We start from the raw sequence: 449,037 nt of genomic DNA on the forward strand, positions 1-449,037 counted from the left end.
CCCCGAACGACTGGCAGGTCGGCCAGACCGGCAAGGTGGTGGCGCCCGATCTCTATATCGCCGCCGGCATCTCCGGGGCCATCCAGCACTTGGCCGGCATGAAGGACAGTAAGGTGATCGTCGCCATCAACAAGGACGAGGAGGCGCCGATCTTCCAGGTCGCCGACTACGGCCTCGTCGCCGATCTGTTCGACGCCCTGCCGGAATTGCAGAAGGCGCTGTAGGGCATACCGCGCAAAACTGCACGGCGGTTTTGCGACGACATAGGCATAAAAGCAAAGACCTGAAGCGCGCCAGGCGAATCGGAGAGATCGCAACGCGCTTCAAAGCCCCCAAATGCTTTTCTTTCGCACTTGCGAATGACTGGAAAATTGTCTTTTATCTGCTGCCGGGCGATCTTTCGTCCGGCAGTAATGCTAAAATAGTGCGGCAACGCGGGGGCGACTGCCGAGCGGGGGTTTGGAGATGAGTGCGGTGTTGAAGAATATTGGGATCATCGGTGCCGGCCAGATGGGCTGCGGCATCGCGCATGTTTCGGCCGCCGCAGGGTACAGGGTCCACATCTACGATCTCTCGCAGGACCGCATCGAATCCGGCCTCGCCACCATCAACGGCAATCTTGCCCGCCTGGTGACGAACGGCAAGATGACTGATGAGGAACGTAAATCGACCTTGTCGCACATCACCGGCTCCGCCGATGTCAACGACCTCGCTCCGTCCGATCTGGTCATCGAAGCGGCCACCGAGGACGAAAGCGTCAAGCGCAAGATTTATAGTCAGGTTTGCCCGGTGATGAAGCCGGAAGCGCTGCTGGCCACCAACACCTCCTCGCTTTCGATTACCCGGCTTGCCGCCGCCACCGACCGCCCCGAACGCTTCATGGGCATTCATTTCATGAACCCGGTGCCGGTCATGAAGCTGGTCGAACTGGTGCGCGGCATCGCCACCGATGAGAAGACCTTCTCCGCCGCCAAGGAATTCGTCGGCACGCTGGAAAAGACCATTACCGTCGCCGAGGACTTCCCGGCCTTCATCGTCAACCGCATCCTGCTGCCGATGATCAACGAAGCGATCTACACGCTCTATGAAGGTGTCGGCACGGTCGACGCCATCGATACGGCGATGAAGCTCGGCGCCAACCATCCGATGGGGCCGCTGCAACTTGCCGATTTCATCGGCCTCGACACCTGCCTGTCGATCATGCAGGTGCTGCATGACGGCCTGGCGGACTCGAAATATCGCCCCTGCCCGTTGCTGGTGAAATATGTCGAAGCCGGCTGGCTCGGACGCAAATCCGGCCGCGGCTTCTACGACTATCGCGGCGAAGTGCCCGTCCCGACACGCTAAGCGGGACATCACCAAAAAGGGCGAATGGACCGGACGCCCGCGAAATGCTTTCCTTGCCGTGAATGGGAGGAAACGCCATGTCGACTGAAACACCGATGTTCCTGCTGCAGTGCTGCGTCCTGATCGGAATTGCCGGCGTTTTCCTGATCAGAGGAAATGGCGACTCCTGACCGATATCCTTACGATCCGATCGCACCCTTGATCAAAGTCTTGGCGTCCTCGCTGTCCCAGGCGGCGGGTCCGTTCATGGCGGAGATCAGGCAACCCTTGTCGTCGAGCAGCAGCGTCACCGGCAGGCCGAAGGCGAGACCTTCCTTCTTCAGGCTATTGAAGACGCCGATCGTATTGTCGCGGTAGAGCTGCAGCGCATCGACGCCCGTCTCGGCCAGGAAAGTCTTCGGCTTTTCGTCATCACCGGTATCGATATTGACCGGCACGACCTGGAACTTGTCGCCGCCCATCTGCTTTTCCAGCGCGTTCAGCGCTGGCATCTCCTCGCGGCAGGGCACGCACCACGTGGCCCAGAGATTGAGCAGCACGGTCTTGCCGGCGAAATGGTCGAGCGTCAGCGGCTTGCCGTCAGGGCCGTTGAAGGACACCGCGGTCAGCTTGCGCGGCTCGCTGGCGGCGACCATCGCGGCAACCTGCCCCTTCATCAGCGGTGCCAGAGTGGCGGCGCGTTCCCGCGCCAGCGGGCATTCGGCCGAAGCGGTATCACTGACGCCATTGCCAATCCCCGTCTCCTTCACGTATACCGCTGCCGCACCGGCAACAACGCCTGCAACGGCGGCGATTGCGATCAGTTTTACCGACGGCAGACCGAAGGGTTTTTTTGTCGTCATTTCATTCTCCAGGACGGGCATCCATGGCCGAGAGCAACACGGACACCAAATCCTCCAACCAGATGTGGGGTGGGCGCTTCGCCTCCGGCCCGGACGCGATCATGGAGGAGATAAATGCCTCGATCGGTTTCGACAAGAAGCTATTCGCGCAGGATATCCGCGGTTCCATCGCCCATGCGACGATGCTCGCCCATCAGGGGATCATTTCGGCCGAGGATAAGGACAAGATCGTTCACGGGCTAAACACGATCCTGTCAGAAATCGAAAGCGGCAATTTCGAATTCTCGCGCCGGCTCGAAGACATCCACATGAATATCGAGGCGCGCCTGGCGACGCTGATCGGACCGGCTGCCGGCCGGCTGCACACCGCCCGCTCGCGCAACGACCAGGTAGCGCTCGACTTCCGCCTCTGGGTGAAGGAAGAGCTCGAGAAGACCGAGAAGATGCTGACCGGCCTGATTGCCGCCTTCCTCGACCGCGCCGAGGAACATGCCGAAAGCGTCATGCCGGGCTTCACCCATTTGCAGACCGCCCAGCCCGTCACCTTCGGCCATCACTGCATGGCCTATGTCGAAATGTTCGGCCGTGACCGCTCGCGCGTGCGTCATGCCATCGAACATCTGGACGAAAGCCCGATCGGTGCGGCCGCCCTTGCCGGCACCGGTTATCCGATCGACCGCCACATGACCGCCAAGGCGCTCGGTTTCCGCGAGCCGACCCGCAATTCCATCGACACGGTTTCCGACCGCGATTTCGCCATCGAATTCCTGGCGATCGCCGCGATCACGGGCATGCATCTGTCGCGCTTGGCCGAAGAGATCGTCATCTGGTCGACGCCGCAGTTCGGTTTCGTGCGCCTCTCCGACGCCTTCTCGACCGGCTCCTCGATCATGCCGCAGAAGAAGAACCCGGATGCGGCCGAACTGGTGCGCGCCAAGACCGGCCGCATCAACGGCTCGCTGATCGCACTGCTGACGATCATGAAGGGCCTGCCGCTCGCCTATTCCAAGGACATGCAGGAAGACAAGGAACAGGTCTTCGACGCAGCCGAGAGCCTGGAGCTGGCGATCGCCGCCATGACCGGCATGGTGCGCGACATGACCGTCAACACCGGGCGCATGAAGGCGGCGGCCGGCTCCGGCTTCTCGACGGCGACCGACCTTGCCGACTGGCTGGTGCGCGAAGCCGGCCTGCCGTTCCGCGATGCCCATCACGTGACCGGCCGCGCCGTCGCGCTGGCCGAAAGCAAGAGCTGCGACCTGGCCGAGCTGCCGCTCGCCGACCTGCAGGCGATCCATCCTGATATCACCGACAAGGTCTATGACGTGCTGACGGTCGAAGCCTCGGTCGCCAGCCGCAAGAGCTTCGGCGGCACGGCCCCCTCCGAGGTGCGCAAGCAGATCGCCTTCTGGCGCGCCCGCAACTGAAAGAAAGGCGAAGCGAAAGCCGCTTCGCCCTTCCCCCGCACGGGGAGAGACCGTCCAACAATCAGGGTGCACAAGGCGGAGAAACTTCGCTATGAAGATGTCCATCGTTCGGAATGAACGATGTCCGTCATATCTCGTACAAGAGGATATCCATGCAGAAGAGCTTGCCGCACCTCATTCGCTTGACGGCAGTCATCGCCGTCATCGGCCTTGCCGTTGCCGGATGCGGGCGTAAGGGCGACCTCGACCCGCCGAGTGCTGCGGCAACGAAAGAAGGCGACGTTTCCAAGCCGACGAAACAGCCGGGAACCGTTGACAAGCCCTTCCTTCTCGATCCTCTTCTTTAAGGCATAAGCCCGTGAACCACTTCGAGCACCGCGACGGCATCCTTCACGCCGAGAACGTTCCCGTTCCCGAGATCGCCAAGGCGGTCGGCACGCCGTTTTACGTCTATTCCACCGCCACCCTGGAACGCCATTACCGGGTCTTCTCCGAAGCCTTCGCCGATATGGACTCGATGGTCTGCTACGCGATGAAGGCGAATTCGAACCAGGCGGTGCTGAAGACGCTGGGTCGCCTCGGCGCCGGCATCGACGTCGTCTCGGAAGGGGAACTGCGCCGCGCGCTCGCAGCCGACATTCCGGCAAGCCGCATCATGTTTTCAGGCGTCGGCAAGACCCCATCCGAGATGGATTTCGCGCTCGAGGCCGGCATCTACTGCTTCAACGTCGAATCCGAACCCGAGCTCGAAATCCTCAACCAACGCGCCGTCAGCGCCGGAAAGAAGGCTCCCGTCTCCTTCCGTATCAACCCGGATGTCGACGCAAAGACGCATTCGAAGATCTCGACCGGCAAGAAGGAAAACAAATTCGGCATCTCCTGGGAGCGCGCCCGCGCGATCTACGCCCATGCCGCCAAGCTGCCCGGCATCGAGGTCACCGGCATCGACATGCATATCGGCAGCCAGATCACCGAGCTGCAGCCCTTCGACGACGCTTTCAAGCTGCTGCGCGACCTTGTCGCGACGCTCCGCGCCGACGGCCACACGATCGATCATGTCGATATCGGCGGCGGCCTCGGCGTCCCCTATAAGGACGACAACAATCCGCCGCCGCTGCCGGATGCCTATGCAGCGATCGTCAAAAACCAGCTGCGCGATCTGGACTGCAAGGTCATCACCGAGCCCGGCCGCCTAATCGTCGGCAATGCCGGTATTCTGGTGACCGAGGTGCTGTATGTGAAGGACGGCGGCGAGAAGACCTTCGTCATCGTCGACGGCGCGATGAATGATCTCATTCGCCCGACGCTCTACGAGGCCTATCACGAAATCCGCCCGGTGACGATTTCGGCGGCGAATGCGCCGCGCATCCGCGCCGACGTCGTCGGCCCCGTCTGCGAGACCGGCGACTATCTGGCGCTCGACCGCGAAATGGCGATGCCGAAGCCCGGTGATCTGCTGGCCGTCAGCACTGCCGGCGCCTATGGCGCCGTCCAGGCCGGCACCTATAACAGCCGCCTGCTGGTCCCCGAAGTTCTGGTCAAGGGCAGCGATTTCCATGCGATACGACCGCGTAGAACCTATGCCGAGCTGATCAGCCTCGATTCGGTTCCGGCTTGGCTCGACTGACAAGGCCATCACTTTTTGGCGAATAAACGTGAAAAGCCGGTATTGCCGGCCGCTCGCCCTCGCCTTCGCCACAAAGAGTGTTATCCTTGTCAGCCATGAGCGTATTGCCCCGCAATCGCCGGAAGCGCCCTCTGTTCCACGTCAGATCGCGGAGACCGGACCGATGACAAGCCCCTTCAGGCAGAAGAAAGGTGCTTTTGCGCTCCGCCCTGCCCTTGCCCGGCTGGTGACGACGAAACGTCTGCTGGCGCGCATCGTGCTTTTTTGCGAGCAGCTGCTGCCACCTCTGTTGCCGGTCCTGTCGGTCGCCGCCCTTTATCTCTCCGCCTCCTGGTTCGGCGTCTTCCGCAGCGTGCCGGACTGGTTGCGCGTCCTTCTGCTGATCGCTTTCGCTCTCGCTTTCCTTGTCGCGCTCCTTCCCTTCCGCAATCTGCGCTGGCCGAGGATCGCCGAAGCCGACCGCATGCTGGAAGAACGCAACGGCTTGCCGCACCAGCCGGTCACCGTCCAGGAAGACGAACCGGCCTTCGATGCGCCCTTCGCCCGGGCGCTTTGGCGCGAGCACCAGCTGCGCATGGCCGAAAAGATCGCAGCGCTCGACGCCGGCATGCCGAGGCCTGACATTGCCAGGCATGACCGTTTCGCCTTGCGCGCCATTCCGGCGCTGCTTGTCGTCACGGCCTTTGCTTATTCGCTGTCGATCAATGGCGGTTCGGTCAGTGACGCATTGCAGGCAGCGCCCGAACAGGTGACGGTCGATCCGGCGGTGCGCATCGACGCCTGGGTGACGCCGCCTTCCTATACCGGCCGCGCGCCGGTCTACCTGACCGCCGACGGCAGTGAACAGGCGCCGATCGGCATTCCGCAGTTTTCCGCTCTCACCGTGCGCGTCAGCGGCGGAAAGACGGCCGAAAAGGTCGTGTTCCGCAAAGCGAACGGTCAGACGCAGGAGATCGCCGTGCAGGCGGACGCAAGCCCGCGCCAGACAGCTGCGACGGCCGGCAACCAGCCGGATGCCGCACCGGCCGGCCAGGCCGCCATCGCGCAGACGCATGCGATGAAGCTCGAGGAGAACGGCACGCTCGAAGTCAGCGGCCGCCGCTGGAGCTTCGACATCCTTCCCGACAAGGCGCCGGAAATTGCCTTTGACGGCTTGCCGAAGCCCAGCGTCAACGGCGCGCTTGAAATTGGTTTCACCGTCAAGGACGACTACGGCGCCCAGGAGGCTCATGCGGAGATCCTACCGCTCGAAACCGATCCGAAAGCAACGCCTCTTTACCCATTGCCGGAGTACCGGCTGGATATCCCCCGCCGCAACGCCCGTGACGCCAAGGGTGTGACCAGCCGGAACCTGACCGAACATCCGCTCGCCGGCAAACGCGTGCGCGTGACGCTTGTTGCCAAGGACGGAGCCGGCCAGACCGGCCGCAGCCCGCCGTACGAGATGACGCTGCCGTCGCGGCCCTTCAACGAGCCGCTTGCCGCGGCCGTCGCCGAGGAACGGCAGGTTTTCGCCCTCGACACCCGCAAGATGCCGCAGGCGATCGCGCTGAACGAAGCGCTGACCATCCGTCCCGAAGAGACCATCCCCAAGCTCACCAACTACCTGCTGCTGGAATCCGCCTTGGCGCGCATGAAGCTCGCAAAGAGCGAGGAGGCGCTGAAGGATACGGCCCAATATCTCTGGGAAATAGCTCTCGGCATGGAGGACGGCGATCTTTCCCTTGCCGAGCGCAAGCTGCGCCAGGCCCAGCAGAACCTTGCCGATGCGTTGAACCGCAACGCGCCGGACGAAGAGATCAAGAAGCTGATGGACGAACTGCGCAAGGCGATGCAGGACTATCTGAGCGAGCTTGCCGAGCGCATGCAGAATGCGCCGATGCAGCCGAACCAGAACGCCCAGAACTTCCTGCGCCAGCAGGATCTAGAACGGATGATGGACCAGATCGAGAATCTCGCCCGCTCCGGCAACCGCGACGCGGCCCAGCAGATGCTGTCGGAGTTGCAGCGCATGATGAACAATCTGCAGGCCGGCCGGCCGCAGCGCGGCCAGCAGAGCCAGGAGAACAGTGAGGCCCGCAAGCAGATCGACAAGCTCGGCCAAATCCTGCGCGACCAGCAGAAGCTGATGGAACAGACCTTCCGCCTCGATCAGCAGCTCAAGGACCGCATGCAGCGCGGCGAACCCGAAATGGGCGAAAACGATCCGCTGCTCGACGAGATGGCCCCTGGCGAAAACGGCGAGCCGCAGGAGCAGCAACAGGGCCAGGAAGGCCAGCAGCCCTCCGACCAGATGACGGCCGAACAGCTGCGCGAGGCGCTGAAACAGCTGCGCGCCCAGCAGGATGGGCTCGGCAAGCAGCTGGGCGAATTGCAGAAAAAGTTGGGCGAGATGGGCATGAAGCCCGGCCCCGGCTTCGGCCAGGCGCAACGCGAGATGGAAGGCGCCGGCCGCGAACTCGGCCAGGGCCGCGGCCAACCCGCCATCGAAAACCAGGGCCGCGCGCTGGAAGCGCTTCGCCAGGGCGCCCGCGACATGATGAACCAGATGATGCAGGCGCAGCAGGGCCAGCAGGGACAAGGCCCGAACGGCCAGGTCGGCCAGGGCGAGCAGAACGGCCGCGATCCGCTCGGCCGGCCGCGCATGAGCGAGAGATATATCGAGGACGACGGCGTGAAGGTGCCTGACGAAATCGACGTTCAGCGGGCGCGGGAAATCCTCGATGCGATCCGCGAAAAGCTCGGCAACAATCCGCCGCAGGAAATGGAACGGCGATATCTCGAACGGCTGCTGGATATCCAATAGGCTCAAGCGCGTAACCCCGAAAATCGCGATCGATTTTCGGGGTTACGCGTGAAATTTTGAACAGGCGTTAGGCGACCAGCGCCCGGGCAACCGCCTTGCGGATATCGGGAAGCGCGAATGGTTTGGCGACGACGTCGATGATCTTTTCGGCCAGATCGTCGGCGCGTTCGCGCTGCTCGGCATAGCCGGTCATCAGCAGGATCTTCAAAGCAGGAAAGGCATCCTTGGCCTGGTGGGCGAGCTCGATGCCGTCCATCACAGGCATGCGGATATCCGAAAGCAGCAGGTCGTAGACCCCATCCTTGAGCTTCTCCAGCCCCTCGGCGCCATCGGCCGCTTCATCCGTCTCGTGACCGTCGAGCCTGAGCGCCCGGGCTACGAAAGACCGCAGGGAGTCCTCGTCTTCCGTAATCAGAATTCTTGCCATATGTGCATTGCTCCGTCTTCAGCCCCGCGACGGAAATCACCAGACTTTCCTTTTCGATCGGTAAAGATGGCGAAGCGATGAACGGGATGGTTAACAACCCGTCTCGAGCGGCAGCACAGCGCGGCGCCTCTTTCAGACCTGCTAGAGCCGTTTCTAAGGCACTGCAATACTCCCGATCATTCAGGCGTCGCCGGTCACCACGCCGACGAAGGGCAGTTCACGAAAAGCATAGGCGACATCCATGCCGTAGCCGACGACGAAATAATCAGGGCATTCGAAGCCGACATAATCGGCCTCCAGCTTTTCCTTGCGCTTGACGCGCTTGTCGAGCAGCACGGCGATCGTGACGTTGCGTGCGCCACGCTCGAACAGCAGTTCCTTGGCAAACAGCAGCGTCCGGCCGGATTCAAGAATATCGTCGATCAACAGCACGTCGCGGCCATGCACATCGCTGTCGATATCCTTGACGATGCGCACGCCCTGCGAGACCGTACCGCTGCCATAGCTCGACAGCGTGATGAACTCGACCTCCGGGGCAAGCCCGCTGTCATGCAGGGCGCGGATCAGGTCGGCGGCGAAAATGAAGGAGCCCTTGAGCACGGCGATGACGAGCAGGTCCTTGGTCGGACCGTTGGCGATCTCCCGCGCCATCGCATGATTGCGTTCGGCAATCTGTTCGGCGGTGAAGAGCGGCTCGATATTTTTTCCGCGCACGACAGGCATAGGGGCTTCTCCATGAAAAGAAGGGTAAGCCGTTAGCACATATGCGCGCCTGAAACAGCCTCGCCGGCTAGAAATTAACCGGATTGGCGCGACCTGCTGCAGGAATTGGCCGTGGCGCGCCGGTGGTGCTTCTATGGCAGGAAGGAAAGCCGAACCTCCGGCATCTTTCCGCCGGCATGCTGAACGCGCGCCGAAAAGCCCCGGCTCTGGCCGCTATAGATGACGTCAACAGGCGGGTTGATGACGATGCTCGCGGTCAGCCGCTCGTCGGTCACGAGATCGGCGCGGATCGGCTGCAGCGTCTGCGTCGTGCCGCTGTCGTTTTCGATGATGCCGTTGATGACGAGCACGCGCATGCCGTTCGCATCACGCGGCGTCGCCGTCACATGGGTGAAATGCAGCGGCGCTCCGGAATAGGCTCGGCCGCCCGACAGGCCGGAAAAGCCACCCGCAAGCCCGAAGACGAGCACGGCAAGCGCCAGCACCAGTACGGCGAAACTGCGCATCGACGCGCGTTGCAGCCAGGTCTCCGCCTCCCGCAGAAGAGAAGCAGCCATCGCCGGCCGAAGCGGCGGCTGTGCGGCGCCTGCCCGCTTGCGGTTGTCGTTATGGGTCCTTGCAGTGAATTCCCGCGGCCGCGCCTTGCCGAGCGTGACGAATTCGGCGTCGGCAATATCGGCAGGGCGCGGATTGCGGTACTGGCGGCTTGCGGGTTCGGGCGGCAGGAAATCATAGGCCTGGCCCGGTGTCCGGCGGCTGAAAAAGGATGCTTCCATGGTGGCTGCCTCGCAGATGTCCACATGGTTTCGCTGCCAGCGCTAATCTTGGCATTGAAACGAATCCTGCTCAGTCGTAAATTTTAATGGTTAATGCTTCGCAAAGATTGCCATCAAACGGGCGTCTTTCCGGCAAAATTTACCGGCTGTTAACGGTGTTGGTTAACAAGTCGCACGGTGAAACCCACAACAGACTGAGCTGCCCGTTGATTCACTTCGAGAATGTCGGTTTGCGCTATGGCATGGGCCCGGAAATCCTCCGGGACCTGACCTTCGACATTCCGAAGAAATCCTTTCAGTTCCTGACCGGCCCGTCGGGCGCGGGCAAGACATCGCTGCTGCGGCTGCTCTTCATGTCGCTGCAGCCGACGCGTGGCCTGATCCGCATGTTCGGGCGCGATATTTCCGAAATTCCCCGCCCCGAGCTGCCGCTGCTGCGCCGGCGCGTCGGCATCGTCTTCCAGGATTTTCGCCTGCTCGATCATCTCACCACCTATGAGAATGTCGCTTTGCCCTTACGGGTGCGCGGCAAGGAGGAGAGCTCCTACAAGACCGACGTCCTGGAACTGTTGAAATGGGTCGGCCTCGGCGAACGCATCAACGTGCTGCCGCCGGTGCTCTCCGGCGGCGAGAAACAGCGCGCCGCCATCGCCCGGGCGCTGATGGATCGGCCGGAAGTCCTGCTGGCCGACGAACCCACGGGCAATGTCGACCCGCCGATGGCCAGGCGCCTGCTCAATCTTTTCCTCGAGCTCAACCGGCTCGGCACGGCGGTCGTGATCGCCACCCATGACCTGGCATTGATGGAACAGGTGGAAGCCCGCCGCATGATCCTCTCGGAGGGGCATCTCGATATCTATGACTGAGCCCCCGTCCAAAAACCGAGACAAGGCGCCGGCCCAGGCCCAGCAGAAGCGGCCGGAAATGCGCGTGCGCCCGACTGCGCCGATCCTGCCGCCTTCCAACATCCAGGGCAACGCCCTGATGGTGGTGATATCGATCATGGCCTTTCTCGCCTGCCTGACGCTCGGCGGCGTCAGCATGGTGCGTTCGACGGCGGCGAGCTGGGAGAGTCAGATCTCCCGCGAGATCACCATCCAGATCAAGCCGGACGACAATCTCGACATGGAAAAGGCGCTGACGCAGGCGCGCGACCTGGCGCTGACATTTGTCGGCACCAAAAGCGGCCAGATCGTCGACGAGGCGGCCACCGCCCGTCTGCTCGAACCCTGGCTCGGCCCCGGCCTCGACCTCAAGGATCTGCCCGTCCCCCGCCTCGTCGTCATCACCATCGACGAGAGCAACCCGCCGGATTTCGAGGCGATGCGCGGGCTCCTGAAGGACAGCATCCCGCAGGCGAGCCTCGACGATCACCGCACCTGGGTCGATCGGCTGGTGTCCATGGCGCACACGACGGTGCTGATCGGCACCGGCGTCCTGCTCCTGGTCTTTTCGGCCATGGTGCTCACCGTCGTCTTTGCCACGCGCGGCGCGCTGTCGGGCAATCGCCACATCGTCGAAGTGCTGCATTTCGTCGGCGCCGAAAGCTCTTTCGTCGCCACCGAATTCCAGAAGCATTTCCTCAAGATCAGCCTCAAGGGCTCGGCGATCGGCAGCGCGCTTGCCGCTCTTTTCTTCGCCACCGCCGGCTTCTGGCAAAGCCGCACCCTGGCGACGCCGGAAACGGATCAGGCAACCGCGCTGTTCGGCACTTTTTCGGTCGGCGTACTCGGGTATGCCGGCATCTTCGCGACCATGATCGTTATCGCGCTGCTGACGACCGTCACGGCGCGGCTGACCGTCATGCGGACGATCTATGAAATCGATACATTGCGCTCGGACCCGACGCGCACCGACGGTATCGCAAGTTGATCGTGACCATGTCGTTTTGTCATTGTAGCGTCTGTTCCACGCCGTAATCAGCGTATAATCACGATTCATGACCATGGGCCATACGACACGCAACCCGATTCGGCAGGATCCGGAGCTTGATCGCCCGGCGGGCCTGCCGCCGCGACGCGGGCCGATCCGCCGCCTGCTGCGCTGGGCCGGTTTTGGTTGCGTTCTGGCGATCGCCCTGGTGTTCGGCGGCTTCCTGCGCTTTGCCGATTCCGTGACGACGCTTAAGCCCCCGGTCGAGCCGAAGGCGGACGCGATCGTCGTGCTGACAGGGGGCTACCAGCGCATCGACCAGGCCGTGGAACTGCTGCAGAAGGGTGCCGGCAAGCGGCTTCTGATCTCCGGCGTCCACCCAACGACGACGCCGGCTCAGATCCGCAAGATGACGCAGGGCTCGGCCGATCTCTTCTCCTGCTGCGTCGATATCGGTCATGACGCGATAGACACGATCGGCAATGCCGAGGAAACCTCCAACTGGATCCACGCCAAGGGATACAGAAGCGTGCTCGTCGTCACCAACAATTACCATATGCCGCGCACCCTCGCCGAGCTCTCCTATGTCGATCCCGACATCGAGTTCATCCCCTATCCCGTCGTCAACTCGGATCTGAAGACCCGCAACTGGTTCACCGATCCGAACGCGATGCGCGTCATGCTGGCCGAATATCTGAAGGTGCTCTTGGCCGGCGCCCGCAACATCACCGGTTTCGGCCGCCACACCGGGCTGCGCTCGGCCAGCGTGTCCGCCGCAGACTGAGGTTTTGCCAGAGCATGATGCCGAAAAGTGTGAGCGGTTTTCGGACGACATCATGCTCAAACTCTTTTAATTTAGAACAGGATTCAGATTTCAGGCCCGGCCTGAAATCTGAATCCTGTTCTGGGGCATCATCAAATGCTTTTTATGACGGGCAATATCGTGTAGGCCGGTCGCGTGAGCATGCCTCGGGAAAATTTCATGATCGCCCTGCGTTCCGTCCTCTTCAATACGATCTTCTACGCCAACCTCATCATCCGGATGATCGTGCTCTCGCCCTATTATTTCGTGGTGCCGCGGCTTACCGCCTATGAAATCCCGAAGAACTGGGCACGCTCCAATCACTGGCTGATGCGTATGATCGTCGGCACGACCTTTGAGATCGAAGGCCTGGAGAACCTGCCTGACGGCAGCTACATCCTGGCGCCGAAGCATCAGTCCTTCTGGGATACCTACGCGCTTCTGCCCAGGCTCAAGGACCCGGTCTACATCCTGAAGCGGGAGTTGATGTGGATTCCGCTCTTCGGCTGGTATGCGAAGAAGCAGCGCATGATCCCGGTCGATCGCGGTGCCCGCGGCAAGGTGATGGTGGACGTGCTGAAACGCACGAGGGAAGAGCTTTCGACCGGCCGCCAGCTCATCATCTATCCCGAGGGCACCCGCCGTCCGCCGGGCGCAGAGCCGGTCTATAAATACGGTATCGCCCGCATGTACCGCGATCTCGGCATTCCCGTCGTGCCGGTGGCGATGCATCCCGGCCTCTTCTGGCCGCGGCGGAGCATCCGCCGTTATCCCGGCCATTTCAAGGTGAGGATCCTGCCGCCGATCATGCCGGGAATGGATCCGGACGCCTTCTTCGCCCACCTGATCGAGGTGACCGAACGGGCAAGCGACGAGCTCCTGCTCGACACCATCGAACGCAATCCGCATCTGCCGCTGCCGCCGACAGCGGTCGCCAGGCTGACCGCGCTGCGCAAAGTGAAGGCGGCGACGGCCTGAAGTCTTTCAGACGCGCAAGGGACGCTGTAACACTTCGAGTTGCTGCATAGTTTTATCCTTAAATCGATACCGATTTAACGAATCATGCAGGCAGCCCGCAGCCGTTCCACCTCGTTGACGACCTGCTCCAGCCACTGATCGCGAATGCCCATCTGCCTCAGATGCGCAAGCGTGTTGAAGACATAGGCATCGTTCGGACCGGACTGGCCGCTGGCCTCGTTCACGACCCGTGCCGCCGCGAGCGCGTCGAGCGTACCGGCATATTGCTCGTGGTCGCGATCGGCGACGTAGGTCACCGCCTCCATCCGGCGACCGCCGGCAAACTGCAGCCGGACCCGGCGTTCCAGATAGACATTGGTGACAAGTTCGCGGGCGCGGAGATACTCGATCACCTCATCCCAGCTGTCCGGCGAAATACGGAAGGCCATGCCGCGGCAGGCGCCGCCCCTGTCGAGGCCGAGGACGAGGCCCGGATTGTCGCGTGTGCCGCGATGAACGAAGGAGCGCACACAGAGCGAACGCCTGTAACCATGCACCAGGGCTTCTGCCCGTTCCAGGAACTCGAAGCCCGGATTCCACATCAGCGAGCCGTAGCCAAACACCCAAAATTCGTCCATATCGCACGCCAGACCGGAATCACTTTGCGATTCACCATTGGAGAACATCATGGCAGCGTCAAGCCGATCCGGCAGCGGTCAATCCAGCAGCGGCAAGAAATTCTGGTTGCTGGGCGGAGGCATTCTCCTGGTGATCGCGCTTTATACCGGCGGCTGGTTCTATGCGGCATCGGCGTTGAAGACCACGGTGCTGAAAGCGATCGCGCCGCGCGATCAGGCGGGCGTCAGCGGCGAATGCTCCGATATCGAATTCCGCGGCTATCCCTTCCGCATCGGCCTGTTCTGCTCCAAGGTCGATGTCGACGACAGTGTCAACGGCGTCTCCGCCACCTTCGGCGCCCTGCGCTCGGCAGCCCAGGTCTATGCGCCCGGCCACATCGTCTGGGAACTCGATTCGCCGGCCGAGATCCGCACCAGCAATGGCCTTTCGATCTCGGCCCAATGGGCGAACCTGCAGTCGAGCTTGGTGACCAGACTGAAGGGCATCGACCACAGCTCGACCCTCATCGAGGGGCTGAAGGCGACGGCGGTCTCTTCCTTCACCGGCCAAACGGTGAGCTTCGATGCCGCCCGCACGGAAATTCATCTGCGCCAGAACGGCGCCGATCTCGACGGCGCGATCTCCGTGCAGGATGCGAATACTGCTATCACCGACTGGCCCCAGGTCTTCCCGAAACTCTCCGCCAGCATCGATCTGACCGTTGCCGGCAAGGCCGGCCTGATCGACGGCAGCGACCCGAATGGCCTCAATGGCGCAGCCGGCGAGCTGCGCCGCATCGTTGCCGACATCGGCGACGGCAAGGTCATGACGCTGACCGGTCCCTTCTCCTTCGACGAACAGGGTTTCCTGTCGGGAAAATTCAAGCTGGAGATCGAACGGCTCGGACCATGGGGCGACAGCCTGAAGCAGACCTTCCCGGACATCGCATCGACCGTCAACACGGCGACCAAGCTCTTGAAATCGCTTGCCGGCGGCAAGGATAAGGTCTCGGTCGATCTCGTCGTCGATCACGGCAACGCCACCGTCAGCGGCTTCATCCCGCTCGGCCGGATACCGCCGATCTGACCAGCTCGCCTTTTCAGCCGATGTGCTTGATAAAGAAAACCTCGGGCACCGATTGCAGACCGGGCAGCTCGATGGCGCCGGTTTCGGTAAATCCGTTGCGGCGATGCCAGTCCTGAGGCCGGCTCTCGTCGCATTCGCTCGACGTCATCAGCATGTGGGCGCCTTCGGCCCGCATCGCCTCTTCCCAGGCAAGAAACAGCGCCGTGCCGACACCCGACCGGCGATGGGCAGGCTGGATACGGATCATTTCCATATAGGGAACCCTGCCCCAAAAGCGGGAGAAGCGCAGGAAGCCGACGATCTCGCCCGCCTCCTTCGCCACGAGATATTCGCCGAGCGCCACGCATCGCGATACCCATGATTGACCGAGGTTGGCATCTTCGCGCACCAGCCAATCGATATCCGCCTGGCTCGCGCTCGCCACCTCCACCATCGCGCGGTTACTTCTTGTCCAGCGGGTGAGGGCGGCCGAAATCCGGTGCGTCGACATCCTGGCCGGCCTGGACGATCGAGCGGCGGATGGCGCGCGTGCGGGTGAAGAGTTCGAAAATCTTGTCGCCCTCACCCCAGCGGATCGCCCGCTGCAGATAGGCGAGATCTTCCGAGAAGCGCGCCAGCATTTCGAGGATCGCATCGCGATTATGCAGGCAGACGTCGCGCCACATGGTCGGGTCGGAGGCGGCGAGACGGGTGAAATCGCGAAAGCCGGAAGCGGAATATTTGATGACTTCCGATTCCGTCACCGTCTCCAGATCGTCGGCGGTGCCGACGATGTTGTAGGCGATGATATGCGGCAGGTGCGAAACGATCGCGAGCACCTTGTCATGGTGTTCCGCATCCATCTCGTCGACCTTCGAGCCGAGCGCCTCCCAAAAGCCGCGCAGCCGCTTCAGCGCCGTCTCGTCGGTACTCGCGACCGGCGTGAAGATGCACCAGCGGCCTTCAAAAAGGCCGGGGAAGCCGGCATCGGGACCGGATTTTTCCGTGCCGGCCAGCGGGTGGCCGGGGATGAAATGCACATTCTCAGGCATATGCGGCTGCATCTGCGCGATGACGGACGCCTTGGTCGAGCCGACATCGGTGACGATTGCGCCGGGCTTAAGGTTGCCGGCGATTTCCTTGGCCACGCTTTCCGAAGCGCCGACCGGCACCGAAACGATGATGAGGTCGGCATGCTTGACGGCCTCTGCCGAAGAGGTCGTATAGCGATCGCCGAGGCCAAGCTCCTCCGCACGCTTCAGCGTATCGGCGCTGCGTGTGGCGACGACGATCTCCTTCGTCAGCCCGAGCCGGCGAATGTCGTGGGCGAGCGAAGATCCGATCAGGCCGATGCCGATCAGCGCGATTCGGTCAAACAGCACGCTCATGCCTGACGTCCCATGAACTCGCGGAGTGCTGCAATGACGCCGCGATTGGCCTCTTCAGGACCGATGCTCATGCGCAGCGCATTGGAAAAGCCGTAGCTGCGCACGGCGCGCAGGATGTAACCGCGGCTCGTCAGAAGTTCGTCCGCATCGGCGGCATGCTTGCCGTCGATCTCGGGGAAATGGATGAGGACGAAATTGGCGACCGAAGGCGTGACTTTCAGCCCGATCGCTTCCAACGCCTCCGTCAGCGTTTCCACCCACATCTGGTTGTAGGAGACGGCCTGCTGGACGAAGGCCTGGTCACGGATGGCCGCGGCACCGGCAGCGATCGCCGCCGCATTCAGGTTGAACGGCGCACGGACGCGGTTCACCGCGTCGACGATCTCGGCCGGCGCATACATCCAGCCGACGCGCAGCGCCGCCAGACCGTAGGCCTTCGAAAAGGTGCGGGTCATCACCACGTTGGAGCTGGAAGACACGACCTCGATGCCGGCTTCGTAGTCGTTGCGGCGCACATATTCGGCGTAAGCCGCATCGAGCACGAGGACGACGTGTTTCGGCAGGCCCGCCTGCAGGCGGCGGATTTCGCTGACCGGAACATAGGTGCCGGTCGGATTGCCGGGATTGGCGATGAAGACGATCTTCGTCCTTTCCGTCACCGCGGCAAGGATCGCGTCGACATCGACGGTATAGTCCTTTTCCCTAACGACGACGGGCGTGGCACCCGTGCCCATGATCTGGATCTTATAGACCAGGAAGCCGTGCTCGGTGATGATGCCCTCGTCGCCGGCGCCGAGATAGACATGGCAGAGCAGGCCGAGCAGTTCGTCCGAACCATTGCCGCAGAGGATGTTTGCCGGATTGAGGCCGTGCACGGCGGCGATCGCCTCGCGCAGTTCGATCGCCTGCCCGTCGGGATAACGTCCGAGATTGTCGGCAGCGGCCTTGACCGCCTCGATCGCTTTCGGGCTGGCGCCGAGCGGCGTTTCGTTGGAAGAGAGCTTGTAGACGCGGGCAACACCCGGCGCATGTTCCTTGCCCGGCACATAGGATGCGATATCGAGAATACCGGGACGCGGAACGGGCTTGCTGATCTCAACGCTCATGGGTCGACCTTGGATTTTCCGGAAAATGACCCAGTGGCATTAAAGCGGAATGCGGTTGTTGTCGAGAGCCGGGGGTCACCGGTTGCGAGTCGTCGGCACGCCGTGCGGTGCGAGCACCGGCACGAAGACGCGGCGGGAGGCGCGTGCCGCCACCGGCAGTCCCTGGTAGAGCCGCTTCTGCGCCTCGACGATGATGACGCCCGAAAAGGCCGGCCACAGCGTCCGGCCGATCCGCTCGAAGGCGCGGCGAAGCCGCAGGATGGTCCTGAGTTTCGAGGGCGGAAAGAACAGCGCTTCGGCCGTCGCGCCAGGCGTGAAATTCGTCTCGCGCAGCAGATGCGTCAGCTGACCGCGCGAATAGGGCCGGCCCGAACCGAAAGGCGTATGCTCCATGCGGGCCCAGACGCCGCGCCGGTTCGGCACGACGATGACAAGCCGTCCGCCCGGTGCCAGCACCCGCCAGAGTTCCTTCAGCGTCTCGCGCGGGCTTTCGGCAAATTCCAGCGAATGCACCATCAACACCCGGTCGATCGAGGAATCGGGCAGCGGCAGTTCCTCATCGAAAATCAGCGTCGTCGACGACAGCGAGCCCATCGGCCAGTTCACCGCGCCCTGCCCGGCCGGCATGAAGGCAAAGGTGCGCTCGGTGTCGGCCTGGAACCGATCGAGGAAGGGCACGGCATAACCGAGACCGACCAGACGCTCCTGCGGCAGGCGCACCCAGAGCGAGGCCAGCGCCATGGCGATCGACTGCTCGGCAAAACGCCCGAGGTCGGAATGATAGAACTGACGTAGGTCGACGATATCGGCGTGCATTGCGACAAATGTTATCAGCGGGCGGTTGGACTTCAAGGCCGGAACCTCTACATTCCCGCGAGACTCGCAGGACAAAGGATTATTGAACGATGAAACCTTTGGAATTAGCCGTTTTTCTCTGCCGCACCGATAATTTCGGCGTTCTCGTGCACGATCCGGAGACGGGACTTACCGCGGCGATCGACGCGCCGGAGGAGGCGCCGATGCTGGAAGCGGCGACACGGCGCGGCTGGAAGATCACGCATATCTTCACCACCCATCATCACACCGATCACGTTGCCGCCAATCTGGCGCTGAAGGAGCAGTTCGGCTGTGAAATCATCGGCCCGATCAACGAGGCCGTCGCCATTCCCGGCCTCGACCGGACGATGGCGGATGGCGACAGGTTCCTCTTCGGCAACCACACGGTCAACGTGATCGAGACGCCGGGCCACACCGCCGGCCACATCTGCTATCACTTCGTCGACGACAAGCTGCTTTTTGCCGCCGACACGCTGTTTGCTCTCGGCTGCGGCCGCCTGTTCGAACGCCCCGCGGCCGACATGTGGCACTCGCTGCAGAAACTTGCCGTGCTGCCCGACGAGACGGCCATCTATTTCGGCCACGAATATACACTCTCCAACGCCCGCTTCGCACTGACGGTCGATCCCGACAATGAACGCCTGAAGAGCCGCGCCGCCGAGATCGAAGCCTTGCGCGCCGAGGGCAAGTTCACCATCCCGACGACGCTGGGACTGGAAAAGGAAACCAATCCTTTCCTGCGCGCCGGCGATCCGGCGATCCGCCGCAACCTGATCATGGAAGGCAAGACGAACGAGGAAGTCTTCGCCGAGATCCGCAAGCGCAAGGACAATTTCTGATGTCGCCCGAGGACATCGTCCGGCAACTTGGCATGCAGCCGCATCCGGAAGGCGGCTGGTACGTCGAGACATTCCGCGATACGGCGGGCGGAGAGCGCGGACATTCCACCGCGATCTATTACCTCCTGACCAGCGGGCAGCGCTCGCACTGGCATCGCGTCCACGACGCCGCCGAAATCTGGCATTACTACGCCGGCGCGCCGCTGGCGCTGCACCGTTCGCAGGACGGGGCGGCAAGCGAGACCCTGACGCTCGGACCGAATCTGATCGCAGGCGAGCGGCCGCAGGCAATCATTCCCGCCAATTGGTGCCAATCGGCCGAAAGCCTTGGCGATTTCACCCTGGTCGGCTGCACCGTTTCGCCCGGTTTCGTATTTTCAAGCTTCGAAATGGCCCCGCCCGGCTGGACGCCCGGCGGTTAGAGCCTTTCCTGATTAGATTGAAGCATTCTGCCGGAGCAGGTTTTCGTCAGGGCAGAGGCGATTGGCGATGGGCATACCCCAAGGTACGTCCGAGCCGATCGCCTCTGATCCTGGCGGAAACATGCCCGGCCCACCGGCCGCACCGCTTCGCCGCGGCGAAGCGATCAGTGCGTCCGGCGCTTTTGAGTCTTGCAGATTTGCCTAGCAAATCTGCTGGAGGGTTGGCTGAAACGGGCCGGCTGATCGACCGGCCGGCTTGGCCGTAGAGCCGGGCTACGACGCGCGCCGGCCGGTCGACCATCCGACTCCGTTTGAGCCAACAGAATGCTTCAATCTAACCAGGAAAGGCTCTAAGACCTATTCCGCCGCGGCCGGGACTTGCGACGGAACATCTCCTGGGCGGCCAGCACCGCCCCGCCGGTGACGAGCAGGCAGGCGAGCGCGATCCGCCAGCTCGGCTCGGCAAATCCGAACAGCGTCAGGATCAGCGTCGAAAGCAGCGGTGCTGCATAACTTGCCGCGCCGAGGATCTGGATATCGCCGTTCTTGACGCCGTAATCCCAGGCGTAGAAGGCAGCGCCGACCGGCAAAAGCCCGAGCCCGATGACGGCGATCCATTCGAAGCCCGTTGCCGGCCAGACGGTCGCCTCGAGGCCGAGATGGCAGAAGAACGACAGGATTGAGGTCGCAAGGCAGAAACCGGTGACGACGTCGGTGGAGACCGCCTCGAAGCGGCGCGTCAACAGCGAATAGCCCGACCAGGTGAAGGCGCAGAGGAAGGCGGCGCCATAACCCACGGCATAGGCGCCGTCGAAATCGATGCCGTTGCGGCCGACGATCAGGAAGGTGCCGCAAAGCCCGGCCAGCGCGCCCGCCACGTGATACCAGCGCAGCCGTTCGCCCGGCAGCAGCGCCGAGCCGACGACGATCAGCAGCGGCCAGAGATAGGCGATCAGCCCCGCTTCCACCGCCGGCGCGTTCCTGAGCGCGGTGAAATAGAGGAAATGGTAGCCGAAGAGCCCGGCAATGCCGGTCAGCCAGACCTTTGCCGGCTGCTTCAGCAGCGTCAGCCGCGACGGGTTGAGAATAAGCACGACGAGGCCGGGGACGCTGCCGATCGCAAAGCAGATGGCCGAAAGCTGGAACGGCGGCATCTTGCCGGAGGCTGCCGTAAACACCGCCAGGAACGACCACATCAGAATGGCCGCAAAGCCGATCAACGTCGCGCGAAGCTTCACCTGTCCCCCTTCACGGAGACGAAAGCTCCGTCAGCTGACGCTGCCGTATTTGACGGCAGTGATCGTCACCATCCCATATTCGGTTGGAATGCGCACATAGACGGGAGCATATACATTTGCCGCGTCCGACTTGGCAAACCAGATTTCCATGCGGTCGCTCTTGCTCAGATAGTCGATATCCTTGCGGCCCTTCTTGTAGCCCGAGCGCGGCACGAAGCGCACGCCGCAGACAACCGCCTTGCCCTTGAAGCCGTCGGTCGAAAAATCCTTGTCGCCCTTCGGCGAGAGCACCAGATCCATGCGCGTCTCGCCATCGAAGATCGGCAGCGTCTGCGAGCAGACCTTGGTGTCACCGGTGAAGACCAGGCCGGAGATCGGGTCGAGCACCGAGCGCATGTCGCGCGGCGTAACGTCGATCCAGTTCTTCGGCCGCTTCGGCTGCGGGGTCGTCGTCGCCGAGATGATATCACCGTTGCGATAGCTGACCTCGTAGACGCGGGCTCTCTTGCCCTTCTTGTAGTAGAGCGAATATTTCAGCGCCTGCAGCCGGTCGTTACGGACGACGCCGCTGACGCTGGTCTTTGCCGAGATGGTCGTGACCAGATCGGCAAGGCCGGCGGATTTGATATCGCCGGCGATCGTATAGCTGTGATCGTCCTCGATCTGCGTCAGGAACGCGGCACGCGCGATCGGCAAGCCGGCAAGCGTCACCCGGTATACCGTTCGGTGCTGGATCTCGGCCGCCGATGCCGGTATGGCAAGAAGCGCGGCGATGGCCGAAATGAAAATGCGTCTGCCCGAATGAGCCATGTGTGAAGCCTTGTCTTGCCGCGCGCGGCAGCCCTTGCCGGAACGCTCTATACGCCCGCCATGCCGGGAAGAAAACAGCAGCTTTTTGACAGAATTGCGGGAAAGGCCAAGGTTTGGCTTGACGCGAGCAGGCTCTCTGACTATAGAACCGCAACTTTCCAATCATGCCTGTTGGATTGCGAGCCCGGTTTTGCCGGGGATGGCAATTCGATGGCCCGAGAAAAACAAGAATAGGTGTTCCATGTCCCGCGTGTGCGAATTGACCGGCAAGGCCGTCCTGACTGGTAACAATGTCAGCCATGCCAACAACAAGACCAAGCGCCGGTTCCTGCCGAACCTGTGCCAGGTAACGCTGATTTCCGACGCTCTCAACCAGCGTTATCGTCTTCGCGTTTCGGCTGCTGCTCTTCGTTCCGTCGAGCATCGTGGCGGCCTCGATGCTTTCCTGCTGAAGGCCAGCGAAAACGAACTGTCGATGCGCGCACGTCTGCTGCGCCGCCAGATCGTCAAGAAGACTGCCGAAGCGGCTGTTGCTGCCTAAGCTTCCGCCCTTCTTGCATAAGGCTTCAAAGGCTTGAACGGGTGAAACCGGACAAGCCTTTTGCTTTGCCGGATCGTCTCTCCAACTGGTGGCATCACCCAGGATAAAAAAATGCTGAAGACCCGCTATACTATTGCCTATGTCGCGCTGATGACGCTTGTCATCGTCGCCTCCAACTTCCTCGTTCAGTTTCCGCTGAACGCCGAAGTCGCCGGCATCAACCTCGCTGACATCCTGACCTGGGGCGCCTTTTCCTATCCGGTCGCCTTCCTGATCACCGATCTGACCAACCGCCAGTTCGGCCCGCAGGCAGCCCGCAAAGTGGTCTTTGCCGGCTTCGTCGTCGGCGTGACGCTCTCTTTTTTCACCTCGGCGCCGCGTATCGCCATTGCCTCCGGCTCGGCCTATCTCGCCGGGCAGCTGCTCGATATCGCCGTCTTCAACCGCCTTCGCCGCCAGGCCTGGTGGCGCGCGCCGCTCATCGGCTCGCTGATCGGCTCAGCGCTCGATACGGTGATGTTCTTTTCGCTTTCCTTTGCCGCGTTTTTCGTCTTCCTCGGCCCGAACGAGCCTTTTGCGCTGGAGGCGGCTCCCATCCTTGGCGCTTTCGCTGCCGAGGCGCCGCGCTGGATTTCCTGGGCGATCGGCGATTTCGCCGTCAAGATGATCGTCGGCCTGGTCATGCTGCTGCCCTATGGCGCGCTGATGAACGTGTTGCGGCCGATGCAGCCCGCCCGCGCCAACTGAACTCGGCGGAGAAGTCACCGACGCCGCCGGACCGCACCGGCGGCGATGGCGGGGTGCAGCAGTACCTCCGCAGCCAGATCATCTAGTTCCCGCGATGAATCGAGCCTGAGGACGGACGCTGTCTGCGTCTCCAGCCATTGCTCATGCGCTGCAAGACTGCGGCGTTCCGGACCGGCCGTATCATAACTTGCCGCCCATTCCAGGAATTCTCCGCTTTTGGCTTCCATGTCGCCGCCAGGCCCGATCCTGTTTCCGTATCGAGCCGCCTCGCGCGCACGGATTCGCGCCATTCGAAGCTCCGGTTCGATCCTCAGGAACACGATCAGATCGTAGAGCGGCTCGAGCGGCCTCCCCCATTTCAGCGCCGATCCGGAAAGAACCCAGCCGCCGGGCCGCCGCGTCTCCTCGAGCAGCAGCCTTATGCGCTCGCCGGCATCCCGCGGTGTCGTGAATGGCGGATCGGTCGGCAGCCAGAAGAAATCGTCGGTGTCGAGATGGGCGATATCCAGCTTTTCGCAAAGCGCACGGCCGAGCGACGTCGTGCCGGAACCGGACGCACCCATCACATGAATATGCACCATGATTTTCCTCCGAAAACCGCCGCTTCTGCGATACCGCCAGCGGGATAACCGAGGCATGTGACGTCAATCTGACGATCCGAGCAATTGCGGCTCTTCGGCGAGCCGGAATTCCAGCATCAGATTACGCTGCAGAATGGAATGGTTGTCATCCGACACCAGAACGATATGGGTCGTGCCGTCGGCCGCCTGAAAAGCATCGAGACCTTCCATATTGTCGATTTGCGAATTGAAATTGCCTTCGAGCAGCAATTCGCCCTCGACCACGGCCCCCGGCCTGATATCGGCGCCCTTGATGCGGCGAAGGCGCATGCCGATGCCCTCGGCCATGTTGAAGCGGCGTTCCAGCAGCAGCAGGTCGCCGTTCGGCAGGAAGGTCCCGTCGGTGACGTCGAAACTCCCGTCCCGCGCCACCGCAAAACGCCCTTTCAGCGGCCCGCTGAGAATCGCCGCCACCCGGTTGCCCTCGCTGTCGAGGCCGCGCTCCGAGACGACAACCACACCGCCCTTGAGCGGGCTCGATGCCGGCGCAACAGCAATCGTCTCGATGCCGCGATTGTCCTTCAGCATCTTGCGCGGAATAAGGAGCGGAAGGGTGCCGATCGCCCGCGATTCGGCAAAGCCCGGGCCGGGATAGATATCGACCCGATGATCCTGCTCGAAGGAGACCAGGATCCGGTCGCCGTCGAGCGCCAGGCCCTCGGCATCCATATATCCCTTGCCTTCCAAACTCAGGCCTGCACGGTTCTTCATCGGGGTGATCTCGATATCCGAAAGGCCCGAGAGCTTGCCCTTGGCATCGCGCTCGATGCTGCCGGTCAGCCACTGGCCGGTATCGAGCACGACCACGAAATGCTTCTGGTCCGGCCGAAAACGGATGGAGGAAAGCGAGCCGAACAGCGCCTTGCCGGAAACCATCTCCAGCCCGCCGAGAAATTCCAGCGGTCCGAATTTCGTCTCCGAAAAGCCGATCCTGAAATCTGATATTTGCCGGCTAATGACCGGCACCTCGCCACCCGCCCATGAGGGGCTAGCGCCTGTTGCGATGCAAAGAGCGATCGACGCCGCAAGGCAGAGGCGCTTGCCTGTCATTCCGCACATTTCCCTGAAGCGGCGTCAGCCGGCACGGCGCAGCCGGCCGCCGCGCGGCTGGGCGGATTGATCTTCGAAAAGCGAGGCAAGCTGCTCGGTCATCGCGCCGGCAAGCTCGTCGGCATCGACGATCGTCACGGCCCGGCGGTAGTAGCGCGTCACGTCGTGACCGATACCGATCGCCAGCAATTCCACCGGTGAACGGGTCTCGATCCGCTCGATGACGGCGCGCAAGTGCCGCTCCAGATAATTGCCGGGATTGACCGACAGCGTCGAATCGTCCACCGGCGCCCCGTCCGAGATCATCATCAGGATGCGGCGCTGTTCGCGGCGCGCAAGCAGACGGTTATGCGCCCAGATCAGCGCCTCGCCGTCGATATTTTCCTTCAGCAGGCCCTCGCGCATCATCAGCCCGAGATTGGCGCGCGCCCGCCGCCACGGCGCATCTGCCGATTTGTAGACGATGTGGCGCAGGTCGTTGAGGCGGCCCGGCGTCTGCGGCTTGCCGCCGGCAAGCCAGGTTTCACGCGCCTGCCCGCCCTTCCAGGCCTTTGTCGTGAAGCCGAGGATCTCGACTTTGACGCCGCAGCGCTCCAGCGTGCGGGCCAGAATGTCGGCGCAGGTGGCGGCGACCGTGATCGGCCGGCCGCGCATCGAGCCGGAATTGTCGATGAGCAGGGTGACGACCGTATCGCGGAACTGCGTGTCGCGCTCCATCTTGAAGGAGAGCGCCTGCATCGGATCGATGATGATGCGCTGCAGCCGGGCCGGATCGAGATAACCTTCCTCCAGGTCGAAATCCCAGGAGCGGTTCTGCTGCGCCATCAGGCGGCGCTGCAGCCGGTTGGCGAGGCGGCCGACGGCACCCTGCAGATGCGCCAGCTGCTTGTCGAGGAAGGCGCGCAGGCGCTCCAGCTCAGCGGCGTCGCAGAGCTCCTCGGCGGTGATGATCTCGTCGAACTCTTCGGTATAGACGTGATAATCGACCTTCTCGTTGAAATCGGCGAATGGCGTGTTCGGGCGCCGGGTCTCGCCCGGCGTTTCCGAATCGTCCTCGCCCTCTTCCATCATGTCGTCGTCGGAGATTTCGGCGCCTTCGGTCTCGCCGTCCTCCATCTGTTCGTCGGCGACTTCACTGTCCTCGACCGGGGCGGCATCGGTGCCGGCATCCTCGTCGACCTCGTCCTGATCCTGCTCGTCGCCGCTCGGCTGGTCTTCCTGCTCCGACTGATCGTCATTGTCGGCTTGGCTGTCGTCGTCGCCGTATTCCTCGGCCATCTCCATGGCCGACAGCATGTTGCGGATGACCTTGGCGAAGGCCTGCTGGTCGTTGATCGCGCCCGACAGGTTGTCGAGCTCGGAGCCCGCCTTGTCCTCGATGAAGCCGCGCCAGAGGTCGAGCACCTTGCCGGCGGAGGCCGGCGGGCGCTGGCCGGTCAGCTTCTCGCGCACCATCATCGCGACGGCTTCGCCGATCGGTGCGTCTTCCTGGCGCTCGATGCCGGTGAAATTCGCCTTGGAGTATTTCTCCTCCGTCATGGAGCGCAGGTTCGACGCCATGCCCTCCATGCGCAGCGCGCCGATCGATTCGACGCGCGCCTGCTCGACCGCGTCGAAGATCACCCGGGCGTCCGAGCCCTGCGGCGCCATCGTCGCATGCACCTTCTCGTCATGGCAGGCAAGCCGCAGCGCCATGGAATCACCGAGCCCGCGGGTGACCGCCAGCTCATGCGCCGTCGGCCGCTTGGAAAGCTCCGGCAGGCGGATGCGCTCGCCGGTCATTCCCGGCCGTTCGTTGGCGAAGGTTACCTCGACATCGCCGTCGCCGGCGACCGAGCGCACGCAGCCGGATATCGCCCGGCGCAACGGCTCGACATCGACGGGCGCGCCGGGCTTTGCTTTCGAATTGTCACCGCGAGCTGCCATGATCGGTCGGTCTCAGGCTCCGAGAACGATGTTGGCGGCACTTTCCTTCAGCTCGACGCCGAAGGCGCGCTGATAGTGCTCGGCAACCAGCGGCCGCTCCAGCTCGTCGCACTTGTTGAGGAAGGTGGTGCGGAAGGCGAAGGCGAGATCGCCGAAGATCTCGGCGTTCTCGGCCCAGGTAATGACCGTGCGCGGGCTCATGACGGTCGACAGGTCGCCGTTCATGAAGGCGGCGCGGGTCAGATCCGCGACACGCACCATCTTCGACACGATCTCGCGGCCTTCCCTGTCCTTGCCGAAGCTCTTCACCTTGGCGGCGACGATATTCACTTCGTGATCATGCGGCAGGTAGTTCAGCGTCGTGACGATCGACCAGCGGTCCATCTGCGCCTGGTTGATCTGCTGCGTGCCGTGATAAAGGCCGGTGGTGTCACCGAGGCCGATCGTATTGGCGGTCGCAAACAGGCGGAAAGCCGGGTGCGGCCGGATGACGCGGCTCTGGTCGAGCAGCGTCAGGCGGCCGGAGGATTCGAGCACGCGCTGGATGACGAACATCACATCGGGACGACCGGCATCATATTCGTCGAAGACGAGGGCGACATTGTGCTGATAGGCCCAGGGCAGGATGCCGTCCTTGAATTCGGTGACCTGCAGCCCGTCCTTGACGACGATCGCGTCCTTGCCGACGAGATCGATACGGCTGACATGGCTGTCGAGGTTGATGCGCACGCAAGGCCAGTTGAGTCGTGCCGCCACCTGTTCGATATGCGAGGACTTGCCGGTGCCGTGATAGCCGGAGATCATCACGCGTCGGTTATGGGCAAAGCCTGCGAGAATGGCGAGCGTGGTGTCGCGGTCGAACAGATAGTCGGGATCGAGGTCCGGCACATAGGCGTCGCCCTTGCTGTAGGCGGGAACGCGGATGTCCGAATCGATGCCAAAGGTCTCGCGGACCGAAACGGTGGTATCGGGCAGTTCAGATATATCCAGGTCGATCTTGCTCATCATGTCTCCAAGGCGGGTGATGCCACCCGGCCATACTGTCTCAGGCCATGTCGCAACCGTGACGCCGCGATTTTATCCGCGCCCGTCCAGGTCGGAACGTCGGCGATACTTCTCCGGGACTGAAACGAAACCTCGGCGGGATGATGACCGCTTGCGAGCATTCTTGAAAGAGTCCCGGACAAGAAACGCCGCGTCCGGAAGGTCGGCGGAGGCGATGGGTAAACACGCAAATAGGAGCCGCGTTTGCCTGCGGCCTCAGCCGATTTGGACCATACCCGATTGAAGCCTAAGAGCAAGGACGGGAATTAACAAAAACCGTTCTGCTTCAACAATTGATAGGCCTGGATGACGGCGCGGAAACGCTCCTCCGAGCCGCGGTCGCCGCCATTGGCATCCGGATGGTGCTTCTTGACCAGTTCCTTGTAGCGGCTCTTGATCTCCGCCGACGTCGCATTGGCATGCAGTCCCATCGTATCGAAGGCCTTGCTTTCCAGCGATTTCAGCTTGCGCGCCTGGGGAAACCGCGGGCCGCTGCCCTTGCCGCCTTCCTTGACGAAGCCGAAGGGATCGCGAACCCGCGTATAGGCGCCGGAGCGGACTTCCGAATGCAGCGGACTGTCCTTCGCCGATTTGTTGACGCCGACCGTCCATGTCGGCCGGTGGCCGGTGATCGCCTCTTTCTGGTATCGCGCGATCTCGCCGTCCGACAGACCGGAGAAATAGTTGTAGCCCTTGTTGTATTCCTTGACGTGCTCGAAGCAGAACAAAAAGAACTGGCCTTCCGCATTGCGTCCGACGGGAGCGCGATGCGAACCTTTCTTGTCGCAGCCGTCCCATTGACAGGTAGGCGGCGCCTGCTCTGTCTCCTGCTCGCGTTTGCGGCGTGTTCGGATGCGATCGAAATATTTGGAATCAAGTCTCATGGCGGCGCTAATTATGGGGCTGTCGGAAGGCGACAACAAGAATTGACAAATGGGAATGTTGCTGGCTTGGTGGGAACCCCTTTCGCGCAACAGCAAGACCGGATGATGACTCTCAGGACCCGCATCGAAGAGAAACTTGTCGAAGCCTTCGCCCCCGAACGCCTGAGCGTCATCGACGAAAGCCACCTGCATGCCGGCCACCAGCCCGATATCACAGGCACCGGCGAAACCCACATGCGGGTGAGGATCGTTTCGGCAAAATTTGCCGGCCTGTCGCGGCTGGCGCGCCACCGGGCGATCACCGAACTGCTGAAGCCGGAGCTCGATGCCGGCCTGCATGCGCTGGCCGTCGAGCCGGCAGCACCCGGCGAGGCGACGCGATGGTAGAACCGCAGCCTATATAGGAACCGGCTGCCTTCGCGCCAAGCCGATCAGGCCGGCTTTGCGCCGTCTTCCCCGGCCGGCCGGATGCGCAGCTTGGTGATGCGGTTCTTCTCCCGCTTCATGACGACGAAACGTTTGCCATAAAAGGTGAAGGCCTGGCGCTCTTCCGGAATGGTCATCGATTCATGGATGACGAGGCCGGCGATCGTCGTCGCCTCCTCGTCGGGCAGGTTCCAGTCGAGCGCACGGTTGAGGTCGCGGATCGGCACGCCGCCGTCGACGACGATCGAACCATCCGCCTCCTGGCGCACGCCCTGAATCTCGATGTCGTGCTCGTCGGAAATGTCGCCGACGATTTCCTCGAGAATATCCTCGAGCGTGACGATGCCCTGCACCTCGCCATATTCGTCGACGACGACGGCGAAATGCTGTTTGCGGCGCAGGAAGGCATTGAGCTGGTCTTCGAGGTTGGTGCTGTCGGGCACGAACCACGGCTTCTGCGCGATCTTGACGATGTCGAGGTTCTGCGGCTCCATGTTCGGTTCGGCCAGTGCCCGCAGGAGATCCTTGGCATGGACGACGCCGATGATGTTGTCGATCGTGCCGCGCCACAGCGGCATGCGCGTATAAGGGCTCTCGAGGATGGCGCGCACCACCGTTTCCGGCGGATCGTCGGCATTGATCGCCCGCATCGCGGTGCGGTGGACCATGATGTCTGACAATTCCAGCTCACCGAGGTCGAGCACGCCGCCGAGCCGGTCGCGATCGGCCTTTACCACCGAGCCCTCACGGTGGAGCAGATCGACAGCGCCGCGCAGTTCCTCATGCGCCGTCAGCATCGATACTTCCCGTGAGAGATTGATGCCGAACAGTGCCAGAATCCGCCGTACGATCGCATTGACGAAGGAGGACGCCGGCCCGACGACGGCAACGAAAAGCCTGGCTGGAAGCGCCACCGCAAGCGCGAAGCGCTCCGGCGTCGAGATCGCCCAGCTCTTCGGCAGCACTTCCGCGAAGATGACGAGGATGACGGTCATCGCCAGCGTCGCCAGCGCCACGCCGGAACTGCCGAACAGCCCGAGAAACAGGCTGGTGGCGATCGACGACGACAGGATATTGGCGAGATTGTTGCCGATCAGCAGCGCGCCGATCAGCCGGTCGCGCCGCTCGATCAGCTGGCGCACGAGGCCGGCGCGCTCGTCGCCGTTGACCTCAAGCGTATGGATGCGGCTGCGCGAAACGGCGGTCAGCGCGGTTTCCGAGCCGGAAAAGAAGGCGGACATCAGCACGAGCGCCGTGATCGAAAGGATCTCCGGCCAATATGTCGCGAGAAATGCCAGAGCACCTTCGACCGTCATCAGGGGTGTTTTTCCCTGAGAAAGCTGATCACCTCGGAGGCGGGAACGTCGTCGGCGACGAAGGACTGGCCGATGCCGCGCGTCAGGATGAAGGTGAGCTTGCCGCCCTTGACCTTCTTGTCCTGCGCGATCGCATCCATCAGCACCTCGGCCGGCGGCAGCTCGGCCGGAATGTCGGACATCCGGGTCGGCAGGCCGACCGCCTGCAGATGCCGCTCGACGCGGCGCGCATCGTCGGGGCTGGCAAGGTTCATCCGTGCGGAGAATTCATGCGCCAGCACCATGCCGATCGAAACGCCTTCGCCGTGCACAAGGCGGCGGCTGTCATAGGCGGTCGCCGCTTCCAGCGCATGGCCGAAGGTGTGGCCGAGATTTAGCAACGCCCGCTGGCCGGTCTCGCGCTCGTCGGCGACGACGACATCGGCCTTCGCCTGGCAGCTTGTGGCGATCGCTTCGATGCGCGCCGCACCACCTGCAAAAACCGCCTCCCAGTTCGCTTCCAGCCAGGCAAAGAAATCCGGCTTGTCGATCAGCCCGTATTTCGCCACCTCGGCATAACCGGCGCGGAATTCACGCTCGCTCAGCGTATTCAGCACGTCGGTATCGGCCAGAACCAGATCCGGCTGATGGAAGACGCCGATCAGGTTCTTGCCATGGCGGGAATTGATGCCGGTCTTGCCGCCGACGGAAGAATCGACCTGCGCCAGCAGCGAGGTCGGCACCTGCACGAAGCGCACGCCGCGGCGAACGATGCCGGCCGCAAATCCCGAGAGGTCGCCGATGACGCCGCCGCCGAGCGCGATGACGCAGTCGTTGCGCTCGACGCGGGCTTCCAGCACCTTGTCGCAGGCCGTCATCAGATGTTCGAAACTCTTCGTCTTCTCGCCGGCCGGCAGCACGACCGCAGCCGAGGCGATGCCCGCCGCATCGAGGCTGGCAACGAGGGCGTCGAGATAAAGCGGCGCGACATTTTCGTCGGTGATCACAGCCGCCTTGCGGCCCTTGAGGCGCGAAGCGATCTCGGCGCCGGCCCGCGCAATCAGTCCCGGCCCGATCAGGATATCGTAGGCGCGCTCGCCGAGCGGCACATGCACGGTCTGGACGGCCGAGGCGGAGCTTATCGCATTCATGACGCTGTATTTTCCTTCTGAGCTTCGATCACCGCCGTCAGCACCTCGTCGGCCATGATTTCCTTGCGCACATCGCGCGAGAGCACGGTGAGATCAGCCTGAGCGTAGATCGGATACCGTGCGTTCATCAGGTTTTCGAGCGTCTGCTTCGGATTTTCGGTCTTGAGCAGCGGCCGGGTGTCGCGTTTGTTGACCCGTTCCCAGAGCACGTCGAGATCCGCCTTCAGCCAGACCGAAAGGCCGCCCCGTTTGATATGCCTGCGCGTCCGCTCGTTGACGAAGGCGCCGCCGCCGGTGGAGACGACGCGCGGACCGCTCTTCAGCAGACGCTTCATGACCCGCGTTTCCAGCGCCCGGAATTCGTCCTCGCCATAGGCGGCGAAAAGTTCGGCGATCGTCATGCGCGACACCCGCTCGATTTCGTGGTCGCTGTCGATGAAGGGAATGCCGAGCTGGCTGGCGACAATGCGCCCGACCGAGGATTTTCCCGCCCCCATCAGGCCGACAAGGATCAGATTGCGTGAACCGAGCGCGGCGCGAGCTCTGTCTTTCAGGCTGTCAGCAACGGTCAGCAGTGGTTCACTCATCGGTCCATTCACACTTTGTTTGCAAACCGTATCGACAAATGCAGGTGGAGCGTCAAGTCGCGGACAAGGGAATCATCGCTTGAATACCGCTTCTTGCACTTGCAGATACGCTTCTTATAACAGAAGCAGAGCATGAAGGAGTTGCCGGATGCCGAGCCTGTTCCGTTTTCTGTTCGTCTGCGCGATCCTCGCCGGGACGGTTTACGGAGCGATGTGGGCGCTTGCGACCTTCGTGGAGCCCGAGCCGCGCGACGTGACGATCCGCATTCCGTCCGAACGGGTCAATCCGCCGGCGACGGGCACGATCGACACCACCGGGAAGTGAGCGACATGAGGGATCTCGGCCGCGTCCATGTGGAATCCTTCCTGGAAATGATGAGCGCCGAACGCGGCGCCGCCGCCAACACGCTGCAATCCTATGAGCGCGATCTCGATGACATCAGGTCCTTCCTGAACGGCCGCAGCATCAGGTTGACCGAAGCCGCCTCCGCCGACCTTTCCGCCTATCTCGCCTCGCTCGCCAGCCAGGGTTTCAAGCCCTCCTCGCAGGCGCGCCGGCTTGCGGCCATGCGGCAGTTCTACAAGTTCCTCTACGCCGAGGGCATTCGCACCGACGACCCCACCGGCGTGCTCGACGCGCCGAAGAAAGGCCGGCCGCTGCCGAAGACGATGGGGGTCGAGGAGGTCGGCAGGCTGCTATTCCAGGCGCAGACCGAGGCCGACGATCCGGCCCCGGGTCAGTTGCAGCGCCTGCGCATGCTGGCGCTCTTGGAGCTGCTTTATGCCACCGGCATGCGCGTCAGCGAGCTCGTCTCGCTTCCCGCCCGCGTCCTCGACCAGGAGGGCCGCTTCCTGATGATCCGCGGCAAGGGCAACAAGGAGCGGCTGGTGCCGTTGTCGCAATCGGCGATCAAGGCCCTGAAATCCTACGGGCGGCTGCTGACGGCCGAAAATGCCATGGCGAAGGAGCCGCAGGAAAGCCCCTGGCTGTTCCCGGCCGCCTCGAAGGAGGGCTACCTGCCGCGCCAGGTCTTTGCGCGAGACCTGAAGAACCTGGCGATCCGCGCCGGCCTGACGCCGTCGCTGATCTCGCCGCATGTCATGCGCCACGCCTTTGCCAGCCATCTGCTCGCCAACGGCGCCGATCTGCGCGTCGTGCAGGAACTCCTCGGCCATTCGGACATTTCGACCACACAGATCTACACACATGTGCTCGAAGAGAGGCTGCAGCAGCTCGTCCAGACGCATCACCCCCTTGCCAAACAGGCGAAAAAGCACGAATAGGACCGGCGACAAGGGGCGGAGCCAGGAAAACGCCCCGGGCACAAGGAACGGAAACGCACCTCATGCACAATTATCTCGACTTCGAAAAGCCGATCTCCGACCTCGAAGGTAAGATCATCGAGCTGAAGAAGCTCGCAACGGAAGACGAGAGCATCGACACCACCGATGAGATCAGCCGGCTGGAGGTTCGCGTCCGTGAGGCGATCGTCGAAATCTATTCCAAGCTCAATCCCTGGCAGAAGACGCAGGTCGCCCGCCATCCGCAGCGCCCGCACTTCGTCGATTACGCCAAGACGCTGTTCCAGGAATTCACGCCGCTGGCCGGCGACCGCAAATTTTCCGAGGATGCCGCGATCCAGGCGGGTCTTGCCCGCTTCCGCGGCCAGCCTGTCGCCGTCATCGGTCAGGAAAAGGGCAACGACACCAAGTCCCGCCTCAGGCACAATTTCGGCAGCCCCCGGCCGGAAGGCTACCGCAAGGCGATCCGCATCCTCGAAATGGCCGATCGTTTCGGCCTGCCGGTGATTTCGCTGGTGGATACGGCCGGCGCCTATCCCGGCGTCGGCGCCGAAGAGCGCGGCCAGGCCGAGGCGATCGCCCGCTCGACGGAAATGTGCCTCGGCGTCAAGGTTCCGCTCGTTTCCGTCGTCATCGGCGAAGGCGGTTCGGGTGGCGCGATCGCGATCGCCACCGGCAACAGGGTCTATATGCTCGAGCATTCGATCTACAGCGTCATCTCGCCGGAGGGCGCCGCGTCCATTCTCTGGCGCGATTCGACCCGCGCCCGGGAAGCCGCGACCAACATGAAGATCACCGCCGAAGACCTGAAGTCGCTTGGCGTCATCGATGGCATCATTTCCGAGCCGCTCGGCGGCGCCCATCGGGATCCCGACAGCGTCATTGCCACAACCGGCGACGTCATCGCCAATGCGCTGGCCGAAATGGCATCCCGCTCCGGCGAACAGTTGCGCAACGAACGGCGCCAGAAATTCCTCAACATGGGCCGGAATCTGTAAGGTCAGTTGCAGCTCTTTGCCGATTGAGGCCAAACCTTGGCCACATTGATGTTATCTCTAACATTTGCGCTTGCGGGGGCGTTCCTCACACGTCATAGGCTGGTAAGGATTTGTGAAGTATAAGCCGCTTATGATTCTGCCTCGTGCCAGGACTCCTTAGGCGACCGGGTCGCACTTCTTTATGGGCTAGTTTGGATGCGCATACATCATTTTGCCTATGTTTCCCTCATGGCGCTGGCTCTTTCCAGCTGCAATGACGCGTTGGAGACCGCGCAGGTCGACCTTTCCAAGGTCAAGAACAAGGTCGAGCAGCCGCTCCCCCCGCATATCCTCACCGCCATGTCCGCCAAGGGCATGGACCGCAATTCGCCGATCATGATCCGCATCTTCAAGGAAGAAGGTGCCATGGAGATCTGGAAGGCGAAGACCGATAACCGTTTCGACAAGATCGCCGACTACAAGATCTGCGCCTGGTCCGGCCGTCTCGGTCCGAAGGTAAAGACCGGCGACCGGCAGGCGCCGGAAGGTTTCTACGACCTGACGCGCGCCAACCTGAACCCCAACTCGAAATATTATCTGGCGATCAACACCGGCTTCCCGAACCGCTACGACGCGGCGAACGGCCGCACCGGCTCCGACCTGATGATCCATGGCGCCTGCTCGTCCTCCGGCTGCTATTCGATGACCGACCAGCAGGTGCTTGAAATTTACGCCTTTGCCCGCGACGCCTTCAAGGGCGGCCAGGCGACCGTGCAGCTGCAGGCCTTCCCCTTCCGCATGACGGCGGAAAACATGGTCAAGCATCGCCTCGACAGCAATTACGACTTCTGGAAGATGCTGAAGGTCGGCTACGACAATTTCGAAGTGACGAAGCGCCCGCCCGAGGTGGCCGTCTGCGAGAAGAAATATGTCTTCAACCAGCAGGTAGCCGATGGCGGCGCCTTCAATGCCGCCGGCAAATGCCCTGCCATGTCGACGCCGCCGGCGCTGACGGCCGCTCTTGCGTCCTACGGGAAGACCTATGATGCCGACTATGCCAAGGCGATGAGCAAATATGACGGCATGGCCTGGTACGACCCGTCCGAAGCCGAGCGCAAGGCGGTGGTCGCCAAGCTGCGCAAGGGCCGCGAGCTGGCCTTCGCCCCGACCGGCACCTCGCTGGAAGCCGGCCGAATGGTCAAGGTTGCGGAACTCGAAGACCTGATGGCCAAGCGCACCGCCCAGGGCCTCGCCGCCAAATCAGCGCCGGGCGCCACGCCTGCTGCCCCTGCCCAGCCGCAGGCGCAGCCAATGGCAGTCGCTGCCGCCACCCCGGCGGTCGTGCCGGTGCCGGCGCAGAACCCGCTGGCCTTTGCCGCGCCCGAACCGCAGGAAACGGCGGAAGCCGTGGCAAAGAAGCCGTTCTGGAAATTCTGGGCGCGGAACTGAACGGCTTGAACCCCGTTCTCTACGATCTTCGCGGCCTGAAGTGCCCACTCCCCGTGATGAAGACACGCAAGAAGCTCGCCGCCATGGCAAGCGGCGCGCTCATCCGCGTCGATACCAGCGACCCGCTGGCGGTGATCGACATGCCGCATTTCTGCAATGAGGACGGTCACGAGCTGGTCGAAACCGAAAAGACCGAAAACGGCCATCGCTTCCTGATCCGCAAGCGCTAGAACTGTTCTGCATTAAATAGTCAGAGCAGATGCCGTCCTAAGCGGCATCATCACAGCTGCCGGCGCATCTCCAATTTACCCTGCCCATGTTCTCGCGGCTGGCGCTCGAAGCCGCTCCCGCGCCCGAAATTCATCATACAACTACACAGCTTTTGTATGTTGACATTATACTTGGCTGGTTCTAGCCATAGTGAGCCGGTCGGAGGAACGGCGAGAATAGCGGAGGCTGACTGATCCACATCTTCTGTTTCCACGAGAAAAGGTAAGCGTGCGCCATCAGATCCGATGAGCACGCCGAGACACTTTGCTGTGTCGTCATGAGCCTCTTTCCCGTGACGTTTCCATCGTGCCCATCCGTGGCCGGCCTTGGAAATCGCAGGAAGCAGGCGAAGCGTGCAGGGATCTTCAGCAAAGCCGGGATACGGACTTCTGAGAATAATCGTCATGCAAATTGGGAGGAGAGCATGAAAAACTTTGTTACACTGGCGGCCGGTCTTATGGTTGCCGCTTCATTCATGAGCAGCGCCGCCAGCGCCCAAACGGTGCTGAAATCGTCCGATACTCATCCGGACGGCTATCCGACTGTTGAGGGCGTCAAATATTTCGGTGAACTGGTGAAGGAGCGCACGCAGGGCCGCTATTCGGTCGAAGTGTACCATTCCGCTCAGCTCGGCGAAGAGAAGGACACGATCGAACAGGTGCGCTCCGGCGTGATCGAACTCAATCGCGTGTCGATGGCGCCCTTCAACGGCACAGTGAAGGAATCGATCGTTCCGGCCCTGCCCTATATCTTCCGTTCCGAAGAACACATGCACAAGGTCATGGACGGCGCCGTCGGCGATCAGATCAAGAAGGCGTTCGAACCGGCCGGCCTCGTCGTGCTCGCCTTCTACGATGCCGGCGCGCGTTCGTTCTACAACAAGACGAAGCCGATCAACGCGGTTGCCGATATGAAAGGCCTGAAGTTCCGCGTCATCCAGTCCGACATCTTCGTCGACATGGTGGCGGCCCTCGGCGCCAATGCCACGCCGATGCCCTATGGCGAAGTCTATTCGGGGATCGAAACCGGCGTTATCGACGGCGCGGAAAACAACTTCCCGAGCTACGACACCGCCAAGCATGCGGAAGTGGCGAAGAACTACTCGCTCGACGAGCACACGATCCTGCCGGAGGTGTTCGTCATGAACAAGGCCGCGTTCGACAAGCTGAAGCCCGAGGATCAGGAGATCTTCAAGCAGGCAGCCAAGGACAGCGTCGGCAAGCAGCGCGAACTCTGGGCGGCCAAGGTCGCTGAATCGCGCGCCAATGTCGAAAAGCTCGGCGCGCAGATCACCACACCGGACAAGCAGGGCTTCATCGACGCCATGGCTCCGGTTTACGAAAAGCACGTCAAAGACGACGTGCTGAAGAAGATGGTCGAGGATGTAAAGGCTGTGCAGTAGCCTTCGCCTGCCTCCTTGCGCAGGGCGGCGTGACTTAGCGGGGTGGACGGTTTCTCCACCCCGTTTCACGCTCACGCTTCGCACGCATCTTCATCCATCTCCCGACAGGGAGACTGCCCGCCCGATTTCGACGAGGCCCTCATGTCGAATAACCTGACACCCGTCACCAACGTCCTGGCCCGCCTGAGCAATGCCGCCCTGTGGCTCGCCGGCTCCGGCCTGATCCTGATGACGGTCTTTGTCGCCTGGCAGGTATTCTGCCGCTACGTATTGAACGACTCGCCGAGTTGGACGGAGCCGGGCTCGGTCATGCTGATGAGCTGGTTCATCTTCCTCGGCGCCGCCGTCGGCATCCGGGAGAACAATCATCTCGGTTTCGACGTGCTGCTCTACGTGCTGCCGAAATCCGGCAAGCGTGTCCTGCGCATGATTTCGGATGTGGTCATCCTCGCCTTCGGCGCCGGCATGATCTGGTACGGCGGCGCGCTCATGAGCCTGACCTGGAACACCACCCTGCCGTCGCTGGGCATCTCAGGCGCGTTCGATTATCTGCCGCTCGCCGGCGGCGGTGTCCTCGCGGTGATCTTCTCGCTGGAGCGCATTGTTCTCCGCCTCGCCGGCGAACCGATCGACGACGTGCTGGATGAGATTCTGCCGGCGGAGATCGCCGTCGAGATCGAAAACATCAATGCCGACCCGAACGCCAATTTGAAGGTATAGCGCGATGGAACTCTGGATTCTGTTCGGTGTTTTCACCACCCTGATGCTGATCGGCACGCCGATCGCCTTCTGTCTCGGCGTCGCCAGCTTCGCCACCGTGGCCTATATGGGCCTGCCGCCGCTGGTCATCTTTCAGCGGCTCAATTCCGGCATGAGCGTGTTTTCGCTGCTCGCCATTCCCTTCTTCATCTATGCCGGCGACCTGATGGTGCGCGGCGGCATCGCGAGCCGCATCGTCGCCTTCGCCGCCTCCCTGGTCGGGCATGTGCGCGGCGGCCTCGGCCAGGTCAATATCGTCACCGCCACACTGTTCGGCGGCATTTCGGGTTCGGCAGTGGCAGAGGCCGCAGCCGTCGGCGGCCTGATGATCCCGCAGATGAAGCAGCGCGGCTATGGTGCCGACTACGCGGTCAACGTCACCTCGATGGCAGCCCTGATCGCGCTGCTCCTGCCGCCGTCCCACAATATGATCATCTATTCGATCTCCGCCGGCGGCAAGATATCGATCGCCGATCTGTTCACCGCCGGCGTCCTGCCTGGCCTGTTGCTCGCAGCCGCGCTCATGGTAACCGCCTACATCGTCGCACGCTCGCGCGGTTATCCGACGGAGCCGTTTCCCGGCTTTGTCATGGTGGCTCACCTGCTCGCCGTCGCGGTGCCCGGGCTTCTGCTGATCGCCATCATCTTCGGCGGGGTGAGGTCCGGCATTTTCACAGCGACGGAAAGCTCCTGCATCGCTGTGCTCTACGCGCTGCTGGTAACCCTCTTCGTCTACCGGCAGATGAGCTGGAAAGACTTCGTCCACGCCACGCAGGGCGCCGTGCGCACGACGGCAATGGTGCTCCTGATCATCGGCACCGCCGCCGCATTTTCCTGGCTGATGGCCTTCCTCAAGGTGCCCGCTTCGCTGGTTACCTGGATGAAGAGCGTGGCCGACGATCCGCTGACGGTGCTGCTCCTGCTCAACGTGCTGATGCTGGTGCTCGGCACCTTCATGGACATGGGACCGACCATCATCATCTGCACGCCGATCTTCCTGCCGGTGGCACAGGCTTACGGTGTCGATCCGGTGCACTTCGGCGTGATCATGATCCTGAATTTCGGCATCGGGCTGAACACACCTCCCGTCGGGGCCGTGCAATTCGTGGCCTGTGCGGTCGGCAAGATTTCGGTCTGGGAGGCTATGCGCTCGATCTGGCCGTTCTACGGCGCCGGCCTCGTGGTGCTCGGTCTGGTCACCTACATCCCGGCAATTTCGCTGTGGCTGCCGGCTGTGTTCAAATAGGAGAGCGACATGGCGGCCGATACAGCCGTTGAATCAAGGATCGAGCGAAGGCCAAAACTCTCCGAAGGCGTGGTTTCGGCCATCCGCGCTCAGGTCGTGTCCGGTGCCTACGCGCCCGGGCAAAAGCTGCCGACGGAGACCCGGATGGGCGAGCTTTTCGGCGTCAGCCGCACTGTCGTCCGCGAAGCGATTGCAACCCTTGCCGCCGACGGCCTCGTCGAGGCGCGGCAAGGGGCTGGTGTCTTCGTCATGAACCATCCAACGATTGCCTTCGGCTCGATCAGCCTCGACGTCGGCAACAAGATTTCCCATGCACTCAACGTCATCGAGGTGCGCATGGGACTGGAGATCGAAAGCGCTGGACTTGCTGCGCTGCGACGCAATGCAGCTCAGGAAGCGCAGATCCACGAAGCCTTCTTCGAGTTCGACCGGCTGCTCGAGCGCGGCGAGGCGACCGGCAAGAGCGACTTCGCCTTTCACCGAGAAATCGCGGCTGCCACGAACAATTCATATTATGTGGAAGTTCTCGATGCGCTCGGCATGCGGGCGATCCCCTGCGATATCGCCTCACCCTGGGGCACGGACAGCACGCTGTCGCGCGATTATCAGGAAGGCCTGCAGCGCGAGCATCTGGCAATCCTGAAAGCGATTTCGGCCGGTGACCCGGAAGCCGCCCGCGCCGCCATGCGGGCTCACCTGACCGCAAGCCAGGAGCGCTATCGCACGCTGCTGAGCGGCCAGCAGGCAAGGTGGCTTTCGGGCACCCGTAAACACAACGGCTGAAGACGATCGCATCACAACGAAACGTTGGAGCGGTTAGATCCGCACGCCTGGAATTGCGAGCGGATTGTCGGACAGCGCCGCGCGATCGGGCCTGTCGATGCGAGGCTTGCCGAGGAAGGCGTCGAACAGATCCTTCACGAAGGCCTCGGGCAAATCCTTGGTGATCAGCACCATGCGCGTGCGCTTGTCCTGCGGGTCCGGCCAGGCGGCAAGGCGCACCGGCGGGTGGAAGATGCTCTGAACGCCGTGCAGCACCAACGGCCGTTCCGGCCGGTCGGAGACGGAAACGATCGCCTTCATCCGCAGCAGCTTCTCGCCATGGGCCGAGCGCAGGAGATCGATGAACATCTCGAGCGCCATCGGATCGATCGGTTTTTCCTCGATGATCGAGAAAGACCGGATCGAGGCATCGTGCCGGTTGACGTCGTGGGCGTGCTGGTGCGCGTGAGCGCCATCATGATCATGATTGTGATGATCATGGTGGTGGCCATGGTGACCGCCAGCGTGATCATGATGGTGATGGTGATCGTGATCATGATGGTGATCGTCATTATGGGCGTGGTCGTGATGGTGATGCGCCTCGTGCGCATCCTCATCCCGCAGCCAGCGGCCGACATCGGCGATCTTCGTCGCCGGATCGTAGAGCCCGTTCACCAGCACCGCGGCGCTGCCGACCTCGGTGCTGTCGGCATCCATCATCGCCGCGCGCGGATTGAGCGCCCGCAGGCGCTGTTCCAGCCCGGCCGTTACGCCGGCCAGCGATGCCTTCGAGACGATCAGCCGGTCGGCGACGGCCGCCTGTTTGCGCGCTTCCTCGTGATTGTCGAGCGTCTGCAGCCCATTGACCGCATCGACGACGGTCACGACACCGTCGAGCTCGAAATTGGTGGCGATGACGGGATTGCCCATGATCGCCTGCATGACCGGCGCCGGATCGGCAAGGCCGGTCGTTTCGATGACGACGCGTTTCACCGGCTTGACGCGGCCGGTCTGCACGGCATCCATCAGGTTCGCCAGCGTATCGACAAGCTCGCCGCGCACGGTGCAGCACAGGCAGCCGTCGGAGAGCTCGATGATCGAATCGCCCGAGCTTTCGACCAGCAGATGATCGATGCCGACATCGCCGAACTCGTTGATGATGACGGCCGCGTCCTTCATCTCGGGGTCTTTGAGGATGCGGTTGAGCAGCGTCGATTTGCCGGCGCCGAGAAAGCCGGTCAGGATGGTGACCGGAATCCTGTCGTTGAGCGCGCTCATCTCGTTTGACCTTGAAAACTTATGTTAGAAAGACGTCGGGCGCGGCATCGGCACCGGCACGTTGGCGATGCCTCCGGCCGTATCGCCGGTCGCCACTTTTTCCGGCTGTGCCGCCGGCTGCGGATCCTGCCCGGGAATGAGGCCGGCGAAGACGAATTGCGGATCGTGGTCCATTTCCAGAATATAGGGCGAGCTCACCTTCATGCGGCCGACCTCGTCGCGCGTTTCGCTGCGTATCTTGGCGCCCTTGGCGCTGCAGATATCGGCGGTAATGTCGGTCACCTGGTCCTGTCCCTGCCCGTAAGGCTTCAGCGAACCGAGCGTGTCATTGCCGGGAAACTGGGTGGTGAAACCCTTCTGCAAAAGGTTCGCCGTCGCATCGGCGCGCGCCGCCAGGCTGTCGGTGCCGAGCACGACGGAGACGAGAGTGCGGCCGTTGCGCGTCGCCGAACCGATCTGGTTGAAACCCGAGGCACAGATGAAGCCGGTCTTCATGCCGTCGGCGCCGGCGAAGCGGCCGATCAGCATGTTGAGGTTCGGCACGTTCTGCTGGCCGGTGGTAAAACCCTCCAGCGCGAAATAGCTGGCATATTGCGGAAAATCGCGGCGCAGCGCCACCGTCAGCACTGCGAGATCACGCGCCGTCGTATATTGTCCCTTGCCCGGCAGGCCGTTCGGGTTGACGAAATGCGAATCCGTCATGCCGAGCTTCAACGCCTCGCCGTTCATCCGCGTCACGAAGCCTTCCTGCGTGCCGCCGACGGCTTCGGCAACCGCAACCGAGACGTCGTTCGCCGATTTCACCAGCAGGATCTTCAACGCGCTGTCGAGCGTCAGCTTCTGGCCGGGCTTGAAATACATCTTGGCGGCCGGCTGCGCGGCGGCGCGCTTGCTCATGACAATGGGCGTATCAAGGCTGATCTGGCCGGCGCGGATCGCATCGAACACGGTATAGACCGTCATCAGCTTGGTGAGCGAGGCCGGATACCACTTGCGGAAGGCTTCCTCGTGTTCGAGCACGCGGCCGGTCTGGACGTCGACGAGAATATGCGGATTGGCCTGAGAGAGCGAAACGGAGGCGAGAAAAGCGGCAGTCGCAGCGGCGGTGAAACGCAACGGCCGCTTGGCGGCAAACAAACGGAAGTGGCTCGTCGACACGGTTCGTCCTTCAGATGTCCGGAAAATCTCGCAACCTTCCTCTATCTAGCCTATATGGCTATGACATGGCAAAGGTCATTGACGAAGTAATTTCCAAAAGCCTCACACCCTTTTGATGCGATCAAAGATTGTCGGGATTTCATAACAGGAACGCCAACATGCCGATTTTGAACAGAGCCGCCGAATTGCAGGATGAAGTCGCCGAATGGCGCCGCCACATTCATGCCCGCCCCGAGCTTCTCTTCGCGGTGGAAAACACGGCCGCTTTCGTCGCCGAAAAGCTGAAGGAATTCGGTGTCGACGAGATCGTCACCGGCATCGGCCGCACCGGGGTCGTCGGGCTGATCAAAGGCAAGGGCGAAGGTCGCCGCACCATCGGCCTGCGCGCCGACATGGACGCCCTGCCGCTGACCGAGATATCGGGCAAGCCCTGGGCCTCGAAGACGCCGGGCAAGATGCATGCCTGCGGCCATGACGGCCATACCGCCATGCTGCTCGGCGCTGCGAAATATCTGGCCGAGACCCGCAATTTCAACGGCAATGTCGCCGTCATCTTCCAACCCGCCGAAGAAGGCGGCGGCGGCGGCAACCTGATGGTCAAGGACGGCATGATGGAACGCTTCGGGATCGAAGAGGTCTATGGCATGCACAATCTGCCCGGACTGCCCGTCGGCCAGTTCGCCATCCGCAAGGGCGCGATCATGGCGGCGACCGACGAATTCACCGTCACCATCAAGGGCCGCGGCGGCCACGCCGCCCAGCCGCACCGCACGATCGACCCGATCGCCATCGGCGCCCAGATCGTCGCCAACCTGCAGATGATCGCCTCGCGCACCGCCGATCCGATCAGCTCGGTCGTCGTCTCGGTGACCAAGTTCAACGCCGGCTTCGCCCATAACGTCATTCCGAACGATGCGACCTTCGCGGGCACGGTCCGCACGCTGGACGACGAGATGCGCACGCTCGCCGAAACGCGCTTCCGGCAGATCGTCGAGGGCGTGGTTGCTGCCCACGGCGCCGAAGCCGAGATCAGCTTCCACCGCAACTACCCCGTCACCGTCAACCATCCTGATGAGACCGCGCACGCCGTCGCCATCGCCGGCGCCATTGCCGGCGAGGCAAACGTCAATGCCGAGATCGATCCGATGATGGGCGGCGAGGATTTTTCCTACATGCTGAACGCCCGCCCCGGCGCCTTCATCTTCATCGGCAACGGCGACAGCGCCGGCCTGCACAACCCGGCCTACGACTTCAACGACGAAGCCATCGCCCACGGCATCTCCTACTGGGTCCGCCTCGCCGAACAGCGCCTCGGTGTTTGACAAGAATTAAGGCTTGGCTTCGCGCCAAGCCTTTTGTATGCATGGCATGCAAGTGGTCCCGTAGCTCAGCAGGATAGAGCACCAGATTCCTAATCTGGGGGTCGCGCGTTCGAATCGCGCCGGGATCACCAGTCTTTAAGCGATGAGCAGATCGCGTATTCCTTCATACCTTGATCGGAATTCCGGCCTCGATCGCAGCCTCGATGAAAGCCTGTCGCGCCTCCTCCCGGCTTCGCTTTCCGGAGATGACATCGGCGCACACGGCGCACGCCCGATCCAGGGCGGGGCCCTCGTCTGTCGGCCAGTCTTCAATCAACGCCCATGTCGCAGCCTGCGTGGTCTGGATCACTACCCATTGATCCGGTCCTTCAAGGGCGATCGTCACAGGCTTCGTCCAAATGGTCTGCATTCTCTTTGGCCTTCCTTGGGTGCTGTGGGAGTAGTTAGACTGATCGATCTCGTCTTGCAAATCGGCGCCGACCGCATTGCTTCCCACATCGATTCAACGCGCCTGGGGAGAGGCTCGCCGCCCGCGCACAACCCGCCGCGCGCCAAATCCCAGCAGCGCCGCAACGACCCAAGCGCTGATAAAACCAATCGCACCCCAGACGAGGCCTGCGAAGCTGATAGGCACGCCGGGCACGAAATCCCGCAAGGTATTGGCGAAAACGACATCATCCGGTTCCCCCATGAGCACGAATGGCTTGGCGACGGGGGCGGCGGCGCCGAGTTTCAGCTGCTGCGACTGCAGCGTTTCATAGCGGACAATCGTGCTTTGCATGGAGGCGCCGCGGTCGCGCAGGAAATCGTCGGAAGATTGCGCGTAGGTGTTCAGCGCCTGCTGGCGATCGAGGTGGTGCTCGGCCGCCTGCCTGTTGAAATCCTCGACGATGACGCGCAATTCGTCGATCGCTCCGCCGATTCGCTGGCGATATTGCTGGGCAAATTCAGGCGCCTGCGAAAACACCGTGCCGCCGGCAAGCCCGGCGACGATGGCGATGATCCTTGCAATCGGTCCCATGATCGATGCCTCCGGCTGTTCCCTGCGCTAACGATCGGCGGTCGTAAAGGTTTCTGCCTTCGACACAATCGGTAACGCTATGTGATTGAACCGGCGACACTTCCGGTGAGTTGACACCATGACAAACGAGTTGCTCCCGTGAGCAACTGAGAAAGAGAGGCTCGTCATGAAACAGCTCATCCTCGCCTGCACGCTCGCCGCAGCGTCCGTTTTATCCGTCGTGCCGTCCCAGGCGGCAAGTGTGACCATCACCACGGATGACGCCCGCCCCTATTATTACCGTGATTCGGAACGCCCCTATTACCGCCACCACAGTCCCTATTATCGCCACGACATGCGGCGGCGCTACGTTTCCCGCGATTGCTTCACCAAGACGGAAAAGATCCGCCGCCACGGCCATACGGTCATCAAGGAAACCCGAATCTGCCGCTAAGGCAAACCCCGGCCGATCCTTTCGGCCGGGCTTTTCATCTGGTATCCTCCGGCAAGGAACTTCGCAAATTCCGCCGCGTTTAGGGCGAAATGGGAGTATTCGCCATGCTTATCAAGATGACTGTTCTGGCAATCGCCTATGTTGCGGTCTGCGCTCTGCTTCTCACCATCGCCTATCAATTGCAGGGACCGGTGGCCACGGCGAAGACCGATCGGCCGGCCGGCTCTTCTTTTCTGATCGAGCGCTTCGCCGGCTGATCAGCTGAACGCCGGCCCGAGAATGGCCGACCGAGAAGCCAGCGCGGCTCGCCATCGAGCCACGCCAGCATGGCCTATCGATCTGCGCTCCTTCCAATGCGGTGGAGCGCCCCTCACCATCAATGCGTGCCGTCCAGGGAGAACCCGCCAAGGAGGATCCGGTTCTGAACGTTATGCACGCCTTCGACGGCCATGGCGACCGCGGTCGCCCGTTCGATCTCCCCGACTGTGCCGACCGTGCCGCTGAGCACGATCTGGTCTTTTTCCATCGTCACCTCGACATCGGACGCATCGATGCCGCCGGCAATCGCCAGCGCATTGGCGACGGCCGCCTCGACCGACGCACGATTGGCGATTTCCGCTTCCATTTCAGGCTCCAGCCCGTGAAATGTCTGCTCCTTGAAAACCATGACCCGTTCCTCTGTGAAACCTTGAAAGGAAACGCCCGCCGGTTGGTTTTGGTTTCAGCGCGTTACCAGTTGAGGCGATAGCGCAGATTGACGCTGCCGGCCTCGTCCTCCGAAAACGGGTTGTTCATCGACGCATCGAGATTGAGATTCGGCAGGATCGTCTGGCTGACGGCCACCGAACTGGAGAAGTCGCCGCTGACATTGCTGAGGCCGGCGCCGGCCGAGAGCGAGGTTCCTGTCCAGGGATGGATGAGTTTCAGCGCCTGCGACGCCGTCACCGAGGTCTGTCGGGCATCGACCGGGTCATAACCGACGCTGACGGAGCGGCTCGATTGCATGTCGAGCGAATCCGACAGGATCCAGCTGCGTGAGCGGCTGAGCGTCAGCGCGCCGCTGCCGCGCAGCGTATCGACGCTGACCTTTACACCCCGCTGGGATTGGCCGGCCGGTGTGACGTTCGTTCTCACGATTCTGCCCCAGAGCATCGCCTGTTCGGAATCGGGCAGCGGCGCGCCGCCTTTCGTCGCGGCCAGCGCAATGTCGGCGCCGGCGCTTGTTTCCCATTCCGCCGGCAGACGAAAACCCATCGTCGCCTTGTACGACCGGTCCGAAAGCTTGGCGGGCGACCAGATCAGCAGGTCGTCCGCCTTTGCCGCCGCGGAGAGCGAAAAAGGCAGCACGGTGAAAAGAATGCAGGCTATCTTGAATATCGTCATGTGACCCGATCGTTTGACAAGCTTGCTCGCCGAACGGCGCGATGCCGCAGCAAAAGTGCGCACAGAAAACCCGCAAGGGAGCAGCGCGGCCAAGCCGTCCATCCCAATGTCATTCCTCGATTTAATGTGTGGCCGAAACGGCCGGCGGCAGCCAGGTGCCTGTTCAATGGACGCCGCGGCGCCCCGGATACCCATGCGACCATCAGCGGCCGCCTGAGATTGACGATTCCCTCAGGAATGTTGCCAGGATCACATCTCGCCGCCGCTCTGTAAACCCCTTGAGGGCGGAAATCTGCTGCACTGCACACTTGCCGCACCTTCCAAACCCTAGTAGAGCCTGAGCCTACGAGACAAATTTTCGCGAAATTCCACATGACGACCGGCAAAACGGCGCCGCGGCGCCTCAGCATCTTCGGTTCGACCGGCTCGATCGGCCGCAACACGCTCAATGTCGTCGAACACCTGGGCGGACGGGACAACTTCGAAATTTCCGTGCTGACCGGCAACGGTAATGTCGAATTGCTGGCCCGGCAGGCAAAATCATGGGGCGCGCGACTGGCGGTGACAGCCAGCGACCGGCATTACGAATCGCTGAAGAGCGCGCTTTCCGGCAGCGGCATCGCGGTCGCCTCGGGAAAATCAGGCCTCATGGAAGCCGCCGATCGCGAAGCCGACTGGGTGATGGCGGCAATCGTCGGCACGGCGGGCCTCGCGCCGACCCTCGCCGCCGCACGCCGCGGCGCCGATATCGCCCTTGCCAACAAGGAATGCCTGGTCTCGGCCGGCGACCTCTTCCTCAAGTCGATTCGGGAAGGCGGCGGCAGGCTGCTTCCCGTCGACAGCGAGCACAATGCGATTTTCCAGGTGCTGGAAGAAAACCAGCGCCACGCCGTCGAACGCGTCATCCTGACGGCATCGGGCGGCCCCTTCCGCACCGCCTCGCTCAAGGAAATGGCCGATGTGACGGTGGAAACCGCGCGCGCCCATCCGAACTGGTCGATGGGCTTGAAGATTTCGATCGACAGTGCCTCGATGTTCAACAAGGCGCTGGAAATGATCGAAGCCCGGCATCTGTTCGGCCTGACGCCCGAACAGATCGAGGTCATTCTCCACCCGCAATCGATCATTCATTCGATGGTCGGCTATACCGATGGCTCGGTCCTCGCCCAGCTCGGCGCGCCCGATATGCGCACCGCCATCGGTTATGCGCTGTCCTTTCCGCGCCGGCCGAACCTGCCGATCGAGCGCTTGGATTTCGCCAGGCTCGCAAGGCTGGATTTCGAAGCGCCTGATGAGGTGCGGTTCCCGGCGCTGCGGCTGGCGCGTCTTGCGATGACCCGCGGCGGTGTCCAGGGCGCTGTGCTGAACGGCGCCAAGGAAGTGGCGCTGGAAGCCTTCATCGAAGGACGCCTGTCCTTCCTCGCCATGGCCGACATCACCGAGAGGGTCATGGACGATCTGGCCCACCTGCCGCCGGCTGCCGAAATGGACGATGTTTTCAGCGCCGACAGCCAGGCCCGGCAGCGGGCTTCGCAATTGATGAAGCTGGATCTCGTCGGCTGAGGCCTACGACATAATTCCTTAAGCGCTGTAACGGCTGCAATTACCGCAGCCGGTTGCCGCCTTCGTCGAACAACCGGCAATCGGCCGGCTCAAACAGCAGGCTGACCTCATCGCCGGCCGCGATGCTGACCGGCGAACGATGCTCGACGGTCAGCGATTGGCCGTCGCCGAGCTGACAGTAGAGATATTGCGTTCCCCCGAGATATTCCGAGAAATCGACCGTGGCGACCAGCCTGCCCGACCGATCGGGCGCCACCTTCAGATGTTCCGGCCGCAGACCGAGCGTCACGGCGCCTCCAGCGGGCCCGCCGGTGCAGGACAAGGCGGTTTCGATGCGGGCGCCGGCGACCTCGACCAGGCCTTGCTCGGCAAAGCGGGCATTCAGCAGGTTCATCCGCGGCGAACCGATGAAGCCCGCCACGAAGGTATTGGCGGGATCTTCGTAGATCTGCCGCGGCGTTCCGGCCTGCTCGACCCGGCCGTCGCGCAACACGACGATCTTGTCGGCAAGCGTCATCGCCTCGGTCTGATCGTGGGTGACATAAATCATCGTGTTGCCGAGTTCGCGGTGCAGGCGGGCGATTTCGATGCGCATGGAAACGCGCAGCTCCGCATCGAGATTGGACAGCGGTTCGTCGAACAGGAAGACATCGGGCTTGCGCACGATCGCCCTGCCGATCGCCACACGCTGGCGCTGGCCGCCGGAAAGCTGTCCGGGCCGCCGGTCGAGAAGGTGGTCGATCTTCAGGATCGCGGAGGCAGCCTTGACGCGCGTCTCGATCTCGGCGGCTCCAGTGCGCGCCATCTTCAAGCCGAAAGCGAGATTGTCCCGCACGCTCATATGCGGGTAGAGCGCGTAGGACTGAAAGACCATCGCAATGCCGCGTTCGGATGGATCGAGATCGGTGACGAGACGTCCCTTGATCTCGATATCGCCGTCGGTGACGTCCTCGAGGCCGGCGATCATGCGAAGCAGCGTCGATTTTCCGCAGCCGGACGGTCCGACGAAAACGACGAATTCGCCCTCATCGATCGTCAGATCGATCCCATGGACCACCTGCAGACTGCCATAGCTTTTTCGCACGTCCTGGAGCACGACGCTCTTATTGCCCATACCGTTCGTCATCCCCAAACGACCTACTTGTCCGCCTGGACCCAGACGAGCATCTCTCCGGGCGCGCGGTTGTCCCAGAGATGATAGGGCACGAAACGCGCCGTGGCGACCCGCCGTTCGGCCGGCGCCTTGCGGTAGAGCGGCGCTCCCCAGTTCGATGTCTCCTCGCGTTCGACCTTGAGATCGAGGGCGACGGCATCGTTGAGGTCCTTCAGCACGACGGTTTCGGCGGTCGGCAGCGCGCGTGGCAGGACGATGGCATTGAGATCCTCGCCATTATCCGTCGTTTCCACGCAGTAGACGAGCGGGCCGCGCATCAACGCGACGCGGCCGGCATCCTGGCGCACCTTCGGATTGGCATATTGCGGGCGCAGCGAAAGCGGCAGGTGAAGGGCGACGCGATCGCCGTCGGCCCATTGTCGATCGATCCTGGCATATCCGTCACGGATATGGGTGCTGAGGTCGAGCATCGTCCCGTTGACGCTGAGGGTTGCGCCCTCCGCCCAATCGGGAATGCGCAGCGACAGCGCGAATGCCGCCGGCTTTTTCATCTTGGTGGAAAAGGCCACCGCACCGTCCCACGGATAGTTGGTGCTCTGCTCCAGTTCCACTTGCGTGCCGTTGGCAAGCTTCAGCCGCGCGGTGCTCTCGCCATAGAGATGCACGGCGATCTCGTCGTCGGCGACAGCATACATATAGGAGCCGATCGAGGTCACCAGCCGGGCGATGTTGGGTGGGCAGCAGGGGCAATGGTGCCACTTCCACCGGTGGTGCTTGCCCGCACTTTCGAGCGGGTTGTCATAGAAGAAGGTCTTGCCGTCGGTCGAAAGCCCGGGCAGCGCGCCATTGTAGAGCGCCTGTTCCATGATGTCGGCATAGCGGCGGTCCGGACCGCGTCCGAGCATGCGGCTCGCCCAGAACACCAGGCCGACGGAGGCGCAGGTCTCCGCATAGGCCGTGGCATTGGGCAGATCGTAGTAATCGGTAAAACCTTCATTCGACGCGGCCGGCCCGATGCCGCCGGTGATGTACATCTGCTTGGTCGTCAGATCGTCCCACAGCGTTTCCAGCGCCGCCGTCAGGCTGTCGTCCCTGTATTCGGTGGCGATGTCGGCCATCCCGGAATAGAGATACATGGCGCGCACGGCATGGCCGACGACCTTCTTCTGCTCGCGCACCGGCTGGTGCGCCTGCCCATATTCATAGGTCTTCTGATGGTAATCGGACAGGCTGCGGCCGTCGCGAACGGCCTCCGCCGTGAAGAAATGCGGCTCGGTGCCGCGTTCGTCGATGAAGAATTTCGACAGGTCGAGATATTTCTTCTCGCCCGTGACGCGGGCGAGCTTGACCAGCGCGAGCTCGATCTCCTCATGGCCGCAATAGCCCGGGATCTGGCCTTCGCCATGGCCGAAAACCTTGATCATGTAATCGGCATAACGGCACATGATGTCGAGCAGCTTGCGCTTGCCGGTCGCCTGATAATACGCGACCGCCGCCTCCATCAGGTGTCCGGCGCAATAGAGTTCATGATGATCGCGCAGGTTGGTCCACCGGCGCGATGGTTCGACGCGCTGGAACCAGGCGTTCAGGTAGCCGTCCTTGTCCTGCATCCGCTCATACATGTCGATGATCTCGTCGGCGCGCGCCTCGAGCTTCGGGTTCGGCCGGCGGTAGAGCGAATAGGCGATGGTCTCGATCGACTTGCCGAGATCGGAATCCCAGAACATCTGCGTCGTCCCGCCCCAGGGCTGAATGGGAATGACGACGCCGGGGCTGGGCTGATCGACGTCGATCGCCTTGAGCATGCCGGCCTCGACGCAGCGGTCGAGCAGCGTCTCGGCGGTGGAATTGCAGACGGCATCCTGCCATTTGCCCCAGAAGCCGCCGAGATCGACATCGGGAACGGCGACGGGACGAAACTGGCGGTCATTGCTTGATTTGGTCATGGGCTCGACTTTCTCTCGTTCATTTCACCGCGCCGGCCATCAGCCCGCGCATGTAGTAGCGTTGCAGGAGCAGGAAGACGATCAGGCAGGGGATCGTCATGACGATGACGCCGGCCTGGACCGCTCCCCAGTTGATGGCGCCGAGGCGACCGGCGCGGACCGCCGTCATCAGCACCGGCAGGGTGTATTTCTCGTTGCTGGAGAGCAGCACGAGAGCGGCAAGAAACTCGTTCCAGGCATTGAGGAAGGCAAAGATCGCCACCGTCGCGACACCGGGCAGCACCAACGGCAAGAGAACGCGGGCAAGAAGCCGGAGGTCGCGCGCCCCGTCGATGCGGGCGGCCTCCTCGATCTCCTTCGGCACGGCGTCAAAGGCGTTGCGCATCATGAAGACCGAGAAGGGCAGCTGCAGCGTCACATAGACGAGGGTCAGCCCGATGAGCGAATTGTTGAGGCCGAGCTTTGCCAGGATAATGAAGAGCGGCGTCAGGATCGACTGGAACGGGATCATCAGCGTGGCGATGATCAGCACGAAGAGCGCGTTCTTCATCGGGAAGCGATAACGCGAGAAGCCGTAGCCGGCGAGCAGGCTGACGAGAACGGTGAGCACGACGGTGGCGACCGAGACGAACAGCGAATTGATCATGTGCCGCCAGATGCCGGCGCCGAACGTATCGAGCAGCGCATAGGCATCGAAGCTGACGCCGGATGTCGGCCATGGCGGCAGGGGCGGCAGACTGGCCTCCGTGCCCTGCCGGAAGGAGGCGAGCAGCGTGATCGCGAAGGGCGCCAGGAAGAAGATCGAAATGGCGATGCCGGTGAGATGATAGACGGACTTCACGCGGATCGCCTTGCGCGTCCGGCGTTCCCTTGACGTGGTCATCAGCGCTCCTCCCCGACACGCAGCAGCCAGAGCTGCACGATGCTGATCGCCACCAGGATGGCCAGAAGCACGATCGACAGCGCAGCGCCGTAACCCAGGTTGAACGACACGAAGGACTGGTTGAAGATGTAATAGACCACCGAGATCATCTTGTTCTGCGGCCCGCCCGACGTCATGATGTAGAACTGGTCGAAGGCGAGGATCGAGCCGGTGACCGAGACGATCAGCGCCAAGGCGATCGTCTTGCGCATCAGCGGCAGCGTCAGGTGCCGGAAACGCTGCCAGCGGCCGGCGCCGTCGATGCGGGCCGCCTCCGTCAGTTCGGACGGAATGGCCTGCAGCCCGGTCAGCAGAATGATCATGGTGAAGCCGGCGATCTTCCAGACGACCATCACCACCACAGTCAGAAAGGCAGTGTCGAAGGTCGCTAACAGATTCGGGCTCTTTTCGACGAGGCCGAGCGCCTTCAGGGCCGGGCCGATGAAGCCGCTATCGACATTGGCGAGCCAGACCCAGAGCAGCGAGGCCGTCGCCAGGCCAACGACGACGGGCAGGAAGATGATCGTGCGATAGGCGCTGACGAACTGCCGTTCCTTTTCGACGAAGATGGCGAGCGGAAAGGCGACGGCGAAGATCGCGATGGTGACGATGATCGTGTAATAGGCGGTGAAATTCAGCGCCGTCATGAAGCGGGTGTCGTTGACCATGCGGTAATAGTTGTTGAAGCCGATCCAGCGCGACGCCCCCATCAGCGGCCAGTTGTGCAGGCTCATCCATCCCGTGAACAGAACCGGCATGATGAAGAAGACGATGACCAGCGCCATGGCAGGCGCGATATAGGCAAGGCCGCGCCAGTTCGATCTGCGCCGTCGCCTGCGCCGAGGCAATAGTATCTCTGAGCCGGAACCGGTCATCGTAACGCTCCGCATCTTTGAATTGGAATTGGCCGGGAAGCTGCCACCGCTCCCCGGCCGCGGCCGCGGGAGAGTCTACTGGCCGCTATCGATGATCGATTGCATTTCCGACTGGGCGCTCGAAAACGCGCCGTCGACATCGTCGCCGAAGATGGCGGCGTTGGTGAAGCTTGCCCATGGGCCGTTGGCGCTGTTGATCAGGTCGTTGAACTGCAGCGTATAGGGCGTCTTGGCGACGCTGATCGCCTTGAGGCCGACCTGCATACGCGGATCGAGGCCCTCCAGCACCTTGTCGGCGATATCGCCGCGCGTCGGCAGGCTGCCATATTTCGCCATGATCTTCTGGCCGTCCATCGAATAGATATATTCGAGGAACTCCTTCACCGCGTCGATCTTCTTCGTTCCCTTGGTGATGACGAAGTTGTCGCCGCCGGCAAAGGATGAAGGCTTGCCATCGACGCCGGGAATGAGGGTCACGCCGAAATTGATCTCGGGATGCTGGGTCACCAGCGTTCCGATGGCAAAGGCGCCGAGGCTTTGCTGACCGATCTTGCCGTTGGTGAAGGTCAGGAAGTTCGTGCCGTTGTCGCTGGCCGCACCCGCCGGCACCAGGTCCTTCTTGACCATGTTGCGGTAGATGTCGACCGCCTTGCGCATCTGCGGCGTATCGAGTGTTGCCGTCTTGCTGTCGGCCGACAGGATGTCGGCGCCGGCACCCCAGACGAGCGGCGTGAAGGTGAAGATCATGCAGCCGCCGCAGCCGCCGCCGGAGAAATAGAAGCCGTAGGTGTCGTCACCCAGCGCCCGGATCTTCTCGGCGTTGGCGGTGATTTCCTCCCAGCTCGCCGGCGCTTTCTCCGGGTCGAGACCGGCCTTCTTGTAGAGATCCTTGTTCCAGGCAAAGACGGAGGTTTCGACCGAAAGCGGCAGGCCGTAGACCTTGTCCTGATAGGTGCCGAGGCGGACATGCGACGGCGACAGCGAATTGAAATAGGGAAGCGACTTTGCCCAGTCCGTCAGGTCTTCCAGCTGGCCGGCCGCGGCGAAGGCGGGGTTGTATATGAGATCCATCGACAGCGCGTCGGGCGCCTGCCCGCCGGCAATCGCGGTCGCATATTTCTGCACCAGTTCGGAGAACGGCACTTCGGTCATCACGACCTTGTTCTCATGGCTGGAATTATAGGCTTCGACGACCTTCTTGAAAGCGTCGCCGATCCCCGAGCGAACCCACATTTCGACATTTTCGGCAGCCGACGCAGCCGACACCAGGCATAAGGTAGCGATGCCGGTCGCCGCCAATAGACGCTTGATCATGACATTCCTCCCAATATGGCGCATCTCCTCGCGCCTTCGCTCATTCCCTTGGTCTCACTCCTTGGTCTCATTCCCTGGGGGTTTACCCCCGCATGACTGCCGGACGACGAGCCGGCACGGCAATTTCCTGACACCCGGCTCGACCGGCCGTCCTTCCGCAAGCGCCAGCACCGTCAATCCGGCCTGCCGCCCGAGCTCCTTCAGTTCCATATCCACCGTCGTCAGCGGCGGCCGCGTCTGGGCCGCGACGATCTCCCAATTGTCGAAGCCGATGACCGAAACGTCCTGCGGCACCTTGATGCCGCGCTCGCGCAGCGCATCCACCGCACCGCGGGCGATCTGGTCGTTGCCGCAGAAGAGCGCATCCGGCTTTTCTCCCGGCCGCTTCCAAAGCTGCTCCACAGCGTCATGGCCCCAGCTTTCAGACCAGACGCCGTAAAGCACCGGCTCGCGATGGCCCGCCACCTCATGATAGGCGCCGGCACGCTCCCGCACCGAAAAAAACTCCTCCGGCCCGGTGATATGTGCGATCCGCCGCCGCCCGGTCTTGAGCAGCCATTCGACGGCCAGTCTCGCACCCTGTTCATCGTCAGAACGGAAGGTCACGCTGTTCTGCGTCCCCTCCGTGAAGGCGTAGACGACGGGCACATGCAAATTCGACAAATCGACCGGCAGACGCCGGTCCAGCCGCTTGCCCGTCGCAATGATGCCGTCGACCTGCTTGTCCAGCATCGCATCGACATGGGTCTGGGCGAGCGCCGGATCGTCTTCGATGGCGCACAGGAAAACCGAAACCCCATGATCGACGAGAGCGTCCGAAATGCCCGCCATCACAGGCAGCGTGAAACGGCCGTAAGTGTCGTTCGTCAGCAGTCCGACGGTGAAGCTGCGCTTGCTGAGCAGACCTCTCGCCAGCGCATTCGGTCGATATCCGATTTCGCCGGCGATCCGCTTCACCCGCTCGCGCGTTTCCGCTCCCATCCGGCCGGTATCGTTGAGCGCCTTCGACGCCGTCGAAATACTCACCCCGGCCGCCGACGCCACCTCATGGATGGTGATCCTGCCTCTTTTTCCTCCCGTCAGGTTCAGAGCTTCCTCCTTCTGAAGTGGCTTGAGAAAAGCTTTTACCAATTCTTGTGTCAAGTGAGAAAAGGTTTTCTCATTCAATTCGGAAGGCCGGCATCGAAGATGCTGCTGCACGGTGAAAAGCAAGTGCACGGAAGCCTATCGGTCCTCGAGACCGATAGGCGCGTCCACTGCACCAGCGCCGGATGGCACTGTTCAGGCAGAAAAGGTTTAGGGGCGAAGCCTCACGGCCGCAAAACCGATCGCGGCCAGAACCTCGGATCGAGATTCTGGCCGCGATTCGAACAGGGCAATATTAGAGAATCAGGCGACGTGCCTTGCCAGCGCGCAGCGCGACCAGAGCGAGTGCAGGGCGTCGACGAGATGGGCGATATCGGCGTCGGAATGCAGCGGCGTCGGGGTGATGCGCAGCCGCTCAGTCTTCTTCGGCACGGTCGGATAGTTGATCGGCTGGACGTAGACGCCGCAATTGTCGAGCAGCAGGTCGGAGATCCACTTGCACTTGGCGGCATCGCCGACCATCACCGGCACGATATGGCTGGGATTGTGCATATGCGGAATGCCGCGCTGGTCGAGCATAGTCCTGAGCTTGCGCACCCGGTCCTGATGGCGGGCGCGCTCGAACTGGCTGACCTTCAGGTGCTGGATCGAAGCGACCGCACCGGCGGCCAATGCCGGCGGCAGCGCCGTGGTGAAGATGAAGCCAGAGGCAAACGAGCGGATGAAGTCGCAAAGGGCGGCCGACGCGGCGATATAGCCGCCCATCACCCCGAAGGCCTTGCCGAGCGTGCCCTCGATCACCGTCAGCCGGTCCATCAGCCCCTCGCGCTCGGCAATGCCGCCGCCGCGCGGGCCGTACATGCCGACGCCATGGACTTCGTCGAGATAGGTCATCGCCCCATATTGGTCGGCGAGGTCGCAGATCTCCTTGATCGGGGCGATATCGCCATCCATCGAATAGACGCTCTCGAAGGCGATCAGCTTCGGCGCCTTCGGATCGGCGGCTTTCAGCTTGGCTTCGAGATCGGCGACGTCATTGTGTTTCCAGATCACCTTGTCGCACTTGGCGTAACGGATGCCCTCGATCATCGAGGCATGGTTCAAGGCATCGGAGAAGATGATCAGGCCGGGGATCTTGGCACCGAGCGTTCCGAGCGCCGCCCAGTTGGAGACATAGCCCGAGGTGAAGATCAGTGCCGATTCCTTGCCGTGCAGGTCGGCGAGCTCACGCTCGAGCAGGACGTGGTAGTGGTTGGTGCCAGAGATATTCCGGGTGCCTCCCGCACCCGCGCCACAGTGGTCGATGGCGGCCTTCATCGCCTCGATCACCTTGGGGTTCTGGCCCATGCCGAGATAGTCGTTGGAGCACCAGACCGTGACTTGCCTTTCACCGTCGGCCGTATGGCGCGTGGCGCGCGGGAAATGGCCGCGCTGACGCTCGAGATCGGCAAAAACGCGGTAACGGCCCTCGGCATGAAGCCCGTCCAGCTCGTTTTTGAAAAATGCTTCGAAATCCATCATATGCTCCAGTATCACGCGGCCGTTCTTGCCGACCGGACGTCCGCGCGTCAATGCTTACCCTTTGCTTTACCATCAACTGCGGCAAAAGGCCCAGTTTTTTGAATGATTCCAGATAAAAAATATGCGAACCGCGATCAACCAGATTGATGCGGCCAAACGCGGTGGAATTTCGCCGAACCGCCGGGTCGGCGACAACCTTCGTATCTCAAAAAAAGCCGGACAACAGTGGACAACCCTTTCTTCCGACATAGTTTTCGAGCTAGCCTGACAAAAAACAATAGGGACGGCCTATGCCCATTGGGCGACAACCCAGGAGAAAAGAAATGAAAAAAGCTGTCATACTCGCATTGATCGGCCTGTCGATCGCAAGCTGCACGCCGACTCAGCAGGGCGCCGGCATCGGCGCTGCATCCGGTGCGGTCATCGGCGGCGCAGTCACCGGCAACGTCCGTGGCGCGGCGGTCGGCGCCGCTATCGGCGGTGTCTCCGGCGCCCTCATCGGCAGCGTCGCCGAACAGCCCGGCCAGTGCTACTATCGCGATCGCTATGGTCGCCGCTACATCGATACCTGCCCGCGCTGAGAGCGGTTGCAAGTCGCAAAACAGGAAATCCCGGACACACATCCGGGATTTTTTGTGCTAAATTAGCGCGTTGGCAATTTAAAATGGTACACCCCGCGCGTTTTTGCCGCTAAGCTGTTCATGGCTGGGCAACGAAGCTTCATGTAGGCGTAAACCAAAAGCAGCGGATGCGGATCAGAGGGACAGGCCCGAAAACAGGTACTGCGTATCGGCGAACAGGCACCATGATGGTGGTCGCAGCGGCAGCTGCTTTCTCACCGGTCCTGATCGGCGACGCTTACGCCTTCAAGCTTTTCGGCATCACCATCTTCGGCAAGGAAGAGGACGAAGGCGAACAGGTGCCCGATCCGGTGCGCTATCACGTCGACCTCAAGGCCGACACCGCCGATCCCGATCTTAGGGAAGCGCTGGAAAACAGTTCCCGCCTCGTCAGCGACCAGAAACAGCCCGTTTCCGGCGATCTCGGCATCGTCGTCAAGGCGCGTGACGACCGCGAGCGGCTGATCGCCGCCCTGTATGAAAAGGCCCGCTACGGCGGCGTGGTGACGATCACCATCGATCGCCAGAACATCGACGACCTGCCGCCCAATCCGACCTTCGACCGCTCCGGGCCGATCCCCGTCACCGTCGACATAACCCCCGGCCCCGTTTTCAGGGTCAGGGAAGTGCAGTTCGGCGGCGACGCCGCAGACCGTAATCCTGCCGATTACGACCTCGCCCCCGGCGCCGAGGCCGGGTCGCTCGCCATCATCAAGGCCGGCGACAGAATAGTCGAGCAGTTGAAAAGCGAAGGCCGCCCCTTCGCTAAATTGACCGAACGCAAGGTCGTCGCCGATCACAGAAGCAATACGGTCGACATCGTGCTTGCCGCCGAAGGCGGGCCTGTCGCCCCGATCGGCGATGTCGGCGTCACCGGCGAAAAAACCGTCCGGCCCGGTTTCATCCAGCGTTATTCCCGGCTGAACAAAGGCGAAGCCTACTCGCCGGAGGCGCTGAAGAAGGCGGGCGAGCGCCTTCGCGCCCTCGGCGTCTTTTCGAGCGTCACCATTCACGAAGGCGATGCGTTGGCACCGGACGGCACCTTGCCGATGACGATCGAGGTTTCCGAAGGCAAGCGGCGCTATTTCGGCGTCGGCGCGCAATATTCCACCACCGACGGCTTCGGCGTTCAGGGCTATTGGGGCCACCGCAACCTGTTCGGCGAAGCCGAGACGCTGAGGATCGAGGGGTCCGTCTCCCGGCTCGGCGAAACGACCGATGTCGGCAGCCTCGACTATTCCGCTGGCATCCTCTTCACCAAGCCGGGCGCCTTCTTTCCGGCCGCCACTCTGAAGGCCGGCATCATCGCCAAGACGCAAAATCCGGACGCTTATAACGCGACGCTCGTTACCGCCTCGCTCGGCCTTTCCTACGAATTGACCGATAAGGATACCGTGTCGGCGAGCGGCGAGGTCAGCTGGGAGCGCGACGACGACGCCTTCGGCACGAACGACTATCTGACCTTCACCTTGCCCATCCAATATGATCGTGATGCACGCGACGATAAGTTCAACCCGACGGAGGGCTATCGTGCAACGGTTTCGGCAAAGCCCGGCTACGAGATCTTCAATGCTACGCCCTATGCGGCGTTCGAAGGCTCTATCTCCGGCTATCTGCCGTTCGGTGCCGAGGATCGCCTGGTTCTGGCCGGCAAGCTTGCCGGCGGCGTGCTGATCGGCGGCGGCGGGATCGAGGACATTCCCGCCACGCAACGCTTCTTTGCCGGCGGCGGCGGTTCGGTGCGCGGATACAGCTATCAGGAAATCTCGCCTTATAACGACAATGGCGACGCCACCGGCGGCCGCTCCTATGTCACAGCTTCGCTGGAGGCCCGCATCAAAATCACCGATACGATCGGCGTCGTTCCCTTCGTCGATGTCGGCACCGTATCGGACACCACCTTCCCTGGTTTTTCCGATATCCGCGCCGGCGCCGGCGCCGGAATACGATATGCCACACCTTTCGGCCCGCTGCGGCTTGATTTTGCCGTGCCGCTGAACAAGTACGAAGATGGCACAGATTATGGAATTTACGCCGGCATCGGCCAGTCCTTCTAGGATTGCCGGTTCCGCTGTCATGTCCGATCTGTGAGCCGTCATGAAAACGGGGGTAATGTCCGCGCCGATGCAAACGCTGGCAAAAATCGTCAACTGGATCATACGGCTCACCGGCTATGTCGTGGGCGCCAGCTTGATTCTCGCTGTCGCAGCGCTTGCGATCTTCGGCTTCACCTCCTTTGGCGCCCGTATCGTCACCGAAAAAATAGCCTCCACGCTTTCCAATCGCGACATGACGATCGAGGTGCGCGAACCGGAAGGTCTGTTGACCGGCGGGCTTCGCGCCGCCGAGATCTCCATCTCCGACACCAGGGGCGTTTTTGCTGAGATCCACGGCGTGGCCATTGACTGGAATCCGCTGGCGCTGCTGACCGGAACCTTCCACGCCAAGCGCTTCGAGATCGAAGCGATCGACGTGCTGCGCAAGCCGGTGCGCACCCTGCCCTCCCGGCCCGACGCCGAAAATTCCGGCGGCTTCTCTCTCCCGATCAAGATCGACGTCGACCAGGTTGCGCTGCCCAATATCAAGCTTGCCGAACCCTTTGCCGGGCGCGCCTTTGCGCTCGCCGCCGCAGGCAGCCTCTCGGCAGATGGCGACGGCGGGGAGGCGACCGTCAATGTCAGCCGCCCCGCGGTCCCGGATGCGCGACTTACTGCCGATATCGCTTATGCGCCGGCCGAAAACCGGCTGCGCCTGAAGGCACAGCTGGCCGAGCCGAAGGGCGGGCTGCTGGCAGGTTTCCTCGGCCTGCCGGATAGTCCTGCCGTCAACATCGACCTCGACGGCCAGGGACCGATATCCGACTGGAGAGGCAAATTGCAGGCGGCGCTCGACGGACAGCAGCGGGCCGCAATCGAGGGCCGGCATGCGATCGCCGCCGACGGACTGCACCATCTCGACCTCAAGGGCGGCGGTGACCTGAGCTCGCTTCTGCCGGCAGCATTCCGGCCGCTTTTCGCCGGCCAGACCAATATCGACCTTGCCTCAACCTTCGACGACCGGGGCAAGATCGATATTCAGACCGGCAATATCGCCACCGGCAGCGTCGTCATCGCCGCATCGGGGACGCTTGATCCGGCCGGCAACAACAGCCTCAACGCCAACCTGCTCGGCACATCCGGGCCTGTCGATTTCCGCTGGCCGCTCGCCGAAGGCGAAGCGCGCTTCCTGATATCCGGCCTCAACCTGGCGCTGACCGGCGACGCGCAGGCGGCGCGACTGAGCGTCAGCGGCTCGCTCGACAGCGCAACCCTGCCGCAGGCCGATATCGGCAACGTCAAACTGACGGCAAAGAGCGACGCCTTCAATCTTGCCGCCCGCGCCGGCAGCGTCCAGCTGCGCCTCGTCGCCGGCGACGCGACCTTTGCCGAGCCGAACCTCGACCGTGCGGTCAAAGGCCCGATCACGCTCGCCGCGCCGCTGCAGATCACGGCCGGCAGCATTGGTTTCAATGGCACCACCGTCGAAAGCGCCAATATCAACGGCAGCCTCAACGGCTCCTATCGGCTGACGGACCGCGCTCTGACCGGCAATATCAAGCTGGTCGTCGAACCGGCTGCTCTGCCGGCCGCGGCGACAAGCAGGTTCGACGGGCCAATCTCGCTCGAAAGCCAGGTGGCGGGCACCGTCCCGTCGAAATTCGCGCTGTCCAACCTCGTCGTCAAATCCGGAACGCTCGAGGCCGCCGGCAACGTCGCGCTCGACGGCTCGACCTTGAACGCCGATCTCTCGGGCCGGCTGCCCGATGTCGGTAAGCTGATGGCGGGCGCAAGCGGCGGAGCAGCTTACGCGTTGCGGGTCGGGGGCGAACTGCCGGCCCTTTCCGTGACAGCCAATATCAAGGCTGCCAGCCTGCAGATGGCCGATCGCATGCTCGCCAACCTCAATATCGATCTCACGGGCGTCGCCGATCCGAAGGCGCCGCAGGGTAAGATTGCCGCAACCGGCACGATCGACGGCCAGCCGATCGGTGTCAACGGCGCTATCCGCTCTGAGGACGGCAGGATAAGCATTCCGGCGCTGACCGCCGACATCGGCGGCAACCGGCTGACCGGCAATCTGGAACTTTCACCCTCCCTGACGCCCTCGGGCGCCTTGACCTTCGATTTTCCCAATATCGGCCTGCTCGCCGCCCTCGGCGGACAGAAAGCCGAAGGCGATCTCAAGGGATCGCTCGGTATCGCCGGCGACGGCGGCAGGATTGCGCTGAAACTGCAGGCGACCGGCGATTCGCTCCGCCGCGATACACTCGCCGTCCTCAAACCCGAGATCGACGTCACGGTGAGCGATCTCAGCGCCCTTGCGGCCAACGGCACGGTCCGGGCCGAAGAGGTGAATGCCGGCGCAAACAGGCTGGCCGGGCTTTCGCTCGCTTTCACCAAGCAGCAAAATCAGACCGACTTCGATCTCAATGCCGCCTATGATGGCAATCCGGTGCTGGCGGCCGGCAATATCCAGACGGCAGACGGCACCGTCGACGTAAACCTCGATCGTTTCTCGGCAAGCCCGCGCAACATCCCGATCGAGCTTGCAGCAGCGACGCAGGTCAAAATCGCCGGCGGCGCCGCCAGTCTGGACGGACTGACGCTGAAAACAGGCGCCGGCTCGGTGAGCGTCACCGGTTCGGCCGGCGAGACGCTGAAGCTCGATGCCGTCATCAAGGAGCTGCCGGCAGCGCTCGCCAACGGTTTCGTGCCCAACCTTTCGGCTGGCGGCACGATCTCCGGAAAGATCGCCGTGACGGGAACGCCGGCCGCGCCCATCGCCGACTTCAAGCTTGACTGGAAGGATGCGACGACGGGCCAGACCAAGGGAGCCGGATTGGCGCCGCTCGCGATCACCGCCGGCGGCAAATTTGCCGACAAGAAGCTCGATTTCGACACGACGATCGGCAGCGCCGACGGCCTCTCGCTCAAGGCGGCTGGCAATGTCGGCCTCGTCGACCCGACGGCGCCGGTGCTCGATATCGACGCCGATATCCTCAACCTGCCCGCCCGTGTCGCCAATGGTTTTGTGCCCGATCTCGCCGCCGAAGGCGCGATCACGGGAAAATTGAGCGCCGCCGGCTCGCTCAAGGCTCCGACCGCCAATTTCGATCTCGCCTGGAAGAGTGCCGCGACGAGCCACACCAGGCGCGCCGGCCTTCCGGGGCTTGACGTGACCGCGTCCGGCAAATTCGCCGACAACACGCTCGATTTCGATGCCGCGGTCAGCGGCGCCGACCGCCTGTCGCTCAAGGCAAACGGCAATGTCGGCATGACAGGGACGGCGATCGGCGGCGTCAAGATCGACGCAACACTGGCCAATATCCCCGCAGCTGCTGCAAACGGTTTCGTCCCCGATCTCGCAGCGGCAGGCCTTGTCTCCGGAACGGTCTCGGCGAGCGGATCCCCTGCCGCCCCGACCGCCGATTTCGATCTCCATTGGCAAAATGCCGTCACAAGCCACACGAAACGCGCCGGCCTCGCCGGTCTCGGCGTGACGGCATCCGGCAAATTCGCCGACAATAGGCTCAATTTCGACGCCGCGGTCGATGGCGCCGACGGGCTCTCGCTCAAGACAAACGGCGATGTCGCCATCACCGGCAAGACGGTCGGTGCCGCCAAGGTCGATGCGACACTGGCAAATATCCCGGCAAGCATTGCAAACAGCTTCGTCGCCGATCTTGCTGCCGAAGGCTCGGTCTCGGGAAAAATCTCGGCGGCAGGCTCACTTTCCGCGCCCACCGCCAATTTTGATCTCAACTGGAAAGACGCTGCAACGAACCACACCAGGCGTGCCGGGCTTACCGCTCTCGGCATTACCGCATCGGGAAAATTCGCCGAGAACAAGCTGGATTTCAACGCAGCAGCGCTCGGTGATCAAGGCCTCTCACTGAAGGCCGTGGGCAATGTCGCCCTCGCCGGCACGGCGATCGACAGCGTGAAGCTCGATGCCGAGATCGCCAAGGTCCCCGCCGCTCTCGCCAACGCCTTCGTTCCCGGACTGGCGGCCGGCGGCACGATATCCGGCACCATGTCTGCGGCCGGCACAGCCGCCGCACCGAAGGCCGATTTCAAGCTCGACTGGACGGATGCCGCAACCAGCCACACCAGAACCGCTCATCTTTCCGGCCTTGCGCTTGCCGCTTCGGGCCACCTCGCTGACAATAAGCTTGATTTCAACGCCAATCTCAGCGGCAAGGACGACCTCTCGCTGAAAGCTGCGGGCAATGTCGCGATATCGGGCGCCTCGGTCCGCAACCTTGACGTCAAGGCCGATCTCGCCAATCTGCCCGCGGGCCTTGCCAACAGCTTCGTTCCCGGCCTTGCGGCGGAGGGCATGGTGTCGGGAACGGCATCTGCCTCAGGCGCGCTTCCCAAGCCCGCCGTCGACTTCAAGCTCGACTGGAAAAACGCCGCCACCGCCCAGACCAGGAGCAGCGGTCTTTCTGGTCTCAGCGCCGCTGCATCCGGCAAATTCGCCAATGACAGGGTCGATTTCGATGCCAACCTCGCCGGCAAGGACGGCGTGCTGGCCAAGGCGACCGGCGGCGTCACGATTGCCGGAACGGCCATCCGCGACCTTGCGGTCAATGCCGATATTCCCGCCCTGCCGGCAAATATCGCCAATGCCTTTGTTCCCGGTCTCGGGGCCGAAGGCACGCTTTCGGCCAGCGCCGTCACATCGGGAACGCCGGCCAATCCGGTCGTCGATTTCAAGCTTGACTGGAAGGATGCGGCGACCAGCCACACCAAGGCTGCCGGCCTTTCCCGTCTTGCGCTGGCGGCAACAGGAAAATATGCCGGCGACAGGCTCGATTTTGATGCGGACCTCCGCGGCGGCGGCGGCATTGCGCTGAAAGCCGCCGGTAATCTTTCCATTGCAGGCACCTCGATCCGATCGATCGACGTCACCGCAAATGCCGCCAATGTTCCGGCTGCCCTCGCCAACGGCTTTGTTCCCGGTATCGGCGCCGACGGTACGATCTCGGCGACCGCCAAGGCGGCCGGCACGCTGTCCGCGCCCGCCGTCGATTTCAAGGTCGATTGGAAGAACGCCGCGACGAGCCAGACGAAAGGCGCCGGTCTTTCGCCGCTCAGCATCGGAGCATCCGGAAAGCTGGCCGGCAACAAGCTGACCATCGACACCAGTCTTGCCGGTGACGCCGGCATGTCGCTGAAGGGCGGCGGCAGTGTCGTGATATCAGGCAATCGGGCTCTCGACTTGCGCTTCAACGGCAATGTTCCGTTCGCAGTGCTCGGCACCCCGCTTGCGCAGCAGGGCCTGGTCGCCGACGGGGTCGCCACCGTCAATCTTACGATCGGCGGAACGGCCGCAGCACCTGTCATCAACGGCACGGTCTCGACCAATGGCGCCAAGCTCGTCGACGTCAGACGCAATCTTGCCGTCAACAATCTTGCAGCCACCGTGACCTTCAATGGCACCCAGGCCGTGATATCGCGTCTCAGCGGCAATCTTGGCGGCGGCGGCACGATTTCGGCGAGCGGCACCATCGGCATCCAGCCGGCCGGCGGCTTTCCCGCCGACATTTCTATCAAGCTCGACAAGGCAGTCTATGTCGACGGAACCCTCGTCGTCTCGACCGTCAACGGGACAGTGGGCCTGCGCGGGCCGATCATGAGCGCGACGCTGAGCGGCAAGCTGCGGCTGGACAAGACCTCGATCACCGTCCCGGAAAAATTGCCGACCTCGCTCAGCGAAATCGACATACGGCACAGGAACGCGCCGCGGGCGGTGCTTGCGCAGCTCAGGGATGAAGGCAAGGGGAAAAGCGGCGAGAAATCCTCCGTCATCACCCTCGATCTCGAAATCGATGCGCCCTCGCAAATCTTCGTGCGTGGCCGCGGCATCGATGCCGAGCTCGGAGGCCGCGTGACGATCCGCGGAACGGCGGCAGTGCCCGTCGTCACCGGCGGGTTCACCATGCGCCGCGGCCGGTTGACCATTCTCAACCGCCGTCTGAATTTCTCCGACAAGAGCAGGGTCACCTTTGCCGGCGATCTAACGCCGGCGCTCGATATGGAAGCCACCTCCACCTCCGGCACGACGACCCTGACGGTTGATGTGGCCGGCCTCGCCACCGATCCTTCGATCACCTTTTCCTCCTCGCCCCAGCTGCCGCAGGACGAAGTGCTGGCGCAGCTGATCTTCGGCCAGTCGATGTCGAAGCTGTCCCCCGTGCAGATCGCCCAGCTCGCCGATGCCGTCAGCCAGCTGGCCGGCAACCGCTCCACCTCGCTTTTCGAAGGCCTGCGCAACCAGCTCGGCGTCGACGATTTCGACGTCAGCACCGACGAGAAGGGCCAGACGAGCGTCAGCGTCGGCCGCTACCTCAATGACCGCACTTATTTCGAACTGCAGCAGGGCGGCGCGGCCGGCGCCAAGGCGATCATCAATCTCGATGTCGGCCGCGGCGTCAAACTGCGGGGTGCTGCCGGCGGCAACGGGGCGGGCGAAGCGGGCATCGTTTATGAGCGGGAATATTAAGCCGGCTTACCTTTGTTTTGCGCAATCCCAGGAAAACCGCTTCGCACTTTTCCTGGGATTGCTCTAAAAACCCGTCTTGCTCGTCTTCAAGAGAATGTTGGTCTCGGTCGAGTTGATACCGTTGATCAGCCGAATGCGGCGCAGCGTCTCGTCGAAGGAGGCAAGGTCGCGATCCTCGAGTTCGGCGACGAAATCCCATTTGCCGTTGGTGCTGTGAAGGGCGCGGACCTGCGGCAGACCCCGCAGCTGATCGGCCACCCTGTCGGCCAGCTTGCCGAGCACCTCGATCATGACGATGGCGCGCACGCCGGCGGATCGCGTCTCGTGACCGGTGCGGATGGTGAAGCCGACAATGGTGCCGCTGGCAACGAGCCGGTCGATGCGGGCGGCGACCGTTGCCCGCGATGCACCGGTCATCGCCGCAAGCGAGGAAACGGAAATCCGGGCATTGTGGCGAAGCGCGCTCAAGAGTTCGGTATCGAGATCGTCCACGCTGATCACTCTGTCAAAATAGCTTTATCAATCTGCGCAATCATAGTCCATTTCTGACACTTTTCCATCTTTTTGCCGGCAGCCCTTTATCCCACTATCGGCCGAAACAGGCCTCAACACGGAGCCCTCGCATGAATATCCAATCGCGATCTGTCACACTCATCGGCGCACCATTGGAAGAAGGCTCCGGCCGCAGAGGTGCTGCCATGGGCCCCGCGGCACTGCGCATCGCCGGCGTCGACCAGACGCTGATCGATCTCGGCCACGATGTCGCCGATAATGGCGATCTCAGGATCGTGCCGGCGATGGACCTGCCGAATCATCCCAAGGCCCATAATCTGAGGATCGTCGGCGCTTACACCCGCGCGCTCGAAAGCAGCGTCTATGAAGTCGCCGCCTCCGGCCGCTTTCCGCTCATTCTCGGCGGCGACCACAGCCTTTCCATGGGCAGCGTCTCCGGCATGGCCCGCTATGCCGCCGGCAAGGGTCGCCCGCTCTTCGTGCTCTGGCTCGATGCCCATGCCGATTTCAATTCTCCGGCCACTTCCCCCTCCGGCAATATTCACGGCATGCCCGTCGCCTTCTTCTGCGGCGAGGCGGAGTTCGCCGAGATCCTGCCGAAGGGCCGTCCCTTCGTCGATCCGAAGCATGTCTTCCAGGTCGGCATCCGCTCGGTCGATGCGCGCGAGCGCGAGGAAATCCACGAACACGGTGTCAACGTCTTCGATATGCGCGCGATCGACGAACAGGGCATCGGCGCCATCATGCGCCATATTCTCGATGTCGTCGCCAAGGCCGACGGCCTGCTGCATGTCAGTCTCGATCTCGATTTCCTCGATCCCGATATTGCCCCTGGCGTCGGCACGACGGTGCCTGGCGGCGCGACCTTCCGCGAGGCCCATCTTGTCATGGAAATGCTGTCCGACAGCGGTCTCGTCTCGTCGCTCGATCTCGTCGAGCTCAATCCTTTTCTCGACGATCGTGGCAAGAGCGCCCGCATATTGGTGGAACTGACGGCCAGTCTCTTCGGCCGCCGCATCTTCGATCGTCCAACCCGTGCCGCATAGAAGGCACGTGCCGCATAGACCAGGCTTAGAGGGAGAAGCGCCATGACCACTTCGGAAAAATTGATCGCCACGGAACAGCGGCTCGGCGCCAATAATTACAAGCCGCTCGACGTGGTGCTGACGCGCGGCGAAGGCGTGTATGTCTGGGATACCGACGGCAACCGGTATCTCGATTGCCTCTCGGCCTATTCCGCCGTCAACCAAGGCCATTGCCATCCGAAAATCCTCGCCGCCATGGTCGAACAGGCGGGCCGGCTGACGCTCACCTCCCGCGCCTTCCGCAACGACCAGCTCGCCTATCTCTATGAAGAGCTCGCCGCTCTCACCGGCTCGCACAAGATCCTGCCGATGAACTCAGGCGCTGAAGCCGTGGAGACCGCCATCAAGGCGGTGCGCAAATGGGGATACGAGGTCAAGGGCGTGCCGGAAGGCCAGGCGGAGATCATCGTCTGCGCCGACAATTTCCATGGCCGGACGCTGAGCATCATCAGTTTCTCCACAGACCCCGACGCCCGCAACGGCTTCGGCCCCTACACACCGGGCTTCCGCATCATTCCCTTCGGCGATGCCGAGGCTTTCGCCGCCGCCATCAACGACAATACGGTGGCGGCGCTGATCGAGCCGATCCAGGGGGAAGCCGGCGTCATCATTCCGCCGGCCGGTTATTTCACCCGCATCCGCGAGCTCTGCACTGATAACAACGTCACCCTCATCCTTGACGAGATCCAGACCGGCCTCGGCCGCACCGGCAAGCTGCTGGCCGAAGAGCACGAGGGCATCGAGGCCGATGTGACGCTGATCGGCAAGGCGCTGTCCGGCGGCTTCTATCCGGTATCCGCGGTGCTTTCGAATTCCGAGGTTCTGGGGGTGCTGAAGCCCGGCCAGCACGGCTCGACTTTCGGCGGCAACCCGCTCGCCTGCGCGGTGGCGCGCACCGCGCTGAAGGTGTTGACGGAAGAGGGCATGATCGAAAACGCCGCAGCGATGGGCGACTATTTCCTCGAAGGTCTGAGGTCGATGCGCTCGAACATCGTCCGCGATGTGCGCGGCCGCGGCCTGATGATGGCCGTCGAACTGGAACCCGAAGCCGGCGGGGCACGCCAATATTGCCATGCGCTGAAGGAGCGCGGCCTTCTCGCCAAGGACACCCACGACCATACGATCCGCCTCGCCCCGCCGTTGATCATCTCAAGGGAACAGGTCGACTGGGCAGTCTCGCAGATCGAAAAGACGATCGGCTGACGTAAATCGAGACTGAAACCCGGGTAATCCGGTTTCCGATTTAGATTTGGGCAACACTCTTTCGCTAATGTCGTCGTAACCGTAACGATGCTTCGCCGAATGCAAAGCCATCGCGTGGTGTGAAGGCAAAGCGCGTCAGCGCCAATGGGGGCGCACTCGCTTCTGCTTTGGCTTACGACAGTTGGGAAGAATTCTAATGGCCACGATCAATTCCACTAGCTTCAGCGGCGATACGCTCGAGATCATTGCCTTCCGCCTGCATGATCAGGAATTCTGCGTCAAGACCACGACCATCCGCGAAATCCGCGGCTGGGCGCCGTCGACGCCGATCCCGCATGCGCCGGCCGATGTCATCGGCGTCATGAACCTGCGCGGCTCGGTCATTCCGATTATCGATCTCGCCTACAAGCTCGGCATGAAGAGCACCGTCGCCAACGAGCGCAGCGCCATCGTCGTTGCCGAAGTTCACAGCATGGTCATCGGCATGCTCGTCGACCGCGTCTCGGATATCCTCACCATCTCCTCCAGCCAGGTCCAGCCGGTGCCCGAGGTGACCGCCTCCTTCGACCGCGCCTATTGCGAAGGCATCATCGCGTCGGAAAACGGCATGATCTGCTTCCTGAACCTCTCCAAGATGTTCAAGGAAAACGAAACGGACGACCTGGCAGCCTGATCGGCCAGCAGAATTCGCCCACCGAGAACCGCCCGTCCGGGCGGTTTTTTATTTGCGCACGGCCAATCTTCGGATGCGGCAATACATTCTTGACGCCATCTCCAGCGGGCTCACCGGCGCGGCATCTCGTTTCACGCGTCGTCAGGACGCACGGCGCTGCCGCGGCAGGCACCGAGAGCTGGGAAGAGTTCTGATCCCAAGCTGCATCACGTTGAACGACCCGCATCCTATAAAATCGATTCCGGCAATTACGCCGCAGGACCAAGATGAAGCGCGCCGTCGGATACCGCCTCGGCGCGCTTCGATCGGTTATCCGAACAGCGCGAAGGTCGCCCGCAGCGTCACCCATACACCCCAGAGCAGCGGAATGCCGACGACCGCCCAGGCTAGCGCCGCCTTGGCGTCGAGCCCGCCGGTGCCGATGCCGAAGGAGCCTGTCGGACCGGCATTGACGGCCGCCGACTTTGCCTGCAATGCCGCGACCTCGTCATCCCTCATGAACCACTTGTCCGGGAGCGGCCTGACAAACGCATTGGCGATGAGGCCGAGCGCCAACATGCCGGCGAGGATATACATGGTGCCGGTATAGAGGGTCGGACCGGGTGCGACGCCGGCGACGATCTGCGCTTCGCGGATATAGTTCACGACGACAGGGCCGACGATGCCGGCCGTTGCCCAGGCGGTCAGCAGCCGGCCATGGATGGCGCCGACGAACTGCGTGCCGAAGATATCGGCGAGATAGGCCGGGATGGTCGCAAAGCCGCCGCCATACATCGACAGGATAATGCCGAAGGCGAGAACGAACAGCGCCTTGTTGCCGATGCCGGCGAAGGTCGGCGCCAGCGCATAGAGCACGATGCCGATGATGAAGAAGCTGTAGTAAGTATTTTTGCGGCCGATCTTGTCGGAGAGCGACGCCCAGAAGAACCGTCCGCCGATATTGAAGAGCGACAGCAGGCCGGCGAAACCGGCGGCGATCGTCGCGATCGATGCCTTCTGCCCGGCATCGAGCTGCGCAAAGCCCACGTCAGGCAGGCCGATCAGCGAGCCGGCGAAGATCTCCTGCAGCATCGGCGAGGCCATCCCGATGACGCCGATACCGGCCGAAACGTTGAGGCAAAGCACGGCCCAGATCAGCCAGAACTGCTTGGTCTTGTGGGCGTCGCGCAGATGCACGTGTTTGGTGGTGATCATCGTGCTCTTGGCCGCCGGCGGCGTCCAGCCTTCCGGGCGCCAGCCGGCCGGCGGGATGCGGTAACCGAAGGCGCCGCCCATCATGAAGACAAAATAAATCGCCGCCATAACGATGAAGGTCTGCCAGACGCCAACCGACGTGTCGGTCTTGAAGGCATTCATCAGCAGATTGGCAAGCGGAGCGCCGATCATCGCGCCGCCGCCGAAGCCCATGATCGCCATGCCGGTCGCCATGCCGCGCCGGTCGGGAAACCATTTGATCAGCGTCGAAACCGGAGAGATGTAACCGAGGCCAAGACCGATGCCGCCGATGACGCCGGCGCCGAGCCACATCAACCACAGCTGATGGGTGATGACGCCGACTGCGGCAAGCACAATGCCGCCGCACCAGCAGCAGGCGGAAACGACGCCCGCTTTGCGCGGACCGGCCCGCTCGAGCCAGCCGCCCCAGATGGCGGCCGACGAGCCGAGCAGAACGAAGAACAGCGTATAGATCCAACCGAGGTCAGCAACCCGCCAGTCGCAGGTCGTGGTGAACAACGCCGAGGCGAGCGTCAGATCGGGGCAAGCGGTCGACGCCGTAATCCCCAGCGACTTCGACAGCGGCAGCCAGAACACGCTGAAACCATAGGCCATGCCGATGCAGAGATGGATGGCCAATGCGGCCGGTGGCACCAGCCATCTGTTGAAACCGGGCCTGGCCACGATCCTTTCGCGATCGAGCAGGCCTGAGCCCGCCACCGCTCCATCTGTACGTGTTTCCGCTGCAGTCATGAACAACTCCTCCTTGTTTCAGACCTTGCTGTGATTGGAGCGCCACCTGTCTTTTCAGGAGCGCAAAGGACGCTATAAAACTTTGAATTTCCGCCTGGATTATATTTAAATCGATTTAAATTTTGAGGGTAGTGAATGCGAAAGGCAGCATGCTGCTGCCTCCGCCGGCATAAGCCAGTTGGATTACCGGATCTGGTGTGCTTCCGCCTCCGGTTTGCGGATCATGGGAGCGGCCTGCCGCACGAGCGCATCCAGGCCGTTTTCCTCCTTTTCCAAAATTTCGAACAATTGCCGCCGCATACGCGGCTCCCAGAATTTGTTGATATGATTGGCGACCCCCGCAGCGGCCTCGCTGGCCGGCTGGCTCTTGAAGAAAGTGGCGATCTGGTTTGCCATATAGACGAGTTTGGTCTTGGTATCATGCGACATCGGCGATGCTTCCGGGCGAGATGCGGTGCGGGTGGGTGAAAATCTCGAAGTCCTCGCCGCGCACCAGGGCGACGAGCGTCATGCCGGCTTTTTCGGCCGTGCGGATGGCGAGAGCCGTCGGTGCCGAAATGGCGACAAGCACCGGGCTACCAAGGATTGCCGCCTTCTGCACCATCTCGACCGAAAGCCGGCTGGTGACGACGACGGCGCCATCATCGCCGCTTTCGCCGCAGCCGATGACGGCGCCGCAAAGCTTGTCCAGCGCATTGTGCCGGCCGACATCTTCGCGCACGGCAATCAGACCTCTGCCGGGAATATAGAAGGCGGCGCCATGCACCGCCCGCGTCTCGCGATGCAGCGGCTGCGCCTCGTTCAGAAGCAAAACGGCGCGAACGATATCGGCATGCGAGAGCGACAGCGGTGACGTCGAGACATCCGGCACCGGCCGCACCGCCTGTTCGATCGATTCGATGCCGCAGAGCCCGCAGCCGACCGGCCCCGCCATGCTGCGGCGCCGCGCCCGCAGCCGATCGGCGACGTCGTCGACAAGGCTGACCTGCACGTCGATCCCCTGCTCGCCCGCAACGACTTCAATGCCCGATATCTCCGCCCGCTCAGCGATGATCCCTTCGGTCAGGCTGAAGCCGACGGCAAAATCTTCGAGATCGGCGGGCGTCGCCATCATCACCGCATGCGAGCTGCCGCCATAGGAAAAGGCGATCGGCACTTCTTCCGGCACGATACGAGAGCCGCTGTGCATCAGGCCGTTGCGGCGGGCGGTTTCGGGGGCGTGGGCGGTGGTGGGGAAAGTCACGATGCGCGCTCCCCCTTCTCCCCAGCGGGGGTCCGAAGGACGGGGCGAGACCCGCGGCTCGACCCCGGGCGATACGCATCGGGGCAGATGAGGGGGTGAGCGACGATAGGAGCGAACGAACGAGCCGCAGCGAGTTCGCATTTGCCGAGCCGCCCCCTCATCCGCCCTTCGGGCACCTTCTCCCCGAGGGGAGAAGGGGAAGCCTCGCCGACGCCAGCCCACTCCCCCATCGTCACTCCGCAGCCTCGAGCTTGCCGGCGATGCGGCGCGATTGCCGTGCCTGCTCGTCATATTCCATCTGCCAGTCGCTCGGCCCGTTGGAAGGCGAGACCTGCACCGCCGTCACCTTGTATTCCGGGCAGTTCGTCGCCCAGTCGGAAAAGTCGGTGGTGATGACGTTCGCCTGCGTATTGGGATGATGGAAGGTCGTATAGACGACGCCGGGCGCCACACGATCGGTGATCAGCGCCCGGAGCGTCGTGTCGCCAGAGCGGCTCATGAGCTTCACCCAGTCGCCGTCGCGGACGCCGCGCTGTTCGGCATCGTGCGGATGAATTTCCAGCCGGTCCTCCGCATGCCAGACGACATTCTCGGTGCGGCGCGTCTGCGCCCCGACATTGTACTGGCTGAGGATGCGGCCGGTGGTGAGCAGCAGCGGGAAGCGCGGACCGGTGCGTTCGTCGGTCGCCACATATTCGGTGCGGATGAACTTGCCCTTGCCACGCACGAAGCCGTTGACATGCATGATCGGCGAGCCGAGCGGGTTCTTCTCGTTGCAGGGCCACTGCACCGAGCCCAGCTTGTCGAGATAGTCGTAGGAGACCAACGCGAAACTCGGCGTCGTCGCGGCAATCTCGTCCATGATCTCCGACGGATGGCTGTAGTTCCAGTCGAGCCCCATCGTCTGGGCGAGCTTCTGCGTCACTTCCCAGTCGCCATAACCGTTGCGCGGCGACATCACCTTGCGCACGCGATTGATGCGGCGCTCGGCATTGGTGAAGGTGCCGTCCTTCTCGAGGAAGGTCGAGCCCGGCAGGAACACATGGGCGTAATTGGCGGTCTCGTTGAGGAACAGGTCCTGAACGACGACGCATTCCATCGCCGCCAGCCCGGCCGCGACATGTTTGGTGTCGGGATCGGACTGGAGAATGTCCTCACCCTGGACATAGAGGCCCTTGAAGGAACCATCGACCGCCGCATCCAGCATGTTGGGAATGCGCAGGCCCGGCTCGTTGTCGAGCTTCACACCCCAGAGCTTTTCGAAGATGTCACGTGTCGAATCGTCGGAAATATGCCGGTAGCCCGGCAGCTCGTGCGGGAAGGAGCCCATGTCGCAGGAGCCTTGCACGTTGTTCTGGCCGCGCAGCGGATTCACGCCGACGCCGGGACGGCCGATATTGCCGGTCGCCATCGCCAGATTGGCGATCGCGATGACCGTGGTCGAACCCTGGCTGTGTTCGGTGACGCCGAGACCGTAATAGATCGCGCCGTTGCCGCCCTTGGCATAGAGCCTTGCCGCACCGCGCAGATCCGCCGCCGGAACGCCGGTGAAGATCTCGGTCTCTTCGGGGCTGTGCGCCGGTTCGGCGACGAAGGCCGCCCAGTCCTCGAATTCCGACCAGTCGCAGCGCTCGCGGATGAAGGTCTCGTCATAGAGGCCTTCGGTGACGATCACATGTGCCAGCGCCGTCATGACGGCCACATTGGTGCCGGGCTTCAGCGGCAGGTGGTAGGAAGCCTCGATATGCGGCGACCGTACGATATCGGTGCGGCGCGGATCGATGACGATGAGCTTGGCCCCCTGGCGCAGCCGCTTCTTCAGCCGCGAAGCGAACACCGGATGGCCGTCGGTCGGGTTGGCGCCGATGATGACGACGACATCGGACTGTTCGACGCTGTCGAAATTCTGCGTGCCGGCCGAGGTGCCGAATGTCTGGCCGAGGCCGTAGCCGGTCGGCGAATGGCAGACGCGGGCGCAGGTATCGACATTGTTGTTGCCGAAACCGGCACGGACCAGCTTCTGCACCAGATAGGTTTCCTCATTGGTGCAGCGCGACGAGGTAATGCCGCCGATCGCCTCGCGGCCATACTGGTACTGGATGCGGCGGAACTCCGACGCCACATGCGCGAAGGCCTCGTCCCAGCTCACCTCGCGCCAGGGATCGCTGACCTTTTCGCGAATCATCGGGTTGAGGATGCGATCCTTATGGTTGGAATAGCCGTAAGCGAAGCGACCCTTGACGCAGGAATGGCCGCGATTGGCCTGGCCGTCCTTCCAGGGCACCATGCGCACCAGCTCCTCGCCGCGCATTTCCGCCTTGAAGGAACAGCCGACGCCACAATAGGCGCAGGTGGTGATGGCCGAATGCTCGGGCTGGCCGATCGCAATCACCGACTTCTCGGTCAGCGTCGCCGTCGGGCAGGCCTGGACGCAGGCGCCGCAGGAGACACATTCGGAATCGATGAAGGCTTCATGCACACCCGATGACACCTTGGAGCCGAAACCGCGCCCCTCGATCGTCAGCGCGAAGGTGCCTTGCACCTCCTCGCAGGCGCGCACGCAGCGCGAACAGACGATGCACTTGGAGGGGTCAAAGGTGAAATAGGGATTGGACTCGTCCTTCGGCGTCCATTTCAGATTGATCTCGCCATTGTTGCGTGCCCTGACATGGTTGTCGCCGTCATAGCCGTAGCGCACGTCGCGCAGGCCGACGGCGCCCGCCATGTCCTGCAATTCGCAATCGCCGTTGGCAGCACAGGTCAGACAGTCGAGCGGGTGGTCGGAAATATAGAGTTCCATCACGCCGCGGCGGACGTCCTTCAGCCGATCCGTCTGCGTGCGCACCACCATATTGGCCGCCACCGGCGTCGTGCAGGAGGCCGGCAGGCCGGCCCGGCCCTCGATCTCGACGAGACAGAGCCGGCAGGAACCGAAGGCATCGATCATGTCGGTGGCGCAGAGCTTCGGCACCTCGATGCCGGCCTCCATCGAAGCGCGCATGATCGAGGTGCCCTCCGGCACGCTGATCTGCTGCCCGTCGATGGTCAGCGTCACCATGGTTTCCGATTTCGAAGCGGGAGTGCCGTAGTCGATTTCATGGATGAGAGACATGGTCGGCCTCCTGTATGGACGTGGAAATGAGCAATTGGGAGGAAGTTAACAGGTGGAAAGTCATCACTCAGCCGCCTCCGCAATCGGCGCCGGCGAAAAATCCTCCGGGAAATGCGTCATCGCGCTCATGACGGGATAGGGCGTGAATCCGCCGAGGGCGCAGAGCGAGCCGAATTTCATCGTATTGCAGAGATCGGCCAGCAGCGCCCGGTTCTTCTCCGGCTCGATGCCATGGGCGATCTTGTCGGCCGTCTCGACGCCGCGCGTCGAGCCGATGCGGCAAGGCGTGCACTTGCCGCAGCTTTCGACGGCGCAGAACTCCATGGCGAAACGCGCCTGCTTCAGCATATCGGCGGTGTCGTCGAAGACGACGATGCCGGCATGGCCGATCAGCCCGTCCCGGGCGGCGAAGAATTCGTAATCGAACGGCGTGTCGAACAGGGCCCGCGGGAAATAGGCCCCAAGCGGCCCGCCGACCTGCACGGCCTTGACCGGCCGTCCCGTCGCCGTACCGCCGCCGATCCTGTCGACGATATCGCCGAGCGAAAGACCGAAGGCTGTTTCGTAAAGACCGCCATATCTGATATTGCCGGCGATCTGCAGCGGGATGGTGCCGCGCGAGCGGCCCATGCCGAAATCGCGATAGAAGGCGGCGCCCTTCTCCATGATCACGGGCACGGAAGCGAGCGAGATCACGTTGTTGATGACGGTCGGACAGTCGAACAGTCCCTTATGCGCCGGCAGCGGCGGCTTGGCGCGCACGACGCCGCGCTTGCCTTCGAGGCTGTTCAAAAGGGCCGTCTCCTCGCCGCAGACATAGGCGCCGGCGCCGGTGCGCACTTCGATATCGAAGGCGCGGCCCGAGCCGAGCACCGACGGGCCGAGGATCCCGGCCTGTCGCGCGATGGCGACGGCCTCGCTCATCGCAGCGATCGCATGCGGATATTCCGACCGCGTGTAGACGAAGCCCTTCGTGGCGCCGGTCGCAAGTCCTGATATCGCCATGCCTTCGATCAGCACGAAGGGATCGCCCTCCATGATCATCCGGTCGGCAAAGGTGCCGCTGTCGCCCTCATCGGCATTGCAGACGATATATTTGCGGTCGCCGGCCGCATCGAGAACGGTCTTCCATTTGATGCCCGTGGGGAAACCTGCGCCGCCGCGTCCACGCAGGCCGGAATCGGTGACTTCCTTGACGATTTCGGCGGGCGCCATCGAAACGGCGCGGCGGAGGCCGGCAAGGCCGCCATGCGCCTCGTAATCCGAAAGCGAGAGCGGATCGATGACGCCGCAGCGGGCGAAGGTCAGGCGGGTCTGTTGCTTCAGGAACGGGAGGTCTTCAACCTCCCCGAGACAGAGCGGGTGATCGCCGCCATTGGCAATGCCGGCGTCGAAAAGACCGGACACATCCTTTGCCTTCACCGGTCCGTAGCCGATGCGCTTGCCGGCAAGCTCGACCTCGACCAGCGGCTCCAGCCAGAACATTCCGCGCGAGCCGTTGCGCACGATCTCGGCATCGAGGCCGCGGGCGACGATCTCCTGGGCAATCGCCTTTGCCACCTTTTCGGCCCCGAGCGCCAGCGCAGCGGCATCGCGCGGAACATATATCTTGACTGTCATCGGCGCGCCTCCGCAACGAGTTCCGTCGCCATCTGATCGTCGACCCGGCCATACACCTCGCCATCGAGCATCGCCGACGGGCCGCAGGCGCAGAGCCCGAGGCAGTAGACCGCCTCCAGCGTCACGCTGCCGTCGAGCGTCGTCTGGTGAAAATCGATGCCGAGCAGCGCCTTGATGCGCTCAGCCAGCGCGTCGCCGCCCATCGACTGACAGGCCTCGGCGCGACAGAGCTTCAGCACATGCCGCCCGGCGGGGTGGTCGCGATAATCGTGATAAAAGCTCATCACGCCATGCACCTCGGCGCGCGAAAGGTTCAGTTCCTCCGCGATCACGGGCAGGGCTTGCTGCGGCACATAACCGAATTCCTGCTGAACTTGATGCAGAATGGGAAGCAGCGGCCCTTCAAGGAAGCGAAGGTCGGCGACAATGGAACGCGTGCGTGCTGCGATATCGCCTTCGGCGATATGAATGGTCATAAGGCAGCCCTCCCAGCCGCTGGCTCGTTGCGGAATGGCGCCCTCCCCAGCGAGGCCATCCCACACGCAGCATCTCAAGGAAGCTGGCGACGATCAATAAAGCTATCTTGTGGATTGATAGGTTTTTCCTATCAGAGCTCTTCATCCTGCACGAGCACTCGCGCTTCATGCAGCAAGGCCGACACGAGCGGCGTGAAGGGCTCGCGATACGGCGCGACGAGGCCGACCAGATGGTGGGCCTCCGGTTCAACGATCGGGATCATGCGGATTTCTATTGGGAATCCAAATGATTTCGCGACGTTGCGCGGCATGATGCTTGCCCAGCGTCCGGTTCTGACATGCGAGAACAGCACGATCATCGAGTTGGATTCGAGGGTTGGATGCACCGTCGCGCCGGCTTCCGTCAGGTGCCGATTGATGATGCGTCGGTTCTGCATGTCGGCGGTCAATAGACAAAGCCGAAGATCGCCGACCTCCTTCCAGGTCACAGTGTCGCGATCAGACAGCGGGCTGCCCGCAGCCGTGATCAGATGATAGCGCTCGGCATAGAGGGGAACACTGGTGACGCGGCCGAGCGGCTCATTTTCAAGGTAGGTGATGCCGGCGTCGATCTCGAGATTTTCGAGCATGCTCAGCACCTGCAGCGAATTGCGCGAGACGATCGAGAAGGTCACGCCCGGATGTCGTTCCTGAAAGGGCGTGGTGATGCGCGACAGCATGGCGAGCGCCGTCGGAATGGCGGCGAGGCGAATGTGGCCGGAAAGACCGCGCCGCGCCGCGCGCATTTCCTCGCGCATGGTGCGGGCATCGCCGACGATGCGCCGCGCCCATTCGAGCACGCGCTGCCCCTCCGGCGTCAGCCCCTGAAACCGCGACCCGCGCTGCACCAGCATGACGCCGAGCTGATCCTCCAGCTGGCGGATGGCGGCCGAGAGCGTCGGCTGCGAAATCCCGCATTCCTCCGCAGCGCGGCCGAAATGCTTTTCATTGGCAAGGGCGATGAAGAATTCCAGCTTGTCGATCATCCGGTCTCCCGACCCGGCATGATATCATCCGGATCCAGCCCATCTTCTGCGCGGCAGCCGCCGCGCGACCCGACATGCTTTAACCGCTTTCGGCAGCCGGAAAAAGATCGAACAGCGATTCGAGGAAGGCAAGCACGCTGAGATTGCCGATGCTGTAATAGACCAGCCTGCCCTGACGGCGCGTATTGACCAGCCCTTCGAGCCTCAGACGCGCGAGTTGCTGCGAGACCATTGCCTGTTGTATGCCGAGAATATTCTCGATTTCACCCACTGTCCGCTCCTCATTCGCGAGGATGCAGAGGATGAGAAGTCGGCTCTGATGCGCCAGCGCCTTCAGCAGATCGCTCGCTTCATGGGCTTTTGCAGCGAGTTTGTGCAATTCCTGGCCGGTCATCCCCGGCTCCGGTATAGGCAACGGCATTCGGCATCTCGGAAGGGAAGCAAAAGGTAGATCAGCACAATAGCATATTCGCACAAGCGAATTCGTCAAATGTGATGAAATGCCAAAAAAGGTCCAAGTAAATCAGCAGATAAGCTGACCGCCGTTGATCTCGAGGACTTGGCCCGTAATGTATCCGGAGAGCGAAGAAGACGCCAGGAACAGATAGGCGGGAGCGCAATCCTCGGCCGTGCCGAGCCGTTGCAGGGGAATGGATTTTCGCGTCTGCTCCAGCTTTTCGCGGGAGGAATAGCGCTCATGGAAATCCGTCTCGATCGTTCCCGGCGAGACGCAATTGACCCGGATGCCATCCGGCGCCAGCTCACGGGCAAGCGCCTTGGAATAGGTGGAAACGAAGGCTTTCGAGGCCGAATAGACCGAAGAACCGGGACTGCCGCCAGTCAGCGCTGAAATCGAAACCGTGTTGACGATGGCGGCGCCTTCGGCCGCCTTCAATGCCGGCAACAGCGCCCGGGTCAGCGCCACCACCGACGTCTGGTTCAGCCGTACGATCGCTTCATAATCCGCGTCGGTCAGCGTCGCGGCCGGAAAACGGCCGAGCATGGTGCCGGCATTGTTGACGAGCACATGCACCTTGTCGAAGAAGGCGAGAGCGTCCTCTGCAAATTGCGCAGCGCCGCCGACCGCGGTGAAATCGGCGTTGAGCAACAGCGCCCGTCTTTCCGATCCAGCCGTCAGCAGGAAATCCGGCAGATCCCGTCCCGGTTTGCGCCCGGTATGGACGATCACCTTCGCGCCGCAGTCCAGGAACTGCCGGGCCACCTCGAGGCCGATGCCCCGCCCGGCGCCGGTGACGACGACATTGCGATTTTCGAATAGTCTCGGATGGAACACGAAGCCGTCCTCCTCGCGGACGATGCCGCCGGTTGCGTCATTCGCCCTTAACATATGCGCGCGCCGGCCGAAAGAAAGGCACGCATCGATCTTTCCGCGCAGGAGAGAGCTCCGGGAGGCTCAGCTTTCGTTCCCGCTCTCCAGAAGCCGCGCACCCGGCCCTTCCTCGCCAAGCCGATCGCAGGGATTGCGCAAGGGGCAGCTGTCGATCGACAGACAGCCGCAGCCGATGCAGCCGGTCAGACGGTCTCGCAGCAGGCTGAGCCGTCTGATTCGCTCGTCGAGTTCATTCTTCCAGCGCGCCGACAGCGTCTGCCAGTCAGCAACCGTCGGCGTGCGCCCCTGCGGCAGGGAGGCAAACGCCGTCTGGATTTCCGAAAGCGGAATGCCGACACGTTGCGCCACCTTGATGATGCCGAGCCGGCGAAGCACGTCACGTCCGTAACGCCGCTGATTGCCGCGCGTGCGGATGCTGGAGATCAGCCCCTTGGCCTCATAGAAATGCAATGCCGAGACGGCAAGACCGCTGCGTTCCGCCACTTCGCCGACCGTCAAAAGCCTGCCGAGCGGCGTAACGGTGATCGTATCCATCGCCTCTTGACCTCAATATTAGTTGAGGTTTTATAACGCCTGCTCCCCCGGGCGTAAAGCCCAGGTGCAGGAAGGAGCGACAGTCAGATCACCCGGTCGATAGCGGACTGAAATCATGGCGCCGGCATTTGCCACCCTCGCCACGGCCGCGTCCTGCCGATATAGCCGCCTGAGACGAGCTCGGGTTCCGTTCCCGGCAGGTACGGAACCTCGGAAAACACCCGGGCAGGACTCCGCCCGGGTGTTTTTTCGCGTCCGCGGTTCCGTTCCGACCCGGCGGACGGATGTGTGATTTTGCGGTTGCGGTAAGAAAACCCCGATGATAGTTTTCGCTGAAATAACAGGGGAGCTCCGTGTCGCCGGGGCTGAGATGAGAAGCGCAAGCCTCCGGACCCTTCAAAGCTGATCTGGGTAATGCCAGCGGAGCGAGGTTCAGATGTTTTCCGGCGCACAAGTGTCACCCTTTCCGATATCCGGCAGGCTCGCCGGCACCATTCCCGATGTCTTCGACAGGTTTGCGCATCTGCGGCGCCGCGCGACTTTTCAAGCGCGCCAAGGGCGCCGCGGCACTTTGAATCGCTGCATGATTTTGTCCTTGGATCGATTCCGACCTGAAGAATCATGCAGCCGGACGAAAGCCTGAAATCGACGCTGATGACATCGCCACCACCATCGGATTCGCGCCTTGCCGCGCTCGGTGCCGCCCTCTACCGGGCGACCCCCGCCCTGCTCGCCGGTTTTGCTTTTCTGGCCGCATGGGAACTTTATGTCGATCTCTCCGGCATCAAACCGTCCATCCTGCCGGCGCCTTCGCGCATCCTGACCCAGGGCTGGCTGAACCGCGAAGCGTTGATATCAAACACTTGGCCGACGCTCGGCGCCACACTCGGCGGCTTCGCCCTGTCGCTCGCCTTCGCTTTCGTCTCGTCGATCCTGATGGATTTCATGCCCTTCATGCGCCGGGCATTGCTGCCGATCTTCATTGCCAGCCAGACCCTGCCGCTGGTGGCGATCGCGCCCCTCGTCGTCCTCTGGTTCGGTTTCGGCCTGTTGCCGAAGATATTGCTGGTTGCGCTCGTCACCTTCTTCCCGCTGCTCGTCGCTTTGCTGCAGGGTTATGAGGCAACCGACCGCGACATCGCTGAACTCTTGAACTCGATGAAGGCAAGCCGCTGGCGCATTTTCCGCCTGGCCCGGCTTCCCTCCTCGCTGCCCTATTTCTTCGCCGGCCTCAGGATCTCGATCACCTATGCCGTCGTCGGCGCGATCTTTGCCGAATATGCGGGAGCCGCACGCGGCCTCGGCATCTATATCCTCAACGCCAAGAACAATTTCCGGCCGGATCTCGTCCTCGCCGCCGTCGTCGTCAGCGCCGTACTGACACTCTGCCTCTTCGGAGTGACGCTGATGATCGAGCGCCTCGTCATGCCCTGGCAACCGTCCGGGGAGCGCCGCCGATGACCGATGAACTGGTCGAACTGCGCAAGATTTCGAAATCCTTCGACGGCATGCAGGTGCTCGGCGACATTTCGCTCGCTGTCGCAAGCGGCGAGTTCGTCTCGATCGTCGGCCCCTCCGGCTCCGGAAAGTCGACGGTACTCGGACTGCTGACCCAGGCGCTTCGACCCGATTCAGGCGCCTTGCTCTTCAAGGGCGCCCCGCTGGAACAGGCACCGCATTCCTTTGCCTTCATGCCGCAACGCGACGCGCTGATGCCCTGGCGCCGGATCATCGACAATGCCGCACTCGGCCTGGAGGTGGGCGGCATGAGCCGTCGCGCCGCCCGCGCCACCGTGGCGCCGCTGTTCGAGCATTTCGGCCTTGCCGGCTTCGAACACCATTATCCCGCCGAGCTCTCCGGCGGCATGCGCCAGCGCGCCGCGCTGTTGCGCACCGTCGTCCAGAGCCAGGACATGCTGCTGCTCGACGAGCCTTTCGGCGCGCTGGACGCGCTGACGCGCACGCAGATCCAGGAATGGCTGCAGGGCATGTGGACGCAACATCGCTGGACGGCCTTGTTGATCACCCACGACGTTCGCGAGGCGGTGTTCCTCTCCGACCGGATCTACGTGCTATCGGCGCGCCCGGCGCGTATCATCCGCCAATTCCGCGTTCCCCTGCCCCGCCCGAGAAGCATCGCCGATCTCGGCTCGCCGGCGGCCCAGGCGATCGAGACCGAAATCCTGCAAACCCTGCTTCATCCGCTAGAACAGGATGATTTTAGGCCGGTCGGCCTAAATCAGAATCCTGCTCCAATTTAAAGAGTTAGAGCATGATGTCGTCCGAAAACCGCTCACACTTTTCGGCATCATGCTCTAGAGACCTGAGGAGGTCACCATGCTGCTTCTCACCCGTCGACAGACGATCCTCGCCGCCCTGGCGACAAGCCTCGCCGGCCGCACCGCCTTCGCCCAGTCAGCGCCGGCAAAGGTTCGCATTGCGCTCGACTGGACGCCCAACACCAACCATATCGGCATCTATGTCGCCAAGGCGAAGGGCTTCTATGCCGCCGCCGGCCTCGACGTCGAAATTCTACCCTTTACCGACACCAGCGCCGGCACGCTGGTGTCGAACGGGGTCGCCGATTTCGGCATCAGCAGCGAGATCGAGGCCATGACGCAGCGCGCCGGCGGCGGTGACGTGAAGATGGTCTACGGCGTCGTCCAGACCGAAACCGCGCGTCTGATCTATAAGGCCGGACGCGACGACATCAAGAGCCCTAAAGATCTCGACGGCAAGACCTATGGCGGCTTTGGCGGCACCTGGGAGAGCGCTCTGATCTCCGCGATGATCCGCAATGACGGCGGCACGGGCGACGTCAAGACCGTCACCCTCGGCACTTCCGCCTACGAGGCGCTGGACAATGGCTCGGTCGATTTCACGCTGGAGATCTACACCTGGGAAGGCATCGCCGCCGAGCTGGAAAACCGCAAGCTCGGCCGCTTCCACTATTCCGATTATGGCATTCCCGACGAGCAGACGACCGTCATCGTTTCCAGCGACGCCTATCTTGCGGTGAGTCGGGAACACGCCCGCGCCTTCATCCAGGCCACGCGCCAGGGTTATGCCTATTCCGTCGACCATCCTGACGAAGCCTGCGACCTGCTGATTTCCAACAGCAATGGCGCACTGATGAATACGGAACTGGTAAAAGCGTCCCAGAAGGCATTGATCGACGGGCATTTCCTCAAATCCGAGGCCGGCGTGATCGGCACAATCGACCCGGCGAAGGCCGATGCCATCGGCGCCTTCCTGCTCGAGAACGGCATCCTGGTCGATGCGAATGGCGCAGCACTCAAGGAGAAGCCGGACTTTTCCACCTATTATACCAACGAACTCCTCGGCTGAACGCCGCCCCGGCCTTGCCCGCGGCGGCGTTCCGCGGCAAGTTTCGGATCGGGACGGTTTGAGCCGGATCGGCAGGGTGGGGAATGACATGCGACCACAGGAGAGACTGGCCGGAGCGGACTTTCTGCGCGCGACGGCCTGCCTGCTGGTGCTTGCTCATCATCTCGCGCTCCGGCTGGATATGCGCCGAATTCCCGATGAATTGGCATCGACGGCGCACATCCTCCGCTTCGGCAATTTCGGCGTCGCCATTTTCTTCGTGCTCAGCGGCTTTCTTCTGGCCCGTCCCTTCTGGCGCGCGCTCGATGCCGGCGGCGACATGCCGAGCCTCGGGACCTACGCCATCCGCAGGGCGGCGCGCATCGCCCCCGGCTTCTGGGTCGCCGCCACGGTCAGCTTCGTTGTCAGCCTGACGCTGCTTGCCGCGCCGCTGACACCGGAGCTTGCGCTTCGCTACATCTCCGGACTGCTGTTCATGAGCCAATGGCATTGGCGCACGTTTTTCCCTGTCGAAGCCAACGGACCGCTCTGGTCCATCCCCTTCGAGGTCAGCAGCTATGTGCTCCTGCCCGCCTGCTTTCTCCTGCTGTTTCGCCTGCCGCGGCTGCGGCAGCGCCGGTTGCTGGCCCGTTCCGCCTGGCTCTGCGTCATTGCCGTCGTCCTCATTGCCCATCTGGCAATCCTGAGGCTCTTTGCGCTCGACGACATCGGGCGCGGCTGGGCCTATGGCCTGCAGGGCGGGGCGAAGGAATGGATGCCCAACTACAATCCGATCGGCTTCTTCGCGGTCTTCGCGCTCGGCGCGCTTGCCGCCGGCATCGACGTCATGCTGCCTGCAAGGCGTTCCTTCTGGTTCGATGCCGCAGCGCTTCTCGCTTTTGCCATTGCCGGCTACCGCCTCGCCATATCGCCCGGCGGTTCGGCCGAGGCTTACGGCTGGCTCGACATACCCTACGGATTTCCGGTCTTTCCGCTGGCGATCGCAACCGCGCTCGTATCGCTCTGCCATTCGCATCGCCTGGGCAGGCTGCTCGACAACGCTCCCGTCCGCTACGTCGCCAAGATCTCGTTCGGCATTTATATCTGGCAGGAGATCATCCTGACATTGATCCAGAGACTCGACCCCGGTTCGTTCGGCGCCTCCTCGGACAATGTCGTCACCGGCTGGCTGCAATCCTGCGGGCTGACGGTGGCGCTCGTCCTTCTGGTGGCAAGTCTCAGCTATCACCTGCTGGAACGACCGGCGATCGACTTGGGAAACCGTCTGACATCGCACTCACCCGATCGGGCTACTCCTTTTAAAGTATAATTTCGTTTCCACTTCAACTACAGGCATTAAGGTTAACAGGGAATACTCCCATTTTTGGTGTCTTTAGGGTTAGCAATTTCCTATTTATCCCGATGACAAACCTTACGCGAGCATGTATTTGTCTCCCTACAGTTCAGTATTGCATCTAAACTTACGGGCCTTGCGTAATGAATGCTTTTACTTCGAAGACGAATTCACGCTTCGATCCGTCTCAGCGTCAGATCAAAATCAGGACCCTGGTCATAGCGAACTCCAACATTCGCCAGCCGGAGAGCTTTTCCAATGGCGAAGGAAAGGCGGCGCTGCGACTGGCCGTGAAACGGCTGATCGACATCGTCATCTCGGCCAACGCCCTCCTCGTGCTGGCGCCGCTTTTTCTGGCGATCGCTCTTTTCATCAAGCTCGACGATGGCGGTCCGGTGTTCTTCCGCCAGATCCGCTGGGGGCTGAACGGCCGGAAGATCAACGTCTTCAAATTCCGCTCGATGCGGGCGGAAGCTTGCGATCCCAGCGGCGTCCAGCAGACCGTCAAGGGCGACGCCAGGATGACCGGCATCGGCGCAATGCTCCGCAGGACCAATATCGACGAACTGCCGCAACTGCTGAACGTCCTCAGGGGCGAGATGTCGCTGGTCGGCCCACGCTGCCATGCCATCAACATGCGCGCAGCCGGCAGGCTCTACGAGGAAGTGGTGCCGAACTACCACCATCGACACATCATGCGCCCCGGCATCACCGGCCTCGCACAAACACGTGGCTGGCGCGGCCCGACGACACGGCCGCTGGAAGCCCGGGCCCGCATCGCCTGTGATATCTATTATGTCAGGAATTTCAGCCTGCTGCTCGACCTGAAGATCCTGTTCAAGACACTGATCATCGAGCTGCGCGGCGGCACCGGCTTCTGAGACGCTGCGGCAAAGCTGCGCTGCATAATCCGTCAGCAGCACATGCCGCTTCGAAAGATTGTGGCGCGCTTTTGGAGTTTTCCCTGAGCTGATTGAAGCCGTCTGTTTTCTCAACCGAAACAGCGGCCGCGTTCGTTTGAAGCCGCACGACAACACTGTTGTCCCTATCCAAGGAGAAGATAGACACAAAAAAAGCGGCCTTTGAGGCCGCCTTTCAATGAAGCTGTCGGTACCCGGTCAGTCCTGCTGGACGATGCCGCGCAGATGCGTCAGTTCCATGATGAAATGCTCGAGCTTCGACTTGTGCTCGTGCAGCTCGGCATGTTCGAGCTCCTTGCGGGCAGCCTCGATACGACGGGTCAGCTCGTCCTTATGGAGTTCCTCGACGGGAACGGCGGATTCGGCAAGCAAAGTGCAGCCTGTCGGCAGGATATCGGCAAACCCGCCGAACACGACATAATCCTGCTTCTTGCCGGAAGCCGAACGCACGCTCACCACACCGGGCTTGATCGTCGTCATCGTCGGCGCGTGGTGCGCCATGACGGTCATTTCGCCCTCGGTCGCGGGAATGACGACCTCAGTCACCATCTCCGACAGCAGCAGACGCTCCGGCGAAACGAGCTCAAAGTTGAAATTGTCAGCCATCAGTGACTTACCTTCTCGGCTATGGCTTTTGCATCTTGCAATTTGGTCCCGCAGAACGGGCAGTGCATTATCGCCTGGTCGAGATATCCGAGGCCTTCCTCGGTCTGAACCAACCCCACGACCATCATGATCACGCCGTTATCGGCACGGTAGACGGTAGGTGCTGCCGGTTCCGGAAGTTCCGCCACGACCCCTTTCAGGGAGTCGCAGCAGAATATCTCGTCCTGAGCATCGCTCATCAGGCAGCAGCGAGCTTCTTGGCCTTCTCGACAGCTTCGTCCATCGATCCGACCATGTAGAAGGCAGCTTCCGGCAGGTGGTCGTATTCGCCGTTGACGAGACCCTTGAAGCCCTTGATCGTGTCTTCGAGGGCGACGAGCTTGCCCGGCGAACCGGTGAAGACTTCGGCGACGAAGAACGGCTGCGACAGGAAGCGCTCGATCTTGCGGGCGCGGGCAACGGCGATCTTGTCCTCTTCGGACAGTTCGTCCATGCCGAGGATGGCGATGATGTCCTGCAGGGCCTTGTAGCGCTGCAGCGTCGACTGAACCTTACGGGCCACTTCGTAATGCTCTTCGCCGACAACCATCGGGTCGAGCATGCGCGAGGTGGAGTCGAGCGGATCGACGGCCGGGTAGATGCCCTTTTCAGCGATCGAACGCGACAGAACCGTCGTTGCGTCAAGGTGGGCGAACGAGGTTGCCGGCGCCGGGTCGGTCAAGTCGTCGGCCGGAACGTAAATGGCCTGGACCGAGGTGATCGAGCCGGTTGTCGTCGTGGTGATGCGCTCCTGCATCTGGCCCATGTCGGTTGCGAGCGTCGGCTGATAGCCGACCGCCGACGGGATACGGCCGAGCAGAGCCGACACTTCGGAACCGGCCTGCGTGAAGCGGAAGATGTTGTCGACGAAGAACAGAACGTCCTGGCCCTGGTCGCGGAAGTGTTCGGCGACCGTCAGGCCGGTCAGGGCGACGCGGGCGCGCGCACCCGGCGGCTCGTTCATCTGACCGTAAACGAGCGCAGCCTTCGAGCCTTCGCCACCGCCATGCTTGTTGACGTTCGATTCGATCATTTCATGGTAAAGGTCGTTGCCTTCGCGGGTGCGTTCACCGACGCCTGCGAAAACCGAGTAACCACCATGCGCCTTGGCGACGTTGTTGATCAGTTCCATGATCAGAACGGTCTTGCCGACGCCGGCACCGCCGAAGAGGCCGATCTTGCCACCGCGTGCATACGGGGCGAGAAGGTCGACGACCTTGATGCCGGTAACGAGGATCTGCGCTTCCGTCGACTGGTCGACATAGGCAGGCGCATCCTGGTGGATGGCGCGCTTGTGAGCGGTGACCAGCGGACCTGCTTCGTCGACCGGCTCGCCGATGACGTTCATGATACGGCCGAGCGTCTCGTTGCCGACGGGAACCATGATCGGAGCGCCGGTATCGGTAACCAGCTGGCCGCGAACGAGACCTTCGCTCGAGTCCATGGCGATCGTGCGAACTTCGTTTTCACCCAGATGCTGGGCGACTTCGAGAACCAGACGGTTGCCGTTGTTGTCGGTTTCGAGCGCGTTCAAAATCGCCGGCAGTTCGCCTTCGAAAGCAACGTCGACGACGGCGCCGATAACCTGGGTGACTTTGCCGACAGAGCGGGTAGCTGCCTCAGCCATATTCTTACCCTCTTTCCCTAACTCAGAGCGCTTCCGCGCCCGAAATGATTTCAATCAGTTCCTTGGTGATCTGAGCCTGACGCTGACGGTTGTAGCTAAGCGTCAGCTTGTTGATCATCTCACCGGCATTGCGCGTCGCATTGTCCATGGCGCTCATCTTGGCGCCCATCTCGCCCGCGACGTTCTCAAGGAGAGCACGGAAGATCTGGACGGAGATGTTGCGCGGGATCAGATCGTCGAGGATCGACGCCGGATCCGGCTCGTATTCGTAGACGGCGCCGGCATGGGCGGCATCTTCGGCAGCGGCTTCCGGAGCCTTGGCCGGGATGAGCTGCTGCGCGGTCGGAACCTGGCTGATCACCGACTTGAACTCGGAGTAGAACAGCGTGCAGACGTCGAACTCGCCGGCCGAAAACATCTCGATGATGCGCTTGCCGATCTGGTCGGCATTTTCGAAACCGATCTTCTTGACGTCGCGCAGCTCCTTGCGCTCGATGATCAGCGGCGCAAATTCGCGGCGAAGGATGTCGTAACCCTTCTTGCCGACGGTGAAGATCTTCACCGTCTTGCCCTCGGCAAGCAGTTTGCGGACATGATCGCGCGCAAAGCGGGCGATCTGCGAGTTGAAGCCGCCGCAAAGACCGCGCTCGGCCGTGCAGACCACCAGCAGATGGACCTTGTCCTGGCCGGTGCCGGTCATCAGCGCCGGTGCGCCATCCGCATCGGTGACGGCCTTGGCGATGTTCGCCAGAACCGCACCCATGCGCTGCGAATAGGGCCGGGCGGCCTCGGCCGCCTCCTGCGCACGCCGAAGCTTCGCCGCGGCGACCATTTTCATCGCCTTGGTGATCTTCTGCGTCGCCTTGACGGAGGCGATCCGGTTTTTCAGATCCTTAAGTGAAGGCATCCGTGATCCGTCCTAACTTAGGGCCTGATTACGAGAAAGACTTTGCGAAGCTATCGAGAGCAGCGGTGAGCTTGCCCTTGGTATCGTCGCTGATTGCCTTTTCCGTGCGGATCGCGTCGAGGATGGCGGAGCCTTCCGAACGCAGATAGGAGAGGAAGCCCTGCTCGAACTTGCCGACCGAAGCGACCGGCAGCTTGTCGAGATAGCCGTTGACGCCGGCGAAGATCACGGCGACCTGCTCTTCCGTCTTCAGCGGCGAGAACTGCGGCTGCTTCAGGAGTTCGGTCAGGCGTGCGCCGCGGTTCAAGAGGCGCTGCGTCGCAGCATCAAGGTCCGAACCGAACTGGGCGAAGGCGGCCATTTCGCGATACTGGGCGAGTTCGCCCTTGATCGAGCCGGCAACCTGCTTCATCGCCTTGATCTGCGCCGACGAACCGACGCGGGAAACCGAGAGACCAACGTTCACGGCCGGGCGGATACCCTGATAGAACAGGTCGGTTTCAAGGAAGATCTGACCGTCGGTGATCGAGATCACGTTGGTCGGAATGAAGGCCGACACGTCGTTGCCCTGCGTTTCGATGACCGGCAGAGCCGTCAGCGAGCCGGCGCCCTTGTCGTCGTTCATCTTCGCAGCACGCTCGAGCAGGCGCGAATGCAGGTAGAAAACGTCGCCCGGATAAGCTTCGCGGCCCGGCGGGCGGCGCAGCAGCAGCGACATCTGGCGGTAGGACACGGCCTGCTTGGACAGGTCGTCATAGCCGATCAGCGCATGCATGCCGTTGTCGCGGAAATATTCGCCCATGGCGCAGCCGGCAAACGGAGCCAGGAACTGCATCGGCGCCGGGTCGGAAGCCGTGGCGGCAACGATGATCGAGTACTTCAGTGCGCCGCGCTCTTCGAGAACCTTGACGAACTGGGCAACGGTCGAGCGCTTCTGGCCGACGGCGACGTAGACGCAGTAAAGCTTCTCACCTTCCGGACCGCTCTCGTGAATGGCCTTCTGGTTGAGGAAGGCATCGAGCAGGATGGCGGTCTTGCCGGTCTGGCGGTCGCCGATGACGAGCTCGCGCTGGCCGCGGCCGACCGGGATCAGCGCGTCGATGGCCTTGAGGCCGGTCGACATCGGCTCATGAACCGATTTGCGCGGAATGATGCCGGGCGCCTTGACGTCGACGCGCGAACGGCGGGTCGCATTGATCGGGCCCTTGCCGTCGATCGGATTGCCGAGCGCGTCGACGACGCGGCCGAGCAGTTCCGGACCGACCGGAACGTCGACGATGGCGCCGGTCCGCTTGACGGTGTCGCCTTCCTTGATGTCGCGGTCGGAGCCGAAAATAACGACACCGACGTTGTCGGATTCAAGGTTCAGGGCCATGCCGCGGATGCCGCCGGGGAACTCGACCATTTCACCAGCCTGGACATTGTCCAGACCGTAAACGCGAGCGATACCGTCACCGACGGAGAGAACCTGGCCGACTTCCGAGACTTCTGCCTCTTTGCCGAAATTTTTGATCTGGTCTTTGAGAATTGCGGAAATTTCCGCGGCGCGGATATCCATCAGCCAACCTCTTTCAATGCGAGCTTAAGGGTAGAGAGTTTGGTACGAAGAGACGTATCAATCTGACGGGACCCGACCTTCACGATCAGACCACCAAGAATTGACGGATCAACCGTGACTGAAATCGTCACGTCTTTGCCGGTGACGCTCTTGAGTGCCGCCTTCAATTCGGTTTCCTGCGCCTGGGAGAGCGCATGCGCCGAGGTGACCTCGGCGGAGATTTCACCGCGATGATTCGCGGCGATGAGGCGGAAGGCCCTGATCATGCCCGGCAGGGCAAACAGGCGGCGGTTGCGCGCCACGACCTTCAGAAAATTAGCAAAGAAGCCGCTGATGCCAGCTCTCTCGCTGATGGCGACAATCGCCTTCAGCTGGTCTTCAGCGGAAAAAACCGGGCTTGCGACGAAGCGCTTCAGTTCGGCGCTCTCATCCAGCATCGCCTGGAAACGGTCGAGATCGGCGGTGACGCTGTCGACGGCGCCCTGTTCGAGCGCCAGCTCGAAAAGCGACGAGGCATAGCGCTCGGCAACACCAGAAGTAAGCTGGGACGTGTCTGCCACTGGCACAAATTTCCCTGATTTCAATCCAAAATCCGGCTCTCGGCGGGCGCCGAACCTATGATCTTGAATTCGTTTTGATTTCCCCCAGAAATCACAAGAGAAGCCTCTTGCTTCTTCCGAAATTCGGGGTCCGTCTAACATAGGATGTTCGGACTCGCAACACGCGTAATGCCCGAATACGCCTTTCACATGAATTTCTGTTCGCAAAATTGCGCAATGGCCTGAAAGCGGGCCGCGCAAGCCGCCGCCGGCGGCGAAAATTATGCCTGGAAGAAGCCGAAAACATACAGCAGCGGCAATGCCGCGATAATCGCCTGCACAACCAGAAGTAAATAGTTGAGGTAAGTACTCCCCTTATCTGACAGGATGGAGACGATGCGGGCAAACGCGGCCATGGCGAACGCTGCGCCGAAGGCGGTATAAATCATCGGCTGAGCCAGCATGATAGCAGCGAGGCCAAGACCGAGATAGAAGCCGCCCATCGATCGGACCTCGCTGAAACCTTCAGGCCGCTCGCCGCGCGGCGCCAGACCGAAGACCCTCATCGCAAGACCGGGCGCAAACATGATGACGAAGCCGGCAAAGGCCGTGAAGGCGGCTGCGCCGAAGGCAAGCTGCTCGCCAAATTCCGTCGGAAACTCAAATTCCATGCCTCGACCCCAAATCACCCGCTGATTCTGTGTTTATGCCATGATCGGCCGGATCCGGAAACGCAGCGTGCGGAACGATCTACAGAAAGCTCTGCGGATCGATATCGAGCTGCACCTGCACCGATCCGCGCTCCTTCGGCGATTGCGACAGCATCGCCCGCAGGAAGCCCTGCATGTCGGAGTTGCGCCGACCGTGCACGAGAAGCCGGAAGCGATGGCGGCCGCGCACCAGCGCCAGCGGCGCCTCCGCCGGGCCGAGCACCGAGATTCCGGACACCTGGGGTGCGGCGTTACGCATGCCGCGTGCATGGTTTTCGGCGTCGTGGCGGGTTTCGGCCGAGACGATGATCGAGGCCAGCCGGCCGAAGGGCGGCAGGGCGGCGCGTTCGCGCTCGGTGATCTCGCGCTCGTAAAAAGCATCGGAATCGCCGGATACGATCGCCTGCATCACGGGATGCTGCGGCTGGTAGGTCTGCAGCAGCCCATGGCTCTTGAGCCCGGTGCGCCCGGCCCGGCCGGTCACCTGCGACAGAAGCTGGAACGTGCGCTCGGCCGCGCGCGGATCGCCATTGGCGAGGCCAAGATCGGCGTCGATGATGCCGACCAGCGTCATCAGCGGAAAATTGTGGCCCTTGGCGACGAGCTGGGTGCCGATCACGATATCGGCCTCGCCCTTGGCGATGGCATCGAGCTCCAGCCGCAGCCGCTTCACCCCACCCATGATATCCGAGGAAAGAACGATCGTCCGCGCCTCGGGGAAATGCCGCTCCACCTCTTCGGCGATGCGCTCGACGCCAGGCCCGCAGGCAACCAGATGGTCGAGCGTGCCGCATTCCGGGCATGCTTCCGGCGTGCGCTCGGCATGGCCGCATTGATGGCACTGCAACTGCTTGCGGAAACGATGCTCGACCAGCCAGCTCGAACATTGCGGGCATTGGAAGCGGTGACCGCAGACCCGGCAGAGCGTCAGCGGCGCATAACCGCGCCGGTTGAGAAAGAGCAGCGCCTGTTCGCGCCGCTCCACCGTCTTGCCGATCGCCCGGATCAGCACCGGCGACAGGAAACCGCCCCGCTCCGGCGCGTGCCTGCGCATGTCGATGAGATGCAGGTCGGGCAGCGCCGCATCGCCGAAGCGCGTCGGCAGATGCACGGTGGTGTAGCGCCCGTTCTGGCCGTTGACCTGGCTTTCGACCGATGGCGTCGCCGACACCAGGACAACCGGGAAATCGCCGATACGGCCGCGCACCACGGCCATGTCGCGGGCGTTGTAGAAGACCCGATCCTCCTGTTTGTAGGCGGGATCGTGCTCCTCGTCGACGATGATGAGGCCGAGATCCTCGAAAGGCAGGAAAAGCGCCGAGCGGGCGCCGGCCACGACGCGCACTTCGCCGGTCACCGCCTGGCGCCAGACTTTTTCGCGCATGCGCGGGGCGAGGTCGGAATGCCATTCGGCGGGCTTTGCCCCGAAGCGATCCTGAAAACGCTCCATGAAACTGGCCGTCAGCGCGATCTCCGGCAGCAGGATCAGCACCTGCCTGCCACGTTTCAGCGTCTCGGCGATCGCCTCGAAATAGACCTCGGTCTTGCCGGAACCGGTGACGCCGTCGATCAGCGATACGGTAAATTCGCCCTTGCGAACGTCGGAGACGATCTCCGCGGCCGCCTCTTTCTGCGGCCCTTCGAGGCGCGCGGTGGCAAAGTCGGGATCCGGCATCGCCACGACCGGCGGCGGCGGCAGGAAGATCGTTTCGAAGATGCCGAGCGTGATCAGCCCGTCGACGACGCTGGTCGAAACACCCGCCGCATGCGCCAGGCCGCTGCGCGTCCAGGACAAGCCGTCCGAAGCGGTCTCGAGCACCCGGACGCGCGCCGGCGTCAGCCGCTCCGGCTCGCCGCCGACGAACTTCAGCCCCTCGACCATCGGCTCGGGCTCGAAGGCGTTCGGCGCCCTGAGCGCCATGCGCGCGACGAGGCCGGGCGGGGAGAGCGTATAGGCCGCCACCCAGTCGATGAAATCCCGCATCTCCCGGGAAAGCGGCGGGCAGTCGAAGACATGGCTGATCGGACGGAGCTTCTTCGGATCGACGCCATCCTCGCCGCCGTCCCAGACGACGCCGATCACCTGTCGCGGCCCAAGCGGCACCTGCACGACCGAGCCGGGCTCGACCGCCATGCCCTCCGGCACCGAGTAGGAATAGGGTTTCGGCGCCGGCATCGGCACCAGCACCGGAACCGTTCGGTTCAGGGGCGGTGCTTCGAACAGCGCGCCAAAGAGATCGGACGAATCTGTGCTCATCGGGCGAGACCATGCCCGCAAATCGATGCAATTGGAACCGCAAAGACGAGGCGGCGCATCTTGCGCGGAATACGGATTGCGGAGGGCTCGCCAGGATCGCCCGTACCCTCAAGAAAAGGTTGCCCGACGAACGATTGGCCGCATAGATTGCCGGAGAGATTCAATTGGAAATGCCGAAGCGCTGTTCTTCGGCCGCTGAATTGGAGCGCGCGAATGGCCAGACTGACCGAAGACGCCAAGGGGGTCTATGTGATCGCCGTAACCCCGTTCACCGACGACGGCGCGCTCGATCTCGACAGCATCGACAGCATGGTCGACTTCTATGAGGGCGCCGGCGTCACCGGACTGACGGTGCTCGGCCAGCTCGGCGAGGCTCCGAAGCTAACCGCCGAGGAATCGCGGACCGTGGTCGAACGGGTGCTGAAGCGCCTCGACGGGCGCCTTCCCGTCGTCGTCGGCGTCTCGGCGCCCGGACTTGCGCCGATGCGCGAACTCGCCGAAGCCATCATGGGCGAAGGTGCGGCCGGCGTCATGGTCGCGCCGCCCTGGACCGTCAAGACCGACGACCAGGCCTTCGCCTTCTACCAGTCGGTCGGCGAAGCCTTGGGCGACACGCCCTTCGTGCTGCAGGACTATCCCCTTACCACCAATGTGACGATCGCGCCTGCCGTCATCGAGCGCATCGTCAACGCGGTGACGAATTGCGTCATGCTCAAGCATGAGGATTGGCCGGGTCTTGCCAAGATATCAGCGCTTCGCGCCGCCAGCGACAAGGGTGCCATGCGGCGCATCTCCATTCTTTGCGGCAATGGCGGGCTCTTCCTGCCCGAAGAGATGGGCCGGGGCGCCGATGGCGCCATGACCGGCTTTTGTTATCCCGAGATGATGGTCGGCGTCGTCGAAGCCTATGCGGCTGGCAATCCCGATCGCGCCCATGCGATCTTCGATGCCTATCTGCCGCTTGCCCGCTACGAACAGCAGCAAGGCATCGGCCTTGCCTGCCGCAAATATGTGCTTGCCAAGCGCGGCGTCATCAAGTCCGCGAACCTGCGCAAACCGGGCGCCAGGCTTTCGGCTCTCGATATTGCCGATGTCGAGCGGCTGCTGGCCCGCCAGGCCATTCGTCTCAAGGAGATCGGCGCCTGAGGATGGGGCTTGAGGGCGACAGGATCGACGGCAGCAGATATGATTGCCGGCGGCTATGGACGGCGAAACAACGACGATTCGCCGTCAGGGCAGCCTGACCCATCGAGCTCGAGAACATGGCTATAACGGCCCCGCCCGCGGGGCTGAAACCCGAGCGACTCCCAGAATTTTGCCGCGGCATCATTTCCCGCATGAACGGTGACGATGCTGCAGCAGGGCCGCGCATGATCGAGCAGAGATAGGGCGAGCATCCGGCCGATGCCGCGCCGGCGCATTGCGGGACGAATATAGAATCGCCGCATCCGCAACGCCCCTGACATGGTGGGCTCGATGGTCATGCCCCCGATGCCCGCAAGCCCCTCCGCAACATAGGCGCCCAGCAACCTTTCGCCGTCACCCTCGAACCTGACGGCACCGACCGACCAATCGCCGATGAGGCGAGTGATATGGAGATGGCCCTCCCGGCGGGCCTCGTTTTCGAGATCTGCGATCTCCTGCGGCAATCGATCGCGGATCATGCGGATATCGATCGTCATGGCAACGACGATCGATCTAGATTGCCGAAACGGCAAGCTCGCGAGGCATCGGCGCGGCCTGGAGGCCGACCGGCACGAAGGTTGCGTCGCCATCGCCAGCCATGTCGTGCACCGTATGTTTCTCCAGCGCCTTCGTCACCTCGTTAAGGTCGCCGTCCAGCTGTTCGGCCGGAATGAGATTGCCGATCACGAAATCGAAACGGTCGCCGCGCTTGTTCAGCAGTTCATGAAAGACCGTCATGTCGCGCAGTTCCGTCGACCATTTCGCCAGCCAGTAGAACAGGCCGGAATTGCGCGCCGTCATGTGGACGGGAAGGATCGGCAGATTGTATTTGCGCGCCAGCCCGACCGCCGACGTCTTCCAGGGGCGTTCGTTCAGCCGGCCGTTCGCCCAATAGGCGATACGGCCTGATGGAAAGAGCACCGTCGCCTTGCCTTCCCTCACCGCGTGGTTGGTCAATTGCAGCGTCTCACGCGCCTTGAGCTTGCTCTTGTGCTCCTCCCGCCACTCGACCGGGATGACCATCTCGGCGAAACGCGGATTGACGCGGATCGCATCGCGATTGGCAAAGAACATCATGTCGGGCCGGCGCGTTTTCAGGAGGTCGAATACGGCGACACCGTCGGCAATGCCGGTCGGATGGTTGCTGACGAGGATGAAGCCGCCTGTATCGGGGATGCGCTCGCCATTGGCGATGCCGATGTCGAGCTTCAGCACGCCGCTCAGATATTCGAACGACTGGAAGCCCGTCATCTTGGCAACCGCGTTGGCGAATTCGATCGCCTTGTTGTAGCGCAGAAGCGTGTAGAGGAACGGCCGCATGACGGGCCAGAGCGGATTTTTGACGATCCTCTGGCCGCGTTCGGCAATCAGCGTGTCGACGATATGACCGGGCTTTCCCTGTGAAACAAGAGCGATCGCTTCCGCGAGTTGTCCGAAAGCCGTCATGGAATCGCGCCGTGCCATGAAAGATCCTGTCTATGGGGTATAAAGCTATCGCAGTAGAATATGATCTAGGGATGACAAGGTTCGGCCGGCATTAGCAATTCCATAACCGTTCCTGCTTCAAATTGGCGGACTTAAAGGCAAATTCAAGGCCAGCGACGTGAATGAACTGCTTGTTATCGCCGACCCGCGCCTGATGGCGGAACGCGCCGCGTGGCTGGAAAACCTCGCTCGTGAACGCCGTCTTTCCGAGCATACGCTCGATGCTTATGAGCGCGACACCCGCCAGTTTCTGACCTTCCTGACCGGCCATCTCGCCGGCCCGGTGACGCTGAGCGACATCCGGGAATTGCGCCCCGCCGACTTTCGCGCCTTCCTTGCCGCGCGGCGCAAGCAGGGCTCCGGCGCCCGTTCGCTCGGGCGCAACCTGGCCGGCCTTCGCTCACTGTTGCGCCATCTCGAAAAGAAGGGCCTGGTCAATGCCGCCGGTGCTGCCGCGATCCGCTCGCCGAAACAGCCGAAGTCGCTTCCCAAGCCGCTGTCGGACACGCAGGCGATCACCGTCGTCAGCAACGAAGCCCAGCTGCATGACGAGCCTTGGATCGCCGCGCGCGATGCGGCGGTCATGACGCTGCTTTACGGCTGCGGCCTGCGCATCTCCGAGGCGCTGGATCTCGTTCCTGCCGACCTGCCGACGGGGGCGGCGACGCTCCGCATCACCGGCAAGGGCAACAAGACGCGACTGGTTCCGCTGCTGCCCGTGGTATTCGACGCGGTCGAGAGATATCGCGCGCTCTGCCCCTATCATCTCGAAAGCGACGCGCCGCTGTTTCGCGGCGCCCGCGGCGGCAAGCTGCAGGCGGCGATCATCCAGCGCGCCATGCAGAAGCTGCGCAGCGCCTTCGGCCTGCCGGAGACGGCAACACCGCATGCGCTTCGCCACTCCTTCGCCACCCACCTGCTTGCCGGCGGCGGCGATCTGCGCACCATCCAGGAACTGCTCGGCCATGCCAGCCTCTCGACGACGCAGGTCTATACCGGCGTCGATGCATCGCGGCTGCTGGAGGTGTATGATCGAGCCCATCCGCGCGCTTGATGCATGGTTGTGACAGCGGCACGCCGCCTATCGGCAAGCTCAGCGCCCATGAATCCGACGTAATGCGATGCGCTAAGTTTTCGTTAACGCATTCTCTTAAAGGATTATGCGCAAGCCGAGCGTAGAGCATGAAGCATAAGGCATGTGACCGGAACATCATCATGACGACATCAATCGGCCGCCGGACCTCTCTCCTCGCAGCATCCGGCAACCTGCTGCTCTGGTTGATTGCAGCCTTCCACATGCTGCTTCTTGCGGCGCTGTTTGTCGCCTTCCTGGCGGCACGGCCGGCGTCGGCCGAAGACGGTGCCTGCACCGGCCGCAATCTGATGATCGATCTGCAGCAGAGCGACCCCGCCCGCTACGCCGAGGCGGTCAAGGAAGCCGAGGCCGTGCCGAACGGCAAGGGCATCTTCTGGAAGATCGAAAAAGCAGGGCTTGCGCCGTCATGGCTGCTTGGCAGCATGCATGTCACCGATCCGCGCGTGCTGGCTCTGCCGCCGCGCGCCAAGACAGCCCACGACGCCGCCGATACGATCATCATCGAATCCGACGAGATCCTCGATCAACGCAAGGCGACCGCCGCCCTGCTTGCGCGGCCGGAGCTGACGATGTTCACCGACGGCACGACGATCGACAAGCTGCTGTCTGCCGAGGATTACCAGCGGCTGGAAGCCGGCCTCAAGAAGCGCGGCATCCCCCTCAGCGCCGTCTCCCGCATGCGGCCATGGATGATCTCGAGCGCCGTGGCGCTTCCGGCCTGCGAACTCGCCCGCAAGGCCAGGGGCGTGCAGTTCCTCGACCAGAAGATCGCCACCGACGCCGTTGCTCAGGGCAAGCAGGTCAAGGGGCTGGAGACCCTTGCCGAACAGATCCAGGCCATGGCCGACCTGCCGGTCGAATTCCATATGAAGTCGCTGATCGAGACGCTGGAACTCGGCGACAAGATGAGCGACGTCGTCGAAACGATGACCGATCTCTACCTCTCCGGCGATATCGGCATGACGATGCCGATGCTGAAGACCGTGACGCAGGCGAATGCAGACGAGGCCGGCGATTACGCGGCCTTCGAACAGCGCGTCATTCTCGATCGCAACAAGGTGATGGCCGAGCGCGCCGCTCCCATTCTCGACGGCGGCAACGTCTTCATGGCCGTCGGCGCCCTGCACCTGCCCGGCCAGGGCGGCATCATCGAACTGCTGCGCAAGCAGGGTTTCACGGTGACTGCGGTGAACTGAAGCATGCTGTCCGAATAGTCAGCCGCAATGTCAGCTCATTGAGATTGACAACCTCAGTTTGCATACGTCACATGGCGGCATTTGCAGCTTTTCTCCCAGGAAAGTGTTTTCAATGCCCGGGCACAATATGCTTTTCACCTCGAGAGCGTTCGCGAACGGCCCGCTGCTCATCATGGCGGCGGCGCTGACGATATTTTCCTTTTCGCATGCCCTGGCGGATGACGAGCTGGCCTGCTCGGGCAAGAACCTTTTCGCCCAATTGAAAAGGGAAGATCCGGTTCGTTTCGAAAAAGCCATTGAGAGAGCCGAGACGATACCGAACGGCAACGCGATTTTCTGGAAAATCGAAAAATCAGGTGTCGAGCCTTCCTGGCTGCTCGGCACGATGCATGTGAGCGATCCCCGTGTGTTGGATATGCCGGTAGGATTTTACCAGGCCTATGGTGCCGTCGACACTCTGACCGTCGAGCTGGCGGAAGTCGCAGAGCCAGAAAAACTTGCGATCGAAATTTTGAAGCATCCCGAACTGACGACGCTTCAGGGCGACCAAACGCTCGATCATATCCTGCCCCCTGATGCAACCAGTGACGTCGCTGCCGGCTTGAAGAAAAGGGGGATCAATATGAACCTGATGGCGAAGATGCGGCCATGGTTCATCTATATGGGTCTGCAGACACGAGGTTGCGATATCAGGCGCAGCGCAAAGGGCTTTAAGGTCCTGGACGAGGCTCTTGCCCTCGACGCGCTCAATGATGGTATCCGTCTGGTCGGCCTGGAAACGCCGGCCGAGCAATTTGAAGCCATGTCAGATGTCCCGGACAATTTCATGCTTCAAAATCTGCGGGAGTTGCTGGCACTTCCCAATGGTATGGATGACATAACCGAGACGATGATCGACCTATACGACCAAGGCAAAGTCGGAATGATCTTCTCGCTGATCGAGTTCGTTTCGACAGATCAGGCTGCCGCAAAAGCACTCGAGAGCCGGTTGATAACCGATCGAAACAAGGTCATGGCGGAACGGGCAAAGCCTTATCTCGACAACGGGCGCACAATGATCGCGGTGGGAGCAGCGCACCTGCCGGGCGGCGAGGGTTTGGTCGAATTGTTGCGCAAGCAGGGCTTCACCGTCACCGCGGTGAACTGAGGGGGCAGGCGCTCAGCCGAGTGTCATCGGTCGCAGCACAATAATTTCCCAATAGAACTGATGGGCAAGCGCGCCTAAATTTAGCGATCCGCCACAATCAAAACAGCCGCCTGCCTCGCGGCAAGCGGCTGAACGCCTCGTTACGAATATAAGATTACATGTGGATCGGCTTGAAGAAGGTCGCGAGCGCAGCTTCTTTGACCGCTTCCGACATCGTCGGATGGGCGTGGCAGCTGCGGCCGAGGTCTTCCGACGAACCGCCGAACTCCATCAGCACGGCAATCTCGTGGATCATCTCGCCGGCGCCGAAGCCGACGATATGGCCGCCAAGCACCCGGTCGGTGTCCTTGTCGGCGAGGATCTTGACGAAGCCGTCGGTCGCCAGCATCGCGCGGGCGCGGCCGTTCGCCGTGAACGGGAACTTGCCGACCTTGTAGGCGATACCCGCCGCCTTCAGCTCTTCCTCGGTCTTGCCGACCGAGGCGATCTCGGGCTGCGTGTAGACGACGCTCGGAATGACATCGTAGTTCACATGGCCATGCTGCCCGGCGAGGATTTCGGCAAGCGCCACGCCCTCGTCTTCCGCCTTGTGCGCCAGCATCGGACCCTTGACCACATCGCCGATCGCATAGATGCCGGCGACATTGGTCTTGAAGCGACCGTCGATCTCGACACGGGCGCGATTGTCGAGCGCAACGCCGGCCTCTTCGAGGCCGAGACCTGCCGTATAAGGCTTGCGGCCGGTCGCGATCAAAACGACCTCGGCGTCGAGCGTCACCTTATCGCCGCCCTTGACCGGCTCGAAGGTGACCTTGGCGCCCGTATCGCCCTTTTCGACGCCGGTGACCTTGGCGCCGAGATGGAAATCGATGCCCTGCTTGGCAAGCATGCGCTGGAACTGTTTGGAGACCTCGCCGTCCATGCCGCCGAGGATGGTGTCGAGATATTCGACGACCGTGACCTTGGCGCCAAGGCGCGACCAGACCGAGCCCAACTCGAGGCCGATGACGCCGCCGCCGACGACGATCAGCGTTTCCGGCACCTTTTCCAGCGCGATGCCGCCGGTGGAGGAAATGATGGTCTTCTCATCGATCTCGACCTGCACGCCGGGAATGCCGGCGACATCGGAGCCCGTGGCGATGACGATGTTCTTGCCTTCGATCTCCTGCACCTGGCCGTCCTCGGCGGTGACGGCAACCTTGCCGGCCGAGACGATCTTGCCAGTGCCCTGGAAGGCATCGATCTTGTTCTTCTTGAAGAGGAAGGCGACGCCGTCGACATTCGACTTCACTGTCGCATCCTTGTGCGCCATCATATTGGCGAGGTTGAGCGTCGGCGCCGGAATGTCGATGCCGAGCGCGCTCATGCCGTGACCGGCCTGATGGAACATTTCGGAGGCATGCAGCAAAGCCTTCGACGGGATGCAGCCGACGTTCAGGCAGGTGCCGCCATAGGTCGCGCGCTTTTCGACGACGGCGACCTTGAGGCCGAGTTGGGCTGCCTTGACGGCGCAGACATAGCCGCCCGGGCCGGTTCCGATAACGATCACATCGTAAGACATTGCTTCTTTCCCTTTGGATTTTTCAATTAGTCGGCGGCGCGCGACAGCGCGAGGCGGAAGCCGAAGCCGACGAGTGCCGCTCCGGTAATGCGGTTGAACCATTTGCCGCTGGCGATGAAGCGGTCACGGATCGTCTTGACCGTGAAGAAATAGGAGACGCCGGCAAACCAGGCGACCAGCGCCGTCGCCATGCCGATTCCATAGGAGAACTGGATCAGCGCTGGCGTGTCGTGATGCACGAGCGTCGAAAACAAGGACAGGAAGAACAGCACCGGCTTCGGGTTCAGCGCATTGGTGATGAAGCCCATGCCGAGGCATGTCAGCATCGAGGCCGACTTGCGGTCTTCGGCCGTGACGTCGATCTCCTGCACCTTGAACCCCGGTTCGCGGAACGACTTGATGCCGAGGTAGACGAGATAGGCGACACCCGCCCATTTGATCGTTGCAAACAGCATCAGCGACTTGGAGACGATGATCCCGAGGCCGAGGATCGTGTAGCTGATATGGAAAAGCAGCGAGAAGCCCATGCCGAGCCCGGTCATGATGGCCGCACGGCGCCCATGCACGATGCTCTGGCGTAGAATGACTGCGAAATCGGCGCCCGGCACAACGATGAAAATCGAGAAGACGGCCATCAGGCCAAGGAATTCGAAGATGTAGCTCATGGTGATTTCGCCCTGTCCTTCTAACGGCCGCCGCTCACATTGAGGATCGATCCGGTGACATAGGACGCCGACGGTGAAAGCAGATAGAGGATTGCATCCGCCACCTCCTCCGGCATGCCGGCCCGCTGCATCGGGACCGATGGCGCCAATTCGCGCGCCCGGTCCGGCAAGCCGCCGGATGCATGGAGATCGGTTTCGATGATGCCAGGCCGGACGGCATTGACGCGAATCCCTTCCGCGGCGACCTCGCGCGCAAGTCCGATGGTGAAGGTGTCGATCGCCGCTTTCGAGGCCGCGTAATCGACATACTGCGTCGCCGAACCGAGGACTGCCGCCATCGACGAGACGTTGACGATCGCCCCGCCCTGCCCACCATGCCGGTTCGACATGCGGCGCACGGCCTCGGCGGCGCAGAGGATCGAGCCGGTCACATTGACGCGCAGCATGCGCTCGATCCGCTCGACCGACATCTCGTCGACCCGCTGCGGATAGTCGACGATGCCGGCATTGTTGACCAGTCCGTCGAGCCGTCCGAACTGACGATCAAGCGCCGAAAACATCGCGGCGATATCGGCAGCATTGCCGACATCACCCGGGATCGCCACGGCTTCGCCACCGCTTTCGGTGATCGCGGCAACGACGGCATCCGCCGCTTGGCGGTTGGCGGCATAATTCACCCCGACACGCCAGCCCTGGCGTGCGGCAAGGCGGCAGACGGCCGCGCCTATGCCCCGGCTTCCGCCGGTGACGAGAACAACAGGTGTATCGCTCATGTCGCACACTCCTTGAATGTCAGCACATCCCAAGGCGCCACCGAAGCCTTGCCCTCGCCCCAGGCGCTGGATTCGCGAATGGCGGGACCAAGCCCGGGGAGCACCAGCTTTTCGGCGGCCGCAGCGCCCTCCGGCTGCAGATTGTCCATCTCGCCCTTGGCATCCATGCCGTAGACGGCGCCCTGCCAGACCGTGCAGGCGTCGAGATCGGCGCCGGTCACATCGCCCTCGGGACAGTTGAACATCAGGATGCCGATGGCGCGCACCGGATCCTCCGACGGCATGACATAGCCTTCCATGACGACCGATGTCTTGACCGCGCTCACCTTGAACTGGTTGCTGGCGGCAGCCGAGGAAGAATTCAGCGGCGCGAAGCGCAGTTCATAGGCGCCGTCACGGTCGGTGTAGACGGCCTGCTCCTGTTTGCAATCGATAGCGAACGCGGCAACCGGAATGGCGAAAAATGCGGCGGCTGCAATCGTAGCCACGCCTTTCCGTCCTGCCATGATCCCGATCGTCCCGCTCATTGCACCTTCGGCTCTCGCCGTCCGTCAGCATTCTCGATCACACCAAAATCCGTCAACAGCGCCAGCGGGCGGCCATCCTTGTCGAGGCCCCAGAAGACAGGATAGAAACCATCGCCCCAGCCGCTCCAGAACACCGCGACATTGCCCCTCTTGTCGGCCATCGGCCGGTGCAATGCATAATGGCCCTTGTTGGCGTCGAGATCCGCAGCCAGTACGTCATCGTAATAATTGATGTCGGCGTCCGGCTTCTGCGCCTGCACCTGCGCTTCGCGCTCTTCGATCAACGCCAGCGTATCGGCATCCATATAGCAGCCGAGACCGGCGTCGACGGGGTAGCCGAAGAACTCGTCGTCCTTCAGCGTCGCCGGATCTTGTCCGGGCAGGACGGCGAGTTCCCAATGATCCGGCTTACCCTCGGCAAACCGCATGCCGGCGGCGGCGATCCGCCCGAAAGCCTGGTAGAGCGTCACCGGATAGTCGCCCGGTGCAACCGTTCTTGCGAGTGCCGGCCGATCGGGTTGGGCGAGCGGATCGGCGGCGACGATGCGCCCCGAGGTCAGCTCGACATTGCCCATATGGATCACGCCGATCGACCGTCCGGAAAGCTCGGCGTCACCGAGCGTCACCAGCTCGAAATTGCTGCTGGCCTTGCTAACGTCCCAGCCGGCCGCCGATGCGGAAACCGGGGCATGCGCGGCGGCAGCGCAAAGAACAAGGCGCGCCGCTCGCATCATCCGGTTCCGCATGGGAAAGCTCCTTAGAGATCGAGAACCAGGCGTTCCGGATCTTCCAGGCTTTCCTTGACGCGCACGAGGAAGGTGACCGCTTCCTTGCCGTCGACGATGCGGTGATCGTAGGAAAGCGCCAGATACATCATCGGACGGATGACCACCTGGCCGCCGATCGCAACCGGCCGCTCCTGGATCTTGTGCATGCCGAGAATGCCGGACTGCGGTGCGTTGAGGATCGGCGAGGACATCAGCGAGCCGTAAACGCCGCCATTGGTGATGGTGAAGGTGCCGCCCTGCATGTCGGCCATGGAGAGCGAGCCGTCACGGGCTGCCTTGGCAAGACGGCCGAGGTCCTTCTCGATTTCGGCGATCGACATCTGGTCGGCATCGCGGATGACAGGAACAACGAGGCCCTTGTCGGTACCGACGGCCATGCCGACATGGCAGTAATTCTTGTAGATGACGTCGGTGCCGTCGATCTCGGCATTGACCGCCGGCAGTTCCTTCAGCGCATGCGTCACCGCCTTGGTGAAGAAGCCCATGAAGCCGAGCTTGACGCCGTGCTTCTTCTCGAAGATGTCCTTGTACTTGTTGCGCAGGTCCATGACCGCCTTCATGTCCACCTCGTTATAGGTGGTCAGCATGGCGGCGGTGTTCTGCGCATCCTTGAGGCGCTTGGCGATCGTCTGGCGCAGGCGCGTCATCTTCACGCGCTCTTCGCGCGATGCATCCTCGACCGTCGACGGGCCGCGCGCGGCGGCGGGCGCTGCCGCCGGGGCTGCCGGAGCGGAAATGCCCTTGGCGACGGCGGCAATGACATCGCCCTTCAGCACCTGGCCGCGCTTGCCGCTGCCGTCGATCTGGTCGGCGGAGAGATTGCTTTCGGCCAGCATCTTGGCAGCCGCCGGGGCCGGCGGCATGCTGGAGACGGAAGCGCTCGATGACGCTGCAGCCGCAGCGGCGACCGGTGCCGGCTGAGCAGGAGCAGCCGGCGCTGGCTGGGCAGGAGCGGCGGCCGGTGCGGCAGCAGCCGGCGCGGCGGCAGCGACGGCACCTTCGGCGATCTGGCCGAGCAGCGCGCCGAGGCCGACGGTTTCGCCGGCGGCAGCGACGATTTCCGAAAGCGTGCCGGAGACCGGTGCCGGAACTTCGATGGTCACCTTGTCGGTTTCAAGCTCGAGAATCGGCTCGTCGGCCTTGATGGCGTCGCCGACCTTCTTGAACCAGGTGCCGACGGTTGCCTCGCTGACGGATTCACCGAGAGTTGGAACGCGGATTTCTGTGGCCATTGTTCAGATCCTGATTTCGTGTGTGTTCGTTTTAAGCGTTTCAGACGGCGGGCGGCCGCAAGATGATCGAGGGCATTGGCAGGATATCGAAACGGAAACCGAAACCGGAAGCGATGATCGGGTCGCCGTCGGCAACAGCCTGCGCCGCCGCCTGATCCTCGACTTCGACGACCGCCATGCCGAAGGCGCCTTCGCCCTCGAACACGGGACCGACGACGATTGCCGATCCCGCAAAGGCCTGACGATGCCAGTATTCGACATGACGCTTCATCGCCGCCATTTCCTCCGCCGTCCCGTCATGCGGGAAAGTGGGGCGCGGCGGCAGCAGTCTCAGAAAGAAGTAAGCCATCGCGCCCCCCTTGATTTAACCGCCCAAGGCATCCTCGAGGAATGCGGCGAGCTGTGACAGATGCTTCGACATCAGGCCGGTCGCCGGCGAGGCGGCGGCCGGACGGCCGGTATAGCGGACGCGCTGGTACTTCGCATCGATATGGGCAAGCACCCATTCGAGGAAGGGGTCGATGAACGACCATGCGCCCATGTTTTTCGGTTCTTCCTGGCACCACACCATTTCGGCGTTGCGGAAGCGCGACAGCTCGTTGATGAGCGCCTTTGCCGGGAACGGATAAAGCTGTTCGACGCGCAGCAGGTAGATGTCGTCGATCCCGCGCTTTTCACGCTCTTCGAGAAGATCGTAATAGACCTTGCCGGAGCACATGACGACGCGGCGGATCTTGTTGTCCTTCTGCAGCTTGATCGGGCCGTCCTTGATCACCTCCGCATCGTCCCAGAGCAGGCGATGGAAAGCCGATTCGCCGGCCAGTTCGGCCAGCGTCGAAACCGCCCGCTTGTGGCGCAGCAGCGACTTCGGCGTCATCAGGATCAGCGGCTTGCGGAAGTCGCGCTTCACCTGCCGGCGCAGGATATGGAAGTAGTTCGCCGGCGTCGTGACATTGGCGACCTGCATATTGTCTTCCGCGCAGAGTTGCAGGAAGCGCTCCAGGCGAGCCGAGGAGTGCTCCGGACCCTGGCCTTCATAGCCGTGCGGCAGCAGGCAGACGAGGCCCGACATGCGCAGCCACTTGCGCTCGCCCGACGAGATGAACTGGTCGAAGACCACCTGCGCGCCGTTGGCGAAGTCGCCGAACTGCGCTTCCCACAGCGTCAACGCATTCGGACGGGCCAGCGAATAGCCGTATTCGAAGCCGAGCACGGCCTCTTCCGACAGCATCGAGTTGATGACTTCGTAGCGCGCCTGCGTCGGCGAAAGATTGGCGAGCGGAATGTAACGTTCCTCGGTCTCCTGATCGTAGAGAACCGAGTGGCGTTGCGAGAAGGTGCCACGCTCGCAATCCTGGCCGGACAGGCGGATCTTGTGGCCTTCGAGGCAGAGCGCGCCGAAGGAGAGCGCTTCGGCCATCGCCCAGTCAATGCCCTCGCCGGTGGCGATCATGTTGGCCCGGTTTTCCATGAAGCGCTGGATCGTGCGGTGCGCATTGAAGCCGGCCGGGATCTCCGACAGCTTGCGGCCGATCTCCTTCAGCGTCTTCATCGGCATCGCCGTCTTGCCGCGGCGCTGCTCGTCGGCATTGTCGGCGGTGCGCAGGCCCGACCACTCGCCGTCCAGCCAGTCGGCCTTGTTCGGCTTGTAGTGCTGGCCGGCCTCGAACTCCTGCTCGAGATGCGCACGCCAGTCGGCCTTCATCTTTTCGACTTCGCCATCCGTGAGCAGGCCTTCGCGAACGAGACGCTCTGCATAAAGCTGCAGCACCGTCTTGTGGGCGCGGATGACCTTGTACATCTTCGGCTGGGTGAAGGACGGCTCATCGCCTTCGTTGTGGCCGTAGCGGCGATAGCAGAACATGTCGACCACAACCGGCTTGTGGAACTTCATGCGGAATTCGGTCGCAACCTTGGCGGCGTAGACCACGGCTTCCGGATCGTCGCCATTGACGTGCAGGATCGGCGCCTCGATCATCTTGGCGACGTCAGACGGATAGGGCGACGAGCGCGAAAAGGCCGGGTTCGTGGTGAAGCCGATCTGGTTGTTGATGATGACGTGCATGGTGCCGGCGACACGGTGGCCGCGCAGACCGGACAGGCCGAGAATTTCGGCAATGACGCCCTGGCCGGCGAAGGCCGCGTCGCCGTGGATCAGCAGCGGCAGCACCTTGGAGCGTTCGGACAGCGGAATGATGTCGCCTTCCCATACCGTCGCGCTCATGTCCTGCTTGGCACGAGCCTTGCCCATGACGACAGGGTCGACGATTTCGAGATGCGACGGATTTGCCGTCAGCGAGACGTGCACCTTGTTGCCGTCGAATTCGCGGTCGGAGGAAGCGCCCAGATGGTACTTCACGTCGCCGGAACCTTCGACTTCGTCGGGCGCATAGGAACCGCCCTTGAACTCGTGGAAGATGGCGCGATGCGGCTTGCCCATCACCTGGGAGAGCACGTTCAGACGGCCGCGATGGGCCATGCCGAACACCGCTTCCTTGAGGCCGAGATGGCCGCCGCGCTTCAGGATCTGTTCCAGTGCGGGGATCAGCGATTCACCGCCGTCGAGACCGAAGCGCTTGGTGCCCTTGAACTTGACGTCGAGGAACTGCTCGTACCCTTCGGCTTCGATGAGCTTGGCAAGGATCGCCTTCTTGCCTTCGGCCGAGAAGGCCACGCCCTTGTCAGGCCCTTCGATGCGCTCCTGGATCCAGGCCTTCTCCTCCGGATTGGAGATGTGCATGAATTCGACGCCGAGCGTCGAGCAGTAGGTGCGCTCGAGGATCTCGATCATCTCGCGGATGGTCGCGTATTCCAGGCCGAGCACGTTGTCGATGAAGATCTTGCGATCGTAATCCGCTGACGTGAAGCCGTAATTTTCCGGCGACAGCTCATGATAGTCGTCGACGGCAGCGGCGATGCCGAGCGGATCGAGCTTGGCGTGCAGATGGCCACGCATGCGATAGGCGCGGATCATCATGATGGCGCGCACCGAATCGCGGGTCGCCTGCAGCACGTCGGTGGTATCAGTGGGCTTGCCCGCGGCTTCGGCCTTCGCCTTCACCTTGGTTTCGATCGCCTTCTCGACGATGCCCCAATTGCCGTCGAGCGCCGACACCAGATCGCCGCCGGCCGGCAGCGGCCAGTTCTTCTTGCGCCAGGAAGCTCCCTTGGCCGCCTTCTTCACATCAGCAGGATCCTCTTCCAGCGCCTTGAAGAAGGCGCGCCACTGGTCGTCGACCGACGCCGGATCCTCTTCGTAGCGCGCATAGAGCTGCTCGATATAGGCCGCGTTGGCGCCATCCAGAAACGAGGTGATCTGAAACTGCTCGTTGGCTTCTTGCCGTGCCATGGTGATATGCGGACGCTTCCGTCCGCCTCCTGACTTTGATGAATATGCCGGCTTCGTCACCGGCTGCCGCATTCCGATTGCCGCCTGTCCGCGGCGCATCTGTTGGTCTCGTGCTTGTCATACCGGGCGGAAACGCAGATGCCGTTCTTCCGCCCGGTCTATATGGCTGGCTTAGCCCTTGAGGACTTCCACCAAGGTCTTGCCGAGGCGGGCCGGAGACGGCGAGACGCGAATGCCTGCCGATTCCATCGCCGCGATCTTCGATTCCGCATCGCCCTTGCCGCCGGATACCACGGCGCCGGCATGGCCCATGGTGCGGCCCTTCGGCGCCGTGCGGCCGGCGATGAAGCCGGCCATCGGCTTCTTGCGGCCCTTCTTGGCTTCGTCCTTGAGGAACTGCGCAGCGTCTTCTTCTGCCGAGCCGCCGATTTCACCGATCATGATGATCGACTGGGTGGCTTCGTCGGCGAGGAACATCTCAAGCACGTCGATGAACTCGGTGCCCTTGACCGGGTCGCCGCCGATGCCGACGGCCGTCGTCTGGCCGAGGCCTTCGTTGGAGGTCTGGAACACCGCTTCATAGGTCAGCGTGCCCGAACGGGAGACGATGCCGACCGAACCCTTGCGGAAGATCGAACCCGGCATGATGCCGATCTTGCATTCTTCCGGCGTCATGATGCCCGGGCAGTTGGGGCCGAGTAGGCGCGACTTGGAGCGGTCGAGGCGCGCCTTGACTCGCACCATGTCCATGACGGGAATGCCTTCGGTGATGCAGGTGATGAACGGGATTTCGGCGTCGATCGCCTCGATGATGGCGTCGGCCGCACCGGCCGGCGGAACATAGATGACGGTCGCGTCGGCGCCGGTCTTCTCCTTGCCTTCGGCAACGGTTGCGAAAATCGGCAGGCTTTCGCCCTTTGCGCCGGTCCAGGTTTCGCCGCCCTTCTTCGGGTGGATGCCGCCGACCATCTGCGTGCCGTAATAGGCAAGCGCCTGTTCGGTGTGGAAGGTTCCGGTCTTGCCGGTCAGACCCTGAACGAGGATCTTGGTGTCTTTATTGACGAGAATAGACATTCTTTCCGATCCTTCAAATTAGCCGTTGATCGCCGCGACGATCTTCTTGGCCGCATCGTCCAAGTCGTCAGCCGCCGTGATCGCGAGACCCGACTCGTTCAGGATCTTCTTGCCGAGCTCGACATTGGTGCCTTCAAGGCGCACGACGAGCGGAACCTTGAGGCCGACTTCCTTGACCGCGGCAATAACGCCCTCGGCGATGACATCGCACTTCATGATGCCGCCGAAGATGTTGACGAGAATGCCCTCGACCTTGGGATCGGCAGTGATGATCTTGAAGGCCGCAGCGACCTTCTCCTTGCCGGCGCCGCCGCCGACGTCGCAGAAGTTGGCCGGCTCCTTGCCGTAGAGCTTGATGATGTCCATCGTCGCCATGGCAAGGCCTGCGCCGTTGACCATGCAGCCGATATTGCCGTCGAGCGCGACATAAGCGAGGTCCCACTTGGAGGCCTCGATTTCCTTGGCGTCCTCTTCGGTCTCGTCGCGCAGCGTCCTGACGTCGTCGTGGCGGAAGAGCGCATTGCCGTCGAACGACATCTTGGCGTCGAGAACGCGCAGATGGCCATCCTTCATGACGATCAGCGGATTGACCTCGAGCAGCGCCATATCCTTCTCGTTGAAGGCCTTGTAGAGCGCCGGGAAGAGCGACTTGGCGTCTTCTGCAGCGGCACCCTCGAGCGCCAGCGCCTTGGAGATCGCTGCGACGTCGGCAGCCGTCACGCCGGCTTCCGGATCGATGGCGATCGTCTGAATCTTTTCGGGCGTGTCATGGGCGACAGCTTCGATGTCCATGCCGCCTTCGGTGGAAACGACGAAAGCGACGCGACCAACCGAGCGGTCGACCAGCAGCGAGCAATAAAGCTCGCGAGCGATGTCGGCGCCGTCTTCGATGTAGAGACGGTTGACCTGCTTGCCGGCTTCGCCGGTCTGCGCCGTCACCAGCGTATTGCCGAGCATTTCCTTGGCGTGGGCAACCACTTCGTCGATCGACTTGGCGAGACGCACGCCGCCTTTGGCTTCCGGCGACAGTTCCTTGAACTTGCCCTTGCCGCGGCCGCCGGCATGGATCTGGCTCTTGACCACATAGAGCGGGCCGGGAAGCGACTTGGCGGCAGCCTCGGCCTCTTCGACCTTGAGGACAGCCACACCCTCAGCAACCGGTGCGCCATAGCCCTTCAGCAGAGCCTTGGCCTGATATTCATGAATGTTCATGGGTTTATCCCTGTTTCGATGACTTCAGCGCCGATTACTTGAGGGCAGGCGCGATGTTGATGCAGGCTTCGCAAAGACCGGCGACGGCGCCGACGGACTTGTCGAAGGCTTCCTTCTCGGTCTTGTTGAGGTCGATCTCGATGACGCGCTCGACGCCGCCGGCGCCGATGACGGTGGGAACGCCGACATACATGTCCTTGACGCCGTACTGGCCGGTGAGATGGGCAGCGCAGGGCAGAACGCGCTTCTTGTCCTTGAGGTAGGATTCGGCCATCTCGATCGCCGAGGCGGCCGGCGCGTAATAGGCCGAGCCGGTCTTCAGCAGGCCGACGATTTCGGCGCCGCCGTCACGGGTGCGCTGGATGATCTCTTCCAGGCGCTCCTTGGTGACCCAGCCCATGGTGACGAGGTCTGTGAGCGGAATGCCGCCGACCGTCGAATAGCGGGCGAGCGGCACCATCGTGTCGCCGTGGCCGCCGAGAACGAAGGCCGTCACGTCCTGAACGGAGACGTTGAATTCCTTGGCGAGGAAGAGGCGGAAACGCGAAGAGTCGAGAACGCCGGCCATGCCGACAACCTTGTTGGCCGGAAGGCCGGAAAACTTCTGCAGCGCCCAGACCATGGCGTCGAGCGGGTTGGTGATGCAGATGACGAAGGCATTCGGCGCATACTTCTTGATGCCGGCGCCGACCTGCTCCATGACCTTGAGGTTGATGCCGAGAAGATCGTCGCGGCTCATGCCCGGCTTGCGCGGAACGCCGGCAGTGACGATGCAGACGTCAGCGCCTTCGATGGCGGAATAGTCGCTGGCGCCGGTCAGATTGGCGTCGAAGCCTTCGACCGGGGAGGACTGTGCGATATCGAGGCCCTTGCCCTGGGGAATGCCGTCGGCAATGTCGAAGAGGACGATATCGCCCAGTTCCTTCAGGCCGGCGAGATGCGCCAGCGTGCCACCAATCATGCCAGAACCAATGAGTGCGATCTTGTTACGCGCCATTTCGCTGTTTCCTTTGCGATCAAATTCGTCGAACGACGCTGAGGCACCGCTCAATGACGCAATCGCATAGACCCAAAGCCCAAAAATGGCAATCCATTAATTTTGATGTAGCGTTTTCAATCGTTTAGATACTAAAATTCTTACGTAAACGTAAGAATATTTGTCACTTGATTGTTACTCGGCGGCGCGTTTGTCATGGTGCAGCGCAAGATATTCGGCGCTGCGCATTTCGAAGAGACGCGACGCCGTGCGGTCGAATTCGAAGCCTTCGGTGCCCCGGCGGCCGACGAGCAGGCCCTCCGGCATCGCCGCCGCCGATATATAAAGCCGTACGGCGTGATCGTAGAACGTATCGACCAGAATGATGAAGCGCTTGATCTGGTTCCGTTTTTCTGGTCCGAGCAGGGGAACGTGATCGACGAAGACGATATCGAAGCGTTTGGCGATGGCCAGGAAGTCGGCCGCACCGAGCGGCTTCTCGCAAAGATCGGCGAAAGAGAACCGCGCCATGCGGTCGGCGGCGAGCGGCACATGGATGGCGCGCCCCTTCATCGGAATATCGAGCGGCTGCGCCTTGCGCCCATGCAGCGCCTGCGTCCAGGACGCCTCCATCGCCATGTCGTTATGTTCGTTGATCGGTACCAGATAGACCGGCTGGCTGTTCAGCTTCTCCATCCGGTAATCGGTCGGCGAATCCAGGGTGACGACATCGACATGCTGCCTGAGCAACGCGACGAAGGGCAGGAACAGGCCGCGGTTGAGACCGTCCTTGTAGAGATTGTCCGGCTCGACATTCGACGTCGCGACCAGCACGCATCCCCGCGCGAAGAGTTCGGAAAACAGCCGCGACAGGATCATCGCGTCGGCAATGTCGGTGACCGTGAATTCATCGAAGCAGAGCAGTTCTGCTTCCTCGTAAAGGGCTGCGGCCACCGGCGGTATCGGATCGGCCTGCTTCGTCTCGCCATTCTTGAGCTTCAGCCGGTGCGCGGCGATACGATTGTGCACATCCGCCATGAATTCATGGAAATGCGCCCGCCGCTTCTTCCGGCACGGCGCCATCGAGAAGAACATGTCCATCAGCATGGTCTTGCCGCGTCCGACGCTGCCGTGGATATAAAGCCCCTTGATGCCGCCGACGGCTTTCTTCTTCGAGGCGAACAGCCAGCCGAGCGCGCTCGATTTCGCCGCCGGTCGCTGCTGCTTCAGCCCGGCGAGCACCCGATCCAGGCTTTTGGCCACATCCATCTGGGCGGAATCGACCTGCAAAGCACCCGAAAGCGTCAGCGATTTAAGCTGTTCGCAGACGCTGAGCGCATAATCTGGCATTGGCTGCATAAGGGCATGTCCGCCTGTCGGTCATCGGCGGGGCGCCGCCGGATCGTTTACCGCGCCGGTTTGATTACCGCGCCGGTTAATTACCGGCTGAGGCTGATCGGCTGACCGGTATTCGTCTGGCCCTGGAAGCGGTTGTCGGCCGTCTTGTAGACGCTGCCGATCTGGTTGCCCGAACGGTCCTTGAGCAGCACCTGCTTGCCTGCGACTTCCCAGGAGCCCATCGCCGTCAATTCGCCGACGCAGCCGCGCGTGCCGCCGCGCGACCCGCTGCCGAGATTGGTCAACGTCAGGAACATGTCGCAGCTGCCGTTGACGCGCCAGTTTCCGACCATCGATTCCTTCGTGACGTCGAGCGCACTCGCGGCGACCGCGCCCGGCTGGGCACCCGGCATCGGCGATGTCGACGCCGGCGCCGCCGGGAACTGCGAGCTGCCGGTCGGCGGCGGAAGCTGTCCGCCCTGCACGGAGGGAACCGGCTGCGCCGTCAGCGGCGCCGGCGCGGCGCTGGGAGAGTTGGAGCTGTAATCATATGCCGTACGCTGACAACCGGCTAGCGCGAGAGCCACCACCAGACCTGTCATCGCATATCGCAACTGCATCATCATACTCCTGAAATTCGGCTGTCGCCGCAGAGAAACGGGCTTGAGACAAGATCCGATTATCGTAATTCGCTTTGGTTAATCAAGTCGGGCGGCATAAATTGCCCGGGACAACAACTAACCGAAAAACGATACAGTTCAACTGTCCCGCTGCAAAACTTCCTGCACATAGAATTTGTCAGCAAGGTGTTGCGCGCGCTGATCTCTGTCCGGATCCTTGTCGAACTCCCGCAATATCTGCGAATAACGCTCGAACGAACTCTCCAGAAAGGATCGCACCAGCACTGGCGGCTGACCTTCCCCCATTTCGCGCGTCTGTTTCTTGACATGCACGAGATCAAGTATCGCCGTTCGAACATCGGGAGCGATCGAGATCGCCTCGAGGCACTCCAGCATATTCATCGGCGGCAGCGCGCGAAACGAACGCTGCCGCATCCATTCGAGCGCGACGGCCGGGCGCACGGTGTAAAGCAGCTTCTTCAGCTTAATCGCCCCCTCGCCCTGGCTCTGAAAATGCTGCCGCATGAGCCCGACATAATGGGCAGCGACCTTTTCCGGCACCATGATGAGATCAAGCAGCGCACCGAGACGCGAGCGAAAACCCGCTTCCTCTTCATAAGCGATCGGCGATTTCAGCCATTCGACCACCACTGCGTTTCCCTTGAGAGCAAGCAGCAGCGCCTTTCGCAGATCCCAGCCGCCGGTATCGATATCGCCAACGATCGGAAACTCGATGACATCGCGCACCGAAGCAAGCGCGAGATGATGTTCGACGGGACGGATATAGACGAAACGGCAGTCATAATCGCTGTCGGGAGACGGAAACCCCCAGGCGCGGCTGCCGCTTTCGATCGCAAAACCGATACGGATGCCCTGCTCGCGGACCGAGGCGAGCCGTGACCTGATCTCTCTGACGGCTTCTGGATCGAAGCCGTCTATTCCGCCATCGGCATGCACGGCGATCAGACCCGGCGCTCGACCATCATCTTCTTGATTTCGGCGATTGCCTTGGCCGGATTGAGGCCCTTGGGGCAGGTCTGCGCGCAATTCATGATCGTGTGGCAGCGATAAAGGCGGAACGGATCCTCGAGATTGTCGAGGCGTTCGCCGGTCGCCTCGTCTCTGGAATCGATCAGCCAGCGATAGGCCTGCAGCAGGACGGCCGGGCCGAGATAACGGTCGCCGTTCCACCAGTAGCTCGGACAGGAGGTCGAGCAGCAGGCGCAAAGGATGCATTCATAGAGGCCGTCGAGCTTCTGCCGGTCCTCATGGCTCTGCTTCCACTCCTTGGCCGGCGCCGGCGACACCGTCTTCAGCCAGGGCTCGATCGAACGATGCTGGGCGTAGAAGTTAGTGAGATCCGGAACCAGATCCTTGACGACCGGCAAATGCGGCAGCGGATAGATTTTCACCGCGCCCTTGATATCGTCGAGACCCTTGGTGCAGGCCAGCGTGTTCGTGCCGTCGATATTCATCGCGCAGGAGCCGCAGATGCCCTCGCGACAGGACCGACGCAGCGTCAGCGTCGGGTCGATCTTGTTCTTGATGTAGAGCAGGCCGTCGAGCACCATCGGGCCGCAATCGTCGACATCGATGTAAAAGGTGTCGATCGACGGGTTCTGGCCGTCATCCGGGCTCCAGCGGTAGACGCGGAACTCGCGGGTGTTCGTCGCACCCGCCGGCTTCGGCCAGACCTTGCCTTCGCGCATCTGAGAATTCTTGGGGAGAGCGAGTTCAACCATACCAGGTTCCTCTTGAAATCAGTAGACGCGGGCTTTCGGCTCGATCTTGTGCGGATCGATGCCTTCCGCGATCAGGTCGGTGTGAACCGGGCGGTAATCGAGCTTGACGTCGCCTGCCTCGTTGACCCAGGCAAGCGTATGCTTGCGCCAGTTGACGTCGTCGCGGCCGGCGAATGCACCCTCGGTATAATCCTCGCGGGCATGCGAGCCGCGGCTCTCCTTGCGGGCCTCGGCGCCGTAGATCGTCGTGATGGCGTTGGCCATCAGGTTCTGCAGCTCCAGCGTCTCCACCAGATCCGAGTTCCAGACCATCGAGCGGTCGGTGACCTTGATGTCGCGCATTTCCTGCCAGATCGCCGAGATGCGCCGGCAACCGGATTCCAGCGATTCCTGGGTGCGGAAGACGGCGGCGTCTTCCTGCATGGCGCGCTGCATCTTCTCGCGCAGATTAGCCGTCGGCGTGCCGCCGCCGGCGTAGCGCAGACCGTCGAAGCGGTCCATGATCTTGTCGCAGGCGACGACGTTCAGATGCGGGATCGGCGCTGCGCGGTCGATGACCTCGCCGGCGCGGATCGCAGCGGCGCGGCCGAAGACCACGAGGTCGATCAGCGAGTTGGAGCCGAGACGGTTGGCGCCGTGCACCGAGGCGCAGCCTGCCTCACCCACCGCCATCAGGCCGGGGATGATCCGCTCCGGATTGGCGCCGTCGGCATTCAGCACTTCGCCCCAATAATTCGTCGGAATACCGCCCATATTGTAGTGGACGGTCGGCAGGACCGGGATCGGCTCGCGCGTGACGTCGACGCCGGCGAAGATCTTGGCGCTCTCGGAAATGCCCGGCAGCCGCTCGTGCAGCACGGCCGGATCGAGATGGTCGAGGTGCAGGAAGATGTGATCCTTGTTCTTGCCGACGCCGCGGCCTTCGCGGATCTCGAGCGTCATGCAGCGTGAAACCACGTCGCGCGAGGCAAGGTCCTTGGCCGACGGCGCGTAACGCTCCATGAAGCGTTCGCCCTCGGAATTGACGAGGTAGCCGCCTTCGCCGCGTGCGCCCTCGGTGATCAGACAGCCCGAACCGTAAATGCCGGTCGGGTGGAACTGCACGAATTCCATGTCCTGCAGCGGCAGACCGGCGCGCGCCACCATACCGCCGCCGTCGCCGGTGCAGGTATGGGCAGAGGTCGCCGAGAAATAGGCGCGGCCGTAGCCGCCGGTCGCCAGCACCACCATCTTGGCGGCGAAGCGATGGATCGTGCCGTCATCGAGGCACCAGGCGACGACGCCGGTGCAGCGGCTGCCGTCTTCCGACATGATCAGGTCGAGCGCGAAATACTCGATGAAGAATTCGGCATTGTGGCGCAGCGACTGGCCGTAGAGCGTGTGCAGGATGGCGTGGCCGGTCCGGTCGGCGACGGCGCAGGTGCGCTGCACCGGCGGGCCTTCGCCGTAATTCTGCATATGACCGCCGAACGGGCGCTGGTAGATCTTGCCTTCCTCGTTGCGCGAGAACGGCACGCCGTAATGTTCGAGCTCATAGACCGCCTTCGGCGCTTCCATGGTCAGATACTGCATGGCGTCGACGTCGCCGAGCCAGTCGGAGCCCTTGACGGTGTCGTAGAGGTGCCATTGCCAGCTGTCGGGGGTCATGTTGCGCAGCGAGGCGGCGATACCGCCCTGTGCCGCAACCGTGTGCGAGCGGGTCGGGAACACCTTGGTGATGCAGGCGGTGCGGAAACCCTGCTCGGCCATGCCGAGCGTGGCGCGCAAGCCGGCGCCGCCGGCGCCGACGACGATCACGTCATAGGAGTGGTCGACATAATTGTAGGCCTTGCCGTTCTGGGCGGGTGAAGTCGGTGCCATATCGAGCTTATCCTACGAATGCGATTTTCAGAATGGCGAAGAGACAGAGGCCGGCAATCACGATCGCAAAGAACGTGTTCAGCATCAGCAGAGCGATCTTGCCGAACTCGCCATGCACGTAATCTTCGATGATGACCTGCATGCCGAGCTTCATATGGATGACGCCCGAGATCACCATCAAGCCCATGACGACGGCAACGAAGGGGTTCGACAGGGCGCGAACCACATCCGCATAGGGGGCGCCGGCATAGGCGATCATGAAGATGACGAAGAACAGGATCAGCGGAATATTGGCGACGGCGGTCAGCCGCTGACGCCAGAAATGGCTGGTGCCTTCCTTGGCGGAGCCGAGCCCGCGAACCTTGCCGAGGGGGGTGCGCATATCCATGAGAGGACCTTCAGAAGCGAATGAGGAAGCCGATCACCCAGACCAGCACGGTCAGACAGAGCGACCCGATGATGTTGGCGATGGCAAGCTTGGTCGAGACTTCCTTCTCGAAGCCGTAACCGAGATCCCACATGAGGTGGCGGAAACCGCCGAGCATGTGGTGCAGCAATGCCCAGGTGTAGCCGAGCAGCACGAGCTTGCCGAGAAGGCTGCCGAGCACCCAGTTGGCCCAGTCGTAGGAACTCTGGCCGCTTGCCGCCGCGATCAGCCACCAGGCGACGAGTAGCGTGCCGACATAGAGCGCCCCACCGGTAATGCGGTGGACGATGGACATGACCATGGTGGGAATAAGTTTGTAGACTTGCAAATGCGGCGACAAGGGCCGGTTATTTGTCACGTTCGCCATCAGAACCTCGCGGCGGCTTCTCTGCGCTCCCGGATTTCGGAGCATGCTCAGTCAACCACACGAATGACAAAATTCTCTGTGTGCGTTGCATCAATTGCGACGTTTACTCACCGGAAAGCCCGACGACAAGCACAATCGCTGTCTGCTTTTAATTTAATCGATTCGGGTTACCGGGAAGTTTGCGGGCTAGCGAAACTGGGCTTTCGCGCTCAATATTTACGCCGCGCCTCCCCTTTGATTGGACAAGCCGCGGCTTTTGGCGCAATCTGGCGTTAACGATTTGTTAACGATTGGATTTTGGGAGTTCGGCGCCATGTTCCGCAGTCTGTCCCCAGTCATCCTGCTTGCGCTCGCCGCGCTTGCCGCATTCCCGGCCACAGCAGGCGAGCGCCGCCATGACTATCGCTTTGCCGGCCACCGCCACGTGTTCCATGGCGGAATGTTTCTCGGTGAACGTGCGACCTGGCGCGATGAACGTGCCAACTGGCGCGATCGCGGCATCCGTTTCGACCATGCTTACGGCCGCCGGCCCGGCAGGATCAGGATGCCGATACTGACGCGGTTCTCGTCAGCGGCGACACATCGCACGGTGCACGACAGCCTCGTCATCCTCGCGCCGCAGGCGCCGGGCTGGGATAGCGGCGGCACCTATTCCGGCTCCGCCTACGTCTATCAAGCCGATGGCGGAACCTATGTCGGCGGCGACGGCTACGGGTTCTATCCGAATGTGCGGCCGGAGCCGCTGACCCCGAAGGCGAAAGTCATCGACGTCGCCGTGCAGGACGATCCCTGCTCATACGAAGCCAATGTCTGCGTCATCCGGCCTTGAGAGCTGACACGAAGCGCCACACCGTCGTCTTCTTGATGTCGCTGTCCTCCAGCGCCCGCGTCACCGGCACTTGGTAGGCTGCGCAGAATTCCAGCCGGTCCCGAGGCAGATAGCTGCGCCCGGGATCGCCGACCATCACCGGTTTTCCCTCGCCAGCCAGCCTCGCGAACCAGGGAATAAGTGCGTCGGCGAAGCCGCGGTCGTAAAATACATCGCCGGCAAGCACGATATCCGCCTCGACGCTCGCACCGACGAGGTCGGCGCCGGTGAATCCGAGCGCGACATGATTGGCCTCGGCATTCAGCCGGATTGCCGTCTGCGCCCAGGGATCGATATCGGCAGCCGTCACCTCCCGGGCGCCGGCCATGACAGCCGCAATGCCGACGAGGCCGGAGCCGCTGGCAAAATCCAGCACGCGCTTGCCGCGCACCATATCAGGATGATCGAGGATGTAGCGCGCCAATCCCTGCCCGCCCGCCCAGGCAAAAGCCCAGAAGGGCGGCGGCAGGCCGATGGCTTCCAGCTCCTCCTCGGTCTTCAGCCAGAGCTCATGCGCCTCGCTTGCCAGATGGAGCGAAATCTCCGGCACATGCGGCGGCGCCATCAGACTGGTATTGGCGCGGATGAAGGCTTCCGGATCGGTTTTCAAAGGTCGTCAGCGCGGCGGATTGTCGAGCCCGCCCATGCGGCAGACCTCGGCCCATTCGTCGTCGGTCACCGGCTGCACGGAAAGACGCATGGAGGTGACGAGCGACATCTTGGCAAGCTTCTCGCTCGCCTTGACGTCCTTCAGCGTCACCGGCTTCGGCATGTCCATGACGGCGCGGATGTCGACGCAATCCCACTTCGGATCGCCCTTGGCGGTAGAATCGGGATGCGACAGGGCACAGACTTCGACGATGCCGACGATCTCCAGCCCGTCATTGGAATGGTAGAAGAAGCCCTTGTCGCCGATCTGCATCGCCCGCATATTGTTGCGCGCCAGATAATTGCGCACGCCCGTCCATTCCGTGCCCTTATCGCCGGCGGCCTTCTGCTGCTCCCAGGACCAGGAGGCAGGTTCGGACTTATAGAGCCAATGCGCCATGCTTTAAGCCTCCGGCTTGTTGAAGACCCAGTTGAAGGGCTTGATCTCAACGCTTTCGAACAGCCCGGCCTGGGCGTAGGGGTCGGCATCGGCGAGCGCCTTTGCCTCCTGCGCCGTCTCCGCCTTGACGAGCACCAGACTGCCGCAGGCCTTGCCCTCGTCGTCGAGGAAGGGGCCGGCCATCGAGAGCTTGCCTTCGGCGTTGAGCTTGTCGAGATAAGCAAGATGCGTCGGCCGCGTCTCCATGCGGACGTTCAGATGTCCCGGCTTGTCCTTGCAGAGCAGGGCGAAAAGCATGTCTGTTCTCCTATTCGGTGGTGATGGGACGCGTCATCAACTGCTCGATGGCGTCCGAAATATCGAGCCTGCCGTCGATGATGGCGGAAACGGCGTCGGTGATCGGCATGCTGATCGAAAGCTCCGCGGCAAGCCGCGAGGCGACCGAGGCGGCGAGCGCCCCTTCCACCAGCGCGCCCTGCAGCGGGTCGGCCTTTTCGCCGCGCCCGAGCGCGATGCCGAAGCGCAGATTGCGCGATTGATGGCTCGTCGCCGTCAGCACCAGATCGCCGAGGCCGGAGAGCCCGCGCACCGTATCCGCCTGGCCGCCTTTGGCGACGACGAAGCGCGACATTTCCGCGAGGCCACGGGCAATCAACGCCGCACGGGCGGATTCGCCGATGCCGCGGCCCTCGACGATGCCGCAGGCGATCGCCAGCACATTCTTCAGCGCACCGCCGAGCTGCACGCCGATGCGGTCGCTGGAGGCGTAGAGCCGGAAGGTCCGGCCTGATATCGCCTGGGCGAGCCGCTCGGCAGTCTCCATATCCGCCGCCGCGATCGCCATCGCCGTCGGCAGGCCTTTGGCGATATCGGCGGCAAAACCGGGACCGGAGAGCACCGCCACCGGATGGTCCGGCAGTTCCCGCTCCAGCATGTCGGTCAACAGATTGCCCGTCGCCCGCTCGATGCCCTTGGCGCAGGTGACGACGACGGCATCCTTCGACAGATAGGGGCCATATTGCCGCGCCGCATCGGCCTGCGCCTGCGACGGCATCGCAAAAAGCACGATGGAGGCACCGGCGATCGCCTCCGCCTCGGCGGAAAATTCGAGCGATTCCGGCAGGACAATGCCGGGCAGCACCGCATCATGCAGACGCTCGGCCTTGAGATCGGCCATCAGTGACGGATTGCGTCCGACAAGTATCACCGCGCTGCGGCCGGCAAGGGTGATGACGGCGGCAAGCGCCGTTCCGAAAGCGCCCGATCCGATGACGGCGATTTTTTCGCTCATGCCTTGGCTCCTCTCTTTCCGAAGCCGATCAGCCTTTCGGCATTGGCATCGAGCGGCCAGCGCGAACGCGGCTGCACGTCGAGCGGATCGGGCGCGATACCTATGGCCATCCGCTCCAGGCCTGCCCAGGCGATCATCACCGCATTGTCGGTGCAGAGGCTCAGCGGCGGCGCGATGAAGCGGAAGCGGTTCTTGTCGCAAAGCCCCTGCAGCGTCGCCCGCAGCTCGAGATTGGCGGCGACACCGCCGGCAACGACCAGCGCCGGCGTCTCTCCGGTCGCCGGGAACTCCGTCTTGAACCGCTGCAGACCGCGGCCGATGCGGTCCTTCAGCGTGCGCGAAATCGCCCGCTGGAACGACGCGCAGATATCCGCCACGTCCTGATCGCTGAGCGGCGCGATCTCCTGCGCCGCCTGCCGCACGGCCGTCTTCAGGCCGGAGAAGGAGAAGTCGAGCCTTGCCTCGCCGACCAGCGGCCGCGGAAAATCGAAGCGGCCGGCATTGCCGTGCCGCGCCATGCGTTCCACCGCCGGGCCGCCGGGATAGGGCAGGCCGAGCAGTTTCGCCGTCTTGTCGAAGGCTTCGCCGAGCGCATCGTCGATCGTCGTGCCCCAGCGCTCGTAATCTCCGACGCCGCGCACCAGGATGAGCTGGGTATGACCGCCGGAGACGAGCAGCATCAGATAGGGAAAGGAAAGCCCGTCGGTCAGCCGCGCCGTCAGCGCATGGCCTTCGAGATGGTTGACCGCATAGAGCGGCTTGCCGGCGGCCTTGGCGATCGCCTTGCCGGTCATCAATCCCACCAGCAGCCCGCCGATCAGCCCCGGCCCCGACGTCGCGGCGATGGCGTCGACATCGGCCAGCGACACATTGGCGCGCTTCAGCGCCGCCTCGATCAGCTCGTCCAGCGCCTCGACATGGGCGCGCGCGGCGATCTCCGGCACCACGCCGCCATAGGCGCTGTGCTCATCGAGCTGGGAAAGCACGACGTCGGAGAGTATCCTGGAATGCCCCTCCGCATCGCGCTCGACGACCGCCGCGGCGGTCTCGTCGCAGCTCGTCTCGATGCCAAGGATGCGCAGAAAGGGAACCATAAGGCCTGTTCGTTCATTGCGATGGGGCCGAAACCCGGTTACGAGAACTCCGGTAACAACGGAACAGAGCGGATGCAAATAAAACCTTTCCGGATCGGCACACGGGGCAGCCCGCTGGCGCTTGCCCAGGCCCATGAAGCCCGCGACAGGCTGATGGCGGCGCATGGCCTGCCTGAAGAGATGTTCGAGATCGTCGTGCTGTCGACCAAGGGCGACCGCATCACCGACCGGTCGCTGGCCGAGATCGGCGGCAAAGGCCTCTTCACCGAGGAGCTCGAACAGAAGCTTGTCTCGGGCGAGCTGGATTTCGCCGTGCACTCCACCAAGGACATGCCGACGCACCTGCCGGACGGCCTTCATCTCTCCGCCTATCTGCCGCGCGAGGATATCCGCGACGCCGTCGTCGGCCGCACCGCGCCCAAGCTGATCGACCTGCCGCATGGCGCCACCGTCGGCTCCTCGTCACTGCGCCGCCAGGCACTGATCCGCCGCATGCGGCCCGACATCAACGTCATAACCTTCCGCGGTTCGGTCGAAACCCGGCTGCGCAAGCTCGAAGAAGGTCAGGTGGATGCGACGCTGCTGGCGCTTGCCGGCCTCAAACGTCTCGGCAAGGTCGAGGTGCTGACCGATATCCTCGATCCCGACAGCTTCCCGCCGGCGCCGGCCCAGGGAGCGATCTGCATCGAAAGCCGCGTCGGCGATACGGGGATCGACGACCTGTTGGCGGCGGTCAACGACGCCGCGACCTTCGACACCGTCTCCTGCGAACGTGCTTTCCTCGCCGCCCTCGACGGTTCCTGCCGCACGCCGATCGGCGGCTATGCCGTCTGCGAGGGCGACCTCATCCGCTTCTCCGGCCTGATCATCACACCCGACGGCCGCAGCCAGCATGCCGTGACGACCGACGGACATCGCCGCGATGCCGCCGCCCTCGGCACCCGCGCCGGCCAGGACGTGCGCGCAAGGGCCGGCAGCGCCTTCTTCGACGACTGGCACTGAAGCGGCCATGCGCGTGCTCGTCACCCGCCCCGCGCATTCGGCCGAGACAACCGCACAACGTCTGCGCGACATGGGCCACGAGCCGCTGCTGCTGCCGCTGCGTCGGCCACAACATGACAGTGCCGCAGCCGCCGGCGCGCTTGCCGCCACCAGCGGCGCGATCGCGGTGACCAGCGCCGAAGCCATGAGGGTCCTGTCAGCTCTCGGCGAGACACTTGGTCCGCACCTAGACCGCCCGATTTTTGCGGTCGGCGAGATGACGGCGCAAGCGGCGCGGCGCCTTGGCTTCCGGTCCGTCACCGCCTCTTCGGGCAACGGCCGCGATCTCGCCGATCTCGTCGCCGCGCAGAAAGCGGAGACGTTGCTCTATCTCGCCGGCCTGCCGCGCGCCGAAACCTTCGAAGGCAGATTGCGCGAACTCGGCATCCACTTTTCCGTCGCCGAATGTTATCGCATGCAGCCGGTCGCTCCCGGCCCGGCCGACATCGAGGCGATTTTTTCGGGCCATCGCCCGGATGCCGTTCTGTTCTATTCCCGGCAGACGGCCGAGGATTTCTTTCAGGTGGCAGAGCTGCGATCAGCTCTGTTGGAACAGGGCGGAATCCGCCTCCTCTGCCTCAGCGAGGCGGTGGCGCAGGCCATTCCGACCTCCCTGAAGGGAAGCGTGACGATTTCGCCGATGCCGGATGAGATAAGCCTTTTGTCGCTGCTTTGAATGCCCTGGCCGCCCAAATTTGATCTAACCTCTTCCCTTAATTGGCATCACTGTCTAGTTTCGTTGCAATGCAGGATAAAGAGGACCTCATGGTATCGGGAAACCCGCCACGCCATTCGAAGAGCGCCGACGAGCCGGTCACGATCGACCTTGAAGCACAGGATTTTGCCTCTGCAGCCGATACCGAAAAGCCGGTGGAAAATGATGTCGGCGATACCGACAACAGCCCCGCCGAGGCCGGCGTGACGCCCGAAACCGAAGCCGCGTCGCTGACCGAGCATGAACGCGCCGAACAGGAACAGCCGGAATTCGAAGGCCGGCCAGGGACGGATGCGCGAGAAGAGGAGCCGGCAGCGCCGGAACCTTCCTTCACGCCCGCTCCAGAACAGCAGGCGCCGCGGAGCGCCGGCACCTCCGCTCTCATCGCTGCCGGCATCTTCGGCGGCCTCGTGGCGCTGCTTGGCGCAGGCGCCATTCAATATGCCGGATACCTTCCGGGCTCCTCGGCGCCGCAGACGGCATCGCCTGACATCGCCGATCTTTCCGGTGAGATCGACGGCCTGAAACAGACCGTCGCCAACCTGGCCGCCAATCCCGCAGGCACGGGCGACGGCGCGCTTGAGACACGCCTCGCGGCGCTGGAAGCGGCTGCGAAAAACCCCGCAGCGGCGACGCCGGCCGATTCGGCAAATGTCGAGGCGCTCAACCAGAAGATTGCCGAGCTCAGCGGCCAGGTCGATCAGCTGCGCGCCACACTTGCCCAGTCCTCCGAGCAGCAGACGAGCAATGGCGCCGATATCGCCAAGCGCCTCGAGGAAGCTGAAAAGAAGCTGAACGAACCGCGCCAGGATGTCGCCGTCGCCCAGGCGATCGCGGCAGCCGCCCTCAAGGCGGCGATCGATCGCGGCGGGCCGTTCCTCGCTGAACTCGAGACCTTCGCCGGCGTCGCGCCCGACGATCCCGCCGTCGCCGACCTGCGTAGCTTTGCCGAGACCGGCATTCCCTCGCGCACCGAGCTCGTGCGTCAGGTTCCCGACGTTGCGACCGCGATCGTCGAAGCCGTCAACCAGCCGGATCCGAACCAGAGCTGGTCGGATCGGCTGATGGCGAGCGCAAAATCGCTGGTGACCGTCCGCCCCGTTGGCAATATCGAGGGCGAAAGCGTCGAAGCGATCGCCGCCCGCATGGAGGATAAGGTGAAGAACGGCGACCTGCCCGGTGCTTCCGCCGAATGGAATGCTCTGCCGGCCCCCGGAAAGCAGGCGTCCGCCGCCTTCAAGCAGTCGCTGGAGGCGCGCATCCGGGTCGAGGAACTGGTCGGCGGGGCGCTGTCGAAAGCGGTCAGCGGCGCCGGCAAGGAGGGCTGAGACATGGTCCGACTCGTCGTCTTCGCCCTGCTCGTATTGCTTCTCGCCTATGGGTTCTCCTGGTTCGCCGATCGTCCCGGCGATCTCTCGCTGATCTGGGAAGGCCAGATCTACCAGACGAAGCTGATCGTCGCCGTCAGCGCGATCATCGCTCTCATCGCCGCCGTGATGATCGTCTGGTGGTTCGTTCGCCTGATCTGGACCTCGCCGCATTCGGTGACGCGTTATTTCCGCGCCCGCAAGCGCGACCGCGGCTATCAGGCCCTGTCGACCGGCCTGATAGCCGCCGGCGCCGGCAATGCGCTCCTCGCCCGCAAGATGGCCGCCCGCTCGCGCGGTCTCATCCGCGCCGACCAGGAGCCGCTGATCAACCTGCTCGAAGCCCAGGCCGCGCTGATCGAAGGCCGCCACGACGAGGCGCGCGCCAAGTTCGAGGCCATGGCCAACGACCCGGAAACGCGCGAGCTCGGCCTGCGCGGCCTCTATCTCGAAGCCCGCCGTCTCGGCGCCAACGAGGCCGCCCGCCAATATGCCGAAAAGGCCGCCGACAACGCCCCTTATCTGCCCTGGGCCGCCCAGGCGACGCTCGAATATCGCAGCCAGGCCGGTCGCTGGGACGATGCGATCCGGCTGCTCGAACAGCAGAAGGCCGCCCGCGTCGTCGAAAAGACCGAAGCCAACCGCTTGCACGCGGTGCTGCTGACCGCGCGCGCCACCGAGAAGCTGGAAGGCAACCCTGCCGGCGCCCGCGACGACGCGCTGCAGGCGCTGAAGCTCGCCGCTGACTTCGTCCCGGCCGCCCTCATCGCCGCCAAGGCCTTGTTCCGCGAAGGCGGCCTGCGCAAGGCCGCTTCGATCCTCGAACAGGCATGGAAATCGGCGCCGCATCCCGAGATCGGCCAGACCTATGTCAGAGCCCGCAGCGGCGATTCTACGCTCGACCGGCTGAAGCGCGCCGAGCGGCTGGAGGCGTTGCGTCCGAACAATGTCGAATCCCTCCTCGTCGTCGCCCAAGCCGCGCTCGACGCGCAGGAATTCGCCAAGGCCCGCACCAAGGCGGAAGCGGCGGCGCGCATCGAGCCGCGTGAAGCCGCCTTCCTGTTGCTTGCCGACATCGAGGAGGCCGAGACCGGCGACCAGGGCCGCGTGCGCCACTGGCTGGCCCAGGCGCTGAAGGCCCCACGCGATCCGGCCTGGGTGGCGGACGGCTTCGTCTCCGACAAATGGCTGCCGGTGTCGCCCGTCACCGGTCGTCTCGATGCCTTCGAATGGAAGGCGCCTTTCGGTCAGATCGAGGGTCCGCTCGAAGACGGTTCGGCGCCCGCCGCGATCGAAACTGCCCTGAAGACCCTGCCGCCGCTGCGGGACGTCAGGCCGGAAAGCCCGGCCAACGATCACCGCATCATCGAGCTCGAACGCGCCGCGACGATCGCCGAGGCCGTGCGCCCCGCGCCGGCGCCGGCAAAGCCGAAGCCCGTCGAACCGGTCGCCGGTGATAAACCGCCGCTGCCGAACGAAGCAAAGCCCTTCTTTGGCGGGCTGCCGGATGATCCCGGCGTTCGCGATTCCAGGGCGGAACCGGAACCCAAGACACGGCTTCGCCTTTTCTGAAATGGAACGAAAACCGCATGTTCGAACGCTTTCAGGCATTCTTTCAGAAGCTCACTGCCGACCACCCCAGGAAGGGTTTCGCCCCGGATGATCCTCGCATCGCGGTGGCGGCGCTGTGCATGCAGGTCATGGAGGCCGACGGGCAGATCAAGGCCAGCGAGAAGAAGCGGCTGCGCAAGCTCCTGAAGGAACAATATGCGCTCGACGGCAAACAGCTCGACGCCCTGATGGCCGCCGGCCTCGAGGCCGAAAGCTCCGCGGTCGACTATTATCGCTTCACATCCGACCTGAAGCGGCACCTGAACACCGAGCAACGGCTGGAGCTGATCGGCATCCTCTGGGACATCGTCTATGCCGATGGCGAACGCAGCGAGATGGAAGATCATGTGATCTGGCGGATCGCCGATCTGCTGGGCGTTTCCGCGCGCGAGCGCATCCAGAAACGGCAGGAGGCCGCCGCCAGGGTGACGGATGTCCGGGTTTTGCAAGATGATTCCGACTGAGCGAATTCAGCACCGCGACGAGCGTCCGATCCTCATCGTCCTGCATCAGGAGCGATCGAGCCCCGGCCGCGTCGGTCAGCTGCTCGCCGAAAAGGGCTACCGCCTCGACATCCGCCGACCGGTGCTCGGCGAGCCGCTTCCGGCAACGCTCGAAGATCATGCCGGCGCCGTCGTCTTCGGCGGGCCGATGAGCGCCAATGATCCTGATGACTTCATCAAGAAGGAGATCGACTGGATCAAAATTCCGCTGCGGGAAAACCGTCCCTTTCTCGGCATCTGCCTCGGTGCGCAGATGCTGGTGCATCAGCTCGGTGGCAAGGTGCAGGCAAATACCGACGGCTCGACGGAAATCGGCTGGTATCCGCTGCGCCCAACCGAGAAGGGCCGGCTGCTGATGCATTGGCCGAAGATGGTCTATCATTTCCACCGCGAGGGTTTCGAGCTGCCGCATGGCGCCGATCTCCTGGCCGAAGGCGATGCCTATCCGAACCAGGCCTTCCGCTACGACGGCAATGCCTGGGGCCTGCAATTCCATGCCGAACTCACCCGGGTGATGATGCATCGCTGGGTCGTGCACGGCGCCCATCGCTTCATCCTGCCGAACGCCCAGCAGGGCCGCGAACATCTGGAAGGCCGCATGCTGTTCGACGCGCCGCTGAGAGCCTGGCTGACCGAATTCCTCGATCTCGTCTTCGAGGGAAAGACCGCAAAAGCGGCGCACCCAATCACGCTTCCTGCATAGGTGCGCGCCTCCGCAGATGCGACCTTCTCACGCTATGCAGGCGCGTCGAGCGTGTCGATCCTGCGCAGTTTCGGGAAGCTCGAAGCCCAGATCGCTGCAACGACCAGGGTTCCGATGCCGCCGATGACGACAGCCGGCACTGCGCCGAAGATCGAGGCCATCGTGCCCGCCCTGAATTCCCCGAGCTCGTTCGAGGCGCCGACGAAGACCATGTTGACCGCATTGACGCGGCCGCGCAGCTGATCCGGCGTCCACAGTGCAATCAGGCTCTCGCGCACATAGACCGACACCATATCCGCCGCCCCCATCAGCGCCAGTGCGGCGATCGAGACTTCGGTGTTGGTCGAGACCCCGAAGACGATGGTTCCGACGCCGAACAGGGCGACGCCGATGAACATGTAGATGCCAGCGCGGTGCTTCAGCGGATAGGCGGCCAGGAAAATCGCCATGACGATGGCGCCAAGCCCCGGTGCTGCGCGCAACAGTCCGAGGCCCCAGGGGCCAAGCGTCAGGATATCACGGGCGAAGATCGGCATCAGCGCGGTGGCGCCACCGAGCAGCACGGCAAAAAGATCAAGCGAAATCGCGCCGAGCACCACCTTTTCGGCGCGGATGAAACTGAAGCCGCCGAGGATCATCGCCCAGCTTTTGGCCTCCCCCACCGTCTTCTGCTCCGGCTTCGGGATCAGGAAGAGAAGGCCCGCGCCGAGAATGGAAAAGATCACCGCCACCGTATAGGCGGTCGTCGCGCTGACACCATAGAGCAGGCCGCCCATCACCGGCCCGGTGATCGCCGCAAGCTGCCAGGACGATGAATTCCAGGCGATCGCGTTCGAAAGTGCATGCTCCGGCACGAGATTGGGCGCGAGGGACTGCACCGCCGGCAACATGAAGGCGCGTTCGATGCCGAAGATCAGCAGCACCGCAAACACCGGCCAGGGCGCGAAGGTGTCGGTCGCCGTCATGACGAGCAGCGCCAGCGTGCAGAGCGCGCTCACCAGCGAGCACAACGCTGCGATGGCTCGGCGGTTGTGCCGGTCGGCCACCGAACCGGTGACGAGAATGAGCAGCAGCGACGGCAGGAACTGCACGAGGCCGATCAGGCCGAGATAGATCGCCTTGCCCGTCTGGTCGTACATCTGCCAGCCGACGGCGACGCTGACGATCTGCTGCGAGAAGGAGAGCAGAAAGCGGGCGAAGAAGAAGCGGGTGTAAGACGAATGCCGGAACGCGGCAAAACGGTCTCCGGTGGGCGAAAACGACATGAGCCTTGTCCGAGGAAGCGGGCGCCGGAATGGTTGCGAGGCCGCCCGTTAAACATGATTTGCCCTGCGTTCCCACACGGCACTTGCTCGTTTAGTTGCCAATGTCTACATGTCTGTCAACAACCAATTGGAGACGACGATGTTTGCCTTGTTTCAAACCATTGATTTGGTTTTGAATATTTATACGTGGATCCTGATTGCCAGCGCCGTTTTCTCCTGGCTCTATGCGTTCAACGTCATCAATTCCAGCAACCAGTTCGTCAATTCGGTCGGCATGTTCCTCTACAATGTCACCGAGCCGGTACTGAAGCCGATCCGTCGTCGGCTGCCGAACCTCGGCGGCATCGACATTTCACCGATCATCCTGCTGGTGATTATCTTCTTCCTGCGCACCTTCCTTTGGACCACAGTCTATCCGCTGGTGTCTTGAGCCCTCCCTGGAGGCTCTTCGCGGATCATCTGCGCCTGACTGTTCGGCTGACGCCGAATGGCGGGCGAGACGCGTTCGACGGCATTGAGACGGACAGCCAAGGCGAGACCTATCTGAAGGCGCGCGTCACCGCCGTTCCGGAAAAGGGAAAGGCTAATAAGGCCCTGATCGCGCTCGTTTCCAAATCGCTCGGCGTTGCCAAATCCAGCGTCAGCCTCGTTTCCGGCGAAACCGCGCGCAAAAAAATCCTCCGGATCGAGGGTGACCCGGAGGATTTGGCAAAAAAGCTCGAAACACTTTCAGGCTGAACGATCAGCCTTTCGTCTTCTTGGCACGCTCGATGGCCTCGAGGATCAGGGCGCCGGCTTCGCCGGAATCGCCCCAGCCGAAGATCTTCACCCACTTGCCGGGCTCCAGATCCTTATAATGCTCGAAGAAATGCTCGATCTGCTTCAGCGTGATCTCGGGAAGATCGGTATAATCCTTCACCTTCTCATAGCGCAGCGTCAGCTTCGGCGACGGCACGGCAATGATCTTCTCGTCCTTGCCCGAGTTGTCTTCCATCTTCAGGACGCCGATCGGGCGCACGTTGATGACGCAGCCGGGAACGAGCGGGCGGGTGCTGGCGATCAGCACGTCGATCGGGTCGCCGTCCTCAGACAGCGTGTGCGGCACGAAACCGTAATTGCCCGGATAGGTCATCGGCGTATAGAGGAAACGATCGACGACCAGCGTGCCGGCGTCCTTGTCCATTTCATACTTGATCGGATGACCGCCGACCGGAACCTCGACAATAACGTTGACGTCTTCAGGGGGATTATTACCGATGGAAACGGCGTCGATGCGCATACGAAACTCCTGCGAGGTTGAATTGCTCGCAGCCAGATAATCAGTTTCATGCGGCAACGCAACATTGGAGATCACCAATGCGTGATGGCGCCGGCACCCAACCACATCAAAATTCTAGCAGGAGATGAGCGAACTGCAGGCTGGACGGCTCAGTTCCAGATGAAGCCGATTTTCTTCAACTGCTTGTGGTCGAAATTTTCCATGCCTTCGCAGAAATCGATCCCGCCGTGATGGCGGTAGAAGCGGCTGGCGGTCTCGTTTTCCTCGAGGCACCAGACGACCAGCCCGTTGCAGCCGAGTGACTTCAACAGCCGGCGCGCCTCGCCGAACAGCATACGGCCGAGACCGATGCCCTGATATTCGGGACGAAGGTAGAGCTCGTAGATCTCGCCTTCCTGCGGCAAAGCGCGGGCGCGGTTGAGCCCGAGCGTCGCATAACCGGCGACCGTTCCGGCGACATCGAGAACCAGCAACGTCGCAGGTCCGCGCGTTGCCTTGCGCCACCAGTTTTCGCCGCGTCGCTCGATCATCTGCGTCAGGGCGCGATGCGGAATGATGCCTGCGTAAGTGTGCTGCCAGGCGAGCCTATGGGTTTCCGAAATGGCTCGGGCATCGTGCGGTTCAGCCCGCCGGACATCGATCGACAACGTCTTCATAACGTTTACTCTGGTCCTGCCGGAGGCAATTAACCATACGCGATGACGCATTCGGCTCGATTGCCCACAGACTTGATATGTGGACGACGAATAAATTTTAACGCTTTTTTAACGATTGTCACAAGTCGGAATCAGCGCAGCGCACAATAAAAAAACCCCGGCTCTAAGGCCGGGGTTCTCAAGGGTATCTCCGAATTCTCAGAGAGCCGCTTTCGACTTTTCGAACCGCTTGCGGTCGTTTGCGTCGAGATACATCTTGCGCAGACGAATATTCTTCGGCGTCACTTCCATCAGCTCGTCGTCCTGGATCCAGGAGAGCGCGCGATCGAGCGTCATGCGGATCGGCGGCGTCAGCTTCACCGCTTCATCCTTGCCGGCGGCGCGGATGTTGGTGAGCTGCTTGCCCTTCAGGACGTTGACTTCAAGGTCGTTGTCGCGCGAATGGATGCCGATGATCATGCCGGCATAGACCTTTTCGCCCGGCTCGATGATCATCGGGCCGCGATCTTCCAGGTTGAACATCGCATAGGCGACGGCTTCGCCGGCTGCGTTGGCGAGCAGCACGCCATTGACGCGGCCGCCGATCGCACCCTTATAGGGCTGGTAGTCGTGGAACAGCCGGTTCATGATCGCCGTGCCGCGCGTATCCGTCAGCAGCTCTGACTGGTAGCCGATCAGGCCGCGGGTCGGTGCATAGAAACGCAGGCGAAGACGATTGCCGCCCGACGGACGCAGCTCGACCATTTCGGCCTTGCGCTCCGACATCTTCTGCACGACGACACCGGAATGTTCTTCGTCGACGTCGACAACGACTTCCTCGATCGGCTCCAGCAGCTGGCCGCTTTCATCCTTGTGCATGACGACGCGCGGACGCGACACGGCAAGCTCGAAGCCTTCGCGACGCATGGTTTCGATGAGAACGGCGAGCTGAAGTTCGCCGCGGCCGGAGACGTAGAACGAATCCTTGCCTTCGGCTTCTTCGATCTTCAGGGCGACGTTGCCTTCCGCTTCCTTGAAGAGACGGTCGCGGATGACGCGTGAAGTCACCTTGTCGCCCTCGGTGCCTGCCAGCGGGCTGTCGTTGACGATGAAGGACATGGTCACCGTCGGCGGGTCGATCGGCTGCGCCTTCATGGCTTCCGAAACGGCCGGATCGCAGAAGGTGTCGGCAACGGTACCCTTGGAGAGGCCGGCGATCGCGACGATGTCGCCCGCATGCGCTTCATCAATTGCCGTGCGCTCGATGCCACGGAAGGCGAGGATCTTGGAGATTCGGCCGGTTTCGATCAGCTTGCCGTCCTGGTCGAGAACCTTGACGGCCTGGTTCGGCTTGATCGAGCCCGATGCGATGCGGCCGGTGATGATACGACCGAGGAAGGGGTTGGCTTCGAGGATCGTGCCGATCATGCGGAACGGGCCTTCCTCGACGGTCGGCTCCGGAACATGCTTGAGCACCAGGTCGAGAAGCGGCGCAAGACCCTGATCCTTCGGTCCCTCAGGATTGACGTTCATCCAGCCGTCGCGGCCCGAACCGTAGAGGATCGGGAAGTCGAGCTGTTCGTCGGTCGCGTCGAGATTGGCGAAGAGGTCGAAGACTTCGTTGATGACTTCTTCATGGCGGCCGTCCGGACGGTCGATCTTGTTGATCGCGACGATCGGACGAAGGCCGACCTTCAGCGCCTTGCCGACGACGAACTTGGTCTGCGGCATCGGGCCTTCGGAGGCATCGACGAGAACGATCGCACCATCCACCATCGACAGAATGCGCTCGACTTCACCGCCGAAGTCGGCGTGGCCGGGGGTATCGACGATGTTGATGCGGACACCCTTCCACTCGACCGAGGTCGCCTTGGCGAGAATGGTGATGCCGCGTTCTTTTTCGAGATCGTTCGAGTCCATCACGCGTTCGGCTACGCGCTGATTTTCGCGGAACGAGCCGGACTGCTTGAGAAGCTCATCCACCAGGGTCGTCTTGCCATGGTCAACGTGCGCGATGATCGCGATATTGCGAAGTGCCATATGTGAAATCTCTGAGGCTGGGGCGCTACGCTCATGAGGACGCGCCTATTAGTTTGGGGCGTCCATACAGTTTTTTTTGCGCTTGCGAAAGGGGGAAACGCGCAAAAGCTGCGGCAAGGCCGTCGCCCCGCCGCATCACAGATTGTCATCAAATTGTCTTAGGCGTCGCTGCCTGTCAATTCCTCGAAGGTCGAAAGTCCCTTTTTGATCAGCATCGCATCCGGGCTCGGCAGCTTGCCGCGGAAGGCCTTGTAGGCATCTTCCGGATCGACCGAGCCGCCGACGGAATAGATGTTTTCCTTGAGCTTTTTCGCCATCTCGCCGTTGAAGGCGTCGCCCGTCTCCTCGAAGGCGGCAAAGGCATCGGCGTCGAGCACCTCGGACCACATGTAGGAATAATAGCCGGCCGAATAGCCGCCGGAGAAGACGTGCTGGAAGTGCGGCGTGGCGTGGCGCATGACGATCGATTTCGGCATGCCGATCTCGGCCAGCACCTCCGCCTGCACGGCCATCGGGTCGGCGACCGCCTCGCGCGTATGGAAGGCCATGTCGACCAGCGCCGACGAGGTGAACTCGACGGTGTTGAAGCCGGCATTGAAGGTGCGGGCCGCCAGCACCTTGTCGAGCAGCGCCTGCGGCATCGGTTCGCCGGTTTCGAAATGCACGGCATAGCGCTTCAGGATATCGGGCACGGTCAGCCAGTGCTCGTAGAGCTGCGACGGCAGCTCGACGAAATCGCGCGAGACGCCGGTGCCGGAGACCGAGGGATAGGTGACATTCGAAAGCATGCCATGCAGCGCATGGCCGAATTCGTGGAACAGCGTGCGGGCATCGTCGAGCGACAGCAGCGCCGGCTTGCCCTCGGCCGGCTTGGCGAAATTGCAGACATTGTAGATGATCGGCAATTCGCCGTGGCGGCCGTTTCTCAGTTCGAGCTTGTGCTGCGATTGCAGCGAGCTCATCCAGGCGCCGGACCGTTTCGAACCGCGGGCGAAATAGTCGCCGAGGAACAGGGCGACCAGCCTGTCTTCGCGGTCCCTGATTTCGAACACTCTGACGTCAGGGTGATAGGCGGCGACGCCCTTCTTCTCGACCGCACGGATGCCGAACAGCCGGCCGGCGACGTCGAAGCAGGCCTCGATGATCTTCTCGAGCTGCAAATAGGGCTTGAGCTCGGCCTCGGAGAAATCGAACTTCCGGGCCCGGATCTTTTCGGAATAGTGGCGCCAGTCCCAGGGCATCACCTCGTGGTTCCGGCCCTCTTCGGCGATCAGCGCCGCGATATCGATCTCCTCCTCGCCGGCGCGTTTCACCGCCCGCGCCCAGACCGCTTTCAGCAGGCCGTTCACCGCTTCCGCCGTCTTCGCCATGGTGTTGTCGAGCTTCAGCTCGGCGAAATTGCCGTAGCCGAGCAAGCTCGCCACCTGATGGCGCAGCGCCAGCGTTTCCCGGATGACGGCGCGATTGTCCGTCTCTCCGCCGTTTTCGCCGCGGGCCACCCAGGCCTTGAAGGCCTGCTCGCGCAAATCCCGGCGCTCCGAGAAGGTGAGGAACGGCTCGATGATCGAACGTGACAGTGTCACCGCAAATCTGCCCTCCTCGCCGCGCTCGCGCGCCGCCGCAGCCATCGCGTCGCGCAGGAACTCCGGCAACCCGTCGAGCTCGGGCCCATCGGAAAGCACCAAGGCCCAGGCCTTTTCGTCGGCCAGAACGTTCTGGCCGAATTGCGTCCCGAGGCCGGCAAGCCTTTCGTTGATTTCGGCAAGCCTCTCCTGCTCGGCCTTCTCAAGCTTGGCGCCCGACTTGACGAAGCCCTTCCAATGGCGTTCCAGCACCCGCGTCTGTTCCAGCGTCAGGCCGAGGCTCTCGCGCTTCTCCCAGAGCGTGTCGATGCGGGCAAAAAGCGCGGCATTCATGCCGATCTTCGAATAGTGGCGCGACATCTTCGGCGAGATTTCCCGCTCCAGCGCCTGGATCACATCATTGGTATGCGCACCCGCCTTGTTCCAGAACAGCGCCGAAACGCGCGACAGCGCATCGCCGGCAATCTCCAGCGCCGTGACCGTGTTGTCGAAGGTCGGCGCATCGCTGTTCCCGGCGATCTCGTCGATTTCTTGTTCATGCGCGGCCAGCGCCGCATCGAAGGCGGCAGCAAAATCGCCGTCATCGATGGCGTCGAAACGCGGCAGGCCGTGCAGGCCGTCCCAGTTGGTGAGCGCCGGATTGAAATCATGGGGAGAAGGCATGGGAGAATTCCTTTTGGTATGCGACTGGATGGATCAATATAGGAGGGCCGCCATGGAATTGGTATGTTTCGGCAGCCAGGCTTTTGTCTCGCGCCTAGCGATCTGATGCACGTCAGCCAAATTGGTGGACAAGCTTGGTCACGTGCAAATTAACCATTTGTTAACGATTGACGCGAATCACGCGCAAGCGCTAGTTTCCGGGTGATCTTCCTGCCAGGGGACATGCGCCATGGAAATTTTTTCCCTGCGGTCTTCTCAGAGTTTGCTATTTAAAAACAACCCTAATAACGCAAAAAATTCGAAGACTGCCGATATTCACATCGAGATCAAGGCTCCGGCCCCCGTCTCGTTCCAGATCGAAGACAATCCCGACGAGGGGCCCGATTTTACTGCCGTCAGCCCCGGAGAGCTGCGCACCTACGCGCGCCAAAGCTTCGACAGCGGCGTGATCGATCAGAACACCTACGCCGCGATCTCCGAGCCTCTGCCGATGCACGCAATCGATCCGCTCGGCAACATCATCGACCTCTCCGGCGTCACCGACGGCACGAGCTTCAATTTCCTCGATTATTACAGGAACCAGCTGCAGGTCGCCATGTCGATCGGCGATTCCAACGACGTTCAGACGCTGAAATCGATCGTCAATTTCCTGGATGGCTGAATCAGGCCTTGCGCCAGCCGATGAGGCCGGGCGTCGCGTGCCATAGCGCCTGGGCGGCAAAACCCATGAAGAGGACGCCGGAGCAGCGCACGATCAGCCGTTCATGGGCGCGATAGAAGCGCCGCACGGCGCCTGCGCCGATAATGCCGATCAGGATGACGTCGGCCGTCACGAATCCCAGGAAGGACACGCCGAGAAGCACCGGCAGCGCCTCGAAATCGAGCGCGCCGGCAGAGCCTGCGACCAGGGCGGTGAAGGTGGCGAGCGCCACCGGATAACCCTTCGGATTGGTGACGCCGAAGATCAGGCCGCGGCGAAACGGCCGCTCGACCATGACAAGCGCCTGCCCATCCGCTTTCGGCTTGGCATTGACCGCGCTCCAGCCGATCCAGGCGAGATAGAAACCGCAGGCGAGACCGAGCAGATCAAAGACGAAGGTCCCGATCGTCTTCGCGCCGACAATCGCGATCAGCGCCAGCGACGACCAGATCAGATCCCCGACCAGATGCCCCATCATGAAGAAGGCCCCAGCCTTGCGCCCCTGCCCGGCGCCGATGCCGAGCAGCTGCAGGAAGGCGGGTCCGGGAATGAGCACATAGAAGAGCGCCGCCAGGAAGGCGCCGAACAGCAGGGACTGCGTCATGGAAATGCTCCGAGGGTGATTGGGGCAGACTATGCGATCATGGCCGCCCGTCAAGGGACTGCAGCGTCTCGCCCGCGGCCGATATTTTTCACCATGCTCGTTCCCACGATCCGATGGGTGGCGACTGATGCACTCAAATTCTTCGGTCGAACACGGCAACCGGCGTCTTCAGCCGATAGAGCGTCGTCGGTCGTCGGACCCGCTCAGTCTGCCGTTTTTCGCCCTCGACCACCTCGAGCAGATCCAGATCGTTGATCTTGCGGCGAAAGGCACTTTGATCCAGCCGTTCGCCCATCACTGTTTCATAGATTGCCTGCAGTTCCGACATCGTAAACACGGCGGGAAGCAGCCTTGCCGGAATGGTCGAATAGGCGCCTTTGCCGCGCAGCCGCTCCAACGCAGCGTCCACGATTTCATTATGGTCGAAGGGCAGCTTGCCTGCAGCCTCGACTGGCCGCAACTCCAGCAGACTGGCGCCACCTGCCAAAGCTCCCCGCGGGACCAGCGCAAAATACGCGATCGATACCGACCAGTCGCGAGGATCTCGTCGCGCCGACGCGAAGGTCCGGAGTTGCTCGAAGAATATGCCCTCGACCCCTGCCTTGGAAAGAAGGATGCGCCGGACCGCCGCCTCCGCGTCGGCGTCCTCGTCCGTATGCACATAGCCGCCGATCAGCGCCGGATCGCCGACAAACGGCTCGGCGGGACGCTCAAGCAACGCCACGCATAGCTTTCCTTCGTGTAGCGTCAGTAAGACGATGTCGACCGTCACGATCGGTCGTGCGAACTCAGCCTCTGCCATCAGAATGTTCCTGCCGCCCTTCGTAGCCTCATAGCGGCCAATCGGGGAAAAAACAATTTGCAAATAGCAACTTGCAAAGTGCAATTTGCAAGTCTATATAGTTTGCTATGACGACGGCGGGCGGGGCGCCTAAGCCGGATCGCCAAGACAGCCAGCAAAGGAGTAATGCCATGGGTATGGGACGTTTCAGCACCGCCGACTGGGCGGCCTACAATGCACGCCATGTGGACGGCCGCAGCCGGTCGGAAATATTCGGCGCCACCGGCATCGATCCGCGGTTCGATCCGGCGCGCTTTTCCACCCGCGAGAGCCGCGACAGCGCCTACAATCCGCAATCGACTCCGATCATTCTAGCTTCGGATGTGACCGGCTCGATGGGCATGATCGCCCACGAGCTTATGCGCGGCGGGCTCATCACCCTGACATCGGAGATCTACGACCGCCGTCCGGTATCCGATCCGCACATCATGGTGGCGGCGGTCGGAGATGCGTTCACCGATGCCGCACCCCTGCAGGCCACCCAGTTCGAGGCCGATATCTCGCTTGCCAGCCAGATCCGCGCCTTGTGGCTGGAAGGCAATGGCGGTGGCAATAACGGCGAGAGCTACAGCGCCGCCCACCTTCTGGCAGCCCTCAAAACCTCGACCGACGCCTTCGAAAGACGCGGCCGCAAGGGGTATCTCTTCACCATCGGTGACGAGCCGGTTCACAACGGCCTGTCCGCCGACCAGATCGCCCGCATCTTCGGCATCGAACCACCGCGCGGCCTGAGCGCCCGGGAATGCCTCGCGATGGCGCAGAGATCCTACGAGGTCTTCCACATCGTCATCCGCGAGGGCTATGCAGCCACGGGACTTGACCGGGTGCTGCGGAGCTGGCAGCCGCTGCTGCCCGGCCGCACCTTCGTGCTCGATGACTACAGGCGCATTGCCGAATTGGTGGTTTCGATCATCGAAATCACCGAGGGCCGGGATGCCGGCGAGGTGGCCGCCAGCTGGCCGGATGCGGCGGCGGCAGTCGTGGCCAAGGCCATTGGCGAACGCCATAACCGGCGCCTGCTACCCCTCTTCTAAGTGAGATATTTTGAAAGGCCCCGGCGCGATCGCTCCGGGCGCCGTCGAGGAGCAGAATGATGAGTATCCCAGCAAAGGCCGTGATCGGCGCGCTTTACGGCGACGAAGGCAAGGGACTGATGGTCGATCGCCTTGCCGCAGTCACGCCAGGAGCCGTAGTGGTTCGCAGCAATGGCGGCGCTCAAGCCGGCCATACCGTGGTCGATCCCGCCGGCATCCGCCACGTCTTCCACCATATCGGCTCGGGCAGCTTTGCCGGAGCTGCCACCCACTTCAGTCGCTTCTTCGTCGCTCACCCGATGCTGTTTCTCGACGAGTTGGCCGCCCTTAATGAGCGGGGTGCGAAGCCTCAAACCAGCAGCGACCCGCGCGCCCTGATCACCACACCTTTCGACGTCCTGATCAACCAGGCCGTGGAGTTGGCGCGGGGCACTGCCCGCCACGGAAGCTGCGGCCTCGGCTTCGGCGAGACTATCGAGCGCAATCTGCACTCCGACTTCGCCCTTTCGACAAAGGACCTGTTTCGCCCTGATCTGCACGCCCGCCTTGTTTCGATCCGCGACGGCTGGGTGCCTCGACGGCTCGCCGCGCTCGGCATCACCGCCTTACCCGAAGAACTGGCTGCCGTACTGGCTGACGACATCACCATCGCCGGCTTCGAAGCTGATTGCGCCGCCTATCTCGACCACGTCACGCTGTGGCCCGACCGACGGCTGTGCGAACGCGGCACCGTCATCTTCGAGGCGGCACAAGGCCTATGCCTCGATCAAAACCGTGGCGCATTTCCTCACGTCACCCGTTCGAATACCGGGCTAGCAAATATACGCGCGATCGCCGCCGAGGCCGGCGTCACAGAGTTGGACGCGATATATGCGACGCGCTGCTACACCACTCGCCACGGCGCCGGACCCCTCGAGGGAGAGGTTCCCACACTTCCTGGCGTCAATGTCGTCGACCCCACCAACGCACCGAACGAATGGCAAGGTAGCCTAAGGCTCGCCCCGCTCGATCTCTTCATGCTCCGCAAGGCCATCGCAGATGATCTGACCTCGGATCGCGGCGGTATTGCGGTCAAAGCCGGGCTGGCGGTAACCTGTCTCGATCAGACGGAAGACGGCTTTGCCGTCACCGATCAAGAGGAAGTAATCCGGCTTGATCCTGTCAAGGCCGCGCCTGATATAGCCGATTTCGTCGGCCTGCCGCTCTGGGCCGAGAGCTGGGGACCGCGGCGTCGTGACGTCAGGCTCTATGTCGAAGCAGCCGTCGCCTAATTCACGCAGCAATAAAAGCCCGCTCGGCATTTGCCGGCGGGCTCAATATCGTCGCTTAGTCCTGGCGCGACTGCTTGATTTCGACAGGCGTCCTCATGATGATTTCCCGGTGCGGGAACGGGATCGACACCCCGGCTTCCTTGAACGCGTCCCAAAGCGCCATCAGCACCTGGCCCCTGACATTCGTCAGACCATTTGCGGGATCGGAGATCCAGAAGCGGAGCCGGAAATCAAGCGACGAAGCGCCAAAGCAGGTAAGCCAGCATACCGGCGCCCTGTAATCGCTGGCAACGCGATCCACCGTAGAGGCAGTCGCGATTGCGATTCTGGCGACTTCATGGGGATCGCTGTCATAAGCCGTGCCGAAGTCGACATCGATCCTGACGTAGTCACTGGAGAACGACCAGTTGACGACCTGTTGGGAAATGAAATCCTCGTTGGGGATCAGGTATTCTTTGCCGTCACGCGTGATGACCGAGACGAACCGCGAGCGCAAATCGCGGATCGCACCGAAAGTATCGCCGAGCGTGATCGTGTCGCCTGGCTTGATGGATTTATCGAGCAGGATGATGATGCCCGAAATGAAGTTCGATACGACTTTCTGAAGGCCGAAACCTATTCCGACGCCGACTGCGCCGGAAAAAACGGTCAATGCCGTAAGGTCGATGCCGGTCGCTGACAAGGCAATTGCGCCGGCGATCATGATCAAGCCGATTTTTATGAACTTGCTGATCAGGACCTTGATCGATGGCGAAAGATCGCCCGACCTCTGCACCCAACGGGACAGGACATTGCCGACGAGAACCGCCACCCAGATGAGCGCGACAGCCAAGACGACCGCTTTCAGCACAAGAAGGAGTGAAAGGCGCACGGCCCCCAGATTGACAGCCAGGCCATCGAGCGCGGAAAGCACCGGACCGTCAAGCCGGAGCGCGTACAACGCGACGTAGCTCCAACTGACGATTGCGACCGTTCGCGACAAGGTGGGATTATGGATAATCTTGGTCAGTACGGAGATGATGAACCACGCTGCCGTCAGCGTCAGGGCAGTCGCCACGAGCCACCGTTGCGACGGCCAGGTGTTTTGGGTGAGAGCGACGTTTGCAAGCCACAGCCATACCGCAAGAAAGAGCCACTTCAAGCGCCGCATGAAGGCGATTATGACGCGCAAGAGGTCCGGATTACCTTTGATGCGCCTGGCTTTCGCTTCCAACGCAGGTTCAGTGCGTGATGCCAGGAACGACGCCGCGACGTAACCGGCAGCGATAATCCCGAATTGGTAGAGCATCCATTCGCTGAAGACAAACGTTCGGAACCACTGTTCGAACGCGTCGATTGTCTGCCTGACATCCATGGTTCCGGCCTTTGTAGCCCTTCAAGGCAGATAAAGGCGTCGACACCATTTTTGTTCAATTATCCAACAATGGCCGGTGATGTTGCCGCCAATTTCGTGGGGGAGCGCGACCACGACAGGCGGTGACGTGTCGGACCGACCTTTCCTTTTTGCGCGGCCTTCATATCTAAGTCGGCGGAAACGGCGCGCAGGAGAGAAATTCTTGAACATCATCGGGGCGATAAGTGGAGTGATCGATCGAAAGACTGTCGTTCCTCTGAGAACCTGCGTCCGCCGACGTGCCGCGCTGTCTCCGGCTCAATGAGGATAAATATCATGTCGCGTCCGTCATTTGCCGGTGTCGCAGCGCTATCGCTTGTGATGGCTGCCTCGTTGCCCTCTTCCGTGTGGGCGCAATCTCACTCCGCCCCGGCGGGCATCGAAAACCCGTCACCGACATCTTTGCCGAAGATCGCCGCCGGCCGCGCCGGTTTTGACGTGAAGATGCTCGAACCGGTCAACGGTATCGACTACCGGACCTACGGCCACATCACCTATGCGATGTTCCTCGATCCGGACGGTGATCACGAGGCGATCTTCAAGAAATTCGGGACGGACAGGGCCGGTTATGAGGCCGCTGGCGCCACCTTTAGCGAGCGCATGAAAGAGGATCAGACCTTTGCGATGGTCGAGATGTTCGGCGCTTATTTTGCCGAGGACGCGCAAGGCACCTATGCGGCGCTCGGCCGCGATGTCGCCCAGTCGGTGCTGAACCAGGCGCCGCTTCGGGAGACCGAGCCGATGTCTGAGGAAAAATTCCGGGAGATACAGATCTATTACAGCCGCAAGGTTTCGGTCGCCGGCACGGCACTCGCGCAGCAGGATGAGATCCTCAAGCCGTATCATATCACCTTCAACGACTTCAACATCGTCGGCGCCTGGTTCTCGCGCCGGCTGGCGTTGCAGACGGCCGATCTCTCGACGCCCCAGGAAAGCCCGCCGGCGCGCGCCGAAGGCACGCCGGCCGAGCGACCGGAATGGGGAGGCCTGTGGCGCTTCACCTGGAAGACCCTTCAGCATACCGATACGGAAATGAAGGTGGTGGACGCCAGCCGCGACATCTGCGTCAAGAACGACATGACCGCGGATACCCTGCCGCTGATGCCCAAACCCTCGGGCGTCAAATGCGTGCTGATCGACAAGATCCACTTCTACGACAGCGGCGTCCAGATGAGCGCGGAATGCGACCACGGCGGCATCGGGACGTCATGGGGGCTCTACCTCCAACCGGAAAATGGCGGCGAAAGCTTCAGCGGCCAGATCTCCTATAACGAGGTCTACGAGGGCGATTCCGACATGCCGCAGCCGACCACGGATGTTCAGGTCAAGCGGATTGGCGAGTGCCAATGAGGAGAGCGAAAACCATGATGCGCTGTGTTCTTGCCGCCGCATTCGTGCTGAGCCCGGCCGCCGCCTTCGCTGAGGAGAGCGGCCTTCCCACGGGCCTCTGGCAGGTGAGGATCTTTACTCCGGTTCCCACGCCCGAGCTGAAGAACGATGAGCAGGTCTTCAAGATTTGCTACGACAAGGCGGCCGTGAAGAGCCACATGAACCCGGTTCTGCCGAAAGCGCAGGCCGCCAAATGCAAGCTGGGTTTCACCGACATGGGTGACCTGGCCTATGATGCGAGCTGCAAGGACGGCGATCACCGGCTGCGCATTTCGGAAGCTGCTGACGGCTTGTGGCGCGGGACCTACCGTTTCGTCGGAAAGAAGGACGACGTCACTCTGGAGCCTGCAGTCGAACTGAAGAGGATCGCCGATACCTGCGACTAGATTTTGCGACTACCCCGCACGCGGAATGTCGGGCATCCGATCATTTTAAACGTTCTGAGATTAGGGACGCTTGCTACCGCTTCCACGAAAACGCCCGCGCGGCAAAGCCGGCGGGCGCATATCCGTTTTGAAAGCGAAGCGTGATTACTTCGCGAGGTTCCGCTTGCCGAGCGTGCGCAGGCGCAGCGCGTTGAGCTTGATGAAGCCGGCTGCGTCCTTCTGGTCGTAGGCGCCCTGGTCGTCCTCGAAAGTGACGAGCTTGTCGGAATAGAGTGACTTCTCGCTTTCACGGCCGATGACCATGACATTGCCCTTGTAGAGCTTCAGCGTCACTTCGCCTTCGACATGCTCCTGGCTCTTGTCGATCAGCGCCTGCAACATCTCACGCTCGGGCGAGAACCAGAAACCATAATAGATCAGCTCGGCGTAACGCGGCATGATCTCATCCTTGAGATGGGCCGCACCCCGGTCGAGGGTGATCGATTCGATGGCGCGGTGCGCCGTAAGCAGGATCGTGCCGCCGGGGGTCTCATAGACACCGCGCGACTTCATGCCGACGAAGCGGTTCTCGACGAGGTCGAGGCGGCCGATGCCGTTGTCGCGGCCATAGGTGTTAAGCGTTGCGAGCAACGTCGCCGGCGACATCTCGACACCGTTGATCGAGACGGCGTCGCCCTTGCGGAAGCCGACCTTGATCACCGTCGCCTTGTCGGGCGCGGCTTCGGGAGAGATGGTGCGCATATGCACATATTCCGGCGCCTCCTGGGCGGGGTCCTCGAGAACCTTGCCCTCGGAGGAGGAGTGCAGGAGGTTGGCGTCGACGGAGAACGGCGCTTCGCCCTTCTTGTCCTTGGCGACCGGGATCTGATGCTGTTCGGCGAAGGCCAGCAGGTCCGTGCGGCTCTTGAACGCCCAGTCGCGCCACGGCGCGATGATCTTGATGTCGGGATTCAAAGCATAGGCGGAGAGCTCGAAACGAACCTGGTCGTTGCCCTTGCCGGTCGCCCCGTGGGCGATCGCATCGGCGCCGGTCTTGCGGGCGATATCGATCAGGTGCTTGGAAATCAGCGGACGAGCGATCGAGGTGCCTAGCAGATAGACACCTTCGTAGACGGCATTGGCACGGAACATCGGGAAGACGAAATCGCGCACGAATTCCTCGCGTACGTCCTCGATGTAGATCTCCTTGATGCCGAGCATTTCGGCCTTCTTGCGCGCCGGCTCCAGCTCTTCGCCCTGGCCGAGATCGGCGGTGAAGGTAACGACTTCGGCGCCGAGTTCCGTCTGCAGCCACTTCAGGATGATCGAGGTGTCGAGGCCGCCGGAATAGGCGAGCACGACTTTCTTCACGTCTTTGTATGATGCCATGGTGATGAGGTCCGTTGCATAAAGGCCGGCGAAAACCCGGTGTCGCGGCACTTTTAGCGAGATTGGCGCGTGACGCAAGGGCAAGCCGGACACCACAAGCGCAGTTTAGAGATGGGCCGCGATATTCATGCGCCGATGCAGGATGCGAATAACCGTCAACGCTTCTTCGGTCTCAGCGTAAACGATGAAATGCGAGCGAAACGCCAGGGCCGAGTAGCCGCTCCTCGATCCAATGATTTTGCGGCCACGCTTTGTCTGTGCTGCAAGCGCCTCGCAGTCATCCCGGAGCGCAAAGATATAGTCTTCCGCTTGACCCCGGCCCCATTTCTCTTCGGTATAGTCGTAGATCCTGTCGATGTCGTCGGCAGCGGCTGGCGAGAGAACAACCGCTTTCATTGGCGGCCGCGGCGTGCTCGCTTTCCCTCGACAAAAGCATCAAAATCAAAAGGCCGTGGCTTGCCGGATTTCTCACCCTCGATAATGGCTGCCTCGATTGCGGCAAGCTCTGCCTCGCGCTGCAGAAGCCTCAAACCGGCGTCGATCACCTCGTCTGCGGAGCCATAGGTTCCCTGATCAAGCTGAGTGCCGATAAACTCCTCCATGTGATCATCGATTCTGATAGATACGACCTTCGCCACGCGCAGGTACCTCACAGTTTGACTTGCATTTCGAAACTACCATATTCGCCATCGTCCGAACAATGCTCGAGGAGAGGCTGCCCGTGACGAATATTCAAGACATTTTCAAGAAATCCAATGTTGCGGTCGTCACCGGCGGCGCGTCCGGCATCGGCCTGGCGGCGGCGAGATATTTCGCCGGCCAAGGCATGAGCGTCGCCATCGCCGATCTCGGCGGCGATCGCCTGGCAACAGCCGCCGACGAACTCAAGGCCATTGCCGGCGAAGAAGATGTCATGGCGGTCGAGACCGACGTCGCCAGCCGGGATTCCCTGGAGGCGCTCGAACGCGCCGTGCTCCAGCGTTTCGGCCGCGTGCACGTGCTGATGAACAATGCCGGAATCGGCCCGGAGACCTCGATCTTCAGCGCGCAGCCGAACTGGGATCATATCTTCGCCGTCAATCTGATGGGCGTCGTCAACGGCACGCGCGTCTTCGGTCCGAAGATGCTGTCGCACGGCGAGCCCGGCCTGATCATCAACACCGGCTCCAAGCAGGGCATCACCACGCCGCCCGGCAACCCGGCCTACAACATCTCCAAGGCTGGCGTGAAAGTCTTTACCGAAGCGCTCGAGCACGAGCTGCGCAACACCGCGGCAGCGAAGATCTCCGCGCATCTGCTGATCCCCGGCTTCGTCTTTACCGGCCTCACCAAGGGCGACCGCGCGGAAAAACCCGCCGGCGCCTGGACGCCGGAGCAGACGGTCGATTTCATGGTCGAAAGCCTCGCACGCGGCGATTTCTATATTCTCTGCCCCGACAACGACGTGAGCCGCGCGGTTGACGAGCGACGCATGGCCTGGGCGATGGGCGACATTATCGAGAACCGGCCGCCGCTGTCGCGCTGGCACAAGGACCATGCCGACAAGTTCAAGGCCTTCCTGGACCAGAAGTAATGGAGGCCATCAGAAGGTTTGATTGGTAATTTTCCGGAAGCCGGATAAGAGATTGCCAGATCTTTCCGGCTTCCGAGCGTGCCATGGACTTTCTGCCCAGCCTGCCGACCCTTCTCGCCTTTGCCGCCGCGACGCTGCTGCTTGCGGCAACCCCGGGTCCCGACATGACGCTGTCGATCAGCCGCGCGCTCGCCCAGGGCAAGAAGGCCGCTCTCTTCGTCGTCGTCGGCACCAGCCTCGGCATTGTCGTCCACACCATGCTGGTCGCCTTCGGCATATCCGCGCTGATCACCGCCTCGCCGACTGCCTTCCTAATCCTGAAAACCGGTGGCGCCGCCTATCTGTTATGGCTCGCGGTGCAGGCGATCCGCTTCGGCTCGAAGCTCACCGTCGCCAAGGTCGAGACGCAGAAGGGCACGGCGCTTGCGAACATTTCGTCGGGCTTCTGGGTCAATCTTCTGAACCCGAAGGTCATCATCTTCTTCATGACCTTCCTGCCGCAATTCGTCAGCGCCGGCGATCCCGCCGTGACGCAGAAGCTGCTTTTCCTCGGATTTTGCTTCATCGTGCTCGGCATGCCAGTCAATGCCGGCGTGATCCTCGCCGCCGACTGGCTCGCCTCCTGGCTCCAGAACAACAAGAAGGTGCTGCGCGGGATCGACTATGCCTTCGCCGGCGTCTTCTCGATTTTCGCAGCCAAGATCCTGCTCACCCAGGCGAAATAGCGGCGGACAGGTAAACCGGCCACGGCCTGGCCGATCAGCACGCTGTTGGCTTAGCCAATCAGCACGCTGTCGGCATTAGCCGATCAACAAAGCGTCGTCATCGAGCGTCTGGCCGCGCATCTTGCGGAACATGGCGATCAGGTCCTCGACCTGTAGGTTCTTTCGGTTGTCGCCCGCAACGTCGAGAACGATCTCACCGCCATGCAGCATGATCGTGCGGTGGCCGTAGTCCAGGGCCTGGCGCATGGAATGGGTCACCATCATCGTCGTCAGCTTGCGCTCGGCCACGATCTTCTGCGTGAGGTTCATCACGAACTCGGCCATACCAGGATCGAGCGCTGCCGTGTGTTCGTCGAGCAGCAGTACCTCCGACCCGGCAAGTGTCGCCATGACAAGCGAAACGGCCTGTCGCTGCCCGCCGGAAAGCAGATCCATGCGGTCCTTCAGCCGGTTTTCCAGCCCGAGATTGAGCTCGGCGATCCGCTCCTTGAAGTAATCGCGCCTCTTGCCCCCAAGCGCCGGGACAAGCCCGCGCGTCTCACCGCGCCGGGCGGCCAGAGCAAGGTTCTCCTCGATCGACAAAGAGCCGCAGCTTCCCGTCAGCGGATCCTGGAAGACGCGCGCCACCAGGCCGGCGCGGGCCGCCGTCGACTTGCGCGTCACCTCATTCTTGCCGATCAGCACCTGTCCCTCGCTCGGCAGGACGTCGCCGGCGAGCACGCCGAGCAGTGTCGATTTGCCGGCGCCGTTCGAGCCGATGACGGTGACGAAGGTGCCCTGCTCGATGGTCAGGCTGACGCCGTTCAGCGCCTGCTTCTGCAGTGGCGTGCCGCGTCCGAAGACGACCTTGATGTCCTTGACGCTGATCATGATGCGGCACCTCTGCGAAGGCGGGGAAGAATGAGTGCCACGGTCACCAGCACGGCCGTCACGAAATTGAGGTCGGAGGCCTGCAGACCGATGACGTCGCTCGACAGCGCCAGCTGGATGGCGATGCGATAGAGGATCGAGCCGAGCACGCAGCCGATGAGCGCGATCAACAGCCCACGGCGCCCGAGCAGGGTCTCGCCGATGATGACGGCGGCAAGACCGACGACGATCGTGCCGACACCGGAGGTGACGTCGGCAAAACCGTTCGTCTGGGCAAACAAGGCACCGCCGAGCGCCACCAGCGCATTGGAGATCGCCATGCCGAGATAGATCTGCCGGCTGGTGTCGACGCCCTGGGCTCGCGCCATCCTGGCATTGGCGCCGGTCGCGCGCATGGCAAGCCCGGCGTCGCTTTCCAGGAAGCGCCAGACCAGGACGAGGGCGACGATGACGAGAACGCCGACGAAGAGCGGCCGCACATAGAAATCGCGCAGGCCATGGCCGAAGAACGGGCTGATCATCGTATCGGCATTGATGAGGGCGACGTTGGGTTTGCCCATCACTCTCAGATTGACCGAAAACAGTGCGATCATCGTCAGGATCGAGGCGAGCAGATTGAGGATCTTGAAACGCACGTTGAGCAGCGCCGTCACCATGCCCGCGCCGGCGCCCGCCGCCATGGCGATCAACGCCGCAAGCCAGGCATTGACGCCGGCGATGATCAGCACAGCCGTGACCGCTGCACCCAGCGGAAAGGAACCGTCGACGGTCAGGTCGGGAAAATCGAGGACGCGGAAGGCGAGATAGACGCCGAGAGCGACGAAGGAATAGACCAAGCCGAGCTCGACGGCCCCCCAGAATGCGATTTGGCTCAAGGCATTCAGCCCCTTTTTGTTTCCGTTCCGCCCGTCGCGAAACCGCAGCCTTGTAATACTTCAGCCGCCCCCGTGCAAACGGGAGCGGCTGAATGTGAATGGTCGATGGAGCTACGACCGATTAGTCGATGACTTTGTTGGCCCGCGAAAGCACGCTCTCGGGCAGGGTGACACCCATCTTGGCCGCAGCCGCCTTGTTGACGACGAGATCGCTGCCGGCGGCGGTCTTGACCGCGATATCGCCCGGATTTTCGCCTTTCAGCACGCGCACGACGATTTCGCCCGTCTGCTTGCCGACGTCGTAATAGTTGAAGCCGAGAGCGGCGATCGATCCGCGCGACACCGAATCCGTATCGGCGGTGAAGAGCGGCAGCTTGCTTTCTTCGGCAACCGCGACGGCGCCTTCGAGCGCGGAGATGATCGTATTGTCGGTCGGAATGTAGATCGCATCGGCGCGGCCGACGAGGGCGCGGGCAGCACCCTGAACCTCGGCCGATTTGGTGGCGGCCGATTCGACCACCTTCAGCCCGGCCTTTTCGGCTTCTGCCTTCAGTACGGCGAGCAGCGAAACCGAATTCGCCTCACCTGAGTTGTAGAGATAGCCGATGGTTTTCACGTCAGGCAGGATTTCCTTGATCAGCGCCAGATGCTCGCCGACCGGCGACATGTCGGAAAGGCCGGTGACATTGCCGCCCGGCTTGTCCATGTTCTTGACGAGCTGGGCGCCGAGCGGGTCCGATACGGCCGTGAAGACGACAGGAATGTCGCGCGTCGCCGAGACGACGGCCTGGGCGGACGGCGTGGAGATCGGCACGATCACATCAGGCTCGTCGCCGGCGAACTGGCGGGCGATCTGGGCTGCCGTCGCCGGATTGCCCTGCGCCGATTCGAACACGAATTTCAGGTTCTCGCCTTCCTTGTAGCCGGCAGCCGTCAGCACATCGAGAACCCCTTTGCGGGCCGCATCCAGCGCCGGATGCTCGACGATCGCCGTGACCGCGACGGTCACGTCATCGGCCTTGGCGGGAAGGGAAAGGACCAAACTGGCGGCAAGAGCGAGCAAAATCGGGCGCATGGGTATCCTCCTATATGATTTTGGCGGCACTTTTAGGAAAAGCGCCCCTGAAATCAATCGCGGAGAATTGTTGCGAGGATCAAACTTGCTGATCAGTCGTCGGCGCCGTGATTGGCGATCATCATCGCCTCGAAGGCCAGACGCTCGGTCTTGCGCATGCGTTCGGATTCCGATTTCAGCTGGCCGCAGGCGGCCAGAATATCGCGGCCGCGCGGCGTGCGGATCGGCGAAGCGTAACCCGCCGAATTGATGAAATCGGCGAATTTCTCGATCTGCTCCCAGTCCGAACACTGGTAGTTGGTGCCGGGCCAGGGATTGAACGGAATGAGGTTGATCTTTGCCGGCACGCCTTTCAGAAGCTTGATCAGTCCCTTGGCGTCTTCCAGGCTGTCATTGACGTCCTTCAGCATCACATATTCGAAGGTGATGCGCCGCGCATTGGAAAGGCCGGGATAGGCCTTGCAGGCGTCGATCAGTTCCTTCAGCGGATACTTCTTGTTGATCGGCACCAGAATATCGCGCAGGTCGTCGCGCACCGCATGCAGCGAGATCGCCAGCATGACGCCGATCTCCTCGCCGGTGCGGAAGATCTCAGGCACGACACCGGAGGTGGAAAGCGTCACGCGACGTTTGGACAGCGACAGGCCGTCACCATCCGTAGCGATCAGCAGGGCTTGTTTGACGGCATCGAAATTATAGAGCGGCTCGCCCATGCCCATCATCACGATATTGCTGACCTTGCGGCCTTCGGCGGGCATGATCGTGCCTTGCGGCGCTTCGCGATCCGGGAAGTCGCCGAGCCGGTCGCGGGCGAGCAGCAGCTGCGACAGGATTTCCTCCGCCGTCAGGTTGCGCACCAGCCGCTGCGTGCCGGTGTGACAGAAGGAACAGGTCAGCGTGCAGCCGACCTGGCTGGAAATGCACAGCGTGCCGCGACCCTCTTCCGGAATGTAGACGGCTTCGATCTCGACCGGGCGGCCTGCGCCCCGCGCGGGAAAGCGCAGCAGCCATTTGCGGGTGCCGTCATTGGAGACCTGCTCCTCGACGATTTCGGGACGCGCGATGGTGAAATGCTGCTTCAGCATTTCACGCATGTCCTTGGCGACATTCGTCATATGGTCGAAATCGGAGACGCCGCGCACATAGATCCAGTTCCAGAGCTGCGCGACGCGCATCTTGATCTGCTTCTCGGCCACGCCTTTTTCCCTGAGCGCCGCCGCCATTTCCTCGCGCGACAGCCCGATCAGGGAAGGCTTTTCGGCGCCGGAAGAGGCGTTCGGCGCCCGTGGCTTGGTGACATCAATCGCATCCATGACGGACATGGTCTTTAGATCCCGAATTCGAACACGTAACCGCCCCCGCAAGCCCCGCAGACTTCAGGAGCAAGCCGGAAGAGGTGAGGCGCATGACGGCACATTGGCAGAAATTGAATGGCGGAACGGCGACTGATATCGCGATCTGTCCGCTGTTGGCCCCGGCCTTTAGCATCATTTTACCGGCGCGTCACTATAGAGCCTTTCCTGGTTAGATTGAAGCATTCTGCCGGAGCTGGTTTTCGTCAGGGCAGAGGCGATTGGCGACGGGCATACCCCCAGGTACGTCCGAGCCGATCGCCTCTGATCCTGCCTAGAGATGCCCGGCCCACCGGCCGCACCGCTTCGCCGCGGCGAAGCGATCAGTGCGTCCGGCGCTTTTGAGTCTTGCAGATTTACCTGGCAAATCTGCGGGAGGGTTGGCTGAAACGGGCCGGCTGATCGACTGGCCGGCTTGGCCGTAGAGCTGGGCTACGACGCGCGCCGGCCGGTCGACCATCCGACTCCGTTTGAGCCAACAGAATGCTTCAATCTAACCAGGAAAGGCTCTAGAGATGGAAAACAGCAAGGGCCGGCGCAAGGCCGGCCCTTGAAATTCCGTTGGCTAAAAAAGCGCCTACTTGCAGCTTTCGATCTGTTTCAGCGCCGCCGAGATGCCCGAGAGCGAATAGCTGTAGGACGTGCCCGTGCCCTTGCGCGAGACCGCATTGACCGTCATCGAATGACCGGTCTTCATCGCCGCGACGAGGGCCGGCTCCTGAGCCGCGTTCTCGACCCAGCCGGCCTTGTCCTTGGTGAACATCACGAAGGTCTTGTTGTCGATGACGACGTTGATCTTCGAATTTTCCTTCACCGTGTAGCCCATCATCGCCTGCGGCTCGTAGGAGATGTTCTGGCCGGGGCGCTGCGAGACGATGAAGAAATTGTCGCCGTGGTCGACGCTTGCCGGCTGCTTTGCCGTCGGCACGGACAGCACGTAGCAGACGGTGCTGGCGCCCGACTTGTAGGAATAGGCGCCCCATGCCTGGAACTGCTGAATGCGGGTCGGCGCGGCTTGCTGCGCTGTCGCAACTCCGGCCATACCAAGGGTGAGTGCGAGGGCGGATACGATACTTTTTACAAACATGGATTCCTGCCGGTTCTTGCGATTCAAGGCCCGAAGCGATCATAGCGGGCGGCGCATAATCACGATCTGCTTTATTTTGACTTAATTCAGGTTACCAAATGGTCAACAATAGCTGCAATTTGTATGTGCCTGTGTCATTTCAGCTCGACCACGACTTTTGCCCCTTGCTGAAATCGGCTGCGATGCCGGTGCGCCGATGGCACCGGCCGGCCGTTCGGGTGAATCTAAGACACAAAGATTCAGGCAAGAGTTTGACCTTTCAAAAATCCGTTGTACCTCATTAAGACTTTGGAAATCCGGGACGAAATTTTCGCCGCAGGGGGCTCGTAAGACGACATGGATGCCGAGGAAAGACGGCGTTTCGCTGCCCTCGCAAAGGCTGTCGCAGACGATCGCGACCAGCAGGCCTTCTCCATCCTGTTCGACTATTTCGCCCCGCGTCTGAAGACCTGGCTGATGCGCCGGAAAATGACCTCAGGCGAGGCGAGGAGCTGGTTCAGGAGATCATGATCGTGCTCTGGCACAAGGCCTATCTCTACGATGCCACGCGATCTTCACTCTCGACCTGGCTCTTTCGCATTGCCCGCAATCGCCGCATCGACCTGCAGCGCCGCGCCGACGCCCGCATCTTCGACGAGACGGACCCGGCCCTGCAGCCGCCGGCCGACATCGGCGCCGAGGAAATCATCGTCAATGACGATCGCGACGCCAAAATCCGTGCCGCGGTCGGCCAACTGCCGCAGGAACAGCGCGACATGCTGCGTGCCGCCTTTTTTCTCGGCCAGTCGCACGCTGAGATCGCTGAAGCGACCGGGCTGCCGCTCGGCACGGTGAAATCACGGATCCGGCTTGCCTTCGGCAAACTCCGCAAGGTGCTGGATCAGGAGCTCGGCTGAACCGGCGCCGGCCTTCAAATCGTTTTCATCGTATCCGCTGGCGGGTCGGCAAGGACGCGGTCCGCCGCGTCGTAATGGCCTGGCCGGATATGGCTGCGTACCATGGCGAAGGCGGCCGAAAGCACGGCGACATCGTCAGAAAAGCCGACGACGGCGAAAATATCCGGGATCATGTCGACCGGCATGACGAAATAGGCGAGTGCTGCGAGCAGCACACCGCGCACCTTGGTCGGTGTTTGTGGATCGAGCGCGCAGTAAAAGCCGGCGACGACGTCGCGTGAGAACGGGATCTGCCGCACGGCGCGGCGGAAAGTCGGCCAGAACTTCTGCCGCACCGTCTTCTCCCGCCGGCTCTGGGTATCCTCGTCGCCCGGCAGCAGGATTTCCCCGAATTTGACCTCGTCCATCCCTGACATCCTTTCGTCCCTGCGCACATATGGTGATGGCGCCCAGGCTTTCAATCGGCCCCTTTCAATCGGCCCCGTTCAATCGAAGGCCTTCAGCCGAGACGTCGTGCCGCCGCCTTCTCCATCGCCTTGGCGAGCTTGAAATCCAGCTCCGTCAGTCCGCCGGCATCATGCGTGTTCAGCGTCACGTCTACTCGGGAATAGACGTTGAACCATTCGGGATGATGGTTGAGCTTTTCGGCCGTGATCGCTGCTTCCGTCATGAAGCCGAAAGCCTCGATGAAATTCGAAAACTTGAATGTCTTCGAGATCGAGGAAGCCGCGTCATTGAGCGCCCAGCCGGAAAGCCCCGCCAGTTGCGCCTCGACTGCCGCCCGTTCCAGTTTTTCCGATTTCATGCCATGTTCCTCTTGTTCTTCCGACAGGTCTACCGATGACGCCTATCAGTATCCTCTTCGTTTGCATGGGCAATATATGCCGTTCTCCGCTTGCCGAGGGAATTTTTCGTCATCTCGTCAGCGAGGCTGGTCTCACCGGCCGTTTCACCCTCGATTCCGCCGGCACCGGCGGCTGGCATGAGGGCGAGCCGCCCGACCGGCGTTCGATCGCCACCGCGCAACGTCATGGCATCGACATATCAGGGCAGCGCGCCCGCCGCATCCGGCCAACTGATTTCAGCAATTTCGAGCTGATCCTTGCCATGGACCGCGACAACCTGGCGACGCTTGGCAAGATCGCGCCGCCCAAGGTGAATATCCGGCTCTTCGGCGATGCCGCTCTAGGAACGGGAGAGGATATTCCCGATCCCTATTATGGCGGCCCCGATGGTTTTGAGCTGGTCTATACCAGGCTCTTGACCGGCTGCAGCAAGCTGCTCGAAACGCTGGGCGTCGAGCGGGCCTCGTGCAGCGGAAACACTTCCTCGGTGAGGTAAGGCCCGCCGCCCACCGATTCGCGCGATGAAAGCAGCACGAAGCGCGGCGCCGTGAAAGTTGCGGTGTGGAAGTTGCCGCGCCCGGCCAGATATTGCACGACATCGTCGAGCCGCGACGATTTGAGCCGTGCCAGCGTCACATGCGGCATGAATTTGCGGGGATCCGGCGGCAGGCCGATGCGCTGGCAGATGCGCTCGATCTCACCCTGCAGGGCGTACATCTCAGGCGATTGCGAGACGCCGGCCCAGACCGAATGCGGTTTCTTCGAGCCGAAGGAACCGATGCCTTCGAGGCGGAACTGGAATTCCGGCCGGTCGATCCGGTCGAGGCGTTCGACGATTTCATCGGCGGTGCGACCGTCGACATCACCGATGAAGCGCAGGGTGATGTGGTAATTCTCCACATCGATCCATCGTGCTCCGGGGAGGCCGCCGCGCAGCAATGAAAGGCTCATCGCCGCATTGCGCGGAATTTCGAGGGCGGTAAACAGTCTCGGCATAACGAGCACTCCCCGAATCTTTTGCAGGTGCTTACACGGAATCACGCAATCAATGAGCGCGCAAGCCCCTATTTCTTCACAGTAGAAATCGTCCCGACGAAATTTGTGACATCGGCTTCCATCTTCTGAACCATGACATCCACGCCCTTCGCATTCGGATGCATGCCGTCGCTGAGTTTGAGCCCTGCATCGAGCACCACGCCGTCAAGGAAGAAGGCATAAAGCCGAACTCCGTGTTTCTCCGAAAGTTTCCGATAAATCGGATTGAAGCGTTCGGCATAATCCGCGCCCATATTGGGTGGCGCCATCATCCCGACGAGGAGCACGGCAATGCCGCGTTCCTTCAGCCGCGTTATCATCTGGTCGAGATTCTTTTCGCTCTCTTCGGGCGGAATGCCGCGCAGCGCATCGTTGGCGCCGAGCTCCAGGATGACGCCATCGGTGCCGTCAGGCACTGACCAGTCGATGCGGGCCAGCCCCCCTGTCGTCGTATCGCCCGAAACGCCGGCATTGGCGATGGCGACGTCGAGCCCCTTCGCCTTCAAGGCCGCCTGCAGCTTTTCGGGAAAGCCGTCGCCGGGCGGCAGCTGATAGCCTGCCATCAGGCTGTCCCCGAATCCGACGAGATTGATTGTCCGCGCATTTGCGCCGGCGGCAAAGATCAGTGAGAGGGCAATGACGGTGAATTGAAGGACGGCAACTTTAAATCTCATCCTGCTTTCCCTAGATTGGCGGGGTGCCGTTATGCGGCAATTTGATTACGGGCTTATATAGGGCGATTTCCGTTGGCAAAAACCATCATCGAGTTGAAGAGCGCCGATCTGACCCTTGGCAGCGCCGCGGCCTCCGTCCATGTGCTGAAGGGTATCGATCTCGATATATCAGCGGGCGAATCCGTCGGCATCGTCGGCCCCTCCGGTTCCGGCAAGTCCACCCTGCTGATGGTGCTTGCCGGATTGGAGAAGCTCGACAGCGGCGAAATCAACATCAACGACACGCCGCTCCACGCGCTGAGCGAGGATGAGGTCGCCGATTTCCGCGGCCGTAACATCGGCATCGTCTTCCAATCCTTCCACCTGATCGCCAACATGACGGCGCTGGAAAACGTCGCCGTGCCGCTGGAGCTCGCCAATGTCCGCAACGCCTTCGAGATCGCCCACCGCGAGCTGAATTCGGTCGGTCTCGGCGAACGGTTGAACCACTATCCCGGCCAGCTTTCCGGCGGCGAACAGCAGCGCGTGGCGATCGCCAGAGCGCTCGCCCCCTCGCCCGCATTGCTGATCGCCGACGAGCCCACGGGCAATCTCGATACCGAGACTGGCCGCCAGATCGCCGACCTATTGTTTTCCAAACAGGCCGAACGCGGCATGACCCTGCTTCTCGTCACCCACGACGTCTCGCTTGCGAACCGCTGCTCGCGCCAGATCCGCGTCCGCTCCGGCCGGATCGAAGACGACAGCGCTGCCCGCCGCAGCGAGGCGGCATTCGCATGAGAATGATCACGCCGCGCACCGCGCTTGCTTTTCGCCTGGCACTGCGTGAGCTGCGCGGCGGCATTCGCGGCTTCTACATCTTTCTCGCCTGTATCGCGCTCGGCACAGGCGCGATTGCCGCCGTCAACTCGGTTTCGCAGTCGATCACCGACACGATCGCCTCGCAGGGGCAGGAGCTCTTGGCCGGCGACGTCCGCTTCGAGCTCAACAACCGCGAGGCCACACCGCAGGAGATGGCTTTCCTCGAAAGTCTCGGCACCGTCTCGGTGTCGACCGGTCTGCGCTCGATGGCCCGCAAGCCTGATGGTTCCGATCAGGCGCTGGTCGAGGTCAAGGCGGTCGACGACGCCTACCCGCTCTACGGCAGCTTCGCAGCCGAGCCGGATTATCCGCTTGCAGCCCTGCTTTCGGCCCAAAGCGGCACCTATGGCGCGGTCGCAGCTCCGCTGCTGCTCGACCGGCTTGGCCTTGCGGTCGGCGACGAATTGCTGCTCGGCAATGTCAAACTCAGCATCACCGGCACCGTCAAGACCGAGCCGGACGCCCTCTCCGAAGGTTTCGGCTTTGCGCCGCGCCTGCTCGTCAGCCGCCGGGCGCTCGAAGCCTCGGGCCTGATCCAGACCGGAAGCCTGGTCGAACATGCCTACAAGATCCGGCTGGAGGACAAGCGCGCGATATCGGGCATCCAGGCGCGCGCCTCCAGGGAATTCCCTTCCGCCGGCTGGGCGATCCGCACCAGCGATCGGGCCGCACCCTCGCTTACCGAAAACATCACCCGCTTCTCGCAGTTTCTGACGCTGGTCGGCCTCACCGCGCTGATCGTCGGCGGCGTCGGCGTCGCCAATGCGGTGCGTGCCTTCCTCGATTCCAAGCGCACCACCATCGCCAGCTTCAAATGCCTGGGTGCGCCGGCCGCCGTCGTCGTGCTGATCTATCTCTTCCAGATCACCATCATTGCGCTTGGCGGCATCATGATCGGCCTCGTCATCGGCGCCCTGTCGCCGATCTTCGCCGCGCAGTTCCTAGCACAGTTCCTGCCGGTGTCCACAACCCCGACCCTCTATCCCGGCGCCCTGCTGCTTGCGGCGCTCTTCGGCATCCTGACGACACTCGCCTTCGCCATTCTGCCGCTTGGCCATGCCCGCGAAGTGCCGGCGACGGCGCTCTTTCGCGAGCAGGGCTTCGAGGCCCGCCACCTGCCCTCCTGGCCCTATATCCTGCTTGCGACGCTGTTCATGGCGGCCCTGGCCGGTCTTGCCATCCTCACCGCCTATGACCGCTACATCGCCGTCGTCTTCGTTGGCGCCATCATCTTCGCCTTCGCCGTCCTGCGGCTCGTCGCCGCGCTGATCGCCTGGCTCGCCCGCCGCAGCCCGCGCGTTCACTCGCCGGCGCTCAGGCTCGCGATCGGCAATATCCACCGACCCGGCGCCCTGACACCCTCGGTGGTGCTGTCGCTCGGCCTCGGCCTGGCGTTGCTGGTGACGCTGACCTTGATCGACGGAAACCTGCGCCAGCAGCTGACCGGCCGCATGAACGAGGGCGCGCCGAACTTCTTCTTCGTCGATATCCAGAGCGCCGAGGTCGACGCATTCCGCAACCTCGTCCAGGCGCAGGCGCCGAAGGGCAAGCTCATGGAGGTGCCGATGCTGCGTGGCCGCATCGTCGCCTTCAACGGCGAGGACGTCACCAAGCTGAACGTGCCGGCCGCCGGCCGCTGGGTGCTGAACGGCGATCGCGGCATCACCTACTCCGACGCCGTGCCGGAAAACGCTGCGCTGACCGAAGGCAGCTGGTGGGACAAGGATTACAGCGGCGAGCCGCTGGTCTCCTTCTCCTCGGAAGAGGCCCATGAACTCGGCCTGAAGATCGGCGACACCGTTACCGTCAACGTGCTCGGCCGCAATATCACCGCCAAGATCGCCAATTTGCGCCGCGTCCAGTGGGAATCGCTGTCGATCAATTTCGTCATGGTCTTCTCGCCGAACACCTTCCGCGGCGCCCCGCACGCCTGGCTCGCGACACTGACCGATCCCGCCTCGACGCCGGCCGAAGATGCGGCGATCCTGAAATCCGTCACCAACACCTATCCGACGGTCACCAGCGTTCGCGTCAAGGACGCGATCGATATCGTCAACCAGCTCGTTGCCCAGCTGGCGACCGCGATCCGCGCCGCAGCCTCGGTGGCCCTCATCGCCTCGATCCTCGTCCTCGCCGGAGCGCTTGCCGCCGGCAACCGGGCGCGCACCCACGATGCAGTGGTGCTGAAGACGCTCGGCGCCACCCGGGCCATGCTGATCCGCGCCTTCAGTTACGAATACCTGATCCTGGGGCTTGCGACCGCGATCTTCGCGCTAATCGCCGGCGCCGCCGCCGCCTGGTTCATCGTCGCCCGCATCATGCGGCTGCCCTCGGCCTTTCTGCCCGATGTGGCGGGGCTGACGCTGGTGACGGCGCTCGTCCTGACCGTCGGCATCGGCCTCATCGGCACCTGGCGCATCCTCGGACAGAAGGCGGCGCCCGTCCTGCGCGAGCTTTGACCGGCGAACGACGGCCAAACCCTTCACCTTACGGCGATTTAACCGGCCAGGCCTTCGCAAGCCTCTTGTTTGCGAGGGGCGAAGGCCTCATATTGTCTGCAGGCATGCTGGAGCTCCGCAGCGGCGCCCGGGTCGAAAACCCCGACACCGTAACTCCATCGGAGCTTGTAAGAGGAAACTATGGCTGATCTTCGTAACTATCAAAGCCGCGCTCAAACCGGCGAGATGATTGATCAGGGCCTGCGCACCTATATGCTCAAGGTCTACAACCTGATGGCGCTGGGTCTGGCGATCACCGGTGTGGCCGCATATCTGTCGTTCCAATTCGCTTTCGCCAATGGCGAGATTACCGCTTTCGGTCAGGCGATCTATCTGAGCCCGCTGAAATGGGTGGTCATTCTGGCGCCGCTGGCTCTGGTGTTCTTCCTGAGCTTCCGGATCCATAGCATGACGGTGAGCGCCGCCCAGACGACCTTCGCGATCTATGCCGCGCTGGTCGGCCTGTCACTCTCGTCGATCTTCCTGATCTATACCGGCCAGAGTGTCGTTCAGACGTTCTTCGTCACCGCCGCCTCCTTCGGCGCGCTGTCGCTTTACGGCTACACGACGAAACGTGACCTGTCGGCAATCGGCTCGTTCCTGATCATGGGTCTCTTCGGCCTGATCATCGCCTCGCTCGTCAACGTCTTCCTGGCCTCCTCCGCGATGCAGTTCGCCATCTCGGTGATCGGCGTGCTGATCTTTGCAGGCCTGACCGCCTACGACACGCAGCGGATCAAGGAACTCTACTACGAAGCCGATGACGTTGCCGTTGCCGGCCGCAAGGCGATCATGGGCGCGCTGACGCTCTATCTCGACTTCATCAACCTCTTCATGTTCCTGCTGCAGTTCATGGGCAACCGTAAATAAGCAGGTCCATCAAGATCGAAAAGGCGGCTTCGGCCGCCTTTTTTGTTGCGCCGTTTTCGGAGGAATGGTTTTAGAGGAGCTCTGCCCCGCCGCTGGACCACTGCCCGATGTCCTTCCTTCTGCGCGACGCCTCTGAGGCCGATATCCCTGCCATTACCGGGATCTACCGTGAATCCGTTTTGAACGGCACGTCGAGCTACGAGATCACACCGCCCTCCGAGGCCGAGATGGCGCAGCGCTTTGCGGCGATCGTCGGCCAGCAATATCCCTATATCGCCGCGGCCGATGACGACGGAAACTTCCTCGGCTACGCCTATGCCTCGGCCTTCCGCACCCGCCCGGCCTATCGCTGGATGGTGGAGGATTCGATCTACCTGGCGCCCGAAGCGCGCGGCCGCGGCATCGGCAAGGCACTGATGAACGAGTTGATCGACCGCTGCATCGTCCTCGGCTTTCGTCAGATGGTGGCCGTCATCGGCGGCGCAAGCCCCGCCTCGATCGCGCTTCATCTCAAGGCGGGCTTCGTGGAGGTCGGCCTGATGCAGGGCACGGGCTACAAGCACGGCCGCTGGCTCGACACGATGCTCATGCAGCGCAGCCTCGGCGAGGGCATGACGACCGATCCGGATCCATCCGCCTATCCCGGCACGCTGTTCGCCGGCTGACCAGGCTTACTTATCGACCAGCTTCAAAGCCTTGTCGAACACCTTGAGGACGTGGTTCAGCTCGTGGCCGCGCTTCAGGATCATGCCATTGACGTTGATGACGGAGTAGGCGCCTTGCTTGGCGGCGAGCTTCGGGTTCTTTTCGATTCGGAAGAACGGCATTTCGCCGGAGCGCTTGAAGACGGAAAACACCGCCCTGTCTTTCAGGTGATCGATGGCGTAATCGCGCCATTCCCCCTCGCCGACCATGCGACCGTAGATCCACAGGATCGCGTCGAGTTCGCGCCTGTGGAAAGTCACCGGAAGCGGGTCTTTGCTTTGTTTGTATTCCCTGAGATCGACGACGACTGAAGAACTATTGTCGACGGAGCGGCTTTCGCCGTGTCGCAAATCCGGCTGATCTGTCATCAGTCTCCCGAGGCCTCCGCTTGTGACAGGAGAATGACAGTTTGCCCGAGCCGCCACAAATTGCAAGAGTGCGGCCCGTCACATTCGGCCGCAGTGGAAGAGTCGACGCTTTCTCGGCAGCGCCGCATTTCAGTCAAAACAGCGCCTCATTTGCAGGAGAATTATGCATCCCGGTTTGGCGCCAGCGCGCCAAAGGGCCCGGCGGAGCGTATCGACCTTAACCCCAGCCCCGAATACGCTCGGCCGGGCCGCCCGGACCTTCATCCGTATCAGGATGAAATCTCAGATATTTTTGCCCGCCATCACCACCGTCGCGCCAAGGATCGCGGCCGGATCGCCGTCCGCGGTCGCCGACTGCAGCAGGATAGCGCAACCCTCGAGTTGCGGCCGCTGCAGGACGCTTGCCGGCAGCGTCAGATTGGTCGCCTTGCCATCCCACATGCCGACGGTTTCGACATTGGTGACGCTGTGCAGATAGGAGAGCTTCTTGCCGCTGTTTTCACCCTTTTCGACTTCGATCGTCTTTTCCTTGTCGAAATAGACCATGACGACATTGGCTTTACCCTGCCCTGCGCCGATCTTGATCTCCAGCTCGTCGCCGCGCATCGATGCGCTGATGGGAACGGTCAATCCGTTGCCTTCGCTGCTGTAGCTGTCGATCCGGCTGTTGATGCCCGTGAGATCGGAACCGGCGAGATGGCCGCGCCCGTTGACGATGACTTGCGGCGTGTAGACGTTGCTGCGGCCCATCGTCCTGGCATAGCCGTATTGCCGCTCGGTGTTTTCCTTCGAGCTCAGCGTATCGGCCCAGCCGAGATAGTTCCAGTAATCGACGTGATAGGCGAGCGCGATGACATCGCCCTGGTTCACCAGCTTGCGGAAAGCCGCGTCAGCGGGGGGACAGGAGGAGCAGCCCTGCGCCGTGAAGAGCTCGACGACGCCTTTCGGCGTGCCGTCTTCGGCATGCAGCGGGCCTGCGAGAACAACACCGGCCAATAGCGGGATCAAGAAACGGGGGGACATTCATGCACCTCTTTTTCAGCGCCGACGGCGTATTGGAACCGGAGGCGCTGAGATATGAACGTACGAATAATCCTTCCGGGTCCAAACGAAAAGTCACGAACGGGTGAGACGCGGCACGACCGGAAGCCGCGGAAAACAAATCATCGTGAGTTCGCTCGATGACTGTCGCTGCATAAGAAAGCCGCCGGAAATTGCTTTCCGGCGGCCATGATCATGTCAGGCTCTTAACGATCAGGCAGCGAGATCGCGCAGGACCGTCTGCAGGATGCCGCCATTGTTGAGGTAGATCACCTCGTCGAGCGTATCGACGCGCGACAGCAGCGGAACGTCCTTCACGGTGCCGTCGCTATAGGTGATCTTGGCGATCTTCCGCTCGCGCGGCTTGATCTTGTCCAGTCCCTCGATGGTGACGAGTTCATCGCCCTTGAGGCCGAGGCTCTGCCAGGTCGTGCCCTCTTCGAAGACGAAGGGAATAACGCCCATGCCGACCAGGTTCGAGCGATGGATGCGCTCGAAGGACTGAGCGATCACCGCCTTGACGCCGAGCAGGTTGGTGCCCTTGGCCGCCCAGTCGCGCGAGGAGCCGTTGCCGTATTCGACACCGGCGAAGATGACGAGCGGCACGCCCTCGGCCTTGTACTGCATGGCCGCGTCGTAGATCGAGGTCTCTTCCTTCGACGGGTAGTGAATGGTGTAGCCACCTTCCTTGCCGTTCGGGCCGAGCATGTGGTTGCGGATGCGGATATTGGCAAACGTGCCGCGCATCATCACTTCATGGTTGCCGCGGCGCGTGCCGTACTGGTTGAAGTCGGCAACGGCAACGTCATGGCCGATGAGGTAGGCGCCGGCCGGCGATGCCGCCTTGATCGAACCGGCCGGAGAGATGTGGTCGGTGGTGATCTTGTCGCCGAACAGGCCGAGGACGCGGGCGCCCTTGATGTCGGCGACGCCGGTGCCCTTCTTGCCCATGCCAACGAAGTAAGGCGGATTCTGGACATAGGTCGAATCGTCGTCCCAGGCATAGGTCTGGCCCGGCGGAACCTGAACGGCCTGCCAGTTGACGTCGCCCTTGAAGACGTCGGCATACTTGCTTTCGTAGAGCTCGCGGGTCACGTATTTCAGGATGAATTCCTGGACTTCCTTCGAGGTCGGCCAGATGTCCTTGAGGTAGACGGGGTTGCCGTTCTGGTCCTCGCCGATCGGCTCCTTGGTCAGGTCCTTCTGCACCGTGCCGGCAAGCGCATAAGCAACGACGAGCGGCGGCGAAGCGAGGTAGTTCGCCTGGACGTCAGGCGAAATACGGCCTTCGAAGTTGCGGTTGCCGGAAAGGACGCCGGATACGATCAGGCCCTTGTCGTTGATCGTCTTCGAGATCGGCGCCGGCAGCGGGCCGGAATTGCCGATGCAGGTGGTGCAGCCGAAGCCGACGAGGTTGAAGCCGAGCTTGTCGAGGTCGGCCTGCAGGCCTGACTTGGCGAGATATTCGCCGACGACCTGCGATCCCGGGGCGAGCGAGGTCTTCACCCACGGCTTGGTCTTCAGGCCCTTGGCAACGGCGTTGCGGGCAAGAAGGCCGGCAGCGATCAGCACCGACGGGTTGGAGGTGTTGGTGCAGGAGGTGATGGCGGCAATCGCCACGTCGCCATGGCCGAGATCGAAATCCGTGCCTTCGACCGCATAGCGGTTGGCAAGCTGGCCGGGCTTCTTGTAGTCGGCATCCATCGAGCCGGCGAAACCGGAAGCGATGTTTTCGAGCGCGATGCGGCCTTCCGGACGCTTCGGGCCGGCCATCGACGGAACGACGTCGCCGAGGTCGAGTTCCAGCGTGTCGGTGAAGACGAGATCGGAACCGTCGCCTTCGCGCCACATGCCCTGAGCCTTCGAATAGGCTTCGACCAGCGCGATCCGGTCATGCGTGCGGCCGGACATGGTGAGGTAGTTGATGGTTTCGCCGTCAACAGGGAAGAAGCCGCAGGTGGCGCCATATTCCGGACCCATGTTGCCGATCGTCGCACGGTCGGCGAGCGGCATGTTGTCCATGCCGGGGCCGAAGAATTCGACGAACTTGGAAACGACGCCCTTCTTGCGCAGCATCTGCACGACGGTCAGAACGAGGTCGGTCGCGGTGACGCCTTCCTTGAGCTTGCCGGTCAGCTTGAAGCCGATGACTTCGGGAAGAAGCATCGAAACCGGCTGGCCGAGCATGGCTGCTTCCGCTTCGATACCGCCCACGCCCCAGCCGAGAACGCCGAGACCGTTGATCATCGTCGTGTGGCTGTCGGTGCCGACGCAAGTATCCGGATAGGCGATCGTCTCGCCGTCCTCTTCCTTCGTCCAGACGGTCTGGCCGAGATATTCGAGGTTGACCTGGTGACAGATGCCGGTGCCGGGAGGCACGACGCGGAAGTTCTTGAAGGCCTGCTGGCCCCACTTCAGGAAGCGGTAGCGCTCGCCGTTGCGCTGATATTCCAGTTCGACGTTCTTGGCGAAAGCCTGCGGCGTGCCGAATTCATCGACGATGACGGAGTGGTCGATGACGAGATCGACGGGAACGAGCGGGTTGATCTTCTCGGGATCGCCGCCGAGCGACACCATCGCGTCGCGCATCGCGGCAAGGTCGACGACGGCGGGAACGCCGGTGAAGTCCTGCATCAGCACGCGCGCCGGGCGATAGGCGATTTCGTTTTCGACCGCACCCTTGTTGTTCAGCCACGCGGCAACGGCCAGGATGTGCTCCTTGGTAACCGACTGGCCGTCTTCGAAGCGCAGCAGGTTTTCGAGCAGCACCTTCATCGAATAGGGAAGCTTCGAGACGCCGGGCAGACCGTTTGCCTCAGCCTTGGGCAGGCTGTAATAGACATAGTCCTTCCCGTTCACCGAAAGCGTGGAACGACAATTGAAACTGTCAAGAGATTTAGACACGAGAGACCCCGTTTCTGATAGCCAACACAGTCGTGCGAACGCCTATGCACTTAATGCACATCAGGATGCGGGTACGGCCATTTCCGCTGTCCGCACGTGGAACAGATGCTCCAAGTTCGGCGCAAGGATGAAATTCACGCCGACCGCTGGCGTGGTTGCAGGTCTTATAGATAATTTCCTAAAAACTTGCCATACCCGAGAACGATCAAAATCTGACATTTTTTGACCCCGCCTGAAGCCGCCACGAAGAAAGAGCCGACGCATGCATCTCACCGCTGAAAATCTGGCTGCAAGGCGCGGTGAAGATCTCATTTTCGTTAACGTTTCCTTTCACTTGGCAGCAGGAGAAGCGCTTGTCCTGACCGGCAAAAATGGATCCGGAAAGTCCACTTTGCTGCGTGTTGCCGCCGGTCTTCTTAGGCCGGAAAAGGGCACGGTGATCTTCCACGACGAAGAGAGCCCGGAGGGCCGTCATCCCGGCGAGGTCAGCCACTACCTCGGCCATCGAAATGCGATGAAGAATGAACTTACGGTTGTGGAGAATCTGGATTTTTGGCGGAGCTTTCTCGGCAATGCCGACCTCTCCACGGAAGACGCCGCCGAGGCCGTCGGCCTTGCCGGAATCACTCATCTTCCTTTCGCCTATCTCTCCGCCGGCCAGCAGCGCCGATTCGCCTTCGCCAAGCTGCTGGTCGCCCACCGCCCCGTCTGGATCCTCGACGAACCGACCGCGGCATTGGACGCAAGCGCCGACCAGCTATTCGCAGGATTGATCGAAGCGCATCTGAGAAAGGGCGGCATCGTACTGGCGGCAACGCATCAGCCGCTGGGGCTGAAGAATGCGCAGGAATTGAAGATGACGGGCTTTGCCGGAGTGGATCAGGGGGTGTGGGGATGACCGCCCTTTTCCTCCGCGACCTCAAGCTCTCGATCCGCGCCGGCGGCGGCGCGCTGATCGGGGTGCTGTTCTTCCTGACCGTCGTCGCCGTCATCCCCTTCGGCGTCGGCCCGGATCTCAAGCTTCTCTCCCGCATCGGCCCCGCCATCGTCTGGATCGGCGCCCTGCTCGCCGCCCTTCTCGGCCTCGACCGCCTGTTCCAGGCCGAGCGGGACGATGGATCGCTCGACCTGATGCTGATGCAGGACACGCCGCTCGTTCTGACCGTGCTCGTCAAATGCTTCGCCCACTGGACGGCCACCAGCCTGCCGTTGGTCATCGCCTCGCCGCTGCTCGGCCTCTTCATGAACATGGACGAAACGGCGATCGGCGCGACCATGCTGACGCTGCTCGCCGGATCGCCGGCGATCACCTTCATCGGTGCTGTCGGCGCCGCCGTCGCCGTCGCCCTGCCCCGCGGCGGCCTGCTGGTCTCGATCCTCGTGCTGCCGTTGACCATCCCGGTGCTGATCTTCGGCGTCAGCGCCACCTATGCCGCGGTTGAGGAGCCCGCGCCGTTCCTTCCGCCCTTCCTCATCCTGATCGCGCTGACGCTCTTCTTCGCCGTCATCGGCCCGGCCGCCGCCGCGCTCGCGCTGCGAAACACGGCGGATTGATTGGCCTTTCGATTGCGGGAAAAGCCGGATCAAGATAAGGAAGCGGTCATGAGCGAAACGAGCCTTGCCATCAGCAAATTCAGCGACCTCGCCAACCCGACGCGGTTTCTGGCTCTGGCGGCGCGCGTCATTCCCTGGATGGCCGGTATCACCGCCCTCTGTTTTGCCGTGGGCCTTTATCTGAGCTTCGCCACCGAGGGGGACTACCAGCAGGGTGACACCGTACGCATCATGTATGTCCACGTCCCCTCGGCCTGGCTTTCGATGATGTGCTATACAGTGATGAGCATCTCCGCGATCGGCACGCTCGTCTGGCGCCATCCGCTCGCTGATGTCTCCGCCAAGGCCGCAGCGCCGCTCGGCGCCGCCTTCACCCTGCTCGCCCTCGTCACCGGCTCGCTCTGGGGCAAGCCGATGTGGGGCACCTGGTGGGTCTGGGATGCCAGGTTGACCTCCGTTTTCATCCTCTTCCTGATGTATCTAGGCCTGATTGCGCTCGGCCGCGCCATCGACGATCCATCGAAGGCCGCACGCGTCTCCGCCGTGCTCATCCTCGTCGGCTTCGTCAACATCCCGATCATCAAATTCTCGGTCGATTGGTGGAACACGCTGCATCAGCCGGCCAGCGTGATGCGCCTTGATGGGCCGGCGATCGATCCGGAATTTCTGCGTCCGCTCTTCGTCATGGCGATCGCTTTCACGCTGCTCTTCTTCACGCTGCACATTATGGCAATGAGAAACGAGATCTGGCGCCGCCGCATCGCCGCCCAGCGCCGTCTCGCCGCCCGCATGGCCAGCCGGGAGGAATAGGCCATGACGCATGCGTTCTATGTCTACGCATCCTACGGCTTTGCGGCACTCGTAGTGATCACCGTCATTGTATGGACTTGGGCCGACGGCCAGGCGCGCCGCAAGGAGCTCGCGGCCCTCGAAGCCGCCGGCATTCGCCGCCGCTCGGCGCGCGCAAGAGATGGCGAATGAGCGAGACACCTGAAACCAAGACCACCAAGCCGCGTGGATTTGCCAGCTATGCGCTGGCGCTTCTGCCGCTCCTCGTCTTCGGCGGCATTGCGGCGACGGCCGCCAAGATGCTCTACGACCAGGATTTCCACGGCAAGAACATCGCCGAAATCCCATCGGCCCTGATCGGCACCAAGGCGCCGCCGCTGAACCTTCCGCCGCTCGACGGGGCAAACCTGCCGGCGCTCACCGATGCGGCGATCAAGGGCAAGCTGACCCTCGTCAACGTTTTCGCCTCCTGGTGCCTCCCCTGCAGGGACGAACATCCGATCTTGAAGGAACTGGCGAAGGACGGTCGGCTCAACATCGTCGCCATCAATTACAAGGACAAGAACGACAACGCCCTGCGTTTCCTCGGCGAACTCGGAAATCCCTATCGGGCGATCGGCATCGATCCGAACGGCAAGGCGGCGATCGACTGGGGTGTCTACGGTATCCCGGAAAGCTATCTGGTCGGCGCCGACGGCACGATCCTCTACAAGCGCGTCGGCCCCTTCGACGATATCAGCCTGAAGGAAGGGCTGTTTCCGGCGATGGAAAAAGCTCTGGGGAAACCGGCTTCATAAGTATCATTCCGGGCAAGACCCCTCCCCAACCCCTCCCCACAAGGGGGAGGGGCTAACGCGCTGCGCCACCCCACGACAAACGTCAACGCTTCTGCGGATGAGACAGTGAAAGGGACAGCACTGGCGCGGCATCCAAGCCCCTCCCCCTTGTGGGGAGGGGTTGGGGAGGGGTTTTAGGCTCCACCCTGCCACACTTTGATCGCCTCCACCGGCCAGATCAGCATCACCACGTTGAGCGTCAGATTATCGCGGATCACGTAGCCGGTGAAAATCTCGAAGAAGATGGCAATCGCCACAGTCAGCGCCACCGGCGCGCGCCAGGCGAAGAAGAAGCCGAGGCACATGAAGACGGTGTCCATCGCCGAATTCAGGATGCTGTCGCCGTAATAATCGAGCGCGATCGTCGCTGTCCGGTAGCGGTCGATGATGAGAGGCGAATTTTCCAGGAGTTCCCAGGCGGATTCGATGAACAGCGCCAGCAGCAGCTTTGCCGCCAGCGGCTTGCGGCGCAGGATCAGGTGGCCGAGCCCATAGAACAGGAAGCCGTGGATGATGTGCGACGGCGTGTACCAGTCCGACAGATGCTGCGAATTGCCGCTGGTATTGACCCCACCCTCCCACAGCTTGACGTAACCGCAGGCGCAGATCGGCACGCGGCCCATCAGATGTTCGGCGATAATTTGCGCGATGAGCACCGTGAAGCAGGCGGCCAGCCAGAAGGTCTGATGCCTTATCCGATAATCGGTGTCTGCAGCGCTCACTTTTCACCGCCCGGTTCGGGAGTAAGACTGTGCTTCAGCACCAGCGGCATCTGCGCCAGCGTGAAGATGATGGTGATCGGCATCGTGCCCCAGACCTTGAAGGCGACCCAGGTATCGTCTGAAAAATTGCGCCAGACCACTTCGTTCAGCACGGCGAGGAACAGGAAGAAGACGCCCCAGCGGATCGTCAGCTTGCGCCAGCCTTCGGCATCGAGCTGGAAGGCGGCGTTGAAGACGTAGCCGAGCAGCGACCTGCCGAAAGCGAGCCCGCCAAGCAGGGCGACCCCGAAGAGCGCATTGACGATGGTCGGCTTCATCTTGATGAAGGTCTCGTTCTGCAGCCAGATCGACAGCGACCCGAAGATGACGACGACGATGCCTGATACGAAGGGCATGATCGGCAGATGGCCGAGTACGACCTTGGAAACGAAAAGCGAAACGACCGTCGCTGCCATGAAGAGCGCGGTCGCGACGAAGAGCGGGCCACCCAGTTCGGAAAGGGCCGGAAATTTCTCCACCAGCCACTGGCCGCGCAGATTGGCGAAGAAGAAGATCATCAGCGGCCCGAGTTCCAGCGCCAGTTTCAGCATCGGATGATGGCGGTCGGCGGCGCTCGGGGTGATATCGCTTTCGGTGGTCATGCGTTCTTCGAACCTGCTATTTCTAAAAATTCGTTTCCCGACCGTCCCTTGCAGGCCTTCGGCGGCTTATCTGTGGCATCATTGGGGAAGCCCGGCAATGGCGTGGGCGAAATCCTCGGCCTCGAACGGCTCGAGATCGTCGACCCCCTCGCCGACACCGATGAAATAGACCGGCAGCTTGTGCTTGGCGGAGATGGCGACGAGAATGCCGCCGCGCGCCGTGCCGTCGAGCTTGGTCATGATCAGCCCGTTGACGCCGGCGACGTTGCGGAAGATCTCGACCTGGCTCAGCGCATTCTGCCCCGTCGTGGCGTCGAGCGTCTGCAGCACCGTATGGGGCGCATCGGGATCGAGTTTGCCGAGCACCCGCACGATCTTCTCGAGCTCGGCCATCAGCTCGGCCTTGTTCTGCAGGCGGCCTGCCGTATCGACGATCAGCACGTCGCATTTCTTCGCTTTCGCCTGTTCGAAGGCGTCATAGGCAAGACCGGCGGCATCGGCGCCGAGCTTGGTGCCGACGAATTCGGATTTGGTCCGCTCGGCCCAGATCTTCAACTGCTCGATCGCCGCCGCGCGGAATGTATCGCCGGCCGCCAGCATTACCTTCAGCCCGGCGCCCGAAAGCTTCGCCGCGAGCTTGCCGATCGTCGTGGTCTTGCCGGTGCCGTTGACGCCGACGACGAGGATGACATGCGGCTTGTGCGAGAGATCGAGCTGCAGCGGCTTGGCGACCGGCTTCAGAACCTTGGCAATCTCGGACGCCATGATGCGGCTGACATCCTCGCCGGTGACGTCCTTGCCGTAGCGCTCAGAAGCGAGCGTATCGGTGACGCGCAGCGCCGTCTCGACGCCGAGATCGGCCTGGATCAGCAGGTCTTCGAGATCCTGCAGCGTCTCGTCGTCGAGCTTGCGCTTGGTAAAGAGCGCAGTGATCTGGTTGGTGAGCTGCGAGGAGGTGCGCGCCAGACCATTGCGCAGCCGCTGGAACCAGCTGAGTTTCGGCTGCGGCGCGATAGGCTGCGGTTCGGCGATCGCAGGGCCGGTGGCGAAGCCTTTGGGGAGGATGGGCTCAATGGCTGGCGCTGGCTCTATCGGCTCCGATGGCGGCAGGGGCGTTTCGACGGAAAGCTCGCGATCTGTGGCTTCCCCCCCTACCTTGCCGGGCATCCCCCCCACAGGTGGGGGGAAACTCGCGGCGATGTCTTCCGCCACATCGGCTGATTCATCCGAAGCAGCGGGCTCACTCTCCACATCTGCAGGCGCACTCTCCACATCTATTGACTGGCGAGCGGCATCCAACTGCTCAGTCCCCCCACCTGTGGGGGGGACGCCCGGCAGGGTAGGGGGGGTACCTTGCTCGGCTTCCGCCTCGGCCTCCAGTAGCGACAACGGCACGACGCCCATGTCGCCCAGATGATCGGCCGGCGGCAGAACTTCCGTTTCGGCTTCGACAGGTTCCGGCTCTACTGACGCTTCATCAATATCCGCCGCCGGTCCACCCGCCGTATCCATCTCCTCGGGAAGAACCGGATCATCGGCGACCGGCAGATCTTCGTCGCGCGAGCGCGGCTCGAGTTCCCTTTGCACGGCATCGGGCACGGGCTCTTCAGCTGGCTTGCCGAAGGTGAAGACCTTTTTGATGAAACTGAGCGCCATGAGAATTCCGTGAAAGTCAGGCCGCTGCGGCCGTCAATTGCATGTCGAGATGCTTGCCATTGTGGCCGGTGATGGTGGCCGGCACAAGTTCGCCGGGGCGGAGGCCGGCGGCTGCGACCAGTGTGAAGTTCTCCGTATGCGCCAGGCCGTTGTTTTCGACAAGCAGCCATTGCCGGGTTCCGACCATGCCGTCGAGATGGGACTGATGGAGCTTATGTCCAGTGGCGCGCAGCCGGGCAGCGCGATCCTTGACCAGCGACCGGTCGAGCTGCGGCATGCGGGCGGCCGGCGTGCCGGGACGCGGGCTGTAGGGGAAAACATGCAGATGCGCGATGCCGGCCTCTTCGGCGAGCCGCACGGCATTGCCGAACATCTCTTCCGTTTCCGTCGGGAAGCCGGCGATCATATCGGCGCCGAAGCTCATTTCGGGGCGCAGGCGGCGCGCATCCTCGATGAAGCGTAGCGCATCGGCGCGCGAATGCCGGCGCTTCATCCGCTTCAGGATCATGTCGTCGCCATGCTGCAGCGACAGATGCAGGTGCGGCATGAAGCGTGGCTCGTCGGCGATGAGGTCCATCAGATGGGCATCGGCCTCGATGCTGTCGATCGAGGAAAGCCTGAGACGGCGAATATCCGGGAGCTGTTTCAGCAGCGTCTTCGCCAGAAGACCGAGGGTCGGCGCACCCGGCAGATCGCCGCCATAGCTGGTGGCGTCGACCCCGGTCAGGACGATCTCGCGATAGCCGCTGTCGGCGAGCTTGCGGGCCTGATCGACGACCGCTCCCATCGGCACGGAGCGGGAATTGCCGCGGCCATAGGGGATGATGCAGAAGGTGCAGCGGTGGTCGCAGCCGTTCTGCACCTGGATGAAGGCACGCACGTGGCCGTCGATGTGCCTGACCATCTGCGGCGCCGTCGCCTTGACGCTCATGATATCGTTGACGCGCAGCTTCTCCTGAGCCGAAACGCCGAAATCCGGCAGGCTGCGATAGGAGGCGCTCGAAAGCTTCTCCTCATTGCCGAGCACGGCATCGACCTCTGCCATTTCGGCAAAGGTCTGTTTTTCCGTCTGCGCGGCGCAGCCGGTGACGATGATGCGGGCATGCGGATTGTCGCGCCGCGCCCGGCGGATCGCCTGGCGGGCCTGGCGCACGGCCTCGCCGGTCACCGCACAGGTATTGACCAGGACGGCGTTGTTGAGCCCGGCCTTCTCGGCCTGCGCCTTCATCACTTCGGATTCATATGTGTTGAGGCGGCAGCCGAAGGTAATGACCTCGATGCCGCTCACTGCGCCTCCGCCCCTCGGGTATCATCGCGCGACCAGAGGCCGGTCGAAGGATCGAGTCTGCCCGACCACTCCCATTCGGCCGGGCCGGTCATGATCACATGATCGTCGCGCTCGCGCCATTCGATCGAAAGTGTCGCCGGCGGTTTGGCGCTTGCGACATTGATCGTCACCGTGCGGCCGGTGCGGCCGGTGCGCGCGGCGCTGACGGCGGCGGAACAGGCGGCCGAACCGCAGGCAAGCGTCAGTCCCGCGCCACGCTCCCATGTGCGCGTCGTCACGGATGTCGGCGAGGTCACCTGCGCCAAAGTGATGTTGGCGCGCTCGGGAAACATCGGATGGTTTTCCAGCAGCGGCCCGAAGCGGGCGAGATCATAGGACATCACGTCCTTGTCCACCCAGAAGATCGCATGTGGGTTGCCCATCGACATGGCGGAAGGCGAATGCAGCACCGGATTGTCGATCGGGCCGATCTGGAGCTCGATGCGGCTGGTATCGTGGAATTCTTCCGAGAGCGGGATCCTGTCCCAATCGAAGACCGGTTTGCCCATATCGACGGAGATCGTCCCGTCCTCGTGCTCGACGGCGTTGAGAATGCCGGCGACCGTCTGGAAGGTGAAGGCCTTTCGGCCGGTCTCGGCGGCAAGCGCCTGCACGACGCAGCGTGTGCCGTTACCGCAGGCCTGCGCCTTCGAACCATCGGAATTCAGGATATCGATGAAGGCATCGGTGCCATCGGCCTTCGGATCATGGATCGCCATGATCTGATCGAACTCGGTCTCAGGATCGGCATTGAGCGCGACAGCCGCCGCTGCCGTTACCTTATCCGGCCGGCCACGCATGTCGACGACCAGGATCTTGTTGCCAAGCCCGTTCATCCTCGCGAATTCGACCGTTGCGCTCATAGTATCATTCCGTCCGTGTTTCCGCTGTATATGGCGGAAATGCGAAGGAATTACCAGTGGGTGAGTACCGCGAGGGCGCTGCAGCCGGCTGAGCCCTGAAACCGTCCGGCTTCTACCGCTGCCCGCCTTCGGCTTCGAAAGACGCCGCATGCGCTTCGACGATGGCGGCGGTGATGACCTTTCTCAGCTCGTAGACCAGGGAGCGGGAGCGCTTGCGATCCAGATCCTGTGCCGCCTTTGCGAGACTAAGGCCTTCGTTCAGAACAATATGATGAGCCCGCGCCAGTGCCCAGCTCTCAATATCAGCATTGATCATTCTATATCTCCGCCGGATCATCCGGCATCAAGGATATTCACGAATCATTTTACAGGATGCACTTAAGTAGAAAGTAGAATCATAAGTGGAATATTTTGCAACTGGGCTCTATCGCGAATTGGGGCCGTCAGCCGGAATTTTTACTGTGAAATATACTCGAAAGGGCGTCCGAAACCTCCGCCGGGCGGTCATCCCACGCATTCGCCTTGACTTTCGCGCGGCTTTCCTGTTTATCGCGCCCAATCCGCGACGAGCCGCATGACTCCGAGCCGCCGACCGGGACCTGAGATCCCGGAGGTCAACACCCGACAGCGCGATGCGCCCTCGGGTGCTTTTTGGCTTTGCGTCTTGTTTTCGTCACGGAAAAGCACGACGTTTCCGGGCAGATCGAACCCGCCCGAAACGTATCAAGGAAGAGCCGATGTTTGAAAACCTCCAGGACCGTCTTGGATCCATTCTGAATGGACTGACAGGCCGTGGCGCGCTTTCGGAAGCCGATGTTTCCGCAGCGCTGCGCGAGGTTCGCCGTGCGCTGCTGGAGGCCGACGTCGCGCTCGACGTGGTGCGTTCCTTCACCGACCGCGTGCGTGAAAAGGCCGTCGGCGCCGAGATCCTGAAGTCGATCAAACCAGGCCAGATGGTCGTCAAGATCGTCCATGACGAACTGATCGAGATGCTGGGCGGCGAAGGCGTCGGCATCGACCTGCATGCGCCCGCTCCCGTCGTCGTCATGATGGTCGGCCTGCAGGGCTCGGGCAAGACGACGACGTCAGCCAAGATCGCCAATCGCCTGTCGACGCGCGAGAAGAAGAAAGTGCTGATGGCGTCGCTCGACACGCGCCGTCCGGCAGCCCAGGAGCAGCTTCGCCAGCTCGGCGCCCAGGCCAGCATCGACACGCTGCCGATCATCGCCGGCCAGTCGCCGACCGATATCGCCGCCCGTGCGGTGCAGGCGGCCAAGCTCGGCGGCCATGACGTCGTCATTCTCGATACCGCCGGCCGCACCCATATCGACGAACCCTTGATGGTCGAGATGGCCGACATCAAGAAGCGTTCGAACCCGCATGAAATCCTTCTGGTCGCCGACAGCTTGACCGGTCAGGATGCCGTCAACCTCGCCCGCAATTTCGACGAACGCGTCGGCATCACCGGCCTCGTGCTGACCCGCATGGACGGCGACGGCCGCGGCGGCGCCGCGCTGTCGATGCGCGCCGTCACCGGCAAGCCGATCAAGCTGATCGGCGTCGGCGAGAAGATGAGCGAGCTCGAGGAGTTCCATCCCCGCCGCATCGCCGACCGCATCCTCGGCATGGGCGACATCGTCTCGCTCGTCGAGCGCGCGGCGGAAAATATCGACGCCGAGAAGGCGGCCGCCATGGCCGCCAAGATGGCCAAGGGCAAGTTCGATCTCGACGATCTCGCCGACCAGCTGCGCCAGATGCAGAAGATGGGCGGCATGGGCGGCATCATGGGCATGATGCCCGGCATGGCAGGCATGAAGGACAAGATGGCCGCCGCCGGCCTCGACGACAAGCTTTTCGGCCGCCAGATCGCCATCATCCAGTCGATGACCAGGGCCGAGCGCGCCAATCCCGACCTGCTCAAGCATTCGCGCAAGAAGCGCATCGCCGCCGGCTCCGGCACCGATGCCGCCGCCATCAACAAGCTTCTGAAGATGCACCGCCAGATGGCCGACATGATGAAGATGATGGGCGGCAAGGGCAAAGGCGGCATGATGAAGCAGATGATGGGCGGCCTCGCCGGCAAGATGGGGCTTGGCGGCTTAGGCGGCATGGGCGGCGGCATGCCCGATCTCTCGAATATCGACCCGAAGCAGCTCGAAGCCCTGCAGAAGCAGGCCGAAGCGGCGGGGCTTGGAAAGCCGGGTGGGGGTATGCCCGGTCTCGGCGGTCTGCCGGGTGGTTTGCCGGGCCTCGGCGGCGCCAAGCTGCCGGGCCTCGGCGGTGGTTTCCCGGGATTGCCCGGTTTGCCGAAGAAGAAGTGAAAGGATCGTTTGCCCCATGATTGATCCAGACGTCAAAGCCCAGCTCGCGAGCTACCGTCAGTCGATCGACAACATCGACGCCGCTCTCGTGCACATGCTGGCCGAACGCTTCCGCTGCACCAAAGATGTCGGCGTGCTGAAGGCCAAATACAATCTGCCGCCGGCCGATCCGGCGCGCGAGGAATACCAGATCGAACGCCTTCGCCAGCTGGCGAAAGCGGCCAATCTGGACCCGGATTTCGCCGAGAAGTTCCTGAACTTCGTCATCAAGGAAGTCATCCGGCATCATGAGCAGATCGCTGCGGATCACGCTGAACAGAGCGCCGCAGCCCGATAACCATACCGCCTTACGAAGCGGTCAAGAAAAGCCTAAGGAGTAAAGAACATGGCACTGAAAATTCGTCTCGCCCGCGGTGGCTCCAAGAAGCGTCCGTACTACCACGTCGTTCTCGCCGATGCGCGCAGCCCGCGTGACGGCCGCTTCCTCGAAAACCTCGGTTCCTGGAACCCGATGCTCGCCAAGGACGACGAGAAGCGCGTTCAGCTGAACGCCGAGCGCATCAAGCACTGGATCGAAAACGGCGCCCAGCCGACCGACCGCGTTCTGCGCTTCCTTGATGAAGCCGGCGTTGCCAAGCGCGAAGCCAAGAACAACCCGGTCAAGGCAAAGCCCGGCAAGCGCGCCCAGGAACGTGCCGCTGAAAAGGCTCAGAAGGCCGCTGACGCCGCCGCTGCTGCTGCCGACGCCGCGGAATAATCGGGACCTTCCCCAATCGAGCGGGCGGCATGGCAACATGCCGCCCGTTTTCGTTTCCAATTACCCGCACTTCGTTTATGAGGAGCCTGTCTTTCCGGCTTCACATGAAGGAACCCATGACAAAGCTTGAAAACCCCGTTCTGATGGCGACGATCGGCGGCGCACAAGGCCTGCGCGGTGAAGTGCGCGCCAAGGCCTACACCGCCGATCCGACGGCGCTCGGCGATTACGGCCATCTGCACAGCATGGACGGACGCAGCTTCGAAATCCTCGAAATCCGCGAGATGAAGAATGTCGTCGTGGTCCGCTTCCGCGGCATCAACGACCGCAACGCCGCCGAGGCGCTGAACGGCCTGGAACTCTACATCGAGCGCGACAATCTGCCCGACGAGGAGCTGGAGGACGACGAGTTCTACTATGCCGATCTCGAAGGACTCGAGGCGCAGGACGATAAGGGCGTCAGCTATGGCACGGTCACCGGCGTCTTCGATTTCGGCGCCGGCGATCTTCTGGAACTCAAAGGTCCGGGAAAGCGCCCGGTGCTGATCCCCTTCTCGGAAGCCTCGGTGTTGGAGATCGACCTCGAAGCCGGCACATTGCTGATCGATCCGCTGGCGGCCGGTTTGATCGACGATCCCGAAGAACTGTCGAAATTCACCCCGGACAAGCCGAAAAAGAAGAAGTGATGGCTTTCCGGGCGAGCGTACTGACACTCTATCCGGAGATGTTTCCGGGGCATCTGGGCTTTTCGCTCGCCGGCAAGGCGATGCAGCGCGGGCAATGGTCGCTGGACGCGGTGCAGATCCGCGACTTCGCCACCGACAAACATCGCACCGTCGACGACACCCCAGCCGGCGGCGGCGCCGGCATGGTGCTGAAACCCGACGTGCTCGCCCGCGCCATCGACAGTACCTGTCAAAACGATACCCGCCCGCGCCTGCTGATGAGCCCGCGTGGGCGGCCGCTGACGCAGCAGCGCGTGCGCGAACTGGCGGCGGGCGACGGCGTCGTCATCGTCTGCGGCCGCTTCGAGGGCGTCGACCAGCGGGTGATCGAAGCGCGGGGGCTGGAAGAGGTCTCGGTCGGCGACTACGTGCTGTCGGGCGGCGAGCCGGCGGCGCTGATCGTGCTCGATGCGATCATCCGCATTCTGCCCGGCGTCATGGGCAACGATCTTTCCGGCCTGCACGAAAGCTTCGAAGGCGGACTGCTGGAACATCCGCATTATACGAGGCCGCAGGCGTGGGAAGGCCGGGAAATCCCCTCCATCCTGACGTCGGGCAACCACGGCGCCATCGAGAAGTGGCGCCACGAGGAGGCGGTACGGCTGACGCGGGAACGGCGGCCGGATCTCTTCGAAAAGGCCGAGCCTAAGAAAAACGGCTGATTCCACCCTCCCCTTCACAAAAATGTCGTGCGAGGGATGACAAGCTCCGGCCTTTCGTGTATTGGCGCACGCGGAAATGGGGTTAGCCCCGTCTGCCAGCAAACAAAGAATGGCGAATCCGCTCCCGCCCCGAAGGGGCAAAATCCTGAGGCTCGCCCAAGGGATCAGTGCCGAGCGCTCTGGCTGTTTCAGAAGAACCAAAGGTTAAGACGATGAACATCATTCAGCAGCTTGAGGCCGAACAGGCCGCCAAGATCGAAGCCAAGCGCACCCTCCCCGAATTCTCCCCGGGCGATACCGTCCGCGTCAACGTGAAGGTCACGGAAGGCAACCGTACCCGCGTTCAGGCCTATGAAGGCGTCTGCATCGCCCGCTCCGGCGGCGGCCTGCAGGAAAACTTCACGGTTCGCAAGATCTCCTACGGCGAAGGCGTCGAGCGCGTATTCCCGGTCTATTCGCCGCTGATCGAAAGCGTCGACGTCGTCCGCCGCGGTAAGGTTCGTCGCGCCAAGCTCTATTACCTGCGCGACCGTCGCGGCAAGTCCGCCCGTATCGTTGAAGACACCGGCGTCCGCGCCCGCAAGCTCAACGACGCCGAGCGCGCCGCCGTTGCCGAGGAAAAGGCACGCATTGAAGCTGAAAAGGTCGCAGCCGCTCAGGCGCTCGCCGCCGAGAAGGCAGCAGCAGAAGCCGCCGAAGCCAAGGCCGCTGCTGAAGCAGCAGCCGCCGCCGCAGCGGAACCGGCAGCAGAATAAGATCTGCGCCACGCAAACTTCTTCGCTTGAAGCAAAATTCTTTCGCTTGGAAAGGCGGCCTTCGGGTCGCCTTTTCTCTTTTTTGCGTCGGTGCGCCGCCGTCGGCCTTGCCTTCGGCAGGTCTTCCGTGACAATTTTCGCGTTCAATCCGGGAGCCATTCCATGCTGTTTCGTCGTACCGTTCTTGCGGGCTTTGCTGCCCTTGCGCTCGCTTCTTTGACCGTGTCGGCGGCCGAACTGCCCGATCTCGGCGGCAAGAGCGTCGTCGTCGTCACCGAGAATGCCTATCCGCCGCTGCAGTTCGTCGATCCGAAATCCGGCAAGGCGATCGGCTGGGAATATGATGCGATGAACGAGATCGCCAAGCGGCTGAACTTCAAGGTCGAATATCAGAACACCAGCTGGGACGCGATGATCCAGGCGGTCTCCGACGGCCAGTACAACATCGGCATGACCGGCATCACCATCAAGGACGACCGCAAGCAGAAGGTCGATTTCTCCGATCCCTATATGCGCTCGCAGCAGTTCATGCTGGTGCGCGGCGACGAGAAGCGCTTCACCGACGCCAAGAGCTTTGCCGCCTTCAACGACGGCCTGATCGGCGCCCAACCCGGCACCTCGCCTTTCTACACTGCCGTCTATGAAATCCTCGATGGCAACGAACAGAACCCGCGCATCAAGCTTTTCGAAACCTTCGGCGCCACCGTGCAGGCGCTGAAGACCGGCGACGTCGACCTCGTGCTGACCGACAGCGTCGCGGCCAAGGGCTATGTCGATTCCTCGAACGGCGGGCTGAAGGTGGTCGGCGAAGCGCTCGGCACCGAGGATTTCGGCTTCATCTTCCCGAAGGGGTCCGATCTCGTCGCTCCGGTCAATGCCGCTATCGCAGCGCTGAAGGCGGACGGCACCTTTGATGCGCTGAACAAGAAGTGGTTCCTCGACTACAAGATGGGCGAATAACCCCGAGCGATCGCAGATGGCGCCACAACCATCCCTGCGACATGAGAAGGACGACCGTCCCTGGTGGCTGGCCGTCCTTGTTCTGATCGGTCTCGTTCTCGCCGTCGTTATCATCACCAACGACATTTACACCCAGGTCTTCCGGACCGTGGTGAATGGCGCCGGCATCACCGTGTTCGTGACGCTCGTCGCCTTCATACTGGCGACAGTGCTTGGTCTCGGCATCGCGCTGCTCGGCCTGGCCGACAGCATCGTGCTGCGCCAGATCGCCCGCTTCTATATCGAGATCATCCGCGGCATCCCGATCCTGGTGCTGCTCTTCTACATCGCTTTCGTCGGCGCGCCGGGTCTTGTCACGGCCTATAACATCATCATCACGCCACTGGTGAAGAGCGGCGTCGCCGAACCGATCCTCGTGCGCGACCTGTCGCTGATGTGGCGCGCCATCATCGCGCTGATGATCGGCTATTCCTCCTTCATTGCCGAGATCTTCCGCGCCGGCTTCCAGTCGGTCGATATCGGCCAGATCGAGGCGGCCAAATCGCTCGGCCTGTCGCGCTACCGCCGCTTCCGGCTCGTCGTCTTCCCGCAGGCGATCCGGGTCATCTTCCCGCCGCTCTCCAACGACTTCGTCTCGATGGTGAAGGATTCGTCTCTTGTCTCGGTTCTCGGCGTGGCCGACATTACCCAGATGGGCAAGGTCTACGCCTCCGGCTCCTTCCGCTTCTTCGAGACCTATTCGATCGTCACCTATATCTACCTGATCCTGACGATCGGCCTGTCGCTGGCGCTGCGGCGCATTGAAAAGAAGATGAAGCAGAAGCCGCGCTGAGCCACAGCACGATTCGAATTGCCGTTTCGTTCAAAAATCGCTATATGCGGGCGATGGAATCCAAGTTCAGATGCACTGGCGCGCATATTTTCGTGCTGCAGGACCATTATCGCCTGCCGGCACGGTTCTTTGCATGCGTATCCGGTGCGCTCAACAGCCGACTTCGTTGATCGAATGACGGCCGGCGGAGCCTGATCCGCTTTTTCCCGATTTTCCAAAAGCATCCAAAAACGGACTTACCGCCATGAGCGCACCGCGTACCCTCTACGACAAGATCTGGGACGACCACCTGGTCGACGAACAGGCCGACGGAACCTGTCTTCTCTACATCGACCGCCACCTGGTCCACGAGGTCACCTCGCCGCAGGCCTTCGAAGGCCTGCGCATGAGCGGCCGCAAGGTCCGCGCGCCGGAAAAGACGCTCGCCGTCGTCGACCACAACGTTCCGACATCGGCCGACCGCCATCTCGGCATCAAGAACGAAGAAAGCCGCATTCAAGTCGAGCAGCTCGCCAAGAATGCCGCCGAGTTCAACGTCGAATATTATTCCGAGAACGACAAGCGCCAGGGCATCGTGCACATCATCGGGCCGGAACAGGGCTTCACCCTGCCCGGCATGACGATCGTCTGCGGCGACAGCCATACCTCGACCCACGGCGCCTTCGGCTCGCTCGCTCATGGCATCGGCACGTCTGAGGTCGAGCACGTTCTCGCCACTCAGACGCTGATCCAGAAGAAGGCCAAGAACATGCTGGTGCAGGTCGACGGCCTGCTGCCGGCAGGCGTCACCGCCAAGGACATCGTTCTTGCCATCATCGGCGAGATCGGCACGGCGGGCGGCACCGGCTACGTCATCGAATATGCCGGCGAAGCGATCCGCGCGCTGTCGATGGAAGGCCGCATGACGATCTGCAACATGTCGATCGAAGGCGGCGCCCGCGCCGGCCTGATCGCCCCCGACGAAGTCACCTTCGAATATATCAAGGGCAAGCCGCGCGCGCCGAAGGGCGAAGCGCTGGAACAGGCGATCGCCTACTGGAAGACGCTGCGGTCAGACGAAGGCGCTCATTTCGACCGCGTCGTCAAGCTGAACGCCGCCGAACTGCCGCCGATCGTCTCCTGGGGTTCTTCGCCTGAGGATGTCGTGTCGGTCCAGGGCATCGTACCGAATCCTGATGAAATCCAGGACGAGACGAAGCGTGCCTCCAAGTGGCGCGCGCTCGAGTACATGGGCCTCAAGCCGGGCACGCCGATGACCGACATCAGCATTGACCGGGTCTTCATCGGCTCCTGCACCAACGGCCGCATCGAAGACCTGCGCGCCGTCGCCAAGGTCGTCGAGGGCAAGACCGTTGCTTCGACCGTCAACGCCATGATCGTTCCGGGCTCCGGTCTTGTGAAGGAACAGGCGGAAGCCGAAGGCCTCGACAAGATCTTCAAGGCTGCCGGCTTCGACTGGCGCGAGCCGGGCTGCTCCATGTGCCTCGCCATGAACGACGACCGCCTGAAGCCGGGCGAACGCTGCGCCTCGACCTCGAACCGCAACTTCGAAGGCCGCCAGGGCTTCAAGGGCCGCACGCACCTCGTCTCGCCGGCAATGGCCGCCGCCGCCGCAATCGCCGGTCACTTCGTCGATATCCGCGAGTGGAATTGATCCGTCATCCGACGGAAGGACAATGAAAGCCGCCCGATGCGCTCTGCCTGCATCGGGCGGTTTTCGTATTTTTATGGCGGCCGCGCCTCATTTTCCGGGAGTTGTGGATCATGCCCCAGCGCATGAGCAATATCTGCGACCACGGCTTTGCCCCGACCAACGGATCGTCGAGCTGCAATTATTGACACAACGACTGGATGTCTCGTCATAGGCGGACGCCGCCGCGAGGATCTTCCTCGGAGCGGCCGCTGATCGGGAGGGCGGTCAGAAGGCCGCCGTCATCGGATCCGGTCCCATGCGGGCACCGGCGCTGTCGAGCTTGGCGATCGCCGCCATGTCATCGGCATCGAGCTTGAAGTCGAACACCTGGAAATTCTCCTCGATGCGCGACGGCGTCACCGACTTCGGGATGACGACGAGGCCAGTGTCGATGTGCCAGCGGATGATGACCTGAGCCGGCGTCTTCCGATGTTTCCTGGCGATCTCGCCGATGACAGGGTTCGAGATGAACTGCCCCTGGCCGAGCGGGCTCCAGGATTCGGTGGCGATGTTGAGTTTCTTGTGAACCTCTTGCGCCGTCTTCTGCTGGAAGTCGGGATGCAGCTCGATCTGGTTGATGACAGGAACGACGCCGGTTTCGCCGATGATCCGCTCCAGATGCTCGGGATAAAAATTCGACACACCGATCGAGCGGGCACGCCCCTCTTCCCTTATGCGCACGAACGCCTTCCAGGTTTCGGTGTAGAGGCCGCGATGCGGCGACGGCCAGTGAACGAGATAGAGGTCGACATAGTCGGAGCCGAGCTTTTTCAGGCTGCCGTCGAAAGCACGCAGCGTATTGTCGTAGCCCTGATCGGTGTTCCTGAGCTTGGTGGTGACGAAGATGTCCTTGCGGTCGAGGCCGGAAGAGCGGATGCCTTCGCCGACACCCTCCTCATTGTCGTAACCGGACGCCGTATCGATATGGCGATAACCGGCGGCAATGGCAGTGCGCACCGTCGGGGCGGCAATCTCCTGCGGCGTCTGCCAGACGCCGAGCCCGACCTGCGGAATGGAATGTCCGTCATGGAAAGTGATGATGGGTTGAGAGGTCACAATATATCTCCGGGAGTTTGAAGAATTGGACGAGGCATGATTTGCGCCCGCCTACAGCGCCGCGCGTCTTTTCAGACGCGCAAAGGACGCTGTAGCATTTTGAATGGCTGCGGGCGTCCCGGAACGCATCTCAGCCTGAGCGTTCGGTCACCTGAGAGATATAGGCAGCCGCATCCGGAAGACAATCAGACCACCCGGACAATCGTCCCCTTGCGAAGATGCGGCAGAAGGCGGCGCATGTCGCCGAGACTCACCGCCACGCAGCCGGCCGTCGGCTCGTAGCCCGGCCGGATGAGATGGAAGAAAATCGCCGAGCCGCGGTTGCGCGCCCGGCAGGAGATGTTCCAGTCCATCACCAGGCAGATATCGTAGAGTCCGTCGCTGCGCCGCATCTCCTCGTGGCCGGCGCCGAACGGCGCCCTGACGAGGCGGTTGTAGTTGGCATTGCCGGAATGATCGCACCAGAGCATATCGGCGCGGATCCGGTGGATGGGAAGTGCAGTGGCGAGCCGGCCGTTCCGCTCGCCGCGCCGGAAGCCTGATATCAGCTTCATCGATGTGATCGGTGTGGCGCCGTCGCCCTCGCGTTTCATCACGGTGCGGCCGGAGCGACCGATGGCAGCCGGAACAGTGATCGTGCCAATGCGCACGATCGCCCGGCTCTTCTTTCCCGGCGCCGGGCGCACCACGACCGTGGACGGCTTCATCCCCCGGCTCCGCCTTGCTTTTTCCATTTTTCTCGCATGTCTTGCATTGCTTGAGGCTTTAATTGAAATCATATGAAAACCTGCCCGGCAACAGCCCGCCGGCCGATCCTTGCCAAACCCGCAATTTGGCGTAGGACTAGGGGACCTAACATGAGGACGCAACGGCATGACCGCACGCACCATTCTTCTGGTGGATGACGACGAGGACCTTCGGCAGACGCTGACAGAGCAATTGTCGCTTTACGAGGAATTCACGGTTCTGCAGGAAGCCAACGCCGGCAAGGGTGTTGCGACCGCCCGTTCGACGCCGGTCGACCTCTTGATCATGGATGTCGGCCTGCCCGATATGGACGGCCGCGAAGCGGTGAAGCTCCTGCGCAAGGGCGGCTTCAAGGCACCGATCATCATGCTGACCGGCCACGATACCGATTCGGACACGATCCTCGGCCTCGAAGCCGGCGCCAACGATTACGTCACCAAACCCTTTCGCTTCGCCGTGCTGCTCGCGCGCATCCGCGTGCAGCTGCGCCAGCACGAGCAGAGCGAGGACGCGACCTTCACCGTCGGCCCCTATCTCTTCAAGCCGAGCCAGAAGCTGCTCACCACCGACAACGGCCAGAAGATCCGCCTGACGGAAAAGGAAGCGGCAATCATCCGCTACCTCTACCGCGCCGAACAGAAGGTCGTCACCCGCGACGTGCTTCTCGAAGAGGTCTGGGGCTATAATTCCGGCGTGACCACGCATACGCTGGAAACCCATGTCTACCGGCTGCGCCAGAAGATCGAGCGCGATCCCTCCAATGCCGAAATCCTGGTGACGGAAAACGGCGGTTACAAGATCATACCCTAGAGCATCTCGGTTTCTCCGAATCACGGAAATGCTCTATCTCTTTGTTTTCACGCAGTTCCGCACGCAAACGGCTACGCAGTTTTGTTGGAATTGCTCTAAGGCGAAAAGCCCACATGGCGCTGACGGACGACATTCATCTGCTCTCGCAGCTTCCGCTGTTCAAGGACATGAGCGAGGACCAGCTGCGACTGATCGCCTTCGGCGCCGACCGGCGCATGATCGCGACGGGCCAAATGCTGTTTCGTCAGGGCGCGCCGGCCGAGAGCGCCTATGTCGTCCTGAGCGGCAGCCTGGAACTCCGCACGACGAGCAGCGACGGCATGCAGCGGGCTGATGCCGTTGCCGGCCCCGGCACACTGATTTCCGAGCTGGCGCTGGTGACGTTGGTCGAGCGCAAGTTCACCGCGATCGCGCGCGAAGACACCAGCATCATCCGCATCACCCGCGCCCTGTTCCACCGGCTGCTCGAAGAATATCCGGACGCGGCCCGTCTGATCGAAAATCGCATCCGCGACAATCTCGCCGAGCTCGCGGCCAAGGCCGCAAGCCAGTTCCACCGGTTCAGCTGATCCACGTTGGTGCGATCAGAAAAGCGTCAGTCGTGGACGAGGCCGTCGATCGCCGAGGCGAGCTTTGTGAGGTCCGCGGCATAGAAGCCGGCGGCGTTGAGACAGTTCGTCTCGAGCAGCCTCAAGCCCTCTTTGGTACGGCAGATATCAATGACATAGGCTGGGGAGTAGCCGGGATTGAGATCGGCCATGTGTTGCCCGAATTCGAGCGCGTCGTCATCGATTTCGTGGCGATGGATGACGCGCGATCCTTCTTTGTAAAGCGAATAGGTGACGATCCTGTCGTTGACGGCCCAGAGACGCCATTCGCGCAGGATGCTGACAGGCTTGGTGAACATCAGCAGCGTGTCGTGACGCAGCGATCCCGCCGGGATTTCATCTTCGTCAAGCGCGAGGACCCTCTCGGCCATACGGATGATCTCGCCGGCCGATTTCACGTTGCCAGGCTCCTCCTTGCTGTCGTCGACCGGACGCAGAAACCATTCCCGTCCATCGTCAGCCAGACGCGCGGGAACCTCGCGGAGCGTCAGGAACAACGCATCGGCGCCGTTGAGAAGGTAGGGATGCCACACCTTTTCCTCGACAAACGGACGCAGCTTGAACATGCCCGGCCGGTAGCCGTTCGCCTCGGCATTTCTCCACAGCGTGTAGGAACCGAACATCACCACGGCGCTGGGATCGGCGATAACCGGCTCGGGAATAAGCTCGCCGATGAACGGGACAACCTTGTGCCAAGTGTAGGAGATACCGAGCCGGTCGAGTGCCTCGGCCAGCTTGTGAGTATCCTCGAACTCCTGAAGAATCCACTGCATCAGAGATCGAAATGCGCCGTCACCGGCACATGGTCGGAGGGCCGGTCCCAGCCGCGCGCTTCCTTCAGGATCTCGATCCGCTTCAGGTGCGGCCCGAGATCCGATGAGGACCAGATGTGGTCGAGCCGGCGGCCGCGGTCGGCCGCTTCCCAGTCCTTGGCGCGGTAGCTCCACCAGGTATAGAGCTTCTCGCTGGCCGGTACGTGCTGGCGCATGAGATCGAGCCAGGCGCCGCGCTTCATCACCTCGAGCAGCCCATCGGTTTCGACGGGCGTGTGGCTGACGATCTTCAGCAACTGCTTGTGCGACCAGACGTCGTGTTCGAGCGGCGCGATGTTGAGATCACCCACCAGGATGGCCGAGGTATTGGCCTCGCCATTGGCCTTCAAGAGCTTCATCTCCTCGATGAAATCGAGTTTATGGCCGAATTTCGGATTGATCGTCCGGTCCGGCTCGTCGCCGCCGGCCGGGACGTAGAAATTATGCAGCCGGATGCGGCGGTTGCCGCGTTCGAAGATCGCCGATATGTGGCGGGCGTCGCCCACACCGCAATAATCCTGCCGGTGATCTTCGGTCAGCGGAATGCGCGAGGCGATCGCCACGCCGTGATAGCCCTTCTGGCCGTGGATGATGATGTGATCATAGCCCATGGCCCGCAAGGGTGCGGCGGGAAAGAGCTCGTTCGGCACCTTGGTTTCCTGCAGGCAAAGAATATCGGGCCTGTGCTTGAGAACGAGTTGCTCGATGATCGGCATGCGCAGCCGTACCGAATTGATATTCCAGGTGGTAATCGAAAAGCCCATGCGGCAAGCCCTTTCACGCTTTCATGAAAGGGCTTTAGAACAAAGGCGGACCGGAGGGAACCGGGCCGCGTGCAAAAGCGTCAGGAGATCAACCGAAAAGGCTCAGAGCATGATGCCGAAAAGTGTAAGCGGTTTTCGGGCGACATCATGCGCTAACTCTTTAATTTAGAACAGGATTCAGATTTTAGGCCGACCGGGCCTAAAATCATCCTGTTCTAGTCGCGTGAAGCTGCCGTGCCGGGAATGCTCTCATAGGGAACCCGGAAGACGCGATCATCGAACTGCACGCCTGTCTTGACGTTGAAGATCATCACCGAGGTGTCCTTGCCCTGATTGTCGGTGATCGTCCACTGGCGCAGGTCATAGGTTTTCGGATCGAACATCATGGTGATGGTCGAGTTTCCGAACACCGTATTGTTGCCGAGCGCGATCGTCGTCAGGTCCGACTCTTCCTTGACGCCCTTCACCATGCCGGCCGATAGGTCGATACGCTGGGCCAGCAACAGGCTGAGCGGGGTCTTGGAGAGCGGATAGAGATCCCAGGTCTTGAGCTTGGTATTGCCGATGGCGACATTCTTGCCGTCGGCGATCACCCGCATCGGCGATGGGTCGTCATAGTTGAAACGCAGCTTGCCGGGGCGCTGGATGAAAAATTTGCCGCCGGTCTGCTCGCCGCGCGGGCCGAACTGCACGAATTCGCCCTGCATCGTCGTGACGCCGGAGAAATGGTCGGCAATCGCCTGCGCCGTGCCGGAGGCGGGCGCCGCCGCCTGCGCGAGAGCACCGAAGGGAATGGCGCTTGCCATCGCAGCCAGGCCGAAAGCGCCGAGAAGATCGCGCCGCGTCATCGTCAGGCCGGAGAGGAAGGAATCGGAGTTACGCATCTAAATCTCCTTTATGCGATCTGCATGCTGCCGAAAGGCGGCGTCTTCAAGGCATTGCGATCGGCCCGCGAGAGGTAACGGCTTTGCTGCGATCGGGTTTCCGCAAAAGCGGCCATATCTGAAATATATGGCTGTTATCTCAGCGGTCGAGGATGTCGTCTTCTGTGGGAACGAGGATTTCGCGTTTGCCGGCATGGTTGGCCGGCCCGATGATGCCCTCCTTCTCCATGCGCTCGATCAGCGAGGCGGCGCGGTTGTAGCCGATGCCGAGCCGGCGCTGCACATAGGAGGTCGAGGCCTTGCCGTCACGCAGCACGACGGCGACGGCCTGATCATAGGGATCTTCCGAGTCCGAAAGGTTCGACGTGCCGGCAGGGCCGCCGCCACCGCCGCCATAGTCGCCATCCTCGTCGTCATCGGCGGTGATCGCATCGAGATATTGCGGCGAGCCCTGTGTCTTCAGGTAGGAGACGATCTCTTCGACCTCGACATCAGAGACGAACGGGCCGTGCACGCGCTGGATACGTCCGCCACCCGCCATGTAGAGCATGTCGCCCATGCCGAGCAGCTGTTCTGCGCCCTGTTCGCCAAGGATGGTGCGGCTGTCGATCTTCGAGGTCACCTGGAAGGAGATGCGGGTCGGGAAGTTCGCCTTGATCGTGCCGGTGATGACATCGACCGACGGGCGCTGCGTCGCCATGATCACATGAATGCCGGCGGCGCGCGCCATCTGCGCCAGACGCTGGACGGCGCCTTCGATATCCTTGCCGGCGACCATCATCAGGTCGGCCATTTCGTCGATGATGACGACGATATAGGGCATCGGCCTGAGGTCGAACTCCTCGGTCTCGTACATTGCTTCGCCGGTATGGCGGTCGAAGCCGGTCTGCACCGTGCGCGAGATCGCCTCGCCCTTGGACAAGGCCTGCTCGACGCGGGTGTTGAAGCCGTCGATATTGCGCACGCCGATCTTCGACATCTTCTTGTAGCGCTCTTCCATCTCGCGCACGGTCCATTTCAGCGCGACGACGGCCTTCTTCGGATCGGTGACGACAGGCGAAAGCAGATGCGGAATGCCGTCATAGACGGAGAGTTCCAGCATCTTCGGGTCGATCATGATCAGCCGGCACTGTTCCGGCGTCATACGGTAGAGCAGCGACAGGATCATCGTATTGATGGCGACCGATTTACCCGAGCCGGTGGTGCCGGCGACGAGCAGGTGCGGCATCTTGGCGAGGTCGGCGATGACGGCTTCGCCGCCGATCGTCTTGCCGAGCGCCATGGCAAGCTTGGCCTTGCTGCCGTCGAAATCGCGGGAAGCGATCAATTCGCGCAGAAAGACGGTCTCGCGCGTCTGGTTCGGCAGCTCGATGCCGATCGCGTTGCGGCCCGGCACGACGGCGACGCGGGCGGCAATGGCACTCATCGAGCGGGCGATATCGTCGGCAAGGCCGATGACGCGCGACGATTTGATGCCGGGCGCCGGCTCCAGTTCGTAGAGGGTGACGACGGGGCCGGGACGGACGTGAATGATCTCACCCTTGACGCCGAAATCCTCGAGCACGCCCTCAAGCATGCGGGCATTCTGCTCCAGCGCGTCGGCCGACAGCGTCGAATCGCGCACCACGTTCCTCGGTTCGGCGAGCAGGTGCATCGACGGCAGCTGAAAACCCTCGGGCCGAATCAACGAACCCTGCGCCTCACGCTCGACACGGGCGCCGGGTTTCGGCCGTGCGGCCGCGGGCACGACGCGAGGCTCCGGCTTGCCTGCGGCTTTCGCCGGTGCGCGGATCATCCAGTCGTCGTCATCGTCGTCGGGCAGGATATCGGCCGGGCGCGGCGGCATATCGGTATCGAAAGGCGGATCGTCGTCCTCATCCTCGTCGTCGATGGAAAGCGACGGTGCGGCGACGACGCGCCGCGGCGAAGCCGCCCTTGCCCCCATTGAAGGCTCCATCGACGGTTCCATGCGCTCGCCGCGCACGGCGGGCGCCTTGGCGCGGACCGGTTCGTTCAGCGTGCCGAACTCATCATCGTTGAAATCATAGGGCGATTCGAAATCGCCCTGGCGCCGCTTGCGCGGTCCCATGCCGAAGAGCCGGCGCAGCCGCCCTTGGCTCATGTACCAGGCATGTGTCATCGCGCCGCTGAAAGCGACCCAGCGCGACTCGTCCTCCTCGTCCTCATCGCCGACGACCCGCGCCTTGCTTGTTGTCTCGACGTAATCGTCCTCGATTTCGTCATCCGCTTCGCTGCGGCCGACGAGGCCCGATGCAAACAGCATCATCCAGGCGGTCGGCACCGCAAAGATGCAGCCGACGACCATGGCGAAGGTGCCGGTGGGATAGGCGCCGACGAAGAGCGCGGGAAAACGCAGGATCATATCGCCAACGACGCCGCCGATGCCGTTCGGGATCGGCCAGGTAAGCGGCGGCGGGAAACAGCCGATGACGGCGGAGGACAAAACCGAACCGGCAAGCCAGGCGCCGATGCGGGCGGGAATGCGGCTGAAGGGGCGGCCCGAGATCATCGTCAGCGCCCAAGCGACGATCGGCAGCATCGAAACGACGCTGGCAAGTCCGAGGAACTGCATGACGATATCGGCAAAGGCCGCACCGCTGTAGCCGAGGATATTCGTCGGCAGGTTGGCGGTGGCGTAGGAATAGCTAGGATCCGCGACGTTCCATGTCGCCAGCGCCGCGACGCAGAACGCCAGCAACAGAAAGATCGCAAAGCCGATGAGCGCCTGGATCTGCCGCAGCATGAATGCCGAGAAGGAGAACCGATCCGGACGGCCATCCATCGCCGGCGACGTGCTTCTTGCCATGTGTCTAACCCGTCCAATGCCTGAGGGCAGGCGAATCACCGAAGCTTCGCCATGCCAAAATGCGTCCGCTCTACCTAACCAGAGCCGGGTTAAAGCGATGTTAACCATGCGTGGCTGGACGTGCATTCCGAACAGGAAACCAAAAAAAAGGCCCGAACCTTGAGAGGTCCGGGCCGAATGCGGTCTATGACAGCTTTTCCGGGTCTAACCCGGAAAAGCTCTAGATAGACCGCGACGGGCCGTGAAGCGGCGCCCTTCTGCCGGGCGCCGCAAACCCCTTGATCAAGACGAGTGATATGCGGCTTCGCCGTGGGTCGAAAGGTCGAGACCTTCCCGCTCGGCCTCGACGCTCACGCGCAGGCCGACGACGACGTCGACGATCTTGTAGAGGATCGCCGAACCGATGCCCGACCACAGCAGCGTCGTCAGGACGCCCTTTGCCTGGTTCAGGACCTGAGTTGCGGTGCCGGAATAGGTGGCGGCGAAATCGGCCGTCGAATAGTCGACGATGCCTGCACCGCCCAGCGCCGGGTTGACGAGGATACCGGTGCCGAGAGCGCCGATGATGCCGCCGATGCAATGCACGCCGAAGACGTCGAGGCTGTCGTCGTAGTTGAACTTGTTCTTCACGACGTCGACGAAGAAGTAGCAGACCGGCGAGACGACCAGGCCGAGAACGATCGAGCCCATCGGGCCGGCAAAGCCTGCCGCAGGCGTGATGGCGACGAGACCGGCGACGGCACCGGAAGCACCGCCGAGCATCGAAGCCTTGCCGCGGGCGAGGCTTTCGACGATGCACCAGGAGACGGCGGCGGCAGCCGTCGCAACGAAGGTGTTGATCATCGCAAGCGATGCGTAGCCGTTGGCCTCGAGGTTGGAGCCGGCGTTGAAGCCGAACCAGCCGACCCACAGCAGCGATGCGCCGACCATGGTCAGCGTCATCGAATGCGGAGCCATGATTTCCTTCTTATAGCCCGTGCGCTTGCCGAGCATGATGGCGCCGACGAGGCCGGCGATACCGGCATTGATGTGAACGACCGTGCCGCCGGCGAAGTCGATTGCACCGTAGGAGAAGATCAGGCCGGCCGGCGAGGTGTAGGAGCTCGGGCCACCCCAGAACCAGACCATATGCGCCATCGGGAAGTAGATGAAGGTGACCCACAGCACGACGAAGAGCATGACGGCCGAGAACTTGATGCGCTCGGCGAAGGCGCCGACGATGAGGCCGGGCGTGATGCAGGCGAAGGTCATCTGGAAGACGATGAAGGTGTATTCGGGAATGGCGACGCCCTTCGAGAAGGTCTCGACCAGCGACGAGGTGTTGACGCCGGCAAGGAACGCCTTGGAGAAGCCGCCGACGAAGCTGTTCAGCGAGCCGCCATCGGTGAAGGCGAGCGAATAGCCGTAGGTTACCCAGAGCAGCGACACGACGGCCGTGATCATGAAGACCTGCATCAGCACGGAGAGCATGTTCTTGGCGCGCACGAGGCCGCCGTAGAAAAGCGCGAGGCCCGGGATGGTCATCAGCAGGACGAGCGCCGAGGAGACGAGCATCCAGGTGTTGTCACCCTTGTCCATCGTCAGAGCAGGAGCAGCGGCGGCAGCAGCGGCAGGCGCTGCCTCCTGGGCAAAAGCGACGGCCGGCGCCAGAAGCGCAGCCGTTGCTGCGCAAACCCGCGCAAAGGTGGAGGAAAACTTCGAGATTGACATTGAAAAAAGCTCCTTGGTCTGCCGTTCTTTACAGCGCTTCTGAATCGGTTTCGCCCGTACGGATGCGCACGGCATGGTCGATCGAATAGACAAAAATCTTGCCGTCACCGATCTGGCCGGTCTTGGCCGACGCCGCGATGGCTTCGACGGCCCGGTCGACGAGTTCGGATGCAACGGCGATTTCGATCTTGAGCTTCGGCAGGAAGCTGACCGCGTATTCGGTGCCGCGGTAGATTTCGGTATGTCCCTTCTGGCGCCCGTAGCCCTTCACTTCGGTCACGGTCAGGCCCTGAATGCCGATCGCCGTAAGCGCTTCGCGGACCTCATCGAGCTTGAACGGCTTGATAATAGCCATCACAATTTTCATCTGGTTTCCCATCCTTCGTTATCCTCGGCGCGGAGCCGACTCTCCTTGCCGCTGACGTTCCTGAACAGCGACCGGCGATATACATTCAAAGGACGTGCCAGATTCGAGACGTGGTGTAACTTATTGAAATATAAAGAATTTGTGAAACAGCACCAATAAACAGGCAAATGATTGGCCAATAAGCGCACAAATAACACGCAAATTTGCAAATATGCACACTATTTAATCATTTGCCTTTTTCCGAATCAAACCCTCCTGGGCGACGGAGGCGATCAGCACGCCCGAGCGGGTCAACAGGCTGCCGCGGGTCAACCCCCTGGCGCCCGAGGCCGACGGGCTATCCTGCGTATAGAGCAGCCAGTCGTCGAGCTTGCAGGGCCGATGGAACCACATGGAATGATCGAGGCTCGCCACCTGCAGGCTCTGATCGAAGATCGACGTGCCATGCGCATAAAGCGACGTATCGAGCAGCGTCATGTCGGAGAGATAGGCAAGCACCGCCGCCTGATAGCGCCGATCGTCGGGAACCGGCCCGGTCGCCCGCACCCAGACGTCCTGCCTGGGATCGAGCTTCCTGTCGGAGAAATAATGGGTCAGCGAGACAGGGCGGATCTCGATCGGCCGCTCGCGCTGCCAGTATGCCCGGATCGCCTCCGGCGCATGCGCGAGATACTGTTCCTTGATCTCCTGCTCGCCGAGCAGCGCCTCCGGCATCTGTACCTCGGGCACGGCGATCTGGTGGTCGAAGCCCGGCTCTTCCAGCTGGAAAGAGGCCGACAGCGCGAAGATCGCCCGGCCGTGCTGGATCGCGACGACACGCCTGGTATTGAAGCTCGATCCGTCGCGGATGCGCTCCACCTGATAGATGATCGGCACCGCGGGATCGCCGGGCCGCATGAAATAGGCATGCAGCGAATGGACGAAACGCTCAGCCTCGATGGTGCGCTGCGCCGCCATCAGCGCCTGGCCGATCACCTGCCCGCCGAAGACCCGCTGCCAGCCGGCCTGAGGACTGCGGCCGCGGAAGATGTCGACCTCGATCGGCTCCAGGTCGAGCGTCGCAAGCAGCCTCTCCATCGCCGAGGGCCCTGATATCTCGCGCGTCATTTTGTATGCCTCCCGGCGGTAGGAAGTGAAGTGGCGATGATCTATATAGATCACATCTGAGGCACAAGGTACGGGAGCGGCGTGATGCTTGATATGCTGGTTGTGGGCGGGGGCTATGTCGGCCTTTCCGCTGCCGTTGCGGTCAAGCAGGCAGCACCGCATCTGAAAGTCTCGGTGGTCGAGGCCGCACCCGAGCATGCGTGGAAGAACGACACGCGCGCTTCCGCCGTCATCGCCGCCGCGGTGAAGATGCTCGAAATCTTCGGCATCTGGAACGAGATCAAGCCGGAAGCTCAGCCGATCACCAAGATGATCGTCACCGATTCGAGAACCTCCGACCCCGTGCGCCCGATTTTCCTCACCTTCGACGGCGAAGTGGCCGAAGGCCGGCCCTTCGCGCACATGATCCCGAATGTCGCCATGGTCGCGGCCCTGCGCGGCGCCTGCGACCGACTCGGCATCGACATCCGCCACGGGCTTGGCGCGACGGAGCTCAAAACTGAGGACAGCCATGCCACCGTCATGCTTTCGGACGGCAGCACGCTGGAATCGCGGCTGGTGGTTGCCTGCGACGGCGTGCGCTCGAAGCTGCGCGATCTCGCCGGCATCAGGACCGTCACCTGGGACTACGGCCAGTCCGGCATTGTCGCGACCGTCGAACATGAGCGATCGCATGAAGGCTGCGCCGAGGAGCATTTCCTGCCGGCCGGCCCCTTCGCCATCCTGCCGCTCAGGAACAACCGCTCCTCGCTGGTCTGGACCGAGCGCACGCATGATGCCGACCGGCTGGTCGCCGCCGACGAGCTGGTCTTCGAGGAGGAACTGGAACGCCGCTTCGGCCACAAGCTCGGGGCGCTGAAGGTCATCGGCGACAAGCGCGCCTTTCCGCTCGGCCTGACGCTCGCCCGCGCCTTCGTCGCCCCGCGTTTCGCGCTTGCCGGCGACGCCGCCCACGGCATCCATCCGATTTCAGGACAAGGTTTGAACCTCGGCTTCAAGGATGTGGCGGCGCTGGCCGAAACCGTCGTGGAAGCCGATCGTCTCGGCCTCGATATCGGTTCGATCAACATTCTCGAGCGCTACCAGACCTGGCGGCGCTTCGACACCTTCCGCATGGGCGTGACGACCGACGTGCTGAACCGGCTCTTCTCCAACGACGCAATGCCGATCCGCGTCGCCCGCGATGTCGGTCTCGGCATTGTCGACCGGCTGCCGCGCCTCAAATCCTTCTTCATCGGCCAGGCGGCCGGAACGACGGCGAAGGACAACCCCCGCCTGCTGACCGGCCAGACGATCTAAAAACAATGATGAAAAGTGCTACTCGTCGAGGCGCCGCGCCTCGGACACCAGCATGATCGGGATGCCGTCGCGGATCGGATAGGCAAGGCGCGCCTTTTCCGAAACGAGCTCATTGTGCTCGCGGTCATAGGAAAGCCGGCCCTTGGAGAGCGGGCAGACCAGGAGCTCCAGCAGTTTCGGATCGACGCGGCTCAGTTTTTCGTCCATGGCCGAAGTTTACTGCAGAACCGTGTCGGAGTCACCGAAGACCCGCGCCAGCACGATTTCGGTAATGGCGATCAGCGTCTCGGCCCGCGTCTTCAGATCGGGCGCCTCCAAGAGAGCCTGTTTTTCGGCCGGTCCGAACGGCGACATCATGGCGAGCGAATTGACCAGCGTCAGATTGCTCGCCCGCTCGACGCTCTCCCAGTCGGCTTCCAGCTTGTTGGCATCGAGATAGGCTTTGAAGGCGGTGAGCAGGGCTGTGCGATCGACCGCCTCCTCCTCGTTCTCCGCCGAGAGGTCGGCGATGAAGGGCGCGATCCGGAAGGTGCGGAAGGGATAGCTGGTCACCTTCTCCTCCAGCAGCCGGAAGCGGCAGACGCCGGTCAGCGACACGATATAGCGCCCGTCGCCGGTCTCGGCGAAGGAGGTGATTCGCCCAAGACAGCCGACGGTGGCGAGGCTGGGTTCGTGCCCCTTGTCCTCATGTTCGCCGAGCGCCGGCTGCACCATGCCGATCAGCCGGTTTCCGGCAAGCGCCGCATCCAGCATCGTCAGATAGCGCGGCTCGAAGATGTTGAGAGGAAGCTGTCCGGCCGGCAGGAGGAGGGCCCCGGGCAGCGGGAAGACGGCGATGGCATCGGGCAGATCGCCCGGCTTCAGGTATCTGGCATTACCGACTTGCATGAAACCGTCCCGCATTCTTGTAAACGGGCATGCCCGTTCTGACGAGAATGTGGTGCCCCCGCTTAAAAACGCAAGGGCCGATATTCTAATCTTAGGAGAACAGCATCGCCGAAAGCTTGCGGCGGGCGGCAACCGTCGCCGGATCCTTGAAACCCCAGACCTCGAAGAACTGCAGCAGCTGGCGGCGCGCGCCGTCATCGTCGAAGCCGCGGTCCTTGCGCATGATCTGAAGCAGATGTTCGGCCGCCTCGTCGCGCCGGCCTTCGACATTGAGGATCTTGGCGAGCTTCAGCCGCGCTTCGTGATTGTCGGGATTGGCAGCCAGGTCACGCTCGAGCGCAACGGGATCGCCGAGCTTGCGCGCCTCCTCGATCTGGTCGAGCTTCTTCAAGACCGCCTGGATGCCGGCATCTTTAGCGAGCTCCTCCGGCAGATCCGTCAGTGTTTCGCGCGCCCGCTCATGCTGGTTTGCGGCGATCATGCATTCGGCCATTCCGGCAAGCGCCTTGGCATTCTCGGGATCGGCCTGCATGACGGCGCCGTAAAGCTGCGCGGCCTCGTTGAGGTTGCCGGCGGCAAGCAGCTCCGCCGCTTCCGTCAGGACGGCCTCGATTTCGGCCGCCTCATCGGCGCCGGCCGGTCCGGCGATCCGGTCGATGAACTGGGTGATCTGGCTTTCCGGCACCGCGCCCATGAAACCGTCGGCCGGGCGGCCGTTGACGAAGGCGATGACGGCGGGGATAGACTGGATGCCGAGCTGGCCGGCAATCGAGGGATGGTCGTCAATGTTCATCTTGACCAGCCTGACGCGGCCCTTGGCCTCGTTGACAACCTTCTCCAGAACCGGTGTCAGCTGCTTGCACGGACCGCACCAAGGCGCCCAGAAATCGACCAGCACCGGCTGTTTGCGCGATTCCTCGATGACGTCCTTGCCGAAATTCGCCGTCGTCGTGTCGGTGATATAGCTGCCGGCCGCCGCCGGTGCCCCCTGAGCGCCGAAGCTTGCCGTTGCCGACATCTGATTTCCGAAGGAACCGTTATAGGGGTTGTTGCTGCCGCTCATAGGTATCTCCCGCCGCGCCGATCCTGCCGGCATCATTGTAGCGCTAAAATCGTATGTCAGGACGTCACTTTCAAGACAAGCGGCTTATGTCCGGTCGCCTCCATGAAACGGACGAGGTCGCCGCTTGCAATCGATGTGGTCGCATCATTGGCGAGCGGATGGCAGTTGAGGACCTCTTCAGCCATCAGATCGGCATCGAGCACGAAGGTGACATTTCCTGCCGTATCATTGATCGCACCGAAGGCGGTGACCGCGCCGGGAATGACACCGAGATACTCCATGAGCTTCTCGGCCCTGCCGAAGGAGACCCGGCCGGAGCCGCCGATGATGGTGTGCACCTGCTTGAGGTCGACCTCGGCATTCTCCTCCACGGTCAGCAGAAAATACCTGTCCTTCTTGTCCTTGATGAAGAGATTCTTGGTGTGGCCGCCGGGGATCTCATCGCGCAAAGCAACCGATTCGGCCACGGTGAAAACAGGCGCGTGATCGACCGTCTTATGGGCAATGCCGAGTCCGTCGAGGAAGGTGAACAGATCGTCTTTCGTCTTGGGCGTGTTTTCGGGCATCGGGCAATCCGTTGGTGGCGAGGAAAAGCGAGGCGTCCTGATTAAGTCCGTCCACATCATTTGGCAATCTTCGCCACCGACGCGCTACCCCCACATTTGCGGCCTTTCCGCCGGCCTCATGCGACCGCCCGAATTTTTCTTCGTCTCTTCGTCATTTCCCTGTTGCATTTGAAAATCCGTTAGGCCATATAGCGCCCGTCGCCACGAGGCGGCGCCCACGGTCCAACGACTACCCCGGACCGATGCGGATTGAGCGGGTGTAGCTCAGGGGTAGAGCACAACCTTGCCAAGGTTGGGGTCGAGGGTTCGAATCCCTTCGCCCGCTCCAGTTTTCCCAACTTCATAGCGAAGACATAGTAACAAACTGTCCTTGTGACATGGATGACAACCTCGTTCCGAACGGGTCTTATGCCGAACGCTTGTGGCTGCCTGCTCCCGGCATAGGGGGCGTCAGTCACCTGATAGCGATGTCCTTCCATTGGTGGAATCGGCTATTCGGCCTACCGCATCAAGCTCCAGAAGCCATGCTTCTTTCCATGCTGACGGATCAGTTCGTTGACGTAAGCGTCGTGGGGTTGGGTCTTGCCGAAATCGTCGATATGAGGCGCAAGCGACGCGCATTCCGCCAGATGACGCGCGGCATGCCTGTAACGGCTGGATCGGCCATAATCGAGGGCGAAGCCGATCATCGACCGCAGCACGATGGTTGCTGCGAGCGGGTGTTTCTCCTGCAGCATTTCGGCGGCCGGCGTCATCAGCTCGTAGAGGTTGCCATCCAGTTCCGCCTGGCGCCTTGAGACGAGTTTGGCTGCCTCGGCAGCTGCGGGCCAGGCCAGGAAAAAGGCAAGGGCCTGATGAACATCGGGATAGCCGTGCGCGAAGGCGAATGCCTTTTCCTCGGCCTCAATATCATCGAAGTCGGCGAGCTTTCGCAGGAAAGCGCGAAGGTGCTCCCCGTTCAGCGACTGCTCGAAGCATTGCCATCGATAGGCCTGCGCTTCCTTTCCCCGTCCGAGCGCGTCGAGCGCTTCTGCGCGGGCGCGCTGCCATTCAAAAGGCAGTTCGAACCACCCCCGCTGATCGATGCCGTCCAAAATCTTCAATGCTTCCTCGGCGCGTCCCGCCGAAAGCAAGCGGCTGGCGATCTCTGCCGCGACCGTCGGCGCCCTTAAGGTTTCCTCCGGCTGATGGGCGATGAAGGCATCGACGTCATCCTGGGCATCGGCAATTTCCTGCAGAGCGATGCGTGCGGTCTGTCGCCGATGGTTGGCGTAGATTTCGTCTTTGTAGATTGGCCCATTGCCGCCCCAGCCGAATATCTCCCGCTCGGCCTCGGCAGGCTTCTCCTCCTGTTCGTTCGACCATTGCATCAGCAGGCTCTTCAACCGTTCCAGACCGTCCTTGCCCAGCGCCGGAACCATCTCGGCGATCAGCGGGTCATATTGGCCGTGGTCATTATCCTGCAAGGCAGTGAAGACCTTGTCGGCAAGGACATCGATACCGATCCCCGCGGACCTGGCGATGACGGCGGCATCGGCGCACGCCTGGTGGAACGTCTCGATGAAGGCTGTGTCGCTGCTGTTGGATCGGTGGAATATCGAATCGGCAACGGCAAGGAATTGCCAGATGAGATCGAACGCTTCCTTCGGATCGTCGGCGGCCACGACGGTGACGATCGCGGATCGTTGCGTTTCGAGGTCCCCATTGACGGTTTTTACCTTATGCCATTCGATGACGCTCTGCGCCCGTGCGATGCTGCCGAGGCGCTTGCGGATCTCACGCGCGACCTCGGTGCTGCCCTGATTGCCGGCCAGTTCCATGCGAAGCCGCCGTTTATGGGCGGCACTGCCGGTGCTGATTTCGATCAGCAGTTCGGCGAGACGTGGTGCGCCGAGAGCTTCCAGGTTCTTCGCGTTGAGGGTCGTCTTTGCTGCCATGGGTCACCGCTGTCGTTTCGCGCCGACCCTAACCCGGCATTCAAATCAGTCCAAGGTGCCGAGGGCGGAGGCGCAAGTATACCGTATCGCGAATTCGTATGACTTTATCGGCGGTTAGTCTCGCCGAATCATGGCCGTTAGCCAAAAAATAACGCTGCCTCGTAACGACTCCTAAAGCCCGCTTTGGCACCTTGTTGCCTATCGATATTTGCTTCCAAATTTTTCGGCTGGGGTTGGTTATGAGTCACACTAAGGACGCCTGGGTCAGCCAGCGCGCTTATTCGCTGTGGGAATCGGAAGGCCGGCCGGATGGGCGCGGGGAAAGCCACTGGGCGCAGGCGCTCAAGGAATTCGAGCAGCTGGAGCTGACGAAGGCTTCGCCCGACGGAAACGATCTCATCGAAAAGCTGAAGGCAGCCGGGCGGCTGATGCGGGTCTATGATGAGGCGCCCGCTGCCAAGGACGACCTGCAGCTGAAAGCCGCGCGTTAGGCGATTGCCAATTCCCCGTGTGCCAAAATAGTCAGCGGCAATCCCGGCGCATGATCGGCCTTGCCGGCAGTCGTCTTGCGACTTCGACGAAACCCTTGCCAAATCTACCGGCGGGCCGCCCAGCTGAGGCCGCGCCGCAGGATGAGCGGCATGTAGGGATGGTCGAATTCGGCCGCGACATGACCGAGAGCGGAATAGAAGATGCGGCCGGCGCCGAAATGGCGCTTGAAGACGACCGGCATCACGACATTGCGCGCCGCCGGATCATATACGCCGGTGAAGGTGGTGGTCGCCAGGATTTCGACCGTGGGATCGTAATGCAGATAATATTGCTCCGAACGGTAGTCGAAGTCGGGAATGCCCTCCATAACAGGATCGTCCTGGCGGGTGACCGCGACCCGGAAGTCGATGATGTTGCCGGGATGGGCGACCCAGGTGACGCCGGAGACATAGCGGAAAGGCGCGCTTTCCTTGAAGGAGGTGGCAAGCGCGCCGTGATGGCCGGCAAGCCCCAGCCCGCCGCGCACCGCTTCGACCAGGGCCGCGGCATGCGGCTTTTCCAGCGTTTCGCCGGTGATGATCGGCACCAGCAGATCGGCTTTCGCCAGCGTCGGAGATCCGAATATGCCGAGATCGCCGGTCACCTCGACCGCAAAGCCGTCCTCGCGCAAGAGAGCGGCGACGATATGGGCGCATTGCTCCGGCTCATGCCCCTGCCAGCCGCCCCAGACGACCAATGCCTTCCTCATTCACGCGCTCCCTGGCTGATTGCTGCGGACCGTTGCACATGAGCCCTTAAAACGGGCGGTTATGCAAATCACGCGAATAATTCACGGATCGCCGATCCGGCACAAATCGTACGGGGCGCGCCGGGCGGTTCGGCATTTGACCGATTGCCATTCACGCCTGTCGCAGTTCCTTCTTTTTATTGCCGTGTATCTCGTCTAGGTTTCTCCCGTCTTTTAAGAACAACAAGGGTGGTGCATGGCAGGTGAAACGGTTCTTGTGGTCGGCGGCGCCGGTTATATCGGCTCGCATACGTGCCTCGACCTGGCGAACAAGGGCTACAAGCCTGTCGTCTTCGATAATTTTTCCAACGGCCATCGCGAGTTCGTCAAATGGGGGCCGGCCGAAGAAGGCGATATTCGCGATCGCGCCCGGCTGGACGAGGTGCTGGCCAAGCACAAGCCGGCGGCGATCCTGCATTTCGCGGCGCTGATCGAGGTCGGCGAATCGGTCAAGGATCCGGTTTCCTTCTATGAGAACAACGTGATCGGCACTTTGACGCTGCTTTCGGCGGCGCAGGCCGCCGGCATCAACGCCTTCGTCTTCTCCTCCACCTGCGCCACCTACGGCCTGCCGCAGAGCGTGCCGCTCGACGAGACGCATCGGCAGGTGCCGATCAACCCCTATGGGCGGACGAAATATATCGTCGAACAGGCGCTTGCCGATTACGACCAGTATAAGAGCCTGCGCTCGGTGGTGCTGCGTTATTTCAACGCCGCCGGCGCCGATTTCGAAGGCCGGATCGGCGAATGGCACCAGCCGGAGACGCATGCAATCCCGCTGGCGATCGATGCCGCGCTCGGCCGCCGCCAGGGCTTCAAGGTGTTCGGCAGCGATTACGAGACGCGCGACGGCACCTGCGTGCGCGATTATATCCACGTGCTGGATCTTGCCGATGCGCATGTGCGCGCCGTCGAATATCTCTTGAAGGGCGGAGAGTCCGTCGCGCTCAACCTCGGCACCGGCACCGGCACGACCGTCAAGGAATTGCTCGGCGCGATCGAGGACGTGTCGAACCGGCCGTTCCCGGTCGAATATATCGGCCGTCGCGAGGGCGATTCGCATACGCTGGTCGCCAATAACGACAAGGCGCGCGACGTGCTCGGCTGGGTGCCGCAATATGATCTCTCCGAGATCATCCGCTCCGCCTGGAACTGGCATGCAAGATCCAACCAGCATTGAGCCAGCCGGAATTGAGAGCGACCGCCGGCCGAACATTCTGCTGATCACGGCGGACCAGTGGCGCGGCGACTGCCTGTCTTCTGCCGGTCATGCTTGTGTGAAAACGCCCAATGTCGACGCCTTGGCTCGAGAGGGCACGCTTTTCCGGCGGCACTATGCCGGGGCGGCACCCTGCTCGCCGGCGCGGGCCACGCTCTATACCGGCCTTTACCAGATGAACCATCGCGTCTGCCGCAACGGTTCGCCGCTCGATGCCCGCTTCGACAATCTGGCGTTGGCCGCCCGGCGGGCGGGATATGATCCGACGCTGTTCGGCTATACCGACACGGCGCCCGATCCGCGCGGCATGGATGCGGCCGACCCGCATTTGACGACCTATGAAGGCGTGTTGCCCGGTTTTACGGTCCGCCAGCTTCTGCCCGAGCATGAAAGACAATGGCTCTCCTGGCTGAGGTCGCGTGGCCACACACATGCCGTCAGCCGCGACATCCATATTCCCGTCGGTGCGCAAGCCGGCGAAATTTCCGATGCGGCGCCGGCCTATTCCCGCGACGAGACCCAGACCGCTTTCCTGGCCGGCGAATTCATCCGCTGGATGGGCGAGCAGGACGGGCCGTGGTTTGCGCATGTCTCTTTTTTGCGTCCGCATCCGCCGTTTTCCGTGCCGGAGCCGTTCAACCGGATGTTCGGGCCGGGTGACGGACCGGCTTTTGCGCGCGCGACAAATGCCCAAGCGGAAGAGGCCAGCCATCCCTATCTCGCCTATGCCATGCCGCGCACCGGCAGGGGCAATTTCATTCACGGCGCCACCGGGCCGCTCAGCGGCTGGAATGGCGGGGATTTCGCTGCGATCCGGGCAATCTATTACGGCATGATAGCCGAGGTCGACGCGCAACTCGGCCGCATCTGGCAGGCGCTGAAGGATGCGGGTGCCTGGGAGAATACGCTTATCGTCTTCACGTCCGATCACGCCGAGATGGCGGGCGATCACTGGACGCTCGGCAAGGGCGGTTTCTTCGACGGCAGCTATCATGTTCCGCTTGTCATTCGTGATCCCGCAAGCAGTGCCGCAGGCGGGACCGTCGACGATTTCACCAGCGCCGCGGACATTTTTCCGACATTGTGCGAAAAGCTCGGCATCGAGGCGAAAAACGGGCTCGACGGCCGGTCGCTCATGCCGTTCGTCAACGGCCGGAGCGAGCCGGGATGGCGGGATGCGGCATTCTGGGAATTCGATTTCCGTGATATCGCCGCCGGCGAGGCGGAACGGCATTTCGGACTGAGGTCCAACCAATGCAATCTCGCGGTGATCCGCGATGCGCGGTTCAAATATGTGCATTTTACCGCACTGCCGCCGCTGCTCTTCAATCTTCGCAACGATCCGATGGAGCTCGACAATGTCGCGGCTGATCCGGCCTATGCGGCCACCCGGCTCGAATATGCCGAAAAGCTGCTGTCGCTGAGGGCGCTGCATCTGGATCAGACGCTTGCCTATACCGAGTTGACGGAAAATGGGCCGGTGACGCGCCGGCCCTGATCTCTTTTACCCGAGATAATCACGCTTGCCGATCGGCGCACCCTGATTGCGCAGGATGGCGTGGGCGGTCGCGACGTGGAAATAGAAGTTCGGCAGCGCGAAGGTGGTGACATATTCGTCACCCGGAAGCACGATGCCGCTGCTGCCCGGCAGGGTGATCTGGCGGCCTTCCACGCCTTCCAGCGCTTGCGCCGAAAATGTGGCGAGATAGGCTTCGGTCTTTGCCAGGCGCTCGCGCAACTCGTCGAACGTCTTTTCATTATCCTCGAACTTCGGGGCGTCGGTGCCCGTCAGCCGAGCGAGAGTGAATTTGGCGCTGTCGCTGGCGCGCTGATACTGGCCGGAAAGCGGCAGCATGTCCGGCGCAAGGCGCGCAGCGACCAATATGGCGGGATCGACATTCTTTTCCCTCGCAAAGGCTTCGGCCTTGTCGAGATAGGTTTTCAGGCTGGCGAGGCCCCGCTGAAACATCGGAACAGTGAGGCGATAGATCGAAATGGACATCTGTCCTGTCTCCAAAATCTTCAAATAGTCAGGCCGCAGCGAGAGATCGAAGGCGCCTGCGGCGGTCCACCTGTCTTCGACCCCGTCATAGATGGAGGCTCCCTTCGTCTTCCGCAATGCAGCGAATGCAGGTGCCGGGGCATAAGGCCTGTGGCATTGCGCGCCCGGTCCATATCTCGTCGCCGCTAAAGAGGCTTGACGCCGTTCCCAGAAAATGGAATGAATATTCCGAAGAACAAATTTTACGGTTTGTTTGTTCCGTTTTGCGGAACGCCGCGGGAGAGGCGGCGCGAGCGAATAGCGGCTCCAGGGCAAAATGCCTGGAGCTCCGGCGTGAGGAGGGTGCAGCCGGGCACCGTTTGTGGAGGAAGTAAAATGAAAAAGTTTATCCTGGGCACTGCGATGGCGCTCGTCATGTCGGCGGCCGCTCACGCGGAAACCGTCGGCGTCTCGATGGCGAAGTTCGACGACAACTTTCTGACCGTTCTGCGCAACGGCATGACCGATTACGCCAAGACGCTGAGCGGCGTCACCCTGCAGGTCGAAGACGCGCAAAACGACGTTTCCAAGCAGCAGAGCCAGATCCAGAATTTCATCGCCTCCAAGGTCGATGCAATCATCGTCAACCCTGTTGACACCGACGCGACGACGGCGATGTCGAAGCTTGCGGCCGATGCCGGCATTCCGCTGGTTTACGTCAACCGTCAGCCGGTCAACGTCGACACGCTTCCTGAGAAGCAGGCTTTCGTGGCCTCCAACGAACAGGAATCCGGCACGCTGGAAACCAAGGAAATCTGCCGCATTCTCGGTGGCAAGGGCAAAGCCGTCGTTATCATGGGTGAGCTTTCCAACCAGGCCGCGCGCATGCGCACCCAGGATATCCATGACGTCATCAAGACCGATGAGTGCAAAGGCATCGAGATCGTCGAAGAGCAGACGGCCAACTGGGATCGCACCCAGGGCGCCGACCTGATGACCAACTGGCTCTCCAGCGGCATCGAGTTCGACGCTGTCATCTCCAACAACGACGAAATGGCAATTGGCGCTATCCAGGCGCTGAAGGCAGCCGGCAAGGATATGAGCAAGGTCGTCATCGGCGGCGTCGACGCCACGCAGGACGCGCTTGCCGCCATGCAGGCGGGCGACCTCGACGTTACCGTGTTCCAGGATGCCGCCGGCCAGGGCAAGGGCTCGCTCGATACTGCGCTGAAGATCGCCAAGGGCGAAAAGGTCGAGAAGAAGGTCTATATTCCCTTCCAGCTCGTCACCCCTGAAAACGTCAAGGACTTCGTCACCAAGAACTGAGGCGAACGCCTAACGGGATGCGGGCAAAGCCCGCATCCTTTTCGCCTGCCCGTATCCGGAGGAGATGATATGGCCGTCAGCCCGACAACCATGGCCGCCGTGCGCGCAAGCGGCGCAGTTCCGAATGCGGAATATCTGTTGAGCGCCGAAGGCGTTCGCAAGGAATTTCCCGGTGTCGTCGCACTCGACGACGTACAGTTCCGGCTGAAGCGCGCCTCCGTGCACGCGTTGATGGGCGAAAACGGCGCCGGCAAATCGACATTGATGAAGATCCTGGCCGGCATCTACACGCCCGATAAAGGCGATATCCGCCTGAAAGGCATCGAAATCCAGCTGAAATCTCCGCTCGACGCGCTGGAGAATGGCATTGCCATGATCCATCAGGAACTGAACCTGATGCCGTTCATGACGGTCGCGGAAAATATCTGGATCCGCCGCGAACCGAAGAACCGCTTCGGCTTCGTCGATCATGGCGTGATGCATCGCATGACCGAGGAGCTGTTTGCCCGGCTCAATATCGATATCGATCCCGATATCGAGGTCCGTTACCTCTCGGTCGCCAACCGCCAGATGGTCGAGATCGCCAAGGCGGTTTCCTATAATTCCGACGTGCTGATCATGGACGAGCCGACTTCGGCGCTGACGGAGCGGGAGGTCGAGCATCTTTTCCGCATTATCCGCGACCTCAGGGCGCAGGGAATCGGCATCGTCTATATCACCCACAAGATGAACGAGCTTTTCGAGATCGCCGACGAGTTTTCGGTATTCCGCGACGGTCGCTATATCGGCACGCATGCATCGACCGAGGTCACCCGCGACGACATCATCCGCATGATGGTCGGGCGCGAGATCACCCAGATGTTCCCCAAGGAAGAGGTGCCGATCGGCGAGGTCATGCTCTCCGTCAAGGATCTTTGCCTCAAGGGCGTCTTCAAGGATGTCTCCTTCGAGGTAAGGGCAGGCGAGATCCTCGGAGTGGCCGGCCTTGTCGGCTCCGGACGGTCGAATGTCGCCGAAACGCTCTTCGGCGTGACGCCGGCAAGCTCCGGCTCCATCGAGCTCTACGGCAAGCCGGTGACGATTTCGTCACCGACCGAGGCCATCCGCAACCAGATGGCGTTCCTGACCGAGGACCGCAAGGATACCGGCTGTCTGCTGATCCTCGATATTCTCGAGAACATGCAGATCGCCGTTCTGCAGGACAGATACGTCAAGGGCGGCTTCGTGCAGCAGGGCGCGATCGAGGCGACCTGCGAAGACATGGCAAAGAAACTGCGGGTGAAGACGCCCAATCTCTACGAGCGGGTGGAAAATCTTTCGGGCGGCAATCAGCAGAAGGTGCTGATCGGCCGCTGGCTGCTCACCAATCCGCGAATCCTGATCCTCGACGAGCCGACACGCGGCATCGATGTCGGCGCCAAGGCGGAGATTCACCGGCTGGTCACCGAAATGGCGCGAAACGGCGTGGCAGTCATCATGATCTCATCCGAGATGCCCGAGGTTCTCGGCATGAGCGACCGCATCATGGTCATGCACGAGGGACGCGTGACCGGTTTCCTCAATCGCGATGAAGCAACGCAGATCAAGGTGATGGAGCTGGCTGCGCAGTGATGCGCCGTCTGCAATCGCCCAAGGGAGGTTTGACATGAGTACCAAGGCAGCAGAGGGCGCGGCTCCGCTCGCAACCCGGCAACGGCGGCGGCGCTTACCGACCGAGCTCAGCATTTTCCTCGTGCTCGTCGGCATCGCACTCATCTATGAAGCGCTCGGCTGGATGTTCATCGGCCAAAGCTTCCTGATGAATTCGCAGCGTCTGACGATCATGATCCTGCAGGTCTCCGTCATCGGCATCATCGCCGTCGGCGTCACGCAGGTCATCATCACAGGCGGCATCGATCTTTCATCCGGCTCGGTCGTCGGCATGACGGCGATGATCGCGACAAGCTTCGCCCAGTCCTCCACCTGGGGACGGGCAGTCTTCCCCTCGCTGACCGACCTGCCGGCTGTCGTGCCGATCATGGTCGGCCTGCTGATCGGAGCGGCTGCGGGTCTGGCGAATGGCGCACTCATCGCCTACACGAAAATCCCGCCCTTCATCGCAACGCTCGGCATGTTCGTGTCGGCCCGCGGCGTGGCGAAGTGGTACACCAAGGGACAGCCGGTTTCCGGCATCACCGAGCAGTTTCACTTCATCGGCACCAAGGCCTGGCCGGTCGTCGTCTTCCTGGTCGTCGCGCTGATCTTCCATATTGCGCTACGCTACACACGCTACGGCAAGTTCACCTATGCGATAGGCGCGAACCCGCAGGCGGCGCGCGTCTCCGGCATCAACATCGAGGCGCATCTCGTCAAGGTCTATGTGATCGCCGGATTGCTCGCCGGTCTTGCCGGCATCGTCACGGCGGCACGCGCGGAAACCGCGCAGGCCAGCATGGGCGTCGGATATGAGCTCGATGCGATTGCCGCGACCGTCATCGGCGGCACCTCGCTGACCGGCGGCGTCGGCCGCATCACCGGCACCGTCATCGGCACCATTATCCTCGGCGTGATGACATCGGGCTTCACCTTCCTGAGGATCGACGCCTATTATCAGGAGATCGTCAAAGGCTTCATCATCGTCGCGGCTGTTGTGATCGACGTCTACAGACAGAAGAAGCGCCGCAAGCACTGATCTCTGCCGGCATCATTCGTAATTTTGCGGGGGCTTCGGCCCCCGTTTGCGTTTTCGCGCCGATGGCCGATTTTCAAAAAAAGAGATGGCGAATTCCGTCAGCTTTTCTATTCTGGCCACTTCATTCGCCCGCTACAGCGCCGCGCGTCTGGAAAGACGCGCAAAGGACGCTGTAGCACTTTGAATGCTGCATAATTTTATCCTTAAATCGATTCCGATTTAAGGAATTAGGCAGTAGGGCAGCGCAGGAAGACAGATGCAATTCGTATTTGACGGTCACAACGACGTTCTCCTTCGACTCTGGACACATTCAAAAGACGGCAGCGACCCTATCGCGGAATTTTCGGACGGCACGACGGTCGGCCATATCGATGCGCGCCGGGCGAAAGCGGGCGGTCTGTCCGGTGGTCTCTGCGCCATCTACATTCCCTCGGGCGATCTCGTCTTCGCCGATCCGGATGCCGACGGCCGTTATGTCACGCCGATGGCCGCCCCGCTTGATCCGCTTCCGTCCCTTGCGATCGCCACTGAAATGGCGGCGATCGCGCTGCGGCTCGACCAGGCCGGCGCCTGGCGTCTCTGCCGCACGGTCAAGGACATCCGTGGCGCCATGGCGGAGGAGGTTTTCGCCGCCGTCATGCATATGGAAGGCTGCGAGGCGATCGGCGCCGATCTGTCGGCGCTCGAGGTATTCTATGCGGCCGGCCTGCGCTCGCTCGGGCCGGTCTGGAGCCGGCACAACGTCTTCGGCCATGGTGTGCCCTTCGCCTTCCCGATGTCGCCGGACACCGGGCCGGGTCTCACCGATGCCGGTTTTGCGCTGGTACGGGAATGCAATCGCCTCGGCATCCTGATCGACCTTGCCCATATCACCGAGAAGGGCTTCTGGGACGTGGCGAAGACGACCGACCAGCCGCTGGTCGCCAGCCACTCCAATGCCCATGCGCTGACGCCGGTCGCGCGCAACCTGACGGACAGGCAGCTCGATGCGATCCGCGAAAGCCGCGGTCTCGTCGGCATCAATTATGCCACTGCGATGCTGCGCGCCGACGGCCGCTCGGACAGCGATACGCCGATTGCCGACATGATCCGTCACATCGACCATCTCGTGAACCGCATCGGCATCGATTGCGTGGCGCTCGGATCGGACTTCGACGGCGCCACGATCCCTGAGGAAATCGGCGATGCGGCCGGCAATCAGAAGCTGATTGCCGCTCTCAGGGAGGCTGGTTATGGTGAGGCGGATCTCACGAAACTTGCCCGTGAAAATTGGCTTCGCATTCTCGCACAAGCCTGGCGGGAGGACGACGCCTAAAGCGCCGCCCGCCTCTGGACGCGCTGAGAACGGACAATAGTTTTAATGAGGTACGACCGACAAAACGCTTCGTAATCAATCAAGAACAGGGGAACAGACCATGATGATCACCAAGCTCAGCCGCAATTACCGCCTGCTTTCCGCCGGAGCCGCTCTTTCGCTGCTGATGATGACGGCACCTTCCGCCTTTGCCGAAACGCCCAAAGACACGCTTGTCGAGGGTTTTGCGTTCGACGACATCATCACCATGGATCCCGGCGAGGCTTTCGAGCTTTCGACCGCCGAAATCACCAGCAACAGTTACAGCCTGCTTGTCCGTCTCGATCTCGCCGACACATCCAAGGTGAAGGGCGATCTTGCCGAGAGCTGGAGCGTTTCGGATGACGGCCTCACCTATACGTTCAAGCTGAAACCAGGCCTCAAATTCGCATCCGGGAATCCTGTTACTGCCGAAGACGTTGCATGGTCGTTCGAGCGAGCCGTCAAGCTCGACAAGAGCCCGGCCTTTATCCTTACCCAGTTCGGCCTGACCGGCGACAATGTCACCGAAAAGGCCAAGGCGGCCGATGCCAATACCTTCGTCTTCACGGTCGACAAAGCCTATGCGCCGAGCTTCGTGCTCAACTGCCTGACGGCGACGGTCGCCTCCGTGGTCGATAAAAAACTCGTGCTCGAGCATGTGAAGGCGGTAACGCCGGATGCCGAGCACAAATACGACAATGATTTCGGCAATGAGTGGCTGAAGACCGGTTATGCCGGCTCCGGCGCCTTCAAGCTGCGCGAATGGCGGGCCAACGAAGTCGTCGTGCTGGAGCGCAACGACAATTATTATGGCGATAAGTCGAAGCTCAATCGCGTCATCTACCGCTTCATGAAGGAAAGCTCGGCCCAGCGGCTGGCGCTCGAAGCCGGCGATATCGACATCGCCCGCAATCTCGAGCCCGGCGACATCGACGCCGTTTCCAAGAACGCCGATCTGGCGACGACAAACGCGCCGAAGGGCACGATCTACTACGTCAGCCTGAACAACAAGAATGAGAACCTGAAGAAGCCGGAAGTCCAGGAAGCCTTCAAATATCTGGTCGACTACGATGCGATCGGCGCGACCCTGATCAAGGGGATCGGCGAGATCCACCAGACCTTCCTGCCGGAGGGCCAACTCGGCGCGCTTGATGAAAACCCCTACAAGCTCGATGTCGCCAAGGCCAAGGAACTGCTGGCCAAGGCCGGCGTGCCCGACGGTTTCTCGGTGACGATGGACGTGCGCAACACCCAGCCGGTAACCGGGATTGCCGAATCGATGCAGCAGTCGCTGGCGCAGGCCGGCGTGAAGCTGGAGATCATCCCCGGCGACGGCAAGCAGACGCTGACCAAATATCGCGCCCGCACCCACGATATCTATATTGGCCAGTGGGGTTCGGACTATTTCGACCCGAACTCGAATGCCGACACCTTCACCAGCAATCCCGACAATTCCGATGCCGGCACGGTGAAAACGCTCGCCTGGCGCAACACCTGGGAGGCGCCGGAACTCGACAAGCAAGCCAAGGCCGCGCTGCTTGAGCGCGACGGTGAGAAGCGGGCCGCCATGTACGAGGATATCCAGAAGAAGTTCCTCGCCAACAGCCCCTTCGTCATCATCTTCCAGCAGACCGAAGTAGCCGGCTATCGCAAGAATTTGAAGGACTTCAAGCTGGGTCCGAGCTTCGATACCAATTTCGTCGGTCCGATCGCCAAGGAATGATCCGGCAGGATTGGTCGCTTGAGCACCATTGAAACAACACAGGTGGCGGCACGGCCCCGAAAGGGCGGTGCCAGCACCCTCGCCAAGGCGGTCGGGCGGTTCCTGTTCGCCGCCGTCACCACCTATCTCGGCCTTCTGGCCGTCACCTTCTTCATCGGCCGCGTCGTGCCGATCGATCCCGTGCTCGCCATCCTCGGCGACCGCGCGCCCACCCATGTCGTCGAGCGTGTGCGCCGGGAAATGGGCTTCAATCTGCCGCTCTATGAGCAGTTCTACATCTATGTCAAAGGTGTGCTGTCCGGCGATTTCGGCAATTCGGTGCTGACGACCAACCCTGTGATGGTCGACATCCGCCGCGTCATGCCGGCGACGATCGAACTTGCCACACTCGGAACGCTGATCGGCGCCTGCGTCGGCGTGCCGCTCGGCGTTCTCGCCGCCGTGCGCCGCGGCAGCATCGCCGACCAGGTGGTGCGCGTCATCGGCCTGATCGGTTATTCCGTGCCGATCTTCTGGCTGGCGCTGATCTCGCTCGTCATCTTCTACGCGCAGCTGCGCTGGGTGGCCTTTCCCGGCCGCATCGATATCGTCTTCGAATATACGTTCACGCCGATCACCGGCTTCTATCTGCTGGACAGCGCCTGGCAGGGGCAGTGGGATGTCTTCTATGATGTGTTCCGCCACATCATCCTGCCTGCCTCGCTGCTCGGTTATTTCTCGCTCGCCTATATCAGCCGCATGACCCGCAGCTTCATGCTGAACGAGCTGTCGCAGGAATATATCGTCGCCGCGCGCGCCAAGGGGCTTTCGGAAACGCGGGTGATCTGGGGCCATGCGCTGCGCAACGCCGCCGTGCCGCTCGTCACCGTCATCGCGCTTTCCTATGCCGGCCTGCTCGAAGGATCGGTGCTGACCGAAACCGTCTTTTCCTGGCCGGGCATCGGGCTCTACATCACCAACTCGCTGCAGAATGCCGATATGAACGCCGTGCTCGGCGGCACGATCGTCATCGGCACGGTTTTCATCGGCATCAATCTTCTGTCCGATCTTCTCTACCGGACGCTCGACCCGAGGACGCGAAACCGATGACGGCTCCCGCCAGCCCATCGCCGACGATGAGCCGCCGCGACTGGCTGCTGTCCGACCGGCCGCAATCGCGCATGCAGGCGCGCCTCGGCCGCGCCTATGTCACCTGGCGGCAGTTCACCGCAAACCGGCTTGCCGTCGTCGGCCTGCTGATTATCGTGGCGCTGCTTTTCATCGCCGCCTTCGCCGATATCATCGCCACGCACAATCCCGTCGTCGGCGATCTGCGCAATGCCCGGCTGCTGCCGCCGGGAACGGGTGAATTCCTGCTCGGCACCGACGACCAGGGCCGTGATATCTTTTCGCGGCTGATCTACGGATCGCGTTTGACGCTGCTGGTCGTCGTGCTCGTCGCCGTCATCTCGGCGCCGATCGGCCTGATCGTCGGCACCGTCTCCGGTTATGCCGGCGGGTGGGTGGATGCGACGCTGATGCGCATCACCGATATTTTCCTCGCCTTTCCGAAGCTGGTGCTGGCGCTCGCTTTCGTCGCCGCGCTCGGCCCGGGCATCCAGAATGCGATCATCGCCATCGCCATCACCTCCTGGCCGCCCTATGCCCGCATCGCGCGCGCCGAAACGCTGACGGTCCGGCGGTCCGACTATATCTCGGCGGTGAGGCTGATGGGCGCCTCGCCGTTGCGCATCATCGTGCGCCATGTCATGCCGCTCTGCATTTCCTCGCTGATCGTGCGCGTGACGCTCGATATGGCCGGCATCATCCTGACGGCAGCCGGCCTCGGCTTCCTCGGCTTGGGCGCGCAGCCGCCGCTGCCGGAATGGGGCGCGATGATCGCTTCGGGCCGGCGCTTCATCCTCGATCAATGGTGGGTGGCGGCGATGCCCGGCATCGCCATCCTCATCGTCAGCCTCGGCTTCAATCTGCTCGGCGACGGCCTGCGCGACGCGCTCGATCCGAAGGAGAGCGGCCAGTGACGACGCTTCTGACGGTCGACAAGCTCAAGGTCAGCTACCCCACGCGCACCGGCATGATCGAAGCCGTGCGCGGCGTCTCCTTCACGCTCGGCAAGGAAAGGCTCGGCATCGTCGGCGAATCCGGTTCCGGCAAGTCGCAAACCGGTCGGGCCATCATGGGCCTGACGCCGAAACACGGCATCGTCACGGCCGACAGGCTGGATTTCAGCGGTATCGACCTCCTCAAGGCCTCGGCCGGGCAACGGCGCAGGCTGCGCGGCAAGCGCATCGCCATGATCCTGCAGGATCCGAAATATTCGCTCGATCCTGTTATGACGATCGGCCGGCAGATCTGCGAAACGCTGCGCACCCATGAAAAGGTCGGCAAGGCGGAGGCGCGCGAGCGGGCGCTCGCCATGCTGGAGGCCGTGCAGATCCGCGATCCGAAACGCGTCTTCGATCTGCATCCGCACGAAGTTTCGGGCGGCATGGGGCAGCGTGCGATGATCGCCATGATGCTGATCGCCGGGCCGGAGCTGCTGATTGCCGACGAGCCGACCTCGGCGCTCGACGTGACGGTGCAGCTCGATGTGCTCAGAATCATGGACAGGCTGGTGTCGGAGCGCGGCATGGGATTGATCTTCATCTCCCATGATTTGAGACTGGTCTCCTCTTTCTGCGATCGCGTCATCGTCATGTATGCCGGAAAGATCGTCGAGGAGCTTGCGGCCGTCGATCTCAAACACGCGCAGCATCCCTATACCCAAGGACTGCTGAACTGCATGCCCGAGATCGGCGCGAACCGCCATCCACTGCCCGTGCTCGACCGCAGGCCGGAGTGGGCGGCATGAGCGCAGCACTCCACGTCGACAATCTCAGCGTCGTCTACGATGAATTTCACGCCCTGAAGGATGTCAGCATCGATGTCGAACGCGGTGAATCCTTCGGTCTCGTCGGCGAGTCCGGCTCGGGCAAATCCACCTTGCTGCGCGCCGTGGCCGGACTTGCACCGATCAGCGGCGGCGCGATCCACGTCGACGGCGAAGCATTGAAAGGCGCAAAGCGCAGCAAGGCCTTCTATCGGCGTGTGCAGATGGTCTTTCAGGATCCTTATGGCTCGCTGCATCCGCGCCAGACGATCGACCGGCTGCTGCTCGAACCGCTTGCGATCCACGGCATCGGGGACAACGACAGGCGCATCGCGCGGGCGCTCGACGAGGTCGGCCTCGGCAATGGCTTCCGTTTCCGCTACCCGCATCAGCTCTCCGGCGGCCAGCGGCAGCGTGTGGCAATCGCCAGGGCGCTGATCGTCGAACCGTCTATCCTGCTGCTCGACGAGCCGACATCGGCGCTCGATGCCTCGGTGCAGGCCGAGGTGTTGAACCTGCTCGAACAGATCCGCCGCGACCGCAAACTCACCTTCATTATGGTGAGCCACGATCTCGGCGTGATCACCCATATGTGCGACAGGCTCGCCGTGATGCGCAATGGCGCCGTTGTCGAACGATTGAGCTCGCAAGCGCTGGCGGAGGGCGCGGTCCGGGAGGACTACACGAAAAATTTGATGATCGCGAGCAAAGGGTTCGTCAAAGCCTGAAAGCCAATCATTTCAAACTATTGAAAAGAAACGAGCGGCGCCGGCGTTAAGGATAATATTTCGCTAAAAGACGACCATTCAGCTAGACTATTGACAGCTGCCCCGCTTCTGTCATGATCCTGTTAACGATTGTTAGCTTTCGTGATCGATGGAGGTTGAGGCATGTTCTTTCTCGGTGGGATGACCATGGGCTACCTCGATCCTCCCGTCAGAACCGAACGCAAGGAACAGATGACGGTCGCCATGCCTGCGGAAAAGGACCGGCGCCTGATCGAGACCTCCAACCCGCCGCAGAACGAGAACGCCGTCGAGCGCTCGTTGATCTGGGCATGGCGCACGCTCTTCTAACAGCCGGTTGAATTTTCTCTTCCGCTCCCTCTGGACGGAAATTTATCTCTACCTACCTGATAGAGAATAAGAAATATAACAGCGAGCCGCACAACCGGCCGCACGAGAACAACGGAGGCGACATATGGCAGAACTGGGTATTTCGCATACTCACGTGAACCACTATGGTTCCGTACCGACCAAGAAGCCGCACGCCACGCGTCACAGGCTTCAGGCGGTGCTCCATGGGACAATCTTCACCGCGGCATTCCTGTTTGTGGTGGCCATGGTCTTCGGCCTGGTCGGATAGTCGGCAGATAACAAGCCTCGGCAGGCGCCGAGGCTGCGGCGAGTGCCGCCCTTGTTGAATGCCGGACACCGTCTCGGCGTTTCAAGCCCCTTGATCATCCTTCTCCTTATCACGCGCTCGAAAAGGGCGCCGCCTCAAGCACTCGCGGCGCATTTTTGCTCCCGTTAATGCGTGTCGCCCGGAAGTGTGCCGCGGTTCCGGGACAACGACATGCATAAAAACAAAGAGCTAAAGCGCGTTGCGTGAATCAAATTTGATGCGACGCGCTTTAGGTCTGGCCGAGTTCAAGTCGACGCACGCCCCGGTCGGACCGTGAGCAGGCGAACAAGCCGCTCAAAGGACAGCCGAAGATCCGGAAAATCCTCCCTCTGCGCCTGCCTCGCCGCAACCAGGCGCCGGCATGCTCGCCATCCCCGCCGCGCAAGCGCATCGGTCAGGCGGCGCATGCCTCTTGACTTGAATTATTCCGATGGTGTCCAACTTTTCGACATGGTTTTGCGGAGAGTGTATTGATCGCCCTCGGGTCGTCCTGGACCAGGGCTGCGCCCGATTGCATCGCTTGCCAGACGTCATTCACCCCGGCTTCATCGATCTTCGACGAATCGGGGCCCGTTCATGTAGCAGTCATGATATGCAGTGCAAAAGGCTGAGCAAAACCAGCCATAACTTTGTTTGGATCCAGAACCGAACCCATGTCTATTGCCATTCTTTCTCCGAGCCTTCCCCGCGAACCCGAGATGAAGCAGATCGATCACAATGATTCGATCCGCTCGACCTATCTTTCCATCGAGGACATCAAGGCGATGGGCGATGCAGTCGCCCGTAACGGCGTCGACAAGCTGCCGGCTTTCGCCCCTTTCGATTTCTTCGCACGCCACAAGGAAAATCAGAAGGAAATCCTGCGCGTCTACCGCACGACGGCGACGGATGTCGAGGCCGGCGAGACGATCACGCCGGCGGCGGAATGGCTGCTGGACAACCATTATATCGTCGAAGAGGCAATTCAGGAGGTGCGGCGTGACTTCCCCCGCCGCTTCTACCGCGAATTGCCGACCATGTCTGTCGGCGGAGTCGAGATTCCGCGCACTCTGGTGCTTGCCTGGCTCTACGTCGCCCATACCCACAGCACGATCTCGCAGGAAAGCCTGACGGCGCTGGTCGACGGCTTCCAGGCCAACGAGACGCTGAGGATCGGTGAACTCTGGGCGCTGCCCTCGCTGGTGCGCTACGTGCTCGTCGAAAACCTTCGCCGTATTTCGAGCCGTGTCGAAGCCAGCCGCCGGCTGCGCCGCCGCGCCAACGAGGCCGCCGACGAGCTGGTGCGCCTGACCGATCCGGCCAGGGCGGCCGCCTATCTGAAGACGCTGGAACCGCTGGCCGAGGACAATACCTTCTCGACGCAGTTCCTCTATCGCCTGCGTGACGGCTCGCAGACCTCGAGCCTGGCGATCACCTGGCTCGACGAGCGGCTGGAAGAGCTTGGCCGCAACACCGAAGAGGCGACGACGGCCGAACACAGCCGTCTCTCCTCCGGCAACGTGACGATGGGCAACATCATCCGCAGCCTGCGCGAGATCGACGACACCGAATGGTCGGTCTGGGTCGAGCAGGTCAGCCATGTCGACAAGCTGCTCTGGGAACATTCGGATTACGGCATCCTCGATTCCGGCTCGCGCAACAAATACCGCAAGCAGATCGAGAAGCTCGCCAAGCGTTCGCCGCTGACCGAGATGGAAATCGCCCAGCTGGCGCTCGATATGACGGATGCCGCCAAGGCCTCCGGCGAGCCGCAGCCGCACGAACCGAATGTCGGCGGCTTCCTGTCCGGCGCGCAGCGGCCGAAGCTCGAGGCGCGGGCGAATTACCGCCCGACGGTCACCCAGCATTTCGTGCGCGCCGTGCGCCGGTTCAACTGGCTGGCAATTGCTGTTCCCGTCATGCTGCTGACTGTCATCGCCATGGCTGTTGTCGGCAACTTCATGGCGAATGCCGGCATGGGTCCGATCGAAATCGCCGTGCTGCTGATCATGTTCTCGCTGCCGGCATCGGAAGGAGCGACAGGTCTCTTCAACACGCTTCTTTCCTTCTTCGTGACGCCGGCGCGTCTCGTCGGCTACGAGTTCAAGGAGGGCATTCCGGAGGATGCACGCACGCTGCTCGTCGTGCCCTGCCTGATCTCGAACCGCGACAGCGTCGACGATCACGTGCGCAATCTCGAGGTCCACTATCTCGCCAATCCGCGTGGCGAGATCTATTTCGCGCTGCTCAGCGACTGGCCGGACAGCGATGTCGAGGAGACGCCCGCCGATCTCGAGGTTCTCGACTATGCAAGGCGCGAGATCGCCAATCTTTCCGCCCGCTATGCCTATGACGGCAAGACGCGTTTCTACCTGTTGCATCGCCGCCGTCTCTACAACGCCTCGGAAGGCGTCTGGATGGGCTGGGAGCGCAAACGCGGCAAGCTGCACGAGCTCAACATGCTGCTGCGCGGCGACCGCGACACGACCTATCTGCCGGGCGCCAATGCCGTGCCGGCCAATGTGCAATATGTCATGACGCTCGACGCCGACACGCGCCTGATGCGTGACGCCGTCACCAAGCTCGTCGGCAAGCTCTATCATCCGATCAACCGCCCGGTCATCAATCCGAAAACCGGCCGTGTCGAAAGCGGCTACGGCGTGCTGCAGCCGCGTGTCACGCCGTCGTTGACGACGGGCAAGGACGCCTCGGTCTTCCAGCGCGTCTTTTCGATCAACCGCGGCCTCGATCCTTATGTCTTCACCGTGTCCGACGTCTATCAGGATCTCGCCGGCGAGGGCACCTTCACCGGCAAGGGCCTCTACCATGTCGATGCCTTCGAAGCCTCGCTGAAGGGCCGGATCGACGAGAATTCCGTACTCAGCCACGATCTTCTCGAAGGTTCGATGGCGCGCTGCGCCCTCGTCACCGATCTCGAGCTGGTCGAGGATTTCCCGATCCGCTACGAGGTGGAGACCTCGCGCCAGCATCGCTGGGCGCGCGGCGACTGGCAGCTCCTGCCTTACATGTTCAATCCGAAATACGGCGTCACGGCCCTCGGCCGCTGGAAGATGTTCGACAATCTGCGCCGTTCGCTGACGCCGATCGCCTGGTTCTTCGCCTCGGTGCTCGGCTGGTATTTCATGGGTCCGCTCGGCGCGCTGGTCTGGCAGATTCTGCTGATCTTCTGCCTCTTCGTGGCGCCGACCCTGTCGCTCATCAACGGCATCATCCCGCGCACCAGCGATATCGTCGCCCGCGCCCATCTCTATACGGTCTGGTCGGATATCACGGCCGCCAATGCGCAGGTCGCATTGCGGATCGTCTTCATTGCCGATTCGGCCGCCATGATGGCGGATGCGATCGGCCGTTCGCTCTACCGCCTGTTCGTCAGCCGTAAGCTGATGCTGCAGTGGCGGACCGCCGCCAGCGTTCAGGCCGGCGGGCAAGGCACCCTCACCTCTTATTACAGGCAGATGTGGCATGCGCCTGTGCTGGCGCTGCTGGCGCTTGGTTTCGCAGCCCTTCCCGGCGACAACGCCTTCCTGGTCGGCATCCCCTTCGCGCTGCTGTGGATCCTCTCGCCTGTCGTCGCCTGGTATGTCAGCCAGTCGGCCGAAACCGAGGACCGGCTCGAAGTCGCCGACTCCGTGTCGAGCGAGCTGCGCAAGATCGCTCGGCGCACCTGGCGCTATTTCGAAACCTTCACCACGGCCGAGCAGAATTACCTGCCGCCGGACAATATCCAGGAAACGCCGCATGTCATCGTCGCGGCCCGCACCTCGCCGACCAATATCGGCGTCTATCTGCTTTCCGTCGTGTCCGGCCGGCATTTCGGCTGGTTCTCCTTCGAGGAGACGCTCGAGCGGTTGGAGCAGACGATTGCCACGATCGACAAAATGGAGAAATTCCGCGGCCACCTGTACAACTGGTATCACAGCGATACGCTGCAGACGCTCGGGCCGCGTTACGTCTCGGCGGTCGACAGCGGCAATCTCGCCGGCCACCTGATCGCCGTTTCTTCGGCCTGCCGCAACTGGGCCGAGGCGCCGTCGGCCCATATGCAGGGCAATCTCGACGGTGTCGGCGATACGGCAGGCATTTTGGGCGAAGTGCTGGCGGATCTGCCGGATGACCGCAAGACCGTGCGTCCGCTGCGCCGGCGCCTGGAAGAGCGCATTGTCGGCTTCCAGAACGCGCTTGCCGCCGTCAAGCGCGAGCACGAATTCGCCTCGATCCGCATCATCAACCTCGCCGTTCTCGCCCGCGACATCGAAAAGCTCGCCGCCAATCTCGACCACGAGGTCAAGTCGAAGCAGAGCGAAGAGGTCACCCAATGGGCGGCATCCCTCGTCAAGGTCTGCGAGGCGCATATCTCCGACAGCACCTTCGATCTTTCCAAGGTCGATGCGCTCCGGCCGCGGCTGGTGGCGCTGCGCGACAAGGCTCGCGATCTTGCCTTCTCGATGGATTTCGGCTTCCTGTTCCGGCCGGAGCGGCGCCTGCTGTCGATCGGCTACCGTGTCGAAAGCGGTGAACTCGACCAGGCCTGCTACGATCTTCTCGCGTCGGAATGCCGCCTGACCAGCCTGTTCGGCATCGCCAAGGGCGACCTGCCGACGGAGCACTGGTATCGCCTCGGCCGCCAGGTCGTGCCGGTGGGATCGCGCGGCGCGCTGGTCTCCTGGTCCGGTTCGATGTTCGAATATCTGATGCCACCGCTCGTCATGCAGGAGCGCGGCGGCGGCATTCTCAACCAGACCAACAATCTTGTTGTGGTCGAGCAGATGAACTACGCCCGCAAGCTCGGTATTCCGTGGGGCATTTCGGAAGCGGCCTTCAACGCCCGCGACCATAACCTCAACTATCAGTACACGAATTTCGGCGTGCCGACGCTCGGTCTCAAGCGTGGCCTCGGCCACAATGCCGTCATCGCGCCCTATGCTTCGCTGCTCGCCAGCCAGTACGACCCGCCGGGCGCGCTCGAAAACCTGCAGCGGCTGCGCAAGGTCGGCGCGCTCGGCAAGTTCGGCTTCCACGACGCGGTCGACTTCACGCCGACGCGCGTGCCGGAAGGCAAGAAATGCGCTGTGGTCTACAATTATTATGCCCACCATCACGGCATGTCGATCGCCGCCGTCGCCAACGTCGCCTTCAACGGCCATCTGCGCGAGCTCTTCCATTCCGACCCGGTCATCGAGGCGGCGGAGCTGCTGCTGCAGGAAAAGGCGCCGCGCGACATTCCTGTTATGAGCGGCAAGCATGAATCCGACACGCCGGCCAGCATCCAGGACGATCTGCTGCGGCCGGAGATCAGGAAGATCAGCGATCCGGCGTCGCGCGACCGCGAACTCGTGTTCCTGTCGAACGGCCACTACTCGCTGATGCTGACGGCGACGGGCGCCGGTTATTCCCGCTGGAACGGCCTCTCCGTTTCCCGCTGGAAGGCCGATCCGACCGAAGATCGCTGGGGCACCTTCATCTTCCTGCGTGATACCGCCACCAACGAATGGTGGTCGGCGACAGCAGAGCCGAAGGGCGTCGAGGGCGAAAAGATCAAGGTCGAGTTCGCCGACGAGAAGGCGCAGTTCACCAAGACGGTTGGTGATCTGACGAGCGAGGTAGAATGCATCATTGCGACCGAGCATGATGCCGAGGCCCGCCGTGTCACCCTGCTCAACATGGGCACGGAAGACCGTTTCATCGAGGTCACCTCCTATCTCGAACCTGTCATCACCTCGGATGATACCGACAACGCGCATCCGGCCTTCGCCCGCATGTTCGTCAAGACCGAGATCGGCAAGCGTGGCGACGTCATTCGCGCCGAACGCAACAAACGCGATCCGAACGAGCCGAACATCAGCATCGCGCATCTGATCGTCGACAATGCCGGCGACACCCGTCACACCGAATTCGAGACCGACCGGCGCAAGTTCATCGGCCGTGGCCGCAGCCTCGCCGATGCGGCGGCCTTCGATCCGGGCGCCACACTTTCCGGCAGCGACGGCTTCATGCTCGATCCCGTCATGTCGCTGCGCCGCACCGTGCGTGTGCCGGCCGGCAAAAAGGTCAGCGTGTTCTTCTGGACGATCGCCGCTCCAAACCGCGACGAGGTCGACAAGGCGGTCAATCGCTACCGTCATCCCGACGCCTTCAACCACGAGCTCGTCCAGGCCTGGACGCGCACCCAGGTGCAGATGCGGCACGTCGGCGTCACCTCGCAGCAGGCGGCAGCCTTCCAGCATCTCGGACGCTACCTCGTCTATCCCGACATGCAGCTGCGCAAGGATGAAGCGACCGTCGAGGCCGGCCTGCGGTCGCAATCGGCGCTGTGGCCTCTGGCGATCTCCGGCGATTTTCCGATTTTCACGTTGCGCGTCAACGACGACATGGATCTCGATATTGCCCGCGAGGCCCTGCTGGCGCAGGAATATCTGCGCTCGCGCGGCGTCACTGCCGATCTCATCATCATGAACGAACGTGCCTCTTCCTACGCACAGGACATGCAGCACGCGCTCGACGCCATGTGCGAGAACGTGCGTCGCATGGGCCAGGCCGACGGCTTGCGTCAGCATATCTTCGCGGTTCGAAAGGACCTGATGGAGGAGAGCACCTATCGTGCGGTGATCGCGGCTTCCCGCGTCACCCTGCATGCGAAGAACGGCAAGGTGATCGATCAGATCAACCGCGCCGTCGCCCTGTTTGCGCCGTCGAAGGATGAGCTGCAGGAAATGGAGCGCGCCGAGCGCAACAAGGTTCCGGTCAAGCGCATCGCGCCGGTGCCGCCGCCTGTCGTGCCGGCCGTCGTCATCGAGGAGGAAGGCGATCTCGACTTCTGGAACGGCATCGGCGGCTTTGCCCGAGACGGTCGCGAATATGTCGTTCGCCTGCCCGGCGGTCATGCAACGCCCCAGCCCTGGATCAACGTCATTTCCAATGACAGGTTCGGCTTTCACGTGTCGGCCGAAGGCGCAGGCTTCACCTGGAGCGTCAATTCGCGCGACTACCAGTTGACCTCCTGGTCGAACGATGCCGTGGTCAACCGCTCAGGTGAGGCCTTCTATCTCGCCGATCTCGACAGCGGTGCTGTCATGACGCCGTTCGCGGCGTTGTCGCGCCGGCCGGACATTCGTTTCGAAGCCCGCCATGGGCTCGGCTATTCGATCTTCTCGAGCGTCCAGCACGAGATTGCGCTTGAGCTGACGCAGACGATCGCCCGCGACAAGCCGGTGAAGCTGCAGCGCCTGCGGCTGCGCAATACCGGCTCGACCGGCCGCAGGCTGCGGCTCTACGGTTACGTCGAATGGGTCCTCGGCAGCAATCCGGGACGCACGGCCCCCTTCATCCTGTCGAGCCACGATGAGGAGACGGGCGCGCTGTTCGCCACCAATCCCTACAGCATCGATTTTTCCAACCGAACCGCCTTCTTCGCGGCGAGCGAGACGCCTTCGAGCGTCTGCGCAAGCCGGCGCGAGTTCATCGGCAAGGCGGGAACGATCCAGGCGCCGCAGGCCGTTGCGTCAGCGGCTGCTCTTTCGGGTGCGACCGAACTCGACGGCGATCCGGCCGCGGCTCTGGCTATCGACATCGAGCTTAGCGCCGGCGAAGAGCGCGATTTCACCTTCTTCCTCGGCGATACGCCGACGGAAGAAGAAGCGCGCGCCGTCATCGCCGATATCCGCAAGGCTTCCTTCGACGATGCCGTCGAGGCAAACCGCAGCTTCTGGCGGGATTTCACCGGCAGGCTGCAGATCTCGACGCCGGATCGCGGGATGAACAATCTCGTCAACACGTGGCTGCCCTATCAGAGCCTCGGCTGCCGGATCATGGCCCGCACCGCCTTCTACCAGGCAAGCGGCGCCTTTGGCTTCCGCGATCAGCTGCAGGACACGCTGGCCTTCCTGCTGCACGAACCCTCGATCGCCCGCCGGCAGATCCTGAACGCCGCCTCGCGCCAATTCCGCGAGGGCGACGTCCAGCATTGGTGGCTGCCGGGAACGGGTGCGGGCGTCCGCACGATGATCTCGGACGACGTCGTCTGGCTGAGCTATGCGATCCACCACTATTGCAGCGTCACCGGCGACAAGAGCGTGCTCGACGAGGAAATTGCCTTCCTGGAAGGTCCGGCGCTTCTCGAGGGACAGCACGACTCCTTCTACAAGCCGGAGATTTCCGAGGATAAGGCGAGCGTCTACGAACATGCGGCGCTGGCACTCGATCTCGCCATCGCCCGCAAGGGGACTAACGGCCTGCCGCTGTTCCTCGGCGGCGACTGGAACGACGGCATGAACCGCGTCGGCATCGCCGGCCGCGGCACCAGCGTCTGGCTCGGCTGGTTCCTGGCAGGCGCCTTGCGCTCCTTCATTCCCTATGCCGAAGAGCGCGGCGACACGGCGCGCGCAAAGCGCTGGTCTGCACATCTCAAGGACTTGAAGAAGGCGCTCGAAACCGCCGGATGGGACGGCGGCTACTATCGCCGCGGCACGTTCGACGATGGCGCACTCCTCGGTTCCAAGGAAAGCCCGGAATGCCGGATCGATTCGATCGCGCAGTCCTGGAGCGTTCTGTCCGGCGAGGGCGACCCGGCCCGCGCCGTCAAGGCCATGGACGCCGTGCTCGATCAACTGGTCGACGAGGAAGCCCGCATCATCCGGCTGTTCACGCCGCCTTTCGTCAATTCCGCCAGGGATCCAGGTTATATCAAGGCTTATCCGCCGGGCGTGCGCGAAAACGGCGGCCAATATACCCATGCCGCGACCTGGGTGGTGATGGCGCTGGCGGAGCTCAAGCGGGGCGATGATGCACTGCGCTGCTTCCAGATCCTCAACCCGATCACCCATGCGCTCGACAAGGCTTCGGCCGAGCAATACCGGGTCGAACCCTATGTCGTGGCCGCCGACGTCTATGGACATGAGCCTTATACGGCACGCGGCGGCTGGACCTGGTACACCGGCTCGGCCGGCTGGCTCTACCGGGCTGCCGTCGAGGGCATTCTCGGTATCCGCTTGAAAGACGGCCGGCTTTATGTGCGTCCGTCGCTCCCGTCGGAATGGGACGGTTTTGCGGCAGAGGTGGAGCGGGGCGACGGCAAATACCGCATTTCGGTCTCAAAAGCGTCCAATGCCAGCGGCTACACTCTGTCGATCAACGGCAGCGAAATCGCCGATCCCGAAGAGGGATATCCGCTCGGATAAAAGCGTTTCTCCACGCAGACATCACGGCGATTCGCGGACGGCCAAAAGGGAACCCTTTTGGCCGTCGTCGCGTTTGCAAATCGGATAACAGGAGACACCCCATGGCAAGCACGCTGACCGAAGCCATCGGCGCCGAGCGCAGTTCCCTATCCGTAGCTGCGCCAGGGCGCGATACACGGCTTGACGTGCTGCGTGGCCTCGCCCTGATCATGATCTTCATCAATCATGTTCCCGGGCAGTTCTTCGAATATGCCACGACGAAGAATTTCGGCTTCTCCGATGCCGCCGAGGCCTTCGTGCTGATATCGGGCATTGCCGTCGGCCTTGCCTACGGCTCCCGCTTTCAGCCGGGCAACCGGCTCAGAATGGCGATCAAGGCGGTAAAGCGAGCCTTCACGCTCTACCTCGCCCATATGATCACGACCTTCATGACGCTGGCGCTGTTCATCTGCGGCGCCTGGCTGTTCCACCGGCCCGGGCTGCTTGTCGAAATCAATATTCTGGCGGTTCTGATGAACCTCAAGGACGGCATTCCGGCGCTGCTCCTGCTCGGCCACCAGATCGGCTACAACAATATCCTGCCCATGTACGGGGCTTTGCTGCTGATGGTGCCCATCCTCCTTCTCCTGAACGAGCGAAGCCCGCTGCTGGCGCTTGCCGTCTCGGGCACGGTCTGGCTGCTCGCCGGCATTTATCAGGTGGCGCCGCACAACATGCTGATCGAGGGCTATTGGTTCCTCAATCCGCTGTCCTGGCAGTTCCTGTTTTCGATCGGTATCGTCTCGATCCTGCACATCAAGCGCGGCGGCCGGATCCCGCAGCATCCGCTATTGCTTGCGGTCGCCGCCGCTTACGTCGTGCTGTCCTTCGTCTGGGTGACAGGTCATCTCTGGATTTTCGGCAACTCGCTGGCAGCGCTCGGCCTGCCGCCTGTTATCACCGGTTTCGACAAGACCTTCCTGTCGCTGCCGCGGCTGCTGCATGTGCTGGCGCTGACCTATCTGATTATCAGCATCCCCGCATGCTCCCGCATCCTGCGGCGTCCCGCAGACCACCCGCTGACGATCCTCGGCCGCCATTCGCTCAACATCTTTGTCGCCGGCACGATCCTCGCCATGGTCGGCCAGGTGGTGCTCTACATCACCAACAAGGATCCGCTGGTCGGCCCGATCTTCGTCATCGCCGGCATCGCGACGCAATTCACCTATGCCTACTATCTCGAGCACAAGCGTCAGCAGGGCAAGGTCAAGAGCAAGCTCGTCACCGAGGTTGCCGCCGTCCCGGTGCCCGTGCGGATCGGCGGAGCGGCAAACACCTATCGCCGCACCAATCGGAAATAGCAGCCAGCCTTGCCTTGATATAACTGAGCCGGCGGGCCATGCCCGCCGGCTCAGTTTTTGTGAACGAGGATGTTCACCAGCCTGCCCAGGGGATCGCGGACATAAAAGCGCCGGACGCCCCAGGGCTCGTCCACCGGGCCGTATTCGATCGGAAAACCGGCGGCCGACATCGCCGCGAAAGCAGCATCCAGATCGTCGACTTCGATCGAGAGATCCGGCACCGGTGTGCCGGAGCCGCCTTGGCTGGCGACGCTCATCTGAACGTTCATAGCCCTCGCGGCGCCGAAGGTGGTGATCCAACCGTGATCCATGATGACGTCGAGACCGAGGATATCCTGATAGAACCGCCGCGCCGGCGTGATGTCGGGTGCCGCAATATTGGCGACGATGCGCAGGACCTTCATGGGCTTTCCTTCCGATGCTTGGACAAGGCGGAAGGTAGGAAGATCGGCAGGGTGGTCAATTGGAGTTTGGCTTGGAATGGCGGCGTGCGGCACCCCTCTGCCCGGCAGGGCAGAGGGGTGTGGCTCATGGTACACGGTTGTTGTGTGTCGTAGGTCCCGCCAAACAAAAAGGCCGGAAGGAGCTACCCTTCCGGCCTTTGTTTTGAAACCCGACCGATCAGGCGGCTTCGGTGGCGTGGGCTTTGCGAACTTCGTCGTCCGTCAGGATACCGCTGGCGCGCAGCAGGGCGGCGAAACGGCCGTTGCTGTGGCTAAGCTCGTCGAAGCTGCCCTGCTCGGCGACGCGGCCGTTGTCCAGGAAGAGCACCATATCGGCTTCACGGACCGTCGACAGACGGTGGGCGATGATGAAGGTGGTGCGGTTCTCACGCAGGTTGTCGATCGCCGCCTTGACGCGGGCTTCGGTCTCGACATCGAGCGCCGAGGTCGCCTCGTCGAGCACCAGGATCGGCGCGTCCTTGAGGATGGCGCGGGCGATTGCGATGCGCTGGCGCTCGCCGCCGGAGAGCTTGTTGCCGCGTTCGCCGACATGCGTATCGTAACGGTCCTTGCGGGTTTCGATGAAGTCGGCGGCGGCGGCGGCTTCGGCCGCACGGCGCATTTCCTCTTCGCTGGCACCCTCGCGGCCGAGGCGGATATTGTCGCTGATCGAGCGGTTCAGCAGGCCGGCATCCTGGAAGACGGTGGCGATATGGCGACGCAGCGACTTGCGGGTCACCTTGGTGATATCGGTGCCGTCGACGAGGATCTGGCCACCCTGCGGGTCGTAAACGCGCTGCAGCAGGTTGACCAGCGTCGTCTTGCCGGCGCCGGTCGGGCCGACGATGGCAACCGTCTGGCCGGCCTTCACCGAGAAGGAGACATTGTGCAGACCCTGCGAGCTGTTGCCGAAGCCGAAGGAGACGTCGCGGAATTCGACTGCCCCCTTGACGCTCTTGATCTCGCCGTTGCCGGCCGGCTCTTCGCGTTCACGCACCGAATCTTCGAGCGTGTAGAAGTCCTGCAGCTTGGAACGGGCCTCGAAGATCTGCGTGGCGAATTGACGCATCAGGTCGAGGCGGGCAATCAGCAGGTTGGCAAAGCCGATGAAGGCAATGACGTCACCGACGCGCAGCTGGCCGGACTGAACGAGCATCGTGCCGATGATCAAGACAACCATCATCGCGATGGTCGAGGCCATCCGGTTCAGCGCACTGGCGATCGCCCACCAGTCGAGCACCGGATACTGGGCTTCCAGCAGCCGGTCGGCGAAGGATTTCAACGCCTTGGTTTCGGCTTCGATGCGGTTGTAGCTATGCAGAACGGACACGTTGCTGATCGAGTCGCTGACATGCGAGAAGACGGTATGGTAGTGGTTCTCGACCGAAGCCTGGCCATCCTTGGTGCGGCTCATGACCACACGACCGATCAGCCAGTAGGCAATGCCGAGCACGATCAGGACGGCCGACAGCCGCAGGTCCATCGATATTGCGGTCGGCACCAGCAGGGCAAGCGCGATGACCGTCGACAGATGGTTGCGCATGAATTCCAGCCAGAGGCCGAACAGCGTCTCGCAGGCGCGCAGCAGCGTATGCAGCGCGTTGGAGGTGCCGCGCTGGTGGTGCCAGGCGAGCGGCATGGAAATGATCCGGCCGAAAGCCTCCGTCAGCAACGTGGCCCGCCGCCCATGGGCAAGCCGGTCGGCTTCGCGCGACACCAGGACGAAGGCGATGGTGTTGAACACGGCGAAGCCCGCCCACATGAACAGGATGGGCTTGACTTCACCCTTGCCCGAGATCGCATCGATGATGCGACCGAACAGGATTGGTTCCGCAATGGTGATGGTCGCCAGAACAATATTGGCAATAACGACCAGGGATACGCGGAGCTTGTAGGCGCCAAGATAGCGCAGAGCTCTTGCATAGACCTTGAATAGCGACACGTCTAACCTCTTGTGCATCTGCGAAAAACGGGAATGGTGCGATGCTACGAAAGGCTACCTGAACCGGCGATTAACGGAGTATTCAGAGTTCATCCGAGGGTTAATCAACCTGAGCCGACTTTCGCGGCTTGCGGCTAATCCGAAGCGGCATCAACAACATAGAGCAGTGGATCGGGTGACGAGAACTCACATTTTTCGCCATCGGGGTCTAGCGCGGGAATTGCGGGCACCTTATATGCCGCAACAATTTGCGCTTGCATTTTAATAAATGTTTAGCACAGCATTAAATAGAGACTGCATTTTTTGAAGAAGACCGTTCCGCGACCAAGGTGAGAATGCCGCCAACGGCCTCGATGCGGACTTGGGGTCCGGACAAAGGGCGTTTTTTGTGAAAATTAATTCGTTAATTCAATTGCTTGTCATTTTGGAAGAATGCTCCAATCCGGATGCCGTCGTCGCCGAGCTCGAGCAGGTCCTCCACCTTTCCGGCTTCGAGTATTACGGTCTGCTGCGCCATTTGCAGCAAGGTCCGGCGCAGCAGGAACTGCGGGCCGCGCCGCTCGCCGGCCGCTGGCCGGAACAATGGCTGCAGATATATGCCGCGAAAAAATATGTCCGGATCGATCCGATGGTGCGCTATCTCACCCACGCACAACGGCCGTTCCGCTGGCGGGAGAGTATGGCGGCGTTCAACGGCGATGCACATCGGCGCCGCATGGAGCAGATGATGGTCGATGCCTTCGGCCACGGATTGGAGGACGGCTATCTCTTTCCGATCCACGGGCGCAACGGCATTCTGGGCAGCCTCAGTCTCGGCGGCAGACCGATCGACTTGTCGCCGGTGGAGATCGCCTTGCTCGAGGCCGTGGCACGCAAGACCTTCTGGCGTTTGCTCGAGCTGACAGGCGAGGCCGAGGCGCTGGAGACGCTGCTGCCGTCTGAGACGCCGCTGACGCGGCGCGAGATGGAAATCCTGCACTATCTCGCCGACGGCATGACGTCGATGGAGATCAGCAAGATGCTGAAGATCTCGAACCACACCGTCGATTGGTATATGAACGGGCTGCAGAACAAGCTGAAGGCGAAGAACAGGCAACAGGCGGTGGCGCTTGCCTTCCGCCATGGCCTGATAAGCTGAGCTTTTCCTTATCCATTTCGCCAAAATCGCTGCATACTGCCAGTCGACATGTCTCGTATGGCGAGAAAGTGCGTTTCGCAGTCGCAAGAGAAATTGAACTTCCTGTGACAAGAAGTTAAGAATTTTCTTCGCGGGTGCAGCATGCCCGCGTCTGAACGACGGAGGAGACCGTTTTGCCCATTTCCAAGATACTCGTTGCCAATCGCTCTGAAATAGCCATTCGCGTGTTCCGCGCGGCCAACGAGCTTGGAATAAAAACGGTGGCGATCTGGGCGGAAGAGGACAAGCTGGCGCTGCATCGCTTCAAGGCGGATGAGAGCTATCAGGTCGGACGCGGTCCGCATCTTGCCCGCGATCTCGGGCCGATCGAAAGCTATCTGTCGATCGACGAGGTGATCCGGGTCGCCAAGCTTTCGGGCGCCGATGCCATTCACCCCGGTTACGGCCTCTTGTCGGAAAGCCCTGAGTTCGTCGATGCCTGCAACAAGGCCGGTATCATTTTCATCGGCCCGAAGGGCGATACGATGCGCCAGCTCGGCAACAAGGTGGCGGCGCGCAATCTGGCGATCTCGGTCGGCGTGCCCGTCGTGCCGGCAACCGAACCGTTGCCGGACGATATGGCCGAAGTGGCGAAGATGGCCGAAGAGATCGGTTATCCCGTGATGCTGAAGGCTTCCTGGGGTGGAGGCGGGCGCGGCATGCGCGCGATCCGTGATCCCAAGGATCTCGCCCGCGAGGTGACCGAGGCCAAGCGCGAGGCGATGGCGGCCTTCGGCAAGGACGAGGTCTATCTGGAAAAGCTCGTCGAGCGCGCCCGCCATGTCGAAAGCCAGATCCTCGGCGACACACACGGCAATGTCGTGCATCTCTTCGAGCGCGACTGCTCGATCCAGCGCCGCAACCAGAAGGTCGTCGAGCGCGCGCCGGCACCCTATCTTTCCGAGGCGCAGCGCCAGGAGCTCGCCGCCTATTCGCTGAAGATCGCGGCGGCGACGAATTACATCGGCGCCGGCACCGTCGAATATCTGATGGATGCCGATACCGGCAAATTCTACTTCATCGAGGTCAATCCGCGTATCCAGGTCGAGCATACGGTGACCGAAGTCGTCACCGGCATCGATATCGTCAAGGCGCAGATCCACATCCTCGACGGCGCCGCGATCGGCACGCCGGAATCGGGCGTTCCCGCTCAAGCCGACATCCGTCTCAACGGCCATGCGCTGCAGTGCCGCATCACGACAGAAGATCCGGAGCACAACTTCATTCCGGATTACGGCCGCATCACCGCCTACCGTTCGGCTTCCGGCTTCGGCATCCGCCTTGACGGCGGCACTTCCTATTCCGGCGCCATCATCACCCGCTATTATGATCCGCTGCTCGTCAAGGTGACGGCCTGGGCGCCGAACCCGTCCGAAGCGATCAGCCGCATGGACCGGGCGCTACGCGAATTCCGCATCCGCGGCGTCGCCACCAACCTGACCTTCCTCGAAGCGATCATCGGCCACCAGAAGTTCCGCGACAACAGCTATACCACCCGCTTCATCGACACGACGCCGGAGCTCTTCCAGCAGGTCAAGCGCCAGGACCGCGCGACGAAGCTCCTGACCTATCTCGCCGACGTCACCGTCAACGGTCATCCCGAGGCCAAGGACCGGCCGAAGCCCATCGAGAATGCCGCCAAGCCGGTGGTGCCCTACGCCAACGGCAATGGCGTCAAGGACGGCACCAAGCAGCTGCTCGACACGCTCGGGCCGAAAAAGTTCGGCGAATGGATGCGGGGTGAGAAGCGCGTGCTTCTGACCGATACGACGATGCGCGACGGCCATCAATCGCTGCTCGCCACCCGCATGCGCACCTATGACATCGCCCGGATCGCCGGCACCTATGCGCATGCGCTGCCGAACCTCTTGTCGCTCGAATGCTGGGGCGGCGCGACCTTCGACGTCTCGATGCGCTTCCTCACCGAAGATCCGTGGGAGCGGCTGGCGCTGATCCGCGAGGGCGCGCCGAACCTGCTCTTGCAGATGCTGCTGCGCGGCGCCAATGGCGTTGGCTACACCAACTATCCCGACAATGTCGTCAAATATTTCGTCCGCCAGGCGGCCCGGGGCGGCATCGATCTCTTCCGCGTCTTCGACTGCCTGAACTGGGTCGAGAACATGCGGGTATCGATGGATGCGATCGCCGAGGAGAACAAACTCTGCGAGGCGGCGATCTGCTATACCGGCGATATCCTGAATTCCGCCCGCCCGAAATACGACCTGAAATACTATACCGATCTTGCCGTCGAACTGGAGAAGGCCGGCGCCCATATCATCGCGCTGAAGGATATGGCGGGTCTCTTGAAGCCGGCGGCGGCGAAGGTGCTGTTTAAGGCGCTGCGCGAGGCGACCGGCCTGCCGATCCACTTCCACACGCACGACACGTCGGGCATTGCGGCCGCGACCGTTCTTGCCGCCGTCGAAGCCGGCGTCGATGCCGTCGATGCGGCGATGGATGCGCTGTCCGGCAATACCTCGCAGCCCTGTCTCGGCTCGATCGTCGAGGCGCTTTCCGGCTCGGAGCGCGATCCCGGCCTCGATCCGGAATGGATCCGCCGCATCTCCTTCTATTGGGAAGCGGTGCGCAACCAATATGCCGCCTTCGAAAGCGACCTCAAAGGCCCGGCCTCGGAAGTCTATCTGCACGAAATGCCGGGCGGCCAGTTCACCAACCTCAAGGAACAGGCCCGCTCGCTGGGGCTGGAGACACGCTGGCACCAGGTGGCGCAGGCCTATGCCGACGCCAACCAGATGTTCGGCGATATCGTCAAGGTGACGCCCTCCTCCAAGGTGGTCGGCGACATGGCGCTGATGATGGTCAGCCAGGACCTGACGGTCGCCGACGTCGTCAGCCCCGAGCGCGAAGTCTCCTTCCCGGAATCGGTGGTCTCGATGCTGAAGGGCGATCTCGGCCAGCCGCCGTCGGGATGGCCGGCAGCGCTGCAGAAGAAGGCGCTGAAGGGCGAAAAGCCCTATACGGTACGTCCCGGCTCGCTGCTGAAGGAAGCCGATCTCGATGCCGAGCGCAAGGTCATCGAGACCAAGCTGGAGCGCCAGGTCAGCGATTTCGAGTTCGCCTCCTACCTGATGTATCCGAAGGTCTTCACCGACTTTGCGCTCGCCTCCGATACCTATGGCCCGGTCTCGGTGCTGCCCACGCCGGCCTATTTCTACGGGCTGGCCGATGGCGACGAGCTGTTTGCCGATATCGAAAAGGGCAAGACGCTCGTCATCGTCAATCAGGCGATGAGCGCCACCGACAGCCAGGGCATGGTCACCGTCTTCTTCGAGCTCAACGGCCAGCCGCGCCGCATCAAGGTGCCGGATCGGGCCCATGGGGCAACGGGTGCGGCCGTGCGCCGCAAGGCCGAACCCGGCAATGCCGCTCATGTCGGTGCGCCGATGCCCGGCGTCATCAGCCGCGTCTTCGCCTCGTCCGGCCAGGCTGTCAGCGCCGGTGACGTGCTCGTCTCCATCGAGGCGATGAAGATGGAAACGGCGATCCATGCGGAAAAGGATGGAACCATTGCCGAAATCCTCGTCAAGGCCGGCGACCAAATCGATGCCAAGGACCTGCTTGTCGTCTATGCCGGTTGAGGCTTGTTCAGGTGGCCGGCCGCTTCGGCCAATCACCCGATTGTGTGTGACCGGGCTGTCGGAAAGCTGATTTTTCGAAGCGTTTACGGCCTCCTCGCCTTGCCCGGCGAGGAGGCTTTCTCATAGACTTGAGGTCGTATATCCGCCCCAAGACCAACCAGGAAATCGTCTCCATGAGCAAGTTGAAGATTGCCGTCATCGTCGGCAGCACGCGTATTGGCCGTTTCGCCGAACATCCGGCCAAGTGGATCGCCGGGCTCGTCGGCCAGCGCTCCGATCTCGAAGTCGAGGTTCTCGATCTTCTCGACTATCCCATGCATTTCTTCGGCGAAGAGCGCGCAACGACGGCGGAAAGCGACGCCGCCGAGCGCTGGAAGAAGAAGCTACGCGAATTCGACGGCTTCATTTTCACCGTCGCCGAGTACAATCATGGGCCGACGGCGGTTTTGAAAAATGCCATCGATCTCGGCGAGTTCATCCAGAAGCCGGTCGGCTTCGTCGGCTATGGCGGCGTTGGCGGGGCGCGGGCCGTCGAGCAGCTTCGCCTGATCTTCGTCGAAATGAGCGCAGCTTCGGTCAAGACAGGCGTTCACATTGCCTTCAGCGAATATCTTGCCGTTCTCAAGGAGGGCAAGCAGCTTGGGGACTACGCGCATCTCAACGAAGCCGCCAAGAACATGCTCGACCAGCTGACCTGGTGGGGCAACGCCTTGAAGGCCGCGCGCGCCGTCGTCACGGCCGCTTGATCGGAATGCCGGCGGTGCCGGGGCGACAGCCCGGCACCGTTTTAAATATCGTAGGTATGCGCCGCGTTGATCGTCGAGATGAACCGCTTGGTGCGTTCGCGCTGCGGCGCGGTGAAGATCGCTCTGGCGCTGCCCGTTTCCACCACGCTGCCGGCTTCCAGGAAGACGACGTCATTGGCGATCTTGGAGGCGAGGCGCAGATCATGGGTCGCCATCACCATGGTCGTGCCTTCCCGGGCCAGCTGGCCCAGCACATCGACCACTTCCGCCGAGAGTTCCGGATCGAGCGCCGAGGTCGGCTCGTCGCACAGAAGCACGCGCGGCGACGGCGCCAGCGCCCGGGCGATCGCCACGCGCTGCTGCTGGCCACCCGATAATGTCGAGGGCCAGGCATCGGCCTTGTGCGCCATGCCGACCTTGGTCAAGAGTTCCGTGGCGCGTTCGCGGGCTTTCTCCTTCGGCCATTTCAGCACCGTGACCAGCCCTTCCATGACATTTTCGATCGCGGTTTGATGCGGGAAGAGCTGGAAGTTCTGGAAGACCATGCCGGTCTGACGGCGGATTTTCTGAACCGCCTGCCAGCCGACGCGTTTGCCGGGCGCGAAGGAAAGCTCTGCCTCGCCGAGGCGGATTGCACCTGATGTCGGGATTTCGAGCAGGTTGATACAGCGCAGCAGCGTGCTTTTGCCGCCGCCTGAGGGTCCGACCAGCGCGGTAACGCTGCCCTCGGGGATGCGAATGCTGATATCCTTCAGGATGATGGCGTCGCCGAAGCGCTTTTCGATGTTGGAAAGCTCGATCATGCATTCGCCTCCAGCATGCCGCCATATCGCGCGAAGCGGCGTTCCAGCCGCACCTGCAGCTGCGAGAGGATGGAGCTCAGGACAAGATAGATCAGCGCCGCCTCGATATAGAGGATCAGCGGCTCATAGGTGGTGGCGACGATGCGCTGCGCGGCCTGGAAGAGCTCCGGCACGGTGATGGCGGCGGCAAGCGACGTGTCCTTCACCAGCGAGATGAACGTATTCGACAACGGCGGTACGGCGACGCGGCCGGCCTGCGGCAGGATGGTGCGGCCCATGGCCTGACGCCAGCTCATGCCGATCGAATAGGCCGCTTCCCACTGGCCCTTGGGCACGGAGGAGATGACGGCGCGGATGATCTCGGAGCTGTAGGCGCCGATATTCAACGTAAAGCCGATGAGGGCGGCGGGAAAGGCATCGAGCAGGATGCCGATGCTCGGCAGGCCGTAGAAGATCACAAAGAGCTGCACGAGCAGCGGTGTGCCGCGGATGACCCAGACATAGAAACGGGCGACGATCGCGACCGGTGCGGGACCGAAGAGACGGGCGATCGCGGTGATCAGGCCGAGGATCAGGCCGAAGCTGAAGGACAGCAGCGTGAGGGGGATGGTGAAGATCAGCCCCGCCCAGAGGAGCGAGGGGAGCGATTCCGCCATCAGTTGGAGCCAGTGCTGCAAGGAAGGTTCTCTCTCGTCGGTTGGGTGGTGATATCTCGAATACCCCTCCCCAACCCCGCCCCACAAGGGGGAGGGGCTTGGATGCCGCTCCCGACGCTTTCCACTTCATCATTTCATCCGCAGGAAGGCTGCTGTTTTCTGCAAGCGGATGCTGCGAGTTAGCCCCTCCCCATATGGGGAGGGGTTGGGAGGGGACTTTTTCCCTCGAGCTTACTTCGATACGTCCTGGCCGAAATATTTGTCGGCGATCTTCTTGTACGTACCGTCCGCCTTGATGTCGGCGAGCGCCTTGTTGATTTCGGCGAGCAGTTCCGGCTCGCCCTTGCGGATGATGATGCCGGAGTAATCGGCATTTTCCTGCTCTGCGGCAATCTTCACCGGCGCGTCCGGCTTGTGCTTCTTGAAATCGAGGAAGGAGAGGCTGTCGTTGATCGTCGCATCGGCGCGCTTGGTCAGCACGAGCTGGATCGACTGGTCGAAACCGTCGGTGCCGACGAGTTCTGCGCCGGCTTCGGTCGCGAGCTTGCCGAAATTGCTGGTCAGCGACTGGGCGGATTTCTTGCCCTTCAGATCGGCGAAGGTCTTGATGCTGTCGTCGCCGTCGCGGACGATCAGCACCGCCTTGGAAGCGATATAGGGTTCGGAGAAATCATACTTCTGCTTGCGGGCTTCGGTGATGCCGACCTGGTTGATGACGGTGTCGTAGCGCTTGGCGTCGAGGCCGGCGATCAGGCCATCCCACTTGCCTTCGACGAATTCGGCCTTGACGCCGAGCTTTGCGGCGATCGCTTCGCCGATCTCGACGTCGAAGCCGACGAGCTTGCCGCTTTCGTCATGATAGGTGAAGGGCGCATAGGTGCCCTCGGTGCCGATCTTGAAGACGCCCGCCGATTTGATGGCGGCAAGGTTTTCGCCGGCATGGGCGGGCAGGAGGGCAGCAGCCTGAATGAGGGCAGCGGCGGCGACGGTTTTCAACCAGTTCATTGTTCTATCCATCCTTGGGAGGTTGTGATCGGATGCGGCATAGTTCGCAGAAAACTAGGGCGTCGGAAGCGAAGAAAACTGCGAATAAAAGCAGCAAGTGCAAATATTTTTCTCAAGCGGCCGACCGGGCCTCGAATTGCCGGGAACCGGGCCATTCTGCCCTTCGTTGGTGGGGCTTTATTTCAATAGGTCAGAAAACGTGTGACCGTGCATGTTGCATGCACGGTCGTAAGCGTTTATGCACGTTTCACATCATTCAATTTTCGATCTGGTAGAAACATGCAGGATTTTCTGTTGCGAGAGCGCCAAGGTGTGATTTCCGAGAGGCTGCGGCTGAACGGCCGCGTGCTGGCGGCGGAACTTGCGCTCGAATTCGGCGTCTCCGAAGATACGGTGCGGCGCGACCTTCGCGAGATGGCAGCGGCGGGGCTCTGCGAGCGGGTCTATGGCGGCGCCTTGCCGGTCGCGCCGGCCTATGGAAGCCTGACCCAGCGCATCGGCCTTGCCGCCGACCGGAAGCAGGCACTGGCGCGGGCCGCGGCAAAGCAGATCGCCGCCGGTTTGACGGTGTTCTTCGATGCCGGCAGCACCAATCTGGCGATTGCCAATGCCTTGCCGGCCGAACTCGAACTGACGGCTGCGACCAATGCGCCGGCGATTGCCGCGGTGCTGATCGACAAGCCCGCCGTCAACGTCATCCTGATCGGCGGCATGGTGGATCGGCAGACCGGCGGGGCGCTCGGCGCCAAGGCGCTGCGGGATATGGAACAGATATCGCCGGATCTCTGTATTCTCGGCGCCTGCGGCGTCGATCTCGAGGCCGGCATCACCGCGTTCGGCTTCGAGGATGCGGAGTTCAAACGGTTTGCCACGTCGAAAAGCAGAAAAGTTCTGGTGGCCGTGACCTCGGAAAAATTTGGCACCGCCGCCCCCCACAGCATCCTGCCGATGGCGCATTGCGAATGCCTGGTTGTCGAGCACGATGCCGACCCGGCCGTCCTTGCCGGCTACCGCGCGCGCGGCTGCAGGACCGTCATCGCCGAGCAAACGAACTGAGACCGCTGTCATAGAGTTTAGGGAAACCGGGCGCGCAAACCCGGCAACGAGGAAAGACCGAGAAATGGACAGTCATGTGAGTGCACCGCGGGGAGCCAGGAGCGGCTTCATTACCAGAAACAGGGCGGCGGTTTCCCTGCTCTTTCTCATGAACGGCTTCGTCGTCGGCTGCTGGGCACCGAAGATCCCGGATTTTGCCGAGCGTCTTGGGCTCAGCAAGTTCGAGCTCGGGCTTATGATCATCGTCTTCGGTGTCGGCTCGCTGGTCATGATGCCGATCGCCGGCGCGCAGATCGCCAAACATGGCTCGCGTGTCGTCGTTCGGGCAACCGCCGTTTGCGTGCTGCCGCTGCTCCTGGCTTTGACGCTCGCCCCGAACGTGATCACCGCGGCTATCTCGCTCTTCCTGTTCGGCGGCTTCATTGGCGCCATGGACGTGGCGATGAATGCCAACGCGGTCTCTGTCGAAAAATCCATGCGCCGCGCCATCATGTCGTCCTGCCACGCCTTCTGGAGCCTCGGCGGGTTGATCGGCTCCGGTCTCGGCGGCATTGTCATCGCCAAGCTCGGCATTCTCGGCCATGCGCAGCTGGCGACCGTACTGGCGGCGATCTTCGTTGCCGTCGCCTGGCCGATGATCCTTGCGGATCCCCCCCATCCCGATGCCAAGAAGGAGAAGACGAGACTGCCGATGGTACCGCTGCCGTGGCTGCTCGGCTTGATGGCGCTGTTCTCCATGGTGCCGGAAGGCGCGGTTCTGGATTGGGGCGCGCTTTACCTCCGGCAGGAAATGAATGCGTCGGTCGCCCTTTCGGGTCTCGGTTTCGCAGCCTTTTCGGCGACCATGGCGACCATGCGCTTTGCCGGCGATCTGGTGCGCGATCGCCTCGGAGGCGTCAAGACGCTACGCATCTGCACACTCTTTGCCATCGTCGGCATGTTGCTTGCTGGCCTTGCGCCGGACGCCGAGATCGCCATCCTGGGTTTTGCCCTTTGCGGCATCGGCATTTCCAACATGGTGCCGATCGCTTTCTCGGCGGCAGGCAATATTCCCGGCCTCAAACCCGGCATCGGCATCTCCGTCGTCACGACGATGGGCTATTCCGGCATGCTCGTCGCGCCGTCGCTGATCGGTTTCGTTGCTGAACATATCGGATTTGCCGTGGTCTTTATGGCGCTGCCGGTGCTGCTGCTGTTCGTTCTCGCGTTTTCGAAGCTGGCCCATTATGCCGACGGAGTTTCCGGGGGCGGCCATTGAGCCGCCTCCAAACAAAAGTGATATAGGGGGCGGTTGACAAGAAAGCGGTCATGATCCACCTGAAAGGCACCATTTCTAAAGCGCGGCGCAATCTTTTCAGATTCGCTTGCCGCGCTTTAGATCTTTGTTTTACGCATGTCGTTATCGCAAAACCGCTGCGCACTGCGCGACATGCTTAGGGGTGCAAGAGCTTTCAATGTTGTCAGCCGCCGATTTTGATCCGAAACCGCGCCGCACTTCCGTTGCCGTCGATGTCGGCGGCGTCATCGTCGGCGGCGGCGCACCGATCGTCGTGCAATCCATGACGAACACCGATACGGCCGATATCGACTCGACCGTCGCCCAGGTCGCGGCGCTCCACCGGGCAGGCTCGGAGCTGGTCCGCATCACCGTCGACCGCGACGAGAGTGCGGCTGCCGTGCCGAAGATCCGCGAGCGGCTGCTGCGGCTCGGCATGGACGTGCCGCTGATCGGCGACTTCCATTATATCGGTCACAAGCTGCTCGCCGATCACCCGGCCTGCGCCGAGGCCCTGGCAAAATACCGCATCAATCCCGGCAATGTCGGTTTCAAGGACAAGAAGGACAAGCAGTTCGCCGAGATCATCGAGATGGCGATCCGCTACGACAAGCCGGTGCGCATCGGCGTCAACTGGGGCTCGCTCGATCAGGATCTGCTGACGGCGCTGATGGACCAGAATGCTGAAGCCGGTTCACCGCTTTCGGCCCGGCAGGTGACGCGCGAGGCGATCGTGCAGTCGGCGCTGCTTTCGGCGGCTCTTGCCGAGGAAATCGGCCTGCCGCGCAACCGCATCATCCTCTCGGCCAAGGTCAGCCAGGTGCAGGATCTGATCGCCGTCAATTCCATGCTCGCCGAGCGCTCCAACCATGCGCTGCATCTCGGCCTGACCGAAGCCGGCATGGGCAGCAAGGGCATCGTCGCCTCGTCGGCGGCGATGGGCTTCGTGCTGCAGCATGGCATCGGCGATACGATCCGCGTGTCACTGACGCCGGAGCCGAACGGCGACCGTACGCGTGAAGTCCAGGTGGCGCAGGAAATCCTGCAGGTCATGGGCTTCCGCCAGTTCGTGCCTGTCGTTGCCGCCTGTCCGGGCTGCGGACGCACGACGTCAACGGTGTTCCAGGAACTGGCCCAGAACATCCAGAACGATATCCGCAAGAACATGCCGGTCTGGCGCGAGAAATATCCCGGCGTCGAGGCGCTGAATGTCGCCGTCATGGGCTGCATCGTCAACGGACCGGGCGAAAGCAAACACGCCGATATCGGCATTTCCCTTCCCGGCACCGGCGAGACGCCGGCCGCGCCCGTTTTCATCGACGGCAAGAAGGCGCTGACGCTGCGCGGCCCCAATATCGCCGCTGATTTCGAAGCACTTGTCGTCGATTATATCGAGAAGCGCTTCGGCCAGCGGACAGCGGCGGAATGAAGACCGGCGTGTTTGGATGAGCCGGTACTGGTCTCCCATTGTCAGCAAGCTTCGGCCCTATGTCGCGGGGGAGCAGCCTCGCATTCCCGGCCTGATCAAGCTTAACACCAACGAGAATCCCTACGGGCCGTCTCCCAGGGCGCTCGAGGCGATCGGGCAGGCGGCGGACGATCGTCTGCGGCTCTATCCCGATCCGGCTGCAACGGAATTGCGCGAAGCGATCGCCGCCCGTTTCGGTCTGGCAGCAGATGAAGTGTTCGTCGGCAACGGCTCCGACGAGGTGCTCGCTCATACGTTTCAGGCGCTGCTGAAACACGAGCTGCCGCTTCTCTATCCGGATGTCAGCTATCCGTTCTATCCAGCCTATAGCCTGCTATACGACGTCGAAACGATCGAGGTGCCTGTCGACGACAGGTTCCGGATCCGGCCGGCGGATTACGACAGGCCGTGCGGCGCGATCCTCATCCCCAATCCGAATGCGCCGACCGGCATCGGCCTGCCGCTTGCCGACATAGAGGCGCTTGTCGCCGCCCATCCGGATGCGGTCGTGGCGATCGACGAGGCCTATGTCGATTTCGGGGGTGAAAGCGCTGTCCCGCTCATTTCCAAATATCCCAATCTGCTTGTCATTCAGACCTTGTCGAAATCCCGCTCGCTTGCGGGTCTGCGCGTCGGTTTTGCGCTGGGGCAGCGGGAGCTGATCGAGGCGCTGGTGCGCGTCAAGGACAGCTTCAACTCCTATCCGCTCGATCGCCTGGCGCAGGTCGCCGCGACGGCGGCGATCAAGGACGAGGCGTGGTTCGAGACGTGCCGGAAGAAGCTCATCGCCAGCCGGGACGCTCTCGTCCGGGAACTCGAAGCGCTGGATTTCCAAGTGCTGCCGTCTCAGGCGAATTTCGTCTTCGCAAGGCACGAAAGTCGATCGGGTGCCGCGCTTCAAGCAGCGCTGCGGGAACGTGGCGTTCTCGTGCGGCATTTCGCCAAGCCGCGCATTTCGGAATTCCTGCGCATCAGCATCGGCACGGATCAGGAATGCGCCCGTCTGGTGTCCGCTCTCAAGGAAATATTGTCGGCCTGATCAGTCAGTTAGTTCTTCCGGTCGGCGATGAACTGCGCCGCGGCGATGAGGGTCGATGCACGGGCGCCGTAGGGAGCCAGCAGCGCCTCGGCGTCGGCGACATGCCGGCGGAGCTCGGTCTCGGCCCATTCCACGCCATGCAGCGCCACGAGCGTTCCCTTGCCTCGGGCCGCATCCTTGCCGGTCGCCTTGCCCATGGTCGCGGCATCCGAGGTCAGGTCGAGAATGTCGTCGGCGAGCTGGAAGGCAAGGCCGATCTTTTCGCCGAAGGCGCGCAGGCGGCGGCGATCGTCCTGCGGGCTTCCCGCGATGATGGCGCCGGCCTCGCAGCCGAAGCGGATCAGCGCGCCCGTTTTCATCGCCTGCAGGCGGACAATGCCGGCCTCGTCTGGAGCCTGTCTTTCCGCCGCCAGATCGAGCGCCTGGCCGCCGGCCATGCCGCCGAGACCGGCGGCGCGCGCAAGAGCCAGCACCAGCGATGCCTTGCTGGCATCGGGAAGCGCCGTTTCCGGTGCTGCGACAATATCGAAGGCGTAGGTCAGCAAGCTGTCGCCGGCGAGGATCGCGGTGGCTTCATCGAACTTGATGTGCACCGTCGGTTTGCCGCGGCGCATGTCGTCGTCGTCCATGGCCGGCAGATCGTCATGCACGAGGGAATAACAGTGCACGCATTCGAGCGCGGCGCCGATACGAAGGGCGGCCTGCGCATCACCGCCGAGAAGAGCGGCACTTTCGACGACCAGGAAGGGACGCAGCCGCTTGCCGCCGTTCAACACGGCATAGTGCATGGCGCTGCGCAGGGTCTCGGGCCTGGCGATTTCGTCGGAGAGGGCGTTCGGCGACAGCAATGCGACGAGCAGCGCCTCGATCTCGCGGGCGTTGTTCTTCAGCCTCGTCTCGAAAGTGTCCCGGTTCGCGTCCATCGGCGCTGTTTGGCATGGGGCAAGGGGGCTTGCAACGGAATTGTCGATGGCCACCGCAAGATTTCCCATGTGCTCTGGCATAAGCGCCTCACAGGCGTTATGAGAACGACAGGGGAGCGAAGTGGACTGGGGACATTTTGGATATAGCGCCGGAGACAGAGGATATCGCCGACATGCCGGCCCGTCGGCGATGGTTCGAGAATCGGCCTGTGCTGAAGCGCATCGTTCTTGCCGTGCTGGCGCTGGTCGTCCTTCCCTACGTGCTGATCTTTTTGTATCTGCTGCCCTTCATCCACCCGGTCTCGACGCTGATGCTGCGCGATCTCGTGCTGTTGCGCGGTTATGACCGCAGATGGGTGTCGCTGGACGAGATCTCTCCGGTCCTGGTGCAGTCGGTGATGATGTCCGAGGACGGGCAATATTGTTTCCATGGCGGCGTCGACTGGGCCGAGATGCGCATGCTGGTCGTGGATACGCTGAAGGGTCAGGCAACGCGCGGCGGCAGCACCATCCCGATGCAGACGGCCAAGAATCTCTTTCTCTGGAACAGCCGCTCCTTCGTGCGCAAAGCGATGGAGCTTCCGCTGGCCGTCTCCACGGATTTCGTGCTGTCGAAACGGCGGCTGATGGAAATCTATCTCAACATCGCCGAATGGGGTCCCGGTATCTACGGCGTCGAGGCGGCAGCCCAGCATCATTTCAAGGTGCCGGCCTCGAAGCTGACGCGGCGGCAGGCATCACTGCTTGCCGTCTCGCTGCCGAACCCGATCGACCGCAATGCCGGCAAACCCGGACGCGGCCTTCGTCGGCTGGCCGGCGTCATCGAGAGGCGTGCGCAGGGTTCCGGCGATTACGTCAAATGCATCTATGATTGAGATCAGAACTGATCGTTAGAAGGACCAAGCGTCATCTGACATTCTTGGTTCTGCCATATGGGCGGTGCATTGAAACCAGAACCCCTCGAGTCGCCCATGACCACCACGACCTTTTCGCCCGAGCTTCTCGCCTACTCGAAGTCCCACAATCCGACCCCGCCCGCCCATCTCGGCAGCCGCTACCGCAGGGTCGGCGGCTTTCTGCCCGAGGCCGGCAGTACCATCGTCTGTCATGTCGAGAAGGCGTCGCGGACGCAGACGGTGCTGATCGAAGCGCGCGAGAAATATCTGGCAATGCCCGAGGCCGAACAGTTCCTCTTCACGCCGATCTCCAGCCTTCACATGACGCTTTTCGAAGGTATCATCGAGACCAGACGCCGGCAGGATTACTGGCCGCGTGATCTCCCTCTCGATACGCCGATCGACGACATGACCGAGCTGCTGGCGGCACGGCTCGAAGGTTTTTCAATGGCCGAGCCCTTCAAGATCGCCGTCGTCGAAGCCCGACCGTCGGGACTGCTCGTCGATGGGGCAACCGAGAAGGACCGCAAGATCATGCGCGCCTGGCGCGACGCATTTGCTGATCTTCTCGGCTATCGCCAACCGAACCATATGGACTACAAGTTCCATATCACCTTCGCCTATCCGATCGAACGGCTGGAGGACGAAGCCTTGCCGCGTTGGCAGGCAATGCTTGACGACGTGGCCGAGGATATCCGCCGCAAGGCTGCTGTTTTCGAGATGACGCCGCCGGCATTCTGCGTGTTCGAGGACATGAACCATTTCCACGAACTACTGATCTTCGAATTCGACGCCTGAACGGGAGAGGCCCCATGGACAGACCGACGCTCTACATCGCCAACAAGAATTATTCCTCCTGGTCGTTCCGGCCATGGATGGCGCTGACCGGTGCCGGTATTGATTTCGAGGAAGTCCTGATCCCCTTCGACTATCCCGGCGGCAATCCCGACATCAAGGCCATCTCGCCAAGCGGCAATGTGCCGGTCCTGCAGCACGGCGCATTGAAGATCTGGGAATCGCTGGCGATCATCGAATATGCCGCCGAGCTTTATCCCGAAGCCGGCCTTCTGCCGAGGGATCGCGCTGCGCGGGCGCTCGCCCGTTCGGTTTCGATGGAAATGCTGTCGAGCTTCCGGGCCCTGCGCGGCGCCTGCCCGATGAATATCCGCCGGCCGAAGGCCAGGATCGTCTTGCCGGATGGTGTCGCCGCCGATATCAGCCGTATCGAGACGATCTGGCGCGACCTTCTGCAGAAATCCGGCGGACCGTTTCTCTTCGGTGCCTTCAGCGGTGCGGATGCGATGTTTGCGCCTGTCGTCAACCGGTTCGACATTTATGACCTCGTCGATCGGGACGACACGCTCGCCTATATGACGACGATGAAGGCGCATCCGGCCTGGCGCAAATGGGAAGAGGCGGCCCGCGCCGAACGTTGGATCGTGGCGGAAGACGAAGTCTGAGGCAGGAATCGTCGCCTCGCAAAAAATATTCATGGGGACTGGTCAAGGCCGCCCCTTGCATGTATAAGCGCGCAAAATTTCCGAAATCGCGACATGTCCGTTTCGGCCGCCAGTCTGGCCGTGGGAATGTTTTGCCCGCAAGTGGAGTAAGAGAAATGGCTGTACCGAAGAGAAAAACGAGCCCGTCCAAGCGCGGCATGCGCCGTTCGGCTGATGCGCTGAAGGCTCCGACCTACGTCGAAGACAAGAATTCCGGCGAACTGCGCCGCCCGCATCACATCGACCTGAAGACCGGCATGTATCGTGGCCGCCAGGTTCTGACGCCGAAGGAAAGCGCATAATTTTCCGATCCGGCTTGTCCGATCGAAAGTTTCAGAGGCCGGCGTCACGCCGGCTTTTTGCATTTCGGCGATATAATATTTGCAATGACTTGCGGTGGGGCAACGGTTTACGGCAGTATTCTTCCGGTCGCCAAGGAGAGATTGCCGATGATAGCCGCCATGCCGCTGATGATTATCCCGTTTATTCTCTACAATCTGGCGATGCTCGGCCTGATGGGCGGCGGCGGCATTGCGGCGCTGCAGCACGACATCATTGTGCTGTCGATGCTCTCGGGCGCGATCTGGAGCATGGCGCTCGGCGATCTCTTCATCGTCATAGCGCTCGTCGTGCTCTTCTTCGAAATCCTGAAGGCAACCAGAACCGGCCCCGGCAACCTCATCAACCACATCTTGTCGATGCTGGTGTTCATCGCCTTCCTGGTCGAGTTTCTGCTCGTCCAGGACGCTGCGACGCAGGTATTCTTCATTCTGATGACGATCGCTCTGATCGATGTGATCGGCGGTTTTGCCGTTTCGATCCGAAGCGCCGGGCGGGATGTCTCGATCGGCTTATAGGTTATCGAGCTTGTTCTGAAGGGCGCGGAGCTGTTCCTTCAGCTCGTCGATATCCTTGGCCTCGGCCTTGCGGCTTTCCTTGGCCGCCGGCGGGTTCATGAAAGGCGAGAACATCTGCATCGCCTGCTGAAACAGCTCCGTATTCCGGCGAACCTGGTCCTCGACCATCTGCATCGGCAATTGCAGGTTCTTGCCGAGCGGCGTTTCGCCAAAGGCGCGGTTCACCTGCTCGCGCATCTGGGCCTGCTGTTCGCTGAAGGCGCGCATCGAATGTTCGAGAAAGCTCGGCACGACCATCTGCATCTGGTCGCCGTAATAGGTGATGAGCTGGCGCAGGAACGAGATCGGGAGCAGTGTGTTGCCGGTCTTCGATTCCTGTTCGAAGATGATCTGGGTCAGCACCGAATGGGTGATGTCATCTCCGCTTTTGGCATCCTGGACGGTAAAATCCTCGCCCCTCTTCACCATCTCCGCCAAATCTTCCAGCGTCACATAGGTGCTGGTGCCTGTATTGTACAGGCGGCGATTGGCGTATTTCTTGATGACTATCTGACCCTCATTCTTCGCCATATCAGTCTCCTGAACCCCCGTCTGATTTATGGATGTTCCTCCACTTCAGACTGTAAACGCAAAAGAAGGCCGGTGACAATCTCTTTGTGCGATGCGGCAAACCTTTAACAGATCATACGAATTGGCTTTACGGGCCGCCGCCGAAAAATGCCGCCGGCCGGTCTTCGCGTTTGACTTGTGCTCAAAGCTTTGCCAGTTTCCCCTTATGTAAGTGGGACGAAAAACGAGGAGCCTCCCCATGAGCAATTCATCCGTCGTCATCGCCAGCGCAGGTCGAACCGCAGTCGGTTCGTTCAACGGCGCTTTCGCAACGGTCCCCGCCCATGAACTCGGTGCGGCGGTCATCAAGGGTGCGCTCGCGCGCGCCGGCGTCGACGCCGGCGAAGTCGACGAGGTGATCCTCGGCCAGGTGCTGGCCGCCGGCGAGGGCCAGAACCCGGCCCGCCAGGCGGCGATCAAGGCCGGTATTCCCAAGGAAGCGACGGCCTGGGGCGTCAACCAACTCTGCGGCTCCGGCCTGCGCGCCGTCGCGCTCGGCATGCAGCAGATTGCCACCGGCGATGCCAGGATTATCGTTGCCGGCGGTCAGGAATCCATGTCGATGGCGCCGCATGCCGTGCACTTGCGCGGCGGCGTCAAGATGGGCGACGCGAAGATGGTCGACACGATGATCAAGGACGGCCTGACCGATGCCTTCCATGGTTATCACATGGGCATCACCGCCGAGAATATTGCCCGTCAATGGCAGCTTTCGCGCGACGAGCAGGATCAGTTCGCCGTCGCTTCGCAGAACAAGGCGGAGGCCGCCCAGAAAGCCGGCCGCTTTACCGATGAGATCATCCCCTATGTCATCCAGACGCGTAAGGGCGACGTGACCGTCGATGCCGACGAATATATCCGCCACGGCGCCACGCTGGAGGCGATGGGCAAGCTGCGTCCGGCCTTCGACAAGGACGGCACGGTGACGGCTGCAAATGCCTCCGGCCTCAACGACGGCGCCGCCGCCGCGGTGCTGATGAGCGAAGCCGAAGCGGTCCGCCGCGGCATCCAGCCGCTCGCCCGCATCGTTTCCTGGGCAACGGCGGGCGTCGATCCGTCAATCATGGGCACGGGCCCGATCCCGGCGTCCCGCAAGGCGCTGGAAAAGGCCGGCTGGTCGGTCGGCGATCTCGATCTCGTCGAAGCCAACGAGGCTTTTGCGGCGCAAGCCTGCGCCGTCACCAAGGATCTCGGATGGGATCCGGCCATCGTCAACGTCAATGGCGGGGCGATTGCGATCGGCCATCCGATCGGCGCGTCCGGCGCGCGCGTTCTCAACACGCTGTTGTTTGAAATGAAGCGCCGCGGCGCGAAGAAGGGCCTGGCCACGCTTTGCATCGGCGGCGGCATGGGCGTCGCCATGTGCTTCGAGGCATTTTAATAGCATACGATACGATCCGTCATTGATTGAAATCCCGCCACGCGGGCGAAAACACGAGGGGAGCGGAACATGAGCAGAGTGGCTCTGGTCACCGGAGGTACACGCGGTATCGGCGCAGCCATATCCATGGCGCTGAAAAACGCCGGATACAGGGTTGCGGCGACTTATGCCGGCAATGACGAGAAGGCCAGAGCCTTCCACGAGGTCACCGGCGTTGCCGTATTCAAGTGGGACGTTTCGGACTACGCCGCCTGCGGTGAAGGGATTGCCAAGGTTGAAAGCGAGATCGGACCGGTCGAGATTCTCGTCAACAATGCCGGCATCACCCGCGATGCAATGTTCCACAAGATGACGCCGCAGCAGTGGCACGAGGTGATCAATACCAACCTCACCGGCCTGTTCAACATGACCCATCAGGTCTGGACAGGCATGCGCGACCGCAGCTTCGGGCGCATCGTCAACATCTCCTCGATCAACGGCCAGAAGGGCCAGATGGGCCAGGCGAACTATTCGGCCGCCAAGGCCGGTGACCTCGGCTTCACCAAGGCGCTTGCCCAGGAAGGGGCGGCGAAAAACATCACGGTCAACGCTATCTGCCCCGGTTACATCGGAACGGAAATGGTGCTCGCCGTGCCGGAGAAAGTGCTGAACGAACGGATCATTCCCCAGATTCCCGTCGGCCGTCTCGGCGAGCCGGAAGAGATCGCCCGTTGCGTCACCTTCCTCGTCTCCGACGACGCCGGCTTCATCACCGGCTCGACCCTGACGGCCAATGGCGGGCAGTTCTTCGTCTAACTCATTCTCCGAGCATCACGTGGACTGAAAAAGGAGCGCATCCGGCTGGATGCGCTCCTTTTCTGTCCCGGCACGCCACTGTTGGCGCTGACGGCTGCGGCCGGCAAAGAAAAACGGGCGCCGAAGCGCCCGTTGGGAAGTCCGATATGCGCTTGCCGGTCAGTAGCGGCAACGGGCCTCGTAGCGGCGGCCGTAGCGGTCGCGATAGATGCAGTAGCCGCGGCGTTCGACCGACTGGCCGATCAGAGCGCCGGTCAGACCGCCGGCAACGGCGCCGACAGCGGCACCACCCCAGCTGTTGGTGACGGCGCCACCGATGACCGCACCGGTGCCGGCGCCGATCGCCGTGCCTTGCTCGGTCGCCGTGCAGGATGCGAGAGCGCCTACGAGCGCGCCAACGAGAACAATCTTCTTCATCATGTCGTAACTCCCCAGGTTGTCGGGCTTTAGATGCGGCCCATTAGTACAAGGATAATGATAATGACGAGAACTAGCCCCAAACCGCCGGAAGGTCCATAGCCCCAGCCACGGCTATAACCCCAATTCGGCAGGGCTCCGATCAAGAGCAGAATGAGGATAACGAGAAGTATCGTGCCAAGCATGGTGTGTTTCCTTCATTTCATCCGCAATCTGAATGGACAAGAAACACGCATTGGCGATTTTTGTTCCCGGTTGAGCGCGTGAATTGTGATGCGACGGGATTCATGGTTTGCGATTCGTCTTCCCCGGTAAATTGTCGATATGGTTAAAAAGACGTTTAAATACAATATGTTGCGGTGAACAAAGCGGGAAGGTCGCGATGTCGCCGATTCGTCGGTGATTCGTTCCGTTTTTGATCGATCCGACCGCGCAAGCGGTTCCCGGCTTAAGACTGTGTGAATTTCGTCGTCGAAAGATTAACGCCCGCCCGAAGCGTCAGACGCGAGGATCTGTCGCCTGCCTGCATCTAGCGGCGGCACGTAGCGGCGCCACCAGATCTTGCCGTGAACGAAAGGTGAAAGCTGTTCGGTCGGCGATTCGTCTCCGATTCGTTCCGGATTTGGTCGAGGGGTTAATTTGGGGTGGAATTTTCGCTTGGCAAAAAGCGCGCGGCAGACCGCCGGCAAGGCGACAGAAATGGGTACGGGACGGAGTCTCGCGATTCAGCATTTAGTGGGAAAAAGTGAGTCAAAATCAATACTTAGCCGTGAACAAAAGCTGAATCAGCGGGAGTCAGCGATTCGTCGCTGATTCGTTCTCAGGCTGTTCCGAATCGGAAATGCCGGCCTTCCCGATGACTCGCAAAGGTCGTAATCGCGGAAGCATTTTAAAATCTGCCCTTGCGTTTGCGGCGGCAGCTGTCCATGTGTTCTGTGCCTCCGTCGCGAGGCGACAGTTTTCCTGGGGCCGCCTGCCTCATTTGCATGGACCATGACTCTGACTTCGCAGCCGATGATTCTGAGCGGGCGCGGTGTGACCGCGATGCTCGGACCAACCAATACCGGCAAGACCCATTATGCCATTGAGCGCATGGTCGCGCACGGGACCGGCGTGATCGGCCTGCCGCTCCGGCTGCTGGCGCGCGAGGTCTATACGCGGGTGGTGGAGAAGGTCGGCGTGCAGAACGTGGCGCTGGTCACCGGTGAGGAAAAGATTTCGCCGGCCAACGCACGTTTTTCCGTCTGTACCGTCGAAGCGATGCCGCGCGACACCAAGGCCGCCTTCGTCGCAATCGACGAGGTGCAGCTCGCCGGCGATCTCGAGCGCGGCCATATCTTCACCGACCGCATCCTGCACCTTCGCGGCCGCGAGGAAACGCTGCTGCTCGGCGCGGCAACGATGCGGCCGATCCTGCAGCAGCTCCTGCCCGGTATCACCATCGTCGAGCGGCCGCGGCTTTCGCATCTTTTCTATGCCGGGCAGAAGAAGATCACCCGGCTGCCGCAGCGTTCCGCCATCGTCGCTTTTTCGGCCGACGAGGTCTATGCCATCGCCGAGCTCATCCGCCGGCAGCGCGGCGGTGCGGCGGTCGTGCTGGGCGCGCTCAGCCCGCGCACCCGCAATGCGCAGGTCGCGCTTTATCAGGCGGGCGACGTCGAATATCTGGTGGCGACCGATGCGATCGGCATGGGCCTCAATCTCGATGTCGATCACGTCGCTTTCGCCCAGGACAGAAAATTCGACGGCTACCAGTTCCGCAACCTCAATCCGGGTGAACTCGGCCAGATCGCCGGCCGCGCCGGGCGGCATGTGCGCGACGGAACCTTCGGCGTCACCGGCCAGGTCTCGCCCTTCGACGAAGAGCTGGTGCAGCGCATCGAGGGCCACGAATTCGACAACGTCAAGGTTTTGCAATGGCGCACGACCGAGATGGATTTCTCATCGATCCAAGCGCTGCGCGCCAGCCTCGAGGCCGGACCGCGCGTGGCGGGGCTGACGCGGGCACTGCCCGCGGTCGACCAACAGGCGCTGGAACAGCTTTCGCGCTATCCCGAGGTCCTCGATCTCGCCGATCGGCCGGCCCGCGTCGAAAAACTCTGGGAGGCTTGCGCACTTCCCGACTACCGGCGTATCACTCCGGCACAACATGCCGATCTTATCTCGACCCTCTTTTCCGATCTCGTCCGCTATGGCACGGTGAACGAGCAGTTTCTGGCGGAGCAGGTTCATCGCTCCGATCGGACAGATGGGGAAATTGACACGCTTTCGGCGCGAATCGCGCAGATAAGAACCTGGACCTATGTTTCGAATCGGCCCGGCTGGCTGGCTGATCCGACACATTGGCAGGAAAAGACGCGGGAAATCGAAGATCGATTGTCCGATGCGTTACATGAAAGGTTGACGAAACGCTTTGTTGATCGCAGGACATCTGTGCTCATGAAGCGCCTGAGAGAGAATGCGATGCTGGAAGCTGAAATCAGTGTGAATGGCGATGTCTTCGTTGAAGGACATCATGTAGGGCAGTTAAGCGGATTCCGTTTCACGCCGGTGGCGGGAACGGACGGACCGGATGCCAAGGCGGTTCAGGCTGCGTCACAGAAGGCGCTCGCGCTCGAATTCGAAGCCAGAGCGGCGCGGATGCATGCCGCCGGCAATAGCGATCTGGCGATCGGCTCGGACGGGTTGATCCGCTGGCTGGGCGACCCGGTGGCGCGGCTTTCGGGCAGCGATCACGTCATGCGCCCGCGGGTGATCCTGCTGGCCGACGAGCAGTTGACGGGCAATGCCCGCGATCATGTCGCCGCCCGCATCGAGCGCTTCGTCAATCATCATATCAGCACGGTGCTGAAGCCGCTCGACGATCTGTCGCGCGCCGAGGACCTGCAGGGGCTGGCCAAGGGGCTGGCCTTCCAGCTTGTCGAAAATCTCGGCGTGCTCTTCCGTCGTGACGTGACCGAGGAGGTGAAGTCGCTGGATCAGGAGGCCCGCGCCTCCATGCGCCGCTACGGCGTGCGTTTCGGTGCCTATCATATCTTCGTGCCGGCACTGCTGAAGCCGGCGCCGGCCGAACTGATCACGCTGCTCTGGGCATTGAAGAACGACGGTCTCGACAAGCCGGGTTACGGTGACCTCATTCCCGTGCTGGCCGCCGGCCGTACCTCCGTCGTGACCGATCCGAGCTACGAGCGGATGTTCTACAAGCTCGCCGGCTTCCGTTTCCTCGGCAAGCGCGCCGTGCGCATCGACATTCTTGAGCGGCTTGCCGATATCATCCGTCCGCTGCTGCAGTGGAAACCCGGTCAGAACAACCGTCCGGAGGGCGCCTATGACGGCCGCCGCTTCACGACGACGACGGCGATGCTGTCGATCCTCGGCGCGACGCTCGAGGACATGGAAGAAATCCTCAAGGGTCTCGGCTATCGCGCCGATGCCGTGAAGGCGGAAGAGGCCTCGGCTCATCTTGCCGCGCAGGACGCCGCTTCGGCGCCTGCCGCCGTCGCGGAAACCTCCGCGGAAGAGACGGTGGAAAAAGCCGATCATGACGACGCCGACGCGGCGGCGGAAGAGGCTGCTTCCGAGCCATCCCCGGCCGAGACGGCCCCGGCCGCAGCCGACACGCCCGCGGCAGAAGCACTCCAAAGCAACCCTGCGGCCGAAGCGGTCGAAACATCCGCCTCGGCGGAGGCTTCGGCTGCCGGCGACGCGGCCGCTGCTTCCGGGGAGGCTGGCGAACCGGCGGAACCGAAGCCGGTTCTTCTGTGGCGCCTCGGCGGCCGTAACGATAATCATCGCCAGGCGCGTGGCCATGGCGAACGCCGCGGCGGCCAGGGCCACGATCGCGGCCAGAACCAGGACCGCGGCGAGCGCAATCGTCGTCCGGGCGGAGGGGAAGGCGGCGAGGGCAATCGCGGCGGCGACGGACGCGACAACAACCGCAACAACCGCGGCAAGGACGGCGGTCGTGATGGCCGGCCGCAGCAGGCAAGGGGCGGCGAGCGCAAGGACCAGCCGCGCGGCGACCGGCAGGACCGTGGCGATCGCAAGGATCGCGGCGAGCGCAACGATCGCAATGACCGTAACGATCGCAACAACAATCGCGGCGCACAGCCGCTGCGCTTCGAGGCCAAGCCGCCACGCAAGGAGAAGCCGATCGATCCGGATTCGCCCTTCGCCAAGCTCGCCGCTCTCAAGGAACAGATGAAGAAGTAGTCATGGGCGGGGAGACACAGCCGGCAAGCGGTTCGCGCCAGCGCATCGACAAATGGCTGTTCTTCACGCGCATGGTGAAGTCGCGTTCGCTGGCGCAGAGCCATGTCCAGTCGGGGCACGTGCGCATCAACGGCGAGCGTTGCAGCCACCCGAGCCAGATGGTCAAGCCGGGCGACCGCATCGAGTTGACGCTGGACCGGCGTGACGTCGTTCTCATTGTACGCCTCGCCGGGGAGCGGCGGGGTCCCTATGAGGAGGCCCGCCTCCTCTATGATGACCAATCCCCGCCGCCGGATGAGGCAAAACGCCTCACCCCCTACGAGCAGGCGATCCGGGCGACCGGGACCGGCCGTCCGACCAAAAAGGAAAGACGCGCAATCGACAGGCTGATGTCGGACGAGGATTAGAAAACTCTGTCTGCGGCGGCGGCTTTTGCAGATCGTTTATCCTTGAAATCCGGCGATAAAGCCGATACGTCACTGACAACCTGCCGGAAGCGTGCTTGCCTCCCAAGCCTGTCCACGCTTCGTCCGGCACGGGGGATAGGCGCGACGTTCCAGGTTGCCCGGCCCCATCCGCATGGAATCCTGGAGTTCTTCATGACCTATGTCGTGACCGACAATTGCATCAAGTGCAAATACACCGATTGCGTAGAAGTCTGCCCCGTCGACTGCTTCTATGAAGGCGAGAATTTCCTCGTCATCCATCCCGACGAATGCATCGATTGCGGCGTCTGCGAGCCCGAATGTCCCGCCGAGGCGATCAAGCCGGATACCGAGCCGGGCCTCGACAAGTGGCTGAAGATCAACACCGAATATGCCAGCATCTGGCCGAATATCACGGTCAAGAAGGACCCGCTGCCGGAGGCCAAGGAGATGGACGGCCAGACCGGAAAATTCGAGAAGTATTTCTCCGAAAAACCCGGTTCCGGCGATTAACGGGCTACCCGATTCGACCGCCGGATTCGGGCGTTTCCGCGATGAAACGTTTTAAATCCTGCGTGTCTGATATGGGTGATGTGTGTTGCCCGCATGACTCAGGCGAACCAAATTATTGATTTCCTCATATTTTTATGATAGGTTTCGCCTACTGTTCCATTTGTGGCATGACGCATGCCCAAAACCATCACGAAAGCAAAACCAATCCGTACGCGGTTTCCGTGACATATCAACGCTTTGAGCGCCGGGTCCCCCAGATCGCGCGCAAGAAGTCCTTGCTTTTGCCTGATGGGACCAGAGTGAAGTCACCCGACGGATGCAACCGTCTCAACCGGGCCTGACTGACCCGGCATCCGGCCGCCGCCGGATGCGTAACAGGGAGTTTTTGGATAGAATGACGACTCAGCAGAAAAAACCTTCTACAGCACGTCACGGCTTCAAGACCGGTGAATCGATCGTCTACCCCGCTCACGGCGTCGGTACCATCACCGCTATTGAAGAGCAAGAAGTTGCCGGCATGAAGCTCGAACTTTTCGTTATCGATTTCGAGAAGGACAAGATGCGCCTGAAGGTTCCGGTCGCGAAGGCGATGAGCATCGGCATGCGCAAGCTTTCGGAAACGGATTTCGTCGATCGTGCCTTGAAGGTTGTGCAGGGCAAGGCGCGCGTCAAGCGCACCATGTGGTCCCGCCGTGCCCAGGAATATGATGCCAAGATCAATTCCGGCGATCTGATTTCCATCGCTGAAGTCGTGCGTGATCTTTATCGTGCAGAGAACCAGCCCGAGCAGTCCTATTCCGAGCGCCAGCTCTACGAGGCTGCGCTCGACCGCATGGCGCGCGAAATCGCCGCTGTCAACAAGATGTCGGAAACCGAGGCTGTCCGCCTCGTCGAGACCAACCTCAACAAGGGTCCGAAGCGCGGCAAGGCCATCGAGGAAGACGATTCGCAGGACGAAGCCGCATAAGGCGACCCTGTTTTTCCTATGAAAAAACCCGGCCTTCGTGCCGGGTTTTTTATTGGAACTTTTTCCTGGCTGCCGCGTTTATCACACGTAATTGCGGACTGCTCGTCGGGCGCTGGCTCGTCGGGCGAACTGCCATTCCGTCAATGTTCGGTGAGGAGCGGATCATGCCTTTTCATTATCGCCCATCCGGCAACGTGAAGAAACAGGTCCGGCCCGGCCGTCTTAGCGGCACATGATGAGAATTAGGGCCTCCCCCTGAAAAGTCCAGGGGTGAGGCCTTCATGCACTCGCAACCCCATTCAGTCCGGACAGCGATGTTCCGGAAGGTGAGTTTTATTGTTCATTTTGAGGGCGAAGGCCTGTTTTGGGAGATCGAAATGAAGAACATGTCTGCAGATCGGCGCATGATCAAAATCGCGATGGCCGCCCCCTATCTCGCCCGCCAGGAAGAGCACGACCTCGCCACCCGCTGGAAAGATCACGACGATCGCGGTGCGCGCAACCAAATCGCCATGGCGCATATGCGGCTGGTGATCTCCATGGCCGGCAAGTTCCGCAATTTCGGCCTGCCGATGAGCGACCTCGTGCAGGAGGGCTATGTCGGACTGCTGGAGGCCGCCGCGCGTTTCGAACCGGAACGTGATGTGCGCTTTTCGACCTATGCCAGCTGGTGGATCAGGGCGTCGATCCAGGACTATATCCTGCGCAACTGGTCGATCGTGCGCGGCGGCACGAGTTCGGCGCAGAAGGCGCTGTTCTTCAATCTGCGTCGCCTGCGCGCCAAGCTCGCCAAGGGCGACACGCAACTGACCCTGCAATCCATTCATCAGGAAATCGCCGCCGCCCTCGGCGTCAGCCTTGCCGACGTTCAGACCATGGACGCCAGACTTTCCGGCAACGACGCTTCGCTGCAGGCGCCCTCGGTCTCCGGCGATGCCGAGAGCGCGGAGAAGATGGATTTCCTCGTCAGCGACGACCCATTGCCGGACGAACAGGTTTCCAACATGATCGACGGCGAGCGCCGCCGCGTCTGGCTCGCCTCGGCGCTGAAACATCTCAACGAACGCGAGATGAAGATCATCAGCGCCCGGCGACTGGCCGAAGATGGCGCCACACTCGAAGAACTCGGCGCCGATCTCGGCATTTCCAAGGAGCGCGTGCGTCAGATCGAAAGCCGGGCGATGGAAAAACTTCGCAGCGCGCTGGTCAGCGCCGACCCGCATATGGCCGCCTACGCCTAGCCCGACAGTGCTTACAGCATCCTTTGCGCGTCTGAAAAGACGCGCGCCGTAAACCGCATTCCCCTCCAGCAGCACAGACTGGCCCGGCGCAAGCCGGGCTTTTTTTACTCGGCAATGATCTTGACGCGATCGCCGGGTGAAACGGCTGCACCCATGGGCAGGGCGTTGATGAGTTTGAAGAGATCGAGCTTGCGGTCGGTGCCCATCATACGGGCGGCGAGCGTCGAGATGTTCTCGCCCGGCCGCACCGTGACGACACGGATACGCAGCGGCTTCAGCGAGGCCGCCTCCGCCGGCGTCATGCGCCGGAAACTCGCCCGCAGAACATTGGCCGTCGGCTCCAGGGCCGCGCTGCCTTTCGGCACGGCGGTGAGGAAACGGAAGATCTGCGCATTGTTGCGGATCACGGTGACATCGAAATCCCAGCGGTCGGCGCTGGCGCGTGCGGTAGCAGCTTCCATGCCATTGACGGTGATCTGCTGGATGGTCGATGGATCGAGACCGGTCACCCAGCCGCTGGAGATATAGTTGGTAAGGCTCTGGTTCTGGTTGTCGGCGACGCCATCGAAACGGACGGCGATGTCGCTCGGGCCGGTGGCCATCACCGCCTCGACCTTGTTATCGATGTGAAAGTCCGGCGGCACGTCGAAGCGGATGCCGAGACCGCCATGCAGGAAGGTCTGACCGCGCACATAGCCTTCCTCCGGGCTGTCGCCGTAGAGCAGGCCGTCTATGCCGTCGAGATAATAATCGCGGCCCTTGTCGCCGACCGAACCTTCCTGGCCGAAGGCCCGCGCATGGGTGCGGGCAAGCTCGATGCGTTGGGCGGAATTCGGGTGGCTCGACAGGAAGTCGAGGCTCTGGTCGGCTTCCGGATCGACCGACATGAAGCGACTGTAGGCCGCCATGGAATCGAGGAAGCGGGCGGCCGCATAGGGATCGTAGCCAGCTTCGCCAAGCATGCGCACGCCGATGACATCGGCCTGCAGCTCCTGCTGGCGGGAGAAGGCGGCGAGCCGCAGCTTGCCGCGGGCCAGCGCCTGTTTGCCGGCGATATCGCTGGAAAGGACCTCGGCGACGACGCGGCTGGCGATGACCTCCGCCTCTTCGCGCTTCTGCCGCTCGATGCCGTGGTTCGCCGTCACGTGGCCCATCTCATGCGACAGCACGGCGGCGACCTCCGAGGCGTCATTGGCAAGGGCGAGCAGGCCGCGGGTAACGTAGAGGTAACCGCCCGGCAGCGCAAAGGCGTTGATAGCAGGCGAGTTCAAGATGGTGATGCGGTAGGACTGGCTCGGATTTTCCGACACCGCCGTCAGCGCGCCGGCGATGCGGGCGACCAGACGCTCGGTCTTGGCATCCTTATATTCACCGCCGTAGCTTGCCACGATGCGCGGATGTTCGCGGGCGCCCATCGCCGCACGCGGGTCGTTCTTCTGCACCTCGTCGACGATCTGCGGATTGGAAGACGGCGAGATGCTCGGCTGATAGGATTGTTCGATCAGCGATTGACACCCGTTCAGCGTCATTGCGATGGCTGAAAGCAACATCAGGCGACGCGCGAAACGGCGCGGCGCGGAGATGGCATCACTGGAAAGCGCGGGTGATTTCCACGTCGTCAAGCTGTCCAGTCTGGTTCTCCGCATCATGTCGCTGCTTTGCCGGTTTGCCGCAAATCGGGACCGGCCTTGGGACCTCAACAGGTGTGCACCCCTGATCTCGCGCTGCACAATAGGCCGATACAAGTCATTGCTGTAGCTGATTTACGCATCGGTTGCATAGCGAGACTCTGTTTAATTGTGGCGCCGTTGCATTTTGGCAATGCCTCAGCCTTGAGGCCTCCCTTCGCTCGGATGAAATTATGGCGAAAGTTCCGTCATGCGGCGCAGATTTGTCGGCGGCACGGAAAAAGAACGGGGTGATTGCGGCAATCGCCGCGGAAACAGCAGCGATGCGCGAAAATCACAACTCATGATCGTTAATTGGAGGAGGGGACCCCTGGCGTGAGGCATTCCGGTTTTGCCATTGGGCTATTCCGCCGCTTCCGCCGTTGCCGGTTGCAGTTGCTTCGTCTCGCCGGCGCGCGGCAACTGCACGGGCTTCAGCATCACGGCGGCGGCAAGGCCGATCAGGGCAATGGCGCAGGAGGTCATGAACAGCGGCGAGAAGGCGGCGGCATAGAGATCGGCGACGGCCTGGCGGCTAGCTTCGGGAAGGGCGGCCATCATCTTCGGAGTCAGCTGTTCGATATCGGCAACACCGGCAATGGGAACGCCGGCCTTGCCGAGACCGGAGGCGATGATGGCGCCGTAGATGGAAATGGCGATCGAGGCGCCGCCCATGCGCGAGAGCGTCACCGAGCCGGTCGCGGCGCCGACGTCGCGGGCCGGCGCGGCATTCTGCACGCCGATAACGGGAACCTGCTGGGCAAGGCCGATGCCGATTCCGTGCAGCAGCATAATCGCGCCGATGAAGGCGATCGGCGTTCCGGCCTGGATCTGCGACATCAGCGCGAAGGCAACGGCGCTACAGGTGAAACTGGCGATGGCGAAGGGTTTGTAACGTCCCGTCCTGGAGATGATGCGGCCTGCAGATAGCGAACCGCACACGAGACCGCCCGTGAGAAGGATGAACAAAAGGCCGGCGGCGGAGGGCGAAAGACCGGTGGTGGTCTGCAGGAAGAGAGCGAAGTAATTGACCATGCCGATGGCGATGGCGCCGCCCATGATCGAGATGATCAGCATCAGGCTGAAGGTCGAATTACGAAAGAGCTGCAGCGGCACGATCGGCTCCAATGCGCGGCGCTCGACGAAAACCCAGGCGACGGCGCAAACGACGCCGAAGGCGACGACTCCAATACTCTCAGGCGAGATCAATGCGCCGAACAGTTCGCTGCTATCGGTGGCGAGCACGATGCTCGTCGCCGTCAGCGCAAGCAGCAACGCACCGGCATAGTCGATCTTGGGGCGGCGATGCGGTTTGCGGTAAGGCAGCATGAAGGCAAGGCCGGTCAGCGCGATGACGCCGATCGGCACGTTGACGAGGAAGATCGAGCGCCAGCCGAAGAGGTCGCTCATCGTGCCGCCGAGCACTGGCCCGATCGCGCCCGACGCCATCAGCACCAGGCTGGAATAGCTCTGATAGCGCGCCCGCTCGCGCGGTTCGAACAGATCGGCGTTGACGGAAAAGATCGATACCATGATGCCGCCGCCGCCGAGGCCCTGCAGCACGCGGGCGGCGATCAGCGTATCCATCGAGACGGCGAGGCCGCAGACCGCGGAGCCGACGGTGAAGATTGCGATCGCCGTCATCATTACGTATTTGCGGCCGAAGAGATCGCCGAGCTTGCCGTAGAGCGGCATGACGGCGCTGAGCGCCAGAAGATAGGCCGAGCCGATCCAGCCGAAACGTTCGAGATGGCCGAATTCGCCGACGATCGTCGGCAGCGCCGTGGAAACGATCTGATTATCCAGCGTCGCCATGAACATGGCGGTCATCAGGAAGCAGAAGAGGATAAGCCGGCGGCGAGGGTCCGTCACCAGCGGCGCAGGCGCGAGTTGCATGTCCATGGGGCGTCGTTCCGATTGGTCGGCTTTTTATGTGCTGTTAGCATATATTTGTCAATAGCACATTATTGACGTTGGCATATTCAGTTTCCACTTCCGCTCTGTTATGGTGTCGTCATGAACGAAACTCTGACCAGCATCCTGTCCAACAGCGCGGCCGAGCCGGACGACGACAACGTGCCTCTCATCGGCCGGAGCATGGCGCGCATGCGGCTGATGACAGGGCGGCGGCTGATCGGCCGGTTGGCGATCCAAAGCGCCGCACCGGGCCTCGAGCTTTCGCATCTCGATGTGCTCGATGCCGTGCGCAGGGCGCAGCCTGCCGGCGAGGTCACGGTCGGCCTGATCGCGGAGATGCTGCGCATCGATCCCTCACGGGCAAGCCGGGTGGTCGCCGACATGGTCGGACGCAACGTGCTGCGCCGCGAGGCGTCGCAGGCCGATGCGCGGCGGATCGTCGTCGTCATGACGGCGGCGGGCGAGGCCCTGCTTGCGGAGATCCGCGCGCAGAAATTCGCAATCATTTCTCAGATCGTCTCCGATTGGCCTGAAGAGGATGTCGAACGCTTCGCGACGCTGTTCGATCGCTTTATCGGCGGTTACGAGGCGATCTTCCTGTCGCGTGACAAGGATACGCCGGGTTGAGGTGATCCGCCGGTCCTTCGGCCCTTCCCCTCGACCCCCCGTTTGCGCTAAGGGCAATGCCCATGAGCCAATCCACCTTCACCATTCTGCTCGGCGGCGAACTCAGCCTGACGGAGCGTCTGCGCCGTGCGATCGGCGGCAGCCGCTTCATCGCAGCCGATGGCGGCATGCGGCATGCAACCGCACTCGGCGTGACGCCGGAGCTCTGGGTCGGCGATTTCGATTCGACGCCGGCCGATCTCGAAGGGGCGTTTCCCGAGGTGCCGAAACAGCCCTATCCCGTGGCGAAGGCGGCAACGGATGGCGAGATCGCGGTATCGGAAGCGATCGCCCGCGGTGCACGGCGGCTGATCCTCGCCGGCGCGCTCGGCGGCGAACGCTCCGATCATGCCCTTCAGCACCTGTTGTCGGCCGTCAGCCTGGCGGAAGAGGGTTTCGACATGCTGCTGACCTCGGGCAAGGAAGAGGCCGTGCCGCTGGTTTCAGGCGCGATCGAACTCGACCTTCCCAAGGGCAGTCTGTTTTCGGTGCTCGGATTCAGCGCGCTCACCGGGCTTTCGATCGAGAATGCGCATTATCCGCTCAGCGATTTCCATCTGCCTTTCGGCTCGTCGCGTCCCATCTCCAACGTCGCGCAAGGCGCAGTTCGCTTTTCGCTCGGCAGCGGCCGGGCGATCGTGCTCGCCCGGCCCTATGATCTTTCCGGAGTCTGATTTTTGGCCCCTCCCATTCTGAAACTCGACGATATCTTCCTGAGCTTCGGCGGCGCGCCGCTTTTGGCGGGCGCTTCGCTGCAGGTCGAGCCCGGCGACAAGATCTGTCTCGTCGGCCGCAACGGCTCGGGAAAATCGACGCTGCTGAAGATTGCCGCCGGCCTGGTCGACGCGCAGTCCGGCGAGGTCTTCCGCCATCCCTCTTCGACGGTGCGTTATCTCGAACAGGCGCCGGATTTTGCCGGCTTCAGCACGGTGCAGGCCTATGCGGAAGCCGGGCTCGGGCCGGGCGACGACCCCTATCGCGTCACCTATCTGCTGTCGCATCTGGGCCTGACCGGCGAGGAAGACCCGAACACCCTTTCCGGCGGCGAATCGCGCCGTGCCGCCCTTGCCCGCGTCCTGGCGCCGGAACCTGACATTCTCCTGCTCGACGAGCCGACCAACCACCTCGATCTGCCAACGATCGAATGGCTGGAAGGCGAACTGCAGAAGACGCGCAGCGCGCTGGTTCTGATTTCGCACGACCGGCGGTTCCTCGAAAAGGTTTCAACCGCAACCGTCTGGCTCGACCGCGGCAGCTCGCGCCGGCTCGACAGGGGGTTTGCGCATTTCGAGGCCTGGCGCGACCAAGTGCTGGAGGCCGAGGAATTGGAACAGCACAAGCTCGGCAAGGCGATCGAGCGCGAGGAGCATTGGCTGCGCTACGGCGTCACGGCGCGGCGTAAGCGCAATATGCGCCGCCTCGGCGAGCTGCAGACGATGCGTTCGCAGTATCGCGGCCATAAGGGACCGCAGGGCACGGTGCAGGCGACGGTTTCCGACGCGCAGGAATCCGGCAAGCTGGTGATCGAGGCAGACAAGATCACCAAGAGTTTCGGCGAGCGCGCCATCGTCACGCCCTTCTCCATCCGCGTGCATCGCGGCGATTGCATTGGCTTGGTCGGGCCGAACGGCGCCGGCAAGACGACATTGTTAAAGATGCTGACCGGGCAGCTTTCTCCGGATAGCGGCACGATAAAGCTCGGCACCAATCTGGAGATCGCGACACTCGACCAGAAGCGCGAGGATCTCGATCCCGAGGATACGCTTGCAAACTACCTGACGGACGGGCGCGGCGAAAACCTGATCGTCAACGGTGAGCAACGGCATGTCACTGGTTACATGAAGGAGTTCCTGTTTCAGCCGGAACAGGCGCGGACGCCGATCAGGAGCCTCTCCGGCGGCGAGCGCGCCCGGCTGATGCTGGCCCGCATCCTGTCACGCCCGGCAAACCTCCTGATCCTCGACGAGCCGACCAACGATCTCGATATCGAGACGCTCGACCTCCTGCAGGAAATCGTCGCCGGCTTTCCCGGCACCGTCATTCTCGTCAGCCACGATCGCGATTTCCTCGACCGCACCGTGACCTCGACGATCGCACCCGCCGTGCCGGACGCGCCAGACGGCCGCTGGATCGAATATGCCGGCGGCTATTCGGACATGCTTGCCCAGCGCAAGGGCGCGCTTGAAGAGCGCAAGAAGGCCGAGAAGGCGGCAGAGAGGCCGAAAACCCAGGAGACGGCGCCTGCCGCGGGAAGCGCGAAGGGCAAGCTCTCCTTCAAGCAGAAATTCGCGCTGGAAAGCCTGCCGAAGGAGATGGCGAAGGCCGAAGCCGAGATCACCAAGCGCGAACAGGTGATGGCAGATCCCAATCTCTTCACGCGCGATCCGGCAGCCTTCAACCGGCTTGCCGTCGAGATGGAGAAACTGCGCGCCAGCCTCACGAAGATGGAAGAGGAGTGGCTGGAGCTCGAAATGCTGCGGGAAGAGCTGGAGGGCTGACCTTCAACCCAGCCGCTCGCGTCATCCATGTAACCGGACGGACGGCCGGAGCGGCCTTAAAGCGCCGGGGCTGGGACGGCAGCGGCGCCGGCACTGGCGCTGGCGCCCGTCTGGGCGACCTGCGGCTGCGGCTCTTCGGATTTTGACGGCAGCGCCTGCAGATGCAGGACGCGCGGCTGCAGCGCCTCGAGATAGGCTTCGGAGCGGCCGATATAGATCATGCCGGTTTCGGGCATGGAGGTCAGCAGCTTTGCCATCGTTGCCTGCCACTCCGGCTCCATGCCTTCCAGCACTTCGTCGAAGACGATCCAGCGCGGGCGCACGAGCAGCAGGCGGGCGAAGCCGATCGCCTTCTGTTCGTCGCTGTCGAGCAGCTTGTCCCAGCGAGCGCGGGTATCGAGCCTTGTGATCAGCGAATGCAGGCCGGCCTTGTCGAGGGCGGCCTCGACGGCGGCTTTCTCGTAAGCATTGGGGCTTTCGGGAAAAGCCAGCGCCTCGCGCAGCGTGCCGCCCGGAACATAGGCGATCTGCGGCACGAACAGCGTATCGTCGACCGGCGGCAGACCCATCGTGCCGCTGCCGCATGGCCAGAGGCCGGCCATGGCCTGGAACAACAGCTTGCGGTTGACGCTGTGATCGCCGTTGATCATGATTTTCTCGCCGGCCTTGATCACGACATCGGTTTCGCGCAGGCGGAAACCGCCGCATTCGTCGATATCTTCGCCGATCTTGGCGTTGATCACCACATCCTTCAGCGTCAGCGTGTCGGGCGCGGTGTTTTCATAGGCGATGCTGTCCTTCAGGTCGTAGTCCTCGTCCATGTCGAGCAGCGCCTGGCGGAAATCGGTGACGCGCATCAGCGTGGCCCGCCATTCGGCGATCGGGCCGAAATTGGCGACATACCAGCGCAGCGCGGTGTTGACCTGGTTGAAGGCGCCGACCGACATCATCAACTGGCCGAGGGTGAGGCCGCCGGAGAAATAGGCGGGCGCAGCGACAATGATCGGAATGACGATCACCAGCCAGCCATAGCCGGCCGAAACCCAGGTGAGGTTGGTATTGGCCATGGCCAGCCGCTTGACGACCCGCAGCACCGAGCTGATGTCGGTGTTGATGCGCCGGCGCTCGTTCTCCTCGCCGCGGGCGACGGTGATCGCCGGCATGTTCTCATTGGCATGCATCAGCGTGAAACGAAGCTCGGCCTCTTTCGAGAAGCGGTCGGCATTGAGCTTCACCAGCTTGCGGCCGACGACCTGGCTCAGCACCGAGGCGGAAGCGGCATAGAAAATCGCCGCCCAGACCATGTAGCCCGGAATGGAGAAGCTGTGGCCGTTGATGTGGAAGATGAAGCCGCTGGAAAGCTGCCAGAGCACGCCGATAAAGCTGACCAGAAGAATGGTCGATTGCAGCAGGCCGAGAACGAGCCCCGTCGTGCTTTCGGCGAGATTGCGGGAATCCTCGTGCAGCCGCTGGTCCGGATTGACGCCGATCAGGCCGCTGGAGGCGAGCCGCAGCGCCCGCTTGCGCTTCAGCCACTGGTCGACGAGATCGCGCGACAGGCCCTCGCGCATATAGAGCGCAGTCATCTGATTGAGCCAGGCCTGCAACACGTTGAGCAGCAGCAGCGTGCCGGCGATCATCGCGAAGATTTCGAGCTGGTGGAAGAATTCGCCGAGGTCGCGGCGCTCCAGCGAGTCGTAGAAGGGGGCATTCCACTCGTTCAGGATGACCTGGCCATAGGAGGTCGCCAGGATGACGAGGATCAGCACGGTCGCCAGAAACAGCACCTTGCCACGCACTTCAGAATTCCAGAATGCTGAGAACATCACCCCGAGGCGATATGTCAGGCTGAGATCGTACCCTACCCTGTCCTGCCTTCGGATGCCCGGCCTCCCCTTGGTCTTATCTGCCATCACGCTTTTCCAACACCGCCCATACTGTCATTATTAGCATGGTGGCGTTACCGGTCTATCAACAGATTCTATCAGTCATTAAACTGTGATGAGGCTTGCCTGAGTCGCCGCTGCATGCATTCGGCAGTTGATTCGTCGCGCAACTGGGACTAATTAAGGCATTCCGTGGTGATTTGGCCGGCCGGCTTGCAGCCACGTTAAAAAATTCGCTAAAGGGCCGCGTGCGGACCGGTAGCGATTTTTTGTCGCCGCCGGTTTTTTATTTTTGATCGAGTGACCGCAATGCCCATCAAGATCCCCGATACGCTGCCCGCCTTCGAAACCCTCGTCCAGGAGGGTGTACGGGTAATGACCGAGACAATGGCGATCCGACAGGATATCCGCCCGTTGCAGATCGGGCTGCTCAATCTCATGCCGAACAAGATCAAGACCGAATTGCAGATGGCCCGCCTGGTCGGCGCCTCGCCGCTGCAGGTGGAGCTGTCGCTGATCCGCATCGGCGGGCACAAGGCGAAGAACACGTCCGAAGATCACCTGCTTGCCTTCTACCAGACCTGGGAGGAGGTAAAGCAGCGCAAATTCGACGGCTTCATCATCACCGGCGCGCCGATCGAACTCCTGCCCTATGAAGACGTCACCTATTGGAAAGAGATGCAGGAGATTCTCGACTGGACCGAAACCAACGTCCATTCGACGATGAACGTCTGCTGGGGCGCGATGGCGGCGATCTATCATTTCCACGGCGTTCCGAAATACGAGCTGAAGGAGAAGGCCTTCGGCGTCTACCGCCACCGGAACCTGAAGCCTTCCTCGATCTATCTCAACGGCTTTTCGGATAATTTCGAAGTGCCGGTGTCGCGCTGGACGGAGGTGCGGCGCGCCGACATCGAGAAATCCGACAGCCTGGAAATTCTGATGGAATCGAGCGAGATGGGCGTCTGCCTCGTGCATGAGAAAAGGGGCCGGCGGCTCTACATGTTCAATCATGTCGAATATGATTCCACCTCGCTCTCGGACGAGTATTTCCGTGATGTCGACGCCGGCGTGCCGATCAAGATGCCGCACAATTACTTCCCGCATAACGATCCGGCGCTTGCGCCGCAGAACCGCTGGCGCAGTCACGCACATCTCCTGTTCGGCAACTGGATCAACGAAATCTACCAGACGACGCCCTATGACGTCGAAGAGATCGGCATGGATCTCTGAGCGGATCAGCGGATGCCGCGGCATTTCTTTCTGATCCGACCGGTTGCGGATTGAAGCAAATGCGGGCAGGTTCCGGTCCTGAACCCCAAGGATAGAACGGAACGGATGTCGATCATGTCGGAGAAGTTGGAGCGGGAAGTTTTCGGGCAGACGAAGGCGGGCGAAACCGTCTATCGTGTCGTCATCAAGGGCGGCGGGCTGACGGCCAAGATCATCAGCTGGGGCGCGGTCATCCAGGATCTGCGCCTCGAGGGACATGACGCGCCGCTCTCGCTCGGCTTTGAGGATTTCGACAGCTATCCGCTCTATTCCGCCTATTTCGGCGCGACGCCCGGCCGCTGCGCCAACCGCATCGGCGGCGGTAAATTCACCCTCGACGGCAAGGACTATCAGCTCGAGCCGAACGAAAACGGCGTCACGCATCTGCATGGCGGCAGCGACAATATCGCCAAACGCAACTGGACGATCGTCGAGCATGCCGTCGACCGCGTGGTGCTGAAAATCGTCGATCCCGATGGCCGCGCCGGCTATCCCGGCAATTGCACGATCCAGGCAACCTTCTGGGTGCACGGCAGCGGCGAACTGTCGGTGACCTACGAATCGACCAGCGATCAGCCGACGCTCGCCAATGTCTGCCAGCACGCCTATTTCAATCTCGACGGCCGCGAGGATGCGCTCGGCCACGACATCATGATCGCCGCCGATCATTATCTGCCGACCGATGACAGGCAGGTGCCGACCGGCGAGATCCGTTCCGTTGCCGGCACGGAATTCGACCTGCGCGAAATGGCGCCGATGAAGCGTTTCGTCGGCAGCGAGCAGGTGCTGTACGACCATAATTTCTGCCTGTCAGCCGAACGCACCGCCAAGCGCAGCGTCGCGCTCGCCCGCAGCCTTTATTCCGGTGTGTCGCTTGAGGTGCGCAGCACCGAGCCGGGCGTGCAGTTCTATGCCGGCTTCAAGCTGAACACCGGGGCGCCCGGCCTCGGTGGGCGCAAATACGGCCCCTTCGCCGGCTTCTGCCTGGAAACGCAGGTCTGGCCGGATGCCATCAATCACCAAGGTTTCCCGAATGCGGTGCTGCGCCCCGGCGAAGTGCTGCGCCAGGAGACGGATTATATCTTTACCAAGAGCTGAGCGTCCGCCCAGACGAACGCCTGTCAAATTTGAGCGCTATGAACCCTCTCCGGACACTCACCGGGGAGGGTTTTTTCTATGGGCATCCGATTGCGTCTTGCCGATTGGTTCTAAATAGGTTCTATTGCCTGCCCATGGATAGAACCAGTCTGATAGGGGAACTGAACAGCCGCGGTCTGCGTGACGCGGGCCTGACCGGGCCGCTCTACAAGCGGCTGGCGCAGGCCCTGACCGGCCTTGTGCAGGAAGGCCTGCTGAAGCCCGGCACAGCGCTGCCGGGCGAGCGCGACCTTGCCGAGGCCTTGAAGCTCGGCCGCGTAACCGTGCGCACCGCCTATCGCGATCTGATGGCGTCGGGCGTACTGGAATCGCGCCATGGAAGTGGTACTTTCGTATCAAGCAGAGTGGAGCGCATGGAACAGTCGCTCTGGCGGCTTTCCTCCTTCTCCGCCGACATGCGCTCGCGCGGGCGGCTGCCGGCCGCACGGATCTTGTCGCGGTCGGTCAACAGGCCGTCGCCGGAGGAATCCTTCCTGCTCGGCCTCGGTGGCGACGAGCCGGTTCTGCGGCTCGACCGCTTGCGTCTTGCCGACGGCCTGCCGCTGGCGATTGAGCGCGCCGTGGTGCCGATCAAGTTCCTGGGCGACGATGCCGGCGGCGAAGGATCGCTTTACGATGCGCTGGCGGCCAACGGCCACAGGCCGGTGCGGGCGCTGCAGCGGCTGACCGCGGTCACCCTCGACCCGTCCTCGGCCGCCATCCTGAACGTCAAATCAGGCGCGCCGGCGCTTCTGATCGAACGCGTCTCGCGCCTGGAAGACCAGCGCGTCGTTGAATACACCCGCTCGCACTATCGCGGCGATGCCTATGATTTCGTTGCCGAATTGAGAATCGGAGATGACCTATGAGTGAGAATCAGTCGCTGATGCTGCAGGAAGCCGGCCAGTCGCCGGAGGTGGTGGCCACACTTCTCGAAAAGGAAAAGCCGGTCTTTGCCGAGATCGCCCGGCTGTTTTCGTCCGCCCGCCCGAGCGTCGTGACGACGGCGGCGCGCGGCTCTTCGGATCACGCCGCCACCTTCTTCAAATATCTCTTCGAGATCACCTGCGGCGTTCCCGTCGCGTCCGTCGGTCCGTCGATCGCTTCCGTCTACGGCGCCGCACTCCATCTGAAGGGCGGCGTGCATTTCACTGTCTCGCAGTCGGGTGCCAGCCCCGATATCGTGGCGCTGCAGGAGGCGGCTAAGAAGGGCGGGGCGACGACGATCGCCGTCGTCAACGTCACCGACAGCCCGCTGGCAAAACAGGCCGATATCGTTCTCGGCCTGAATGCCGGCGCCGAAAAGAGCGTTGCGGCAACGAAGTCCTTCATCGCTTCCGTTGCCGCTCTTGCCGGCGTCACGGCTGCGATCGGCGGCGGGTTCGACCTGCAGACAGCGCTCGCCAAGCTGCCGGAGGCGCTTTCGGCAACCGCCGGGATCGATACGGCGGCAGCCGAAGACGTGCTCTTCCACGCGACCTCGCTCTATACGGGCGGCCGTGGCCCGGCTTTCGCGATCGCACTTGAAGCGGCATTGAAGGCCAAGGAAACCGCCGGCCTGCATGCGGAGGCCTTTTCGCTGGCGGAACTGATGCACGGTCCGATGCGCCTGGTGCAGCCGGGCTTTCCGATCGTCGCCTTTGCGCCCGACGACGCGGCCTTCGCCAATAACGGCCAGGCGCTGGAGCGGCTGCAGAAGCTCGGCGCCACCACCGTCGGTTTCTCCACGCAGCCGCTCTCCGGCCTCAATCTGCGGGTGCCGACGACGGGCAACGGTCTCGTCGATCCGCTGGTGTCGCTGCTCGTCTATTACCGGCTGATCGAGTCGGTGACGCGCCGCAAGGGCTTCGATCCGGACAAGCCGGCAAACCTGCTCAAGGTGACGGAGACGGTCTGATGGCCCGCAAGATCTTCATCGGCGCTCGTATTTTCGACGGCGAGCGCTTTCATGACGACAAGGCGCTGATCGTCGCCGGCGGCCGGATCGAAGCGATCGTTGCGACAAACGATCTGCCGGACGGCGAGACGGTGACGCTTGCCGGCGGCGTGCTTTCGGCCGGCTTCATCGATGCGCAGGTCAACGGCGGCGGCGGGCGGATGCTGAACGACGAACCATCAATCGCGTCGATGGAGATCATCGCACAGGGGCATCGGCCCTATGGCACGACGTCACTGCTGCCGACGCTGATCACCGACACATCGGAGGCCTCCATTGCCGCGATCGAGGCCGCGATCGAGGCTGTCAAAGGGAACCGCGGCGTCGCCGGCCTGCATCTCGAAGGCCCGCATCTGGCGCCGGCGCGCAAAGGCGCGCATCTGGCCGAATTGATGCGGCCGGTCGAGGATCGCGACGTCAAGGCCTTCATCCGTGCGCGTGAGGCGATCGGCACGCTGCTCGTCACTATCGCCGCCGAACAGGTGACGGTTGCCCAGGTAAGCGAGCTTGCCGAAGCCGGCGTCACCGTCAGCATCGGCCATTCCGATTGTTCGAGCGAGGCGGCGGAGGAACGTTTCGATGCCGGGGCGCGCGGCGTCACGCATCTCTTCAACGCCATGAGCCAGCTGGGACATCGCGCCCCCGGCCTCGTCGGCGCCGCGATCGATCATCCCTCCACCTGGTGCGGCATCATTGCCGACGGTCATCACGTCGATCCGAAGGCCTTGCGCACGGCGCTGCGCGCCAAGCGGGGCGAAGGCAGACTGTTCTTCGTCACCGATGCGATGTCGCTCGTCGGATCAAAAGAGGATTCGTTCACGCTGAACGGCCGCATCGTCCGGCGCGAAAGGGGCGGCTTCTGCTCGAAGCTGGTGCTCTCCGACGGCACGCTCGCCGGTTCCGACGTCGACATGATCTCGACGATCCGTTACGGCGTCACCTATCTCGACCTGACGCTCGCCGAGGCTCTGCGCATGGCGACCCTCTATCCCGCGCGTTTCCTCAGGCTTGCCGATCGCGGCCATCTCTCGCCGGGCGCGCGCGCCGATCTCGTCCATCTCACCGATGCGCTCTCTGTTACCGCCACCTGGCTTGCCGGCGAAGCGGCCTGACATCAAGGAGACCTGGCATGACTGATATCATCGATGCCTATTTCTCCAATCTGATCGGTCGGCTGGAGACGCTGAAGCAGGTACTTGCCGAGCCGATGGCGCAGGCAGCATCGGTGATCCTCGATGCCGCCCGCGGCGACAAGCGCGTCTATGTCTTCGGCACCGGCCATTCGCACATGCTGGCGGAAGAGGTGCACTACCGCGCCGGCGGGCTCGCCTTCACGGTGCCGGTGCTTGTCGGGTCGGCCATGCTGCACGAGGGAGCGGTCATCAGCTCGGTCTATGAACGCACCCAGGGCCTGGTGCGGCCGATGCTGGAGCGTTACGGCATGCAGCCGGGCGACGTCATTATCATTGCCTCGAATTCCGGCGTGAACGCCGCGCCGATCGAAGCCGCCGACTATGCGCATGAAATCGGCGCCAAGGTGATCGCCATCACCTCGATCGCCTATTCCGCAGCGATCGCCAATGGCCGCCGGCGGCTCGCCGAAGTCGCCGATATCGTGCTCGACAACGGGCTGCCGCCGGGTGATGCCGTTCTCGACCTTGCAGGCACAGGACTTCGGGTCGGGCCGGTCTCGACGGCGGTCGGGGTCACAGTCATCAATGCGATCTTTGCCGAAGTCGCCTCGGAACTTTCCAAATCCGGCGATGCGCCGGTCTATCTCAGCGCCAACATGCCGGGGGCGGCCGAGATCAATCAGAAGCTGGTGAAGAAGTACAGGCCGCGCAATCCGCATCTCTGATATCGCGGATACAAAAAAGGCCGGTCTGAGCCGGCCTTTTGAGCGAGATGCAACCAGGATCAGTCCTTGGCGCGCTCGACGTAGGAATTGTCTTCGGTCGCGATGACGACGCGGGTGCCGGCATTGATATGCGGCGGCACCATGGTGCGCACGCCGTTCGACAGCATGGCCGGCTTGTAGGAGGACGACGCCGTCTGGCCCTTGACGACCGGCTCGGTCTCGGTGATTTCGAGCGTGACGTGGCGCGGCAATTCGAGCGCCAGCGGAATGCCTTCATGGATCGACAGGATGCAGGACATGCCTTCCTGAAGGAAGGCCTTCTGGTCGCCCATGGTTTCGACGTCGACCACGACCTGGTCGTAGGTCGCCGGGTTCATGAAGTGGAAACCTTCGCCGTCTTCATAGAGATACTGGAAGGAGACGTCTTCGACGAAGGCGCGCTCGACCTGTTCGGTGGTGCGCCAGCGCTCGGAAACCTTCACGCCGTCAACGATGCGGCGCATGTCGACCTGGGTGACCGGCGTGCCCTTGCCCGGATGAAAGTTCTGGGCGGTGAGAACGACGTAAAGCTTGCCGTCGACATCGAGAACGTTGCCCTTGCGGACCGAAGAGGCGATGACCTTGACCATAAGACTTCCTTGTAACTCGGCTTTCGGCGTCGTAGAGGACTGTCGAAACGCCCTGAAGACGCAAATATTTTTCTTTGGGGGCGCAACTAACCTAAAATCCGGGAAATAGCCACCCCCATACCGGCTTCTCCGGCGAAGAAAGCTTGGAATGAACTCTGCGGCCAAAGCGTCCCCCTGGTGGACCCCGTCCGTGCATGCCGATCGCCGCCCGTTCCTCATCGGGCGCAATGCGATCCAGGCCACGTTGCGCGGGTTTTTCGCGCGCGAGGACTTCATCGAGGTGGATACCGCGGTGCTGCAGATATCGCCGGGCAACGAGGCGCACCTGCATGCCTTCGCGACGGAAGCGGTGACGACGGACGGGCAGAGGGCGCCGTTTTATCTGCACACTTCGCCGGAATTCGCTTGCAAGAAGCTGCTTGCTGCCGGCGAGCAGCGCATCTCCTGTTTTGCCCATGTCTACCGCAACCGCGAGCGGGGGCCGCTGCATCATCCCGAATTCACCATCCTCGAATGGTATCGGGCCGGCGAAAGCTATGAGAGCCTGATGATGGATTGCGTGCGCATTCTGGCGCTTGCGGCCGAGACGGCGAAGACTGACAGGCTTGGCTATGGCGGCCGTGAGAGCGATCCCTTTGCAGGGCCGGAGCGGGTGAGCGTCGCCGAAGCGTTCGAGCGCCACGCCGGCATCGATCTTCTCGCCTCCGTCGCCGCCGACGGTTCGACCGATCGTGAGCATCTGGCGGCCGAAGTCCGGCGCGTCGGCATGCGTGTGGCCGAAGACGACGGCTGGGCCGATCTCTTCAGCCGGGTGCTGGTCGAGAAAATCGAGCCGCATCTCGGCTTCGGCCGCATCACCATCCTCGACGAATATCCGGTCTCGGAGGCGGCCCTTGCCCGCCCATCAGCCGGCGATCCGCGTGTTGCCGAGCGTTTCGAACTCTATGCCTGCGGCGTCGAGCTCGCCAACGGCTTCGGCGAGCTGACCAACGCCGCCGAACAGAAGCGGCGGTTCGAGATCGAGATGGCCGAGAAGATGCGGGTCTATGGTGAGACCTATCCGATCGACGAGGATTTCCTGGCGGCGCTGTCGTCGATGCCCGAGGCAAGCGGCATTGCGCTCGGTTTCGACCGGCTTGTCATGCTGGCGACGGGCGCTTCGCGCATCGATCAGGTGCTCTGGGCACCGGTCGCGGAGTATGGGCGATGAACGCCGTCAAGCCGCTCAAGAGCGTCGATGATCTTCTGCAGGCAGGTCTGGCCACGCTCGGCGATCGTGCAATGCTCGACGAAGTGGCCGCGCGTTACGCGATCGCGCTGACGCCTGCCGTCACGACGCTGATCGACCGCGCCGATCCCGATGATCCGATCGCACGGCAATTCGTGCCCGACGCCGCCGAACTGACGGTCGCGCCCGAGGAACGCGCCGATCCGATCGGCGACCATACCCATAGCCCCGTCGAAGGCATCGTCCACCGCTATCCCGATCGCGTACTGCTCAAAGCCGTGCATATCTGCCCGGTCTATTGCCGCTTCTGCTTCCGACGCGAAATGGTCGGACCGCAGGGTCTCGGCACGCTCGATGCGGCGGCGATGCAGAAAGCCTTCGATTACATAGCCGGCCACCAGGAGATCTGGGAGGTGATCCTCACCGGCGGCGATCCGCTGGTGCTTTCCGCGCGCCGGCTCCGCGACATCATGGAGGCGCTGGCGGCAATCGCGCATGTCAAGATCGTGCGCTTCCACACCCGCATTCCCGTGGTCGATCCCGAAAAGATCGACGCGGCGCTGATCGATGCCCTGAAGGCGAGCGGCAAGACGGTCTATGTGGCGCTGCATGCCAACCATCCGAGGGAGCTGACAAGCGAAGCGCGCGCGGCTTGCGCCCGCCTGGTCGACGCCGGCATCGCCATGGTCAGCCAGTCGGTACTGCTGAAGGGCGTCAATGACGATCCCGACGTGCTTGCCGAACTGATGAAGGCCTTCGTCGAGATCCGCGTCAAACCCTATTACCTGCACCATCCGGATCTCGCGCCCGGCACCGGCCATTTCAGATTGACGATCGACGAGGGGCAGCGGATCGTCGCGGCGCTGCGCGGACGGATTTCCGGGCTTTGCCAGCCGGCCTATATCCTCGATATCCCAGGCGGCCACGGTAAGGCCGTCATCAGCGAAAGCGTTATCAGGGCAACAGGTGACGGATGTTATTCCGTCTCGGACTATCGCGGCGGCGAGCATTTCTATCCCCCCGCCGGTTGACGCAAAATGGCGCTTTGCGTGTCATTTCTGTACTCGTCGCGTCGACGAGCGCCGCAAGCTTCGTTGTCGAAACTCTATTAAACTATTGATGTAGAATTGTTATTTTTACTCCAGCCAAGCCGATCGCTAAAATCCTAACTGTGAGTGCTAATCATATTTAACCCAACAAATTAGCGGAATGTTCTGTTTTCCTCACTAAAAGAACGCTCATGACAAGGCGATGAACGCCGGTTCGGGATCATGAGAATCTTGGAGTGATGGGATGAATACGACAATCCGCGACCTCGTAGCCAAATTTGGCAAGCTTCCGACGTCGATCGACCAGATCGCCGACGATGCCGATCTTTATGCAGCAGGTCTGACGTCCTTCGCTTCGGTGCAGCTGATGCTCGGCATTGAAGAGGCGTTCGACATCGAATTTCCCGACAATCTCCTGAACCGCAAATCCTTCGCGAGCATCTCGGCGATCGCCAAAACCGTCGATCTCATCCGGGACGGCCGGAAGGTCGCCTGATGAATTTCCCCGTCAAGATCATGCAGGACGGTCTTGTCGCAAGGGTGGCTCGCGTCGCCGAAATCGCGGCCAAACATGCCGATGCCGTTGACGCCGAGGGCCGTTTCCCACGGGAAGCCGTGGATGCCATGAAGGCCGAGAGGCTGCTCGGCATTCAGGTGCCGCACCATCTCGGCGGTGAATCGGCCTCGATCACCGAGATCGCCGAATTGTGCTCGATGCTCGGCCAGGCTTGCGCGGCGAGCGCCATGGTCTTCGCCATGCACCACATCAAGCTGTCGAGCCTTGTCGAACACGGCGCCGACAGCCAATGGCATTGCCATTTCATGCGCCGCATTGCTGCCGAGCAGCTGCTGATCGCCTCCGCCACCACCGAGGGCGGGATCGGCGGAAACCTGCGCAACAGTATTTGCGCGGTCGAAGTCGATGGCGATATCTGCCGCCTCGAAAAGGATGCGACCGTCATTTCCTACGGCTCGCATGCCGACGCCATTCTCATCACCTCGCGCGCCCACGCCCAGGCCGCCTCCTCCGATCAGGTACTGACGGCCTTCCTCAAGGATCAGTACACGCTCGAAAAGACGCATGTCTGGAATACGCTCGGCATGCGCGGCACCTGCTCCGACGGCTTCCTGTTCAAAGGGCAAGCGCCGGCAGACCAGATGCTGCCGAAGCCTTTTGCCGAGATCGCGGCGCAATCCATGCTCGCTTCCTCGCACCTGTTGTGGAGCGGCGTCTGGTACGGGATTGCGGTCGACGCCGTTGCTCGCGCACAGGCCTTCGTGCGCGCCGCCGCCCGCAAGGCCCCCGATGCCCAGCCGCCCGGCGCCCTGCGCCTCGCCGAGGTCTCGAACCTGCTGCAGATGGTGAAATCCAACGTCGTGGCCGGCCTGAAGGCCTACGAACATGCCAAAGCCGATCCCGACAGGCTGTCGTCGATGGGCTTTGCCGTGGCGATGAACAACGTCAAGATCGCCTCGTCCGAGACGATCCTGGAGATCGTCAACCATGCCATGCTGATCTGCGGTATCATGGGCTACAAGAACGGCACGCCCTTCAGCCTCGGACGCCATCTGCGCGACGCGCATTCCGCACAACTCATGATCTCGAACGACCGCATCCTCGGCAATACGTCGAGCATGCTTCTTGTCCACAAGCAGGACACTAGCCTACTGGGGTAACAGTCATGGATATGCAGACCTCGTTTCTCGACCGGCTTTTCGAAGCCGGCCTGCTGATCGACACGGGCATCGATGGACTCTATGGCCGCAGCGGCCAGTTCGAAGAGGTGATCGCTGCCTTCGAACGCCTCATCGACAAGGTCGGCGGCGGCGACGGTGCGGAGGCCATGCGCTTTCCTCCGGGCATGAACCGCGCCTTCTTCGAAAAGAGCGGCTACATGAAGAGCTTCCCGCAGTTGGCCGGCACGGTCCACAGCTTCTGCGGCAGCGAACTCGATCATGTCAGCCTGCTGCAATGCATGGAAGTCGGCGAGGACTGGACCAAGGGGCAGGAGGCGACCGACATCGTGCTGACGCCGGCGGCCTGCTATCCGCTCTATCCGACGGTCGCCAAGCGCGGCAATCTGCCGAAGACCGGCGGCCTCTTCGACCTGCAATCCTATTGCTTCCGCCACGAGCCGTCGAAAGACCCGGCCCGCCAGCAGCTGTTCCGGATGCGCGAATATGTCTGCATGGGCACCGAAGAGCACGTCACCGATTTCCGCCAACGCTGGATGGATCGCGGCGTCGAGATGATGAAGGCCGTCGGCCTCGACGTGACGATCGATATTGCCAACGATCCGTTCTTCGGCCGCGCCGGCAAGATGCTCGCCAACAATCAGCGCGACCAGAATCTGAAGTTCGAACTGCTGATCCCGATCACCTCGGCCGCCAATCCGACCGCCTGCATGAGCTTCAACTATCATCAGGATGCCTTCGGCGCGAAATGGGGCCTCAACCTCGAGGACGGCAGCGTTGCGCACACAGCCTGTGTCGGCTTCGGGCTCGAGCGCATCGCGCTTGCGCTGTTCCACCATCACGGGCTCGACGTGAAGCAATGGCCGGCCAATGTGCGGAAAGCGCTGTGGGGCTGAGCTACTCGATGACATCGGTATTCCCGGGGATCAGCCCGGAAAGCTACCGTCAGCACGCGCTGCATTCCAGCGAGCGCGCCTGGCCGGAAACCAACTGTTACGTCGATCTGTGGATCGAGGTGCTGGCGACATCGGGGGCGGCACCCGAGGCGATGCTGGGTTTCACCCTGACGCAGGATTTCGAAGGCGACCAGTTCACCTTCTTCAAGGTGCCGCTCGAGGATCTCGAGACGCTTTACGGCATCCGCGCGACCGAGCTTGCCATCTATGACCGGGTCGAGCGGCATGTCGAGGTGCAGATCGCGCGGGGCCGCCTCTGCCTGATCGAGATGGATTCCTTCTATATGCCGGATACGCGCGGCACCGCCTACCGGCAGGAACACGGCAAGACGACGGTTGCGATCAACCGGCTGGACGTTGCGGCCAAGCGTGTCGACTATTTCCACAATGCCGGCTATTTCCGCCTCGAAGGCGAGGATTTCGACGGGCTGTTCCAGCTGCAGCTGACGGAGAACGACCCGCCGTTCCTGCCTTACACGGAATTTGCGCGGTTCCCGGAAAAGCCCGCCGACGAAGCACATCTGCGCGCGACCGCGCGTCGGCTTGCCGGGGTTCATTTCAACAGGCGGCCCAGAGAAAATCCGATCCGCGCCTTCGCCGCTGTCTTTCCGCAACAGGTGGAAGCGGTGGCCGAGCGGCCGTTCGGCTTCTTTCACAAATATGCCTTCAATACGCTTCGCCAGGTCGGCGCCAATTTCGAGCTGGCGGCCGATCACCTGGCGTGGCTCTCCGCGGATGAATTCGCAACCGCCGCCGAGCATGCCAGGCACATTTCGGACGCGGCGAAATCCGTGCAGTTCCAGCTCGCCCGCGCCGTCGCCCGCCGGAAGTTCGAGCCGCTGCAGGCAGCTCTTGATCCGGCCGCCAATGCATGGGATTTGATGATGGCATCGCTTGCAGAGCGAATCTGAGGCCGGAGATCAGACCATGCGGGGGCGTTTGGCAAGCATCGGAGCCGAGGAAAGCATGCTTTCCGAAGGCTGGAACCTGATCCTGACGGAACCGGATGCCTGTGCGGTGCCGCACGACATTCCGCTCTCCGCGCAGTTCATTCCCGCACCCGTACCCGGCACCGTCGCCGCCGCACTCGAAAAAGCCGGACTCTTCGACCGGGAAAATCCGGAACCGCTGAACACGAAAGACGCCTGGTATCTCTGCCGGCTCTTCGATGCCGAGCCCGGCGATGCGATCCTGCGTTTCGCGGGGCTCGCGACGCTGTGCCATGTCTTTCTCAACGGCCAGGAAATCCTCTTTTCCGAAAGCATGTTCACGGCGCACGAGATTCCCGTGACGCTTACGGGCGGCGACGAACTGGCGCTCTGCTTCCGGGCGCTCGGCCCGCGGCTGTCGGAGCCCGGCCCGCGCGCGCGCTGGCGGCCGCAGATGATCACGCCGGTAGGCCTGAGAAATTTCCGCACGACGCTGCTCGGCCATATGCCGGGCTGGTGCCCCGATATTCACGCGGTCGGCCCGTGGCGACCGATTTCGCTGCTGCGGCGCAATCCCGTCTCGATCGACAATGTCTCCATCCGCGCCGTCCTGGACGAGAGCGGCGTCGGCCGGCTGAGCGTTTCCCTGCACAACAATGCCGACAACCCGTCGATGCTGCTGCGCTGCGGCGGCATGGAACAGCCGTTCGAGAAAGTCGGCGACAATCATTATTCGGCTATCCTCAAGCTGGCCGACATCGAGCCCTGGTGGCCGCACACCCATGGCGCTCCACGTCTCTACGAACTGACGCTGGTTTCCGATGGCGCCGAGTACTTGCTCGGCAGCACCGGCTTCCGGCGTATCGAGGTCGAGCGCGGCGATGACGGCGATGCCTTCGCGCTTCTCGTCAATGGCGAGCGCGTCTTTTGCCGCGGCGCGGTGTGGACGACGGCGGATATCGCCCGCTTGCCAGGCGGACGGGCGGACTACGAGCCGTTCCTGCGTCTTGCCACTGACGCCGGCATGAACATGATCCGCATCGGCGGCACCATGACCTATGAGACGCCGGATTTCTTTGCGCTCTGCGACGAGCTCGGCCTGCTCGTATGGCAGGACTTCATGTTCGCCAATTTTGACTATCCGCGCAACGACAAGACTTTTCTCGGTCACGTGCATGCCGAGGTCGAGGAATTCCTGCACGGCGTCCAGGCCTCGCCTTCGCTCGCGGTGCTTTGCGGCGGCAGCGAGATCCACCAGCAGGCGGCGATGCTCGGCCTGCCGATGGAATTCTGGAGTGGGCCGATCACCGATGAGATCATCCCGGCCGTCATCGCGCGCATGCGTCCCGACGTTCCCTATGTCCCGAATTCTCCCTATGGCGGCGCAATGCCTTTTTCGCCGAACGCCGGTATCGCGCATTATTACGGCGTCGGCGCCTATATGCGGCCGATTGCCGACGCCCGCCGCGCCGAGGTGCGGTTTGCCTCCGAAAGCCTCGCCTTCGCGCATGTGCCGCAGCAAAGGACGCTGCATCGTCATCTCGACGTGCCGGCCGTCCACAGCCCGCTCTGGAAGGCGCGCGTGCCGCGCGACCGCAGCGCATCGTGGGATTTCGAGGACGTTCGCGACTTCTATCTGCAGCTGCTTTACGGCTGCGATCCGGCCCGGCTGCGCCGCGAAGATCCGGAACATTATCTCGATCTCTCCCGCGCCGTCACCGGCGAGGTGATCGAGGAAACCTTTGCCGAATGGCGGCGCAAGGGCTCCGGCTGCAGCGGCGCGCTCGTCTGGACGCTGCAGGACCTGTTGCCCGGCCCCGGCTGGGGCGTGATCGATTCAACCGGCGAGCCCAAGCCGGTCTGGTATGCGATGCGCCGTGCCTTCCGGCCGGTTCAGACTGTCTTTACCGATGAGGGAACCAACGGCCTCGATGTGCATGTCGTCAACGAGACGGACGCCGCACTCGACGTGGAGCTCGAAGTCTTCTGCCTGCGCGACGGCAAGCAGCAGGTCGTCAGCGGCAATACCGGCTTCAAGCTGGCGGCAAGGAGTGTGGAACGTTTTGCGTCCACCGTGCTGTTCGGCGCCTTCTTCGATACGACCTATGCCTTCCGCTTCGGCCCACCGGCGCATGATGTGGGCGTGGCGCGACTGCGCTCGCTCGCCGACGGCGCCGTTCTTGCCGAAAGCTTCCACTTCCCCGTAGGACGCGGCAAAGCGCTTCACGATGCGGGCATTGAGGCATCGCTCGGCAAGGCCGGCGACGATTGGTTCGTCGATCTCAGAACCGACCGGCTGGCGCAATCGGTGCATATCGACGTCGAAGGCTATCGGGCCGACGACGATTGGTTCCATCTGGCCCCCGGCGCGATGCGGCGCGTGAAGCTTCACGCACTCTCCGGCACGGAAGGCGATCTTCCACCTGCGGGCGAGATCAGAAGTCTGGGCAGTTCACATCGCGTCATGCTCCAGGGCTGATGCTTCCGCCAAAAATAATGCCGACGCATTGAGAAAGACCCGTGATTTGAGAACGATATACCGCTTTCTGCGCGCCCATGTCCTGCAGCGGCTGATTCCGCGGTCGCGTCTGGCCTTCAATCCGCGCAGGCCGGTGGAAATCGTCGGCTATCTCTCGATGGCCGTCGGCGTCGGCGAATCGGCAAGGCTCTGCGCCGGGGCTCTGTCGGAGGCCGGGCGGGCGATTTCGCTCGCCGACGTCAGCACCCATCCCGACGAGAATTCCTTCGCCGGCTGGATGCCGTCGCGTCTTTCCACCGAACCGCCGGGAAGCCGTATCTGGCATCTCAATCCGCCGATGCTGCCGCGCGCCATCCTGAAGAAGGGCGTCGCGAATTTCACCCGCGCCTTCAACATCGGCTATTTCGCCTGGGAGCTCGAAGTCGTGCCGGCGGAATGGCGCAATGCGATGCATTATATGAACGCCGTCTTCGTGCCGTCGGAATTCACCCGGCGGGCGATCGCGCCGCTGACCAAGGCGCCGGTCATCGTCGTCCCGCATCCGGTCACCGAGGCGGCGGCGACCGACGGCATGCGGGAGAGGTTCGGCATCGAGAAGGATGCCTTTCTCGTCAGCTTTATCTTCAGCGCCGGCTCCTCGATCAACCGGAAGAACCCGCAGGCCGTCGTCGAGGCCTTCAGGATCTTTGCCGCCGAAGCCCCAGGCGCTGTCCTGCTGATGAAGGCCAGCGGCGATGTGAACAAGGATGAAGGCCTGCGCGAGCTGATTGCTTCGGTGAAGGGCGAAAGCCGCATCAAGATCGTCACCGACAGGCTGTCGAACGCCGATATCAACGGTCTCATCCGCTGTTCGGACGCCTATCTTTCGCTGCATCGGTCCGAGGGTTTCGGGCTGACGGTCGCCGAGGCGATCATGCAGCGTACCCCCGTTATCTCCACCGCCTGGTCGGGCACGGCGGATTTCTGCGATCCGGACAATACATGGCTGGTCGACTCTCCCCTCATTCCCGTGGTCGATACTCATCCGGAATTTGCCGGGCTCGCGGGCGCGGTCTGGGCCGATCCCTCTCCGCAAGCTGCGGCCGAGCACCTCAGGGACATCTTCCGCGCGCCCGAGCTTGCGCTGGACAAGGCGGAGAAGGCCCGGGCGTTCCTGCTGCGCTATCTCGCTGAGAATAGCTACGAGAAGGCGCTTCAGCGGCTGGCGGCGATGCAGGCGAGCTAAGCTGAGGTCGTCACCCCGCTTTATTTTAACATTTTCGCATTAGAGATGGCGAGTGTCCGGCCTAGTGGGCCGATCCTGACGGATGGACGGATGTCGAAGGGTATTATCGCAAATTCGGTGATGAATGCGGCGGCGGGCATGCTGCTGTTGCTGACGGGATTCGTTTCCTCGATCATCACCGCGCGGCTGTTGGGGCCGGAAGCCAACGGCATCGTCGCCTTTTCGCTCTGGCTGGTGGTCACGGGCGCCTCGATCGCCGAACTCGGCTCCAGCATCACGCTCCTGAAGACGCTGCCGCAGCTATCGGCCGAAGGTTACGACGCACGCCGCCGGCGGGGGTTTGCCGCCATCCTCGTCAGCTTCATGATGTTTTCGACCGTCGTGCTGCTGGCGTTTTACGCGCTGTTTTTCCTGACCTCCGAGGAGATGCACTGGGCCGATACCGCGCCGTCCGTCGCTCTGGTCACCGGCGGGTTGTTCTTCGTCCAGGCGATCGGATCCTTCGTCAAATTCTACCTGATCGGAGAGAAGAAGCTCGGCGCCTTCTTCCGGCTGACCGTCGTCGTCTCGATCGTGCAGCTTGCCGGCGTCGCTGGCGGCGCCGTCCTCTATGGCGTCCAGGGCGTTCTTATCGGTTACGCGCTCGGCCAGCTTGTCTTGTTCTTCGCCACGCTGCCGATCCTTCTTGCGCGGCGGGACTGGTGCGGCGTGTCGCTGAAATACCTCGCCTCCTCCTCCGTCATCCTCTCGCTCCAGTTCATCATCGATTCCATCTTCCTCAACCGGCTCGAACTGCTCTTTCTGCAGCAGTTCTGGTCGGTGGAGATGGTCGGCTATTATGCGGTCGGCCTGTCGATCGCCAATATCGCATTGCAACTGCCGATCCAGATGACCGGCAGCCTGTTGCCCTATTACTCCGAGCGGCGGCACAACAGCGACGATTCGACCTTGCCGGTCGAGGTCTTCGCCGCCGTCACCCGCAGCATGGCCTATATCGTGCTGCCGATGAGCCTCGGGCTTGCGGCAATCTCCAGCGAGCTGGTGCTGGTCGTATTCGGCGAGGCGTTCGGCCGCAGCGGCACGGTGGTGGCGCTGCTGGCGCTGGTGGCGCCCGCCTATACCTTCATGCAGATCCTCAGCCTCTACCTCTTATCGATGGACAGGGCCCGCGCCCGCCTGAATACCAGTGTGATAGGTGGCCTGGTGATGGTAGCGGGTTGTTTACTGATCGTGCCTAGGCTTGCAGCCGAGGGCGCCGCGCTGGTGCGCATCCTCGTCTTCGTTGCAATGTCGGTGATGATGATCAGACAGACCGGATTCGGATCCCAGCTTTCGGGTCTCTATAGAAGCCTGACGAAGGTGACGCTCGCCTCCGTGCTGTGCGCTTGCGGCGCCATTTCCGTGCTGGAATTTGTCCATGGTCCGGCCGGGCTGGTCGGCGCGATCATCGCCGGCACGTTCTGCTATTTCGCAGCGCTGCGGGTGCTGCGCGCCGTACCGACCGAAGATGTTGACGTCATGCGCTCCATTCTCGACAAGATGCCGTCCGTGCTGCGCAAGCCGGTCGGGCACGCAATCAATTTCATTGCGCCGGCGCTTCCCGGCGATCCCGATCGCGCCAAGGTCGCTCCCGGCGAGTTCTCGCTCGAACCGGCCGAGGGGGCTGGACGCAGCGCTGCCCTACCTGTCGTTTTCGACGGTACGATCGGCCTGTTCATGCCTGAGAATGCAGGGGTGAAGAAGCGGTCGGCCGCCGTGCTCTTCGTCAGCCCCTGGGGTTTCGAGGAGATGTGCAGCCGCAAGTTTTTCCGCGTTGCGGCCGAACATTTTTCGGATATCGGTGTGCCGAGCCTGCGCTTCGACTATCGTGGCACCGGCGATGCGCTGGATTTCGACGCGCTGCCGGCAAGGCTGGAAACCTGGGAAAATTCGATCCGCGCGGCGGCCGCCAAGCTGAAGTCGCTCACCGGCTGCGACCGTATCGTCCTCATCGGCCAGGGCCTCGGCGCAACGCTTGCCCAACGCATCGGCTCTTCGATCGACGGCGTCGACAGCCTCGTCATGCTGGCGCCGGTGCTGAGCGGCCGGGCCTATCTGCGCGAACTCACCATGTGGTCGAAGATCATCGATGCCGATCTCGGCCTTGGCAAGGAGCATGTCCAGACCGCCAAGGTTCAGATCGCCGGGCTCGTCATGCCCGAGGAGATCGCCGGCGAGCTCGGCAAGCTCAACATCGCCTCGCCGCAGGGATTGGCGGCGTCGCGCTATCTGATCCTCGAACGTCCCGCCAGGGCCGACGATACCGGCTTTGCCGACACACTGAAGGCGCTTGGCGCCGATGTCGAGCAGACGGCTTTCGAAGGCTATGACGAGCTCGTCACCAATCCACTCTTCGCCAAGACGCCGATGGCTGTCGTCGCGCTGCTGACGACCTGGCTGGAGGGCGCCACGGTGGAGACATCCGCCGCTCCTTCGCCGGCAGAAATCGAGAACCCGCCGCTGGCCGGCGATGGGTTTGTCGAAATGCCGGTCCGTTTCGGAAGCCATGATCACCTGGTCGGCGTCGTCAGCCGGCCGCCCGGCGAGATCAAGGGCAGTGCCGTGCTCTTCCTGTCGACGGCCTATGACCGGCATGCCGGCTGGGGGCGGACGACGGTTGATATGGCGCGCGAGCTTGCGCGCCAGGGCGTGGTTTCGCTGCGCTTCGATTCCGCCAATGTCGGCGACAGTCCGCCGCGGCCCGATGCGCCGGAGCAGGTGCTCTATTCCGATACGCAGACCGCCGATGCGGTCGCCGCGCTCGATCTGCTCGAAGGCATCGCCGCCGGCCCGGTCATGGTGGCCGGCCGATGCAGTGGCGGCTATGTCGCCTTCCGCGCCGGCGTCGCCGACGAGCGGCTGAAGGCCGTCGTGTCGATCAATCCCTTCGTCTATTACTGGGATCCTGAGATACCGGTGCGTAAGGAACATGTTGTCTCCGTTCCCCGCAGCCTTGATGATTACGGCCAGCGCCTGGCGCGGCTCGATACGCTAAAGCGGCTGCTGCGCGGCCAGGTGGATGTCGTCTCTGCGCTGCAGAACATGGTCATCGCTGCCGGTCGTCGTCTGTCCCCATGGATCGCGCCGCTGCTCGAACTGCTTCCCGACCGGCGACACATCGCCCGCGAAGTCCGGCATTCCTTCACTGAGTTCGGCAAGCGCAAGGTGCCGTTGACGCTGATCTACAGCGAAGGCGACGTTGGCCTCGATCACGTCTATTTCCACTTTGGACCGCGCGGCGCCAAGCTCTCCCGCTATCCGAACGTGCGGCTGCTGATGCTGCCGGACGCCGATCACAATCTGACGCCGCCGCAATCACGCAGGTTCGTGCTCGATGAGATTATCCGTCTCGCCAAAGCGTGACGGAATTTCAGGCTGGCAGGATCAGACCCGATCGGCAGCGGCGACGTTCAGCGATCGATAAAGATCGACATAACGTCCGGCGACAATATCCCAGGAATAGCCGCGCACGGCGTCGACCAGCTCGGCGCGAACGACATCCGGTTGGCGCGCGAGTGTTTCATAGGCCGCCTCGATCACTGTCGCGGCGGTCTCCGGATGGGTGAAATCGGCTAGCCTGATGACAGGATGCCGGCCGGCAAGCATTGTAAAGGCGTCATTGGCATTCAGCACCGGCAGCAGGCCGGCGCTCATCGCTTCCAGCGCCACCAGCCCGAAACCTTCATACTCCGAGGCGGAGGCAAACAGCGAGGCCTCGGCGATGATGCGCCGGATGGCGCCGTTGTCGGGCGAGACGTGCAGGGTTACGCGGCCGGCAAGGTTGCGGCCTTCGATGGCGGCTTCGACATCGGCCCGGTTCAGGTCGGATTCGGCCCCGACGATGTCGAGATGCCAATCCGCATCGCGGCTCTGCAGCACGGTCATCGCGTCGAGCAGATGGTCCAGTCGCTTGTTTACCGAGAAGCGGCCGATGGTGACGATGCGGCGCCTTGGCCGCTGCGACGCGCTATTGGCGAACTTGCCGATATCGGCCCCGTTTTCGATCAGCAGGCTGTCGGGTGCGATCGCGGAAAACTGCTTGAGATCGGAGGCGCTGCAGCAGACGACGCGCCGGTAGGCCAGTGCCGAAGCGCGGGTCAGCGTGCGGAACCAGATCTTCTTGATCGCGGCGTATTTCCGGGTGTGGAAGAAGCCGCCATGGGTGGTGACGATCATCGGCTTGCGATGCAGCAGCCGGCCCCAGGAGAGCACGTCGAAGAAGAAGTCGATGGCATGGACATGCACGAGATCGGCATCGGCGAGATGGCGGAAAACCCGGGGCGCCAGCGGATAACGGCTGCTGCCGGACCAGGGAATGCGCACCACCTCGATGCCGTCGATGTCTTCGCGCGCCGGCAGTTTATCCTTCGGTGCGGTGAACAGGGAATCGAGTGTGACGACGCGAACGCGATAACCGCGCCGGACGGTCTGGCGGGCAAGATTGGCGACCACATCTTCCAGGCCGCCGCGATTGGGCAAAAACTGGCGCACGACATGGACGATCAGCGGCGCCGTTTCCGGCTGCGGCCTCTCGCGCACCCTGTCTGCCTCAACGATCGCCATTTTCCACCTATCGCTGCGCGTGCCAACTCGTGTTGGCGCGGATTTATAGCAACGACCAGATACCCCCGGCGTTAAGGCGTGGTTGCAGCGGCGTCCTCCGGAGGCGATTCTTCTCGAAAAAGGTTAACCGTGTCTGACGGGAATTCAGAACGCCTTGAAGGTCAACGTCGTCAGTGAGCGGACGATGCCGGGAATATTGGCGAGGTTGTCGTTGATGAACTTGCCGATGTCCTGACCTTCCTCGATGTAGACCTTCAGCAGCAGATCGTAATCGCCGCTGGTGGAATAGAGCTCCGAAACCAGTTCGGTCCGGTAGATGGCGTCGGCGACCTCATAGGTTTTGCCGGGGGCGCATTGGAGCTGGACGAAGATCGGCTTCATGGGATTTCCTGCAGAGGTTGTTTGGCTGATATAATGGTCGAAAGCGCCATGCCGATGCAAGCCGTTCCTCACGCAGCCGGATTGGCGGCGGCTTCCGCGACGATCCAGTCGCGAAAGGCGGCAAGCGGCGCATAGTCGGCGCGTTCGCGCGGAAAGGCGAGATAATAGCGCTCGCGGCTCTCCATCTCCCGATCGACGGCGGCGACAAGATCGCCGCGCTTGAGCTCCTCCTGCATCAGGAATGTCGGCAGCAGGGCGACGCCGAGACCGGCGATCGCCGCCTGCGCGGCGGTGGCGAACTGGTCGAAGAGCATGCCGTGCACGCTTTCGAAGGAAACGCCGTTGCCGGCGAACCACTGCTCCCAGGCATCCGGCCGCGTCGTCAGATGCAGAAGCGGAACAGCGAGCAGATCCTGCGGTTCCGAAATCCGGTGTTGCTTCAGAAAGTCAGGGCTGCAGGCCGGCACCGTGCGCTCCGACATCAAAAAGGCGAGCTCGGCGCCAGGCCAGTGCGGATGACCGAAATGGATCGCGGCATCGATCGAATCGAGGCGGAAATCGAAGGGTGAAAGCCGGGTCACCAGATTGATGGTTACGCCGGGATTGGCGGCAAGGAAGCGCCCGAGGCGCGGCGCCAGCCAGCGCGTGCCGAAGGTCGGCAGGATGGCGAGATTGAGCGTGCCGCCATGCGGATTGGCGCGCAGGTTCAAGGAGGCACTGGAGATGCGCCGCAGCGCCTCGCGGATTTCGCGGGCGTAGCTGTCGCCGGCCAGCGTCAGCCGCATGGTCTGGCGTTCGCGCAGGAAGAGCTCGACGCCAAGCTGCTCCTCCAGCGCGCTCACCTGGCGGCTGACGGCGCTTTGCGTCAGATCAAGCTCGCGCGCGGCCGCCGTGACGCTGCCGGTGCGGGCGACCGCCTCGAAGGCGGCGAGATGTGAAATCGACGGCAGAAAGCGCCTTGAGCCAAGCATGATCATTCCGTTTCAGAATGAGCTATTTCCGAAATAGCGATATTTCGGGCTTCGCGGCGGTTGTAAAGAGTTTCATCCTGCAAAAACGGAATGAGCCGGAGTTTTCAATATGCCGCAAGCCTTCGTTTCCACTGACCGCATCCGTTCGCTTTTCACCGAGGCGATGTCGCAGATGTACCGGACGGAGGTGCCGCAATACGGCACGCTGATCGAACTGGTCGCCGATGTGAATGCCGGCTGCCTCGAACGCGATCCGGCTCTGCGCGAGCGCCTGGCTCGCGCCGGCGAGCTCGAACGCATCGATGTCGAGCGTCACGGCGCCATCCGCCTCGGCACGGCGGACGAGCTTTTCACCATCCGCCGGCTGTTTTCGGTCATGGGCATGCAGGCGGTCGGCTATTATGATCTTTCGGTTGCCGGCGTGCCGGTTCATTCCACCTGCTTCCGGCCGATCAACGAGGCGGCACTCAACGTCAATCCGTTCCGCGTCTTCACCTCGCTGCTGCGCCTGGAACTGATCGAGGACGAAGGACTGCGCAGCGAAGCCGCAGCCATTTTGGCAAAGCGGCGCATCTATACGCCGCGCGCCGTCGCGCTGATCGAGCGTCACGAGCAGAATGGCGGTCTGACGGAAGCGGAAGCGGCGGAATTCGTCGCCGAGGCGCTTGAAACCTTCCGTTGGCACGGCGAGGCGACGGTCAGTGCCGAAACCTACAAGCGCCTGCACGATGCGCATCGGCTGATCGCCGACGTCGTCAGCTTCAAAGGGCCGCATATCAATCATCTGACGCCGCGCACGCTCGATATCGACGCGGTCCAGGCCCGCATGCCGGAACGCGGCATCACGCCGAAGGCCGTCATCGAAGGGCCGCCGCGCCGTCATTGCGATATCCTGCTGCGGCAGACGAGCTTCAAGGCGCTGGAGGAGGCGATCGTCTTTGCCGGTGACGCGGAAGCCGTTCAAGGGACGCATACCGCCCGTTTCGGCGAGATCGAACAGCGCGGTGTGGCGCTGACGGCCAAGGGCCGGGCGGTCTACGACCGGCTGCTCGCCTCGGTTCGCGGCGAGGTGCAGGTCGGCGCCGGCGGCGCCAAGGCCGGCGCTTACGATCAGGAACTCGCCGATCGTTTCAAGGCGCTGCCGGACAGCTGGGACGAGTTGCGCAGGCAAGACCTGGCCTTCTTCCGTTATTCCGCCACGTCAGAAGGCATTGCCGCCGCGATCAACGGCACGCTGGCCGGCGATCCGGAAGCGCTGATCGCCAAGGGTCACCTTGCCTTCTCGCCGATCGTTTACGAAGACTTCCTGCCCGTCAGCGCGGCCGGCATCTTCCAGTCGAATCTCGGTACCGATCAGCAGCAGAATTACGCCACGCGCTCGAACCGCGACGCCTTCGAGGCCGCACTCGGCGCCACCGTTCAGGACGAGCTGGCGCTTTATGCCGAGCGCCAGGCGGCATCGCTGGATGCAGCGATGGAAGCGCTCGGCCTTGCCGGCCTGCAGCTGAAGACCGTTGCGTGAAATGCGCGCTTCAACGCTTCATCATATGGGTTAAACTACCGCGATTTCGTTCCGATCGGACTGAACCATGCTGAATGATCCGCGCTCCCACGGCCTCTGGGAAAAGACCGCAGCCGAACCGCCTGTCACCTCGCCTCTCGCAGGCGCGGTATCGGCCGACGTCGTCATCGTCGGCGGCGGCTACACCGGCCTCTCCTCCGCTCTGCATCTTGCCGAAGCCGGCTCGAAGGTGGTGTTGCTGGAGGCAAAGGAGATCGGTTTCGGCGGCGCGGGGCGCAATGTCGGCCTGATCAATGCCGGCATGTGGGTGATGCCCGACGATCTGCCCGGCGTGCTCGGTCCGCTGCATGGCGAACGCCTGCTCGAGCTGCTCGGCAATGCGCCGAAGCTGGTCATGGAACTGATCGACAGGCACGGGATTGCCTGCGAACTCGAACGCAACGGCACGCTGCACTGCGCGGTCGGGGCGGAGGGGCTGAAGGAGATCGAGGAACGCGCGGCGCAATGGTCGGCGCGCGGCGCACCCGTGACGCTGCTCGACGCGGCGGAGACAGCCAGACGCATCGGCAGCGACGCTTATACCGGTTCGCTGCTCGACATGCGCGCCGGAACGCTGCAGCCGCTGGCCTATGCACGCGGCCTTGCCCACGCCGCCGTCAAGGCGGGCGTCGTCATCCATACGTCGAGCCCCGTCATTGCAACGGAGCGCAACGGCAGCCGCTGGACCGTGAAGACGAAAGGCGGTGAGGTCAGCGCGGACTGGATCATCGTCGCGACCGATGCCTATAGCACCGGCCCCTTCGAGCAGGTGCGCAACGAGCAGGTCTATCTGCCCTATTTCAACTTCGCCACCGTGCCGCTCGGCCACAATCTGCGCCAATCGATCCTGCCGGGGCGCGAAGGCGCGTGGGATACCAAGGACATTCTGTCCTCCTTCCGCATGGACCAGGCCGGGCGTCTCGTCTTCGGCAGTGTCGGGGCGCTGCGCAATACTGGGCTTGCCGTGCACAAAGGCTGGGCCAAGCGCGCCCTGAAGCGGCTCTTCCCCGTGATCGGCGATGTCGAATTCGAATGCGAATGGTACGGCCAGATCGGCATGACCGACAATGCGCTGCCGCGCTTTCATAAATTCGCCCCCGGCGTCATCGGCTTTTCCGGTTATAATGGCCGCGGCATTGCCCCCGGCACGGTTTTCGGCCGGACACTGGCCGAGCATATTCTCGGCCGGCTTTCGGAAGCCGATCTGCCGCTGCCGCTGACCTCGCCCACCGAACCGAGCTTCCGGGCGCTTAAGGAACTATGGTACGAAGCCGGCGCTCAGGTCGCCCACTTCGCCGATGCCCGCTTCTGAGAAGCGAAACGCGCTTCTGGAATAACAAGATTGGAACCACGACAATGAACATCGCCGTCCTCGATCTCGCCACCGAAACCGCCAAGCTGCTCGCCGAACTCGGCGTCGACGCCGGCCGCTATCACGGCGGCACCCTTTCCGTCACCTCGCCGGTGACGGGCAAGGAAATCGGCAAACTCAGAGAGCACACCGTTTCCGAGACGAAGGCGGCGATCGAAGAGGCGCACAAGGCTTTCCTCGAATGGCGTTCCGTTCCGGCACCGAAGCGCGGCGAGCTGGTCCGCCTGCTCGGTGAGGAGCTGCGCGCCGCCAAGACGGCGCTTGGCCGTCTCGTCTCGATCGAGGTCGGCAAGATCACCTCCGAAGGTCTGGGCGAAGTGCAGGAGATGATCGATATCTGCGATTTCGCCGTCGGCCTGTCCCGCCAGCTTTACGGTCTGACGATCGCCACCGAGCGCTCCGAGCACCGGATGATGGAAAGCTGGCACCCGCTCGGCGTGGTCGGCATCATCTCCGCCTTCAACTTTCCCGTCGCCGTCTGGTCGTGGAATGCGGCACTTGCGATGGTCTGCGGCAATTCCACCGTCTGGAAACCTTCGGAAAAGACGCCGTTGACCGCGCTTGCCGTGCAGGCGCTGTTCGAGAAAGCACTGAAGCGCTTCGTCGCCGAGGGCGGCACGGCGCCGGCCAATCTGTCGACCTTGATCATCGGCGGCCGTGAGGTCGGTGAGGTGCTGGTCGATCATCCGAAAATCCCGCTCGTATCCGCCACCGGCTCGACCGCCATGGGCCGCGCCGTCGGCCCACGCCTGTCGCAGCGTTTTGCCCGCGCGATCCTCGAACTCGGCGGCAACAATGCGGCGATCGTCTGCCCGAGCGCCGATCTCGACCTGACGCTGCGCGGCGTCGCCTTCTCCGCCATGGGCACGGCCGGTCAGCGCTGCACGACGCTGCGTCGTCTCTTCGTCCATGAAAGCGTCTACGACCAGCTGGTGCCGCGCCTGCAGAAGGCCTACGGCTCCGTCACCATCGGCAATCCACTCGAAACCGGCACGCTGGTCGGACCGCTGATCGACGGCCAGGCCTTTGAAAAGATGCAGGCGGCACTCGGCGAAGCGGCTTCGGCCGGCGGCAAAGTGACCGGCGGCCAACGCGTCGACAACGGTTCGGCCGATGCCTTCTATGTTCGCCCCGCGCTCGTCGAAATGCCCGATCAGACCGGACCGGTCGAGCACGAGACCTTCGCGCCCATTCTTTACGTGATGAAATACAGCGATTTCGACGCGGTGCTGGCCCTGCACAATGCCGTGCCGCAGGGGCTGTCCTCGTCGATCTTCACCAACGACATGCGCGAGGCGGAAACCTTCGTCTCGGCGCGCGGTTCCGATTGCGGTATCGCCAACGTCAATCTCGGCCCTTCGGGCGCCGAGATCGGCGGCGCCTTCGGTGGCGAGAAGGAGACCGGCGGCGGACGCGAATCCGGCTCCGATGCCTGGAAGGCCTATATGCGCCGCGCCACCAACACGATCAATTACGGCAGCACGCTGCCGCTCGCGCAAGGCGTCAAGTTCGACGTCGAATAAGTGCAATAGCGAGAGAGGCGGCGCTCGCACAGCGTCGCCTTTCTTGACTGAATTGGGGCTTATCCCCTCGTGATATGAAATATTTCGTCAAGATATTGTGATGCGTTTTTCGCGGCGACCAAACTTGAAATAGCTAGTCAAGAAAAATATACGCCTCTTACCCCTCGGGGTGACATTGCCATGGAGGCCATCATGACTACTGCTCTTAATCGTTTTTCCCAGGTGCTGGGGTTTGCCGCTTCGCTTCTCTCCGCCACGGCGCTCGCCGGCAGCGCCAATGCGCAGGATGAGGGCCTCGTCGTCTACAATGCTCAGCATGAAAGCCTGGGCCGCGAATGGATCGATGCCTTCACCAAGGAGACGGGCATCAAGGTCACCATGCGCCAGGGCAGCGACATGCAGTTCGCCAACCAGATCATTCAGGAAGGCGACGCCTCGCCGGCCGATATCTTCCTGACCGAGAATTCGCCGGCGATGACGCTGGTCGATGGCGCAGGCCTCTTCGCGCCGGTCGAAAAGGACACGCTGGATCAGGTTCCCGATCAGTACCGCCCGGCCGACGGCATGTGGACCGGCATTGCCGCCCGCACCACCGTCTTTGCCTATGACAAGACGAAGCTCACCGAGGACAAGCTGCCGAAGTCGATGCTCGACCTCGCCGATCCGGCCTGGAAGGGCCGTTGGGGTGCGGCGCCGGCCGGCGCCGACTTCCAGGCGATTGTCGCGGCGCTGCTGCAGCTCAAGGGCGAAGACGCCACCAAGGCATGGCTGAAGGGCCTCAAGGACAATGCCACCCCCTACAAGGGCAACAGCGTCGCCATGAAGGCGGTCAATGCAGGCGAAGTCGAAGGCGCGGTCATCTATCACTATTACTGGTTCGGCGATCAGGCCAAAACCGGCGAGAACAGCAAGAATGTCGGCATGCACTACTTCAAGAACCAGGATCCGGGCGCTTTCGTCAGCGTTTCGGGCGGCGGTATCCTGAAATCCACCCAGCACATGAAGGAAGCCCAGGCTTTCCTGAAGTTCATCACCGGCAAGGCCGGCCAGGCGGTTCTGAAGGACGGCACGTCCTACGAATATGCCATCGGCAAAGATGCAGCCTCCAACGGCAAGCTGGTCCCGCTCGCCGATCTCAACGCGCCGAAAGTCGAGGCTTCGACGCTGGACAGCAAGAAGGTCGTGGAGCTGATGACCGCCGCCGGCCTGATCTGACACTTCTGCCGCAGGCTTGCAGCGGCCAAAACTATTGCTTTTGGCTCAAGAAAACCTTAGGGCATGACGAAATCCGGCAACCGTCCTTCAAAGGCGGTTGCCTTCCTTTTTCAGCGTGTAAAGGCATCGGCCTTGCTGCAGGACAACAGATTGCTCGCATCCGGTAGCGAGGCGCCGGCCGCGCCGGGGACCGTGCGAATGGTTTTGCCGCGCGGGCGCATACCGCACGCATCCGTCATGCTCCTCGCCACCGCGGTCGCACTGTTCAGTCTCGTGCCGCTCGGCTTCATCGGCTGGATCACCTATGATGTCGGCTGGGAAACCGTGAAGGCGCTCGTCTTCCGGTCGCGCGTCGGCGACCTCCTCATCAATACGGTTCTCCTCGAATCGATCACCATTCCGCTGTCGGTCGCGCTGGCCGTGACGCTGGCCTGGCTGACCGAGCGGACGGATGTTCCTTTCGCCAGGCTGTGGGCCTGGCTGGCGATCGCGCCGCTCGCCGTGCCGGCCTTCGTGCACAGCTATGCCTGGGTCAGCCTCATTCCCGGCATGCGCGGCCTGCAGAGCGGCGTCTTCGTTTCGGTAATCGCCTATTACCCCTTCCTCTATCTGCCGGTCGCCGCAGCCTTGCGCCGCCTCGATCCCGCCATCGAGGATGCCGCCGCGTCGCTCGGCCTCAATCCCTGGCGTGTCTTCTTCCGCGCCGTGCTGCCGCAACTGAGATTCGCCATCTACGGCGGCTCGCTGCTGATCGCGCTGCATCTGCTTTCGGAATACGGTCTGTTCGTCATGATCCGGTTCGACACTTTCGCGACGGCGATCGTCGACCAGTTCCAGTCTTCCTACAACAGCCCGGCCTCCAACATGCTCGGCGGCGTGCTCGTCGCCTGCTGTCTTTTCCTGCTGGGCCTCGAAGTGCTGCTGCGCGGCAACGAACGTTATGCCCGCGTCGGCGCCGGCTCGCCGCGTCCGGCCGATCGCCGGCGTCTCGGCTGGTTCGTAGTGCCGGCCATCGCGCTGCCCGTCGTCCTGGCGGTGCTGACGCTCGGCGTACCGCTGGTGACGCTGGGCCGCTGGCTCTATCTCGGCGGCAGCGAGATCTGGCGTATCGAGGTCGCCAGCGCCTTCCTGCAGACGATCGTGCTCGCCCTTGCCGGCGGCGTGCTGGCGACGATAGCCGCAGCCCCGATGGCGTGGCTGTCCGTGCGTGCACCCGGCCGCTTGCAGCGCCTGCTCGAAGCCTGCCACTATTATGTCGGCTCGCTGCCGGGTGTCGTCGTGGCGCTGGCGCTGGTGACGATCACCGTGCGCCTGATGCTGCCGCTCTATCAGACCTTCGCAACCCTGCTCGTCGCCTATGTGATGCTTTTTCTGCCGCGCGCCATGGTCGGGCTGCGCACCAGCATCGCCCAGGCGCCGGTGGAGCTGGAGCGCGCCGCGATGGGTCTCGGCCGCACCCCCGGCCAGGCGGTGCGGCAGATCACCATGCGGCTTGCAGCGCCCGGAGCCGCCGCCAGCGTGGCGCTCGCCGCACTCGGCATCACCAATGAACTCACGGCGACGCTGATGCTTTCGCCCAATGGCGTCGATACGCTGGCGACGAAATTCTGGTCGCTGACCAGCGAAATCGATTATGTCTCCGCCGCCCCCTACGCCTTCATGATGATCGTGCTGTCGCTGCCGCTCACCCTGACGCTCTATACGCAATCGAAACGGACCGCCGGCCAATGACGCTGCTTACGATCGAGAACATCAGCAAGCGTTACGGCCCGGTCCAGGCGCTGAAGGATATTTGCCTCGCAGTGCAGGCGGGCAGCCGCACCGCAGTCGTCGGGCCGTCCGGTTCGGGCAAAACGACGCTGCTGCGCATCATTGCCGGCTTCGAGCAGGCCGATGCCGGCAGGGTGACCCTGGATGGCGACGTGCTGGCGGACGGTCCGGCCGCGGTGCCGGCCCATAAACGCGGCATCGGCATCGTCTCGCAGGATGGAGCGCTGTTTCCGCATCTGAGCGTCGCCGAGAATATCGGCTTCGGTTTCGAGAAAGGGGCTGTGGATCGCGAGAAGCGCATCGTCGACCTGCTCGATATGGTCGAGCTCGATCGCGGCATGCTGGCGCGGCGCCCGCACCAGCTTTCCGGCGGCCAGCAGCAGCGCGTCGCACTTGCCCGCGCGCTCGGCCGCAAGCCGCGGCTGATGCTGCTCGACGAGCCGTTCTCGGCGCTCGATACCGGCTTGCGTGAAAACATGCGCAAGGTGGTGGCGCGCGTGCTGCAGGCAGCCGGCATTACCGCCGTTCTGGTGACGCACGATCAGGAAGAGGCGCTGAGCTTTGCCGATCAGGTGGCGGTCTTAAGGGAAGGGCGGCTGATCCAGGCCGGATCGCCGCAATCATTGTATCTGCATCCCAGGGATCGCGAGACGGCGCTGTTCCTCGGCGATGCGGTGTTGTTGCCCGCCATCATCCGAAACGGCCAGGCCGATTGCGCCCTCGGCCGCGTCGCCGTCGACGGCAGCCGGCAGGGCAAGGCGGAGATCATGCTGCGGCCCGAACAGATCCGTGTCATTGCCGATGAAAGCGATCGCGATCATGGCGGACGTGTCGTCGAGGTGGAGTTCGGCGGCGCGGTCTGCACCGTTGCCGTTTCGCTCGATGGCGTTGCCCTGCCGCCGATCCGGATCAAGACCTCGAGCGTCGCCCTTCCCTCGCGCGGCGATCTCGTTCGCCTCGATATATCAGGCAAGGCGCATGTCTTCGAACGGTAAAATCAGCCGACCTTGCGTACCAGCTCTTCCGGTTCGATGCCTTCGAGCCAGCCGCCGGCAAAACCGGCGCGCTCGAGGCCGAGACGGATGACCGGCGACTGCCGCATCAGTCTCCAGATGAAGTCGGAGCGCTCGTTTTCGACGGTCATGACGACAAGACCCTGGTCGATGCCGACGGTGCGATCGTCGACCCAGCCTTCCGGCCGCTTCGTCTTGACCGTCGGGTTGAAGCCGCCGGGAAAGCCGCCCTCCAAGAGCAGGTTCGGATAGCTGGTCAAAAGTGCCTTGGTGCCGTCGAGAGCCGCCTGCCGGTCGTAGGGCAGGCAGGCGAGGGCCGCCCAGGGCGCGATCGTCCCGTCATCCGGGCCGAGCGGCGCGCCGCGCGCGGCATAACCCAGAACTTTCGGCTGGCGGCCGCCGCGCATGCGCCGGGTCGGCGGCGGGCCGTCGCAAGCGGAAAAACCCCAGATATTCCTGTTGTAGCCGACGAACTGGCCGGGATTACGCTCGGCATAGTCACGCTGGACGTTGATGACCACCTGCGTGTTGCGGAAATAATCCCAGTTCCGCTCCGCCATCGGCCTGTCCCGAATGCCGCGGAAATCAATCCAGGCATGGGAGAACAAATGGATGAACAGCGGGCCGGCATAGAGATAGGGCTGTTCGCCGTGCATCATCCAGGAATAGCTGGACGTGAAGGCGTCGTAGCACGATTGCGGGATGGGATGCGTCGGTGATGCCAGCGCCAGGGCATAGAGGATGATCGCCTCGTCGAAGCCGTGATAACGCCAGCGCAGAAAGCCCGACGAGGGCTTCCAACCCATGGAAATGGTGTCGCCCTTGTTCAGCGCCCAGCGCCAGTCGACGCGTTCGTAGATGAAGGTCGCGAGCTCACGGATTTCGGTCTCGGTCTCGTCCTGGCGATCGAAATATTGCGCTGATGTCAGGATACCGGCAACCAGCAGCGCGGTGTCGATGGTCGAAAGTTCGCTGTTCCAGGCGCGGTTGCCGGTGTCCATGTGCAGGAAATGGTAGAAGAAGCCGCGGTGGCCGGTCGCATGACGTTCCTCGCCCTGGCGCGCCTCGGCAAAGAAACGCAGCGTATTGACGGTGCGTTCGGCCGCCTCCTTGCGGGTGATCCAGCAACGTTCGACGCCAACGGTATAGGAGGAAAGCGCAAAGCCGACGGCCGCGATGCTCGCCGGCACGCCGCCGATCGAGGTATCCGCCACCAGGCCATTCTTGGGATTGGAATATTTCAGGAAGTACTTGAATGCCGAATACTGCAACCTGTCGACCAGGGCGGCATCAATGTCTTCAATCCGTTGCAGCATAGGCTCCTACCCAACTGTTGCATCGCCCCCATGGTTGAACATGAGGGCCGTCCCCCGGCAAATCAAACCTTTTTGATTCGCAAGGATAAGAGAACACAAACGACGGGTATCGGTCGTTAACAATTATCGGTGAAATAATATCTAGCATAAGTCATATAAGCGGTGCAGCAAAAAGAGGGCGCCGCGCCGCGGCGGCACAGCTTATCTCCCGCAATACTTGTTGCCTCACGGCGCCCTGCGAAGCGGTCGCCTATCGGCCGATCGCATAGGCCTGCATCAGGCGCGGGGTGGCTGCGGCGCGCATCAGCCCGTCGGCATCGCGCCGTGCGGCAGTCAGCCGGCCGATCGCCCAGGCGTCGGTAATCGTCAGCTTGTGACCCTTCCGGGCGAGCGCGCCGAGCACATCCGAGCCAAAGCTCTCTTCCGCCATTAGGCTGCCGGGCTCGTGGGTGCGCGGATAGAAGGAACTCGGAAAATGGGCGGTATGAAAGAGCGGCCGATCGATCGCCGCCTGCAGGTTCAGCTTGTGATGGACATGGCGCAGGAAGAAAGAAAGCTGCCATTGCTCCTGCTGATCGCCGCCCGGCGTGCCGAAGGCAAGGGTCGGGCGGCCTTCATAGAGGCCGAGTGACGGCGTCAGCGTCGTGCGCGGCCGTTTCCCCGGCGCAAGCGAGGTCGGCAGGCCCGGCTTCAGCCAGAACATCTGCGCACGGGAATTGAGGCAGAAGCCGAGGCCGGGCACGGTCGGCGAAGACTGCAGCCAGCCGCCGGACGGGGTAACGGAGACCATGTTGCCGTGACGATCGATCACGTCGATATGCACGGTGTCGCCGCGCTTTTCGGACAGATGCGCCATGGTGGGCTCGTAGACGGCGCCGGTCTTGGAATCGGCGCCGAGCATATTCATCGTCAGATCACGCTGTGCCTCGAAGCCCGGAACGATGCCGGGGCGAAGATCGAAGGAGGCGTCCGCGCCGATCAGCTTGCGGCGTTCGGCAGCATAGATCTCCGACAGCAGATGCGCGACGGGGATCTCGGAAAAACCGGGATCGCCGTAATAGACCTCGCGGTCGGCGAAGGCGAGCTTCATCGCCTCGACGACGGTGTGAACGAACTCGGCCCCATCCGGGTTCATCGCGGCGAGGTCGAAATCTTTCAGGATCGACAACGCCTGCAGGAAGACGGGACCCTGGCCCCAGGGACCGGTCTTGGCGACGGTCCAGCCGTGATAGTCATAGGTCAGCGGTTCCTCGATCGTCGCCGACCAGCCCGCCATGTCGTTGGCGGTCAAAACGCCCCTGTGGCGGCTGCCGCTTGCGTCCATCACTTCGGCGGTCTTCAGATAGGCGTCGATCTTTTCGGCGATGAAGCCGCGATAGAAAGCGTCGCGGGCCGCCTGCACCTGTGCTTCCCGACTGCTTTTTGCCTCGGCTTCGGCAATGACGCGCTTCCAGGTTTCGGCAAGCGCCGGATTGCGGAAATTCGCATGCGGTTCGGGGACACATCCGCCCGGCAGCCAGGTCTCGCGGGACGTCGGCCACTCCTTTTCAAAGAAAGCCGCAAGTCCCTTGATGGTCGCCGAGACGCGCGGCAGCAAGGGATGGCCGTGCTCGGCGTAAAAGATCGCCGGTTCCAGCACCTCGCGCACGCTCATCGTGCCCGTAGTCGTGCAGCATCAGCATCCAGCCGTCGAAGGCGCCGGGAATGACCGTTGCAAGCAGGCCATCGCCGGGGATCAGCGTCAGGCCTTCGCGTCTATAGTGCTCGATCGTCGCGCTCGCGGGTGCAGGCCCCTGGGCTGAGATGACCTCGACCTTGTCTTTCTTCCTGGAATAAATCACCGCCGGCAGATCGCCGCCGGGGCCACAGAGATGCGGCTCGACGATCTGCAGCACGAAGCCGGTCGCGACTGCGGCATCAAAGGCATTGCCACCCTTTTCGAGAATGCTCATACCGACCGCGGAGCCGATCCAGTGGGTCGACGTGACGACGCCGAACGTGCCGAGAATTTCAGGTCGGGTGGTAAATCCGGTCATGCCGAACATCCTTTTTGGGAAAGCATCTCTCGCCGGCGTCGGTGAAATCTTAAGCCTGCGGTGAGCGCGCGGAGTGGAAGACCTGCGGCTCGAAGGCAAAATCCTTGTCGAAAGGATAGGTCGGATGTTGTTTGCGCAGTCGCGGCAGGCGTTCGACGAACTGATCGACCACGCCCTCCGACAGCGCCATCAGGTTCGGATTGGCGATCGGGGCCAGTTCCGGCGAGAGATAACCCGATTTGACGACGATGATTTTGGCGGCATGCGGATCGAGACCCAGCCGGGCGAAATCGACAATATTGTGGTAGGGCCGGCGTTTGGCCGACAGCACGAGATCGATGCCGCCGGTCGAAACCACCGCCTGACGATCGGCCGGATCCGAGGTTTCGTGCAGGAACCGGACGATGAAGCGGCCCACGACCGGCCTGCTGCCCTTGGTATCGAGCGAGGCGCCGACACTGAGTTCCAGCTCGGTACCCACGCCTGCGGCGTAACAGGCTTCGGTCGCCGCCTTGTCGGTGATGCCGGCGAAGACGACACCGCTGGCGTTTCTGGAGATCAGCTCGGCCAGGACATCGGCTCGGTCCCCGACGCCGCCGCCGGTCGGGTTATCGCCGGATTCGGCGAGCACGACAGGAGCCGTGGGGCTGGCGATGGCTCTCGCGACGCATTCCTCGACCGATCCGGTCTCGCAGCCGAAGACAAAATTTTCACGGGCATCCCAATAGGCCTGGGCGAGGCGTTTGGCCTCACGCTCGAGCACGGCCCGATCGGTGCCGGTCATGATCGCGGCAGCCGTGGCGCGCGGCTCGTCGGCCCAGACGTAGCCGACCATCAGCGACGCATCCCAGACACCGTCAATCGCATCGATTTCGGGCAGCATGGCATAGAGGCTCTTAGCCGGCTCATCGACGGTGCTCGTGCGTTCGCCGGGCAGCACGACCGGGATCGGCGCCCAGAGAACAAGCGGTCTGACCCCTATTTTCAGGCTCTTCACCAGCATGGCGACCGAGCGGCGCATCGTCTCCTCGACATCGATATGCGGCGCCGTGCGATAGGTCGAGTAGATGTCGAGCGCATCGATGATGCGCTGAGTGACATTGCCGTGCAGGTCGTAGCTCGCCGAAACGGTACATTGCTCGCCAACCAGCGCGCGGGCGGCACAGATCCAATCGCCTTCGGCATCCTCCATGCCGTCCACATACATGGCGCCGTGCATGGCAAGATACAGACCGTCGAGCGGCAGAAGCGGCTTCAGCCGCTCGAGAAATTCGCTCTTGAAGCCTTCATAGGTGGCGCGCGAAACCGGCCCGCCGGCAATGGCCCGGACATGGATCGTCGGCAGAAATTCGCCATCATAATCCTTCAGAAAGGCAAAATAGGACGATTCCAGCAGCCCCTCTCCGCGCAACACCCGAAAGTCCTTTTCCTCATTCAGGACGGGATTGTATGTGCTGCATTCGATGTGAATGCCACCGACGGCGATGCGCATGAGAAACCTCGGTTGAAAGTGGGAGCAATAAGGACGTATGGGTGGCGATGAGATGAAGTTGAAGACGGAGGCGGTTTCTGCAGAGGTGCCCCCGCTATCCGAGCCTGATGATAGTTCACAAAACGAGCCGATCAACCGCGTTACATGACAAAATCGATCCGAGATGATCTGCCTTTGGGAACCGAGCCACGTCGACGAGCGGGCAAGGTACGGCTACGAGAGTTAGCGCCATTCCCCGACTAGGTCTTGGAGCTAGGCACCCCACGATTTCCTCGCTTGAGCAAAGAATCTACCAGCTCGCCGTGGTCAGAGGTCGCATCCCGAATATTACGCATTAATCGTTCTTCCTGGGCGGATCCTTCATATGGGCGGACGAGCACCATGCAATCGTCGCCGGCTCCGATTGCCATGTTCCCCCACCTGTTTTGGACGGGGTCAGTCTCCTCGTCATCAATGTGAACAATGAGGCCGTCAAAGTAGAAGCGAAAGGACGACACCCTGCTGTGTCCACTCTCGTCCGGATAGGTCTTTATCTCCTTTGTTGGCGTCGTGTTGTGCCAGCCGCCATCAGTTGAGAGCTGCATCAAAGTAACAGGAAAGACACTGATGGGATTGGGGTCGCCCGTCGCGACCATCAACCTGAGTCTTTCGAGGCGCTCTTGCGAGAGTACAATAGAAGTGAAGCCGATTTGCTCTGTAATCGCAGCACGCCAGAGGAGACTCAAGAAGAACAAGCGCAATCTCTGCGGATCTGACGGCGAGACTTTACGCATTCCCCAATCTTGGGTGAACCATTCAATGGATTGATCTTCAAGCAGCGCTGGACCATTCCACGAACTCCACAGAAGCTTCAACCTGCGCAGCTCAGAGATACCGTAGTCATCCAATCGCGACAGTATGTTCTCTCCGGTACGGGTAACCATGCGCGCGTCATACCAGCCGTCAAAACGCCTTCTCGGGATAACTCCTTCTCCGGTTTCGATACGCACTTCTCCGGGGTGTTCCGTGCGTGTTACAGCCTTGGGCAATAGATGGCTCCGGACTAATTTCCCCTCGGATCCCGTCAATCGACAAATCCCGTATCGACTCGAACTTTTGTTGGATGGTGACTTCATTTGTGAATCATCCGCACGTCAATGAAACCAGGTATGCTACTGCATCTGATACCCAGGAATAGATCGGAAGAATGCTTACTAGCCCGACGACAAAAGACCAGACACCAAGCCACGCCGGAATGCGCACGGCCGGGTCTGTGGCGTTTAGATACCACCGTAGTTGCTGATGCCACGACGCCAGCGACACCTTCATCTCCACTGCGCTGTCGAGCGCAACCTGCAGCTTGTCCCGCAGGTCAATATCCATCTGGATGATTTCTTCACCTCGTCGTGACCAAGAGCAGACACTAGCGCGGACTCCCCCGCGCATTCGAGCCGCAGTATCACAAAACGTCTTTTACCAAGTCGTCGTTTCCAGTGCGGGCGCACCCTATCTCTGCCGATGTCATCAAAAGGCGCTTTGGCTACCTTGAACCTATAAGTTTCCTCTCGCATCAAACCTGCCTCGTCGCATCGCCTGAAAAAATCCCTGACGTGCACGTTGTCATTGGGGGCCTCGCGAGGCGCATGGGTCTCTTCGTCGACGAGGGGAAACTGAAGTGCGCTGCTGTCGATAAGTAGCCACAAGGAATCTCTGAGCGTGTATAAGCCTTTAAACAAGAGCACGAATGGGTTGATGCGATTAACTACAAAAATATTTTCTACTGCAGCCGATTCCATCTAGCGCCCGCAAATGCTATCATCAGCGGGCGCTAGTAGATGGATGGTGCGCTCGGCCGGATTCGAACCGGCGACCTGGGACCTAGCAAGAACCTGCTCTATCCTACTGAGCTACGAGCGCTAAGGCTTTCAGCCAAGCGTCTGGATAGGTGGTCGAAGACCTGTTCAGACGCGAAAGCTTTGCCTGTCTGACTATTATCCTACTTTACCCTCCCTTCTGCAAGTCACTGACCGGATTCATCAATTTTGTATCCGTCCTCGTGGCGGGATGGCGCGCCACCGAAGTCATCGGAGGTGACAAATTCCACGCCGTCGATGATGTAACGGCCGTAACCGACACGACGCATGTGTCCCTTCCTCGTTAAATAACCGATGGCGTTGTAGACTTCCTTCGGAGTAGCATCGAGGCCCGCTTCGCGGACGGCCTCTTTGACATCCTCAACCGTAACTTCCTGCTTCCGTTGTACGAATCTTACCACGGTTCCCAGCACGTCCCCTGCACGCTCAACTGGAATAGGCCTGACGTATTCGGATATTGCAGCAAGAATAGCTTCCCGGCTTTCCTGAGTGACGCTTTCCAAAAGCGCTCTGATTTGATCCGCGATTTGTTGGGAATCGGAAGGCAGGCGCTCTTCTCGTGCGCCTGTGGACTTCGGGGAAAGTTTCGTCACCTCTGCCATGGGCAGAAGTATGCCACGACTCATACTGTTGAGTCGAATCGAATCGGCTCCGAAACCAAGCGCCGAGGTGAGCGGTTCCTTCCATTAAGAACGGCGGGTCAACAGCGCGCCAAGAGCCTGCGCGTAGCCCGGAGCTTTTCACGCGCCGCACCTCCCCCGTGCTTCCGCTGCGGGACAATAAAGTGTGGAGGAAGCCCTCTTATATGGCGCAAATGATTTTATCGAAATTTGGTGGAGCAACGCGAGGTCTGCCACGCTATCTGATATTTTGCATGTTATGGCGCCTCTACTTCCCGGCGCTTAAGATTGCGGTAATCCTATCCCCTCACGTCCTCTTGAGCCGACGCCCTGGTTGTGGTCATTTCCCGCCGTTTTGGATTGGGGTTTACTTATGGCTAAGATTCTAGAGACTGCGACAGTTATTGTTTCCGTCGCCGCGGCGGGTATCGCTCTGTGGCAGACTTTTCTATTGCGAGACCAAATCGTAGCTGCCGATCGCGCGAAGGCAATCGAAGCTGCTATCAGCGCTGGCGATGCTTACTGTAGCAAGATCGCAGAAACGCCCCTGCCTCCCAAAATGCAGACCTATCGAGCCAAGGATGGGCAACTTGTGATTCGTCCGATCCTGTCAGAGGTGGCTGCGCTGCCGGAAGATCAGCAGCAAGCGTTTAACGAACAAGCAGAAAAACTGTCCAAGACTGCGATGCTAAATTGGTTAACACTCGTCTTCTATGTAACCGGTGACAAAAGGCAAGCGGCTATAGATCAGTCGAATGCCATAAATTCTTATCAGACCCAAGCACGAAATCTCTATCTTTTGCCATCATCCAATACATGGAGAAACGATCTGATTGTACTTGGCGACAGGTGCACAAAAGACAATATCGAACAAATGGTCAAATTCCGCTCAAGCTAAACCCAGTGATCTGTCAGGTTCAGGTCCATTCTTACGCCACCGCAATCATTAGCCCTCCTGGAAGGCCATTGCATCCAGCGCTTTCTAAAGTGAAGATTCAACATCAGAGTCTTGGCCGTAAAGGCTGTAAGCGGCTTCATAAGAGCGAGGCGGCTGTGCTATTCGCTATGTGATGCACATCTCGCATGGCAGGAGTTTAATTTGCCCGGCATCAGCACGCCGGAACAGCGTCGTCTTGTGGCATCTCAGCGCCTGGAGTGGGCCCCAGCCAATTTCGACACCAGTATCTCAGATCGAGAGAAATCAGTAGATCACGGTAAAGTTTTACGGCTCAGCGTTCCATATGGCGGAGAGGGTGGGATTTGAACCCACGATACCCTTGCAGGTATGCCGCATTTCGAGTGCGGTGCATTCGACCACTCTGCCACCTCTCCGCGGTCAGGTCGGCGCTTGTTCGGCGCGGGCGTTCTCATAACGAGCATATGACAGGTTGGCAAGCCGAAATCTCAAGCTTTTCCATCCTTTTGCCTTGACACCTTTCTGTCACTCGCGTATCCCGCATCCGCAATAGGAGTGGAGTAATCCGCCCCTTGCCCGCCCCGCGTTCGCGCGGGGTTTCACCGGCAGACCAGAATTCCGGGCTAGCTCCCTGAAATCCCTGCTAACTTCGACTGATAAAAAGACGGCCACCTGCTTAGATGCGGGGAGCGCCGGAACGAACATGAAAGGATAAAAAATGTTCGCAGTCATCAAGACCGGCGGTAAGCAGTACCGAGTGGCAGCCAATGACGTGCTGACCATCGAGAAGCTTGAAGCATCCGCTGGCGACTCCATTGAATTCACCGAAGTGCTCGTGATCGGCGAAGGCGCCGACGCTGCGATCGGTGCGCCCTTCGTCACCGGCGCCTCTGTCAAGGCAGAAGTCGTCGAACAGAACCGCGGCAAGAAGGTCATCGCCTTCAAGAAGCGCCGCCGTCAGAATTCGAAGCGTTCGCGCGGCCATCGTCAGCATCACACGGTCGTCCGGATCACGGACATCGTGGCTGCCAAGTAAGATCAACGGGACAAGGTTTAAAGGAGAACTCCAATGGCACACAAAAAAGCTGGCGGTTCCTCGCGCAACGGTCGCGATTCCGAATCCAAGCGCCTTGGCGTGAAGAAGTTCGGCGGCGAAGCCGTCATCGCAGGCAACATCATCGTGCGTCAGCGCGGTACGCAGTGGCATCCGGGTTCCAACGTCGGCCTCGGCAAGGATCACACGATTTTTGCGCTTACCGCCGGCAATGTGAACTACCGAACGAAGGCCAACGGTCGCGTCTACGTGTCTGTCATGCCGAAAGCGGAAGCAGCGGAATAAGCCGGTAGCGCTCAAAAACAGCCGGCGTCTCATCGACCCGGCTGGCCGTACCAGGTTCAGTCCAGAAAACAGGGGAGATGGGGCGCCATCTCCCCTTTTTCTTTGTCCAAACAGGAGGACTGAACATGCAAGGCGAATTGTTGAGGGCAGACCAATCACGGTCTCCCCGGGAAGACCAGCGGTCTCCCATAGAACGGCTGAGGCCGGAACGGTTAAGGACCGATTGCCCTGTCTTGTTATCGGAAAGGCTCGTCATGCGCGCGCCCCACGAAGAAGACATCGACGCCCTTGCCCATCTCGCCAACAACGCCAAAGTCGCCACCATGGTATCGCGTATGCCGCACCCCTATACCGCCAATGATGCCGCCGACTTTGTTTGGCGTACGCGAAATGGCGAGATCGGCAAGTGCGTCTATGCCATCACCAAAGCCGAAAACGGCGCCTTTATCGGCTGCTGCGGCGTCGAGCCGCATGCCGACGGCAAGACCGTCGAGATCGGCTACTGGCTGGGCGAACCCTATTGGAACCAGGGCTATACGACCGAGGCCTGCCATGCCCTGGTCGATATGGTGTTCAGGACCCGCCAGGACGTCGACCAGATCGACGCCCGCTGCCGGGTGATGAACGTCGCCTCGCGGCGCGTCATCCAGAAGTGCGGCTTCCAGTTCCAGGGCTCGGGGCTTGCCGCCTCGCTGGCGCTCGGCAGCAACGTGCCTGTGGAATGGTACAGGCTCGACCGCAAGACCTGGATGTCGCTGAGAAGCTGGGGGAACATCGCATGAGCACGACCGCGCTGCAAAGGCCGGAGTTGAAGCCGTTGATGCCCGGCCCCGCGCCGGTCATCTCGACATCACGGCTGACGCTCCGCCCGCACAGGCTGAGCGATGCGCCTGCGATCGCGGAATCGCTTTCCGATTTCGCGGTCACGCGCATGTTGTCCCGCGTTCCCGCGCCCTTCGACCGGCAGGATGCGCTGGACTGGCTGATGCCGGTCACCTCGGGCACCCTGCCCGACTGGCCCCTGGCGATAACAGGTCAGGACGATGTCCATATCGGCAACGTCTCGATCGAGCTGCGCCACGGCCGCTGGCACCTCGGCTATTGGCTGAACCGCTACTACTGGCGGCGCGGCTATATGAGCGAGGCGGTGGCGGCGATCATCGAGCGCTTCTCGCGCCGCATGCCGGAGACGCCGATCCATTCCGGCGTCTTCGCCGACAACCCGGCGTCGCTGCGACTGCAGGAGAAGCTCGGGTTCCGCATGACGGGTTGCGGCGAAATCTATTGTTTCGCCCGCAACACCATGGTGTCGCACATCGAAACCGTGCTGCAGCCGGGTATGCTGCAGCCGCGGAAGGTGGCTTAATCAAAAAGGAGACGCCGCCGCCCGCGGCGGCGTCTCCGTCAATTTTCGATCTCGACCCAGAGCGGGAAATGATCGGAGCCGACGGATTGCGTGTCGATCCGGGCGGATTTCAACCGGCTCATGAGGCCGCAACTGACAAAGCAATAATCGAGATGCATGCGTTTGCCGTGATCCTCGGGATCCATCCAGCTGTAGCTCTCCGGGCGATAAGCTTCGAGCGCCGCAAAGGCGTCGACCGGCGTCCCGATCCTGGCGACGCGGCCGTAATATCCGCCGGCAGCGCCGGCAAGCGCGCAATATTCCGGCGATTCCGGCTCCATGTTGAAATCACCCAGAATGACGTAATCCTCCGGCAGCGGCGGCTCCGGCAGATCGAATTCGGCCGCCCCCGTCAGCGACCCGCCCTCCTGGACGAAAGCATTGATATGAGCGTTCAAAAATTGCAGCTGGCGGATGCGTTCGTCGGGCGAAACGTGGTCGAGATGGACGGAATAGACGCGGATCGCCCCCCCGGGCGCTGTGATGACCGCCTCGGTCGCGCCGCGCTGCGGGTTGATCTTGCCGAGCGTCCGGCTGCGCGGCAGAAGCAGCGTCCGGGTCGAGACGATCGGCCAGCGCGACAGCACCATATTGCCGAACTGAAAACGCGTGCCGGGTCCCGGCGCGGGCTTGCCTTGATCAGCCTCGACATGCAGGTCGCAGGCCGGCCCATATACCCAGAAATGGTCGGGAAAGAAGGCGGCAATACCGGCGACCATGTCGGCAAAACCGTTGCGCGAGAAGCCACGGGTCACCTCCTGCAGCGCGATGATGTCGGCGCCTTCGAGGCTCCGGGCAATGCGCGCGAGATCGTATCTGCCGTCGAGACCGAAGCCGTACTGTATGTTATAGCTCGCAAAATTCACGATAATCTTTGACCTCCGTCGGAACCGCCTATATCGAATGGGCCAAGACGGGCCGTCCAACTGCCACCGGATACTGGAAGTAAAATGAAATTTCTCGACGAAGCAAAGGTCTATATCCGATCCGGAGACGGCGGCGGCGGCAGCGTTTCCTTCCGGCGCGAGAAATTCATCGAGTTCGGCGGCCCCGATGGCGGTGACGGCGGACGCGGTGGCGATGTCTGGGTGGAGACGGTCAACGGCCTCAACACGCTGATCGATTTCCGCTACCAGCAGCATTTCAAGGCGACGATCGGCACCCATGGCATGGGCAGGAACCGCACCGGCGCCAACGGCAGCGACGTGACGCTCAAGGTCCCCGTCGGAACCCAGATCTTCGAGGAAGACCGGGAAACGCTGATCTGCGATCTCACCGTCGAAGGCCAGCGTTACTGCCTCGCCCATGGCGGCAATGGCGGCTTCGGCAACGCCCATTTCAAGACCTCGACCAATCAGGCGCCGGATTGGGCCAATCCCGGCCTGCCCGGCGAGGAAAAGACCATCTGGCTGCGCCTGAAGCTGATTGCCGATGCCGGTCTCGTCGGCCTGCCCAATGCCGGCAAATCGACCTTCCTGGCGTCGGTCACCCGCGCTCGGCCGAAAATCGCCAACTATCCCTTCACCACACTGCATCCCAATCTCGGCGTCGCCACCGTCGACGAACGGGAATTCATTCTGGCCGACATTCCCGGCCTGATCGAAGGCGCCCATGAAGGTGTCGGCATCGGCGACCGGTTCCTCGGCCATGTCGAGCGCACCCGCGTGCTACTCCATCTCGTCTCCGCCCAGGAGGAAAAGGTCGGCAAAGCCTATAAGACGGTCAAGCACGAACTCGAAGCCTATGGCAACCATCTCACCGAGAAGCCGGAGATCGTCGCGCTGTCGCAGATCGACGTGCTCGACGAGGCCGAGTTGAAAAAGAAGACGAAGGAACTGGCCAAGGCCTGCGGCAAGACCCCGTTCCAGATTTCGGCCGTCACTGGCAAGGGCATGACCGAGGTCCTGCGGGCGCTGCGCGATATCATCGTCGAAGAAAATGCCGAGGAAAAGCCGGCCAAGGTGCCGAAGCTCAGGCATCGCGACATGATCGTCTCCGAAGAGGACACGGGCGAGGATGGGGTCGATGACCAACCGTAAGCCGCTCGGCCGCTACCGCCGCATCGTCATCAAGATCGGCTCGGCCCTCCTCGTCGACCGCAAGGCCGGGCTGAAAAAAGCCTGGCTCGACGCCATGTGCGCCGACATATCAGGACTGAAGGCCAAGGGGATCGATGTGCTCGTCGTTTCCTCGGGCGCGATCGCGCTCGGCCGCTCGGTGCTCGACCTGCCTTCCGGCGCGCTGAAGCTCGAGGAAAGCCAGGCGGCCGCCGCCGTCGGCCAGATCGCGCTCGCGCGTGCCTGGTCGGAAAGCCTGTCGCGCGACGAGATCGTCGCCGGCCAGATCCTGTTGACGCTCGGCGATACCGAAGAGCGCCGTCGCTATCTCAATGCGCGCGCCACCATCAACCAGCTTTTGAAAATCGGCGCCGTGCCGATCATCAACGAAAACGACACGGTCGCGACCAGCGAAATCCGCTATGGCGACAATGATCGCCTGGCGGCCCGCGTCGCGACGATGACCGGCGCCGATCTGCTCATTCTTCTTTCCGATATCGACGGTCTTTATACCGCGCCGCCGCATCTCGATCCGAATGCGGCCTTCTTGGAGACGATCGCCGAAATCACCCCTGACATCGAGGCGATGGCCGGGGGTGCGGCTTCCGAGCTTTCCCGCGGCGGCATGCGCACCAAGATCGATGCCGGCAAGATCGCCACGACATCGGGCTGCGCCATGATCATCGCCTCCGGCAAGACCGACAGCCCGCTGTCGGCAATCGAGAACGGCGCCCGCTCCTCCTGGTTCGCACCCTCGGGCACGCCGGTGACCGCCCGCAAGATCTGGATCGCCGGACAGTTGCAGCCGGCCGGCGAACTGCATGTCGATGACGGCGCCGTCACCGCCCTCGGGGCCGGCAAGAGCCTGCTTCCCGCCGGCGTTCGCAGCGTTTCCGGCCTGTTCAGCCGTGGCGATACGGTGGCGATCGTCGGCCCTGAAGGTCGCGAGATCGCCCGCGGGCTTGCCAGCTACGATGCCGAGGACGCCCGCCGGATCGCCGGCCGCAAGTCGGCCGAGATCGAGGCCATCCTCGGTTATGCCGGCCGCGCCGCCATGGTCCATCGCGACGACATGGTGATGACCACACAGATCAGACAGAAATTGGAAAGGCAGAAGAAGGACGCGGCCCATGCCTGATACCGTTGCGCAAAGCCCTGACATTGACGCGCTGATGAACGACATCGGCCGCAAGGCGAAGGCTGCCGCACGACCGTTGGGCTTCGCATCCACCGAGGCGAAGAACCGCGCCTTGCACGCCATGGCCGATGCGATCCTCGCCAGCAAGGCGCATATCCTTGCCGAAAATGCCAAGGACCTGAGGGATATCGAAGGCAGCGAGACGCTTGCCTCCTTCGTCGACCGGCTGACGCTGAACGACAAGCGCATCGCCGAAATGGCCGAGGGAATCCGCGCCATCGCCGCCCTTGCCGATCCGGTCGGCGAAGTCATCGCCGCCTGGGACCGGCCGAACGGCCTAAAGATCGAGCGCGTCCGCACGCCGCTCGGGGTCATCGGCGTCATCTTCGAAAGCCGGCCGAATGTCACGGCGGATGCCGGCGCCCTCTGCCTCAAGGCCGGCAATGCCGTCATCCTGCGCTGCGGCTCGGATTCGCGTCGTTCATCGCAGGCTATCCATGCCTGCCTCGTCGACGGCCTGAAGGCGGCAGGACTTCCAGAGCATGCTATCCAGCTCGTTCCGGTCACCGACCGCGCCGCCGTCGGCGCCATGCTGCGCGGCCTGGACGGCGCGATCGACGTCATCGTGCCGCGTGGCGGCAAAAGCCTGGTGGCCCGGGTGCAGAGCGAGGCCCGCGTGCCGGTCTTTGCCCATCTCGAAGGCCTTTGCCACATCTATGTCGATGCCTCCGCCGATATCGAGATGGCGAAGCAGATCGTCGTCAATGCCAAGATGCGCCGCACCGGCATTTGCGGCGCGGCCGAAACCCTGCTGGTCGATGGCGCCGCGATCGGCACGCATCTGACGCCGCTGCTCGAGGTTCTCACCGAAGCCGGCTGCGAGATCCGCGGCTCCGCGACGGTGCTGAAGGTCGCCCCCGGCATCAAGCCGGCGACCGAGGAGGACTGGACGACCGAATATCTCGACGCGATCATTTCGGTCGCCGTCGTCGACGGCATATCGGGCGCCATCGCCCATATTCAGACCTATTCGTCGAACCACACCGAGGCAGTGATCGCCGAAGACCCCGCCGTCGTCGAGCGTTTCTTCACCGAGGTCGATTCGGCGATCCTGCTGCACAATGCCTCGACGCAATTTGCCGATGGCGGCGAGTTCGGCATGGGCGCGGAGATCGGCATCGCCACCGGCAAGATGCATGCGCGCGGCCCCGTCGGCGTCGAGCAGCTCACCTCCTTCAAATACCGGGTGCGCGGTGCCGGACAGACCCGACCTTGACGTGACGACGGAAAATCTGGATCGGCGCTACCTCCGCATGCCGCACAGCGAACGCGGCATGGTCATCGGCCTGTTCGGCGGTTCGTTCAATCCGCCGCATCAGGGCCACGCGCTTGTTGCCGAGATCGCCATCAAGCGGCTCGGCCTCGACCAGCTCTGGTGGATGGTGACCCCGGGCAATCCGCTGAAGAGCCGCAACCAGCTCGCACCGCTTACCGAACGCATTGCCGAAAGCGAGCGTGTCGCCGCCGATCCGCGCATCAAGGTCACCGCCTTCGAACAGGCGCTCGGCGTCAGCTACACCGCCAATACGCTGGCCCGCATCAAGGCCCGCAATCCGCATGTGCATTTCATCTGGATCATGGGCGCCGACAGCCTGCAGACCTTTCACAAATGGCAGAAGTGGCAGGAGATTGCCCGCACCTTCCCGATCGCCGTGATCGACCGGCCTGGCGCGACACTCTCCTATCTCTCCTCGAAGATGACGCGGACCTTCGATTTCGCCCGCATCGACGAGGACGACGCGCGCGTCCTCTGGAAGAAACCGGCACCGGCCTGGACCTTCATCCACGGACCGCGGTCCGGCCTGAGCTCGACGGCAATCCGCAACGGCGCGTTGCCGGGCGCAGTCAAATAGGCTGATTTTCAAGGAAATCCCAAAAACGAGAAAGCCCGACGGGGGAGGATCCGTCGGGCTTATGAACTCGATCGACAACTGGGAGGAGGAGTGTTGTCGATCCTGTCGAACGGCTTATGGGAGGAGGAGAAAGCCGTTTCGATGAGTGTGTTGTACCATATTCCTGAGGAAGTTGAATATCGATTTGTGCAATGCAGCAATGCTGGCGATGCAACACTGAAGGCGAGAGGCTTCGACTGCTGCCGATTTTATCGGCAAGGCGGACGAAAATGGGCATTGTCCCGGCGGGTCTTGTGGTTTGTCGTCGGCTTTCCCAGCCATATCAGTACTGCCAAATCTCCTGCTCTCGGAACAGCCATGCGCTTCATGAACGCGTGGATCCTCATCGCCAGCCAATAGGGTTATATTTCCGTGGATATATCCCTGGCCAAAACCGCGGTGTCGTTATATTCGTCAAGATATTTCGAATCCTGGGATAGAATCATGCAGAACCGCCGCCAATGGATGAAACTGGCAACCGCCGCGATCGCGGCTCTCTGGCTTGGCGCGGCAACGCTGCCGACACCGGCAGAAGCCGCCGAAAAGCTGACCGTCTTTGCCGCAGCAAGCCTCAAGGACGCGCTCGATGCCGCCAATGCCGCCTGGGCCAAGGAGAACGGCAAGGAAGCCGTCGCCTCCTATGCGGCAAGCGGCGCGCTCGCCAAACAGATCGAAAACGCGGCCCCTGCCGATATCTTCATCTCGGCCGACCCCGACTGGATGGATTACGTCGCCAAGAAGAACCTGATCAAGGCCGACAGCCGCACCAACCTGCTTGGAAACCGGATCGTGCTCGTTGCCGAAAAGGACAAGGCCAAGCCGGTCGAGATCAAGCAGGGCTTCGATCTTGCCGGTCTGCTCGGTGACGGCAAGCTGGCCATGGGTGAGCCGAAATCGGTTCCGGCCGGCAAATACGCCATGGCCGCGCTCGACAAGCTCGGCGTTTGGACATCGGTCGAAACCAAGGTCGCCGGCGCCGAAAGCGTGCGCGCCGCCCTTGCCCTGGTCTCCCGCGGCGAGGCGCCCTATGGCATCGTCTACCAGACCGACGCGACAGCCGATAAGGGTGTCGCCATCGTCGGCACCTTCCCGGCCGATTCCCACCCGCCGATCATCTATCCGGTCGCCATTCTTGCCGAGAGCAAGAACCCGGACGCCGCAGCCTATCTCGACTTCCTGAAATCCGATAAGGCAGCCGGCTTCTTCACGGCGCAGGGATTTACTGTCTTGAAATGATGGGCTGAATTGATTGCGGAATCGATGGTGACAGCTTAGCGTTAAGCTGCCCCTCACCCTAACCCTCTCCCCGTAAACGGGGCGAGGGGACGTGCCCAGCGAAACGTTGGCGAGGGACGGAAGGGTTGCGGCTGCTCCCCTTCGCCCCGCAAGCGGGGAGAAGGTGCCGGCAGGCGGATGAGGGGCAATCGGGTGACACCGGATTTTCCAGGGAGACAACTGCGTTTGGATATGTTCGGCCTGAGCGATGAAGAATGGACTGCGATCCTGCTCAGCCTGCGCGTCTCGGTGGTCGCCATGCTGGCGAGCCTGCCCCTCGGCATCCTGGTCGCTTTGCTGCTTGCCCGCGGCCGTTTCTGGGGCAAGTCGGTGCTGAACGGCATCGTTCACCTGCCGCTGATCCTGCCCCCCGTCGTCACCGGTTTTCTTCTCCTCATCCTCTTCGGCCGCCGTGGCCCGATCGGCAGCCTGCTCGACCAGTATTTCGGCATCGTCTTTTCCTTCCGCTGGACGGGTGCGGCACTCGCCTGCGCCGTCATGGCCTTTCCGCTGATGGTGCGCAGCATCCGCCTGTCGATCGAGGCGGTCGACCGCAAGCTCGAGGAGGCCGCCGGAACGCTGGGGGCCGGCCCGATCCTGGTCTTTCTGACGGTGACGCTGCCACTGACCCTGCCCGGCATCATCACCGGCATGATCCTTTCCTTCGCCAAGGCGATGGGCGAATTCGGCGCAACGATCACCTTCGTCTCCAACATTCCCGGCGAGACCCAGACCTTGTCGTCCGCCATCTACACCTTTACCCAGGTGCCCGGCGGCGATGCCGGCGCGCTGCGCCTGACGCTGGTCGCCGTCATCATTTCCATGACCGCCCTGCTCGCCTCCGAGTTCCTCGCGCGTTTCGCCGGCCGAAGGATTGATCCGGAATGACGTTGATCGTCGAGGCAAAACACAGGCTCGGCGCCTTTCTTCTCGACGCCGCCTTCACATCCGAAGGCGGCGTGACCGCGCTGTTCGGACGCTCCGGCTCCGGCAAGACCTCACTGATCCGCATCATCGCCGGCCTCGCCCGTCCGGACGAGGGCCGCGTTATCCTTGACGGCGAAACCCTGACCGAAACCAAAGCCGGCCGCTTCGTTCCGAAACACCGCCGTCATTTCGGTTATGTCTTCCAGGAGGCGCGGCTGTTCCCGCATCTCAGCGTCCGCGCCAATCTTTCCTACGGCCGCTGGTTCGCGCCAAGACCTGCACGCGGCGAGAGCTTCGATCACGTCGTCGACCTGCTCGGCATCGAGACGCTGCTGGATCGCAGCCCCGCCAAACTTTCCGGCGGCGAGAAGCAGCGGGTCGCGATCGGCCGCGCCCTTCTCTGCTCGCCCCGGCTGCTGTTGATGGACGAGCCGCTGGCCGCCCTCGACGAGGCGCGCAAGGCAGAGATCCTGCCCTATCTCGAGCGATTGCGGGATCAGACCGAAATCCCGATCGTCTATGTCAGCCATTCGATCGCCGAGGTGGCGCAGCTCGCAAACAAAGTGGTGGTCATGCGCGATGGCAGGGTGGAGGCGGTTGGCCCGGCCGTCGACATTTTGAGCCGCGCCTCTGCCGCCTTCGACCGGAAAGAAGCGGGCGCGCTGCTGCAAGGCATCGTCGAAACCTTCGACGCGCGTCATCGTCTCTCGACCGTCGCCCTCAAATCCGGCCGGCTGCATATTCCCGGCGCGGCACTCGCGCCCGGCAGTCCGGTCCGTATCCGCATCCCGTCGCGCGACGTCATGCTGGCGACGGCAAGACCGGAGGGGCTCAGTGCCCTCAACATTGTCGAAGGCAGGATCGAACAGTTATTTCAGGATACGGACGGAACGGTTGAAATCCGGCTCGACTGCGGCGGCGATAGCATCCTCTCGCGCGTCACCGCGCTCTCCTGCGAGCGCCTCGACCTTCGACCCGGCAAGACCGTCTTCGCCGTCATCAAGACGGTTGCCCTAGAACAGGATGATTTTAGGCCTAGTCGGCCTAAAATCTGAATCCTGTTCTAAATTAAAGGTTTAGAGCATGATGTCGTCCGAAAACCGCTCACACTTTTCGGCATCATGCTCTAGAGGCTTAGCCGTGCCCATCCCGCCGCGGGTTGCGCTTTGCCTCGAGCCAGGCAAGGTCCTCGGCAAGGCTCGCTTGCAAAATGCTTTCCATCCGGCGAAACCGCGCCAGCAGTTGCTCGCCGAACGGCGTCAGCGCCGCACCGCCGCCCTTCTGGCCGCCGCGTTGTGATTCCACCACCTGTTCGCAGAACATCCGGTTCATCTCGCTGACCAGCAGCCATGCGCGGCGATAGGACATATCCATCGCCCGCCCGGCTGCGGAGATCGATCCGGTCGCGCGGATGTGCTCCAGCAGCTCCATCTTGCCGCGTCCGAGCCGATCCTCATCCGGGAAGCTGATTCGCAAGATGGGAACGAGTGTTTTTGCGGCCGGATCGGTCATTCGAATCTGCAGATGGTGGAATTTCCGGCACTTTACGCTGCGCCCTGGAAACTGTACACCGCCCGGACAAGCAGCGAGGGCAGCAATATAGTTCAATTCGGTCGCCAGATCGGATTTTCCGCCGCTCCGTACGTTAGCACGTCTTGAAACATTAATGGTTTGATGCCTATCTTAACCATGATCCGGTCGTGATCGGATCTCGTGTTGTGCATGGCTTGTCATTCCAGGAAAGGGAAAGCACTGACAACAGTACACGCCAAGGGAAAAACGCTCGCCGTTCTCCCGAAGAGCGCAGAACGTGGCGCCGATGCCGCTGCCCGCGCCCTAGAAGCCGTCCTCGCCAGCCTCGAGGACTCCAAAGCCGAAGATATCGTCACCATCGACATTGCCGGAAAATCGGCGCTGGGAGACTACATGATCGTCGTCTCCGGCCGCTCGAACAGGCATGTCATGGCGATCTCGGACCACCTGCTCACCGATCTTAAGGACGAAGGCTTCGGTACGGCCCGCGTCGAAGGTCAGGAGGGCGGCGACTGGATCCTGATCGACACCGGTGACATTATCGTGCATGTGTTCCGTCCTGAAATCCGAGAGTTCTACAACATCGAAAAGATGTGGGCGGCTCCCGATATGGATGAAGAAACACGGCACTGACAGGCGGTCCGGCATTCTGACCGGCGCCTGAGACGTGGCATTGACTGGCTGGGAAACATCGTGAGCCGGCCGGTGGGCGCGCTTTGTGCGTCGTCAATGCCTCATGAGCGGGAGCGGGTGAATGCGCGTTGGTCTTTTTGCGGTGGGACGGCTGAAATCCGGCCCCGAAAAGGATCTTGCGGCCCGTTATTTTGATCGTTTCGCCAAGGCCGGCCCTGCGGTCGGCCTCGAACTTGCCCGTATCGCCGAGGTTGCCGAAAGCCGCGCTTCCAATGCGGAGACCCGCAAACGCGAGGAGGCGGCGATGCTGTTGAAATCGCTTGCCGAAGGCAGCGTCCTTATTCTTCTCGACGAACGCGGCAAGGCGCTCGACAGCGAAGCCTTCGCAAATCTGCTCGGCGCCTATCGCGACCAGGGCAAACGCGAGCTGATGATCGCAATCGGCGGCGCCGACGGCCTCGATCCCGCGCTCTACGATCGCGCCGACGCCACGCTCTGCCTGGGCAAAATGACCTGGCCGCACCAGCTCGTCCGCACGCTGATCGCCGAGCAGCTCTATCGCGCCGTCACCATCCTGTCCGGCCATCCCTATCACCGCGTCTGAAATGTTCCACGTGGAACTCAAGTCTTTGACGATGCGTCGCATTGTCACGCAGCCGTGTTTCGCGTGGCCGGCCGTTCGCTTGCAAACTTTCTGGCAAAGCGTGCCAAATCAGCTTAGTCTCCGCGCGATTTTGAGAGAGTGCCCCGACACGCATGACGACGACACCAACCAGGCGACACCGCATGATTCTGCCGGCACTTGCGGCCGGTTTTGGTGTCGCCGTCGTCGTCGTGTCCGCAAACACCTTCACCGTCCGGGCCCAGGAAGCCGCGCCGGAGGCGGCACAATCTGCAGCGCAGCCGCCGGCAACCGAGCCGCCGCCCGATCCGGCCGCTGATCTTGCCGCCAAACGCGATCAGACCCGCGCCGAGCTCGAAACCCTGTCGAAATCGATCAACCTTTCCTCGGACAAGGTGAGCGAACTCCAGCAAAGCATCGCCAATCTGGAAAAAAGCACGCAGAGCATCCGCCAGGCGCTGATCGAATCCGCCGCCCGCCGCAAGGGGCTCGAGAAGCAGATCCTCGAAAGCGAGAAGAAGCTGGCCGATCTCGGCGTCAAAGAGGATGGCATCCGCCGTTCGCTGCACGAGCGCCGCGGCTTGCTGGCCGAGGTATTGGCCGCACTCCAGCGCATGGGCCGCAACCCGCCTCCGGCTTTGCTGGTCACTCCCGATGACGCGCTCGCTTCCGTGCGCAGCGCCATCCTGCTCGGCGCCGTCGTGCCCGGCATCCGCAAGGAAACCGACAAGCTCGCCGCAGATCTTGCAAGCCTCGCCGCGCTGCAGACGGCAAGTGCGGCCGAGAAGGCCGGCCTGACGGCGACGATGACCGATAGCATCGAGGAAGAGCGGCGCATGGACCTGCTGCTTGCCGAAAACGACAAGCTCAGCCGCAGCAGCGCCGCCGAACTACAGGCCGAAAGGAAACGTTCGGAGGAGCTGGCGGGCAAGGCGACCAGCCTCGAAGGCCTCGTCGCCTCCATGGAATCCGAGATCGCTTCGGTGCGCGACGCGGCTGCCGCCGCCCGCCAGGCCGAGGAGAACCGCAAGCTCCTGACGGACGAGCAGCGGGCTCAGGCCAAGGCTCTGGCCGAGAGCGGCGTGCCCGATAAAAACCGCATTGCGCCCGCATATCCCTTCGGAGAATTGAAGGCCAAATTGGAGCTGCCGGTGGCAGGCGATATCCTGCGCCAGTTCGGCGATGCCGACGGCACCGGCCACGAAGCCATGGGCATGACGGTCGCCACCAACCCGGAGACAGTGGTGACGGCGCCTGCGGACGGCCTGGTGGTTTTCGCCGGCGCTTTCCGCAGTTACGGCCAGATGATCATTCTCGACGCGGGCGATGGATATCATCTGGTTCTCTCGGGAATGGATACGATCAATACCCGTCAGGGAAAGTTCGTTTTCTCCGGCGAGCCGCTCGCCGTGATGGGAGCGAAAAGAGTGGCAAGCGCAACTGCATTGGCGCTGGAAACGGACCGGCCAACGCTTTACATTGAATTTCGAAAAGACGGTAAACCGGTCGATTCCCGACCGTGGTGGACCGCCAAGGACACTGGAAAGGCACGCAATGATTCGTAGGGCTTCTCTTGTTCTGGTCGGCGCATTGATGGGTGCGACCGCGATGAGCGTCATTTACTCGGCAGGTGTGCCGGCAGAAGCGGCCGGATCCTCTACATACAAGGAACTCTCGGTATTTGGCGATGTCTTCGAACGTGTGCGTGCGCAGTACGTCACGCCGCCGGCCGAAGACAAGCTGATCGAGAATGCCATCAACGGCATGCTTTCCTCGCTCGATCCGCATTCGAGCTATATGAATGCGAAGGACGCCGAGGACATGCGCACCCAGACCAAGGGTGAGTTCGGCGGCCTCGGCATCGAAGTCACGATGGAAGACGAGCTCGTCAAGGTCATCACCCCGATCGACGATACGCCCGCCGCCAAGGCCGGCGTTCTCGCCGGCGACTACATCTCCGAGATCGACGGACAGTCCGTGCGCGGCCTGAAGCTGGAAGACGCGGTCGAGAAGATGCGTGGCGCCGTCAACACGCCGATCAAGCTGACGCTGATCCGCAAGGGCGCCGACAAGCCGATCGAGCTGACGATCGTCCGTGACGTCGTCGCCGTCCAGGCGGTCAAATCGCGCGTCGAGGACGATGTCGGTTACCTCCGCATCATCTCCTTCACCGAGAAGACCTATCCCGACATGGAAAAGGCGATCAAGAAGATCAAGGACACCGTTCCGGCCGACAAGCTGAAGGGTTACGTCCTCGACCTGCGCCTCAACCCGGGCGGCCTGCTCGACCAGGCGATCAATGTCTCCGACGCGCTGCTACAGCGCGGCGAGGTCGTCTCGACCCGCGGCCGCAATCCGGATGAAACCCGCCGCTTCAACGCCGGCCCGGGCGACCTGACCGACGGCAAGCCGGTCATCGTGCTGATCAACGGCGGTTCGGCCTCCGCATCGGAAATCGTTGCCGGCGCGCTTCAGGATCTGCGCCGCGCCACCGTTCTCGGCACCCGTTCCTTCGGCAAGGGTTCCGTCCAGACGATTATCCCGCTTGGCGAGAACGGCGCGCTGCGCTTGACCACGGCACTTTACTACACACCGTCGGGCCGCTCGATCCAGGGCACCGGCATCACGCCTGACATCAAGGTCGAAGAGCCGCTGCCGGAAGAACTGCAGGGCAAGATGGTGACCGAAGGCGAATCCAGCCTGCGCGGCCACATCAAGGGCCAGAGCGAAACCGATGAAGGTTCGGGCTCCGTTGCCTACGTGCCGCCGGATCCGAAGGATGACGTTCAGCTGAACTACGCGCTCGACCTTCTGCGCGGCAAGAAGACCGATCCGGCCTTCCCGCCGAACCCTGACAAGGCCGTCGTCGCCAAGTAATCGATCGTCGCAAGGCCGGGCACTCGCCCGGCCTTGACCCTTTATGCTGTTTCCCGGTTTTGGAGCGGGCGAGAAAATTGGGAACGGACCTGCATGCGCCTTTGGGGCGCAACCGCAAAACCGCCAGCCGGCGTCCTGGCGTGCTGCGCCTCGGCCGCATTGCAGCCAGCCTGTGCCTTTTCGCGATAGGCGGCTTTTCTCTCTATACCGCCTTTCGGGGCGACGGGCTGGAGCGCGCCAAACCGCCGGCGGCCGAACAGGCCGCAACCCAAGCGTCCGGCAAACCGCCAACGACCGCTGCCGACCAGGCGGTGGACGGAATGCCCCGCGCCGATCCACGCTCGGGCGCCAATGTCGAACAGATGATCACCGGCGATGGCTCCGTCGTCACCAAATACAGTCCCCGCCCGCGCGACGGCAGCGGGCCGGTGCTGGTCGATGCCATGCAGATCGGCCAGGATCCGCGCATGGCAGCCCAGCCCAATGAAGCGCTGCTCGAAGACACCGCGTTTGGCAGGCTGCCGATCGTCGGCCCCGACGGCCGGCGGCCGATGGACCAATATGCCCGCCCCTCATCCGGCGCACGCGGGATCCGCATTGCCATCGTCGTCAGCGGCCTTGGGCTCAGCCAGACGGGGACGCAGCGCGCCATCGCCGAATTGCCGGAGGAAATCACCCTCGCCTTTGCCGCAAGCGGCAACAGCCTGCAGCGCTGGATGCAGGAAGCCCGCCGCGGCGGCCACGAGATTCTTCTGCAGGTCCCGCTCGAGCCATTTGATTATCCGGCCAATGATCCCGGTCCGGAGACCCTGCTGACCTCGAAGCCGGTGGCCCGCAACATCGAGAACCTGCACAAGGCGATGGGTGAGATCACCAATTACACCGGCATCATGAACTATCTCGGCGGCCGTTTCCTCTCCGACCCCGCCGCCATGGAACCTGTCATGCGTGATATCGGCAAACGCGGCCTGCTCTTCCTCGACGACGGCACGTCGGCACAGTCGAAAACGGCGACGGTCGCCAAGGGCACCGAACTGCCTTATGCCTTTGCCGACCTGCAGCTCGACGGCCAGGTCGATATCAGCGCCATCCTGAAGAAGCTCGACGAGCTCGAACGCATCGCCCGCAAGAATGGCCAGGCGATCGGCATCGCCTCGGCTTTCGACGAAAGCGTCGACGCCATCGCCAAATGGAGCGAGGAAGCGTCCATGCGCGGCATCGAGATCGTCGGCGTCGCGGCGCTTTCCAACGACCCGAGAAGCCCCTGAGATAATTCCTGAACGGAGAAGAAGATGAGCCAGGCGACCGTGAAAGCCGAGGATCTGCCCTACCGTCCCTGCGTCGGCGTCATGATCCTGAACCGCGATGGCCTGGTCTGGGCCGGGCGACGGATCCCCGACGGCAATTCCGAATATGACGGCTCGCCGCAGCTGTGGCAGATGCCCCAGGGTGGCATCGACAAGGGCGAGGATCCCTTGGACGCCGCCTATCGTGAGCTCTATGAGGAAACCGGGATCAGAACGGTGACCCTGCTTGCCGAAGCAAGAGATTGGATCAACTATGATCTGCCGCCGGCGCTGATCGGCATCGGACTGAAAGGGAAATTCCGCGGCCAGACACAGCGCTGGTTCGCCTTCCGCTTCGAGGGCGACGAAAGCGAGATCGCCATCAACCCGCCGCCGGGCGGCCATGAGCCGGAATTCGACGCCTGGGAATGGAAGCCGATGCAGGAGCTGCCCGGTCTGATCGTCCCCTTCAAGCGCGCCGTCTATGACCAAGTGATCGCCGAGTTCCGGCATCTGGCAGCGCTGCAGGCCGAAGACTGAGCGCCCGTTTGCGGCTCGCAGGTGTGAGATGCCGGCCGCGCGGAGCGGCCGGCGTTCCTATCCGAATTATTCGGCTTCGTTGGCGGAATCGGCGTTGAGCTGGCCGTATTTGCTCTCACCGATTTTCTCGAGCAGATCGATCTGCGTTTCGAGGAAGTCGATATGGCCTTCCTCATCCGCCAGCAGTTCTTCGAAAAGTTTCATGGAAACGTAGTCGCCGGCCTCGTGACAGATATCACGCGACTTCTTGTAGGCCGTGCGGGCGTCATATTCGCCGGCAAGATCGGCTTCCAGCACTTCCTTGACGTTCTGGCCGATGCGCAGAGGCGCCAGTGTCTGCAGGTTGGGATGGCCTTCGAGGAAGATGATGCGCGCGACAAGCCTGTCGGCATGGTGCATCTCTTCGATGGATTCGGCACGCTCCTTCTTGGCGAGCTTGGTGTAGCCCCAGTCCTCGAGAAGCCGATAATGAACCCAATATTGATTGACCGCGCCGAGCTCGAGGAACAGTGCCTCGTTAAGCCGCTCGATGACCTTTTTGTCGCCTTTCAATGTCCGCTCTCCTGTTTTCCTCATGGAATTGTTTCAAGCGTGACATGAAATCAAATATTTCGGTCTCCGTCGAGTGGCGACGGGCGTGATATTCCTCGGTCGTCTGGATAATGATATCGACCACATTGGGGAAGCAGCCGCAGCAACGGCCGCGTTTTTCCATCGCGTGGTAGACCTTCGCAGGCACGATAAGCTGCCAACAGTCTTCGTCGAGAAGGTTGGTGATAACCTCCCGGATTTCCTTGTCGGTTATATAATTGCAGCTGCAGACAAGCACGTCTTCATTTCCAAACATGACACTGACTATCGTGTTTTCTGCTAAAGAAGATGGTGGCTGTCAAGAAAAAATTCGAGTCCGGCCCCATCGGGCAGCAGCGATGGGCAACGCTTGTTGCAGATTATCTAAATTATGGGGGCGATTCCGGGCGGTAACGCCCACACACAATGAAGGCATGTCCGGATGATTTCGACCGGCGCGGCGCACGTCAATGAAAATTCCGCCCGCGCGGCATGACTTCGGCGGTTTCCGCCACGCCCGCATGGCGGCCTGCGGCCAGCACCCGTTTTTCCAATTCCGCCCCCTTCCGCGCGTCGGCGATCTGCCGTTGGTCGCCTCCCGGTCTCAGCACCTCGTCCGAACGCTCGCAGGCGCCGAAACGGCGCGCCTCGCGTTGCAGGATGCCGAGCGCCGGTGTCATGTCCTCGATATGCTCGACGACCGTATGGATCACGCCGCTATGGCTTTGCAGCCTGCCGCGGATTTTTACGAGCCGAGCCCCCATGACGATCGCCCGGTATTTGTCGAATACCTTGTTCCAGACGATCGCATTGGCGACCCCGGTCTCATCCTCCAGCGTCATGAAGATCACGCCCTTGGCCGAACCCGGCCGCTGGCGCACGAGCACCAGCCCGGCGATCGTCACCCTCTTTCCGTTCGGCACTCTGAGAAGATCGACATTGCGAGTGATGCCGATCTTCCGGAACTCCTCGCGCAGGAAGGAGACCGGATGCGCTTTCAGCGACAGGGAGAGATAACGATAGTCCTCGATCACCTGCTCTCCCGGCAGCATATCCGGCAGCACCGCCGCGGGTTCTGGCTGAAGGTCGACATGACGGACCTGTTCGAAAAGGGGCAGTTCTTCGGCTGCACTCTTCACATCCAGTGCCCGCACAGCCCAAAGCGCTTCGCGCCGTGACAGATGAATGGATCGGAACGCATCCGCATCCGCCAGCCGCTCGATGACCGATTTCTGCAGGCCGGACCGCAGCCAGAGATCACGCACCGTACTGTATCCTTGACCGCGATTGTCGACGAGCCGTTTCATATCGTCCGGCGAGAGACCCTTGATCTGCCGGAAACCCAGCCGCACCGCATGCCGGGTCTTGATGATCCCGCGCATCTCGCCATGCCGGAAATCGACGGCCTTCCGGTCGAAGGCAGCCTCCTCAAGGGTACAATCCCAGTCCGATTCATTGATGTCGACCGGCAGGATCTTTACTCCATGCTCGCGCGCATCCCGCACCAGCTGGGCCGGCGCATAGAATCCCATCGGCTGGGAGTTCAGCATCGCCGCGCAGAAGACATCGGGATAATAGGCCTTGAGCCATGAAGAGGCATAAACCAGCAGCGCGAAGGAAGCGGCATGGCTTTCCGGAAAGCCGTACTCACCGAAACCTTTGATCTGATTGAAACATTGTTTTGCGAACTCGGGATCGTAATCCTTTGAGACCATTCCCTCGATGAAGCGCTTCTCGAAATCGCCGATCGTACCGGTTCGCTTGAATGTCGCCATCGCCCTGCGAAGTTTGTCGGCCTCTGCCGGCCTGAAGCCTGCAGCGGTGATCGCGATCTGCATCGCCTGCTCCTGAAACAGGGGCACGCCGAGGGTTCTTTCGAGGACCGCTTCCAGCTCCTTGCTCGGATATTCGATCGGGATGTTCCTGGCGCGCTGTTCTCGGCGTTTCAGATAGGGATGGACCATATCGCCCTGGATCGGCCCCGGCCGGACGATCGCCACCTCGATGACGAGGTCGTAGAATATCTTCGGCTTCAGGCGCGGCAGCATGCTCATCTGCGCCCGGCTTTCAATCTGGAAGACGCCAAGCGTATCGGCCCGGCCCATCATCTCATAGACCGGTTTGCCCTCGTCCCCATGCTCCCTGTTGCCGAGGTCTGCGAGCGTCTTCTTGACATCATAATGCAGTTCAAGCAGCGAAAAGGCCTTCCGCAGGCAGGTCAGCATGCCGAGCGCCAGCACATCCACTTTAAGGATCTTGACGTTGTCGAGATCGTCCTTGTCCCATTCGATCATGTAGCGATCCGGCATCGCCGTCTTCATGATCGGCACGACCTCGTCGAGCCGGTCCCGTGTGATGACGAAGCCGCCGACATGCTGGGTGAGGTGGCGCGGGAAGCCGAGAAGCTCGGAGGCATATTTCAGCACATTCCGGGTCACCGGATCCTTGACGTCGAGACCGGCCGCCTTGGCATCCCTCTCGGAAAGATTGTCCTCCGACCAACCCCAGACGAGGCTGCTGATCGCCGACTGAACATCCTCCGACAGGCCGAAGGCCTTGGCGACCTCGCGGCCGGCCGAACGGGTGCGGTAGGTGGTAACCCCTGCCGTCAGCCCGGCATGTTCTCTCTTGTAGTTTTTGTAGATGCACTGGATGACCTCTTCACGCCGGTCATGTTCGAAATCGACGTCGATATCCGGCGGTTCGTCGCGATCCATCGAAATGAAGCGGTCGAAGAGCAGCGTGCTCTTTTGAGGGTCAACTTCCGTTATTTCGAGACAATAGCAGATGACCGAATTTGCCGCCGATCCGCGCCCCTGGCACAAGACCTTGAGGTCATAACGGGCGTGTTGGATGATCCTGTGAACCGTCAGGAAGTAGGAGGCGTAGTTCTTCTTTCCGATGAGATCGAGTTCATACTCGATCTGCGGCGCAACTTTGGCCGGAATCCCCTCGGGATAGCGCTTTGCCGCCCCCGCCCTTGTCAGTCTCTCGAGGGTCTCCTGCGGCGTTTCGCCAGGATCGTTTTCAGGCGGATAATTATGCTCCAGTTCCTTCAGTGAAAAGGTCAACTTCCCGAAAAAGGTCTGCGTATTTTCGATCGCACCAGGATAGTCCCGGAAGATCCGGACCATTTCACGTGAATCCTTGAGGTAGCGCTCGGCATTCGGTGCCAGCAGGAATCCGGCTTGCGATATCTGCACATGCTCCCGGATCGCGATCACGACATCCGAAAGCGGCCGGCGTTCAGGATGGTGGTAAAGTGGCTGGTTGGTGGCAATCAACGGCACGCGATTTCGGGCGGCAAGCATGGCAAGCACCGCAAAGACCTGCCTATCGCGGCCGTCATAGGCCGGCGCCAACGCCATAAAAAAAGCCTTGCGGAACCGTCTGCGAAACCGCTCCAGACAATCTTCCAGCGTCGACTGGCCCTGCTGATGATCGACAAGGGTACGATCCGGAACGAGGGCAAGCATCATCTCGTCTCCCCATTCCATGAGCTCTTCTTCCGTCAGGATGCAGGTTCCCTTGACCGCTTCCTCCTTCAGATTGCCGGCGCTGAGAAGCCGGCAGAGATTTGCCCAACCGCGGCGGTTTCTGGGATAGGCGAGAATGTCGGGCGTATCATCGCAGAAGACGAGACGGGCACCCGGCTGAACCCTGACCGGATCGAGGATTTCCTCGCCTTCCTTCGCCTGAAAATCCGTCTCATGTCTGTTCTTGTACTTCTCCTCGAGCTGCAACGCCTGCGCATGCGCCCTGACCACGCCGGCAACCGAATTCCTGTCCGCAATCCCGAGGCCGCCGAGCCGGAGATGGGCGGCCTGTACGACCATCTCCTCGGGGCCGGAGGCGCCTTCGAGAAACGAGAAATTCGTCCTCGCGCCAATCTCGAAGAATGCACGTTCGGCCTTCATGCGAATACCCCGTGCATGAACCAGCGAGGGTCGAGCTCCTGACCATAGAAACCTCGACGATAGATCCAGAAGCGATGTCCGGCCTCGTCCTCGATACGGAAATAATCGCGCGCCTCCGCGTCGCTTCCGTCGATCCACCACTCCATGGCAATCCGCTCAGGACCTTCGCTTTTTGCCACTTGATGCTGCATGCGCCGCCAGCGGAAGATCTGCGGCGGGCCATCCGGCACTTCGGCGAGTACGGTCTCGACAGGCTCCGGCGTTGCAAAAAGCCGCAACGGACGCTCTTCGCGGAAAGGGAGAGGACCGCTCTGTTCCGCCTTCCCCCGTCTTGAAAGCTTATCCATCGTCGGAACTGCGATGACGGCGCGTTCCGGCACATGGCTCTCACGGAGTTGGAAGCTTTGCAGGCAATCCGCACCCAGCCGGGCGGAGACACGGTCGACGAAAGCCGAAAGGGAGATTTCTCCCTGACGATCGCCCTCGAAATCAGCCTGCGCTTCGTTGAAGGGATCATGCTGCAACACATTCAGCCGCACGATCTCGAAACCATAGCCGGCATCGAGATCGTCATAGACCGCCTGCAGTCGTTCGGAAAAAAGCCCGGCGATAAATTTCGGTTCGCGAAGCGGTTGCGAAGCGCCGACGGAAATACGGAAGACCCTGCCGTCGACGCGGAATAGAACCAATTCGAACACCCGCCCGCCGGCGCCTCGTGCCTCCAGCGACGGCTGCAGCGACACGGCGACTTGCCTGGTGACGGCAAGGATCTGTTCCTCCGTTCCGATGGGCTCGATCAGGCGGCTTTCGGCCGAAAGACTGGCGACGGGGCGACGGGGCGAAACCGGTTCTTCTTCATGCCCTAGCGCCTGGTCGAGACGCAAAAGCAATTCCGGCCCGAACCGGCGGGTCAGCGGCGCCCGCGGCGCATTGATGACGTCGCCGATATATTTCAGGCCGAGTTTCTTCAGCGCATCGACGGTTTGCCCTTGCAGCCGCAAGGCTGCGATCGGCAAAGACATCAGCACACGCTCCGTCTCCTCATCCCCGATCACGCCGCTTTGCCCGAAACGCGACACGGCCCAGGAAAGGCCCGGCGACGATGAGATCGCGCCGCGCGCATCGATCCCCATATGAAAGAGCCGCGACAGAACATCCTTGAGAAGCGCCTTCTCACCGCCGAAAAGATGCGTGCAGCCGGTAATGTCGAGAAACAGACCGTCCTTGCCGTCGAACGCCACCAAAGGCGTATAACGGTCGCACCAGTCGGCAATTGCTTCCAGCAGCCGGCGGTCGGCGGCCGGATCTTCTTCCACCACCTCGAGCGTCGGATACATGGCGCGCACCTCGGCAACGCCCTGATCCTTCTTCAGCCCCAGCCGCTCGGCCAATTCGTCCAGTGCCGTCAGCCGCATGGCATTGTTGAGCTTGGCCGAACAGACGATGGCCGGCGCCTCAGGACGCTCTTTCGAACGCCAGGAGGGCCCCCATCGCCTGCGGGCGATACGGTCGGTTGGTAGATGCGGGAAGCTGAGCGCCAGAATGCGCTGACTGTTCGCCTGGAGGACGAATGAGGTTTGGTTCGATGACAGGGAAAAATTCGCGTTCATGGGGGCTCCACTCCAGGAGAAAGGAGAGCGGGGCCGGATTGCGGCTCTTCTCCAGCGTGAGACGGAAAATCGGATTGCCGATGCTGCCGGCAAGCTTCGATCCGTCCGGTAACGGCCGCAGAGCAGACGGTCCCGGTTCGACATGCAGGCGCAAGGCCGCACTGCTGGCCTCCTCCGCCCCTGCCTGCCGCACGACAAAGAGCGGACGGCGGGCAGCATGCGCCCTGAGACTGAGCCTGCGGCTTTCGGTCAGGCCGAAATGCACAGGGTTGCCCCGCACTTCGAGGATGACGACCGAGAAAGCAGCGCTTTCCACCGCCGCCTCCGCCAGCCAGAGCGCTTCGTCCAGCTTGCGCGGCGCGGCATGGAGAAATCGCTCAGGGCTCAACCCGAAATCCCGAAGCCCGGGAGCATAGGGACGGCCGGCCTCCAGCGTACCGACTGCATCGCCGATCCAGAGCAGCGGCATCAGCCTGCCGGCATCTGATTCCTGTTTCTGCAGCCGCGCGGCAACAGCCATCGCCAGTCCGCTTGCCGCGCCGGCGTCGCGAGACAGCGCGGAACGGAATTCGGTAATCGCATCGAGGGGCAGGCCGCCCTCCAGCGCCCGATCGAGAAGCTCCAGCCCGAACGGCAGGGATGGCAGAATGCGCTCCTGGCGCGTCTTGCGTCCTTCCGCCAAGGCTTCCCGCTCCGCGGCCGCAAATGCCGGCGCGGGCTTTCCTTCCAGTCTGGCAATGGTTTCGCGGAGCGCAAAAAGCCGCTCGCGCGCCAGGGCGTTCTGCGCCATGGCGTTCACTCCGATCCGTCTTGTTCCTGTTATGTTCTTATAGATTCCAGAGAGCTAATGAAGAGTCAACAATCATTTTCTATGAATTTATTCCTGCCTTTGATTCCGCACTCGAAAATCGGCAATAAAGGTTCTATATGGGCCCGCAAAGGAAGGAATATTCATGGCCCGCATAGACCAGAGCGATGATTGGCGGGACCGCCATGCGCCGACGATCAGCACCTTCGAGTCGCTGGCCATGGAGGCCTACAGCCATCTGCCGGATGAATTCCGCCAGCTGACGACCAACCTCACGATCGAGATCGAGGACTTCCCCGATGACGACGTTTTCGAGGACATGGCGCTGGAAACCCCTTTCGATCTGCTCGGCCTTTTCGAGGGCAGGGGCATTTCCGAACGTTTCACGGTGGAAACCGGCGAAATGCCGAACCGCATCCGCCTCTACCGGCGCCCCATTCTCGATTACTGGGCGGAGAACGACGAGACGCTCGGCGATATCATCACCCATGTCCTGATCCACGAGATCGGCCACCATTTCGGGCTGAGCGACGATGATATGGAGCGGATCGAGGCCAGCGCCGAGGAAGCCGCGGAGCGTTAGGCGTCTATCCTGGAATTAAGTCTTACTGCTCGGAGAGTTTCATCTCCGGATCATAATCCTTGCCTTCGACGGTCTTGACGACGGCCTGGCCGCACTGCATCGCGCCGGTTGCGGCATTGAAGGCATAGGTCGGCGAACCCTCCAGCGACCAGCCCTTGTTGAGGGCGGCGGTGACCTTGTGGCAGAAGGAAGCATCGTCGGGACCGGTCAGGAAGCGGTAGAGTTTCATCAGGCGGGCTTTCTTGCAGATATCAGGCGAGCTTTATGAACCAGAGCCTCGGCCTGGACAAGATGCAGCCGTTCGATCATCCGTCCATTGGCATTGATGACGTTGAGGCCCCTGGCGTCAGGATCGGCAAAAGCTGATATGACCGCCTCGGCTTCCGCAATCTCCTCCGCACTCGGCCCGAAATGCCGGTTCGCGGGCTCGATCTGCGAGGGATGGATCAGCATCTTGCCGGCAAAACCCATGGCGCGGCCCTGGCCGCATTCGGCGTCGAAGCCTTCGGCATCCTTAAAATCGTTGAAGACGCTGTCGATCGCATCGAGCCCATAGGCTCTGACCGCAAGGACGACCTGCATCAGCCACGGCACGAGATGGCTCCGTCCCGGCTGGGGAAGCACGCCCGTTTCCTTGCGCAGGTCATTAAGCCCGACAACGAGGCAATCGAGCCTTGCACCCGGCGTGCGGCCGGCTTCGGCGATCGCTCCGACATTCAGCACGCCGCGCGGTGTCTCGATCATCGCCCAGATGCGCAGCGCCTCCGGCGCCTCCGCATCGGCAAGCAGATCGTTGATGTCCGTGACATCACCAGGCTCGTCCACCTTCGGCAGGAGAACGGCTTCGGGCAAAAGCGCCTTGGCCAGATCGAGATCCGCCGCCCCGAATTCGGATGACAAAGAATTGATGCGGATGATCCTCTCCTTGCCCTCAAGCGGCGGCCCGGCAAAAAAGCCGCGCAGATTTTCCCGCGCCTGCCCCTTCTTCTCGGGCGAGACGGAATCCTCCAGGTCGAAAATAACCGCATCGCAATCAAGGGAATGGCTCTTTTCAAGCGCCCGGAGATTGATGGCGGGCACGCTCAGCACCGAGCGGCGCAGATGCAGGGAACGGGGAGGTATGGTTCGGCTCATCACTCATTAGTGCCAAGCTTCGCAAAGCCCGGCAAGACAACAAAAAGCCATGCTTGCCTTGCAGAGAGAAAAAAGAAGGACCACATTCCTTTCTGTAGAAAGGTATCAAACCCATGCAGAACATTCGCTCCATCTTCTTCATGCTTGCCGGCGCCACCGTTTTTGTCGCCATGCTGCTTCTCACCTTTTCGGTGACGCTTGCCGTCGGCGGCATCCTGACCGTGCTCATGGTCGGCCGCGCCCTTTCGATGAAGATGAAGCCCGCTCCGGTCCGCGCCAAGGCAAACAACGGCCAACGCGAGATGCGCATCTGGAACGACGGTCGCGGCACGATCATCGATCTCTAAGCCGCGTCGCTCAAAAAAACCGACCGACATTGTCGGACCATGCGTCCATGATACGTCTTTAAGCAGCCAGGCATTCAGCCGGCGCTTGAACACGATGGAGGACGAGCATGGATACGACGACGGAAAACAACCCGGTTAAAATGCCGCCGGTCAAGAATGGCCTGCTGCCCTATCTGACGGTCGACGGCGCGGTGAAAGCCGCGGAATTCTACAAGAAGGCCTTCGGCGCCGAAGAGGCGCATCGGGTGCCGGTCGATGAGAGCGGCCGCACCATGCATATTCATCTCTATATCAACGGCAGCTCGCTCATGCTGGCGGATGCCTATCCCGAATATGGCCATCCCTTCAAAGGCCATGAAGGCTTCGCCATCCAGCTGATCATCGACGATATCGATTTCTGGTGGGAGCGCGCGGTGGCCGCCGGCGCCGAAGTCGTCATGCCGATCGAACTGATGTTCTGGGGCGACCGCTACGGCCAGCTTCGCGATCCTTTCGGCGTGCTTTGGGGCCTGAACGCCCCGACCAAGTAAGAACGCACGCACTCTTCGGGCCGCGCGAAACGTCGCGCGGCCGCGATTTAGAGCATGTCGCGCAAAAGTGTGCGGCGGCTTTGCGATAACGACATGCGTCAAAACAAAGACCTAAAAGCGCAAGGAGCGAATCTGAAAGATCGCGACGCGCTTTAGAAAGATTCTCCTTCATTTCGGCGGAAAACTGGACTAGATGCACATTCAGGAAAGTACATTTGCTGAAGTGGAGCATGGGTCATGGATAAATTCGTGAAGCTCACGGGCGTTGCGGCGCCCCTGCCGGTCGTCAACATCGACACCGACATGATCATTCCGAAGGATTATCTGAAGACCATCAAGCGCACCGGCCTCGGCACCGGCCTTTTCGCCGAAGCCCGTTATAACGAAGACGGCTCGGAAAATCCCGATTTCGTGCTGAACAAGCCGGCCTATCGTGATGCCAAGATCCTCGTCGCCGGCGACAATTTCGGCTGCGGTTCCTCGCGCGAACACGCTCCCTGGGCGCTGCTCGATTTCGGCATCCGCTGCGTGATCTCCACCAGCTTCGCCGACATTTTCTACAACAACTGCTTCAAGAACGGCATCCTGCCGATCAAGGTCAGCCAGGAAAACCTCGACAAGCTGATGGACGACGCCTCACGCGGCTCCAACGCCATCCTGACGATCGACCTGGAAAACCTGGAAATCACCGGCCCCGACGGCGGCTCGATCAAATTCGATCTCGACGAGTTCAAGCGCCACTGCCTGCTGAACGGCCTCGACGATATCGGCCTGACGCTGGAAAAGGGCAAGGCGATCGACGAATTCGAAAAGAAGAACGCCTCTGTGCATCCTTGGGCTGCCTGAGCCCGAACGAATGACGATCGATCAAGCCGGGCTTTCGCCCGGCTTTTTCTTTGGTCGAAGCATGTCGCGCAAAAGTGTGCAGCGGTTTTGCGGCAACGACATGCTTCAACAAAGAACCTAAAGCGCAAGGAGCGAATCCGAAAGAACGCGCTTTAGAGATCAGAGAAACTTCTCTTTCCAGAGCCTCAGCTTTTCCAGCGACACGCCGATGCCGCCGCAGACTTCGATCAGCGGATTGTCGAAGCGCGCAAGCAGCCCGGCATGCACATCGGCAGCGGCAAGGGCGGCACCGCAGGCCGGCTCGACCAGAATGCGCTGCGCATCGGCAAATTTCAGGCAGGCGGCAACGGCATCGGCATCGCTGACAAGAACGCTTTCGATCGGGTGCTGTTTCGGCAGGTCGAAGACATGCTGCGCCACCTGCCGCGCGCCGAGCGAAGTGGCGATCGAGGTGATGGCAGGCAGCGTAATGCGCTCATTTGCCTTGAGGCTTTCATGCAGTGAAGCCGCCCCTTCGGTTTCGACGGCAATGACGGGCACGTCGGGCAGCCCGTTTCTCTTCAGCCCCTCGACGATGCCGGCAAGCAGCCCGCCGCCGCCGACACTGGTGACGACGCAGTCGAATTCCGCACCCTTCGCCACCACCTCGTCGATCAGCGTCGCATGACCATCCCACAGAAGCGGATGATCGAAAGGATGCACATAGCTTGCCTTGCGGCTGCGAGCGAGTTCGACCGCGTGGGCATTGGCTTCGTCGAAAACGGCGCCGTGCACGAGGACATTGGCGCCGGTTGCCGCAATCGTCTGCCGAACATCGGCTGCCGTCGTCTCCGGCACGACGATCGTCACCGGCACGCCGAGCGCCCGGCCGGCATAGGCCGCGGCAATGCCGGCATTGCCGCCGGAAGCGCAGAAGATCTCGCGCGCGCCATTTTCCACCTCGTGCTGGCAAAGCCGGCCGACGCCGCGCAGCTTAAAGCTGCCGGAGGGCTGCAGCGCATCGAGCTTCAGCCAGAGAGGCTTGCCGCTGGCGCTGTAGTCGGGGGCGGTCCGAAACAGCGGCGTGTCGAGATGGAGACGTGTAAAGGCCATGGGAGAATATCCGGGAAATAAAAGGGTGGCGACCGTTCTAATCCGTTTGCCGGTCCAGGAGCAACCATTGCGGCGGGCGGCGAAGCGTACCGATTCAGGCCTTCTCTCGCTTGAAATGCCCATTTCCGGGGGCTAAGAAGCCGCAGCTTGTTTTTCCAGGAGGGCTTCATGACAGCGCGCAATCTTTTCCTGCTGCCGGGTGACGGCATCGGTCCCGAGGCCATGGGCGAGGTCCGCAAGATCATCGCCTATATGAACGAGACGATGAATGCCGGTTTTGTCACCGACGAAGGCCTTGTCGGCGGCTCTGCCTATGATGCCCATGGCGCGGCGATCTCGGAAGCCGACATGCAGAAGGCGCTTGCCGCCGATGCCGTTCTGTTCGGCGCCGTCGGCGGCCCGAAATGGGATAGCGTGCCGTATGAAGTGCGTCCGGAAGCCGGCCTGCTTCGCCTGCGCAAGGATCTGCAGCTCTTCGCGAACCTGCGTCCCGCCATTTGCTATCCGGCCCTCGCCTCGGCCTCCTCGCTGAAGCCGGAGCTGGTCGAAGGCCTCGATATCCTGATCATCCGCGAGCTGACCGGCGGCGTCTATTTCGGCGAGCCGAAGGAGATCATCGATCTCGGCAACGGCCAGAAGCGCGGCATCGACACGCAGGTCTATGATACCTACGAGATCGAGCGCATCGCCGGCGTCGCCTTCGAAATGGCCCGCACGCGCCAGAACCGGGTCTGCTCCATGGAAAAGCGCAACGTCATGAAGTCGGGCGTGCTCTGGAACCAGGTGGTGACCGAGACGCACAAGGCGAAATATTCCGACGTCCAGCTCGAACATATGCTGGCCGATGCCGGCGGCATGCAGCTGGTGCGCCAGCCGAAGCAGTTCGATGTCATCGTCACCGACAATCTCTTCGGCGACATGCTCTCCGACGTCGCCGCCATGCTGACCGGCTCGCTCGGCATGCTGCCCTCGGCCTCACTCGGCGCGCCAGACGGCAAGACCGGCAAGCGCAAGGCGCTCTACGAGCCGGTGCACGGCTCGGCCCCCGATATTGCCGGCAAGGGCATTGCCAATCCGATCGCCATGATCGCCTCTTTCGCCATGTGCCTGCGTTACTCCTTCAACATGGTGAAGGAAGCCGACGACCTGGAAAAGGCGATTGCCAACGTGCTCGACAAGGGCATCCGCACCGGCGACATCATGGCCGATGGCGCAAGGCAGGTCGGCACCGTCGAGATGGGCGATGCGATCCTTGCCGAGTTCAAGGCGCTTTCGGCCTGATATATTTCACGTGAAACAGTATCAGCCCTTCGCATCCCACGCGGAGGGCTGCTTTTTCTGCAGTCGGCGACCGCAACGCTTGGTCGAATTCTCCGAGCCGGACTATCCTCGGCCACAATCTCGTGTATTTTTGCGCCGGATTTCACGAGCGCATGACCGAGAACCGAGATCGATTTTCGGCCATGCCAATTCGAACGGACGACGGCATGCGGGCATTTTGGACTTCCCTGGACAGGCGCTGGCGCCGAAGCGACGCTGCCATGCCGCCTTTGCGCTGGCAGGCCTGCCTCTTTATCACGATCAATGCCGTGATCCTTTCCATGCTGCTCTTCGATGCGCCGATAGGCGCCAGCGAACCTCCCGCTCCAGTGAAGCAGCTTGGCGAGCTCCTGACCGGTTTCGGCGATTCCGCCTGGCTGATCCTTACCAGCATCCTGCTCTTCTTCCAGGGCAGGGCGGGTTACAAGCTCCTGAAGACGGCGCGCTCCAGGGCGCAGGCACTCTATGTAAGCTGGATCGGCGCCTATCTCTTCACCACCGTCGTGTTCTCTGGGCTTCTCGCCAATCTCCTGAAGCGGGCGATCGGAAGGGCTCGCCCCGATCACTTCCACGATTACGGCATGTTTTCTTTCACGCCCTTTTCGGGCCATTCCGCTTTCGAAAGTTTTCCCTCCGGCCATTCCACCACGGTCGGCGCTTTCTTCGCGGCCTTCGCGCTTCTGTTTCCGCGCTACCGCGTTGCCTTCATCGCCTGCGCCATCTGGCTCGGCATGACGCGTGTCATGGTCGGCGCCCATTATCCGAGCGATGTCATCGCCGGCCTTGCCTTCGGCGCCTGGTTCTCGCTGTTGATGGCGATCGTCTTTGCCCGCTGCGGGTTGCTCTTCAAACTAGCGCCGGATGGCTGGCCGCTCGCCAAGCGCCTTTTCCCTGACATGGAAAAGCCCGGCGCCTTGTGAGCGCCGGGCCGCTTCTCGAGCTTCTCAGACGCGAACGCGCCATCAATCCATTGCGTGGATATCCCTGTTCTTCGTTTCCGGCAGGAAGATCAGGCCGATCACCAGGGTGATCGCCGCAAAGACGATCGGATACCAGAGACCGTAGTAGATATCGCCCGCCGCAGCGCTCATCGCGAAGGCCGTCGCCGGCAGCAAGCCGCCGAACCAGCCATTGCCGATGTGATAGGGCAGCGACATGCCGGTATAGCGGATGCGGGTCGGGAAGAGCTCGACCAGAAGTGCCGCAATCGGGCCGTAGACCATCGTCACATAGAGGACGAGGACGAACAGGATGGCGACCGTGCCGATCCAGTTGACGCGGGCAGGATCGGCGGTCATGGCGAAGGTGCCGCCATTGGCGATGTTGTAGACCGCCATATCGGTGACGCCATTGGCCTCATCCGCCGTCAGCAGCTTGCCTTCGACCAGCTTGGCCGCCGGCATGGTTTCCTTCTCGCCGGCGCGGATAGCTTCGGCATTGAGCGCCAGTTCCGGATTGGCGGCGATGAAGGCATCGAGCTTGGCATCCGGCACCTTGGCGACGCCGCGTTTCAGCGGATAGCCGGCATCGTGAAGCGCGATGTTGATGCTCTTTTCGAAGGCGGCGGTCATGCCCTTCGCCTTGTCGCCGGCAGCAGCGGCGTCGAAGCTCGGCACCGTCGCGTTACCCACCTTCACCGTCGCCGGTTGTCCGGCAGGGCCGGCCACGACGTCATAAGGCACCGAGTTCTTCGTCAGGAACGCCGTCGCCACGTCGCAGGAGCTGGTGAACTTCGCCGTGCCCGTCGGGTTGAACTGGAACTTGCAGTCCGCCGGATCGGCCGTGACCGTCGCGCGGATCGAAGCCTGCGCTTCGGCAAGCCCCGGGTTTGCCGTCCAGGTCATCGCCTTGAACAGCGGATTATAGGTCACCGCGGCGATAAGAAGACCAGCCATGATGATCGGCTTGCGGCCGATCCTGTCGGAGAGGCCGCCGAAGATGACGAAGAAGGGCGTTCCAAGCAGAAGTGAGATGGCGACCATGATGTTGGCCGATTGCAGATCCACTTTCAGCACGTTCTGCAGGAAGAACAGTGCATAGAACTGGCCGCCGTACCAGACGACCGCCTGGCCCATCGTCGCGCCGAGAAGCGCGATGATCGCGATCTTGGCGTTGCGCCATTGGCCGAAAGCTTCGGTCAGCGGCGCCTTGGAGCCTTTGCCCTCCGCCTTCATGCGCTGGAATGCCGGCGACTCGTTCATCTTCAGGCGAATCCAGACGGAAATACCGAGCAGGACGACCGAGACCAGGAACGGAATACGCCAGCCCCAGGCGGCGAATTGAACCGGCCCCATCAGCGACTGAACCAGGATGATAACGATCAGCGACAGGAACAGGCCGAGCGTCGCCGTGGTCTGGATCCAGGAAGTGAAATAGCCGCGGCGCCCGTTCGGCGCATGTTCGGCGACATAGGTTGCCGCACCGCCATATTCACCGCCGAGCGCCAGGCCCTGCAGCAGGCGCAAGCCGATCAGGATGATCGGGGCTGCAATGCCGATGCTGGCGGCACCCGGCAGAATGCCGACGAGGAAGGTCGACATGCCCATGATCAGGATCGTCACCAGGAAGGTGTATTTGCGGCCGACAAGATCGCCGAGACGGCCGAATACCAGCGCGCCGAAGGGACGCACCAGGAAGCCGGCGGCAAAGGCGAGCAGCGTAAAGATGTTACGCGTCGCCTCGGGATATTGGGTGAAGTAGGTTGCGCCGATATAGGTGGCGAGCGAACCGTAAAGATAGAAATCATACCATTCGAAAACGGTGCCGAGCGAAGAGGCGAAGATGACCTTCTTCTCCTCGCCGGTCATCGGAGCGGCCTTCGCGCCGTCGATGCTTGCGACATTTGCCATTGTCTGTCCTCCACAGAGTGATGAGCAACGCGCGCGGCCTACTCTCCTCGAGCATACCCCTGGCCGCGACACGCCTGACGGGAGTGTGCCAGAAACGGCAGATCAAAAAGAGGGATGCTTTGGGATTATGACTTTAGTCTAACAGCAGGGCGCTTTGTCGCGCGCATCGCGCTCCGTTGGAAGGAAGTTTGACTGCGGTTTGCGATCCGGACCGTTACGCTCTCAGCGCCTGCGCCGGCGATTGCCGATAGGCGAGCACCGCCGGCAGAGCGGCAAGAATTGCGGCAAAGGCGAGCAGTGCCGCCGCAAGCCCGGCGTCTTCACGGGCGAAGCCGACCGGCATGGCGATACCGCTCGTCTCGGAGAATAGGCCGGACAAAGTCAGCGCCGCAGCATAGCCGAAGCCGAATCCGAGCCCGATGCCGACCGCCACCAGGAAGAAGAATTCCAGCCAGACGATACCGAAGATCGCGCCGCGCGGGGCGCCGAAGGCCCTCAGCGCGCCGATCTGGCGGCGGCGCTGGCCGATATGGATGACCGTGACCAGCACCAGCGAGGCGGCGACGAGAGTTTGCGCCCCGGCGGCGACCGCGACGAGGATCTGCTTGGCGTTACCGAGCGTGGCGTAGAGATTGGTCAGCACCTCGCCGGGAAAGACGGCGACCGTATTGCCGCTGCGATAGTCCTGCCGCAGCTTGTAGGCATCGGCGATCGTCTTCGGCTTGACGAGAATAGCGGGAACGCCGGGAGTGTCCGCAGTCCAGTTCTCGTTGAGCGCGGCATCCGGATCGGCCTCGCCGTGATGCTCATGCCCATCGTGATGATCGCCGGCTTCTTCATGCTTGTGGCCGGGTTCAGCGGCAGCCGTGGCGGACGCCGCCTCATGATCGTGCCCGGCGCCCTCCTCCGCATGCTCATGCGCCTCCATACCATGGATATGCCAGACGGCCTGGATCGGAACGAGAATGGCCCGATCCCAGGCGGTCCCCGTCGGCCGCAGGCGGCCGGCGACGTGATAGACGAGTTCGGTATGGGTCTCGCCGCCTTCTTCGGCCGAGCCATGCATCGGCTTGATTTCACCGCCGAGCGGCAGCTTGACCGCGGAGCCGATCACCGCCTCTCCCTCATGTGCGAAAACCTTGCCCTCGGCAAAGCCGCCGGACAGCTTCTCCGCCAGCGTTACCGTCGTCCCGACGATCGGATAGCCGGAGAAGGAATCGCCGAAGCCGATCGGCGCGGCCCAGTCGACACGGGGATCGGCGGCAAGCCTGGCCAGCACCTCGCCCGGCATCAGCGGCAGGGGCGAGGGCTGCAAAAAAACGGAGGAGAGCACGAGCTGCGTCTCGCTGCCGCCGGCGCCGATGACGAGATCGAACTTGTCGGCGGCGCGCGCGCTGCCGAGCCGAAGCGCCCGTTCCTGCAGGACGACGCAAACGCCGAGCGCGGTTGCCAGCGCCACCAGCAGCACGACGACCAGCGACCCGGCCCAGAGGCGGCGAAGATCGACAAGGATGAAGCGGATCATGCAGCTTCCCCCGCTGCCGCAGCGGAATCCTCGCTGATCCGGCCGGAGCCGAAGGTGATGCGTCGGTCGAGGCGGCCCGCGAGGCGCTGGTCGTGCGAAACGATGATCAGCGTGCTGCCTTCGGCAACGGCAAGATCAAGGATGAGATCGCCGACGGCCTCGCCGCTTTCGGCGTCGAGACTTGCAGTCGGCTCGTCGGCGATGATGACGCCGGGTTTGCGCAGCAGCGCGCGGGCGATCGCCACGCGCTGCATCTCGCCGCGCGACATGGTCTCGATCTTCTGGCCCGGGCGGGAAAGACCGACCGTGTTGAAAAGCGCATGCGCCCGCTCGATGACGGCGGCCGTAGCGGCGCCGGCAAGCCGGGCGGGCAGGAGCACGTTTTCAAGTGCCGACAGGCCCGGGAAAAGATGAAACTCCTGCATGACCAGGCCGATATTGGCGGCGCGGAACCGGTCGCGCCGGCTTTCCGAGAAGCCGGCAATATCCTCGCCGTTCCAGCGGATGCGGCCTTGGCGAGCCCGCTCCAGCCCGGCAACGATATTGACGAAGGTGCTCTTTCCGGAGCCGGACGCCCCGGTGATGACAACCCTGCTGCCGGCATCGATCGACAGGCGGCCGATCGCCAGCGCCGGCGAGGCGAGCCCCGGGAAGGTGACATCAAGGTTTTCGATATCGAGCGCGAGCATGTCGGGTTCACACGGCGAAATATTCGGCCTGGCGGATGCGCAGCAGGCTGACGAAGCCGGTTTCCGGATCCGTCCAGGAACCATATTCCAGCGTGCCGCGCACTTCGATCGTCTGGCGCGGCTGCACGAAGGTCTGCTTCTCCCCGAGATAGACGACGACGATATTGTCAGGCCAGTCCGCATCGGAAGAGCAGAAGGGGCAGAGCGACATCGGCACTTCGGTGAGCACGAAGAACTGCGCCTCGGCCTTCAGCGGCGGCGCCATGAAGCCCTTCATGCTGATCTCCTGGCCGGCGAGGCGCTTGACCTTATCGGAGAACTCAAGGCCGAGCACGCCGAACTTGCCATAGAGCTCGTCGAAGGAGAGCAAAGCGCCGGCGGCACGAACGGCGTTGGCGGTGAAGGGGAGCGCAACGGCAGCGCCGATCAGCCGGCGGCGGCTGAGATGCAGCGAAGAGAATATGTCCATGGCGACCTCCAGGAAACAAATCCCGGCCGCTGAACGGCCGGGACCATGATCGACGAAAGACGCAAGGCCGGCAAGCGGCCTTGCATCCAGAGATCAGTTCGTTTGCTTGGCGCCGAGGGCGAAGGTATCGGCGAGCACGCGATAGACGTCGCTCTGTTCCATGTAGCCATGGAAGCCTTCGGCGCCCGGACCGGCCGACTGCAGAACGACGTCGTCGACGGCATGGACGCCGCTCTCGCTGCTCTTCGGCAGATTGCCCTGAACGAGGACCGCGCCTGGAACATCCTTGTACTGTTCGTTGGCGACATATTCCTTCTTTTCGTTCTGGACAGCCGGAACGAACGGACCGTCGAGCTTCGGACGGAAGGTTTCGTAATGGTCAGGGCCGTTATTGGCGCTGAGGAACAGGCGGCGGCTGACGTCGACCTTGTCGGGGTAACCGTCGCCGTTTTCGTCCTTGTAGTTCGGGAAGCCGGCTTCGGCATAGGTGCCGACCTTTTCGCGCATTTCCGTGCCCGGCTTCTCGTCATCGACGGTGCCGATGATCGAAACGCCATGCGTGTGGTCGCCGGTCACGACGATCAGCGTATCCGGATGCGCCTTCTGGAATTCGCGGGCAACGCCGATCGCCTTGTCGAATTCGATAGTGTCGATGACGGCGCGATCCCAATCGAGCGGATGCGACATCTTGTCGATCGAGGAGCCTTCGACCATCAAGAAGAAACCGTCAGGATTCTTGGAGAGGCGATCGAGCGCAACCTTGGTCATGTCGACGAGACCCGGCTGGTTCGGGAACTTGTCGACGGTGCCCTTCTTCAGGAATTCGCGATCGAGCGTGACGTCCATGTTGCCGGTGTGGAAGAGACCGAGGAGATTGCCGTCAGCCGACGCATTGGCTGCAAGCTCGTTCTTATCGGTCGCAAGCTTGTAGCCGGCATCCTGGAACAGCTTGATGTAGTCCTGATTGTCCTTGCGCTTGGAACCGGCGACTTCCTTGCCGAGGAAATAGGCCGAGCCGCCGCCGAGGATGACTTCCGGCTTGACCTCGAGGAGCATGCCGACGATGTCGGCCTTGTCGTTGCGGCTGCGGGTATGGGAAACGACGGCAGCCGGCGTTGCATCCTCGATTTCGGACGTCGCGACGATACCGATCGACTTCTTGGTCGTGCGGCGAACGGCTTCCCCAATGGTTTCGACACGCGGGTCGTCGAGCGGAGCGGGCGTACGGTCCGCATAAACGCCGAGCGCGTTGACGGCCGTCTTGTGGCCGGTCATGAACGCCGACATGGTGTTGGCCGAGTCCGTGGCGACGGCATTCGTCGACGACGTGCCGATGAAAGCCATATGATCGAGATCGTCCATGTTCAGGCGGCCATTGGCTTTGCCTTCGGTCATGCCCTTGGACATGATGCGGGCGGCAGTGCGATGGGCGACGGAAAGGCCGTCGCCGAGCAGGAAGATGATGTTCTTGGCCTTCGGCTGACCGGCGGTTTCGTAAACGTTCCAGGTGACCGACTTCGTTTCGTCGCCGGCAGAGACCTCGACCTTGTAGTCGCCCGGCGCGGAAATCTTCAGGCCGCGCAGCAGCAGGGCGGAGCCGAGGGCCTTGTCTTCCTTGCCCTTTTCCAATTCGACGAACTGAGCCGCGCCTCCGAGAACGGTCTTGTAATCCTGGCCGTTGACCGTGATCTTCACGTCTTCGGGCTTGACCTGCTTGTTGAGCTCGACCTTGAAGTCGAACGGCGAACCGACAAGGATCGTCGCGCGATCAAGCGGGTAGACCGTCGTCGCCTGAGCGGCGCCAGCGAGAATGGTGGTGGCCGCAAAGGCGGCGAGAAGCATACGCATGGAAAACCCCCGTTTTCGTTGCAGATATTAACAACCGGGTCGGGATACCCCCGGGTGATGACAGCGGCATGACAAGGCGCGGCAGGACGGCACCGCTCCTTCCGCCTGGCAGCTGACGGCGCAAAAACCTTGACTCCTGTGGAAAACCTTCTAATAGCAACAGCGGAAAAGGAATCTCCATGGTTCGCGACGAACACGCCATTGCCGCATGCAGTGACCGGGCACGGGTTGCCGGGGTGGATATTGCCGTTCCGGTTTCTGCCAAAACCAAGGCCAAAACGACGACGAAAACCGTCTGACGTCTCTGGCCTGCCGCTCTCTCCCCGGCTCGGCTGGGGACAGGAAGACGCGATCCGTCGCGCCTTCCCCCCTCACCGGACCAGAGGAGAGAAGAGAAAGAGAGCTTGAGAAATGGGTTTCAAAGTAGCAATTGCAGGAGCGACCGGAAATGTCGGCCGGGAGATGCTCAACATCCTCTCCGAACGTGGCTTCCCCGCCGATGAGGTCGTGGCGCTCGCCTCGGCGCGTTCGCAGGGCACCGAGGTGTCCTATGGTGACCGGACATTGAAGGTCTCCAATCTGGAGAACTACGATTTCTCCGACACCGACATCTGCCTGATGTCGGCCGGCGGCGAGGTTTCCAAGAAGTTCTCGCCGAAGATCGGCCAGCAGGGCTGCGTTGTTATCGACAATTCCTCGGCCTGGCGCTACGACGCCGACGTGCCGCTGATCGTGCCGGAAGTGAACCCGGATGCCATCAGCCAGTTCACCAAGCGCAACATCATCGCCAACCCGAATTGCTCGACCGCCCAGCTGGTGGTGGCGCTGAAGCCGCTGCACGACTTCGCCAAGATCAAGCGCGTCGTCGTCTCGACCTACCAGTCCGTCTCCGGCGCCGGCAAGGACGGCATGGACGAGCTCTTCAACCAGACACGCGCCGTCTTCGTCGCCGATCCGATCGAGAACAAGAAGTTCACCAAGCGCATCGCCTTCAACGTCATCCCGCACATCGATAGCTTCATGGAAGACGGCTATACCAAGGAAGAGTGGAAGGTGCTGGCCGAGACGAAGAAGATGCTCGACCCGAAGATCAAGGTGACCTGCACGGCCGTGCGCGTGCCCGTCTTCATCGGCCATTCGGAATCGGTCAACATCGAGTTCGAAAACGAGATCACCGCCGACCAGGCCCGCGACATCCTGCGCGACGCCCCGGGCTGCCTCGTCATCGACAAGCGCGAGAACGGCGGCTACATCACGCCCTATGAATCCGCTGGCGAAGATGCGACCTACATTTCGCGCATCCGCGAGGACGCGACGGTCGAAAACGGCCTCAATATGTGGGTGGTTTCCGACAACCTGCGCAAGGGCGCAGCGCTGAACGCCATCCAGATCGCCGAGCTCCTCGTCAATCGCGGCCTGGTCAAGCCACGCAAGCAGGCAGCCTGATACCATTTGTAAACCATAAGATGTTAAAGCCCTGCTCGCTGAGCGGGGCTTTTCCGGGCAAATACAACTGTATAAGCGATCGCTAAAAGGTGGTCGTGACAAAATCGCGAGTGGCTGGCATCCTCTTGCCCGCCTGAAAGCTATGCAGATCGAGAGTGGGGTTTCTCAATGCGCATGACAAAGTTGTTTCTGGCGGCCGCTGCGGCAATGGGCCTTCTCCATGCGGTACCGGCGTTCGCGCAAGGACCAGAATGTGGCAATACCAGCGCCGGCTTCGACGCCTGGGTCGCCGATTTCAAACAGACGGCAGCCGCGAACGGCGTCAGCCAGTCGGTGCTCAGCCGCGCCTTCGCCAACGTCAACTACAACAAGCCGACGATCGCCGCCGACCGCGGCCAGAAGAGCTTCAAGCTCTCCTTCGACGCCTTCATGCAGAAGCGCGGTGGTGCTGCCATCATCTCCCGCGGCCGCTCGATGAAGGCGGCCAACCAGGCGCTTTTTGCCTCGCTCGAGCGTCGCTTCGGCGTTCCCGCCGGCCCGCTGATCGCCATCTGGGGCATGGAGACCGGTTTTGGCAGCTATATGGGCAACCAGCATACGCTGTCGGCTGTTTCGACCCTTGCCTATGACTGCCGTCGTTCGGAATATTTTACCGACCAGCTTTATGCCGCGCTCCAGCTCGTCTCGGAGGGCTATCTGAGCCCGCAGGCCAAGGGTGCGGCCCATGGTGAAATCGGCCAGACGCAGTTCCTGCCGAGGAACGTCGTGCGTTTCGGCGCCGACGGCGACGGCGACGGCCGTGTCGACATGGTCGGTTCCCGTGCCGATGCGCTGGCCTCGACCGCCAATTTTCTCAAGGGCCACGGCTGGCGGGCCGGCGCCGGCTATCAGCCGGGAGAGCCGAATTTCGCTGCCATCCAGGGCTGGAACGCCGCCAGCGTCTATCAGCAGGCGATTGCCTATATCGGCCAGCAGATCGACGGCGGCAGATAGGCCTTCATAGACAACGATCCCCCGAAACGCCGCTGCAAGATGCGGCGGTTTTCATAGGCGGGAATCGAAACCACCGCCGGAGGCCGTCTTGCGGCGCTCCTCCTGCGGCGGAGCCGGCACGACCGGCCCCGAAACGACGCAGTTGCGGCCGGAGGCCTTGGCGGCGTAAAGCGCCAGATCTGCGCGTTTGACAAGATCCTCGAAGTTCCGGCTTGCGCCGTCGTTTGCCCGGCCGGCGCATCCGAAACTCGCCGTCACCTTGAGCAGCTCGCCGCTCGGTAAAGGGATTTCCGCCATCTCGATCGCCAGCCGCACCCGCTCGGCGACGATGGCAGCGTCGTCCGGCGTCGAATCGGGCAGAAGCGCCAGGAACTCCTCGCCGCCGTGACGCACCAGCAGATCGAAGGAGCGGAAATTCTCGCGCGCGATGCCCGCGACATGGCGAAGCACGGCGTCGCCGGCATCATGACCGTTGACATCGTTGATCTTCTTGAAATGATCGAGATCGAACAGCACAACGGATATCCAGCGCGATCCGTGTTCGGCCTGGGTGAGAAGCGCCGATGCAGCGACCTCGAAGCCGCGCCTGTTGTACAGGCCGGTCAAGAGGTCGGTCTGGGCGGCGTTGCGCAGCTCCGCCACCAGCGCCTCGCGATCCTGCGTCAGCCGGTCGATCAGGCGCAGACCCCTTGCCGCCAGCACCATCACCAAAGTGGCGAGGATCAGCAGACCAGCGCACAGCGCCAGGATCCGCGTCAAATGCAGGTGCGAACGCGTCGAAAAGTTCTCGCCGGTGTCGTGAATATCTCGGGCGGCTTCGATCATCTTCTGCTGCAGGAAGCTCATGCGTTCGTTCTGCGCAGTGGCCCAGACGTCACGTATTGCGCGCGTCGGCCGCGATCCGGCGAGGATCGCATCGGTGATGGCATTCGCCTTCACCTGGCTGCTGCGACCGAGATAGCCGACGATATCGCGCTCGATCGACGTCGCGGAATGGAAGACCATGTGATCCATACCCTCGCCGATCATCACTTTTCCCTGCACGAACAGCTCCACCGGAAATCTGGCGGAAGGGCCGCGGTCGAGGTAACGCGTGCCAATCCCGGTGATCAGCCTTTCGCCGTAGTAGGTCAGCATGATGCCCATCAGCTGGTTGGATTTCTCGAGCAGCACCGGATCGTTGATCAGCGGGGAGAGCGCATCGACGACGGCAAGCTGCTTGAGAGCCGCGTACCAGTAGATGGCACCGGGATCGCTGCCGGCATAACGACCTTGGTCGACGGCGCTTCGGGCGGCGACGATGCGGCTATAGGCGAGGCTGAGAGCCGACAATTCGTCCACGAGCCCTTCGTCGAGCGCATCGCGGGAAGGCAGGCTGGCGTGAAAAGCCAGGCGTTCGTCGTCGAGCGTCGCCCGGCTGCGCTGCATTTCGATCGCGGTCCTGCTGCTGGGATGGGCGAGATAGCGGCGCGTGGCGCCGATTTCACTCAGGATCTCCGTGGCGGCGATGGACCCGCCGCGGGCAAGCACGTCGGCGAACTGCCGGTCTTTCTCGAGGTTCCAGTATTGCGTCAGCGAAGTCCGGATAACGACGACGCCTTCAATGAGCATGAAGACGAAGGGCAGCATGATGGCCGCCAGAATAACCTTTTTGATGGTTTCGAACTTCATCGCCAATCGCCACGGTGATCAAGACGTCGGTCGTGCGCGACCAATTCCGGCAGCTTAACAACAATCCTTAAAAAACTGATAAACCCGTTGATCCCTAGATCTCGGGGCGAATGAAATCACGCGTTTCGGCGTCCATGACCCAGAGTTCACCCGTCGATATGTCGAACCAGGCGCCGTGGAGATGCATTTTTCCCGCTTCCTCGAGCGCCTTAATGTCGGGAAAGCTTCTGAGATTGTCGATCGAATTGCGGATCGAGACACGCTCCAGCGCCGTCTGCCGCTCGGCGGCCGTCATCACGTCATTGCTCTGGATCTGCTCGGCTGCCGGTTTGACCAGCGACATCCAACGACCGATGAAATCGCCCGGCGACAGCGGCTCGGCATTCGGATCGAGCGCCGCGCGGATGCCGCCGCAGCGGCCATGGCCCATCACCACGATATCCGAGACCTTCAGCGCCTGCACGGCAAATTCGAGCGCGGCCGATGTCGAATGGAAATGACCGTCCGGCTCGTAGGGCGGCACCATATTGGCGACGTTGCGGATGACGAAAAGCTCACCCGGGCCGGCATCGAAGATCAGCTCGGGCGCCGCACGTGAATCCGAACAGGCAATCACCAACGTGCTGGGACTTTGACCGTTTTCGGCCAGTTGCCGATACCGGTCGCGGGCGTCGGCGTAACGCCCGTTCATAAAGTTGCGATAACCGTCCAGAAGGGTGTTTGGAAAACGCTGCATGCTTCTGGATTAGCGCGCGCGGAAGACAAGATCAACTGCTGCACCGCAAAATGAGCAAACTGGCAGATGCGTCATTTTTTCCGCCGCTGCGCCGGGTGCACAAGGCGCCGCATCTGTACCATGGCCATCGGCGTCGAAAGGCTGGACGCGTCGCTTGCCAGCATCAACTCGTTGCTGCCGCGCTTGACGGCACGCGCCAGCACCTCAAACACGCTGGCGGTGGCAAGCTGCAACGCCTTTTCATCCTCGAGGCCGGACAGCAGGCGCGACAGGAAAACCGCGGCGAGCAGGTCGCCGAGACCATTCGGCGGGTTCTCGACGACGCGGTGCTCGGCAAGCAGCGCGTGACGGCCGGAAAGGTAGAGATTGCCGGTACCGCCCGCCATCATCGGCACCGCCGAGGTGACGAGCATGCGCGACGGCCCGAGCGCCAGCGCCGCCTCCATGATCGCGCTATTGTCGTCAAGTGCTGCTCCCGACAGCCAGGCAAGCTCGTAGCGGTTCGGCGTCGCCAACGAAGCGAGCGGGATGAGATGGTCACAAATGGCCTCGGCCGTGGCTTCCGGCACATAGAGGCCGCCGAGATCGCCCATCACGGGATCGCAGACATAGAGCAGTTCGGGATTGTTCTGCCGGAGCGCAGCGATCAGCCGGGCGACGGAGCGCGCCTGGGCGGCATTGCCGAAATAACCCGAAAGCACTGCCCGGACTTCACCGATCCAGGGCGCACGGATCAGATCGTCGATCGCCGCGTCGAAATCGGCTTCCGCAAATGTCAGCCGCGTCGAACGGCCATGGCCGGGATGCCAGGGCAAAACGACGGTCGGCAGCGCCCAGACCGGATGGCCGAGCGTCTCCAGCGCAAATACCGCCGCCCGGTTGCCGACCGAGCCGCGCACGACATGGCTGGAAATGACGATGACTGCGCCCGCTGCATTTTCCGACATGATACCGAGGTCCGAATGATGATGGCGTTTGATGATCTTTTTGACGCCGCGCTGTCAACCATTCTTCACGTGAGCATGGAAATGTGCGGCGGAAGAAAAACAAAAAGAGGGCCGTCCACGTTTGTTTTGGCTACGAAATCGGAAAAATCTCCGACAATTTCCCATTTCCGACGTCAAAAAAGCATCAAAACCATCCCGCTGGCCCCTATTTTAGAGATTTTTTCGAAGAATCTTCTGCTAGCTTGCAGAAAATCAGTCCATTGCGGGAGGCGATCCATGGCTGCCAGAAACAATCCGAAACGAGAAAAACAGATTGAAGGCGCGCGAAAGATCGCCAAGGAGAGGGGCGAGGCCCATCTCGATCCGGAAATTCTCTTCGGCCGGGCAAGCAATGACGATCTCGAACGCTACACGCCTGAAATGCTGGCGCTTTCTGCCGTGCATTCGGCGAAAGAACTTGCCGCCTGGAACAGCAAGACCCCGCGCGTCAGTATCGACACCATCGGCGGTGTGGCGCCTGACGGCATTGCCGTCTCGGTGCTTTCGGTCACCGACCGGAATATGCCTTTCCTCTATGAATCGGTGATGGGTGAAGTGACGAGCACCCACCGCGATCTCTTCATGGCCGTGCATCCCATCCTCATCATGGAGAAGGGCAAGGCGCCTACGCTCTATTCCGCCGACCAGCCGAGTGATCCCGCGGCGCGCGTCAGCCACATCCAGCTTCATATCGCCCCGTTGAATTCCAGCCAGGCTGCCGATCTCGTCAATCGCATCCAGACCGTGCTCGAACATGTCCGTCTGTCCGTCTCGGACTGGGAGCCGATGCTCTCCAAGCTCGACGGGGTGATCGCCGAGCTTTCGGCCAATGGTGCCGGCCGCAGGAAGGCCGAACACGCCGAGGCGGTGGCGTTCCTCACCTGGCTGCGCGACGAGAATTTCACCTTTCTCGGCATGCGCGAATATGTTTATTCCGGCAAGGGTGCCGACGCCAAGGTCGAGCGCGACAAGGGAACGGGCCTCGGCATCCTCTCCAATCCCGATGTTCTCGTGCTGCGTACCGGCAAGGATGCCGTGACCACGACGCCCGAGATCCTCGCCTTCCTCGACGGCCCCGACTTCCTGATCGTCACCAAGGCGAACGTGAAATCGATCGTCCATCGCCGCGCTTATATGGATTATGTCGGCGTCAAACGTTTCGACGCCGAGGGCAATGTCACCGGCGAACTGCGCATCGTCGGCCTCTTCACCTCGACCGCCTATACCTCGCTCGCCTCGGAAATCCCGCTGCTGCGTTCCAAGATCGAAAAGGTGAAGGAGCATTTCGGCTTCGACCCGATGAGCCATTCCGGCCGCATGCTGGATAACACGCTGGAATCCTATCCGCGCGACGATCTTTTCCAGATCGACACAACATTGCTTGCAAGCTTTGCCGAGCAGATCAACGACCTGGCCGACCGGCCGCGCGTGCGCGTCCTGCCGCGCATCGACCACTTCGACCGCTTTGTCTCCGTGATCGTCTATGTCCCCCGCGAGGAATACGATTCCATCGTTCGCGAGCGAATCGGCACCTATCTGAAGACGGTCTATGACGGGCGTGTCTCCGCCTATTACCCGGCTTTCCCCGAAGGCGGCGTAGCGCGCGTGCATTTCATCATCGGCCGCTCCGGCGGCAAGACGCCGCGCATTCCGCAAGCCAAGCTCGAGCAGACGATCCGCGAAATCACCGCCCGCTGGGACGACCGCTTCGAAGTGCTGGCCGGGCCGAAGGCGCCGAAACTATCGGTCGACCAGGCCTTCCAGGATTCCTTCACCCCGGAGGAAACCGTGGCGGACCTCGCCGATATCGGCGCCTGCGCCGCTGGCGAGCCGCTCCGCATCCAGTTCTATCATCGTCAGGAAGAACAGGGCCGCATCCTTTCGCTGAAGATCTTCCACGCCGGCGGCCAGCTGGCGCTGTCACGGCGCGTGCCGCTTCTCGAGAACCTCGGCTTCAATGTCGTCAGCGAACGCACCTTCGATATCGGGGTGCCGGTCGCCGACGGCCAAACCGAACTCGTCGTGCTGCATGACATGGAGCTCGAGACCCGCAACGACCGCGACATCGACCTGCAGCGTTATGGCGCCGCCCTCGAGGAAGCCTTCGTCGCCGCCTTCGCCGGCACGATCGACAATGACAGCTTCAACCGGCTGATCCTTTCAGCGGGGCTCTCGGCCCGCGAGACGAATGTGCTGCGCGCCTATTCCCGCTACCTCCGCCAGGCCGGCATCGCCTATTCGCAGGACTATATCGCAACGACGCTCGACAAATATCCTGATGTCGCTGCCGCCATTTTCCGGCTGTTCCACGACACGCTCGATCCCAAGCTGCCGGAGAAGGCCCGGGCGAAGAAGCTTGCCGAGCTGCACCAGGCGATCGAGGCCGAGCTTGCCGAGGTGCCGAGCCTCGACGACGACCGCATCCTGCGCCGCTACGTCAACATCGTCGATGCGACGCTGCGCACCAATTACTTCCAGAAAAACCCTGATGGTTCGCCGAAATCGATGCTCGCCTTCAAGCTCGATCCGAACCTGGTCGACGGGCTGCCGCAGCCGAAACCCTTCCGCGAGATGTTCGTCTACGGCGTCGAGGTCGAAGGTGTGCATCTGCGCTTCGGCAAGGTGGCGCGCGGCGGCCTGCGCTGGTCGGACCGCGCCGAGGATTACCGCACCGAGGTGCTGGGTCTCGTCAAGGCGCAGCAGGTCAAGAACGCCGTCATCGTGCCGGTCGGCGCCAAGGGCGGCTTCTATCCGAAAAAGCTTCCCGCCGGCGGCAGCCGCGACGAGATCTTCAATGCCGGCCGCGAGGCCTACAAGACCTATATCCGCACGCTGCTTTCGATCACCGACAATATCTCCGGTGCCGAGATCGTGCCGCCGAAGGATACGGTGAGGCTCGACGGCGACGACCCCTATTTCGTCGTCGCCGCCGACAAGGGCACGGCAACCTTTTCCGACACCGCCAATGCGCTGGCGCAGGAAGCCGGCTTCTGGCTGGACGACGCCTTCGCCTCCGGCGGCTCGGCCGGTTACGACCACAAGAAGATGGGCATCACCGCCCGCGGCGCCTGGGAAACCGTCAAACGCCATTTCCGCGAAATGGACATCGACATCCAGACGACTCCCTTCACCGTCGCCGGCGTCGGCGACATGTCGGGCGACGTCTTCGGCAACGGCATGCTGCTCTCGCCGAAGATCCGGCTCGTCGCCGCCTTCGACCACCGCGACATCATCATCGATCCCGATCCCGACATGGAAAAGACGCTGGCAGAACGCCAGCGGCTCTTCGACCTGCCGCGCTCGAGCTGGCAGGATTTCGACAGAAGCGTGCTTTCCAAGGGAGCGATGATCATTTCCCGCGCGGCGAAATCGGTGACGCTGACGCCGGAAGCGGTCGCTGCGATCGGCATCGACAAAGCCGTGGCCACGCCGTTTGAGATCATGACGGCGATCCTGAAGAGCCCGGTCGACCTGCTCTGGTTCGGCGGCATCGGCACCTATGTCAAAGCGCCGTCCGAAACCGATACCGAGGTCGGCGACCGTGCCAACGACCCGATCCGCATCACCGCGGCGGAGGTGCGCGCCAAGGTGATCGGCGAGGGTGCAAACCTCGGCGTCACCCAGAAGGGCCGTATCGCCTACGGTCTTACCGGCGGGCGCTGCAATTCCGACGCCATCGACAACTCGGCCGGCGTCAACACCTCGGACGTCGAGGTCAATATCAAGATCGCGCTGGCGGCCGCCATGCATGACGGGCGGCTGACGCGGGCAAAACGCGACCAGCTGCTTTCGTCGATGACCGGCGAAGTGGCGGCCCTGGTGCTGCGCAACAACTACCTGCAGTCGCTGGCGATCTCGCTGACCGAGCGCAAGGGCACGGCCAACGGCCTGGAGCTCGGCCGCTTCATGAGCGTGCTCGAGGGCGCCGGTCAGCTGAACCGCAAGGTCGAAACCTTGCCCGACGACCAGACCCTCGCCGAACGTTATACGGCCGGCAAGCCGCTGACGCGGCCGGAGATCGGCGTGCTGGTGTCCTATGCCAAGATCGTGCTCTTCGATGCGCTCGCCGCAAGCGATCTGCCCGACGACCCCTATTTTGCCGCGACGCTGTCGAATTATTTCCCCGTCAAAATGCAGAAGTCGAACGCCGGCGACATTGCCAGCCACCGCCTGCGGCGTGAAATCGTCGCGACCGTGCTTGCCAACGAAGCGATCAACCGCGGCGGGCCGAGCTTCACCGTCGCCATGATGGACGCGACGGCGGCTTCGGCGCCGGAAGTGGTGCGCGCCGCGATCGTCGCCCGCGACGGTTTCGACCTCACCCGGCTCTGGGCTGAGACGGATGCGCTCGACGGCAAGGTTTCCGGCGAGGTGCAAAACCGTATCTACGAGGAGATCAGCCACAGCTTCACCGTGCTGGCGCGCCTGCTTCTGAAGACCGGCATGGGCAAGATCGATATGGCGGAAGTGATTAGCCGGCTGCAGGCAGCTCTCAAAAAGCTAAAGCCTGCCTTCGCCGAACAGTCCGCCGTCGATGCCGCCGCGCGCCAGGCGGACTATGTTCAAGCCGGCGTGCCGGAGAAACTCGCAGCCGAGATCGCCAATCTCCAGAGCTTCGCGCTGGTGCCGGAGATCATGCAGATCGCCGAACGCACCGGCGAACCCCTGGTGCGCGCCGCCGAGAACTATTTCGCGGTGTCGCAGACCTTCCGGATCGCGCGGCTGCTGGCGGCGGGTGGACGCATCCTCACCTCAGACCACTACGAAAACCTGGCCCTTGCCCGCAGCATCGACCAGATCGCCAGCGCCCGGCGCGACATCGTCATCTCGGCCCTTTCCGACCACGGCAAGGAGAAGCTGCCTGTCCAGGCCTGGCATGCCCAGGATCGCGTCCGCATCAACCGCATTGTCGAGGAGCTTTCGAGCCTCAGCGACAGCGGCGACCCCAATCTCGCGCGTATTACCGTTGCTGCAGGTATCCTGACCGATCTTGCGCGCGACCGGGCGAGGTGAGACAGTCCGCCAAAACAGGAGCGGATGTTGAATCGCATAGACTGGACAGGGACGCAGCCGCCGAAAGCCACGGAGAAGGGCATCTGGGGATGGATGTTCTTCGATTGGGCGGCGCAGCCCTTCTTCACCGTGGTCACCACCTTCATCTTCGGGCCTTATTTCGTTTCGCGCCTGACCGATGACCCGGTGTCGGCTCAGACGACGTGGAGCAACATGGCGACGATCTCCTCGGTGATCATCGCCCTGCTCTCGCCGGTTCTCGGCTCAATCGCCGACCAGTCGGGCGCACGCAAACCCTGGATCGGCTTCTTCGCGATCATCAAGATCGCGAGCCTGTTCGGCCTGTGGTTCGCCGCCCCGGGTTCGCCTGTCCTCTATCCCGTGATCTTCATGATCCTCGCCTCGATTTCAGCCGAGTTTTCGATCGTCTTCAACGATTCGATGATGCCGCGCCTGGTCGCCAAGCACGAGGTCGGCAAGCTTTCCAACACCGCCTGGGGGCTTGGTTATCTCGGCGGCATGATCGTGCTGATTGCCGTCGTCACGCTTCTGGCGGCAAGTCCGGAAAGCGGCAAGACCGTTCTCGGCCTCGACCCGCTTTTCGGCCTTGATCCCAAGACCGGCCAGGATGCGCGCATCACCGGGCCGATCTCGGCCATCTGGTACCTGATCTTCATCCTGCCGATGTTCTTCTTCACGCCCGATGTCGGCAGAGGCCTGCCCTTCGGCGCTGCCATTCGCGCCGGCCTGCGGGAGTTGAGAAACACGCTCGGCGAACTCAAAGAGCGGCGCGGCATCCTGAAATTCCTGATTGCCCGCATGATCTATCAGGACGGCGTCAACGGCCTGCTGATCCTCGGCGGCGTTTTCGCCGCCGGCATGTTCGGATGGGCGACGATCGAGATCGGCCTCTACGGCATCATCCTCAACGTCGTCGCCATTTTCGGCTGCCTGATCGCCGGCCGAATCGACAAGGGCGTCGGTTCGAAGGTAACCGTCGTCATCAGCCTCACCATGCTGCTTCTCGCCACCATCGGCATCATCTCGACCGGGCCGGGCTATACCCTGTTTGGCCTGACGCCGCTGCCGTCGGCCGATTCCGGCGGCCTCTTCGGCACCGCGGCGGAAAAGGCCTATATCCTCTATGGCCTCTTGATCGGGTTCGCCTTCGGGCCGGTGCAGGCCTCGTCGCGCTCCTATCTCGCCCGCAGCGTCAGCCTGGAGGAAGCCGGCCGCTACTTCGGCATCTACGCGCTTTCAGGGCGCGCCACGAGCTTCATGGCGACGCTGCTCTTCTCGCTGATGACCTATATCAGCGGATCACCGCGGCTCGGAATGGCGACGCTGATCCTGTTTCTTGCCGGCGGCCTGCTGCTCTTGATCCGCACGCCCTATCCGGCCGACCGGGCATAGGAATGCCCGGTCATTTCCGGCACTTCTTCAGAGCATGATGCCGAAAAGTGTGAGCGGTTTTCGAGCGACATCATGCTCTAACTCTTTAATTTAGAACAGGATTCAGATTTTAGGCCGACCCGGCCTAAAATCATCCTGTTCTAGTGCCGGAAGTGACGCATGCCGGTGAAGACCATCGCGACGCCGTGTTCGTTGGCGGCATCGATGACCTCCTGATCACGCATCGAGCCGCCCGGCTGGATCACCGCCGTCGCGCCTGCGGCGATCATCGACAGAAGACCGTCGGCAAACGGCAGAAAGGCTTCGGAGGCAACCGCCGAACCCTTTGTCATCGGAACCGCAAGGCCGAGCGCCTTGGCGGCCTCTTCGGCCTTCAGCGCCGCGATGCGGGCCGAATCGACCCGGCTCATCTGGCCGGCGCCGATCCCGGCCGTCTGGCCGTCCTTGGCGTAGACCACGGCATTCGATTTGACATGTTTACCGACCTTGAAGGCGAACTTCATGTCCTCGAGCTCCTGCGCCGTCGGCGCCCGCTTGGTGACGACCTTCAGCTCCAGATCCTCGACCATGCCGTTGTCGCGGCTCTGGACCAGCAGGCCGCCGGAGACGGTCTTCGCCGTCAGCCCTGCAACGCGCGGATCGGGCAGGCCGCCGGCCGACAGCAGCCTCAGGTTCGGCTTGCGGGCGACGATCGCCTTCGCCTCTTCGGTGACATCGGGAGCGATGATCACCTCGGTGAAGAGCTTGACGATCTCTTCGGCCGTTTCGGCGTCCAATATCTGGTTGAGCGCGATGATGCCGCCGAAGGCGGAAACGGAATCGCAGGCAAGCGCCCGCTGATAGGCTTCGACCAGGCTCGAACCGGTGGCGACGCCGCAGGGATTGGCGTGCTTGATGATGGCGCAGGCCGGCGCCTTTTCCGGCAGAAACTCGGCGACGAGCTCGTAGGCGGCGTCGGTATCGTTGATGTTGTTATAGGAGAGCTGTTTGCCCTGCAGAAGGACAGCCGTCGAAACACCCGGACGCTTCTCGCCGGTCACATAGAAGGCCGCCTTCTGGTGCGGGTTTTCGCCGTAGCGCATCTCTTCCTTCAGCACGCCGCCGATGACGCGGTGGCGCGGCGTGTCGATCGACAGCGCCTCGGCAAACCAGTTGGAAATCGCAGCGTCATAAGCCGCGGTGCGGGCATAGGCCTTGGCCGCCATGCGCTGGCGGAAGGCATAGGCCGTCTTGCCGGCATCGGCCGAAAGCTGCTCCTTGAACTCGGCATAATCGTTGGGATCGGTCAGAATGGTCACATAGGCGTGGTTCTTGGCCGATGCCCGGATCATCGCCGGGCCGCCAATATCGATGTTCTCGACCGTCGTCGGATAATCGCCGCCGGCCGCGCGCACCTCTTCGAAGGGATAGAGGTTGATGACAGCGAGATCGATGGCCTCGATGCCATGCTTCTTCATCGCTTCCTGGTGCTCGCTGTCATCACGGATCGCCAGCAGGCCGCCATGCACTGTCGGGTGCAGCGTCTTGACGCGTCCATCCATGATTTCCGGAAAACCAGTGATGTCGGAAACATCGGTGACGGCGAGACCGGCCGCAGCAATCGCCTTGTAGGTGCCGCCGGTCGACAGCAGGCGCACGCCTCTTTCAGACAAGGCCTGGGCGAGCTCGACGACGCCGGTCTTGTCGAAGACGGAGAGGAGCGCGGTCTTGATTTCGACCTGGTCCGGGGCGGGGATCTTCTTGGAAATGACGGCCATGAACTTTCTCCGTTCGGCTTCGGTTCTGCTTGCGCCGCGTTAGCACAGCTTCGCCGCCGCGCAAACAGGCGCTATCCCTTGCGGGATAAAAACCAGCGGATTTCCGTCTTCTCGGCAAGATCGAAGTCGATCTCGATCTGGTCCGAGCCGCAAATGCCGGAGCTGTCGGCAAAGAAAATATCCTCGGAAATCAGCACTTCATTGCCGGGAGCGGAAAACAGCCAGCTTTCGCCGTCCGGCGCCGTCAGCAGCACCGACTCCCCGTCACTCTGCTGCAGGACGATCGAAGGATGGACGTGAAAACGGGCGACAGCCTTCACCGGCTCGTCAATCTCATATCCTTCATGGACGACAAGCCGGTCGCGGCCGGTCGCGATCGTGCCCGCCGCATTGAGCGTGATTTCACGCTCGTGCAGCACACCGAAGGCTCGCACATAACCGTCATGGCTGAGCTTGATGCCGTCGCGTCCATCCTCCGTTTCGGCACGCTCGACGGTGACGGTCCTGACCGGTTCGGTAATCGCGTGGTTGAGGAAGGGCGAGAGCGAAAAGCGGCTGGACGACGTGTCGTTGAGGATGACGGTCGAATGCGCCGCGGTGGTGCGCGCCATCTGGACATAGCGGTGCCCGGCAAATTTCGGCGAGCCGGAATTGACGATGAAGCGATGGCGGCCGGACGACATCTCGAAGGAGAGGGTGCCGGCATGCACACTGCGCAACGCGCCTCCCGAAGGCGGCGTGCCGGTATCGGCGATGATGATTGTCTTGCCCCCGGCAAGCCGTTGATAGCGCGACTGCGGCAAAGCCTTGAACGGCTGACCGGCGGTCTCGTCATATCTGAGCACCGACATCAGTTCATTGGCGAGCGTCGACGTCGCGCCGTTGAAAAGCGCCAGATCCCCGTCCTGATGGCGAAAGAACCGCAAGGCCGGATACATGCGGTCGATGCCGGAGATCAGCTTCTGCGGCAGATCATGGCCGAGATTGACATAGGTCTGGCGCAGCGGCAGCAGATCGAGCAGCAGTTCCAGCCCGGCGCGCGGATTGCGCGAGACATGGCCGCCATCCGGCAGAATCTGGCTATCGAATTCGCGGTCGAGCGCCTGGGCCGCCCGTTTGAGCGTGGAGGCGCGGGTCGGCATGGCGACGGAGGCCATGGCGAGCGCAATGCGCAGGCGAAACAGCTCCAGACCGCCGAGCGTATAGGGCGCCATGCGATGCAGGAACCTGACCTGAAACGCCAGCGACTTCATGAACCGGCGATAGAAACCGCGGTCGGCATTCTGCAGCACGACCGGCGAATGCGACAGCCAGGCGATGACGCGCTGGGCAGTGACGTCGGTCTCCCAGGCAATTCCTTCCATGCGGCCGGCATGAACGGAAAGCCAGCTGTCGACGATGGCGCGGGCGGCGGCCGAGTTGCGTTCAGTCTTGTGCGCCCGCATGTGCCGCAGCCAGCCGAAGCTGTGAAGGCGGGTCGCGAAGGGGCGCGAGGGCAGGGTGAAGGTAAACGGCGATTTGCCGTTCGTCTCCAACATCCGCCCGGCCAGGAGAAACCGTCCGTTGAGAATTTCGTCGGCCACATGCGGATCGATGCCGCGCAGATCGGTCGGCGCGACGATCAGGCGCTCGGGCACTTTGATCGAATGGCGAAAGAGCTTCAGGCGCAGCAGCGCGACGCGGCGCAAGGCGCGCCGCCAAGCTTCCCGAACATACATGCTCGCAAAACGCCGACCGGACTGCATATTCTATTGTCTATTGACCCTCGTGGTTAAGAATAGGTGAAAAGCGGCCGATTTCATCGCCCGCAATGAATTAATTCGTGACAAAGTTCGAATATACGCAAATTACTGCATTTCAGTTGAGATCATTCGACGGTTCACAACGCACTGTGGCGATGATGCGAGGATTTCAAATCCCCGCATGCTTTGCTCCGACCTTTGAGGTTGGTCAGCCCGCTCGCCGCAGCACGGCCGCGTAAAAGCCGTCGAGGCCGGAGGCGATGCCCTCAGGCATTTTCAGCATGGTCGGAAGCGTGCGGAATTCGCCGAGCGGCGTGATCGCCGCCTCAAGGCCGGGCCAGTCGCCCGCGCTGATCGGAACGCGCTCGATCGCGCCGGTATCGGAAAGAACACGGGCGACAACCTCCTCGCCCTCGGCGGGATCGAGCGAGCAATTTGAAAACACCAGCATGCCGCCGGGCGTCAGCAAGGTCAGCGCATGACGCAGCAGCCGCTCCTGCAACGCCGCCAGCCTGGCGATATCCTCCGGCCCCTTGGTCCACAGCACATCGGGGTGCCGGCGCGTCGTGCCGGTGGAAGAGCAGGGGGCGTCGAGCAGGATCGCATCGAAGCCTTCTGGCGGCTTGAATGTCGTCAGATCTGCCGCGACCGTTTCCGCCGTCAGGCCGAGCCGATCGAGATTCGAGCGCAGCCGTCTTAGCCGGCTTTCCGACTGATCGAGTGCGGTGACCGCGCCGCCGGCAAGGATGAGCTGCGCCGTCTTGCCGCCCGGCGCGGCACAAAGATCGGCGGCACGTTTTCCCGAGAGATCGCCGAAAAGCCTGGCCGGAATGCTTGCCGCCGCATCCTGAACCCACCAGGCGCCCTCATCGAAGCCCTCGAGCGACGGAATGCCGCCGTCGAAGGCGGCAAGCCGCACGCCGCCTGTCGGCAGCGCAACGCCGTTCAACTTCTTTGCCCAGCCTTCGGCGTCGGATTTGACGGTCAGATCGATCGCCGCCGGTTCGAGCTGCGATTGCGAGATCGCCAGCGCCGTGTCGCGGCCATAGGCCTTTTCCAGCCGTGCAAGGAACCAGGACGGCATCGGCGCGACCTTGCCGATCTCCGCCAGCACCTCGTCCTTTTCGCGGCCGAGCCGACGCAGAACGGCGTTGACCAGCTTGGCGAAACGGCGATTGCGCGGATCCTGATTGGCCTGTTCGACGGCAAGATCGACGGCCGAATGATCGGGCACGTCGAGATAGAGAATCTGTGCCGCGCCGATTGCCAGAACGTGATGCAGCGCCCGCGCGCCCTCCGGCAGCGGCGATTCCAGCAGCGAGGCGATCGCCGCATCGATGCGCGGCAGATGACGCAGCGTCGTGTTCAGAATGGCGCGCACAAGCGCCCGGTCGCTTTCACCGAGCGCCTTATAGGCAGGATTGCCATGTTCATGATCGAGAGCGCCGTCGAGCGGCAGCTTGCGGTCGACGACGGCGGCGAGAATTTTTGCCGCCGCGGCCCGGGCCTGCAGGCCGGGCTTGGCCGGCACCGATCGGCCGGCCGGCCGGTCGGTGGAAGGTTTCTGTTTACGGAATGGCTTTCTCGTGCCGTCTGAATTCAAGACCACGGACCTCTTGGCGGTTGCGAACCACCGCGACCCGTATTCGGAACAGAGCGCGATTTGCGCGTCGGATTAACAGCACGAACCGGTCCCGTCGAGACATTCATGCCGCTTTGCGCCATCTCCTGCAGCGCGGCGATGCGGTTTTCCGTGTCTGGATGCGTAGAAAACAGATTGTCCATGCGCTCGCCGGACAGCGGATTGATGATGAACATGTGCGCCGTCGCCGGATTGCGCTCGGCATCCTCGTTCGGCACATGGGCGGCACCGCGGGCGATCTTGCCGAGCGCCGACGCGAGCCAGAGCGGATTGCCGCAGATTTCGGCGCCGCGGCGGTCGGCCGAATATTCGCGCGTGCGGCTGATCGCCATCTGAACCAGCATGGCGGCGAGCGGCGCCACGATCATCGCCACGAGGACGCCGACGAAACCGAGCGGATTGTTGTTGTTGTCGCGATTGCCGCCGAAGAAGAAGGCAAAATTGCCAAGCATCGAGATCGCCCCGGCAAGCGTTGCCGTGATCGTCATCGTCAGCGTGTCGCGGTTCTGAATATGGGCAAGCTCATGCGCCATCACGCCGGCGACTTCCTCAGGAGACAGTGCCTGGAGCAGGCCCGTCGAGGCGGCGACGGCGGCATTTTCGGGATTGCGGCCGGTGGCGAAGGCATTCGGCTGCGGGCTATCGTAGAGATAGACCTTCGGCATCGGCAGGCCGGCATTGCGGGCGAGATCACGGATGATCGCGAAAAATTCCGGCGCATTGCGCTCGTCGACCTGCTGGGCGCGATAGGCCGAAAGCACCATGCGATCAGAATTCCAGTAGGAGAAGAAGTTCATGCCGGCGGCAATGAGGAATGCGATCATCATGCCGGCCCGACCGCCGATCAGGAAGCCGACAAACATGAAGAGCGCCGTCATGAAGGCAAGCAACATGGCAGTGCGAACGAGGTTCATTGCGAATCTCCAACTCCGATTTCGGCGCCGCAAGCTTTTAATCCCGGCGCCGGCGCATTATGATTTGGTTATTCACCAGCCATTTTCAATGTTTTCCGGCAGGAGAAGCCATGCAGGACGCCGATAACGACAATAGCCAATCGCCGACGGCCGAAGGATCGGAGCCGCCGCGCAAAATGCTGTCCCCGGCGGCCCAGCGTGCGCTTGCCGAGGCCGAGGAGCGGCGAAAGCACCAGAAGCCGCTGGACCTGCCGCCGGAGATCGGCGGCCGCGGCGGAGCCGAGCCGGCCCGCTTCGGCGATTACGAGATCAATGGCCGGGCGATCGATTTCTAAGCAAGGATTGTCGATCCCGAATCCGGGCCTTGTGCAGGCCGTCCAATATCAGCCAGCAATGTAAAGTGAGCCGCTCCGGGACTCGGATGGTCGGGAGCGGCTCTGCGTGTCAGGCGGTCGCCTTGTTCTGTCGGTTGGCGATCAGATCGTCGACCACGGCAGGATCGGCGAGTGTCGAGGTGTCGCCGAGCGCGCCGAAATCGTCCTCGGCGATCTTGCGCAGGATGCGGCGCATGATCTTGCCCGAGCGGGTCTTCGGCAGGCCGGGCGCGAACTGGATCTTGTCCGGCGCGGCGATCGGCCCGATTTCGGCGCGCACATGTTTGACCAGATCCTGGCGAAGCGTGTCCGTTCCTTCGTGGCCGGCCATCAGCGTCACATAGCAATAAATGCCTTGGCCCTTGATCGAATGCGGATAGCCGACGACCGCCGCTTCCGAAACCAGATTGTGCGACACGAGCGCCGATTCCACCTCCGCCGTGCCCAGCCGGTGGCCGGAGACGTTGAGCACGTCGTCGACGCGGCCGGTGATCCAGTAATAGCCGTCCTCGTCGCGGCGGCAGCCGTCGCCGGTGAAGTACTTGCCCTTGTAGGTGGAGAAATAGGTCTGGATGAAACGCTCGTGATCGCCGTAGACGGTGCGCATCTGGCCCGGCCAGCTGTCGGTGATGCAGAGATTGCCGTCGGCGGCCCCTTCCAGCACCTTGCCCTCATTGTCGACCAGCTCAGGCTTGACGCCGAAGAACGGCGTCGTCGCCGAACCGGGTTTCAGGTCGGTCGCACCGGGCAGCGGCGTGATCATGTGGCCGCCGGTCTCCGTCTGCCACCAGGTATCGATCACAGGGCAGCGTTTGTCGCCGACGACGTTGTAATACCACTCCCAGGCCTCCGGATTGATCGGCTCGCCGACCGTGCCGAGCAGGCGCAGCGAAGAGCGCGACGAACGGGTGACGAATTCGTCACCGGCGCCCATCAGCGAGCGGATCGCCGTCGGCGCGGTATAGAAGATATTGACCTTGTGCTTGTCGATGACTTCCCAGAAACGGCCCTGATCCGGGAAATTCGGCACGCCCTCGAACATCAGCGTCGTCGCGCAGTTCGAAAGCGGCCCATAGACGATATAGGAATGGCCGGTGACCCAGCCGACATCGGCGGTGCACCAGTAGACGTCGCCATGATGATAGTCGAAGACATATTCATGCGTCATCGATGCGTAGACGAGGTAGCCGCCCGTCGTGTGCAGCACGCCCTTCGGCTTGCCGGTCGAGCCTGAGGTATAGAGAATGAACAGCGGATCTTCCGCCTTCATCTTCACCGGCGGGCATTCGGCCTTCACCGTGGCGACTTCCTGGTGATACCAGAGGTCGCGGCCCGGCGCCCAGCCGGTCTTGCCGCCGGTGCGGCGCACGACCAGCACTTTGCTGACATTGACGTGCTGACGGGCGGCGATGTGGATCGCCGTATCGGTATTGTCCTTCAGCGGCACCGGCTTGCCGCCGCGCACGCCTTCGTCGCAGGTGATGACGAAGGTGGATTCGCAGTCGACGATGCGCCCCGCCAGGGCTTCCGGCGAGAAACCACCAAAGACGACCGAATGAACCGCGCCGATGCGGGCGCAGGCGAGCATCGCGTAAGCCGCCTCGGGGATCATCGGCATATAGATGGTGACGCGATCGCCCTTCTTGACGCCGTGCTTCTTCAACACGTTCGCCATCCGGCAGACGTGCTCGTAGAGCTCGTTATAGGTGATCTTCTTGTCGATATAGGGATTGTCGCCTTCCCAGATGATCGCCACCTGGTCGCCATTCGTCTTCAGATGGCGGTCGATGCAATTGTAGGAGACGTTGGTCTGGCCGTCCTCGAACCATTTGATCGAGACCTTGCCGGTAAAGGAGGTGTTCTTGACCTTGGTATAGGGCTTGAACCAGTCGATCCGCTTGCCGTGTTTGCCCCAGAACTTGTCCGGGTTCTCGACGCTCTCCTCGTACCATTTCAGGTACTTTTCCTTATCGATCAGGGCACGCGCCTTCACCGGCTTCGGCACCGGATGGATCTTCTCCGACATGGAACTCCTCCTCATGGGACATGCGACGGGCCAAGCGATCTACGAGCCCGAACTTCAAATCAGGGCAATTCATAGCAGGTCGCATCGCCACGGCAATTAGACAAAGGTCATTTGATTTCGGAAGAATTGCAATTCTGCGACAGTCCGGTTATATAGCGGCATATTTCCCGGACATTGTGGTGACAATCCACGGACCGCGACCGGCGCGGACGATAGAAGGACTATATCCATGGCTCAAACACTGCTCATGCCGAAGGCGACCGCCATCTGGCTTGTCGACAACACGGCGCTGTCTTTCGATCAGATTGCGCAGTTCTGCAAACTGCATCCGCTCGAGGTCAAGGCGATTGCCGATGGCGAAGCGGCGCAGGGCATCAAGGGCCTCGATCCGATCTCGACCGGTCAGCTTTCCCGCGACGAGATTGCCCGCGCCGAAGCCAATCCGAACCACAAGCTCAAGCTCTCCGAACCGAAGGTGCGCGTGCCGGAATCCAAGCGCCGTGGCCCGCGTTATACCCCGGTTTCCAAGCGTCAGGACCGCCCGAACGCCATTCTCTGGCTCGTGCGCAACCATCCGGAGCTGAAGGACGCGCAGATTTCCCGCCTCGTCGGCACGACGAAATCGACGATCGAGCAGATCCGCGAGCGCACCCACTGGAACTCCGCCAACCTGGCGCCGATGGATCCGGTGACGCTCGGCCTCTGCAGCCAGATCGATCTCGACATGGAAGTGGAAAAGGCCTCCAAGGGCCGGCCGCTGCCGACGGCCGCCGAGCTTGGCGCGACGCTGCAATCGGCTCAGGAAACCGAACGCCTCACGCCGAGCTACGAGCGCGAAGAGGAAAAGGAAATCGACGCCGACGCCGTCTTCCGCAAGCTGAGCTCGCTGCGCTCGGCTCCGAAGGACGAGGACGAAGAAGATCAGTACTGAGATACCAGCGATCTCATCAGGAAAACCCCGCCGAGCGAACCGCCCGGCGGGGTTTTTTATTGAGGATCGCCTCTCCCCGCATCAGCTGCGGAACAGGGTGAGGATGTTTTGTGCCGAGCTATTGGCGATCGAAAGCGACTGGATGCCGAGCTGCTGCTGCGTCTGCAGCGCCGAGAGCCTGCTCGATTCCTCTTCCATATCGGCATCGACCAGGCGACCGATGCCCGAGTCGATGGAATCGTGAAGACCGCTGACGAAATTCTCCTGCAGCTGGATGCGCGTCGAGATCGAGCCGAGAGCGGAGCCGGCAGCGGTCATGGCACCGAGAACCAGTTCGATCCCGGTCAGGGCTGCGTCGAGCTGGCCTTGGGTGAAACCGATAATGTCGAGATCATAGATCGACGGCATGACGATGACGGTGCCGCCATAGGTGCCGTTGAAGGCGGTGCCGATGATACCGCTGCTCGTCTCGATCGCACCCGTGCTGGTCATGCCGAAGAGCACATTGCCGAGCGAGCCTGAATCGAGCACATAATCGGTCATCTTCACTGAAACGGCATTGCTGCCGTCACGGACGAAGGACGAGACGACGCTCTTCGTTCCGGAAGCGCCGGCCACCCAGTTTTCGCCGGAGAAGGATGCGGACTGGGCAATGCTGAGCAGCTGCTCCTGCAGCTGGTCGAGTTCCTGCTGGATCTTTGTCTTGTCGACGCCCTTTTCCGTGGCGGCAACGATCTTCGCCTTGATTTCGCTGACGACGTCAAGCGCGCTGTCCATGGCCGCATAGGCGGTATCGACCTTCGCCGCACCGAGGCCGAGAGCGTCGGAGACGGCCGAAAGCGCCAGGTTGTCGGAACGCATGGTCGTGGCGATCGACCAGTATGCGGCATTGTCGGCGGCCTTCTCGACACGATAACCGGAGGAAACGCGACCCTGGGTGTCCTTGAGGCTATCGTTTACGCCGCGCAAAGTCTGCAGCGCTGCCATGGCAGCGTTGTTGGTGAGGATGCTCGTCATGATCCGCTCCACAATCGGAGAAAGGGGCATTCCGGACTACAGCGCCGCGCGTCTTTTCAGACGCACAAAGGACGCTGTAGCACTTCAACTGCTGCATGATTTTATCCTTAAATCGATTCCGATTTAGGGAATTATGCAGCAGGCCGGTAACGGCGACCGCGTCATGCAAAGCCTGCTATGCAAGCCATTGCCGTTAACAAATCCTTGCGCAACATGGTTAACAATTCCTCAATTAGGCTTATCGAATGCTTAATTTTTACATCGGCAGAGAGCCGAAACCGCGCTTGCGCAGCGCCTCGGCGATCTCCTCCAGAATCGCCGGATCATCGATGGTAGCGGGCATTTTCCAGGGTATGCCGTCGGCGATTTTCTGCATGGTGCCGCGCAGGATCTTGCCCGACCGCGTCTTCGGCAATCGATTGACGGTGATCGCCGTTTTGAAGGCGGCGACAGGCCCGATCTGATCGCGAATCATCGCCACCACCTCTGATTCGATCGCCGCCGATTCGCGCTGCACATGCCGCTTCAGCACCAGGAAGCCGCAGGGAGCCTGACCCTTCAGCGCGTCGATCACGCCGATAACCGCGCATTCGGCGACATCGGGGTGACGCGCGCAAACCTCCTCCATCGCACCTGTCGAGAGCCGATGACCGGCGCAATTGATGATGTCGTCGGTCCGCGACATGATGAAGAGGTAGCCGTCTTCGTCGACATAGCCGGCGTCGGCGGTCTTGTAGTAACCGGGGAACTCGTCGAGATAGGCCGATCGGAAACGATCATCCGCATGCCAGAGGGTCGGCAGGCAGCCGGGCGGCAAGGGCAGCTTGATGACGATATTGCCGAGCGTCCCCGCCTCGATCGGATGGCCGGCATCGTCGAGCACCGTCACCTCGTAGCCCGGCATCGGCAGTGCCGGCGAACCGTGCTTGACGGGCAGGGCGCCGAGGCCGAGCGGATTTGCGGCGATCGGCCAGCCGGTCTCCGTCTGCCACCAGTGATCGATGACGGGGATGGCAAGCATGCGTTCGGCCCATTTCAGGGTCTCCGGATCCGCCCTCTCGCCGGCAAGAAACAGCGCCCGCAAGTTCGGCATCTTGTGGTTCGCGATCAGTTCGCCGTCCCCATCCTCCCGTCGGATGGCGCGAAAGGCGGTCGGCGCCGTGAAGAGCACGCGCACGTCGTGCTCTGCAACGACCCGCCAAAATGCGCCGGCATCGGGCGTGCCGACCGGCTTTCCCTCGAAGATCAAGGTCGTCACGCCCGATATCAGCGGTGCGTAGACGATATAGGAATGGCCGACGACCCAGCCGATATCGGAGGCCGTCCAGAAGACCTCGCCCGGCGTCACGCCGTAGATATTCCGCATCGACCAGTTGAGCGCGACCATGTGGCCGCCATTGTCGCGCACCACACCCTTCGGCTGGCCGGTCGTACCGGAGGTGTAGAGAATGTAGAGCGGATCGGTCGCCTTGACGGAAACACAGGCCACCTCGGCGACGCGATGGCGCGCCACCGCTGCCTCGAAATCCTCATCGCGGCCGCCGATGAGATCGGCTCGAAGCTGCGGCCGCTGCAGCACCAGACAGCGCTCCGGCTTTACCCGCGCAATCTCGATCGCCTGATCGACCAGCGGCTTATAGGCGACGACGCGACCGGGCTCGAGCCCGCAGCTCGCGGTAATCACCAGCCTGGCGCCGCTGTCGTCGATGCGCGCCGCAAGCTCGCTGGCGGCAAACCCGCCGAAAACGACCGAATGGACGGCACCGATCCGCGCGCAGGCAAGCATGGAAAACACTGCCTGCGGCAGCATCGGCATATAGAGGATGACGCGATCGCCTCGGCCGATGCCGAGCGCCAGCAGCGTCGCGGCGATGGCCTTCACCTCGCCGAGCACCTCGTCATATGAGAACCGGCGCTTCTCGCCGGTCATGGCGCTGTCGAAGATGATGGCCGTCTCGCCGCCGCGTCCGGCCGTCACATGCCGGTCCAGGCAATTGTGACAGGTATTGGTTTCCGCTCCCGAGAACCAGCGGCCGTAAATACCGTCATCAGGCGAAAACACCCGCTCCGGCGGCTTGAACCAGTCGATCTCGGCGGCGGCTTCGCGCCAGAAGGCTTCGGGATCGCGTTTCCAGGCCGCATAGGCCTGATGATAGCCGTTCTGCATCTGCTCCTCCCCAGGACATGCAAGCCTCGATGTTAATCTAGGCACAGGGGAGGGGAACGGGAAGCCCGACCAAAGCAGCGTATCAGCGCGCGCCGAAAATCGCCGATCCGACGCGGACGCTGGTGGCGCCGAAGGCGATCGCTGTCTCGTAATCGCCCGACATGCCCATGGAGAGTTTCTCAACGCCGCATTTCGACGCGAGCTTTGCCAGCAGGGCAAAATGCGGTCCGGGATTTTCCTCGGCCGGCGGAATGCACATCAGACCTTCGATCAAAAGACCGAGCTCGCCACGGCAAAGCGAGACGAAAGCCGGCGTGTCGTCAGGCGCGATGCCGGCCTTCTGCGGCTCGAGCCCGGTATTGACCTGGACGTAAAGCCTCGGCCTCCTGTCTTGCCGCTTCATCTCCTCGGCAAGGGCGCGGGCAATCTTTTCCCGATCGACGGTCTCGATCACGTCGAAAAGCGCCACCGCGTCCGCCGCCTTGTTCGATTGCAGCGGCCCGATCAGATGCAGCTCGATGTCGGGATGTTCGGCTTTCAGCGCCGGCCATTTGCCTTGGCTTTCCTGCACCCGGTTCTCGCCGAAAATGCGCAGTCCGGCTTCGATCGCCGGGCGGATCGCCTCCGCCTCGAATGTCTTCGACACTGCGACGAGCCGAACCGAGCCGGCCGGCCGGCCGGCCTGGCGTTCTCCGGCGGCAATCCGCGATCGCACGTCGTTCAAGCGCTCTTGAAGTTCCATCGTTCTGCCTCGACATTTCAGCATGAGAGTGATGGCAATGAACTAGCCAGCCATTCTGTGCTTGCCAAGACCCGCTGCCGCGAAATCGCCCGGCCGGAATGAAGATCGGACGCTTGCAGCGCCTGCAAAACTTGACGCTACGGTGGTTTCATGGTGAAGGTCTCGACCAACCTCCCCTGATTTTCCGGAATTTCGAATACAATGGCCACCGAACGTTATAATCCGCGCGATGCCGAGCCCCGCTGGCAGCAGAAATGGAATGAAGACAAGGTCTTCGAGACCGACAACGCCGATCCGCGCGAAAAATATTACGTCCTCGAAATGTTCCCCTATCCGTCGGGGCGCATCCATATGGGCCATGTCCGCAACTACGCCATGGGCGATGTCGTTGCCCGCTACAAGCGTGCCCGCGGTTATAACGTGCTGCATCCGATGGGTTGGGACGCCTTCGGCATGCCGGCGGAAAACGCCGCCATGGAACGCGGCGTCCACCCCGCCTCCTGGACCTATCAGAACATCGCCTCGATGAAGGCGCAGCTGAAGGCCATGGGGCTTTCGCTGGACTGGAGCCGCGAGTTCGCCACCTGCGACGTCGACTATTACCAGCACCAGCAGCATCTCTTCGTGGATTTCCTGGAGAAGGGTCTGGTCTACCGCAAGCAGTCGAAGGTCAATTGGGATCCGGTCGACAACACCGTGCTCGCCAACGAACAGGTGATCGACGGCCGCGGCTGGCGGTCCGGCGCGCTGGTCGAACAGCGTGAACTGACGCAATGGTTCTTCAAGATCACCGATTTCAGCCAGGACCTCTTGGACGCGCTGGATACGCTCGACCAGTGGCCGGAAAAAGTTCGCCTGATGCAGAAGAATTGGATCGGCCGTTCGGAAGGCATGACCATTCGCTGGGAGATCGTGCCGGAAACGGCGCCGGCCGGCGAAACCGAGATTACCGTCTATACCACCCGGCCGGATACGCTGTTCGGCGCCTCCTTCCTGGCGATTTCCGCCGACCATCCGCTGGCCAAGGATGCCGCCGCCACGAACGCCGAGATCGAGGCCTTCTGCGAGGAATGCCGCCGCGCCGGCACTTCGCTCGCAGCACTCGAGACCGCCGAAAAGAAGGGCTTGGACACCGGCATCCGTGTGCGCCATCCGCTCGATCCCTCCTGGGAGCTGCCCGTCTATATCGCCAATTTCGTGTTGATGGATTACGGCACGGGCGCGATCTTCGGCTGCCCCTCCGGCGACCAGCGCGACCTCGATTTCGCCCGTAAATACGGCCTGCCGGTCGTGCCCGTGGTCATGCCGAGCGATGGCGACGCTGCGAGCTTTTCCGTCGGCGATACCGCCTATGACGGCGATGGCGTCATGATCAATTCGCGCTTCCTCGACGGCAAGACGACCGAAGAAGCCTTCAATATCGTTGCCGACCGGCTGTCGGCCGCTTCGCTCGGCAATACGCCCCAGGCTGAGCGGAAGATCAATTTCCGCCTGCGCGACTGGGGCATTTCGCGCCAGCGCTATTGGGGCTGCCCGATCCCGGTCATCCATTGCGATGCCTGCGGTGTCGTGCCGGTGCCGAAGAAGGACCTGCCGGTGAAATTGCCGGACGACGTCAGCTTCGACCAGCCGGGCAACCCGCTCGACCGCCACCAGACCTGGCGTCACGTCGCCTGCCCGAATTGCGGCAAGGATGCCCGCCGCGAGACCGATACGATGGACACCTTCGTCGATTCGAGCTGGTATTTCACCCGCTTTACCGCGCCGTGGGAGGGCAAGCCGACCGATCCTGAGGCGGCTAACCGTTGGCTGCCGGTCGATCAATATATCGGCGGCATCGAGCACGCGATCCTGCATCTGCTCTATTCGCGCTTCTTTACCCGCGCCATGCGCGAGACCGGTCACGTTGCGGCGAGCGAACCCTTCAAGGGTCTGTTCACCCAGGGCATGGTGGTTCATGAGACCTACAGCCGCAACGCCGGCGCCGGCCGTGAATGGGTGGCTCCCGCCGATATCCGCATCGAGGAGATCGACGGCAAACGCCGTGCCCTGCTCTTGGCGACAGGCGAGGAGGTCGCCATCGGCTCGATCGAGAAGATGTCGAAATCGAAGAAGAATGTCGTGGATCCCGACGATATCATCGCCTCCTATGGCGCCGATACTGCCCGCTTCTTCGTGTTGTCCGATTCTCCGCCGGAGCGCGACGTCATCTGGTCCGAAGCGGGTGTCGAAGGCGCTCACCGTTTCACCCAGCGCCTGTGGCGGCTGATTTCCGAAGCGGCCGGCGTCCTGTCGACCGTTGAGGCAGCACCGGCAAGCGAAGGCGAGGCGCTGGCGATCTCGCAGGCGGCGCACAAGACGCTGAAGGCCGTTCAGAACGACTACGACAAGCTCTGGTTCAACAAGGCCGTCGCCCGCATCTACGAGCTCGTCAATGCGCTCGCCGCGCCGCTGACGAGGGTTGCGGCAGGGGAGGGCGATATCGCCTATCGTGCCGCCGTGCGTGACGCGGCCGAGATTCTGATTCAACTCGTCGCCCCGATGACGCCGCATCTCGCTGAAGAATGCTGGGCCACGCTTGGCAATACGGAGCTGCTTGCCCGCACCGACTGGCCGCGTTTCGTCGAAGCGCTCGTCGTTGAAAACGACGTTGTCCTGCCCGTGCAGATCAACGGCAAGAAGCGCGCCGAATTGACAATTTCTCGCGATGCGGATCAGAATGCCGTCACCGACGCCGTGCTGGAACTGGACGCGGTGAAGAATGTGCTGAACGGTCAGGCACCGAAGAAGATCATCGTGGTTCCCCAAAGGATTGTGAACATTGTCGTCTGAAATCGCTCGCAAGCTGGCCCGCAATGCCGGCATCGCCATGATCCTTGCCGCCGCGACATTTCTGTCGGCCTGCCAGGTCCGGCCGCTTTATTCCGAGAGCTCGGGCGTCACCGAAAAGCTGTCCTCGGTCGGCTTTTCCGACGCATCCGGCCGCATCGAACAACAGGTGCGCAATCGGCTGATCTTCCTGGCGTCGCGCGGCGCCGGCGAAGCGGCAAATCCGCAGTATCACGTTGAACTGCGGGCCACGTCGGGTGTCGCCGATACGCTCCTGCGGCAATCCGGCGACACGTCGCGCGCCGGTCGTGTCACCGTCACCGTCACCTATACGCTGAGCGCCATCGCCGATGGTCGCGTCATCAAGGCCGGCAGCCGCCAGGCGACCGCGCTGGTGGATTTCTCCGAGCAGGAATTTGCCAAGCAGAGGGCGATCCGCGATGCCGAGAACCGCGCTGCCGATCAGACGGCGGAATTCGTAGGGGCCGATCTCGCCGCTGCCCTCAGCCGCTGAGGGCGGACAGGTGGCGGAGATCAAGTCCCACGAGTTCGAGACCTTTCTGCAGAAATCGGCGCGGAACTACCGGATTTTCGTCATTTACGGGCCGGATCGGGGTCTGGTGTCCGAGCGCGCCGGCCAGCTCGCCGGCAAGACCGGCGTCGCGCTGGACGACCCTTTCTCGCTGACAAAACTCGATATCGCCGATCTGCAAAAGGATCCCGGGCGACTGGTTGACGAGGCCCAATCCATCGGGCTGTTCGGCGGCGAAAAACTCATCTGGATCCGCGGCGCCGCCAACGAGAAATACCTTGTCGATTCCCTGGCGCTCTTGGCTGAAAAACCGCTCGAGGCCGCCTATCTGATCGTCGAGGCCGGCGATCTGAAAAAGGGATCGCTGCTGCGCAAGACCGCGGAAGCCGCGCGAGCCGTCATGACGGTGCCGTCTTATGCCGACGACAGCCGCGCCTTGAACGGCTTGATCGATGCTGAACTCGGGGCGGAAAAGCTCGGTATTACGCCGGCGGCACGCCAGGCGCTGATCGCACTGATCGGTGGCGATCGTATCGCTTCACGCAATGAAGTGCGCAAGCTCGCCCTTTACTGCCGCGGCCTCGATACGGTCGAAGAACATCACGTTACCGAAATAATCGGCGATGCCAGCGCGATCTCCGTTGATGATGCCGTCGACGCCATCCTCGGCGGCGACCTCAACGGCTTCCTCCATGCCATGCAAAAGATCAGCAGTTCGAAAACAGCGATCTTTCTCGTGTTGCAGGCCTGCCTGAAGCAGTTCCAGCTTCTGGATACCATGCGTGCAGAGATGGAAGACAAGCGCTTGCAGGTGCCGCAGGTGATGCAGACGATGGGACGGCATCTGCATTTTCGCCGCAAGCCGATCCTCGAGCAGGCGCTTCGCCAGTGGTCCGCGGAAAGCATCGCCCGTGAATCCAACCGTCTGCAGGCGGCCATTCTTCAGAGCCGGCGTCGGCAGGTGCTGGAAGACAGCGTTGCGATGCAAACACTTCTCTCCACCACCCTGCAATCCGGTCGCAAGTCGGCGTGATTATCGCCGTTCCAGCAAGCGGCAGACTTCCTCGAGCTGCTCGAGCGACTTGTAGGAAATTTTGATCTGGCCGCCGCTCGTTTTGTGATTGATTGACACCTCGAGTCCGAGGGCATCGGACAGCGTGCGTTCCAGCGCCAGCGTATCCGAGTCCTTTTGATCACGGCGCAAAGCCGGCTGCTGCGGCTCAGATTGCGCCTTGATATTGTTCTGCGCCAGCTTTTCGGCATCACGCACCGACATGCCCTTGGCAACGATCGTGCGGGCAAGGCTTGCCGGATCGGGTGTCGACACCAGCGCACGCGCATGTCCGGCCGAAAGACTGCCGGCGGCCAGCAGATCGCGAACCGGATCCGGCAGTTTCAGCAAACGCAGCGAGTTGGCGACATGGCTGCGGCTCTTGCCGATAATTTCGCCAAGATCGTTCTGCGTATAGCCATATTCCGCGATAAGCTGCTCATAGCCCAACGCCTCTTCAAGAGGATTGAGATCCGCGCGCTGCACGTTTTCGACAATGGCGATCTCCAGCGCCGTTTTATCGTCGACGTCGCGGATAATGACGGGGATTTCGATCAGGCCGGCAAGCTGCGCTGCGCGCCACCGCCGTTCGCCGGCGATGATTTCATAGCGGTCCCGCTCCATCGTTCGCACCACGATCGGCTGCACGATGCCGTGCTGGCGGATGGAGCTGGCAAGATCGTGCAATTCGGTGTCGTCGAAAAAGCGACGGGGGTTGCGGGGGTTGCGACTGACGAACTCGATCGGGATCATCCGGTCGGCGCTGACGGTTCGTTCAGCCTCCACCGGAACAGGTTGATCCATTTCACCAATCAGCGCCGCAAGGCCACGGCCCAATCGCCTTTTCGATATATCGTCATTCATGATCTACACTCACCTGCATCCTGAAATGATTTTACGCAGCTAGTCTCTGGCGCTCCCGCTGAATGACCTCGGAGGCCAGCTGCAGATAGGCCTGGCTGCCCGCGCATTTCAGATCATAGAGAATGGCCGGCTTGCCGTAGGACGGCGCCTCGGACACCCGGACATTGCGCGGAATTAACGTATGGTAAACCTTCTCACCGAGATGCGTGCGCACATCATTGACCACCTGTTGGGCAAGATTATTGCGGGCATCGAACATCGTCAGGACGATGCCCTGGATATCCAGCCGCGGGTTGACCGTCCGGCGCACCTGACTGACGGTTTCGAGCAGCTGGCTCAGCCCCTCGAGCGCGAAAAATTCGCACTGCAGCGGCACCAGCACCGAATGGGCCGCTGCCATGGCATTCATCGTCAGCAGGTTGAACGAAGGCGGGCAATCGAGAAGAATATAGGAAAACGCCATGGCTTCAGCGGACGACAGTGCCTTCCGCAATTTAAAGACACGATCGCTCTGCTGCGAGATCTCCATCTCGATGCCGAGCAGATCCATGGTCGACGGCACGATGAAGAGGTTGGGAACCGCAGTTTCCAGCGTCACCTCGCTGATCCCGCGCTCTCCGACCATCAGGTCGTAGGAGGAAAGTTTGCGATCGCGACGGTCGATGCCGAGGCCGGTGCTGGCGTTGCCCTGCGGATCGAGATCCACGATCAGGACGCGCTCGCCGATAGCGGCCAGCGCTGTTGCCAGGTTGATGGCGGTGGTCGTTTTGCCAACGCCACCCTTCTGATTTGCGATGGTGATTATCCGATGTCGTTCGCCAGCCATTGCCGCAATATCCGATCTGTTAAACCAAGCGCCGGAGATTCGATATTTCCAAAATAACAGATTCCTGCTCGACGGCGCTCTTATGTTCTAACAGATCGAATTCCCACCGGCCACGTGCTTCGTCGATTTCCCTCAGGTAATCCCGGCCTTTATGAAAAAACCCACGACAATTTTCCTTGCCAAGCATCCAAGGCGCTGCATAGCCGATCAGCCCGTCGAGGTCGGCGAGGGCTCTGGCTGAAATCGCATCACAATCGCCGATCTCGGCATGGGCATCCTCGATTCGAATGGCATGAACGCTCCCGCGTGCATTTGTCTCCCGCAGTGCGGTTCGCAAAAATGCTGCCTTTTTGTGGTTGCTTTCGACAAGATGCACCCATCCATCCTGCAGTTCCGCCAGGAAGATCGCAGTGATCACGCCGGGAAAGCCGCCGCCGCTGCCGAGATCGACCCAGCGAACCGGCTCGGGGTAAATCTGGAAAATCTGGCTGCTGTCAGCGATATGACGCCGCCACAGATCATCGAGCGTCGATGGCGCTACGAGATTGATGGCCTTTGCCCATTTCTGAAAGAGTGCCGCAAACTGCTGGAGTCGTGCCTGTGTTTCACGTGAAACACGCAAACCGTTCAATTCCATTCTCAAAGACTCTCAAATCTTGTGTTAGGCAGTTTGACGCTCTGCACCGCTCCGCCGGCGCAAATGCACCAGCAACAGCGCGATAGCGGCCGGCGTCATGCCCTCGACAATGGCTGCCTGCGCGACGTTGAACGGGCGGGCCGCACTAAGCTTCGTCTTGAGCTCGTTCGACAAGCCGGAAAGCGCAGAATAGTCGAAATCATCAGGGATACGCCGCTCCTCGTCGCGCTGCTGGTCGGCAATGGCCGCCGCCTGCCGGTCGAGATAGACGGAGTAGCCCGCTTCGATCTCCAACGCCTCGGCAACCGTCGGTCGGATCGCGCCGAGGGCATCCGGCCAGACCTGCCGGAGGGCGGCAAAGTCGTAATCCGGGTAGGACAACAAATCATAGGCCGTCCGGCGCTGACCATCCAGATTGATGTTCAGGCCGGCGCGCCGCGCTTCATTGGGAGTCACCGTCAGCGACATCAGTTGGGCGCGCCCGGCGTCGACTTCCGCTTGATAGGCCGTGAATCGCCGCGCGCGCGCGCTGCTGACGCAGCCAAGCCGCATGCCCAGCGGTGTCAACCGAACATCGGCATTATCGGCCCGCAGAGTCAGACGATACTCCGCGCGCGACGTAAACATCCGATACGGTTCCGTAACGCCTCGCGACGTGAGGTCATCGATCATAACCCCAATGTAAGAATTCGCCCGGCTAAAATGGAACGGATCCGAATCGGTGCTTCGCAGTGCAGCATTCAAGCCCGCCGCCAGCCCCTGCGCCGCTGCTTCCTCATAACCGGTGGTCCCGTTGATCTGGCCGGCGAGAAACAGGCCTCTGAGCCGCTTGACTTCAAGCGATGGCGTCAGCTCCCGCGGGTCGACATGATCATACTCGATGGCATAACCCGGCTGGAGGATCCGCGCCGTCTCGAGTCCGGGAATGGTCTTGATGAATTCCGCCTGGACCTCGGCCGGCAGCGACGTCGAAATGCCATTCGGATAAACCGTATCGTCGTCGAGGCCCTCGGGCTCGAGAAAGACCTGATGGCCGTCGCGTTCGCCGAACTTGACCAGCTTGTCCTCGATGGATGGGCAGTAACGCGGCCCGACACCTTCGATTTGCCCGGAATACATGGCCGAACGCTTGATATTGTCTACGATGATCCGGTGTGTCGCTTCGGTCGTCCGGGTAACGCCACATTCGATCTGCCGCGTCGTGATCGAATCCGTCATGAAGGAAAAGGGCACGAGATCCTCGTCCGCACCCTGCCGACCGACAGACTGCCAGTCGATCGTCTTGCCGTCCAGCCGGGCCGGCGTGCCCGTCTTCAATCGCCCGAGGCGCAGCCCCAGCCGCGCCAGAGTCGCCGACAGCCCGAGCGAAGGGGGTTCGCCGACACGGCCGGCGGGTGTCTTTTCCGAACCGATATGGATCAGCCCGCGCAGAAAGGTGCCGGTCGTCAACACGACTGCCGGCGCTTTCAGCCGCCGGCCATCCTTCATGATCACGCCGGCAACACGGTTATCGACGACGTCGAGATCGAATGCGTCACCTTCGACGATATCCAAGCCTGGTGTCGCTTCGATCGCCGCCAGCATCGCCAGTCGATACAGCTTGCGATCCGCCTGCGTTCGCGGACCGCGGACGGCCGCACCCTTCTTCCGGTTCAGCATTCTGAACTGGATACCGGCTAGATCGGCGACCCGGCCCATCAGACCGTCCATCGCGTCGATCTCGCGGACCAGATGTCCCTTGCCAAGCCCGCCAATCGCTGGATTGCAGGACATGACACCAATCGTGTCTCGCCTGTGGGTGACCAAGGCGGTTTTCGCCCCGAGGCGCGCAGCTGCACTGGCAGCCTCCGTGCCCGCATGGCCGCCGCCGATCACAATCACATCATAGACATTGCCGGTCATCTCAAACTCCAACTCGGCGGGGTTTCACGTGAACTCGGGCGACAGCCTCAAGAAGGTTTCACGTGAATCATTTGCCGATACAAAACTCCGAGAAGATCACATCGAGCAGCTGCTCGACATCAACCCGCCCGGTAATCCGTCCCAAATACTCAGCCGCCAGGCGAAGCTGCTCCGTGCGCAGTTCGAGATTCGTCTCGCTCTGCGAGATTGCCGCATCGAGCGCTGCCAAACATTTCGCCAGCGAATCCTTATGCCGCTGTCGGCTCGGGATCGCCATAGACAGGCCATCAAACCGCTCTTTGACGACGCGCCCGATCAGCGCCCGCAATTCCGGCAGGCCTTCACCGGTTGCCGTCGAAATCCGCAGATCATATCGATCGGAGCCAGTCTCGATGAGATCCTTCTTCGTTCCGACCCTAACATGCGGCAAAGCCTGGTCCAAGTCGGCAGGAATAACGGGATCGCTCACATCGACCAGCAACAACACAAGATCGGCATCGCGAAGCGCAACCCGCGCCCGCCGCACGCCTTCCATCTCGACCCGGTCGTCCGCCTCACGCAGACCGGCCGTGTCATAGAGTTTGACAAGATAGCCGTCAATGTCGAGATCGACCTGCAGGACGTCACGGGTGGTTCCGGCAATATCCGTGACGATGGCGACGTCACGTCGGGCGAGAGCATTCAGCAGGCTCGATTTTCCTGCATTCGGCGCGCCGGCGATGACCACCTTAAAGCCGTCCCTGATAATCTCGCCTGCCGAAGCCGCGTCGAGATGATGGCGGATATCATTGCGAAGGCGATCCATATCAGCCCAGACCATATCCGACACCGATCCCGGGACATCATCCTCGTCGGCAAAATCGAGTTCCGCTTCGATCAAGGCGCGCGCGCGGGTCAATCGTTCCGCCCACGAATCATATACTGCCGAGACGCCACCAGCGCTGTGTTCCACGGCCAGGCGGCGCTGCATCTCGGTCTCAGCCCCGATGAGATCGGCCAGGCCCTCGACCTCGACCAGATCAAGCTTGCCGTTTTCGAAAGCGCGTCGGGAAAACTCGCCTTCAATCGCCATACGAACACCGGGAGTATCACCCAGCACCTGAAACAGCGCTGCCAGGACGGCCTTGCTGCCATGGATCTGCAGCTCGGCGACATCTTCACCGGTAAACGAGTTTGGAGCGGGGAAAAACAGCACCAGACCGCTATCGATCGGCTGATTGTTACGTGCCCGAATCGTTCGGTAGGAAGCCAGCCGATCAGCCGGCACTGACCCGACCAGCCTGGTTAGCAGTTCTCTGGTCAACGGACCGCTGATTCGAATGACCGAAACACCCGAGGGCGGAGCGCCGCTCGACAGCGCATAAATCGTATCATCCACCATGGCCATGCGTCCGCTTGTCAGTTCGAATCCGAATCGATTCCTCTCAAATAAAAAGCTGGCGACATCGAGGCGATGCGCCAGCTCTCAAAAGATGAATCCGGCTAAGGATTAGGTGTTCATCGAGTCGAAGAAATCAGAATTGTTCTTCGTCTGCTTCAGCTTGTCGATCAGGAATTCGATCGCATCGGTGGTGCCCATTGGAGCGAGGATACGGCGAAGAACGAAGATCTTCTGCAGATCCTGGCGTGGAACGAGCAGGTCTTCCTTACGCGTGCCGGACTTGAGGATGTCCATCGCCGGGAAGATGCGCTTGTCGGCGACCTTGCGGTCGAGGACGATTTCCGAGTTGCCGGTACCCTTGAACTCTTCGAAGATCACTTCGTCCATGCGGCTGCCGGTATCGATCAGCGCCGTTGCGATGATGGTCAGAGAACCACCTTCTTCGATGTTGCGCGCGGCGCCGAAGAAGCGCTTCGGCCGTTGCAGCGCGTTGGCGTCGACACCACCCGTCAGCACCTTGCCGGAGGAGGGGACGACCGTGTTGTAGGCGCGCCCGAGGCGTGTGATCGAATCGAGCAGGATGACGACGTCGCGGCCATGCTCGACGAGACGCTTGGCCTTTTCGATGACCATTTCGGCCACCTGGACGTGACGCACCGCCGGTTCGTCGAAGGTGGAGGAAATGACCTCGCCGCGGACGGAACGCTGCATGTCCGTCACTTCCTCCGGACGTTCGTCGATCAGAAGGACGATGAGATAGCATTCCGGGTGGTTGGCCGTGATCGAATGGGCGATGTTTTGCAGAAGGACGGTCTTACCGGTGCGCGGCGGCGCGACGATCAATCCGCGCTGGCCCTTGCCGAGCGGCGCCACCAGATCGATCACGCGGGGTGACAGATCCTTGGAGGTCGGAATGTCGAGTTCCATCTTGAAGCGCTCATTCGGATAGAGCGGTGTCAGATTGTCGAAATGAACCTTGTGACGGATCTTTTCCGGATCGTCGAAATTGATGGTGTTGACCTTCAGCAGCGCGAAATAGCGCTCGCCTTCCTTCGGTCCACGGATCGGTCCCTCGACCGTGTCGCCTGTCTTCAAAGAGAAACGGCGGATCTGCGACGGCGAGATATAAATATCGTCAGGGCCGGGCAGGTAGTTGGCGTTGGCCGAGCGCAGGAAGCCGAAGCCGTCCTGCAGCACTTCGACCACCCCTTCGCCGATGATCTCCACATCCTGGCTGGCCAGCATCTTGAGGATCGCAAACATCAATTCCTGTTTGCGCATCGTGCTTGCATTCTCGACCTCGAGCGATTCGGCAAAAGCCAGAAGATCCGTCGGGGATTTGCTCTTAAGTTCCTGAAGCTTCATTTCAGCCATGAAGTGACCAATACTCTTTTCATTTTCGAAGGGGAAAGGCGATGTTGGGTCGTATTCGGTACTGCGAAAGGGGCTCGCAGACGACTGAACTCTTCACACATGCCACGTAGATGAGATGCGCGGAAAATAGCGAGTCGCAATCGCCGCCGCAAGGGGGCTGATTAAAATGAAGCAAATTTAACCTGAGGAAGATTTTCCTCAGAACGGCTTCACCACCACGAGGATCACGATCAGGATCATCAGCAGTGTCGGCGCCTCGTTCATGAACCGCCAATAGCGTGCCGAGCGGCGATTTTCGTCGCGCTCGAACGCGCCGACCGCACGGCTGAAGAACATATGAACAGCGGTCAGCAGCACGACCAGACCGATCTTGGCATGCAGCCAGCCGCCCTGGAATCCATAGACCGACCAGGCGAGATAAAGACCGAAGATCCAAGTCAGCATCATCGCCGGTGTCATGATGATCCCCAGCAGCCGGCGCTCCATCACCTTGAAGGTCTCCGACTGCACCGAGCCCGGCTCCGCGTCGGTGTGATAGATGAACAGCCGCGGCATGTAGAACAGTCCGGCCATCCAGGAAATCACCGCGATGATGTGAAGCGCCTTGATCCAGAGATAGAGATTGTCGGGGTTCCAGGCGAAAAGCCCGACCGCCATCAGCGCGAAGAAGGCCAGCGCAAAATGGGCACGGCGCCGGGCATAAGCGCCGGGTTTCCGATCCGTCTGCCTTTCCGTCGTCACTTCGCGCCCCGCACGCGTTCGACCAGCTGACGCACATGGTCCGGATCGGCCTGCGGCGTGATGCCGTGGCCGAGATTGAAGATCAGCGGTCCATGGCCGAGATGCTGCAGAATATCATCGATACCCTCTTCCAGCGCCCGGCCGCCGGCGACCACGCGCATCGGATCGAGATTGCCCTGCACCGGTCCATCCTTCTGAAGTTCGGCGGCAAAGGCCAATGGAACCGACCAGTCGAGGCCGATCGCATCGGCACCGGTCTTCTGACGATAGGATTTCAGCTGATAGCCGGCCCCCTTGGCGAAGGCGATGATGCGCGCATGCGGGCGCTGCGACTTGATCGACGCGATCATCCGCGCAACCGGCCTGATCGCGAAAGCTTCGAACTCCTTCTCCCCGAGAACCCCAGCCCAGGAATCGAAGATCTGGACGGCATCGGCACCGGCGTCGATCTGGGCGACGAGATAGTCTGCCGATACGTCGGCAAGCAGCATCAGCAGATGTTCGAAAGCGCGGGGATATTTGTAGGCGAAGAGACGGGCAGGGGCCTGATCCGGCGTGCCGTGTCCGGCGATCATATAGGTCGCAACCGTCCAGGGCGCGCCGCAGAAGCCGAGCAGGGTCGTCTCATCAGGCAACTCCTCCCGCAACCGTCGCACCGTTTCCAGAACCGGTCTGAGATAGGCGACGACCTCTTCCCCGTTCAATCGCCCGATCCCGGCTTCATCGATCGGATCCATCTCCGGCCCATGCCCTTCAGTGAACCGGACATTCCGTTTCATTGCATCGGGGATGACCAGAATATCGGAAAACAGGATGGCCGCGTCGAAGCCATAACGGCGGATCGGCTGCAGCGTCACCTCGACGGCGTAATCGGGCGTGTAGCAGAGATCGAGAAAACTTCCGGCCTTTGCCCGTGTCTCTCTGTATTCCGGCAGATAACGTCCCGCCTGCCTCATCAGCCAGAGAGGAGGAGGGCTCAGGCTTTCGCCATCGAGAACCCTCATGATCGTTCGGCGCGTGTCGCTCAAGCGCTTCTTCCCTATAAAAAATCAAAGATATTTTAAAAGGTTTCTATTTCTTAGAGTCGGTGTCTATCAAGGATTAAAATCCATCCACTGCCGATGCCATTTGTCGCGCGTCCGCTATACAACTCGAAAAGAATTTTCCGATTCTGCGAAATTTCGGGGAGAAGGCGAATCCGGAAATGATTCCAAAATCTTGCTCGGCAAGCAATTTTCTCCTTCCTGTGGATAAGTTGTGGAGCTTTCGTCGACAAACCGATTTCGTCCCCATCCTCCACAGGACCTGGCAAAACCGGTCCGCAAAATCCGAAATGTGGATAAGGCGGCATGTTTTCCCTTGCCCGAGGCAGCCTCGCCGCCTTAGCTCTCCATCATCCAGTGTTTTCAACAGGCAGCGGAAAATAGCGTGGAGAACAGAACGAACTTCTTTCATCTGCATCTGATTTCTGACTCGACGGGAGAGACTCTGATCTCTGCCGGCCGCGCCGCCTCGGCGCAGTTCCGATCGGCTCAGCCGATCGAGCACGTCTATCCGCTGATCCGCAATCGCAAACAACTGCTGCCGGTTCTGCAGGCGATCGACGATGCGCCCGGCATCGTGCTCTACACCATCGTCGACCGGGAACTGGCGAGCCTGATCGACGAGCGCTGCACCGAAATGGGCGTCGCCTCGGTCAATGTGCTGGAGCCGGTCATGAATGCGTTTCAGATCTATCTCGGCGCTCCGTCGCGTCGCCGGGTCGGAGCCCAGCATGTGATGAATGCCGGCTACTTCGCCCGCATCGAAGCGCTGAATTTCACCATGGATCACGACGACGGCCAGATGCCGGACGATTACAACGATGCCGATGTCGTCATCATCGGCATCAGCCGGACGTCCAAGACACCGACGAGCATCTATCTCGCCAATCGCGGCATCAAGACGGCCAACATTCCGATCGTCTACGGCGTGCCATTGCCCGAGAGCCTGCTTGTCGCGACCAAACCCCTGATCGTGTGCCTGATCGCCACCACCGACCGCATCTCCCAGGTGCGGGAAAACCGCATCCTCGGAGCGACCCAGGGCTTCGATCGCGAACACTATACCGATCGCGCCGCGATCTCCGAGGAGCTGAAATATGCCCGCTCGCTTTGCGCCCGTCACAACTGGCCGCTGATCGACGTGACCCGCCGCTCGATCGAGGAAACCGCCGCGGCAATCGTTGCCCTGCGCCCGAAGCTGCGCTAAGCGCTGACGGAAAGCCGGCACTCCGAGGAACCTATGACAACAAAAATCATCCTTGCATCGTCGAGCCCGTTTCGCCGGATGCTGATGGAAAATGCCGGTCTGTCCTTCGAGGCGCATGCCGCAAGGATCGATGAAAGGGCGCTGGAAGCGCCCTTGGAAAAAGCCGGCGCGACGCCGGATGCCGTTGCTCTCGCCCTGGCCAGGGCCAAGGCCGAGGATGTCAGCCGCCGATTTTCGGGCAGCCTGGTTATCGGTTCGGATCAGACGATGTCGCTCGGCGACCGCGTCTTCCACAAGCCGAAGGACATGGCCGACGCGGCGAGCCATCTTCACGCCCTGTCGGGAAAAACGCATCGATTGAACAGCGCCGTAGCCATCGTTACCAATGGCGTGGTCCTGTGGGAACATCTCGCCCATGCGGAGCTGACGATGCGACCGCTGACGACGGATTTCATTGCCGGGCATCTGACCCGGGTCGGCGACAGAGCGCTTTCGAGCGTCGGCGCCTATCAATTGGAGGGACAGGGCATTCAGCTCTTCGAGAAAATCGAAGGTGATTATTTCACCATCCTCGGCCTGCCGATGCTGCCGCTCCTGAAGAAATTGCGCGAACTCGGAGCGATCGATGGGTGATTCACGTGAAACATTCGGGCCGAAAGCGTTTGTCACCGGCTTTCCGGTCAAGCATTCGCGCTCGCCGTTGATCCACGGATATTGGTTGAAGACGCTCGGCCTGCCGGGCAGCTACCGCGCTCACGAAGTTGCACCGGGGGCCTTTGCCGATTTCATCGCTTCACTGAAGGATGGCAGTTCCGGCTTTGCCGGCGGCAATGTCACCATTCCCCATAAGGAGTTGGCCTTCCGCCTCGCCGACGAACCGGACGCGCTGTCAGGCGAACTCGGCGCGTCGAACACGCTGTGGCTGGAGGATGGCCTTCTCCATGCGACAAATACCGATGGCCGCGGTTTCACTGCCAATCTTGACGAACGCCATCCGGGCTGGGACCGGCATGACACGGCCGTGATCTTTGGCGCCGGCGGCGCCAGCCGGGCCGTCATCCAGGCGGTTCGCGACCGCGGCTTCAAGACAATTCACGTCGTCAACCGTACGGTCGAACGGGCCCGCGAACTGGCCGACCGCTTTGGCCCGAAGGTTCACGCCCATCCGGCCGGGGCGCTTGCCGAGGTCATGAAAGACGCCGGCCTCTTTATCAACACCACGTCGCTCGGCATGGATGGCGAGGCGGCACCGCAGCTCGATTTCACCCCTCTTGCGGCCGACGCCGTCGTCACCGATATCGTCTATGTGCCGCTGAAGACGCCGATCCTGGCGCAGGCGCAAGAGCAGGGCTTTGCGATCGTCGATGGTCTCGGCATGCTGCTGCATCAGGCCGTGCCGGGCTTCGAGAAATGGTTCGGCAAGCGCCCGGTCGTCGACGCCGCACTGCGTGCACTGATCATTGCGGATATGGAAGCACACTGATGCTGAAGATCGGATTGACCGGCTCGATCGGAATGGGAAAGTCGACGGCCGGCAAGCTCTTTGCCGAGGCCGGGATCCCGCTGAACGATTCGGATGCCGTGGTCCACGATCTCTATGCCGGCGAGGCTGCCCCGCTGGTGGATATCGCCTTTCCCGGCACGATGAAGGACGGCGTGATCGACCGGCACGAACTCGGCCGCCAGCTGGCGCTCGATCCCGACGGCTTCAAACGGCTGGAGGCGATCGTTCACCCGCTGGTCCGCAAGCGCGAGACGGAATTTCTGGCGCACCACCGCGCCGCCGGCGCCGAGATGGTTCTGCTCGATATCCCGCTGCTTTTCGAAACCGGCGCCTGGGAAAGGGTGGATGTCATCGTCGTCGTCAGCACCGATCCACAGATTCAGCGTCAGAGGGTGCTTGCGCGCGAAGACATGACCGAGGAAAAATTCGACATGATTCTCTCTCGCCAGACGCCGGATGCAGAAAAGAGGCGCCGTGCCGATTACCTGATCGACACCAGCCACAGCATTGAGCAGACGAGGAAACGGGTGCTTGAGATCGTCGCCGATCTGAAAATACGAATTGCCAAGGGAGATTTCCGGAATGCGTGAGATCATTTTCGATACGGAAACCACCGGCCTCGACAACCGGATGGACCGCATCATCGAAATCGGCGGCATCGAACTCTTCAATCACTTCCCGACCGGCAACACGCTTCATATCTACATCAATCCGGGAGATCAGAAGGTCCATCCGGATGCGCTCGCCGTGCACGGCATCACCGACGAATTCCTGAAGGACAAGAAAGCCTTCGCCGAGATCGCCGAGGAAATTCTCGCCTTTTTCGGCGATGCCAAATGGATCGCCCATAATGCTACCTTCGACATGGGCTTCATCAATGCTGAATTTGCGCGAATCGGTTTGCCGCCGATCCTGCCGGAACGGGTGGTCGATACACTGTCCATGGCGCGGCGCAAACATCCGATGGGACCAAATTCGCTCGACGCGCTTTGCCGGCGTTACGGCGTCGACAATTCGCACCGCGCCAAACACGGCGCGCTTCTCGACTCCGAACTGCTGGCCGAAGTCTATATCGAAATGATCGGCGGCCGGCAGGCGGCCCTTGGCCTCGGCCTATCGGGCCAATCCGGCCAGACGGCGCGCGGCGGAATGGCGATGGAAGATGATGGCGTGATAGCAGCGGTGCTTGAGCGGCCCCGCCCGCTTGCGCCCCGCCTCAGCCAGCCCGAAGCGCAGGCGCATGAGGCACTGGTCGCCAAGCTCGGCGAAAAAGGCATCTGGTCGAAATTCGGCAGCCCGCCGGCGTGATTCCTTAAATTTCAGATGCGCAGCGCTGAATTGAAAATGCCCGGGACTTGCCCGGGCATCCGCATGTCAGAACCGAAGGAATTCGATCAGTTCGGAACGGCCTGAACCTTGGCGCGGGCCTGCTCTTCGGCAACGCGCTGGGCGAACATCTGCGTGAAGTCGATCGGATCGATCATCAGCGGCGGGAAGCCGCCGTTGCGGGTCACGTCGGCGATGATCTGACGCGCGAAGGGGAAGAGCATGCGCGGGCATTCGATGAAGAGAACCGGCAGCATGTGCTCCTGCGGGAAGCCGGCAACGCGGAAGACGCCGCCATAGACGAGTTCGGTATGGAACACCGTCTTGTCATCGTCCTTGGCTTCGGCATTCAGCGACAGCACGACATCGAAATCCGTGTCGGAAAGCGGATTGGCGTTGACGTTCACATTGATGTTGATCGTCGGTGCCTTGTCGCGGGCCTGCAGCGAACGCGGCGCACCCGGATTTTCGAAGGACAGATCCTTCGTATATTGCGCAAGGATCGAAAGGGTGGGGTTGGTCGCACCGTTGCTGTTGTTGTCGTCTGCCATTGGCTTTTCCTCGAAGGGCATGGGAATGGTGCCGCCATCTAACATTTCGGGGAGGGGCTTACAACCCTGGGCGCTGGGCGCAGTTGCTCGGTCGAACCACCTCAATCACCGAGATGTTTGCCGGACCACGGCGAGTTGCGATCCGGCTGCCTATGATAATCCTCCTCGTCGAGATCCACCACCTTCGAATTCCGGTTGCCGTCGCGGAAATCCGGTTTCGGGCCGGCGGAAAAGCCACGCTCGGCGTTGACGACGACAAAGCGCTTGGCGATCGAGCGCCAGACGAGATCGCGCACCGGCGGAATGAGAATGAGGATTGCGATGATATCGGTGAGGAAGCCGGGAATGATCAGAAGCAGCGCGGCGATGACGTTCATCGCCGGCTTCAGCAATTCGCTGCCGGGCATCACGCCGTTTCGTCCTTCGCTCGACATGCGGCGCAGGATACCGATGCCCTGCCGGCGTAGCAGGACCACGCCGAAAACAAAGCTCGCTACGACGAGCGCAAGTGTCAGCGCCAAGCCGAGCGCCCGGCCGACGACGACGAAACCGGCAATTTCGCCAAGCGGCAGCAGCAGAATGAAAGCCGGCAGGATTGAAAAACGCATGGTCGTCATGTCCCGGACTGGCCGGTCTCCTCTTGGCGCCGGCGAAGATGCCAGCCATCATTTGAATCATCTGTATAGGCGGACTATATGGGAGTACAAATCAGAGATGTTAACGGCGGCTGCGATACGATATGAGTTCGAACGACTTCATCACATTATTCTTCCTGGTGGCGGCGGTGCTGATTTTCTTTCAGCTCCGCTCCGTGCTCGGCCGCCGCACGGGAAACGAGAAGCCGCCGCGCGATCTCTATACGCCGCGGGACGCGGCGCCTGCCGAAGCCGCCGATGCCGGCAAGGTCGTGACGCTGCCGCGGCGTGATGCGACGGCCGAGGACGAAGATCGCTTCGCCGCCATCGATGCCGTTGCCGCGCCCGGAACGCCGCTCAACGAATCGCTGCGCGCCTTGAACAAGGCCGATCCCTCCTTCAATCCGAAGGAGTTTTTGAACGGCGCCCGCATGGCCTATGAAATGATCGTCATGGCCTATGCCGACGGCGACCGGAAAACGCTGAAGAACCTGCTGTCCCGCGAGGTCTATGACGGCTTCGATGCGGCGATCGGCGAGCGCGAAGCCCGCGGTGAGAAAGTGAAGTCCACCTTCGTCGGCATCGACAAGGCCGAAATCACCCATGCCGAGACGAAGGGCAGCGAAGCGCAGATCACCGTGCGCATCGTCAGCCAGCTGATATCGGCCACTTACGACAAGGCGGATGCGCTGATCGAAGGCGATGCCGAGAACGTCGCCGAGGTCAATGACCTCTGGACCTTCGCCCGCGATACCCGCTCGCGCGATCCGAACTGGAAACTTGTGGCGACCGAATCGGAACATGAGTGACCACGCATCGGACTTCGTCCTGCAGGCCGTAAGCTTCGACACTTTGGAAGGCTGGAAGGATGATGATCCCTCCGGCCTTTTTGAAGTCATGCGATGCTGTCGGCGCCAGATCACCGAGGTCAAACCCTACCGCGCCGGCTCGCTCGGCCTGAGCTCGGAAGATTTGCTTCCGCTTCTGATCGCCGCTGAAGATTTCGCACCGTCCTCTCCCGCATCGGCACGCGGCTTTTTCGAAACACACTGCCGGCCATTCCTGATCCGCCGCAAGGATGGCAATCCCGGCTTCGTCACCGCCTTCTACGAGCCCGAGATCGAGGTATCAGAAACGCCGGATGACGTTTTTCGTTTTCCCTTCTATCGCCGTCCGGACGATCTGATCGATCTCGACGACGGCAATCGCCCGGCCGAACTGGGCGAGGCCTATGCGTTCGGCCGCCGCCATGATGACGGCCGCATCGGCGCCTATCCGGATCGCCGTGCGATCGACCAGGGTTTTCTTGAAGGCCGCAGCCTTGAAATCGCCTGGGCGAAGTCGAAGGTCGATGTCTTCTTCGTGCATGTGCAGGGCGCCGCCCGGCTGCGCTACAGAAATGGCCGGATCGGCCGGATCACCTACGCGGCGAAGGCCGGCCATCCCTTCTCGGCGATCGGCAAACTGCTGATCGAGCGCGGAGAAATCGACCGAGCCGAGATTTCGATGCAGTCGATCCGCGCCTGGCTGGCGCGCAATCCCGAGCAGGTGGACGAAGTGCTATGGCACAACCGCTCCTATATTTTCTTCCGGGAAGCGTCGGTCGCCGATCCTGAGGCCGGTCCGATCGCGGCCGCCAAGGTGCCGCTTCTTGCCGGCCGCTCGCTGGCCGTCGACCGGCTGATCCATACCTTCGGCTTTCCCTTTTTCATCCGCGCCGAAAGCCTCACGCATCTCGACGATGGCCGGGCCTTCGGCCGGCTGATGCTGGCGCTCGATACCGGCTCGGCGATCGTCGGGCCGGCGCGCGGCGACATCTTCACCGGCTCGGGGGATATGGCGGGAGAACGAGCCGGCACCGTCCGCAACGACGCCGATTTCGCCATCCTCATTCCTAACGCCGCCGCCGGACGATTCGACTGATGGCCAAGGATCGCAAGCTCAGCGCCGATGAAAGGATCCTCTGGGGCAAGGTTGCCCGCAGCACGCGGCCGATGCCCGGCAAGGCAGGTGCGCTCAGCGAACTCGATACCTTTCTCGCCGAGACGGAAGCGGCGGCGGAACGGGAGAAGGCCGAAAAGCAGCTGCCCGCCTCGTTTACGCCGGACCAGCCGGCAACGCCGTCGGCGTCGAAACGGCCGGCCGGGGTGCATCATCCGCTGGAAAAGCCGGTCAAGCGCAAGATCGCCAAGGGCCGGCTGGCGCTGGAGGCGCGCATCGACCTGCACGGCCTGGTGCAAAGCGAGGCCCATGTCATCCTTCTCGATTTTCTGATCCGCGCCCACGAGCGCGGCATGCGCCACGTGCTTGTGATCACCGGCAAGGGCAGTTCGATGGGCAGCGCCGGTGCGCTGAAGCGGGCCGTGCCGCTCTGGTTCTCGAAGCCGGAATTCCGCTACCTGATTTCGTCCTATGAACAGGCCGCACAGCATCATGGCGGTGAGGGCGCGCTCTATATCCGCCTGGCGCGGCGGCATGGGGAAAGGCCATGACCCCCTTCGGCGAGGCGGTTCGCCGGCTGAGGGCGCGCAAGGGCGTCTCGCAGAAGGAGATGGCGGAAGCGCTGAACGTCTCTCCCGCTTATCTCTCGGCGCTCGAACATGGCAAGCGCGGTCTGCCGACATTCGATCTGCTGCAGCGCATCGCCGGCTATTTCAACATCATCTGGGACGAGGCCGAGGAACTGTTCCTGCTCGCCCGTTCCTCCGACCCGCGCGTCGTCATCGACACCTCGGGCCTGCCGCCGGAATATACCGAATTTGCCAACCGGCTGGCCCGGCGGATCCGCGAGCTTGACAGCGCTGAGATCGCCCGGTTATCGGCTCTTCTCGAAAATGGCGGCAAAGGCGACGGAAAAGCGTCATAATCCCCTGTTTTATGGCTTGTTCAGGGGACTTGCCATTGGGAACCGGGCTCAAAAAACCTATATACGAGGGTGAAGAAAGCCGGTGATTCGCAAGGCGCGCCGCCGCTTTACGACAACAGGGAAAATCTCGACAGAATGAGCGATACATCCGCGACGGAAAACGGCGTAAGCACCGAATATGGCGCAGATTCCATCAAGGTCCTGAAGGGCCTCGATGCCGTGCGCAAACGCCCCGGCATGTATATCGGCGATACCGACGACGGCTCCGGCCTGCATCACATGGTCTATGAAGTCGTCGACAACGCGATCGACGAAGCGCTGGCCGGCCATGCCGACATCGTCACCGTCAGCCTCAATCCGGATGGTTCGGTGACCGTCACCGATAACGGCCGCGGCATCCCGACCGACATCCACACCGGTGAAGGCGTGTCGGCGGCCGAGGTCATCATGACGCAGTTGCACGCCGGCGGCAAATTCGACCAGAATTCCTACAAGGTCTCCGGCGGTCTGCACGGCGTCGGCGTTTCCGTCGTCAACGCGCTTTCCGTCTGGCTGAAACTAAAGATCCGCCGCCATGGCAAGATCCATGAAATGAGCTTCACCCATGGCGTGGCCGATGCGCCGCTGAAGGTCACGGGCGAGGCGCCAGACGAGACCGGCACCGAAGTGAGCTTCATGCCGAGCAGCGAAACCTTCACCATGACGGAGTTCGACTACGGCACGCTGGAACATCGCCTGCGCGAACTCGCCTTCCTGAACTCCGGCGTGCGCATCCTGCTGACCGATAAGCGCCATTCCGATATCAAGCAGGAAGAGCTACGCTATGACGGCGGCCTCGAGGCCTTCGTCGCCTATCTCGACCGCGCCAAGAAGCCGCTCGTTGACAAGCCGGTCGCCATCCGCGGCGAAAAGGACGGCATCACCGTCGAAGTCGCGATGTGGTGGAATGACAGCTATCACGAGAACGTGCTCTGCTTCACCAACAATATTCCCCAGCGCGACGGCGGCACCCATATGGCCGGCTTCCGCGCGGCCTTGACGCGCCAGGTGGTTTCCTATGCCGACAATTCCGGCATCACCAAAAAGGAAAAGGTGACGCTGCAGGGCGAAGATTGCCGCGAAGGTCTGACCGCGGTTCTGTCGGTCAAGGTGCCTGATCCGAAATTCTCCTCGCAGACCAAGGACAAGCTCGTTTCCTCGGAAGTCCGTCCTGTTGTCGAAAGTCTGGTCAACGAGGCGCTGAGCACCTGGTTCGAAGAGCATCCGAGCGAAGCCAAGATCCTCGTCGGCAAGGTCGTCGAAGCCGCCGCCGCCCGCGAAGCAGCCCGCAAGGCCCGCGAATTGACCCGCCGCAAGGGCGCCCTCGATATCGCCTCGCTGCCCGGCAAGCTGGCCGACTGCTCCGAGCGCGATCCGGCAAAATCCGAAGTTTTCCTGGTCGAGGGCGATTCCGCCGGCGGCTCTGCCAAGCAGGGGCGGTCGCGCGAAAACCAGGCGATCCTGCCGTTGCGCGGCAAGATCCTCAACGTCGAACGCGCCCGTTTCGACAAGATGCTGTCGAGCCAGGAAATCGGCACGCTGATCACCGCCCTCGGCACCGGCATCGGCAAGGACGAGTTCAACGTCGAAAAGCTGCGCTACCACAAGATCATCATCATGACGGACGCCGACGTCGACGGCGCTCATATCCGCACCCTGCTGCTTACCTTCTTCTTCCGCCAGATGCCGGAGCTGATCGAGCGCGGCCATCTCTATATTGCTCAGCCGCCGCTCTATAAGGTCGCTCGCGGCAAGTCGGTGCAGTATCTGAAGGACGAAAAGGCGCTCGAGGAATATCTGATCGCCCAGGGCCTGGAAGATGCCGCGCTGAAGCTCGGCAGCGGCGAAGTCCGCACCGGCCAGGATCTGCGCGAAGTCATCCTCGATGCGCTGCGCATGCGCGCTTTGCTCGACAATCTCCATTCGCGTTACAATCGTGCAGCCATCGAACAGGCGGCAATCGCCGGCGCCCTCAATGCCGAACTCGTCAGCGACCGGGCGAGAGCGCAGGCATTGGCGAGCGAGGTGGCAAGCCGTCTCGACATCATCGCCGAGGAAACCGAGCGCGGCTGGCAGGGTGATCTGACCAGCGATGGCGGCCTGCGCCTCGAGCGTATGGTCCGCGGTGTCAAGGAAATCGTCGTGCTCGACATGGCGCTGATCGGCTCCTCCGACGCCCGGCACATCGATCAGCTGACGTCGCGTCTCAAGGAAATCTACCAGACGCCGCCGTCGCTGCATCGGCGCGAAGGCGACATCGAGATTTCGGGGCCGCGCGCCCTGCTTGACGCGATCTTCGCCAGCGGCCGCAAGGGCCTCTCAATGCAGCGCTACAAGGGGCTTGGCGAAATGAACGCCGAACAGCTCTGGGAAACGACGCTCGATCCGAACGTCCGTTCGCTGCTGCAGGTCAAGGTCGCGGACGCCACCGATGCCGATGGTCTCTTCGCCCGCCTGATGGGTGACGAGGTCGAGCCGCGTCGCGAATTCATCCAGGACAACGCGCTGAGCGTCGCAAACCTCGATATCTGATCCATATTTTCTCAGCAAAAGGCCCCGCTGTTCTCGAACCGCGGGGCCTTTTGTTTGTCCGGTTTCGCTCAATTCGCGACGAAACGGCCGTTGAAGGCGACTTCGGAGAGCGGCTTGCGCTGGCTGGGGAATTCGCGCGCCTGGTTGCGTTCGGAGAGGACGCCCTTATCGGCCAGCCGGCCGACGGCGACACCCGCCTCGACCCTGTACCCCTCGGGAATGCCGAAGGTCTTCATGATGTCTTCGTGTTTGATGCCGCCCATGCCATGGGCGTAGAAACCGGAGAGACGCGCCTGCAGCGCCAGGTGGCCCCATGCCGCGCCGGCATCGAAGGAATGCGTGTAGCTCGGCTTTTCCTCGCCGGAACCGGCAGCTCCGGTGAAGCTGCGCGACACGACGAAGATCAGCGCTGACGCATTCTTCGCCCATTCCTGATTGGCATCGACGAGCAATGCGACGAATTTCTCCCAATGTTCTGAACCTTTCAGGGCATAGACGAAGCGCCAGGGCTGCTGGTTGGAAGAAGACGGCGCCCAGTGGGCGGCGTCGAGCAGGCTGAGAAGCTGTGCCTCCTCGATGATCTCGCCGGTGAAGGCGCGCGGCGACCAGCGATCGAGAAACATCGGATCGATCGGATATTGGGATTCGCGGTTATTGCTCTTCGTCATGCTTGTTCCGGGGTCGGGGGGCAGAATTTCGGATCAGGTTCGGGTCAGTCCGTCCAGACGATGTCGAGTTCCTCGCGAAAGGCGAAGCGCTTCAGGTGATCGTCGATGACGCCCTGCATCCTTGCCTGCTGGGCGGGATCGGCGACGGAAAGCATCATGGTCAGGCCCGCATCATCGGCGGCAAAGGTCACCTCAGCACTGTCGCTGAACGGAACCCGGCCCCTGTGCGGGTCGAAATCGACGCTAAACTTGTGGCTCCAATGTTTGCAAAGCTGCTGCAGATAGCGGCTCGCATGTTCGGTGCGCACGGTTGCCTTGGAGAGGTGCATGTCGAACTCCATCTCATCTTGCACTGGAGAAAAGTCATATTTCCTGCCTTGCAGCGCTTTGCAAGCGCAGTGTCGTCGCAGTTGCGGTGCACAGACTGTCTTCATAAAAGCAACCTCACGCCGGCGTCGAAGCAGGATAAGGAACCCTTCAGTCAATCGATCGGAGAGTTGCTCATGCTGGTGAAGGGAAAATGGACGGAAGACTGGCAGCCCGTTCAGGCAAAGGATGAAAAGGGTGGTTTCGTCAGACAGGTCTCGAGTTTCCGCAACTGGGTGACGCCGGACGGCAGCGCGGGGCCGACGGGCGAGGGCGGTTTTAAAGCCAGTGCCGGCCGCTACCATCTCTATGTCGCTTATATCTGCCCCTGGGCCTCGCGCACCCTGATCGGCCGCATGCTCAAGGGTCTGGAAGAGGTCATCTCCGTTTCCGTTGTCGAACCGGTGCTGACAAAACAGGGCTGGCGCTTCGGCGACTATCCCGGTGCGACGCAGGATCACGTCAACGGCACGACCTATATGCATGAAATCTACACACGGGCGGCGCCGGATTTCACCGGTCGGGCCACCGTCCCGGTTCTCTGGGACAAGCAGGCTCAGACCATCGTCAACAATGAGTCCGCCGATATCCTGCGCATGCTGAACGACGGCTTCGGCGATCTGGCAAAACATTCGATCGATCTCTACCCCATGGAGAAACGCAGCGAGATCGATGCTTTCAACGACCGCATCTATCCCGCCCTCAACAACGGCGTCTATCGCGCCGGTTTCGCCACCACGCAGATCGCCTACGAGGAAGCTTTCGCCGATGTCTTCTCCTGCCTCGACTGGGTCGAACCGCAGGTCGAGGGCCGGGCGTTTCTCTTTGCCGATCATCCGACGGAAAGCGATATCCGGCTTTTCGTGACGCTGGTGCGCTTCGATGCCGCCTATCACGGCATCTTCAAATGCAATCTGCGCCGGCTGTCGGATTATGCCAATCTGCGCGCCTTCTGCCGCCGCATGCTCGATTGGCCGGGCATCGCCGAGACGGTCAATCTCGATCATATCAAGCGCGGCTACTACTCGGTGGAAAGCCTTAATCCGACGAAGATCGTTCCCGCCGGTCCTGACTTGTCTGAAATTTTCTAGAAGGCCGTACCGCTTCCCGGCAAAGCCGTAATGACACCGATGAATAATTCGTTCATAGGTGATCGCAACTTCGTTTTTGATGAGGAGGAATTCCATGAAGCTGATGCGTGTTGGCGAAGCAGGTCGGGAAAAACCGGCACTTCTCGATGCCGATGGCAAAATCCGCGATCTCTCCGGTCATGTCGCCGATATCGGCGGCGAGGCAATCTCGCCGGCGGGCCTGGCAAAGATCGCGGCGATCGATCCGAACAGCCTTCCCGAACTCAGCGCTGGCCGCATCGGCGCTTGCGTTGCCGGCACCGGCAAATTCATCTGCATCGGCCTCAATTTCTCCGACCACGCCGCCGAAACCGGCGCCACCGTGCCGCCGGAGCCGGTGATCTTCATGAAGGCGACGTCGGCCATAACAGGCCCGAACGACACCGTTCTCATCCCGCGCGGTTCGGAAAAGACCGATTGGGAAGTCGAACTCGGCGTTGTCATCGGCAAGACCGCGAAATATGTCAGCGAAGCCGACGCGCTCGACTACGTCGCCGGTTACTGCGTGTCGCATGACGTTTCCGAACGCGCCTTCCAGACGGAACGCGCCGGCCAGTGGACCAAGGGCAAGTCCTGCGACACGTTCGGACCGATCGGCCCCTGGCTTGTGACCAAGGACGAGATCGCCGACCCGCAGAACCTCGGCATGTGGTTGAAGGTCAACGGCCAGACAATGCAGAACGGCTCCTCGAAGACGATGGTCTACGGCGTCGCCCACATTGTTTCCTATCTCAGCCAGTTCATGTCGCTGCATCCGGGCGACGTCATCTCGACGGGCACGCCGCCCGGTGTCGGCATGGGCATGAAGCCGCCGCGCTATCTCCGGGACGGCGATGTCGTCGAGCTCGGCATCGAAGGCCTCGGCAGCCAGAAGCAGAGCTTCGTCGCCGATCGTTAACGACACTCATTACGCTGAAGCTTAAGCTTTCAGTTCTATGGTGATGCCAGGGATCAACACTCTGGCATTTCCTGTGCAGGTTCGGCACGTCCATGTTGCTGTGCAACAAAAACCTGTTAGTCTGCGTTACGTGCCAGCGTGCGGAAAGATTCGATGTCTATCAATCGACGTCATCTTTTCGATAGAGAAAGGCGGCGCCTTGTATGTTTTATCAGCTTTATGAATTGAATCATGCTGCCATGGCGCCGTTTCGCGCCGCGGCGGATATCATGCGTTTTGCCTATGCCAATCCGCTGAACCCGTTTGCCCACACCCCGTTCGGCCGCACGATGGCGGCAAGCCTCGAAATGTTCGAGCGCACGACACGCCGCTACGGCAAGCCGGAATTCGGCTTGAAGCAGACGACGATCGAGGACCAGACGGTTTCCGTGCGTGAAGAGGTCGTCTGGTCGCGCTCTTTCTGCAATCTGCTGCATTTCGCGCGGAACGTTCCGCCCGGCCGCGCGAGCGACCCGCGCATCCTGATCGTGGCGCCGATGTCCGGTCACTATGCGACGCTGTTGCGCGGCACGGTCGAGGCGCTGTTGCCGAGCGCCGATGTCTACATCACCGACTGGATCGACGCCCGTATGGTGCCGATGACGGAAGGCACGTTCGATTTCGACGATTATGTCGATTACATCATCGAGATGCTGCATTTTCTTGGTCACGACACCCATGTGATCGCCGTCTGTCAGCCCTCCGTCCCGGTGCTGGTCGCAGCCGCGGTGATGGAGGAAGCCAACGATCCGCTCTCGCCATCCTCGATGACGCTGATGGGCGGCCCGATCGATACGCGCATCAATCCGACCGCCGTCAACAAGCTCGCCCAGGAACGGTCGCTGCAGTGGTTTTCCGACAATGTCATCATGAATGTTCCCTGGCCGCAGCCGGGCTTCATGCGGCCTGTCTATCCGGGATTCCTGCAGCTTTCGGGCTTCATGTCGATGAACCTCGACCGGCACCTCGTCGCCCACAAGGAATTCTTCATGCACCTCGTGAAGAACGACGGCGAACCGGAAAAACATCGCGATTTCTACGACGAATATCTGGCGGTGATGGATTTGACGGCCGAATTCTACCTGCAGACGGTCGAGCAAGTCTTCATGAAGCATTCGCTCCCGAAGGGTGAATTGATGCATCGCGGCAAACGCGTCGATGCCGCGGCGATCCGCAACGTCGCGCTTCTAACCGTTGAAGGCGAGAATGACGACATCTCGGGCGTCGGCCAGACCAAGGCGGCGCAAACCATCTGCGTGAACATTCCCGAAGATATGCGCATGCATTATCTCCAGCCGGATGTCGGCCATTACGGTGTTTTCAATGGCTCGCGTTTTCGCCGCGAGATCGCGCCGCGCATCGTCAATTTCGTCCGCCAGCATTCGCGTGCCGCGGTCAAGCGCCGCCCGGTGCCGCGCGTCATCAAGGGCGGCCGGACGGCGTAAATCAGGGCCAGCTGAATTAGAAAAATGGATTCAAGACCTTGTCCGATTTCGCGGGCAATCGTCTTGAAGCCTGCTATTGCGGTAACCACATCGATTTCAGCGTTCGGCATCTTGCCGGGCGCAGAACGCGAGGATACCGCACGATGAACCAGTCAGCATTGCTTCGACCGGATTGGACTCCGGCTACCATTGCCCTGATGATTCTCGGCTTCATGGTTTTCTGGCCTCTGGGTCTGGCCATGCTTGCCTACATCATCTTCGGCGAGCGTCTGCGCGGCTTCAAGCGCGACGTAAACCAGGCGACCGACGGCTTCTTTGCCTCCTGCCGCCGTTCGCATGGCCATCACCGGCCGCATTTCTCGACCGGCAATGTCGCCTTCGACGACTGGCGCAAGGCTGAACTCGACCGGATCGAGGAAGAGCGCCGCAAGCTCGACGAAATGCGCGAGGAATTCGATACCTATATGCGCGAACTTCGCCGCGCCAAGGATCAGGAAGAGTTCGATCGTTTCATGCGTGACCGCAGGAATGCCAAGCGCGACGATAACGGCGGCCCGGTCGCGGAATTTCAGACGCCGTAAGCGGTTGAGTGATGAAGCGATGACCGGCATCTTGGCCGATGCCGGTTTTTCCATGTCTGCCCGCCGGGCAATCGTTTAGATTCGCCGGCGAATCGTATAGAAAACACCCATGTTTCCGCTTCTGAAAACACGGCCAAAGGCGCGCAAGCCGGCTCCGCCCGAAACGCGAACGCTTGATGTCGCCGGCCGGCTGATGCCTCTCACCATCAAGCATCATGAACAGGCGACGCGCATTACGCTGCGCATCGAGCCGGGCGGCCGGGCCTTGAAGATGACGGTTCCGAAAGGGCTTGCACCACGCGAGGTCAATGCCTTCCTTGACCGTCACCAAGGCTGGCTGCTCACCAAGCTTGCCAAATTCTCGACCGATGGCGGCCTGCGCGATGGCGGCAAGATTCTCTTGCGCGGCGTTTCCCATCGGATCGAACATTCCGGCAGCCTGCGCGGACTGACGGAAGCGGTCTTGGCGGAGAACGGACCGGTCCTGCGCGTCAGCGGCATGCCGGAGCATATGGGGCGGCGTGTCGCGGCGTTTCTCAAGAAGGAGGCGCGCACCGATCTCGAGAAACTGGCAGCGATGCATGCCGCAACCATCCGGGCGCCGATCCGCTCGATCTCGATGAAGGATACCCGCAGCCGCTGGGGTTCCTGCTCGTCGGAGGGAAATTTGAGTTTTTCCTGGCGGATCGTCATGGCGCCGCCTGCGGTGATCGATTATCTTGCGGCTCATGAGGTCGCCCATCTTAAGGAGATGAACCACGGGCCGCGCTTCTGGGCGTTGTGTAAAAAGCTTTGCCCCGGGATGGAGGAGGCGAAAGCCTGGCTGAAGCGGCATGGCAGCCAGCTGCACGCCATTGATTTTGATTAGTCGAAAGCCGCGCTAAATACAGCTTCCCATGCAAATTGGCTCGACTCTTACCGCATTTCGTGTCACTTCGCTGCCATGAAACCGGATATCAAAATCTGTGGCTTGAAGACGCCGGAAGCGATTGATCGCGCGCTGAAACGCGGCGCGACCCATATCGGTTTTATCTTCTTTGAAAAGAGTCCGCGCTACATCGAGCCGGACCTGGCGGCAAAACTTGCCGAGCCGGCGCGTGGCAAGGCGAAGATCGTCGCCGTCGTCGTCGATCCCACCAATGACGAGCTGGACGAGATCGTCTCGCTGTTGAAGCCGGATATTCTGCAGCTCCACGGCAACGAAAGCCCCGAACACGTGCTGACTATAAAGGCGCTCTATGGCTTGCCGGTCATGAAGGTCTTTTCGGTGCGCACGGCCGACGATCTGAAGCGGGTCGAGGCCTATATCGGTATCGCCGACCGTTTCCTGTTCGATGCGAAAGCGCCGAAGGGTTCCGAACTGCCGGGTGGCAACGGTATTTCCTTCGACTGGAGCCTTCTCGGTTGGATCGACGAGAGCATCGACTACATGCTTTCCGGCGGCCTGAACAAGAACAATGTCGCGGATGCGCTTGTGAAGACCAAGGCGCGTGGTATCGACGTCTCCTCGGGTGTCGAAACCGAGCCCGGCGTAAAAAGCGTTGCATTGATCGATGAATTTTTCGATGCGGTCGAAAAGGCGGATGCGCCTGTCATGGCCTCAGGGAGTTGAGAGTGAACGAGACGCCTAAACCGAATTCCTTCCGTTCCGGGCCTGACGAAGACGGCCGCTTCGGCATTTACGGCGGTCGTTTCGTTGCCGAAACATTGATGCCGCTCATCCTCGACCTGCAGGACGAGTGGAACAAGGCGAAGACCGATCCGGTCTTTCAGGCTGAATTGAAGCATCTCGGCGCGCACTACATCGGCCGCCCGAGCCCGCTTTATTTCGCCGAGCGGCTGACGGCCGAACTCGGCGGCGCGAAGATCTATTTCAAGCGCGAAGAGCTGAACCACACCGGTTCGCACAAGATCAACAATTGCATCGGCCAGATCCTGCTCGCCAAGCGCATGGGCAAGACGCGGATCATCGCCGAGACCGGCGCCGGCCAGCACGGTGTCGCCTCCGCCACGGTTGCCGCCCGCTTCGGCCTTCCCTGCGTCGTCTATATGGGCGCCACCGACGTCGAACGTCAGGCGCCGAACGTTTTCCGCATGAAGCTGCTCGGCGCCGAGGTCAAACCGGTGACCGCCGGCAGCGGCACCCTGAAGGACGCCATGAACGAGGCGCTCCGCGATTGGGTGACCAATGTCGAAGATACCTACTACCTGATCGGCACGGCGGCCGGCCCGCATCCCTATCCGGAAATGGTCCGCGATTTCCAGTCGGTGATCGGCACGGAAGCGAAAGAGCAGATGCTGGCAGCCGAAGGCCGCCTTCCCGATCTCGTCGTCGCGGCCGTCGGCGGCGGTTCGAACGCGATCGGCATCTTCCACCCCTTCCTCGACGATTCCTCCGTGAAGATCGTCGGCGTCGAAGCCGGCGGCAAGGGCCTGCAGGGTGACGAACATTGCGCGTCGATCACTGCCGGTTCGCCGGGCGTGCTGCACGGCAACCGCACCTATCTGCTGCAGGACGGCGACGGACAGATCAAGGAAGGCCATTCGATTTCGGCCGGTCTCGATTATCCCGGCATCGGCCCGGAACATTCGTGGCTCAGCGATATCGGCCGTGTCGACTATGTGCCGATCATGGATCACGAAGCGCTCGAGGCCTTCCAAACCCTGACCCGCCTCGAAGGCATCATCCCGGCGCTCGAGGCCGCGCATGCGATTGCCGAGGTGATCAAGCGCGCGCCGACGATGGGCAAGGACGAGATCATCCTGATGAATCTCTCCGGCCGCGGCGACAAGGATATCTTCACCGTCGGCAAGATTCTGGGAATGGGACTGTAAGACATGACCGCACGCATGGACAAACGCTTCGCCGAGCTGAAGGCCGAGGGCCGTCCGGCGCTCGTGACCTATTTCATGGGCGGCGATCCTGACTACGATACCTCTCTCGGCATCATGAAGGCGCTGCCGGAGGCAGGTTCCGACATCATCGAGCTCGGCATGCCGTTTTCGGATCCGATGGCCGACGGCCCGGCGATCCAGCTGGCCGGCCAGCGTGCGCTGAAAGGCGGCCAGACGCTGAAGAAGACGCTGCAGCTGGCGGCCGATTTCCGCAAGACCGACAATGCGACGCCGATCGTGATGATGGGCTATTACAATCCGATCTACATCTACGGCGTCGAAAAATTCCTTGATGATGCGCTCGCCGCCGGCATCGACGGCCTGATCGTCGTCGACCTGCCGCCCGAGATGGATGACGAACTCTGCATTCCGGCGATCCGCAAGGGCATCAATTTCATCCGCCTGGCAACGCCGACCACCGACGAGAAGCGCCTGCCGACAGTGTTGAAGAATACCTCGGGCTTCGTCTACTACGTCTCGATGAACGGCATCACCGGTTCGGCGCTGCCCGATCCGTCGCTGGTTTCGGGCGCCGTCCAGCGCATCAAGCAGCATACCGAGCTGCCCGTCTGCGTCGGCTTCGGCGTCAAGACGGCGGAACATGCCAAGGTCATCGGCGGTTCGGCCGACGGCGTCGTCGTCGGCACCGCCATCGTCAATCAGGTCGCCACCAGCCTGACCAAGGACGGCAAGGCCACGGTGGACACGGTTCAGGCGGTCGCAACGCTGGTGCGCGGCCTCTCATCAGGAACCCGTTCGGCGCGCCTTGTTGCTGCCGAATAGTTTTCCCACATTGGCACTCGTCAATCAGGAGTATTCGAGTTGAACTGGATCACCAACTACGTTCGCCCGCGGATCAATTCCATGCTGGGCCGTCGCGAAGTGCCGGAGAACCTGTGGATCAAGTGCCCGGAAACGGGTGAAATGGTCTTTCATAAGGATCTCGAATCCAACAAATGGGTCATTCCGGCATCCGGTTATCACATGAAGATGCCGGCCAAGGCGCGTTTGGCCGATCTCTTCGACAATGGCGAATATGAATCGCTGCCGCAGCCGAAGGTCGCCCAGGACCCGCTGAAGTTCCGCGATTCCAAGAAATATATCGATCGCCTGCGCGACAGCCGGCTGAAGACCGAACAGGAGGACACGATCCTTGCCGGTCTCGGCAAGGTGCGGGGGCTGAAGCTCGTCGCCGTCGTGCACGAGTTCAACTTTATCGGCGGTTCGCTCGGCATTGCCGCCGGCGAGGCGATCGTCAAGGCGTTCGAACGTGCGACGTTGGAAAAGTGCCCGCTGGTAATGTTCCCCGCCTCCGGCGGCGCGCGCATGCAGGAAGGCATTCTCTCGCTGATGCAGCTGCCGCGTACGACGGTCGCCGTCGACCTGCTGAAGGAATCCGGTCAGCCCTATGTTGTCGTGCTGACCAACCCGACGACCGGTGGCGTGACCGCCTCCTACGCCATGCTCGGAGATATCCATCTGGCCGAGCCCGGCGCCGAAATCGGCTTTGCCGGCAAGCGCGTCATTGAGCAGACGCTGCGTGAGAAGCTGCCGGAGGGCTTCCAGACCTCCGAATATCTGCTGGAACATGGTATGGTCGACATGGTCGTCAAGCGTCACGATATTCCGGAAACCCTGGCGCGCCTGCTGAAGATCCTGACGAAGAAGCCCGTCTCGGCGGCCAATGACATGAATGGCGGCGCCATCGCTCTGGCGGCGAGCGCCTGATAACCGACAAGCAGGCGGGGTGCCGAATTGATACCCAGAGGCCAAACCGCGGTGAGTGAGGCAGCGCAAGAGATCGAAAAACTCATGGGATTGCATCCCAAGGGGTTCGATCTGTCGCTCGATCGCATCACTCGTCTTCTCGATCAACTCGGCAATCCGCACAGGAAATTGCCGCCGGTGATCCATGTCGCCGGCACCAACGGCAAGGGGTCTGTCACCGCCTTCTGCCGGGCTTTGCTCGAAGCCGGCGGCTACAGCGCCCATGTTCACACCTCGCCGCATCTCGTTAATTGGCATGAGCGTTATCGCATCGGTGTGGCGGGCGGACGCGGACAGCTCGTCGATGATGCCGTGTTTGCAGAGGCCGTGCGCCGTGTTGCCGATGCCAATGCCGGTCAGCACATCACCGTCTTCGAGATCCTGACAGCGGTCACCTTCATTCTGTTTTCCGAACATCCGGCCGACGCGGCGATCATCGAAGTCGGTCTCGGCGGCCGGTTCGATGCCACCAATGTCATTTCCGATCCGGCTGTTTCGGTGATCATGCCGATCTCGCTCGATCACCAGCCCTATCTCGGCGACAGGGTCGAGCTGATCGCGGCTGAAAAGGCCGGCATCATGAAGCCGGGATTGCCTGTCGTCATCGGCCACCAGGAATATGACGCCGCACTCGATGTCCTGATGTCGACGGCCGAGCGGCTGCATTGCCCGAGCGCCGTTTTCGGGCAGGATTTCATGGCGCATGAGGAATATGGCCGGCTCGTTTATCAGGACGAATACGGGCTTGCCGACCTGCCGCTGCCGCGCCTTCCCGGCCGCCATCAATATGCCAATGCCGCTGCCGCCATCCGCGCCGTCAAGGCTGCGGGTTTCACCGTCACCGAGACGATGATGGAAAAGGCGATGAATTCGGTCGAATGGCCCGGCCGGCTGCAGCGTCTGGGCGATGGTCGGCTGCTGCAGCATGCGCCGGCCGGCGCCGAGATCTGGGTCGATGGCGGGCATAATCCCGGTGCCGGCGAAGTGATCGCCGAAGCCATGGCCAATTTCGAGGAACGCCAGTCTCGGCCGCTGTTCCTGATCATCGGCATGATCAACACCAAGGATCCGGTCGGCTATTTCAAGGCCTTCGCCGGGCTGGTCGAGAAGGTTTTCTGCGTGCCGATCCGCGGCAGCGATGCAATGATCGATCCGGTGATCTTGTCGAATGCTGCCTATGATGCCGGTTTGGTTGCCGAACCGATGTCGACGGTCGGCGAGGCGCTCGAAGCCATAAAAGCCGTTACCGATCCACAGGCGCTGCCGCCGCGCATCCTCGTCGGCGGTTCTCTCTACCTCGTCGGCGACGTGCTTTCCGACAACGGCACGCCGCCGAAATGAGCGCAGTGCATTAGAAAAGCCCGGTCGACGCCGGGCTTTTCGTCAATCTGATAATCAGAATATATCAATCAGGCAGCGTTCGAAATCCAGTTCGAAAGCGCGGTCTTCGGCTTGGCGCCGACCGAGATATCGGCGACTTCGCCGCCTTTGAAGATTGCAAGGGTCGGAATGGAGCGCACGCCGAACTGCGCGGCAAGCTCCGGATTCTCGTCGATATTCAGCTTGGCCACCTTGACCTTGCCTTCCATCTCGACGGCGATTTCTTCGAGGCTCGGAGCAATCATCTTGCACGGGCCGCACCATTCAGCCCAGAAATCGACGACGACGGGTTCTGCGGATTCCAGGACTTCCGACTGGAAGTTATTGATATCGACTTTCACGGTAGCCATGGGCTGCTCCTTTGGAGGAATTGGGTGTTGAACCACATGTGATGGTGCGGTGCCGAATTTTCAATGTCCGGTATTTCACTTTGTCTTCAGTCCTGCAAGCGCCAAACCAAGCGCCTTTTCGCTCAGCGTGTAGAGCGCGGCATTCTCGGTATAGACGAGCATGCAGTCGATGCGCTTGCCGGGATAGAGCGGCGCCAGGATCTCGCGATAGATCGCCAGCTGGGCCCGGTGCGCGAAGGGGATGGTCTCCTCGGTCGCCGGCGGCACCCGATTGGTTTTGTAATCGAGAATGACGACGCGATCGGCAAGGACGGCCAGCCGGTCGATGCGGCCGGAAACGGCATAGCGTCTGCCGTCGAGCATCAATGTCCCCATGATCGAGACCTCAGGCCGGGCCTGCTCCCCGAGGACGGGCTGCAAGTCCTTCTCGTCCAATAGTTTCAGAACCGAATCGACCAGCTTGCGCCGTTCGGCCTCCGGCCAGAAACGGGCCGCCCGTTCGCCGTAACGCTGCGCCGCACCGGGCCGCTCCTCCGGCGGAATATCGGGAAGCGCCTGCAGCATGCGATGCAGCAGCCTGCCTTTCTCCAGCGAGCGATCGCTGCGTGGCTTCTCGGAAAAGAGCGGCGAAGCGACAACCAGGCCGCCTTCGTCTTCGTCGATGATCGTCCCGGCGCCGGAAGGGCTGAGGGGCCGGGGCAGTTCCGCCTGTGGCGGCAATGGCTGCAGCAGGCCCGCAGGCAATGCCTCTTCGTTGTCGCGCGCCTCGCTGCGGCTGATACGCTCGAAGCGCCGCTCCACCCGCGGCACGCGCCATCGGATGCCCGGCCATTCCCCGTCGGGGTCGGAGAAGCTGGCCGCCTCCACATGCGGATGGCCTTCGCTGAGCGCGGTGGAAATCATCATATGCCAGCTGTCGTTGTTGGCGCGCACGCCGCGATAGCCGCAGACGACCAGCCGGTCGGCGGCCCGCGTCATGGCGACATAGAGCAGCCGGCGATACTCCTCCTCGGCCAGTATCTGGATTCGCGCTGCATCGTTCTGCGTCAGCGAATTGGCGAGGTCGGCGACGGGAACCCAGGCGGGCATCGGCGGTTCGTCCGGGTCTGTTTCGATCAGGCGAAGCTTCGGCAGATGCGTATGCGTGAAGGCTTTGGAGCCGCCATCGACCAGGAAAACGATCGGTGCTTCAAGACCCTTTGAGGCATGCACGGTCATGATCCTGACCTCGTTGCGTCCCTTGTCCTGCTCGCGTTTCACTTCGGGTGCTTCGAGCTCGAGCGTCGAGACGAAGGATTGCAGCCCGGGAAGGCCGGAGCTCTCATGGTCGAGGGTGAAGGTCAGGAATTCGTCGAGGATATCGCTGACTTCGGTGCCGAGGCGGGCAAGAAACTGCCGCCGTCCGCCGTGGCTGCCCAGCAGGCGCGCATAGAAATCATGCACCGAAAGGTTTTTCGATTGCCGGAGGAACAGTTCCAGCTTTTCGACCGCCGCGCGGAAACGCTCATTACCGTCGGCGGCGAATTTCTTGAGATGGCTCCAGACGCTCTCATTGTCGCCCCGCAGTGCCGCGGCTGCAAAGATGTCCTCCTCGGAGAGATCGAAAAGCGGGCTCTTGAGCACGGCGGCGAGCGAAAGGTCGTCTTGCGGTAGAAGCAGGAAGCGGCCGAGTGCCAGCAGATCCTGCACGGCGATATGGCTGGTCAGCACCAGCCTGTCGGCGCCGGCGACGGGAATGTCGCCGCGACGCTTCAAGGCGCGGGTCAACGCATTGACGAAGGCGTCGCGCTTGCGCACCAGCACCAGAATGTCACCGGCCTCGATCAGCCGCTCCTTGCCTTTGTCGACGATCGTTTCACGGCCGACGAGCGCGCCGATCGAATGGGCGATCCGCCGCGCCAGAATTGCGGCCGGCGCGCTTTCCGGCGTCGCATCGAAGGGCGCCGTCCAATCCTCTTCCTTCACCACCGCTTCCGGCGCGACCATTTCCCAGAGGTCGACGGCGCCGGGATGTCCGATGCGGCTGGAACGATGCACGACCGGCTCGCCGACGGCGCTGAGGCCGCGCGCATTGTCGGATGTCCTGAAGATCTCGTCGACGGCCTCGAGCACGTCGGCGGTCGAGCGGAAGGAGAGCGGCAACCGCACAGAAGAAAAGCTCTGCCCGCTGTCGGAGACGCGTCGTCGCGTCCGGTCGCTCTCTTCGGAAAAACGCTCCGGCCGCGCCCCCTGAAAAGAATAGATCGACTGTTTCTCGTCGCCGACGGCAAACAGCGTGCGCACGATCGGCCGGGCGCTCTCGCCGGAAAAGAAATCCTCGGCGAGCGACTGGATGACGCTCCATTGGATCGGACTGGTATCCTGCGCCTCGTCGACAAGGATATGATCGATACCTCGGTCGAGCTTGTAATGGATCCAGGGGCCGACGCCGCTTTTCGTCAACAGGTCGGCGGTACGGGTGATCAGGTCCTCGAAATCGAGTTGGCTGCGCTGTTTCTTCAGTTCCTCGTAATCGTGATTCAGCCGGTCGGCGAGCACGAGCGCGGCCTGGGTAGCGCCATGCATCCGCATCAGTTTCAGCCGATCGCGGCTTGCCGCGACATGCGCGCGGGCGGCGGCGATGGCCTCCGTCAATTGCGGCGCTTCGGCAAGCATGGCCTTGACCAGGAACTGCGAGTCCGTTTTCGGCTCGCCCTTGGCCGTCAGGAAAATCTTCTCGAGCATCGCGGCGCGTCTGGCTTCATCCGGCTCCCGGCCGGCGAGTCTGAGGCCATAGGCAACCTCCTGCGCCTTGGCGCCGCCCTTTTGGTCGGCCAGCGACAGATAAAGTTCCAGCGTGCCGCCCGAAAGTCCCGGCAGCGGCCAGTACTGCGCCGCGATCCCCTTCTCGGTGTCATCCGCGCCGAGACCGAGCCTTTTGCGCAGGACCACGTCCACGCCGCCCTGCTGTTCGGCCGCGGCGGTGAAACGGCGGATGGCGTTGCGGTTGGCGACAATGTCGCCGAGCAGGTTCTCCAGGCCGGATTCGTCGCCGAGATTGAGCACGGAAGCGAAAGCCTCTGCAAGGGCGCTTCCTTCTTCCGGCGCGGTCGCCGTCAGCAGCGCCCGGCGTGCATCGGAAAGCAGCGCCGCGGCGGCGCGATCGTCGAGAACGGAGAAATGCCCGGCGACATTGGCCTCCAGCGGGAACTGATGCAGCAGCGCCTCGCAAAAGGCGTGGATCGTCTGGATCTTCAAGCCCCCCGGCGTCTCCAGCGCCTTGGCAAACAGCCGCCGGGCCTCGGCCAGTTTTATCCGGTCGGGCGCCGTACCTTCGATCTGCATGATCCGCCGGCTGAGATCGTCATCGTCAAGCACCACCCAGTCGGCCAGCCGTTCGAAGACACGGTTCGACATTTCCGAAGCCGCGGCCTTGGTGTAGGTGAGGCAGAGGATGGCGGAAGGCCGCGCGCCGGCGAGCAGAAGCCGGATGACGCGCTGGGTCAGGACATGCGTCTTGCCGGAACCGGCATTGGCCGAAACCCATGCCGAGCGCACCGGGTCGGAGGCGATCGCCTGCTGGATGGTGGTCCAGCCGATCCAGGCCCCGGGATCGTCGCTATCAGGAAGGTCGCTCACCTCACTCATCGCCGCCACCTTCCTCATTCTCGGCCGTCGACCATTCGGAGACGCGGGCGAGATGATCGTAGTCGCCGCCGAAATCAAATTGCTGTGCCGGAATGAGCCGCGAGGTAAAGCCCTTTTCGCCGGATTGTAGCAAGCTGACGAACTTGACCAGCTGGTCGACCGATTCCTCGGCAAGGTCGATCGCCGATTTCGCCTTGTCGCTGCGGGCGGCGTTTTCATTGTTGACCATATCGACCTGGAACCGGCTTCCGGGACGCAGGCGGACATAGAGAAGATCCTGCGGCGTCAGGCTGCCGGCATCGCGAAAGGCGCCGGCGCGCAAGGCCGCGGCTTCCAGCGCGAGCTGCGGATCGAGAAGCGCGCGTGCCTGCGCCGGCGAGGGGTTGTAGCCGGTCTTGTAGTCGATGATATCGGCGGCGTTCGGCCCGGTGATGTCGATCCGGTCGGCGACACCGTTGAGCCGGATATTGATCGCCTCCAGCTCCACGCCGCCGCGCACCTCCGTCAGTGTCCGGCGGATGGCTGGCCGTCGTCCGGCCTCCCATTCGAGGAAGGCGCGCGCCACTTCGCGAAAGCGCGGCCGCCAGACGGCATCGATATGCGGCGGCAGCTTTTCCATGTCGAACAGCTCGGTCAGAATCTGCTCCATCGCCGCTGCCGCCTCCGGCGTGCCGGCGACATGGGCCGCGCGGATGAACCGGTCGATGATCGTGTGATAAAGCGTACCGCGTTCGGCTGCTCCGGGATCGCGATTGAACGCGTCGACCGGATCGAGCCGCAGGATGCGGCGGGCATAGATGGCATAGGGATCGCGGCGTAGCCGTCCGACCTCGCTGAAGGAATAGGATTTCGGCTGCAGCGCCAGCGGCGGTTTCGGCGAGGGCCGCTGCGCCGGCGCCTGGCTCTCTCCACGATCGATGAGGCCGGCCCATTGCAGGAACCGGGTGCCGCGCCCCTTGAGTTCCGCTTCGAACGCCTCCCCGCCCAGCGCCAGCAGCCGCTGCAGCCAGCGCGAGGCGACCGTCGGCGTCGAGCCCTGGCGCAGCGCCCTGGAATAGATCAGGTGGCAGGTGCCGTTCGCCATCTCGAAATCATGCGCCAGCTGGCCGATGCGCCGCTCCGGCGGTTCTAGCCCGATCTCCGTCTTCATCATTCGCGGAATGAAGGGGTTGTTGGCGCTCTGCCCGGGCCATGAGCCTTCGTTCAGCCCGCCGAGGATCAGCGTATCGACACTCTGCAGCCGGGCTTCCAGCGTGCCGAAGATGAACAACCTGGGATGGCTGAGCGCCCGTGGTTTCACCGCATGGCCGGCGGCGAGCGCGGCCATGATGTCGATCCATTGCGGCCCGTCGGCCTCCATCTGCCCGTCCGTGTCGATCACTTCGCCGAGAAGGGAGGCAAGCGCGTCCCCCGCCTCGTTCGACCAGAGATCGGCAAGATTGCCCTGCGGATCGGCCGCGACCGCTTCGAGAGCGCGACCGGTTCGCTCGGCCCATTCGGACAGCGTGAAACTCGCTGTCTTGCCGCGATCTTCGGGCCGGTGCCGGAAGAGCGCAGAGGCGAGAGGCTCGGTCGCCCGGGTAATCCGGCGGGCAAGCTCGGATGCGGCATTGGCGGCGTCGGCGGGAAGCGCCTTTCGCCATTGCGGTGCGTGCCGGTCCAGGGCCTGTTCGGCAAGCTGATGGGTCAGAAGCACCTCAAGCGTGCTGATATCCACCTCGGTCACGCCGCCGCGCAACGCCAGCAGCTCGAGCGCCTCGGTGGCGGAAATCAGGGTGTCGCGTTCAAGGCCGAAGCGGGCCAGGGGATGTTTGAGCAGAGCGACGGTCGCGACCGGATCACCCGGCCGCAGTGCCGCCTCCAGCAGCAATTGCAGAAGCGTGCCTTGCGGCGTGGCCGAAAGCGGCGTGCCGGCCGAATCATCGGCGAGGATGCCGAAGCGGGAAAGCTCCGCCATCACCCGACGGGCGAGGTTGCGGTCCGGCGTGATCAGGGCTGCCCGGCTCTCGCCGTCCTGCCCCGGCCGTTCCAGCGCCAGTCTGAGCGCGACGGCAATCGCGGTTGCTTCCTCGCGCTCGTTGGCGGCTTCGATCAGCGCAACGTCGTTGAAGGCCGAAGTCAGCGCTCCCGCGGGCAGCTCGCTCTTCCATGTTCCCCAGTCGCTGGTCGCCTCTGCCGGGGCAAGCGCCCGGGACAGGATTTCGGCGCGCCGGTCAAGATCGGCCCCCGGTCTGTCAAGGATGCTGACATCGGCCCGTGTCAGCCTTAGCCTCTTCAGCAGCGACGACAGCCCGTATTGCGGATGGCTCCGGCTTGCGGGATTGGCATGCTGGCCCGGCGCCGGTTCCGGCGCGACCATCTGCCAATGTCCTTCGGGCATGGCGAGATCGAGGCCTGGAAGCACGATGACGCCTTCGGGCAGATCGGCGACGGCAGCAATCAGATCGGCGGTTGCCGGAACCGAACCCGTCGACCCGGCGATGATGACCGGCCCGCTAGGTTTTGCCGCCGAAAGCCGGGCCGCTTCGGCCCTGAGAATGGCGTTTCTGTGCCGCGCCGGCGACGATTTGCCCAGTTCGGAAAGCCGCGCCGGCCAGAAGGCGCTGGCGATCTGCAGAAACTCCGCGGTCAGCTGCCACCAGGCGGCATAGTCGCCGGTATCGAGCTTCGACAGTTCCGACCAGTCGAGATCCTCGGTTTCGATTGAATCGATCAGCTCGGCGAGGTTGCGGGCAAGCCAGATCGCGTCCGCCGGGCTTGCCGGCGCAACGAGCGGCGAGTCCGAATGAATATGGCGGACGATCTCCGGCAGTTTGTTGCGCCAGGCAAGGATCAGGCGCGCCAGTTCGAGCAGCCGCGCAGTATTCGACAGCGGCTGGGCGAGGTCGATCGTCGCCGGCAGCGCCTCGTCGAAATAGCCGCTGTCGTCGTCGGTTTCGCCGAGGGGGCGGATGATAGGCAGGATCGCCGACCGGCCGCCGAGCAGATCGACGAATTCCGAGCGCAGCACACGCACGGCGCGCCGGGTCGGCAGGTAGATGGTTACTCTGGCGAGCGACAGCGGGTCGTCGGCGTCATGCCGGAAAAGCGGCGTCAACCGGCCGTCGCAGAGTGTCGTCGCCAGGGTTTTCAGGAAGGGAAGGCCCGCCGGGATCGTCAGGATTCGTGGCTGGTGCCGCTCCCTCATGGCTCACGCGAACGCCCGCAACCTGCGGATCGTTTCCTCCGCCTCGCCGATCGCCTCCGGCGTCCCCACCGTCAGCCAGTGCCCATCGAGCACCAGGCCGAAAAGCCGGTCGCGTGCGATCGCCTTGTCGAAATAGATATTCAGATTGAAGGCATCCTGTGGCGCATCGTCGAACAGCGACGGGTTCATGGCGATCGCGCCGGCATAGACAACGGGATTGGATGGATCGTCGCGGTAACGCCTCAGCCGGCCGTCGGCCGCCAGGCTGAAGTCGTTCTTGCCGTTGTGACCGGTGGTATCTTCAATGCCGACACAAAGCAGCGCCATGTCCATCTGCTCGGCATCGAAGAATCCGGCTAAGCGCTGCAGGTTCGTCGGCCGTCCCGGCTGCTCGCCGATCCAGAAGAGGTCCGCATTCATGACGAAGATATCGTCTCGGTCGAGCAGCCTCAGTCCCTTCGCCAGCCCGCCGCCGGAATTCATCAGCCCGTCCCGCTCGTCGGATATGATGATCTCGAGGCCGCGATAATTGCCGAGATGGTCGAGCATCTGGTCGGCATGGTGGTGAACGTTGACGACGGCCCGTTCGACGCCGGCCGCCACCAGCGCGTCCAGCGCATAATCGATCATGGCCTTGCCGTCGATCTTCACCAGCGGCTTCGGGATCGTGTCGGTGATCGGGCGCATGCGGGTTCCGAGACCCGCGGCCAGTACCATGGCTTGTCTGATGGTCATCTTGATCCGGAATTTATGATTCGCTCTGGCCTATTCCAGCCCTTGCGCACCAATCGCGCAAGGGGGCAAGCGTCTCATGCTCGAGCGCGACGTTGAGATAGGCGAGCGTGCGCGGCATATGCCTGAGATAGCCGGGCTTGCCATCCCGCTGCAGCAGCCGCACCCAGAGGCCGGCAAGTTTGCAGTTGCGCTGCGCCGACGTGATCGCCCAGGCCTTCATGAATCCGGCTTCATCGAAACCGCCCTGCCCATGGCGAAGAGCGAGATAATCGTCCATCAGCTGCCGGAACAGCTCCGGCTCGATCGTCACGCGTGCATCCTGGACGATCGAGGCAAGGTCATAGGCCGTCGGGCCGATCATGGCATCCTGGAAATCGATCAGGCCGATCCGTCGGACGCCGGTCTCCTGCGGGCGCCAGATGATGTTCGGCGAGTGGAAATCGCGCAGCAGCAGGTTCTTTTCGGCCACGGCGAGTTCATCGATCAGCGCGTCCCAGATCGCCAGATAGTCCTTGCGCTCTGCGTCCGAGGGTGCGGAGCCGCGCTTCCAGGCGATGTGCCAGTCGAGCACAAGCTGCACTTCCATCTTCATCGCGGTGCGATCGAAGTCGGGAATGTGATGCGTGTGCGCGGCGGAAACGGGAATATCCTGCGGAAACTGCATGGAATGAAGATGGGCAAGGCAGGCGACGCTTTGGCGGTAACGCTCGGCGATCGGCCGGCCGGCGTCATCGAGCACGCCTTCGGTGCCGAGATCTTCGATCAGCAGGATGCCCTGCTCATAATCGACCTTGTAGATCTCCGGCGCTGCAAACCCCCGTTCGCGCAGCGCATCGGCAATCGCAACGAAGGGATAGGCGTTCTGTGCGAGATGCGCGACCTTGGGATAGGGCTTGCCGTCGTAGACCGGCGGCCCCTCGGGATGCGGACGCCAGTCCATCAGGATTTTTCGCGGAGCAGCATCCGGATAGATCGCTTCATAGGCGCGCAGCGACGCATCGCCGGTCAGGAAGCGGCGTTTGGCGTCGAGATAGCCGGCCCCGTCGAGGAAATCGCGGATCGCGAAGACCCGGCGGATGCGCTGGGCCTGCTGGCCGGCGGCCTCGATCGTTGCCCGGCGACCGCTGCCCTCATGCACCAGCGCCAGGGCGATGCGCTCTGCCGGCAATTCGCTCTCAGCCATCTCCGGCCATTCGACGAGGCAGATGCCGTTCTCCAGCGCCTCGTCGAAGCCGAGCTCCGTCAATTCGCTGGCGTCGCCGAGCCGATAGAGGTCGAAGTGCGAAACCGGGATCCGCAGATCGTAGGATTGCACCAGCGTGAAGGTCGGGCTCGGGACCTCAAGCCCATCGTCATCGGCCATGGCACGCAGGATCGCCCGGGCGAGCGAGGATTTGCCGGCGCCGAGATCACCGGAAAGAGTAAGGCAATCGCCGGCCTTCAAGGCGAGCGCCAGGTCTTCGCCGAGGCGAATGGTGGCCGCCTCGTCCTTCAGGAAAAGCGAGATCGTATCGGTCGTCATTCGGCAGCGGCGGAATGGGGGATATCGACCGAGGGGATACGGCAGACGACCGTCGTGCCCTTGCCCGGCTCGCTGTCGATCGTCACGTCGCCGTGATGCAGGCTGACGAAACTGTCGACGATCGAAAGGCCGAGGCCGGCGCCGCCGCGTTTTCCGCTTTTAGCGCCCGTCGCGAACCGGTCGAACACGGTCGCGATCATGTCGGGCGAGATGCCGGGGCCGCGATCGCGGACGGAGAAAACGAAATCCGTGCCTTCGCGTTGGCATTCCAGCGAAATCGAGCTGCCCTCCGGCGAGAAGTTCGCCGCGTTGGAGAGAAGCTTCAGCAGGATCTGCTTCAGCCGTTGCGGATCGGCGACGATCGAGCCGAGATAGGCCGGCGCGGTGATTTCGAGCGCCACGCCGCTTTCCTGCAGCCGATCGGCGATCTGCATCGAGACGTCGTCGAGCAGGTCGTTGAGATCGATTTCCGCATAGTTGAGGTGCATGATGCCGGCATCGACGGTCGCAAGGTCGAGAATATCGTTGACGAGCGTCAGCAGAACCGAGGACGAGGTCGAGATATGGTCGATATATTCGGCCTGTCGCTCGTTCAGCGGCCCCACACCCTGCGTGCGCAGCAGATCGGTGAAGCCGATGATATTGGTCAGCGGCGAGCGCAATTCATAGGAAACGTGCTGAACGAAGTCGTTCTTCAGCTCGTCGGCCTTGCGCAGCGCCTCGTTCTTTTCGGTCAGCGCCCGCTCGGCCCGCACGCTGTCCGTCATATTGACGAAGGTCAGCATGGTCTGCGCGTTCGGCAGCGGGATGACGGCGTAGTCGAGCACGAGGCCGGAGAACAGTTCCAATGTTCCCTGGCCCGAGCGGCGCTCGTCGTCGAAGCTGGTGATCAGTTCCGCGAAGGTCTTCCAGCCGTCCGGCCGGTCGTAGGAGGGGGCGCAGGCCTCGCCGAGTGCACGGATATGGGTGCCGGGCTTTGCCTCGGCTTCGGTGATCCCCCAGAGCGCCCGGAAGGCCGGGTTGGACAGGCGGATGCGTCCATCCGGGCCGAACACCGCCACACCTTCGGAAAGATGGTCGATCGTTTCGCCCTGCACCTTGACCAAGGTGTTGTAGCGCGTTTCGAGATCGACCTGCTCGGTCAGGTTTTCGAACACCCAGGTGGCGCCGCCCTGCGGATGGGCGGTGGCGAAGACGCGCAGCGTCTGACCGTTCGGCAGGTGCCAGAGGTCCGATTGCGTATCGAGCGCGCGATAGACGGAAAGCGCCGCTTCCTTCCAGCTTTTCCAGTTGAGCTGGTCCGGCAGCTTCTTGGCCGCCCGCAGCCGTTCGAGCAGCTCGCTATTGTCCGGCCGGCCTTCGAGAAAGGCGATATCGAGCTCCCAGAGCGCCACGAAGGCCTGGTTGTAGAATTGCAGCCGGCGCTCGCCGTCGAAGATGGCGACGGGCGTGGCGAGATGGTCGAGCGTCTCGGCATGGCTTTTCAGCGTCCGGTCCAGCTCGGCGCGCACCGCCTCGATATCGGACACGTCGATCGCCATGCCGGCCGAGCCGCCGGGAAGCGTGACGTCGACGACATCGAAGAAGGTACGGTTGCCATGCACGACCGTCGAGATCGTGTCGTGGAACGGCGATTCCGGCGTCGTCGTCGCGCGAATGCGTTCGCGCGCCACCGTCGTCAGCATCTCGCGGCCTTCATTGATCGCCTGTTGCGGCGAGCGCGCCTCGACCGCGTCGCCATAGGCCTGGTTGACCCAGGTGAGGCGCCCCGCCGGGTCGCGCTGCCAGGCCGGCATGTCGATCGCGTCGAGCATGGTCTGAAACGCCGAGATCGACGTCATCAGCCGGTCGCGCTCGATCCGGAGTTCGGCAAGCTCGGCGCGCAGATTGTTGAGCGCCACGAAGCGGACGAAGGCGCGTCCGCCGGAAACCCGGCCCTGCGCCTCGAGGATCTCGTCGCGGATGGTCTCGACCACCATGTCGAAGCTCTGCGCTTCGTCGCGCAGCCGGTCGATCGCCTTTTCCAGGTCAGCGGCCGAGCGTGATTTCAGCCAGAGGCCGAAGGCCAGGAATTCGCCATCCTGCGGCGCGCCGGTCTCCGGCGGAAGCTGGCCGAGCAATTCAGGACGGGCATTGCCGTCCCAGATGACGATCCGCCGGTTCTTGTCGGCGATCAGCGCCTGATATTGTGAAATGCGTTGCTGAGCGTCTGAGAGCGCCGAGCGGATTTCCCGGCTCTCGTTTTCCAGATTGCCGCGCTGGCGCACCAGCCAGAGCGTCGAAAGCAGCGCTGCCGATATGACGCCGATGACGACGGAAACGCCGATGACCTGCGAGGAGGTGAAGAGGTGAGCCGAGGCTGCCGCCTGCTGCTCGCCCTGTGCCAGAACCGGCCGCGCCAGCGCGGCAAGCGCCGTGCCGGCCGCGCAGGTTTTCAGGAAGCGCGCCAATGATCGATGCTCTTGCTTTGCGGCCTCGTGTGCCGTTGCAGATTTATAGTCTTGGCCTGCCGTCGGCGGGCGGCGATGGGCGCGAGCGCCGTCGTCCGCCTGACCGGGCAGGCTGTTTTTCAATTCCGACATCCGCGGTATGTCTCCGTCCTTCAATGTGCCGCATTACGACAAGACATCCCATTTTCGGAGCGGTCGGACGGGGTCCGGCGCCACGAATCAAGTCTTAAAACAATACTTCGGAAGGGAATCGGCGGGAAGGGAGCGGCCAAAAAATAAGCCGCGGCATTTGTCAATGCCGCGGCTTCTACATCTTGTGGATATCGATGATGAGATCAATATCTGTAGTGGTCGGACTTGAACGGGCCCTTCGGCGAGACGCCGATATAGGCAGCCTGCTCTTCGCTAAGCTGGGTAAGCTTCACACCGAGCTTGTCGAGATGCAGGCGCGCGACCTTTTCATCGAGGTGCTTCGGCAGGATGTAGACCTTGTTGTCGTACTGGCCGGGCTTGGTAAAGAGCTCGATCTGCGCCAGCGTCTGGTTGGTGAAGGAAGCCGACATGACGAAGGACGGATGACCGGTGGCGTTGCCGAGGTTGAGCAGGCGGCCTTCGGAAAGCAGGATGATGCGGTTGCCCTTGGGGAATTCGATCAGGTCGACCTGCGGCTTGACGTTGGTCCACTTGAGGTTCCGCAGGGCGGCGACTTCGATTTCGTTGTCGAAGTGGCCGATATTGCCGACGATCGCCATGTCCTTCATCTCGCGCATATGGTCGATGCGGATGACGTCCTTGTTGCCGGTCGTGGTGATGAAGATGTCGGCCGAGGAAACGACGTCCTCGAGCAGCACGACTTCATAGCCATCCATCGCCGCCTGCAGGGCGCAGATCGGATCGGCTTCGGTGACCTTGACGCGGGCGCCGGCGCCGGAGAGCGAAGCGGCAGAACCCTTGCCGACGTCACCATAACCGCAGACGACGGCGACCTTGCCGGCCATCATCACGTCGGTGCCGCGGCGGATGCCGTCGACGAGCGATTCCTTGCAGCCGTACTTGTTGTCGAACTTCGACTTGGTGACGGAATCGTTGACGTTGATCGCCGGGAAGGGCAGCAGGCCCTTCTGGCTGAGCTGGTACAGACGGTTGACGCCGGTCGTGGTTTCTTCGGTCACGCCCTTGATCGCATCGCGCTGCTTGGTGAACCAGCCCGGCGAAGCGGCAAGGCGCTTCTTGATCTGGGCGAAGAGGATTTCCTCTTCCTCGGAATGCGGATGGGACAATACGTCCTCGCCGGCTTCGGCGCGGGCGCCGAGCAGGATGTACATGGTGGCATCGCCGCCGTCATCGAGGATCATGTTGGAAAGACCGCCATCGGCCCACTGGAAGATCTTGTCGGTGTAAACCCAGTAGTCCTCGAGCGATTCACCCTTGATGGCGAAAACGGGAACGCCGGCCGCGGCGATCGCGGCAGCGGCATGGTCCTGCGTCGAGAAGATGTTGCACGAGGCCCAGCGGACTTCGGCGCCGAGGGCCACCAGCGTTTCGATGAGCACGGCCGTCTGGATGGTCATGTGCAGCGAACCGGTGATGCGCGCGCCCTTCAGCGGCTTTGCGTCGCCGAATTCGGCGCGGCAGGACATCAGCCCCGGCATTTCGGTTTCGGCGATCGTGATTTCCTTGCGGCCAAAATCCGCAAGCCCGATATCGGCGACGACATAATCTTTTTCAGTGCTCATAGAGGTCTCCAGGCTGAAAAACGTCTCAAAAATTGGCGCAGGCGCGAAGATGACCGCGCGACGGATAGGCCGCGTGCCGATGCATATCGCCCGGATATGTGCAGCAGTTCCGGGATCGCGAGATGCACAACACCAAAGAGCCAAACCGCATTGCATGAACCAGGTTCGATGCGACACGCTTCAGCGCACGGCATGTCCGCCGTTTAGCAGGCTTCTGATGGGAAGGCAATAAGGATATAAAGAAGTCTTTATATGTTTATATGAGCTCGGTCTAGTAAGCTCACATCTCTTCGCCGAACCGGTTCTGGATCAGCTGGTCCAAGGCCTCCAGCGCTTCCTCGGCCTGGCTGCCGCTCGCCGAGACGACGACGCTGGAGCCCGGGCTTGCCGCAAGCATCATCAGGCCCATGATCGACGTGCCGCCGACCGTCATTCCGTCCTTGGAGACGGTGATGGCGGCATCGAAGGTCTCGACCATCTGAACGAATTTGGCGGAGGCGCGCGCGTGAAGGCCGCGCTTGTTGATGATGAGGAGTTCCCGGGAAAGCGATGTCATGAAGCGCCGTTATTTTCCGCTGAGCACACGGCTCGCGACATTGATATATTTCCGCCCGGCTTCGGAAGCCTCGACCAGCGCCTTCTCCATATTGTTCTCGCCGCGCACCCCGGCGAGCTTGATCAGCATCGGCAGGTTGACGCCGGCGATGACTTCGGTGTGGCCGCTGCTCATGACCGATATGGCGAGATTGGACGGCGTGCCGCCGAACATGTCGGTCAGGATGACGACGCCATGGCCGTCATCGGCGCCGGAAACGGCTTGCAGAATGTCCTGCCGTCTCTGGTCCATGTCGTCTTCGGGGCCAATACAGACCGTCTCGATGAATTTCTGAGGACCGACGACGTGCTCGACAGCATGACGAAACTCTTCAGCCAGCTTGCCATGAGTGACAAGCACAAGTCCGATCATGATATTACTGCTCCCATATACGCAAACGATGGCTGAGATATCGCAACGCAGCAATTACGTCCACCGGTGGGGGCACATCTTGGCGATGAAAAGCCGAAGTGCAAGATAAAAATGCAAACATATAAGGCAGATTGATCAATCTGGAAGCCTTCAATCGCCGATATCAGGCGCTTTCGCCATCAGGACTGCCAGCGGTGACGGCACGCCTGTGAGCAACCGCAACGCGGGAAGCGAAAAACCGGCGGCAAGGCTGACGATTTCGCCCTCGGGGGGGACGCGGTTTTCGCCGGAAGCACTGCCCGGAAGCACGGCATAATGCATGGCCGCCCGAGGGATATGGTCCAGCCGGACGATGCCGGTGCCACGCAGCTCGATCAGGCCGGCGATCGACGGCGGGCAGGTGGCGATCACCGAGCCTGCCTCTTCTGACAGCAGCACCTGATCGTCGGCAACCAGCGCCGTGAACAGACCGAGCCGGCGGGCCTCTGTCATGCAGGTAAAGGCCAGCATCGATTTGCCCCAGCCGGAGGGCCCGCTGAACAGGAGCCCCGTCCTGCCCACGACGATCGCCGTCGCATGGATGTTGGGAGCCTCGCTCATGCTGCGGCATCGAGGGGCAGGGCGAGGATGAAGCGCGCGCCGACTATGCGTCCGTTCTCGCCCTCGGTGATGTTTTCCGCCCTCAGCGAACCGCCATGGGCTTCGGCGATCTGCCGGCTGATCGACAGGCCAAGGCCGGAATTCTGGCCAAAACCTTCCGATTCCGGCCGGTCCGTATAGAAGCGCTCGAAGATGCGGTCGATATTCTCCGCCTGGATGCCGGGACCGTTGTCCTCGATGGTGGTGACGCAGCGCGACCGTGTGCGCACCAGCCGCACGGTGATCTTGCCGCCCTTCTCAGGCACGAAGGAGCGGGCATTTTCGATCAGGTTCGTTATGATCTGGCCGATGCGCAGGTCATGGCCGTTGACGACGAAGCGCGTCTTGATGTTCGGCTTGCGCTCGATCGCATATTCGATCTCCACCTGCTTCTTGCTGCCCCTGATCTGGCGGGACACGTCGATCAGGTCGCGCAGCAGCACTTCCATGTCGACGGAACCGGCATCGACGCGCGCGAGTTCGGCATCGAGACGCGAGGCGTCGGAAATATCGCTGATCAGGCGGTCGAGACGGCGCACATCGTGCTGGATGACATCCAGCAGTCGTTTCTTGGAATCCTCGGATTTGGCGAGCGGCAGCGTTTCGACGGCGCTGCGCAGCGAGGTCAGCGGGTTCTTGAGTTCGTGGCTGACATCGGCCGCAAAGCTTTCGATCGCATCGATGCGGTCGTAAAGGGCCGTCGTCATCTCGCGTAAGGCGATGGAAAGATTGCCGATTTCATCCTGGCGGGCGGAGAAGTCGGGGATCTGCTCGCGTGTTTTGGCGCCGCGGCGCACCCGGATGGCCGCAGCCGAAAGACGGCGCAGCGGATTGGCGATGGTCGACGACAGCACCAGCGAAAGCAGCACGTTGACAAGCGTCGCCACGCCGAAGACCCGCATGATGGCAAGCCGTTCGGCATGCACGATATTGTCGATGTCGCCAGCCTGCGTCGACAAGAGCAGCACGCCGAGCACGGCGCGGAAGCGCTGGATCGGCACGGCGACGGAAACGATGAGTTCGCCTTTCTCAGTGGTGCGCACGACTGCGCCGCGCACGCCGGTCAGCGCGTTCATGACTTCGGGATAGATCGAACCGTCGCCGCCCGGTGCTTCCTTATAGAGCGGCAGATTGCCGGGCTGCAGCGCCTTGTTGAACAAGGTCACGAACCAATCGCTCCAGGTCTGCTTCTCTTCCTCGACCGGCGGCAGGTCGAAGCGCAGCACCTGGCCACGCGAATAAAGGTGACGTGAATCGAGCAGCAGATTGGCGTCGGCATCGAAGATGCGGGCGCGTGTGCGCGTCGGGGAGATCAGCCGGCGCAGGACGGGGGCGACCTTCTCGGGATCGATCGGAAACTCCAGGTCCTCGTCGTTCGGCACCGGGGTGATGCTCTGGCCGGCCTGCAGCTCGAGCAGCTTCTGCGGATCGATGGTAATCGAATTCGTATCGACCGATGCGGAGGCCGAAACGGCGCCGGCGATGATCTCGCCCTGGGTCAACAGGCTTTCGGCGCGGGCGTCGATCAATCCCTCGCGAAACTGGTTGAGATAGAGGATGCCGCCGACGAGCACGAGCAGCGCGACGAGATTGAAGAAGACGATGCGCCGCGTCAGGCTCGAAAAGACGGCATTGCCGAAGATGCGGCGAATCAGCGTGAAGGGATGCGACCAACGGCGGCCTCGGACGCGACGGGTGCTCACGCCCTCCGCATCGTCCAGATCCCTTTCCTGCACCAATTGTGCCAATGACAGGCCCTTTCGAAGGGCGGGGCCGGATAACCGGCCCGCAACCCTCAATTATGTCTCGCGCTGCGCCGTCGAGGCTCAGGCTGCTTCGCGGAACCGGTATCCCACTCCGTAGAGCGTTTCAATCATATCAAAATCGGTATCGACCATCTTGAATTTCTTGCGCAGCCGCTTGATGTGGCTGTCGATCGTCCGGTCGTCGACATAAACCTGTTCGTCATAGGCGGCGTCCATCAGCGCGTCGCGGCTCTTGACGACGCCCGGACGCTGCGCCAGCGAATGCAGGATCAGGAACTCGGTCACCGTCAGCGTCACCGCTTCGCCCTTCCAGGTGCAGGTATGGCGCTCCTGGTCCATGACCAGCTGGCCACGCTCCAGCGAACGGGCCTGCTGCACGGCCCCGGCCTTTGGCGTGCCGCTCGGGCTCGTGCCGCCGGCGGCCGCGGCTTCGCGGCTCGAAGCGCGACGCAGGACGGCGCGCACGCGCTCCACCAGCAGGCGCTGCGAGAAAGGTTTGGTGATGAAATCGTCGGCGCCCATCTTCAGGCCGAACAGCTCGTCGATCTCCTCATCCTTGGAGGTGAGGAAGATGACCGGGATATCCGATTTCTGCCGCAGGCGGCGCAACAGCTCCATGCCGTCCATGCGCGGCATCTTGATATCGAAGATTGCCAGCTGCGGCGGTCGCGCCAGCAGCCCGTCGAGCGCCGAGGCACCGTCCGTGTAGGTCTCGACCTTATATCCTTCGGCCTCCAGTGCGATCGACACCGAGGTGAGGATGTTGCGGTCGTCGTCAACGAGCGCGATTGTCGGCATGGTGTTGGTCTCCGTCATCAGTGCGCAATCTCCCGGATTTTCGTCGTCCCCAGGCGGTCTCAATGACCGGATGCGCTTATGGAGGATAAAGGTGGAACAAATTGTGGCAAAGATAAAGGGGAGGATTGTCGTAAAAATTCCCCACAATCTTAAGTAGCGCGACAAACTGTTGCAACGCGACCTCTTCAAACGATTTAAAATACCATCGAGAAATTTAAATCGATTAATACTTTGATATTACTGAACTTTCTCAATTTTAGTCTCTTGTGTTTTAAAATTTCTACCCTTATTTTCGCAGTCAGTTTTAACGGCAACGCGCCTGAGCGAAGGGAAGTAGCCATGGAAAAGTTCGGAGTTCATAACCCGGCAACGGAGCTTGCAACGGTTGGATTGGGCGGCGCAGCCAGCGTTCGCTATAACTTTTCCGCCGCAGCGCTCTATGAAGAATCCATCCGCCGGGGTGAAGCCGAACTGACCGCTCAGGGCGCGCTCAGAGCTCTCACCGGTCAGCATACGGGTCGCTCGCCGCGCGACAAGTTCGTCGTTCGTGACGCCAATACCGATGGCCAGATCTGGTGGGACAACAACAAGCCGCTCTCGCCGGAGCATTTCGCGCTGCTGCGCGACGATATGCTGGCCCATGCCGCCGGCAAGGACCTTTTCGTCCAGGACCTCATTGGCGGCGCCGAGGAAGGCCATGCCCTGCCGACCCGCGTCGTCACCGAATTCGCCTGGCATTCGCTGTTCATCCGCAATCTTTTGATCCGCCCGGAGACGGCGGCGCTCGCCGCCTTCGTGCCGAAGCTGACGATCATCGACCTGCCGAGCTTCAAGGCCGATCCGGCCCGCCACGGCTGCCGCACGGAAACGGTGATCGCTTGCGATCTCACCAACGGCCTCGTTCTCATCGGCGGCACCTCCTATGCCGGCGAAATGAAGAAGTCGGTCTTCACCGTGCTCAACTATCTGCTGCCGGCCAAGAGCGTGATGCCGATGCACTGCTCGGCCAATGTCGGCCCCGACGGCGATGCGGCCGTCTTCTTCGGCCTTTCCGGCACGGGCAAGACGACGCTTTCGGCCGATCCGGCGCGCACGCTGATCGGCGACGACGAGCACGGCTGGAGTGAGAACGGCATCTTCAACTTCGAGGGCGGCTGCTACGCCAAGACCATCCGCCTGTCGGCCGAGGCCGAGCCGGAAATCTATGCGACGACCCAGCGCTTCGGCACCGTGCTCGAAAATGTCGTGCTGAACGACCGCCGCGAGCCCGATTTCGACGACGGGTCGCTGACCGAAAACACCCGCTGCGCCTATCCGATGCATTTCATCCCGAACGCCTCGGCAACGGGCCGGGCCGGGCATCCGAAGACGATCATCATGCTGACCGCCGATGCCTTCGGCGTCATGCCGCCGATCGCCCGGCTGACGCCGGATCAGGCGATGTACCACTTCCTCTCCGGTTACACCGCCAAGGTGGCCGGCACTGAAAAGGGCGTCGTCGAGCCGGAAGCGACCTTCTCGACCTGCTTCGGCGCGCCCTTCATGCCGCGGCATCCGGCCGAATATGGCAACCTGCTCAAGGATCTGATCGGCCGCCACGGCGTCGAATGCTGGCTTGTCAATACCGGCTGGACCGGCGGCGCCTACGGCACCGGCAAGCGCATGCCGATCAAGGCGACGCGCGCGCTGCTCGCCGCCGCCCTCAGCGGCAAACTCGGCCAGGTCGAATTCCGCACGGATGCGAATTTCGGCTTCGCCGTGCCGGTTTCCGTCGACGGTGTCGACGGCGGCATTCTCGATCCGCGCTCGACTTGGGCCGACAAGCCGGCCTATGACGCGCAGGCCGAAAAGCTGGTTTCGATGTTCATCGCCAACTTCGCCAAGTTCGAGAATCACGTCGACGGCGGCGTCCGCGATGCGGCGCCCGGCGTCAAGGTTGCTGCCGAATAAGCCGAATAGAAGAACAGATCTCTGACTCACGTGAAACCCGGCATCGCAGGATTGCCGGGTTTTTCGATTGACGGCCGATATTTTCAACCGGCTGCCGATATGAGATAGAACGCCGCATGGCCAGCGACGCGCTCTATATCGATGACAGGATCACCATCTCAGGATGGGAGCTGACGGAACAGTTCGTTCTGGCAGGCGGCCCCGGCGGTCAGAACGTCAACAAGGTTTCGACGGCGGTCCAGCTGTTTTTCAACGTCGCGAATTCGCCTTCGCTTAGTGACCGCGTCAAGGCCAATGCGATCAGGCTTGCCGGCCGGCGCCTGTCGAAGGACGGCGTGCTGATGATCGAGGCAAGCCGCTTTCGCAGCCAGGATCGCAACCGTGAGGACGCGCGCGAACGGCTGAAGGAACTGATTCTGGAGGCCGCCAGGCCACCGCCGCCGCCGCGCAAGAAGACCAAGCCGACCAAAGGTTCGGTCGAACGCCGTCTGAAGGAAAAATCCGGCCGCTCGGAAGTCAAGAAAATGCGCGGCCGTCCCGGTGGCGGCGACTGACATGCCCGAACTGTCGAACGGCGTCCGCCATCTGCCTGAATATCTCGACCGGTCGCGTCAGGAAGCGCTGGTCGAGGTGATCCGTGCCGTGGTCGCCGAGGCGCCGCTTTTCGTGCCCGCCATGCCAGGCACCGGCAAGCCGATGTCGGTGCGCATGACCAATTGCGGGCCGCTCGGCTGGGTGACGGACAAGGAGCGCGGCTATCGCTACCAGCCGACGCATCCTGTCACCGGCAGGCCCTGGCCTGATATGCCGCAGTCGTTGCTCGAGATCTGGAATGACGTGTCGGGTTATGAAAAACCGCCGGAAGCCTGCCTCGTCAACTTCTATTCCGACGACGCACGCATGGGCCTGCATCAGGATAAGGACGAGCGCAATCTGCAGGCGCCTGTCGTCTCGATCTCGCTCGGCAACAGCTGCCTCTTTCGCGTCGGCGGTCTGAGCCGCAACGATCGCACGCTATCTTTCAAACTGTCGAGCGGTGATCTGGTCGTATTGGGCGGCGAGGGCAGGCTGTGTTTCCACGGCGTCGACCGGATTCATGCGGCAACATCGACGCTGTTGAAGAATGGCGGCCGCATCAATCTGACGCTGCGCCGCGTCAATCCCTGAGACGGATAGTCGAGATCGACTGCTACAATTTTCGCAGCGCCACCTGTTCGATCAGGTGATCCTTGCCCTTTTTGAGGATGAGATCGGCGCGTGGCCGTGTCGGCAGGATGTTCTGGCGCAGGTTCTTCAGGTTGATGTTCGTCCACAGATCCGCGGCGATATCGAGAGCTTCCGCATCGCTGATCGAGGCATAGCGATGGAAGTAAGAGTTCGGATCGCGGAAGGCGGTCTCCCGCAGCCGCATGAAGCGCGTGACGTACCAGTTATGAATCTGGTCTTCCGCGGCATCGATATAGATCGAGAAGTCGAAGAAGTCGGACACCATCGGCACAATCTTGCCATCGGCCGGCAGGTCGCGCGATTGCAGCACATTGATGCCTTCGAAGATCAGGATGTCGGGCCGGTCGACGATTTTGTACTCGTCCGGAAGCACGTCATAGACGAGATGCGAATAGCAGGGCGCCTGCACGTCCGGTCGGCCGGCCTTGATCGCCGAGAGGAAGCGCAGGATCGCCGCCGTGTCGTAGCTTTCCGGAAAACCCTTGCGCTGCATCAGCTTTTCCCGCTGCAGCACGGCGTTCGGATGCAGGAAGCCGTCGGTGGTTATGAGATCGACCTTCGGGCTGGAGGGCCAGCGCCCCAAGAGTTCCTTGAGGATACGGGCCGTGGTCGATTTTCCCACCGCGACCGAGCCGGCGATGCCGATGACGAAGGGCGTTTTCGTCACGTCGGACAGGCTCAGGAAGCGGTTGCGCTGTTCGAACAGCATTTGCGAGGATTCGACATGCGCCGACAGCAGCCGCGACAGCGACAGATAGATGCGCCTGACCTCGTCGAGATCGATCGGGTCGCCCATCGAACGCAGCCGCTTGACCTCGTCGCTGGTCAGCGTCAGTGGCGTGTCCGCGCGGAACTTCGCCCATTGTTCGGAAGAGAAGAAGTGGTAGGGCGAATAGGATTCGGACTGGAAGTGATCCAATGTTTCCGGCACCCCGATGATCTCAGTCGCGATACTCATGAACTCTGCCGATTGGCCTTTTCCTTGAGACCGGACTGCGCGGTTCTGCGCTCGAGTTCGGCCATGACATTCTCTAACGGTATTTCGGCAATCTTCAATACGACCAATAGGTGATAGAGCACGTCGGCGGCTTCATAGGTCAGATTGTCGCGGTCGCCGGTCGCCGCCGCCATCACGGCTTCGATCGCCTCCTCGCCAAGCTTCTTTGCCGCTTTCGGCTGGCCGCCGGCCACGAGTTTCGCCGTCCAGGACTGGTCCGGCGAGGCCTTCGATCGCTCTTCAACGATCCTTTCGAGATCGGCAAGGGAAAATCCGCTCATATGTCCGCTTTCAAGCCTCAGTCGAGACGCATGTCGATGCCGCACTTCGACATATAGTGTTTCGCCTCGCTGACGGAATAGGTGCCGAAGTGGAAGATCGAGGCGGCGAGCACGGCATTGGCGTGACCTTCCTTCACCCCGGCGACAAGGTCGTCGAGGTCGCCGACACCACCCGAGGCAATGACGGGCACGCGCACCGCGTCGGCGATCGCCCGGGTCAGTTCCAGGTCGTAGCCGACCTTGGTGCCGTCGCGGTCCATCGACGTGACCAAGAGTTCCCCCGCGCCGCGTGCCACCATCTTCTGGGCGAATTCGACGGCGTCGATGCCGGTCGCGTTGCGGCCGCCATGCGTATAGATTTCCCAGGCGCTGAGATTGTCGCCGCCGACCGCCTGCGTGAGCCTGCGCTTGGCGTCGATCGAGACGACAATGCACTGGTCGCCGAACTTGTCGGCCGCTTCAGTGACGAAGTCGGGATTGTTGACCGCAGCCGAGTTGATCGAAACCTTGTCGGCGCCGCACAGCAGCAGCTTGCGGATATCGGCGATGGTGCGCACCCCGCCGCCGACCGTCAGCGGCATGAAGCACTGGTCGGCCGTGCGCGACACGACATCGAAGATCGTTTCGCGATTGTCCGATGAAGCGGTGATGTCGAGGAAGCAGAGTTCGTCGGCGCCGGCCGCATCATAGGCTTTCGCCGCTTCGACGGGATCGCCGGCATCAACGAGATTGAGGAAGTTGACGCCCTTGACGACGCGGCCGTCCTTGACGTCGAGGCAGGGGATGACACGGGCCTTGAGGGTCATTTAAGCGGTCTCCTTGGCCCTGCTGGCCTTGATCAGCGCCAGCGCTTGCCTGGGGTCGATCCGGCCGTCATAAAGCGCCCGGCCCGAAATCGCGCCTTCGAGCTTGCGTGCATCGGGTTCCAGCATGCGTCTGACGTCGTCGAGCGAGGCAAGACCGCCGGAGGCGATGACGGGAATGGAGACGGCACCGGCAAGTTCCAGCGTCGAAGCCCAGTTGATGCCGGCAAGGATGCCGTCGCGGTCGATATCCGTGTAGATGATCGCGGCGACGCCCACGCCTTCGAATTTCTGAGCGAGCTCGATGACGCCGAGTTCGGAAGCCTCAGCCCAGCCTTCGACAGCCACCTTGCCGCCCTTGGCGTCGATGCCGACGGCGACGTGACCGGGAAATTTCCGGCAGGCCTCGATGACCAGATCAGGATTTCTGACCGCCACCGTGCCGAGAATGACGCGACGCAGCCCGCGCGCGAGCCACGCCTCGATATGATCGAGCGTGCGGATGCCGCCGCCGAGCTGCACCGGATTCTTCGTCGCCCTGAGGATCGCTTCGACGGCCTCGCCATTGGCCGAATGTCCCGCAAAGGCGCCGTCGAGATCGACCACATGCAGCCATTCGAAACCCTGGTCTTCGAAGGATTTCGCCTGGGCGGCCGGATCGGTGTTGTAGACCGTCGCCTGCTGCATGTCGCCGAGCTTCAGGCGGACGCATTGGCCGCCCTTCAGATCGATCGCGGGAAAAAGGATCATGTCGTCTTACGTCCGTAAAGTGGTCGATACCATCAGCGCATTCCACGCATCTACGATATCCGAGCGGAAAAAGACAGCGGCAATGGTGGCCGCGCCGAAAAGCAGAAGAAGCAGCAGGGTGACGGCAAAGCCGGCGCGAACCTGGCGCCAGAAGCCGAGGCGCCGCTTCATCGATTTCTCGATGTCGCGCACCTCCCGCAGCGCCTGGCTGTTGACGGCGGCGAGCCGGATCTCCGGCTCCATCGCCTCCACATAGGTTTCGGCATAAGTTGCAAGGATCTGCGAGGCGCGGTCGCGTAGCGTATTGCGCAGGTCGGTCGAGAGATAATTGCCGGAGACGGCGGCAAGCTCGGCCTCGTTGGGCGAACGGCCGGCATTGCGCTTGCGGTAGCTGAGCACGAAATCGCGCTTCTGCCGCTCGTAGAGGGCATAGGCGAGCAGGCCGATCAGATCGTCCTCGCCTTCGATATAAAATTCCAGCACGGCTTCCGTGATGTCGCCGGCGTTGATGCCGTTGGCGCGCAGCTGCGAATTCTCGTTGCCGGCAAGGAATTCATGGATCATCGGTCCAGCCTTTCTGTCAACGACTTGGCCGCATTGGAAAGCGCTCTCCGGTGAATGGCCTCATCGACACGGCGGATGATCGTTCCATCGGGAAGCCGGATGTCCGAGAAGGGCGGCAGCCCCTCTCTGGAGGGTCTCAGCATATAGAACACCTTGCCTGATTTCCGCGAAGCCGGCATCGAGCGCACTCCTGTTCCCGTGTTTCATAAAGGGAAAATAAGGCGGCGGTATTACGGGTTCCAGCGCAGGAAATTGGCGATCAGGGCGAGGCCAAGCTTCTGGCTCTTTTCCGGGTGAAACTGAGCGCCCACCATGTTGTCGCGCCCGACGAGAGCCGTCATCGGCCCACCATAATCGGCCGTCGCAATGACGTCGTCGGCATTTTCGGCGGCAAGATGGTAGGAATGCACGAAATAGGCGTGCAAGCCCTCGGAGCCCGTTGGAATGCCGTCGAACAGCGGATGTTCGCGCTTCAGGTCGAGCGTGTTCCAGCCGATCTGCGGAATTTTCAGCGCGGGATCGTCAGGCGTCATCTCGATGACATCACCGGGGATCCAGCCGAAGCCGTGCGTCACCGTCTTCTCGAGGCCGCGCGAGGACATGAGCTGCATGCCGACGCAGATGCCGAGGAACGGCCGCGCCCTCTTTTCGACAGCCTCGATCAACACCTCGGCCATGCCGGGCACGGCATCGAGGCCGCGCCGGCAATCGGCATAGGCGCCGACACCAGGAAGCACGATGCGATCGGCGGCGGCAACATTTTCCGCTTTGTCGGTGAGATCGATCTGCGCATCGATGCCCGCCTCGCGCGCGGCCCGCTCAAAAGCCTTGGTGGCCGAGCGCAGATTGCCGGAACCATAGTCGATAATTGCGACGCGCATCGTCAGCGTCCTCCATCAAAACCAAAGAGACCAAGCGATGTCGTCTGGCCATGCGGGCTGTTCGGTCGGGTCTTGTTCTCCCAGCCCGGCACGGCGGCGTCAGTATCGGCCTGGACCGCCTTGTCGGAGAAGTACACGTCTTCGGCAATGCCGATCGTATCGGCCGCAATGAGTGCGTCTTCGTTCCAGCCGCGGCCGGCGAGATTGCGAATACGGAGGTTCTGGCCCTCGAGACCGACCAGCAGGTTCACGCCCAGCGTGATTGCCGCTCCCGCCGGCCAGAAACCCGGTTGGTCCATCAGCGCACCGCCGATTGCCTGCACCAGAAAGGCCGCTGCCGCGTATAGCCACAGCCGATGGACCAGCAGCCAGACCCATGGAAACAGCAAACCGAGCCATGTGAAGCCGTCGCGGATCACCCACGTCTCGTCAAGGCGAGTGCCTGCGCTGCCGGGCGGCGTCAGAAAAATATAGCTGGATGTCATTGTCGCCGCTCCTTTGAGAGGCTCAGACGAGCGTGCCCTTGGTTGAGGGAACACGGCCCGCCTGTCTCGGATCGATCTCTGTCGCCGTGCGCAATGCGCGGGCGACGGCCTTGAAGCATGTCTCGGCAATATGGTGGTTGTTGGCGCCATAATGGTTGAGAATATGCAAGGTGATGCCGGCATTCTGGGCGAGCGCCTGGAAGAATTCGCGGACGAGTTCGGTGTCGAAAGTGCCGATCTTCGGGGCGCTGAAGGCGACGTTCCAGACGAGGAATGGCCGGCCGGAAAGATCGACCGCCGCCTTGGTCATCGTCTCGTCCATGGCAAGATCGATCGAGGCATAGCGGGTGATGCCGCGCCGGTCGCCGAGCGCCTTGGAGATCGCCTGGCCGATCGCAATGCCGGTATCCTCGACCGTATGATGGTCGTCGATATGCAGGTCGCCCTTGGCGTCGATTTCCATGTCGATGAGGGAATGCCGCGAAAGCTGGTCGAGCATATGGTCGAAGAAGCCGACGCCGGTCGAAATCTTCGACTTGCCGGTGCCGTCGAGATTGACGGAAACGGAAATCGAGGTCTCGTTGGTCTTGCGGGAAACGCTGCCCGTACGGCTTGCTGCGGTCTCGGCCATTTGGCCCTCCATCGGAATAAGGCCGTTCCTTATCAGGCGTATTGGCAAATATCCAGAAGCCGGGGAAGAGAAAAGCCGGCCCATTTGCAATCGGCTCCGGCCTGCTTACATAGGGCTCAACAAGGCCGATGTGCGGTCGAGGTAAAAGCCCGCGTCATGGGCAGACAGGTGTTTTATGACAACGATCATTACTGTTCGAAAAGGCGGCAAGGTGGTGATGGCGGGCGACGGCCAGGTGAGCCTCGGCCAGACCGTGATGAAGGGCAATGCCCGCAAGGTGCGCCGCATCGGCAAGGGCGAAGTGATCGCCGGTTTTGCAGGCGCCACCGCCGATGCCTTCACCCTGCTCGAAAGGCTTGAAAAGAAGCTGGAGCAATATCCCGGCCAGCTGATGCGCGCCGCCGTCGAGCTCGCCAAGGACTGGCGCACCGACAAATACCTGCGTAATCTCGAAGCCATGATGCTCGTCGCCGACAAGTCGATCACGCTGGCGATCACCGGCAACGGCGACGTACTGGAGCCGGAACACGGCACGACGGCGATCGGTTCGGGCGGCAATTTTGCCCTCGCGGCCGCCCTGGCACTCATGGATACCGACAAATCGGCCGAAGAGATCGCCCGCCGCGCTCTCGATATCGCGGCCGACATCTGCGTCTACACGAACCATAATGTCGTGATGGAAGTGCTGGATGCCGAAGGCTGAACCCTATGCTTTCCGGCCGCTTGCCGTGGCTGATCTGCCGCTCCTCGCCAAATGGCTGGAAAGCCGACATGTCAGGCGCTGGTGGCGCGATCCGGCCGAGGCGCTGGCTTCAATGGAAGAGCATATCGATCCGGCCTCCGTCTCTTGCTTCATCGTCACGTTGAATGGAAAGGACTTCGCCTTTATCCAGGCGGCCAATCTCGACGACGAGGACGATGAAGCGTTCGCCGGCCAGCCGAAGGGCACCTACGGCATCGACCAGTTCATCGGCATAGAGGAACTCGTTGGCAAGGGTCACGGACCGGCCTTTATGATAGGGTTCTGCGATATGCTCTTTGCAAAGGGTGCGCAGCGGATCCTCGTCGATCCGCATCCTGACAATGTTTTCGCAATCAGAGCCTACACCAAGGCGGGCTTTCAAGGACTTGGCGAAACAACGACTAATTACGGCCGGGCGCTGTTGATGGCCCTGGACCGCCAGGAGAATGATACGCAATGACCACCTTTTCCCCCCGCGAGATCGTTTCCGAACTCGACCGCTACATCATCGGCCAGCATGACGCCAAGCGCGCCGTTGCGATTGCGCTGCGCAACCGCTGGCGCCGCCAGCAGCTCGACCCGAGCCTGCGCGACGAAGTCATGCCGAAGAACATCCTGATGATCGGCCCGACCGGTGTCGGCAAGACCGAGATCTCCCGCCGCCTGGCAAAACTCGCCGGCGCGCCCTTCATCAAGGTGGAGGCGACCAAATTCACCGAGGTCGGCTATGTCGGCCGCGATGTCGAGCAGATCATCCGCGACCTGGTCGAGGTCGGCATCGGCCTGGTGCGCGAAAAGAAGCGGGCCGAGGTCCAGGCCAAAGCGCATGTGAGCGCCGAGGAGCGTGTCCTCGATGCGCTGGTCGGCACCACCGCTTCGCCCGCCACCCGCGAAAACTTCCGCAAGAAGCTGAGGGACGGCGAACTCGACGACAAGGAAATCGACATCGAAGTGGCCGATACCGGTTCCGGCATGGGCGGCTTCGAGATCCCCGGCATGCCGGGCGCCAATATCGGCGTGCTCAATCTGTCGGAAATGTTCGGCAAGGCGATGGGCGGGCGCACCAAGAAGGTCCGTACGACGGTCAAGGCCTCCTATACCGACCTGATCCGCGACGAGTCCGACAAGCTGATCGACAATGAGGTGATCCAGCGCGAGGCCGTTCGCTCCACCGAGAATGACGGTATCGTCTTCCTCGACGAAATCGACAAGATCGCCGCCCGCGACGGCGGCATGGGCGCCGGCGTTTCGCGCGAAGGCGTGCAGCGCGACCTGCTGCCGCTCGTCGAAGGCACGACCGTCTCGACCAAATACGGGCCTGTGAAGACCGACCATATCCTGTTCATCGCCTCCGGCGCCTTCCATGTCTCCAAGCCTTCGGATCTGCTGCCGGAACTGCAGGGCCGCCTGCCGATTCGTGTCGAGTTGCGTCCGCTGAACAAGGAGGATTTCCGCCGGATCCTGACCGAGACCGAGGCGAGCCTCATCCGCCAGTATCGCGCGCTGATGGAAACCGAAAGCCTGAACCTCGATTTCACCGACGACGCAATCGATGCGCTGGCCGATGTCGCGGTGCATTTGAACTCCTCCGTCGAGAATATCGGCGCGCGCCGCCTGCAGACGGTGATGGAGCGGGTTCTGGACGATATTTCCTACAACGCCCCGGATCGCGGCGGCACGGCCATCACCATCGATGCCGCCTATGTGCGCGAACATGTGGGCGATCTCGCGCAGAATACCGATCTCTCGCGCTTCATTCTGTGATCTCGGCGCACCGGTGCGCGTCTTTGCCGATGTGAATGGCGGATTGTGACGAACTCCACTCTCGACAGCGGGCCTTTTACTTTCTAGTGAAGGCCCGTTTTGTTTTCCGCTCCGGCTTTATTCGGCCAAGATTCTGGTCCAGTCAGCCGCATCGCAAGCAGGACGATGAACGGACGGGATAGCGGATCGTGCGACGCCTTTTGACAAGCCTTTTGATTGCCGCTGCCCTGGTAAATTCGGCGCCGGCCTTCGCCATGCAGACGGTGCCGGCGGGCAACCGTCACGTCGAGCAGCCCGATATTCCGGGCGCTTCCGTTCGCCGCACCAAGGGCACGAAGAGCAGCTTCGATCTGAAATACGAAAAGGTCCATGAGCTTCTGGCGACCGACCGGGAGCTGATGGCGAAAATCCGCAAGGTCTCCAGCGCTTACGGCATCAATCCCATCCATATCGTCGGCGCCATCGTCGGCGAGCACACCTATAATGTCGATGCCTATGACCGGTTGCAGGCCTATTACGTCAAGGCCGCCTCCTACGCCGGAGAAAGTTTCCGCTTCGCCTATGACGGCGAAAACGTCGATGATTTCGTGGCGCGGCCGCAATTTGCTCAGTGCAAGGGCAAGAGCGATTCCTACACGCTCTGGTCCTGCCGGGAAGATGTCTGGGAGAGCGATTTCCGCGGCAAGACGGTCGGCGGCCAGAGCTTCCCCAATAACCGCTTCAGCGCGGTCTTCTTCCAGCCCTTTTATGCCGGCCAGACTTTCGGCCTTGGCCAGGTCAATCCGCTGACGGCGCTGATGCTCTCCGATCTCGTCAGTCGCGTGTCGGGTTATCCGAAGCTGAACGAGAAGAATGCCGGCGCCGTTTACAGGGCGATCATGGACCCCGATATCTCGCTCGCCTTCGTCGCCGCTTCCATCCGCAGGTCGATCGACGACTACAAGGAGATTGCCGGCATGGATATCTCGGGCAATCCCGGCCTGACGGCGACGCTTTATAATGTCGGCAATTCGCGCCAGCGCGCCGCCGCACTCGCTGCGAAAAACCGTTCTTCCGGTGCGACCGTCTGGCCCGAAGAGAATTATTACGGCTGGCTGATCAACGACAAGCTGGACGAACTCAAGGGCCTGCTCTAGCTACAAGCCTGACGGGAAGCGTTGATCTTCCCCGAAAGGCTTTTCCGATGGACATGCGTCCTGATCCCTTCGTTCCGCCGGCACCGCTGCCGCGCACCGTGCCGCCGAGCCGGCTTGAGATCATCCGCATCATCCTGCGCAATCCGCTCGAACTCTGGGGCGAGCCGTCCTACACGCTGCCCTGGATCAGGACGAGCTTCTTCGGTCAACACACCCTGATCGTCAACGATCCCGGCCTGATCAAGCATGTGCTGGTCGACAATGCAGCGAACTATCGCATGTCTGACATTCGCCAGCTGGTGCTGCGGCCGATCCTGCGGGATGGCCTGTTGACGGCGGAAGGTCAGGTCTGGAAGCGATCGCGAAAGGCGGTCGCACCCGTCTTCACGCCGCGCCATGCCAAAGGTTTCGCCGGCCAGATGCTGCGACAATCCGAAGAATACGTCCGCAAATACGAAGGCGCCGGTCCGGCTGGTCAGGTCTTCGACATCGCCGCCGACATGACCGATCTCACCTTTGCGATTCTTGCCGAAACGCTTTTCTCCGGCGAAATCGTCTCCTCCAGCGGCCATTTTGCCGACGACGTCAACGAACTTCTCCACCGCATGGGCCGCGTCGATCCGATGGACCTGTTGCGCGCGCCCTCCTGGGTGCCGCGGCTCACCCGCATCGGCGGCCGGAGAGTGCTGGAGAAATTCAGGGCGATCGTGCGCGATACCATGGACATGCGGCTTGCGAAGATGAAGGCTGACCGCGCCACAGCGCCGGACGATTTTCTGACGCTGCTTCTCGAGCAGGCCGGTCCCGACGGCCTGACCAAGGAGGAAATAGAGGACAATATCCTGACCTTCATCGGCGCCGGCCACGAGACGACCGCGCGGGCGCTGGCCTGGACGCTCTATTGCGTCACAAACAGCCCGCATATTCGCGAAGCAATGGAAGCGGAGATCGACACTGTTCTGGCAACCGACGCCGAGCCGGTCGAATGGCTGGATCTCATGCCGGTGACGCGGGCAGCGTTCGAGGAGGCGCTCAGGCTTTATCCGCCCGCACCCTCGATCAATCGCGCCGCGATCGCCGATGACGTCTGGACCAATGCGAAGGGCGAAAAGGTCGAAATCCCGGCCGACATCACCGTGCTCATCATGCCCTGGACGCTGCATCGTCACGAACTCTATTGGGACAGGCCGCGCGCCTATATGCCGGAACGCTTTTTTCCTGAAAATCGCGGCAGCATCGGCCGTTTCCAATTCCTGCCGTTCGGCGCCGGCCCGCGCGTCTGCATCGGCGCGACTTTCGCGTTGCAGGAGGCGGTGATCGCGCTTGCCGTCATGATGCACCGCTTTCGCTTCGACCAGACGGAAGCGACCGACCCCTGGCCGGTGCAGAAGCTGACGACGCAGCCGCAGAACGGACTGCCGATGCGCGTGACGCCGCGCATAATTTCCCGTGCGGCATAAATCTTTCGAATTATTGCGGAATTGACTGTGAATGAAAGCCGGGCAAAGTGGCAGCATTCAAAGTCGTTGCCAGGGAGAATATCGCATGAGCCGCGTTGATAAGAACGGTCTTGCCGTCGAAGCCGTCCTTCATGATTTCCTCGTCCAGGAAGTTCTGCCCGGTCTGGCGATCGATACGGACAAGTTCTTTGCCGATTTTTCGGCGATTGTCCATGATCTCGCCCCCAGGAATCGGGCGCTGTTGACGAAGCGCGATGAACTGCAGCTCAAGATCGACGACTGGTATCGCCAGCACGGCGCTCCGACCGATATGGATGATTACCAGTCCTTCCTGCGCGCAATCGGTTATCTCCTGCCCGAGGGGTCGGATTTCCAGGTTTCGACCCAGAATGTCGATCCCGAGATCGCCTCGATCGCCGGTCCGCAGCTCGTCGTTCCCGTCATGAACGCGCGTTATGCCCTCAACGCCGCCAATGCCCGCTGGGGTTCGCTCTATGATGCGCTCTACGGCACGGACGCCATTCCCGAAAGCGACGGCGCCGAAAAGGGCAGGGGATATAACCCGAAGCGCGGCGAGAAGGTCATCGCCTGGGTGCGCGATTTCCTCGATGCATCAGTGCCGCTGCAGGACAGCCACTGGAAGGATGTCGCAAGCTTCGCCGTTAGGGATGGAGCGCTCATCATCCGGTCGACCGATGGCGAGCAGGCGGCGCTGAGGGACGGCGGGCATTTTGCCGGCTATCGCGGCGATGCCGCCACTCCCTCGCATCTTCTGCTGAAGAACAACGGCATTCACATCGAGATCGTCATCGATGCGGCAACGGCGATCGGCAAGACCGATCCGGCCCATATTTCCGATGTCTGGCTGGAATCGGCGATCACCACGATCATGGACTGCGAGGATTCGATTGCCGCCGTCGACGCCGAGGACAAGGTCGTCGTCTACCGCAACTGGCTCGGCCTGATGAAGGGCGATCTGCAGGAAGAGGTGGCAAAGGGCGGCGCGAGCTTCATCCGCAAGCTCAACCCGGATCTGGACTATACAGGTCCGGATGGGACCGCCTTCGAGCTGCATCGCCGCTCGCTGATGCTGGTGCGCAATGTCGGCCACCTGATGACCAATCCTGCCATTCTCGACCGCGATGGCAACGAAGTGCCGGAGGGCATCATGGATGCCGTCATCACCGGCCTGATCGCGCTTTACGATATCGGCCCGGCCGGCCGGAAGAAGAATTCCCGCGCCGGCTCCATGTATGTGGTCAAGCCGAAAATGCATGGACCGGAAGAAGTCGCCTTCGCCGCCGAGATCTTCTCGCGGGTCGAAGATGCGCTTGGGCTGGCGCGCAACACCATCAAGATGGGCATCATGGACGAGGAGCGCCGCACCACGGTCAATCTCAAGGAATGCATCCGCGCCGCCCGTGAGCGTGTCGTCTTCATCAATACCGGCTTCCTGGATCGCACCGGCGACGAGATCCACACCTCGATGGAAGCCGGTCCGATGATTCGCAAGGGCGATATGCGTCAGGCCGCCTGGATATCGGCCTATGAGAACTGGAATGTCGACATCGGCCTTGAGTGCGGCCTTTCCGGCCATGCGCAGATCGGCAAGGGCATGTGGGCGATGCCGGATCTGATGGCGGCGATGCTGGAGCAGAAGATCGCCCATCCCAAGGCCGGCGCCAACACCGCCTGGGTCCCATCGCCGACGGCCGCGACCCTGCATGCCACCCATTATCACCGTGTCAATGTCGCCAAGGTTCAGCAGGGACTGAAGGACCGCGCCCGCGCCAAACTATCCGACATTCTCTCGGTACCGGTCGCGGTGCGGCCGAATTGGACTCAGGAGGAAATCCAGCGCGAACTCGACAACAATGCTCAGGGTATCCTCGGCTACGTCGTGCGTTGGGTCGATCAGGGCGTCGGTTGCTCGAAGGTGCCCGACATCAACAATGTCGGCCTGATGGAGGATCGCGCCACTTTGCGCATTTCGGCCCAGCACATGGCGAACTGGCTGCATCACCAGGTGGTCAGCGAAGCTCAGATCGTCGAAACGATGAAGCGCATGGCCGCCGTCGTTGACCGGCAGAACGAGCAGGATCCGGCCTATCAGCCGATGGCCGGTAATTTTGATGGGTCGATCGCTTTCCAGGCAGCCCTCGACCTCGTGTTGAAGGGCAGGGAGCAGCCGAACGGCTATACCGAGCCGGTGCTTCACCGCCGCCGCCTCGAACTCAAGGCGAAGCAGGCCGGTTGAGCGCATGGTCGAGAATAAGAAAGGCCGCCGGAACGACAGTCCGGCGGCCTTTTTTATACCGAATTCGGCCTCTACCTTACTGGATGACGATGACCTTGGATGTGCCCTTGCCGGGACGAACGCGGCCGTAGAGGTCGATGACGTCCTGGTTCATCAGTCGAATGCAGCCCGAGGAAGCGGCAGTGCCGATCGAAGCCCATTCCGGCGTGCCGTGCAGGCGGAACAGCGTGTCCTTGCCGTCCTCGTTGAAGAGATACATGGCGCGCGCGCCGAGTGGATTGGTGAGGCCGGGTCCCATGCCGTCTTCGACATATTTGGCGACATCAGGGCGGCGTTCAGCCATTTCCTTCGGCGGGTGCCAGGTCGGCCATTCCTGCTTCCAGGCGACGTAGGCGGTGCCGGCCCATGCAAAGCCCTGCTTGCCGACGCCGATGCCGTAACGCATCGCCTTGCCATTGGCGAGGATGTAATAGAGGAAGCGCTCGCGCGTGTTGACGATGATCGTGCCCGGACGCTCGGTGGTCTGGTAGCTGACGACCTGGCGGCGGAACTGCGGCTTGACCCTGTCGATCGGGATCGCCGGCAGCGAGTATCCGGCATCCTTCGTCAAGCCATAGGCGTCATTGAAGATTTGCGCCGTCTGGACTGTCGGGCCCGCGCCCTTGTCGTCGACGGAGGCGCTGTCTGAGGTCGTGGAGCAACCGGCCAGAGCGAGCGTCGCCAGCAGGCCAAATACAGGGAATGCATTGCGGAAGCGCATAGATGACTCTTGAAGTTTTGCGGCAGGGAGAACGGTCTTTCGACCATCGTTGATTATGGTTTATTTTCGATTAACTTGCGCTTTGCAAGGCTGCTGCGGCGCGGCGAAATGGTCCGCCGCGCAAATTAAAAGCGCATGGTTTTTTTGCAACAACCTGCCCAGCCCCACGATGGTTATCCATGACGATTTTGAGCGTTTACAATAACAATCCGTTAATCGATGGCCGGCAATCGGACAGGGCCATGATGGTGCGAAGGGGCACGCAGATATTGCTGCATGAAATGCGCCACGCGGTGCTGCCCGAACTGCCGCTGGCGAGCGGGCGTCGCGCCGATCTGATCACGCTTTCGGAAAAGGGCGAGGTCTGGATCATCGAGATCAAGACGTCGATCGAAGATTTCCGGGTCGATCGCAAATGGCCAGAATACAGGCTGCATTGCGACCGCCTGTTCTTTGCCACGCACCAGGACGTACCGCTCGACATCTTTCCCGAGGAATGCGGGCTCTTCCTCTCGGATGGCTATGGCGCCCATATGATTCGCGAGGCGCCGGAACATCGTATGGCGCCCGCCACCCGCAAATCCGTCACACTCAATTTCTCGCGTGCCGCCGCCCAAAGGCTGATGATGGCCGAATGGGCGAACGGAAAACCCTTCACCGTCGACGACGTCTAACGGCGTAGGATTCCGCCCTCCTGCAAACGATCCGACGATATGCGAGAGAATAAAGTTCTAAAGCGCAAGGCGCGAACCGGAAGGATCGCGGCGCGCCTCATTGGAAACGGCAGCATATGCGCGCGTAACACGCGTCAGGCGTTCTGAATTGGGCCAATACCCATGGCCAGGCTGATCTGATGCCGTGATGCGCCCCGGTCCGCTAAGGACGATTTCCGGCTCCGAGAGATCCGTCTGATAAAGCCGATCGCTTGGGAAGATGTCGCAGGGATATTTGACGTTGGGCAGCGTCGACAGCGCGAGCGCCGGTCCTTGCCCGACAGCGGATTCGAGCATGCCGCCGATCCAGCACGGAACGTCGCGGGCAGCACAGAGGTCATGAATGGCGATTGCATTGGTCAGGCCGCCCACCCGGCCCGGCTTGATGTTGATCCAGCCGCAGGCGCCGATGTCGATCGCCTTTCGCGCCCGGTCGACCGATGTGATGCTCTCGTCCAGGCAGATCGGCGTGTTCAATTCGGCCTGGAGACGCGCGTGGTCTATGAGGTCGTCATAGGCAAGCGGCTGCTCGATCATCGCGAGGCCGAATCGGTCGAGTTCGCGAAACATGGCGATATCATCAAGAGTGAACGCGCTGTTGCAATCGACATGCAGAACCGCATCGGGGAAGGCTTCGCGCACGCGGGCGACCATTTCGAGCCCCCATCCACGGCGGAATTTCAGTTTCGTCCTCTGGAAACCGTCCTCCTGCGCCTTGCCGACCGCCGATACGAGTTCGTCGAGATCATCCATCACCGCTATATCGGCGCCGACGATCGCGTCCGGTCCCTTTCCGCCGATCATCTTCCAGAGCGGCTCGCCGGCAAGCTTCGCGGCAAGATCCCACCAGGCGGTATCGAGGCCGGCCTTCGCGAAATGATTGCCCTTCAGCGGCGCCAGTTCCCGCTGCAGAACTTCCGCCCTGTCGATGCGCTTGCCGATCAGTGCCGGCGCCATGACGTCGCGCAGCAGCGCAAAAGCGCCTGAAGCCCATTCCGGCGAAAACTGCGGCAGGCGATAAGGTGCGGTCTCGCCCCAGCCCTCTTCGCCCTCTCCCCTCAACCGAACCAGGATCGAGTCGATGGCGGTCTCCTCGCCAAAGGCCGTCCGCCATGGCGCCTTGAGCGGCATTGCAACGTGAAAAAGCTCAATTTCATCAATCAGCATCGCATTTCCTTCTGCTCCGGCACCGATGCCGGAGCGACATCAATTGCTGGGGTCGATCTCTTCCATCAGCGCGAAGAGATCTTCGATGCGGCTCAGCCTCTCGCGCCCTCCTTCGCCGGCCGCGGCGACGACTTCGGTGCAGAGGTAATTGGCGAGGCTGATCACCGCGACATAGGAATCGAACAGCGACATGCCCCGCACCTGGCAGGGAAAGGTCCACGTCGCAAACTTCGGCGTGGTGACCGCCACGCGATCGGTGAAAAAGGCGATGGGCACGCCGAGATCGCGAACGATCTTCATCGCGCGCCCCAGCGCCGGCGTTCGGCGTCGCAGCCCGACCGCAATCATCAGATCGTCAGGCGTAGCGCCGGCCAGCTCCTCCATCAGCGTCTGCCCGGCAGCCGGCACAAGCGTGACGTCGGAGCGGACCTGGATCAGCTGCCGGCGGATGTAGGCGGCGAAGAAGTAGCTGTTGCGAAAGCCGAGGACCCAGACGCGCCGAGCCGTGAGGCAACGGCGAACGACCTCGCCGAGATCATCGGGACTCACGGCCTCGAAGGTCTGGCGCAGATTGGCGATATCGCGCTCGAGATGCTGCTGCAGACGGGTGCGATCGGGCGCGGGTCCGAGCAGGCCGGTATTGAGATAAACCGGCTCTCCGGCCTCCTGCGCCTCCCGCACCTCGCGCTGCATCTCGCGATAATCCTGATAGCCGAGGCGTTTGACGAAACGGGTAACGGCCGCTTTCGAGACGCGGCCGCGCTCGGAGAGCTCCGTCGCTGAATAAACCAGGAGGTCGCCGGGAAATTCCAGGATCAGATCGGCGAGCGCGCGCTCGCTGCCCGGAAGATCGTCGTACTGGCTCTGGATGCGTTTTTCGAGCATGCGCGGCTTGCGCGTCGCTTCTGTCATGAAGGCCTCATTTCGTGGTCGGATTAAAACACTAGTATCGATCTGTTGACAATCTGAAATTTTTGTATCGTAATTGCCAGCAGGGAACGACGCCGAAAAATATGGGCGCGCCAAAGGGGAACTGGGATGAATGGCAGAGCCGCGGCACTGCACATGCCGTCGCATCGTGAGTGCGACCCGCTTTCGTATAAGCCCATGACCGTCCAGTCGCGGAAGGAAGATTCGTCTTGCCTGCCTTGGCCGCTCGTTGCCGAACTGCAGACATGCCCAGCACGTCGAATTTGCACGCCTGCCACAGACGAAAACGCCAAACTGGAAAGGAACAAACAATGCATAAGAGGCACTTCATCGCTATCCTTGCCGCCGTGGGAGGCGCCGCCCTCAGCCTGGCCCTCCCCGTTTCCGCAGCCCGCGCCGACACGCTCTCGGACATTACGTCCAGCAAGACGGTCCGCATAGCGGTCCCGCAGGATTTCCCGCCGTTCGGTTCTGTCGGCACCGACATGAAGCCTCGCGGCTATGATATCGACATGGCGACGCTCATCGCGGAGAAACTCGGCGCCAAGCTCGAGATGGTGCCGGTAACATCCGCAAACCGCGTACCATATCTGCAGACGAAAAAGGTCGATCTGGTAATCTCGAGCCTCGGCAAGAACCCGGAACGCGCCGCGGTGATCGACTTCTCCGATGCCTACGCGCCCTATTTCAACGGCGTCTTCGCTCCAGACGACGTGGCGATCAAATCGCTTGACGATCTGTCCGGAAAGGTCGTTGCCGTGACCCGCGGATCGATCGAGGATCTGGAGCTCACGAAGGTCGCGCCTGCCGATGCGACCATCAAGCGCTACGAGGACAACAATGGCACGATCTCGGCCTTCCTGTCGGGGCAGGTCGTGGCAGTGGTGACCGGCAACGTCGTGGCAGCCGCAATTCTTGACAAGAATCCGCCCCGCAAACCCGAACTGAAGTTCCTGATCAAGAACTCGCCCTGCTATGTCGGCATGAACAAGAACGAGCCGGAACTGATGGCCAAGGTCAACGAGATCATCGCCGCGTCCAAGAAGGACGGCACGTTGGACGGCATCTCGATGAAGTGGCTTCACCAGCCGCTCGACAAGAGCCTCTGACCCGTAAACAGCCGGGCCGGTCTTGCGATTGGCCCGGGAGCCTGGCGAGGCCCATCGATGACCTATACCTTCGAATTCAGCTGGCTGGCAGTCTATTATCCGGAGATCCTGAGCGGCATTGCGATCACCGTCGAGCTGATTGCTGTCGCGGCCTCCGTCGGGATCGCGGTCGGCATCTCATGTGCTTGGGTGCGCGCGCTGGGGCCTGCCTGGCTGAAGCCGCCGGTGACGGCCTATGTGGAGCTCATCCGCAACACACCCTTTCTCATCCAGCTCTTCTTCGTTTATTTCGGCCTGCCGCAGCTTGGCCTGCGCCTGAGTGAGATCGAGGCCGCCAATCTGGCGATGATCGTGAACCTCGGCGCCTACAGCTGCGAAATCATCCGCGCCGGCATCCAGGCCACGCCGAGGGGCCAGTTCGAAGCTGGCGCGAGCCTGGCCATGACGCCTTTCCAGACTTTCCGTCATGTCGTCGTCGTCCCTGCTCTGCAGCGGATCTGGCCGGCGCTTTCCTCGCAAGTGGTCATCGTCATGCTGGGCTCGGCCGTCGTCTCGCAGGTTGCAGCGCAGGATTTGAGCTTCGCCACGAATTTCATTCAGTCCCGCACCTTCCGCTCTTTCGAGGCCTATTTCTTTTCCACCCTCGTTTATCTGGTTCTTGCGATCCTGCTGCGCTGGATGCTCGCCCGGATCGGAGCAATGATCTTTCCACGGAGGGCCGTGCGGTGAGTGAATTCACCACTTGGGACATCGTCCGAAATCTCCTGCTTGCGACACGCTGGACCGTGCTGCTGTCCCTGACGGCGTTCATCGGCGGCGGGATGCTCGGGGCAATTCTGCTTTTCATGCGGATCGGCAAGCACCGGGCTGTCGGCCTCTTCGTAAAATACTACACGGAGCTTTTCCAAGGCACGCCGCTGCTGATGCAATTGTTTCTCGCCTTCTTCGGCCTCGGACTGTTCGGCATCGACGTGCCGGCCTGGACGGCCGCCGGGGTTGCGCTGATGCTGTGGTCGGCTGCCTTCCTCGTCGAGATATGGCGCGGCTGCGTCGAATCCATTGCCCGCGGCCAATGGGAAGCGTCGGCCAGCCTCGGCATGGGCTATATCCAGCAGATGCGGCACGTGATCCTGCCGCAGGCGCTTCGGGTCGCTGTGCCGCCGACGGTCGGGTTTCTGGTGCAGGTCATCAAGGGCACGGCGGTGACCTCCATCATCGGCTTCATCGAATTGTCGAAAGCCGGCACGGAGGTCACCAACGCGACCTTCGAGCCTTTCAAAGTCTACGGCATTGTCGCGCTCATCTATTTTGTCTTGTGCTGGCCGCTCTCGAAAAGCAGCCAGATCCTGGAGAGGAAGCTGAATGTCGCTCATCGAAATCACTGAGGTCCGCAAGAGTTTCGGCGACAACGAAGTTCTCAAGGGCATCGACATCGACGTCGAGCCCGGCGAGGTGATCGCGATCATCGGCAAGAGCGGTTCCGGCAAATCGACGCTGCTGCGTTGCATAAACGGGCTGGAAAATATTGATTCGGGCTCGATCTCGGTCGACGGCGCCCAGCTTCTGCCCGACGACCTGCATTTGAAGGCGCTTCGGCTGAAGGTCGGCATGATCTTCCAGCAGTTCAATCTGTTCCCGCATCTGACCGCAGGGGCCAATGTCATGCTCGCGCAGACGGTGGTGAAGAAGGCGCCGAAAGGCGATGCGGAACGGATCGCTCGGGAAATGCTTGCCCGGGTCGGGCTAGCCGAGAAGTTCGATGCCTATCCGGACGAGCTTTCCGGCGGCCAGCAGCAGCGCGTGGCGATCGCGCGGGCGCTCGCCATGCAGCCGATCGCGCTTCTTTGCGACGAGATAACCTCGGCGCTCGATCCGGAGCTTGTTGCCGAGGTGCTTGCCGTCGTCCGCACGCTTGCCGCCGATGGCATGACGCTGATCATGGTGACCCATGAGATGAATTTTGCCCGGGACGTCTGCAATCGTGTGGTCTTCATGCACCAAGGCCGCGTCCACGAGATAGGGCCGCCCCGGAAGATTTTTTCCGAACCGGCGACCCCGGAACTCCAACAGTTTCTGGGTGTCAAGGCTTCGGCATAGGACGATCGGAGCTGGACGCCGAATGCCGCGGCGCCGTTTGCTATTTCGGCGCCCGTTTGGCGAGAATACGCTGCAGCGTGCGACGGTGCATGTTGAGCCGGCGCGCCGTTTCCGAGACATTGCGCTCGCACATTTCATAGACCCGCTGAATGTGTTCCCAGCGCACACGGTCGGCCGACATCGGATTTTCGGGAAGTTCGGCCTTTTCGCCCGGCCGCTGCGTCAGCGCCGAAAAGACGTCGTCGGCATCTGCGGGTTTTGCCAGGTAGTCGACGGCTCCGAGTTTCACGGCCGTCACCGCCGTCGCGATATTGCCGTAGCCGGTGAGCACGATGATTCGCGTGTCGTCGCGCCGCTGGCGGATCGCTTCGATGACGTCGAGCCCATTGCCGTCGCCGAGCCGGAGGTCGACCACTGCATATTTCGGCGGCCTGCCTTTCGATTTCGCAACGCCTTCCGCCACGGACTCAGCCGTTTCCACCTGAAAGCCGCGCGTCTCCATCGCCCGTGCGAGACGGCGCAGGAACGGCCCGTCGTCGTCGACGATCAGCAAGCTGGCGTCGGGCCCGATATGGTCTTCATCCGACGCGGCCAAATTTCCATGATTCTGTTCTGTCATCGTCTCAGGTCCCGGCGCTTGAACGCCCGATCTCGGTCAACCGTTTTTCATTCTACTTATGCCGATAAAGTCATTTTGTCGAATTTGCGTCGAGCAGCATTCGCGGCCATTCGATGCGGATGCGCGCGCCGGCTCTCTCCGGCTCGCGGTTCTCGAAAATCAGCGATGCGCCGGAGCGCTCCAGCAGCGTCTTGGCGATGAAAAGTCCGAGCCCGAGGCCCCCGGCCGTATCTTCCTTCTGCCGCCTGGTCACATAGGGCTCGCCGATCCGGGTCAGGATGTCGGGTGAATAACCGTTGCCGTCGTCCTCGATGACGATCAGCACCTTGTCGTGATCGTGCTCGACGGTGATCGTCACTTTCTCCCTGGCATAGTCGACGGCATTCTCGATGAGGTTGCCGAGCCCGTACATGATCCCGGCATTGCGATCGGTGACCGGCTCGCTCTTGCGCGGGCTTTTTTCGATCAGCTCGAGCGCGATGCCGAATTCCCGGTGCGGCGCAACGATCTCCTCGATCATCGAGGACAGCGGCAGCCGGCGCATATGCGCCTCGTCTTCCGAAGACAGCGTCGTCAGCCGCCGCAGAATGTCACGGCAGCGTTCGCTCTGGCTGCGCAGCAGCATGACGTCCTCGCGGAACCGATCGTCGTCCTTCAGTTCCCGCTCCATTTCCTTGGCAACGACGCTGATCGTCGCAAGCGGCGTGCCGAGCTCGTGGGCGGCGGCCGCCGCCAGCCCGTCGAGCTGCGAAAGGTGTTTTTCCCGCTGCAGTACGAGTTCGGTCGCGGCCAGCGCATCGGCAAGCTGGCTCGCTTCCATCGAGACCCGGTAGGCATAGAAAGCGGCAAACGCCATCGTCGAGGCGATCGAGCACCAGACGCCGAACTGCATGACATTGTGCACGTTGATCTCGGTCCCGTCGAACCACGGCAGCGGAAAGGGCGAAAAGGCAAGCACCGTGATGCAGACCATCGCAATGCCGATCAGCGCGGTGCTGTAGCGGATCGGCTGCGAGGCAAAGGAGATGATGACAGGCACGCAGACGAGGGCTGCGAAGGGATTGGCAAGACCGCCGGTGATGAAGAGCAGCGCGCAGAGCTGCAAGAGATCGAAGCCGAGCAGCGCAAAGGCGGCCGGCGGTTCCAGCCGATGCGTCGGTGGGTAGCGGATCGTCAGATAGAAATTCACCCAGGCAAGAGCGGCAATCAGCGAAGAGCTGGCGATCAGCGGCAAGGGAAATTTCAGCCAGAAGGCGACGATGAAAACCGTCAGCGCCTGCCCGCCGACAGCAAGCCAGCGCAGCCGCACCAGCGTCTGCAGGCGCAGCCTGCGGCTGCTGTGCCGATCCTCCATCGTATGGCTTTCTGCCTTGTCGATCATTCCGAGGGGCTCCTTGGGTCGCCCTCATGTACCACGCGGCTTTGCCCGTGTCGTCGGCAATGCCTCTTCCGGCCGCTCCGGCCAGGGATGGCGTGGGTAGCGCCCGCGCATCTCGGCCCGCACGTCCTTCCATGAGCCGGCCCAGAAGCCCGGCAGGTCGCGTGTCGTCTGGATCGGCCGGTGCGCCGGCGACGTCAGTTCGAGCAGCAGCGGCAGTCGGCCTCCGGCAATCGCCGGGTGCTGCTTGAGCCCGAACAGCTCCTGCACCCGGATCGTCAGCACCGGCTCCTCGCCCTCGTATTGAATCGGATGTCGTTGGCCGGTCGGCGCCTCGAAATGCGTCGGGGCGAGCCGGCTAAGATCACGCTGCAACTCGTGCGGAACCAGCGACATCAGCCCGTTGGATAGCCCGCCCGCCGATATGTCCGAGAGGCCGCGGGCGTCGCTCTGAAACGGCGCGAACCATTCGTCCAGTCTGGAAAGCAGCGCGGCGTCGCCGACATCCGGCCAGGGATCGCCGATCGTCCTGTGAAGGAAGCCGATCCGCTCGCGAAGCTGAATGGCTTCCTTCGAGAAGGCAAGCTGGTCGAGCCCGAGTTCGCGCACGCCTTCCATCAGCGCCTGGGTCACGGCTGCTCCGGAAGGGCGCGGCAGGGGCGTCTCGTCGAAGATGATCGCGCCGAGCCGGGTGGCGCGCCGCGCCCGTATCTGCCGGCTCTGCCGATCGAAGAATATTTGGTCGTCGGTTCTGATCTCGCCGGGCAGCTCGGCATCGATATCGCCGCGCGTCACCTCGGCGGCCGCCAGAACCCGCGCCTGCGCCGCCCGGCCGGTGAGATCGGCGATGACAAGCATCCGGCTGCCGGCGAGCCTCTCGGTTTCCGGCAGTTCCGCTCCCCGCCCGTTGGCCATCACGAATCGTCCGCGGCCGCCGCGCTGAAGCGCTATTCTGTCAGGGAAGGCGTGCAGCAGCAGCTGCCCCGCCAGCGCCGGCGCCGCTGCCTCAACCCTGTCGAGCCCGTTCGCCAGCCGCCCTGCCAGCCGCCGCGAGGCCTCCGCCCTTTCGCCGCGCTCGGCCTTGAAGCGCCGCAGCCGCTCCTCGATATCGAGGCTCGTTCCGCCGAGCCCCTGTTCGGTCAGCAGCACGGCGATTAATGCCGCATCCCGGGCATGCCCCGATTCGCCCGCCGACACGACCATCGCGGCAAGGCGTGGCGGCAGGGCGAGATCGCGCATGACCTTGCCGCGCGCGGTCAGCATTCCGTCCTTGTCGAGCGCGCCGAGCTGACCAAGCAGCGTCCGTGCTTCCTTCAGCGTCGTTTCCGGCGGCTGATCGACAAAGGCGAGCGATGCCGGGTCCTGAACGCCCCAGTGCGCGAGATCGAGCACCAGCCCGGAAAGATCGCTCGAAAGGATCTGCGGCGGCGTGAAGGCCGGCAGCGCCGCCGTTTGTCCCTGGTGCCACAGCCTGACGGCGATGCCCGGTTCCGTTCGCCCGGCGCGGCCCGCTCGCTGATCGGCCGAAGCCCGCGACACGCGCACCGTCTCGAGACGGGTGATTCCGGTCGATGCCTCGAACACCGGCAGACGCTGCAACCCGCTGTCGATGACGATCCTCACGCCGTCGATGGTGATCGAGGTTTCGGCAATCGATGTCGCAAGCACGATCTTGCGCTGACCGGCGGCGGCGGGCCGGATCGCGGCGTCCTGCTCCTTCTGGCCGAGATTGCCGTAAAGCGGCGCAATCAGCGTTTCGGGGCCGAATCGTCCCTGCAGCCGCTCTGCGGTCCGCGTGATTTCCGCCTGGCCGGGCAGGAAAGCAAGGATCGAACCGGTTTCGCTGGCATGCGCGTCGACAATCGTCCGCGTCACGGCATCTTCGATGCGTTCGCCGCCCGGCCGGTCCTGATAACGGATATCGATGGGAAAGCTGCGTCCCAGGCTTTCGATGACAGGCGGATCTTCCAGCAGGGCGGCCACACGTTCGATGTCGAGCGTCGCCGACATCACCAGGATGCGCAGATCCTCGCGCAGGGCCGATTGAACGTCGAGCGCCAGCGCCAGCCCGAAATCGGCATCGAGCGAACGCTCGTGGAATTCGTCGAAGATCACGGTCGAGACGCCGGAGAGTTCAGGATCATCAAGGACCATCCGGGCAAAAACCCCTTCCGTCACCACCTCGATCCGTGTCGTCGCCGAGATCCTGTTGTCGAGGCGCATGCGGTAGCCAACCGTGCCGCCGACCTGTTGACCGATCAGCGACGCCATCCGGCTTGCAGCCGCCCGCGCCGCCAGCCGCCGCGGTTCCAGCAGGATGATCCTGCCGTCGCCGCGCCAGGCTTGCTCGAGCAGGTAAAGCGGCACCAAGGTCGTTTTGCCGGCGCCAGGCGGCGCCGAAAGAATCGCGCGCTTCTGCTCGGCCAACGCCGCACCGATAGCCGGAAGGACATGTGAAACCGGAAGTTCCGGCAATGAAGGACTGATCGTCACTTGCGGCCCGTCACCGTTTCATAGGCAAGAATCGCGCCGGCGAGATCTTCCAGCGCAGCGCCGACGGATTTGAACAGCGTGATTTCGGTCTCATCGCTTCGCCCGCCATCGGCGCCACTGACAAGTTCCGCAAGCTCTGCTTTTATGTCGCTTTCCCTCAGCACGCCGCTTTTCAACGGCTGGACGATATCGCCCGCCTCACTGATGGCGCCGGCACGGGTATCGACATAGACGCTGGCGCGGCGGATCGCCTGGCGCACCGGCATGACGCAGTCGCTGCCGAACATGTCGGCGATCGCCAGTTCCGGCCAGGGCAAGGCCGCGCGCGTCTGTTCTTCATCGAGGACAAGCATTCTCCGCTCCGCTGGATCATCATCGCTGCCAAATTAGCGAGCGTGCCGCGCCATAGGCAAGCGCCCTGGAATTTCGCGTCAGGCTTCCCATATAGGATCTTATCTCCCTTGCCGAAGTCCTTCCCGGAGGATTCGGCAAAAACGAATCTCAAAACCGCCCCATCGGGCGGCAGATTTGCTCGTTTTCGAAAACAAGAGATAAAAGCCCTTCATTTTCAACCTGTTACAAAAATGTCAAAAAACTTTTGGTATGGCTGT

General features: G+C 62.1%; 414 protein-coding genes, 4 tRNA genes, 6 pseudogenes and 2 riboswitches. Of the genes and pseudogenes, 213 read left to right on the forward strand and 211 right to left on the reverse strand.

Annotated elements, in window-relative coordinates:
* Together CO655_RS00005 and CO655_RS00010 are read left to right on the forward strand one after the other, a co-directional pair.
* Positions 1 to 224: FAD-binding protein (locus CO655_RS00005; RefSeq protein WP_210201013.1), on the forward strand; the 224-nt coding region annotated here is incomplete at its 5' end.
* Positions 225 to 465: 241 nt separating this feature from the next.
* Positions 466 to 1,347, forward strand: a complete 882-nt coding sequence (locus CO655_RS00010; protein WP_010031432.1) for a 3-hydroxybutyryl-CoA dehydrogenase — start codon at positions 466 to 468, stop codon at positions 1,345 to 1,347.
* 179 nt (positions 1,348 to 1,526) lie between these two features.
* Here CO655_RS00010 and CO655_RS00015 read toward each other — a convergent pair whose 3' ends face one another.
* Positions 1,527 to 2,189, reverse strand: coding sequence for a TlpA disulfide reductase family protein (locus tag CO655_RS00015; protein WP_097663629.1), 663 nt, complete (start codon positions 2,187 to 2,189; stop codon positions 1,527 to 1,529).
* A 23-nt stretch (positions 2,190 to 2,212) separates the two neighbouring features.
* Here CO655_RS00015 and argH point away from each other — a divergent pair, with 23 nt between their 5' ends.
* From argH to CO655_RS00035, 4 genes are all read left to right on the forward strand, one after another.
* Positions 2,213 to 3,616 carry an argininosuccinate lyase gene (argH, locus tag CO655_RS00020; protein WP_097663442.1) on the forward strand — a complete coding sequence of 468 codons (1,404 nt, stop codon included), beginning with the start codon at positions 2,213 to 2,215 and terminating at the stop codon, positions 3,614 to 3,616.
* Positions 3,617 to 3,768: 152 nt separating this feature from the next.
* Entirely contained in the window at positions 3,769 to 3,963 is a 195-nt protein-coding gene (locus tag CO655_RS00025; RefSeq protein WP_004671378.1) for a lipoprotein, read from the forward strand.
* An 11-nt stretch (positions 3,964 to 3,974) separates the two neighbouring features.
* Complete coding sequence (lysA, locus tag CO655_RS00030) at positions 3,975 to 5,243, forward strand: diaminopimelate decarboxylase (protein WP_097580686.1); 1,269 nt, start codon at positions 3,975 to 3,977, stop codon at positions 5,241 to 5,243.
* Positions 5,244 to 5,406: 163 nt separating this feature from the next.
* The gene (locus CO655_RS00035) at positions 5,407 to 8,049 is read left to right on the forward strand and encodes a TIGR02302 family protein (protein ID WP_097663443.1); all 2,643 of its coding nucleotides are present in this window, start codon (positions 5,407 to 5,409) and stop codon (positions 8,047 to 8,049) included.
* Positions 8,050 to 8,116: 67 nt separating this feature from the next.
* On the opposite strand, the gene CO655_RS00040 is transcribed toward CO655_RS00035, so the two are convergent.
* The 3 genes from CO655_RS00040 to CO655_RS00050 all read right to left on the reverse strand — a co-directional run bounded on the left by CO655_RS00040 (position 8,117) and on the right by CO655_RS00050 (position 9,975).
* Positions 8,117 to 8,476 carry a response regulator gene (locus tag CO655_RS00040; protein ID WP_010028815.1) on the reverse strand — a complete coding sequence of 120 codons (360 nt, stop codon included), beginning with the start codon at positions 8,474 to 8,476 and terminating at the stop codon, positions 8,117 to 8,119.
* A 180-nt stretch (positions 8,477 to 8,656) separates the two neighbouring features.
* Complete coding sequence (gene hpt, locus CO655_RS00045; RefSeq protein ID WP_097663444.1) at positions 8,657 to 9,199, reverse strand: hypoxanthine phosphoribosyltransferase; 543 nt, start codon at positions 9,197 to 9,199, stop codon at positions 8,657 to 8,659.
* A 131-nt stretch (positions 9,200 to 9,330) separates the two neighbouring features.
* Positions 9,331 to 9,975, reverse strand: a complete 645-nt coding sequence (locus CO655_RS00050) for a hypothetical protein (RefSeq protein WP_097663630.1) — start codon at positions 9,973 to 9,975, stop codon at positions 9,331 to 9,333.
* A gap of 206 nt (positions 9,976 to 10,181) precedes the next feature.
* On the opposite strand from CO655_RS00050, the gene ftsE reads away from it, so the two are divergent.
* The 4 genes from ftsE to CO655_RS00070 all read left to right on the forward strand — a co-directional run bounded on the left by ftsE (position 10,182) and on the right by CO655_RS00070 (position 13,627).
* Complete coding sequence (ftsE, locus tag CO655_RS00055; protein ID WP_004671394.1) at positions 10,182 to 10,841, forward strand: cell division ATP-binding protein FtsE; 660 nt, start codon at positions 10,182 to 10,184, stop codon at positions 10,839 to 10,841.
* A complete protein-coding gene (locus CO655_RS00060; RefSeq protein WP_064686330.1) occupies positions 10,834 to 11,847 on the forward strand; it encodes an ABC transporter permease in 1,014 nt (337 codons plus the stop codon). Before ftsE ends, CO655_RS00060 begins: the two co-directional genes overlap by 8 nt.
* Before the next feature lie 67 nt (positions 11,848 to 11,914).
* Positions 11,915 to 12,631, forward strand: coding sequence for a YdcF family protein (locus CO655_RS00065; RefSeq protein WP_170965074.1), 717 nt, complete (start codon positions 11,915 to 11,917; stop codon positions 12,629 to 12,631).
* 198 nt (positions 12,632 to 12,829) lie between these two features.
* Complete coding sequence (locus tag CO655_RS00070; RefSeq protein ID WP_097663445.1) at positions 12,830 to 13,627, forward strand: 1-acyl-sn-glycerol-3-phosphate acyltransferase; 798 nt, start codon at positions 12,830 to 12,832, stop codon at positions 13,625 to 13,627.
* A gap of 74 nt (positions 13,628 to 13,701) precedes the next feature.
* Here the strand turns inward: CO655_RS00070 and CO655_RS00075 are convergent, their stop codons facing one another.
* Positions 13,702 to 14,244, reverse strand: a complete 543-nt coding sequence (locus CO655_RS00075) for a gamma-glutamylcyclotransferase (protein ID WP_097608874.1) — start codon at positions 14,242 to 14,244, stop codon at positions 13,702 to 13,704.
* Between the two features lie 49 nt (positions 14,245 to 14,293).
* On the opposite strand from CO655_RS00075, the gene CO655_RS00080 reads away from it, so the two are divergent.
* Positions 14,294 to 15,310 (forward strand): DUF2125 domain-containing protein, encoded by a 1,017-nt coding sequence (locus CO655_RS00080; RefSeq protein ID WP_097663446.1) that lies wholly within the window; start codon positions 14,294 to 14,296, stop codon positions 15,308 to 15,310.
* A gap of 13 nt (positions 15,311 to 15,323) precedes the next feature.
* Here CO655_RS00080 and CO655_RS00085 read toward each other — a convergent pair whose 3' ends face one another.
* The 4 genes from CO655_RS00085 to CO655_RS00100 all read right to left on the reverse strand — a co-directional run bounded on the left by CO655_RS00085 (position 15,324) and on the right by CO655_RS00100 (position 18,635).
* Entirely contained in the window at positions 15,324 to 15,743 is a 420-nt protein-coding gene (locus tag CO655_RS00085; protein WP_097663447.1) for a GNAT family N-acetyltransferase, read from the reverse strand.
* Positions 15,744 to 15,750: 7 nt separating this feature from the next.
* Positions 15,751 to 16,677, reverse strand: coding sequence for a prephenate/arogenate dehydrogenase family protein (locus tag CO655_RS00090; RefSeq protein WP_097663448.1), 927 nt, complete (start codon positions 16,675 to 16,677; stop codon positions 15,751 to 15,753).
* Entirely contained in the window at positions 16,674 to 17,783 is a 1,110-nt protein-coding gene (gene hisC / locus CO655_RS00095) for a histidinol-phosphate transaminase (RefSeq protein WP_097663449.1), read from the reverse strand. Before hisC (CO655_RS00095) ends, CO655_RS00090 begins: the two co-directional genes overlap by 4 nt.
* 75 nt (positions 17,784 to 17,858) lie before the next feature.
* Entirely contained in the window at positions 17,859 to 18,635 is a 777-nt protein-coding gene (locus tag CO655_RS00100) for a class I SAM-dependent methyltransferase (protein ID WP_097608878.1), read from the reverse strand.
* 53 nt (positions 18,636 to 18,688) lie between these two features.
* On the opposite strand from CO655_RS00100, the gene gloB reads away from it, so the two are divergent.
* Together gloB and CO655_RS00110 are read left to right on the forward strand one after the other, a co-directional pair.
* Positions 18,689 to 19,459, forward strand: a complete 771-nt coding sequence (gloB, locus tag CO655_RS00105; RefSeq protein ID WP_097663450.1) for a hydroxyacylglutathione hydrolase — start codon at positions 18,689 to 18,691, stop codon at positions 19,457 to 19,459.
* The gene (locus CO655_RS00110; protein WP_097663451.1) at positions 19,459 to 19,881 is read left to right on the forward strand and encodes a cupin domain-containing protein; all 423 of its coding nucleotides are present in this window, start codon (positions 19,459 to 19,461) and stop codon (positions 19,879 to 19,881) included. Before gloB ends, CO655_RS00110 begins: the two co-directional genes overlap by 1 nt.
* Before the next feature lie 350 nt (positions 19,882 to 20,231).
* Here the strand turns inward: CO655_RS00110 and CO655_RS00125 are convergent, their stop codons facing one another.
* The gene (locus tag CO655_RS00125) at positions 20,232 to 21,119 is read right to left on the reverse strand and encodes an EamA family transporter (RefSeq protein WP_097663452.1); all 888 of its coding nucleotides are present in this window, start codon (positions 21,117 to 21,119) and stop codon (positions 20,232 to 20,234) included.
* A 30-nt stretch (positions 21,120 to 21,149) separates the two neighbouring features.
* Entirely contained in the window at positions 21,150 to 21,929 is a 780-nt protein-coding gene (locus CO655_RS00130; protein ID WP_097663453.1) for a DUF3108 domain-containing protein, read from the reverse strand.
* A 241-nt stretch (positions 21,930 to 22,170) separates the two neighbouring features.
* Between CO655_RS00130 and rpmB the strand changes: the two genes are divergently transcribed.
* Both rpmB and CO655_RS00140 read left to right on the forward strand, forming a co-directional pair.
* Entirely contained in the window at positions 22,171 to 22,470 is a 300-nt protein-coding gene (gene rpmB / locus CO655_RS00135; RefSeq protein ID WP_004679586.1) for a 50S ribosomal protein L28, read from the forward strand.
* Between the two features lie 111 nt (positions 22,471 to 22,581).
* On the forward strand, positions 22,582 to 23,217 hold the full coding sequence (locus CO655_RS00140; RefSeq protein ID WP_097663454.1) for a queuosine precursor transporter: 636 nt from the start codon (positions 22,582 to 22,584) through the stop codon (positions 23,215 to 23,217).
* Positions 23,218 to 23,231: 14 nt separating this feature from the next.
* Here CO655_RS00140 and CO655_RS00145 read toward each other — a convergent pair whose 3' ends face one another.
* The 5 genes from CO655_RS00145 to CO655_RS00165 all read right to left on the reverse strand — a co-directional run bounded on the left by CO655_RS00145 (position 23,232) and on the right by CO655_RS00165 (position 28,741).
* The gene (locus tag CO655_RS00145; protein ID WP_097608884.1) at positions 23,232 to 23,798 is read right to left on the reverse strand and encodes an AAA family ATPase; all 567 of its coding nucleotides are present in this window, start codon (positions 23,796 to 23,798) and stop codon (positions 23,232 to 23,234) included.
* A gap of 63 nt (positions 23,799 to 23,861) precedes the next feature.
* Positions 23,862 to 24,887, reverse strand: a complete 1,026-nt coding sequence (locus tag CO655_RS00150; protein ID WP_097663455.1) for an esterase-like activity of phytase family protein — start codon at positions 24,885 to 24,887, stop codon at positions 23,862 to 23,864.
* A 24-nt stretch (positions 24,888 to 24,911) separates the two neighbouring features.
* Complete coding sequence (cobT, locus tag CO655_RS00155; protein ID WP_064686343.1) at positions 24,912 to 26,813, reverse strand: cobaltochelatase subunit CobT; 1,902 nt, start codon at positions 26,811 to 26,813, stop codon at positions 24,912 to 24,914.
* A 12-nt stretch (positions 26,814 to 26,825) separates the two neighbouring features.
* Positions 26,826 to 27,818: a cobaltochelatase subunit CobS gene (gene cobS / locus CO655_RS00160; protein WP_010030065.1), complete on the reverse strand. Its 993-nt coding sequence runs from the start codon at positions 27,816 to 27,818 to the stop codon at positions 26,826 to 26,828.
* A gap of 305 nt (positions 27,819 to 28,123) precedes the next feature.
* Positions 28,124 to 28,741: a J domain-containing protein gene (locus tag CO655_RS00165; protein ID WP_064686344.1), complete on the reverse strand. Its 618-nt coding sequence runs from the start codon at positions 28,739 to 28,741 to the stop codon at positions 28,124 to 28,126.
* Between the two features lie 102 nt (positions 28,742 to 28,843).
* Here CO655_RS00165 and CO655_RS00170 point away from each other — a divergent pair, with 102 nt between their 5' ends.
* Positions 28,844 to 29,128 carry a BolA family transcriptional regulator gene (locus CO655_RS00170; protein WP_020922420.1) on the forward strand — a complete coding sequence of 95 codons (285 nt, stop codon included), beginning with the start codon at positions 28,844 to 28,846 and terminating at the stop codon, positions 29,126 to 29,128.
* A gap of 44 nt (positions 29,129 to 29,172) precedes the next feature.
* Here the strand turns inward: CO655_RS00170 and CO655_RS00175 are convergent, their stop codons facing one another.
* From CO655_RS00175 to CO655_RS00185, 3 genes are read right to left on the reverse strand one after another with little or no spacing between them, the layout of a single operon-like run.
* Positions 29,173 to 30,483 (reverse strand): HlyC/CorC family transporter, encoded by a 1,311-nt coding sequence (locus CO655_RS00175; RefSeq protein WP_097608888.1) that lies wholly within the window; start codon positions 30,481 to 30,483, stop codon positions 29,173 to 29,175.
* Positions 30,483 to 31,613 (reverse strand): 3-dehydroquinate synthase, encoded by a 1,131-nt coding sequence (gene aroB, locus CO655_RS00180; RefSeq protein ID WP_097663456.1) that lies wholly within the window; start codon positions 31,611 to 31,613, stop codon positions 30,483 to 30,485. The genes CO655_RS00175 and aroB overlap by 1 nt, the downstream gene beginning before the upstream one ends.
* A complete protein-coding gene (locus CO655_RS00185) occupies positions 31,610 to 32,200 on the reverse strand; it encodes a shikimate kinase (protein ID WP_097663457.1) in 591 nt (196 codons plus the stop codon). The genes aroB and CO655_RS00185 overlap by 4 nt, the downstream gene beginning before the upstream one ends.
* Positions 32,201 to 32,348: 148 nt before the next feature.
* Between CO655_RS00185 and CO655_RS33715 the strand changes: the two genes are divergently transcribed.
* From CO655_RS33715 to CO655_RS00230, 9 genes are all read left to right on the forward strand, one after another.
* Positions 32,349 to 32,525 (forward strand): hypothetical protein, encoded by a 177-nt coding sequence (locus CO655_RS33715; protein ID WP_097608891.1) that lies wholly within the window; start codon positions 32,349 to 32,351, stop codon positions 32,523 to 32,525.
* A 5-nt stretch (positions 32,526 to 32,530) separates the two neighbouring features.
* On the forward strand, positions 32,531 to 33,484 hold the full coding sequence (xerD, locus tag CO655_RS00195) for a site-specific tyrosine recombinase XerD (RefSeq protein ID WP_097663458.1): 954 nt from the start codon (positions 32,531 to 32,533) through the stop codon (positions 33,482 to 33,484).
* Positions 33,485 to 33,546: 62 nt separating this feature from the next.
* Positions 33,547 to 34,500, forward strand: a complete 954-nt coding sequence (locus CO655_RS00200; RefSeq protein WP_097608893.1) for an acetyl-CoA carboxylase carboxyltransferase subunit alpha — start codon at positions 33,547 to 33,549, stop codon at positions 34,498 to 34,500.
* 195 nt (positions 34,501 to 34,695) lie between these two features.
* The gene (locus tag CO655_RS00205; protein WP_097663459.1) at positions 34,696 to 35,928 is read left to right on the forward strand and encodes a murein L,D-transpeptidase family protein; all 1,233 of its coding nucleotides are present in this window, start codon (positions 34,696 to 34,698) and stop codon (positions 35,926 to 35,928) included.
* 5 nt (positions 35,929 to 35,933) lie between these two features.
* A complete protein-coding gene (locus CO655_RS00210; RefSeq protein ID WP_010028687.1) occupies positions 35,934 to 36,158 on the forward strand; it encodes a sulfurtransferase TusA family protein in 225 nt (74 codons plus the stop codon).
* Positions 36,159 to 36,622: 464 nt separating this feature from the next.
* Positions 36,623 to 37,600 carry a TRAP transporter substrate-binding protein gene (locus tag CO655_RS00215; RefSeq protein WP_097663460.1) on the forward strand — a complete coding sequence of 326 codons (978 nt, stop codon included), beginning with the start codon at positions 36,623 to 36,625 and terminating at the stop codon, positions 37,598 to 37,600.
* A 141-nt stretch (positions 37,601 to 37,741) separates the two neighbouring features.
* The gene (locus CO655_RS00220; protein WP_097608897.1) at positions 37,742 to 38,320 is read left to right on the forward strand and encodes a TRAP transporter small permease; all 579 of its coding nucleotides are present in this window, start codon (positions 37,742 to 37,744) and stop codon (positions 38,318 to 38,320) included.
* A gap of 4 nt (positions 38,321 to 38,324) precedes the next feature.
* Positions 38,325 to 39,605 carry a TRAP transporter large permease gene (locus CO655_RS00225; RefSeq protein ID WP_097608898.1) on the forward strand — a complete coding sequence of 427 codons (1,281 nt, stop codon included), beginning with the start codon at positions 38,325 to 38,327 and terminating at the stop codon, positions 39,603 to 39,605.
* Between the two features lie 9 nt (positions 39,606 to 39,614).
* Positions 39,615 to 40,388 carry a FadR/GntR family transcriptional regulator gene (locus CO655_RS00230; RefSeq protein WP_097608899.1) on the forward strand — a complete coding sequence of 258 codons (774 nt, stop codon included), beginning with the start codon at positions 39,615 to 39,617 and terminating at the stop codon, positions 40,386 to 40,388.
* A gap of 33 nt (positions 40,389 to 40,421) precedes the next feature.
* On the opposite strand, the gene CO655_RS00235 is transcribed toward CO655_RS00230, so the two are convergent.
* Positions 40,422 to 41,645 carry a GTP-binding protein gene (locus CO655_RS00235; protein ID WP_097663461.1) on the reverse strand — a complete coding sequence of 408 codons (1,224 nt, stop codon included), beginning with the start codon at positions 41,643 to 41,645 and terminating at the stop codon, positions 40,422 to 40,424.
* A 24-nt stretch (positions 41,646 to 41,669) separates the two neighbouring features.
* Positions 41,670 to 42,803, reverse strand: a complete 1,134-nt coding sequence (locus CO655_RS00240; protein ID WP_097608901.1) for a D-alanyl-D-alanine carboxypeptidase family protein — start codon at positions 42,801 to 42,803, stop codon at positions 41,670 to 41,672.
* A gap of 158 nt (positions 42,804 to 42,961) precedes the next feature.
* On the opposite strand from CO655_RS00240, the gene CO655_RS00245 reads away from it, so the two are divergent.
* Together CO655_RS00245 and CO655_RS00250 are read left to right on the forward strand one after the other, a co-directional pair.
* Positions 42,962 to 44,125 (forward strand): M20 aminoacylase family protein, encoded by a 1,164-nt coding sequence (locus CO655_RS00245; RefSeq protein ID WP_097663462.1) that lies wholly within the window; start codon positions 42,962 to 42,964, stop codon positions 44,123 to 44,125.
* Positions 44,126 to 44,179: 54 nt separating this feature from the next.
* Positions 44,180 to 44,256 (forward strand) — tRNA-Arg (locus CO655_RS00250).
* A gap of 32 nt (positions 44,257 to 44,288) precedes the next feature.
* On the opposite strand, the gene CO655_RS00255 is transcribed toward CO655_RS00250, so the two are convergent.
* Positions 44,289 to 44,534: a DUF982 domain-containing protein gene (locus CO655_RS00255; RefSeq protein WP_010034930.1), complete on the reverse strand. Its 246-nt coding sequence runs from the start codon at positions 44,532 to 44,534 to the stop codon at positions 44,289 to 44,291.
* Positions 44,535 to 44,627: 93 nt separating this feature from the next.
* A complete protein-coding gene (locus CO655_RS00260; protein ID WP_097663463.1) occupies positions 44,628 to 45,146 on the reverse strand; it encodes a DUF2937 family protein in 519 nt (172 codons plus the stop codon).
* Positions 45,147 to 45,312: 166 nt separating this feature from the next.
* Between CO655_RS00260 and CO655_RS00265 the strand changes: the two genes are divergently transcribed.
* Positions 45,313 to 45,579 (forward strand): hypothetical protein, encoded by a 267-nt coding sequence (locus tag CO655_RS00265; RefSeq protein WP_010034937.1) that lies wholly within the window; start codon positions 45,313 to 45,315, stop codon positions 45,577 to 45,579.
* Between the two features lie 104 nt (positions 45,580 to 45,683).
* Positions 45,684 to 45,836 carry a hypothetical protein gene (locus CO655_RS33720; RefSeq protein ID WP_010034942.1) on the forward strand — a complete coding sequence of 51 codons (153 nt, stop codon included), beginning with the start codon at positions 45,684 to 45,686 and terminating at the stop codon, positions 45,834 to 45,836.
* 119 nt (positions 45,837 to 45,955) lie between these two features.
* Here the strand turns inward: CO655_RS33720 and CO655_RS00270 are convergent, their stop codons facing one another.
* Together CO655_RS00270 and CO655_RS00275 are read right to left on the reverse strand one after the other, a co-directional pair.
* On the reverse strand, positions 45,956 to 46,246 hold the full coding sequence (locus tag CO655_RS00270; protein WP_010034950.1) for a BON domain-containing protein: 291 nt from the start codon (positions 46,244 to 46,246) through the stop codon (positions 45,956 to 45,958).
* 62 nt (positions 46,247 to 46,308) lie between these two features.
* On the reverse strand, positions 46,309 to 46,962 hold the full coding sequence (locus CO655_RS00275; protein ID WP_097663631.1) for a hypothetical protein: 654 nt from the start codon (positions 46,960 to 46,962) through the stop codon (positions 46,309 to 46,311).
* 372 nt (positions 46,963 to 47,334) lie between these two features.
* Between CO655_RS00275 and dxr the strand changes: the two genes are divergently transcribed.
* The gene (gene dxr / locus CO655_RS00280; protein ID WP_097608907.1) at positions 47,335 to 48,525 is read left to right on the forward strand and encodes a 1-deoxy-D-xylulose-5-phosphate reductoisomerase; all 1,191 of its coding nucleotides are present in this window, start codon (positions 47,335 to 47,337) and stop codon (positions 48,523 to 48,525) included.
* Positions 48,526 to 48,565: 40 nt separating this feature from the next.
* Here dxr and ugpC read toward each other — a convergent pair whose 3' ends face one another.
* The 7 genes from ugpC to hemA form a co-directional block, all read right to left on the reverse strand.
* Positions 48,566 to 49,651 (reverse strand): sn-glycerol-3-phosphate ABC transporter ATP-binding protein UgpC, encoded by a 1,086-nt coding sequence (ugpC, locus tag CO655_RS00285; RefSeq protein WP_097663464.1) that lies wholly within the window; start codon positions 49,649 to 49,651, stop codon positions 48,566 to 48,568.
* Positions 49,652 to 49,662: 11 nt separating this feature from the next.
* The gene (locus tag CO655_RS00290; RefSeq protein WP_097608909.1) at positions 49,663 to 51,585 is read right to left on the reverse strand and encodes a glycoside hydrolase family 127 protein; all 1,923 of its coding nucleotides are present in this window, start codon (positions 51,583 to 51,585) and stop codon (positions 49,663 to 49,665) included.
* A gap of 19 nt (positions 51,586 to 51,604) precedes the next feature.
* On the reverse strand, positions 51,605 to 52,468 hold the full coding sequence (locus CO655_RS00295) for a carbohydrate ABC transporter permease (protein WP_097608910.1): 864 nt from the start codon (positions 52,466 to 52,468) through the stop codon (positions 51,605 to 51,607).
* Positions 52,468 to 53,382, reverse strand: coding sequence for a sugar ABC transporter permease (locus CO655_RS00300; protein ID WP_097663465.1), 915 nt, complete (start codon positions 53,380 to 53,382; stop codon positions 52,468 to 52,470). Before CO655_RS00300 ends, CO655_RS00295 begins: the two co-directional genes overlap by 1 nt.
* A 75-nt stretch (positions 53,383 to 53,457) precedes the next feature.
* Positions 53,458 to 54,696, reverse strand: a complete 1,239-nt coding sequence (locus CO655_RS00305) for a sugar ABC transporter substrate-binding protein (RefSeq protein WP_097608912.1) — start codon at positions 54,694 to 54,696, stop codon at positions 53,458 to 53,460.
* A 54-nt stretch (positions 54,697 to 54,750) separates the two neighbouring features.
* Positions 54,751 to 55,740, reverse strand: coding sequence for a LacI family DNA-binding transcriptional regulator (locus tag CO655_RS00310; RefSeq protein WP_097663632.1), 990 nt, complete (start codon positions 55,738 to 55,740; stop codon positions 54,751 to 54,753).
* A 345-nt stretch (positions 55,741 to 56,085) separates the two neighbouring features.
* Positions 56,086 to 57,300, reverse strand: a complete 1,215-nt coding sequence (gene hemA, locus CO655_RS00315; protein WP_097663633.1) for a 5-aminolevulinate synthase — start codon at positions 57,298 to 57,300, stop codon at positions 56,086 to 56,088.
* 326 nt (positions 57,301 to 57,626) lie between these two features.
* Here hemA and CO655_RS00320 point away from each other — a divergent pair, with 326 nt between their 5' ends.
* The 3 genes from CO655_RS00320 to CO655_RS00330 all read left to right on the forward strand — a co-directional run bounded on the left by CO655_RS00320 (position 57,627) and on the right by CO655_RS00330 (position 66,470).
* Positions 57,627 to 57,884 (forward strand): YMGG-like glycine zipper-containing protein, encoded by a 258-nt coding sequence (locus CO655_RS00320; RefSeq protein WP_003582726.1) that lies wholly within the window; start codon positions 57,627 to 57,629, stop codon positions 57,882 to 57,884.
* Positions 57,885 to 58,051: 167 nt separating this feature from the next.
* The gene (locus tag CO655_RS00325) at positions 58,052 to 59,980 is read left to right on the forward strand and encodes an autotransporter assembly complex family protein (RefSeq protein WP_176539196.1); all 1,929 of its coding nucleotides are present in this window, start codon (positions 58,052 to 58,054) and stop codon (positions 59,978 to 59,980) included.
* A gap of 67 nt (positions 59,981 to 60,047) precedes the next feature.
* Positions 60,048 to 66,470, forward strand: a complete 6,423-nt coding sequence (locus CO655_RS00330) for a translocation/assembly module TamB domain-containing protein (protein ID WP_097663635.1) — start codon at positions 60,048 to 60,050, stop codon at positions 66,468 to 66,470.
* Positions 66,471 to 66,533: 63 nt separating this feature from the next.
* Here CO655_RS00330 and CO655_RS00335 read toward each other — a convergent pair whose 3' ends face one another.
* Positions 66,534 to 66,971 (reverse strand): Lrp/AsnC family transcriptional regulator, encoded by a 438-nt coding sequence (locus tag CO655_RS00335; RefSeq protein WP_170964963.1) that lies wholly within the window; start codon positions 66,969 to 66,971, stop codon positions 66,534 to 66,536.
* Positions 66,972 to 67,093: 122 nt separating this feature from the next.
* Between CO655_RS00335 and rocF the strand changes: the two genes are divergently transcribed.
* The 3 genes from rocF (at position 67,094) to CO655_RS00350 (ending at position 69,944) form a co-directional block, all read left to right on the forward strand.
* The gene (rocF, locus tag CO655_RS00340; protein ID WP_097605983.1) at positions 67,094 to 68,029 is read left to right on the forward strand and encodes an arginase; all 936 of its coding nucleotides are present in this window, start codon (positions 67,094 to 67,096) and stop codon (positions 68,027 to 68,029) included.
* Between the two features lie 42 nt (positions 68,030 to 68,071).
* Entirely contained in the window at positions 68,072 to 69,271 is a 1,200-nt protein-coding gene (gene rocD, locus CO655_RS00345; RefSeq protein ID WP_097663466.1) for an ornithine--oxo-acid transaminase, read from the forward strand.
* Between the two features lie 196 nt (positions 69,272 to 69,467).
* Positions 69,468 to 69,944: a chemotaxis protein CheW gene (locus CO655_RS00350; RefSeq protein WP_011427049.1), complete on the forward strand. Its 477-nt coding sequence runs from the start codon at positions 69,468 to 69,470 to the stop codon at positions 69,942 to 69,944.
* Between the two features lie 309 nt (positions 69,945 to 70,253).
* On the opposite strand, the gene CO655_RS00355 is transcribed toward CO655_RS00350, so the two are convergent.
* The 10 genes from CO655_RS00355 to soxR form a co-directional block, all read right to left on the reverse strand.
* Positions 70,254 to 71,912 carry an OFA family MFS transporter gene (locus tag CO655_RS00355; RefSeq protein ID WP_097605981.1) on the reverse strand — a complete coding sequence of 553 codons (1,659 nt, stop codon included), beginning with the start codon at positions 71,910 to 71,912 and terminating at the stop codon, positions 70,254 to 70,256.
* Between the two features lie 183 nt (positions 71,913 to 72,095).
* Positions 72,096 to 72,341, reverse strand: coding sequence for a formate dehydrogenase subunit delta (locus CO655_RS00360; RefSeq protein ID WP_097605980.1), 246 nt, complete (start codon positions 72,339 to 72,341; stop codon positions 72,096 to 72,098).
* A complete protein-coding gene (gene fdhD, locus CO655_RS00365) occupies positions 72,331 to 73,155 on the reverse strand; it encodes a formate dehydrogenase accessory sulfurtransferase FdhD (protein ID WP_097605979.1) in 825 nt (274 codons plus the stop codon). Before fdhD ends, CO655_RS00360 begins: the two co-directional genes overlap by 11 nt.
* A 232-nt stretch (positions 73,156 to 73,387) precedes the next feature.
* On the reverse strand, positions 73,388 to 76,267 hold the full coding sequence (fdhF, locus tag CO655_RS00375) for a formate dehydrogenase subunit alpha (RefSeq protein WP_097663467.1): 2,880 nt from the start codon (positions 76,265 to 76,267) through the stop codon (positions 73,388 to 73,390).
* A 63-nt stretch (positions 76,268 to 76,330) separates the two neighbouring features.
* Positions 76,331 to 77,887 carry an NADH-quinone oxidoreductase subunit NuoF gene (locus tag CO655_RS00380; protein WP_097663468.1) on the reverse strand — a complete coding sequence of 519 codons (1,557 nt, stop codon included), beginning with the start codon at positions 77,885 to 77,887 and terminating at the stop codon, positions 76,331 to 76,333.
* Complete coding sequence (locus CO655_RS00385; RefSeq protein ID WP_097580631.1) at positions 77,884 to 78,363, reverse strand: formate dehydrogenase subunit gamma; 480 nt, start codon at positions 78,361 to 78,363, stop codon at positions 77,884 to 77,886. Before CO655_RS00385 ends, CO655_RS00380 begins: the two co-directional genes overlap by 4 nt.
* 131 nt (positions 78,364 to 78,494) lie before the next feature.
* Positions 78,495 to 79,388 carry a LysR family transcriptional regulator gene (locus CO655_RS00390; RefSeq protein ID WP_097663469.1) on the reverse strand — a complete coding sequence of 298 codons (894 nt, stop codon included), beginning with the start codon at positions 79,386 to 79,388 and terminating at the stop codon, positions 78,495 to 78,497.
* A 79-nt stretch (positions 79,389 to 79,467) separates the two neighbouring features.
* On the reverse strand, positions 79,468 to 79,809 hold the full coding sequence (locus CO655_RS00395; protein ID WP_097605974.1) for a metalloregulator ArsR/SmtB family transcription factor: 342 nt from the start codon (positions 79,807 to 79,809) through the stop codon (positions 79,468 to 79,470).
* 102 nt (positions 79,810 to 79,911) lie between these two features.
* Entirely contained in the window at positions 79,912 to 80,682 is a 771-nt protein-coding gene (locus CO655_RS00400; RefSeq protein ID WP_097663636.1) for an SDR family oxidoreductase, read from the reverse strand.
* 120 nt (positions 80,683 to 80,802) lie between these two features.
* Positions 80,803 to 81,273, reverse strand: a complete 471-nt coding sequence (gene soxR / locus CO655_RS00405) for a redox-sensitive transcriptional activator SoxR (RefSeq protein WP_097605973.1) — start codon at positions 81,271 to 81,273, stop codon at positions 80,803 to 80,805.
* 332 nt (positions 81,274 to 81,605) lie between these two features.
* Positions 81,606 to 81,719, forward strand: a riboswitch (TPP riboswitch).
* A gap of 208 nt (positions 81,720 to 81,927) precedes the next feature.
* Between soxR and CO655_RS00410 the strand changes: the two genes are divergently transcribed.
* From CO655_RS00410 to CO655_RS00430, 5 genes and pseudogenes are all read left to right on the forward strand, one after another.
* On the forward strand, positions 81,928 to 82,734 hold the full coding sequence (locus tag CO655_RS00410) for an ABC transporter permease (protein WP_097606008.1): 807 nt from the start codon (positions 81,928 to 81,930) through the stop codon (positions 82,732 to 82,734).
* Positions 82,731 to 83,542: pseudogene (locus tag CO655_RS00415) on the forward strand (ABC transporter ATP-binding protein). Before CO655_RS00410 ends, CO655_RS00415 begins: the two are co-directional and overlap by 4 nt.
* Positions 83,543 to 83,610: 68 nt before the next feature.
* Positions 83,611 to 84,621, forward strand: coding sequence for an ABC transporter substrate-binding protein (locus tag CO655_RS00420; protein ID WP_097605971.1), 1,011 nt, complete (start codon positions 83,611 to 83,613; stop codon positions 84,619 to 84,621).
* Between the two features lie 88 nt (positions 84,622 to 84,709).
* Positions 84,710 to 85,930, forward strand: coding sequence for an acyltransferase (locus CO655_RS00425; RefSeq protein ID WP_097663471.1), 1,221 nt, complete (start codon positions 84,710 to 84,712; stop codon positions 85,928 to 85,930).
* 167 nt (positions 85,931 to 86,097) lie between these two features.
* Positions 86,098 to 86,835 carry a sugar transferase gene (locus CO655_RS00430; RefSeq protein ID WP_097605969.1) on the forward strand — a complete coding sequence of 246 codons (738 nt, stop codon included), beginning with the start codon at positions 86,098 to 86,100 and terminating at the stop codon, positions 86,833 to 86,835.
* A gap of 237 nt (positions 86,836 to 87,072) precedes the next feature.
* Here the strand turns inward: CO655_RS00430 and CO655_RS00435 are convergent, their stop codons facing one another.
* The 8 genes from CO655_RS00435 to CO655_RS00470 all read right to left on the reverse strand — a co-directional run bounded on the left by CO655_RS00435 (position 87,073) and on the right by CO655_RS00470 (position 95,117).
* Positions 87,073 to 87,480, reverse strand: a complete 408-nt coding sequence (locus CO655_RS00435; RefSeq protein ID WP_010053653.1) for a F0F1 ATP synthase subunit epsilon — start codon at positions 87,478 to 87,480, stop codon at positions 87,073 to 87,075.
* Positions 87,480 to 87,719 carry a hypothetical protein gene (locus tag CO655_RS00440; RefSeq protein WP_097605968.1) on the reverse strand — a complete coding sequence of 80 codons (240 nt, stop codon included), beginning with the start codon at positions 87,717 to 87,719 and terminating at the stop codon, positions 87,480 to 87,482. The genes CO655_RS00435 and CO655_RS00440 overlap by 1 nt, the downstream gene beginning before the upstream one ends.
* Positions 87,719 to 89,146, reverse strand: coding sequence for a F0F1 ATP synthase subunit beta (gene atpD / locus CO655_RS00445; RefSeq protein ID WP_097605967.1), 1,428 nt, complete (start codon positions 89,144 to 89,146; stop codon positions 87,719 to 87,721). The genes CO655_RS00440 and atpD overlap by 1 nt, the downstream gene beginning before the upstream one ends.
* Positions 89,147 to 89,168: 22 nt before the next feature.
* Positions 89,169 to 90,053 carry a F0F1 ATP synthase subunit gamma gene (locus CO655_RS00450; RefSeq protein ID WP_097605966.1) on the reverse strand — a complete coding sequence of 295 codons (885 nt, stop codon included), beginning with the start codon at positions 90,051 to 90,053 and terminating at the stop codon, positions 89,169 to 89,171.
* 28 nt (positions 90,054 to 90,081) lie between these two features.
* On the reverse strand, positions 90,082 to 91,611 hold the full coding sequence (gene atpA / locus CO655_RS00455; RefSeq protein WP_097605965.1) for a F0F1 ATP synthase subunit alpha: 1,530 nt from the start codon (positions 91,609 to 91,611) through the stop codon (positions 90,082 to 90,084).
* On the reverse strand, positions 91,611 to 92,177 hold the full coding sequence (locus CO655_RS00460; protein WP_170964966.1) for a F0F1 ATP synthase subunit delta: 567 nt from the start codon (positions 92,175 to 92,177) through the stop codon (positions 91,611 to 91,613). Before CO655_RS00460 ends, atpA begins: the two co-directional genes overlap by 1 nt.
* A gap of 254 nt (positions 92,178 to 92,431) precedes the next feature.
* Complete coding sequence (locus tag CO655_RS00465) at positions 92,432 to 92,821, reverse strand: hypothetical protein (RefSeq protein WP_010026651.1); 390 nt, start codon at positions 92,819 to 92,821, stop codon at positions 92,432 to 92,434.
* A 79-nt stretch (positions 92,822 to 92,900) separates the two neighbouring features.
* Positions 92,901 to 95,117, reverse strand: coding sequence for a primosomal protein N' (locus CO655_RS00470; RefSeq protein ID WP_097663472.1), 2,217 nt, complete (start codon positions 95,115 to 95,117; stop codon positions 92,901 to 92,903).
* A 213-nt stretch (positions 95,118 to 95,330) separates the two neighbouring features.
* Between CO655_RS00470 and CO655_RS00475 the strand changes: the two genes are divergently transcribed.
* A complete protein-coding gene (locus CO655_RS00475; RefSeq protein ID WP_097663473.1) occupies positions 95,331 to 96,263 on the forward strand; it encodes a dihydrodipicolinate synthase family protein in 933 nt (310 codons plus the stop codon).
* Positions 96,264 to 96,316: 53 nt separating this feature from the next.
* Here CO655_RS00475 and CO655_RS00480 read toward each other — a convergent pair whose 3' ends face one another.
* Positions 96,317 to 96,799, reverse strand: a complete 483-nt coding sequence (locus CO655_RS00480) for a GNAT family N-acetyltransferase (protein WP_097663474.1) — start codon at positions 96,797 to 96,799, stop codon at positions 96,317 to 96,319.
* Between the two features lie 16 nt (positions 96,800 to 96,815).
* Complete coding sequence (locus tag CO655_RS00485; protein WP_097605961.1) at positions 96,816 to 97,766, reverse strand: GNAT family N-acetyltransferase; 951 nt, start codon at positions 97,764 to 97,766, stop codon at positions 96,816 to 96,818.
* Between the two features lie 139 nt (positions 97,767 to 97,905).
* Between CO655_RS00485 and CO655_RS00490 the strand changes: the two genes are divergently transcribed.
* The 3 genes from CO655_RS00490 (at position 97,906) to CO655_RS00500 (ending at position 101,226) form a co-directional block, all read left to right on the forward strand.
* Positions 97,906 to 98,841 (forward strand): tyrosine recombinase XerC, encoded by a 936-nt coding sequence (locus CO655_RS00490; RefSeq protein WP_097605960.1) that lies wholly within the window; start codon positions 97,906 to 97,908, stop codon positions 98,839 to 98,841.
* Between the two features lie 161 nt (positions 98,842 to 99,002).
* Positions 99,003 to 100,079 carry a TraB/GumN family protein gene (locus CO655_RS00495; protein ID WP_097663475.1) on the forward strand — a complete coding sequence of 359 codons (1,077 nt, stop codon included), beginning with the start codon at positions 99,003 to 99,005 and terminating at the stop codon, positions 100,077 to 100,079.
* 112 nt (positions 100,080 to 100,191) lie between these two features.
* Positions 100,192 to 101,226 (forward strand): TraB/GumN family protein, encoded by a 1,035-nt coding sequence (locus tag CO655_RS00500; protein ID WP_097663476.1) that lies wholly within the window; start codon positions 100,192 to 100,194, stop codon positions 101,224 to 101,226.
* Between the two features lie 154 nt (positions 101,227 to 101,380).
* On the opposite strand, the gene lpdA is transcribed toward CO655_RS00500, so the two are convergent.
* The 18 genes from lpdA to sdhC form a co-directional block, all read right to left on the reverse strand.
* Positions 101,381 to 102,787 carry a dihydrolipoyl dehydrogenase gene (gene lpdA / locus CO655_RS00505; protein ID WP_097605957.1) on the reverse strand — a complete coding sequence of 469 codons (1,407 nt, stop codon included), beginning with the start codon at positions 102,785 to 102,787 and terminating at the stop codon, positions 101,381 to 101,383.
* Between the two features lie 26 nt (positions 102,788 to 102,813).
* Positions 102,814 to 103,452: a LysE family transporter gene (locus CO655_RS00510; protein WP_097663477.1), complete on the reverse strand. Its 639-nt coding sequence runs from the start codon at positions 103,450 to 103,452 to the stop codon at positions 102,814 to 102,816.
* A gap of 20 nt (positions 103,453 to 103,472) precedes the next feature.
* Positions 103,473 to 104,225: an SDR family oxidoreductase gene (locus CO655_RS00515; RefSeq protein ID WP_097663478.1), complete on the reverse strand. Its 753-nt coding sequence runs from the start codon at positions 104,223 to 104,225 to the stop codon at positions 103,473 to 103,475.
* Positions 104,222 to 104,752, reverse strand: coding sequence for a hypothetical protein (locus CO655_RS00520; RefSeq protein ID WP_097663479.1), 531 nt, complete (start codon positions 104,750 to 104,752; stop codon positions 104,222 to 104,224). Before CO655_RS00520 ends, CO655_RS00515 begins: the two co-directional genes overlap by 4 nt.
* Positions 104,749 to 105,498 (reverse strand): DUF4241 domain-containing protein, encoded by a 750-nt coding sequence (locus CO655_RS00525; protein ID WP_097663480.1) that lies wholly within the window; start codon positions 105,496 to 105,498, stop codon positions 104,749 to 104,751. Before CO655_RS00525 ends, CO655_RS00520 begins: the two co-directional genes overlap by 4 nt.
* Before the next feature lie 11 nt (positions 105,499 to 105,509).
* Positions 105,510 to 106,772, reverse strand: coding sequence for a 2-oxoglutarate dehydrogenase complex dihydrolipoyllysine-residue succinyltransferase (odhB, locus tag CO655_RS00530; protein WP_097605953.1), 1,263 nt, complete (start codon positions 106,770 to 106,772; stop codon positions 105,510 to 105,512).
* 40 nt (positions 106,773 to 106,812) lie between these two features.
* Complete coding sequence (locus tag CO655_RS00535) at positions 106,813 to 107,121, reverse strand: YciI family protein (protein WP_097663481.1); 309 nt, start codon at positions 107,119 to 107,121, stop codon at positions 106,813 to 106,815.
* Positions 107,122 to 107,136: 15 nt separating this feature from the next.
* Entirely contained in the window at positions 107,137 to 110,121 is a 2,985-nt protein-coding gene (locus CO655_RS00540) for a 2-oxoglutarate dehydrogenase E1 component (protein ID WP_097606007.1), read from the reverse strand.
* 171 nt (positions 110,122 to 110,292) lie between these two features.
* Entirely contained in the window at positions 110,293 to 111,195 is a 903-nt protein-coding gene (gene sucD / locus CO655_RS00545; protein ID WP_010028330.1) for a succinate--CoA ligase subunit alpha, read from the reverse strand.
* Positions 111,196 to 111,213: 18 nt separating this feature from the next.
* Positions 111,214 to 112,407 (reverse strand): ADP-forming succinate--CoA ligase subunit beta, encoded by a 1,194-nt coding sequence (gene sucC, locus CO655_RS00550; protein ID WP_077992130.1) that lies wholly within the window; start codon positions 112,405 to 112,407, stop codon positions 111,214 to 111,216.
* Positions 112,408 to 112,441: 34 nt separating this feature from the next.
* A complete protein-coding gene (gene mdh / locus CO655_RS00555) occupies positions 112,442 to 113,404 on the reverse strand; it encodes a malate dehydrogenase (protein ID WP_010034465.1) in 963 nt (320 codons plus the stop codon).
* A 174-nt stretch (positions 113,405 to 113,578) separates the two neighbouring features.
* A complete protein-coding gene (gene zapE / locus CO655_RS00560; protein ID WP_097605952.1) occupies positions 113,579 to 114,742 on the reverse strand; it encodes a cell division protein ZapE in 1,164 nt (387 codons plus the stop codon).
* Between the two features lie 80 nt (positions 114,743 to 114,822).
* A complete protein-coding gene (locus tag CO655_RS00565) occupies positions 114,823 to 115,341 on the reverse strand; it encodes a protease inhibitor Inh/omp19 family protein (RefSeq protein ID WP_097605951.1) in 519 nt (172 codons plus the stop codon).
* 138 nt (positions 115,342 to 115,479) lie between these two features.
* Positions 115,480 to 116,298 (reverse strand): nucleotidyltransferase domain-containing protein, encoded by an 819-nt coding sequence (locus tag CO655_RS00570; RefSeq protein ID WP_010034454.1) that lies wholly within the window; start codon positions 116,296 to 116,298, stop codon positions 115,480 to 115,482.
* Positions 116,299 to 116,303: 5 nt separating this feature from the next.
* Complete coding sequence (locus CO655_RS00575) at positions 116,304 to 117,083, reverse strand: succinate dehydrogenase iron-sulfur subunit (protein ID WP_088677571.1); 780 nt, start codon at positions 117,081 to 117,083, stop codon at positions 116,304 to 116,306.
* An 18-nt stretch (positions 117,084 to 117,101) separates the two neighbouring features.
* On the reverse strand, positions 117,102 to 118,943 hold the full coding sequence (gene sdhA / locus CO655_RS00580) for a succinate dehydrogenase flavoprotein subunit (protein WP_097663482.1): 1,842 nt from the start codon (positions 118,941 to 118,943) through the stop codon (positions 117,102 to 117,104).
* A gap of 7 nt (positions 118,944 to 118,950) precedes the next feature.
* Positions 118,951 to 119,331, reverse strand: coding sequence for a succinate dehydrogenase, hydrophobic membrane anchor protein (sdhD, locus tag CO655_RS00585; RefSeq protein WP_010028649.1), 381 nt, complete (start codon positions 119,329 to 119,331; stop codon positions 118,951 to 118,953).
* 10 nt (positions 119,332 to 119,341) lie between these two features.
* Entirely contained in the window at positions 119,342 to 119,737 is a 396-nt protein-coding gene (gene sdhC / locus CO655_RS00590; RefSeq protein WP_097605949.1) for a succinate dehydrogenase, cytochrome b556 subunit, read from the reverse strand.
* A gap of 313 nt (positions 119,738 to 120,050) precedes the next feature.
* Here sdhC and CO655_RS00595 point away from each other — a divergent pair, with 313 nt between their 5' ends.
* Positions 120,051 to 120,566, forward strand: a complete 516-nt coding sequence (locus CO655_RS00595) for a hypothetical protein (RefSeq protein ID WP_097663483.1) — start codon at positions 120,051 to 120,053, stop codon at positions 120,564 to 120,566.
* Here CO655_RS00595 and CO655_RS00600 read toward each other — a convergent pair.
* Genes CO655_RS00600 through tsaD form a run of 5 tightly spaced genes read right to left on the reverse strand, consistent with a single transcriptional unit; the run spans position 120,553 to position 124,038 of the window.
* The gene (locus tag CO655_RS00600; RefSeq protein WP_097663485.1) at positions 120,553 to 121,215 is read right to left on the reverse strand and encodes a methyltransferase; all 663 of its coding nucleotides are present in this window, start codon (positions 121,213 to 121,215) and stop codon (positions 120,553 to 120,555) included. The two genes, CO655_RS00595 and CO655_RS00600, sit on opposite strands and share 14 nt — an antisense overlap.
* 6 nt (positions 121,216 to 121,221) lie before the next feature.
* Positions 121,222 to 121,653, reverse strand: a complete 432-nt coding sequence (locus CO655_RS00605) for an EVE domain-containing protein (protein WP_097605946.1) — start codon at positions 121,651 to 121,653, stop codon at positions 121,222 to 121,224.
* 3 nt (positions 121,654 to 121,656) lie between these two features.
* The gene (locus CO655_RS00610; protein WP_064683805.1) at positions 121,657 to 121,950 is read right to left on the reverse strand and encodes a YciI-like protein; all 294 of its coding nucleotides are present in this window, start codon (positions 121,948 to 121,950) and stop codon (positions 121,657 to 121,659) included.
* A gap of 10 nt (positions 121,951 to 121,960) precedes the next feature.
* Positions 121,961 to 122,944 (reverse strand): NAD(P)H-dependent glycerol-3-phosphate dehydrogenase, encoded by a 984-nt coding sequence (locus tag CO655_RS00615; protein WP_097605945.1) that lies wholly within the window; start codon positions 122,942 to 122,944, stop codon positions 121,961 to 121,963.
* A complete protein-coding gene (gene tsaD, locus CO655_RS00620; RefSeq protein ID WP_097605944.1) occupies positions 122,941 to 124,038 on the reverse strand; it encodes a tRNA (adenosine(37)-N6)-threonylcarbamoyltransferase complex transferase subunit TsaD in 1,098 nt (365 codons plus the stop codon). Before tsaD ends, CO655_RS00615 begins: the two co-directional genes overlap by 4 nt.
* A 72-nt stretch (positions 124,039 to 124,110) precedes the next feature.
* Here tsaD and hemC point away from each other — a divergent pair, with 72 nt between their 5' ends.
* The 6 genes from hemC to CO655_RS00650 all read left to right on the forward strand — a co-directional run bounded on the left by hemC (position 124,111) and on the right by CO655_RS00650 (position 129,978).
* On the forward strand, positions 124,111 to 125,040 hold the full coding sequence (gene hemC, locus CO655_RS00625) for a hydroxymethylbilane synthase (RefSeq protein WP_097605943.1): 930 nt from the start codon (positions 124,111 to 124,113) through the stop codon (positions 125,038 to 125,040).
* 7 nt (positions 125,041 to 125,047) lie between these two features.
* On the forward strand, positions 125,048 to 125,755 hold the full coding sequence (locus CO655_RS00630; RefSeq protein WP_097663486.1) for a uroporphyrinogen-III synthase: 708 nt from the start codon (positions 125,048 to 125,050) through the stop codon (positions 125,753 to 125,755).
* A 68-nt stretch (positions 125,756 to 125,823) separates the two neighbouring features.
* The gene (locus CO655_RS00635; protein WP_176539197.1) at positions 125,824 to 127,122 is read left to right on the forward strand and encodes a COG4223 family protein; all 1,299 of its coding nucleotides are present in this window, start codon (positions 125,824 to 125,826) and stop codon (positions 127,120 to 127,122) included.
* 3 nt (positions 127,123 to 127,125) lie between these two features.
* Positions 127,126 to 128,733: a heme biosynthesis protein HemY gene (locus tag CO655_RS00640; protein WP_097663488.1), complete on the forward strand. Its 1,608-nt coding sequence runs from the start codon at positions 127,126 to 127,128 to the stop codon at positions 128,731 to 128,733.
* A 17-nt stretch (positions 128,734 to 128,750) separates the two neighbouring features.
* Complete coding sequence (locus CO655_RS00645; RefSeq protein WP_097605940.1) at positions 128,751 to 129,236, forward strand: TerB family tellurite resistance protein; 486 nt, start codon at positions 128,751 to 128,753, stop codon at positions 129,234 to 129,236.
* Positions 129,223 to 129,978 carry a glutamine amidotransferase gene (locus CO655_RS00650; RefSeq protein ID WP_245423738.1) on the forward strand — a complete coding sequence of 252 codons (756 nt, stop codon included), beginning with the start codon at positions 129,223 to 129,225 and terminating at the stop codon, positions 129,976 to 129,978. The genes CO655_RS00645 and CO655_RS00650 overlap by 14 nt, the downstream gene beginning before the upstream one ends.
* 32 nt (positions 129,979 to 130,010) lie before the next feature.
* Here the strand turns inward: CO655_RS00650 and CO655_RS00655 are convergent, their stop codons facing one another.
* On the reverse strand, positions 130,011 to 131,243 hold the full coding sequence (locus tag CO655_RS00655; protein ID WP_097663490.1) for an MFS transporter: 1,233 nt from the start codon (positions 131,241 to 131,243) through the stop codon (positions 130,011 to 130,013).
* Between the two features lie 139 nt (positions 131,244 to 131,382).
* Here CO655_RS00655 and CO655_RS00660 point away from each other — a divergent pair, with 139 nt between their 5' ends.
* Together CO655_RS00660 and CO655_RS00665 are read left to right on the forward strand one after the other, a co-directional pair.
* The gene (locus CO655_RS00660) at positions 131,383 to 131,673 is read left to right on the forward strand and encodes a YggT family protein (RefSeq protein ID WP_009993319.1); all 291 of its coding nucleotides are present in this window, start codon (positions 131,383 to 131,385) and stop codon (positions 131,671 to 131,673) included.
* A complete protein-coding gene (locus CO655_RS00665; protein WP_097605936.1) occupies positions 131,670 to 131,981 on the forward strand; it encodes a DUF167 domain-containing protein in 312 nt (103 codons plus the stop codon). Before CO655_RS00660 ends, CO655_RS00665 begins: the two co-directional genes overlap by 4 nt.
* A 4-nt stretch (positions 131,982 to 131,985) precedes the next feature.
* On the opposite strand, the gene ppa is transcribed toward CO655_RS00665, so the two are convergent.
* The 4 genes from ppa to CO655_RS00685 form a co-directional block, all read right to left on the reverse strand.
* Positions 131,986 to 132,522, reverse strand: coding sequence for an inorganic diphosphatase (ppa, locus tag CO655_RS00670; protein ID WP_064683816.1), 537 nt, complete (start codon positions 132,520 to 132,522; stop codon positions 131,986 to 131,988).
* Positions 132,523 to 132,671: 149 nt separating this feature from the next.
* Positions 132,672 to 133,178 carry a GNAT family N-acetyltransferase gene (locus CO655_RS00675; protein WP_010027368.1) on the reverse strand — a complete coding sequence of 169 codons (507 nt, stop codon included), beginning with the start codon at positions 133,176 to 133,178 and terminating at the stop codon, positions 132,672 to 132,674.
* Between the two features lie 198 nt (positions 133,179 to 133,376).
* Positions 133,377 to 135,197, reverse strand: coding sequence for a translational GTPase TypA (gene typA / locus CO655_RS00680; RefSeq protein ID WP_097663491.1), 1,821 nt, complete (start codon positions 135,195 to 135,197; stop codon positions 133,377 to 133,379).
* A gap of 158 nt (positions 135,198 to 135,355) precedes the next feature.
* Positions 135,356 to 137,443, reverse strand: a complete 2,088-nt coding sequence (locus CO655_RS00685) for a M3 family metallopeptidase (RefSeq protein WP_097605935.1) — start codon at positions 137,441 to 137,443, stop codon at positions 135,356 to 135,358.
* 229 nt (positions 137,444 to 137,672) lie between these two features.
* Here CO655_RS00685 and CO655_RS00690 point away from each other — a divergent pair, with 229 nt between their 5' ends.
* On the forward strand, positions 137,673 to 138,104 hold the full coding sequence (locus CO655_RS00690; RefSeq protein WP_010030754.1) for a hypothetical protein: 432 nt from the start codon (positions 137,673 to 137,675) through the stop codon (positions 138,102 to 138,104).
* A 1-nt stretch (position 138,105) separates the two neighbouring features.
* Here CO655_RS00690 and CO655_RS00695 read toward each other — a convergent pair whose 3' ends face one another.
* Together CO655_RS00695 and CO655_RS00700 are read right to left on the reverse strand one after the other, a co-directional pair.
* Positions 138,106 to 138,747 carry a LysE family translocator gene (locus CO655_RS00695; protein WP_010030753.1) on the reverse strand — a complete coding sequence of 214 codons (642 nt, stop codon included), beginning with the start codon at positions 138,745 to 138,747 and terminating at the stop codon, positions 138,106 to 138,108.
* 133 nt (positions 138,748 to 138,880) lie between these two features.
* Positions 138,881 to 139,549 carry an NUDIX hydrolase gene (locus CO655_RS00700; protein ID WP_097605934.1) on the reverse strand — a complete coding sequence of 223 codons (669 nt, stop codon included), beginning with the start codon at positions 139,547 to 139,549 and terminating at the stop codon, positions 138,881 to 138,883.
* Between the two features lie 170 nt (positions 139,550 to 139,719).
* Here CO655_RS00700 and CO655_RS00705 point away from each other — a divergent pair, with 170 nt between their 5' ends.
* Entirely contained in the window at positions 139,720 to 140,622 is a 903-nt protein-coding gene (locus CO655_RS00705) for a hypothetical protein (RefSeq protein WP_097605933.1), read from the forward strand.
* A 59-nt stretch (positions 140,623 to 140,681) separates the two neighbouring features.
* Entirely contained in the window at positions 140,682 to 141,893 is a 1,212-nt protein-coding gene (locus CO655_RS00710; RefSeq protein ID WP_097663637.1) for an adenylosuccinate synthetase, read from the forward strand.
* Between the two features lie 55 nt (positions 141,894 to 141,948).
* Here the strand turns inward: CO655_RS00710 and CO655_RS00715 are convergent, their stop codons facing one another.
* On the reverse strand, positions 141,949 to 143,247 hold the full coding sequence (locus CO655_RS00715; protein ID WP_097663492.1) for a mechanosensitive ion channel domain-containing protein: 1,299 nt from the start codon (positions 143,245 to 143,247) through the stop codon (positions 141,949 to 141,951).
* Positions 143,248 to 143,562: 315 nt separating this feature from the next.
* Here CO655_RS00715 and CO655_RS34205 point away from each other — a divergent pair, with 315 nt between their 5' ends.
* On the forward strand, positions 143,563 to 144,636 hold the full coding sequence (locus CO655_RS34205; RefSeq protein WP_245423739.1) for a hypothetical protein: 1,074 nt from the start codon (positions 143,563 to 143,565) through the stop codon (positions 144,634 to 144,636).
* Positions 144,637 to 144,650: 14 nt separating this feature from the next.
* Positions 144,651 to 145,061, forward strand: a complete 411-nt coding sequence (locus CO655_RS00725) for a hypothetical protein (RefSeq protein WP_097663493.1) — start codon at positions 144,651 to 144,653, stop codon at positions 145,059 to 145,061.
* 144 nt (positions 145,062 to 145,205) lie between these two features.
* Here the strand turns inward: CO655_RS00725 and CO655_RS00730 are convergent, their stop codons facing one another.
* The 3 genes from CO655_RS00730 to CO655_RS00740 all read right to left on the reverse strand — a co-directional run bounded on the left by CO655_RS00730 (position 145,206) and on the right by CO655_RS00740 (position 147,067).
* A complete protein-coding gene (locus CO655_RS00730; protein WP_097580576.1) occupies positions 145,206 to 146,429 on the reverse strand; it encodes an argininosuccinate synthase in 1,224 nt (407 codons plus the stop codon).
* A 105-nt stretch (positions 146,430 to 146,534) separates the two neighbouring features.
* The gene (locus tag CO655_RS00735) at positions 146,535 to 146,825 is read right to left on the reverse strand and encodes a type II toxin-antitoxin system RelE/ParE family toxin (protein WP_097663494.1); all 291 of its coding nucleotides are present in this window, start codon (positions 146,823 to 146,825) and stop codon (positions 146,535 to 146,537) included.
* A complete protein-coding gene (locus CO655_RS00740; RefSeq protein WP_097663639.1) occupies positions 146,822 to 147,067 on the reverse strand; it encodes a type II toxin-antitoxin system ParD family antitoxin in 246 nt (81 codons plus the stop codon). The genes CO655_RS00735 and CO655_RS00740 overlap by 4 nt, the downstream gene beginning before the upstream one ends.
* A gap of 83 nt (positions 147,068 to 147,150) precedes the next feature.
* Here CO655_RS00740 and CO655_RS00745 point away from each other — a divergent pair, with 83 nt between their 5' ends.
* Both CO655_RS00745 and CO655_RS00750 read left to right on the forward strand, forming a co-directional pair.
* Complete coding sequence (locus CO655_RS00745; protein ID WP_097663640.1) at positions 147,151 to 148,002, forward strand: SDR family NAD(P)-dependent oxidoreductase; 852 nt, start codon at positions 147,151 to 147,153, stop codon at positions 148,000 to 148,002.
* Positions 148,003 to 148,085: 83 nt separating this feature from the next.
* Complete coding sequence (locus CO655_RS00750; protein WP_097663495.1) at positions 148,086 to 148,727, forward strand: LysE family translocator; 642 nt, start codon at positions 148,086 to 148,088, stop codon at positions 148,725 to 148,727.
* 75 nt (positions 148,728 to 148,802) lie between these two features.
* Here the strand turns inward: CO655_RS00750 and CO655_RS00755 are convergent, their stop codons facing one another.
* From CO655_RS00755 to CO655_RS00785, 5 genes are all read right to left on the reverse strand, one after another.
* Positions 148,803 to 149,597, reverse strand: coding sequence for an ABC transporter ATP-binding protein (locus CO655_RS00755; protein WP_010031372.1), 795 nt, complete (start codon positions 149,595 to 149,597; stop codon positions 148,803 to 148,805).
* Positions 149,594 to 150,472, reverse strand: a complete 879-nt coding sequence (locus CO655_RS00760) for an ABC transporter permease (RefSeq protein WP_097663496.1) — start codon at positions 150,470 to 150,472, stop codon at positions 149,594 to 149,596. Before CO655_RS00760 ends, CO655_RS00755 begins: the two co-directional genes overlap by 4 nt.
* A 121-nt stretch (positions 150,473 to 150,593) precedes the next feature.
* Entirely contained in the window at positions 150,594 to 151,547 is a 954-nt protein-coding gene (locus tag CO655_RS00765; RefSeq protein ID WP_097663497.1) for an ABC transporter substrate-binding protein, read from the reverse strand.
* 92 nt (positions 151,548 to 151,639) lie between these two features.
* Positions 151,640 to 152,869 carry a 23S rRNA (adenine(2503)-C(2))-methyltransferase RlmN gene (rlmN, locus tag CO655_RS00770; protein WP_064683826.1) on the reverse strand — a complete coding sequence of 410 codons (1,230 nt, stop codon included), beginning with the start codon at positions 152,867 to 152,869 and terminating at the stop codon, positions 151,640 to 151,642.
* Positions 152,870 to 153,476: 607 nt separating this feature from the next.
* Entirely contained in the window at positions 153,477 to 153,986 is a 510-nt protein-coding gene (locus CO655_RS00785) for an invasion associated locus B family protein (protein WP_010028921.1), read from the reverse strand.
* 336 nt (positions 153,987 to 154,322) lie between these two features.
* Between CO655_RS00785 and CO655_RS00795 the strand changes: the two are divergent.
* A pseudogene (locus tag CO655_RS00795) lies at positions 154,323 to 154,882 on the forward strand (sigma-70 family RNA polymerase sigma factor).
* Between the two features lie 14 nt (positions 154,883 to 154,896).
* Here CO655_RS00795 and CO655_RS00800 read toward each other — a convergent pair.
* Together CO655_RS00800 and CO655_RS00805 are read right to left on the reverse strand one after the other, a co-directional pair.
* Positions 154,897 to 155,289, reverse strand: coding sequence for a YkvA family protein (locus CO655_RS00800; protein WP_064683829.1), 393 nt, complete (start codon positions 155,287 to 155,289; stop codon positions 154,897 to 154,899).
* Positions 155,290 to 155,381: 92 nt separating this feature from the next.
* Complete coding sequence (locus tag CO655_RS00805) at positions 155,382 to 155,687, reverse strand: 4a-hydroxytetrahydrobiopterin dehydratase (protein ID WP_097663498.1); 306 nt, start codon at positions 155,685 to 155,687, stop codon at positions 155,382 to 155,384.
* A 35-nt stretch (positions 155,688 to 155,722) separates the two neighbouring features.
* Between CO655_RS00805 and CO655_RS00810 the strand changes: the two genes are divergently transcribed.
* Positions 155,723 to 156,223, forward strand: a complete 501-nt coding sequence (locus tag CO655_RS00810; RefSeq protein WP_097663499.1) for a low molecular weight protein-tyrosine-phosphatase — start codon at positions 155,723 to 155,725, stop codon at positions 156,221 to 156,223.
* On the opposite strand, the gene thpR is transcribed toward CO655_RS00810, so the two are convergent.
* Together thpR and CO655_RS00820 are read right to left on the reverse strand one after the other, a co-directional pair.
* A complete protein-coding gene (gene thpR / locus CO655_RS00815; protein WP_097580566.1) occupies positions 156,130 to 156,723 on the reverse strand; it encodes an RNA 2',3'-cyclic phosphodiesterase in 594 nt (197 codons plus the stop codon). The two genes, CO655_RS00810 and thpR, sit on opposite strands and share 94 nt — an antisense overlap.
* A 68-nt stretch (positions 156,724 to 156,791) precedes the next feature.
* Entirely contained in the window at positions 156,792 to 157,436 is a 645-nt protein-coding gene (locus CO655_RS00820) for an arylesterase (protein ID WP_097605921.1), read from the reverse strand.
* Between the two features lie 72 nt (positions 157,437 to 157,508).
* On the opposite strand from CO655_RS00820, the gene CO655_RS00825 reads away from it, so the two are divergent.
* The 4 genes from CO655_RS00825 (at position 157,509) to CO655_RS00840 (ending at position 162,330) form a co-directional block, all read left to right on the forward strand.
* Entirely contained in the window at positions 157,509 to 158,216 is a 708-nt protein-coding gene (locus tag CO655_RS00825) for an ABC transporter ATP-binding protein (RefSeq protein WP_097605920.1), read from the forward strand.
* Positions 158,213 to 160,756: an ABC transporter permease gene (locus CO655_RS00830; protein WP_097663500.1), complete on the forward strand. Its 2,544-nt coding sequence runs from the start codon at positions 158,213 to 158,215 to the stop codon at positions 160,754 to 160,756. Before CO655_RS00825 ends, CO655_RS00830 begins: the two co-directional genes overlap by 4 nt.
* A gap of 180 nt (positions 160,757 to 160,936) precedes the next feature.
* Positions 160,937 to 161,665, forward strand: a complete 729-nt coding sequence (locus CO655_RS00835; protein ID WP_097580562.1) for a Bax inhibitor-1/YccA family protein — start codon at positions 160,937 to 160,939, stop codon at positions 161,663 to 161,665.
* A gap of 107 nt (positions 161,666 to 161,772) precedes the next feature.
* Positions 161,773 to 162,330, forward strand: coding sequence for a GNAT family N-acetyltransferase (locus CO655_RS00840; protein WP_097663501.1), 558 nt, complete (start codon positions 161,773 to 161,775; stop codon positions 162,328 to 162,330).
* 6 nt (positions 162,331 to 162,336) lie between these two features.
* Here CO655_RS00840 and CO655_RS00845 read toward each other — a convergent pair whose 3' ends face one another.
* The 3 genes from CO655_RS00845 to acnA all read right to left on the reverse strand — a co-directional run bounded on the left by CO655_RS00845 (position 162,337) and on the right by acnA (position 166,683).
* Entirely contained in the window at positions 162,337 to 162,738 is a 402-nt protein-coding gene (locus CO655_RS00845) for a DUF2794 domain-containing protein (RefSeq protein ID WP_010026852.1), read from the reverse strand.
* Positions 162,739 to 163,020: 282 nt separating this feature from the next.
* On the reverse strand, positions 163,021 to 163,761 hold the full coding sequence (locus CO655_RS00850; protein WP_097605917.1) for a thioredoxin family protein: 741 nt from the start codon (positions 163,759 to 163,761) through the stop codon (positions 163,021 to 163,023).
* Positions 163,762 to 163,992: 231 nt separating this feature from the next.
* Positions 163,993 to 166,683, reverse strand: coding sequence for an aconitate hydratase AcnA (gene acnA / locus CO655_RS00855; protein ID WP_097663502.1), 2,691 nt, complete (start codon positions 166,681 to 166,683; stop codon positions 163,993 to 163,995).
* A 262-nt stretch (positions 166,684 to 166,945) separates the two neighbouring features.
* Between acnA and ccmA the strand changes: the two genes are divergently transcribed.
* The 5 genes from ccmA to CO655_RS00880 are packed head-to-tail and all read left to right on the forward strand — an operon-like array spanning position 166,946 to position 169,823.
* Entirely contained in the window at positions 166,946 to 167,581 is a 636-nt protein-coding gene (gene ccmA / locus CO655_RS00860; protein WP_097605915.1) for a heme ABC exporter ATP-binding protein CcmA, read from the forward strand.
* Positions 167,578 to 168,237 carry a heme exporter protein CcmB gene (gene ccmB, locus CO655_RS00865; RefSeq protein WP_097663503.1) on the forward strand — a complete coding sequence of 220 codons (660 nt, stop codon included), beginning with the start codon at positions 167,578 to 167,580 and terminating at the stop codon, positions 168,235 to 168,237. Before ccmA ends, ccmB begins: the two co-directional genes overlap by 4 nt.
* 48 nt (positions 168,238 to 168,285) lie before the next feature.
* Positions 168,286 to 169,047, forward strand: coding sequence for a heme ABC transporter permease (locus tag CO655_RS00870; RefSeq protein ID WP_097606001.1), 762 nt, complete (start codon positions 168,286 to 168,288; stop codon positions 169,045 to 169,047).
* A gap of 3 nt (positions 169,048 to 169,050) precedes the next feature.
* Complete coding sequence (gene ccmD, locus CO655_RS00875; RefSeq protein ID WP_010028274.1) at positions 169,051 to 169,218, forward strand: heme exporter protein CcmD; 168 nt, start codon at positions 169,051 to 169,053, stop codon at positions 169,216 to 169,218.
* Positions 169,215 to 169,823 carry a DsbE family thiol:disulfide interchange protein gene (locus tag CO655_RS00880; RefSeq protein WP_097663504.1) on the forward strand — a complete coding sequence of 203 codons (609 nt, stop codon included), beginning with the start codon at positions 169,215 to 169,217 and terminating at the stop codon, positions 169,821 to 169,823. Before ccmD ends, CO655_RS00880 begins: the two co-directional genes overlap by 4 nt.
* Before the next feature lie 173 nt (positions 169,824 to 169,996).
* On the opposite strand, the gene CO655_RS00885 is transcribed toward CO655_RS00880, so the two are convergent.
* The 6 genes from CO655_RS00885 to CO655_RS00910 form a co-directional block, all read right to left on the reverse strand.
* Positions 169,997 to 170,584 carry a DUF2585 domain-containing protein gene (locus CO655_RS00885; RefSeq protein WP_097605912.1) on the reverse strand — a complete coding sequence of 196 codons (588 nt, stop codon included), beginning with the start codon at positions 170,582 to 170,584 and terminating at the stop codon, positions 169,997 to 169,999.
* Positions 170,581 to 171,225 (reverse strand): septation protein A, encoded by a 645-nt coding sequence (locus CO655_RS00890; RefSeq protein ID WP_097605911.1) that lies wholly within the window; start codon positions 171,223 to 171,225, stop codon positions 170,581 to 170,583. Before CO655_RS00890 ends, CO655_RS00885 begins: the two co-directional genes overlap by 4 nt.
* 78 nt (positions 171,226 to 171,303) lie before the next feature.
* Positions 171,304 to 172,881 (reverse strand): signal recognition particle-docking protein FtsY, encoded by a 1,578-nt coding sequence (gene ftsY / locus CO655_RS00895; protein WP_097663505.1) that lies wholly within the window; start codon positions 172,879 to 172,881, stop codon positions 171,304 to 171,306.
* 16 nt (positions 172,882 to 172,897) lie between these two features.
* Positions 172,898 to 174,169, reverse strand: a complete 1,272-nt coding sequence (gene mtaB, locus CO655_RS00900) for a tRNA (N(6)-L-threonylcarbamoyladenosine(37)-C(2))-methylthiotransferase MtaB (RefSeq protein WP_097605909.1) — start codon at positions 174,167 to 174,169, stop codon at positions 172,898 to 172,900.
* The gene (gene dapF / locus CO655_RS00905) at positions 174,166 to 175,071 is read right to left on the reverse strand and encodes a diaminopimelate epimerase (RefSeq protein WP_097663506.1); all 906 of its coding nucleotides are present in this window, start codon (positions 175,069 to 175,071) and stop codon (positions 174,166 to 174,168) included. Before dapF ends, mtaB begins: the two co-directional genes overlap by 4 nt.
* Before the next feature lie 112 nt (positions 175,072 to 175,183).
* A complete protein-coding gene (locus tag CO655_RS00910; protein ID WP_097605907.1) occupies positions 175,184 to 175,408 on the reverse strand; it encodes a hypothetical protein in 225 nt (74 codons plus the stop codon).
* 400 nt (positions 175,409 to 175,808) lie between these two features.
* Between CO655_RS00910 and ffh the strand changes: the two genes are divergently transcribed.
* From ffh to leuC, 9 genes are all read left to right on the forward strand, one after another.
* Complete coding sequence (gene ffh, locus CO655_RS00920) at positions 175,809 to 177,392, forward strand: signal recognition particle protein (RefSeq protein WP_097605906.1); 1,584 nt, start codon at positions 175,809 to 175,811, stop codon at positions 177,390 to 177,392.
* Positions 177,393 to 177,408: 16 nt separating this feature from the next.
* A complete protein-coding gene (locus CO655_RS00925) occupies positions 177,409 to 177,729 on the forward strand; it encodes a chorismate mutase (protein ID WP_097605905.1) in 321 nt (106 codons plus the stop codon).
* A gap of 48 nt (positions 177,730 to 177,777) precedes the next feature.
* Positions 177,778 to 178,149, forward strand: coding sequence for a 30S ribosomal protein S16 (rpsP, locus tag CO655_RS00930; protein ID WP_009994363.1), 372 nt, complete (start codon positions 177,778 to 177,780; stop codon positions 178,147 to 178,149).
* A 116-nt stretch (positions 178,150 to 178,265) separates the two neighbouring features.
* Positions 178,266 to 178,835, forward strand: coding sequence for a ribosome maturation factor RimM (rimM, locus tag CO655_RS00935; protein ID WP_097606000.1), 570 nt, complete (start codon positions 178,266 to 178,268; stop codon positions 178,833 to 178,835).
* Positions 178,835 to 179,536 (forward strand): tRNA (guanosine(37)-N1)-methyltransferase TrmD, encoded by a 702-nt coding sequence (trmD, locus tag CO655_RS00940; protein ID WP_097663507.1) that lies wholly within the window; start codon positions 178,835 to 178,837, stop codon positions 179,534 to 179,536. The genes rimM and trmD overlap by 1 nt, the downstream gene beginning before the upstream one ends.
* A 212-nt stretch (positions 179,537 to 179,748) precedes the next feature.
* Positions 179,749 to 180,291, forward strand: coding sequence for a 50S ribosomal protein L19 (rplS, locus tag CO655_RS00945; RefSeq protein ID WP_064683853.1), 543 nt, complete (start codon positions 179,749 to 179,751; stop codon positions 180,289 to 180,291).
* 162 nt (positions 180,292 to 180,453) lie between these two features.
* Complete coding sequence (locus CO655_RS00950) at positions 180,454 to 181,251, forward strand: transporter substrate-binding domain-containing protein (protein WP_097663508.1); 798 nt, start codon at positions 180,454 to 180,456, stop codon at positions 181,249 to 181,251.
* Positions 181,252 to 181,267: 16 nt separating this feature from the next.
* Positions 181,268 to 182,083, forward strand: a complete 816-nt coding sequence (locus CO655_RS00955; protein ID WP_097605901.1) for an amino acid ABC transporter permease — start codon at positions 181,268 to 181,270, stop codon at positions 182,081 to 182,083.
* 244 nt (positions 182,084 to 182,327) lie between these two features.
* Complete coding sequence (gene leuC / locus CO655_RS00965) at positions 182,328 to 183,737, forward strand: 3-isopropylmalate dehydratase large subunit (RefSeq protein ID WP_097605900.1); 1,410 nt, start codon at positions 182,328 to 182,330, stop codon at positions 183,735 to 183,737.
* 264 nt (positions 183,738 to 184,001) lie between these two features.
* On the opposite strand, the gene CO655_RS00970 is transcribed toward leuC, so the two are convergent.
* Both CO655_RS00970 and CO655_RS00975 read right to left on the reverse strand, forming a co-directional pair.
* Positions 184,002 to 184,832 carry an aldo/keto reductase gene (locus tag CO655_RS00970; protein WP_097605899.1) on the reverse strand — a complete coding sequence of 277 codons (831 nt, stop codon included), beginning with the start codon at positions 184,830 to 184,832 and terminating at the stop codon, positions 184,002 to 184,004.
* A gap of 185 nt (positions 184,833 to 185,017) precedes the next feature.
* Positions 185,018 to 185,539, reverse strand: a complete 522-nt coding sequence (locus tag CO655_RS00975) for a L,D-transpeptidase family protein (protein ID WP_097605898.1) — start codon at positions 185,537 to 185,539, stop codon at positions 185,018 to 185,020.
* 166 nt (positions 185,540 to 185,705) lie between these two features.
* On the opposite strand from CO655_RS00975, the gene CO655_RS00980 reads away from it, so the two are divergent.
* On the forward strand, positions 185,706 to 186,389 hold the full coding sequence (locus CO655_RS00980) for a response regulator transcription factor (RefSeq protein ID WP_011427159.1): 684 nt from the start codon (positions 185,706 to 185,708) through the stop codon (positions 186,387 to 186,389).
* A 113-nt stretch (positions 186,390 to 186,502) separates the two neighbouring features.
* Positions 186,503 to 186,958, forward strand: coding sequence for a cyclic nucleotide-binding domain-containing protein (locus CO655_RS00985; RefSeq protein ID WP_097663509.1), 456 nt, complete (start codon positions 186,503 to 186,505; stop codon positions 186,956 to 186,958).
* Positions 186,959 to 186,984: 26 nt separating this feature from the next.
* Here CO655_RS00985 and CO655_RS00990 read toward each other — a convergent pair whose 3' ends face one another.
* From CO655_RS00990 to tesB, 7 genes are all read right to left on the reverse strand, one after another.
* The gene (locus CO655_RS00990) at positions 186,985 to 187,770 is read right to left on the reverse strand and encodes an ATP-grasp domain-containing protein (protein WP_097605896.1); all 786 of its coding nucleotides are present in this window, start codon (positions 187,768 to 187,770) and stop codon (positions 186,985 to 186,987) included.
* Positions 187,770 to 188,573, reverse strand: coding sequence for an exodeoxyribonuclease III (locus CO655_RS00995; RefSeq protein WP_097605895.1), 804 nt, complete (start codon positions 188,571 to 188,573; stop codon positions 187,770 to 187,772). Before CO655_RS00995 ends, CO655_RS00990 begins: the two co-directional genes overlap by 1 nt.
* 215 nt (positions 188,574 to 188,788) lie before the next feature.
* Positions 188,789 to 189,457 carry an outer membrane lipoprotein carrier protein LolA gene (locus CO655_RS01000; protein ID WP_097605894.1) on the reverse strand — a complete coding sequence of 223 codons (669 nt, stop codon included), beginning with the start codon at positions 189,455 to 189,457 and terminating at the stop codon, positions 188,789 to 188,791.
* A gap of 139 nt (positions 189,458 to 189,596) precedes the next feature.
* The gene (locus CO655_RS01005; RefSeq protein ID WP_097605893.1) at positions 189,597 to 192,284 is read right to left on the reverse strand and encodes a DNA translocase FtsK; all 2,688 of its coding nucleotides are present in this window, start codon (positions 192,282 to 192,284) and stop codon (positions 189,597 to 189,599) included.
* A 282-nt stretch (positions 192,285 to 192,566) separates the two neighbouring features.
* Positions 192,567 to 193,994 carry an ammonium transporter gene (locus CO655_RS01010; protein WP_097663510.1) on the reverse strand — a complete coding sequence of 476 codons (1,428 nt, stop codon included), beginning with the start codon at positions 193,992 to 193,994 and terminating at the stop codon, positions 192,567 to 192,569.
* A gap of 28 nt (positions 193,995 to 194,022) precedes the next feature.
* Positions 194,023 to 194,373: a P-II family nitrogen regulator gene (locus CO655_RS01015; RefSeq protein ID WP_003543684.1), complete on the reverse strand. Its 351-nt coding sequence runs from the start codon at positions 194,371 to 194,373 to the stop codon at positions 194,023 to 194,025.
* Positions 194,374 to 194,583: 210 nt separating this feature from the next.
* Positions 194,584 to 195,468, reverse strand: a complete 885-nt coding sequence (gene tesB / locus CO655_RS01020) for an acyl-CoA thioesterase II (protein ID WP_097663511.1) — start codon at positions 195,466 to 195,468, stop codon at positions 194,584 to 194,586.
* An 84-nt stretch (positions 195,469 to 195,552) separates the two neighbouring features.
* Here tesB and CO655_RS01025 point away from each other — a divergent pair, with 84 nt between their 5' ends.
* A complete protein-coding gene (locus tag CO655_RS01025) occupies positions 195,553 to 196,767 on the forward strand; it encodes a ubiquinone biosynthesis hydroxylase (protein WP_097663512.1) in 1,215 nt (404 codons plus the stop codon).
* 18 nt (positions 196,768 to 196,785) lie between these two features.
* Here the strand turns inward: CO655_RS01025 and CO655_RS01030 are convergent, their stop codons facing one another.
* The 4 genes from CO655_RS01030 to CO655_RS01045 form a co-directional block, all read right to left on the reverse strand.
* Entirely contained in the window at positions 196,786 to 196,974 is a 189-nt protein-coding gene (locus tag CO655_RS01030; protein ID WP_010034724.1) for a Trm112 family protein, read from the reverse strand.
* A gap of 9 nt (positions 196,975 to 196,983) precedes the next feature.
* Positions 196,984 to 197,670 (reverse strand): LON peptidase substrate-binding domain-containing protein, encoded by a 687-nt coding sequence (locus CO655_RS01035; RefSeq protein WP_176539198.1) that lies wholly within the window; start codon positions 197,668 to 197,670, stop codon positions 196,984 to 196,986.
* Between the two features lie 76 nt (positions 197,671 to 197,746).
* Positions 197,747 to 198,718 carry a thioredoxin gene (gene trxA, locus CO655_RS01040; protein ID WP_097605890.1) on the reverse strand — a complete coding sequence of 324 codons (972 nt, stop codon included), beginning with the start codon at positions 198,716 to 198,718 and terminating at the stop codon, positions 197,747 to 197,749.
* Between the two features lie 56 nt (positions 198,719 to 198,774).
* A complete protein-coding gene (locus CO655_RS01045) occupies positions 198,775 to 199,284 on the reverse strand; it encodes a prolyl-tRNA synthetase associated domain-containing protein (RefSeq protein WP_097663513.1) in 510 nt (169 codons plus the stop codon).
* A gap of 253 nt (positions 199,285 to 199,537) precedes the next feature.
* On the opposite strand from CO655_RS01045, the gene CO655_RS01050 reads away from it, so the two are divergent.
* Positions 199,538 to 199,612: transfer RNA gene (locus tag CO655_RS01050), tRNA-Gly, on the forward strand.
* Positions 199,613 to 199,784: 172 nt separating this feature from the next.
* Here CO655_RS01050 and CO655_RS01055 read toward each other — a convergent pair.
* The gene (locus CO655_RS01055; protein ID WP_097663514.1) at positions 199,785 to 201,221 is read right to left on the reverse strand and encodes a DUF6880 family protein; all 1,437 of its coding nucleotides are present in this window, start codon (positions 201,219 to 201,221) and stop codon (positions 199,785 to 199,787) included.
* 239 nt (positions 201,222 to 201,460) lie between these two features.
* Between CO655_RS01055 and CO655_RS01060 the strand changes: the two genes are divergently transcribed.
* Positions 201,461 to 201,712 (forward strand): DUF2934 domain-containing protein, encoded by a 252-nt coding sequence (locus CO655_RS01060; protein ID WP_097663515.1) that lies wholly within the window; start codon positions 201,461 to 201,463, stop codon positions 201,710 to 201,712.
* Positions 201,713 to 201,816: 104 nt separating this feature from the next.
* Here the strand turns inward: CO655_RS01060 and CO655_RS01065 are convergent, their stop codons facing one another.
* Positions 201,817 to 202,461, reverse strand: a complete 645-nt coding sequence (locus CO655_RS01065) for a ThuA domain-containing protein (RefSeq protein WP_097663516.1) — start codon at positions 202,459 to 202,461, stop codon at positions 201,817 to 201,819.
* Between the two features lie 235 nt (positions 202,462 to 202,696).
* Here CO655_RS01065 and galE point away from each other — a divergent pair, with 235 nt between their 5' ends.
* The gene (gene galE, locus CO655_RS01070) at positions 202,697 to 203,680 is read left to right on the forward strand and encodes a UDP-glucose 4-epimerase GalE (protein ID WP_097580532.1); all 984 of its coding nucleotides are present in this window, start codon (positions 202,697 to 202,699) and stop codon (positions 203,678 to 203,680) included.
* Entirely contained in the window at positions 203,658 to 205,217 is a 1,560-nt protein-coding gene (locus CO655_RS01075) for an alkaline phosphatase family protein (protein WP_097663517.1), read from the forward strand. The genes galE and CO655_RS01075 overlap by 23 nt, the downstream gene beginning before the upstream one ends.
* A 6-nt stretch (positions 205,218 to 205,223) precedes the next feature.
* Here the strand turns inward: CO655_RS01075 and CO655_RS01080 are convergent, their stop codons facing one another.
* A complete protein-coding gene (locus CO655_RS01080) occupies positions 205,224 to 205,721 on the reverse strand; it encodes a DUF1993 domain-containing protein (protein ID WP_097605998.1) in 498 nt (165 codons plus the stop codon).
* A gap of 375 nt (positions 205,722 to 206,096) precedes the next feature.
* On the opposite strand from CO655_RS01080, the gene CO655_RS01085 reads away from it, so the two are divergent.
* The 13 genes from CO655_RS01085 to opgC all read left to right on the forward strand — a co-directional run bounded on the left by CO655_RS01085 (position 206,097) and on the right by opgC (position 227,542).
* Entirely contained in the window at positions 206,097 to 207,026 is a 930-nt protein-coding gene (locus tag CO655_RS01085) for a sugar ABC transporter substrate-binding protein (RefSeq protein ID WP_097605883.1), read from the forward strand.
* Positions 207,027 to 207,095: 69 nt separating this feature from the next.
* Entirely contained in the window at positions 207,096 to 208,637 is a 1,542-nt protein-coding gene (locus CO655_RS01090) for a sugar ABC transporter ATP-binding protein (protein ID WP_038691901.1), read from the forward strand.
* A gap of 34 nt (positions 208,638 to 208,671) precedes the next feature.
* Positions 208,672 to 209,697 carry an ABC transporter permease gene (locus CO655_RS01095; RefSeq protein ID WP_097580528.1) on the forward strand — a complete coding sequence of 342 codons (1,026 nt, stop codon included), beginning with the start codon at positions 208,672 to 208,674 and terminating at the stop codon, positions 209,695 to 209,697.
* A 256-nt stretch (positions 209,698 to 209,953) separates the two neighbouring features.
* A complete protein-coding gene (locus CO655_RS01100) occupies positions 209,954 to 211,012 on the forward strand; it encodes a dipeptidase (RefSeq protein ID WP_097605882.1) in 1,059 nt (352 codons plus the stop codon).
* 100 nt (positions 211,013 to 211,112) lie between these two features.
* Positions 211,113 to 212,756: an ABC transporter substrate-binding protein gene (locus CO655_RS01105; RefSeq protein WP_097663518.1), complete on the forward strand. Its 1,644-nt coding sequence runs from the start codon at positions 211,113 to 211,115 to the stop codon at positions 212,754 to 212,756.
* Positions 212,757 to 212,774: 18 nt separating this feature from the next.
* Positions 212,775 to 213,845, forward strand: a complete 1,071-nt coding sequence (locus tag CO655_RS01110; protein WP_097580525.1) for an ABC transporter permease — start codon at positions 212,775 to 212,777, stop codon at positions 213,843 to 213,845.
* Positions 213,842 to 214,777, forward strand: a complete 936-nt coding sequence (locus tag CO655_RS01115) for an ABC transporter permease (protein ID WP_097605880.1) — start codon at positions 213,842 to 213,844, stop codon at positions 214,775 to 214,777. Before CO655_RS01110 ends, CO655_RS01115 begins: the two co-directional genes overlap by 4 nt.
* On the forward strand, positions 214,774 to 215,607 hold the full coding sequence (locus tag CO655_RS01120; protein WP_097663519.1) for an ABC transporter ATP-binding protein: 834 nt from the start codon (positions 214,774 to 214,776) through the stop codon (positions 215,605 to 215,607). The genes CO655_RS01115 and CO655_RS01120 overlap by 4 nt, the downstream gene beginning before the upstream one ends.
* The gene (locus CO655_RS01125; RefSeq protein WP_097605878.1) at positions 215,604 to 216,353 is read left to right on the forward strand and encodes an ABC transporter ATP-binding protein; all 750 of its coding nucleotides are present in this window, start codon (positions 215,604 to 215,606) and stop codon (positions 216,351 to 216,353) included. Before CO655_RS01120 ends, CO655_RS01125 begins: the two co-directional genes overlap by 4 nt.
* A gap of 162 nt (positions 216,354 to 216,515) precedes the next feature.
* Complete coding sequence (locus CO655_RS01130; protein ID WP_097663520.1) at positions 216,516 to 216,701, forward strand: hypothetical protein; 186 nt, start codon at positions 216,516 to 216,518, stop codon at positions 216,699 to 216,701.
* Positions 216,702 to 216,825: 124 nt separating this feature from the next.
* A complete protein-coding gene (locus CO655_RS33725; protein ID WP_012485575.1) occupies positions 216,826 to 216,990 on the forward strand; it encodes a hypothetical protein in 165 nt (54 codons plus the stop codon).
* A gap of 692 nt (positions 216,991 to 217,682) precedes the next feature.
* Entirely contained in the window at positions 217,683 to 226,202 is an 8,520-nt protein-coding gene (locus CO655_RS01135; protein ID WP_097663521.1) for a glucoamylase family protein, read from the forward strand.
* A 101-nt stretch (positions 226,203 to 226,303) separates the two neighbouring features.
* Entirely contained in the window at positions 226,304 to 227,542 is a 1,239-nt protein-coding gene (gene opgC, locus CO655_RS01140; RefSeq protein WP_097663522.1) for an OpgC domain-containing protein, read from the forward strand.
* Positions 227,543 to 227,592: 50 nt separating this feature from the next.
* On the opposite strand, the gene CO655_RS01145 is transcribed toward opgC, so the two are convergent.
* Positions 227,593 to 227,946, reverse strand: a complete 354-nt coding sequence (locus CO655_RS01145; RefSeq protein WP_097663523.1) for a VOC family protein — start codon at positions 227,944 to 227,946, stop codon at positions 227,593 to 227,595.
* Positions 227,947 to 228,163: 217 nt separating this feature from the next.
* Entirely contained in the window at positions 228,164 to 229,927 is a 1,764-nt protein-coding gene (locus CO655_RS01150; RefSeq protein ID WP_064683884.1) for a glucan ABC transporter ATP-binding protein/ permease, read from the reverse strand.
* Positions 229,928 to 230,315: 388 nt separating this feature from the next.
* Between CO655_RS01150 and CO655_RS01155 the strand changes: the two genes are divergently transcribed.
* The 3 genes from CO655_RS01155 to CO655_RS01165 all read left to right on the forward strand — a co-directional run bounded on the left by CO655_RS01155 (position 230,316) and on the right by CO655_RS01165 (position 235,449).
* Positions 230,316 to 231,065 carry a LuxR family transcriptional regulator gene (locus CO655_RS01155; RefSeq protein WP_097663524.1) on the forward strand — a complete coding sequence of 250 codons (750 nt, stop codon included), beginning with the start codon at positions 230,316 to 230,318 and terminating at the stop codon, positions 231,063 to 231,065.
* A 173-nt stretch (positions 231,066 to 231,238) separates the two neighbouring features.
* Positions 231,239 to 234,703 carry a pyruvate carboxylase gene (pyc, locus tag CO655_RS01160; RefSeq protein WP_097663525.1) on the forward strand — a complete coding sequence of 1,155 codons (3,465 nt, stop codon included), beginning with the start codon at positions 231,239 to 231,241 and terminating at the stop codon, positions 234,701 to 234,703.
* Positions 234,704 to 234,876: 173 nt separating this feature from the next.
* Positions 234,877 to 235,449: an NAD(P)H-dependent oxidoreductase gene (locus CO655_RS01165; protein ID WP_097663526.1), complete on the forward strand. Its 573-nt coding sequence runs from the start codon at positions 234,877 to 234,879 to the stop codon at positions 235,447 to 235,449.
* 41 nt (positions 235,450 to 235,490) lie between these two features.
* On the opposite strand, the gene CO655_RS01170 is transcribed toward CO655_RS01165, so the two are convergent.
* The 3 genes from CO655_RS01170 to CO655_RS01180 form a co-directional block, all read right to left on the reverse strand.
* Positions 235,491 to 236,252 (reverse strand): amino acid ABC transporter ATP-binding protein, encoded by a 762-nt coding sequence (locus tag CO655_RS01170; RefSeq protein WP_097663527.1) that lies wholly within the window; start codon positions 236,250 to 236,252, stop codon positions 235,491 to 235,493.
* Positions 236,249 to 236,929: an amino acid ABC transporter permease gene (locus tag CO655_RS01175; RefSeq protein ID WP_097663528.1), complete on the reverse strand. Its 681-nt coding sequence runs from the start codon at positions 236,927 to 236,929 to the stop codon at positions 236,249 to 236,251. Before CO655_RS01175 ends, CO655_RS01170 begins: the two co-directional genes overlap by 4 nt.
* A gap of 210 nt (positions 236,930 to 237,139) precedes the next feature.
* Positions 237,140 to 237,913, reverse strand: coding sequence for an amino acid ABC transporter substrate-binding protein (locus CO655_RS01180; protein ID WP_038691934.1), 774 nt, complete (start codon positions 237,911 to 237,913; stop codon positions 237,140 to 237,142).
* Positions 237,914 to 238,192: 279 nt separating this feature from the next.
* On the opposite strand from CO655_RS01180, the gene CO655_RS01185 reads away from it, so the two are divergent.
* From CO655_RS01185 to hisC (CO655_RS01200), 4 genes are all read left to right on the forward strand, one after another.
* Positions 238,193 to 238,969: a DeoR/GlpR family DNA-binding transcription regulator gene (locus CO655_RS01185; RefSeq protein ID WP_097663529.1), complete on the forward strand. Its 777-nt coding sequence runs from the start codon at positions 238,193 to 238,195 to the stop codon at positions 238,967 to 238,969.
* Positions 238,970 to 239,033: 64 nt separating this feature from the next.
* On the forward strand, positions 239,034 to 240,227 hold the full coding sequence (locus CO655_RS01190; RefSeq protein ID WP_097605870.1) for an MFS transporter: 1,194 nt from the start codon (positions 239,034 to 239,036) through the stop codon (positions 240,225 to 240,227).
* A gap of 196 nt (positions 240,228 to 240,423) precedes the next feature.
* A complete protein-coding gene (gene ispG, locus CO655_RS01195) occupies positions 240,424 to 241,674 on the forward strand; it encodes a flavodoxin-dependent (E)-4-hydroxy-3-methylbut-2-enyl-diphosphate synthase (protein WP_097663530.1) in 1,251 nt (416 codons plus the stop codon).
* Positions 241,675 to 241,690: 16 nt separating this feature from the next.
* Complete coding sequence (gene hisC / locus CO655_RS01200) at positions 241,691 to 242,752, forward strand: histidinol-phosphate transaminase (protein ID WP_097663531.1); 1,062 nt, start codon at positions 241,691 to 241,693, stop codon at positions 242,750 to 242,752.
* Positions 242,753 to 242,760: 8 nt separating this feature from the next.
* Here the strand turns inward: hisC (CO655_RS01200) and CO655_RS01205 are convergent, their stop codons facing one another.
* The gene (locus CO655_RS01205; RefSeq protein WP_097663642.1) at positions 242,761 to 243,675 is read right to left on the reverse strand and encodes a polyprenyl synthetase family protein; all 915 of its coding nucleotides are present in this window, start codon (positions 243,673 to 243,675) and stop codon (positions 242,761 to 242,763) included.
* A gap of 137 nt (positions 243,676 to 243,812) precedes the next feature.
* Here CO655_RS01205 and mtgA point away from each other — a divergent pair, with 137 nt between their 5' ends.
* The 5 genes from mtgA to CO655_RS01230 all read left to right on the forward strand — a co-directional run bounded on the left by mtgA (position 243,813) and on the right by CO655_RS01230 (position 246,927).
* Entirely contained in the window at positions 243,813 to 244,550 is a 738-nt protein-coding gene (mtgA, locus tag CO655_RS01210) for a monofunctional biosynthetic peptidoglycan transglycosylase (RefSeq protein WP_010029764.1), read from the forward strand.
* A 96-nt stretch (positions 244,551 to 244,646) separates the two neighbouring features.
* Positions 244,647 to 245,369: a DUF1868 domain-containing protein gene (locus tag CO655_RS01215; RefSeq protein WP_097663532.1), complete on the forward strand. Its 723-nt coding sequence runs from the start codon at positions 244,647 to 244,649 to the stop codon at positions 245,367 to 245,369.
* Positions 245,370 to 245,383: 14 nt separating this feature from the next.
* On the forward strand, positions 245,384 to 246,031 hold the full coding sequence (locus CO655_RS01220; RefSeq protein WP_097605866.1) for a glutathione S-transferase family protein: 648 nt from the start codon (positions 245,384 to 245,386) through the stop codon (positions 246,029 to 246,031).
* A gap of 155 nt (positions 246,032 to 246,186) precedes the next feature.
* Entirely contained in the window at positions 246,187 to 246,372 is a 186-nt protein-coding gene (gene rpmF / locus CO655_RS01225; protein WP_003543812.1) for a 50S ribosomal protein L32, read from the forward strand.
* Positions 246,373 to 246,519: 147 nt separating this feature from the next.
* Positions 246,520 to 246,927, forward strand: a complete 408-nt coding sequence (locus tag CO655_RS01230; RefSeq protein WP_097605865.1) for a hypothetical protein — start codon at positions 246,520 to 246,522, stop codon at positions 246,925 to 246,927.
* Here CO655_RS01230 and phaR read toward each other — a convergent pair.
* A complete protein-coding gene (phaR, locus tag CO655_RS01235; protein ID WP_097583212.1) occupies positions 246,922 to 247,497 on the reverse strand; it encodes a polyhydroxyalkanoate synthesis repressor PhaR in 576 nt (191 codons plus the stop codon). The two genes, CO655_RS01230 and phaR, sit on opposite strands and share 6 nt — an antisense overlap.
* A 238-nt stretch (positions 247,498 to 247,735) precedes the next feature.
* On the opposite strand from phaR, the gene CO655_RS01240 reads away from it, so the two are divergent.
* Positions 247,736 to 248,917 carry an acetyl-CoA C-acetyltransferase gene (locus tag CO655_RS01240; RefSeq protein ID WP_097605864.1) on the forward strand — a complete coding sequence of 394 codons (1,182 nt, stop codon included), beginning with the start codon at positions 247,736 to 247,738 and terminating at the stop codon, positions 248,915 to 248,917.
* A 69-nt stretch (positions 248,918 to 248,986) separates the two neighbouring features.
* Entirely contained in the window at positions 248,987 to 249,712 is a 726-nt protein-coding gene (locus CO655_RS01245; protein ID WP_064683899.1) for a beta-ketoacyl-ACP reductase, read from the forward strand.
* A 159-nt stretch (positions 249,713 to 249,871) separates the two neighbouring features.
* On the opposite strand, the gene CO655_RS01250 is transcribed toward CO655_RS01245, so the two are convergent.
* Positions 249,872 to 250,132, reverse strand: a complete 261-nt coding sequence (locus CO655_RS01250) for a YMGG-like glycine zipper-containing protein (RefSeq protein WP_010029962.1) — start codon at positions 250,130 to 250,132, stop codon at positions 249,872 to 249,874.
* A gap of 26 nt (positions 250,133 to 250,158) precedes the next feature.
* A complete protein-coding gene (locus tag CO655_RS01255) occupies positions 250,159 to 250,314 on the reverse strand; it encodes a DUF3309 family protein (RefSeq protein ID WP_003543790.1) in 156 nt (51 codons plus the stop codon).
* A gap of 808 nt (positions 250,315 to 251,122) precedes the next feature.
* On the opposite strand from CO655_RS01255, the gene CO655_RS01260 reads away from it, so the two are divergent.
* The 5 genes from CO655_RS01260 (at position 251,123) to CO655_RS01280 (ending at position 257,487) form a co-directional block, all read left to right on the forward strand.
* Entirely contained in the window at positions 251,123 to 254,341 is a 3,219-nt protein-coding gene (locus CO655_RS01260) for a helicase-related protein (protein WP_097663533.1), read from the forward strand.
* A 2-nt stretch (positions 254,342 to 254,343) separates the two neighbouring features.
* Positions 254,344 to 254,748, forward strand: coding sequence for an RNA-binding S4 domain-containing protein (locus tag CO655_RS01265; RefSeq protein ID WP_097663534.1), 405 nt, complete (start codon positions 254,344 to 254,346; stop codon positions 254,746 to 254,748).
* A gap of 192 nt (positions 254,749 to 254,940) precedes the next feature.
* The gene (fdxA, locus tag CO655_RS01270) at positions 254,941 to 255,279 is read left to right on the forward strand and encodes a ferredoxin FdxA (RefSeq protein ID WP_011427210.1); all 339 of its coding nucleotides are present in this window, start codon (positions 254,941 to 254,943) and stop codon (positions 255,277 to 255,279) included.
* A 394-nt stretch (positions 255,280 to 255,673) separates the two neighbouring features.
* On the forward strand, positions 255,674 to 256,246 hold the full coding sequence (locus CO655_RS01275) for a CarD family transcriptional regulator (protein WP_011427211.1): 573 nt from the start codon (positions 255,674 to 255,676) through the stop codon (positions 256,244 to 256,246).
* Positions 256,247 to 256,623: 377 nt separating this feature from the next.
* Positions 256,624 to 257,487 carry an RNA polymerase factor sigma-32 gene (locus CO655_RS01280; RefSeq protein ID WP_018244054.1) on the forward strand — a complete coding sequence of 288 codons (864 nt, stop codon included), beginning with the start codon at positions 256,624 to 256,626 and terminating at the stop codon, positions 257,485 to 257,487.
* 104 nt (positions 257,488 to 257,591) lie between these two features.
* Here CO655_RS01280 and CO655_RS01285 read toward each other — a convergent pair whose 3' ends face one another.
* Positions 257,592 to 259,136, reverse strand: a complete 1,545-nt coding sequence (locus tag CO655_RS01285) for a M48 family metalloprotease (RefSeq protein ID WP_097663535.1) — start codon at positions 259,134 to 259,136, stop codon at positions 257,592 to 257,594.
* A 381-nt stretch (positions 259,137 to 259,517) separates the two neighbouring features.
* On the reverse strand, positions 259,518 to 261,056 hold the full coding sequence (locus tag CO655_RS01290) for an MDR family MFS transporter (protein ID WP_097663536.1): 1,539 nt from the start codon (positions 261,054 to 261,056) through the stop codon (positions 259,518 to 259,520).
* 114 nt (positions 261,057 to 261,170) lie between these two features.
* Here CO655_RS01290 and CO655_RS01295 point away from each other — a divergent pair, with 114 nt between their 5' ends.
* From CO655_RS01295 to CO655_RS01305, 3 genes are read left to right on the forward strand one after another with little or no spacing between them, the layout of a single operon-like run.
* Positions 261,171 to 261,698: a MarR family winged helix-turn-helix transcriptional regulator gene (locus CO655_RS01295; protein WP_097605859.1), complete on the forward strand. Its 528-nt coding sequence runs from the start codon at positions 261,171 to 261,173 to the stop codon at positions 261,696 to 261,698.
* A gap of 56 nt (positions 261,699 to 261,754) precedes the next feature.
* Positions 261,755 to 262,411, forward strand: a complete 657-nt coding sequence (locus CO655_RS01300) for a thiamine diphosphokinase (RefSeq protein ID WP_176539199.1) — start codon at positions 261,755 to 261,757, stop codon at positions 262,409 to 262,411.
* A gap of 3 nt (positions 262,412 to 262,414) precedes the next feature.
* Positions 262,415 to 264,235: an ABC-F family ATP-binding cassette domain-containing protein gene (locus tag CO655_RS01305; protein WP_097663539.1), complete on the forward strand. Its 1,821-nt coding sequence runs from the start codon at positions 262,415 to 262,417 to the stop codon at positions 264,233 to 264,235.
* A 56-nt stretch (positions 264,236 to 264,291) separates the two neighbouring features.
* Here the strand turns inward: CO655_RS01305 and CO655_RS01310 are convergent, their stop codons facing one another.
* Positions 264,292 to 266,148 (reverse strand): ABC transporter ATP-binding protein/permease, encoded by a 1,857-nt coding sequence (locus CO655_RS01310; protein WP_097663540.1) that lies wholly within the window; start codon positions 266,146 to 266,148, stop codon positions 264,292 to 264,294.
* A 155-nt stretch (positions 266,149 to 266,303) separates the two neighbouring features.
* A riboswitch (SAM riboswitch) is annotated at positions 266,304 to 266,381 on the forward strand.
* Positions 266,382 to 266,430: 49 nt separating this feature from the next.
* On the opposite strand from CO655_RS01310, the gene metA reads away from it, so the two are divergent.
* The 6 genes from metA (at position 266,431) to CO655_RS01340 (ending at position 272,324) form a co-directional block, all read left to right on the forward strand.
* On the forward strand, positions 266,431 to 267,354 hold the full coding sequence (gene metA, locus CO655_RS01315) for a homoserine O-succinyltransferase (RefSeq protein WP_004674197.1): 924 nt from the start codon (positions 266,431 to 266,433) through the stop codon (positions 267,352 to 267,354).
* A 114-nt stretch (positions 267,355 to 267,468) separates the two neighbouring features.
* Positions 267,469 to 268,491, forward strand: coding sequence for an aldose epimerase family protein (locus tag CO655_RS01320; RefSeq protein ID WP_097605994.1), 1,023 nt, complete (start codon positions 267,469 to 267,471; stop codon positions 268,489 to 268,491).
* A gap of 134 nt (positions 268,492 to 268,625) precedes the next feature.
* Positions 268,626 to 269,399 carry a GntR family transcriptional regulator gene (locus tag CO655_RS01325; RefSeq protein ID WP_097663541.1) on the forward strand — a complete coding sequence of 258 codons (774 nt, stop codon included), beginning with the start codon at positions 268,626 to 268,628 and terminating at the stop codon, positions 269,397 to 269,399.
* Complete coding sequence (locus CO655_RS01330; protein WP_097605854.1) at positions 269,396 to 270,427, forward strand: SIS domain-containing protein; 1,032 nt, start codon at positions 269,396 to 269,398, stop codon at positions 270,425 to 270,427. The genes CO655_RS01325 and CO655_RS01330 overlap by 4 nt, the downstream gene beginning before the upstream one ends.
* A complete protein-coding gene (gene nagA, locus CO655_RS01335; RefSeq protein ID WP_097663542.1) occupies positions 270,427 to 271,578 on the forward strand; it encodes an N-acetylglucosamine-6-phosphate deacetylase in 1,152 nt (383 codons plus the stop codon). Before CO655_RS01330 ends, nagA begins: the two co-directional genes overlap by 1 nt.
* A gap of 17 nt (positions 271,579 to 271,595) precedes the next feature.
* Positions 271,596 to 272,324: an SIS domain-containing protein gene (locus tag CO655_RS01340; RefSeq protein WP_097663543.1), complete on the forward strand. Its 729-nt coding sequence runs from the start codon at positions 271,596 to 271,598 to the stop codon at positions 272,322 to 272,324.
* Between the two features lie 59 nt (positions 272,325 to 272,383).
* Here CO655_RS01340 and efp read toward each other — a convergent pair whose 3' ends face one another.
* Positions 272,384 to 272,953: an elongation factor P gene (efp, locus tag CO655_RS01345; RefSeq protein WP_010031711.1), complete on the reverse strand. Its 570-nt coding sequence runs from the start codon at positions 272,951 to 272,953 to the stop codon at positions 272,384 to 272,386.
* A 148-nt stretch (positions 272,954 to 273,101) separates the two neighbouring features.
* Between efp and epmA the strand changes: the two genes are divergently transcribed.
* The 9 genes from epmA (at position 273,102) to CO655_RS01390 (ending at position 285,916) form a co-directional block, all read left to right on the forward strand.
* Entirely contained in the window at positions 273,102 to 274,163 is a 1,062-nt protein-coding gene (epmA, locus tag CO655_RS01350) for an EF-P lysine aminoacylase EpmA (protein WP_097663544.1), read from the forward strand.
* Entirely contained in the window at positions 274,160 to 275,212 is a 1,053-nt protein-coding gene (locus tag CO655_RS01355) for a lysine-2,3-aminomutase-like protein (RefSeq protein ID WP_097663545.1), read from the forward strand. Before epmA ends, CO655_RS01355 begins: the two co-directional genes overlap by 4 nt.
* 262 nt (positions 275,213 to 275,474) lie before the next feature.
* Complete coding sequence (locus tag CO655_RS01360; protein WP_010031713.1) at positions 275,475 to 275,726, forward strand: acyl carrier protein; 252 nt, start codon at positions 275,475 to 275,477, stop codon at positions 275,724 to 275,726.
* Positions 275,726 to 276,907, forward strand: coding sequence for an acyl-CoA dehydrogenase family protein (locus tag CO655_RS01365; RefSeq protein WP_097663546.1), 1,182 nt, complete (start codon positions 275,726 to 275,728; stop codon positions 276,905 to 276,907). The genes CO655_RS01360 and CO655_RS01365 overlap by 1 nt, the downstream gene beginning before the upstream one ends.
* A gap of 5 nt (positions 276,908 to 276,912) precedes the next feature.
* On the forward strand, positions 276,913 to 277,821 hold the full coding sequence (locus CO655_RS01370; RefSeq protein ID WP_097663547.1) for an amino acid--[acyl-carrier-protein] ligase: 909 nt from the start codon (positions 276,913 to 276,915) through the stop codon (positions 277,819 to 277,821).
* Positions 277,812 to 278,792: a DUF1839 family protein gene (locus CO655_RS01375; RefSeq protein ID WP_176539200.1), complete on the forward strand. Its 981-nt coding sequence runs from the start codon at positions 277,812 to 277,814 to the stop codon at positions 278,790 to 278,792. The genes CO655_RS01370 and CO655_RS01375 overlap by 10 nt, the downstream gene beginning before the upstream one ends.
* Positions 278,793 to 278,808: 16 nt before the next feature.
* Positions 278,809 to 281,289 (forward strand): glycoside hydrolase family 2 protein, encoded by a 2,481-nt coding sequence (locus CO655_RS01380; protein ID WP_097663548.1) that lies wholly within the window; start codon positions 278,809 to 278,811, stop codon positions 281,287 to 281,289.
* A 46-nt stretch (positions 281,290 to 281,335) separates the two neighbouring features.
* Positions 281,336 to 282,514, forward strand: coding sequence for a glycosyltransferase family 4 protein (locus CO655_RS01385; protein ID WP_097663549.1), 1,179 nt, complete (start codon positions 281,336 to 281,338; stop codon positions 282,512 to 282,514).
* Between the two features lie 90 nt (positions 282,515 to 282,604).
* A complete protein-coding gene (locus tag CO655_RS01390) occupies positions 282,605 to 285,916 on the forward strand; it encodes an alpha/beta fold hydrolase (protein WP_097663550.1) in 3,312 nt (1,103 codons plus the stop codon).
* A 21-nt stretch (positions 285,917 to 285,937) separates the two neighbouring features.
* Here the strand turns inward: CO655_RS01390 and CO655_RS01395 are convergent, their stop codons facing one another.
* From CO655_RS01395 to CO655_RS01405, 3 genes are all read right to left on the reverse strand, one after another.
* A complete protein-coding gene (locus CO655_RS01395; RefSeq protein WP_097663551.1) occupies positions 285,938 to 287,116 on the reverse strand; it encodes a glycosyltransferase family 4 protein in 1,179 nt (392 codons plus the stop codon).
* Between the two features lie 144 nt (positions 287,117 to 287,260).
* Positions 287,261 to 287,497 carry an Lrp/AsnC ligand binding domain-containing protein gene (locus CO655_RS01400; protein ID WP_097663552.1) on the reverse strand — a complete coding sequence of 79 codons (237 nt, stop codon included), beginning with the start codon at positions 287,495 to 287,497 and terminating at the stop codon, positions 287,261 to 287,263.
* Between the two features lie 68 nt (positions 287,498 to 287,565).
* Complete coding sequence (locus CO655_RS01405) at positions 287,566 to 288,474, reverse strand: LysR family transcriptional regulator (protein WP_097663553.1); 909 nt, start codon at positions 288,472 to 288,474, stop codon at positions 287,566 to 287,568.
* 103 nt (positions 288,475 to 288,577) lie between these two features.
* Here CO655_RS01405 and CO655_RS01410 point away from each other — a divergent pair, with 103 nt between their 5' ends.
* The 6 genes from CO655_RS01410 to CO655_RS01435 all read left to right on the forward strand — a co-directional run bounded on the left by CO655_RS01410 (position 288,578) and on the right by CO655_RS01435 (position 296,904).
* Complete coding sequence (locus tag CO655_RS01410) at positions 288,578 to 289,990, forward strand: DUF1338 family protein (protein WP_097663554.1); 1,413 nt, start codon at positions 288,578 to 288,580, stop codon at positions 289,988 to 289,990.
* A gap of 67 nt (positions 289,991 to 290,057) precedes the next feature.
* A complete protein-coding gene (locus CO655_RS01415; RefSeq protein ID WP_097663555.1) occupies positions 290,058 to 291,341 on the forward strand; it encodes an FAD-binding oxidoreductase in 1,284 nt (427 codons plus the stop codon).
* Positions 291,342 to 291,385: 44 nt separating this feature from the next.
* The gene (locus CO655_RS01420) at positions 291,386 to 292,924 is read left to right on the forward strand and encodes an aldehyde dehydrogenase family protein (RefSeq protein WP_097663556.1); all 1,539 of its coding nucleotides are present in this window, start codon (positions 291,386 to 291,388) and stop codon (positions 292,922 to 292,924) included.
* Positions 292,925 to 293,116: 192 nt separating this feature from the next.
* The gene (locus CO655_RS01425; RefSeq protein ID WP_097605992.1) at positions 293,117 to 294,139 is read left to right on the forward strand and encodes an iron ABC transporter substrate-binding protein; all 1,023 of its coding nucleotides are present in this window, start codon (positions 293,117 to 293,119) and stop codon (positions 294,137 to 294,139) included.
* Between the two features lie 63 nt (positions 294,140 to 294,202).
* Positions 294,203 to 295,870, forward strand: a complete 1,668-nt coding sequence (locus tag CO655_RS01430; protein ID WP_097663557.1) for an iron ABC transporter permease — start codon at positions 294,203 to 294,205, stop codon at positions 295,868 to 295,870.
* Positions 295,867 to 296,904 carry an ABC transporter ATP-binding protein gene (locus CO655_RS01435; RefSeq protein ID WP_097663558.1) on the forward strand — a complete coding sequence of 346 codons (1,038 nt, stop codon included), beginning with the start codon at positions 295,867 to 295,869 and terminating at the stop codon, positions 296,902 to 296,904. The genes CO655_RS01430 and CO655_RS01435 overlap by 4 nt, the downstream gene beginning before the upstream one ends.
* 2 nt (positions 296,905 to 296,906) lie before the next feature.
* On the opposite strand, the gene CO655_RS01440 is transcribed toward CO655_RS01435, so the two are convergent.
* The 7 genes and pseudogenes from CO655_RS01440 to CO655_RS01470 all read right to left on the reverse strand — a co-directional run bounded on the left by CO655_RS01440 (position 296,907) and on the right by CO655_RS01470 (position 304,221).
* Positions 296,907 to 298,238 (reverse strand): glucoamylase family protein, encoded by a 1,332-nt coding sequence (locus CO655_RS01440; RefSeq protein ID WP_097663559.1) that lies wholly within the window; start codon positions 298,236 to 298,238, stop codon positions 296,907 to 296,909.
* A gap of 250 nt (positions 298,239 to 298,488) precedes the next feature.
* Positions 298,489 to 300,274 (reverse strand): annotated as a pseudogene (locus CO655_RS01445) (gamma-glutamyltransferase family protein).
* A 49-nt stretch (positions 300,275 to 300,323) separates the two neighbouring features.
* A complete protein-coding gene (locus CO655_RS01450) occupies positions 300,324 to 301,766 on the reverse strand; it encodes a M81 family metallopeptidase (RefSeq protein ID WP_097663560.1) in 1,443 nt (480 codons plus the stop codon).
* A 239-nt stretch (positions 301,767 to 302,005) separates the two neighbouring features.
* The gene (locus CO655_RS01455) at positions 302,006 to 302,794 is read right to left on the reverse strand and encodes a hypothetical protein (RefSeq protein WP_141514276.1); all 789 of its coding nucleotides are present in this window, start codon (positions 302,792 to 302,794) and stop codon (positions 302,006 to 302,008) included.
* A 94-nt stretch (positions 302,795 to 302,888) separates the two neighbouring features.
* Positions 302,889 to 303,128, reverse strand: a complete 240-nt coding sequence (locus CO655_RS01460; RefSeq protein WP_097663562.1) for a hypothetical protein — start codon at positions 303,126 to 303,128, stop codon at positions 302,889 to 302,891.
* 457 nt (positions 303,129 to 303,585) lie between these two features.
* Positions 303,586 to 303,662: transfer RNA gene (locus CO655_RS01465), tRNA-Ser, on the reverse strand.
* A gap of 103 nt (positions 303,663 to 303,765) precedes the next feature.
* A complete protein-coding gene (locus tag CO655_RS01470; RefSeq protein ID WP_141514277.1) occupies positions 303,766 to 304,221 on the reverse strand; it encodes a hypothetical protein in 456 nt (151 codons plus the stop codon).
* Positions 304,222 to 304,612: 391 nt separating this feature from the next.
* Between CO655_RS01470 and CO655_RS01475 the strand changes: the two genes are divergently transcribed.
* The gene (locus CO655_RS01475) at positions 304,613 to 305,137 is read left to right on the forward strand and encodes a hypothetical protein (protein WP_097663564.1); all 525 of its coding nucleotides are present in this window, start codon (positions 304,613 to 304,615) and stop codon (positions 305,135 to 305,137) included.
* Positions 305,138 to 305,481: 344 nt separating this feature from the next.
* Here CO655_RS01475 and CO655_RS01480 read toward each other — a convergent pair.
* Positions 305,482 to 305,571 (reverse strand) — tRNA-Ser (locus CO655_RS01480).
* Positions 305,572 to 305,873: 302 nt separating this feature from the next.
* On the opposite strand from CO655_RS01480, the gene rplU reads away from it, so the two are divergent.
* The 4 genes from rplU to CO655_RS01500 all read left to right on the forward strand — a co-directional run bounded on the left by rplU (position 305,874) and on the right by CO655_RS01500 (position 307,860).
* The gene (rplU, locus tag CO655_RS01485) at positions 305,874 to 306,191 is read left to right on the forward strand and encodes a 50S ribosomal protein L21 (RefSeq protein ID WP_016736254.1); all 318 of its coding nucleotides are present in this window, start codon (positions 305,874 to 305,876) and stop codon (positions 306,189 to 306,191) included.
* Positions 306,192 to 306,224: 33 nt separating this feature from the next.
* Entirely contained in the window at positions 306,225 to 306,494 is a 270-nt protein-coding gene (gene rpmA / locus CO655_RS01490; protein ID WP_004127267.1) for a 50S ribosomal protein L27, read from the forward strand.
* Positions 306,495 to 306,619: 125 nt separating this feature from the next.
* Positions 306,620 to 307,276, forward strand: a complete 657-nt coding sequence (locus CO655_RS01495) for a GNAT family protein (protein ID WP_097663565.1) — start codon at positions 306,620 to 306,622, stop codon at positions 307,274 to 307,276.
* Entirely contained in the window at positions 307,273 to 307,860 is a 588-nt protein-coding gene (locus CO655_RS01500) for a GNAT family N-acetyltransferase (protein WP_097663566.1), read from the forward strand. Before CO655_RS01495 ends, CO655_RS01500 begins: the two co-directional genes overlap by 4 nt.
* 38 nt (positions 307,861 to 307,898) lie before the next feature.
* On the opposite strand, the gene CO655_RS01505 is transcribed toward CO655_RS01500, so the two are convergent.
* A complete protein-coding gene (locus CO655_RS01505) occupies positions 307,899 to 308,765 on the reverse strand; it encodes an endonuclease/exonuclease/phosphatase family protein (RefSeq protein ID WP_097663567.1) in 867 nt (288 codons plus the stop codon).
* 84 nt (positions 308,766 to 308,849) lie between these two features.
* Between CO655_RS01505 and obgE the strand changes: the two genes are divergently transcribed.
* The 8 genes from obgE (at position 308,850) to modC (ending at position 316,303) form a co-directional block, all read left to right on the forward strand.
* Positions 308,850 to 309,938 carry a GTPase ObgE gene (gene obgE, locus CO655_RS01510; RefSeq protein WP_097663568.1) on the forward strand — a complete coding sequence of 363 codons (1,089 nt, stop codon included), beginning with the start codon at positions 308,850 to 308,852 and terminating at the stop codon, positions 309,936 to 309,938.
* Positions 309,925 to 311,094, forward strand: coding sequence for a glutamate 5-kinase (proB, locus tag CO655_RS01515; RefSeq protein ID WP_097663569.1), 1,170 nt, complete (start codon positions 309,925 to 309,927; stop codon positions 311,092 to 311,094). The genes obgE and proB overlap by 14 nt, the downstream gene beginning before the upstream one ends.
* Positions 311,087 to 312,370: a glutamate-5-semialdehyde dehydrogenase gene (locus CO655_RS01520; protein WP_097663570.1), complete on the forward strand. Its 1,284-nt coding sequence runs from the start codon at positions 311,087 to 311,089 to the stop codon at positions 312,368 to 312,370. The genes proB and CO655_RS01520 overlap by 8 nt, the downstream gene beginning before the upstream one ends.
* A 37-nt stretch (positions 312,371 to 312,407) precedes the next feature.
* Entirely contained in the window at positions 312,408 to 313,007 is a 600-nt protein-coding gene (locus CO655_RS01525; RefSeq protein ID WP_245423742.1) for a nicotinate-nucleotide adenylyltransferase, read from the forward strand.
* A gap of 93 nt (positions 313,008 to 313,100) precedes the next feature.
* Positions 313,101 to 313,406: a hypothetical protein gene (locus CO655_RS01530; RefSeq protein WP_097663571.1), complete on the forward strand. Its 306-nt coding sequence runs from the start codon at positions 313,101 to 313,103 to the stop codon at positions 313,404 to 313,406.
* Positions 313,407 to 313,490: 84 nt separating this feature from the next.
* A complete protein-coding gene (gene modA, locus CO655_RS01535) occupies positions 313,491 to 314,282 on the forward strand; it encodes a molybdate ABC transporter substrate-binding protein (protein ID WP_097663572.1) in 792 nt (263 codons plus the stop codon).
* Positions 314,283 to 314,507: 225 nt separating this feature from the next.
* On the forward strand, positions 314,508 to 315,209 hold the full coding sequence (gene modB, locus CO655_RS01540) for a molybdate ABC transporter permease subunit (protein ID WP_097583129.1): 702 nt from the start codon (positions 314,508 to 314,510) through the stop codon (positions 315,207 to 315,209).
* Complete coding sequence (gene modC / locus CO655_RS01545; RefSeq protein WP_097663574.1) at positions 315,206 to 316,303, forward strand: molybdenum ABC transporter ATP-binding protein; 1,098 nt, start codon at positions 315,206 to 315,208, stop codon at positions 316,301 to 316,303. Before modB ends, modC begins: the two co-directional genes overlap by 4 nt.
* A 79-nt stretch (positions 316,304 to 316,382) precedes the next feature.
* On the opposite strand, the gene CO655_RS01550 is transcribed toward modC, so the two are convergent.
* Positions 316,383 to 316,760: a winged helix-turn-helix domain-containing protein gene (locus tag CO655_RS01550; protein WP_010031295.1), complete on the reverse strand. Its 378-nt coding sequence runs from the start codon at positions 316,758 to 316,760 to the stop codon at positions 316,383 to 316,385.
* A gap of 210 nt (positions 316,761 to 316,970) precedes the next feature.
* Between CO655_RS01550 and rsfS the strand changes: the two genes are divergently transcribed.
* From rsfS to CO655_RS01580, 6 genes are all read left to right on the forward strand, one after another.
* The gene (rsfS, locus tag CO655_RS01555) at positions 316,971 to 317,414 is read left to right on the forward strand and encodes a ribosome silencing factor (RefSeq protein WP_064683947.1); all 444 of its coding nucleotides are present in this window, start codon (positions 316,971 to 316,973) and stop codon (positions 317,412 to 317,414) included.
* Between the two features lie 121 nt (positions 317,415 to 317,535).
* Complete coding sequence (gene rlmH / locus CO655_RS01560; protein WP_096769794.1) at positions 317,536 to 318,018, forward strand: 23S rRNA (pseudouridine(1915)-N(3))-methyltransferase RlmH; 483 nt, start codon at positions 317,536 to 317,538, stop codon at positions 318,016 to 318,018.
* Between the two features lie 182 nt (positions 318,019 to 318,200).
* Entirely contained in the window at positions 318,201 to 319,601 is a 1,401-nt protein-coding gene (locus CO655_RS01565) for a murein hydrolase activator EnvC (protein WP_097663575.1), read from the forward strand.
* A complete protein-coding gene (locus CO655_RS01570) occupies positions 319,591 to 320,913 on the forward strand; it encodes a S41 family peptidase (RefSeq protein ID WP_003543943.1) in 1,323 nt (440 codons plus the stop codon). Before CO655_RS01565 ends, CO655_RS01570 begins: the two co-directional genes overlap by 11 nt.
* Before the next feature lie 77 nt (positions 320,914 to 320,990).
* Positions 320,991 to 322,181, forward strand: coding sequence for a divergent polysaccharide deacetylase family protein (locus CO655_RS01575; protein WP_097605825.1), 1,191 nt, complete (start codon positions 320,991 to 320,993; stop codon positions 322,179 to 322,181).
* 24 nt (positions 322,182 to 322,205) lie between these two features.
* Positions 322,206 to 322,739, forward strand: a complete 534-nt coding sequence (locus CO655_RS01580; protein WP_097605824.1) for an RNA pyrophosphohydrolase — start codon at positions 322,206 to 322,208, stop codon at positions 322,737 to 322,739.
* A 66-nt stretch (positions 322,740 to 322,805) separates the two neighbouring features.
* Here the strand turns inward: CO655_RS01580 and bfr are convergent, their stop codons facing one another.
* From bfr to CO655_RS34210, 5 genes and pseudogenes are all read right to left on the reverse strand, one after another.
* Positions 322,806 to 323,291 carry a bacterioferritin gene (bfr, locus tag CO655_RS01585; protein ID WP_064683952.1) on the reverse strand — a complete coding sequence of 162 codons (486 nt, stop codon included), beginning with the start codon at positions 323,289 to 323,291 and terminating at the stop codon, positions 322,806 to 322,808.
* Positions 323,257 to 323,656 (reverse strand): annotated as a pseudogene (locus tag CO655_RS01590) ((2Fe-2S)-binding protein). The gene bfr and the pseudogene CO655_RS01590 overlap by 35 nt, the downstream one beginning before the upstream one ends.
* A gap of 120 nt (positions 323,657 to 323,776) precedes the next feature.
* Positions 323,777 to 327,226, reverse strand: a complete 3,450-nt coding sequence (locus tag CO655_RS01595; protein ID WP_097663576.1) for an error-prone DNA polymerase — start codon at positions 327,224 to 327,226, stop codon at positions 323,777 to 323,779.
* Positions 327,223 to 328,770, reverse strand: coding sequence for a DNA polymerase Y family protein (locus CO655_RS01600; protein WP_280953060.1), 1,548 nt, complete (start codon positions 328,768 to 328,770; stop codon positions 327,223 to 327,225). Before CO655_RS01600 ends, CO655_RS01595 begins: the two co-directional genes overlap by 4 nt.
* Positions 328,682 to 329,626: a hypothetical protein gene (locus CO655_RS34210; RefSeq protein WP_245423740.1), complete on the reverse strand. Its 945-nt coding sequence runs from the start codon at positions 329,624 to 329,626 to the stop codon at positions 328,682 to 328,684. The genes CO655_RS01600 and CO655_RS34210 overlap by 89 nt, the downstream gene beginning before the upstream one ends.
* Before the next feature lie 163 nt (positions 329,627 to 329,789).
* On the opposite strand from CO655_RS34210, the gene CO655_RS01605 reads away from it, so the two are divergent.
* A complete protein-coding gene (locus tag CO655_RS01605; RefSeq protein ID WP_008528622.1) occupies positions 329,790 to 330,227 on the forward strand; it encodes a metallopeptidase family protein in 438 nt (145 codons plus the stop codon).
* Positions 330,228 to 330,249: 22 nt separating this feature from the next.
* On the opposite strand, the gene CO655_RS01610 is transcribed toward CO655_RS01605, so the two are convergent.
* Both CO655_RS01610 and CO655_RS01615 read right to left on the reverse strand, forming a co-directional pair.
* Positions 330,250 to 330,456: a DUF1737 domain-containing protein gene (locus CO655_RS01610; protein WP_009996762.1), complete on the reverse strand. Its 207-nt coding sequence runs from the start codon at positions 330,454 to 330,456 to the stop codon at positions 330,250 to 330,252.
* A complete protein-coding gene (locus CO655_RS01615) occupies positions 330,456 to 331,361 on the reverse strand; it encodes a CoA ester lyase (RefSeq protein WP_097663577.1) in 906 nt (301 codons plus the stop codon). The genes CO655_RS01610 and CO655_RS01615 overlap by 1 nt, the downstream gene beginning before the upstream one ends.
* Before the next feature lie 113 nt (positions 331,362 to 331,474).
* Between CO655_RS01615 and CO655_RS01620 the strand changes: the two genes are divergently transcribed.
* From CO655_RS01620 to leuD, 3 genes are all read left to right on the forward strand, one after another.
* Positions 331,475 to 331,708, forward strand: coding sequence for a hypothetical protein (locus tag CO655_RS01620; RefSeq protein ID WP_010028885.1), 234 nt, complete (start codon positions 331,475 to 331,477; stop codon positions 331,706 to 331,708).
* A gap of 107 nt (positions 331,709 to 331,815) precedes the next feature.
* The gene (locus tag CO655_RS01625; RefSeq protein WP_097605819.1) at positions 331,816 to 332,238 is read left to right on the forward strand and encodes a glyoxalase/bleomycin resistance/extradiol dioxygenase family protein; all 423 of its coding nucleotides are present in this window, start codon (positions 331,816 to 331,818) and stop codon (positions 332,236 to 332,238) included.
* Between the two features lie 237 nt (positions 332,239 to 332,475).
* On the forward strand, positions 332,476 to 333,084 hold the full coding sequence (gene leuD / locus CO655_RS01630; RefSeq protein WP_097663578.1) for a 3-isopropylmalate dehydratase small subunit: 609 nt from the start codon (positions 332,476 to 332,478) through the stop codon (positions 333,082 to 333,084).
* 159 nt (positions 333,085 to 333,243) lie between these two features.
* On the opposite strand, the gene CO655_RS01635 is transcribed toward leuD, so the two are convergent.
* The gene (locus CO655_RS01635) at positions 333,244 to 334,176 is read right to left on the reverse strand and encodes a pyridoxal-phosphate dependent enzyme (protein ID WP_097605817.1); all 933 of its coding nucleotides are present in this window, start codon (positions 334,174 to 334,176) and stop codon (positions 333,244 to 333,246) included.
* Positions 334,177 to 334,344: 168 nt separating this feature from the next.
* On the opposite strand from CO655_RS01635, the gene leuB reads away from it, so the two are divergent.
* Positions 334,345 to 335,457, forward strand: coding sequence for a 3-isopropylmalate dehydrogenase (gene leuB, locus CO655_RS01640; RefSeq protein WP_097605989.1), 1,113 nt, complete (start codon positions 334,345 to 334,347; stop codon positions 335,455 to 335,457).
* Positions 335,458 to 335,663: 206 nt separating this feature from the next.
* The gene (gene lpxE, locus CO655_RS01645) at positions 335,664 to 336,416 is read left to right on the forward strand and encodes a lipid A 1-phosphatase LpxE (protein WP_176539201.1); all 753 of its coding nucleotides are present in this window, start codon (positions 335,664 to 335,666) and stop codon (positions 336,414 to 336,416) included.
* A gap of 42 nt (positions 336,417 to 336,458) precedes the next feature.
* On the opposite strand, the gene CO655_RS01650 is transcribed toward lpxE, so the two are convergent.
* The 5 genes from CO655_RS01650 to CO655_RS01670 form a co-directional block, all read right to left on the reverse strand.
* Entirely contained in the window at positions 336,459 to 338,345 is a 1,887-nt protein-coding gene (locus CO655_RS01650; protein WP_097605815.1) for an MFS transporter, read from the reverse strand.
* Between the two features lie 214 nt (positions 338,346 to 338,559).
* Positions 338,560 to 339,870: an ABC transporter permease gene (locus CO655_RS01655; RefSeq protein ID WP_097663580.1), complete on the reverse strand. Its 1,311-nt coding sequence runs from the start codon at positions 339,868 to 339,870 to the stop codon at positions 338,560 to 338,562.
* Positions 339,867 to 340,559: an ATP-binding cassette domain-containing protein gene (locus tag CO655_RS01660; RefSeq protein WP_097605813.1), complete on the reverse strand. Its 693-nt coding sequence runs from the start codon at positions 340,557 to 340,559 to the stop codon at positions 339,867 to 339,869. Before CO655_RS01660 ends, CO655_RS01655 begins: the two co-directional genes overlap by 4 nt.
* Before the next feature lie 7 nt (positions 340,560 to 340,566).
* A complete protein-coding gene (locus tag CO655_RS01665) occupies positions 340,567 to 341,028 on the reverse strand; it encodes a hypothetical protein (RefSeq protein WP_097663581.1) in 462 nt (153 codons plus the stop codon).
* A gap of 93 nt (positions 341,029 to 341,121) precedes the next feature.
* A complete protein-coding gene (locus CO655_RS01670; RefSeq protein WP_097663582.1) occupies positions 341,122 to 342,876 on the reverse strand; it encodes an alkaline phosphatase in 1,755 nt (584 codons plus the stop codon).
* Between the two features lie 68 nt (positions 342,877 to 342,944).
* Between CO655_RS01670 and CO655_RS34160 the strand changes: the two are divergent.
* The 3 genes and pseudogenes from CO655_RS34160 to CO655_RS01680 all read left to right on the forward strand — a co-directional run bounded on the left by CO655_RS34160 (position 342,945) and on the right by CO655_RS01680 (position 345,315).
* A pseudogene (locus CO655_RS34160) lies at positions 342,945 to 343,175 on the forward strand (hypothetical protein).
* Between the two features lie 112 nt (positions 343,176 to 343,287).
* Positions 343,288 to 344,322 carry an aspartate-semialdehyde dehydrogenase gene (locus CO655_RS01675; protein WP_064683966.1) on the forward strand — a complete coding sequence of 345 codons (1,035 nt, stop codon included), beginning with the start codon at positions 343,288 to 343,290 and terminating at the stop codon, positions 344,320 to 344,322.
* A 168-nt stretch (positions 344,323 to 344,490) separates the two neighbouring features.
* On the forward strand, positions 344,491 to 345,315 hold the full coding sequence (locus CO655_RS01680) for a lytic murein transglycosylase (protein WP_097605810.1): 825 nt from the start codon (positions 344,491 to 344,493) through the stop codon (positions 345,313 to 345,315).
* A gap of 51 nt (positions 345,316 to 345,366) precedes the next feature.
* On the opposite strand, the gene CO655_RS01685 is transcribed toward CO655_RS01680, so the two are convergent.
* The 3 genes from CO655_RS01685 to pdxY all read right to left on the reverse strand — a co-directional run bounded on the left by CO655_RS01685 (position 345,367) and on the right by pdxY (position 348,669).
* Positions 345,367 to 346,986: a GGDEF domain-containing protein gene (locus CO655_RS01685; RefSeq protein ID WP_097663583.1), complete on the reverse strand. Its 1,620-nt coding sequence runs from the start codon at positions 346,984 to 346,986 to the stop codon at positions 345,367 to 345,369.
* A 94-nt stretch (positions 346,987 to 347,080) separates the two neighbouring features.
* Entirely contained in the window at positions 347,081 to 347,722 is a 642-nt protein-coding gene (locus CO655_RS01690) for a carbonic anhydrase (protein WP_010031455.1), read from the reverse strand.
* A gap of 71 nt (positions 347,723 to 347,793) precedes the next feature.
* On the reverse strand, positions 347,794 to 348,669 hold the full coding sequence (pdxY, locus tag CO655_RS01695; RefSeq protein WP_097663584.1) for a pyridoxal kinase PdxY: 876 nt from the start codon (positions 348,667 to 348,669) through the stop codon (positions 347,794 to 347,796).
* 276 nt (positions 348,670 to 348,945) lie between these two features.
* Here pdxY and CO655_RS01705 point away from each other — a divergent pair, with 276 nt between their 5' ends.
* Both CO655_RS01705 and CO655_RS01710 read left to right on the forward strand, forming a co-directional pair.
* A complete protein-coding gene (locus CO655_RS01705; protein ID WP_097663585.1) occupies positions 348,946 to 353,721 on the forward strand; it encodes an NAD-glutamate dehydrogenase in 4,776 nt (1,591 codons plus the stop codon).
* A gap of 24 nt (positions 353,722 to 353,745) precedes the next feature.
* Positions 353,746 to 355,134 (forward strand): MFS transporter, encoded by a 1,389-nt coding sequence (locus CO655_RS01710; RefSeq protein WP_097663586.1) that lies wholly within the window; start codon positions 353,746 to 353,748, stop codon positions 355,132 to 355,134.
* Between the two features lie 140 nt (positions 355,135 to 355,274).
* Here CO655_RS01710 and purH read toward each other — a convergent pair whose 3' ends face one another.
* From purH to htpX, 4 genes are all read right to left on the reverse strand, one after another.
* Positions 355,275 to 356,891: a bifunctional phosphoribosylaminoimidazolecarboxamide formyltransferase/IMP cyclohydrolase gene (gene purH / locus CO655_RS01715; RefSeq protein WP_010031776.1), complete on the reverse strand. Its 1,617-nt coding sequence runs from the start codon at positions 356,889 to 356,891 to the stop codon at positions 355,275 to 355,277.
* Between the two features lie 71 nt (positions 356,892 to 356,962).
* Positions 356,963 to 358,636, reverse strand: coding sequence for a heparinase II/III family protein (locus tag CO655_RS01720; protein ID WP_097663587.1), 1,674 nt, complete (start codon positions 358,634 to 358,636; stop codon positions 356,963 to 356,965).
* Between the two features lie 205 nt (positions 358,637 to 358,841).
* Positions 358,842 to 360,242, reverse strand: coding sequence for an RsmB/NOP family class I SAM-dependent RNA methyltransferase (locus CO655_RS01725; RefSeq protein WP_097663588.1), 1,401 nt, complete (start codon positions 360,240 to 360,242; stop codon positions 358,842 to 358,844).
* Positions 360,233 to 361,189: a zinc metalloprotease HtpX gene (gene htpX, locus CO655_RS01730; protein ID WP_097663589.1), complete on the reverse strand. Its 957-nt coding sequence runs from the start codon at positions 361,187 to 361,189 to the stop codon at positions 360,233 to 360,235. Before htpX ends, CO655_RS01725 begins: the two co-directional genes overlap by 10 nt.
* Before the next feature lie 110 nt (positions 361,190 to 361,299).
* Between htpX and CO655_RS01735 the strand changes: the two genes are divergently transcribed.
* Positions 361,300 to 361,524, forward strand: a complete 225-nt coding sequence (locus tag CO655_RS01735; protein ID WP_010027923.1) for a DUF1674 domain-containing protein — start codon at positions 361,300 to 361,302, stop codon at positions 361,522 to 361,524.
* A 109-nt stretch (positions 361,525 to 361,633) separates the two neighbouring features.
* On the opposite strand, the gene acs is transcribed toward CO655_RS01735, so the two are convergent.
* Positions 361,634 to 363,589 carry an acetate--CoA ligase gene (acs, locus tag CO655_RS01740; protein ID WP_097663590.1) on the reverse strand — a complete coding sequence of 652 codons (1,956 nt, stop codon included), beginning with the start codon at positions 363,587 to 363,589 and terminating at the stop codon, positions 361,634 to 361,636.
* Between the two features lie 229 nt (positions 363,590 to 363,818).
* Here acs and CO655_RS01745 point away from each other — a divergent pair, with 229 nt between their 5' ends.
* Positions 363,819 to 364,520, forward strand: a complete 702-nt coding sequence (locus CO655_RS01745) for a DUF1013 domain-containing protein (protein ID WP_064686261.1) — start codon at positions 363,819 to 363,821, stop codon at positions 364,518 to 364,520.
* A gap of 81 nt (positions 364,521 to 364,601) precedes the next feature.
* On the opposite strand, the gene CO655_RS01750 is transcribed toward CO655_RS01745, so the two are convergent.
* The 3 genes from CO655_RS01750 to CO655_RS01760 form a co-directional block, all read right to left on the reverse strand.
* Positions 364,602 to 365,537 (reverse strand): flagellin, encoded by a 936-nt coding sequence (locus CO655_RS01750; protein ID WP_010030682.1) that lies wholly within the window; start codon positions 365,535 to 365,537, stop codon positions 364,602 to 364,604.
* 256 nt (positions 365,538 to 365,793) lie between these two features.
* Positions 365,794 to 367,704 carry a propionyl-CoA synthetase gene (locus CO655_RS01755; RefSeq protein WP_097663591.1) on the reverse strand — a complete coding sequence of 637 codons (1,911 nt, stop codon included), beginning with the start codon at positions 367,702 to 367,704 and terminating at the stop codon, positions 365,794 to 365,796.
* Between the two features lie 82 nt (positions 367,705 to 367,786).
* Positions 367,787 to 368,446, reverse strand: a complete 660-nt coding sequence (locus CO655_RS01760) for a YggS family pyridoxal phosphate-dependent enzyme (protein ID WP_010029890.1) — start codon at positions 368,444 to 368,446, stop codon at positions 367,787 to 367,789.
* Between the two features lie 201 nt (positions 368,447 to 368,647).
* Here CO655_RS01760 and leuS point away from each other — a divergent pair, with 201 nt between their 5' ends.
* Genes leuS through holA form a run of 3 tightly spaced genes read left to right on the forward strand, consistent with a single transcriptional unit; the run spans position 368,648 to position 372,840 of the window.
* Entirely contained in the window at positions 368,648 to 371,278 is a 2,631-nt protein-coding gene (gene leuS, locus CO655_RS01765) for a leucine--tRNA ligase (RefSeq protein WP_097605799.1), read from the forward strand.
* A complete protein-coding gene (gene lptE / locus CO655_RS01770; RefSeq protein WP_097663592.1) occupies positions 371,268 to 371,789 on the forward strand; it encodes an LPS assembly lipoprotein LptE in 522 nt (173 codons plus the stop codon). Before leuS ends, lptE begins: the two co-directional genes overlap by 11 nt.
* Before the next feature lie 10 nt (positions 371,790 to 371,799).
* Positions 371,800 to 372,840: a DNA polymerase III subunit delta gene (gene holA, locus CO655_RS01775; RefSeq protein ID WP_097663593.1), complete on the forward strand. Its 1,041-nt coding sequence runs from the start codon at positions 371,800 to 371,802 to the stop codon at positions 372,838 to 372,840.
* Here the strand turns inward: holA and CO655_RS01780 are convergent, their stop codons facing one another.
* The 8 genes from CO655_RS01780 to hemE all read right to left on the reverse strand — a co-directional run bounded on the left by CO655_RS01780 (position 372,841) and on the right by hemE (position 381,611).
* Entirely contained in the window at positions 372,841 to 373,722 is an 882-nt protein-coding gene (locus CO655_RS01780) for a ParB/RepB/Spo0J family partition protein (RefSeq protein WP_097663594.1), read from the reverse strand.
* 31 nt (positions 373,723 to 373,753) lie between these two features.
* Positions 373,754 to 374,548, reverse strand: coding sequence for a ParA family protein (locus CO655_RS01785; RefSeq protein ID WP_038692104.1), 795 nt, complete (start codon positions 374,546 to 374,548; stop codon positions 373,754 to 373,756).
* A 19-nt stretch (positions 374,549 to 374,567) separates the two neighbouring features.
* Positions 374,568 to 375,185, reverse strand: a complete 618-nt coding sequence (rsmG, locus tag CO655_RS01790) for a 16S rRNA (guanine(527)-N(7))-methyltransferase RsmG (protein WP_097663595.1) — start codon at positions 375,183 to 375,185, stop codon at positions 374,568 to 374,570.
* Positions 375,186 to 375,209: 24 nt separating this feature from the next.
* Entirely contained in the window at positions 375,210 to 377,087 is a 1,878-nt protein-coding gene (gene mnmG / locus CO655_RS01795; protein WP_097663597.1) for a tRNA uridine-5-carboxymethylaminomethyl(34) synthesis enzyme MnmG, read from the reverse strand.
* A 67-nt stretch (positions 377,088 to 377,154) separates the two neighbouring features.
* A complete protein-coding gene (gene mnmE / locus CO655_RS01800) occupies positions 377,155 to 378,474 on the reverse strand; it encodes a tRNA uridine-5-carboxymethylaminomethyl(34) synthesis GTPase MnmE (RefSeq protein ID WP_097663598.1) in 1,320 nt (439 codons plus the stop codon).
* A gap of 102 nt (positions 378,475 to 378,576) precedes the next feature.
* Positions 378,577 to 379,842, reverse strand: a complete 1,266-nt coding sequence (rho, locus tag CO655_RS01805; protein ID WP_003571435.1) for a transcription termination factor Rho — start codon at positions 379,840 to 379,842, stop codon at positions 378,577 to 378,579.
* A 198-nt stretch (positions 379,843 to 380,040) separates the two neighbouring features.
* A complete protein-coding gene (gene hemJ, locus CO655_RS01810) occupies positions 380,041 to 380,583 on the reverse strand; it encodes a protoporphyrinogen oxidase HemJ (protein ID WP_097663599.1) in 543 nt (180 codons plus the stop codon).
* Complete coding sequence (gene hemE / locus CO655_RS01815) at positions 380,580 to 381,611, reverse strand: uroporphyrinogen decarboxylase (RefSeq protein ID WP_097663600.1); 1,032 nt, start codon at positions 381,609 to 381,611, stop codon at positions 380,580 to 380,582. The genes hemJ and hemE overlap by 4 nt, the downstream gene beginning before the upstream one ends.
* Positions 381,612 to 382,011: 400 nt before the next feature.
* Between hemE and CO655_RS01825 the strand changes: the two genes are divergently transcribed.
* From CO655_RS01825 to dnaQ, 5 genes are read left to right on the forward strand one after another with little or no spacing between them, the layout of a single operon-like run.
* Positions 382,012 to 382,833: a pyruvate, water dikinase regulatory protein gene (locus CO655_RS01825; RefSeq protein ID WP_037115893.1), complete on the forward strand. Its 822-nt coding sequence runs from the start codon at positions 382,012 to 382,014 to the stop codon at positions 382,831 to 382,833.
* Between the two features lie 33 nt (positions 382,834 to 382,866).
* Positions 382,867 to 383,466 carry a Maf-like protein gene (locus CO655_RS01830; RefSeq protein WP_097663601.1) on the forward strand — a complete coding sequence of 200 codons (600 nt, stop codon included), beginning with the start codon at positions 382,867 to 382,869 and terminating at the stop codon, positions 383,464 to 383,466.
* Positions 383,459 to 384,316: a shikimate dehydrogenase gene (locus tag CO655_RS01835; protein ID WP_097663602.1), complete on the forward strand. Its 858-nt coding sequence runs from the start codon at positions 383,459 to 383,461 to the stop codon at positions 384,314 to 384,316. The genes CO655_RS01830 and CO655_RS01835 overlap by 8 nt, the downstream gene beginning before the upstream one ends.
* A complete protein-coding gene (coaE, locus tag CO655_RS01840; RefSeq protein ID WP_097605789.1) occupies positions 384,316 to 384,927 on the forward strand; it encodes a dephospho-CoA kinase in 612 nt (203 codons plus the stop codon). Before CO655_RS01835 ends, coaE begins: the two co-directional genes overlap by 1 nt.
* Entirely contained in the window at positions 384,920 to 385,645 is a 726-nt protein-coding gene (gene dnaQ / locus CO655_RS01845; RefSeq protein WP_097663603.1) for a DNA polymerase III subunit epsilon, read from the forward strand. Before coaE ends, dnaQ begins: the two co-directional genes overlap by 8 nt.
* 86 nt (positions 385,646 to 385,731) lie before the next feature.
* Here dnaQ and secB read toward each other — a convergent pair whose 3' ends face one another.
* Both secB and CO655_RS01855 read right to left on the reverse strand, forming a co-directional pair.
* Positions 385,732 to 386,214 carry a protein-export chaperone SecB gene (secB, locus tag CO655_RS01850; protein WP_037115887.1) on the reverse strand — a complete coding sequence of 161 codons (483 nt, stop codon included), beginning with the start codon at positions 386,212 to 386,214 and terminating at the stop codon, positions 385,732 to 385,734.
* Positions 386,215 to 386,315: 101 nt separating this feature from the next.
* Entirely contained in the window at positions 386,316 to 386,822 is a 507-nt protein-coding gene (locus CO655_RS01855) for an FxsA family protein (protein ID WP_097663645.1), read from the reverse strand.
* A 131-nt stretch (positions 386,823 to 386,953) separates the two neighbouring features.
* Here CO655_RS01855 and CO655_RS01860 point away from each other — a divergent pair, with 131 nt between their 5' ends.
* The 5 genes from CO655_RS01860 to gyrB all read left to right on the forward strand — a co-directional run bounded on the left by CO655_RS01860 (position 386,954) and on the right by gyrB (position 392,286).
* Positions 386,954 to 387,658 carry a Tim44/TimA family putative adaptor protein gene (locus CO655_RS01860; protein ID WP_010030215.1) on the forward strand — a complete coding sequence of 235 codons (705 nt, stop codon included), beginning with the start codon at positions 386,954 to 386,956 and terminating at the stop codon, positions 387,656 to 387,658.
* The gene (locus CO655_RS01865; RefSeq protein ID WP_097663604.1) at positions 387,651 to 388,772 is read left to right on the forward strand and encodes a murein transglycosylase A; all 1,122 of its coding nucleotides are present in this window, start codon (positions 387,651 to 387,653) and stop codon (positions 388,770 to 388,772) included. Before CO655_RS01860 ends, CO655_RS01865 begins: the two co-directional genes overlap by 8 nt.
* Complete coding sequence (locus tag CO655_RS01870) at positions 388,772 to 389,341, forward strand: Smr/MutS family protein (protein WP_096764532.1); 570 nt, start codon at positions 388,772 to 388,774, stop codon at positions 389,339 to 389,341. Before CO655_RS01865 ends, CO655_RS01870 begins: the two co-directional genes overlap by 1 nt.
* Positions 389,338 to 389,715 carry a helix-turn-helix transcriptional regulator gene (locus CO655_RS01875; protein ID WP_010030279.1) on the forward strand — a complete coding sequence of 126 codons (378 nt, stop codon included), beginning with the start codon at positions 389,338 to 389,340 and terminating at the stop codon, positions 389,713 to 389,715. Before CO655_RS01870 ends, CO655_RS01875 begins: the two co-directional genes overlap by 4 nt.
* A gap of 135 nt (positions 389,716 to 389,850) precedes the next feature.
* Positions 389,851 to 392,286 carry a DNA topoisomerase (ATP-hydrolyzing) subunit B gene (gene gyrB, locus CO655_RS01880; RefSeq protein ID WP_097663646.1) on the forward strand — a complete coding sequence of 812 codons (2,436 nt, stop codon included), beginning with the start codon at positions 389,851 to 389,853 and terminating at the stop codon, positions 392,284 to 392,286.
* Between the two features lie 68 nt (positions 392,287 to 392,354).
* Here gyrB and CO655_RS01885 read toward each other — a convergent pair whose 3' ends face one another.
* Positions 392,355 to 392,954, reverse strand: coding sequence for a nitroreductase family protein (locus tag CO655_RS01885; protein ID WP_010029850.1), 600 nt, complete (start codon positions 392,952 to 392,954; stop codon positions 392,355 to 392,357).
* Positions 392,955 to 392,998: 44 nt separating this feature from the next.
* Positions 392,999 to 393,283, reverse strand: a complete 285-nt coding sequence (locus CO655_RS01890; protein WP_097663647.1) for a DUF2218 domain-containing protein — start codon at positions 393,281 to 393,283, stop codon at positions 392,999 to 393,001.
* A gap of 174 nt (positions 393,284 to 393,457) precedes the next feature.
* Between CO655_RS01890 and CO655_RS01895 the strand changes: the two genes are divergently transcribed.
* The 10 genes from CO655_RS01895 (at position 393,458) to CO655_RS01940 (ending at position 403,416) form a co-directional block, all read left to right on the forward strand.
* Entirely contained in the window at positions 393,458 to 394,411 is a 954-nt protein-coding gene (locus CO655_RS01895) for a glutathione S-transferase family protein (protein WP_097663605.1), read from the forward strand.
* 94 nt (positions 394,412 to 394,505) lie between these two features.
* A complete protein-coding gene (locus CO655_RS01900; protein ID WP_097663606.1) occupies positions 394,506 to 395,348 on the forward strand; it encodes a fumarylacetoacetate hydrolase family protein in 843 nt (280 codons plus the stop codon).
* 203 nt (positions 395,349 to 395,551) lie between these two features.
* A complete protein-coding gene (gene phaZ / locus CO655_RS01905) occupies positions 395,552 to 396,832 on the forward strand; it encodes a polyhydroxyalkanoate depolymerase (RefSeq protein ID WP_097605782.1) in 1,281 nt (426 codons plus the stop codon).
* A gap of 143 nt (positions 396,833 to 396,975) precedes the next feature.
* On the forward strand, positions 396,976 to 397,413 hold the full coding sequence (locus CO655_RS01910) for a DUF2852 domain-containing protein (RefSeq protein WP_097605781.1): 438 nt from the start codon (positions 396,976 to 396,978) through the stop codon (positions 397,411 to 397,413).
* A 109-nt stretch (positions 397,414 to 397,522) separates the two neighbouring features.
* A complete protein-coding gene (locus tag CO655_RS01915; protein WP_097605780.1) occupies positions 397,523 to 398,281 on the forward strand; it encodes a SprT family zinc-dependent metalloprotease in 759 nt (252 codons plus the stop codon).
* Between the two features lie 75 nt (positions 398,282 to 398,356).
* Complete coding sequence (locus CO655_RS01920; RefSeq protein WP_097605779.1) at positions 398,357 to 399,025, forward strand: phosphoribosylanthranilate isomerase; 669 nt, start codon at positions 398,357 to 398,359, stop codon at positions 399,023 to 399,025.
* A gap of 2 nt (positions 399,026 to 399,027) precedes the next feature.
* Positions 399,028 to 400,248: a tryptophan synthase subunit beta gene (gene trpB / locus CO655_RS01925; RefSeq protein ID WP_097663607.1), complete on the forward strand. Its 1,221-nt coding sequence runs from the start codon at positions 399,028 to 399,030 to the stop codon at positions 400,246 to 400,248.
* Between the two features lie 3 nt (positions 400,249 to 400,251).
* Positions 400,252 to 401,091 carry a tryptophan synthase subunit alpha gene (trpA, locus tag CO655_RS01930; protein ID WP_097663608.1) on the forward strand — a complete coding sequence of 280 codons (840 nt, stop codon included), beginning with the start codon at positions 400,252 to 400,254 and terminating at the stop codon, positions 401,089 to 401,091.
* Between the two features lie 39 nt (positions 401,092 to 401,130).
* Positions 401,131 to 402,036: an acetyl-CoA carboxylase, carboxyltransferase subunit beta gene (gene accD, locus CO655_RS01935; RefSeq protein ID WP_097605776.1), complete on the forward strand. Its 906-nt coding sequence runs from the start codon at positions 401,131 to 401,133 to the stop codon at positions 402,034 to 402,036.
* 27 nt (positions 402,037 to 402,063) lie between these two features.
* Positions 402,064 to 403,416 carry a folylpolyglutamate synthase/dihydrofolate synthase family protein gene (locus CO655_RS01940; RefSeq protein ID WP_170964956.1) on the forward strand — a complete coding sequence of 451 codons (1,353 nt, stop codon included), beginning with the start codon at positions 402,064 to 402,066 and terminating at the stop codon, positions 403,414 to 403,416.
* Positions 403,417 to 403,484: 68 nt separating this feature from the next.
* Here the strand turns inward: CO655_RS01940 and trxA (CO655_RS01945) are convergent, their stop codons facing one another.
* The 12 genes from trxA (CO655_RS01945) to CO655_RS02000 form a co-directional block, all read right to left on the reverse strand.
* On the reverse strand, positions 403,485 to 403,805 hold the full coding sequence (gene trxA, locus CO655_RS01945) for a thioredoxin (RefSeq protein WP_008528748.1): 321 nt from the start codon (positions 403,803 to 403,805) through the stop codon (positions 403,485 to 403,487).
* A gap of 75 nt (positions 403,806 to 403,880) precedes the next feature.
* Positions 403,881 to 407,432 carry a double-strand break repair helicase AddA gene (gene addA, locus CO655_RS01950; protein ID WP_097663648.1) on the reverse strand — a complete coding sequence of 1,184 codons (3,552 nt, stop codon included), beginning with the start codon at positions 407,430 to 407,432 and terminating at the stop codon, positions 403,881 to 403,883.
* Positions 407,425 to 410,619 carry a double-strand break repair protein AddB gene (gene addB / locus CO655_RS01955; protein WP_097663609.1) on the reverse strand — a complete coding sequence of 1,065 codons (3,195 nt, stop codon included), beginning with the start codon at positions 410,617 to 410,619 and terminating at the stop codon, positions 407,425 to 407,427. The genes addA and addB overlap by 8 nt, the downstream gene beginning before the upstream one ends.
* Positions 410,620 to 410,622: 3 nt before the next feature.
* On the reverse strand, positions 410,623 to 411,354 hold the full coding sequence (locus CO655_RS01960; RefSeq protein ID WP_097605772.1) for a nucleotidyltransferase family protein: 732 nt from the start codon (positions 411,352 to 411,354) through the stop codon (positions 410,623 to 410,625).
* Between the two features lie 13 nt (positions 411,355 to 411,367).
* Positions 411,368 to 412,876 (reverse strand): tRNA (adenosine(37)-N6)-threonylcarbamoyltransferase complex ATPase subunit type 1 TsaE, encoded by a 1,509-nt coding sequence (gene tsaE / locus CO655_RS01965; protein ID WP_097663610.1) that lies wholly within the window; start codon positions 412,874 to 412,876, stop codon positions 411,368 to 411,370.
* Entirely contained in the window at positions 412,873 to 415,458 is a 2,586-nt protein-coding gene (locus CO655_RS01970; RefSeq protein WP_097663612.1) for a PAS domain-containing sensor histidine kinase, read from the reverse strand. The genes tsaE and CO655_RS01970 overlap by 4 nt, the downstream gene beginning before the upstream one ends.
* 203 nt (positions 415,459 to 415,661) lie before the next feature.
* Positions 415,662 to 417,062 carry an adenosylhomocysteinase gene (gene ahcY, locus CO655_RS01975; RefSeq protein ID WP_097605769.1) on the reverse strand — a complete coding sequence of 467 codons (1,401 nt, stop codon included), beginning with the start codon at positions 417,060 to 417,062 and terminating at the stop codon, positions 415,662 to 415,664.
* Positions 417,063 to 417,342: 280 nt separating this feature from the next.
* A complete protein-coding gene (locus CO655_RS01980) occupies positions 417,343 to 417,618 on the reverse strand; it encodes an HPr family phosphocarrier protein (RefSeq protein WP_003544133.1) in 276 nt (91 codons plus the stop codon).
* Positions 417,619 to 417,627: 9 nt separating this feature from the next.
* Entirely contained in the window at positions 417,628 to 418,029 is a 402-nt protein-coding gene (locus CO655_RS01985) for a PTS sugar transporter subunit IIA (protein ID WP_004672623.1), read from the reverse strand.
* Positions 418,030 to 418,179: 150 nt separating this feature from the next.
* Positions 418,180 to 418,629 (reverse strand): hypothetical protein, encoded by a 450-nt coding sequence (locus tag CO655_RS01990; protein ID WP_010030299.1) that lies wholly within the window; start codon positions 418,627 to 418,629, stop codon positions 418,180 to 418,182.
* Complete coding sequence (locus tag CO655_RS01995; protein WP_097605767.1) at positions 418,626 to 420,416, reverse strand: sensor histidine kinase; 1,791 nt, start codon at positions 420,414 to 420,416, stop codon at positions 418,626 to 418,628. The genes CO655_RS01990 and CO655_RS01995 overlap by 4 nt, the downstream gene beginning before the upstream one ends.
* A gap of 78 nt (positions 420,417 to 420,494) precedes the next feature.
* Positions 420,495 to 421,232, reverse strand: a complete 738-nt coding sequence (locus tag CO655_RS02000) for a response regulator transcription factor (RefSeq protein ID WP_190233656.1) — start codon at positions 421,230 to 421,232, stop codon at positions 420,495 to 420,497.
* A gap of 339 nt (positions 421,233 to 421,571) precedes the next feature.
* Between CO655_RS02000 and CO655_RS02005 the strand changes: the two genes are divergently transcribed.
* The 3 genes from CO655_RS02005 (at position 421,572) to CO655_RS02015 (ending at position 424,349) form a co-directional block, all read left to right on the forward strand.
* On the forward strand, positions 421,572 to 423,182 hold the full coding sequence (locus CO655_RS02005; RefSeq protein ID WP_097663613.1) for a phosphoenolpyruvate carboxykinase: 1,611 nt from the start codon (positions 421,572 to 421,574) through the stop codon (positions 423,180 to 423,182).
* A 116-nt stretch (positions 423,183 to 423,298) separates the two neighbouring features.
* The gene (gene arfB / locus CO655_RS02010) at positions 423,299 to 423,736 is read left to right on the forward strand and encodes an alternative ribosome rescue aminoacyl-tRNA hydrolase ArfB (RefSeq protein WP_097663614.1); all 438 of its coding nucleotides are present in this window, start codon (positions 423,299 to 423,301) and stop codon (positions 423,734 to 423,736) included.
* A 1-nt stretch (position 423,737) separates the two neighbouring features.
* Positions 423,738 to 424,349, forward strand: a complete 612-nt coding sequence (locus CO655_RS02015) for an alpha-ketoglutarate-dependent dioxygenase AlkB (protein WP_097663615.1) — start codon at positions 423,738 to 423,740, stop codon at positions 424,347 to 424,349.
* Between the two features lie 22 nt (positions 424,350 to 424,371).
* Here CO655_RS02015 and coaA read toward each other — a convergent pair whose 3' ends face one another.
* Genes coaA through hisB form a run of 9 tightly spaced genes read right to left on the reverse strand, consistent with a single transcriptional unit; the run spans position 424,372 to position 429,801 of the window.
* Complete coding sequence (gene coaA / locus CO655_RS02020; RefSeq protein ID WP_097605764.1) at positions 424,372 to 425,367, reverse strand: type I pantothenate kinase; 996 nt, start codon at positions 425,365 to 425,367, stop codon at positions 424,372 to 424,374.
* On the reverse strand, positions 425,364 to 425,687 hold the full coding sequence (locus CO655_RS02025; RefSeq protein WP_010033281.1) for a phosphoribosyl-ATP diphosphatase: 324 nt from the start codon (positions 425,685 to 425,687) through the stop codon (positions 425,364 to 425,366). Before CO655_RS02025 ends, coaA begins: the two co-directional genes overlap by 4 nt.
* 17 nt (positions 425,688 to 425,704) lie before the next feature.
* Positions 425,705 to 426,493 carry an imidazole glycerol phosphate synthase subunit HisF gene (gene hisF / locus CO655_RS02030; protein ID WP_097663616.1) on the reverse strand — a complete coding sequence of 263 codons (789 nt, stop codon included), beginning with the start codon at positions 426,491 to 426,493 and terminating at the stop codon, positions 425,705 to 425,707.
* The gene (gene hisA / locus CO655_RS02035) at positions 426,494 to 427,240 is read right to left on the reverse strand and encodes a 1-(5-phosphoribosyl)-5-[(5-phosphoribosylamino)methylideneamino]imidazole-4-carboxamide isomerase (protein ID WP_097663617.1); all 747 of its coding nucleotides are present in this window, start codon (positions 427,238 to 427,240) and stop codon (positions 426,494 to 426,496) included.
* A 6-nt stretch (positions 427,241 to 427,246) separates the two neighbouring features.
* Complete coding sequence (locus tag CO655_RS02040) at positions 427,247 to 427,804, reverse strand: hypothetical protein (protein ID WP_097663618.1); 558 nt, start codon at positions 427,802 to 427,804, stop codon at positions 427,247 to 427,249.
* Positions 427,801 to 427,983 carry a hypothetical protein gene (locus CO655_RS02045; RefSeq protein ID WP_010033265.1) on the reverse strand — a complete coding sequence of 61 codons (183 nt, stop codon included), beginning with the start codon at positions 427,981 to 427,983 and terminating at the stop codon, positions 427,801 to 427,803. Before CO655_RS02045 ends, CO655_RS02040 begins: the two co-directional genes overlap by 4 nt.
* Before the next feature lie 51 nt (positions 427,984 to 428,034).
* Positions 428,035 to 428,685 (reverse strand): imidazole glycerol phosphate synthase subunit HisH, encoded by a 651-nt coding sequence (gene hisH, locus CO655_RS02050; protein ID WP_097663619.1) that lies wholly within the window; start codon positions 428,683 to 428,685, stop codon positions 428,035 to 428,037.
* Positions 428,686 to 428,687: 2 nt separating this feature from the next.
* A complete protein-coding gene (locus CO655_RS02055) occupies positions 428,688 to 429,170 on the reverse strand; it encodes a DUF2628 domain-containing protein (RefSeq protein WP_097663620.1) in 483 nt (160 codons plus the stop codon).
* A 22-nt stretch (positions 429,171 to 429,192) separates the two neighbouring features.
* On the reverse strand, positions 429,193 to 429,801 hold the full coding sequence (gene hisB, locus CO655_RS02060) for an imidazoleglycerol-phosphate dehydratase HisB (RefSeq protein WP_010033258.1): 609 nt from the start codon (positions 429,799 to 429,801) through the stop codon (positions 429,193 to 429,195).
* A 175-nt stretch (positions 429,802 to 429,976) separates the two neighbouring features.
* Here hisB and hslV point away from each other — a divergent pair, with 175 nt between their 5' ends.
* The 6 genes from hslV (at position 429,977) to CO655_RS02090 (ending at position 437,160) form a co-directional block, all read left to right on the forward strand.
* Positions 429,977 to 430,504 (forward strand): ATP-dependent protease subunit HslV, encoded by a 528-nt coding sequence (hslV, locus tag CO655_RS02065; RefSeq protein WP_097605760.1) that lies wholly within the window; start codon positions 429,977 to 429,979, stop codon positions 430,502 to 430,504.
* On the forward strand, positions 430,491 to 431,003 hold the full coding sequence (locus CO655_RS02070; RefSeq protein WP_097663621.1) for a GNAT family N-acetyltransferase: 513 nt from the start codon (positions 430,491 to 430,493) through the stop codon (positions 431,001 to 431,003). Before hslV ends, CO655_RS02070 begins: the two co-directional genes overlap by 14 nt.
* The gene (hslU, locus tag CO655_RS02075; protein WP_097605758.1) at positions 431,000 to 432,307 is read left to right on the forward strand and encodes an ATP-dependent protease ATPase subunit HslU; all 1,308 of its coding nucleotides are present in this window, start codon (positions 431,000 to 431,002) and stop codon (positions 432,305 to 432,307) included. The genes CO655_RS02070 and hslU overlap by 4 nt, the downstream gene beginning before the upstream one ends.
* A 188-nt stretch (positions 432,308 to 432,495) precedes the next feature.
* Positions 432,496 to 433,443 (forward strand): DUF1402 family protein, encoded by a 948-nt coding sequence (locus tag CO655_RS02080; protein WP_097605757.1) that lies wholly within the window; start codon positions 432,496 to 432,498, stop codon positions 433,441 to 433,443.
* A gap of 47 nt (positions 433,444 to 433,490) precedes the next feature.
* Positions 433,491 to 434,903 (forward strand): cytochrome P450, encoded by a 1,413-nt coding sequence (locus CO655_RS02085; protein ID WP_097605756.1) that lies wholly within the window; start codon positions 433,491 to 433,493, stop codon positions 434,901 to 434,903.
* A gap of 85 nt (positions 434,904 to 434,988) precedes the next feature.
* Positions 434,989 to 437,160, forward strand: coding sequence for a malate synthase G (locus CO655_RS02090; protein WP_097663622.1), 2,172 nt, complete (start codon positions 434,989 to 434,991; stop codon positions 437,158 to 437,160).
* A gap of 76 nt (positions 437,161 to 437,236) precedes the next feature.
* On the opposite strand, the gene CO655_RS02095 is transcribed toward CO655_RS02090, so the two are convergent.
* Positions 437,237 to 437,920 (reverse strand): L,D-transpeptidase, encoded by a 684-nt coding sequence (locus CO655_RS02095; protein WP_097663623.1) that lies wholly within the window; start codon positions 437,918 to 437,920, stop codon positions 437,237 to 437,239.
* Between the two features lie 179 nt (positions 437,921 to 438,099).
* On the opposite strand from CO655_RS02095, the gene CO655_RS02100 reads away from it, so the two are divergent.
* Complete coding sequence (locus tag CO655_RS02100) at positions 438,100 to 438,594, forward strand: MmcB family DNA repair protein (RefSeq protein WP_010029986.1); 495 nt, start codon at positions 438,100 to 438,102, stop codon at positions 438,592 to 438,594.
* A gap of 57 nt (positions 438,595 to 438,651) precedes the next feature.
* Here the strand turns inward: CO655_RS02100 and menC are convergent, their stop codons facing one another.
* Together menC and CO655_RS02110 are read right to left on the reverse strand one after the other, a co-directional pair.
* Complete coding sequence (gene menC / locus CO655_RS02105) at positions 438,652 to 439,800, reverse strand: o-succinylbenzoate synthase (protein ID WP_097663624.1); 1,149 nt, start codon at positions 439,798 to 439,800, stop codon at positions 438,652 to 438,654.
* Positions 439,801 to 439,839: 39 nt separating this feature from the next.
* Positions 439,840 to 440,712 (reverse strand): MurR/RpiR family transcriptional regulator, encoded by an 873-nt coding sequence (locus CO655_RS02110; RefSeq protein ID WP_176539203.1) that lies wholly within the window; start codon positions 440,710 to 440,712, stop codon positions 439,840 to 439,842.
* 329 nt (positions 440,713 to 441,041) lie between these two features.
* Between CO655_RS02110 and CO655_RS02115 the strand changes: the two genes are divergently transcribed.
* Genes CO655_RS02115 through CO655_RS02130 form a run of 4 tightly spaced genes read left to right on the forward strand, consistent with a single transcriptional unit; the run spans position 441,042 to position 443,936 of the window.
* Positions 441,042 to 441,839 (forward strand): transporter substrate-binding domain-containing protein, encoded by a 798-nt coding sequence (locus tag CO655_RS02115; RefSeq protein ID WP_097663626.1) that lies wholly within the window; start codon positions 441,042 to 441,044, stop codon positions 441,837 to 441,839.
* Between the two features lie 57 nt (positions 441,840 to 441,896).
* A complete protein-coding gene (locus CO655_RS02120) occupies positions 441,897 to 442,568 on the forward strand; it encodes an amino acid ABC transporter permease (RefSeq protein WP_097605750.1) in 672 nt (223 codons plus the stop codon).
* Complete coding sequence (locus CO655_RS02125) at positions 442,565 to 443,224, forward strand: amino acid ABC transporter permease (protein ID WP_097605749.1); 660 nt, start codon at positions 442,565 to 442,567, stop codon at positions 443,222 to 443,224. The genes CO655_RS02120 and CO655_RS02125 overlap by 4 nt, the downstream gene beginning before the upstream one ends.
* Positions 443,202 to 443,936 carry an amino acid ABC transporter ATP-binding protein gene (locus CO655_RS02130; RefSeq protein WP_097663627.1) on the forward strand — a complete coding sequence of 245 codons (735 nt, stop codon included), beginning with the start codon at positions 443,202 to 443,204 and terminating at the stop codon, positions 443,934 to 443,936. Before CO655_RS02125 ends, CO655_RS02130 begins: the two co-directional genes overlap by 23 nt.
* A 40-nt stretch (positions 443,937 to 443,976) precedes the next feature.
* Here CO655_RS02130 and CO655_RS02135 read toward each other — a convergent pair whose 3' ends face one another.
* The 4 genes and pseudogenes from CO655_RS02135 to CO655_RS02150 form a co-directional block, all read right to left on the reverse strand.
* The gene (locus tag CO655_RS02135; protein WP_097584093.1) at positions 443,977 to 444,555 is read right to left on the reverse strand and encodes an ActR/PrrA/RegA family redox response regulator transcription factor; all 579 of its coding nucleotides are present in this window, start codon (positions 444,553 to 444,555) and stop codon (positions 443,977 to 443,979) included.
* Between the two features lie 70 nt (positions 444,556 to 444,625).
* A complete protein-coding gene (locus CO655_RS02140) occupies positions 444,626 to 445,936 on the reverse strand; it encodes an ActS/PrrB/RegB family redox-sensitive histidine kinase (RefSeq protein WP_097605747.1) in 1,311 nt (436 codons plus the stop codon).
* A 24-nt stretch (positions 445,937 to 445,960) separates the two neighbouring features.
* Entirely contained in the window at positions 445,961 to 448,426 is a 2,466-nt protein-coding gene (gene hrpB, locus CO655_RS02145; RefSeq protein ID WP_097663628.1) for an ATP-dependent helicase HrpB, read from the reverse strand.
* Positions 448,423 to 448,680: pseudogene (locus CO655_RS02150) on the reverse strand (ornithine cyclodeaminase family protein); the annotation flags it as partial. The pseudogene CO655_RS02150 and the gene hrpB, both read right to left, overlap by 4 nt.
* Between the last annotated feature and the right edge of the window lie 357 nt (positions 448,681 to 449,037).

The organism is Rhizobium sp. M1 (genome assembly GCF_002531805.1).
GTDB lineage: Bacteria > Pseudomonadota > Alphaproteobacteria > Rhizobiales > Rhizobiaceae > Rhizobium > Rhizobium etli_C.

Coding starts and splice junctions, on each gene's coding strand:
- CO655_RS00010 (WP_010031432.1), top strand. CDS start 466: ATGAGTGCGGTGTTGAAGAATATTGGGATCATCGGTGCCGGCCAGATG.
- CO655_RS00015 (WP_097663629.1), bottom strand. CDS start 2,189: ATGACGACAAAAAAACCCTTCGGTCTGCCGTCGGTAAAACTGATCGCA.
- argH (WP_097663442.1), top strand. CDS start 2,213: ATGGCCGAGAGCAACACGGACACCAAATCCTCCAACCAGATGTGGGGT.
- CO655_RS00025 (WP_004671378.1), top strand. CDS start 3,769: ATGCAGAAGAGCTTGCCGCACCTCATTCGCTTGACGGCAGTCATCGCC.
- CO655_RS00035 (WP_097663443.1), top strand. CDS start 5,407: ATGACAAGCCCCTTCAGGCAGAAGAAAGGTGCTTTTGCGCTCCGCCCT.
- CO655_RS00040 (WP_010028815.1), bottom strand. CDS start 8,476: ATGGCAAGAATTCTGATTACGGAAGACGAGGACTCCCTGCGGTCTTTC.
- hpt (WP_097663444.1), bottom strand. CDS start 9,199: ATGCCTGTCGTGCGCGGAAAAAATATCGAGCCGCTCTTCACCGCCGAA.
- CO655_RS00050 (WP_097663630.1), bottom strand. CDS start 9,975: ATGGAAGCATCCTTTTTCAGCCGCCGGACACCGGGCCAGGCCTATGAT.
- CO655_RS00060 (WP_064686330.1), top strand. CDS start 10,834: ATGACTGAGCCCCCGTCCAAAAACCGAGACAAGGCGCCGGCCCAGGCC.
- CO655_RS00065 (WP_170965074.1), top strand. CDS start 11,915: ATGACCATGGGCCATACGACACGCAACCCGATTCGGCAGGATCCGGAG.
- CO655_RS00070 (WP_097663445.1), top strand. CDS start 12,830: ATGATCGCCCTGCGTTCCGTCCTCTTCAATACGATCTTCTACGCCAAC.
- CO655_RS00075 (WP_097608874.1), bottom strand. CDS start 14,244: ATGGACGAATTTTGGGTGTTTGGCTACGGCTCGCTGATGTGGAATCCG.
- CO655_RS00080 (WP_097663446.1), top strand. CDS start 14,294: ATGGCAGCGTCAAGCCGATCCGGCAGCGGTCAATCCAGCAGCGGCAAG.
- CO655_RS00085 (WP_097663447.1), bottom strand. CDS start 15,743: ATGGTGGAGGTGGCGAGCGCGAGCCAGGCGGATATCGATTGGCTGGTG.
- CO655_RS00090 (WP_097663448.1), bottom strand. CDS start 16,677: ATGAGCGTGCTGTTTGACCGAATCGCGCTGATCGGCATCGGCCTGATC.
- hisC (WP_097663449.1), bottom strand. CDS start 17,783: ATGAGCGTTGAGATCAGCAAGCCCGTTCCGCGTCCCGGTATTCTCGAT.
- gloB (WP_097663450.1), top strand. CDS start 18,689: ATGAAACCTTTGGAATTAGCCGTTTTTCTCTGCCGCACCGATAATTTC.
- CO655_RS00110 (WP_097663451.1), top strand. CDS start 19,459: ATGTCGCCCGAGGACATCGTCCGGCAACTTGGCATGCAGCCGCATCCG.
- CO655_RS00130 (WP_097663453.1), bottom strand. CDS start 21,929: ATGGCTCATTCGGGCAGACGCATTTTCATTTCGGCCATCGCCGCGCTT.
- rpmB (WP_004679586.1), top strand. CDS start 22,171: ATGTCCCGCGTGTGCGAATTGACCGGCAAGGCCGTCCTGACTGGTAAC.
- CO655_RS00140 (WP_097663454.1), top strand. CDS start 22,582: ATGCTGAAGACCCGCTATACTATTGCCTATGTCGCGCTGATGACGCTT.
- CO655_RS00145 (WP_097608884.1), bottom strand. CDS start 23,798: ATGGTGCATATTCATGTGATGGGTGCGTCCGGTTCCGGCACGACGTCG.
- CO655_RS00150 (WP_097663455.1), bottom strand. CDS start 24,887: ATGACAGGCAAGCGCCTCTGCCTTGCGGCGTCGATCGCTCTTTGCATC.
- cobT (WP_064686343.1), bottom strand. CDS start 26,813: ATGGCAGCTCGCGGTGACAATTCGAAAGCAAAGCCCGGCGCGCCCGTC.
- cobS (WP_010030065.1), bottom strand. CDS start 27,818: ATGAGCAAGATCGACCTGGATATATCTGAACTGCCCGATACCACCGTT.
- CO655_RS00165 (WP_064686344.1), bottom strand. CDS start 28,741: ATGAGACTTGATTCCAAATATTTCGATCGCATCCGAACACGCCGCAAA.
- CO655_RS00170 (WP_020922420.1), top strand. CDS start 28,844: ATGATGACTCTCAGGACCCGCATCGAAGAGAAACTTGTCGAAGCCTTC.
- CO655_RS00175 (WP_097608888.1), bottom strand. CDS start 30,483: ATGACGGTCGAAGGTGCTCTGGCATTTCTCGCGACATATTGGCCGGAG.
- aroB (WP_097663456.1), bottom strand. CDS start 31,613: ATGAATGCGATAAGCTCCGCCTCGGCCGTCCAGACCGTGCATGTGCCG.
- CO655_RS00185 (WP_097663457.1), bottom strand. CDS start 32,200: ATGAGTGAACCACTGCTGACCGTTGCTGACAGCCTGAAAGACAGAGCT.
- CO655_RS33715 (WP_097608891.1), top strand. CDS start 32,349: ATGCCGAGCCTGTTCCGTTTTCTGTTCGTCTGCGCGATCCTCGCCGGG.
- xerD (WP_097663458.1), top strand. CDS start 32,531: ATGAGGGATCTCGGCCGCGTCCATGTGGAATCCTTCCTGGAAATGATG.
- CO655_RS00200 (WP_097608893.1), top strand. CDS start 33,547: ATGCACAATTATCTCGACTTCGAAAAGCCGATCTCCGACCTCGAAGGT.
- CO655_RS00205 (WP_097663459.1), top strand. CDS start 34,696: ATGCGCATACATCATTTTGCCTATGTTTCCCTCATGGCGCTGGCTCTT.
- CO655_RS00215 (WP_097663460.1), top strand. CDS start 36,623: ATGAAAAACTTTGTTACACTGGCGGCCGGTCTTATGGTTGCCGCTTCA.
- CO655_RS00220 (WP_097608897.1), top strand. CDS start 37,742: ATGTCGAATAACCTGACACCCGTCACCAACGTCCTGGCCCGCCTGAGC.
- CO655_RS00225 (WP_097608898.1), top strand. CDS start 38,325: ATGGAACTCTGGATTCTGTTCGGTGTTTTCACCACCCTGATGCTGATC.
- CO655_RS00230 (WP_097608899.1), top strand. CDS start 39,615: ATGGCGGCCGATACAGCCGTTGAATCAAGGATCGAGCGAAGGCCAAAA.
- CO655_RS00235 (WP_097663461.1), bottom strand. CDS start 41,645: ATGAGCGCGCTCAACGACAGGATTCCGGTCACCATCCTGACCGGCTTT.
- CO655_RS00245 (WP_097663462.1), top strand. CDS start 42,962: ATGCCGATTTTGAACAGAGCCGCCGAATTGCAGGATGAAGTCGCCGAA.
- CO655_RS00255 (WP_010034930.1), bottom strand. CDS start 44,534: ATGCAGACCATTTGGACGAAGCCTGTGACGATCGCCCTTGAAGGACCG.
- CO655_RS00260 (WP_097663463.1), bottom strand. CDS start 45,146: ATGGGACCGATTGCAAGGATCATCGCCATCGTCGCCGGGCTTGCCGGC.
- CO655_RS00265 (WP_010034937.1), top strand. CDS start 45,313: ATGAAACAGCTCATCCTCGCCTGCACGCTCGCCGCAGCGTCCGTTTTA.
- CO655_RS33720 (WP_010034942.1), top strand. CDS start 45,684: ATGCTTATCAAGATGACTGTTCTGGCAATCGCCTATGTTGCGGTCTGC.
- CO655_RS00270 (WP_010034950.1), bottom strand. CDS start 46,246: ATGGTTTTCAAGGAGCAGACATTTCACGGGCTGGAGCCTGAAATGGAA.
- CO655_RS00275 (WP_097663631.1), bottom strand. CDS start 46,962: ATGACGATATTCAAGATAGCCTGCATTCTTTTCACCGTGCTGCCTTTT.
- dxr (WP_097608907.1), top strand. CDS start 47,335: ATGACGACCGGCAAAACGGCGCCGCGGCGCCTCAGCATCTTCGGTTCG.
- ugpC (WP_097663464.1), bottom strand. CDS start 49,651: ATGACGAACGGTATGGGCAATAAGAGCGTCGTGCTCCAGGACGTGCGA.
- CO655_RS00290 (WP_097608909.1), bottom strand. CDS start 51,585: ATGACCAAATCAAGCAATGACCGCCAGTTTCGTCCCGTCGCCGTTCCC.
- CO655_RS00295 (WP_097608910.1), bottom strand. CDS start 52,468: ATGACCACGTCAAGGGAACGCCGGACGCGCAAGGCGATCCGCGTGAAG.
- CO655_RS00300 (WP_097663465.1), bottom strand. CDS start 53,382: ATGACCGGTTCCGGCTCAGAGATACTATTGCCTCGGCGCAGGCGACGG.
- CO655_RS00305 (WP_097608912.1), bottom strand. CDS start 54,696: ATGATCAAGCGTCTATTGGCGGCGACCGGCATCGCTACCTTATGCCTG.
- hemA (WP_097663633.1), bottom strand. CDS start 57,300: ATGGATTTCGAAGCATTTTTCAAAAACGAGCTGGACGGGCTTCATGCC.
- CO655_RS00320 (WP_003582726.1), top strand. CDS start 57,627: ATGAAAAAAGCTGTCATACTCGCATTGATCGGCCTGTCGATCGCAAGC.
- CO655_RS00325 (WP_176539196.1), top strand. CDS start 58,052: ATGCGGATCAGAGGGACAGGCCCGAAAACAGGTACTGCGTATCGGCGA.
- CO655_RS00330 (WP_097663635.1), top strand. CDS start 60,048: ATGCAAACGCTGGCAAAAATCGTCAACTGGATCATACGGCTCACCGGC.
- rocF (WP_097605983.1), top strand. CDS start 67,094: ATGAATATCCAATCGCGATCTGTCACACTCATCGGCGCACCATTGGAA.
- rocD (WP_097663466.1), top strand. CDS start 68,072: ATGACCACTTCGGAAAAATTGATCGCCACGGAACAGCGGCTCGGCGCC.
- CO655_RS00350 (WP_011427049.1), top strand. CDS start 69,468: ATGGCCACGATCAATTCCACTAGCTTCAGCGGCGATACGCTCGAGATC.
- CO655_RS00355 (WP_097605981.1), bottom strand. CDS start 71,912: ATGACTGCAGCGGAAACACGTACAGATGGAGCGGTGGCGGGCTCAGGC.
- CO655_RS00360 (WP_097605980.1), bottom strand. CDS start 72,341: ATGTCGCATGATACCAAGACCAAACTCGTCTATATGGCAAACCAGATC.
- fdhF (WP_097663467.1), bottom strand. CDS start 76,267: ATGTCTCTCATCCATGAAATCGACTACGGCACTCCCGCTTCGAAATCG.
- CO655_RS00380 (WP_097663468.1), bottom strand. CDS start 77,887: ATGACAGTCAAGATATATGTTCCGCGCGATGCCGCTGCGCTGGCGCTC.
- CO655_RS00385 (WP_097580631.1), bottom strand. CDS start 78,363: ATGACCATTCATATCGCCGAAGGCGATATCGCAGCACGCACGCGTTCC.
- CO655_RS00390 (WP_097663469.1), bottom strand. CDS start 79,388: ATGATCGACAAGCTGGAATTCTTCATCGCCCTTGCCAATGAAAAGCAT.
- CO655_RS00395 (WP_097605974.1), bottom strand. CDS start 79,809: ATGCCGTTGCCTATACCGGAGCCGGGGATGACCGGCCAGGAATTGCAC.
- soxR (WP_097605973.1), bottom strand. CDS start 81,273: ATGGATACGATCACCGTTACGCCGCTCGGCAGGCTTTTGACGGTCGGC.
- CO655_RS00410 (WP_097606008.1), top strand. CDS start 81,928: ATGACATCGCCACCACCATCGGATTCGCGCCTTGCCGCGCTCGGTGCC.
- CO655_RS00420 (WP_097605971.1), top strand. CDS start 83,611: ATGCTGCTTCTCACCCGTCGACAGACGATCCTCGCCGCCCTGGCGACA.
- CO655_RS00425 (WP_097663471.1), top strand. CDS start 84,710: ATGCGACCACAGGAGAGACTGGCCGGAGCGGACTTTCTGCGCGCGACG.
- CO655_RS00430 (WP_097605969.1), top strand. CDS start 86,098: ATGAATGCTTTTACTTCGAAGACGAATTCACGCTTCGATCCGTCTCAG.
- CO655_RS00435 (WP_010053653.1), bottom strand. CDS start 87,480: ATGGCTGACAATTTCAACTTTGAGCTCGTTTCGCCGGAGCGTCTGCTG.
- CO655_RS00440 (WP_097605968.1), bottom strand. CDS start 87,719: ATGAGCGATGCTCAGGACGAGATATTCTGCTGCGACTCCCTGAAAGGG.
- atpD (WP_097605967.1), bottom strand. CDS start 89,146: ATGGCTGAGGCAGCTACCCGCTCTGTCGGCAAAGTCACCCAGGTTATC.
- CO655_RS00450 (WP_097605966.1), bottom strand. CDS start 90,053: ATGCCTTCACTTAAGGATCTGAAAAACCGGATCGCCTCCGTCAAGGCG.
- atpA (WP_097605965.1), bottom strand. CDS start 91,611: ATGGATATCCGCGCCGCGGAAATTTCCGCAATTCTCAAAGACCAGATC.
- CO655_RS00465 (WP_010026651.1), bottom strand. CDS start 92,821: ATGGAATTTGAGTTTCCGACGGAATTTGGCGAGCAGCTTGCCTTCGGC.
- CO655_RS00470 (WP_097663472.1), bottom strand. CDS start 95,117: ATGAGCACAGATTCGTCCGATCTCTTTGGCGCGCTGTTCGAAGCACCG.
- CO655_RS00475 (WP_097663473.1), top strand. CDS start 95,331: ATGGCCAGACTGACCGAAGACGCCAAGGGGGTCTATGTGATCGCCGTA.
- CO655_RS00480 (WP_097663474.1), bottom strand. CDS start 96,799: ATGACGATCGATATCCGCATGATCCGCGATCGATTGCCGCAGGAGATC.
- CO655_RS00485 (WP_097605961.1), bottom strand. CDS start 97,766: ATGGCACGGCGCGATTCCATGACGGCTTTCGGACAACTCGCGGAAGCG.
- CO655_RS00495 (WP_097663475.1), top strand. CDS start 99,003: ATGACGACATCAATCGGCCGCCGGACCTCTCTCCTCGCAGCATCCGGC.
- CO655_RS00500 (WP_097663476.1), top strand. CDS start 100,192: ATGCCCGGGCACAATATGCTTTTCACCTCGAGAGCGTTCGCGAACGGC.
- lpdA (WP_097605957.1), bottom strand. CDS start 102,787: ATGTCTTACGATGTGATCGTTATCGGAACCGGCCCGGGCGGCTATGTC.
- CO655_RS00510 (WP_097663477.1), bottom strand. CDS start 103,452: ATGAGCTACATCTTCGAATTCCTTGGCCTGATGGCCGTCTTCTCGATT.
- CO655_RS00515 (WP_097663478.1), bottom strand. CDS start 104,225: ATGAGCGATACACCTGTTGTTCTCGTCACCGGCGGAAGCCGGGGCATA.
- CO655_RS00520 (WP_097663479.1), bottom strand. CDS start 104,752: ATGAGCGGGACGATCGGGATCATGGCAGGACGGAAAGGCGTGGCTACG.
- CO655_RS00525 (WP_097663480.1), bottom strand. CDS start 105,498: ATGCGGAACCGGATGATGCGAGCGGCGCGCCTTGTTCTTTGCGCTGCC.
- odhB (WP_097605953.1), bottom strand. CDS start 106,772: ATGGCCACAGAAATCCGCGTTCCAACTCTCGGTGAATCCGTCAGCGAG.
- CO655_RS00535 (WP_097663481.1), bottom strand. CDS start 107,121: ATGGCTTACTTCTTTCTGAGACTGCTGCCGCCGCGCCCCACTTTCCCG.
- CO655_RS00540 (WP_097606007.1), bottom strand. CDS start 110,121: ATGGCACGGCAAGAAGCCAACGAGCAGTTTCAGATCACCTCGTTTCTG.
- sucD (WP_010028330.1), bottom strand. CDS start 111,195: ATGTCTATTCTCGTCAATAAAGACACCAAGATCCTCGTTCAGGGTCTG.
- sucC (WP_077992130.1), bottom strand. CDS start 112,407: ATGAACATTCATGAATATCAGGCCAAGGCTCTGCTGAAGGGCTATGGC.
- mdh (WP_010034465.1), bottom strand. CDS start 113,404: ATGGCGCGTAACAAGATCGCACTCATTGGTTCTGGCATGATTGGTGGC.
- zapE (WP_097605952.1), bottom strand. CDS start 114,742: ATGCAGCCAATGCCAGATTATGCGCTCAGCGTCTGCGAACAGCTTAAA.
- CO655_RS00565 (WP_097605951.1), bottom strand. CDS start 115,341: ATGCAGTTGCGATATGCGATGACAGGTCTGGTGGTGGCTCTCGCGCTA.
- CO655_RS00575 (WP_088677571.1), bottom strand. CDS start 117,083: ATGGTTGAACTCGCTCTCCCCAAGAATTCTCAGATGCGCGAAGGCAAG.
- sdhA (WP_097663482.1), bottom strand. CDS start 118,943: ATGGCACCGACTTCACCCGCCCAGAACGGCAAGGCCTACAATTATGTC.
- sdhD (WP_010028649.1), bottom strand. CDS start 119,331: ATGGATATGCGCACCCCCCTCGGCAAGGTTCGCGGGCTCGGCTCCGCC.
- sdhC (WP_097605949.1), bottom strand. CDS start 119,737: ATGGCGAACGTGACAAATAACCGGCCCTTGTCGCCGCATTTGCAAGTC.
- CO655_RS00595 (WP_097663483.1), top strand. CDS start 120,051: ATGTTCCGCAGTCTGTCCCCAGTCATCCTGCTTGCGCTCGCCGCGCTT.
- CO655_RS00605 (WP_097605946.1), bottom strand. CDS start 121,653: ATGGCGCATTGGCTCTATAAGTCCGAACCTGCCTCCTGGTCCTGGGAG.
- CO655_RS00610 (WP_064683805.1), bottom strand. CDS start 121,950: ATGCTTTTCGCCCTGCTCTGCAAGGACAAGCCGGGACATCTGAACGTC.
- CO655_RS00615 (WP_097605945.1), bottom strand. CDS start 122,944: ATGAGCGAAAAAATCGCCGTCATCGGATCGGGCGCTTTCGGAACGGCG.
- tsaD (WP_097605944.1), bottom strand. CDS start 124,038: ATGGTTCCCTTTCTGCGCATCCTTGGCATCGAGACGAGCTGCGACGAG.
- hemC (WP_097605943.1), top strand. CDS start 124,111: ATGCAAATAAAACCTTTCCGGATCGGCACACGGGGCAGCCCGCTGGCG.
- CO655_RS00630 (WP_097663486.1), top strand. CDS start 125,048: ATGCGCGTGCTCGTCACCCGCCCCGCGCATTCGGCCGAGACAACCGCA.
- CO655_RS00635 (WP_176539197.1), top strand. CDS start 125,824: ATGCAGGATAAAGAGGACCTCATGGTATCGGGAAACCCGCCACGCCAT.
- CO655_RS00640 (WP_097663488.1), top strand. CDS start 127,126: ATGGTCCGACTCGTCGTCTTCGCCCTGCTCGTATTGCTTCTCGCCTAT.
- CO655_RS00645 (WP_097605940.1), top strand. CDS start 128,751: ATGTTCGAACGCTTTCAGGCATTCTTTCAGAAGCTCACTGCCGACCAC.
- CO655_RS00650 (WP_245423738.1), top strand. CDS start 129,223: ATGATTCCGACTGAGCGAATTCAGCACCGCGACGAGCGTCCGATCCTC.
- CO655_RS00655 (WP_097663490.1), bottom strand. CDS start 131,243: ATGTCGTTTTCGCCCACCGGAGACCGTTTTGCCGCGTTCCGGCATTCG.
- CO655_RS00660 (WP_009993319.1), top strand. CDS start 131,383: ATGTTTGCCTTGTTTCAAACCATTGATTTGGTTTTGAATATTTATACG.
- ppa (WP_064683816.1), bottom strand. CDS start 132,522: ATGCGCATCGACGCCGTTTCCATCGGTAATAATCCCCCTGAAGACGTC.
- CO655_RS00675 (WP_010027368.1), bottom strand. CDS start 133,178: ATGAAGACGTTGTCGATCGATGTCCGGCGGGCTGAACCGCACGATGCC.
- typA (WP_097663491.1), bottom strand. CDS start 135,197: ATGGCACTTCGCAATATCGCGATCATCGCGCACGTTGACCATGGCAAG.
- CO655_RS00685 (WP_097605935.1), bottom strand. CDS start 137,443: ATGCCTTCTCCCCATGATTTCAATCCGGCGCTCACCAACTGGGACGGC.
- CO655_RS00690 (WP_010030754.1), top strand. CDS start 137,673: ATGGAAATTTTTTCCCTGCGGTCTTCTCAGAGTTTGCTATTTAAAAAC.
- CO655_RS00695 (WP_010030753.1), bottom strand. CDS start 138,747: ATGACGCAGTCCCTGCTGTTCGGCGCCTTCCTGGCGGCGCTCTTCTAT.
- CO655_RS00700 (WP_097605934.1), bottom strand. CDS start 139,549: ATGGCAGAGGCTGAGTTCGCACGACCGATCGTGACGGTCGACATCGTC.
- CO655_RS00705 (WP_097605933.1), top strand. CDS start 139,720: ATGGGTATGGGACGTTTCAGCACCGCCGACTGGGCGGCCTACAATGCA.
- CO655_RS00710 (WP_097663637.1), top strand. CDS start 140,682: ATGAGTATCCCAGCAAAGGCCGTGATCGGCGCGCTTTACGGCGACGAA.
- CO655_RS00715 (WP_097663492.1), bottom strand. CDS start 143,247: ATGGATGTCAGGCAGACAATCGACGCGTTCGAACAGTGGTTCCGAACG.
- CO655_RS34205 (WP_245423739.1), top strand. CDS start 143,563: ATGTCGCGTCCGTCATTTGCCGGTGTCGCAGCGCTATCGCTTGTGATG.
- CO655_RS00725 (WP_097663493.1), top strand. CDS start 144,651: ATGATGCGCTGTGTTCTTGCCGCCGCATTCGTGCTGAGCCCGGCCGCC.
- CO655_RS00730 (WP_097580576.1), bottom strand. CDS start 146,429: ATGGCATCATACAAAGACGTGAAGAAAGTCGTGCTCGCCTATTCCGGC.
- CO655_RS00735 (WP_097663494.1), bottom strand. CDS start 146,825: ATGAAAGCGGTTGTTCTCTCGCCAGCCGCTGCCGACGACATCGACAGG.
- CO655_RS00750 (WP_097663495.1), top strand. CDS start 148,086: ATGGACTTTCTGCCCAGCCTGCCGACCCTTCTCGCCTTTGCCGCCGCG.
- CO655_RS00755 (WP_010031372.1), bottom strand. CDS start 149,597: ATGATCAGCGTCAAGGACATCAAGGTCGTCTTCGGACGCGGCACGCCA.
- CO655_RS00765 (WP_097663497.1), bottom strand. CDS start 151,547: ATGCGCCCGATTTTGCTCGCTCTTGCCGCCAGTTTGGTCCTTTCCCTT.
- rlmN (WP_064683826.1), bottom strand. CDS start 152,869: ATGTCCGTCATGGATGCGATTGATGTCACCAAGCCACGGGCGCCGAAC.
- CO655_RS00785 (WP_010028921.1), bottom strand. CDS start 153,986: ATGTTTGTAAAAAGTATCGTATCCGCCCTCGCACTCACCCTTGGTATG.
- CO655_RS00800 (WP_064683829.1), bottom strand. CDS start 155,289: ATGGACGAGGTCAAATTCGGGGAAATCCTGCTGCCGGGCGACGAGGAT.
- CO655_RS00805 (WP_097663498.1), bottom strand. CDS start 155,687: ATGAAATCGGAAAAACTGGAACGGGCGGCAGTCGAGGCGCAACTGGCG.
- CO655_RS00810 (WP_097663499.1), top strand. CDS start 155,723: ATGACGCCTATCAGTATCCTCTTCGTTTGCATGGGCAATATATGCCGT.
- thpR (WP_097580566.1), bottom strand. CDS start 156,723: ATGCCGAGACTGTTTACCGCCCTCGAAATTCCGCGCAATGCGGCGATG.
- CO655_RS00820 (WP_097605921.1), bottom strand. CDS start 157,436: ATGAGATTTAAAGTTGCCGTCCTTCAATTCACCGTCATTGCCCTCTCA.
- CO655_RS00830 (WP_097663500.1), top strand. CDS start 158,213: ATGAGAATGATCACGCCGCGCACCGCGCTTGCTTTTCGCCTGGCACTG.
- CO655_RS00835 (WP_097580562.1), top strand. CDS start 160,937: ATGGCTGATCTTCGTAACTATCAAAGCCGCGCTCAAACCGGCGAGATG.
- CO655_RS00840 (WP_097663501.1), top strand. CDS start 161,773: ATGTCCTTCCTTCTGCGCGACGCCTCTGAGGCCGATATCCCTGCCATT.
- CO655_RS00845 (WP_010026852.1), bottom strand. CDS start 162,738: ATGACAGATCAGCCGGATTTGCGACACGGCGAAAGCCGCTCCGTCGAC.
- CO655_RS00850 (WP_097605917.1), bottom strand. CDS start 163,761: ATGTCCCCCCGTTTCTTGATCCCGCTATTGGCCGGTGTTGTTCTCGCA.
- ccmA (WP_097605915.1), top strand. CDS start 166,946: ATGCATCTCACCGCTGAAAATCTGGCTGCAAGGCGCGGTGAAGATCTC.
- ccmB (WP_097663503.1), top strand. CDS start 167,578: ATGACCGCCCTTTTCCTCCGCGACCTCAAGCTCTCGATCCGCGCCGGC.
- CO655_RS00870 (WP_097606001.1), top strand. CDS start 168,286: ATGAGCGAAACGAGCCTTGCCATCAGCAAATTCAGCGACCTCGCCAAC.
- ccmD (WP_010028274.1), top strand. CDS start 169,051: ATGACGCATGCGTTCTATGTCTACGCATCCTACGGCTTTGCGGCACTC.
- CO655_RS00880 (WP_097663504.1), top strand. CDS start 169,215: ATGAGCGAGACACCTGAAACCAAGACCACCAAGCCGCGTGGATTTGCC.
- CO655_RS00890 (WP_097605911.1), bottom strand. CDS start 171,225: ATGACCACCGAAAGCGATATCACCCCGAGCGCCGCCGACCGCCATCAT.
- ftsY (WP_097663505.1), bottom strand. CDS start 172,881: ATGGCGCTCAGTTTCATCAAAAAGGTCTTCACCTTCGGCAAGCCAGCT.
- dapF (WP_097663506.1), bottom strand. CDS start 175,071: ATGAGCGCAACGGTCGAATTCGCGAGGATGAACGGGCTTGGCAACAAG.
- CO655_RS00910 (WP_097605907.1), bottom strand. CDS start 175,408: ATGATCCGGCGGAGATATAGAATGATCAATGCTGATATTGAGAGCTGG.
- ffh (WP_097605906.1), top strand. CDS start 175,809: ATGTTTGAAAACCTCCAGGACCGTCTTGGATCCATTCTGAATGGACTG.
- CO655_RS00925 (WP_097605905.1), top strand. CDS start 177,409: ATGATTGATCCAGACGTCAAAGCCCAGCTCGCGAGCTACCGTCAGTCG.
- rpsP (WP_009994363.1), top strand. CDS start 177,778: ATGGCACTGAAAATTCGTCTCGCCCGCGGTGGCTCCAAGAAGCGTCCG.
- rimM (WP_097606000.1), top strand. CDS start 178,266: ATGACAAAGCTTGAAAACCCCGTTCTGATGGCGACGATCGGCGGCGCA.
- trmD (WP_097663507.1), top strand. CDS start 178,835: ATGGCTTTCCGGGCGAGCGTACTGACACTCTATCCGGAGATGTTTCCG.
- rplS (WP_064683853.1), top strand. CDS start 179,749: ATGAACATCATTCAGCAGCTTGAGGCCGAACAGGCCGCCAAGATCGAA.
- CO655_RS00950 (WP_097663508.1), top strand. CDS start 180,454: ATGCTGTTTCGTCGTACCGTTCTTGCGGGCTTTGCTGCCCTTGCGCTC.
- CO655_RS00955 (WP_097605901.1), top strand. CDS start 181,268: ATGGCGCCACAACCATCCCTGCGACATGAGAAGGACGACCGTCCCTGG.
- leuC (WP_097605900.1), top strand. CDS start 182,328: ATGAGCGCACCGCGTACCCTCTACGACAAGATCTGGGACGACCACCTG.
- CO655_RS00975 (WP_097605898.1), bottom strand. CDS start 185,539: ATGAAGCCGTCCACGGTCGTGGTGCGCCCGGCGCCGGGAAAGAAGAGC.
- CO655_RS00980 (WP_011427159.1), top strand. CDS start 185,706: ATGACCGCACGCACCATTCTTCTGGTGGATGACGACGAGGACCTTCGG.
- CO655_RS00985 (WP_097663509.1), top strand. CDS start 186,503: ATGGCGCTGACGGACGACATTCATCTGCTCTCGCAGCTTCCGCTGTTC.
- CO655_RS00990 (WP_097605896.1), bottom strand. CDS start 187,770: ATGCAGTGGATTCTTCAGGAGTTCGAGGATACTCACAAGCTGGCCGAG.
- CO655_RS00995 (WP_097605895.1), bottom strand. CDS start 188,573: ATGGGCTTTTCGATTACCACCTGGAATATCAATTCGGTACGGCTGCGC.
- CO655_RS01000 (WP_097605894.1), bottom strand. CDS start 189,457: ATGCGTAACTCCGATTCCTTCCTCTCCGGCCTGACGATGACGCGGCGC.
- CO655_RS01005 (WP_097605893.1), bottom strand. CDS start 192,284: ATGGCAAGAAGCACGTCGCCGGCGATGGATGGCCGTCCGGATCGGTTC.
- CO655_RS01010 (WP_097663510.1), bottom strand. CDS start 193,994: ATGTCAATCTCGAAGTTTTCCTCCACCTTTGCGCGGGTTTGCGCAGCA.
- CO655_RS01015 (WP_003543684.1), bottom strand. CDS start 194,373: ATGGGAAACCAGATGAAAATTGTGATGGCTATTATCAAGCCGTTCAAG.
- tesB (WP_097663511.1), bottom strand. CDS start 195,468: ATGACGCGCGAGATATCAGGGCCCTCGGCGATGGAGAGGCTGCTTGCG.
- CO655_RS01025 (WP_097663512.1), top strand. CDS start 195,553: ATGCTTGATATGCTGGTTGTGGGCGGGGGCTATGTCGGCCTTTCCGCT.
- CO655_RS01030 (WP_010034724.1), bottom strand. CDS start 196,974: ATGGACGAAAAACTGAGCCGCGTCGATCCGAAACTGCTGGAGCTCCTG.
- CO655_RS01035 (WP_176539198.1), bottom strand. CDS start 197,670: ATGCGGGACGGTTTCATGCAAGTCGGTAATGCCAGATACCTGAAGCCG.
- trxA (WP_097605890.1), bottom strand. CDS start 198,718: ATGAGCGGCAGCAACAACCCCTATAACGGTTCCTTCGGAAATCAGATG.
- CO655_RS01045 (WP_097663513.1), bottom strand. CDS start 199,284: ATGCCCGAAAACACGCCCAAGACGAAAGACGATCTGTTCACCTTCCTC.
- CO655_RS01055 (WP_097663514.1), bottom strand. CDS start 201,221: ATGGCAGCAAAGACGACCCTCAACGCGAAGAACCTGGAAGCTCTCGGC.
- CO655_RS01060 (WP_097663515.1), top strand. CDS start 201,461: ATGAGTCACACTAAGGACGCCTGGGTCAGCCAGCGCGCTTATTCGCTG.
- CO655_RS01065 (WP_097663516.1), bottom strand. CDS start 202,461: ATGAGGAAGGCATTGGTCGTCTGGGGCGGCTGGCAGGGGCATGAGCCG.
- galE (WP_097580532.1), top strand. CDS start 202,697: ATGGCAGGTGAAACGGTTCTTGTGGTCGGCGGCGCCGGTTATATCGGC.
- CO655_RS01075 (WP_097663517.1), top strand. CDS start 203,658: ATGCAAGATCCAACCAGCATTGAGCCAGCCGGAATTGAGAGCGACCGC.
- CO655_RS01080 (WP_097605998.1), bottom strand. CDS start 205,721: ATGTCCATTTCGATCTATCGCCTCACTGTTCCGATGTTTCAGCGGGGC.
- CO655_RS01085 (WP_097605883.1), top strand. CDS start 206,097: ATGAAAAAGTTTATCCTGGGCACTGCGATGGCGCTCGTCATGTCGGCG.
- CO655_RS01090 (WP_038691901.1), top strand. CDS start 207,096: ATGGCCGTCAGCCCGACAACCATGGCCGCCGTGCGCGCAAGCGGCGCA.
- CO655_RS01095 (WP_097580528.1), top strand. CDS start 208,672: ATGAGTACCAAGGCAGCAGAGGGCGCGGCTCCGCTCGCAACCCGGCAA.
- CO655_RS01100 (WP_097605882.1), top strand. CDS start 209,954: ATGCAATTCGTATTTGACGGTCACAACGACGTTCTCCTTCGACTCTGG.
- CO655_RS01105 (WP_097663518.1), top strand. CDS start 211,113: ATGATGATCACCAAGCTCAGCCGCAATTACCGCCTGCTTTCCGCCGGA.
- CO655_RS01115 (WP_097605880.1), top strand. CDS start 213,842: ATGACGGCTCCCGCCAGCCCATCGCCGACGATGAGCCGCCGCGACTGG.
- CO655_RS01125 (WP_097605878.1), top strand. CDS start 215,604: ATGAGCGCAGCACTCCACGTCGACAATCTCAGCGTCGTCTACGATGAA.
- CO655_RS01130 (WP_097663520.1), top strand. CDS start 216,516: ATGTTCTTTCTCGGTGGGATGACCATGGGCTACCTCGATCCTCCCGTC.
- CO655_RS33725 (WP_012485575.1), top strand. CDS start 216,826: ATGGCAGAACTGGGTATTTCGCATACTCACGTGAACCACTATGGTTCC.
- CO655_RS01135 (WP_097663521.1), top strand. CDS start 217,683: ATGTCTATTGCCATTCTTTCTCCGAGCCTTCCCCGCGAACCCGAGATG.
- opgC (WP_097663522.1), top strand. CDS start 226,304: ATGGCAAGCACGCTGACCGAAGCCATCGGCGCCGAGCGCAGTTCCCTA.
- CO655_RS01145 (WP_097663523.1), bottom strand. CDS start 227,946: ATGAAGGTCCTGCGCATCGTCGCCAATATTGCGGCACCCGACATCACG.
- CO655_RS01165 (WP_097663526.1), top strand. CDS start 234,877: ATGAGCAAGTTGAAGATTGCCGTCATCGTCGGCAGCACGCGTATTGGC.
- CO655_RS01170 (WP_097663527.1), bottom strand. CDS start 236,252: ATGATCGAGCTTTCCAACATCGAAAAGCGCTTCGGCGACGCCATCATC.
- CO655_RS01180 (WP_038691934.1), bottom strand. CDS start 237,913: ATGAACTGGTTGAAAACCGTCGCCGCCGCTGCCCTCATTCAGGCTGCT.
- CO655_RS01185 (WP_097663529.1), top strand. CDS start 238,193: ATGCAGGATTTTCTGTTGCGAGAGCGCCAAGGTGTGATTTCCGAGAGG.
- CO655_RS01190 (WP_097605870.1), top strand. CDS start 239,034: ATGGACAGTCATGTGAGTGCACCGCGGGGAGCCAGGAGCGGCTTCATT.
- ispG (WP_097663530.1), top strand. CDS start 240,424: ATGTTGTCAGCCGCCGATTTTGATCCGAAACCGCGCCGCACTTCCGTT.
- hisC (WP_097663531.1), top strand. CDS start 241,691: ATGAGCCGGTACTGGTCTCCCATTGTCAGCAAGCTTCGGCCCTATGTC.
- CO655_RS01205 (WP_097663642.1), bottom strand. CDS start 243,675: ATGGACGCGAACCGGGACACTTTCGAGACGAGGCTGAAGAACAACGCC.
- CO655_RS01215 (WP_097663532.1), top strand. CDS start 244,647: ATGACCACCACGACCTTTTCGCCCGAGCTTCTCGCCTACTCGAAGTCC.
- CO655_RS01220 (WP_097605866.1), top strand. CDS start 245,384: ATGGACAGACCGACGCTCTACATCGCCAACAAGAATTATTCCTCCTGG.
- rpmF (WP_003543812.1), top strand. CDS start 246,187: ATGGCTGTACCGAAGAGAAAAACGAGCCCGTCCAAGCGCGGCATGCGC.
- CO655_RS01230 (WP_097605865.1), top strand. CDS start 246,520: ATGATAGCCGCCATGCCGCTGATGATTATCCCGTTTATTCTCTACAAT.
- phaR (WP_097583212.1), bottom strand. CDS start 247,497: ATGGCGAAGAATGAGGGTCAGATAGTCATCAAGAAATACGCCAATCGC.
- CO655_RS01240 (WP_097605864.1), top strand. CDS start 247,736: ATGAGCAATTCATCCGTCGTCATCGCCAGCGCAGGTCGAACCGCAGTC.
- CO655_RS01245 (WP_064683899.1), top strand. CDS start 248,987: ATGAGCAGAGTGGCTCTGGTCACCGGAGGTACACGCGGTATCGGCGCA.
- CO655_RS01250 (WP_010029962.1), bottom strand. CDS start 250,132: ATGATGAAGAAGATTGTTCTCGTTGGCGCGCTCGTAGGCGCTCTCGCA.
- CO655_RS01255 (WP_003543790.1), bottom strand. CDS start 250,314: ATGCTTGGCACGATACTTCTCGTTATCCTCATTCTGCTCTTGATCGGA.
- CO655_RS01260 (WP_097663533.1), top strand. CDS start 251,123: ATGACTCTGACTTCGCAGCCGATGATTCTGAGCGGGCGCGGTGTGACC.
- CO655_RS01265 (WP_097663534.1), top strand. CDS start 254,344: ATGGGCGGGGAGACACAGCCGGCAAGCGGTTCGCGCCAGCGCATCGAC.
- fdxA (WP_011427210.1), top strand. CDS start 254,941: ATGACCTATGTCGTGACCGACAATTGCATCAAGTGCAAATACACCGAT.
- CO655_RS01275 (WP_011427211.1), top strand. CDS start 255,674: ATGACGACTCAGCAGAAAAAACCTTCTACAGCACGTCACGGCTTCAAG.
- CO655_RS01280 (WP_018244054.1), top strand. CDS start 256,624: ATGAAGAACATGTCTGCAGATCGGCGCATGATCAAAATCGCGATGGCC.
- CO655_RS01285 (WP_097663535.1), bottom strand. CDS start 259,136: ATGATGCGGAGAACCAGACTGGACAGCTTGACGACGTGGAAATCACCC.
- CO655_RS01290 (WP_097663536.1), bottom strand. CDS start 261,056: ATGGACATGCAACTCGCGCCTGCGCCGCTGGTGACGGACCCTCGCCGC.
- CO655_RS01295 (WP_097605859.1), top strand. CDS start 261,171: ATGAACGAAACTCTGACCAGCATCCTGTCCAACAGCGCGGCCGAGCCG.
- CO655_RS01300 (WP_176539199.1), top strand. CDS start 261,755: ATGCCCATGAGCCAATCCACCTTCACCATTCTGCTCGGCGGCGAACTC.
- CO655_RS01310 (WP_097663540.1), bottom strand. CDS start 266,148: ATGGCAGATAAGACCAAGGGGAGGCCGGGCATCCGAAGGCAGGACAGG.
- metA (WP_004674197.1), top strand. CDS start 266,431: ATGCCCATCAAGATCCCCGATACGCTGCCCGCCTTCGAAACCCTCGTC.
- CO655_RS01320 (WP_097605994.1), top strand. CDS start 267,469: ATGTCGGAGAAGTTGGAGCGGGAAGTTTTCGGGCAGACGAAGGCGGGC.
- CO655_RS01325 (WP_097663541.1), top strand. CDS start 268,626: ATGGATAGAACCAGTCTGATAGGGGAACTGAACAGCCGCGGTCTGCGT.
- CO655_RS01330 (WP_097605854.1), top strand. CDS start 269,396: ATGAGTGAGAATCAGTCGCTGATGCTGCAGGAAGCCGGCCAGTCGCCG.
- nagA (WP_097663542.1), top strand. CDS start 270,427: ATGGCCCGCAAGATCTTCATCGGCGCTCGTATTTTCGACGGCGAGCGC.
- CO655_RS01340 (WP_097663543.1), top strand. CDS start 271,596: ATGACTGATATCATCGATGCCTATTTCTCCAATCTGATCGGTCGGCTG.
- efp (WP_010031711.1), bottom strand. CDS start 272,953: ATGGTCAAGGTCATCGCCTCTTCGGTCCGCAAGGGCAACGTTCTCGAT.
- epmA (WP_097663544.1), top strand. CDS start 273,102: ATGAACTCTGCGGCCAAAGCGTCCCCCTGGTGGACCCCGTCCGTGCAT.
- CO655_RS01355 (WP_097663545.1), top strand. CDS start 274,160: ATGAACGCCGTCAAGCCGCTCAAGAGCGTCGATGATCTTCTGCAGGCA.
- CO655_RS01360 (WP_010031713.1), top strand. CDS start 275,475: ATGAATACGACAATCCGCGACCTCGTAGCCAAATTTGGCAAGCTTCCG.
- CO655_RS01365 (WP_097663546.1), top strand. CDS start 275,726: ATGAATTTCCCCGTCAAGATCATGCAGGACGGTCTTGTCGCAAGGGTG.
- CO655_RS01370 (WP_097663547.1), top strand. CDS start 276,913: ATGGATATGCAGACCTCGTTTCTCGACCGGCTTTTCGAAGCCGGCCTG.
- CO655_RS01380 (WP_097663548.1), top strand. CDS start 278,809: ATGCGGGGGCGTTTGGCAAGCATCGGAGCCGAGGAAAGCATGCTTTCC.
- CO655_RS01390 (WP_097663550.1), top strand. CDS start 282,605: ATGTCGAAGGGTATTATCGCAAATTCGGTGATGAATGCGGCGGCGGGC.
- CO655_RS01395 (WP_097663551.1), bottom strand. CDS start 287,116: ATGGCGATCGTTGAGGCAGACAGGGTGCGCGAGAGGCCGCAGCCGGAA.
- CO655_RS01400 (WP_097663552.1), bottom strand. CDS start 287,497: ATGAAGCCGATCTTCGTCCAGCTCCAATGCGCCCCCGGCAAAACCTAT.
- CO655_RS01405 (WP_097663553.1), bottom strand. CDS start 288,474: ATGATCATGCTTGGCTCAAGGCGCTTTCTGCCGTCGATTTCACATCTC.
- CO655_RS01410 (WP_097663554.1), top strand. CDS start 288,578: ATGCCGCAAGCCTTCGTTTCCACTGACCGCATCCGTTCGCTTTTCACC.
- CO655_RS01415 (WP_097663555.1), top strand. CDS start 290,058: ATGCTGAATGATCCGCGCTCCCACGGCCTCTGGGAAAAGACCGCAGCC.
- CO655_RS01420 (WP_097663556.1), top strand. CDS start 291,386: ATGAACATCGCCGTCCTCGATCTCGCCACCGAAACCGCCAAGCTGCTC.
- CO655_RS01425 (WP_097605992.1), top strand. CDS start 293,117: ATGACTACTGCTCTTAATCGTTTTTCCCAGGTGCTGGGGTTTGCCGCT.
- CO655_RS01430 (WP_097663557.1), top strand. CDS start 294,203: ATGACGAAATCCGGCAACCGTCCTTCAAAGGCGGTTGCCTTCCTTTTT.
- CO655_RS01435 (WP_097663558.1), top strand. CDS start 295,867: ATGACGCTGCTTACGATCGAGAACATCAGCAAGCGTTACGGCCCGGTC.
- CO655_RS01440 (WP_097663559.1), bottom strand. CDS start 298,238: ATGCTGCAACGGATTGAAGACATTGATGCCGCCCTGGTCGACAGGTTG.
- CO655_RS01450 (WP_097663560.1), bottom strand. CDS start 301,766: ATGCGCATCGCCGTCGGTGGCATTCACATCGAATGCAGCACATACAAT.
- CO655_RS01460 (WP_097663562.1), bottom strand. CDS start 303,128: ATGGATATTGACCTGCGGGACAAGCTGCAGGTTGCGCTCGACAGCGCA.
- CO655_RS01470 (WP_141514277.1), bottom strand. CDS start 304,221: ATGGCAGAGGTGACGAAACTTTCCCCGAAGTCCACAGGCGCACGAGAA.
- CO655_RS01475 (WP_097663564.1), top strand. CDS start 304,613: ATGGCTAAGATTCTAGAGACTGCGACAGTTATTGTTTCCGTCGCCGCG.
- rplU (WP_016736254.1), top strand. CDS start 305,874: ATGTTCGCAGTCATCAAGACCGGCGGTAAGCAGTACCGAGTGGCAGCC.
- rpmA (WP_004127267.1), top strand. CDS start 306,225: ATGGCACACAAAAAAGCTGGCGGTTCCTCGCGCAACGGTCGCGATTCC.
- CO655_RS01495 (WP_097663565.1), top strand. CDS start 306,620: ATGCAAGGCGAATTGTTGAGGGCAGACCAATCACGGTCTCCCCGGGAA.
- CO655_RS01500 (WP_097663566.1), top strand. CDS start 307,273: ATGAGCACGACCGCGCTGCAAAGGCCGGAGTTGAAGCCGTTGATGCCC.
- obgE (WP_097663568.1), top strand. CDS start 308,850: ATGAAATTTCTCGACGAAGCAAAGGTCTATATCCGATCCGGAGACGGC.
- proB (WP_097663569.1), top strand. CDS start 309,925: ATGACCAACCGTAAGCCGCTCGGCCGCTACCGCCGCATCGTCATCAAG.
- CO655_RS01520 (WP_097663570.1), top strand. CDS start 311,087: ATGCCTGATACCGTTGCGCAAAGCCCTGACATTGACGCGCTGATGAAC.
- CO655_RS01525 (WP_245423742.1), top strand. CDS start 312,408: ATGCCGCACAGCGAACGCGGCATGGTCATCGGCCTGTTCGGCGGTTCG.
- modA (WP_097663572.1), top strand. CDS start 313,491: ATGCAGAACCGCCGCCAATGGATGAAACTGGCAACCGCCGCGATCGCG.
- modC (WP_097663574.1), top strand. CDS start 315,206: ATGACGTTGATCGTCGAGGCAAAACACAGGCTCGGCGCCTTTCTTCTC.
- CO655_RS01550 (WP_010031295.1), bottom strand. CDS start 316,760: ATGACCGATCCGGCCGCAAAAACACTCGTTCCCATCTTGCGAATCAGC.
- rsfS (WP_064683947.1), top strand. CDS start 316,971: ATGGCTTGTCATTCCAGGAAAGGGAAAGCACTGACAACAGTACACGCC.
- rlmH (WP_096769794.1), top strand. CDS start 317,536: ATGCGCGTTGGTCTTTTTGCGGTGGGACGGCTGAAATCCGGCCCCGAA.
- CO655_RS01565 (WP_097663575.1), top strand. CDS start 318,201: ATGATTCTGCCGGCACTTGCGGCCGGTTTTGGTGTCGCCGTCGTCGTC.
- CO655_RS01570 (WP_003543943.1), top strand. CDS start 319,591: ATGATTCGTAGGGCTTCTCTTGTTCTGGTCGGCGCATTGATGGGTGCG.
- CO655_RS01580 (WP_097605824.1), top strand. CDS start 322,206: ATGAGCCAGGCGACCGTGAAAGCCGAGGATCTGCCCTACCGTCCCTGC.
- CO655_RS01595 (WP_097663576.1), bottom strand. CDS start 327,226: ATGAAGGCCGAACGTGCATTCTTCGAGATTGGCGCGAGGACGAATTTC.
- CO655_RS34210 (WP_245423740.1), bottom strand. CDS start 329,626: ATGGCGCAGAACGCCCTGGCGCGCGAGCGGCTTTTTGCGCTCCGCGAA.
- CO655_RS01605 (WP_008528622.1), top strand. CDS start 329,790: ATGGCCCGCATAGACCAGAGCGATGATTGGCGGGACCGCCATGCGCCG.
- CO655_RS01610 (WP_009996762.1), bottom strand. CDS start 330,456: ATGAAACTCTACCGCTTCCTGACCGGTCCCGACGATGCTTCCTTCTGC.
- CO655_RS01615 (WP_097663577.1), bottom strand. CDS start 331,361: ATGAGCCGAACCATACCTCCCCGTTCCCTGCATCTGCGCCGCTCGGTG.
- CO655_RS01620 (WP_010028885.1), top strand. CDS start 331,475: ATGCAGAACATTCGCTCCATCTTCTTCATGCTTGCCGGCGCCACCGTT.
- CO655_RS01625 (WP_097605819.1), top strand. CDS start 331,816: ATGGATACGACGACGGAAAACAACCCGGTTAAAATGCCGCCGGTCAAG.
- leuD (WP_097663578.1), top strand. CDS start 332,476: ATGGATAAATTCGTGAAGCTCACGGGCGTTGCGGCGCCCCTGCCGGTC.
- CO655_RS01635 (WP_097605817.1), bottom strand. CDS start 334,176: ATGGCCTTTACACGTCTCCATCTCGACACGCCGCTGTTTCGGACCGCC.
- leuB (WP_097605989.1), top strand. CDS start 334,345: ATGACAGCGCGCAATCTTTTCCTGCTGCCGGGTGACGGCATCGGTCCC.
- lpxE (WP_176539201.1), top strand. CDS start 335,664: ATGCGGGCATTTTGGACTTCCCTGGACAGGCGCTGGCGCCGAAGCGAC.
- CO655_RS01650 (WP_097605815.1), bottom strand. CDS start 338,345: ATGGCAAATGTCGCAAGCATCGACGGCGCGAAGGCCGCTCCGATGACC.
- CO655_RS01655 (WP_097663580.1), bottom strand. CDS start 339,870: ATGATCCGCTTCATCCTTGTCGATCTTCGCCGCCTCTGGGCCGGGTCG.
- CO655_RS01660 (WP_097605813.1), bottom strand. CDS start 340,559: ATGCTCGCGCTCGATATCGAAAACCTTGATGTCACCTTCCCGGGGCTC.
- CO655_RS01665 (WP_097663581.1), bottom strand. CDS start 341,028: ATGGACATATTCTCTTCGCTGCATCTCAGCCGCCGCCGGCTGATCGGC.
- CO655_RS01670 (WP_097663582.1), bottom strand. CDS start 342,876: ATGCGTATGCTTCTCGCCGCCTTTGCGGCCACCACCATTCTCGCTGGC.
- CO655_RS01675 (WP_064683966.1), top strand. CDS start 343,288: ATGGGTTTCAAAGTAGCAATTGCAGGAGCGACCGGAAATGTCGGCCGG.
- CO655_RS01680 (WP_097605810.1), top strand. CDS start 344,491: ATGCGCATGACAAAGTTGTTTCTGGCGGCCGCTGCGGCAATGGGCCTT.
- CO655_RS01685 (WP_097663583.1), bottom strand. CDS start 346,986: ATGAAGTTCGAAACCATCAAAAAGGTTATTCTGGCGGCCATCATGCTG.
- CO655_RS01690 (WP_010031455.1), bottom strand. CDS start 347,722: ATGCAGCGTTTTCCAAACACCCTTCTGGACGGTTATCGCAACTTTATG.
- pdxY (WP_097663584.1), bottom strand. CDS start 348,669: ATGTCGGAAAATGCAGCGGGCGCAGTCATCGTCATTTCCAGCCATGTC.
- CO655_RS01705 (WP_097663585.1), top strand. CDS start 348,946: ATGGCTGCCAGAAACAATCCGAAACGAGAAAAACAGATTGAAGGCGCG.
- CO655_RS01710 (WP_097663586.1), top strand. CDS start 353,746: ATGTTGAATCGCATAGACTGGACAGGGACGCAGCCGCCGAAAGCCACG.
- purH (WP_010031776.1), bottom strand. CDS start 356,891: ATGGCCGTCATTTCCAAGAAGATCCCCGCCCCGGACCAGGTCGAAATC.
- CO655_RS01720 (WP_097663587.1), bottom strand. CDS start 358,636: ATGCAGTCCGGTCGGCGTTTTGCGAGCATGTATGTTCGGGAAGCTTGG.
- htpX (WP_097663589.1), bottom strand. CDS start 361,189: ATGAACCTCGTTCGCACTGCCATGTTGCTTGCCTTCATGACGGCGCTC.
- CO655_RS01735 (WP_010027923.1), top strand. CDS start 361,300: ATGCAGGACGCCGATAACGACAATAGCCAATCGCCGACGGCCGAAGGA.
- acs (WP_097663590.1), bottom strand. CDS start 363,589: ATGTCGGAGAAGATCCATCCGGTGCCGAAGCCGGTGAAGGCGCGTGCC.
- CO655_RS01745 (WP_064686261.1), top strand. CDS start 363,819: ATGGCTCAAACACTGCTCATGCCGAAGGCGACCGCCATCTGGCTTGTC.
- CO655_RS01750 (WP_010030682.1), bottom strand. CDS start 365,537: ATGACGAGCATCCTCACCAACAACGCTGCCATGGCAGCGCTGCAGACT.
- CO655_RS01755 (WP_097663591.1), bottom strand. CDS start 367,704: ATGCAGAACGGCTATCATCAGGCCTATGCGGCCTGGAAACGCGATCCC.
- CO655_RS01760 (WP_010029890.1), bottom strand. CDS start 368,446: ATGGAACTTCAAGAGCGCTTGAACGACGTGCGATCGCGGATTGCCGCC.
- leuS (WP_097605799.1), top strand. CDS start 368,648: ATGGCCACCGAACGTTATAATCCGCGCGATGCCGAGCCCCGCTGGCAG.
- CO655_RS01780 (WP_097663594.1), bottom strand. CDS start 373,722: ATGAATGACGATATATCGAAAAGGCGATTGGGCCGTGGCCTTGCGGCG.
- CO655_RS01785 (WP_038692104.1), bottom strand. CDS start 374,548: ATGGCTGGCGAACGACATCGGATAATCACCATCGCAAATCAGAAGGGT.
- rsmG (WP_097663595.1), bottom strand. CDS start 375,185: ATGGAATTGAACGGTTTGCGTGTTTCACGTGAAACACAGGCACGACTC.
- mnmG (WP_097663597.1), bottom strand. CDS start 377,087: ATGACCGGCAATGTCTATGATGTGATTGTGATCGGCGGCGGCCATGCG.
- mnmE (WP_097663598.1), bottom strand. CDS start 378,474: ATGGCCATGGTGGATGATACGATTTATGCGCTGTCGAGCGGCGCTCCG.
- rho (WP_003571435.1), bottom strand. CDS start 379,842: ATGGCTGAAATGAAGCTTCAGGAACTTAAGAGCAAATCCCCGACGGAT.
- CO655_RS01830 (WP_097663601.1), top strand. CDS start 382,867: ATGACAACAAAAATCATCCTTGCATCGTCGAGCCCGTTTCGCCGGATG.
- CO655_RS01835 (WP_097663602.1), top strand. CDS start 383,459: ATGGGTGATTCACGTGAAACATTCGGGCCGAAAGCGTTTGTCACCGGC.
- coaE (WP_097605789.1), top strand. CDS start 384,316: ATGCTGAAGATCGGATTGACCGGCTCGATCGGAATGGGAAAGTCGACG.
- dnaQ (WP_097663603.1), top strand. CDS start 384,920: ATGCGTGAGATCATTTTCGATACGGAAACCACCGGCCTCGACAACCGG.
- secB (WP_037115887.1), bottom strand. CDS start 386,214: ATGGCAGACGACAACAACAGCAACGGTGCGACCAACCCCACCCTTTCG.
- CO655_RS01855 (WP_097663645.1), bottom strand. CDS start 386,822: ATGCGTTTTTCAATCCTGCCGGCTTTCATTCTGCTGCTGCCGCTTGGC.
- CO655_RS01860 (WP_010030215.1), top strand. CDS start 386,954: ATGAGTTCGAACGACTTCATCACATTATTCTTCCTGGTGGCGGCGGTG.
- CO655_RS01865 (WP_097663604.1), top strand. CDS start 387,651: ATGAGTGACCACGCATCGGACTTCGTCCTGCAGGCCGTAAGCTTCGAC.
- CO655_RS01870 (WP_096764532.1), top strand. CDS start 388,772: ATGGCCAAGGATCGCAAGCTCAGCGCCGATGAAAGGATCCTCTGGGGC.
- CO655_RS01875 (WP_010030279.1), top strand. CDS start 389,338: ATGACCCCCTTCGGCGAGGCGGTTCGCCGGCTGAGGGCGCGCAAGGGC.
- gyrB (WP_097663646.1), top strand. CDS start 389,851: ATGAGCGATACATCCGCGACGGAAAACGGCGTAAGCACCGAATATGGC.
- CO655_RS01885 (WP_010029850.1), bottom strand. CDS start 392,954: ATGACGAAGAGCAATAACCGCGAATCCCAATATCCGATCGATCCGATG.
- CO655_RS01890 (WP_097663647.1), bottom strand. CDS start 393,283: ATGCACCTCTCCAAGGCAACCGTGCGCACCGAACATGCGAGCCGCTAT.
- CO655_RS01895 (WP_097663605.1), top strand. CDS start 393,458: ATGCTGGTGAAGGGAAAATGGACGGAAGACTGGCAGCCCGTTCAGGCA.
- CO655_RS01900 (WP_097663606.1), top strand. CDS start 394,506: ATGAAGCTGATGCGTGTTGGCGAAGCAGGTCGGGAAAAACCGGCACTT.
- phaZ (WP_097605782.1), top strand. CDS start 395,552: ATGTTTTATCAGCTTTATGAATTGAATCATGCTGCCATGGCGCCGTTT.
- CO655_RS01910 (WP_097605781.1), top strand. CDS start 396,976: ATGAACCAGTCAGCATTGCTTCGACCGGATTGGACTCCGGCTACCATT.
- CO655_RS01915 (WP_097605780.1), top strand. CDS start 397,523: ATGTTTCCGCTTCTGAAAACACGGCCAAAGGCGCGCAAGCCGGCTCCG.
- CO655_RS01920 (WP_097605779.1), top strand. CDS start 398,357: ATGAAACCGGATATCAAAATCTGTGGCTTGAAGACGCCGGAAGCGATT.
- trpA (WP_097663608.1), top strand. CDS start 400,252: ATGACCGCACGCATGGACAAACGCTTCGCCGAGCTGAAGGCCGAGGGC.
- trxA (WP_008528748.1), bottom strand. CDS start 403,805: ATGGCTACCGTGAAAGTCGATATCAATAACTTCCAGTCGGAAGTCCTG.
- addA (WP_097663648.1), bottom strand. CDS start 407,432: ATGAGTGAGGTGAGCGACCTTCCTGATAGCGACGATCCCGGGGCCTGG.
- addB (WP_097663609.1), bottom strand. CDS start 410,619: ATGAGGGAGCGGCACCAGCCACGAATCCTGACGATCCCGGCGGGCCTT.
- CO655_RS01960 (WP_097605772.1), bottom strand. CDS start 411,354: ATGACCATCAGACAAGCCATGGTACTGGCCGCGGGTCTCGGAACCCGC.
- tsaE (WP_097663610.1), bottom strand. CDS start 412,876: ATGACGACCGATACGATCTCGCTTTTCCTGAAGGACGAGGCGGCCACC.
- CO655_RS01970 (WP_097663612.1), bottom strand. CDS start 415,458: ATGTCGGAATTGAAAAACAGCCTGCCCGGTCAGGCGGACGACGGCGCT.
- ahcY (WP_097605769.1), bottom strand. CDS start 417,062: ATGAGCACTGAAAAAGATTATGTCGTCGCCGATATCGGGCTTGCGGAT.
- CO655_RS01980 (WP_003544133.1), bottom strand. CDS start 417,618: ATGACATCGCTTTCCCGGGAACTCCTCATCATCAACAAGCGCGGCCTT.
- CO655_RS01985 (WP_004672623.1), bottom strand. CDS start 418,029: ATGATCGGACTTGTGCTTGTCACTCATGGCAAGCTGGCTGAAGAGTTT.
- CO655_RS01990 (WP_010030299.1), bottom strand. CDS start 418,629: ATGAGCGAGGCTCCCAACATCCATGCGACGGCGATCGTCGTGGGCAGG.
- CO655_RS02000 (WP_190233656.1), bottom strand. CDS start 421,232: ATGCCGACAATCGCGCTCGTTGACGACGACCGCAACATCCTCACCTCG.
- CO655_RS02005 (WP_097663613.1), top strand. CDS start 421,572: ATGGAAAAGTTCGGAGTTCATAACCCGGCAACGGAGCTTGCAACGGTT.
- arfB (WP_097663614.1), top strand. CDS start 423,299: ATGGCCAGCGACGCGCTCTATATCGATGACAGGATCACCATCTCAGGA.
- CO655_RS02015 (WP_097663615.1), top strand. CDS start 423,738: ATGCCCGAACTGTCGAACGGCGTCCGCCATCTGCCTGAATATCTCGAC.
- coaA (WP_097605764.1), bottom strand. CDS start 425,367: ATGAGTATCGCGACTGAGATCATCGGGGTGCCGGAAACATTGGATCAC.
- CO655_RS02025 (WP_010033281.1), bottom strand. CDS start 425,687: ATGAGCGGATTTTCCCTTGCCGATCTCGAAAGGATCGTTGAAGAGCGA.
- hisF (WP_097663616.1), bottom strand. CDS start 426,493: ATGACCCTCAAGGCCCGTGTCATCCCCTGCCTCGACGTCAAGGACGGC.
- hisA (WP_097663617.1), bottom strand. CDS start 427,240: ATGATCCTTTTTCCCGCGATCGATCTGAAGGGCGGCCAATGCGTCCGC.
- CO655_RS02040 (WP_097663618.1), bottom strand. CDS start 427,804: ATGATCCATGAATTCCTTGCCGGCAACGAGAATTCGCAGCTGCGCGCC.
- CO655_RS02045 (WP_010033265.1), bottom strand. CDS start 427,983: ATGCCGGCTTCGCGGAAATCAGGCAAGGTGTTCTATATGCTGAGACCC.
- hisH (WP_097663619.1), bottom strand. CDS start 428,685: ATGCGCGTCGCAATTATCGACTATGGTTCCGGCAATCTGCGCTCGGCC.
- CO655_RS02055 (WP_097663620.1), bottom strand. CDS start 429,170: ATGACATCCAGCTATATTTTTCTGACGCCGCCCGGCAGCGCAGGCACT.
- hisB (WP_010033258.1), bottom strand. CDS start 429,801: ATGGCCGAGACCGCAGCAAGCCGTACGGGCAGCGTTTCCCGCAAGACC.
- hslV (WP_097605760.1), top strand. CDS start 429,977: ATGACAACGATCATTACTGTTCGAAAAGGCGGCAAGGTGGTGATGGCG.
- CO655_RS02070 (WP_097663621.1), top strand. CDS start 430,491: ATGCCGAAGGCTGAACCCTATGCTTTCCGGCCGCTTGCCGTGGCTGAT.
- hslU (WP_097605758.1), top strand. CDS start 431,000: ATGACCACCTTTTCCCCCCGCGAGATCGTTTCCGAACTCGACCGCTAC.
- CO655_RS02085 (WP_097605756.1), top strand. CDS start 433,491: ATGGACATGCGTCCTGATCCCTTCGTTCCGCCGGCACCGCTGCCGCGC.
- CO655_RS02090 (WP_097663622.1), top strand. CDS start 434,989: ATGAGCCGCGTTGATAAGAACGGTCTTGCCGTCGAAGCCGTCCTTCAT.
- CO655_RS02095 (WP_097663623.1), bottom strand. CDS start 437,920: ATGCGCTTCCGCAATGCATTCCCTGTATTTGGCCTGCTGGCGACGCTC.
- CO655_RS02100 (WP_010029986.1), top strand. CDS start 438,100: ATGACGATTTTGAGCGTTTACAATAACAATCCGTTAATCGATGGCCGG.
- menC (WP_097663624.1), bottom strand. CDS start 439,800: ATGCTGATTGATGAAATTGAGCTTTTTCACGTTGCAATGCCGCTCAAG.
- CO655_RS02110 (WP_176539203.1), bottom strand. CDS start 440,712: ATGACAGAAGCGACGCGCAAGCCGCGCATGCTCGAAAAACGCATCCAG.
- CO655_RS02115 (WP_097663626.1), top strand. CDS start 441,042: ATGCATAAGAGGCACTTCATCGCTATCCTTGCCGCCGTGGGAGGCGCC.
- CO655_RS02120 (WP_097605750.1), top strand. CDS start 441,897: ATGACCTATACCTTCGAATTCAGCTGGCTGGCAGTCTATTATCCGGAG.
- CO655_RS02130 (WP_097663627.1), top strand. CDS start 443,202: ATGTCGCTCATCGAAATCACTGAGGTCCGCAAGAGTTTCGGCGACAAC.
- CO655_RS02135 (WP_097584093.1), bottom strand. CDS start 444,555: ATGACAGAACAGAATCATGGAAATTTGGCCGCGTCGGATGAAGACCAT.
- CO655_RS02140 (WP_097605747.1), bottom strand. CDS start 445,936: ATGATCGACAAGGCAGAAAGCCATACGATGGAGGATCGGCACAGCAGC.